This window comes from Microbacterium sp. Root1433D1, assembly GCF_001426835.1.
Classification (GTDB): Bacteria; Actinomycetota; Actinomycetes; order Actinomycetales; family Microbacteriaceae; genus Microbacterium; species Microbacterium maritypicum.
This window is the reverse complement of sequence record NZ_LMFN01000002.1, coordinates 459608-913110: the sequence shown is the minus strand read 5'-3', so window position 1 is coordinate 913110 and position 453503 is coordinate 459608. Positions and strand designations below refer to the sequence as shown.

Below are 453503 nucleotides of genomic sequence, written 5' to 3'. Positions count from 1 at the left end.
CTGAACCCGACCGACGGCATCGTCCGCGGCCAGGAAGTCCGCGACACCGGTGAGGCCATCTCGGTCCCCGTCGGCGACGTGACCAAGGGCAAGGTGTTCAACGTCATCGGCGAGGTGCTCAACCTCGAGCCCGGCGAGACCATCGAGGTCACCGAGCGCTGGCCGATCCACCGCAAGGCGCCGAACTTCGACCAGCTCGAGTCCAAGACTCAGATGTTCGAGACCGGCATCAAGTCGATCGACCTCCTCACCCCGTACGTGCTGGGTGGAAAGATCGGTCTGTTCGGTGGCGCCGGTGTCGGCAAGACCGTCCTCATCCAGGAGATGATCCAGCGCGTCGCGCAGGACCACGGTGGTGTGTCGGTGTTCGCCGGTGTCGGTGAGCGCACCCGTGAGGGCAACGACCTCATCCACGAGATGGAAGAGGCGGGCGTCTTCGACAAGACGGCCCTCGTCTTCGGCCAGATGGACGAGCCGCCGGGAACGCGTCTGCGCGTCGCCCTGTCGGCTCTGACGATGGCGGAGTACTTCCGTGACGTGCAGAAGCAGGACGTGCTGCTCTTCATCGACAACATCTTCCGCTTCACGCAGGCCGGTTCCGAGGTCTCCACGCTGCTGGGCCGCATGCCCTCCGCCGTGGGTTACCAGCCGAACCTCGCCGACGAGATGGGTGTGCTCCAGGAGCGCATCACCTCGACGCGCGGCCACTCGATCACCTCGCTGCAGGCGATCTACGTGCCCGCCGATGACTACACCGACCCGGCTCCGGCGACCACGTTCGCCCACCTCGACGCGACGACCGAGCTTTCTCGTGAGATCGCCTCGAAGGGTCTGTACCCGGCCATCGACCCGCTGACCTCGACGTCGCGCATCATGGACCCCCGCTACTTGGGCGAGGACCACTACCGCGTCGCCACGACGGTCAAGCAGATCCTCCAGAAGAACAAGGAACTGCAGGAGATCATCGCCATCCTCGGTGTCGACGAGCTCTCCGAGGAAGACAAGATCGTCGTGTCGCGTGCACGTCGCATCCAGCAGTTCCTCTCGCAGAACACCTACATGGCCAAGAAGTTCACGGGCGTCGAGGGTTCGACCGTCCCGCTGAAGGAGACCATCGAGTCGTTCGACGCGATCACCCGCGGTGACTTCGACCACGTGGCCGAGCAGGCCTTCTTCAACGTCGGTGGCATCTCCGACGTCGAAGAGCAGTGGGCGAAGATCCAGAAGGAGAACGGCTGACCATGGCGCTGCACGTCAGCCTCGTCTCCGCTGATGCGGAGGTCTGGACGGGAGAGGCGAGCCTCGTGGTCGCCAAGACCGTCGAGGGTGAGATCGGCTTCATGACCGGCCACGAGCCGGTGCTGGCCATCCTCGCCGAGGGCCAGGTTCGCATCACCCAGTCGGATGGCACCAAGGTGCTGGCCAACGCGCAGGACGGGTTCCTCTCCATGGAGGGCGACACCCTGACGATCGTTGCCGGCAACGCGGCTCTCATCGCCTAGCAGTACCTGTTTTACGCGTCCGCCTCGGCACCCGCACGGGTTCCGAGGCGGACGCGTCTGTATCCACAGAGGTTTCATGAAGATCCTGCTCCCTCCGTCGGAGACCAAACACGAGGGTGGCGACGGTTCCCCTCTCGATCTCGACTCGCTCGTGCTTCCGTCGCTCAACGAGCGACGGTCGGCGGTCCTCGAGGCGCTGATCGACCTCGCCGCCGATGAAGAGGCCGCACGACGCGTGCTCAAGCTGAGCGAGCGGCAGCGGGGGGACATCGCACACAACAGGGCGCTTCGATCGTCGCCAACCATGCCGGCGATCGACCGGTACACGGGCGTGCTGTTCGATGCGCTCGATGCGCGTTCCCTCTCCGCGGTCTCCCGACGGTGGCTGGGAGAGCACGTGTGGATCCACAGCGCTCCGCTGGGCCCGGTCGGAGCCCTCGACGCTCTTCCCACCTACCGCCTCGCCGCCGGGACCTCACTACCCGGACTCCCGGCGCTTCGCCGGCACTGGGCCGAAGCCACCTCCGCAGCGATCGCCGAGGCCGACCCGTCGTTCGTCCTCGACCTGCGCAGCGAGGCCTACGTCGCGCTCGGGCCCGTGCCGAGTGCCGTCTCCTCCGCGTACGTCCGTGTCGTGACCGCACACGGAAGAGCCCTCAACCACTTCAACAAGAAGTCGAAGGGCCTGCTCGTGCGGGCGATCGCCGAGGATCGGCCGCGTGTCAGCTCGCTCCGTGGCCTTCGCGCGTGGGCGCAGAAGCGGGGGATCGTCTTCCGCGACGGCGCACAGCCGGGCATTCTGGAGCTGGTCGTCGAGGAGTGAGTCGTCTTCCGTGCGAGGAGGGACGCTTCGTCCGCGAACGGCGGCGACCCGAACATGCCAGACGGCGAAAGAGACCTGCGGGGAAACCCCGCGACACGCTAGTGTGTTCAGCGCATGATGCCGCATCATGAATTTTCTGGAGGGAACCATGAACGACTACTACGGCTATGACGGCCTGTCAGGCGGCGCGCTGGTCGCGTTGATCCTGGTCTACACGATCCTGCCACTCGCCATCTACGCGCTCTACTCGTGGTTCTACATGAAGATCTTCGAGAAGGCGGGAGTGCAGGGCAAGTGGCGCGCCTGGGTGCCCGTCTACAGCACCATGATCTTCTACAAGCTCGGTGACCTGAGTCCCTGGCTCGTTCTGTACCTGATCGGTGGCGGTATCATCGGCTCGATCATCCCGTTCCTGGGATGGTTCCTGATCCTCCCGCTCATCGGTATCGCCGGTCGCGTCATCGACCTGATCGCCGCGTGGCGGGTCGGCCTGAAGCTGCAGAAGGACGCCGTCTGGGTCGTTCTGTACTTCTTCCTGCCGCCGGTGTGGCTCGGTATCAACGCGTTCGACAAGTCGCGTTGGAACGCGGGCATCCAGCCCGCTTCCTGGGCAGCGAACAGCCTGCTCGGCGACCGCACGGTGTGGGACGGGATCCCGGCTCAGGCATCGGCTGCGGCTCCGCAGGCCGGCTACGGCGCGCCCCAGGGCTACGCACCCCCCGCGCAGGGTTACGCGCCGCCGGCCCAGCCCGGCTACGCACCGCCCGCTCAGCCCGGCTACGCACCGCCTGCAGGTCCCGCAGCTCCGGCGACCGGCGCACCGGTTCCCCCGGTTCCGCCGACCACGCCGCCGGCTCCTCCCGCGGCGCCGCCGGCAACCCCGCCTGCGCCGCCCGCAGCTCCGCCGGCACCGCCCGCAGCTCCGCCGGCACCGCCCGCAGCTCCGCCGGCCGACCCCACGCAGCCTCCGGCGTGATCGTCTGACACAGGGCCCTCGACTCCGGTCGAGGGCCCTGTGCTGTCTCGGGTGGTGGACGATCCTCAGCGGCCGCTAACGTGGATGACATGGTCTTGTCGCAGCGCCGCGTGGGTGCTTCCGGTCTCCCCGTGTCCTCCACAAGCCCAGGCTGCGACGACTTCGGACGTGCTGGCACGACGACGGAGGATCTGGTCGTCATCGACGAGTTCTACCCGTTGCCGGTGGATGCTGGAGCCCAGGTGTGATCGAGGTGCGCGTGACTTCTACTACGATGTGTTGTGAGTATCCTGCGACCGTCCGATCCGCCGCAGGCCTATCGGAGGCAGCACGTGGCTGAGACGAAGACGCACCGAATCACGGTTGCGCAGCGCCCGCTGCTGCTGTCGTGGTCCGGGATCACCGATCAAGGCCGACGCCGCGAGACGAACCAGGACGCTTTCCTGGCCGACTACCCGCTGTTCATCGTCGCCGACGGGATGGGTGGTCACGCCGGTGGCGAGATCGCCAGCCAGAGCACGGTCGCCCGCTTGCAGGCCGTGGTCTCCTCAGGCAAGGTCGATGGTCCGTCGATCGAGAATGCGCTCGAGCTGGCTGTCGGTGACATCGCCGACCACCCCGAGACGACCGACGAAGGCACCGGGACGACGCTCACAGGGGTCTACTTCGACGCCGACGCCGACGGTGACGAATCGCACTGGATCGCACTGAACATCGGCGATTCCCGCGTGTATCTGCTCCGTGACGATCGACTCGTCCAGATCACGACAGACCACTCGGTCGTGCAGGAACTCATCACGGCGGGTAAGCTCAGCCCGGAAGAGGCCGAAGGGCATCCGTACAGCAACGTGATCACCCGCGCGGTGGGAGCGAGTGAGCTCACGGCCCCCGATTACGTCTCCATCGATGTGCGCGCAGGTGACCGCTTCGTCATCTGCTCCGACGGTCTCACCAAAGAGCTCACCGACTACGGCATCCAGCACTTCCTCCGGGAACACGAAGACCCGGGTGCGGCCGCCGATGCGATGCTCGCAGCGGCTCTGGAGAACGGCGGACGGGACAACGTCACGCTCATCATCGTCCAGGTGACCGCAGAAGACAACTCGTCCTCCCCAATCGAGAACACCGCGGAGTAACCGTCCCGCGCTGTGGACGGCGCTCATCCCAGGATCGCGATGCGATCCACTGGGGGGATGGACTCCCTTCCGATCGTACTTCCGACGGCTCCGGCCGCCTCGCGTCGCGCCCCGCTGCCGTTCTTGGCGGCGCTCGTGCCGATCGCGGCGGGCGTGGTGCTGTGGACGGTCACCGGCTCGCTCCTCGCGCTCTGCTTCGCGGCGTTGGGGCCCCTGATGATCGGGGCCTCGCTCGTGGACTCCGCACGCACCCGGCGTCGCGAGCGTCGACAGGGTGAGAAGCAGAACGAAGCGGAGTGGGCCGAAGCCGAGGCAGAGCTGCTCCGGCGGCACAGTGACGAGCGCGAGATGCTCTGGCAGCGGCGCCCCGACGCGGCGAACTGCATCGCGCAGCCGCCCCTTCGCGGCGCTCAACCGCTCGACGCGATCACGCCCGTCGTCGTCGGCGCAGGCGGGGCGACCAGTGGTGTGCGCTGCAGCGGCGGAGATGATGCCCGTGGGCGGGAGTTCCGCGAACGATGCAATGTGGTCGAGGATGCGCCGATCGCAGTGCCGATCGGTGGAGGCATCTGTCTCCGAGGCCCACGACCGCTGACCCAGGCGGCGGCGAGGGCCCTGATCGTGCAGCTGTGTCTGCGCTTCAGCGCCGCACAACTGTCCCTGGTCGGCGCAGATCCGGGCGGTGCCGCCCTCTCCGCCTACGGGTTCGAGAGTCTCCCGCATACGCGACGTGGGCATCGAGGCGGCTTCCGGGTGGGGGTTGGCTCGACCGCTGAGGGACGGCCGCAGGCGGATGCGATGATCTGGCTGGCCTCGGTCGAAGAAGACGTGCCAGAGGGCATCACGACGGTCATCGACATCATCGAACCGCGACGGGGGACGTTGCGCACCCCGAACGGCTCGATCGCCATCGCTGTCGAGTGCTTGTCGTTCGCGCAGGCAGGCGCCGTGGGTGCAGAGCTCGCGCATCGGGGCGACGAGGTCGATGTGCTCCCCGACGCGGTGTCGCTTTCGGAGCTCGCACAGCCTCAGGACGCAGACGGATTGGCCGCGACGATCGGTCTCGGTGAGCGGGGGAGCATCACGGTCGACATCGTCGGCGACGGGCCGCACGCGATCGTGACCGGCATGACGGGGACGGGCAAGAGCGAGCTGCTCGTCAGCTGGGTCACAGCCATCGCGTCGGTGAATGGACCGGACCGCGTGACCTTCGTGCTCGCCGACTTCAAGGGCGGCACCGCATTCGAACCGTTGCGCGCGCTGCGGCAGGTGGTCGCGGTCATCACCGACCTCGACGAGGAAGGCGCCAGGCGTGGCGTCTCCAGCCTCACGGCGGAGCTGCGGCGGCGAGAGGCGGTGCTGGCCGCTGCGGGAGTTCGTGATGTGCGTGATGTCTCGATGCCGCGGCTGGTCATCGTGGTCGACGAGTTCGCGGCCCTGTTGTCAGAACACCCCGACCTGGGCGCGGTGTTCACCGACATCGCAGCCCGCGGCCGCGCGCTCGGCATGCATCTCATCATCGGCACGCAGCGTGCGTCCGGGGTCATCAGAGACGCACTGGCCGCGAACTGCCCCCTTCGCATCAGTCTGCGGGTCGGAGACGTCGCAGACAGCCGACTCATGATCGGCACGGACGCGGCCGCGATGCTGGCGGGCGACGCGAGCGCGCGCGGGCACGGGCTGGTGCGGCGGCCTGCGGACGACGAGCCCGTCGCGATCCGCGTCGCCTTGACCGCAGCCGCCGATCTGAGGGACGTCGGGATGCGGTGGGCGGAAGCAGATGTGCCGCCCAGCCCGTGGCTCCCCGCTCTTCCTGCCGTTCTCCCACTCTCGGAGGTCATCGACGAAGCCGGGCCGTCGCCCGATACGGTCGTCCTCGGTCGCGCCGACGACCCCGGCCGCCAGTCGCAGCCAGCGGTGCTGCTGCGGTGCGCAGGCGAGCGAGGACTCGCGCTTCTCGGTGCGCCCGGCTCCGGCCGCACCGCGGCGCTGAGGGCGGTCGCGGCGCAGCGCCACGACGCCGTCTGGCTGCCGAGCGACCCTGAAGACGCCTGGGATCTGCTCGCCGCATGGGCGGACGGGAGGGAGCGTCCTCCTGCGGTCGTGCTGGGCGACGACCTGGACGCGCTTACCGCCGCTCTGCCACCGGAGTACGGCCAGCAGTTCGTCCACCGCTGGGAGCAGGTTCTTCGTGCAGCGCGGGGGACGACCTTCGTCCTGACCGCGACCAGAGCGAGCGGAGCGCTGGGGCGGGTGCTCGATCTGCTGCCGCGTCGAGTGCTGTTGCGCATGCCGAACCGGATGGAGCATCTGGCGGCCGGGGGAGAGTCGTCGGGATTCGTGCGCGACCGCGCTCCCGGGCGAGCCAGGATGGGCGACCACGAAGTGCAGCTGGCCTGGGTCGACGAAAGCGAAGTCGACCGGACCGCGGCACCGTCGATGGCGGCGTGGGCTCCGACCTCTGCGATCACGGGCGTCGTCAGCCCCGGGGCTGAGGAGGTGATCGCCCGGATGCGCGACGCGTATCCTGCGTGCGAGGTGGTGGCCGTCGGCACCGAGCCCAAAGGTGTGGGACCGCGATGCATCGTGGTCGCCGATGCGGAGACATGGCAGCGCAACTGGCCCGTGTGGCAACGCGTCAGATCAGTCGGTGAGGTGCTCATCCGCTGTGAACACCCGGCCGACCTCCGCCAGCTGGTCGGCGCCCGCGAGCTTCCGCCCTACGCGCGCCCGCATGCAGGCCGGGCGTGGTCGGTGATCGGCGCGCGTGCGCCGAGACGCGTCCACCTCACCGAGCTGTCGCCGGCATGAGCATCCTCGCGCGCGGCCGAGAGGAAGACGCGGCGTCAGATCCCGGCACCGGGACGGATGGCACCGACGTCCGCCCCGCCGCCGAGCACGGCGAGCGGAAGCGCGCCGCTGAGAGCCGCGACGTCGGCGTCGCTCAGCCCTCCCGCGCGGGCGAGAAGCGTGGCGGCCACGATCGTCGAGGCGCGAGTAGCCCCGTCGAGCATCTTCAGCGCCACGGTCGTTCCATTGGGGGCGACCATCACCATGACGCCCTCGGCGCCGTACTTGGTGAACACGCCGAGCGTCTCCGTCGCGATGGTGTCAGGGCGGCCGGGGCCCTCGATCGTCCAGGGGTTCTCGCGCACCGCGCGGACGAGGGAGCCGGCCACCCGGTGAAGAGCGAAGGGCGAACGATCCGAAGCGGTGCCGATGCGGTGGATCGCGCGTGCCAGACCGGTCAGCGTCATGGCGTGGACCGGCGCGCCGCACCCGTCGATCGCGGTGTGCGCGATCTTCTCGCCCGTGAGGCGCTCGATGACGTCGCGGATGTGCTGCTGCAGAGGATGAGCGGGATCGAGGTAGCCTGCGGTCGGCCAGCCCGTCGCCACACAGGCGCGCAGCATCGCGGCATGCTTACCGGAGCAGTTCATGCGCACCCGCGTCGGCACACCGTGTTCACGAACGAGCTCATCGCGTGTCGCCGAGTCACTCGGCCAGGCGGCGGGACAGCCCAGGGCGTCCTCCGTGAGACCACCCTCGGTGAGGATGTCGCGTACCACCGAGGCGTGACGGTCGGTGCCGATGTGGCTCGCCGTCGAGATCGCCAGCTGCTCGCCCTCGAGCACCGCGCCTGCAGTGATGCAGGCGATGGCCTGCAGGGGCTTGAGGCTGGAGCGCGGCAGGATCAGCGCATCGGCATTGCCGTGACGGGCGACGACGTCGCCGTCGGGCGAGAGCACGACGGCCGCACCGGCGTGGCGGGATTCGACGAATCCGCTCCTCTCGACGACGGCGAGTTCCACGGAATCCTGAACGGTGAGAGTCTCCAGCACCCGTCAACTCTAGCCCGGGGTGTGCGGCGTCTCGCGTCGTGTCGGAGGAGCCTGACAGACTGATCCCATGGCAGAGACGACCTCGCGCACTCTCGGCGAACACCACTATGCGCTCACCGCGACGTGGACCGGCAATACCGGCACCGGAACCACCGGCTACCGTGACTACCACCGAGACGTGACGATCGAGGTCGGCGGAAAGCCCGATCTGCTCGCCTCAGCGGACAAGCCCTTTCGCGGTGACCCCTCACGATGGAATCCGGAAGACCTTCTGCTGGCATCCCTCTCCGAGTGCCACCTGCTGTCGTACCTGCACGCGTGTGTCACTGCCGGCGTCGTCGTGGTGTCCTACCGTGACCGCGCGAGCGGAGTGATGCGCGAAGACGGCGCCGGCGGCGGCGCGTTCGTGGAGGTGCTGCTGCGCCCAGAGGTCGTCGTCGCCGAGGCTTCGATGATCGAGGCCGCCGAGCGCGCGCACGCTCAGGCGAACGAGTGGTGTTTCATCGCGAATTCGATGAACTTCCCGGTGCGTCACCAGGCGACGGTCAGCGCTCTCGCCTGACCACGCGCTCGCACCTGGCCACGGGCTCTCGCCGCGTCAGCGACGTTCGTGCGGCAGAGCCTGCTTGATCTTCTCGATCGTGCCCTGCGCAGGTGCCTCGTTGTACGCGCCCGCGAGCTCCTGGCCGGAGAGCCCGTGGATCGCGGCCATGATCTGATCCGTGGCGAGTCGACGCGCCCGTCCGCTGGTCGCCGGACCGTGAGGGGAAAGGTCGAGCGGTTCGCCGAAGCGCACCGTGATGCGCTCCTTGAGCGTGGGCATCTTCGCCCCCACCGGCATCACCTTGTCGGTGCCGATCAGACCGACCGGGACCACGGGTGCGCCGGTCTGGAGCGCGAGGAACGCGACGCCCGTGCGGCCCTTGTACAGCCGGCCGTCGGTGGAGCGGGTGCCCTCCGGGTACAGCGCTACGGCGAGTCCCTCGTCGAGGAGCTGGCGTTGCAGGTCGAGGGCATCCAGGGCGGCCTGTCCGGCGCCGCGGCGCACCGGGATCGCGCCGATCGACTCGAAGAACGTCTTGCTCATCCAGCCCTTGAAGCCGGTGCCCTCGAAGTACGTCGACTTCGCCAGGAAGTGCACCGGACGGGGTGCGGCGACCGGGATCGCGATCGAGTCGATGAAGGACAGGTGATTGCTCGCGAAGATGACGGGACCGCTCAGGGGGACGTTCTCGCGCCCTTCGATCCGGGGCCGGTACACCAGTCGAGCGAGAGGGGTGATGAGGCTGCGGCCGAGCGTGTAGGCGAACCCGGCGTGACGCGGCTTCGTCGTCTCCTCTGACGAGGCTTCCTCCGGTGACGAGGATTCGGGCTCGACGGACTGCTCAGAGGTCATCAGAGCAGATTACTCCCGGATCCATGCCAGCGTGGGAATGAAGACTTGCGCCGCGCCTCCCAGCGCGAGCAAAGGGGTATGAGGCAGGATGGAGTTTCCTGCCCGCGATCCCGAGGTCTCACTGTGCGCAAGCGTCCGCTCATCGTTCTGTCCACCGTCGCCGCGGCGACCCTTCTGCTGGCGGGCTGTGCCGGTGGCGCTGCGCCGGAGAGCTCCGGCACGCCTTCGCCGACCGCGTCCAGCGGATGTCTGCTGAACGCGCAGCCCGGTGCGACGTCCGACGCGGTCGTCGTCGACGGCGAAGGCCTCGACGCGAAGGTCACCGTCCCCGCGGACGCGCCGTTCGCCGACGTGGAGCGCACGATCATCTCCAAGGGCGACGGCGACGAGGTCGTCGCGAACGACCTCGTGGGCGTGAAGTTCCAGATCATCGAAGCCGCGACGGGTGAGATCGTCGACTCCTCGGCTCGCAGCGACGGAGGGGAAGCCTCCGTCCTCCTCGACCAGAACAACGCTTCACTGTTCATCGCAGCACTCGAGTGCCAGCCCCTCGGCACCCAGGTGGTCCTGGCGCTTCCCGGCAAGGTCTTCGGCGACGGCGGCACAGCCAAGGTCGTCTACGCCGAAGCGGTCGAGCAGCTCCCGGAGGTAGCGACGGGAACGCCGGTCGACCCGACCCCGGGCATGCCGACCGTCAAGCTCGACGACAAGGGCGCCCCGACCGTGACGATCCCGGACGGCGAGGCGCCGACCGAGACCAAGGTCGCCGTCCTCAAGCAGGGCGACGGCGCGACGGTCGCCTCGGGCGATCTCGTCGTCGTGCAGTACCTCGGCGTCAAGTGGTCCGACGGCACGGAGTTCGACTCCAGCTGGAGCCGTGACGCCGCCCCGGCGCAGTTCCAGACCACCGGTGTCGTCGCAGGCTTCCAGAAGGCTCTCGAGGGCCAGCAGGTCGGCTCTCAGGTCATCGTCGTGATGCCGCCGTCCGACGGTTACGGCGCGAGCGAGGGACACGAGCTCCAGAAGGAGAGCCTCGTGTTCGTTGTCGACATCCTCGCCACGACCCCGGTCCAGCAGCAGCAGTAACCGCGGGGGGAGCCGTGGGCGTGACCTAGGCTGGCGTTATGCGTCGCGTCATCGTCCTCGGCTCCACCGGCTCCATCGGCACCCAGGCACTGGATGTGATCCGGGCCAACCCTCGTCGATTCGAGCTGGTCGGTCTCGCCGCCGGTTCGAACGCAGAGATGCTGGAGGCACAGGCCGCGCAGTTCCAGGTCGAGTCCACCGCTCTCGGAGCCGTCGAGGCCGAGCAGCTCGTCCGCGATGTCGAAGCCGACGTGGTGCTCAACGCCATCACCGGCTCGATCGGGCTCGGCTCGACCCTCGCGGCGCTGAAGGCGGGCCGCACACTCGCCCTCGCGAACAAGGAGTCCCTCATCGTGGGCGGCGACCTCGTGCTCGCCGCGGCAGCTCCCGGTCAGATCGTCCCTGTGGACTCCGAGCACTCCGCGCTCGCGCAGGCGCTGCTCGCCGGCACCCACGCAGAGGTGCGGCGGCTCGTGGTGACGGCATCCGGCGGTCCGTTCCGCGGACGCAGCCGCACGGAACTGACCCAGGTCACCCCGGCGGAGGCGCTCGCGCACCCCACGTGGGACATGGGGCGCATGGTCACGACGAACTCCGCGACCCTGGTGAACAAGGGACTCGAGGTGATCGAGGCGCACCTGCTCTTCGACATCGCGTATGACGACATCGACGTCGTCGTGCATCCGCAGTCGATCGTGCACTCGATGGTCGAGTTCATAGACGGCTCCACGATCGCTCAGGCCTCGCCGCCCGACATGCGCCTGCCGATCTCTCTCGGTCTGGACTGGCCGCACCGTGTCGGCGGTGTCGGACGACCGCTGGACTGGTCGTCCGCCACCTCCTGGACCTTCGAGCCGCTCGATGCAGAGGCCTTCCCGTCCGTGGCGCTGGCGAAAGCCGTCGGACGCGCGGGCGGTACGTTCCCCGCCGTATACAACGCGGCCAACGAGCAGGCCGTCGACGCGTTCCATGAGGGACGGCTCTCGTTCCTCGGCATCGTCGACACGATCGCCCGTGTCATCGACGCGCATGATGCGCCGGACGCGCTCACGGTCGAAACTCTTGCCGCGGCCGAATCCTGGGCGCGTGCGACCGCCGACCGCATGATCGCGGCCGTCTGAGGAGTCCGCCAGGGCGCTTCACCGCCCTGGCGTTCGGATCAGTCCTCGTCGGGGTAGGGCACCGGCCAGCGCGAGTCGGGCACCGGCCAGCCGGCGGCGCGCAGTGCCCGGCGGGCGAGCTCGCGTGCCGAGTAGGGCGTGCGGACCCCGCGGATGTCCCGGTAGTCCTGATGCCCGGGGCCTGCCCAGAGGATCGCATCGCCGTCGCCCACGAGTCCGACCGCGGTGACGATCGCGTTCTCGGGCGGCGAGGCCTCGTGGATCTCGGCATCCGGTCGTGCCTTGCGGGCGCCTTCGATGAGAGTCGCCCGGATGGAGGCAGGGTCCTCGAAGCGCGGGTGGTGGTCGGTGACCACGAGGATGTCGCTGCCTTCGACAGCGGTGCGCGCCATGTCGAAGCGTTTGCTCGCATCGCGGTCGCCATCGGCACCGAACAGCATCAGCACCTTGCCCGGGGTCACTCGGCGGACGGCGGCGAGCGTCTTCTCGAATGCGTCGGGGGAGTGACCGAAATCGACGAACACGGCGGGGCCGGTCGCTCCGGAGACCAGCTGGGTACGACCGGGGAGATAGGCGCGGATACCGCCGTCGCGGGTGAGCGCCTCGACGATGCGATCCCAGGCGTAGCCGCCTTCGAGCAGCATCACGATCGCCAGGGCCGCGTTGGCGGCCATGTGCGGCCCGATCACCGGGACCGTGGTCGTGAGGGAACCGGCGGGGCCGGTCATCGTGAACGTGGTGCCGGCTGCCCGCTCCTCGTCGATCACGACGACCCAGTCCGCGGCGGTGGCGGCCTCGGGGTCTGCGGCGATGGACGGAGTGCCCACCGTGACGACAGGGATCTCGGCACGGTCGACGACGATCGCCCCGGAGGGGGAGTCGAGGCAGATGACGCCGCGCTCAGCACGATCGGGGCGGAACAGCGGCAGCTTCGCCTCGAAGTACTCGTCCATGTCGGCGTAGTCGTCGAGGTGGTCGTGGCTCAGGTTGGTGAAGCCGGCGACGTCGAACCGGATGCCGTCGACGCGGTGACGGGAGAGCGCCTGCGCGCTGACCTCGACGGCGACGGCTTCGACCGCACGTTCGCGCATGAGTGCCAGCAGTGCGTGCATCTCGGAGGCTTCGGGGGTGGTCAGCCTCGAGACGATGACCTCGCCGGCGATATGACGTTCGGCGGTGGAGGAGAGTCCGGTGACGACGCCGATCTGATCCAGGATGCCTTCGAGCAGGTGGGAGACGCTGGTCTTGCCGTTGGTTCCGGTCGTCGCGAACAGCAGCGGGAGCGGGTCGCCTGCCCCGGTGCCGTAGACCCACGCGCTGAGGTCGCCGAGCACAGCGCGAGGGTCATCGACCACGAGGATCGGGAGTCCCGCCGCTTCTGCGATCTCCGCGCCGGCCTCGTCCGTGATGACGGCGACGGCGCCCTTCTCGGCGGCGGTGACGGCGAAGTCCGCACCGTGCCGATTGACGCCCTGGATCGCGACGAACGCCTCGCCGGGGCGGAGATCCGCCGTCGCGAGGGTGATGCCGGTGAGGGCGATCCCGTCGACGTCACCGCGAACGGTGCGGGCGAAACGGGAAGCGAGTTCGGACAGCTCACGCCGGGGCGGGTTCGCGGGGCGGAGCACGGGAGGCAAGCTCGGTTGTTGTTCAATCGACATGGCGGATCCATGATCTCACGACCGCGGTGGGAACCACTCGCGGCACGGCCCCTCGCGCTCCGGAGAGCGCAGCGCGAGGGGCCGTGCAGGCCGTCAGGCGCGGCGTCGGTAGGCGAGGATCGCGACCACGAGGGCGGCGAAGCCGGCGACGAGACCGCCGGCGCCGAGAGCCACCCCCAGGGGGTCGGAGACCGCGGACGTGGCGGTGGCCTCGTCGCCCTTGTCGGCATCTTCGGTCTCGGCGTGCTCGCCGTGCCCGCCGGCGGCGGCCGCGGTGACGGAGACGACCGGGGCGGGTGCGTCGAGGCTGTGCGGGTCCTCGCCGTTCTCGGCGAGCTGCGTCCACTCGGTCGAACCCTCGACGCACTCCTGCACGACGGGGAACGCCAGCGTGTCGGGCGTGTTCTCGTCCAGGCCGACTCCCATGCTCACCGCGCCGCGAAGGTCGGTGGGCACCGGCGCGACGGCGGTGTACGTCACGGCGCTGACGAGGCCGTCATCACCGCGTTCGACCTCGATGTTCCAATTGCTGTCCATGGTCGGTGCCACCGAGGCGAGGCCCTCGGGCATCGTGATGCGCAGGGCGGTGGTGGGGGAGTTCTCGCAGCCGTGGGAGAACGAGAAGGTGAGCACGCCGTGGTCTCCTGCGGCGAGCTCGTCGGGGCTGACGCCCACGTGGGCGCCGGCCATGGCGGGGACGGCGAGGGCGAGGGTGGCTCCGCCGAGGACGCCGAGGGCGGCGAGGCTGAGACGACGGGTACGGGTGTTGCGGGACATGAGAGATCTCCTGGTGCTCGAAGTGCGGGCGCGCCACGACGGCGCGTCTCCGCGAAAGGGGTGATGCCGCCCCGTCGGGGGTCGGCGGACTCCGGTGCGACGGATCAGTCGCGGGCGAGCGCAGGAGGACCGCGTCTGGGCACAGCGGCCGAGACGGCGGCGTCGAAGGAGACGACGGTGACCGAACGCAGTCGAGGCGGTCGGCGATGCATCGCGGGCGCCAGCGCGGATGCGCGTCGGAAGAGTGCGTCGACCCAGCGGGCGACGATCCGCACGACCGCTTCCGCATGCCACACCAGGATCGTGGTGAGCACGGCCGCGACGACGTGCGCGAACAGCATCAGTGCGCCGGGAGCCGCTGCGGGTGCCGTAGACCCGAGAAGCGCCACGTCGAGATGGTGGGAGTGTGCGCCGCCGGCGATCGGCGTCGTACCCGTCGGGGCGCCCAGCAGCTGGAACAGGACGTGGAAGGCGCCCTGCGCGAGGAAGACCGCCAGGGCTACACGGCCGCGCGACTGCCTGACGCCGACCAGCACGGCGGACAGCGGTGTGACCAGAGTCGCGATCGCGAGGATCAGCAGCGCATGCGGAGCCGCTCCGCCGCCCAGAGTGTGGGACAGTGCGGCGAGCAACGTCGCCACCGAGGATACGGCGGCAGCGCGCACGAGTCGCAGCTGCCGGGCATTCACGCTCTCAGCCTAGCTGCGCCGCGGCGCCGGGCGGATTCCTAGCTGGGGGCACTAACGTTGGCACGTGGAATTCCTGCTCTATCTGGCCGGCATCCTGTTCATGCTGATCGGCCTCGGGCTGTCGATCGGCCTGCATGAGGTCGGGCATCTCGTCCCCGCGAAGCTCTTCGGCGTGCGCGTCGGTCAGTACATGATCGGCTTCGGCCCGCGGCTGTGGTCTCGGCGCATCGGCGAGACGGAGTACGGGTTCAAGCTGCTTCCGCTGGGGGGCTTCATCTCGATGTCGGGCATGTACCCGGCGTCGAAGAGCTCCGGTCCGGCCTCCGGCGTCTTCCGCTCATTGATCCAGGATGCGCGTAGCGCGAACGACGAGACCATCGCGGAGGGCGCGGAAGATCGCGTCTTCTACCGCCTGCCCGTGTGGAAGCGCGTGGTCGTGATGCTCGGCGGTCCCGCCATGAACCTCGTGCTCGCCACGGTGATCTTCACCGTGCTGCTGTCGGGGATCGGCCTGCAGCAGGGAACCACCACGATCGCCTCGGTGACCGAATGCGTGGTGCCCGCGGGCTCGACGGCGACCGAGTGCACACCGGATGACCCGGCCTCACCCGCCGCGGAAGCCGGGATCAAGCCGGGAGATGTCATCGTGTCCGTCGACGGACAGCCGGTGTCGACGTTCGCCGAGGCCACCACGATCGTGCAGGCGGCACCGGGCGAGACGCTCGACATGGTGGTGCGACGTGATGGGGCGGAGAAATCGCTGCATCTCACGCCGATCGAGGCAGAGCGCACGATCACCGACGCCAGCGGCCAGCCGGTCCTCGACGACGCGGGAAAGCCTGTCGTCAAGGAGGTCGGCTATGTCGGCATGGGGGCGCAGATGGGCTACGTGCAGCAGCCCCTCACCGCCGGCCCCGAGATGGCCGCGGACAGCACCGCTCGGGTCGCATCCATGATCGTCACGCTCCCTGTGCGTCTGTGGGACGTCGGCGTCTCCCTCGTCACCGGCGGAGAACGCGACCCGAACGGACCGCTGAGCGTCGTCGGGGTCGGACGCCTTGCAGGCGAGGTCGCCGCGACCGATGCGCCCATCCTCAACAGGTTCGCCTTCCTGCTCGGTCTACTGGGCTCGCTGAACATCGCGCTGTTCGTCTTCAACCTCATCCCGTTGCTCCCGCTCGACGGCGGTCACATCGTCGTCGCGCTGTGGGACGGCATCAAGCGCGCATGGGCGAAGCTCTTCCGCAGGCCGCCGCCGGCGCCCGTCGATGCGACGAAGCTCGTGCCGCTGACCGTGGTCGTCGCGGTGCTTCTGATCGCGATGGGAGCGCTGCTGCTCGTCGCCGATCTGTTCAACCCGGTGAATCTTCTCGGCTGAGGTGTCGAAATCGTCCTTGTCCGTTCGCTGAAGGGGTGAAACGGTTCTCAAGACGAAAGGACGAACCTCATGAAGTACGTCATCATGTTCACATCCACCCCCGAGCACGACGCCGCCGTCTCGCCGGAGGTCGCTCAAGACGTGTACGCGCGTGTCTACCAGTGGTTCCAGGACAATGCCGACTCGATCGAGGACAGCGGCGCAGAACTGCAGCCGGTCGATGCGGCGACCACCGTGCGACACGGGGCCACGGGCGCAGTCGTCGTCGACGGTCCCTTCACGGAGGCCCGTGAGGCCGTCGGCGGCTTCACTCTCATCGATGTGGCCGACCTCGACGCCGCGATCGCCCTGGCGCGGACGTGGCCGATGCTCGAGCTCGAGGGCACCTCGGTCGAGATCCGTCCGATCGTGACGGACTACAGCCAGTTCGAGCAGTGAACGCCTCGGATGCCGCGTCATCGGGGGACGCGGCATCCGATCGCGCCCTGGAACGGGTGGTCCGAGCCGAGTCCGCCCGGATCGTCGCGGCCCTCACCACGTCGCTCGGCAACCTCGATCTCGCGGAGGAGTCCGTGGCCGAGGCTGTCGCCGAAGCTCTGGTCGGATGGCGCGTGAGGGGAGTCCCGCCGAGTCCGGCCGCGTGGCTCACCACGGCTGCGCGTCACAACGCACTCGATCGGCTGCGCCGCGACAAGCGCTACCGCCAGAAGCTCGCGATCCTCTCCGACCGGGCACCGCTGGTCGACACCGAAATGGATGAGCGACTGCCTCTGCTGTTCGGATGCTGCCATCCGGCGCTGTCCGAGCCCGCACAGCTCGCGCTCACCCTGCGCGCGGTGTGCGGCCTGACGACCGCGCAGATTGCCAGGGCGACGATGAGCACCCCGACCGCTGTCGGACAGCGCATCGTGCGCGCCAAGCGCAGGATCGGCGCGGCAGGGATCCCGCTGCGTGTGCCGGAGGGCGGGGAGCGGGCACCGCGCCTGGACATGGTCCTCACCGTGATCTCGGTCATGTACAACATGGCGCATCTCCTGCCGGGCGCGGACTCCGGGGCGGATCGCGACGTCGCAGAAGACGCACTGTGGCTGGCGGAGGTCGTGGCGCACGCCCTCCCTGGTGAACCCGAAGCATGGGGGCTGGTGGCGCTGCTGAAGTTCCATCGCAGCAGGGAGCCCGCGCGAGCGCTCGAGGGCGAGATGGTGCTGCTCGCCGACCAGGACCGGACGCGGTGGGACGCCGCGCTTCAACGCGATGCCCATCGAGCGCTCTCGCGCGCTGCCGGGATGCGGCGGTCAGGTCGTTGGCAGTTGCATGCGGCCATCGCCGCGTGCCATTCCGATGCGCAGCACTTCGCCGACACGGACTGGGCCCAGATCGTCGCGCTCTACGATCTGCTTCTCGTCCACGATGCGTCGCCCGTGGTTCGTCTCAATCGCGCCGTCGCGGTGGGGCAGACCGGCGACGTGAAGCACGCGCTCGCAGAGGTGGAGGTCCTTCATGATGATCTGGTGCGCTTCCACCTCTGGCATGCCGTGCGCGGTGACCTGCTGCGGCGAGCCGGACGGGAAGACGAGGCTCTCGCGGCACTCCGCGATGCCCACGAGCTCGCGGTGAACGACGCGGAGCGACGCCTGCTCCGCTCCCGAGTATCGCTCGAGCTCTGACCGACCCCGGTTCGACGGATCAGGCGAGGGCGTGCGACACGAGGCGCTCGAGCGTGCGGATCCCGTCGCGCGAGAGGATCGACTCGAGATGTCCCTGCACCGAGGCGAACTGCGCCCCGCGGAGCGCGTACACATCGCCGGAGTCGGGATCCGCTGACACGTCGGCATCCCCGACGGTCATCGTGCCAGGGCTGACCCGCGCGGTGAAGGTGTTGTAGAAGCCGATCGATGCGTCCTCTCCGAACACCGGCACGGATTTCTGCAGACCCTGATGCGGGGTATCGAGCGGAGTCAGCGAGATGCCGAGCCTGTCGGCGAGGATCTGGTGGCTGAGGCACACCGCGAGCAGCGGTGCGTCGGAATCGAGCCGACGCGCGACCACGGCGCGCATCCTGGCGATGCGGGCGTTCTCCGTATCCCGCGGATCTCCGGGACCTGGGCCTGCGACGACGAGGTCTGCGGCATCCAGATCGGCGTCCCGCACCTCGCTCCAGGGGGCGATGGTCACCGCGAGACCCAGATGGCGCAGCTGGTGGGCGAGCATGGTCGTGAAACGGTCCTCGGCATCCACGACGAGGGCCGAGTGTCCGGCGAACGGGCCCGTGAACTCCTCGCCCTGCGGGTTGAGCCAGAACTCGGCCAGACGGGCGTTGCGCGACGAGAGCAGCTCGGCGATCGCGGGGTCGTCGGCGAGGGCACGTGCCGCGCCCGGAGCGTCCGCATCGCTGCGTGCCTCGGCGACGCGGTCCCGGTCGATCGCTCCGATGGCACCCAGCACACCGGCGGCCTTGCCGTGCGTCTCGGACACCTCGCCCATCGGGTCGGAGTGCCGAACGAGCGTCGCACCGACCGGCACGCGGAGGGTGCCGTCCTGGAGGTACACGGTACGGATGAGGATCGGCGCGTCCAGGTCGTGGCCGCCGTCGGCGTTCGGGGTGAACAGGGCGGCGACTCCGGAGTAGTAGCCGCGGGGCTCGCGCTCGTGGCGACGGATGACGGCGCACGCGTTCTGCATGGGCGACCCGGTGACGGTCGGCGCGAACATGGTCTCGCGCAGGATGTCGCGCGGATCGAGGGAGCTGCGTCCGCGAAGCATGTACTCGGTGTGCGTGAGCCGCGACATCTCCTTGAGGTGGGGGCCGGTGATCCGCCCACCGTCGGAGCACACGGCGCTCATCATCTTGAGTTCCTCGTCGACGACCATGAACAGTTCCTCGGTCTCCTTGGTCGAGGCGAGGAAGTCGATCAGCGTCTCCTTCGTCGAACCACCGGCCGGGTGACGGAACGTTCCGGAGATCGGGTTCATCGTGACGATGCCTTCGCGGGCGACCACATGGGCCTCCGGGCTGGCGCCGACGGCGATGTGCCCGGGAGTGACGACGGCGAAGGTCCAGTAGGCGCCGCGTTCGTGCGTGAGCAGCGCACGGAACCAGGTGAGGGCGGCCGTCCGGTCGTCGACGTCGATGCCGGCGGTGAAATCGCGTCGGATGACGAAGTTCGCACCCTCCCCACGGCCGATCTCTTCGGCGATGACCTTCTCGACGATCGCGGCGTACTCGGCGTCGGCGATGTCGAAGCCGTCGTCGTGGAGCGCGACGGGTGTGCGGGGGAGGGCCGTGAGAAGTTCCGCGGTGGGCAGGTGCAGGTGCTCGTCGACGACCACGCACCGCAGCGGCGCACCGTCGTCCTGGGCGACGAATCCGCGTTCACGCACCTGGCGATAGGGGACCATCGAGAACACCTCGCGAGGGGTACCGTCGATGGTCAGCGGGATGTCCGCGAGCAGATCGACGTCGACGACCTCCCCGCTGAGCAGCTCGACGGTGTCGGCGCCGTCACGTGCGATCAGCACGAAGGACGCCGTCGGATCGGCGCTGAGCTCGGCGAGTCGTGAGAGGGTCATCGATGTCTCCTGTGCTGTGCTCCGGCTCGGCGCAACGAAAAGACCGCCGAGGTCGGCGGTCTGAATTCGTGGGAACGCGAACACACCGCCTAGAAGGCGGGCCACCAGGTGAAGTTCGCGAGCATGGGGCCGAAACTACCACATCGCGCGTGGCGGCCCGAGCGCGATGACGTCACCAGATGCTGCCGCCCGGCTCTTTCGTCTCGGTGTCAAGGGCGTGATCGACGACGAGACGCACCGCGCGAGCCAGCTGCGCCTCGGCGAGATGAGGAGCGTCTGCGGGAGCGGTGCCGGTCGACCAGGGGAGGTGCACGAACCCTGCGATAGCATTCGGCCCGATCGCACCCAGCGCGGTGTACAGCACGTGGTTGCACACGTACGCGCCCGCCGACAGCGAGAGCCGCGCCGGGAGTCCTTCGGCGATCAGCTCGTCGACGAGACGCTTGACGGGAAGCGTCGAGAACCGCGCCGCAGGGCCGCCGGCCTCGCTGGGCACGTCGACGGGCTGAGCGCCGTCGTTGTCGGGGATGCGCGCATCGATCAGGTTCACCCCGATGCGCTCGAGGGCGATGTGCGAGCTCCCACCGGCGAGTCCGGTGGCGATGACGACATCAGGGGAGTGGCGCTCGATCAGGGCGCGGAGGCGACGCGCCGAGGCGTCGAATGCGACGGGAAGAGTCGCGACGACCAGGTCCTGCGGGCCGTCGTAGTCGTCCAGCACGGCGTTCACCGCATCCGCAGACGGGTTGCGCGCGGCGCCGTCGAAGGGTTCGAAGCCGGTGAGGAGGACGACTGCCATTCATCCAGCGTAGGTGCGTCCGTCCAGCCCACTTGCATCCTGGCGGCGTAGGCTTGAGGGGTGCCAGCAGTGAACCTCGGAATGCCGAAGATCCCCGAAGTCCTCGCCCCGCGCCGTAAGTCCCGGCAGATCAAAGTGGGCAAGGTGCTCGTGGGCGGCGACGCTCCCGTCAGCGTGCAGTCGATGACGACCACGAAGACGACCGACATCAACGGGACTCTCCAGCAGATCGCCGAGCTCACGGCCTCCGGTTGCGAGATCGTGCGCGTCGCCGTGCCGCATCAGGACGATGCCGACGCGCTGAAGATCATCGCGATGAAGAGCCAGATCCCTGTGATCGCCGATATCCACTTCCAGCCGCGCTACATCTACACGGCGATCGACGCCGGATGCGGGGCGGTTCGAGTGAACCCCGGGAACATCCGGGAGTTCGACGGCAACGTCGGCAAGATCGCGGAGGCGGCGAAGGCCGCGGGTGTTTCGCTGCGCATCGGTGTCAACGCCGGATCGCTCGACCGCCGCATCCTCACCAAGTACGGCAAGGCGACGGCCGAGGCGCTGGTCGAGAGCGCCGTCTGGGAGGCGTCGCTGTTCGAGGAGCACGACTTCCACGACTTCAAGATCTCGGTCAAGCACAACGACCCGATCGTGATGGTCAAGGCGTACCGGCTGCTGGCTGAGCGGGGCGATTGGCCTCTGCACCTCGGCGTGACCGAGGCCGGCCCGGCGTTCCAAGGCACGATCAAGAGCGCCACGGCGTTCGGCATCCTGCTCGGCGAGGGCATCGGCGACACGATCCGGGTGTCGCTGTCGGCGCCGCCGGCCGAAGAGGTCAAGGTGGGCCACCAGATCCTGCAGTCGCTGAACCTGCGTGAGCGCAAGCTCGAGATCGTCTCGTGCCCCTCGTGCGGTCGTGCGCAGGTCGACGTATACACGTTGGCCGAGAACGTCACCGAGGGACTCAAGGACATGACCGTCCCGCTGCGGGTCGCCGTGATGGGCTGCGTCGTCAACGGACCCGGTGAGGCCCGAGAGGCCGACCTCGGCGTCGCCTCGGGCAACGGCAAGGGGCAGATCTTCGTGAAGGGTGAAGTCATCAAGACCGTGCCCGAGGCGGACATCGTCGCCACGCTGATCGAAGAAGCCAACCGCATCGCCGCAGAGATGGGCCCGGAAGCGCCGCTCGGCACCGCCCAGGTCGTCACGGTCTGAGCCAGGAGGAGCACCACATGTCCGATCACACACTTCCCGCTCCTGTGCAGGCGATGATCGACGCGATCAACGCCGCCGACACCGAGGCATTCGTGGATGCCTTCACCGCCGACGGTTTCGTCAGCGATTGGGGCACGGTCAAGGCCGGCCCCGCTGGGGTGCGCGACTGGGCGGGCAGTGACGCGATCGGCGCCGGTGCGCAGATGACCGTGCTCTCGGCCGAGACCGAGGGCGACACCACGCGCCTCCGTTTCGGATGGGCGAGTCGCGTCTTCAACGGTGAGTCCGACGGCATCTTCGTCGTCGAGGGCGACAAGCTCGCCAGCTTCACCATCCCCCCGTCCCACTGACACGTCAGCTGCGGGCTGTGGAGCCCGCGCGCCGACTGCGTGCCGTCGAATCCTAGGAGAACTATGTCGACGCCCACCATCGTGACCTTCGCGGCAGGGGCCATCGCCGGAGATGGCATCGTCACCCGTGTCGAGAACCACCCGGACGGCCCCGTCGTGGTCGTGGACACGACACCCTTCCACCCCGTCGACCACACCTGGCCGGATCAGCCGGGCGACACGGGGACCATCGCGGTCGCCGGCGACACCGTCCAGGTGACGGAGGCGCTGATGGCCGCGATCTCGGATGAGGGCGAGTTCGCCGTCGGGAGCGACATCCCCGTCAAGCGCGGGGCCGACGGCTGGACCTGGCTCGTCGGGCATCGGATCGAGGGTGCCGCTCCGGCTGCTCTCGTCGAGGGTGCGCGGGTGACGCTCTCGGTCGAGGGTGCGCGTCGTGTCGGCCTCAGCCGCGGCCACACCGCATGTCACCTCGCCTCTCTCGCGCTCGACCGGGCCCTGGCGGACCTCTGGCGCAAGGAACCCGGTGTCGACGCCCTCGGTGCCCCCGACTTCGAGGGCCGCGCCAATCAGTCGAGTCGGATCCACGAGGACGGGGCCGTCGACGAGTACCGTCTGGGCAAGAGCCTGCGCAGGGCCGGGTTCGACACCGAGACGTTCGCGGCGACGCTCACCGATCGGGAAGCACGCGTCAACGACCAGCTCGCGGCATGGGTCGCCGCCGGTGTCTCCAGCAGCGTCGAGACCGAGGGGCCGTCCATCGTCGACCGTCGTCGTTGGCACTGCGAACTCCCCGAGGGCGAGGCCGTGATCCTCTGCGGAGGAACGCACGTCGACTCGCTCGCCGCGTTCGCCTCGATCACGGTGTCGCTCGACCTGAGCGATCCTCAGCTCCTGGTCATGACGACCGTGGCGACGCCAGCCGACTGACGTCAGCCTCACGCCGCGCGACGGTGTGGCGATACGAGGCGTGACCTCAAGGCTCGCAACAGATCCCTCACCGCAGCGCTCCTCTCAGCGTCGTCGAGCTCCTTCCACATCGCAAGCTGATCGCGTCGGCGTTCCAGATCGATCGGGAACGGACCTTCGCCGTACTCGGAGATCAAGAACTCCAACATCATGCGCACCTCCCAGGCCGCCGACGCCGGGGCATCGAGGAGCGGGCTCCTGGCGAACGGGCTGGGGCTTGCCACGCTCTGCAATCGGAGGAGGGTGGAAGCGAGAGGTGAGGGTCCGCCGGTCGAGCCGTCGCTACGACCGGTGATCCCCTCGTCGAGAATCTCCAGAAGATGCTGCCTTCTCTGCTCCATCCCTGCCACGACACGCCCCCGACCTGCGACGCAAGCGGCGACCGCGACGAGCGCAACGGAGATGGATCCACCCACCTCGATCTGCGGGTGGAGGAACCAGCAGGTGTAGGCGACCAGCACGACAGCCGCTGCCGTCATCGCGGAGAAGGACCGACCAGCTTGATGCAGATCGCTCGTCGGAGCGGTGGACAGGAACGGTGGTGTCATCATCAGCGCCATCCATCCCCAGAAAGCCGCCACCACCGCGGTGGTCGTGAGCAGGAGCAGGACCTGCGGGTCGCTGTTCACCCCCGGTGTCATGCCTGCTGCCACCGATCCGAGAGCGAGCACGACGACGAAGAGGACGGAAAGCCCCAGCATCGCATTGCTGATCCAGTGCCGGACCCTTCGCGCGAACCGGGTCACCTTCGTGTAGGCATCGGCTGTCAGGAGCGTCAGCATGAGGATCACTGAGGCGACAGCGCAGGCGACTCCCGCACCGATGAACATCGTGACACCGGGCTCGCGCTGGCTCGGCGCCAGAGCGAAGACCACGACGGACGCACAGGAAAGGGGGACGGCGAGGCAAAGTCGAAAGAACCACCACGGTGCTGATCGCCAGGACGATACCGGGACTTCGATGAATGCAGACGCCAGCGCGAAGAGGTCGGGCTGGTTCTGTGGCGAGCGATCGACGGGTGCGGACGGTGAAGGCATCCCGCCAGTATGGCCGTGGGCACCGACGACGTCAGGCCGCCGACAGGATGTTCAGATCGCGAACTCGACCTCTCCCTTCGCGATGTCAGCCCGAGCCACCCGGAGCTGGACGACATCGCCCGGCTTCGCCCCCATGGGCAGGGGTGCCGTCGCCGTGACCGCGGGGTCGGCGAGTTGGATCGCCGCACGCTCGCCCCGCAGCTCGATCACGGTCGCCTCCATCGTCGAGCCGACCAGCGGCGTCAGGAGCGCGGCTTCGACGCTGTTGATCGTGGCGGCGTTCAGTCGTGAGGCGCGCTGACCGGACTCCTGCATCAGCGCGGGCAGCTCGGCGAGTGAGGCGCGTGCCCATTCGGGGGCAGGCGTGCCGTTCGAGGCGGCGAGGCAGATCGCGAGGGCCCACCGATCGACCAGTCGGCGCAGGGGAGCGGTCGCGTGAGCATAGGGGGCGGCGATGGCGGCTTGCACAGCATCCTTCGGCGTCTCGCCGTCGAACACCAGATACCCCGCTCCGCGGAACAGTGACGAAGCGGCCTCCAGCACGGGGAGCGTCATCGGGTCGGCGCGGTCGAGGTTTCGCAGGTACTCGCCGTAGGTGCCCGTCGTCCACGCTCGACCGAGGGCTTCCGTCTGGTGCCGGAACGTCTCGAACGCAGCGTCATCCGGTTCCGGCATGGTCCGAAGGATCCCCACCCCGGCATCGAGCATCAGGGTCGCGGCTGCCATCCCCGTCATGAGCGAGAGCTGGGCGTTCCATTCCTCCACGGGCAGCGGGCTGCGACGCTCGATCGCATAGGTGCCGTCCTGGGCGCGCACGACCTCTTCATCGGGCAGGTTCAGGCTCGCTCCGCCGCGCAGGCGCTCCTGCTCCATCCGCAGGGCGCCGATCTCGGGCAGCAGCGCGGCTGGCCCGTCTTCGCCGAGATCGAGCGACATCTGGGTCGTGGCGTAGTCGAGCTGGGCGCGCGAGCGGATCGACGCGCGCTCCAGACGGAAGGTCGAGACCACGCCGGCGGAGTCGAGGGCGAATGTCCACACCAATGCCGGTCGATCGACATCGGCGAGCAGCGACGCGCGATCCTCGCTCAGGACCCGCGGATGCAGGGGGATCGAGCCGTCGGCGGCGTACAGGGTCTGTCCGCGCCGCCGAGCCTCGGCATCGACAGCGCCACCCGGGACGACGAAGCCGGGGACGTCGGCGATCGCGTAGCGAACCGTGTAGCCGCTGCCGTCGCGCTCGAGATGAAACGCCTGATCGAGGTCGCGAGAACCCTCGGGATCGAGCGTCGCGAAGGGGATGTCGCGAAGGTCGAGTTCGGGTACGGTCGCCGCCGATGCCTCAGCTTCGGCGATCACATCCTCAGGGAAGTCGACGGGGGCTTCGGCCGACTCGCGAAGAGCGGCGAGCGCCGTGGCCAGTTCGGTCTGGGCGGCAGACGGGGCGACGTGTGATCGGCGCTGAGGCATGGCTCCACCCTAGGCGCGAGTGATCGGGAGGAGCTCGGCGAACCGGCCCTGCGGATGGCAACCCGCGTTAGCGTGGACTCATGACCACTGCAGCCAAGGCCCAGACCCTTGTCGGACTCTATGACGCACCGGAGATCCTCCGCGTCGTGAATGTGTGGGACGTCGTCTCCGCACGGGCGGTCGCCGCTCTCCCCGAGACGAAGGCGATCGCCACGGCCGGCCACGGCATCGCCGCGTCGTTCGGGTATGACGACGGCGCCACCCCGCGCGACATCATGATCGACATGGTGGGTCGCATCGCGGCTGCCGTCGCGGTGCCGGTCTCGGCCGACCTCGATGACGGATACGGCGACGCGGGCGAGGCCACGCGCCTCGCTATCGGCGTCGGGGTCGTCGGCGCGAACATCGAGGATCGCCTCAAGCCGCTCGACGAGTCCGTCGCCGCTGTCGCAGCGATCGTGAAGGCGGCGGAGGACGAGGGCGTCCCGTTCGCCCTCAACGCCCGCACCGACGCGTTCGTGCGCGCCGGAGGGCGCCCGGTGCCGGAGAGCATCGCCGACGCCATCCAGCGCGGTCGGGCGTACCTCGACGCGGGAGCGACGGCTGTGTTCATCCCCGGCATCCTCGACATGAACGTCACCCGTCAGCTCGTCGAGGGCATCGGAGAGCGCAAGGTCAGCGTCATCGGGCTCCCCGGTGCCCTCGCCGCCTCCGAGTACGAGAAGCTCGGCGTCGCGCGCATCTCGTACGGTCCGCTGCCGCAGCGCGTCGCGTTGACCGCGCTGCAGGAGCTCGCCGCCGACCTCTACGCGGGCGGTGTGGTCCCGGGGAACCTTCCGGCGCTGAACTGACACGGTCGAAGACGAGTGACCGCGGCTCACTAGACTTGCTCCGTGGTCACTCGTCTTTCGAACTTCTTCCTCCGCACGCTCCGTGAAGACCCTGCAGGCGCAGAGGTCGCCAGCCATCGGCTGCTGATCCGGGCCGGATACATCCGCCCGCAGGCCGCCGGCATCTTCGCGTGGCTGCCACTGGGGCTGCGCGTCAAGTCGAAGATCGAGACCGTCGTCCGCGAGGAGATGGCTGCTGCCGGCGCGCAGGAGGTGCACTTCCCGGCTCTCATGCCGCGTGAGGCCTACGAGGCCACCGGCCGCTGGGACGAGTACGGCGATCTGCTCTTCCGTCTTCAGGATCGCAAGGGAGGCGACTATCTCCTCGCGCCCACGCACGAGGAGGCCTTCACCATGCTGGTGAAGGACCTGTACTCGTCGTACAAAGACCTGCCGCTCACGATCTACCAGATCCAGGACAAGTACCGTGACGAGGCGCGCCCCCGGGCGGGCCTGCTCCGCGGCCGCGAGTTCACGATGAAGGACGCGTACTCCTTCGACTCGTCCGACGAGGGTCTCGACGCCAGCTACCAGGCGCAGCGCGACGCGTACGAGCGCATCTTCCAGCGGCTCGGACTCGAGTACGTGATCGTCCAGGCCGACGCCGGCGCCATGGGCGGATCCCGCAGCGAGGAGTTCCTGCACCCGACACCGGTCGGAGAAGACACCTTCGTGCGCAGCGCCGGTGGATACGCGGCCAACGTCGAGGCGTTCACCACCGCGGTTCCGGAGGCGATCGCCTACGACGCCGACGCGACCCCGGTGATCTTCGATTCCCCGGACACGCCGACCATCGAGACGCTGGTCGTGCACGCGAACCGTGAGCTCGAGGGCGAGTACACCGCGGCCGACACCCTCAAGAACGTCGTGGTCGCACTCACGCACCTCGACGGCACGCGCGAGCTGGTCATCGTCGGCATCCCCGGCGATCGCGAGGTCGACGAGAAGCGCGCCGAGGTCGCCTTCGCGCCCGCCGAGGTCGAGACGGCGACCGCCGACGACTTCGAGAACAACCCGCTGCTCGTGAAGGGCTACATCGGCCCTTGGTCGCCCACAGGGGCGGTGCTCGGCGAGGAGTCCGCGACCGGGATCCGCTACCTGGTCGACCCGCGTGTGAGCGAGGGCACGAGCTGGATCACCGGCGCGAACATCGACCAGAAGCACGCGCACTCCGTCGTCGCCGGACGCGACTTCGCCGCCGACGGCGTCGTGGAGATCGCGAACGTGCGCGCGGGTGACCCGGCGCCCGACGGCTCGGGGCCGGTCGAGCTCGCGCGAGGCATGGAGATCGGACACGTCTTCCAGCTCGGCCGCAAGTACGCCGAGGCCCTGGGGCTGAAGGTGCTGAACGAGAACGGCAAGCTCGTCACGGTGACGATGGGTTCGTACGGCATCGGTGTGACCCGCATCCTCGCGATCATCGCCGAGCTCAACAACGACGACAAGGGCCTCATCTGGCCGGCGTCCGTCGCGCCGTTCGACGTGCAGGTCGTCGCCGCGGGTCGCGATCAGGTCGCGTTCGAGGTGGCGGAGAGCATCTCCGCGCAGCTCGAGGCCGCGGGACTCGACGTGCTCTACGACGACCGCCCCAAGGTATCGCCCGGTGTGAAGTTCGGCGACGCCGAACTCGTCGGCGTCCCGAAGATCGTCATCGTCGGACGTGGGGCCGCCGAAGGCCAGGTCGAGCTGTGGGACCGCGCCACGGGGGAGCGTGACGCGGTCACCGTCGACGAGGTCGTCGGGCGGCTCTCCACCCGCTGAGCCCGTGCGGCCGCGTCGTCAGCAGACGATGCGGCCGTGGTTCATGATGTCGTCGTCAGGCGTGTCGCGGGTGACGAGGGACTTGAGCGCACCCGCAGCGAGCGCGAGCCTGCCCTTCGAGGGTTCCCAGAACTCCGTGACCTTCGGGGTCACCTTCAGAAGCGCGATGCCGGGAGTGTCGAGGCCGTCGGCGAACCAGATCTCCAGAGACGCGGAGTAGAGCTCCTCCATCTTCGCGCGGTCATGCACGACCTCTGCCGTTCCCGCGACGGACACGTAGCGCATCCCCTTCGCATCGCAGTAGGCGAGTCCGACGTCACGGTGCTTGCGCGCTTCATCGACCTTCTCGGTGTCTTCGGAGGTGAAGAACCAGATGTCGCCGGCATCGTCCATCTGCCGGGTCGACATCGGTCGACTCACGAGGTTGCCGTCGTCGTCGGTGGTGGTGAGCATCGTGATGTCGATGTCCTCCACGAGCTCGGCGACGCGGGCGAGGGCTTCGGGTCCTGTGATCTCGGTCATGGCATCAGCGTGCCGCCTGCCGTGGCGGTGGTCACGGGCATTGACACCGTGGCGGTGCCGTGACAGGGAGGTGCCGGCGTCTCGCAGCGACACCCCGGCGTTGCGGCCCGCGGTCGCACCGTCGCATGACACCCTGGTGACATGATCGACGAACCACTCCCCGAGGCCCTCAGCTCCGAGATCAACGCCGTGCTCGACGACGCGGGAGTGCACGCCGATCGACGATTGATCATGCGCATGCTGCGCACGGCGATCCTGCTCGGCGAGGACGGTGCCGATCGTCTCGACCTCAAGATCGCCTCGGCGGCTCTGGCTGAGATGCGCGATGCGTTCCGGCTGTTCGCGCCGTTCCGCGGAGTCCCCAAGGTGACCGTCTTCGGATCGGCCCGCACCCGGCATGACGATCCGCTCTACCTCACGGCTCGCGATGTGGCGGCGGCCCTGGCGGGCGACGGCTGGATGGTCGTCACGGGTGCCGGACCCGGCATCATGCAGGCGGCGTCGGAGGGAGCGGGCCCCGCTCTCTCGCTGGGCGTCTCCATCCGGCTGCCCTTCGAGGAGAAGCCGAACGGCTTCGTGACCGGTCAGGACCACGTCGTCGCGATGAAGTACTTCTTCACGCGCAAACTCATGCTGATCAAGGAATCGCTCGGATTCATCTGCCTTCCCGGCGGATTCGGCACTCTCGACGAGATGTTCGAGCTGCTCACCCTTCAGCAGACGGGGAAGGCCGAGCCGACCCCCATCGTTCTCCTCGACGAACCCGGCGGCACCTTCTGGCAGGGTCTGCGCAGCTTCATCGACGATCACCTCGCTCCGACCGGAGTGATCTCGGAGGGCGACTTCGACCGCGTCGTGATCACGGATTCGGTGGAGGCGGCGCGCGCGGAGATCACCGGGTTCTGGCACAACTACGACTCGTTGCGGTGGGTGGGCGACGCCCTGGTGCTGCGCCTGAAGGCCGTGCCGACGGATGACGAGATCGAAACGCTCAACCAGCAGTTCGCCTCGATGCTCTCGACGGGCCGGATCGAGCGGACGGCTCCGCGGCAACCCGAGGTCGCCGACGACGACAACCTCGACCTGCCGCGTCTGATCCTGCACCTGGATCAGCGGCAGGTGGGCAACCTGTTCCGGCTGATCGGAGCGATCAACGCGCTTCCGTCTGCTCCCGCGCGGTGATACGGGCCGCGAAGTCCGTGAGGTCGACGGGGCGATCGAGGATGCGCTCCGCGGCCCGGTGCCCGGAGTAGAACGCCGCACCGACGGTTGCCGGTTCGTCGCCCCAGGTGGCCTCGCCGGCGAAGTGCAGTACCCCGTCGACGGGCCCTGCGAGCGCGTCGTGGTCGTGATGCGTGGAACCCAGTGCGAGGTGCGAGTAGGAGCCGTTCGAGAACTCGTCCTCACCCCAGCGGGTGACCCAGTGGGCGAGCGGCTCGCCCACGGCATCCGGGTAGAGGACCCGGAGCGCGCTCACCGCGTCGGCGACGATCTCCGCATCGGGAAGCTCCTGCATACGGCGACCGAAGGGTCCGGCGGCGAAGGTCAGCAGTGTCGGGATGCCGCTGACGGCGGAGACGTCGTACCAGGAGTGCCAGTGCTCGCCGGCCTCGCCGAGGGCACGGATCACGTAGGTCCCCTCGTTCCAGAAGCGCTCGGGGAACTGGACGAACACCTTGTTGAAGACGCCCATCCCGAGCCGGGAGACGGGGCCTGCGACCGCGTCGGGCAGTGCCGGCTCGAACGCGATCGTCCCCGCCTTGAGCACCCCGAGGGGCACGGTCACGATCGCCCTGGCGGCCCGGTACCGCGTCTCGCCCGCGTGCACGACGACGCCGTCGCCCGACCGGCTCACCCGCGTCACGACCGTCTCCAGGCGCACATCGAGGCCGGAGCCGATGCGTCGGGGCAGCTCGTCGTACCCGCGGGGGAAGATCACCTCGTCGCCCTCGATCGCGTCCTCGTCGAGGCCATGGGCGTCGAGGTCGCCGATCCAGGCCCCGCACTGCTCCTCGACCCGATGGCGGAAGAACTCGCGGATGTCGTCGATGCGCTCCGGAGCGAATCCCGACCGGTCGAGGGCACGCTCGGTCACATCCAGGTAGGTGTCGCCGGGGGAGGAGGCGGCGATCTCCTCCACGAGCAGACGATCGGCCATGTCGACGTCGGCGATCCACTGCGCGGTGGCCGCCTCGTCCATCGGATGCCCGTCGCCGTCGAAGTTCTCGATCGGGCGCCCGCCCACCTGGAAGCTCCCCACGGTGTATTCGATCGCCGGGATCCTCAGCGCGTGGACGAGGTTCCACAGAGGCGAGTCCTCGATCCCATGGATCCACGACGCGCCGAGGTCGACCGGGAATCCGGCACCGCGGTCGGTGTGCATCCGACCGCCGATGCGGTCGCGTCCTTCCAGGACCACGACGCTCTGGCCCGCGTCGGCGAGCATCCGGGCGCTCGTGAGCCCCGACATCCCGGCGCCGATCACGATCGTGTCGAATGTGCTCACGTGCTCCTCCTCGAGCGGCTCGTGTATCCCGACGCCGCCGCCGCCGTGCGGGAGCCGGTGGGCACAGGGTATCGTGGTACGGATGTCGCGCGTGCGAACAGGCGCGACGAGAGCTGAATAGAGAGGCCGTCATGGACATCGAACTGAGTCTGCTGCGAGGGATCGAGAAGGAGAAGGCGATCCCCTTCGAAGAACTCGTCGCCATCATCGAGCAGGCGATCCTGACCGCGTACTCCAAGCACGTCGCCGCCGACGGCGTCACGCCCGAGGGCGTTCGCGTCGACCTCGACCGCAAGACCGGCCACGTCGCCGTGCTGCAGGTCGTCAAGGACGAAGAGGGCGCGATCATCGGCGAAGAGGACGCCACGCCGGACGATTTCGGGCGTATCGCGGCCTTCGCCGCCAAGCAGGTCATCAGCCAGCGTCTGCGCGACATCGCGGATGACGTCGTGCTCGGTGACTTCAAGGACAAAGAGGGCGACATCGTCGCCGGCGTGATCCAGCAGGGCCCGAACCCTCGCATGATCCACGTCGATCTCGGAGCCGTCGAGGCGATCCTGCCCCCCGAGGAGCAGGTGCCGGGCGAGGAGTACACCCACGGTTCACGCCTGCGCGTGTACGTCACGAGCGTCGCCAAGGGACTCAAGGGTCCGCAGATCACCGTCTCCCGCACCCACCCGGGGCTCGTGCGCAAGCTCTTCGCGCTCGAGGTGCCGGAGATCGCGGCGGGACTGGTCGAGATCGTCGCGCTCGCCCGCGAGGCCGGCCACCGCACGAAGATCGCGGTCAAGGCGAACGACCCGTCGATCAACGCCAAGGGCGCCTGCATCGGCGAGATGGGTCGTCGCGTGCGCGCCGTGACCGAGGAGCTCGCGGGGGAGAAGATCGACATCGTCGACTACGACGCCGATCTGCCGACCTTCGTCGCCCACGCCCTCTCGCCGGCGAAGGTCACGAGCTCCTTCGTGCTCGATGCCGGCACCAAGGCCGTCCGCGCCCTGGTGCCCGACTACCAGCTGTCGCTGGCGATCGGCAAGGAGGGTCAGAACGCGCGTCTGGCCGCCAAGCTCACCGGTGCGAAGATCGACATCCAGCCGGACAGCGTCCTCGACTGATCCCCTTCGGCCTTCCGCCGCGCCCGGGAACGGGCGAGGCGGGGTGAAACGCAGGTGTAAGATGGAACCCGTACGAACGTGCGTCGGTTGTCGCACGCGTGCTCCCCGCTCCGCCCTTCTTCGGGTGGTGGCCCAGAACGACACCCTCATCCCCGATGAGAGTGCTGTCCTGCCGGGGCGCGGCGCGTGGGTGCATCCGACACCTGATTGCATCCAGGCCGCTCTGCGGCGACGAGCTTTCGGACGAGCACTGCGTGTGACCACTCAGCTGGACACACGGACCTTCGAACAGCACCCACCAAGAAACAAAGGCTGAACAGCTATGGAAACAAAGTGAACGGCTCGAAATGAGACCCGTCCGCGACTAGTGGTCTGCCCTGTCTGGGTGGACCGACTCAGACAGGAGAATTGTGGCTGGTAAACCACGCGTACATGAGATCGCCGCCGAACTCGGCGTCGACAGCAAGATCGCACTTGCAAAGCTCAAGGAACTCGGCGAGTTCGTGAAGAGCCCGTCTTCGACCATCGAACCGCCGGTGGCGCGCAAGCTGCGCGCGGCGATCGAGGCCGACAGCTCGCTCAAGGGCGCAGCCCCCGCCGCTCCTGCGGCGAAGCCTGCCGCGGCGTCCGCGGCGAAGCCCGGTACGGGCTCCGCTGCCAAGCCGGCGCCGACCCCGGGTCCGAAGCCCGGTCCCAAGCCTGCCCCGGAGGCTCCGGCCCCCGCGGCGCCCGCGCCTGCCGCGCCCGCTCCTGCCCCCGCGGCAGAGGCTCCTGCGCCGGCAGCCCCGGAGGCATCCGCGCCCGCTGAAGGCGGCGCACCCACCCCTGGCGCTCCGCGTCCGGGCAACAACCCCTTCTCCTCCGCGCAGGGCATGGGCCAGCGTCCGGCCGGTCCCCGTCCGGGCAACAACCCCTTCGCGTCCGCGCAGGGCATGGGCCAGCGTCCGACGCCTGGCAACATCCCCCGTCCGCAGGCTCCGCGTCCCGGCGCACCCCGTCCGGGTGCACCGCGTCCCGGCTCGCCTCGTCCCGGTGCACCTCGCGGTGGCCAGGGCGGTCGTCCCGGTGCTCCGTTCCAGCAGCGTCCCGGCGGCCCCGGTCGCCCCGGCGGTGCCGGTGGACCCGGCGGTGCCGGTGGTCCCGGAGCACGTCCCGGTGGCGGCGGCGGCTTCGCCGGTCGTCCTGGTGGCGGCGGCGGTCGTGGCCGCGGCCCCGGCGGTGGTACCGCAGGTGCCTTCGGTAAGGGCGGCGGCAAGAGCAAGCAGCGCAAGTCGCGGCGGGCGAAGCGGCAAGAGTTCGAGATGCGGAGTGCTCCGGTCGTCGGTGGCGTCAACGTCACCCGCGGTAACGGAGAGATCATCCGCATGCGTCGCGGCGCATCGATCGCGGACTTCGCCGACAAGATCGAGACGCTGACCGGCTACACGGTGCAGCCCGGAACCCTCGTGACGATCCTCTTCAACCTCGGCGAGATGGCCACGGCCACCGAGTCGCTGGACGAGGCGACGTTCGAGGTCCTCGGTGCCGAGCTCGGCTACAAGATCCAGATGGTCTCGCCCGAGGATGAGGACAAGGAGCTACTCGAGGGCTTCGGTCTCGACCTCGAGGCCGAGCTGGAAGCCGAGAGCGAAGACGACCTCGAGATCCGTCCCCCGGTCGTCACCGTCATGGGTCACGTCGACCACGGTAAGACGCGACTGCTCGACGCGATCCGTCAGACCAACGTCATCGAGGGCGAAGCCGGCGGCATCACCCAGCACATCGGTGCCTACCAGGTCTGGACCGAGCACGAGGGCATCGAGCGCGCCATCACGTTCATCGACACCCCGGGTCACGAGGCGTTCACCGCCATGCGTGCCCGTGGTGCGCAGGTCACCGACCTCGCGATCCTCGTGGTCGCAGCCGACGACGGCATCATGCCGCAGACGGTCGAGGCGCTGAACCACGCGCAGGCGGCGAACGTGCCGATCGTGGTCGCGGTGAACAAGGTCGACAAGCCCGACGCCAACCCCTCGAAGGTGCGTCAGCAGCTGACCGAGTACGGCCTGGTCGCCGAGGAGTTCGGTGGCGACGTCATGTTCGTCGACGTGTCCGCTCGTGCCGGCACCGGTATCCAGGAACTGCTGGATGCCGTGTTGCTCACCGCCGACGCTGGTCTCGACCTCACCGCCAACCCGAACAAGGGTGCTCGCGGTGTCGCCATCGAGGCGAAGCTCGACAAGGGCCGCGGTTCGGTCGCCACGGTGCTGATCCAGTCCGGAACGCTCCGGATCGGTGACGCGATCGTCGCAGGCACCGCCTATGGCCGCGTGCGTGCCATGGCGGATGAGAACGGCGAGCAGGTCCTCGAGGCCTACCCGTCGCGTCCGGTGCAGGTGCAGGGTCTGAACTCGGTGCCCCGTGCCGGTGACGTCTTCATCGTCACCGAGGAAGACCGCATGGCCCGCCAGATCGCTGAGAAGCGTGAAGCAGTCGAGCGCAACGCCCAGCTGGCCAAGGCCCGCAAGCGCATCTCGCTCGAGGACTTCACCCGTGCTCTCGAAGACGGCAAGGTCGAGTCGCTCAACCTCATCATCAAGGGTGACGTCTCCGGTGCTGTCGAGGCCCTGGAGGAGTCGCTGCTCAAGATCGAGGTCGATGATTCGGTGCAGCTGCGCATCATCCACCGCGGTGTCGGTGCGATCACCGAGTCCGACGTGAACCTGGCGACGATCGACAACGCGATCATCGTGGGCTTCAACGTGCGCCCCGACACGAAGGCACGCGAGCGTGCCGCCCGTGAAGGCGTGGACATCCGCTTCTACTCCGTCATCTACAACGCGATCGACGAGATCGAGAGCTCGCTCAAGGGCATGCTCAAGCCGGAGTACGAAGAGATCCAGTCGGGTGTGGCCGAGATCCGCGAGGTGTTCCGCTCCTCGAAGTTCGGCAACATCGCCGGTGTCATCGTGCGATCGGGAACGATCACGCGCAACGCCAAGGCCCGCGTCATCCGCGACGGCGTCGTGCTGGCCGATGGCCTTGCCATCGAGTCGCTGCGTCGCTTCAAGGACGATGTCACCGAGGTCCGTACGGACTACGAGGCCGGTATCGGACTCGGAAAGTACAACGACATCCAGATCGGTGATGAGATCGAGACGACCGAGCTCGTCGAGAAGCCTCGCGGCTGATCAATTCGAAACACCTTCGGGCGTCTCCCTCTCCTGCTCCTTCCGGAGCACGGAGACGGGGGACGCCCTGAGGGTTCCTGGACAGGGAGAGAACAATGGCAGGCGAAAGACAGGCCCGTCTCGCGGATCGAATCCGCGTGATCCTCGCCGAACGGCTGGAGAAGGGGCTGCGCGATCCGCGCCTCGGCTTCGTCACCATCACCGACGTCCGCGTGAGCGGCGACCTCCAGCACGCATCGGTGTTCTACACGGTGCTGGGCACGGAGGAGGAGCGCATCTCCAGCGGTGCGGCGCTCACCTCGGCGACCGGAATGCTGCGCAGCGAGGTCGGACGGCAGCTGAGCACCAGGCTCGTGCCGACCCTCGAGTTCATTCCCGACGCGCTTCCGGAGAACGCCGACCACATCGGCGCGCTGCTGCGTGAAGCGCAGCAGCGTGATGCCGACGTCGCCAAGCTCGCGTCCTCGGCTTCCCACGCCGGCGACGCCGACCCGTACCGTACCGACGACGACGCGGAGTAAGCGCCGTTTGATACGCTCGGCTTCGCGGGACGGCGTCCCGCGAAGCTGAGGGGGATCGGCATCGAGGGTGCGAACACGTCTGGGGGGCCGTTTATCGCGCCCGCTGCCGTCGGGCTCCTCCTGGAGGAGCTGCTCGAGCAGGATCTCGGTTGCGCGCCCCACGTGCTCGCTCGCCTCGCCGATGATCTGGACGCGGACGCGGCGACGATCCGTGAGGTCGTCCAGCGGTTGACGCCGGATCAACGACACGGTCTGCGCCCGGCGCCGACGCCCCTGCCGCTGGTGCCTGCGATCGCGCAGAGGTTCGAGGGAGTGGCATTCGACGAACGCGATCGCAGGCTGCTTCTCGCACTCGCGGTGTGCCTGGACGATGCTCTCGATCCGATTCTCGAATTCGACGGGCGCTCGGCGGCCGAGGTCACCTCCGCCCGCGTCGGTGCGCACCTCGCCGTGCACGCCGGTCGGATGCGCTTCATCGACGCCCGACTGGCGATCTGGCTGCGGGCGACCACCAGTGCGGCAGAGACGGCGGCGGTGCACGGGCGACTGAGCGCGGTCTTCCGCCGTCGCGGCGAACGAGTGAGCGCGGACTGGCATCGGGCGCGGGCGTCGCTCGAGGCAGAGCCGACCGCCGCGCCGGAACTCACCCTCATCGCCAGGGAGCTCAGCGAGGCGGGGTACCCGGATCGTGCGTTGCTGCTCGCCAGGGAGGCCTGCGAGCATGCGGTGGGCGAAGACCAGGACGAGGCGCGCCTCGTCGCCGGCGCGTCGGCGGTGGGCGCCGGGTTCGCTGCGGAGGCGGCCGCGTGGCTGGGGGCCCTGCACCCGCACGGTACCGAGCGATACCGGTTGGCAGGTCTGGGGGCGCTGATCGTCGCCCAGACCGTCGTGCAGGGTGCTGTTCCCGAGGTCGATCCGACGTCGCTGCGGCCGGAGACACCTGACGAGGACGACTGGCATCACTGGACCAGGGCGGCCGCCCTCGCCGCGATACTCTGCGCCGAACGCGGCGACCGTCGCGGTATGCGCACGTGGCTCGACGCGCTCCGCGACGGCGCATCCCGGATCGGTGCCGAGCATGAGCTGAGGGATCCCGTGGTGGCGCTGAGCTGGCTTCTCGTCGGGGACCGCGACATCGAAGAAGTCGCGGGGTCCGGCCCGGTGAGCGGCGGGATGCTGCGCACGCTGCGCGCCGCCCTGGAGGGGGACGTCGATCTGGCGCTGCGTCTCATCGCGACCGACGAATCTGCGTTGTCCGGCGAGCCCGACCCGTTCGTGCCGGGATACGAGCACAGCCCGGTCGTTCAGGCGTATCGCGCCGTCGTCGAGGTACTGCTGCTCGTGTGGCGGGGTGACATCGGTGTCGCGCGGGACCGGCTGATCCAGGCGGCGCTCTCCTTTCCGATCGCGATGCCGTTCGCCGGATTGGGAGTGGTGCTCGCCAGACGCCTCGATCTGGCGGTGCTCGGCGAGCTGGGACCCTTCGCCCGATCACTCACCGTCGCCCTGCCCGGGGGAGCGAAGATCGACCTCCTCGTGGACCGCGGCATCCAGTCATTCCTCGCCGGCTCGTTCGACGATGCCGCCGCCACGGTTCGGCTGTGGTCCGATCTCGGTGGGCCGCAGACCACGATGGCGGTACCGGGTTTGGACGAGTTGGCCTTCATCTCTGCCGGTCGCACCACGACGGAGGCGTCCATCGAGCCTCCGGAGATCGCGCTCGCCCAGCGCCTGCGGGTCCGTGTCGCGACGGCAGGCGACGGGCGGTGGCGTGCCGAGAGCGATGAGGTCCGCGACATCGCACGCACATTGACCTCGCCGTTCGCCAGGGCGCGAGTGGAGACGATGCTCGGAACACAGCATGCGATTCGCGACGATCACTCCTCGGCGAGGATCCACCTCCAGTACGCCGAACGGCTGTTCGAGCTCTCGGGTGCGACGGCGTGGGCGAGGGCGGTGCGCGGCAGACTGGATCGGCTCGATGCGAGAGAGGGGAGCATCGTCTCCTCGGTCGGCGCTCTCTCCGCGTGCCGCGCGGCCTGGTCGCCTCAGCTCACGGCGCGCGAGCTGGAGGTGGCGATGCGCGCGGTCGGCGGTGCGGCGAACCGCGAGATCAGCGAAGCCTTGAACGTCTCCGTCCGCACCGTCGAAGTCCACCTCGGGCGGGTCTTCACCAAGCTCGGCGTGCGGAGCCGGGTCGAGCTGACTGTGCTCGCCCACCGCACAGAGCAGCACCTCTGAGCCGTCGCGCCTGAGCCGGTCGTCGTCACCGCGGCAGGAACAGAGAGACCCCATCGGCTTCGGCGAGTCCGTCGGCGATGAGCGAGTCGATAGCCCGATCACGCTGCCCGGGATCGGGCCAGTCCGGCAGGACGGCGTCGAGCGGGACGGCGTCTGGGTCGATGTTCCGCAGCAGCTTCAGCACCGCGCCGCGGGCCTGTCGGTCGGACCCCTCGTATGCGGCCTGGCGTCGGCGCTCATCACCCGTGTCCGGTCTCCCGGCGGCCAGCCATGCGCAGCTGCCGGCGAGAGGGCACAGCTCGCACCGCGGCGCCCGGGACGTGCACACCGTGGCGCCGAGCTCCATCGCTGCGGCATTGAACACCGCAGCTTCGGCGACATCGTCCGGCAGCAGGTCGGCCATCAGGTCGAGGTCCCGGCGCGAAGGGGGTCCCGGCTGCGCCCTGCCCTCGACGGCGCGCGCGAGCACCCGTCGGGTGTTCGTGTCGACCACGGGATGCCGGTCGCCGTAGGCGAACACCGCGACGGCGCGAGCGGTGTAGTCACCGATACCGGAAAGGGCCAGCAGGGCGTCCACTTCTCGCGGAACGATCCCCCCGTGCCGCTCGGTGATCTCGACCGCGGCACGGTGCAACCACAGCGCGCGCCGGGGATATCCCAGGTTCGCCCACTGCTGCACGACGTCCGCTGTCGATGCGGTGGCCATCTCCGAGGGCGTCGGCCACCGCTCCAACCACGCCTCGAGGTGAGGGATGACTCTCGTCACGGGCGTCTGCTGCAACATGAACTCGCTCACCAGGACGCCCCAGGCGCCGAACTCGTCATGGAAGGAAGGTCGACGCCACGGCAGGTCGCGAGCGGTCGCTCGATACCACGTCGGCAGGGGTGACATCAGCTCGAGAGAGGCCGGTGGGAGAGGCACCCGTCCAGCCTATGCGAGCGGATCGACGGCCAGGAGAGGGGAGCCACCGGGCATCCGCACGCGCAGATCCCGCTCGCGCGCTCGGTAGGCTGGGGGGATGGTCTCGCCCGGCATCCTCCTCGTCGACAAGCCCGCAGGGCTGACCAGTCACGACGTCGTCGCCCGCACGCGACGCGCGTTCGGCACCCGCAAGGTGGGGCACGCCGGAACACTCGACCCGATGGCGACCGGACTGCTGGTGATCGGCATCGAAGGCGCGACCAGGCTCCTGACCTACATCGTCGGTGCGGACAAGACCTACGTGGCGACGATCCGTCTCGGCCAGACGACGGGCACGGACGATGCGGAAGGGGAGATCCTCACCACGGCCGCGCCCGAAGCGTGGGACGCGGTGACCGATGAGGCGGTGTCGGCCGGCATCACGCAGCTCACGGGTGAGATCTCCCAGGTTCCCAGCGCCGTCTCGGCGATCAAGGTGGACGGTCGTCGCGCTTATGAGCGCGTGCGCGCCGGCGAAGAGGTCGTGCTCGCCGCACGCGATGTCGTCGTGTCGCGCTTCGACCTGCTCGCAACCAGGCGAGGTGACGGCCATCTCGATCTCGACGTCGTCGTCGACTGCTCGTCCGGAACGTACATCCGCTCCCTCGCCCGCGATCTCGGGGCCTCGCTCGGCGTCGGCGGTCACCTCACCGCGCTGCGCCGCACGCGGGTCGGTCCGTTCGATGTGTCCGATGCGGTCGGTCTCGACGCGCTGGAGGGCGCCACGACTCTGACCCCGGGCGAGGCGGCCGGCAGGATCCTCCCCGTGCTGGAGATGTCCGGTGACGAGGCACGCGACCTCCGTCACGGCAAGCGGCTGAGCGGCCAGGCCGCGCGCCTCGAAGAGACGATCGGTGCAGCGATCGACCCGGAGGGGCTCCTGATCGGCATCGTCGAGAAGCGCGGTGCCGACCTCAAGAGCGCCATGAACATGCCGGAGGGCGACCGATGATCCTGTGGCTCACGATCGCGCAGATCGTCATCGCCGTCGCCGCCGGCATCTTCTGTCTCGTCGCGGGTCTGATCGGCAAACGGCCGAGCGACTTCAGCGTCGGCGCCCTCGCCCTCGTCGAGGTGCTGCTCATCGTGCAGGTGATCGTCGCCATCGTTGCGCCGCTGACCGGGAACCCTCCGACCGGAGACCTGCTCGAGTACTGGGTCTACCTGGTCTCCGCGGTGCTCCTGCCCGTCGGCGCGGTGCTGTGGGCGCTCATGGAGCGCAGTCGCTGGAGCACGGTGATCCTCGGGGTGGCGGCGCTCGCGATCGCGGTGATGCTGTGGCGTATGCAGGTCATCTGGTCCGTCCAGATCGCGTGACGCGGCGGGTCGGAGCGCAGACCCGACCTCTCCTGCGGCTCTAGGATGGAATGCGCTATGAGCTCCACCGCCCCCTCCTCTCGGATGACCGGAATCGGTCGCGTCCTCGTGATCGTCTATGCCGTGATGGCGCTGGCCGCGACCGGACGCAGCTTCGTGCAGATCGTCCGTCGCTTCGACGAGGCGCCGCTGGCGTACGCGCTCTCCGCACTCGCCGCCGTCGTGTACATCCTCGCCACACTCGCCCTCGTCCTGGCCCGCCGCCGCGGCTGGTACTCGGTCGCTTGGGTCGCGATCGTCTTCGAGCTCACCGGCGTCCTCGTGGTGGGGGTGCTGAGCCTTCTGATGCCCGACCTGTTCCAGCATGAGACCGTGTGGTCGCTGTTCGGGCGCGGTTACCTGTTCATTCCGCTGGTTCTGCCCCTCTTCGGCATCTGGTGGCTGCGCACGCACCGCCCGGCCGACGTCGTGCGTCCGGTCGAGGTCGGCGCGTGATCGTCTTCCGCAGCCCGGAAGAGGTGCCGGACGACTTCGGACCGAGCGCGGTCGCGATCGGCAAGTTCGACGGCGTCCATGCCGGCCACCGAGCCGTGATCGAGCGCCTCGAGGAAGCGGCTGCAGCGACGGGCAGCCGGTCGGTCGCCGTCACGTTCGACCGCAACCCGCTGGCCGTGATCCGCCCCGACCGCTGCCCGGAGAATGTCGTCACGGTCGAGCGCAAGCTCGACCTCCTGGGCGAGCTCGGGCTCGACGCCACTCTGGTGCTCACGTTCGACGAGGAACTCGCCGCCCGCAGCGCTGAGGACTTCGTCGTCGACATCCTCGTCGGAGCCCTTCGGGTCTCCACGGTCCTCGTCGGGCAGGACTTCCGTTTCGGCGCTCGGGGAGCCGGTACCCCCGAGCTTCTGCGCGAGCTCGGTCCTCGTCACGGCTTCTCGGTCGAGGTCATCGACGACGTGTACCTCCCCGGCTCCACGCGACGCGTGTCGTCGAGCTGGATCCGCGAGCTGCTGATGGAGGGCGACGTCGCTGCGGCGACGACCGTGCTCGGACGCCATCCCGATGTGCGCGGAGTCGTCGTGCACGGACTCAAGCGCGGGCGGGAACTCGGGTTCCCCACGGCGAACCTCTCGACCATCGTCGATGCGTTCGTGCCGGCGGACGGCGTGTACGCGGGCTGGCTGGTCGACCACGACACCGGGATCCGGCATCCGTCGGCGATCTCCGTCGGGACCAATCCCACCTTCGACGACGTCCTCGTGCGACAGGTCGAGGCTCACGTGCTGGGAGAGACGGGTCTCGACCTCTACGGGCACGACGTCACGGTCGAGTTCGTGGAGCGGCTGCGGGGCATGGTGGCCTTCGAGGGCATCGACAAGCTGATGGTGCAGATGGGTGCCGATGTCACGGATGCGGCGCGGGCTCTCGGGCTCTCGTCCTAGCCGAGAGCGGATCGCCGGTTCGACCGTGCGGGATGGACGGCTCGGCGTGGGCGATCTCCGCTGAGCGAGCGAGATGGCATAGAATGATCATCGGCTCCCGCCGAACTTCGCGACTCTCGCGTTCCCCGGCGGGAAGAAGATCCACTGTTCGTACGGTCCTGGCTCACGCCACACGCGGACAACGAGAACGGCTCATGGTTTCCTGGGGAAGCCGGAGCCTTCACGCTCAGGAGGAGCATGCCGACTACGGCAACCGCCGCCACGCGGCGCAAGAAGACGTCCCGTCGCGACGATGAGGCACCCCTCATCCCGATCCTCGCGCGCAAGGTGCGCGAGATCGAGGCGAAGTCGCAGCGAGGGAAGCTCGGTCCCACGAATCGAGTGAAGTTCCAGGTGATCGCCTTCCTGGTGCGCGAAGAGCGCGCCAGGGTGAAGGCGGATGCCGAGATCGGCGATCCCGCACGCGCCGAGTTGCTGAAGCGGCTCGACGGCGTGGCCACGATCCTCGCGAAGACGGCCGCCCGTGACACCTCACTGATCCAGCTCCTGGAAGCCGACCAGGCGACATCGCCGGTGGCCAAGCGCATGCGCCGGGACTGGCTGCTCGAATCCGGAGCCGAACTCGCCCCGGAAGAGCTCATCATCGCCGATGCCGCACCGGTGCAGATCTCCGCGATCCCCGCAGCGATCGCGGAGCGCCAGGTCACCCCGCCGTCCGTCGAGGCGCGACAGTTGGCCAACCCCTTCCTCGCTCCCGACCTGACGCCGCGTTCGACGGCCACGCCGCGCCGCCGTCTCGACGGCTGGGAGCTCATGGGTCCGCTGTACAAGGCTTTCGAGACCGGGGCCGGTGGGTCCGCCGCGTCGATGGATCTGCCGCCGGCGCCGGAATTCGACCACATCTCGCCCAAGGGCCTCGAGGTCATGGTGCATCAGTCCCGGTTCCTCGAGGCCGTCAAGGCCGGACACCGCAGCTTCCTTCTCGCCGACGAGCCCGGTCTCGGCAAGACCGCGCAGTCGGTTCTCGCCGCTTCCGTCGCGGGTGCATATCCGCTGCTGGTGGTCGTGCCCAACGTCGTGAAGATGAACTGGGCGCGCGAGGTCGAGCGCTGGACGCCCCAGCGCCGGGCGACGGTGATCCAGGGCGACGGCGATGACATCGACGCGTTCGCCGACGTGTTCATCGTGAACTACGAGATCCTCGACCGGCACATGTCGTGGCTCGCCTCCATCGGCCTGCGCGGGATGGTCGTCGACGAGGCGCACTTCATCAAGAACCTCTCCTCGCAGCGGTCGCAGAACGTGCTGTCGCTGGCCGCCCAGGTGCGCGAGCGCACTCCGGGGCACGATCCTCTGATGCTCGCCCTTACCGGTACGCCGCTGATCAACGACGTCGAGGACTTCGACGCGATCTGGCGCTTCCTCGGCTGGACCACCGGTGAGAAGCCGGGCCCTGAGCTCATGGAGAAGCTCGACGCCACAGGGTTCACCCCGGCAGACAAGGCGTTCTATCCCGAGGCCCGCGATGCGGTGATCTCCATGGGGATCGTCCGTCGCAAGAAGAAGGACGTCGCCGCCGATCTCCCGGACAAGCTGATCGCCGATCTGCCGGTGCAGCTCGACGACGAGTTCGGGCGCAGCATCCGCCAGGCCGAGCGCGAGCTGGGGGAGCGGCTCGCCGCTCGCTACCGCCGTATCATCGAGGCTCGCGGAGACCGTGGGCTCGCGTCGGGAGAGATCGACGAGGACATCGTGCGGCTGGTCGCCCAGAACGAGCTCGAGGAGTCCAAGGCCGCCGGCACCGGGGGAGACAACGTCTTCACCATGGTCCGTCGCATCGGTCAGGCCAAGGCGCCGCTGGCTGCAGACTATGCCGCTCAACTGCAGCGCTCGGTCGGCAAGGTCGTGTTCTTCGCGAAGCACATCGACGTCATGGACCAGGCCGAGGCGCACTTCGCCGCGGCAGGCATCCGCTCGGTGTCGATCCGTGGCGACCAGACCTCCACGGTCCGGCAGCAGGCCATCGACGATTTCAACGGCGACCCCGAGGTCGGCATCGCCGTCTGCTCGCTCACCGCGGCAGGCGTCGGGCTCAACCTCCAGGCCGCGTCGAACGTCGTGCTCGCCGAGCTGTCGTGGACGGCCGCCGAGCAGACGCAGGCGATCGACCGTGTGCACCGCATCGGCCAGGGCGAGCCGGTCACCGCGTGGCGGATCATCGCCGCGCACACGATCGACACGAAGATCGCGGAGCTGATCGACCAGAAGCAAGGGCTCGCGGCGCGCGCTCTCGACGGTGAAGCGGTCGAGGAGTCGGCCGCAGAGCCGGTGCAGCTGGCGGCACTCATGCACCTGCTGCGACAGGCGCTGGGCGGAGCATAGGCGTCAAGAATCACCGTTCTTAACGTCGGATCCGGTGCGAGAACACTCGAGACCGGGAAGTTCGACGATATCGGTGAATCGGGTCGTCAAGATCGACGTTTTTCGCCGCTCCCGAATGGCGCCCGAGCGTGCCGGGGCGCTAGTGTCGATCGAAGGCAGCGTCGCCTGTTCCCCCCATCTCCCGAACGTCTGAAGGCACCAGCATGAAGATCGGCATCCTGACGAGCGGCGGCGACTGCCCCGGCCTCAACGCGGTCATCCGCGGCATCGTGCTCAAGGGCACGACCTCATACGACCTCGAGTTCGTCGGCATCCGCGACGGATGGCGGGGCCTGGTCGACGGTGACTTCATGCCGCTGACCCGACACGAGGTGAAGGGGCTGTCGAAGGTCGGCGGCACGATCCTCGGCACCAGCCGCACGAACCCGTACGAGGGCGAGCGTGGGGGAGCCGACAACATCGCCAAGACCCTCTACGGGCACAAGATCGACGGCATCATCGCGATCGGTGGTGAGGGCACACTGGCCGCAGCGGACCGTCTCGCCAAGGACGGCATCAAGGTCATCGGGGTCCCCAAGACGATCGACAACGACCTGCAGGCGACCGACTACTCGTTCGGCTTCGACACCGCGGTGAACATCGCCACGGATGCGATGGATCGACTGCGTACGACCGGCGACTCGCACCAGCGCTGCATGGTCGCAGAGGTCATGGGCCGTCACGTCGGCTGGATCGCACTGCACGCCGGAATGGCTGCCGGAGCTCACGTCGTCTGCATCCCCGAGGTGCCGATGTCGATCGACGAGATCACGGAGCTGGTGACCAGCGCGCATGATCGCGGTCGCGCGCCTCTGGTCGTCGTCTCCGAGGGGTTCAAGCTCCTCGGAATGGACGAGGCCTACAGCGACAAGGGCCTCGACGCCTTCAACCGCCCCCGCCTCGGCGGCATCGGCGACCTGCTCGCGCCCGAGATCGAGCGCATCACCGGCATCGAGACGCGGGCGACGATCCTCGGTCACATCCAGCGCGGCGGATCGCCCTCGGCGTTCGACCGCGTGCTCGCGACACGACTCGGTCTGCACGCTGCCGACGCGATCGTCGACGGCGCCTGGGGCCAGATGGTCGCCATGCAGGGCACGGATATCGTCCGGGTGCCGTTCGCCGACGCACTGGGCGAACTGAACACGGTCCCGCGCTACCGCTACGACGAGGCGGCGGCGCTCTTCGGCTGAGCCGCCTGAGGCTGAGTCCGCCCTTCGCGGACGAGCTCAGCCTCAGCGATTCACTCCTCGGCGAGGCCGAGAGTGTCCAGCAGCCAAGCGAGTTCGAACGCCCGCTCCTTCCAGGAGTTGTAGCGCCCGCTCACCCCACCGTGTCCGGCGACCATCTCGCACTTGAGGAGCACGTCCTTCGCCCCGGCCTCGCGCAGGCGTGCGACCCACTTCGCGGGCTCCACATAGAGCACGCGCGTGTCGTTCAGGGACGTCACGGCGAGGATCCGCGGGTAGTCCACGCCGTCGCGGACGTTCTCGTAGGGGCTGTACGACTTCATGTAGGCGTAGACGTCCGGGTCATGGAGCGGGTCACCCCACTCGTCCCATTCGATGACGGTCAGCGGTAACGACGGATCGAGGATCGTCGTCAGGGCGTCCACGAACGGCACACCGGCGAGGATGCCGGCGAAGAGCTCGGGCGCGAGGTTCGTCACCGCGCCCATCAGCAGGCCGCCGGCGCTGCCGCCCTCGGCCACCATCCGACTCGGCGTGGTCACACCCGACTCGACCAGGTGCTCGCCGCAGGAGACGAAGTCCGTGAACGTGTTGCGCTTGTGCAGGAGCTTGCCGTCCTCGTACCACTGCCGGCCCATCTCGCCGCCTCCGCGCACGTGCGCGACCGCGAAGATCACACCCCTGTCGAGTTCGGAAAGGCGTGCCACGGAGAAGTCGGGATCGATCGAGTGCTCGTACGATCCGTAGCCGTACAGGTGCACCGGACGCGGCTCGACGCCTGGTTCGCCGAACGAGCGCTTCCACACGAGCGAGATCGGCACGCGCACGCCGTCTGATGCGGTCGCCCACTCGCGTCGCTGGCCGTAGTCGGCGGGGTCGTAGCCCCCCAGCACCGGCACCTGCTTGCGCAGCACCAGCTCCCGGGTCGCGAGGTCGAGGTCGTACACGGTCCCCGGCGTCACGAAAGAGGTGTATCCCAGACGCAGGAACGGCGAGTGCCACTCGGGGTTCCCGCTCACGCCGGCCGAGTAGAGCGGTTCGTCGAACACCAGCTCATCGACCGCATCCGTGGCGTAGTCGAGCAGACCGACGCGCTCGAGTCCCTCGCTGCGGTACTCCACGGTGGCGAAGTCGCGGAACGCATCGACACCGAGGAGTCGTCTGCCCTGCTCATGCGCGAGCACCACGTGTCGCTCGCCCTGCGGCTGGGACGCTGACACCGAGACGAGCTCGAAGTCGAGCGCTCCGTCGTTGTGCAGCACGAGCAGGCGATCCTCGCCGTCTACGACCGCATGCTCGACCGAGTACTCCACGCCTTCGCGACGCGGCCACACGAGCTGCGGCTCCGCGGTTAGCTCGCCCGTCAGATCGACGAGGTACTCCTCGCTCGTGATGCTCGAACCGACCGCGATGACCAGATACCGGCGGCTACGGGTGATCCCGGCACCGAGCCAGAACTTCTCATCCGGCTCGTGGAAGAGCTTCACGTCGTCGGTGACGGGCGTGCCGAGGCGGTGCAGCCACAAAGTGTCGGGCCTCCACGCCTCGTCGCGGGTCGTGTAGATCACACCCCGACCGTCTGGTGTGAAGAAAGCGCCGCCCGTGTTCGGGATCTCGTCGTCGAGCGTGGTGCCGGTGGTGAGGTCGCGCACGTGCACGGTGTACAGCTCGTCACCTTCGAAGTCGGTGGACCACAGCAGCTTCGTGGCGTCGTCGGACGTGTCGAACGCTCCGAGCGAGAAGAACTCGTGCCCCTCCGCCTCGATGTTGCCGTCGAGGAGCACGACCTCGCCGGGAACCGGGACACCGGGCTCGAGACGCGGAGGAGTCCAGTCGTCGGGCTCGGCCGCGGCGCGGCAATGGATGCCGTACTGCGCGCCCTCCTCGGTGCGGCTGTAGTACCACCAGTGGCCACGGCGGGTGGGAACGGAGAGGTCCGTCTCCTGCACGCGGCCCTTGATCTCTTCGAAGAGCCGCTCGCGCAGAGCGGCGAGGTGTGCCGTCTCGGCATCCGTGTGGGCGTTCTCGGCCTCGAGGTGGGACACGACCTCCGCCGACTCCTTTGCGCGGAGCCATTCGTACGGATCGTCGAAGGTGTCACCGTGGTGGGTGCGGAGGGAGGAGCGGCGGTCGGCGGTAGGAGCGTCAGTCACCGTCTCACGCTATCCCAGGTCGAGTTGACCGGCACGGGGGAGGGTGGGAGGATCTACCGGGGCCGGTTAACGGAAGTCAAACCCACGGTGAACTCTTCGTTCATCACGTCGATCACGTCGACATCTCCTTCTTCCTCAAACGACCGAAAGCGAACGGTGGAAACCGCAGCCCTCATCGTCGTGCTTGTCATCGCGCTGGCACTCTTCTTCGACTTCACCAACGGCTTTCACGATACGGCGAACGCCATGGCGACGCCGATCGCCACCGGCGCGCTGAAGCCCAAGACAGCCGTCCTCCTCGCCGCCGTTCTCAACCTCGTCGGCGCCTTCCTGTCGACCGAGGTGTCCAAGACCATCTCCGGCGGGATCATCCGTGAGGATGCGATCATCGAGGCCGGGGCGGATCTGTTCCTGTCGTTGATCTTCGCCGGTCTGATCGGTGCGATCACCTGGAACATGCTCACGTGGCTTCTCGGTCTTCCCTCGAGCTCGTCGCACGCGCTCTTCGGTGGACTCATCGGCGCCACCCTCGTCGGCGCAGGCATCGGCGGCATCGACTTCGGCATGGTGCTCTCCAAGATCGTGCTCCCCGCGCTGATCGCTCCGGTCACGGCAGGCCTGATCGCCTTCGCCGCGACGAAGATCGCCTACTCGATCACCCGTCGCTACGACGGAAAGCCCGACGGTCGCGACGGATTCCGGTGGGGGCAGATCTTCACCTCCTCGCTGGTCGCGCTGGCTCACGGCACCAACGACGCCCAGAAGACGATGGGTGTGATCACCCTCGCGATGATCACGATCGGCTGGCAGTCCGGCGCTCACCACGAGCCCGAGCTGTGGGTCATCATCGCGTGTGCGTTCACGATCGCGCTCGGCACCTACCTGGGCGGCTGGCGCATCATCCGCACCCTCGGCAAGGGCCTGACCGACGTCAAGCCCGCACAGGGCTTCGCGGCGGAGAGCTCGACAGCCGCCACCATCCTCGCCTCCAGCGCCCTCGGATTCGCGCTCTCGACCACGCAGGTCGCCTCCGGATCGGTCATCGGATCCGGCCTCGGTCGCCGCGGGTCCACGGTGCGCTGGCGGACCGCCGGCCGCATCGGCATCGGCTGGCTGCTGACGCTTCCCGCCGCCGGTGGAGTGGGAGCGCTCGCTGCGCTGCTCGTGGTCTGGCTGGGCAACTGGGGCGTCGCGATCGACGCCGTGATCGCGGTCCTGATCATCCTCGGTCTGTACATGCGCTCGCGTCGCAACGCCGTCACGCCCGCCAACGCGATGAGTGATGTCGCCGAGTCCGGCATGGCCATCGAGCTTCCCGACACGCCCCCGCCGACGCGTCGTCAACAGCGCATCGAGCAGGCCAAGGCTGAGGCCAGGGCTCGCGCCGAGGCCAGGGAGAAGGCGAAGGCGCAGGCGAAGAAGGATGCCGCGGCCAAGGCCAAGAAGAAGGCGGAGGCCAAGGCCGGCGCCGGTGCGTCCAAGTCTGCGGCATCGAAGAAGAAGCCAGATGCCGACCGGAACGGGGAGTCCGCATGAACGTCGTGATCGACTGGTTCGCGTTCCTCCAGGTTTTCGCGGCAGCCCTCATCGGCGCCGCGGCCATCGTCACGTTCTACGCGCTGGGTCTGCGTCTGCTCGTGCGCAGCGGTCGGGCTCCGGTGGTGAGCCCGGCGGAGTTCACGGACGCCATCACGGTGATCACCGAGAAGGAGCTCAAGCGCGCCGAGAAGCAGGCGGCGAAGGCCGCGCGCAAGAGTCCGTTGACCGAGGGGCAGAAGTCGCTGGCCCTCGTCGGGGCCTACGGCTGCTTCGCGCTCTGCGCCGCCGCAGTGGTGAGCGGCATCCTGCTCCTCGTCATCGGTCACTGACGACGGCGGAACGGGGGCCCGGTGCGGGGGCCGGTGCGGCCATAGGCTGATGTCATGTCCGCAGGAACCGGCACTCCCTACGTCTTCGGCAGGCACGAGCCCGCGTCGCACGTGCTCATCCATGTCAGCGACCCGCATTTCCTCGCCGGGGGAGTGCGGCTGGGCGGACGCTACGACGTCGAGGAGAACTTCGCCCGCACGTTGGAGGCGATCCGCACCGTGCATCCGCACCCCACGGCCATCGTCGTCACGGGGGACTTGGCCGACCTGGGGGAGCCCGATGCCTATCGTCGCCTTCGGGCCGCGGTCGAGCCGGTGGCCGAGGCGCTGCGGGCCCCGGTCATCTGGGTGGCAGGCAACCATGATGAGCGGCCGGCTCTGCGAGAGGGCCTGCTGGATCTGACGCCGACCGAGGAGCCGGTGACCGGTGTCTGGAACCTCGACGGCCTCCGACTCATCGCGCTGGACACCAGTGTCCCGGGGTGGCATCACGGAGATCTCGACGACGGTCAGCTCGCCTGGCTGGCGGAGGTGCTCGCCGAGCCCGCCCCGCACGGGACGCTGCTGGCGATGCATCATCCGCCGATCCCGAGCCATCTGCCGCTGTTCGACATCCTGGAGCTGCGGCATCAGGACGAGCTCGCAGACATCGTGCGGAGGAGCGATGTGCGCGGCATCCTCGCCGGACATCTGCACTATTCCTCCCACGGCCTTTTCGCCGGGGTTCCCGTGAGCGTCGCCTCGGCGACGTGCTACACGATGAACGTCGCGCGTCCGTCGGCCGAGGTCAACGGCATGGACGCCGCGCAGGCCTTCCAGATCGTCCACGTCTACCCCGACACGATCACGCACACCGTGGTCCCGGTGACCGAGGCCCCGACCGGCGACTACTTCTCCGAGGCCTGGCTGGAGCGCATGGCGAAGCTCAGCCCGGAAGGGCGACTCGAGGCCTTCTCCCGCAAACCCGGACGCTGAGCGGCGTAGACTGGGGGCATCCCCCACCCTTCTCACCCGCCACGACCCACGAGGATGTGACATGGCTTCTGCCGCGCCTACCCCGACCCGCACCGAGACCGATTCGCTCGGGAGCATGGAGATTCCCGTCGACGCGTACTGGGGGATCCACACCGCCCGCGCCGACGCGAACTTCCCGATCACGAAGCGACCCATCTCGGTGTATCCCGACCTGGTGGTCGGCCTCGCGATGGTCAAGCAGGCCAGCGCCCGCGCGAACCGCGAGATCGGAGTGCTCGACCCCGAGCGCGCTGACCTGATCGATCGTGCCGCGCAGCGAGTGATCGACGGCGAGTTCCACGAGCAGTTCACGGTCGGTGTCATCCAGGGCGGCGCCGGCACCTCGACCAACATGAACGCGAACGAGGTCATCACCAACATCGCGCTCGAGATGGCCGGCCGCGAGAAGGGCGACTACGCCTTCCTGTCGCCGATCGATCACACCAACCGCAGCCAGTCCACCAACGACGTGTACCCGACGGCAGTGAAGATCGGCCTCTCGCTGACGCTGCGCTCGCTGCTCGAAGAGCTCGACCTGCTGCGGCTGTCGTTCCTGGGCAAGTCGCGCGAGTTCCACGACGTTCTGAAGGTCGGGCGCACCCAGCTGCAGGACGCCGTGCCCATGACGCTCGGCCAGGAGTTCAACGGCTTCGCCACGACGCTCGGCTACGACCACACGCGCCTCACCGAGAACGCCTCGCTGATGTTCGAGATCAACATGGGCGCCACGGCTATCGGCACCGGCATCACGACCCACCCCGGTTACGCGCCCGCTGTGCTCAAGCACCTGCGTGAGATCACCGAACTCGACCTGCGCACCGCCGGCGACCTCGTCGAGGCCACCAGCGACACCGGATCGTTCATGTCGTTCTCCTCGACGCTCAAGCGCAACGCGATGAAGCTGTCGAAGATCTGCAACGACCTCCGGCTGCTCTCTTCGGGCCCCCAGGCGGGCTTCGGCGAGATCAACCTCCCCGCCATGCAGGCGGGCTCCAGCATCATGCCCGGCAAGGTCAACCCGGTCATCCCCGAGGTCGTGAACCAGGTGGCGTTCGCCGTGGCCGGTGCCGACATGACGGTGACGATGGCGGCGGAAGCCGGGCAGCTGCAGCTGAACGCCTTCGAGCCGGTGATCGCGCACTCGATCTTCCAGTCGATCACCTGGATGCGTCAGGCCATGTGGACCCTGCGCGTGAACTGCGTCGACGGCATCACCGCCAACCGCGACCGCCTGGGGGCGATGGTGGGAGCCTCGGTCGGTGTCATCACCGCACTGACGCCCTTCATCGGCTACGCAGCAGCGGCAGCCCTGGCGAAGACCGCGCTGTTGACCAACCGCAGTGTCGCCGATCTGGTGGTGGAAGCCGGCCTGATGTCCCGCGAAGAGGTCGTCAAGCAGCTTTCGCCCGCACGCCTGTCCGGGCTCGAGACCATCACGGCGGCGATCCCGGTGATCGCGTCGGAGGACCTGATCGAGATCTGATCACGCGGATACGAAGAGAGGGACGGATGCTCCGGCATCCGTCCCTCTCTTCGTATCCGGTGAGGTCAGTCGGTGATCCGGCAGTGGGTGGTGAGTTCACCGATGCCGTCGATGCCGACCGTGACGGTGGAGTGGTCGCGGAGGAAGATCTGCGGGTCGCGCGAGTAGCCGGCACCTCCGGGGCTGCCGGTCGAGATGAGCGTGCCGGGGAGCAGGGTGAGCGACTGCGAGAGGTGCGTGATCAGCTTCGCCACCGAGCGCACCATCTGGTCGGTGCTCGCATCCTGCACGGTGTGACCGTCGACGACGGTCCAGATGTGGAGGTCCTGCGGGTCGGCGATCTCGTCCGCGGTCACGGCGAAGGGTCCGGTCGGGGTGAATCCGTCGAACGACTTGCAGCGGGACCACTGCGCCTCGGAGAACTGGATGTTCCTCGCGGTGATGTCGTTGACCACCGTGTACCCCCAGACGTGCGACAGTGCGTCGGCTTCGGCGACGTCCTTCGCGGGCGAGCCGATGAGCACGCCGAGCTCGGCCTCGTAGTCGACGGCTTCGCTGAGAGCGCGCGGCCACGACGTGGTCTGCTCGTGTCCGGTGAGCGAGTTCGGCCAGAGCGTGAACACCGTGGGTGCGGCATCCGTCTTCAGGCCCAGCTCGCTGGAATGCGCGGCGTAGTTGAGGCCGACGGCCAGCACGGCCGGGGGAGCGAGCACGGCCGAGGCGAACGCCCAGCCGTCGAGAGGGTGCCGCCGGGCGGAACCGGTCGCCAGCGCTGCGCGCAGGGCCTCGAGCGCGTCGTCTCCTCCCTCGATCAGCTGCTGCAGCGTGGCAGGAGGGTCGTTCAGGAGGTCAGAGACGAGGATGGCGTCCGAGCCCTCGACCACGGCGAGAACCGCGAGAGGGGAGTCAGGACGGCGCAGGTGAGCGAACCGCATGCTTCTACGCTACCGGGTGGCTGGTGGTCGCCGGGTGGAGGGCGTCGCCATATCCGGACCGTCTGCGTTGTGCCCATAAGCTTTGCCTATGAGTTCCGGAGGACCGTCCCAGCCGCAGCAGCCCTCGCCCTACGCCCCTCCGCCGGCATCGCCGCAGGTGTCGCGGCAGCCCTACATGCCCGCGCCTCCCGCGAGTCCCCTTCCTGCGCCTGCGACCGGGGCGCCTTCCACCGGGTACGCCTCGTCTCTCGCGCAACCGACCCCGTACACGCCACCGGCTCCCGTGGCCCCGTCGCCGGCGGAGTCTCTTCCCGCATTGCCCGTGCCCACCAGGAAGGGGCGTACGGTTTCGCTCTGGCTCTTCGGAGTACTCGGGTTCCTGCTGATCGCCCTCGTGGGGTATTTCGTCTGGGCGCTCGGATCCTTCGCATCGGTCGTCGGCCTTGTGCTCGCGCTCATTCCGCTGACGATCGTGTTCCTCGGCGTGCGCCTGATCGATCGGTGGGAGCCCGAGCCCAAGCGACTCGTCGCGTTCGCCATCGCCTGGGGTGCGGTGGCGGCGGTCGGGCTCACCCTTCTCGTCGACACGGCACTGACCCTCCTGCTCGACATTCGATCGGAGGAGTTCACCGCCGTCGTGCAGGCACCCATCGTGGAAGAGCTCTGGAAGGGGCTCGGCGTCTTCCTCATCTTCCTGCTCGCCCGACGGGCCTTCGACGGCCCCGTCGACGGCATCGTATACGGCGCACTGGTCGGGGCGGGATTCGCGTTCACCGAGAACATCCAGTACTTCGGGTTGAGCCTGATCGAGGGCGGCGGTGAACAGCTCACCGTCACGTTCGTGGTGCGTGGGCTCTTCTCGCCCTTCGCGCATGCCATGTTCACCGCGATCACCGGCTTCGCGATCGGTCTCGTCGCCCGCCGGCACGGTTCGGCCCAGGCGGCGCTCGGCGCCGGGGCGCTGGGCCTGGTCGGGGCGATCCTCCTGCACGCGCTCTGGAACGGCTCCGCGACGTTCGCGGACTTCTTCGGGCTCTACTTCACCCTCCAGGTGCCGCTGTTCGTCGGATTCATCCTGTGCATCGTCGCCCTGCGTCGCGAGGAGGCCAGGCTCACCAGAGCACGCCTGGAGGACTACGCCGCCGCGGGGTGGTTCACGCCCGAGGAGGTCACGATGCTCGCGACCCCCGCCGGACGAAAGGTGGGACTGGCCTGGGCCTCGCAGCTGCGCGGGGACCGACGGCCTCTGATGCGCGCGTTCGTCAAGGACGCGACCGCACTCGCCGCCGTGCGCCAGCGCGCGATCACCGGTCGGGATCCTCTGGCCGTGGACGACGAGCGCGCTCTCCTGATCCGCACCAGGGCTACCAGGGCGGCTCTGCTCTCCTACTGACACGCAGCGAGGCAGCGGGGCCCGCCCCCGGCAAGACTCAGCGCCCGGTGCTGCGGCGATGCCTGCGAGTCTCCCGGGCGCTGAGTTGATCTGTAAACAGGGTGCACCCGGCCCCGTGCGGGTGTCAAGAGCGTCTTGCCGAGGTTCTACGGTGCGTGCATGAGGTGTTCGCTGTGAGCAGGTGCGCGCGCGTTGACCCCGTCCGTCGGCCTCGGGTTTGATGGAGACATGACTGAACGCACAAAGCCTGAGTTCGACGCCCCCAGCACCCCCGCTCCGGCGGACCTCGTCATCCGCGACATCATCGAGGGTGACGGCGCCGAGGCGAAGCCCGGCGACACGGTGACGGTCCACTACGCCGGTGTGGAGTTCGACTCCGGCGAGGAGTTCGACTCCTCCTGGGGTCGCGGCGAGACCATCCAGTTCCCCCTGCGCGGCCTGATCCAGGGCTGGCAGGACGGAATCCCCGGCATGAAGGTCGGCGGGCGCCGCGAGCTGATCATCCCCCCGCACCTCGCGTACGGCCCGGCCGGTGGAGGGCACTTCCTCTCCGGCAAGACGCTGATCTTCATCATCGATCTCGTCGCCGTCGGCTGACTTCGATCTTCTCCACGAGGCGCCCCTCTCCTTCGGGAAAGGGGCGCCTCGTGGCGTTCCGGAAGTGATTCTCCATTCAGGGGAATACATGCGACTGAATGTAAGTTGTCACAGTGGTCGCGGCAACGCGGCCCCTGTCCCTTGCCGCAGCAGCGGCTGAAGTCTCCAGAGGAGAAGCAATGACCAGCATCGACATCCCCGGCTACCGTCCCGGCACCTGGGTCCTGGACCCTTCGCACAGCGAGGTCACCTTCAGCGTGCGCCACATGATGATCTCAAAGGTGCGCGGCACGTTCGGCGTCAAGAGCGCGACGCTCGTGGCCCCGGAGAACCCCCTCGAGGCCAAGGTCGAGGCGACGGTCGACGTCACCTCGATCGACACCAACGACGAGGGCCGCGATGCGCACCTGCGCTCGGGCGACTTCTTCGACACGGAGAACTTCCCGACCATGGAGTTCGTCTCCACCGGTGCGCGTGTCAAGGGCGATGACCTGTACGTCGACGGAGACCTCACGATCCGCGGCATCACCAAGCCGGTCAGCTTCGAGCTCGACTTCGGTGGCTTCGGCACCGACCCGTACGGCAACTACAAGGCCGGCGCTTCGGCCAAGACGGTCATCAACCGTGAGGACTTCGGCCTCACCTGGAACGCGGCGCTGGAGACCGGCGGCGTGCTCGTCGGCAAGGACGTCACGATCAGCCTCGACCTGCAGGGCGCGCTGCAGCAGGACTGACCCCGTTCGCGCGGTCGCCAGAACCCCGAGCCCGTCAGGGCTCGGGGTTCTCTGCGTCGTAGTCGTGGAACCGACGGCTGCGGCGCGCGAGCATGGCGACGAGCGCGATGACCAGGACCCCGCCGAGAAGCGGCGGGAACCAGAGGGTGGTCAGGGTCGCGAGCGTCCCGGCGTAGAGAGCCCCGACTCGCGGACCCCCGGCGACGACGACGATGAACAGGCCCTGGAGGCGTCCGCGCATCGCGTCGGGCACCGCTGCCTGCATCATCGTGTTGCGGTAGATGGAGCTGACGTTGTCCGAGGCGCCGGACAGGGCGAGCGCGACGCACGCGGCGACGATCAGCGCGACGTGCGGCGCGGTCTCGCTCGCCGGCGCGGAGAAGGCTCCGATGAGCAGCACCAGGCCGAACAGCAGGATCGACGCGCCGTACGCCTGCACAGCCCGAGCGATGCCGCGGCCGTGCCAGCGGTACTGCACGACGCGGCCCGAGAACAGGCTCGAGGCGAACGTGCCGACCGCGACGGCGGCGGTGAGGATACCGGTGGTGAGTGCACCGCCACCGAGGAGCACCGTGCCGAGCGCAGGGAAGAGCACGAGAGGCTGTCCGAACGTCATCGCGATGATGTCGATGATGTACTGCATCCGGATGTTGCCGGCCTTGCGCAGGAATCGCCAGCCGTCGACGAGCGACTCGAGGCCCGGACGGACGACCGCGCCCTCCGGCCTCAGTGACGGCAGCGTCCACAGCCCGAGGAACATCGACAGCATCAGCACGACGTCGATCGTGTAGGTCCACCCGTAGCCGGTGAGGGCGACGAGTAGGCCGGCCAGCGCCGGCCCCGCCATCACCGTGAGTCCGAAGGCCACACCGTTGAGGGCGGATGCGGCCGCGAGCTTGTCGCGAGGGATGAGGCGAGGCACGATGGCGGTGCGCGTGGCCATGCCCACCGAGTTGGCGGCCGAGTTGATCATGCTCAGGACGTACAGCCACCAGATCGTCTCCATGCCCGTCCATGTGAGCGCCGCGAGCAGGGCGGTGGATGCGAAGGTGATCGTCGCCGCGATCAGGGCCACACGGCGTCGGTCGAATGCGTCGGCGAGCATGCCGCCGTACAACCCGGCGAGGATCATCGGCACGAGGCCGGCGACCGCGATCATGGAGACGGCGAAGGTGTTCTGCGTCAGTGCGAACACATGGAGCATCACCGTGACGATGGTGAGCTGGCCGCCGATGCCGGCGAGGGTGGATCCGATCCACATCCGGGCGAATGCCGGGCTGGACCTCAGGGGGGAGAGGTCGATCAGGTGGCCGCGGCGGGCGCTCACTCGTCGAACTTCTTCTGCACCTTTCGAGCCTAGTTGAACCGTGCGGGCCTCCCTCCCGGCCGGTGGCGCCGGAGGCAGTCGCCGGCTGGTAGACTCGTCAGGTTGCCGTTTGATCGGCCGCGGATAAAGAGAGCCCACGTATCAGGCGTCGGGCGCCGCGCAACAAGCAGAGAGGGGATCGAATCTATGGCACTGGAAGCAGACGTCAAGAAGGCGATCATCGAAGAGTACGCGACGCACCCCGGTGACACCGGATCCCCCGAGGTGCAGGTCGCAATGCTGACGCAGCGCATCAAGGACCTCACCGAGCACCTCAAGGAGCACAAGCACGACCACCACTCGCGTCGTGGGCTGTTCCTGCTCGTCGGTCAGCGCCGTCGTCTGCTCGGCTACCTCCAGGACATCGACATCGCGCGCTACCGCTCGCTGATCGAGCGTCTCGGACTCCGCCGCTAAGGCACTGCAGACCTGCGTACAATCGCGCAGAACATTCTTGAGAAGGCCGCCCCACGGTGTGGGGCGGCCTTCGTCATGTAGCGAGGGGTTGACCCCCTCCCGGGTTTCCGATAGGAAAGTAGAAAGCTTTCCATACGGAAAGTGGAGGAGGTTCGACGTGCAGCAGAAGCCGATTCCCGGTCAGGATGCCCTCGATCCGCCCGATGCCGACGTCGCGCGCCAGTATCTGGCGGCCGCGGATGCGGTGGTGGAGCGCCGGGACCGTGCCATCGACCGACGCGCGCTCGCCGGGCTCCAGATGGTCAATGCGGCTGTCACGGCCGGGTATCTCGTCGCGTTCGCGCTCGTCCTCCGGCAGGACGACGTCCTCGCCTCCCAGGTGATCCTGTTCACGTTCCTGGTGTGGGCGCAGCTGGCGAGCGGGATGGCTCAGCGCCACGGGATGCAGTGGCGCTGGAGTGCTTCACGGTGGCCGCTTCTTCTGGGTGGCGGCGTCGTTCTCGTCGGCGCGGTCCTCGTGTTCGGATTCGTGGCGTTGGATACGAGGCTCCCCGTCGGCATGGTGCTCATCCCGGCGGGCTTGGTCCTGGTGGGTATAGGAGGTTACGGCGCGGTTCAGCTCGTGCGCGCGGCCGGTGATCCGCGACCTCCGCGGCCTTCACCCCTCGCGCTCCCCACCGCCCTTCGGTGGGGGACCATTCTCGTCGGCGTCGTGCTCGGTGTGCTGACCATGCTCGCCGGAGCGCCCGACGGTGTGCTCAGGAGCGTGATCACGCTCCTGGTGATGCTGGCGCTGTTCACCTGGCTGGTGGTGTTCAACACACCCGTGGGCCTGCCCGCCGTCGGGGCCTCGTGGCGCTGGCCGCACGTCACGGCCTTCCTTCTGGCGGCCTGCGTCCCCGTGGCACTCGTGCTCGGCGGAGAAGCGCTCGGTGATCGGGGGCTCGCGGGCGTCGTCGGCGGCGCGGTCGTGATGGTGCTCGTCATCGTCGCGTCCTTCATCCCCGGGCGGGCGAGCCGTGGCTGAGTCGCCCCCGAGGCCCCATCCGCGGACGCAGCTGGACGACAACTTCGCCTCACCGATCCGGTTCTCGCTCATGGCCGCGCTCGGTGACGGCATGGAGCTCGACTTCCCGGCGCTCCGCGACATCCTCCAGTGCGGCGACTCGCCCCTGAGCAAGGCCATCACGCATCTGCAGGCAGCCGGCTACGTGCTCGCGCGCAAGGGCACCGTCGGGGGCCGTTCGCGCACCTGGGTGCGGTCGACGAAGACGGGACGTGACGCCTTCGCGGCGCATGTCCAGGCGCTGCGCGAGATCGTCGCCCTCGGCGGCGCACAGATGCTGTGACCCTTCGGTCAGACCGGGGCGCCCACGAGGTCGGCGTGGTGGATGGCGGCGACGTCGGGGTGCGCGCGCAGACGTGATTTGAGCGCGTTCTCCCCGTAGAGGGCGTGGATGGGGTTCCTCGGGTCCTCGGTCACCCCTTTCGCCTCCGCCGCCAGTTCCTCCGGCAGCTCGATCAGCGGCAGGCGCTTGTCGAGCGCAGGGTTGAAGAAGAACGGGATGGAGATCCGCTCGTCCGGTGCCTGCGGCGACACCACGCGGTGGTTCGTGGCCTTCAGGTAGCCGCCGGTGGCGTACTCCAGCAGCTCTCCGATGTTGACGACGAACGCGCCGGGCACCGGGGGAGCGTCGACCCACGCTCCGTCGCGTTCGACCTGCAGGCCGCCCTTGCCCGGCTCCACCCAGAGCAGGGTGAGCACGCCGGAATCCTTGTGGGCACCCACGCCCTGCTGCGGCTCCGGCTCGTGGGTTCCCGGGTAACGGACGATCTTGATGAGCGTCGACGGCTCACCGAAATGCTCGTCGAAGTAGGACTCGTCCGCGCCCAGAGTCTGCGCCCAGGCGCGCAGGAGCTTGCGCGCGACCTCGGACAGCGTTTCGTGCCACTCGGCGACGACGTCCTTGAGCTCGGGCTGCGCCGACGGCCAGAGATTGGGGCCGATGAGCCGGTTGAAGGCGGGGCCGTCGTCGACGGGCTGGCGCTCGGGGCCGATGTCGATCTGCTCGCGCCAGTCGACCTTCCCCTGTGTCCGCTCGCCGCCGATGCGGGTGTAGCCGCGGAAGTGCGGGCTGTTCACGTTCTCGATCGCGAGCTTCTCCTCGTCGGGAAGCGCGAAGAAGTCCAGGGCCGCCCGGTGCAGTCGCTCCTCGAGTTCGGGGGAGATCCCCGTTCCCGTGAGGTAGAAGAATCCGACGTCGTGCGTCGCCGCACGGAGGTCGTCGCGGAATCGTGCCGCGGCGTCGGGGCCTTCGTCGAGCTGCGAGAGGTCGAGGATGGGGAGCGAGAGTTCAGCCATGGACAGAGGCTACGTCGCTCGCCCGGGGGTGCGATCCTCTGTTGCGCTCCGTTACTTCCGGTGCGTGCGTTCGGAGCGCTGTCGTGACGGTGCTAGAGTCTCTGAGGTAAGGGCTGCCTTACCTCAGTCACCGCCAGAGAGTGTTCTTCCGTGCTCGCCACTTTTCTCATCGGGCTCCGCGAGGGTCTCGAAGCCGCGCTCGTCGTCGGCATCCTCGTCGCCTACCTCCGTCGCCTCGGCCGGCAGGATGCGCTGCCGAAGATGTGGGCCGGAGTCGGCCTCGCGATCGCGCTGGCGCTGGGCATCGGCGCGGTACTGACCTTCGGCGCCTATGAGCTCACGTTCCAGGCGCAGGAGCTGATCGGGGGAGGGCTCTCCCTGCTCGCCGTCGCGATGGTCACCTGGATGATCTTCTGGATGCAGCGTGCCGGTCGCAGCATGAAGGCGACCCTGGAGGGCGGTATCGACCGCGCCCTCACCGCGGGCGGCCTGTGGGCGCTCATCGCCATCGGCTTCGTGTCCGTCGCTCGCGAGGGCATCGAGACGACCCTGCTGCTGTGGTCGATGGTCCAGTCGTTCGGCGATGCCCCCTCGGCGCTCCTTGGCGCCCTGCTCGGGCTCGTCGCAGCCGTGATCATCGGCTGGCTGATCTCGCGCGGTGCGCTGCGCCTCGATCTGCGTCGCTTCTTCGCCTGGACCGGCGGCTTCCTCGTCATCGTCGCGGCCGGCGTCCTGGCTTACGCCTTGATGGACCTGCAGGAGGCGGGGGCCCTTCCCGGGCCGTTCACGGCGCTGGCGCCCATCGACGCCGTGAGCGGCGGCGTGGCCGTGGGCTGGGCCGCGTTCCCCTTCGGGTGGGCGTTCGACGTCTCGGCGACGATCGCCCCCGGTGGGCCGCTCGCCTCGATCCTGCAGGCGACCGTCGGCTTCATGCCCGCGATGACGTGGCTTCAGGTCATCGGATGGGTGCTCTACATCTCGATCGTCGGATGGCTCTACATCCGCGGTCTCCGCTCGAGGCGTCCGTCGAAGCCGCACGGCTCGACCGAACCCTCATCCGAATCCCCCTCTCTCTCACAACAAGGAGCAGCATGACCACCTCGCACCGGATCCTGGGGGTGCTCGCCGCCACGGGAGCAGCCGTCCTCGTCCTGAGCGGCTGCGTCGCGAAGAGTGACGCGCAGGCCAGCGAGGCCTTCGACGTCTCGTCGACCGCCACCGACTGCGCCGTGTCCGCGGCGACGGCGAAGAGCGGGACGCTGACCTTCAACGTCAAGAACGACACCGATCAGGTCTCGGAGTTCTACCTGCTGGCCGAGGACGGGCTGCGTATCGTCGGAGAGGTCGAGAACATCGCCCCCGCGGCATCGCGCACGCTCACGGTCGTCGCGCAGCCGGGAGACTACTTCACCCTCTGCAAGCCGGGCATGATCGGCGACGGCGTCGGCAAGACGGCGTTCACCGTCACCGGAGACCGCGTCGCGGTGGACGGCCCTGATGCCGAGCAGAAGCAGAAGGCCGTCGATCTCTACGCGGCGTTCGTGAAGGACCAGGTGGGTCAGCTCGTCCCGGCCATCGAGGACTTCGTCGCCGCCTACGAGTCCGGTGACGACGAGACCGCGCGCACGCTCTTCCCGCAGACCCGCGCGTTCTACGAGCGCATCGAGCCCGTGGCCGAGGCGCTGGGCGACCTTGACCCGCGCATCGACTACCGCGAGGTCGACGCGGTGGCCGAGGGGCTGGACTGGACGGGCTTCCACCGCATCGAGAAGGACTTGTGGGTCCCGGCGCAGGATGCGCTGAACGCCGACGGCGAGACCCCGGCATGGCAGGACTGGGCGCCGTCGACGCCGCAGGAGCGCGCCGACTACGGCGACCTGCTGCTCGCCGACGTGCAGGAGCTGTACGACTACGTGCACTCGGACGCTTTCACCACCGCGCTCGACGATCAGGGCATCGGCGGCATCTCGAACGGAGCGATCGCGCTGCTCGACGAGGTGGCCACCGGGAAGATCTCCGGTGAGGAGGACTGGTGGTCGGGCACCGACCTCTACGACTTCGCCGCGAACGTCGAGGGCTCGAAGATGGCGTTCTCGCTGGTGCAGGACTTCGCCGTCGCGCAGGGTGATGACGGCGAGGCTCTGGTCGCTCAGATCGAGTCGGGCTACGCCGCCCTCGAGGAGTCCCTCGCCGCCCATGGTTCCCTGACCGACGGTTTCGTGGGTTACTCGGAGCTGACCGAGGCGGACAAGCGCGAGTTCACCGATCTGATCAACGCCCTGGCCGAGCCGCTGTCGCAGCTCACCAGCACGGTCCTCGACTGACCAGCGTCGCGCTGGACTGACCGAGTACGATCACGGACGTGAACGAACCAGAAGCGGGTGCCGCACCCGAGGAATCATCGACGGGCGCGGCATCCGCTCCCTCCGGGCTGAGCAGGCGAGGCCTTCTGGGCCTCGCCATCGGCGGGGGCGTCGCAGGGCTTGCAGTCGGCGCCGGCGCCGGGCTCACCGGTGGGGTGGCGATCGGCCGGGCGCGCGCAGCGGAAGACGCGCATTCCGCGTACGAGTTCTTCGGCGCCCACCAGGCGGGCATCACCACTCCGGTGCAGGATCATCTGCACTTCGCGAGCTTCGACATGATGCCGCGGACCGATCGTGAAGACCTGATCTCGCTGCTGCAGGACTGGTCCTATGCCGCATCGCGCATGGTGCAGGGCCTCGAAGTGAGCGCGACGGGTGCGGTGGGCGGGCCGGCCGAGGCTCCGCCGGACGACACGGGAGAGGCTCTCGGGCTTCCGGCGGCCGGACTCACGCTCACATTCGGCTTCGGGCCCGGACTCTTCGAGAACGAGGACGGCGACCGCTACGGGATCGCCGCGCAGCGTCCGGCAGGCCTCGAACGTCTGCCCGCCTTCCTCGGAGACGATCTCGATCCGCAGACCTCCCACGGCGACCTCTGCATCCAGGCGTGCGCCGATGATCCGCAGGTCGCGGTGCACGCGATCCGCAACCTCAGTCGCATCGCCTTCGGGCGCGCACGCCTGCGCTGGTCGCAGCTCGGGTTCGGCAAGACCTCGCGCACCACAGCGGCGCAGGCGACGCCGCGCAACCTCTTCGGGTTCAAGGACGGCACGGCGAACATCCTGGCCGACGACACCGAAGCGCTCGCCGACCACGTCTGGGTGTCCTCGAACGACGAGCCGGCGTGGCTGGCGGGCGGCTCGTATCTCGTGGCGAGGAAGATCGCCATGCTCATCGAGACCTGGGATCGTGTTCGTCTCTCCGAGCAGGACAACATCATCGGTCGCGACAAAGGCGAGGGGGCGCCGCTCTCGGGCGGGGACGAGTTCACCGCCCCGGTCTTCGACTCCACCGCGATCGATGCGAACAGCCACGTGAGCCTCGCGCATCCCGATCAGAACGACGGCATCCGCATCCTCCGCCGGGGCTACAACTACGTCGACGGGAACAATGCGCTCGGCCGGCTCGACGCCGGACTCTTCTTCCTGTCCTATCAGCGCGACCCTGCGCAGTTCATCTCGTTGCAGCGGCGGCTCTCGACCGACCTGATGAACGAGTACATCCGCCACGTCGGCTCCGGGATCTGGGCTGTGCCGGCGGGGGCGAAGCCGGGATCCTTCGTGGGCGAGGCCCTGTTCGCCTGACGGGTCAAGACGCGCGGGTGAGCGTCTCGACCGCGAAGGCGGCGATGTCGTCGGCGCCGAAGTGGTCGTCGGCGGTGATCGTGACCACAGCGTCGTCGAGGAAGATCAGCAGCTGACCGTGGGCGCCGTGCAGTCGCCAGGCCGGGCCGGGGCCGCCCCATCCCGCGAGAGCGTATCTCTCATAGATCGCACCTTCGCCGGCGGCGCCCCAGTCGCTGTGCATCTGGTCGATCCACCCGGAAGCGACCAGCCGGCGCCCCTCCCATACGCCGCGATCGCGGATCAGCAGGCCGAGACGGGACAGTTCCTCCGTGCGCAGAGGAAGGCCGCCCCCGGCGACGATGCGACCGCGGGGGCTGCGCTCCCACTCCACGTCGTCGATGCCGAGCGGAGCGAACAGACGGGGGACCAGATAGTCGCCCACGTCGCCCACGCGTGCGGCCAGGGCGGCCATCGCGGTGTAGGTGCTCGCATTGGAGTACTGGAACGTCCGTCCGCGCGATGGCCGCCGCAGGAACTCGCGTGCGAGGTCGGGCCAGTCGGTCATCATCGTCTCGGACCAGGGCAGGTCAACGCCGCTCGTCATCGAGAGCAGGTGCCGCAGAGTGACCTCGTCGTTGCCCTCTCCGAGCTCGAAGCCGGGAAGATACGTCGACACGGGTTCGTCGAGGGACACGGCGCCCTCGTCCGCGGCCATCCCCGCGGCGAGCACGCAGACGCCTTTCGCGATGGAGTGGACGTCTTCGCGCACATCGGCGGTCCACCGGTGCTGGGCGGTGTCGGACGCCACGCGCACATGCAGGCCGTGGGCGCCGAATCCCGAGGACTCCACCTGTTCGACGATGCGGTCTCGGACGGTCTGCGCGCGGGTCACGCTCTCGAGGTTATCGCCCGCCTCTAGCGCGGTCGCCGCGATCCGGTCGGGTCATTCCTGCGGCCCTCCTTGGAGGCGAGCTCCGGATCGGCGAACAGCCAGCCCGGCCGCGGTTCGACCAGCGGGCGGAACACCCGTCTCACCGGTCTCGTCGCCAACGCGAGCGCGATCACGACCGACAGGATGGTCACGAGCGGGAGCCAGATCCAGGTGGGCTCCAGGTCGCGCAGGATCCCGCTCTCCCGGAACGGGTAGAGCACGAACGAGTGCAGCAGGAACACGTACATCGTGTACTGACCGAACGTCGTCCACCAGTGCGCGCCTCGGGGGACCAGGCAGAAGAAGGCGGCGCTGAGGATGACGGCGAGCAGCATCAGGAGGATCCGGACACCGCCGGCCCACCACTGCTCACCACCGAGGTCCGCATAGGAGTCCTCGTAGAAGAGCCAATGGCGCAGGTCGATGGCCTGCCACACGGGAAGCCAGTTCCAGGCGGCCCAGCCGATCGCCGCGAAGATCGCGACGGCACCGGCGCGCAGCCACCACGGACGGAAGTCGAGGAGTCTGAACCTGTCGACGATGTCGTGCTCGCGAAGCCACCAGCCGAGTGTGAAGAACGGCAGCAGACCCAGGGTGCGCGAGAGCGAGAAGGTGCTGTCGATGTTGGGAAGGTAGCCCACGCCGACCGAGATCACGATGGTCCACAGCAGGGGCCAGCGCAGCAGGGCGAGGTAGGGGAGCACGAGTCGGAAGATGCCGAGGGCGAGCAGGAACCACAGCGTCCAGCTCGGCCGGGTGAGGTTCGGGTCGGCCTGGCCTTCCACGAGCCATTTCGTGAGCGTCCAGAGCGTCTCGAAGATGACGTAGGGGAGGATGATGTCGGTGATCACCCTGGCCATCTGCGTCTTGGTGGGGGAGCCGGACTTCGAGAAGTAGCCCGAGATGATCGCGAACGCCGGCATGTGGAACGCGTACAGCGCCAGGTAGAAGGCGAAGGCGATGTCGGAGTCGTAGATGAGGCGCTGGATGGCATGACCGAGGACGACGAGGACGATGCAGACGTAGCGGGCGTTGTCCCAGAACGGCACGCGCCTGCGCTTGCGGGGAACCGATCCTGTGGGGGGACCTGCGATGTCGGCGCCGGCACTGCTCATCGTTCGAGGGTACAGGCCGGGAATAAAGTTGCTGTGAGCGCGTTGACACAGATACATTCAAATGAATAGAAGCGGATGCGAGTCGTCCGGTTCGGAGACACGGAGCAATCATGAGCGAGCAGTCAGGCGCGCAGGCGATGCAGTTCGGCATCATGTCGGTCAGCGACATCACCCGCGATCCCACCACGGGGATCACCCCGAGCGAGCAGGAGCGCATCAAGGCCACGACGGCGATCGCGGTGCACGCGGAAGAGGTCGGGCTCGACGTCTTCGCGATCGGCGAGCACCACAACCCGCCTTTCTGGTCCTCCAGCCCCACGACCTTCCTCGCGGCCCTGGCCGCGCAGACCGAGCGTCTGATCGTGTCCACGTCCACCACGCTCATCACCACGAACGACCCGGTGCGCATCGCCGAGGAGTACGCGATGCTCCAGCACGTGTCCGACGGTCGCATGGACCTCATGCTCGGTCGTGGCAACACCGGCCCGGTGTATCCGTGGTTCGGCCAGGACATCCGCCAGGGACTGCCGCTCGCCATCGAGAACTACGCGTTGCTGCACAAGCTGTGGCGTGAGGACGTCGTCGACTGGGAGGGCAAGTTCCGCACGCCACTGCAGGGCTTCACCTCGACCCCGCGTCCGCTCGACGGCATCGCACCGTTCGTGTGGCACGGCTCGATCCGCACGCCCGAGATCGCCGAGCAGGCGGCCTACTACGGCGACGGCTTCTTCGCGAACAACATCTTCTGGCCGAAGGAGCACTACCAGCGTCTGATCGAGCTGTACCGTCAGCGCTACGCGCACTACGGACACGGCACGCCCGAGCAGGCGATCGTCGGGCTCGGCGGCCAGGTGTTCATGGCAACGAAGTCGCAGGACGCCGTGAACCAGTTCCGGCCGTACTTCGACAACGCACCTGTCTACGGTCACGGTCCGAGCATGGAGGACTTCACCGAGATGACGCCCCTGACGGTGGGATCACCGCAGCAGGTCATCGACCGCTACGCCGCCATGCGCGAGCACTACGGCGACTACCAGCGTCAGCTGTTCCTCATCGACCACGCCGGTCTGCCGCTGAAGACGGTGCTCGAGCAGCTCGACATCCTCGGTTCGGAGGTCGTTCCGGTGCTCCGCAAGGAGCTGGCGAAGGACCGCCCGGCATCCGTGCCCGACGCGCCGACCCACGCGGCGCGGGTGACGGCCGAGTTCGGCGACGGCCCGACCCGACAGGCGCGTCCCGGTGCGAACCGCGGCGACAATCTGACCGGCGACTCGCCCTACCAGGACAGCCCGGCCCCCGCCGGTGCGGCGTTCGGGCTCGCCCGGAAGGAGGCGTGAGATGACCACGCGTCGCATCGCGGTCATCTCGGCCGGCCTGTCGAATCCGTCCTCCACGCGGATGCTCGCTGATCGACTCGCGGCGGAGACCGTGAACGCGCTCGCCGGGCACGACGTCGACGCGAGCGTTGACGTGATCGAGCTGCGCGACTACGCGCACGACATCACGAACAACATGCTCACGGGGTTCGCGCCCCCGGCGCTGGAGACGGCGATCAACACGGTGGTCTCCGCCGACGCTCTGATCGCGGTGACGCCGATCTTCTCGACGAGCTACTCGGGTCTGTTCAAGTCGTTCATCGATGTGCTCGACCCCGATGCTCTCACCGGCACACCCGTGCTGATCGGTGCGAACGCCGGCACCGCGCGGCACTCGCTGGCGATCGACTACGCGATCCGGCCGCTCTTCGCCTATCTTCACGCGGAGGCCGTGTCGACCGGCGTGTTCGCGGCGTCGAGCGACTGGGGTGGCGCCGGTGACGACGTCGCCCCGCTGGCCAAGCGCGTCGAGAAGGGTGCCAGAGAGCTCGCAGAGGCGATCGTGCGTCGTGAGGCTTCGGCTGTCGTCGATCCGTACGATCCCGCGACCTACCTGGGCGAGGGACGCTCTTTCGGTCATCTGCTGGGCGGTCTCGCAGGCGAGTGAGTCGCGCATGACGCCATCGACGATGTCCGAGGGATGTCGTACGGTGGCGTCATGCCCACGCCCCCCGCGATCATCGCGCTCCAGGAACGATTCTCCGGCACCCTCCTCCTTCCCGATGACGCCGGTTACGAAGAGGCTCGACGGCCGTGGAACCTCGCTGTCGAGCAGCGTCCGGAGGCGGTCGCGACGCCCGCCGACGTCGAAGACCTCCGCGCACTGCTGATCGCCGCCCGGGAGTCGGGCGTGCGGATCGCGATCCAGCCCGGCGGGCACGGAGCCCTCGACTCTCTGCGCGGCGCCGTGCTGGTGCGCATGGGTGCGTTCGACGCTCTGGAGATCGACGTCGAGAGCGGCATCGCGAAGATCGGTGCCGGCGTGCGCTGGGGATCGGTCGTCGAGGCCCTGGAAGGCACCGGATGGGTCGCACCGGCCGGCACCAGCCCCGTCGTCAGCGTCGCCGGGTACACCCTGGGCGGCGGACACTCGTGGTTCAGTCGCACGGCGGGTCTCGGCTCGGACAACCTCCGTGCGGCCTGGGTGCTGCGCACAGACGGCACGCACGAACGCGTCGATGACGATGTCGACCCCGACCTCATGTGGGCACTGCGAGGAGCCGGCGGCCTCGTGGGCGTGGTGACCGCACTCGAGATCGACCTCATCAGCGCGCCCGCCGTCTGGGGTGCGAATCTCACCTTCGACGTCGCGGATGCCCCGGCGGTCGTCCGTGCCGTCCGCGACCTCGCCGCCTCCGCTCCGCCCACGCTGAACGTCTTCCTGGACTCGATGCGCATGCCCGATGCCCCCCAGCTCCCCGAGCAGATCAGGGGGCGCAGCTTCCTCACCGTGCAGGCCCTGTCGACGGACGGGCCGCAGGAGGAGCTGATCGACACGGTGCGCCGGGCCGGCGAGGTGCGCAGCGACGTCACCGGTCCGACCTCGCCGGCGGCTCTCGCTGCCGCCTCCGGCGAACCCACGGACCCGACGCCCGGGGGCGGCGCATCGATGGCGTTGAGCGTCCTCGACGATGCGACCATCGACGCGCTGCTCGAATTCCGCGAGCTCCCGGAGCAGTGGCCGATCATGGGCATCGGCATCCGCATGCTCGGCGGCGCGCTCGACGCACCGCGACGCCAGGGCCTCGCCTCTCTGGAGTCCGTGGGGTGGCTGCTGCACGCTCTCGTGCCGATCATCCCGGGAGTGCCCACCGAACCGGGAGAGGCGAGTCTGGTCGCGTTCCGGGAGCTGCTGGCACCGAACGAGGCCCCGCAGACCGTGACGACCTTCCTCGATCCGGAGCAGACGCTCCAGAACTGCGGGTCGGCCGACGAGATCGCCCGGCTTCGCGATCTGCGGATGCGCTTCGATCCTGACGCCGTCCTGCACGACGGGCGCCTGCCGCGCTGAGGATCAGGTCGCGGGTCCGCGGCTCCGCTTCCAGTGGTACTCGGTCTCCGGCCGTCCGCGCGTGCCGTACCGTGCGGACCGGGTGAGCACGCCTTCCGCGACCAGATGCTCCAGGTAGCGGCGCACCGCCACCCTGGACATGCCCAGACGCTCGGCGGCCTCGCTCGCCGACAGGGGACCGTCGGTGCGCAGTTCTGCGGTGACCCTGTCCAACGAGGCCGCCGAGAGCCCCTTGGGAAGCACGATCGTTCCGGTGGAGCGGCCGAGCAATGCGTCGATCTCCGCCTGCGTGGCTTCGCCGTCTGTGGCACGGGCCTGCTCCCGATGCGTGCGGTACTGCTCCATCCGCTCGCGGAACACCGCGAAGGGGAACGGTTTGACGAGGTACTGGAACACACCGAGCGCCGCCATCTGCCGCACGGCCTCCGCGTCGCGCACGCCGGTGATGGCGATCACGTCCACGGCGGCGGAGCGGCCGCGCAGCGCGCGGAGCACATCGATGCCGGAGCCGTCGGGCATCGTGATGTCGAGCAGAACGAGGTCGAACGTGCCAGGGCGCTCGAGCACGGCCGTCACGGCGGCACGGGCACCCGTGCATTCGCCGGCGACCTCGAACCCTTCGAGACGTGCCACATAGTCGCGATGCAGTTCGAGGGTCAGAGAATCGTCGTCGACGATGAGGGTGCGGATCATTGCTGCGACCTCCGCGGTGACGCGGCCGGAAGGATGACCCGAAATGTCGTCGGGTCGTCGCTCACCGTCACGGAGCCGCCCGCTCCGATCACCACGGAACGCACGAGCGCCAGGCCGATGCCGCGTCCCTGCGCATCGGCGGGCTTCGTGGAGTAGCCCTGGTCGAAGATCCGCTCACGCACGGCCGGCGGGATTCCGGGACCGCTGTCCGAAACCTCCAGCACGATCCCCGCACCCTCGTGCGAGCGGAGAGAGACCTGCACCCAGCGGTCGTCCGACTCGACGGCGGCATCCATGGCGTTGTCGACGAGGTTGCCGAGCACCGAGACGGCATCGACGGGCGACAGCGGCGTGCGGGGTGCGTCCGGCTCGATGTGCACCCGCCAGTCGATGCCGCGCTCCTTGGCCTGGGAGGCCTTGCCCAGCAGGAGCGCGCCGACAGCGGGATCACCGTGACGTCGCGCGGTCACCTGATCGACGAGCGACTGGCTCTGTCGAGACGTCTCCGTGAGGATCTCGATCGCCTCGTCACGGCGTCCGAGCTCGAGCAGCGCCACCGCCGCGTGCATCCGGTTCCCGTGCTCGTGGGTCTGTGCACGCAGGGCCTCTCCGAGGGTGCGGATCGACTCGTACGAGGACACCGCATCACGCACCTGCCCGGGCGGCAGGTCGCCGGCGATGCGACGGGTCACCCGACGGGCGATCACCGCGCCGCCGGCGCCGAGCGCGACGAGGCCCACCGTGATACCGAGCGTGAGCGGCAGGCGGCGGATCAGGGTATCGGTGATGGATTCTGTCGTCACACCGGCGGCGACCCAGCCGATCAGTTCTCCATCCGCTGCGGTGACGGGAGTGATCGTGCGCACGGAGGGTCCGAGGGTTCCGGTGAACTCCTCGGTCAGAGTCTGCGGTGACGCGGGGATCGTGCCCAGGTAGATCCCGCCGATCTGGTCGGCGTCGGGGTGGGTGATCCGCGTGCCGTCCGGGGTCATGACCGTGATGAAGTCGAGCCCCGCGCCGGCGATCACGTCGAGGGAGTACGGCTCGAGCACCTGGGTCGCCGCGCCCTGATCGTTCGAGCGCAGACCGTCGATCACCAGAGGCGAGGCGGCGAAGGAGGCCGAGGTGGCCGCCGTCACCCGTTCGGCCTCGGCGCGGATCGATCGTTGCGCCTCGATGACGAGGAACACCGCGACGAGGGCGCCGATCACGACCGCCGCGACAAACAGCACCACGAAGACGCGTGAGGCGGTGCTGCGGCTGCGGGAGGTGTGCGCCATCGCTTCCTCCGATCGTCGATGCTCAGGTGCCGTGACCAATACGACCACAACTCGCCCCGATGCGTGAAGTCGGACACCGTGATCACTGATCGGCGGCGAAGCAGCCGCCCACCCGGACGAAGACGTCGAAGATCGAGGAGGACGCGATGGCGCTCACAACAGGATTCTCACTGCCGAAGTTCAATTGGCGCCGAGGGAAGCAATCGTGGGATCGGCACACGTGGCTGTATGTGTCCGTGCTCCTCGCGGTCGTGCTCGGCGCCGTCGTCGGCCTCGTCTGGCCGGAGGTCGGACAGGCGTTCGAACCGCTGGGCAAGGGTTTCGTCGCGCTGATCAAGATGATGATCGCGCCGATCATCTTCTGCACGATCGTGGTCGGGGTGGGTTCCATCGCAAAGGCGGCCACCGTCGGCAAGATCGGGGGGCTGGCGCTGCTGTACTTCATGATCATGTCCACCTTCGCGCTCGCGATCGGACTCGTCGTCGGCAACATCATCCACCCCGGCGCGGGACTGGACATGGCCTCCTCCACCTACGACGCGGTCGAAGCGGAGGCCAAGACGACGCAGGAGTTCATCCTCGGCATCATCCCGACCACGTTCTTCTCGGCCTTCACCGGGGAGAGCGTGCTGCAGGTGCTGTTCATCGCGCTGCTCGTCGGCTTCGCCCTCCAGGGGCTCGGGGATCGCGGCGCCCCGATCATGGAGGCCGTCAAGCAGCTCCAGAAGCTGGTCTTCCGCATCCTCGGGATGATCCTGTGGCTCGCGCCGCTCGGAGCGTTCGGTGCGATCGCGGCCGTCGTGGGCAAGACCGGCGTCGCGGCGATCTGGAGCCTGGGCACGCTGATGATCGCGTTCTACATCACCTGCATCCTGTTCATCGTCGTGATCCTCGGGGTGCTGCTGTGGACGGTGACCCGCGTGAACATCTTCGCCCTCATGAAGTACCTGGCCAGGGAATACCTGCTCATCGTCGGCACCTCCTCGTCGGAATCGGCGCTTCCTCGACTGATCGCGAAGATGGAGTTCGTCGGCGTCTCCAAGCCCGTGGTGGGCATCACCGTCCCGACCGGGTACTCGTTCAACCTCGACGGTACGGCGATCTACCTCACGATGGCCTCGCTGTTCATCGCCACGGGCATGGGGCAGCCGATGACGATCGGTGAGCAGATCGGTCTGCTGGTGTTCATGATCATCGCGAGCAAGGGTGCAGCGGGGGTCACCGGTGCCGGTCTCGCCACCCTCGCCGGTGGTCTCCAGGCCTATCGTCCCGATCTGGTGGACGGTGTCGGCGTGATCGTGGGCATCGACCGGTTCATGTCGGAAGGGCGCGCGCTCACGAACTTCACGGGCAACGCGGTGGCGACGCTCCTCATCGGCACCTGGACGAAGCAGATCGACCGCGACCGCGTGCGTCGGGTGCTCAGCGGCGAAGTCCCCTTCGACGAGTCGCTGCTCGACGGCGTGGACGCCCACGGGCAGGTGGATGCCCCGCAGGCCGCTGACGTGCAGGAGCTTCGTGAGGCGGCCGTCGCAGAGATGGCGGCGAAGGAGGAACGGGCCAGAGCTCGCGCAGAACGCGCCTGAGGAGAGGGTGAGGGATGCGGGAGACCGGCTGAGCCGGCTCCCGCATCCGCGCGGTCAACCGCTCTTGCGTCGGAACTCGCGCCGGGTCTGCGGGGCGTTCGCACTGTGCACGGCGGAGTCGCCGTCGAGGTGTGCCTCGCCCTGCCGGTGGTGCGCGTTCTTCTTCTCGAGCGCTTCCTTGAACTTGCGCTTCATCTCCTCGGAGGAGGAGGCGCCTTCTTCGGTGCTCATGCCCCGAGCCTAGAGCACGCGCTCTGGCGGGTCACCCTCGCCGGTGTCGCACACACACGTCGATCAGCGCTCCGAGCCCGATCGCGAGCACGATCGACACGGGCACCGCGACGAGCGGTCCACCGGGGAGGATCGCCGCGACGGCCGCCCCTACGGCGGCCTGGTACAGCGCCCACCCGGTCGCAGCGAGGGCGACGAGGGCGAGGTAGCGGGGAGGAGGGATGCGCGAGGCCCCCGCGACCAGGTTGATCGCCAGTCGCGCGAAGGGCACGAACCGGGCGGTGAACAGCACCGTCGCCATCCCGCCGTCCAATCGGCGTCGGGCCCACGCCAGAGCCTGTTGCACGCGGGGGAGCCGCATCCACCGCCATCGCTGCGTACCCACCGACCGCCCGATCAGGTAGCAGCACGCGTCTCCGACGGTCGCGGCGACCGCGGCACACAACACCACGGCCCAGAGTGGTGGTGAACCGGTCGTCACCGCGATGGCACCGAGTGCGGTCACCGCGACCTCGCCCGGCACCACGACGAAGAAGGCATCCCCGACCACCAGCAGGCTCATCAGCACCAGACTCCACGGGCTCGAGAGCGATGCGGTCAGCAGATCCATCGGCACGTCGCCCACTGTGCCCGCAACGGGTGAACGGGAACCAAAGACCGGATAGCCGGTGACCCGCTCTCCAGCATCCGGTGAACATCTGGTGCGCAGGGGCGTCTGCGGCGAACACGGCCCCCGAGGCCCGTCATCCTGGGGCTGTGAGAGTAGCGATCGTCACGGAGTCCTTTCTTCCGCACATGAACGGCGTCACCGGTTCGGTGCTGCAGATCCTTCGCCACCTCGAACGGCGAGGACACGAGGCGCACGTGATCGCGCCCGCCGCCGTCGGCGCACCGACCGAGATCAGCGGGGCCAGGATCGAAGTGATCCCCAGCCTCCCGCTCCCGGGGTACCGTCACGTCAGGGTGGGCACGTCGAGCGCCCGCCGCGTCGCCGCCTCGCTCGCGCGCTTCCAGCCCGATGTGGTGCACCTCGCCTCTCCGTTCGCTCTGGGCTGGCGAGGGGTGCTCGCGGCCGAACGCCTGGACCTCCCCGCGGTCGCCGCGTATCAGACCGACGTCGCGGCGTACACCGAGCGCTACGGGATCGCCGCCACCACAGGTATCGCCCACACCCACATCACCCGTCTCCACCGGCGCGCGACGATGACTCTGGCGCCATCGGCGGATGCGGCCCAGCAACTCGCCGCGCTCGGCATCGATCGCGTCCGACGCTGGGGGAGAGGAGTCGATGCCGAGCGTTTCCACCCCTCCCGGCGAGAGAGCGCGCTCCGCGCCGGCTGGGGCGCCGAAGTCGTCATCGGCTACGTCGGACGCCTCGCTCCCGAGAAGCAGGTCGAAGACCTCGCCGCGCTCCGTGGCATCCCGGGGACGCGTCTGGTGATCGTCGGGGACGGACCCAGCAGAGCGCGGCTGGAGAGCCGGCTCCCCGATGCCCTGTTCCTCGGCCACCTCGAAGGCGGAGCGCTGGCGGCAACGATGGCGTCGTTCGACCTGTTCGTGCACCCGGGAGAGAGTGAGACCTTCGGGCAGACCCTGCAGGAAGCACACGCGAGCGGCGTCCCCGTCGTCGCCACGGGTCGCGGCGGCCCGCTCGACCTCGTGCGCATGGGGATCGACGGATGGCTGTATCGGCCGGGAGACCTCGACGACCTGCGGATGCGCGTGGCCGACCTCGCCGGAGATACGCGCAAGCGACGCGCGTTCGGCGAGGCGGGCCGCGACGCCGTGCAGGAACGCAGCTGGGAGAGCGTCTGCGATCAGCTCCTCGACCACTTCGCGGAGGCACGACGGTTGCACGCGGCGGACACCGGGGCTCGCGCTCGCCGCATCGTGCGCCCCGAGTCGCCCGCACCGGTCGCTGCCCGCCGATGGCAGCGCTACGTCGCGCTCGGGGACTCCCTCACCGAAGGACTCTGCGACCCGGCCCCGGACGGAGCCCTGCGAGGGTGGGCCGACCGCCTCGCGCTGCTGCTCGCTGCCAGGGGAGGCCTGCACTACGCGAACCTGGCCATCCGCTCGAAGCGCGTGCAGGACCTGTCCGGCCCCCAACTGGCGAGGGCGCTCGAGCTGCGGCCCGACCTCGTGTCGATCCTGATCGGAGCCAACGACCTCGTGAAGCGCCGTGTCGATGTCGCCGCGCTCGCCGCCGAGGTCGAAGGGGCGGTGCGGCAGCTGCGGGGGATCGGCGCCGACGTGCTCCTGGTCACCCCGTTCCTGCCCGGCCGACGCGCTGCAGCCCTCTATACCCGGCGGTTCTCCGCCTTCGCCACCGCGCTGACGGGGATCGCGACCCGCACCGGGGCGATCCTGATCGATACGGATCTGCACCCCTCGCTGGCCGAGCGTCCGAACTGGGGGGAAGACCTCGTGCACCTGAGCAGCCGAGGCCACCGCTTCCTCGCCTACCGGGCCGGTGAGATGCTCGGGGTGCCCGATGCCGACGCGCTCGGAGCGCTCGATGCCGCGATGCACGAGCACGAGCCCATCGGCGCGGGGGTGTGGTGGCGTCGGCACGCGCTGCCCTGGGTCTGGCGTCGTCTGCACGGTCGCGCAGCCGGTGACGGGAGGGTCGCGAAGCACGACGACTACGTCTACCTCGGTCGGTCGTCCGCTGCGCGTTCCGCGTTCGTGGGGTGACCTCGGCCAGGGCGGGCGGTCAGCGTCGCCCCATGCCGTGATACTGCCAACCGGCGGCGCGCCAGGCGGCGGAGTCGAGACAGTTGCGGCCGTCGACGATGATCCGTCCGCGCACGAGAGCGCCGGCATGTTCGGGGGAGAGGTCGCGGCGGTACTCGTCCCACTCGGTGACGACGACGACGGCATCGGCTTCCCTCAGGGCGTCGTCACGGTCGCGGGCATAGCCGAGCTGAGGGTGAAGAGCCGCCGCGTTGTCGAGTGCGGCCGGATCGGTCACGACGACGTCCGCACCCAGCCCCCGCAGGCGGACGGCGACGTCGAGGGCAGGGGAGTCGCGGATGTCGTCGCTGAAGGGTTTGAAGGCGGCGCCGAGCACGGCGATCCTGCGGCCGAACACCAGTCCGCCCAGGGCGTCGACCACGATCTGCACCGCTCGGTCGCGACGCCGGAGGTTGATCGCGTCGACTTCGCGCAGGAAGCCGACCGCTTCCCCTCGACCGAGTTCCTCCGCCCGGGCGGTGAACGCTCGGATGTCCTTCGGGAGGCAGCCCCCGCCGAAGCCGATGCCCGCGCCCAGGTATCGTCGCCCGATCCGGGTGTCGTGGCCGAGCGCGTCGGCGAGCAGAGCGACGTCGGCGCCCGACGCTTCCGCGATCTCCGCCATCGCGTTGATGAACGAGATCTTGGTGGCGAGGAAGGCATTGGCCGCGCCCTTCACGAGTTCGGCCGTCGCGAGGTCCGTGACCAGGAAGGGCGTCCCGGCGTCGATGCTCGAGGCGTACACCTCTCGAAGCACGCCGACGGCGCGCTCTCCGGCGGCATCCGCCTCGGCGCCGACCACGAGGCGATCCGGTGTCAGGGTGTCGTGCACCGCCCATCCCTCGCGGAGGAACTCGGGGTTCCACACGAGTGCGGCTCCGGCGGCGACGACGCGCTCCGCCAGTACTGCGGCTGTTCCCACCGGCACGGTCGACTTGCCCGCCACCACGTCTCCCGCACGCAGGTGGGGGAGCAGGGCGTCGAGCGCCGCGTGGACGTAGTGGAGGTCCGCGGCGTGACCTCCAGGAATCTGAGGGGTCCCGACGGCGAGGAAGTGCACCTGCGCACCCGCGGCGTCCGCCATCCGGCTGCTGAAGCGCAGCCGTCCCGAGCTCAGGCCGTCGGCGAGGAGCTCCGAGAGCCGCGGCTCGAAGAACGGCGCCGATCCGGCGGCCAGAGCGCTCACCTTCTGCTCATCGACGTCGATGCCGATGACGTCGTGTCCGATCGAGGCCATGGCGGCGGCGTGCACGGCACCGAGGTACCCGCAGCCGATCACTGACAAGCGCATGGCTCCACCACAGCGGATGCTCCCCACGCTGGAGCATCCGCGCGGTGAACGGGCTGTGACCGGCCGATGTCGTATCCGCGATGCGTGATGACGCGCAGGATTCGAGGTCCGCGCTGGTAGGGTGGATGAGGTTGACGTGTGTCAACTGCACAATTTCACATCGACTCATGGAGCGATCGGCGGAGAAGCTGGTCCCCTGTGGTGGGTTCCTCGGCGCGTGTCGGGTGGCTTTCTACTGGTGGCCAGCGCAGGCGAGATTCGCGGGAGTGCCCGCGCGCCCGAACCCTTCCGTTCCGCTCCTTTGAACACGCTCGCGCGTCACATGGATTCGCGAGTCTAAACAAAGAAGGAGAGACCTCTTGGAAGGTCCTGAAATCACCGCCACCGAGGCCGTTCTCGACAACGGCCGCTTCGGCACCCGCACCATCCGCTTCGAGACCGGCCGCCTCGCGCAGCAGGCTCAGGGCGCAGTCGCCGCGTACCTCGACGGCGAGACCATGCTCCTCTCGGCCACCAGCGCAGGAAAGCACCCGCGCGAAGGCTTCGACTTCTTCCCGCTGACGGTCGACGTCGAGGAGCGTTCCTACGCTGCCGGCAAGATCCCGGGCTCGTTCTTCCGCCGCGAGGGTCGTCCCTCCACCGAGGCGATCCTGGTCTGCCGTCTGATCGACCGCCCGCTGCGCCCGTCGTTCGTCGACGGACTGCGCAACGAGGTCCAGGTCGTCATCACCGTCATGTCGATCGCACCGGGCGAGTTCTACGACGCGCTCGCGATCAACGCGGCTTCCGCGTCGACCCAGATCTCGGGTCTGCCGTTCTCCGGCCCCGTCGCCGGTGTGCGCCTCGCGTTCATCCCCGGCCAGGGCGAGCACGCCGACCAGTGGGTCGCGTTCCCGAACGCGGAGCAGGTCAGTGAGGCTGTGTTCGACCTGATCGTCGCCGGTCGCGTCGTCACCAAGGCCGATGGCTCGGAAGACGTCGCCATCATGATGGTCGAGGCTGAGGCCACCGAGGGCAGCTGGAACCTGATCAAGGCCGGCGCCACCAAGCCCGATGAGGCTGTCGTGGCCCAGGGTCTCGAGGCATCGAAGCCCTTCATCGCGCAGCTCGTCAAGGCTCAGGCCGAGCTCGCCGCCACCGCGTCGAAGGAGCCGGGCGTGTACCCGGTCTTCCCCGCATACAGCGACGAGGTCTACAGCTTCGTCTCCGAGCGCGCGTTCGCCGAGCTCAGCGACGTCTACCAGATCGCCGACAAGGTCGAGCGTCAGACCGCTGACGATGCGATCAAGGACCGTGTCAAGGCAGAGCTCATCGAGGCAACAGAGGCGGGTTCGCTCCCGGCTGCGGCTCCGCTCGAGTTCTCCGCCGCGTACAAGTCCGTCACGAAGAAGATCGTCCGCGGACGCATCCTCACCGAGGGCGCTCGCATCGACGGTCGCGGACTCGCGGACATCCGTCCGCTCGACGCCGAGGTGCAGGTCATCCCGCGCGTGCACGGCTCCGCGATCTTCCAGCGCGGCGAGACCCAGATCCTGGGTGTCACCACGCTGAACATGCTCAAGATGGAGCAGCAGATCGACTCGCTGTCGCCCGTCACGAGCAAGCGCTACATGCACCACTACAACTTCCCGCCCTACTCGACCGGTGAGACCGGCCGCGTGGGTTCGCCGAAGCGTCGCGAGATCGGGCACGGCTTCCTCGCCGAGCGCGCGCTCGTGCCGGTTCTGCCGAGCCGTGAGGAGTTCCCGTACGCGATCCGTCAGGTGTCCGAGGCGCTAAGCTCCAACGGTTCCACCTCGATGGGTTCCGTCTGTGCATCGACGCTGTCGCTGCTCAACGCGGGTGTGCCGCTGCGTGCGGCCGTCGCCGGTATCGCCATGGGTCTCGTCTCCGACGAGGTCAACGGCGAGACTCGGTACGCCGCGCTGACCGACATCCTGGGTGCTGAGGATGCTCTCGGCGACATGGACTTCAAGGTCGCGGGTACCAGCGAGTTCGTCACGGCCATCCAGCTGGACACGAAGCTCGACGGCATCCCGACGTCGGTGCTCACCGGCGCGCTGACCCAGGCCCGTGACGCTCGTCTGACGATCCTCAACGTCCTGAACGCCGCGATCGACGCTCCTGACGAGATGGCGCCCACCGCGCCCCGCGTCATCAGCGTGCAGATCCCCGTCGACAAGATCGGCGAGCTGATCGGCCCGAAGGGCAAGACGATCAACGCGATCCAGGACGAGACCGGTGCGCAGATCTCCATCGAGGAGGACGGCACCGTCTACATCGGCGCGACCGATGGTCCGTCGGCCGAGGCCGCTCGTGCCCAGGTCAACGCGATCGCCAACCCGACCAATCCGGAGATCGGCGAGCAGTTCCTCGGAACCGTCGTGAAGATCGCCACCTTCGGTGCGTTCGTCTCGCTGCTCCCGGGCAAGGACGGCCTGCTCCACGTCACCGAGGTGCGCAAGCTCGCCGGTGGCAAGCGGGTCGAGAACGTCGATGACGTGCTCTCGGTCGGCCAGAAGATCCTCGTGAAGATCACGAAGATCGACGACCGTGGCAAGCTCTCGCTCGAGCCCGTCCTCGACGACGCTCCGGCCGCTGACGCAGCGCCCGCAGAGGACGCTGCCGCCGAGTAAGCGCACGCTCTGAACCGGAACCCGGGTTCCTCCGCACAGGAGGGGCCCGGGTTCTGTCGCGCCGTGGTGTGATCAAATCGTTATCGGACGTTTCCGCGCCGTTCCCTGGATTGGTCGGGACGTTCGGCGAATTCGCCTACTCTCGAAGTACGCACCGGGGGGTGCAGATCCAGCAGGTACGCAGGTCGGCACGCACCGATCGATGCGGGGGTGAGAGAGTATGCGGTTGTTCAGCGTAGGCGCAGGAGCGTCGGATGAACGCGCCCGACAGGGTGTCGCCGAGCATCCCTCTGCACCCATCCCGATCGTCGGCCCCGGCATAGGGGAGACCATCCGTGTCGCCCTCGGCGAAACCGGCTTCGAGACGTTCCCGCTCATGCTGGGTGCTGCGGAGTTCGGCTGGAACGTCGATCTCGAGACCAGCCACGGCATCCTCGACCGCTACGTGGAGTTCGGTGGCAACGCGATCCACACCGCCGACGGCTTCTCCGGCGGGCGCAGCGAGCACATCATCGGGCAGTGGCTGCGTTCGCGGGGACAACGTGATCGCAGCGTCGTCAGCGTTCGGGTCGGGGCGCATGCCGACAACCCAGGTCTCGGCTCGGTCAACCTCGTGCGCGCGGTCGAGGGCTCTCTGACGAGGCTGGGTGTCGATCGCATCGACGTCCTCTATCTCGACGCCACGCTCGATGCGACCACCAACCTCGAGGACACGCTGGCGACCGTCGAATGGATGACCGAGGCCGGGAAGATCGGTGCCCTGGGTGCCTTCGGCTTCGCGCCGGAGCGTCTGGTGGAAGCCCGTATCCTCGCTTCGGCCGGCTATCCGCGCATCCAGGTGATCGACGCGCCGTACAATCTCGTCCGTCGCCAGCCGTTCGAAGGCGATCTTCGACTCGTCGCCGGTGCGCAGAACCTCGCCGTGACGCCCTCCCATGCGCTCGAGCACGGTTTCCTCTCCGGGCGACACCGCAGCAAGGCGCTGACCTCACGCGGTGTGCGGGGCGAACAGCTGCGCGGGCATCTCAACCGTCGCGGGATCAAGATCCTGCGGGCGCTCGATCAGGTCGCCGAAGAGGTGAGCGCTCCCGTCGCGGCGGTCTCCATCGCGTGGCTGCTTGCTCAGCGCACGATCGCGGCCCCCATCGTGAACGCCTTCGCGAGCGATCACGTCGACGAGCTCGTGCAGGGAGCCGGCGTGTCGCTCTCACGCAGCCAGGTCGCCGAGCTCACCCGGGCAGGGAACTGAGCATCGTCCCACCCGTGACATAGGGTGGAAGGGAGGCCCGGCGGATGCTGGCGATGAAGCGAGCGAGTTGTGACGCACTACATATATCTGGTCAGACACGGTGAACATCAGGATGCAGAGCATGGTCTCGCCGACGGACCCCTCTCCCCTCGGGGACAGCGTCAGGCGGAGTTGATCGCCGACCGGCTGTCGGGGCTTCCTCTCGATGCGGTCTGGCATTCGCCTCTGCTGCGCGCCAACGAGACGGCGCGGGCGATCGCGGCTCGTCTGCCGTCGGTCGACCCGGAGCCGACCGCACTGCTGTTCGACTGCGTGCCCACCGGTATGACCGATGAGACCCCGTCCGTGTTCGAGCCGTTCTTCGGCTCCATCACCGAGGCGGAGATCGAGGCGGGCCGGGCGCAGATGTCCGACGCCGTGAACGAGTTCCTCGTGCGCAAGACCGGCGACGTGCACGAGGTGCTCATCACGCACAACTTCGTCATCTCCTGGTTCGTCCGCGAGGTGCTGGCCGCCCCCGAATGGCGATGGATGACGCTGAACCAGTCGCACTGCGGCCTGACCGTCATCGCCCAGAAGCAGGGGCGCCCGTGGACGCTGCTCACCCACAACGACACCGGGCATCTTCCGGTCGAACTGCGCACGGGCATCCCCGACGCGCTCCTGGTCTGAGCCGTCCGCTCGCGGCGGACGACTGCGTGACGGACCCGCGCGCCCCGGGCCTGACTCGGTCGCCCGCGAAATAGACTGAGCGCATGACCACGCAGGTAGCACTCGTCGGCGGAACCGGGAAACTCGGCTCGATCATCCGTGCGGTGATCGACGAGCTCGAAGGCTTCGAGGTGAGCCGCGTGCTCACCTCCTCGAGTGATCTCTCCGAACTCGACGGCGCCGACCTGGTGGTCGATGCGTCGACGCCCCAGGTGAGCGTCGAGGTCGTGCGGGCCGCGGTCGAGCACGGCATCAACGTGCTGGTCGCCACCTCGGGCTGGTCCTCCGAGCGCATCGCCCTCGTGCGTCCCCTCGTCGAAGCCGCCGGCACCGGCGCGGTCTTCATCCCCAACTTCTCGCTGGGCTCGGTCCTCGGATCCGCACTGGCTTCTGCCGCAGCGCCTTTCTTCGGATCCGCGGAGATCATCGAGGCACACCGTGAGACCAAGATCGACTCACCGAGCGGGACAGCCGTGCGCACCGCCGAGCTGATCGCCGCCGCTCGCGCGGATCAAGGCCCGGTCAGTGCACCGCACGCCGATCAGCGCGCACGTGGACAGCAGGTCGGCAGCGTGCCGATCCATTCGCTGCGCCGTCCCGGCGTCGTCGCCAAGCAGGAGGTCATCCTCTCCGGCCCCGGTGAATCGCTCACGTTCACCCACGACACGATCGACTCGGCGCTCGCCTACGCCCCCGGCATCCGGCTCGCCGTGCCGTTCGCGGTGAAGGCCACCGGTGTGTTCGTCGGTCTCGAGCACATGATCGACATCGGCATCCGGTCGTGATGTCGCGTATCGGCGTCGCGCTCATGGCAGCGGCGCTGCTGGTCTACCTCGCCGTCGCGATCTGGCTCGCGGTGATGTTCATCTCGGTCGGCACCCCGGTCTCGATCGGCATGGGCATCACTCTTCTCGTGCTGGCACCGATCGGAGCCTGGGCACTCGTCCGCGAGATGATGTTCGGCTTCGGTGCCGACCGGCTGGGGCGCCTTCTCGACGCGGAAGGCGGGATGCCACCGGTCGAGACCGAGTTGACCCCCAGCGGAAGGATCGCTCGCGCCGACGCGGATCCGCTCATCGCGCGGTACACCGCGGAGGCGGATGCCGCAGGCGACGACTGGCGTGCGCGCTACCGGCTCGGCGTCGTCCAGGATGCGGCCGGCCGCCGCAAGGATGCCAGGGCCAGCATCCGCGAGGCGATCCGCCTCGCTCGACGCTGACCCCGACGGCATGCTCAGGCGAGCGTGGCCTCGAGGGTGATGTCGATCCCGGCGAGCGCCTGAGACACCGGGCATCCGGTCTTGGCGCCGTTCGCGATCTCCTGGAACGCCTCGGGCGTGAGGTTCGGGACCGTCGCGTTGACATTGAGGTGGCTGCCGGTGATGCCGACGCCGGGCTTGAAGGTGACCGATGCCGTCGTGTTGACGCGCTCCGGCGGGGTTCCGTTCTCGGCGAGGGCGTGCGAGAGCGCCATGCTGAAGCACGACGCGTGCGCGGCGGCGATGAGCTCCTCCGGCGTCGTCGTGGTGTCGCTGCCTTCGCTGCGGGCCTTCCAGTTGATCGGGAAGGTGCCCAGGCTCGACGACGAGAACGCGACCGTGCCGGATCCCTCCATGAGCGATCCGGTCCAGGTGCTGGCGGCTTCGCTGGTGACGGGCATGATTCCTCCGGTTCTCGCACTGCGGGCGCAGCATCGACTCGTGGTCAGCCTAGCGATCGTCCCTCTGCCGGGGAACAGTCGTCAGGAGGCGGGCGCTTCACCTCCGATGAGGCCCGCGCGCTGCAGCAGGAGGTAGAGCTGGCAGCCCAGGCAGAACGCGAACGCGGCGTTGAGGAAGGCGGCCAGGAACGCGGCCGCCGTCGCGATCGGGAGAGCCCACGCGACGCCGAGGAGGTGCAGGACGAGGCCGATTCCCACGACGACGAGTCCGACACCCTGCGAGAACCGCGGCGGACGCGGATCCTCGAGTTCGGTGGGCGGCGTCAGGCGTGGTCGCACCACTGAGCGGAAGAGCGCACCCCAGGGCGCCGTCCGCGGCGACACGAGCCCCCACAGGAACAGCAGCGCGATGACGAGTGCCAGGAGGAAACCGGGGTCGAGGGCACGCTGGGCGAGGGATACCGAGGCGATCGCCCATCCGGACGGCGTGAAGGTGGCATCGGCGAGCGGCTGGTAGGCGAACCAAACGGTGCCGCCCCTGGCCGTCGAGATCCCGATCAGTGCCAGGAACGTCGCCAGCAGCAGCAGGACCGCGGTGATCGCAGCGGCGAATCGTGGGCCTCGGGGGTCGATGCCTGCGGGAATGCTCATGGGGCTCCAGTCTTTCCGCTCACACGGCGGCGAGGGCGTCGGTGAGCGCGTGGCGGTCGGGGACACCGTGGAATCGTGCGCGGACGGCGCCGGAATCGTCGACCACGAAGGTCGTCGGCGTCTGCAGGACTCGGTAGCGAGCCGAGAGATCCGGGCGGTGCGTCAGATCCACCTCCAGATGACGGAGGTCGTCGTGCTCGGCCGCGTAGGCGCCGAGCAACCGTCTCACCTGGGGGCACCGTGCGCACATCTCCGTGCTGAACTGCACCAGTGTCGCTCGGGAACCGAGTTCGGCTGCGGCATCTGCGGGGTCGAAGAGGAGGGCGCCGCCGTCGCGTCGTCGTCCATCGCGACGGCGCAGCACGATGCCGACGATCGTCGCGAGCACGAGGAGTGCGGCGGCGATCCCCAGGGCGGCTGCGGGCGACATAGGTCGAGAATATGTCGTGCGGTGAAGGGGCATGGCCGATGTTTCCGACCATGACGAACGTCCCACGCCCGGGAGCTCATCCGCCCGTGGGAGGTGAGGGTGGCGGTATCGTGGCTTTCATGAGCGCAGCCGTCCCGACTCCTTACGAAGACCTGCTCCGCGACGTGCTGGAGAGCGGCACGCACAAGTCCGATCGCACCGGAACGGGAACGACGAGCGTCTTCGGTCGACAGATCCGCTTCGACCTGTCGAAGGGATTCCCGCTCATCACCACCAAGCGTGTGCACTTCAAGTCCATCGCGTACGAGCTCCTCTGGTTCCTGCGTGGCGATTCCAATGTGGGGTGGCTCCGCGACAACGGCGTCACGATCTGGGATGAGTGGGCAGACGAGTCCGGCGACCTGGGGCCGGTCTACGGGGTGCAGTGGCGGTCGTGGCCCACCCCGGACGGCGGGAGCATCGACCAGCTCTCCGAGGTCATCGAGCAGATCCGCCGCTCGCCCGACTCCCGGCGGCTCATCGTCTCGGCCTGGAACCCCGCTGACATCCCCGACATGGCTCTCGCTCCCTGCCACGCCCTGTTCCAGTTCTACGTCGCCGACGGCAAGCTCTCCTGCCAGCTCTACCAGCGCAGCGCCGACATGTTCCTCGGCGTGCCCTTCAACATCGCCTCGTATGCGTTGCTCACGATGATGATCGCCCAGCAGGTCGGCTTGGAGGCCGGAGACTTCGTGTGGACGGGCGGCGACTGCCACGTCTACGACAATCACGTCGAGCAGGTGCGTGAGCAGCTCAGCCGAGACCCCTACGAGTATCCGACGCTGCGCTTCGCTCGGAAGCCGGAATCGATCCTCGACTACCGCTACGAGGACTTCGTGGTGGAGAACTACCAGCACCACGCGGCGATCAGGGCGGCGGTGGCGGTATGACCTGGGTCGGGCTGATCTGGGCCGAGGCCCACGGCGGCGTGATCGGCGCCGAGGGCGGGATGCCCTGGCACGTGCCGGAAGACCTGGCGCATTTCAAGGACGTCACCCTCGGCGCGCCCGTGGTGATGGGCCGCAAGACCTGGGATTCGCTTCCGGAGCGCTTCCGACCGCTCGCCGGCCGCGACAACATCGTGGTGACTCGGCAGCAGGACTGGTCCGAGGACGGTGCGCGCCGAGCGGCCACGGTCGCGGAAGCCGTGCGCGGGCTCGACAGGGCATGGATCATCGGCGGTGCGGAGATCTTCCGCCAGGTGATCGGTGACGCGGATCGGCTGGAGGTCACCGAACTCGATCTCGACGTCGCCGGCGACGCCTACGCGCCGGCCAAGACGGGCTGGCGACTCGTCGACGAGGGGGAGTGGCGCACCTCACGCACCGGTATCCGCTACCGCTTCCTCGGATACGAGCGCTGATGCCCACTGCACTGATCACCGGAGCCAGCGCCGGACTGGGCGCAGAGTTCGCTCGTCAGCTCGCGCGGCGTCGCGCCGATCTCGTCTTGGTGGCGAGGTCGGAGGAGGCTCTCGCGGAGCTGGGTGCGCAACTGCGGAGCGAGTACGGTGTCGCGGTCGAGATCATCGCCGCCGACCTCGCGGATGAGAGCGGTGTGGAGAAGGTCGCCGAGCGGTTGCGCGACGCGGCTGACCCGGTCGACCTCCTGGTGAACAACGCCGGGTTCGGTCTTCCCCTGCAGTTCGCCGACAACGACATCGACGACGAGGTGCGTCACCTGCGGGTGCATGTCGAAGCATCGATGCGTCTCATGCACGCGGCGCTGCAGTCCATGCGCGGCCGCGGCGGGCGCATCATCAACGTGGCGTCGGTCGCGGGGTTCATCTCGCGGTCGACGTACTCCGCCTGCAAGGCGTGGTTGATCGGTTTCAGCCGCTGGGCGAACGCCGAGTACGGCCGTGACGGCGTCTCCGTGACGGCGTTGTGCCCGGGATTCACTCATACGTCGTTCCACGAGCGCATGGGGCTCGCGGTCGGTGACGAGGGTGTTCCCGCCATCATGTGGCTGAATGCGCGCGACGTCGTCCGCGTCGGTCTGCGTGATGCGGCCCGCGGCAAGTCCGTCTCGGTGCCGTCGCTGCGCTACAAGGTGCTCGTGGCGCTGACGCGCGTCCTGCCGAGCTCGCTGACATCTGGTGTGGCGCGTCGGGGCCGCGTCTGACCCTGGCGCGTGCGATCCGCAGAGGTCAGCGGAAACGGCCGAGCCGGATCCCTGCCTTCGCGATCGCGGCTATCGACTCCCCATCGGTGATCGTGCCGTCAGCGATCATGCCCAGCACGGTCTCGAACGGAACCCATGAGACGGCCTGGATGCCCTCTTCGGCCTGAGTCTCAGCAGTGCGCGCGTCGCCCCCGCCGGACGCCTCTTCGTCTTCTGCGGCAGGTCGGAGGTCGCGTGCGAGGAAGACGTGTTCGGCGGCCTCGGCGATACCGTTCAGCGCGTGCATGGTGCCCAGCGGCACCCAGTCACCGGCCTCGAAGCCGGTCTCCTCGCGAAGTTCCCGCCGGGCCGCGACGAGCGGAGCCTCACCGTCGCTGCCTCCCGCAGGCACCTCGATGGTGGTGCCCACGGTGTAGCGGTCGATCGTGACGAGACAGATGCGGTCGTCGTCATCCACAGCGACGATGAAGACCGCCGGATGCTGCATGGTGACGACACCGTAGATGCCGTCGTCACCGGCCGGTCCTGTCACCCGATCCTCACGCACACGGATCCAGGCGTTCTCGTACTTCGTCTCGCTGTCTCGTGTGACCCATGCCATCCTTCGAGCGTACGGCGCACCTGCGACCTCATCCGCGTCACCGCGTCCGCATGAGCGGCAGTCGAACCTATACGCTTGGGTCTATGACGCATTCGGGCAACCCTTTCGGACAGGTTCTCGTCGCGCTCGTCACTCCGATGACGGCCGACGGTGAAGTCGATTGGCCCGCCGTCGAGAAGCACATCGATGACGTGATCACCGCGGGAGCGGACGGCATCGTCGTGACGGGGACGACCGGCGAGACCTCGACCCTGACGGACCCCGAGAAGCTCAAGCTCGTCGAGGTCGGCAGATCCGTCTCCGCCGGTCGCGCCAAGATCATCACCGGCGGTGGCTCCAACGAGACCGCCCACGCGATCGAGCTCTACAAGGCCAGCGAGAAGGCCGGCGCCGACGGCATCATGATCGTCACGCCGTACTACAACAAGCCGACTCAGGCCGGCATCCTCACGCACTTCCGTCTGGTCGCCGACGCGACCGACCTCCCGGTGATCCTTTACGACATCCCCGGCCGCACGGGTGTGCCGATCAAGTACGAGACCATCCTGCGTCTCGCGAAGCACCCGAACATCCTCGCCGTGAAAGACGCCAAGGGCGACTTCTCCGAGGTGAGCCGCGTGCTCAACCAGACCGACCTGATGTACTTCTCAGGCGACGACGCGAACGTGCTCCCGCACCTCGCGATCGGGGCCACCGGCCTCATCGGTGTGACGGCGAACGTCGCCGCTGCGCCGTACCGCACGATCATCGACGCGGTGAACGCGGGCGATCTCGCCACCGCCACCGCAGAGCACAAGCGCCTCGAGCCGCTCGTGCGCGCGGTGATGACGCACGTTCCGGGAACGGTCGCGGCCAAGTACATCCTGCACGGACTCGGCCGCATCTCGAGCCCGCGCGTCCGACTTCCCCTGGTCGGCCCCGAGGAATGGGAGGCCGCGCTCATCGAAGATGAACTCGACCTGGTCCAGAACGTCCCCGGTGCCGACTTCTCGAACTTCCGCCCCGACCGCAACGCGGCCGCGGGTGGTGCCCTGCCCAAGGTGCACGGCACGACGCGCTGAGTCGCGTCGCCACGAACGAACGGACGCGCGGAGTGTCCGACTGAGGAGACAGCATGTCCATTCCCCTGGTAGAACCGACCGCTCTCGAAGACGGGACGCTGCGGGTCGTCCCGATCGGCGGCCTCGGCGAGATCGGTCGCAACATGACCATGTTCGAGTACGACGGCAAGATCCTGATCGTCGACTGCGGCGTGCTCTTCCCTGAGGAGCACCAGCCCGGTGTCGACCTGATCCTGCCGGACTTCGAGCCGATCCGCGATCGCCTGGATGACATCGTCGGCGTGGTGCTGACGCACGGACACGAGGACCACATCGGCGCGGTGCCGTATCTGCTGCGCCTGAAGAGCGACATCCCGCTGATCGGATCCGGGCTCACCCTGGCACTGGTCGAGGCGAAGCTCAAGGAGCATCGCATCAAGGCCTTCACCCTCACGGTGAAGGAAGGTCAGCAGGAGCGGGTCGGTCCGTTCGACCTGGAGTTCGTCGCGGTCAACCACTCGATCCCGGATGCGCTGGCCGTCGCCATCCGCACGCCCGCAGGCATGGTGCTCGCCACCGGTGACTTCAAGATGGATCAGCTGCCGCTGGATGGCCGCATCACCGACCTGCGCGCATTCGCCCGCCTCGGTGAAGAGGGTGTGGATCTGTTCCTCGTCGACTCGACGAACGCCGATGTCCCCGGCTTCACGCCGACGGAGCGCTCCATCGGTCCCGTGCTCGACCAGGTGATCGCGAAGGCGCCTCGTCGTGTCATCGTCGCGAGCTTCTCCAGCCACGTCCACCGTGTGCAGCAGGTGATCGACGCGGCGCACGCCAACGGTCGCCGCGTCGCATTCCTCGGCCGCAGCATGGTGCGCAACATGACGATCGCGGAGCAGCTCGGCTACCTGAAGGTGCCGGACGGAGTCCTCATCGACTTCAAGAAGGCCCGCGACCTCCCCGACGAGCAGATCGTCTACATGTCCACCGGCTCCCAGGGCGAGCCGATGGCGGTGCTCAGCCGTATGGCGAACATGGACCACGCGATCGAGATCAGTGAGGGCGACACGGTCATCCTCGCCTCCAGCCTCATCCCGGGCAACGAGAACGCGGTCTATCGCGTGATCGACGGGCTCACCAAGCTCGGTGCCAACGTCGTCCACAAGGCCAACGCGAAGGTGCATGTCTCCGGGCATGCCGCGGCGGGCGAACTGATCTACTGCTACAACATCCTGAAGCCGAAGAACGTCCTCCCGGTCCACGGCGAGTACCGGCACCTGATCGCCAACGCCAAGCTGGCGCAGGACACCGGCGTCCCCGAGGAGAACACGATCATCGCCTCCAACGGCACCGTGATCGATCTCAAGGACGGGGTCGCGAAGGTCACCGGTCAGCTCGACCTCGGATTCGTGTACGTCGACGGCTCCACCGTCGGCGAGATCACCGATGCCGACCTCAAGGATCGCCGTATCCTCGGCGAGGAGGGCTTCATCTCGGTGATCGTGGTTGTGGATGCCGGCACCGGCCGCATCATCTCCGGACCGGAGATCCACGCGCGCGGCGTCGCCGAGGACGATTCGGTGTTCGACGACGTGACGCCGAAGATCATCGCGGCGCTCAAGGAGGCATCGGGCAACGGCGTTCGTGACACCCATGCGCTGTCGCAGGTCGTTCGACGCACGATCGGTCGCTGGGTGAACCAGCGGCTGCGTCGTCGTCCGATGATCGTTCCGCTCGTCATCGAGGCGTGACGCTGGGGCGTCTGCTCCCCGCTCACGGGTAGCCGTCACGTCGATGTAACACCGCGGGCCTATGCTCGCGTCATGTACAGGGACTTCTCCCTTCGCAGGGCGGCGCAGGCGGATGCGATGTTCCTCGGCGACATGCTCGTCGAGGCCGCCAATTGGCGTGCCGGGGGAGTGCGTCCGCGGCACGAGGTGCTGACCTCTGCCGACCACAGGCGCTACCTCGCGGGGTGGAAGCGCATGGCCGACGACGGACTGGTGGCCACCGCTTCGGACGACGTCCCAGTCGGGGCCGCGTGGTATCGGGTGCTCCCGCAGGACGCCCCGGGGTTCGGCTTCATCGGCGTCGCCGTCCCGGAGCTGATCATCGGAGTGCATCCCCTCTGGCGTGCGCGCGGCGTCGGACGCTCGCTGCTACGCGGCATCGTGCACCTCGCCGGCTCTCAGGGACATGCGCGCATCAGCCTGAGCGTCGAACGGGACAACTTCGCGCGCAACCTGTATCGCGCCGAGGGCTTCGCCGTGGTGAGGGAGGGCGAGAGCCGGGACACGATGGCGCGCGGCACGGCGTAGCCGCGCCCTCTCGGATCCGGGGAAAGCCGCGTCATTACGCGGAGATGTCGGCTGGTGGACGTAACGTGAGAGCATGGCCAGGAGTACCACGAAGACAGAGAGCGCGTCGACCAGCGCACCGTCGCGCTCCAAGCGGCAGACGGCTCCCAAGGCCCCACCCGCTCGCAAGGCGCAGCCCGCTCCCAAGAAGTACATCGACGAGGCAGACAAGCCGCCGGTCGCTGTCCGGGCCTGGGTCGGGCTGGCGCACGGCGTCGGCGGACTCTTCCGCGCGTTCGGCCCTGAGACCCTCGAGAAAGACGATCGTCGCGACGGTTTCCCTTTCCTCCTCGTGCTCCTCGCCGTGCTGGGCGCGGTCAACGAGTGGTTCTTCATCGGCAACGAGGTCGCTGCGAACATCAGCGCGTACTCCGTCGGAGGGCTGATCGGACGGGTCGCGTTCGTGATGCCCGTGCTTCTGCTCCTGCTCGCCGGATGGTTGTTCCGTCACCCTTCGTCAGTTCATGACAACGGCCGTATCGGCATCGGGTTCGGTCTGTTTGTGCTGACCCTCGCCGGCTTCTGCCATGTCGCGGGAGACGGCCCTCAGCCCAAGGAGGGCATGCTCGCATTGAGCGAGTCCGGCGGGCTGTTCGGATGGATGCTCGGACAGCCGCTGAGCTACCTCACCGACATTCCCGCGTACATCGTGCTGTCGCTGCTTGCGACACTCAGCATCCTGATCCTCACCAAGACACCGCCGAACCGCATCGGCGCCCGCCTCGGCGACCTGTACGCCTGGATGTTTGACGCCGAACGCCCGGAGAGGCCTGCCAAGGACGCTGCGGCGATCGACGACGCCGACAAGGTCGACGACCCCGACGTGCTGCCCTGGTGGCGGCGCAACAAGACCGGTCGGGAAGAAGATCCCGACGAGGGCACCCTCGGCTCGGATGACATCACGGCGCTGCTCACGACCTCCGATCCGACTCCCGCCTACGACCAGGCGGTCGTCGTCGAGAACCCTTATGACGCGGCCACCGAGGTGCTGTCCGATGTGAGGTCCGTCGCCGACTCCCTCGCGGAGCAGCAGACCACGGCGCTCCTCGACGACTCCTCCGACACCGGAGAGGTGCCGGAGCTTCCCGGCCTCGACGGCTTCGGCACCGAGGGCCCTGGCGACCGCGGACCGCAGGCTCCCGTGACGCCGTACATCCTGCCCTCTCCCGGCCTCCTGGTCGAAGGTCCACCGCCGGTGATGCGCTCCGAGGCCACTGACAAGGTGATCGAGCAGATCACCAGTGTGCTGTCGCAGTTCAAGGTCGATGCGAAGGTCACCGGGTTCTCCCGCGGACCGACGGTCACGCAGTACGAGGTCGAGGTCGGCCACGGCGTCAAGGTCGAGAAGATCCTGCAGCTGAGCAACAACTTCGCCTACGCGGTGGCATCGAACGACGTCCGCATCCTCTCGCCGATCCCCGGCAAGAGCGCGATCGGCATCGAGATCCCCAACGCCGACAAGGAGATGGTGGCGCTCGGCGACGTGCTGCGCTCGCCCGTCGCGCAGAAGAGTACGCACCCGATGACGATCGGCGTCGGCAAAGACGTCGGCGGCAACATCGTCATCGCGAACCTCGCCAAGATGCCCCACCTCCTGGTCGCCGGTTCCACAGGCTCTGGTAAGTCGAGCTTCGTGAACTCCATGATCACGAGCCTGCTGATGCGCGCTCGCCCCGCCGACGTGCGCATGGTGCTGATCGACCCGAAGCGCGTGGAGCTCACCAGCTACGCCGGTGTCCCGCACCTGATCACGCCCATCATCACGAACCCCAAGAAGGCGGCGGAAGCGCTGCAGTGGGTCGTGAAGGAGATGGACATGAGGTACGACGACCTCGCATCCTTCGGCTTCCGTCACATCGACGACTTCAACCGTGCCGTGCGTGCGGGCGAGGTCGAGCTGCCGGTGGGCAGTGAGCGCGTTCTGAAGCCGTACCCGTACCTCCTGGTCGTGGTCGATGAGCTCGCCGACCTCATGATGGTCGCCCCTCGCGACGTGGAGGACTCGATCGTGCGCATCACGCAGCTGGCGCGAGCCTCCGGCATCCACCTCGTCCTCGCGACGCAACGTCCGAGTGTCGACGTCGTCACCGGACTCATCAAGGCGAACGTCCCCTCTCGTCTGGCCTTCGCCGTCACCAGCGTCACCGACAGCCGCGTCATCCTCGACAGCCCCGGCGCCGACAAGCTCATCGGTCAGGGTGATGCGCTGTTCTCGCCCATGGGCTCGTCCAAGCCGTTCCGTCTGCAGGGCGCCTGGGTCGACGAGAAGGAGATCGACGCGGTCGTCAAGCACGTCACCCGTCAGGCACGTCCGGACTACCGTCCCGATGTGCAGGAGGCGATGGAGCCGACCAAGAAGAAGGAAGTCGACGAGGACATCGGCGACGACCTGGAGCTGCTGCTCGCGGCCGCCGAGCTCATCGTCTCGTCCCAGTTCGGCTCGACGTCGATGCTCCAGCGCAAGCTTCGTGTCGGCTTCGCGAAAGCCGGTCGCCTCATGGACCTGCTGGAGTCGCGCGAGATCGTCGGTCCGTCCGAGGGATCCAAGGCGCGAGACGTGCTGGCCACGGCCGAGCAGCTCCCGCAGGTCATGGCGAAGCTCCGCGGCGACGACGTGCCGGCCTCGCCGTCGTCATCGGCAACCCCTGCCGCTCCGCCCGTCCCGCCCCTGCCTCAGTCACATGATCCGATCGCGGCCCAGTACGAGGGGCTTCCCGAGGTGGAGGCCGAGGGCGACGAAGACGCCTGGGGCCTGACGGGACGCGACTGATGGCCATTCCTCGGCAGCTTCCCAACGCCATCACCGTCGCGCGCATCCCGCTGGCGGTCGTCTTCTTCATCCTCTTGCTGCTGGGCGGCCAGTACGGCCTTCCCGACCCCGGCCTCCGTTGGGCCGCCGCGATCATCTTCATCGTCGGCATCTCGACGGACTGGGTCGACGGCTACCTCGCACGCAAGTACGACATCGTCAGCGACTTCGGCAAACTCTGGGATCCCATCGCCGACAAGATGCTCACGGGCGCTGGGTTCATCGGGCTCGCCATCCTGGGCGAGGTCAGCTGGTGGATCGTGGCGATCATCCTGGTGCGCGAGTGGGGGATCACGATCCATCGGCTCATGGTCGCCAGCGAGCATGTCGTCGCCGCGGCCTGGATGGGCAAGATCAAGACGGCATTCCAGGGGGTCGCGCTCGGCTGGGCACTGCTTCCGTTGCACTACCTCATCGGTCTCGACGCCTGGACGCTGATCACCTTCATCCTCATGCTCATCGTCCTGGTGCTCACGGTGGTGAGCGGCATCGACTACATCGTGGCGCAGGTGCGGGGTTCGCGCCGGAAGCCATGAGCGAAGAGAGCGCCGCGGTCCTCGCAGCGCTGGGTCGGCGCGGGTGGACGCTCGGGATCGCCGAATCGCTGACAGGTGGCGCTCTGTGCGCGGATGTCGTCGCCATCCCCGGCGCATCCGCGGTGCTTCTCGGGGGCGTCGTGGCCTACGCGACGCCGGTGAAGGCGACCGTGCTGGGAGTGGACGCGGCTCTTCTGGCCGCACACGGACCGGTGCACCCGCAGGTCGCTCTGCAGATGGCCGACGGCGTCAGAGACGTGGTCGGTGTCGGGGGTGTGCCAGCCGATGTAGGCGTGTCGACGACGGGGATCGCCGGCCCGGACTCCCCGGACGGCCAGCCGGTCGGCACTGTGCACATCGGAGTCGTGACCCCTGTAGCGTCGCGGACCACGGCCTTCCACTTCAGCGGGGACCGCGACGCGATCCGGGCGCAGGCCGTGGCAGCAGCACTCCGAGAGGTGCTCGCGGTGGTGGCGGAATAGTGACGCCCTCGGCCTGGTTATCTCTCTTGTGCTCACACTAAAACCACAGAGTGCAGGGGTAGATTCTGTGCAGGCCAGGGGTACTAGACTGGCTGTCTCATCGGGGGAGACCTCGAACGATCACTTGGGGAGGAGGTTCCGATGATTCTTGTTCGACAGGAAATCGGCGATGTGCTGAGGGACTTCCGCCTGCAGAAGGGGCGCACGCTCCGGCAGGTCGCAAGCAAGGCATCGGTTGCCCTCGGCTACCTCAGTGAGGTCGAGCGCGGGCAGAAGGAGGCGTCGAGCGAGATCCTCGCATCCGTCGCCGATGCGCTCGACGTTCCCATCTCGACGATCATGCGCGAGGTCGGAGATCGCATCTCCGTGCTCGAGGGCATCCAGGTGTTCCCGGACGTCGTTCCGGACGACCTCGTGGCCTCGATCGAACCCCAGCTCTCTCTGCACTGACCCACGGTCAGGCCAGCGATGCGTCGTAGCGAGTTCCTCCGCGCCGTCGAGACAGAGTTCCAGGCGCGTGCCTCCTCTCTGGTGAACGACCTCGGTCTCAGCGCCGTCGGCGGCCGTACGGCTGTGGAAGCGCTGGCCGACGGCACTCCACCGCGCGAGATCTGGTTGGCGCTGTGCGCCGAGATGGATGTGCCGGAGAACAGGCGGCATGGCGTCGGCAGGCAAGAGCCGCGCGGACGCTGACCCGTCTCTCGATGTCCGATGCCTACGGGACACGCGATGAGATCCACGGCGTGTCGTCGAAGATCTGTTCGAAGCGGGCGTAGTCTTCTGCACAAGTGGTTCAGGGAATCTGTTCTCCACGGTATGTGAGCTCGCGGCGTCGATGTCGGTGGCCTCTCCTACGGTGGAAAACGAGCCGAAGAGCCATTACGCCTTGTCGGAGAGTTTCTCCCAACCGGGAGAGCCGCGACAGCCTACAGGCGGCATCACGCGCGCAGAAGGAGCACATCATGCCATCACCCGCCGACCGCGAGAAGTCCCTCGAGACCGCCCTCGCCCAGATCGACCGCCAGTTCGGAAAGGGCTCGGTCATGCGGCTGGGCAGCGATGAGCGTGCCCCCGTGGCCGTCATCCCCACCGGCTCCATCGCCCTCGACGTCGCCCTCGGCGTCGGAGGTCTCCCGCGTGGTCGAATCGTCGAGATCTACGGACCGGAGTCCTCGGGTAAGACGACTCTCACCCTGCACGCGATCGCGAACGCTCAGCGCGCCGGCGGCATCGCCGCCTTCATCGACGCCGAGCACGCGCTCGACCCGGATTACGCCGCGAAGCTCGGTGTCGACATCGACGCGCTTCTGGTCTCCCAGCCCGACACCGGTGAGCAGGCGCTCGAGATCGCCGACATGCTCGTGCGCTCGGGGGCCATCGACCTCATCGTCATCGACTCCGTGGCCGCGCTCGTCCCTCGCGCCGAGATCGAGGGTGAGATGGGCGACTCGCACGTGGGTCTGCAGGCGCGACTCATGTCACAGGCGCTGCGTAAGCTCACGGGTGGTCTGAACCAGACCAACACCACGATGATCTTCATCAACCAGCTTCGCGAGAAGATCGGTGTGTTCTTCGGCTCGCCCGAGACCACCGCCGGTGGTAAGGCGCTGAAGTTCTACGCCTCGGTCCGCATGGACATCCGTCGTATCGAGACGCTGAAGGATGGCACCGACGCCGTCGGAAACCGCACCAGGGTGAAGGTGGTGAAGAACAAGATGGCACCGCCCTTCAAGCAGGCCGAGTTCGACATCCTCTACGGCGTCGGCATCTCCCGCGAAGGCAGCCTGATCGATTTCGGTGTCGAGCACGCCATCGTGAAGAAGTCGGGCTCGTGGTACACCTACGACGGAGACCAGCTGGGCCAGGGCAAGGAGAACGCGCGAACGTTCCTGCTCAACAACCCCGACATCGCGCTGGCCATCGAGACGCAGATCAAGCAGAAGCTCGGCATCGGCGGCGCGGCTGTGCCGGCGGCTGCAGACGAGCTCGCCGAGCGTCGTCCGGCCTGATGAACGACACTCGTGGGGGCGATCCGGATCGGGTCGCCCCCATCATCCCTCTCTTCGGCGGTGCATCGAAGAAGCCTGCCTCGACGCGACCGGCTCAGAACCTGGAGCGTGGCCAGGAGGCGGAAGAACCTTCGTCACGTACCGGCGATGCGGCCGTATGGCGTACGACCTGGGACGCGCCGCCCGCGGGGGTTTCCCGTATCGACGAGAGCGACGCAGGCACACCCAGCGATCGGCACCCCGCACGAGGAGTCAGGGGCAGCTCTGCCGCGGCGTCTCGCTCGGCAGGTTCCGCTCCTCGTCTCCGTGCGCTCGGCGACGAGCCGAGCGACGGCATCGACAGTGGAGAGACGGCGTCGCCCGACGAGATCCGAGTCTCCGCAGAAGAGTCGCTCGTGCGCAAGCTGCGGGCTCGGTCGTTGTCCATCTCCGAGTCGCGGCAGGTGCTGAGGGGCGTGGGGCTCGACAGCGGCATGATCGACGATGTGATCGACGACTTCTGTCGTCGTGGCTATCTCGATGATTCCGCTCTCGCGGGGGTCCTCGTGACGTCGGGTGTGGAACGGAAGGGCCAGGGAAGAGTCGCCCTGTCCCGCGCGCTCGCCCAGCGGGGCATTCCGCGCGACGTGATCGACGCTGCTCTCGACGAGCTGCCTGACGATGATGACGAACGCGCGCTCGAGTTCGCACGTGGCAAGGCGCGATCGATGGGGCGACTCGACCCCGACACGGCTCTCCGGCGATTGGTGGGTCAGCTCTCCCGTCGCGGCTACAACGGAGCTGTGGCGATGAAGGCCGCGAAGTCCGCGCTGCGGGAGGCCTCCTTCGGCGGTCCGACCTCCGGCGTCCGCTTCGTCGATTCCGACTGAGGCGGCGACACGCCCCTGCTCAGCAGCGGCTCGTACAATGGGGTGATCATGACTATCCCGCGCAGTGAACCGACGATCATCGGCGCGTCCTCGGCAGCCGTTGACGACGACGGACGACAGCGATCGTATGAAGTGCGCACCTTCGGGTGCCAGATGAACGTGCATGACTCCGAGCGTCTTTCGGGGTCGCTGGAGAGCGCGGGCTACGTACGTGCGCTCGACGGCGCCGAAGCCGACGTGGTGATCATCAACACGTGCGCGGTCCGCGACAACGCCGCGGGCAAGCTGTACGGCACGCTCGGACACCTCGCATCCGTCAAGCGGCGCAAGGACGGCATGCAGATCGCGGTCGGCGGTTGTCTGGCGCAGATGGACAAGCAGGCGGTCCTCGACAAGGCCCCCTGGGTCGACGTCGTGTTCGGCACGCACAACATGGGCTCGCTCCCGGGGCTTCTCGAGCGCGCACGGCACAACGGCGACGCCGAACTCGAGATCCTCGAATCGCTCGAGGTCTTCCCCTCCACGCTGCCGACCAAGCGCGACTCCGCACACAGTGGCTGGGTCTCCATCTCGGTCGGATGCAACAACACGTGCACCTTCTGCATCGTGCCGAGCCTTCGCGGCAAGGAGAAGGATCGGCGTCCCGGCGACATCCTGAACGAGATCCGCCTCCTCGTCGAAGACGGCGCGATCGAGGTCACGCTTCTCGGCCAGAACGTGAACTCCTACGGGGTGGAGTTCGGTGATCGTCAGGCATTCGGCAAGCTGCTGCGGGCGGCCGGCGAGATCGAGGGGCTGGAGCGCATCCGATTCACGAGCCCGCATCCTGCGGCGTTCACCGATGACGTGATCGACGCCATGGCCGAGACCCCGAACGTGATGCCGCAGCTGCACATGCCGCTCCAGTCGGGAAGCGACCGCATCCTCAAGGCGATGCGCCGCTCGTACCGCAGCGAGCGCTTCCTCGGGATCCTCGACCGGGTTCGCGCCCGCATCCCGAATGCCGCCATCACCACCGACATCATCGTCGGCTTCCCCGGCGAGACCGAGGAGGACTTCGAGGACACGATGCGGGTCGTCGAGCAGGCTCGTTTCTCCAGCGCTTTCACCTTCCAGTACTCGATCCGCGAGGGCACGCCCGCCGCGACGATGGAGGACCAGGTGCCGAAGGAGATCGTGCAGGCGCGCTACAACCGCCTGATCGCGCTCCAGGAACGCATCTCTCTGGAGGAGAACCAGAAGCAGGTCGGTCGCGAGATCGAAGTCCTGGTCTCCACGGGCGAGGGCAAGAAGGACACCGAGACCCACCGCCTCACGGGGCGTGCCGAAGACAACAGGCTCGTGCACTTCGAGGTCACGGAAGGCTCTGAGCTGCCCCGCCCCGGTGATGTCGTCACCGTGACCGTCACGCACGGCGCCCCGTTCCATCTGCTGGCCGACGATCCGACGGGGGCGCCGCTGAAGATCCGTCGCACCCGCGGTGGAGACGCCTGGGACCGCTCGCAGTCCGAGTCGTGCGCCGTTCCCGCTCCGAGTGGCGATGGAGGGCCGAAGGCCGTCTCGCTCGGGCTGCCCACGCTGCGTGTCGGCGTGTGACCGGACCACGACTCTGGGCGATCGTCGGGGCGACCGGCACCGGCAAGAGTGATCTCGCGATCGACCTGGCGGAGGCGCTGCGGGAGCAGGGCAATCCAGCCGAGATCGTGAATGCCGACGCCATGCAGCTCTATCGCGGAATGGATGTCGGCACCGCAAAAGTGCCGATGGGCGAGCGGCGGGGCGTTCCGCATCACCTCTTCGACGTCCTCGATGTCGATGAGGACGCGGCCGTCGCGTGGTACCAGCCGCGGGCACGTGCTGCGGTGGAGGATATCCATCGCAGCGGCGGTGATGCGATCCTCGTCGGCGGTTCTGGCCTCTACGTGTCGAGCGTCGTGTTCGACTTCCGGTTCCCTCCTCGCGATGCGGAACTGCGCGAGCGCCTCGAGCGGGAACTCGAGACCCACGGAACCGCGCAGCTGCTCGAACGTCTGCGCATACTCGATCCCGAAGCGGCCGCGCGTGTCGATCCGCGCAATCCTCGTCGTGTCGTGCGTGCCCTCGAGGTGCTCGAGCAGGGGAGTGCGACACACGGTGCGACCCTCCCCGAACGTCCCGTCCTCTGGCATCCGCACACGCGTCTCATCGGTCTCCGCGTCGACCGCGCAGCTCTCGTCGAGCGCCTCGATGCCCGCGTGGAGCGCATGTGGGACGGCGGGATCCTCACCGAGGTGGGGGAGCTACGCGCACGGGGGCTCGAACGCGGTACGACGGCGCCGCGTGCGATCGGCTATGCGCAGGCGCTCGCCCAGCTCGAGGGGACCCTCACCGAACGCGAGGCCATCGCACAGACCCAGGCGCTCACACGGCGGTATGCCCGCCGGCAGGTGTCGTGGTTCAAGCGCTATCCCGACCTCGAATGGTGGGATGCTCCGGCGGAGGCCGCCACGCTCCTAGGCGCCTGACCATCTCCATGTCGGTGCCTCCTGCGATGCTGGCCGCATGACGAAGACCCACTTCTATACCGCTTCCAGTCTCGACGGGTTCATCGCCACCGAGGAGCACTCCTTGGACTGGCTGCTCACGCAGGACATCGACCAAGACGGACCGATGGCGTACACAGGGTTCGAGCGCAGCATCGGAGCTCTGGCGATGGGGTCGTCGACCTACGAGTGGGTGATGCGCCACGAGGAGGGGCGGTGGGGCTACACGCAGCCCACGTGGGTGTTCACGCACCGTGAGCTGGAGCTGCCGACCGGCGCTGACGTCAGACTGACCCAGGCCGATGTCAGCATGGTGCATGCAGAGATGGTGCAGGCGGCAGCGGGGAAGGATCTCTGGGTCGTGGGCGGGGGAGACCTGGCAGGCCAGTTCGCCGACGCGGGGCTGCTCGACGAAGTGTGGGTGCAGTACGCACCCGTGACGCTCGGCTCGGGCGCTCCACTGCTTCCGCGCAGGCTCGACCTCGAGCTGCTCGAGGTGGCTCGCAACCGCAACTTCCTCTGCGGGCGTTACCGACTCGCGCGGCACTGAGTGGTCGTGCGTGATCCCTAGACTGGAGCCATGGTCGCATTCACCAAGGGTCACGGCACGGGCAACGACTTCATCATCATCGCTGACCCGGACGGCGAGCTCGATCTGACCGTCGAGCAGGTCGCGGTGCTGTGCGATCGTCATTTCGGCATCGGCGCTGATGGAATCCTTCGCGTCGTGAGGTCCTCGGCCATTCCCGAAGGCGGTGCGACCCTCGACGAGGAGCCGCAGGCGGAGTGGTTCATGGATTACCGCAATGCCGACGGATCGATCGCCGAGATGTGCGGAAACGGCATCCGCGTGTTCGCTCACTACCTCGTGCGCTCCGGTCTCGCGACGATCGAACCCGGCTCGACCTTGCCGATCGGCACGAGGGCGGGTGTGCGCGACGTCACCCGAAGCGCCACCGGATACCAGGTGGATCTCGGTCGCTGGAAGCTCTCCGGTGACGACCCGCTCGTACGCGTCGACGGGCTGTCCGTCACCCGGCCGGGGCTCGGTATCGACGTGGGCAACCCGCACGTCGTTGTGGCCCTCGCCTCGGAGGCCGAGCTCGCGTCTCTGGAGCTGCACCGCGCGCCTGACCTCGACCCGCTGCTTCCCGCGGGCGCCAACATCGAGTTCGTCGTTCCCGGTGAACCGCTCGTCCGCGACGGCATCGGCCATGTGAGCATGCGCGTCTACGAGCGTGGCGTGGGAGAGACGCTCAGCTGTGGCACGGGGGTCGCCGCGACAGCCCTGGCGGTGCGGTACTGGGCGGGCGAGAAGGCTCCGAACAACTGGCAGGTCGAGGTGCCGGGAGGTACGCTCGGCGTGCGCATGTTCCCTGCGGAGGACGGCGAGCACGTCGCCCTCTCGGGGCCCGCGCAGCTCGTGTTCCAGGGCGAGGTCGACCTCGCCTGAGCACCCGACTCGGGTGCCACCGAGAATCGGAGAACCGCAGGCTCAGCTGAGGATGATCGGCTCCGTCGGCGGGTTTCCGTGCTTGCGTACCTTGAGGATGCGGTAGCCCTTGCCCGTGGCGGTGCGGAAGACGCTGTAGCCGGGGTGGAAGGTCGATCCGATCCATCGCTGAAGCGAATCGGCACCGAGGTTGCGCTGCACGACGAGCCACGCGTCGCTGCGCTCGTCGAGGCGCGGGATCCAACGCTCGAGAAGCCCGTGCAGCTCGTTCTTCCCCACGCGGATCGGCGGGTTCGAGCGGATCGTGCGGAAGGTGACGTGCTCGGGAACATCGTCGGGCAGAGATGCGTTGACATTGGTGAGCCCGAGAGCTGCCGCGTTTCGACGCACCAGATCGAGGGCGCGCTCGTTCACATCGACGGCCCACACCGTCGCGTGGGGGGCGGCCAGGGCCATCGAGAGCGTCACCGGACCCCAGCCGCTGCCGAGGTCGAGAAGATCGCCGCCCGGGGGAACCGGGGGCATGTTGGCGAGGAGCACTGCAGTGCCGGCATCCAGACGATCCGGGCTGAAGACTCCACCGGCGGTGGTGACTTCCAGCTCTCGACCTGCGAGCGATACGCGGATCTTACGCAGATTCTCGGGGCTTGCCGGGGCCGCAGTGAAGTAGTGATCTGACCCCATACGGTGAGCGTACCGGACAGCGCGGGCTAAGGTTAAGGCTCGCAACAAAACCCAGAGATAAGGAACGGATGACGGAGACCACCACACCCTCCACCGGCGACCACACGGTCGATCGTGTGCTCGCGAACGCGGAGAAGCGCTCGGACGTCCACGTCTTCGGCGCTGCGCAGGCGCTGCAGGATGAATCGACGGCATCGCACACGAGCTCGGACGGCGCGCAGTGGGATCTCGAGGACCGTCATGCGCTTCGACGCGTCGGGGGGCTCTCGACGGAGCTCGAAGACGTCACCGAGGTCGAGTATCGACAGTTGCGCCTGGAGAACGTCGTCCTCGTGGGCGTATATCCCCAGGGGGCTCAGGAAGACGCGGAGAACTCGCTCCGGGAACTCGCCGCGCTTGCGGAGACCGCTGGTGCGGTCGTGCTCGACGGTGTGCTGCAGCGTCGTCCGCACCCCGATGCCGCGACCTACCTCGGCCGAGGCAAGGCCCAGGAACTCAAGGACATCGTCGCCGCCGTCGGAGCCGACACCGTCATCGCCGACACCGAGCTCGCACCGAGCCAGCGTCGCGCACTCGAGGACGTTGTCAAGGTCAAGGTCATCGACCGGACCACGGTGATCCTCGACATCTTCAGCCAGCACGCGAAGAGCCGCGAGGGCAAGGCCCAGGTCGAGCTGGCCCAGCTCGAATACCTGCTGCCGCGTCTGCGCGGCTGGGGCGATTCGATGAGCCGCCAGGCCGGTGGCCAGGTGGGCGCCGGCGGCGCCGGAATGGGCTCCCGTGGCCCCGGTGAGACCAAGATCGAACTGGATCGCCGACGGATCCGCACCAAGATGGCTCTGCTCCGACGGCAGATCCGCGACTTCGGTCCTGCCCGTGACGCCAAGCGCGCGGAGCGCAAGCGGAACACGATCCCCTCCGTGGCGATCGCCGGATACACGAACGCGGGCAAGTCTAGCCTCCTCAACGCGCTCACCAGCGCGGGAGTGCTCGTGGAGAACGCGCTGTTCGCGACGCTGGATGCGACCGTGCGTCGCACTGAGACGGAGGACGGCCGCGTCTACACCTTGACCGACACCGTCGGATTCGTGCGCAACCTCCCGCATCAGCTCGTGGAAGCATTCCGTTCGACGCTGGAAGAGGTCGGCGAGGCCGACGTGGTCCTCCACGTCGTCGACGGGTCGCACCCGGATCCGGCAGGTCAACTGCAGACCGTGCGAGATGTGCTCGGCGATGTCGGCGTCCGCGACCTCCCGGAGATCGTCGTCTTCAACAAGGCGGATCTGATCGACGAGGACGAGAGGCTCGTGCTTCGCGGTCTCCAGCCCCACGCTCACTTCGTGTCGTCACGATCGGGCGAGGGAATCGCGGAGCTTCGCGCTGCGGTGGAGGAAGCACTCCCGAAGCCTGCCGTCGAGGTGCATGCCGTGATCCCCTACGATCGCGGCGACCTGGTCGCGGCGATCCACGAGTCCGGCATGCTCCTCTCCGTGGAGCACACGGAGGACGGCACTGCTGTGCACGCTCGCGTGTCGGAGCGTCTCGCCGCCGAACTCGCTCCGTTCGCCGCACAGAGCTGAGCGGATCTCATCGGGCGAGGAAGCGCGCCTCCACCGTGGCGGAGATCACGATCTCCTCGGGTTCGTATTCCATGGACGGTGCCGCGTCGGCGGCGAACGCCACCCCACCACGCGCTTTGAGCATCGGTGCACCCGGTGACGGCTGTCCGCTGGAGATGAGACCGACGTCGGCGATCTCCAGGGGAGTGACCTCATCAAGGCCGAGCGCGCCCGCGTAGGCCTCGGCTCGTGTGACCGCGACACCGACGGCTGCGGCGGCCACATCGCGCTCGATCTGCGCGCGCCTGGCGGTCGTCAGATGCCAGTCCACCCAGCCCACCTCGACCCCGTCCCAGGGGGAGATGTCGGAGACCCAGATGGACAGGTCGGAGGCCTCCGCGAACGTGGCGGTGAAATCGATGCTCGCGTAGTACACGGGAGCGAGACGCTTGCCGTCGTTGCTCCACGGGCGTTCGGCCCGCACCGAGAGCCGCTTGCTCGTCCACTCGACGACGCTGCCCGTGTCCGCACGGTCGGTGATACTGCTGCGCACCGGTTCGGCAAGGCGCATCACGTTCTCGACGACGGCTGTGTGCTCGGGCCCATCCGCACGCACTCCGACGCGGATGGTGGCGCGCTCAGGGGCGACCCGCGCCTCGTGCTCGCCGCGGACGGTGACGGTGACTTCGCTCATGGGGCGACTCTACGCCAGCCGTCGGACCGGATGCGGAATGGCGTAGCCGCGGAGAACGTTGTAGTCTGTGATGCTCGGGCGTTCACCGCTCGGGCTGGTAATTCCACAGTGTGACAGCGGCTCCTTCGAGAGAAGGACCACGGGGCTGATCGGTTTCGACAGCGCCTGTGAATCCACGAGAAGCGGGCCGAGGATGCAGAGTTATCTCGTAAACGCTCTCTGCAAAACAATAGTTGCCGAAACCAAGCGCAACGACTTCGCCCTCGCTGCATAAGCGAGCCCGATAGTCCGTCAGGCCGTATGTGATTCCGATACGGATCCTGGCGTCATCTAGGAATCTTGCTGCGTGATGGCGTCTGGACGTCACGTGGGACTCTTCCCAGGCTGGGCTTGTCGACTTAGGTGTCTGTGACAAAGGTCGGAGCCGAGTAGAACGTCTTCACAGACTGCGCCCGGAGAAGGCGTGGAGACTCAGCGTTGGACGGGGGTTCGATTCCCCCCAGCTCCACCACGTCGCTGTCACACAAAATGAGGCCCGCCTCTCCCAGGAAACTGGGGGAGGCGGGCCTTTCTGCGTCGGGGCGGCAACACGAGAACGACCCCGCGCCGTCCCTCCGGCGCGATGGCATCGCGACGCACTCGAAAACGGCCGGGGGCGCTCTATATTGAGGTCTGTGGACAACACTTCGGAACCACCCACGAGCGGTCTCACCAGGACCGAGGTCGCCGAACGCGTCGCCGCCGGCAAGACAAATGCGTTCGTCACCGACACCAGCCGCAGCGCGTGGAGCATCGTACGCGCGAACGTGTTCACCCTCTTCAACGGCATCGTCTTCGCCTGCTTCTTCGTGTTGTTCCTCGTCGGGCGATGGCAGGATGCCCTCTTCGGACTCGCGGCGTTCGCGAACGCGATCATCGGGTGCGTGCAGGAGTTCCGGGCGAAGTCCGCACTCGACCGTCTCGCGCTGATGAACGCACCGCGCGCGCTGGTCCTCCGAGACGGTGAGGAGGTCGAGGTCGCGCCGGGAGAGGTCGTCCTCGACGATGTCCTCGTGTTCCGGGCCGGAGAGCAGGTACCGGCCGACGCGCGGGTCCTCACCGCGCGAGGGCTCCAGATCGACGAGTCGATGCTCACGGGGGAGTCGGACCCGGTGGAGAAGCAGCCCGGCGACGACGCGCTCTCCGGAGCCGTGGTCGTTGCGGGAGAAGGAACCGCGACCGCGACACGCGTGGGCGCCGACTCCTATGCGAACCACTTCGCGGGTGAGGCCAAGCGCTTCTCTCTCGTCTCCAGTGAGCTGCGCACATCGGTCAACCGGGTCTTGAAGTGGGTCAGCTGGATCATCGGCCCGGTCGGGCTTCTCGTCCTCAATGCGCAGATCATCGTTCTCGGCGGTTACTCCACGGTCTTCTCGAGCGGTGCCTGGGTGCAGGCGGTGGTGAACACGATCGCGTCGTTGACGGCGATGATCCCGCTCGGCCTCGTGCTCATGACGAGCATCGCGTTCGCGGTGGGAGCGTCACGGCTCGCCCGCAGGCAAGTGCTGGTGAACGAGCTGCCGGCGGTGGAAGGCCTCGCGCGCGTCGACGTGGTATGCCTCGACAAGACCGGCACGCTCACAGTCGGCGAGATCGGGTTCGACGAGGCGCACCGCCTCGACGGGCTCACCTCGCCGCAGGAGGAGGACGCGGCGGCGGTATTGGCGTGGTACGCCGCGTCGCCCGATGCGAACGCGACCGCACGGTCGATGCGAACGGCCTACCCTGTGATCTCGCCTGTCGTCGTCTCGGGCTACATCCCGTTCTCGTCCGCACGCAAGTGGAGCGCGGTCTCGTTCGCCGAGGTCCCTGGGACATGGGTCATGGGGGCGCCGGAGATGGTGTTCGGCGATGCGGCGACGTCGTCGGCCACGCAGCTCGGTCGCACCGTGACCGCGTTGGCCGAGACCGGCCGACGCACGCTGGTCCTCGGTCATGCCGACGCGGTGCTCTCCGAGGCCGATGTCGATGCCGAGCGGCTCCCTGAGGGTCTCAAGGCCATCATCGTGCTCACGTTCCGGGAGCAGGTGCGCCCCGACGCCGCACAGACCCTCGCGTACTTCGGGCGCCAGCAAGTCGGCATCCGCATCATCTCGGGCGACAACCCTCGCACCGTCGCAGCCATCGCGCGCGAGGTCGGTCTCGACGTCGCCGAAGGGTTCGATGCCAGAGGGCTTCCCGACGATGATGCCGAACTCGCCGACGTGCTCGACCGGCACGCGGTGTTCGGACGCGTCACCCCCGAGCAGAAGAAGCGCATGGTCACGGCGCTGCAGAGCCACGGGCACACCGTCGCGATGACCGGCGACGGCGTCAACGATGCCCTCGCCATCAAAGCGGCCGACATCGGGATCGCGATGAACTCGGGATCGCCGGCCACCAAGGCCGTCGCAAGGCTCGTGCTGCTGGACGGACAGTTCTCGCACCTGCCGGATGTCGTCGCCGAGGGGCGCCAGGTCATCGCGAACATCGAGCGCGTGTCGATGCTGTTCCTGAACAAGACGGTCTATGCGACGCTCTTGGCGATCATCTTCGGCGCATTCGTCCTGGAGTTCCCGTTCCTGCCGCGTCAGCTCTCGATCACCGACGGCCTCACCATCGGCATCCCCGCGTTCTTCCTCGCGCTCATGCCGAACGCGGCGCGCTACGTCCCGGGGTTCCTCCGGCGCTCGCTCAGCTTCGCGATCCCCTCGGGCATCGTCGTCGCCCTGGGACTGACCTGGTACACGTTCGTCGCGCACGGACTGGGCGTGCACGAGGAGCAGCTGCGCACAGGAGCCACGGTCATCCTCGCCGTCGTGGGCATCTGGGTGCTGGCCGTCCTCGCGCGCCCGCTCAATCGGTTCAAGGTGGCCGTCGTGGGGGCGATGTTCATCCTGCTCATCGCCGTGTTCAGCATTCCGCTGGCCAGACAGTTCTTCGTGCTCGTCGATCCCGGGCCGGAGCTCGCCGTCGCGCTCACCGGGATCACGATCGTCATGGTCGCAGCGATCGAGGTCGTGCGGCTGCTGCACCGCCGCCTCGTGCTGTCACCGCCGCCGCGGAAGGATCCGAGCGTCGCCACCAGCGCATCCGAACCGCCGGTATCCGCTCCCCGTGTCGTCGCCGGCGTCATCATGACCGTGGTCGCCGTCCTGGCTTACGCTTTCGGCGCCCTGGCGACCGGGTTCGGCATCCTGGTGTTCCTGGGGCGCTACGACCCGGATGTGAGCGCCTCGGTGTTCTCCCTCACCGGGGCGGCCATCGCGCTGTTCGGCCTCCTCGTCTTCGCAGTCGCCGCCGGCATCCGCCGGGGGAGCGGACTCTCGCGCCTCATGCTCACGATCTTCCTCGGGCTCGCGATCGCGCTCAGCGTGATCGTGCTCGTCTTCGGAGACCGCTGGGACTGGGGAGCCGCCCTGACCGCCGCGTTCGCAGCCGGGATCATCGTTCTGCTGTGGACTCCGCCGGTGTCGCGAACCTTCGGACGCATCCACGAGAGCTCGATGGGCTCAGCGGCCCCGTAACGGGCGCTGACGTCGGCTCATCCTCAGCGAGGCCACTCGATGAGGATGAGCCCCTGCCGAGTATCGGCGAGGCGCACCCAGCCGTCGCCGAACAGGTAGGTCATCCCGTAGCCGTCATCATCCGTACCCATCGCGTATCTGGGGTCTTCGGTGAAGTAGACACCGTCCGCTCCGTCCTCGCGCTTCCAGCCCTCGGCGAGGAGAGCGGACTGCGCCGAGGCGGCATCGGCGTCGTCGATGGCCGACCAGCCGTAGAGCTGCCCGTGGTCGGAGCCGACGGTGTAGTCGGCCCAGAAGCACAGCAGCCCCTCGGTCAGCTCGACGCCCCCGGCGACGAACTCCTTCGTCTCGGCCGTCCAGCCGGCCTCGGCGAGGGCCGCGACCGTGCCCGCCGAGATCATCGATTCGCAGGTCAGCTCCGTTTCGGGCGCCTCGGGTGTCGGAGAGCTCACGGGGGCGGTGGTCTCGGTCGGGCGGGGGTCGACGGCTTCAGGCGTCGACGAGGGCCGTGGTTCCGGTGCAGAGCACGCGCTGAGGGCTGCGGCGAGCAGCAGCACGCCCGCAGCGGCGGACATGATCCGGGAGTTCATCGCGGTCCTCGTCGTTCGGTTCAGCTCTGCATCAGGGTCAGGAAGTCACCGTGAAGGGTTCCGTTGGTGGCAAGTGTCGAGCGCGCGGAGATCGTCTCGGTTCCGTCGACAGCCGTCATCCGTCCGCCGGCTTCGCGGACGATCGGCACCGCTGCGGCGATGTCGTACTCCTTGACGCCGAACTCGGCGACCATGTCGATGCGCCCCTCTGCGAGGAGCATGTAGGAGTAGACGTCTCCGTAGGCGCGGTCGCGCCAGACTCGTTCAGCGACGGTCAGGAGCGTGTCGAGGCGGTCGGCCTCCGCCCACTGCGCGATGCTCTGGAAGCTCACACTCGCGTCGTCGAGAGAGGAGACGGACGAGGTGCGCAGCCGGCGCGCTTCGCCCTCGACGATCGTCCAGGCGCCTTGTCCTTCTGATGCCCACCAGCGTCGTCCGAGCGCCGGCATGCTGACGACACCGATCTGGGGGACGCCGTCGATCGCGAGTGCGATCATCGTGCCCCAGAGCGGGACGCCACGAAGGAAGTTGGCCGTTCCGTCGATCGGATCGATGATCCACTGTCGCTGTGTGCTGCCCTGAGCGCCGAACTCCTCGCCGAAGATGCCGTCCTCCGGACGCTCGGTCTCGAGGATGCTGCGGATCGCACGCTCGGTGGCGAGATCGGCGTCCGTCACGTGGGAGTTGTCGGCCTTGGTCGAGATCTCGAGGTCCGAGGCATCGAACCGGGGGAGCGACTGCGCATCGGCGGCATCGGCCAGGCGGAGGGCGAGCTCGAGGTCGTGGCGCAGGGCTTCAGCGTGGGGGGAGGTGGTCACGGTCTAAGAATAGTCGTCGGGTCCACGCCGTCGGAGGGCCGAAAGGCCATGTTTCGACGCCGTTTCCGGGGCGGCGCGCCCGGGGTCCGAGCTCGATTTCACATGGACCCGGTCGGCTGGTAATGTAATTCCTCGGTCGGGGTTATCCCGGGCCACGCACCTCTAGCTCAATCGGCAGAGCAACTGACTCTTAATCAGTGGGTTCTCGGTTCAAGTCCGAGGGGGTGCACGGAATAGCCTCGATGACTCTCGCCAGTCATCGGGGCTTTTCTGCGTGCGGCGGCAGAGACCGCTCGACGGCGTGCGCAACGATCCCCTCCGAAACCCCTCCGAGCGTGGCGTCAACCTCTCAACGGTCCTTTCGGTCATCATGGGTCCATGAGCTGGGTACCTATGGGGATGACTCCTGAAGAACACGCCGTGCTCGTCGACGGTGTGAAGCCGTGGATGCGCGATGACATGACTGCCTGGCTGTTTCTGGCCGTTACCCTTCCCGGAGCGAGCCGCGAGCGGAGAAACGACATCGATCTCGTGATGGACTTCGACCGCCGCGCACGCTCGAAAGATCCGCTGGCCACCTATCTGCGGCGGGGCTTCCGTCAACTTGAGCAGGAGCTCTGGATCGATGACGACAAGTACATTCGCTTTCTGGACTTTCTCGTTTGGATAAAGTCTCAGGATCTCGCCACCCATCGCGATCTCCTGAACGAGTTGGACGCTGTGCTACTCGCTGGCGGTTCTCGCTGGAAAGTGGGAACTCGTCGGCAGGGGCCGGGTCTCGAGGATCGGGTTCCCCTTGGGGTGCAGGAGGCGGCCGATGCAGTGATGTCCCACCCCGGCCACGCGGGGGAACTGCTGTCGGAGGCGTGGCACGCGGCCTTCGGGCTCACTCCCGACTTCGAGAAGGCGTACGCGAAGTCGATCAAAGCGGTTGAGGCCGCGGCGATCCCGGTTGTGAGTCCGAAGAACACGTCGGCGACTCTAGGAACGGTCGTCGGACAGATGCGCGGTGATGGAGATTGGAAGCTCGACCTAACGCGTGAGCACGGCACGCACACATCGCAACACGTCGTTCTAGGCATGGTGCAAGCGCTTTGGACCGGTCAGAACGATCGACACGCAGGGCAGGCCGGATATAGGCCCAGCTCGCAGGCAGAGGCTGAGGCCGCAGTGATGCTTGCAATCCCGCTTGTGCAGTGGTTCACATCCGGCACGATTCAGCGTCGCCCCTAGCTACTTCCAGTCGATCATCGCGCCGCTGATGATGTTGTTGATCAGTCGCTCGATGAAGATCACGACCTCCTCGCGTCCGACGGTGTACCCGGTCGGGTGGCCGCACCGGTTCCGCGTCTTGAGAGCGTCATCCAGGATGCTCCTGGCGTTCTTGTTGAAGACGCCTGCGTCTTCGCAGAGCAGGAAGAAGTTCGCATCGTTAACGTACAGGAGATCGTTCTTCTTGCTGATCTTTCGATAACCGTTGGACTTCTCAAACCGCTTGAAGTTCTCCGCCTGCATCAGCTTGAAGCCTTGCTGATGCCCTTCAATCACCGAGTACAGATGCTCGATCGTGGCTGCCCAGACCATCAGCACCGCACCGCGATACGCCGACGCTTCGTAGCAATCGATCGCCTCTTCCAGGTACTGCCGGTAGTTGGCAGGAGCTCGTCCCGCTGAGTCGCGAAGCGAGTGAAGGGCCTGCGCCGGGGCCTGGCGAGCGATGTCGGAGACTGGGAGGCGATAAGCCTCCTGAAACTCCCGCAAACGTTCGAGATTTGGCGCCCAGTCGTTACTTGTCGTCATCTGCAATTTGCTTATCGAGGACGTACCGGGCCATGTTCTTGAATATCTCGCGCACAGTTTCGGCAGTGGCGTCGGCGGCGATGTGAATTTCCACGTTGACGTGCACACTGGGACTCGCGGCGACTGTCACGGTTGGCGGCACGGCGGGCGCTGGAAGGTTCTGCGTGGCTGAGGAGGATGGTGCAGCCGGTGCCGCTGCCGCAACTTCTGCCGGAGCTTCTTCCGTCTCCCCTGCGGGCTCAGAGGAAGTGGTCGGCGTCGAACCGTTCACCAAGCCATCGACCGCCGACAGGTCGAACGTGATTCGGGTTTCTTTTCCGCCGCGACCCACCAGAAAGGTTCCCAGCCCTGCGCCATCGACCACTCGACCAAAGGTCACTGCGCCAGAGCCAAGCGTGGAGCCGCTTAGACCGCCGATCGTGTCCTTGTGCGAGGCCTCCCAATACTGGCCGACCTCGGCGGCGGTGGCCTCGGCTTTGTTCCCGTAATGAACCCATTCGAGAGTCGCGCGGTACAGATCGACAGATTCGAGAGCCTGGCGCAGAGCGGCCTTCGGGTCAGCGTTGAACAGCTGGCCGCGTTCTGTGGTGCGCAAATTTCCACCGTCGCGCAGGATCAACCCGAACTCGACCATGGCTCCGAGCTTGCGGTCGTCCTGCGAGCCGAGTGCCTTCTCGACCTTCGGAACGTCCACCCATCCGATCTGCTTGCTGAGGTAGCCCAGCAACTTTGTGATGTCCTCAACTGAGGTCTTGACCGGAACCATGGAACTCCCCTTTGAACGATGTTGCCGTAACCATATCGTCAAGGAGGCATTCCGAGGGAGACTCGTGCACTCGTTTCAGTGCTCCAATCTGCACCGCCTAGGTCGCTTCGCCGAGAGACGCCGGCATCGAGGCGGTCCACATCTTCGCCTTGAGAGCGGTTGAACGGGTGACCACCAACAAAGATCGCAATAAGGTGAGCAGATGAGCGCTGAAGAGTTCGCGACGGCGATCGAGCCGTTGCTGCCCGTCTTGACGATCCTCGCCACCGGTCTGATCTCGATTCTTGTCGCGTGGCTTACCGCCGTCATGACCCGCAGGAGCGAGCAAGCGAAGATCACCGCTGACAACGACCGCGAGGCAAAGCGACTTGCCCACGAGAAGGCCTTGGCGGACGCGGACCGGAATCAGGCGAAAGAGGTGGCTGAGCAACAGCGTGCTGATGCCGCTGCAGAGGGGCAACGCGCGGCCGCAGCCGAGGAGGCGCGGCGGGCGAAGGACACTGCCGAACTCTTTTTCGGGATGGCTCTCTACATCGAGTCGCAAGATCCCAGCATGGGTGACGACGCTCGATTCGAGCACTACTTTGCGGAACGATGGCCCTCGTTCGAGATTGACTTGCGCCGAGCAGCGGGCACCCTGACGGATGCCCAGCTTCGCAACAGACTTCTAGCTCTAGTCTCCGCGATCACGGACACGGAAGTGGCGTCGTTCCATGGGTCGAATCCCAAGGGGTGGGCATCGTGGCTGACCGACATGGGCGCGGACCTGTCGATGACTGCGTCGCGCGGAGAAGAACCCGATAGCGAACTCCTAGAGCGCTACGACTCGTTCTTCGGTTCGTTCACCGAGGTCAACCAGTACAGGGAAGAGCTCTGGGAAACGCAGCGTAGCGAGCGTCAGGATCAGCTCCGTGACATCTCAAGGCAGGAGAGGGGCCGCTAGCTGCCTTGTTCAGCGGCCGTCGATCACGCGAAGCGGCGCAACGTCCAGGCCGCGCAGAGCGGCGGCGTCTAGGCGGTCCATGTCGTCGTCGTCGGTACCGTCGAACAGGTGCGTGTAGATCGAGTCCGTGGTGTTGATGTTCGCGTGGCCCATCCAGCGGCTGACCTTCCTAATCTCGATGCCTGCCGCCGCGCACACGCTCGCGTAGTAGTGGCGGAGGTCGTGCCAGCGCACGCCGGTGATGCCGAGGTCAGCGAGTGCAGGCTTGAAGTAGTACCGGATGAGGCTCGCCACATCGAACTGTCGGTCGTAGTCGAGCGTGCGCACGTCGCCGTTGCCGCCTGGCACTCGCCCTGGCCACAGTGGCGCGTCTGGCTCGCTCCGGCGCGGGTGCTGGGCCAGGTACTCGGTCAGCTCTCCGATGAGCGAGCGGCCCAGCGGCACGTCGCGAGTGCTACGCGCAGACTTGGGCGTGCCGATCTCCCACCACTCTTGACGCGGTGCAGGGTGCGCCGCACTGAAGCGCCCTGGGTCTGATGGAGACTGCGCTATTTGATTCCCACCAGCTGATCGCTCGCAGTTTGGTCAGCATAGAACGTCTGCTCGAACTCCGCAGGTGGGACGTCTCTGAGGTAGCCGTGGAGGCGCTCGGCGTTGTGCCAGTGCACCCATCCGAGGGTCGCGAGCTCTAGGTCCTCGACCGTTCTCCAGGGTCCGGGTCGTGCAGGTCCGCGGACGAGTTCGGTCTTGTAATAGCCGTTGACGGTCTCGGCCAGGGCATTGCCATAGCTGTCGCCGACGGTCCCGATCGATGGCGTCGCGCCGATCTCGGCGAGTCGTTCGCCGTAGCGAATCGACGTGAACTGAGACCCCGCATCGCTGTGACACCGGAGATCGTCGTGGTGGGTGCCGCGGGTCCAGCGCGCCATCTCGATCGCGTCGAGGACCATCTCGGTGCGCATGTGAGACGCGCACCGCCACCCCACGATCATCCGCGAGTACGCATCGATGATGAAGCAGACGCAGGCAACGCCCGCCCAGGTCGGCACGAACGTCAGGTCAGTGACCCAGAGCCGGTTCGGGGCGGTCGCGGTGAACTCGCGTTTCACCAGATCAGGGTGCCGTGCTGCAGCAGGATCCGCTCTGGTGGTCCTGACTCGCTTCGACCGGGTGGCGCCCTCGATGCCAGCAGCACGCATCAACGGACCGGTCTGGTCGCGCCCGATATCGATTCCGTTGCGGCGGGCCGTCTTCCAGAGCTTGCGGACCCCGTAGACGCAATAGTTCGCGTTCCAGAGCGTCACCAGCTCCGGCGTGAGGACTGCGTCGCTGATCGCCCGCGCGGAAGGCGCACGGTCCTTCGCGGCGTAATACGTGCTCGGAGCCACCTGCAACAGCTTGCAGATGGGCTCGACTCCGAGCGGGCGACCTTCGACGACGTCGTTCTTGTTCGCGTCGATGAACGCGACTACTTCCTGTGTTGGCGGTCGAGCTCCGCCCCGAAGAAAGACGCAGCCCTCTTCAAGATCTCGTTCGCCCGGCGAAGCTCGCGATCCTCCTGCTCGTGCTCCCGAACCCGACGCGTCTCCGCGGTCGTTACGCCCGCGACAACCCCATCGTCGACGTCCGCCTGCTTCACCCAGGTCCGCACCGACTCGACCCCGTATCCGAGCTGCGTGGCGACCCGATGCACCGTCCCGTGGTCGGTCCCGAGCTCTGCTCGCAAGGTCCGTACCATCCGGACCGCGGCGGCCTTCTCCTCCAGCGAATATCGACGCGTGGTCGGCTTCCCCGATCCCTGATTCGACACCATGACTCCATCCTCGTTTCCAAGGTCAGGAGTCTCCAACACTCAGGGCGCTTCAGTCTGCCATTGTCCAGGCTTCTTCGATCGCTATTGCCAGGTCGTCGAGGTCATCGAGCCGAGCGTCGTCAACCAACTCAGCGAGCAGAGCCGGTGTATCGTTGCGGCCGAGCATGCGCTCGTACTTCTCATGCTCCCAAGCCGACTCCATCCAAGCATCGTAGCGACCCCTCGGAACCCCTCCAGAACCCCTCCGACCATGCCAGCCCGTGTTGGTCCCCTCTAGCCCGGAGCGGACTCCCGGTCGCTGGAACTTCCGCAGAATTGCGGGCTAGGACGGCTCAGAGTGGGCCGCTATGGGTTACCAAGGGCTGTTGAAGAACCGCCCTCCGCACTCTCTCTTGATCAGTGGGTTCTCGGTTCAAGTCCGAGGGGGTGCACGGAATAGCCTCAGTAGATCTCGCCATCTACCGAGGCTTTTCTGCTTTCTGCGCTGCGTCACGCGATACGTCGAGTCCGACTCCGGTCGCGTCTGATGCAACTAGCTGCCTCCGTTCCCGAGGCGCTGCTGTCGATCCTGTCGTGGTTCTGAATAAGGTCCGCGTGCAGAATACTGCGGTGTCGCGTAATGGATCGCCCTCGACGTGGTCTCTCAGGTGGGGACACACGCCTCGCGCCTTCGGAGGCACAGCTGCGCAGCAGCCGCGCCGGAGGAGTGGGGCCATCAAGAAACTGGGGAAGATCTTGCACGAGAGAAGAGGCGGCGCCGGCGTGCGCCGAAAGACGACCGCGATTATCGCCGCGGCAGCTGCAGTGCTCACCACCGTGATCACTCTCGCGGGGGCGGGGGCCGCTTCGGCGGCGGAGTACGACTATCCCGCGGCCATCGATCCGTCGTCGATCACCGTGACGACCGTGGGTGGTGGCGGCGGCGTGTCGCAGTGGGACCGGGTGCGTGTCGACGCCGACTGGGCGGTCCCGGACGGGGCCGTCGGCGGTCAGACCTTCGGATTCACGCTCCCGAAGGAGTTCGCCAGCGCCGGGACGACGTTCTCCGTGCCCTCGGCCGAGGACCCGAGCAAGCCAATCGCCGAGTGCACCGTGAGCTCCGATGCCTCTCCGGTCGTGACATGCACGCTCACCGACTACGTGAACGGGCGCACCGGGGTGACCGGATCGCTGTGGTTCGTCGCCTCGGCTGACGAGCAGACGACGGAGAGCACGGTGGAGTTCACGGTCGACGGCACCATCACGCCGGTCGAGATCCCCGGTGGCGGTATCGGTCCGTCCTCGCCGCTGCCCACCGACCCGCAGAAGTGGTCGTGGCAGACCGCTGACGGCAGGATCGCGTGGCAGCTGATGCTGCCCGGTGCGAGCTTCGAGGGTGCGGAGTCGATCGTGGTCGACGACACCCTCACCAGTGCGGGCGACGGGCTCGCGGAGCATCACAACGAAGACGGTCAGCTCGTGGTGTGGAGCACGACGATGCAGGATCAGGATCCGCAGCCGATCACGAACTGGACCGGATCCTGGAACGCCGACGGAACCTCCTTCCACCTCGAGATCCCGGGACCGGTCGACCCGACGCGGATGTACTTCGTGAAGTACTTCACCGTGCCGAGTTCGCAGGCGGACGGCGCGACCTTCGCCAACACGGCCGACGTCAACGGCGTCAAGCTCAAGGAGACGAGGGCGTGGACGGTCACGGGCGGAGGGACCGGGGACGGCGACGCGACCGGTGCGTTCACCGTGACCAAGCTCGTCGGCGGATCCGGTGCGTCCGGCGTGCCGGCCGATGCCGAGTACACGGTGCGATACAGCTATGGTGATCCGGTCGTCGAACGCACCGTCACCGTCACGGCCGGGGCCACTGCGCCGCTCATCCAGCTGCCGGCGGGGACCGTGGTGACGTTGTCGGAGCTGACTCCGCCGGCCCTCGACGGAATCGAGTGGGGTGCGCCCGTGTTCTCAGGAACCGGGGTCACCGCGCTGGCCGATGGGGGAGCCCAGCTCACCGTCGGAGCTGGCACCACACTCGCAGTCACCCTCACCAACACAGCCACCACGACGCCGCCGGTGATTCCGCCGACGACGCCGCCGACCGTCGTCACGCCACCGACCGAGCTGCCGCTCACGGGCGGATCGTCGCTGGCCACCACCGGAGGGAATGTACCCGCCGGGATGCTCTGGGCTGGGGGCGCGGCGCTGGTGCTCGGTATGGCGCTCACCGTTCTCGGAGCCGTGCGCGCTCGTGCGCGCGTCACCCAGGACTGATCGATCGCACGAGGCCGGTGCCGAGGAGCTTCCGCTCCTGGGCGCCGGCCTCGCCGTTTCCGCGGGTGCCTGCGGCTCGCGAGGGACCGCGGTGCTGCGCCAGTCAGACCACAGAGATGACCGTGCCGTCGGTGATGGTGCGGAGCTGTTCGAAGGTCAACGGCATGACGGTGTGAGGGTGCCCCGCGGCCGCCCAGAGCGTCGCGTGCTGCTGCAGCTCTTCGTCGATGTAGGTGCGAAGCGGTGCGGGGTGTCCGACGGGCGCGACGCCACCGATCGCCTGGCCCGTGGCAGAGCGGACGATGGACGCGGGGGCCATGGACACCTCGTCCACCCCGATACTGCTCGTCAGGGTGACGAGATCCACGCGGTGTCCGCCGCTGGTCATCACCAGAACGGGCGCGCCGTCGGCGAGGAAGACGAGGCTGTTGGCGATCGCCGATACCTCGCATCCGATCGCCGCTGCGGCCTCCGCCGCCGTGCGCGCCGAATCGGGGAGCACACGGATCACGGTGTCGACGCCCGCTTCCGCGAGGTGTCGCTGCACGATCCTGCTGCGTTCGGGGAGAGAAGCCGTTTCACTCATCGCCCCACGATATCCAAGGAGCGTTCGGCCGTGCCGACTCAGGCGGCGTCACCGACGAGGATCGCTGCGGCGTCTTCCGTCGTGGTGTCCGCGGGCTCGTCGTCGATGTGGGCCAGTGCTCGGCGTCCGAGGAGGACGGTGAGGGCGGCGAGCAGCACCGAGGCGGCGGCGAAGAGGTAGGGCACCGTCGCGTTGAACGCATGCCACAGCAACGCCGCGATCGGGGGAGCCATCGCGCCGCCGAGGAAGCGGACGGCCGAGTATGCCGAGGAGGCGACGGAGCGGGGGAGGTCGGTCGCCTCCATCACCGCTTCGGTCAGCACGGTGTTCATCACGCCGAGGAGGAGTCCACCGACGACGATGCAGGTGACCAGCGCGGCGGCGTTCGCCACCAGGAGTCCCGCGGCGATGAGATCGATCGCCAGCAGGGGGAGCACGACCAGGATGATGCGGGTGCGGGCCATCCGGCGCATGAGGAGCGGTGCGACCCAGACGCTGGTGACGGCGAGCGCGACACCCCAGCCGAAGAACGTGAGGCCGATGCCCATCGCCCCGAAGCCCAGGGGGAACGGTGAGAACGCGAGCAGGACGAAGAAGCCGATGTTGTAGAACAGGGCCGTGATCGCCAGTACCGCGAGTGCGGGGCGTCGCAGGGCGGTGAACGGGGCGGAGAACTTCACGGGGACCCGCTTCTCCCGGGGGCCGCGCAGGAGGACGAGCACGGCGACGAAGGCGATCGCCATCAGCACGACGACGCCGAAGAACGGTCCGCGCCAGCTCTGCTCACCGAGGAGACCGCCGAGGAGCGGACCGATGGCGATGCCGAGGCCGAGCGCCGCTTCGTACAGGACGATCGCCGCGCTGCTGCCCCCGGAGGCTGCGCCGACGATGGTCGCCAGCGCCGTCGAGATGAACAGGGCGTTTCCGAGACCCCAGCCGGCTCGGAATCCGATCACCGCATCGACGCTGCCGCTCAAGGCGCACAGCAGCGCGAACACCACGATCAGCGCCAGTCCGATGAGCAGGGTGGCCTTCGCGCCGATGCGGCTGGAGATCCAGCTGGTCACGAGCATCGCGAGCCCAGTCACCAACAGGTAGCTGGTGAACAGCAGCTCCGTCTCGACCGGGGATGCCTGGAGCGACTCGGCGATCGCGGGAAGGATCGGGTCGACGAGTCCGATTCCCATGAAGGCGACGACGCAGGCGAAGGCGACGGCCCAGACCTGTGCCGGCTGCTTCCACACCGAGGGGGTGGCGGGGGTGTTCACCGAGATTCTCCTGTTCGATCAGTGGCGGTGTGCGCGGCGAGGATCTCCGCCGCGCGGGTGAGGGCAGACCATTCCGCTTCGGTCAACGCGGCGAACCTCGGCGCGAGCGTCTCGCGGAACTCGGCGCGCCACGAGGCGAGCGCTGCAGTGCCCCGGGAGGTGATGTCGACGACGGTCGCGCGGGAGTCGTCGGGATCGGGGGAGCGGCGCACGAGTTCCTCGCGCTCGAGCGCACCGAGCAGACGCGTCATGCCCGGTTGCGTGGTCCGCGCTGCGTGGGCGAGTTCACCCACTCGCCTGGCTCCTGCCTGCTCGAGCAGACTCAGCACTCGCCACTGCGCCGCGGGGGCGTCGTTTCCGGCGTCCTGAGCGGCGATGCGGCCGAGTGCGTATCCCGAGAGGACGAGGGAGGGGATGACATCCGCACGATTCATACCAGCGAGTATATACCCGATGGTATGTAATCGGATCACCGCCTCGTGCTGGAGATCCGCGCGGAGAGCTGATGTGCGTGCGCGAGGAGGGTCCGCCCGAGCTCGGCCATGCGGTCGGGGCCGAAGCGGAACGCGACGCCGGTCAGGCTCAGCGCCCACTCCGGGCGGCCGGAGCGATCGAAGACCGCAGCGCCCAGGCCCCAGCTGCCCTCGACGATCAGACCGGGGTTGACTGCGTATCCCCGTTCCTTGGTCTCGGCGAGACGTGTCCGAAGGGGCCGCTGACCGTGGGCGCGTCCCCAGGAGCCCTCGAGCTCGGGATGACGTTCCAAGTAGGCATCCACATCGTGGTCAGAGAGGAAGGCGAGGATGGCGAGCCCGGCGCTGGCGACACCGAGCGGGAAGCGCACTCCTTCACTGAGGACGAAGGATCGGATAGGGAAGGAGCCCTCTTCGCGGAGCAGGCACACCGTCTCGTCTGCGCGCCGGACGGAGAGGAACGCGCTCTCCTCGGTCTTGACCGCTAGTGAGCGCACGATGTCCCGGGCCAGTGCTGTCACGTCGTACCGCGCGGCCGCCACCGATCCCATGAGGAACAGCTCCGGACCCGGCATCCACCTGGTGCTCGCGCCGTCGCGGTCGACGAGGCCCTCCGACTTCAGAGCGCTCAGGAGCCGGTGGGCGGTCGAACGCGAGAGGTCGGCGGCTGTGGCGAGCTCCTGAAGTGAGGCCCCGTCGGAACCTGCGGCCGTGACCAGGCGCAGAAGACGTGCGGCCCTGGCGATCGCCTGAGTGCCGGGCACCGAGGTTGTGGGTTCCATAATGTGGACGCTACCTCTGGGTTCGGCCACATCGCAAGATCCGGCTTTCCCGGACGGCTCCCCCGGACGGATGCTGAGGAGAGCACGGAACCGAAGGAGCCGACGTGATCGACAAGCAGTGGGAGTCAGCGGAGGCGGCCGTCTCCGACATCGAGGACGGATCGTCACTGGCGGTCGGCGGGTTCGGCCTGTCCGGGAACCCGATCGCCTTGATCGAGGCTCTTCTGGCGCAGGGGACGAGAGACCTCAGCGTCGTGAGCAACAACTGCGGAGTGGACGACTGGGGCCTCGGCGTCCTGCTCGCCGCCCAGCGCATCCGCAAGATGACATCGTCGTATGTCGGGGAGAACAAGGAGTTCGAGCGCCAGTTCCTCAGCGGTGAACTCGAGCTCGAACTCACCCCGCAGGGCACCCTGGCCGAGAAGCTCAGGGCCGGCGGCTCGGGGATCGCGGGTTTCTTCACCCAGACGGGCGTCGGCACGCAGGTCGCCGAGGGGGGCCTGCCGCGCAGGTACAACCCGGACGGCACGATCGCGGTCGCCTCGCCGGTGAAGGACGTGCGCAGCTTCGAGGTGAACGGGGAGGCGAGGGACTTCGTGCTCGAGGAGGCGATCACCACCGATTTCTCTCTGGTGCACGCCGCCCGCGGAGATCGCCACGGCAATCTCGTGTTCAACAAGGCGGCGCGCAACTTCAATCCGCTCGCCGCGATGGCCGGTCGCATCTGCATCGCCCAGGTCGAGCAGCTCGTGGAGCCGGGGGAGCTCGATCCCGACAGCATCCACCTCCCCGGCGTCTTCGTGCATCGCATCGTCGAGGTCGGCACCGACATCCCCAAGCGCATCGAGCGGCGCACGGTCGCCGCGGAAGGAGCCTGAGATGGCACTCACCCGTGAGCAGATGGCCGCCAGAGCGGCCGCCGAGCTGCAGGACGGCGCCTACGTGAACCTGGGCATCGGCTTGCCCACGCTCGTGCCCAACCACGTGCCGCGCGGCATCACCGTCGTCCTGCAGTCGGAGAACGGCATCCTGGGCGTCGGTCCCTATCCGAGCGAGGAATCCGTCGACCCCGACCTCATCAACGCGGGCAAGGAGACGGTCACCACTCTTCCCGGCGCCGCGTTCTTCGACTCGGCGACCAGCTTCGGCATGATCCGCGGAGGCAAGATCGACGCGGCGATCCTCGGGGCGATGCAGGTCTCCGCGACCGGCGATCTCGCGAACTGGATGATCCCGGGCAAGATGGTGAAGGGGCCCGGCGGTGCCATGGATCTCGTGCACGGGGCCGGCCGGGTCATCGTGCTCATGGAGCACGTCGCGAAGGACGGTTCGGCGAAGATCGTCGACGAATGCTCGCTGCCCCTGACCGGTCGCGGTGTGGTCGATCGGATCATCACCGACCTCGCCGTGATCGACGTGACCGCAGAGGGGCTGGTGCTCGTCGAGACCGCACCCGACGTCACGGTCGACGAGGTCATCGCCGCGACCGAACCACCCCTCATCGTCTCCCACGCTCTGCTCACCGGAAGGATCATGGACCATGACTGAGAACGACGTCGTCATCGTCGCCGCTGCTCGCACCCCGCAGGGACGCCTCAAGGGGCAGCTCGCCGCGTTCACCGCCCCCCAGCTCGGCTCGTTGGCCATCCGTGGAGCCCTGGAGCAGGGCTCCATCGCACCCGCAGACATCGACGCGGTGATCGTCGGTCAGGTGCTGGCCGCCGGATCCGGGCAGAACGCAGCCCGTCAGGCGGCCATCGGCGCGGGCATCGGCTGGGACGTCCCTGCGCACTCCGTGAACAAGGTGTGCCTCTCGGGGCTGACCGCGGTCATCGACGCGGCGCGGATGATCCGCACCGGAGATGCCGAGGTGGTGGTCGCCGCCGGGATGGAGTCGATGACGCGCGCACCCCACCTGCTCATGGGATCGCGCGACGGCTGGGCATACGGGAGCGTCGAGGTGCTCGACCACATGGCCTACGACGGGCTCACGGATGCGTACGACCGGGAGAGCATGGGGGCATCCACCGAACGGCACAACGCGCGTTTCGATCTCACCCGGCAGGCGCAGGACCGCGTCGCCGCGCTCTCGCATCAGCGCGCCACCGCCGCGCAGGAAGCGGGTGTGTTCGATGTGGAGATCGTCGCCGTCGACGTTCCCCAGCGCCGCGGCGAGCCCGTGCGTGTCACGAAGGACGAGGGCGTGCGCCCCGACACCACGGTCGAGACCCTCGCGGGGCTGCGCGCAGCTTTCGCCGAAGGCGGTTCGATCACCGCGGGGAACTCCTCACCGATCTCGGACGGCGCCTCGGCCGTGGTCGTGACCACTAGACGGACCGCCCAGGCCAAGGGATGGCCCGTGCTCGTGACCGTCGGCGCGAGCGGGCAGACGGCCGGGCCGGACAACTCGCTGCAGGCGCAGCCGGCGCGGGCGATCGAGCGCGCGTGCGAGAAGCAGGGCATCGCCCCCTCGGATCTCGACCTCGTGGAGATCAACGAGGCGTTCGGTGCGGTCGTCGCGCGTTCGCAGGTCGAACTCGGCCTCGACGAGGCCATCGTGAACATCCACGGCGGCGGCATCGCGATCGGCCACCCGATCGGCGCTTCCGGCAACAGGCTGGTGGTGCATGTCGCGCACGAGCTCGCGCGTCGAGGCGCAGGCACGGCAGCCGTCGGCCTGTGCGGCGGCGGCGGTCAGGGCGAGGCGCTCATCCTCACCCGGTGACGGGAGTCGCGGGCGGGACCGCGCTCAGGGACGCGCGTCCTTGGCGTGGTCCTGCGTGTCGGCGAGGGCCTTCTGCGAACGGAACTGCAGTCGCTGCGCTTTCTTCGCCTTCTTGACCGACTGCGGGGAATCGGCGTCGACCCGCACTCCGCGACGCTCGCGGTTCATGTCGACCACGGCGCCGACGGCGAGAGCCATGGTGATCGCCCAACTCACCCAGGACAGGACGGCGCGCCAGGTGACGGGCTGCTCGCGGGTGCCGCGCAGCAGGGAGACCCCGGCGGAGATCGCAGCGACAAGTCCGGTGCTGAAGAGGTAGCGCATTCCCCCACGGTACCTTCCCGCACCCCCGGTCGCACCGAGCCTTGACAAGCCCTCCCCGATCCTGGCAAGGGAGGGGCAGATGAAGCGCAGCGTCCGCAGACGAACGAGTCGAATGCGGCGTGCGTGTCGAGCGCGGGCGGAGAGCACGGACCCGGAGTCTCCCTGCCGATCCCCGGGTGCACCCGCTATCATGGCCAGGTCGCGGCTCGCCCGCGGCCGCACAACCGTGTATCTACCGGCCGTCGGCATTCCGACGGACAGCGGCGGCACCCGACATCGCGTCTTCGACGCGCGAGAGCCATGACACGCGCAACAACATCGCAGCAACTCGCCGAGCCGAGCCTTCTCCGTCTCGCCGGCCTTCCCTACTTCCTCATCGCCTTCATCGCGCGACTACCGTTCGCCATGATGGTGGTCGGCGTGCTGACGGTGGTCGTCTCCGCTCGCGGCTCCCTGTCGCTGGGCGGGCTCACCTCCGCGGCCGTCGGCCTCGGCACCGCCTGCTTCGGGCCGCTGCTGGGAGCCGCGGCCGACCGGTTCGGACAGCGGACCGTGCTGCTGGTGCTCGCCCTGGCGAACGGGGCGATGCTCCTGCTGTTCACGTTCGTCGTCTACGGCACCGCCGCCGACGGCTTCGTGCTGCTCGCGGCGGTCGGCATCGGGGCCACGGCTCCGCAGGTCGCGCCGCTCTCGCGGTCGCGACTGGTGACGATCATCAGCGACCGGATGCCCGAGGGGCGCCGCGCCAAGACGGTATCGGGCACGATGGCCTACGAGTCGGCCGCCGATGAGACCGTGTTCGTCTTCGGGCCCTTCCTCGTCGGCATCCTCGCCTCGGCGATCGCGCCGTGGGCGCCGCTGGTGGGAGCCGCCGTGCTGACCGTGGTGTTCGTGGGGGCTTTCGCCCTGCACCCCAGCGGACGGCACGTCTCGCAGGATCGGGATGCGGATGGCAAGGCGCCGTCGACCGTCTCCGAGCTGTTCCGGCCCCAGTTGCTGATCGTGGTCGTCGGCATCCTCGGTGTCGGGATCTTCTTCGGAACGATGCTCACCTCGCTCACATCGTTCATGGCCGACCGCGGTGCACCAGAGCAGGCCGGCCTCCTCTACGGCGTCATGGGCGTCGGCTCCGCGATTCTCGCGCTCGGTGTCGCGTGGCTTCCCGCCGCGTTCTCGATGCGTGCGCGGTGGCTCGTCTTCTCGGGCATCCTGCTGGCGGGAACACTCCTGCTCGGCTTCGTCGACACGCCGGGAACCATGATGGTGGCGCTCGCGATCATGGGCATCGGCATCGGCCCCACACTCGTCACGCAGTACAGCTTCGGCGCCGCTCGCAGCCCGCGCGGGCGCTCGGCCACCGTCATGACCATGTTGGGCTCCGGCGTTGTGGTCGGGCAGTCGATCGGCGCCGCCTTCGCGGGCGAGATCGCCGAGAGCGTCGGGACTCCGGCTGCGCTCCTGCTGCCGATGGTTGCCGCGTTCATCGCGTTCGCTGCGGGAGTCGCGAACTGGATCCTCAGCGGTGAGAAGCGTCGAGCGGCTCCCGTCAAGCCCTGACGATCGATCCGCGGAAATCGAGGTTCCTCGATAGCCTGGAGGAAACCCCCGGGAGGAGCCCTCGTGGCCGCAGCAGATTTCGTCGTCGTCGCCAACCGCCTGCCCGTGGACCGCGTGGTGGGCCCCGATGGCGAGGAGGCGTGGCGCACATCCCCCGGCGGCCTCGTCGCGGCCCTCGAGCCGATGATGCGCAGCGTGCACGGCGCCTGGGTCGGTTGGGCCGGTCAGGCCGACCTGGAGCTCGCGCCCTTCGAGGCCGACGGCATCGATCTCATCCCGGTCGCCCTGAGCGCCCAAGAGGTCGCCGAGTACTACGAGGGCTTCGCGAACGACACCATCTGGCCCCTCTACCACGATGTGATCGCACCGCCGCAGTACCACCGTGAGTGGTGGGACGCCTACGTCACCGTGAATCGCCGTTTCGCCGAGGCGGCGGCTGCTGCTGCGGCGCCGGAGGGCACGGTCTGGGTGCACGACTACCAGCTGCAGCTCGTGCCGCAGATGGTGCGTGAGCTGCGCCCCGACGTCACGATCGGGTACTTCCACCACATCCCGTTCCCCGCGCACGGTCTGTACGCGCAGCTGCCCTGGCGCGATCAGGTGCTGCGCGGCCTGCTCGGTGCCGATGTGATCGGCTTCCAGCGCGCGCAGGATGCCACGTACTTCCTCACCGCCGTGCGCCGCCGACTGCGCTACGAGGTCAAAGGTCCGCATGTCGCCGTGCCCGAAGGGGAGGGCGAGGGCACGCGCACCGCGATGGCGCGGGCGTTCCCCATCTCCATCGACACCACTCCCTACCTCGAACTCGCCGCTCGCGAGGACGTGCGTGCGAGGGCAGCGGAGATCCGCGCGAGCCTCGGCAATCCGAAGCGCATCCTGCTCGGGGTCGACCGGCTCGACTACACCAAGGGCATCCGCCACCGCATCAAGGCGTACGGTGAGCTCCTCGCCGAGGGCCGGCTCAAGGTCGAGGACGTGACGCTCGTGCAGGTCGCCAGCCCCAGTCGCGAGCGTGTGGACGCCTATGTGCACCTGCGTGACGAGATCGAGCTCGCCGTCAGCCGCATCAACGGCGACACCGACACCATGGGCCACTCCGCGATCCGATACCTCCACCAGGGATACCCGCGCGAGGAGATGGTCGCGCTGTATCTGGCCGCGGACGTGATGCTCGTCACCGCTCTGCGCGACGGCATGAACCTGGTCGCCAAGGAGTACGTCGCCACCCGTGTCGACGACCGCGGCGTGCTCGTGCTGAGCGAGTTCACCGGCGCGGCGGATGAGCTGCGCCAGGCCGTCCGGGTCAACCCGCACGACATCGAGGGGCTCAAGGACGCGATCATGACGGCGGTGGAGATGCCGCCCGCCGAGCAGGGTCGCCGCATGCGGTCGCTTCGCCGACGTGTGCTCGACAACGACGTGAACGCCTGGTCGTCGTCGTTCCTGAAGGCCCTCTCCGAGGTACGCGGCCGCTGAGCACCCGCGACACCGAACCCGAGCCCACACGCACGACCCCTGTGATTGGAGCATCCATGACGCGCCCCTGGATCCCCGGAACCGCTGACGAAGACCTCAAGGCCCTGGCCGCCACGCCGCGGCTGGTGGTCGCCCTCGACTTCGACGGCACAGCCTCTCCGCTGGTCGCCGACCCGATGGCGGCGCGGGCGCTCCCCGAGGTCGCCGTCCAGGTCGATCGTCTTGCAGCACTGCCCGACACGGTCGTCGCCTACGTCTCCGGACGCAGCATGCACGATCTCCGCGTCATCACCGAGCACTCCGACGACTCCGCGATCGCCCTGGCAGGTTCGCACGGCGCGCAGTACTGGTTCCCGGGCGAGGGCGACGTCGACGCTCCGGGCGAGGCGACAGAAGACGGTGCGCGCGAAGAGCTCTGGGCGGCGGCCCGGCCGATCATCGACCGCTACGACGGTGCCGAGTTCGAGCCCAAGACCTTCGGCATGGGTGTGCACACCCGTCGCGCCGATGCCGAGACCGAGCAGCGCGTCTTCGCCGAGATCGACGCCCTCGTGGCCGAGCGCTTCCCGCACTGGAGGCGCCGCTCCGGTCACCGGGTGCTCGAGTTCTCCTCGCGGACCGAGGGCAAGGATGCCGCGATGGCGGCCCTCCGCGACCGGTTCGATGCGACCGGCATCCTGTTCGCCGGCGATGACGTGACCGACGAGGACGCGATGCGCGTGCTGGAGCCCGGTGACCTCGGCGTGCGCGTGGGGCCGGGGGAGAGCGTGGCGACCCTGCGTGTGGACACTCCACAACAGATCGCCGAGCTTCTGGAGGCGTTGGCGGACGAACGCACCTCCGCACGGCAATAGACTTCCGTCATGTCCTCGCATGATCCCGCCAGCAGCGCGCCCATCGACATCAAGCCCCGCAGCCGCGTCGTCACCGACGGCATCGAGGCCACGACCTCCCGCGGTATGCTCCGTGCCGTCGGCATGGGCGACGCCGACTGGGACAAGCCGCAGATCGGCATCGCCTCGAGTTGGAACGAGATCACTCCCTGCAACCTGAGCCTCGACCGGCTCGCGCAGGGCGCGAAGGAGGGTGTGCATTCGGGCGGCGGCTACCCGCTGCAGTTCGGCACCATCTCGGTCTCCGACGGCATCTCGATGGGCCACGAGGGGATGCACTTCTCGCTCGTGTCGCGCGAGGTCATCGCCGACTCGGTCGAGACCGTGATGATGGCAGAGCGCCTCGACGGCTCGGTGCTCCTGGCCGGGTGCGACAAGTCCATCCCCGGCATGCTCATGGCCAGTGCGCGCCTCGACCTGTCGAGTGTGTTCCTGTACGCCGGATCGATCGCTCCGGGCTGGGTCAAGCTCTCGGACGGCACCGAGAAGGACGTCACGATCATCGACTCGTTCGAGGCCGTGGGTGCGTGTCGCGCCGGCCTCATGAGCGAGGAGGACCTGAAGCGCATCGAGTGCGCCATCGCTCCGGGTGAGGGCGCGTGCGGCGGCATGTACACCGCCAACACCATGGCTTCGGTCGCGGAGGCCCTCGGGCTCAGCCTCCCGGGCTCGGCGGCTCCGCCCGCAGCGGACCGCCGTCGCGACTACTACGCTCACCGCTCGGGCGAGGCCGTCGTGAACCTGCTCCGTCAGGGCATCACGACCCGCGACATCCTCACCAAAGAGGCGTTCGAGAACGCGATCGCCCTCGCGATGGCCCTCGGCGGCTCCACGAACGTCGTCCTGCACCTGCTCGCGATCGCCCGCGAGGCCGAGGTCGAGCTGAGCCTGCACGACTTCAACCGCATCGGCGACAAGGTTCCGCACGTCGCCGACATGAAGCCCTTCGGCAAGTACGTCATGAACGACGTCGACCGTCACGGCGGCATCCCCGTGATCATGAAGGCGATGCTCGACGAGGGACTGCTGCACGGCGACGCGCTCACGGTCACGGGCAAGACGCTCGCCGAGAACCTCGCCGACCTCGACCCGCAGCCGATCGACGGCGAGGTCATCCACACGTTCGACAACCCGATCCACGCCACGGGCGGCCTCACGATCCTGCACGGCTCGCTCGCTCCCGAGGGTGCCGTCGTCAAGACCGCCGGCTTCGATGCGGCCATCTTCGAGGGTCCGGCCCGCGTGTTCGAGCGCGAGCGTGCCGCGATGGACGCCGTCGCCGAGGGGGAGATCGAGCCCGGCACCGTCATCGTGATCCGCTACGAGGGCCCCAAGGGCGGACCGGGCATGCGCGAGATGCTCGCCATCACGGCGGCCATCAAGGGCGCTGGGCTCGGAAAAGATGTACTACTCTTGACTGACGGACGATTCTCAGGCGGCACAACCGGCCTGTGCATCGGCCACATAGCACCCGAAGCGGTGGACGCAGGTCCTATCGCCTTCGTGCGCGATGGTGATCTGATACGGGTCGATATCGCAGCTCGCTCTCTCGATCTACTCGTCGACGAGGCAGAGCTCGCCTCCCGCCGTTCTGGCTGGGAGCCGCTTCCCCCGCGCTACACCCGAGGCGTTCTTGCCAAGTACTCGCGTCTCGTGCGGTCCGCCGCCGAGGGCGCGACCACCGGCTGACCCGGACGCTCCGGCATCCGGCGTCCTGCACAGATCATCAGAAGGAAACCCATGACTGCTGATTCCGCCCCGGCCGTGCCGAGGCCGCCCGCCCGTCAATCCTCTGCGCCGGAGATCACCGGTGCGGAGGCCGTGGTCCGCTCGCTCGAGCTCCTCGGCGTGACCGACGTGTTCGGTCTTCCCGGCGGCGCGATCCTCCCGGTCTACGACCCGCTGATGGACGCCTCCGAGCTCCGCCACATCCTGGTGCGCCACGAGCAGGGCGCCGGCCACGCGGCCGAGGGTTACGCGTCGGCATCCGGCAAGGTGGGCGTGTGCATCGCCACCTCGGGCCCCGGTGCGACCAACCTCGTCACCGCGATCGCCGACGCCTACATGGACTCCGTGCCCATGCTCGCCATCACCGGCCAGGTGTTCTCGACGCTGATGGGGACGGACGCGTTCCAAGAGGCCGACATCGTGGGCATCACGATGCCGATCACCAAGCACTCGTTCCTGGTGAAGGATGCGTCCGAGATCCCCGGTGCGATCGCTGCGGCCTACGAGATCGCCGGTACCGGACGCCCCGGTCCTGTGCTGGTCGACATCACGAAGGACGCGCAGCAGGCGACCGCCCCGTTCGTGTGGCCGCCCAAGATCGACCTCCCCGGCTACCGCCCGGTGACGAAGGCGCACGGCAAGCAGATCCAGGCCGCGGCGACGTTGCTCGCCGAGGCCAAGAAGCCGGTGCTGTACGTCGGCGGTGGCGTGATCCGCGGCAAGGCGTCGGCGGAGCTCCTCGAGCTCGCGGAGTCCACCGGTGCACCGGTCGTCACGACGCTGATGGCGCGCGGCGCGTTCCCCGACTCTCACCCGCAGCACCTCGGCATGCCGGGCATGCACGGCACGGTTCCCGCGGTGCTGGCGCTGCAGGAGGCCGACCTGCTCGTGTCGCTCGGCGCACGGTTCGACGACCGTGTCACGGGCAAGGCGGCACTGTTCGCGCCGAACGCGAAGGTCGTCCACGTCGACATCGACCCGGCTGAGATCTCCAAGATCCGCACAGCCGATGTGCCGATCGTCGGCGATGTGCGCGACGTGCTCACCGATCTCGATGCGGCCTTCCGCGGAGCGACTGCAGGCACCAAGCCCGACATCGACGAGTGGTGGTCGTACCTCGACGGTCTGCGCACCGAGTTCCCGCTCGGCTACGCGCCGACGACGGACGGCCTCCTCGCCCCGCAGTACGTGATCCAGCGGATCGGTGAGCTCACCGGCCCCGAGGGCATCTTCGCCTCGGGCGTCGGCCAGCACCAGATGTGGGCGGCGCAGTTCATCAAGTACGAGCGTCCGAACGCCTGGTTGAACTCCGGCGGCGCCGGCACGATGGGCTACTCGGTGCCCGCAGCGATGGGTGCCAAGGTGGCGCAGCCCGAGCGACCGGTCTGGGCGATCGACGGCGATGGCTGCTTCCAGATGACCAATCAGGAGCTCGCGACCTGCACGATCAACAACATCCCGATCAAGGTCGCGATCATCAACAACTCGTCGCTGGGCATGGTGCGGCAGTGGCAGACACTGTTCTACGACGGCCGTCACTCGAACACCGACCTCAACACCGGTCACGGCACGATCCGCATCCCCGACTTCGTCAAGCTCGCCGAGGCCTACGGCTGCCTCGCGATCCGCGTGGAGAAGGAGGAGGAGGTCGACGCCGCCATCCAGCTCGCGCTAGAGACGAACGACCGCCCCGTGGTGATCGACTTCGTCGTGAGCGCCGACTCCATGGTGTGGCCGATGGTGCCGCAGGGAGTCAGCAACAGCTATGTCCAGTACGCCCGCGAGCACGCGCCCGCATTCGACGAGGAGGACTGATCCATGTCGACCCACGTGCTGAGCCTGCTGGTGGAGAACACCCCCGGCCTGCTGACCCGTGTCGCGGGGCTCTTCGCCCGCCGCGGCTTCAACATCGACTCCCTCGCCGTCGGCGTGACGGAGGTGCCGGGGATCTCCCGCATCACCGTCGTCGTCGACGTCGACGAGCTCCCGCTCGAGCAGGTCACCAAGCAGCTCAACAAGCTGATCAACGTGATCAAGATCGTCGAGCTCGACTTCGCCACGTCGGTGCAGCGCGAGCACATGCTCGTGAAGGTGCGCACCGACAATGCCACGCGATCGAACGTGATCGAGGTCGTGAACCTCTTCCGCGCCTCGGTGGTCGACTACGCCTCCGACGCCCTCGTGATCGAGGTGACCGGCGACAAGGGCAAGGTCGACGCCATGCTGCGCGCGCTCGAGCCCTTCGGGATCAAGGAGATCGCGCAGTCGGGTCTTCTCGCGATCGGCCGTGGCGGCAAGAGCATCACCGAGCGCGTCCTGCGCGGCTGACCAACCTGAGTACCGAGTTTTCGCCGCTCATCGAGCACGCGAAGCCAGACGAAACGCAAAGAACAAGGAGAAACACAAAGTGAGCACCGAGATCTTCTACGACGCCGATGCAGACCTGTCCCTGATCCAGGGCAAGAAGGTCGCGATCGTCGGCTACGGCTCGCAGGGCCACGCCCACGCGCAGAACCTGCGCGACTCGGGTGTCGAGGTCGCGATCGCCCTCAAGGAGGGCTCCAAGTCGGCCGCCAAGGCCGAGGAGGCCGGCTTCCCGGTGAAGACCGTCGCCGAAGCCACCGAGTGGGCCGACGTCATCATGATCCTCGCGCCGGACCAGCACCAGCGCACGATCTACAGCGAGTCGATCGCGCCGAACCTCACGGCCGGCAAGACGCTCGCCTTCGCGCACGGCTTCAACATCCGCTTCGGCTACATCGATGCTCCCGAGGGCGTCGACGTGATTCTGGTCGCCCCGAAGGCTCCCGGCCACACGGTCCGTCGCGAGTTCGTCGCCGGCCGCGGCATCCCCGACATCATCGCCGTCGAGCGCGACGCATCGGGCAAGGCCTGGGACCTGGCGCTCTCCTACGCGAAGGCCATCGGTGGCACCCGCGCCGGTGTCATCAAGACCACCTTCACCGAAGAGACCGAGACCGACCTGTTCGGTGAGCAGGCTGTTCTCTGCGGCGGCGTGAGCCACCTGGTGCAGGCCGGCTTCGAGACCCTGACCGAGGCGGGCTACCAGCCGCAGATCGCGTACTTCGAGGTTCTGCACGAGCTCAAGCTGATCGTCGACCTGATGTGGGAGGGCGGCATCGCCAAGCAGCGCTGGTCGATCTCCGACACCGCCGAGTTCGGCGACTACGTCTCGGGTCCGCGCGTCATCGACGAGCGCGTCAAGGAGAGCATGAAGGGTGTGCTGGCCGACATCCAGTCCGGCGCCTTCGCGAAGCGCTTCATCGACGACCAGGACAACGGTGCCGAGGAGTTCCTGGCGCTGCGCGCCAAGGAGGAGCAGCACCCGATCGAGGTCACCGGCAAGGAGCTGCGTTCGCTCTTCGCATGGAAGCAGCAGGACGAGGACTACGTCGACGGCAGCGCTGCTCGCTGATTCGATTCTCGAAAGAACGGGCGTCCCCTCGGAGGCGCCCGTTCTTCGTTTTCTGATGAACCCCAAGGCGCAAACATCCGATGTCTATGCCAGGATGGGAGACATGCGACAGGAATGGTTTGACCGGGCTCGGTTCGGCATGTTCGTCCACTTCGGCCTCTACAGCGGCGCCGCCAGGCACGAGTGGGTCCAGAACTACGAACGCCTCACCGACGAGGATTACCGGCAGTATTTCGAGCACTTCGATCCGGATCTCTTCGACGCCCCGGCCCTCGCCCGCACCGCGAAGGAGACGGGCATGGGATACGTGGTGCTCACCACGAAGCACCACGACGGCTTCTGCCTCTGGGACTCGAAGCTGACCGACTACACGTCGGTGGCGAACACCGGACGCGACCTCGTGCGCGAGTACGTGGAGGCGCTGCGGGCCGAGGGGCTCAAGGTCGGGCTCTACCACTCGGTCATCGACTGGCATCACCCCGACTTCACCGTGGACTGGAACCACCCGCGTCGCGATGACGAGGGCGCCGCCGAGCTCAACGTCGGCCGCGACATGGCGGCGTACCGCGCCTACCTTCACGGGCAGGTGCGCGAGCTCCTCACGGACTACGGCGACATCGACTACCTCTTCTTCGACTTCACATACCCCGAGGCGAAGGACGGCTGGGCGGGCAAGGGACCCGACGACTGGGACGCCACCGCGCTGCTCGCGCTGTGCCGGGAGCTGCAGCCGAACATGCTCGTCAACGACCGTCTGGGCATTCCGGCCGACTTCGTTACCCCCGAGCAGTACCAGCCGACCTCGCCGATCGTGCGTGACGGCGTGCCGCTGACCTGGGAGGCCTGCCAGACGCTCAACGGGTCGTGGGGCTATCACCGCGACAACACCGATCAGAAGTCCCCCACCATGCTCGTGCAGATGCTGGTCGACTCGGTCTCGATGGGTGGCAACATGCTGTTGAACATCGGCCCGGACGGACGCGGGGCGATCGCGCCCCGCGATGCGCAGACGCTGGGGGAGATCGGTGAGTGGATGCGCCTGCACCGTGGCGCCGTGGTCGGCGCCGGGCATGCGGCATTCACTCCGCCGCGCGAGGGCGTGTACACACGCAGCGGGAACCGCCTCTACCTGAGTCTGTTCAGCTGGCCGATGGGCTTCGTGCATCTTCCGGAACTCGCCGGCAAGGTCTCCTACGCGCGACTGCTCAACGACGGTTCATGGCTCGAGACGAGCGTGTCCGATCCCGAGCGCGAGGCGGAACTGATGACGCCGGCCGGCGAGGCGGAGGGAACTCTGACCGTGCACCTTCCGGTGCGTCGCCCTGACGTTCTGGTGCCCGTGATCGAGCTGACCCTGATCGGGGAGTGACCCTGTCCGTGGCGGCGGCTCAGGCTGTCGCCACGGGGAGGTCCATGCCCTCCAGCGCGAGGCGTGCGGCACCGTGCAGGATGGCATCGGCGCCCGTGGTCGCCGACTCGATCCGCAGATGCTGGGTCGCCAGCGGGTGGCACGCCTCGTACACCCGGCTGCGGACGGCGGCGATGAACGGCTCGGAGGCGCTCATGCTGCCCGTGAGGAACACCGCGTGCGGGTTGAAGAAGTTCACGACTCCGGACAGCGCCTGTCCGAGGTGAGTGCCGGCGGTGCGCACCAGAGTGGTGGCCAACGGATCGGCGTCGCGGGCGAGGCTCAGCACGTCGGTCGTCGTGTGCACGGAGTCGCTGCCGCGCTCGCGCATCTGCCGCACGAGGCTCGCGCCGCTGGCCACGGTCTCCAGGCAGCCGGTGTTGCCGCACGAGCACGGGATGTCGCCGCTGCCGTCGATGCGGGTGTGGGTGATGTCACCCGCGGCTGAGGTGGCTCCTCGGTGCACCCGTCCGTCGACGATGATGCCGCTGCCGATCGCGGTGCCGGCCTTGACGGTGATGCTGTGTCCCGTGTGTCCGAAGCGCTCACGGTGCTCGCCGAGAGCCGCGAGGTTGGCGTCGTTGTCGACGGCCACGGGGACGCCGTAGCGCGCCGAGAGGTGCTCGCCGACGCGGAATCCTGGCCAGCCGGGCATGCGAGAGGGCTGGTCGACCGATCCGGTCGCGATGTCGACGGGCCCGGGGAGGCTGATGCCGATCGCATGGACCCTACCCGTGCTCGTGAGGCGGTCGAACACGACGGCGAGGCGATCGAGCGTGGCCTCGGGCCCCTCGGTCACGTCGACGGCGATCGACTCGCTGTCCAGCAGTGCGCCGCTGAGGGAGTGCCTGCCGATCCGGGCGTGTCCGCCGCCGAGGTCGGCCGAGAGCACGAAGCCGTCTGCGGCGATCTGCAGCACCCGGGGACGTCGACCACCGCGAGATGTGCCGTCTCCCGCTTCCCTGAGCACCCCGGCATCGAGCAGGGACTGCACGCGGAGCCCGACCGTCGACGCGGCCACACCCAGCAGTGCGGCCAGCTCTGTGCGTGAGCGCGCCTCGCCGCGGGCGACGAGGTCGAGGATCCGCCGCGTGTGCGGATCGTCGACGGTGGTGTCTGCGGAGTTGGTCATGGGAGCACTTTCCTGTCGGAGCATCGTCAGCGTAGCGGGGGATCGTCGTGTTTCCCGGGAGTTACGAATTATCAAGGTCCGATAAACATCGGATGTTCAGCTTGCGGCCCCTTGCGAAGTATGAAACGGTAACTTCATACGAAATCCTACTAGGTTAATTCGAACCTCGAAATAACCAGTTCCCTTCCAGGAGGCATTCAATGAAGAAGTTGCGTGTAGGGGCTGTGGTCGCCGTCGCCGGCGTCGCAGTCGCGATGACCGGCTGCGCGAGCGGCAGCGGCACCGGTGGTTCCGCCGACGGCGACACCATCGTGGTCGACATGTGGGCGGGTAGCGAGTCCGACGTGGATGCCCTCGAGGCGCAGGTCGCGTTCGCTCAGGAGCAGAACCCCGATATCAAGATCAAGCTGCAGACGTCGCCGTGGAGCGACTTCTTCACGAAGCTGACCACGAACATGGCCAGCGGCAACATGGCCTGCGTCACCGGCATGAGCGGTGCGCAGCTCGGCGGCTACACGGGCGGCTTCCGCGAGCTGAGCGACGCCGACCTCAAGACGGCCGGCATCGACTGGGCGGACTTCAACCCGAGTGCTGACGGCATCCTCAGCTTCGAGGGCAAGGTCTACGGCGTGCCCTTCGACGTGGCCACCATGCTCGTCTACTACAACCAGGACATGCTGACCGCGGCCGGCGCCCCCACCCCGGAGATCGGCTGGACCTTCGACGACTTCGACAGCATCGCCGCTGCCGCGACGAAGGACGGCAAGTACGGCTTCGGTATGGGCATGGGCGGCTACCAGTGGATGTCGATGCCCATCGCGTACTCCGCGACGCAGCCCGCTTCCGAGGACGGGACGCTGCACATCGACGAGAAGGCCTTCGTCGACGCGTCGACCTGGTACGCCGAGCTCGTCACCGAGAAGAAGGTCGCCGCACCCGTGGCATCCGCCTCCGACACCGGATGGGGCGAGAACCAGTACACGGGCGCCAACGCGGCGATGGCTGTGGACGGCACGTGGAACGCCGTGAGCTACCTCGACAACGAGTCCGGCTTCGCGGCCGGCATGGTCCCGCTGCCCGCCGGCGCGAACGGCAACCCCGGTCCGATCCTCGGCTCGGGCTACGGCATCTCGGCCAACTGCAAGAACCCCGAGGCCGCGCTCAAGGTCATGGGCTCGCTTCTTGGCGAGGACGCACAGGACTACATCGCGTCGTCCGGCCGTTCGTACCCCGCGCGCACGTCGTCGCAGCCGCTGTACTTCGAGTCGATCGACGAGCAGTACCGCGACCAGGTCCAGTCCGTCTTCGAGGCGGCCTTCGGTGACACGGTCCCGCTGTACATGACGAAGAACTGGCAGAAGCTCGACAGCTACATCCAGCCGAACCTGGTCAGTGTCTACAACGGCCAGATGACGATGGAAGAGCTGCTCTCGAACGCGCAGGCGCAGTTCGGCGAGTGACCCGGCTCCGGCCACCGCAGCAGCAATGCAGTAACAGAGAAAGAAACTGAGATGACGATCACGACGAGACGTCGACGATCGCTCGCCAAGGTGGAGGCCGGTCAGGCGCTGGGATTCGCAAGCCCAGCCCTGATCGGGCTCGCCCTGTTCACGATCGTGCCCGTCGGGCTCTCGATCGTGATGAGCGTCTTCGACTGGCCGACCTTCGGCGAGCGGACCTTCAACGGGGTGGACAACTACGTCAAGCTGTTCACCAGCAGCCCCGACTTCTGGCCGGCGCTGCGCAACTCGGCGGTGTACACGCTGCTCTACGTGCCGCTGAGTGTCGCTCTCTCGCTCGTGCTCGCTCTCGGCCTCGGTTCGCGCATCCGCGGACGAGGCGCCCTGCGCGTGCTCTTCTTCATCCCCGTGGTGACTCCCATGGTCGCCAACGTGCTGGTGTGGAAGATGATGCTGCAGCCGCAGGGTCTGTTCAACGGTCTCTCGCAGACCTGGTTCGGCATCGAGCTGCCGAACTTCCTCGCAGACCCGTCATGGGCCATGATCATGGTCGTCGTGATGAGCGTCTGGCAGGGGCTCGGCTACAACATGCTGATATTCTCGGCAGCCCTCGAGCAGCTTCCCGAGAGCGTGCTCGAGGCGGCCAGCATCGACGGCGCCAGAGGGTTCCGACGGGTGTGGAGCATCATCATCCCGATGATCTCGCCGTCGATCTTCTTCGCCACGATCATGACGATGATCACGTCTCTGCAGGTGTTCGTGCAGCCGCAGATGCTCACCGGTGGCGGTCCGGGTAACGCCACCAAGCCCCTGGTGATGTACATCTGGGAGCAGGGATTCACCTTCGGCGACCTCGGCCTCGCCGCCGCAGCCGCCTGGATCCTCTTCGCGATCATCATCGCGATCACCGGGCTCCAGTTCGCAGCGCAGAAGAAGTGGGTGCACTATGAGCACTGAGACCCTCGTCCGGCCCACCGGCCGCGCCGGCCGCACCGAACGCGAGCGGGCTCGCGGCGCGGCGACGACCCCCGGCGCCCGCGCCCGGCTCATCCTCGCCCACGTCGGGATCTACGTCGCCGCGCTGATCTTCATCTCCCCGCTGATCTACGCCTTCTTCTCGGCGCTCAAGCCGAACGCCGAGATGTTCTCGATGCCGCCGACGCTGGTCGGTTCGGAGCTGCGGTGGAGCAACTTCGTCGACGTGTTCGCCTACGGACCGTTCCTGACCTACATCATGAACTCCTTCATCGTCGCGATCGGCGGAACGCTGGTCGTGCTGGTCGTCTCGACCACGGCCGGATATGCCTTCGGGCGTCTGCGGTGGAAGGGGCGCGACGCCGTCTTCGTCCTGTTCCTGGCCACGCTCATGGTGCCGGCGGAGGTGCTCGTCATCCCCATGTTCCAGGTGATGCAGTGGTTCAGCTGGGTCGACACGTACCAGGCGCTGATCCTGCCCTTCGCCTTCGGCGCCTTCGGAACCTTCCTGATGCGGCAGTTCTTCCGCGGCATCCCGTACGAGCTCGAAGAGGCGGCCCGCGTCGACGGCGCAGGCCCCGTGCGCTCGTTCCTGCAGATCATCCTGCCGCTGTCGAAGTCGGCCGTCGCCGTCCTCGCGGTGTTCACATTCCTCTCGTTCTGGAACAGCTACCTGTGGCCGCTGATCGTGACGGTCGACTACAACGCGCACGGCACGCTCCCGGTGGGACTCGCCAGCTTCGCCGGACTCACCGGCACCCGGTGGGACCTGCAGATGGCTGCAGCCATCATCTCGATGGTCCCGACCACGATCCTCGTGATCGTTCTGCAGAAGCACCTCGTCAAGGGCATCGCGATGGCAGGACTGGGCGGGCGCTGAGCATGATCGGTCAGGAACACGGGACCACCATGCCCATCGCCACCTCTTCGGCCCGCGGTGCGGGACTGGTCGGGATCGATATCGGGGGTACCAAGATCGCCGCGCTTCTGGTGAGCGACGACGGTGCCGTCCTCGCCCGGGGCAGTGTGCCAGCGCCGGCCGCCCTCGGCGGCGGTGCGATGGCCGATGCGGCCGCCGATCTCGCGAGGGAACTCGCGGCGCAGGCCGAGGTGTCGCTCGCCGCGGCAGGCGTCGGCGCGGCCGGAGTCATCGACCATGAGACCGGCACCATCCGCGCCGCATCGGCGACCTTCGTCGGGTGGGCGGGATTCCCGCTGGCCGACGAGCTGGAGCAGCGTCTCGGAGTGCCGGTCCGCGTCGAGAACGATGTGAACGCGTTCCTTCTCGGCGAGGCGGCGGCCGACGGCAGGACCGATAGCGACGTGCTCGGCGTCATGCTCGGCACGGGCGTCGGCGGTGCACTCATCATCGATGGAGATCTCCACCACGGTCCGCACGGCGCGGCGGGGGAGATCGGGCACACACCCGGCTACAGCGAGCTGGTGTGCACCTGCGGCCAGATCGGTCACCTGGAGACCCTGGCCTCCGGTACGTCGATCGCGCTCCGCTATCAGGAGCGCACGTCCGCTCCCGTGCGCGACGCGCGAGAGGTCGCCGACCGTGCCCGTGGCGGCGACGCCGAGGCGATCGCGGTGTTCGATGCCGCCGGGCGCGCCCTCGCCCTCGCGTGCGCCAGCGCGGCGACGATCCTCGACCTGCCCTGCGCGATCGTCGGCGGCGGAGTCACCGCGGCCTGGGATCTGCTCGAGCCGTCCATCCTGCGCACGCTCGACACGGATTCTCCGGTGTCGGGTATTCCGCTGCGCATCATCCCCGCCGTCCTCGGCTCCGATGCGGTCGCGCTGGGCGCGATCGAGACCGCTCGCCGCGCGCTCGTGCCGGCGGGAGCACACTGAGTCCGAACCTCTCGTTCAGGCCCCGCCGTCCGACCCGCACCGACAAGGAGCACATCACGTGACCGCACGTCCCGAAGCCCACGAGATCTGGATGGGCCCCCTTCCGACCATCGCCGACGGCGGGCTGTCGAAGCCCCGGATCGGCATCGCCGGAATCTCGATCGAGTCGAGCACGTTCTCCCCGCACATCTCCGGCGACGAGGCCTTCACGGTCCGTACGGGGGAGACGCTGCGCGGGTACTACCCGTTCCTGGACGACGGACGCGAGCTCGCCGGCGCCGCGGAGTGGGTGCCGCTGACGCATGGACGCTCGCTGCCCGGCGGTGCCGTGGCGCCGGAGACCTATCGACGGATGAAGGAGGCGATCGTCGCCGGTATCCGCGAGCAGGGCCCCTTCGACGGGTTCTTCTTCGACATCCACGGAGCGATGAGCGTCGTCGGCATGGACGACGCGGAGGGCGACCTCGCTCTCGCTGTGCGCTCGGCTCTCGGCCCCGACACGCTGGTGTCGACGTCGATGGACCTGCACGGCAACGTCTCGGAGGTGCTGCGCGATGCGGTCGATCTGCTGACCTGTTATCGGATGGCGCCCCACGAGGACTGGATGAACACCAAGGAGCGGGCCGTGTGGAACCTGCTCGCGCGACTGCGGGGTCCGCACGGCGCCGACCCGCTGCGTCGTCGTCCGTTCTCCGCATGGGTGCCCGTTCCCGTGCTGCTGCCGGGGGAGAAGACCAGCACCCGGCTGGAGCCGGCGCGCAGCATCTACGCCCAGCTTCCCGAGATCGAGGCGCTCCCCGGCGTCGTCGACGCCTCGGTGTGGATCGGCTACGCCTGGGCGGACGAGCCGCGCTGTCAGGCGTACGTGGTGGTCACCGGTGACGACGAGGAGCTGATCGCCCGTGAGGCCGAGCGCGTGGCGCGGATGTTCTGGGACGCCCGCGAGGACTTCGTCTTCGTGGCCGAGACCGGATCCCTCGATGAGGCGCTCGAGAAGGCGCTCGCCCCGGGAGCGCCGCATCCGTACGTGATCTCCGACTCGGGGGACAATCCGACAGCGGGCGGTGCGGGCGACGTGACCTGGACGCTCGCGCACCTGCTGCAGCGTGCGCAGCTCACCGACGGCAGCCGCACGACCCTGGTCGCCTCGATCTTCGACCGCGAGGCCGTCGCGCGGGCGGTCGCCGCCGGAATCGGCGCCACCGTCACCCTCGACGCCGGTGCAGGGGTAGACGCGGGCCCGCACGGCCCTGCGAGGATCACCGGGACCGTGTTCTCCATCACCGACGGCGACCCGGATGCGGGCACGCAGGTCGTGATCGCGGTGGGCGGGTTGCACGCCATCATCACCGAGCGTCGCAAGCCGTTCCATCACCTCTCGGACTTCCGGATGCTGGGGCTGGAGCCCACGACCGCCGACATCGTCGTGGTGAAGATCGGCTATCTGGAACCCGAGCTGTACGAGCTCGCCGAGGGCTGGACCCTCGCCCTGACACCCGGCGGCGTCGACCAGGACCTCCTGCGTCTGGGGCACCACCGCCTGCAGCCCGGTGTCTTCCCGTTCGACCAGGACGGGAACCCCGACCTGAAAGCGGTGGTCGTCCGCCGCGGAGTCTCCGAGGAGCAGAACGCATGATGAACTTCGAGAAGCGCACCGGTCCGGACTTCGGAGCCGACGCTCCGGTGTACCCGGCCAAGGATGTGCCCGAGTGGTACCGCGATGCGAAGCTCGGCTTCTTCGTGCACTGGGGGCTCTACTCCGTGCCGGCATGGGCGGTGCAGCACGGCGAAGGCGTGAACATCCCCACCGAGGATGCCTATGCCTGGCACCAATACGCCGAGTGGTACGGGAACACCGTGCGGATCGCGGGCAGCCCCACCTGGGAGCGTCATCAGCAGCTGTTCGGCCCGGGGACCTCCTACGAGGACCTCGCGGATCAGTGGGACGCCTCGGCCTTCGACGCGGACGCCTTCGTGGGCGAACTGGTCGGTGCGGGGGCGAAGTACATCGTCCCCACCACGAAGCACCACGAGGGTTTCTGCTTGTGGGACACAGCGACGACCGGCTTCAACGCGGCCGCTCGCGGTCCGCGCCGCGATCTGATCGCCGAGTTCCATGACGCCACCCGGCGGGCGGGGGCGAAGTTCGGCGTGTACTACTCGGGTGCGCTCGATTGGCACGTGAGCGACTTCCCGCCGATCGAGTCGGACACCGACCTCTTCCGCTTCCGCCGCAACGACGAGCACTTCGCGCGCTACTCGGCCGCGCAGCTCGACGAACTCGTCTCGCGCTTTTCGCCCGACGTCCTGTGGAACGACATCGAGTGGCCCGACGGCGGAAAGGGGCGAGACGAATACGCGGTCGCGGCCCTGCTGGAGCGCTACTTCGCCGCGGTGCCGGACGGCGTCGTCAACGACCGCTGGGGTGTGCCGTACCACGGCTTCCTCACCCGCGAGTACACGGACATCCCCGAGATCATCCCGCAGCCGTGGGAGTCGACGCGCGGCCTCGGCTTCTCGTTCGGCTTCAACCAGGCCGAGGACGAGCGGCACTCGCTGTCGGGCGCTGCGCTGATCCGCCTGCTCGTCGACGTCGTGGCGAAGAACGGCAACCTGCTGATCAACGTGGGCCCGGCGGCCGACGGCTCGATCCCCGAGCTGCAGCGTCGCGCGATGCGCGAGCTGGGCACGTGGCTGGAGGCGAACGGCGACGCGATCTACGGCACACGTCCGTGGATCCGCATGGGGGAGCGCACCGGCGCCCCGCGTCGATACACGACCACCGGGGCGACCGTGCACGTGCACGCCCTCGACCCGAGCATGGGCACGCTCGAGCTGCCCGAGGAGCTCCTGGGCTCCGACCTGCGCTGGACCGACGGCAGCGTGGTCGAGAGGCAGGCGCACGACCAGACGGTCGCGGTGATCCCGGCCGGGCTGCGCGAGGAGGCTGTCGCGGTCCTGTCCGCAGGCTGAGACGGATCGGACCGCGACGAGGCGAGGGCCCTCCCGAAGACGATTCGGGAGGGCCCTCGCTGTGTTCGCCGGCACTCAGGGGCGGGTGAGCTCCTCGAGCACCTCGATCACGTGGCGGTACGGCCGGCCGGTGGCGCGGGTCATGCCGATCTCGCACGTGCGGTTCGCCGACACGAACGCATCGAAGCCGCCGCGTGCGCTCTCGGCCTCGGCGATCTCCGCGGATTCCTGGGCGGTCGCACTGGCGGTGAGTTCCGGATGCAGCATGCCGCGGTCTCCCGCGAAGGCGCAGCAGCCCCAGCCCTCGGGGATGAACACGTCATCGGCGACCGCCCCGGCGATCGCCGTCAGCGCCCCGGTCGCTCCGAGCGCGGTCGTGGAGCAGGTCGGATGCACCGCGACGGTGGGGAGCTTGGCCGACACGCTCAGCCGGGGGAGCACCTCACGGGCCACGAACGTCGTGGCATCCTCGATGCGAAGCCCGGCGTAGCGCGGGTTCTTCGCGACGGACTGGGCGAGCATCACATCCAGACCCTCGGTGCACGACGCGGCGTCGCACACCACGGGAAGCTCGCCGTGGCGGCTGGCCTCCCAGAGCGAGTCGAGCACCCGGTCCGACATGAGGGCGTAACCGTCGAGGTGGCCCTTCGACTTCCACGGGGTGCCGCAGCACAGGCCGCCGTTCTCTTCGGGGATCACGACGGGGATGCCTGCGCGGTCGAGCAGCTCGCGCAGCGCGTCCCGAGAGCCCTGGCCCTCGCCTTCCGCGCCGAACATGGTGCCGATGCAGGCGCCGAAGAAGACCGCCTGCGCATCGGCCGGTGACACAGGGCGAGGTGGCTTCGAGCCGCCGTGGGGGAGGCCGCCGTCGTAGAGCGGCACGGTGTCGGCGCCGAGCACCGCCCGGCCGAGGTGCGTCACTCCGCGTACGAGCGGAGCGGGCAGCGCATCGGCGACGGTGAGCGCGACACCTCCGGCGCGGGTGACCGTGCTCCAATGCTTGGCCGCGGTGCCCCACACGGCTCCCTCGAGCGCATTCGACTGCTCTGCCCTGAGCCGGCGCACGAGGTCACCGGTGTTGATGTCGACGGGGCACGCCACACCGCACATGCCGTCGACCGCGCAGGTCTGCACGCCGTCGTAGTCGTAGTCCTTCTGCAGATCGCGGAGCAGTTCGGTGTCGCCCTGCTCCTCGGCCCACGCCATGTCGCGGCGGATCACGATGCGCTGCCGCGGCGTGAGGGTGATGCTCTTGCTCGGACAGGTCGGCTCGCAGTAGCCGCATTCGACGCAGCGGTCGACTTCCTTCTCGACCGTCGGCACCCGCTTCAGGTCGTGCAGGTACGAATCGGGGTCATCGGAGAGGACCACTCCGGGGTTCAGGATGCGGTCGGGGTCGAGCAGGTGCTTGATCTCCCACATCATGTCGGTGAGTTCGTCACCGTACTGGCGTCGCACGAACGGCGCCATGATGCGTCCGGTGCCGTGCTCGGCCTTCAGGGATCCCTGCTGGGAGAGCACGAGGTCGACCAGGTCGTCGGTGAAGCGCCGGTAGCGCGCGACGCTGTCGGGATCGTCGAAGCGCTCGTTGAGCAGGAAATGGATGTTGCCGTCCTTGGCGTGCCCGAAGATCACCGAGCCCTCGTAGCCGTGCGCGGCGAACAGCTCGATCAGGCGCTCGCAGGTGTGCAGAAGTCGTGGCACCGGCACCACGATGTCCTCCAGAAGCGCGGTCGTGCCGGAGGGACGCGCACCCGCTACAGCGGTGTAGAGGCCTTTTCGCACGTGCCACAGCGCGGCGCGCTCGCTCGCATCCGTGGTGAGGCGGGGTGCCACCGCCAGAGGCAGCGCCTCGAAGTGCGTCTGGGCCGCAGCGCTCGCCTCGACGAGGGCCTCCGCGTCGGCGGCGTGGACCTCGACCAGGAGAGCGGCGTGTCCGCGGACCTCGATCTCGGCGATGGCCGCCGGGACGTCGCTCAGCCCCTGCGCGACGCGCAGCGACGCGGCATCCAGCAGCTCGATGGTGGCGAGACCGAGCCGGGTCAGGTCGGGAAGAGCGGTCATGGCCGCGGAGAGCGTCTCGAACACCAGCAGACCGGTGGCGATCGAGGGGCGCACCTCGATCGTGCGGAAACGGGCCTCGGCCACGAACGCGAGCGTGCCCTCGGATCCGATGATGAGGTGCTCGAGGATGCGCACCGGATCGTCGAAGTCGAGCAGTGCGTTCAGGCCGTAGCCCATGGTGTTCTTCATCGAGAACTGCTGGCGGAGGAACGCGACGTGCTCGGGCGAGGCGAGCAGACGTGCCCGCAGATCGAGAAGGCCGTCGGCGATCGCGGGCTCTGCCGCGCGCAGCACCTCGTTCGCATCCGGGCGACCCGTGTCGAGGATCGTCCCGCTCGGCAGCACGATCGTCATCGACTCGATGGTCTGGTACGAGTTCTCGGTGATACCGCACGCCATGCCGCTGGAGTTGTTCGCGACGACTCCGCCGATCGTGCAGGCGATCTCGCTCGCCGGGTCGGGGCCGAGCTTGCGGCGATACCGCGTGAGCCTGGTGTTGACCTGGCGCACGGTCGCGCCGGGTCCGACGCGCACCATGGCACCGTCGTCCTCCACGCGGATGTCGCGGAAGTTGCTGCGTGTGTCGACGAGGATGTCGCCGCTCACGCTCTGCCCGGACAGGCTGGTACCCCCGGAGCGGAACGTCATGGTGCGTCCGGCGGCGCGGACGGCGCCGAAGGCGCGGGCGACGCCCTCGGCATCCGCGGGGGAGAGCACGGCGTCGGGGATCAGCAGGTAGTGCGAGGCATCATGAGCGCGGGCGAAACGATCGATGGAGCGCGAGTGGACCTGTGTCGTGGAACCCAGCAGTGCGGGATCCAGCGGCTCGGCGAGGGTGGTCGTCACGGTGCTCCTCTGCTCCGTCGGAAGATTGTCTGACAAGTGTACCGACATGGTGCGGCTTCGATAGGCTGACCGGATGACCAGCACACCGGAGACACCGCTGGGAATCGTCGGCGTCGTGGATGCGGTGACGGCCCAGCTGCGTGGTCGTATCCTCAGCGGCGAGATCCGTTCGGGAGATCCGCTGACGGAAGCCGCGGTGTCACAGTCGTTCGGCGTCGCCCGTCCGAGCGCGAAGGCGGCGATCGAGCAGCTCGTGGCGAGCGGGCTCCTGGTGCGTACTGCGCATCGGAGCGCGCGTGTGGTCGGGATCGATCCCGAGGCCGTGCGCGACGTCTACCGGACCAGGACCCGCCTCGAGAGCGCCGCGCTTCGCGACCTCGCCGTGACCAGGACCGTTCCGCGTGCCGCGCTCGAGGCGAATGCGGAGATCCTCGCGATGCCCCCCGGCCCCGACCCGGCGACCGTGGATCCGGACCTGCGGTTCCACACCGCTCTCATCGATGCGCTCGACAGCGAGCGCACCGGACGCATGTACCGCAGCGTCCTCGACGAGGTGCGGCTGTGCATGGCGCAGGTGCAGGGGCGTCGCCTTCTCGACGCTGCGGCCATCGCCGCTCAGCACGCCGACATCCTCGCTGCCGTCGCCTCGGGAGACGGGGAGCGCGCCGCAGCCCTCCTCGATGCGCATCTGTCGTCGGCGGAGGAGCGGCTCGTGGAGGCGCTCGACGCGGACTAGCGTCGAGCCGTCGTCACTCGGCCGGTGCTTCCTCGACCACGATGGGCGCCTCGGCCGGGTCAGCCCATACCGGGGCGGGGAGCACCGTGTCGACCTGGCCGGCCTGGATCGCGCGCAGTGCCTCTGCGATCGCCTCGTCGTTCTCCGGCACCGGAAGATCGCACGCGCGCAGTTCGGAAGCGAACTGCAGTGTCAGACGGATCTTCCCGGCCTCGACGGCCTGAGCGGTCGTTCCGGTCCGGATCTCGCTCCCGGTCTGGATGGCCGAGACCTCATCGCAGACGTGATAGACCTTGCCGCCGTCGACCCAGACGACCTCGTCCTTGCCCAGGAGCTGGATCACGGCGGACTGGTCGGCCGTGTACTGCTCGACGGAGGGCGGCGTGAAGTCGACGCCGACGAAGACGGCCAGTGCCGCGAGGACCACGCCGACGATTCCGGCGGTGGTCTTCTGGCCCTTGTCCATGTCCTTGTTGAGGAAGATCAGGATGACCAGAGGAAGAAACGCGACGACCGCGATGATCGCCCCGAGCTGGTTCTGCACGAAGAACCGCGTCTTGTCCGCCTTGCGCGCGGGGTCGAGACGGTTCGCCTTCTTCCACAGCACCGAGCCGGTGATCGACAGGGCCGCGATCACGACGAGCAGCACGAGGAGGGCGATGAACGCCCACTGCGGGAACGTCGCGGTGACGCCCTGCTCTTCGAGCAGGCCGGTGTCGGGGTTGCGGAGGAGTTCGCCGTCCTCGCCGACGAACACGCGCTGACGCAGGAGCCAGAAGATGCCGACGCCCTCGCCGACGATCGCGACCGCCCAGAGGATGCCGGCGATCCAACGGAAACGCGTGGCCCTGGCCTTGGCTTCGGGAGTGGGGACCCAGCCGGCGGGCGGTTCCGCGGCTGTGCTCTTCGCGGACCGTGCGACGCCGGTGTCGGTGTTGTTGCTCTGGGCGTTCTCGCTCGCAGCCACGGTGTTCCCTTTCCCCTCCGGTGCCCGCCGTTCCGGCTCAAGGCAACCCCGATCCTAGTGGACCTGGTGTCCTACGCTGGGGACATGACTTCCGATTCCGACGACGCCCTCAACTGGGACGGCGACGAGGCCCCGACGCCGAAGGACCGCGCTCTCCCGCACGGCTGGAACGCCGTCGGTAAGGGCAGCGACGACGTGGGAACGATCGAGGACGACGGCACCGTGACTCCTGCGCCCGTCGACGAACCGGTCGGCTTGAGCACGCCGATGCTGCTCCTGGTCGGAGTGGTCGGCGGGGTGTACCTCCTCTACACGATCGGCTGGATCGTCGGCGGGCTGCGACTTCAGCCGCTGGCGTCGTTCCTGGTCTCCGACGTGATGTTCCTGCCGTGGTTCGTCCTCGCGATCGCCGCGCCCGCACTGTGGTTCCTGGCGAGCTGGGTGCTCACGCGGGGGAGGGCGGCGTGGATCCGCGTCGCCGTGCTGCTCGCGGGAGTCGTGCTGCTCGTTCCCTGGCCCTTCGTCACCGTGGGGGTGATCGGATCATGACCACGTCGTCGACCGAGGCGCAGGCGTCTGCGGGTTCTCCGCGCTGGCTCGTCGGGCTCGTCATCGGCCTGGCGGGACTCTTCTACGCCTATGCCGTCTGGAATGCCGTGGCGCATCTGATCACGATGGCGCAGACCGGGCTGACCGGCGGCGGCTGGGCGACCCTGTTGTTCGGCGTCGCTTTCCCTGCCATCGTGTTCGCCTTCGCGTATGTGATCGGTCGGCGGCGGCGAGTGGGCGAGCTCGCGCTCGTCTTCCTCGCAGGACTCGGTGTGGTCGCGGTGTTCTGGATGAGTCTCATCGCGCTGAGCCTCACCATGCCCAGCGCCTGAGCCGCCTGTCCTGCCGCGTCATACGGCACGGAGGCCCGCGTCCGCTCCGGTAGAGTTGACGCGATCGCGCCCCCATGGTGTGCGGCGCATCGGCCCCTGCCGCGCTGCCCCGAAGGATCCACTGTGCCGAAGCCTGTCGTGCTTATCGCCGAAGTACTCTCTCCCGCCACGATCGACGCTCTCGGTCCCGACTTCGACGTCCGCGACGTCGACGGCACCGACCGGGAGGCGCTGTTCGCGGCGCTCGCGGACGCGGACGCCGTGCTGGTCCGCTCGGCGACCCGCATCGACGAGGAGGCTCTGACTCACGCCCCGAAGCTGAAGGTCGTCGCCCGCGCCGGCGTGGGCCTCGACAACGTCGACATCAAGGCGGCCACCGCGGCCGGTGTCATGGTCGTGAACGCGCCGACCTCGAACATCGTCTCGGCCGCCGAGCTCACGGTCGGCCACATCCTCAGCCTCGCTCGCCGTATTCCCGCCGCGCACGCCTCGCTGTCCGCCGGCGCGTGGAAGCGCAGCTCGTTCACCGGCGCCGAACTGTTCGAGAAGACCGTCGGCATCGTCGGCCTCGGCCGCATCGGTGCCCTCGTCGCCGCCCGACTCGCGGCGTTCGACATGCGCGTCGTCGCCTACGACCCTTACGTCACCTCGGCACGTGCCCAGCAGCTGGGCGTGCAGCTGCTCTCGCTCGACGAGCTCGTGGCCGAGTCCGACTTCCTGACCATCCACATGCCCAAGACGCCCGAGACGACGGGCATGATCGGCGCCGAGCAGTTCAAGGCCATGAAGCCGACCGCCTTCGTGGTCAACGTGGCGCGCGGTGGGCTCATCGACGAGGAGGCGCTGCACGCGGCTCTCGTCGCGGGCGAGATCGCGGGTGCCGGCCTCGACGTCTTCACCTCCGAGCCCCCGGCAGAGGGGGGCACCGCCCGCCCGCTCCTGGATCTTCCCAACGTCGTCGTCACCCCGCACCTCGGTGCCAGCACGGAAGAGGCGCAGGAGAAGGCGGGCGTCTCGGTCGCGAAGTCCGTGCGCCTCGCGCTCGGCGGCGATCTGGTGCCGGACGCGGTGAACGTCGCCGGTGGTGTGATCGATCCCTACGTGCGCCCCGGCATCTCGCTCGTCGAGAAGCTCGGACAGATCTTCGCAGCGCTCGCGACCTCGCCGCTCACCAGCCTCGACGTCGAGGTGCACGGTGAGCTGAACGACTACGACGTGAGCGTGCTGAAGCTCGCGGCGCTCAAGGGCGTCTTCACGAACATCGTCAGCGAGACCGTCTCGTACGTGAACGCTCCGCTGCTCGCCGAGCAGCGCGGCATCGCGGTGCGTCTGCTCAAGGACGATGTGAGCGACGAGTACCGCAACGTGATCACGCTGAGCGGTGCGCTCTCCGACGGCTCGCAGCTCTCGGTCTCCGGAACGCTGACCGGTCCGAAGCAGACCGAGAAGCTGGTCGGCATCAACGACCACACCCTCGAGCTGCCCATCGAGAAGAACCATGTCGTGATGCTCTACACCGACCGTCCCGGCATCGTGGCCGTCTACGGCCAGAAGTTCGGCGAAGCCGGCATCAACATCGCGGGCATGCAGATCGCCCGTCAGGCGGCCGGCGCGCAGGCGCTCAGCGTGCTGACGCTCGACTCGCCCGTGTCGGAGGAGCTGCTCGAAGACGTGAGCGCCGCGATCGACGCCGACCTCTTCCGCCAGATCGAGATCACCGAGGTCTGATCGGCGACAGACGAAGGAGGGCGGGAGCGCGATGCTCCCGCCCTCCTTCGCGTTTCGACGGGTTCAGGCCGTCGCCTTCAGTACCAGTGCGATCAGCTCGGCGAGTTCATCGCTGCGAGGGACCAGTCGCTCCGGTCCGTGCACATCGAGCGAGTTGTTGAAGTAGAGCCCGTCGCTGACGAGCATCACGAGATCGAGGCTCGCACTGTCGCGCACGTGCGGGCGAATCGTCTCCGCCCAGCGACGCCTCGTGTCGCGGAGCATGTCCGCCGCGGGGATCGAGCCGCCCTGTGCGAGGCGGGTCGTGGCGATCAGCACCCGATCGAGCGCGTCGTCCTCCATCACCGAGGTGCGCACGTAGTAGGCGACGGGGCCCTCGTCGGCAGTTGTCATGCGCTCGAGGTCGAGGGTCGTGAGGCGATCCAGCCGCTCGACGAGCCCGGCCTCGAGCTCATCCTTCGACCCGAAGTGGTACAGCAATCCGCCCTTCGAGACGCCGGCCGCCTTGGCGGTGGCTTCGAGAGTGGCGGCACGCTCTCCCTCTTCGATGAGGATCGCTTCGAAGGCGTCGAGCACCTTCTCGCGGGCGAGGGGAGGTCGGGGCATCGTGGATCCTCTGCACAGGGAAAGGGAGGGAATTCTGTTACTATACCATCCGGACGGTTCACTAACCGTGCGATCACGATCCTGAGAGGTGTTCCATGACCCGTACTGCGTCGATCCCGACGACAGAGACGGATGCTCCCCGCGTCGGAGCCCGCGGCTGGGCGGCGCTCGTCGTCCTCATGCTGCCGGTGCTGCTGGTCTCGGTGGACAACACGGTGCTGAGCTTCGCGCTCCCCGAGATCTCCATCGCGCTCGCCCCCACGGGCGCGGAGCAGCTGTGGATCATCGACGTGTACCCCCTGGTGCTCGCCGGACTCCTCGTCACGATGGGCACGCTGGGCGACCGCTTCGGTCGACGCCGGATGCTGCTGATCGGAGCGACCGGCTTCGCCGCGGTCTCCGCCCTCGCGGCGTTCGCCCCGACCGCCGGGCTGCTCATCGCCGCCCGCGCGCTCCTGGGCTTCTTCGGCGCCATGTTGATGCCGTCGACCCTCTCCCTCCTGCGTTCGATCTTCCAGAACCGCGACCAGCGCCGCATGGCCATCGCGGTGTGGGCCTCGGCGTTCTCCGCCGGGTCGGCACTGGGCCCGATCGTGGGCGGCATCCTCCTCGAGCACTTCGCCTGGGGATCGGTCTTCCTGATCGCCGTTCCCGTGCTCATCCCGTTGCTCATCGCCGCGCCGCTGCTGGTCCCGGAGAGCCGTGACCCGAACCCGGGGCGGATCGACCTGATCAGCATCGCGCTGTCGATGGCGACCATGATCCCGGTGGTCTACGCGATCAAGTCCCTGGCGGTGGACGGCCCGAGCCTCACGGCCGGCGCGTGGGCACTGCTCGGCTTCGGGATGGGCTACCTGTTCGTCCGTCGCCAGCTGCGGGTGAAGAGCCCGATGCTCGACATGGCGCTGTTCCGTCGCGGTTCGTTCTCCGGAGCGATCCTGGTGAACCTGCTCAGTGTCGTCGCACTCGTCGGCTTCCTCTACTTCGTGTCGCAGCACCTGCAGCTCGTCCTCGGGCTGTCACCGATGATGGCCGGTTTCGCACTGGTCCCCGGCATGCTCGCGATGATCGTCGCCGGGCTCTCGGTCGTGCCGGTCTCGCGTCGGGTGCCTCCGCACATCGTCATCCCCGCCGGGCTGGCGTTCTCGGTGGCCGGATACCTCATCGTGGCGTTCACGACGCATGAGCACGGTGTCCTGCCGCTCGTGGTGGCGTTCGTGGTGCTCGGCATCGGCATCGGCGCGGCGGAGACGATCTCCAACGAGCTGATCCTGTCGAGCGCTCCCGCGGCCAAGGCGGGGGCGGCGAGTGCCGTGTCCGAGACCGCGTACGAACTGGGCGCCGTGCTGGGCACGGCCGTCCTCGGCGGCATCATCACCGCCTTCTACCGCGGGGCGCTCGTGCTTCCGGAGGGGCTGCCTGCCGACGTCGCGCATGCGGCGGGCGAGACGCTCGCCGGTGCCTACACCGCCGCTCAGGAGCTGCCCGATCAACTCGGGACCGCGTTGTGGGATGCCGCAGCCGCGGCGTTCGGCTCCGGCGTGATGGTGACGTCGCTCATCGGTGCGGGGCTCGTGGTCGTCGCCGGCGTGATCGCCGCCGTCACACTGCGCAAAGCCCCCTCGCACTGACCAGTACGCTGGGAGGACCGGCTCGTTCGCCCCGCGGCGGGCGCGGGCCGGTCCATCCCCGTGCAGTGCGCAAGGAGTCTCATGTCGCGTGTCGTGAAGCTGGCCGTCATCCCCGGTGACGGCATCGGTCCCGAGGTCATCGCCGAGGCGGAGAAGGTGCTCGACGCCGTCACCGCCGACAGCGGAGTGGTCTTCGACAAGACCCGCTTCTCGCTCGGTGCCGGCCGTTTCCTCGACACGGGGGAGACCCTCACCGATGACGACCTCGCCGCGATCGCCGCGAACGACGCGATCCTGCTGGGCGCGGTCGGCGGAAAGCCGGGCGACCCGCGTCTCAAGGACGCCAACATCGAGCGCGGTCTACTCCTCAAGCTGCGCTTCACCCTCGACCACTACGTGAATCTGCGGCCGTCCAAGCTCTTCGCCGGCGCCCCGGGCCCGCTGTCCGACCCGGGTGAGATCGACTTCGTCGTGGTGCGTGAAGGCACGGAGGGGCCGTACGTCGGCAACGGCGGGGCGATCCGCAAGGGGACCCCGCAGGAGGTCGCGAACGAGACCTCGGTGAACACCGCCTTCGGCGTGGAGCGCGTGGTGCGCTACGCGTTCGACCTCGCCGAGCGCCGCCGCAAGAAGGTGACGCTCGTACACAAGACCAATGTGCTCGTGCACGCGGGGGCCATCTGGCAGCGCATCGTGAACGAGGTGGCGGCCGAGCACCCCGACGTCGCCGTCGACTACCTGCACGTCGATGCCGCCACGATCTTCCTGGTCACCGATCCCTCGCGCTTCGACGTGATCGTGACCGACAACCTGTTCGGCGACATCCTCACCGACCTCGCCGGTGCCGTCACGGGCGGCATCGGTCTCGCCGCGTCGGGGAACATCAACCCCGATGGCGCCTTCCCGTCGATGTTCGAGCCCGTGCACGGCTCGGCACCCGACATCGCGGGTCAGCAGAAGGCCGATCCGACCGCTGCGATCCTCTCGATCGCGCTGCTGCTGGACCACCTCGGCCTCACTGAGGAATCCGCGCGTGTGAGCGCTGCGGTCGAGGCCGACATCGCCGCCCGCACCGCGGCTCGCACGACGGCGGAGATCGGCTCCGCGATCACTGCACGCCTCTGACTGCAGGCGTAGGCTGAACGGGCGCGAGGATGCGCCCACCCACGAGGAATGGATGATGAGATGACGACCATCGATGCCGAGGCGACCGTGGCTCCCCTGGAGTTCGCCGTCACGAAGAACCTGACCGCAGCGTCGCCCGCACGGCTGGCCGAGGTGCTGGAGAACCCGGGCTTCGGCGTGGTCTTCACCGATCACATGGTCGACATCTGCTGGTCGGCCAAGGGCGGCTGGCACCGTCCGCGCGTGCAGCCGTACGGCCCGATCCCGCTCGACCCCGCAGCGTCTGTGCTGCACTATGCGCAGGAGATCTTCGAGGGCATCAAGGCCTACCGTCACGCCGACGGCTCGATCCACACGTTCCGCCCCGACCGCAACGCCGCGCGCCTGCAGGCCAGCGCCCGCCGCCTCGCGCTGCCCGAGCTTCCGACCGAGTACTTCATCCAGTCGCTGCGCGAGCTCGTCGCCGTCGACGGACGCTGGGTGCCCACGGGTGCCGACCAGAGCCTCTACCTGCGTCCGTTCATGTTCGCCAAGGAGGCGTTCCTGGGCGTCCGCGCCGCGCAGAAGGTCGCGTACTACGTGATCGCCAGCCCCGCAGGTGCCTACTTCTCCGGTGGAGTGAAGCCGGTGCGCATCTGGCTCTCCGAGGAGTACGCCCGCGCCGGCAAGGGCGGCACCGGCAAGGCCAAGACCGGCGGCAACTATGCATCGAGCCTGCTCGCGCAGAGCGAGGCCAGTGCCAAGGGCTGCGACCAGGTCGTGTTCCTCGACGAGAAGCGCAACGTCGAGGAGCTCGGCGGCATGAACGTCGTCTTCGTCTTCAAGGACGGGCGCGTCGTCACCCCCGAGTCCGACAGCATCCTCGAGGGCATCACCCGCGACTCGCTGCTGCAGCTGGCGGAAGACCGCGGCTACACGGTGGAGAAGCGGCCGATCTCGATCGACGAGTGGCGCGAGGGCGTCGCGTCGGGCGACATCGTGGAGGTGTTCGCCTGCGGCACGGCCGCCGTCGTCACCCCGATCGGCGCTCTCGTGGGCGACGGGTTCGACGAGCCGCAGCCACTGGGTGAGCTCGCGCTCTCGCTGCGCGAGGAGCTCACCGACATCCAGTACGGCCGCCGTGAGGACAAGCACGGCTGGCTGCTGCGCCTCGACGCCTGAGTTTCCAGTTGCCGAGACCCACGCTCCCCGCCGAGACCCACTCTGTGTTTCTTCCGGGAGGGTGGGTCTCGTCGCGTGCCGTGGGTCTCGGCGACCGCCGGGCGCGCTCGGTAGGCTGGATCCCATGAAGATCGCCCGGTTCAGCCACGACGAAGCCATCATGTACGGGATCATCGACGAGCGCGAGCTCGTGGTGCTCGCCGGCGACCCGATGTTCACCGGGTACGAGACCACCGGCGCTCGGGTGCCGCTCGCGGATGCCGCCCTGCTCGCCCCGGTGATCCCGCGGTCGAAGGTCGTCTGCGTCGGCAAGAACTATCACGATCATGCCGCCGAGATGGGGGGAGAGGCCCCTGAGGAGCCCCTGCTGTTCCTCAAGCCGAACACTGCGGTGATCGGCCCCGGAGACGCGATCGTGCGGCCGACGCTCTCCGAGCGCACCGAGTACGAGGGCGAACTGGTCGTCGTGATCGGCAAGATCGCGAAGAACGTCAAGGCCGAGAATGCGCTCGACTACGTGCTCGGCTACACGATCGGCAACGACGTGACCGCTCGCGACCTCCAGCGCAAGGATGGTCAGTGGTCGCGCGCGAAGGGCTTCGACACGTTCTGCCCGCTGGGACCGGTGATCGAGACTGACTTCGACCCGGCGAACGCGACGATCGAGACGCGCGTGAACGGCGAGGTGCGCCAGCACGCCCCGCTCACCGACATGATCCACTCGGTACCGGCGATCATCGAGTACGCCTCGGCCGTGTTCACCCTGCTCCCCGGCGATGTCATCATGACCGGCACCCCGGCCGGTGTCGGCACGTTCGCGGCCGGTGACGTCGTCGAGGTCGAGATCTCGGGATTGGGCATTCTGCGCAACACCGCGCGCGACGCCGTTCCCGCGTCATGACCGATGTCGCCCTGACGGCGGCGCAGCAGACGGCGGTCCAGCGGCGCACCGTGCTGGTGCTGTCGTTCGGGCAGGTGCTCGGCGGTATCGCCTTCGGGGCCACGGTCTCGCTCGGCGCGCTTCTTGCTGCCGACATCTCGGGGAACGACGCGCTCTCCGGTTTGGCGACGGCTTCCGTGACGCTGGGAGCGGCGGCGTGCGCCATCCCGCTCGCCCGCCTCGCCGCGCGCGTCGGACGCCGCCGCGCGCTCACGCTCGGCAACCTGTTCGCGCTGGTCGGCATCGCGGTGGTGATCCTCGCCGCTGCCCTGCGGATCTTCCCCCTGCTGCTCGCCGGGATCCTGATGATCGGCGCAGGCAATGCGGGAAACCTCCAGTCGCGATTCGCGGCGACCGATCTCGCCGCCCCGCAGCACCGAGGCCGCGACCTGTCGATCGTCGTCTGGTCGACGACCATCGGCGGTGTCGCCGGCCCCCTGCTGCTGGGCCCTGGGGAGATCGTCGGGCAGGCGGTCGGGATGCCACCGCAGACGGGCTCGTATCTGTTCTCCTTCGTCGCGCAGTGCGCGGCGCTGCTGCTCTACATCGTCGCGCTGCGTCCTGATCCGCTTCTGGCGGCCCAGCGGCTCGCGAAGGCGTCGACCGCGGACGCCGGAACGGTGGCGGTGGATCGCCCGCGGGTCGCCCGCTATGCGATCTTCGCGATCGCCGGCTCTCATGTGGTGATGGCCTCGGTCATGGCCATGACTCCCGTGCACCTGTCGCACATGGCCCACGGCGCCGGGGGCATGGCCGCGAGTCCGGCAGATGTCTCGGCGCTCGTGGGGATCACGATCGCCCTGCACGTCGGTGGCATGTACGCCCTGTCCCCGGTCTTCGGTGTGCTGGCCGATCGATGGGGCCGACTGCAGGTCGTTCTGCTCGGACAGGTACTGCTCGCCGGAGCTCTCGCGTTCGCCGTGTTCACCGGTACGGAGGCGTGGGGCGTGATGGTGGCCCTCATCCTGCTGGGGCTGGGGTGGAGCGCGGCGACGGTCGCCGGCGCCGCACTGCTCACCGAGGCTTCGGCGCCCGAGCTGCGCACCCGCAGGCAGGGGCGCAGCGATTCGCTGATGAGCCTCTCGGCTGCCGCCGGGTCTGTGCTTGCCGGTGTGGTGCTGTCGAACTTCCAGTACTCGGGACTCGGCATCGCGGCTTTCGTCCTGGTCGTCGTGATCGTAGCGCTCTCCCCGCTCGCCCGCTCCGGCGTCCGATGAAGGACTGGGTCGGCGTCGGCGAGGCATATTCCGCTTCCTACGCCGCACTCTGCGCAGGGACCTTCTCGGCGATGCAACGCGCACTCGGCGCACCGGGAGGGCGCAGCCTGCTCGATGTCGGCGCGGGCGACGGCAGGCTCGCTGCACTGTGGGCGGAGACGGGATGGAGCGTCCAGGCGTGCGAGCCGGAGGAGTCGATGCGTAGGGTGTCGCGCCGCGAGCGACCGCAGGTCGACACGATCGATGCGGGGCTGCCGGATCTGCCGTTCGCCGACGGTGCCGTCGATGTGGTGGTCGCGAACTTCGTCCTGAACCATGTCGCCTCTCCGCGCAGGTCAGCCGCCGAGCTGCGGCGCGTGAGCCGTGGCGCCGTGGTCGCGACGACCTGGACGCTCTCGCCCTCCTGGTTCTGGGCGGAGGTCACCGAGCGCGCGAGGGTGACCCCGTTCGCCGGTGCGAAGCTCCCGGCCGACGAGGATTTCGAGCGGACCGCCGACGGTTTCGCGCGGATGCTGCGGGACGCGGGTCTGGAGCGCGTGGTCGTCACCGAGCACGGCTGGACCTGGAACGCGGACCCGGATGTGCTCTGGCATTCGGTCGAAGGGGGCGTCGCCGGGGCGGGTGCTCTCTATGCCCGTCTCGACGCCGATGATCGTCGGCGATTCCGTGCGGCGTTCGAGCGCGTCGTGGATGAGCGCGCTGCGCACGGCGCGCTCCCGCTCGAGCATCGTGCGGCCGTGGCTGTGAGCCCATTTTCCTGAGGGCCCTCCGCCCACCCGCGATGCGACGGCCGTCCCCGTAGAATCGAAGGGCTATGGCTACCCCTCACCCCCTCACCACGACTGTCAGTGGTGCCGACGTCCGCGTCCGCTTCTGCCCCTCGCCGACCGGACTGCCGCATGTCGGCATGGTCCGCACGGCTCTCTACAACTGGGCCTACGCCCGTCACAACGGCGGGAAGATGGTGTTCCGCATCGAGGACACCGACGCTGCCCGTGACAGCGAGGAGAGCTTCCGCCAGCTGGTCGATGCTCTGACCTGGCTCAAGATCGACTGGGATGAGGGCGTCGAGGTCGGCGGACCGCACGCTCCGTACCGGCAGTCCGAGCGTCATGACATCTATCGCGAGGTGATCGACAAGCTCATCGCCACGGGCGCACTCTACGAGAGCTTCTCCACGGCCGAGGAGATCGACGCGCGCAACGAGGCCGCAGGCCGCGCCAAGCAGCTCGGCTACGACAACTTCGACCGCGATCTCACCGACGAGCAGAAGGAGGCGTTCCGCGCCGAGGGTCGCCAGCCTGCGCTACGCCTGCGGGTACCGGACGAGGACGTCACCTACGTCGACCTGATCCGCGGCGAGGTCACCTTCCCCGCCGGCTCGTTCCCCGACTTCGTGGTCGTGCGTCCGAACGGCGTGCCGCTGTACACCTTCGTGAACCCGGTCGACGACGCCCTGATGGGTATCACCCACGTGCTGCGTGGCGAGGACCTCATGCCCTCGACCGCACGCCAGCTCTCTCTGTACGCCGCGCTCATCGACGCGGGCGTCACGACGTTCGTGCCGCGCTTCGCGCACATGCCCCTGGTGTTGGGAGAGACCGGCAACAAGAAGCTCTCCAAGCGCGACCCGCAGGCCGACCTGTTCCTGCACCGGGACCGCGGCTTCATTCCCGAGGGGCTGCTCAACTACCTCGCGCTGCTCGGCTGGTCGATCGGTCCCGACCGCGACGTGTTCTCGCTCGACGAGTTCACGGCCGCGTTCGACATCGTCAACGTCAACCCGAACCCGGCCCGTTTCGACCAGAAGAAGGCCGAGTCGATCAACGGCGATCACATCCGGATGCTGGGGGAGAAGGACTTCGCCGAGCGCACGATCCCGTATCTCGCCGCGGCCGGTCTGTTCGACGAGCCCACGCACGAGCAGCTGGTGACGGCCTTCCGCGTCGCACCTCTCGTGCAGGAGCGCGTGCAGCTGCTGGGCGAGGTCCCCGGCATGGTGGGCTTCCTGTTCGCCGACGAGGTCACGTACGCCGAGGATGCGCTCAAGGGGCTGCCGGCGAACGCCGCCGAGGTGCTCGATGCCTGCGTCGTCGCGCTCGAGCCGCTGGAGGAGTTCACACCGGAGAAGATCCAGGAGGCCCTGGCCGCGGAGCTGGTCGAGAAGCTCGAGCTCAAGCCGCGCATCGCCTACGGCCCGCCGCGCGTGGCCATCACGGGCCGCCGGATCTCCCCGCCGCTGTTCGAGTCGATGGAGCTGCTGGGCAAGGAGGAGTCGCTTCGTCGTCTGCGCTCCTTGTCGGCGTTCCTCGCCAGCTGAGGCGCGACGCGCCCGGGCGGCGGATCACGGCCCACTGGTTTTGGTGTTCCGCCGCCGCTCGGGTAGGCTTGATTCTCGGTGCGAGGCTCCGGTTTCGCCCTTGGGGTATGGTGTAATTGGCAACACGACGGTTTCTGGTTCCGTTATTCTTGGTTCGAGTCCAGGTACCCCAGCAAGTCGAAAACCCCCGCTCAGGCGGGGGTTTCGTCGTTTCCGGCCCAGTATCGCCAGAGCAGTTCGGCTGCGTGTCCACCGCGACCACGAAAGCCCCCTGCATCCCGTGTCAGCACAGGATCCAGAGGGCTTTCGTGATGGCGCGTCAGACCGAGCGGCGGCGCAGGTGGAACAGCCACGCGCCCGCGGCCAGCAGAGTGAGGGCAAGGCCCGTCCAGACCCAGCCGATCGTGCCGTCTGCGCCGGTCGTCGCCAGGGGGTCGGGAGAGCTGTCGGCTCCGGGGTTCGTGTCGGTGCCGTGGCCGTCGCCGGGGCTTCCGTTCCCGGTGCCTCCGTCGCCGTCCTCTCCAGGCGTTCCCGCGTCGACCGCGGCGAACTCCACCGAGGCCAGCACTCTGCTCTGGACGCCGGTCAGCACCAGGTCCGACCCCTCGATGGCGAAGCTGTCGACGCCGCTGGCCGTGACCGTGGAACCCGCGATCCGGAAACCGGCCGCCGGGGTGAGGGTCAGCCGCACCTGGCCCCCACGATCGGCGACGCCCTCTGCGGGCGAGACGGCGCCCCCGCGCACCTCGGTGCGATAGCTGAAGCGCACGGTCTGGGCCTCCACCGCGTCGACGGCGGCCTTCAGCGCGTCGAAGCTCGTACGAAGCTGCTCGCTCGTCGGTGCCGCTGCGGCACGTCGGTCGAGCGGGGCTGCTTCCCCTGCGAGCAGAGCGGCACTGTTCGACGTCGCGGTGGCGAGCGCCTCGCCGAGGGTCTGATCGAAGACCCGGCCGTTGGCGGCCTCGACCTCGTTCGCGTTCATCAGCTCGGTGGCGTACTCCACCGCCTGGGAGAGCGCGGCGTTCTCGGCGGTGGAGTCGCCCGCCGCGAACAGGGCGGCGACCTCGGTTCCGGTCAACGCCGTGTCCCACATCCGCAGGTCGTCCATGTCGAGACCGATGCCGTAGCTCTTGCTCCCGTCGACGCCCACGAGCATGTTCAGACCACTGGTCATGCTGCCGATGCCCGCGATGCTCATCTCCTTGGCCAGCACGCCGTCCAGGTAAGTGCTCGCCACGTTGCGCGTGCGATCCACGGTCACGGTCATGTGGTGCCACGAACCCCGGTAGTCGCCGACATCACCGGTCGCGTATACGCCGTTCGCGCCGTCGCCGAGCGTGAACTCGAGCTTGCCGGTGTTGGTTCCCTCCGGCGCGAGGTTGATGCCGGAGCGGTACCAGTTCGCCCAGTTCTTGTTGCTGATGATCGCGCCGTAGCCGCTGACTCCTGTGACCTTCGTCCAGAAGCCGATGGTGAGGTCCTTGTCCGTGCCGAGATCGAACTCGGGGCGGGACCCGAGGTCGATGTAGTTGCTCGCGCCGCCGCCGATGCGTACCGCCGTTCCCGACGCGCCGGGGCGGTCGGTGTCGACATAGGAGACCGATCCGACCGGCTTCGCCGCGGGAGCCGTGCCCGCATGTGCGCCGGTGTCTCCGAGGTCGCCCTCGAAGGCGAGGTGCAGGAATTCGCCGTCCGGCGCAGGCGCGGGCGCCGCCGGGAAGTCGGGGAAGACGAGCTCGCCGGCCGTGCGCACGATGCCGGTGAGCGGCTCGGACGCGTTCTGGAAGTCATCGTAGGCGGTGACCGTGACGGTGTAGTTCTTCGCCGCCTTCAGGCCGCGGATGTCGAAGCCCATCGTGTTCGGGGTCATGTAGAACCGCGAGTACGCCTTGAACGAACCGGCGACGGACTTCGGGGCGTTGCTTCCGAAGTCGGGCACCTGATTCGCCGTGAACGGCACGGGGTTGCCGGCCTGGTCGCGGATCTCGACCTCGTAGTGGTTCACGAGCTCATCGTCCTTCGCCTGGTCGAAGCGCAGCGTGAGGGACTGCTCTGCGATGTCGCTCGCGGTCACGGCAGCGGCACCCCACCATGGTGCGACCGTGCTGCGCTGATCCGCGGTGTACGTGAAGCCGCTCTTGCCCTCGGTCGTGTCGATGACCCAGGGCATGCCGATCCACCGCTGATGGGTGACATCGAAGCGGCGGATGACCGTGCGCCCGTCGGTGAGCACAGACACGAAGTTCGCGCTCTTCTGCGGGACCCCGGCGGCGGCATCGCCCTGGTTGCCGCCGAAGTAGCCGCCGCCGATGAAGTCAGCGGGGACATCTTGGTAGATGTAGTTCATCGACGCGTTCTCGTAGACGGTGAAGTCCTTCTGGAAGATGCTCGTCTCCGGGTTCGATGAGAAATGAGTGTGCGCGGAACCCAGCATCACCTGCGGGTAGTCCGCGAGGATGCGCTGCAGATCGGGTCCTGCCATGTCGTAGTCGGCATGGAAGGGGCCACCCAGCGAGGTGCCGGCGTACCCGCTGTGGATCGAGACGAAGATCGGCGAGGCCGGGTCGTAGTCGGGCTTCGCCGCGATCTCCTGGAGCGTGCTGCGGAGGTAGGCCTGGTAGCCGGAGCGCTGGCCGCTGTATCCGAACGTGTTCGTGCCGTTGTAGTCGAGGCCGATGAAGTCGATGCCCTCGATCGTCGTGTGGAAGTTGCTCACGTAGCCGGTGTCGGCGTTCGGGTAGAACCACTCCGGCGCACCGGCGGGCGCGTTCGAGCGTGCGGCCTCGAACGTCGTGCCCATCAGATCGGCGATGTCGTGGTTGCCCTGTGTCAGAAGCACCTGCGACTCCGGGAACGTCTCGCGCATGACGCGTTCGACCGCGCGGTACCAGCCGGCGACCTTCTCGCTGTCGCCGGCGAGGTGAGCGGAGTACTCGGGATCGTTCGCGCCGACGACGTCGCCGTTGTCGACGACGACGCGGGGTTCGAACCCCTTCGCCTCTGCCCAGGAGCGCAACGCCTGGAAGTGCGGCTTCGCCCCCTCATAGGCGACCTGCTCCGATGTCTTGTCGGCCGTGGCGGAGCCGCCGAGCTCGGTGTCGGACATCGTGATGAACTCGAGCGTCGCCTCCGCATCGTTGTAGGCGTCGTTCGCGGCCTCGATGCGCTGCGGGGTCATCGGCTCGGTGGCAGGAAGGGAGGCGGGGTCCGCCATCGGTGCGATCGCCGCGGCGGGCAGGGCGGGCAGGAGCAGGGTGAGCGCTGCAGCGGCGGCGATCACCCCTCCGCCCAGAGCACGGCGCCGTGCCGGTTCGGGGCGGGGGTGCGTCTTCATCGGATCATCAGGGGTCAGCATGGAGCTTCCTCACGGGGTGTTGGTCGGGTGCGAACGGGGAGAGATCGGACGAGCAGGTCAGGGGAGCGCGGGCTCGAGGGCCATCACCGAGGCCACCCACCCGGCGGTCACAGGGCGGAGGTCGGGGATGCACGCGGTCGCGCCGCTCGTGGCGCGCAGGTCGGCTCGCACCTGTACGACCCGGCCTCCGGCCGCGACGGCGGCCAGGACTCCGACCTCCGAGTCCTCGAACACCAGACCGGTGCCGGGGTCGATGCCGAGCAGATCGAATGCCTGCAGATAGGGCTCGGGCTCCGGCTTCGTGTGCTGCACGTCATCAGCCGTGACGACGACGTCGAATGCGCCCAGAGCGAGGCTTTCGGCGACCGCATCGACCCAGCGGTGCGTCGAGCTCGTCACCAGCGCGATGCGGATCCCTTCTCCGCGGAGGTGTCCGAGCGCCTCCTCGGCGCCGGACACCCACGACAGGCGGTCGGCGAAGGCGTCGATCGTGAGCGCCTCGAGGTCGGCGGCGACCTCGGCGGCTCGGGCGGACAGGCCGCCGACCTCGATCAGCGCGTGGGCGGCCTCGATGCTGGAGAGACCCTCGAACTCGACGAGCTGTGCAGACGAGACCGCCGCGCCGTCGAGCGCGAGCCGGGCGCGGATCGCGTCGAGCCACAGCCGCTCGCTGTCGACGAGCGTGCCGTCGAGGTCGAAGAGCACGGCAGCGGGCTGCGCGGGAACGCGGTGATCGGAGGAGGGCGTCGACGGGGTCACGGGTTGATTACCCCTTCTCACGGTGTGCAGAGGAGGGCGCGCAGATGAACGACGACGGAACGATCGGTGTCTCCGGGCGCGACACGCGGGACAACTGTGAACTGCTGTCCCGTTCGCGCGATCGCGGGCCTCGTGGCTCACCTAGTCTGAGATGGTGCCACCGGCGAACCCGCGCCCCCATCGCGAGATCATGAGCGATCTGATGACCAGGATCATCGACGGAGAGTTCGCCCCGGATTCCCGGCTTCCGTCCGAGACGAAGCTGGGGCACCATTACGGCTCGACCCGGGGAACGGTGCGCCGAGCACTCGCGGGGCTCGAGGAGCGAGGGCTGGTGTCGCCGGTTCAGGGCACGGGCTGGATCGTGCGTTCGGGGCGTCCGAGCCAGTCGTTCGAAGAGCTGCGGTCGTTCGCCCAGTGGGCGCGGTCGAAGGGGATGACACCCGGAGGGCTGGTGCGACGCAAGGAGTTCGGAGAGGCGACAGCAGCCGAGGCACGCCGTCTGTGGGTGAGCCCGAGGGCACGGGTGCTCCGCGTGACGAGGACGCGCAGCATCGACGGGCGCGACGTCATGCTGGAGCGCACCTCCTATCCCGACTGGATCGCCGATCGGGTCGCCGCGATCGCCGACGACGAAGCCTCGGTCGTCGAGGCGCTCACTCGCGACTTCGGTGTCGTGACCGCCTTCGCCGAGCACGCCATCGACGCTGTCCCGGTCTCCAGTGCGGACGCCACCCTGCTCGGCGTTCGTCGCGCGAGCCCGCTGCTGCGTGTGCGCCGGGTGAGTTACGCCTCGGCCGGTGAACCGATCGAGTACGGGGAGGATCGCTACCTTCCGGATGCCGTGACGTTCCTGGTCACGGCATCGCGGGAGAGCACGCCGCTCACGCGTACCGAGTTCTCGCGGTAGATCCGGGGCCTGCCCGGGCACCAGGCCCGCGTCGCGTCCGGCGACGTCGAGGGCGCCGAGTAATGTGAATACGTGACAGGAACACGAGCAGAAGCGGCATTCTCCCGCGCTGTCACCGCATTCAGCACTCCGACGCTCGATCTGCTGCACGGTCGCTTCGCGCCCTTCGTGGTGGCCTCGCTCTCGCTCCTGTTCACCGCCGACCGGGCATCCATCCCGATCGCCGATGCGCAGGCTGAGCTCTCCGAGATCCTCGACGAGTTGCGGGGAGCGGGCGACGATGAGGACGACCGTCGGGTACCGGCGGGGACGGGACGCGACGTCGCCAGGAACTGGGTGCGGCTGGGCTGGCTGGTGCAGCAGATCGATGAGGACGTCGAGGTGTACCGGCTGTCCGCGCACGCGGTGGAGGCACTGGAGATCGCGGGACGCACGGGAGGAGGCCGCACGCGTGTCTCCAACTCACGGGTGCGCACGCTCCTCGAAGCCGTGGAGCATCTGGCCGACAGTGCCGAGGCCGATCCCCTCCGCCGGCTCGCCCGTCTGCGTGAGGAGCGCGCCGCGCTCGACGCCGAGATCGACCGGATCGAGGAATCGGGCCGGGCCGATCCGCTGGACGACGAAGAGCTCTACGAGGAAGCCGAGAACGTGCTGCATCTGGCGCGCGAGCTCCCGGCCGACTTCACACGGGTCGCCGAGTCCCTCAAGCTGATGCAGCGCGACGTCGTCGCCCATCTGCGCCGCGACGAGCGGCCGACGGGTGAGGTGCTCCGCGAATACCTCCAGCGCGCGCAGGACGTGATGAACTCGACGCCGGAAGGGCGCGCGTTCGCCGGTGCCCTGAGACTCATCGGCGATCCGGACCGCATCGATGCGCTCACCGAACAGCTGCACGGCCTGCTCCGGCAGCCGTTCGCCCGCATGCTCGACGCCACCCAGCGTGCCGAACTCGATGCGATCGGGCGTCGGGTGGAACTCGGCGTCGAGGAGGTCCTCGCCGCGCAGCGGCGGGCATCCCATGTCATCACCGGCCAGGTGAAGACCCATGATCCGCTGCGGGACCGTCAGATCGACGACCTGCTCCGCGACGTCATCGCCGCGCTTCACGTCTGGGATGGCACGGGGGCGAGCGCCGCGCCGGTGCGCAGCCTCCCACTCATCGATCTGGGTCACCTCAGACAGACGGTGAGCAGCATCCGCCCTCCCGCCGTCCCCGCCCCGCTCGCGGATGCCGAGGATGTCGAGTTCCCCGATATCGACACGCGAGCGTGGGGTGGTCCGAGGTATGCGGAGCTCGAAGAGTACGTCTCGAACCTCGGCCCGGAGTTCGATCTCGCGACCGCGTTCGAGGATGCCGCCGACGACACCCGCCGGCCCGTCGACCTCGTCGGACTGCTCGAGATCGCTCATCGCAACGGCATGACCGAGAGCGATGCGGTCTCGGTCGTCGAGGCGCTGCGTCCCGACGGCTCGACACGACGTTTCGCGTTCGGCGCCGTCACGGCGCGCAACCCGAAGGAAGAAGCACATGCCTGAAGAGAGCCTCGTGACGGAAGCGCCGGTGGACGACGCGTTCATCGCCCCCGTCCCGATGGAAGACGACATCGAGGAGCACTTCGCGGGTGATCGAGGGACGCTCGATCCCGAGATCCGACGGCTGCTCGCGCACATCCTCCAGCGTCGTTTCATCGCCGCGGAGCGCAATCGTCGGGAGTGGACGCTTCTGCTCGACCACCAGCAGGTGATCGAGTCGCGGCTGAACGACCTCTACCTCCGCCTGGTCGTCGACCACGGTCGCGGATTCGCCTACAAGCAGCAGCTGCGCTCCGACGAGATCGACATGCCGGTGCTGCTGAAGGACGCGCCCTACACGCGAGCCGAGACCCTGGTGCTGGTGCATCTTCGCACGGTGTATCAACGCGAGTCCGCCGCCGGTGAGGCATCCGTGCGCATCGACATCGAAGACCTCGAGCAGACGGTGCTCAGCTACTTCACCGACGTCGACGGGGGCACGGCCCGACAGCAGAAGGCCATCCGGAACGCGATGGACCGTCTGGATCGAGAGGGCATCGTCCAGGAGGAGACCAGTGGGCGCTATCGGATCAGTGCGCTCGTCGAGGTCGTCCTCAGCGCCGAGACCCTGAAAGAGCTTCGCGATTGGCTGCGGTCGCAGGAAGTGGTGGAACGATGACCATGGTGGACACGCTCTTCGGACTCATCCCCGCGGGGTCGCGGGGACAGCAGTGGGTCGCGGAGGAGCTGCAGCTGATCAACTGGGGCGGATACGACGCCGGCCCCCATCGTGTGCGCTTCTCACCCGACGCGACCCTGCTCTGCGGGGGCTCGGGTTCCGGCAAGTCCACCCTCATGGATGCGTACATCGCCTTGATGATGCCCCACACGACGCCGTTCAACGGCGCCTCGAACGGCGGAGTGACGGGTCGCCCTCGCGGCGACGAGCAGCGGAACATCCTCTCCTACGGGCGCGGGAAGATCGACGAATCCCGCACCGAGGACGGCACGAAGCTGCGTGTGCTGCGCGGCGACGGCGAAGACACATGGAGTGCGATCGCGACGACGTGGCTCGACCACGACGGATCGCGTTTCACCGCGGTGCGCGCGTGGTACATCCCCGCGGATGCTCGCACTCTGGAGGACACGACCCGGGTGCGGGCCACCGTGAACGGGGCATTCGATCTGGGGCTTCTGGAGAAGGCGGCCACGCAGAGGCTCTCCGATGCGTCGGTACGGGCGACGGGACTGGAGACCCTGGCGACGGACCGCGAGTTCTCGGCGCGGCTGCAGGCGGTTCTCGGCATCGGGGCGGCAGGTTCCGGTGCGAAGGCGATCAGCCTCCTGGCGAGGATCCAGGCGGGGCAGCAGATCACGACGGTCGACGATCTGTACAAGAAGCTCGTGTTGGAAGAGCCAGAGACCATGGCCACCGCCGATGCCGTGGTGGCGCATTTCGACGAACTCGAGAGCACGCGCACGAGGATGCTCACCGCGAAGCAGCAGGTGAGCGCGCTCGAGCCGATCCGCGGGATCAAGGACCGCATCGCCGCGGCCGCCGAACGCGTGCGGGTGATCGACGAGGTCGGCGTCTTCACCGATCCCTCCTCGCTCGCCGCGCTCTGGAACGCGCAGCGGCGCCTGGATCTGCTGCGCGAGGTCGAGGTCGAGCTGGGGGATCGCACCCGCGCGCTCAGCCTCGCCGTCCGCGAGAAGCGCGCCCTCGTCGATGCCGCCGATCTCGAGCGTGAAGGCCTCCTCGATGTGCTGCGGCAGTCCGGCGGCGACCGCCTGGAGACCGCACAGCGTGAGCTGCGCGTGGCCGAGCGTCGTCTGGAGGACGTCCGGCGGGAGAGGGCGAAGTTCGACGCGATCGCCGAGGAGCTCGGGGTGGAGGTCGAGACCGCCGCGCAGTTCGATGCCTTCGTGGCCGGCGCCCGGGGCTCGACGCCGAAGTCCGACATCCGCGACGCGCGTGCGGCCTTCGCGGATGCGGAGACGGCGCGCAGGACCGCCGAGGCCGAGATGCGGCGTCTGCGCGACGAACGCGAGAGGACCATCCGCGTGCGCGGCAGCATCCCCGCGCACCTCGACGAGTCACGCGCACTGCTCGCACAGGCGGTCGGACTCGCGCCATCGGATCTTCCGTTCGTCGGGGAACTCATCGAAGTGCGCACGGAGTTCGAGCCATGGCGCGAGGCCTTCAACCTCGCGCTCGGTGGCTTCGCGAGGACGCTTCTGATCGACGTCGAGCATCTGGCAGAGTTCCGTTCGGCCATCAACGCGGTGCGCACCCCGGAACGGCTCAACTACGAGGGCGTCCAGACGGGGCTCCCCGAGATGCGGGGCGCCGACCCGAAGACGCTCCCCGGGCGGCTCGACCACCTGCCCACGCCCTTCACCGGCTGGCTCCAGCAGAGACTCCAGGAGCGCTTCGGGTACGTCTGCGTGGACTCGTCGTCGCAGCTGGGCGCGCATCAGAGAGCGCTCACCATCAGCGGTCAGGTCTCGCAGGGGAGTCGCGGCGCGCACGGCGGGCAGGGCCGCGCCAACATGCTGGGCTTCACCAACGACCGTCGTCTGCGTGAGATCGATGAGCAGCTGCGGCAGCTGAGCGCTCGGCATGACGAGTGCGCCGCCTCTGCGGCGGACGCCGAGGCGGCCCTCGACCGGATCGAGGCGCGGTCGACCGCGTTCGCGAGGATCGATGACCTGACCTGGGAGCAGATCGATGTCGCCGCGGTGGAGGCGGAGCGAGAGCGCTGGGTCGCCGTCGAAGCCGAGGTCACCACGGCCAGCCCCGAGATCGGCCAGCTCCGGCACCAGGCCGACGACCTGAGGACTCGGGCGGCCCGGCTCCGCGACGACGAGGCGCGACTGAGCAATGAGCTCGCACAGACGCAGGATCACTGGGGCCAGGTCACCGACGACGTCGACGCGTGTCAGAGCGTCATCGATGCGGCCGCGGCATCGGGACTCGAGATGGGGGAGCGGCACGCATCGTTCCTCGATGGTCGATTCCTGCATTCCGAGACGGGGGACACCCCGTCCGCGGCGGAGCGACTGGCGCACCTGGACACCGCGCTGAGAACCGCGGCCCAGCGCCTTCACGAGGATCGCCGCGAGGCCGCCGAGGCCCACGAGCAGCAGCGCGAGAGCATGCGACGACTCATGACCGGGTTCCTGGAGCGGTGGGACAATCTGACGCTCCTGCCGGATCCGGACGCGTCGGTCGGGGAGTTCGAGAGCATTCTGGAGGCGCTCCAGACCAATGGACTGCACGAGCTGGAGACCGAGTGGCGCGACAGCCTCCTCAAGCTCTCCGGCAACGATCTGACGAGTCTCGACTCGACTCTCAGCCGTTCGCTGCGCGAGATCAAGGATCGCATCGATCCCATCAACCGCATCATGGAGGAGCTGCCCTTCTACGATGACGATCACCGCCTGCAGATCACCCCGCGGGAGAATCAGACGGAGGCGCGCAAGCGCTTCCGACGTGAGCTCCGCGAGGTGCGGGGACTGATCGATGCGGCCTCGACCGATGCGGAACGGGAGGCTGTGTATCGCAAGATGAGCCGCCTCATCGCCCGGATGCGTCGGACGGCGCCCGACTTCGCCGAACTCATCGACGTGCGAAACCACGTGCGGGTGAGCGCGGAGCGGGTCACCGCCGCGACACGAGAGCACGTCGCGCTCTACGATCACATCGGCGAGAAGTCCGGAGGGGAGTCCCAGGAGCTCGTCGCCTTCATCGTCGGCGCTGCTCTGCGCTACCAACTCGGAGACGCGGGGGCGGCACGGCCGCGCTACGCGCCGGTCTTCATGGACGAAGCTCTGATCAAGGCGGATGCCCACTTCACCAAGCGCGCGATCGGCGCCTGGAGAGGACTCGGCTTCCAACTCGTGATCGGTGCGCCGAACGACAAGTACAGCGCGATCGAGCCGCACGTCGATGTCGAGTACAACATCCTCAAAGACACGCGCGGTCGCTCCTGGGCGAAGGCGAAGGTGGGGCTTCCGCAGGAGGCGGTCTGAGGAGAGGCGGTCTGAGGCGGCCGGTCGTCCTCCGCGCCGCTACTCGCACTCCCCGAGGAAGCCGAGGTAGCAGACAGCCTCGTGGGTGACCGCCGCTTCATAGTCGTTGTTGGACACCTGCCGCGTCGCGGTCTCGGGCGTGCGGGTGAGGTGGCCGAAATCGCCGAGCGAGGCGACGACCGAACCCTCCGAATCCTCCGCGCGCATGCGGTCGATCTCGGCGCGGTGCTGTCCGCAGAGGGTCACGGCCGCAGGAACGAGTTCTACGCCGGCGCAGGCTCCGGCGTAGTTGACCTCCATCGCATCGATGCAGTCCGTCCAGTCCTGGTCGACAGCGCACGGGCTCACTCCGTCGTCCGACACGAGGTACAGGCCGGTCTCGTACTCCTCGCTGTGGAACGTCTCCGGCTTCTCCGGCGAATCGACCTTCGTCCAGTGACGAGCGGTCGTGAAGGCCACCACCACGATGATGACCGCGATCAGCAGCAGTGCACCGACGATCGAAAGCGCCACCCAGAGGCCGACCCGGCTCTTCTTCTGCGGCTCGCCGGGGGTCGGAGGAACGGCGTGGCCGGCGTATTCCGCCGGGCCTCCGCCGTAGGCCGGGGGAGCGGATGCGAACGCGGCCGCCCGCGCGAAGTCATGCCCGCCGAGGGGAATCGTCTCGGCGGTCGGCGAGGCGTCCGGCGTCGAGGAGGCGTCGACGGCAGGCGCCGTCTGCGGGTTCGTGGACAGCCAGTACTCGTACCAGCTCCGGCTGGCCTGCGGGTCGGTGGCGACCTGCTGCGCCTGGGCATCCGTGAGCTGGATGCCCAGTCCCTGCCGGGAGACGGCGTCCAGCAGGGAGGAACGGAATTCTTCGAGAGACAGCGCCATGCTCGTGATGATGGCAGATACCGGGTCGTCCGACAATCCGCTCCCGAACGGCGATGTCGCAGGCATCGGGAAGAATGTCGAGGTGATCGGTATGAGGAGCTTCTGGAACGCGCTGCCCACCGAGGGGCGCTGGTTGCTGTCGACCGTGGCCGTTCAGACGCTCGGGCGCGGCATGACACTGCCGTTCACGATCATCTACTTCCACGAGGTGCGCGGTTTCGACCTCGGCATCTCGGGGGCGCTGATGAGTCTCATCGCGATCACGGGTCTGGTCGTGACCGGTCCGGGGGGAACCCTGATCGACCGCTTCGGCGCACGGCGGGTGCTGATCGTGGGGCTGCTGTCCATGATCGCCGGATGCACGCTTCTCGCCTACGCCACGCACCCGGCGGTCGCCGCGGTCGCCGTCATGCTCATCGGCGTGAACTTCGGTGTGTCCTGGCCGGGGTTCAATGCACTCATCGCCACCGTGGTCGAGGGGGAGGTGCGCCAGCAGTACTTCGGCGTCAACTTCGCACTGGTGAACCTCGGGATCGGCGTCGGAGGAGTGATCGGCGGCTTCTTCGTCGATGTCACCGATCCCGCCACCTTCACGACGATCTTCCTCGTCGACGCCGCGAGCGGCCTGATCCCGCTCGCTCTGATTCTCGGGCCGCTCCGCCACGTGCGCACGCAGCATGAGGCAGCGGTCGACGCCCCGCCCGTCGGGGGATACCGGGAGATCCTGCGTCGCCCCGCCGTGCTGTGGCTGACCCTTCTCACGTTCCTGTCGGTCTTCATCGGATACGGGCAGATGGAGGCCGGCTTCCCGGCTTTCGCGCGACAGGTCTCCGAGGTCTCCACCCAGGTCGTAGGCATCTCTTTCGCCGTGAACACCGCGGTCATCGTGCTGCTGCAGTTCGCCGTCCTGAAACTGATCACCGGCAAGAGGCGCACCAGGGTCATGCAGGTGATGGCGCTCATCTGGGCGCTGTCGTGGGTGCTGCTCGGCGCGACCGGATTCCTGCCGGGCACTCTGGTCGCGGCCATCGGGGTGATCGCCTACATGGGCGTCTTCGCGTTCGGGGAGACGATGCTGCAGCCCACCGTCCCCGCGATCTACAACGACCTGGCCTCCGACCGTACGCGCGGTCGCTACAACGCCATCAACTCCGCGGCGTTCCAGGGCGGTGCCATCATGGGGCCGCTCGTCGCCGGCGTCCTGCTCGGCGGCGGGCTGGAGGGCTGGTTCATCGGCCTGATGATCGCGGGGAGCCTCGCTGTCGGGCTGCTGGCACTGGTGCTCGAGCGCGCGGTCGACCCGGCGGCCAACGGAGTGGTCGACATCCATCGAATGGAGGAGCCCGACGAGGTCCGCACGCAATAGGCTCCGATCATGGCTCTGGAGTCTCTTTTCCTCCGACTGGATCGGATCGCCGGCGGGCGGCAGGCGGGCGTCGCCATCAGCGAGGCCGACCGCACGCACCCCAAGACCGTGCGTGCGTTCACCTGGATCATCTGGCTCCTGGTCGTCGAGCTGATCATCGGGGTCGGCGCCGTCGCCGTCGCACTCGCGTTGGCAGTCGACGGCGCGTCGGTCTCGTTCGCCGTCTGGATGCGCACGCTCGTCGTGCTGGCGATGACCGCGACCCTGTTCTACTTCGCGTGGCGGGCGCAGCGCGGATGGCGGTGGGCGTATCAGCGTCTGCGCCTGTTCGCGCAGATCTTCCCGGTGATCACGCTCGTGATGGCAGCGATCCCCGGGCTCTACCCACTCTGGATGGTGTCGGAGCAGATCGTGTTCAGCCTGATCATGATCGGTATCGCCGACTTCCTGACGAGCGATCACATGCGCAGCACCTTCGCGGCGCCCCGCGCCGAGCCCGACGGGGAATAGCACGACGGCACCCCGCCACGCCACTCCCTTCCGCTGGTAGACACGGCCGGGCATCCTCGATCGCAGACAGTCGAGGAGGGGAAACACGATGGCAAGACTCATCCGGGTGGTACCGGGGCAGGATCCGGGCTTCCGGCGCGTGCGATCGGGGTCGGGGTTCCGCTACGTCGATCCGGCAGGGGACACGGCGCCCGAGGCCGATCGTGAGCGTATCCACGATCTCGTGATCCCTCCCGCCTGGCAGGACGTGTGGATCGCGGCCGACCCGCTGGCGCACATCCAAGCTGTGGGGGTCGACGGTGCCGGGCGCAAGCAGTACCTGTATCACCCGCTGTGGCGTGTGACGCGGGACCGCCGGAAGTTCGTACGTGCGCTCGATCTCGCGGCCGCCCTTCCTCGTGCCAGAGCCCAGGTCACGAGGGCGCTCGCGCAGGAGGGGCAGACGAGGGAGCGCGCTCTCGCCATCGCGTTCCGTCTTCTCGACGATGCGGCCCTGCGCATCGGGTCGGAGCGATATCTGGTTCGGCACGGCAGCCGTGGTCTCACGACGCTTCGACGGCGTGATGTGCGCGTGGCGGGCAGCGAGGTCGCCCTGTCGTTCCCGGCCAAGAGCGGTCGCACGGCATCGATCGAGATCACCGACGAGTCACTCGCCGACGCGCTCAAGGACTTCGCGGCCGGGAAGTCGGGGGCCTTCCTGCTCGCGTACCGCCGGGGGCGCCGTCGCATGCGGATCACACCCGCCGAGGTCAACGCCTACTTGCGGGAGGTCACGGGAGCGTCCTTCACCGCGAAGGACTTCCGCACGCTTCACGGGACGATCATCGCCGCGGATGCCCTCGCGCGGATCGGTGAGCTCGACAGTCGCAACCACCGGAGCCAGGCCGAGCGCCTCGCCGTGCAGGCGGCGGCGACGGCGCTCGGCAACACCACCGCCGTCGCGCGCGGCAGCTACATCGATCCCCGGGTGTTCAGCCAGTACGCCCGAGGGCGGACGCTCGATCTCTCGGTGACGCCCGAGACGGCCATCCGTCGTCTCCTCGGCGGCCCGGAGATATCCCGGAAGGTCAACCGGCGAGCAGGAGCCAGACGACGGCGATGAGCATCGGGACGAGAGGCGTCGCCACGGCAGCCAGGACCGGCCACCACCGCACGCGTGTGTCGACCCGGCGCGCCCTGGCGGCGAGCGCGTCGCCGTCGCGGCGGTAGGCCTCCGGATCGAGGGGAGCGGCGGCTTCGTCGCGATAGAGCAGGGTGCGACGTCCGAAGCGGTCATGCAGTGCTGCGATCACGGTGAGGAACCGGTGCAGCTCTGCGTCGTCGGTCAGGTCGACGGCGGGGAAGTACACGTGCAGCGTGCTGTCGACGATCTCCAGGTCGAGGTCGGCGCTCGCATCGAGGAGGATCACCATGAGGTCGGGAGTGAGCACATAGAGCGCATCCGTCTCGTAACCCGTCGGTACCGACACGTCGAAGACGTCGCTGAAATCGCCCTCGAGTCGGAACCGCGATCGGCCGGTCGGGCGTCGTGGGAGCACACTGAGTGCTCCTCCGCCGCGCCGCGACCGGAGCGTGATCCGCGGCGCCTCGGACGGCAGTGGGATCCGCACCGCGCGCACCGTGTGCACGGTCGCCCCTTCGCGGTCGCCGACGACGAAGGTGCGCTCGACGCTGTCGAAGGGGATCTCGGAGCGACGCCCGTCGAGGTGGTCTCGTGCGGTGCGACTCCCGCGATCGATCTGCTCGTCGATGGAGCCGCCCCACACGTGGTCACCGATGTCCGCGCGATACTCCCAGCCGAGCGCCGCGGCGACGGCGGCGAGGGCGGCACGTCGCCGCTGGTGCCGGCGGATGGTGATCGTCGAGGAGGCGACAAGCGCTGCACCGAGGAGAATCGCCCCCACCTGGGCGAGCGCGAGGATCGCGCCCGTCAGGCCGAACCCCACGGGCAGCAGGTAGAACGCCAGTGCTCCGGCGATCCCGAGGGTGGCAAGGGACGCCGCGACGAGGATCAGAGCGCCCCGCGCGCCATCCTCTGCGCGCGGGGCGGTCGCGCCGACCGAGAGCGTCGGCACCGTCAGGGCTTGTACACGATGGCGATGTTCAGCTGATCGCCCTCGCGGGCCCAGGCGAGCCATCGGGGTTCGCCCGTGCTGGTGAGCCGTTGGATCGGGATGACGTAGACGCCCTGCTCGGCGCGGCTCAGTGCGCGGAACTCGGGCTTCTTCGAGATCCAGATGGTGCCGCCACCGTCCCAGGGCTCGAGGCAGGTGTAGACATAGCCGTGCGCGCGCAGGTTGACCCGGTCCGTGAGGGCTTCCGCCTGCTGCTTCAGCTCCGAGATGATCTCCTCGGGGACCTTCCCGTCGAGGGTGAAGGCCGCCACGTCGTACACGTTTCCCTCGCCGTAGTCCCTCGTGGTGAGCAGCGTCAGCTCGGTGACCCCCTTGTCGGAGGCGCGGGTCCACAGCGCGTGCGAGTTCTTCGCGCGCTTGTTCATCAGGAACCCGCCGAAGTTCATTTTCTGGAAGGAGAAGTCGTCGAGCTTCGCCGCGATCTCTGCGCGTGTCGTCATGGGTGTCATGTCCTTGTCCGGGAGGTCGGATGGCCTCTCCGTCGAGTGAGCCTAGGGGTGCGGCGCGTCGGTTCGTCCGACTCCGAACGACCCCGAACGAGCCCCGTCCGCAGACGCGCGACAGCGTGCCATAGGCTCGACTCATGCCCGCCCCGAGCACCCTCGATGAGCTCTGTCTGGGCCTCGGACGGATGCGTGCGGACGCGGGATCGCCGTCGTATGCCGAGATCGCCCGAAGGATCGGCAGCCTGCGCGACGGCGCCGAGCCTCCCAAGGTGACCGTCTACGACTGCTTCCGCCCCGGACGGCGGCGGGTCGACGATCGTCTGGTCGGCGATATCGTGCGTGTGCTCGGCGGTGGGCGCACCGTGGCGGCTCGCTGGCGTGAGACCGCACGCGCCCTCAACGGCCAGAGATCGGGAGTCCACGTCGAGGTGACGCTCGGACCACGAGACGCCACCGGTGCGGATGTCGGACGAGAAGCGCTGCTGGCTGCGGTTCCCGCAGCGGACGTCCTCATCCTCACGGGCCTGCCAGGAGCGGGCAAGACCACTCTCGCCTCTGCACTGGCCGGCTCGTCGCCGGTGCTCACCGTGCACCTGCGGGAGTCGGAGCCCGACCGTCCGCACGCCGACCCGATCGACATCCTGCGGCGCATGCTCGGAGCGCTCGGCGTCCGCTCTCTTCCCTACGAACTGCCTCGTCTGCGGGAGCGGCTGCAGGCGGCAGCCCGCGACATCTCCGTGATCATCGAGGACGCGGGCGATGCCGGCCGCCTCGCGGCGCTGCTGGTTCCCGGTGTGCGCTTCATCGTCACAGCCCGCGTCGACCTGGCCGACCTCGAGCAGCGCCTCCCGTCGTCAGACGTGCATGTGGCGAGGGTCGTCGTCCCGCCGATGTCGAGTGGCGAAGCCCGCCGCCTCCTCGCTCGTCTGCTGCCTGTCGAGGAGGGGACATCCGCGAAGGGCGCAGAGGCAGCCCTGCGTGCGGATGCGCTGCGCCGCATCGTCGCGGTCGGAGGGGGACTCCCGCTCGATCTCGTGATGCTGGCGGGAATCGTCCGCGAACACGAGGGCTGGTCGTTCCAGGACCTCGCATCGAGATTCGAGCACGAACCTCGCGACGCGCGCATCCGTCCGGTCCTGGAGGCGGCGACGCGTTCCCTCTCTCCGGCAGAGGCCGACCTTCTCGCCGATGCCGCGCTGCTGGACAGGGACATCGAGGAGGGCGTGCTCATCGCCGCGGCCGGTCCCTCCGCCGCGCGGGATCTGCGCCGCCTGCACGCCCGTCATCTGGTCGAGCTGCGTGAGGGGCATGTGCGCATGCACGACACGGTCTTCGCCTTCGCGGCAGAACGGTCACGGTCGCTCCGGCCGTCGTCGGTGCGCCGACGGTTCGTGGACAGATCCGCGTCCGAGGTGCTGTCCCGGATCGGGGAGGACCCCGACTTCGCCGCACGTGAAGTCTCGACCGTGCTCGCAGTCGCGACCGCAGCCCGCGAGCACGGCCTCGACTCCGCCGTCGAGCAGGTGGCGATCGCGGCGCATCCCGCGCTCTCGCGCTGGTCGCTCTGGAGCGAATCCCTGCAACTGCACGACTTGGCGGCGCGAGGGGAGGGGCTCGATCTCGTGCCGGACATCGCGCTCGGCGTGGCGCATTGCGCGGAGAAGCTCGGACGCCTCGACGAGGCGCTCATCACGCTGCAGCGGGTGCGCCGCATAGCCGCGGGATCGGCTCTCGCCCGCACCTGGAACCAGATCGGCAACGTCCAACGGTGGATGAGTCACCTCGATGAGGCGCTGGAGTCGTATGAACGCGCGGTCGCACATGCGCGGGATGCGCGGGACCGTGTCGTGGAGGGACGCGCCGCCGGCAACCATGCAGACACCCTGCGCATCCTCGCCCGTTATCCGGAGGCGCTGGAGGAGTACGCCCTCGCCCTGTCGATGGCGCGGGCGGAAGGCGACGATCTCAATGTGGCCGTCGTGCGCGGCAATCGCCCGCTGCTGCTCCTCGCGATCGGGCGGCTCGACGATGCGGAGAGTGAGCTGCACGAACTGCTGGACGCGTCCGGCGGTGAATCCCTGCCTTTCGTCCGACGCACGCTCGCCCTCGTCGCCGAGGCGCGGGGTGACGACAGGCAGGCCAGCGACCTGTCCGCGGTCGCGATGCAGAGCCTGCAGACGGCGAGGGAGTTCGCGACCTCGGCCGATCTCGAGCTTCTCGACGCGCGGATCGCCGGACGAGCCGGAGATGTCGTGAGGGCGAGGACCGCAGCGGAACGGATCCTCCGAGAGGCGGAGCGTGCGGGCTCGCCGCTGATCGCGACGGAGGCGGCGAACTCGCTCGCCGAGATCCTGGTGTCGGCAGCCACGAACGGGGCAGAAGATGCGGATGATCTCCTGCGTGAGGCCGAGCGGCACGCCCAGGAGGCACGGAGCATCGCCGAGGCGACCGGGGATCGTGCAGAAGTGGCTCGCAGCGATGCGATCCTCGCTTCTGTCGCGCAATCGAGAGGCGACCAGCCCACCGTTCTCGTGCGCGCGCAGGCCTCCGCACAGGTCTACGCCGAGATCGGACACCGCCTGCAGACCGCGTGACGTCTCGGTCCACGGCGGTTCGTGCGGCATCCGGATGCCAGGATGGATGCATGGACACCGCCAACCTCACCCGCGAGGAGACCGCAGCGCGATCCGCTGCCGTCACCGTGCACCGCATCCGCGTCGAGCTCGACCTGACCGGAGCGCCGGAGCGCGCTCGCACCGGGTTCCCGACCGTGACGACCCTCGAGTTCTCGTCGACCGTCGACGCGACCTGGCTCGACTTCATCGGCGAAGGTGTCCAGCGAGTCTGCGTGAACGGCGTCGATCAGGAGATCGTCTACGACGGTGCCCGCATCTCGCTCTCGGGCCTGGTGGATTCCAACGTCGTCCGCGTCGAGGCGATCGGCGCATACAGTCGCTCCGGTGAGGGTCTGCACCGGTTCCACGATCCGGTCGACGACGAGACCTACCTCTACACGCAGTACGAACCGGCCGACTCGCGGCGGGTGATGGCCTGCTTCGAACAGCCCGACATGAAGGCCGAGTACACCTTCGTCGTCGACGCCCCCTCCGGATGGGAGGTGCTCTCGAATCAGTCTCCGACGCACACCGATCTCGGTGTCGGCGTGCAGCGCGTGGAGTTCGCACCCACCCTGCCGATCTCGAGCTACATCACGGCCGTGGCTGCGGGACCCTACTCGCGGGTGGACGGCGAGTGGCGTCGCGACGATCAGAGCGTCGCCCTCGGCGTGTTCGTCCGCCGATCACTCGCTGCGCACCTCGAGGCCGAGGAGATCCTCGAGGTCACACGCCAGGGGCTGGACTTCTTCACCGATGCCTTCGCCTATCCGTATCCGTGGGGCAAGTACGACCAGATCTTCGTTCCGGAGTACAACCTCGGTGCGATGGAGAACCCGGGACTGGTGACGTTCACGGAGTCGTATCTCTCCCGTGGGGCGGCGACCGACGCGCAGCGCGCCGCGCGAGCCAACACGATCCTGCATGAGATGGCGCACATGTGGTTCGGCGACCTGGTGACGATGACCTGGTGGGACGACCTGTGGCTCAAGGAATCTTTCGCCGACTACATGGGCGCCCATGCGTCGGCAGTCGCCACGCGCTATCACGATGCGTGGGTCACCTTCGCCGCCAGCCGCAAGGCGTGGGCGTACCAGCAGGACCAGCTGCCGACGACGCACCCCATCGTGGCGGACATCACCGATCTCGAGGCCGCGAAGCTGAATTTCGACGGGATCACCTACGCCAAGGGTGCCGCCGTGCTCAAGCAGCTGGTCGCCTTCGTCGGGGATGAGGCGTTCTTCGAGGGCGCCCGTCTCTACTTCGCCGCCAACGCGTTCGGGAACACGACGCTCGACGACTTCCTGGTGCAGTTGAGCGCCGTCTCGGGGCGGGACATGAGCGATTGGTCGGCGGCCTGGCTCCAGACCTCGGGCATGTCCACGCTGTGGACCGAGACCGAGGCGGACGGGCGGAGCATCCTCGTGCAGACCGACCCTCGCCCGCATCGACTGCGCATCGGGCTGTACGAGCGTGTCGACGGCCGGGTCGTGCGGCGCGAGCAGCGTGAGCTCGACGTGGTCGGCGAACGGACCGAGATCGACCTGCCCGATGCCGATTTGGTGCTGCTCAACGACGACGACCTCACCTATGTGAAGGCTCGTCTCGATGCGCGTTCGCTCGCGACGGTCGAGGAGTCCCTCTCTGCGATCGACGACCCGCTGGCGCGCGCCCTCGTCTGGTCGTCGCTGTGGAACGCCACCCGCGACGGCGAGCTCGCGGCGGCGCGGTACCTCGAGATCGTGCGCACCCATGCGCCCGCGGAGTCCAACATCGGGCTGTTGACGGGCGTCCTCGCGAACGCCAGCTACACGATCCGCCACTTCGTCGCGGAAGCGAGCCGCGACCAGGAGCAGCAGCGCTGGGTCGAGACCGTGTGGAGCACGCTGGAGGCTGCGGACGCCGGGAGCGACGCGCAGCTCTCCTGGGCCCGGGCGTTCGCGACGGCATCCGCCTTCGACGACGGGCATCAGGAACAGGTGCGGGCACTGCTGGACGGGCAGGCACCCGAAGGCCTCGTCATCGATCCCGATCTGCGCTGGCAGCTCCTCACGTCTCTGGTGACCACCGGGCACGCCGATCTTGCGGATGTGGCCGCAGAGCAGCAGCGGGACGACACGGGCGACGGACGTACAGCCGCACGGCGGGCGCGTTCGTCGCGACCGGATGCCACCGTGCGCCGCGAGGCATGGGACTCCGCTTGGAACGACCTTGCGCTCAGCAACGATCACCTCGATGCCGAGATCGGGGGTTTCCGCGCCGGCGGGCGCCGTGATCTCGTCTCCGGCTTCGATGACGAGTACTTCGCGCGGATCGGGCAGGTCTGGGGCGCGCGCAGCATCGAGATCGCGCGACGGCTGGTGGTCGGGCTGTTCCCGGCCGGCGATTCGTTGGAACCGGTCGATGCATGGCTGGCCGCGAACGCCGAGGCGCCGGCCGCTCTCCGGCGGCTCGTGATCGAGCAGCGTGATCACCTCGCGCGTGAGCTGAGGGTCAGGGTCGCGCAGGCCTGAACCTGTGTGCCGTGTGCGGTCCGACGGTCGCCGGCCTCTCGACGATCGCGCCCGACGGGTGTGGTCGCGGGTGAGCGGAGTGCTCACCGGCGCGCGGCGTCAGGTCGTCGGGGCCGTCCGCAGCTGAGCGGATGTCTCGTGCCCGAGCGCGCGCAGATCGGGGCGGTCATCGCTTGAATGGCAGAGGATGATCGCGATCGCGGCCGCCCAGGCGCGTGCCCGCACCCAGGTCTCCTCGTCGTATCGGCGTCCCGTGGCTCGGCGGAACACATGTCGGCCTTCCGCGTCGAAGGCGAGCCATCCTGCGGCGAGGTCGTAGGCCGGGTCGCCGGCTGTGACGTCGCCGAAGTCGATCAGAGCCGACAGCCGATCACCGTCGACGAGGATGTTCCCTGGGTGCAGGTCGCCGTGGATCCAGACGGACTCGGTCGCGGGGGCGGCGTCGAGCCCGGTCTGCCAGATGTCGGCGAGATTCTCGGCGATCGTCGCGGGAAGGTCTGCGAGGCGGGAGCGGATGCTGTCGTCCCGCACCGCCAGCGGCACCCCGCGGACCGGGTTCCGGGGTGCGTCTGCGGGTGCATCCCGGTGGAGGGTGAGCAGGACGGCAGCGAGTTGAGCGGCCCAGACGGTGTTGTCCCGACGGGGGCGACCGAGAGCCTGGCCGCCGGGCAACCACGGCACGATCGACCAGGGCCAGGGGAAGTGCGGGGTCGGCGAACCTGCGAACACCGGTAGGGGCGTGCGGACGTTCGCCGCGGCCAGGTGCATCGCGATCAAGGGGAGCGCACGCTGCTCGTGCCGGATCAGCGGCGCCGCCTGGAGCCTGCGGGGGATGCGCACCGCGAGATCCGCCCCGAGACGCCAGGTGACGTTGTCCCATCCCTCGGCAGACCGCGTCAACGGAAGTGCCGCCAGCTCCGGTGCGACGGTGCGGACGAGTTCGCGGACGTCGCGCTCATCGAGTGCGACCTCCGCGCCGGGGGAGTCCGCCATGCTCAGAGATCGAGGGAGTCGCCGGGCTCCAGCACGAAGAACTCGCCGCCGCCCTGTTCCGTTGCCCACTGCAGCCGCTGCCTGTGCATGTTCTTCCCGATCACCGACAGCGTCATGTCGTGGGTCCCGAAGGAGCGACGAGGGGCGACCGCGAGCACGAAGTCCATCGCCTCGCCGATCTTCAGCCAGGGAGCGCCGAGCGGTGCGGCGAGAGTACCGACCGCGACGCCCTCGGGGACCGCGTAGGAGTCGCCGGGGTAGTAGAGCTCGTCGTTCACGAGCACGGCCACGTTCTCGACGGTCGGGAGGGAGGAGTGGATGACTTCGTGGGTACCCCCGAAGAATCGCAGGGTGAATCCGCCGACGTCGACGGTGTCGCCGGGAGAGACGACGGTGATGTCGTATCCCTCTGCGGCGCGGGCGACCCCGGCGGGGGCGAAGATCGGTGTGCCGGGTGCCGCGCGCAGGAGTCTGTCGAAGTGGTCGGCCGTCCAGTGGTCCGGGTGCTCATGGGTGATCACGATCCCGACCAGATCGGCGAGGTCGTTCAGGGGTGTCGTGAACGACCCGGGGTCGATCAGAAGGGTCTTCTCGTTCGCATCGAGACGGAGGGCGGCATGTTCGAACTTGGTGACGCGCATGGGAAGAGTCAACTCCTTCCGCTCGCGCACGGCAAACGTATTCGGCGTCGGATTCGGTGCGCCACGCCCGGGATTCGGGAGAGGGTGGCGTCGATTTGGCGCAGTGAGAATCGCCGTGGCATACTTGAACGGTTGTCGCGGGACGGAAACGTTCCGCCAGACGGCCCCATCGTATAGCGGCCTAGTACGCTGCCCTCTCACGGCGGTAACGCGGGTTCGAATCCCGCTGGGGTCACACAACAGAGAAAGCCTCCGGTTCGCCGGAGGCTTTCTTGTTTCTCCGCCTCAGTGCCGGGGGTTCAAGGACAGGGTGCGGAACGTCCGGTTCCTCAACGGCAGGATCATCAGGGCCATCATCGCGCCCCCGAAGAGTGCGAACGGCACCCCGACGGTCGTTGCCGATGCGAGGGCGCCGAAGCCGGCCATCGCGAGCGGCATCAGACAGTCGTCGCCGAGGCGCGTGAGCGCGCCCATCCGGCCGAGGTAGGCCGTGTCGACGGTCGCTGAGAAGGTGGCGCTGAGCAGCACCGAGGCGTATCCCGCGGTCGCACCGATCACGAACGCGGCTGCAGCGACGGTCCAGGCCGGACCGAACCCGAGCGCCACGATGCCTGCCCCTTGCACGACCAGCGCCCAGAACCCGGCGCGCGCCTCGTGACGTGGCCGCCACTTCGCCACGGAGACGGCCCCCAGCGCCGCGCCGACACCGAGGAGCGCTTCGAAGAGCCCGACCGCTTGAGCGCCCCACCCCTCGTCGTGAGCACGGAGGGCGAGTCCGAGCCCGATCGCCGGGCCGACCGCCAGATTCAACCCCGACAGTGCGATCACGAGCGTGCGGGTCGTGGGGTTCACGGAGAGATGAGTGAACCCGCGGGCGATGCCGCGCAGCGCGGACTCCTTCTCCGCGCGGGCGAGGCGGAAGCGCGGGCGCAGCCAGATCGCGATGAAGGCGACCACCACGGTGAAGGTCAGGGCGTTCACCGACGCGCTTGCGGCAAGGCCTGCGTGCGCCACGACGAACCCGCCTATCGCTGCACCTCCCATGGTCCCCAGGCGTGACGCCGTCTGGGCCGCAGCTCCGTAGGCCGGAAGATCGGCGGCTCTGACCAGCTGGCGGGCGATCGTGCCGGCTGACGGTTCGTAGAACGCATCGCATACCCCGAACGCGATGGCGGCGAGGAGGAGGACCGCGACCGAGGGTGGTGTCGTGAGCACCCACACGGCCACGGCGACCAGGACACCGACCCGGAGCACGTTGAACGCGAGCATGATGCGGCGGGCGTCCGCACGGTCGGCGATCACCCCTCCGAACAGGAGGATCACCGCGCGGGGCACCGTTCCTGCGGCGACGATCAGCCCGGCGACCGCGGGGGAGGCGACCTGCACGGCCGTCCAGGCGAGGGCGATCGTCCACAGGGCGTCACCGGCATCGGAGAGCGCCTTCACACCGATCCATGCATGCGCGAGGTGGTCCCGGCGGAACGCAGGAGGCGCGGTCACCTCGACGGGCTCGCTGACCGTCGCCATCACGGCTCCGTGGGGAAGGCGTGCGCGAAGACGAAGACGGGGACGCGCTCCTGACCGTCGTCGAGGTCGATGCCCTCCTGCCACTCGCGGATCGTCCCGAGGATCCGCGCGGAGAGGTCGCGCAGCTCGTCGGCCGATGCCCAGGCGGTCGTCTCCGTGTTCGAGCCGTCGTATCCCGCGTACGCGGGGTCTCGGCGACTGCGGTGCCAGCGCTGCAGCCGGTCTATCTGCATCCGGATGCCCTGCCGCTGGGCTTCGCGCGCGAGCAGGGCATCGGCGGGGGAGTCCGCGTAGTCGTCGGTCGACCAGGTCAACCCGCGTCGAGCCACCTTCCACCAGCTGGCGCGTTTGTCACCGGCGGGATCCGGTGCGCGTTCGACGACGCCTGCGCGCTCCAGCATCCGCAGATGATGGCTGATGCTGCCGACCTGACTGTCGAGTGCGCGGGCGATCGCGGTGACCTGTGCCGTGCCGTACAGGAGCAGGTAATCGTAGATGCGTCGGCGCAGCGGGTGATGCACGGCGGTGATCACGGAGATGTCTTCCACGGGAGAAGACGCTAATCCCGCGGTGGTAGACGCACAAGACTTCTTGTATACCTCGGAATATCAACGAGAAGGCTCGCCCGGAAGCATCCGGGCGAGCCTTCTCCTACGGGGCGGCGTCAGTTCTCTTCGACGGATGTCCCGCTTGAGGATCCCGCGGCGTCACGGCGGTTGCGACGCGTCCGGCGCAGGAGCCAGACGAGGAGCACGACCACCCCGGCGAGTGCGAGCCACGGGAGGATGAAGCCGAGGGCGATGACCAGTGCGTTCAGCGACACCACGAGACCGTTCCAGCCGGCCAGCAGGCCGTCGCCGAAGCCGGCCGGGTCGGCGGTCGTCGGTGCGCTCGCCTTCGTCAGCTGCACCTGCAGGGAAGACATCGCGACCTGGTCGTCGAGAGCGGCGAGCTGCTGTTCGTAGGATTCGAGCTGGGCCTGGCGGTCGGTCAGTGCGACCTCGGCCTCGATCAGCTCGGACACGCTTCCCGATTGCGCCATGAGCTGCGTGAGCCGCTCGACCGATGCCTTCGTGGAATCGACGCGGGCGCGCAGATCGATCGCGGCAGACGTCACGTCCTGCTTCGACGTCGACGACGAGAGCACCTCTCCGGTGTCGGCGAGAGCGGCGATCACGTCGGGAAGATCCGCCGACGGCACCCTGATGCCGACCCAGCCGTACGCCGAATCGGCGGTGTCGGTGGCGGGATCGGTGCGGCCGTCGAGCGGGACCGACTTCCCGATCTCCGTGCTCTCGACGTAGCCGCCGTGCTCCTCGGCGAGGGCCGCGATCGCCGTCGCCGCCTCGGGGATGCTCTTCACCTGAACGGTCGCCTGCGCGGTGGCGATGATCTCGCGCCCGCTCTCCGCGTCAGCGGCACCGGGGAGCGTCGCCGCGTTCGCATCGGAGCTCATGGCGCCACCGTCCGACAGCGACTCGGGAGCCACGCCCGTGAGCCGCTCGGGCGATGAGGGCGCGGAGTCGGCGACCGTGCCGCTGGAGAAGCCGATGCCTTCGGCCGTCACGGAGGTTCCCCCGCCTACGGCGCCGAGGATGGGGGGCGTCACGAGCACGCCGACCACGAAGGCCGCGGCGATGCCGCCGCCGGTGAGCCACCGCCGCCGACGAGCACGGGACTTGGCCTCGGCCGGGCGCGCCGGCGCGCGCTCGGAGGCGATCTCGGCGAAGACGGCGTCTTCGATACGGGCGATCGCCTCGTCCGAGAGGGCGGGCAGGTCGCTGCCGCTGGTCTTGTCGTTCATGCGTCTCTCACTTCCGTCACGGCTCCACGCAACTGCGTGCGTACTCGAGAGAGACGGTTCCTGACGACGGCGTGGGTCACCCCGAGCTCTTCCGCAGCCGCCTGATAGGCATAGCCCTCAGACGCGCACAGACGGAAGATCTCACGATCGAGTTCGCTCAACGTGCCCACTTCTCGGGCTATCCGCGCCGCCAGCTCGGCCGTGATGACCTGCTCCTCGACGCTCACCGTGTCCGGCAGCAGGGTCTCGTCCACGGCCTCGGCGGTGTGCGCCTGATCGCGCCGACGCTGACGGAGCCGGTTTGCTGCCTGGAATCGGCAGATCGTGGTCAGCCACGGCAGGATCGACTCGCCCTGGAGCTCGAGGTCGGGGATCTTCCGCCAGGCGACGACGAACGTCTCCTGGGTCACATCCTCGGCGTCGGACGGCGAGGCGAGGATGCCCTGCGCGATCCAGTACACGGGACGCACGTGTGCGCGGTACAGCTCGCGAAAGGCGTTCTCGTCGCCGGCCGCGGCCTGCGCCGCCCATCTCTGATCAGTTGTCTGCAGGGGCATCCTGGTTCCGTTCGGTGTCTCTCACGAGGAGAGTGTCGATCGATGCCCCATCGTCTCAGATCCGGTGCAGGGGATTGCGTGCGGGCCGCAGGGAGTTTCCGACGACATCCGTTCCCACTGATGCCACGGCTCCGGTAGCATTGCCCGGGCGAGAGGGAGTATCCCGAATCCGCGCGTAACGTCATCACGAGCACCGTCATCGCTGCTCCGGGCGCGCGCCGCACCTGTGTGCGGGGGAGAGACTTTCGACTCATTCCCGACCCCTCCGCGAAAGGTGCAGTGCGCCCTTGGAAATCCCCGTCTGGTTCGAGATCACCTCGATGGTCGTCCTCACGATCATCCTGATCGGCGACCTGCTCCTCATCCGGCTGCGGCCGCACATCCCGTCGACGAAGGAGTCCACTCTCTGGGTGGTCTTCTACGTCGGGCTCGCGCTGCTGTTCGCGGTGCTCCTCGGCAATGTCGGAGGTTGGCAGAACGCGGGTGACTTCATCACCGGATGGGCGTTGGAATACAGCCTCTCCATCGACAACCTGTTCGTCTTCGTCCTGATCATGGCCCAGTTCGCCGTGCCGCGGCGGCTGCAGCAGCAGGTGCTCATGGTCGGCATCATCATCGCGCTCATCCTGCGCGGCCTGTTCATCCTCGCCGGTGTCGCGATCGTCGAGAACTTCTCGCCGATCTTCTACATCTTCGGCGCCTTCCTCATCTGGACGGCGATCCGTCAGGCCATGCCGGACGGCGATCACGAGGGCGAGGTGCAGCGCGAGAACTTCATCGTCCGCCTGCTGCGTCGCCGCGTCGACATCAGCGAGACGTACGACGGGTCCAAGATCCGCACCACGGTCGACGGCAAGCGCATGTGGACGCCCATGGTGATCGTCTTCATCACCATCGGTGTCACCGACCTGATCTTCGCGATCGACTCGATCCCCGCGATCTTCGAGATCACCACCAACGGCTTCCTCGTCTTCTCGGCCAACATCTTCGCGCTGATGGGGCTGCGACAGCTCTACTTCCTGCTCGGCGACCTGCTCGACCGTCTGCGCTACCTGCACTACGGCATCGCCGTCATCCTCGGTTTCATCGGCGTCAAGCTGATCCTGCACGCTCTGCACGTCAACGAGCTGCCGTTCATCAACGGCGGCGAGCACGTCGAGTGGGTGCCCGACATCAGCAACATGGTCTCCCTCGGCGTGATCCTCGCCTCGATGACCATCGCGACCGTCGCCAGCCTGATCGCCTCGTCCCGCGAGAAGCGCGCGGCGAGGTCCACGACGACCGTGGAGTGAGATCATGGCGGCATGACCCGCCACTGGACACCCCTCGCCCTCGTCTATCTCGTGCTGGCGGTGGTCGGTCTCATCGGCACCTGGACGTTCAACGTGCTGGCCATCACGCAGATGGTGGACTTCGTCGGCGATCTCGTCGGCAGCGGTCCGGCGGTGTCGTCGATCACGGTCGATCTCCTGATCGTGGCGATCGCGGGGAGCGTGTTCATCATCGTCGAGGCGCGACGGATCGGGATGCGGAGGGGCTGGCTCTATGTCGTGCTGTCCGGAGTGACGGCGTTCGCCTTCACGTTCCCGCTCTTCCTGGCGATGCGCCAGCGCCACCTCACCCGTCTGACCACAGAAGCTCGGCGTCGAGCGTGAGGTCGATGATCTGACGAAGCAACGCCCCCACCGTGGCGGACTGCAGCAGCGCGTATCTGTCGTAGTCGCCGAGGGGAGCGATCGCGGCGAGCTGCCACGCGGCGGCGATCGGATCGTCCGAGAGCTCGGTGTCGGCATCCCACTGCGCCTCGGGCGCGCGGGCGAGTGTCCGTCGCACGATCGCCTCCGCTTGCGTGCGCAGCGGGGTGAGCTCGTCGCTCCAGTCGAGCTCGGGCAGTGGCGTGACCTCGGCGCGGGGATAGGGGTCGTCATCCAGCCACTCATCGACCGTGAAGCGATCGGTGCCGACGGCGACGGCCAGCAGAGCGTCGGCACCCGCGGAGACGCTGACCAACCGCGCCATCGTCCCGATGCGACTGCGCCGATCGCCACCGCCGACCTCATGGCCGCGTTCGATGAGCACGACACCGAACCGCGGGTCCTCCTCATCCAGGAGCCGCCCGATCATCGTGAGGTACCGCGGCTCGAACACGCGAAGCGGAAGCGGGGTGTGCGGGAAGTGCACCGAGCCGAGCGGGAACATCGGGATGGCGGTCATGGCACCAGTCAACACCGAGAGACGTAAAGTGAACAGATGCGCAGACCTCGCCCCCTCACCCCGTCCGCCGGGCAGGAATCCGTCTGGGACTATCCGAGGCCGCCGCGCGTCGAACCGGTCGCCGAACGCATCACGATCCGCCTCGGCGGTGACCTGATCGCCGACACCTGCGATGCCGTGCGCGTGCTGGAGACCAGCCACCCTCCCGTGTACTACCTTCCGATCGCCGACTTCGTCCCCGGTGCGCTGGTGGAGGCCCCCGGCGCCTCGTTCTGCGAGTTCAAGGGCACCGCCCGCTACTTCGATGTGCGCGGTGGAGACACCCTTCGCCCTGGAGCGGCCTGGAACTATCCCCACCCGTCTCCCGGCTTCGAGGCGCTGACCGACCGGGTCGCCGTGTACGCGGCGCCGATGGACGAGTGCACCGTCGGGGACGAGGTCGCGGTCCCGCAACCGGGCGGGTTCTACGGCGGGTGGGTCACGTCTTGGGTCGTCGGTCCCTTCAAGGGCGTTCCCGGCTCCATGGGCTGGTGACGTTCGGCCTGACCGCCGCTCAGAACGCGCGCAGGTTCGCCTGCAGGCCGCCGTCCGCGTGTTCACGACGAAGGATGCCTCGCCGGCGGAGCACCGGCACGAGCTCGTCGAGGGTGCGGTGCAGGGTGACCGGATGGAAGTCCCCCCACAGCAGGACGCCGTCATTGCCCCATTCGCCGAGCTCTTCGATCAGGTCGGCGAACTCCTCGGCCGTTCCGACGAAGCCGGTGCGGTCCGAGATCCGACCCGCACGGGCGAGCGCGCTGAGGTGTGCGCGCAGCGGCGCCTCCTCGCCCCGGTCGCCGATCAGACGCTGGATGCTGCCGCGGGAGACGTGCGCACCGAAGACAGAGAGGTCGAGCGGACGGTCGAGGTCGAGCGACGTGAGATCGGTCTCGAGGTCGCTCGACTGCTTGCGGGCGATCTGCACGAGCGCGGCATCGTCGGGGTGTGCGGACGCGGCCACGATGCGGTCGGCCTCCTCCACCGACGGGGTGATCACGGGCTGGATGGCGAAGAGGATCTTGATGTCCTCCGGACGTCGTCCTCTCTCGGTCGCCGCGTCGTGCACTTTGGCGCGGTAGTCCCGCACGGACTTCTCGTTCAGCGGCGCCAGAGCCAGTTGGACGTCGGAGTTCGCGCCGGCGAAGCCGAGCCCTCGGCCCGAGCCGCCGGGTGAGACGATCGCGGGGTCCCCGTCGGTGAACGGCACGGCGTTGAGCGGGCCGTCGAAGGCGAAGTGCTCACCGCGATGCTCGACCGCACGCAGGCGGGTGCCGTCGGCGTAGACATCCGTCTCCCGATCAGCGAGGAGAGCGCCGTCGTCCCAGCTGCGCCAGAGGGCGCGGATGCCGTCGAGCCATTCCTCGGCGCGGTCGTAGGCCTCGTCGTGCCCGAGCTGCGGGGCCGCGGAGAAGTGCCGTGCGCTGCCGGTGTCGGTGACCACGTTGAGACCCAGACGATGGCCGCTGAGGTGCTGCAGCGTCGCGAACTGCCGGGCGGCCGTGTAGGGGAGGTACGCCGCGGGATTCACCGTCGGCACCACGCCCAGGTGCCTGGTCGCCTGGAACAGATAGGGAGCCAGCAGGAGCGGGTCGTGCTTCGGGCCGCCGAACGCGTGCCGGACGCGCAGATCGATCGTCGAAGGCGATCCCAGGGAGGGCGCATCCTCGATGATGACCAGATCGAAGCCGGCCTGCTCCAGGGTGCGCGCGGCGTCCTGATAGATCTCGGGGCGCGTCCAGTCGTAGTCCCATTCGAGGGACGGATAGCCCCAGCCCTGCGGTCCGAAGCCGCGCGCGAGGAACCAGCCGAAGTGCTGAGGGCGGCTCATGCCACCGTCTCCCGTACGTTCTGGAGCACATGGGACAGATCCGCGATTAGATCGTCGACGTCCTCGATGCCGATCGACAGCCGCAGGGTGCCCGGCCGCACGCCGAGAGCCTCGCGCTCCTCCTCGGTGCGCTGGGCATGACTGGTGGTCCCGGGGTGCAGCACCAGAGAGCGCACATCTCCGATGTGGGTCATGTGGGTGAAGACCCGCACATGCTCCACGAATCGGCGTGCCGCAGGGAGCCCGCCCCGCAGAGTGAAGGTGAAGATCGATCCGGACCCGCCCTCGAGGTAGCGTTTGCCGACCTCGTGGTCGGGGTGCGAGGGGAGCCCGACGTAGTCGACACTCTCGACCTCCTCGTGCCGTTCCAGCCACTGGGCGATCTGCAGGGCGTTGCGAGACTGTCGCTCGACCCGCAGGCCGAGCGTCTCGACGCCCTGTCCGATCAGGAAGGCGTTGAGAGGGGACGGCGATGCGCCGAATCGCGGGGCGACGGATTCGCGGGCGTAGGCGATGCGGGCGCGGCCCCCGTGGCGGGCGAAGACGCTGGGTGCATCCCCCCGGCCGGGGAGGACGAGATGGGGCGCGTTGTGGCCAGCGAGAGCGGCGTCGAAGCGCCCGTCATCGATGATGACGCCGCCGAGCACGGAGCCGTGCCCGGCCAGGAACTTCGACGCGGAATGGACCACGATCGCCGCGCCGTGCTCGAGAGGGCGCAGCAGTGCCGGCGTCGCCAGCGTGTTGTCGACGATCAGTGGGATCGCGTGCTCATCGCCGACGTCGCTGATGGCGCGGACGTCGAGCACATCGTTGCGGGCGTTGGCGAGCGACTCGGCGAACAGCGCGCGGGTGTTCGGGCGGATCGCCGCCCTCCAGGCATCCGCATCGGCGATGTCATCGACGAACGTGGTCTCGATGTCGAGTCGAGCGAGGTTGTCCAGGAACAAGCCCCTGGTGCCTTCGTAGATGTGGGTGGACGACACGATGTGATCGCCCGCGCCGGCGACGGTCAGAAGGGCCGTCGCCACTGCCGCCTGGCCGCTGGCCACGAGCACGGCGTCGGCGCCGGACTCCAGGGCGGCGAGCTGGCGTTCCACGGCGCGCACCGTGGGGTTCCCTGTGCGGGTGTAGCCGAAGCCGGTGCCGGTGCTGAAGTGGTCGGCCGCGTGATCGAAGTCGTCGAACTCGAAACCCGCCGTCAAGTAGATGGGCGTCGCGCGGGAGCTGGCCGTCTCCCGGCTTCTCGCCGCGTGGACCGCTCGGGTGGCGAAGCGGGCGGTGTCGACGGTCATGCGGTGCCTCTCGGTCGTTCGGGTGCTCAACAGAGTGTCATGACGGGTCGGAGCACGTCTCAGCGGTGGTAATCTGACGTCATGCGGACCGTGCTCCTTCTTCTTAGGCGCCGCGACGAGACCTCGATCTGAGCCCCTCCTCGTCGCGGAGTCCATCGTGGGCCGAACCGCCAGCCACAGGAGACACGCAATGACCACCCCCGCAAACGGTGCCGATTCCGCACGCCGCAGGACTCTCGCCGAGAAGGTCTGGGACGACCACCTCGTCGTCAAGGGCGAGAACGGCGAGCCGGACCTCATCTACATCGACCTGCACCTCGTGCACGAGGTCACCAGCCCGCAGGCCTTCGATGGCCTGCGCAGCGAAGGGCGGCCGCTTCGTCGCCTCGACCTCACGATCGCGACGGAGGACCACAACACTCCGACGTGGGACATCGACAAGCCGATCGCCGACCTGACCAGCCGCACGCAGATCGAGACGTTGCGCCGCAATGCCGCCGAGTTCGGGGTGCGTCTGCACTCGCTCGGCGATGCGGAACAGGGCATCGTGCACGTGGTCGGGCCCCAGCTCGGGCTGACCATGCCCGGCATCACCGTGGTCTGCGGCGATTCGCACACCTCGACCCACGGCGCGTTCGGCGCGATGGCGTTCGGTATCGGCACCAGCGAGGTCGAGCACGTCATGGCCACGCAGACCCTGCCGTTGAAGCCGTTCAAGACCATGGCGATCAACGTCGAGGGCACGTTGCGCCCCGGTGTGACGGCGAAGGACATCATCCTCGCGGTGATCGCGAAGATCGGTACCGGCGGGGGACAGGGCTACGTGCTCGAGTTCCGCGGCAGCGCCATCCGTGCGCTCTCCATGGAGGGCCGCATGACGATCTGCAACATGTCGATCGAGGCAGGCGCCCGCGCCGGCATGGTCGCCCCCGACGAGACGACGTTCGCCTACCTCGAGGGTCGCCCGCACGCGCCGAAGGGGCAGGACTGGGAAGACGCCGTCGCCTACTGGCGCACGTTGCCGACCGATGAGGGCGCGACCTTCGACGCCGAGGTGTTCATCGATGCCGACCAGCTCGAGCCGTTCGTGACGTGGGGGACCAACCCCGGTCAGGGCAGCTCCCTCTCGGCCGCCGTGCCCGACCCCGCCGAGATCGACGACCCGAATGAGCGCGCAGCCGCGGAGCGGGCGCTGGAGTACATGGACCTGAAGCCGGGGACACCGCTCAAGGAGGTTCCGGTGGACGCGGTCTTCATGGGCTCGTGCACCAACAGCCGCATCGAGGACCTCCGGGCGTTCGCGTCGATCATCGAGGGCAAGAAGAAGGCCGACGGCGTGCGCGTCATGGTCGTGCCGGGATCGGCGAGGGTGCGGCTGGAAGCCGAGGCTGAGGGCCTGGACAAGGTGATCAAGGACTTCGGGGCGGAATGGCGATTCGCCGGATGCTCGATGTGCCTGGGCATGAACCCGGATCAGCTGGCTCCGGGCGAACGCTGCGCCTCGACCTCCAACCGCAACTTCGAAGGACGCCAGGGCAAGGGAGGGCGCACGCATCTCGTCTCACCTCTGGTCGCCGCAGCGACCGCGATCCGCGGCACCCTGTCCAGCCCGAGCGACCTGACGGAAGGGTTCTGAATCATGGAGAAGTTCACCACTCACACCGGTATCGCCGCTCCGCTGAAGCGTTCGAACGTCGACACCGATCAGATCATCCCTGCGGTGTTCCTCAAGCGCGTCACCAAGACCGGATTCGAGGACGCGCTGTTCCATGCATGGCGCCAGGATCCCGATTTCGTGCTCAACCAGCCAGCGTTCCACGGGGCCTCCGTGCTCCTGGCCGGCTCCGATTTCGGCACCGGTTCGAGCCGCGAACACGCGGTGTGGGCGTTGCGGGACTTCGGCTTCAAAGTCGTGCTGAGCCCGCGCTTCGCCGACATCTTCCGGGGCAATTCGGGCAAGCAGGGGCTGCTCGCCGCGACGATCTCGGAAGAGGATCTCGAGCGGTTCTGGGCCGAGATCGACCGGAATCCCGGGGTCCAGATGACCGTCGACCTCGAGGCGCGCACCGCCTCGATCGGTGACGTCCAGGCCGAGATCGGGATCGACGATTACACTAGATGGCGGCTCCTCGAAGGGCTCGATGACATCGGGCTCACGCTGCGCAACGAAGACAAGATCGCGCAGTTCGAGGCCCGTCGCGAGTCGTGGCGGCCCCGAACCCTTCCCGTTCAGTAGACGGTGGGGGCGGGGGAGCCAGGGGCAACCCGCCCCCGAAATCCGTAAATGAAGTGAGGCTCCGAATGACGACACCTGTGCGCGACGCTCTTCCGGACGGAGTCCCTGCACTCACCGGAGACGTCCTCGCCATTCGAGGCGGACGCCCGCTTCGCGGTCGGGTCGACGTCAAGGGGGCGAAGAACCTGGCGACGAAGGCCATGGTCGCCTCGCTCCTCGGCGAGACCGTGAGCACCCTGCGCGACGTACCGGCGATCAGCGATGTCGCCGTCGTGCGCTCGCTGCTCGAGGTGCACGGTGTGCGTGTGTCCGAAGGCGATGAGCCCGGTTCGCTGGTGTTCGACCCGAGCGACGTGGAATCCGCGCACTTCGAGCAGATCGACGCTCACGCCGGTGCTTCGCGCATTCCGATCCTCTTCTGCGGCCCGCTGCTGCACCGTCTCGGTCAGGCGTTCATCCCCGACCTCGGTGGATGCCGCATCGGTGACCGCCCCATCGACTTCCACCTGGACGCTCTGCGCAAGTTCGGTGCGATCGTCGAGAAGCTCCCCAGCGGCATCCGCCTCTCCACGGGGGGAAGCCGCCTGCACGGGGCGAACATCCACCTCCCGTACCCCAGCGTCGGTGCCACCGAGCAGGTGCTCCTCACGGCCGTGCGCGCCGAGGGCGTCACGGAGCTGCGCAACGCCGCCATCGAGCCCGAGATCATGGACCTGATCGCCGTGCTGCAGAAGATGGGCGCGATCATCTCCTACGAGCCGAACCGCGTCATCGTGATCGAGGGCGTCGAGAAGCTCCGCGGCTACGACCACCGGTCGATCTTCGACCGCAACGAGGCCGCGTCCTGGGCCTCCGCCGCGCTCGCGACCGATGGCGAGATCTTCGTCGGCGGCGCGAAGCAGCAGGAGATGCTCACCTTCCTCAACATCTTCCGCAAGGCCGGCGGCTGGTTCGACATCCAGGAAGACGGCATCCTGTTCCGTCGCGACGGCGAGATCAAGCCCGTCGTGATCGAGACCGACGTGCACCCCGGCTTCATGACGGACTGGCAGCAGCCTCTTGTCGTCGCCCTGACCCAGGCGCACGGCCGTTCCGTGGTGCACGAGACCGTGTACGAGAACCGCATGGGCTTCACCGACGCGCTGGTCAAGATGGGCGCCGACATCGTCGTGCACCCCCGAGGCCTCCAGGACGGTCCGCGTCGTGTTCCGCGTCGCGACCTCGAGCAGGCCGCGGTCATCACCGGTCCGACGCCGTTGCACGGCGCCGACATCGTGGTTCCTGACCTGCGCGGTGGCTACAGCCACGTGATCGCGGCGCTGACGGCCACCGGCGAGTCGAAGGTGTCCGGTGTCGACATCCTCAGCCGCGGCTACGAGAAGTTCCTCGCCAAGCTCGACGCGCTCGGCGCCGACTTCGACGTCATCCGGTGACCGCGGTGACGTCCCGGTCATCGGAGACGAAGCGGCCGAGCATCTTCTGGCCGCTCGCCGCGCTGATCATCCCTCCCGTCTCGCTGATCGCGAAGATCCGCGTGAGCGGCGCGGAGAAGCTGCCGCGCGAGGGATCGTACGTGCTCGCCCCGAACCACTACTCGGAGTTCGATCCGCTCATCGTCGCCGTCGCCGTGTGGCGGTCCGGTCGCGCGCCGCGCTTCATGGCCAAGGAGAGCCTGTTCAAGGTGCCGGTGCTCGGCTGGTTCCTGCATCGCACCGGGATGATCCCGGTCGCGCGCACGTCGTCGGCGTCGTCCGCACGGCAGACGATGAAGCAGTCCGAAGAGCTCGTCGAGCACGGTCGGGGCGTGATCGTCTACCCCGAGGGCACGCTCACGCGCGATCCCGATATGTGGCCGATGCGCGGCAAGTCCGGCGCGGTGCGTCTGGCCCTCGCCGACGGCATCCCCCTGATCCCGATGGCGCAGTGGGGTACCCAGGCGATCATGGGGCGCTATCAGAAGGGCCTGAGCCTGTGGCCGCTGCGCAAGCCGGTCAGAGTGCTCATCGGCGACCCCGTCGACGTCTCCGATCTGCGCGAGCGGGCAGGAGAGCCTGCGGCGCTCACCGAGGCGACGAACCGTCTGATGAACGCGATCACCGCACTCCTCGAAGAGCTGCGCGACGAGAAGGCACCCGCGGAGCGCTGGAACCCCGCGAGCCACGGACAGAAGGAGACCGGACGCCTTGACTCCTAAGAGAACCGCTGCGGCCGGGCCGCGGGCCGCGGTCGTAGGATCTGGCAGCTGGGGAACCACGTTCGGCAAGATCCTCGCCGACGGTGGCGCTCAGGTGACGATGTGGGCTCGGCGCCCCGAGCTGGCCCAGGAGATCAACGAGGCCAAGCGCAACTCCCGCTATCTGCCCGGCATCAACCTGCCGCGCACGATGGCGGCGACGCACGAGCTCGCAACCGCTCTGGACGGCGTGGATCAGGTCTACCTGTCGGTGCCGAGCCAGTCGCTGCGGGAGAACCTGAAGGCGCTGCGGCCGCTGCTCGCCGACAGCGATGCCAAGATCATCAGCCTCATGAAGGGCGTCGAGCGCGGAACCGGACTGCGCATGAGCCAGGTGATCCAGCAGGAGCTGCGCTGCGACCCCGATCGCGTCGCCGTGGCCTCGGGGCCGAACCTCGCTCTCGAGATCGCCCGCGAGCAGCCGACCGCCGCCGTGATCTCCTCGCGCAGTCAGGAGACGGCGGAGATCGTCGCGCGCGCAGCTCGGAACAGCTACTTTCGCACCTTCGTGAACACCGATGTGATCGGCACGGAGTTCGGCGGCGTTCTGAAGAACCTGATCGCGGTGGCCATCGGCATCGTCGACGGCGTCGGCTACGGCGAGAACACCAAGGCGTCGATCATCACCCGAGGTCTCGTCGAGATGACCGACTTCGCGGTGGCGAACGGGGCTCACCCCGAGACGCTCCAGGGGCTTGCCGGGCTCGGCGACCTGATCGCGACCTGTCAGTCGCCGCTGAGCCGGAACAACACCGCAGGGCGACTGCTCGGTCAGGGCTACAGCTTCCAGGACGTCGTGAAGCAGATGCAGCAGACGGCCGAGGGCTTGGCCTCCGTCGCGCCCGTCCTGCAGCTGGCGCGCGAGGCCGAGATCGACATGCCCATCGTCGAGCAGGTGAAGATGGTGCTCGACGGCAAGATGAATCCGCGGGACATCGCACCGCACCTGACGACGGACGACGACACCCCGCAGGGTGAGAGGACCAACCATGGACAAGCAGACGGTGGTGGTGCTCTTCGGCGGGCGCTCCAGCGAGCATTCGATCAGTTCCGCAACGGCGGGGGGCGTGCTGGGCGCGATTGACCGCGACCGCTACGCCGTGATCCCGGTCGGGATCACCCGTGAAGGCGCGTTCGTCCTCGAAGACGACGATCCCGCGAAGTTCCCGCTCGACGCGGCGCATCTCCCCGAAGTGGTCGACAACGGCACGCGCGTGCTCTGGCCGGAGCCGGGCGGTGACCGCACGCTGCGCGTCGTGCAGACGGACGGCACCGTCGAGGGGCTGGGAGAGATCGACGTGGTGCTGCCGATCCTGCATGGACCGCACGGCGAGGACGGCACCATCCAGGGCTTCTTCGACACGCTGGAGGTCCCTTACGCGGGCGGTGGGGTCCTCGACTCCGCACTCTGCATGGACAAGCACTTCATGAAGATCGCGCTCGAGGCCTCCGGCATCTCGGTCGCTCCCTGGGTGACGGTGCGCCGCACGGACTGGGATCGCGATGCCGCAGTCGTGCGTGCGCGGGCCGCGGAGCTGGGCCTGCCGGTGTTCGTGAAGCCCGCACGTGCGGGCTCGAGCGTCGGGGTGTCCAAGGTCGAAGCCGCCGACGAACTGGACGCGGCCCTGGCCGTGGCCTTCGCCGAAGACGACAAGGTGCTGATCGAGACCGGCGTGAGCGGTCGCGAGATCGAGGTCGCGGTGCTCGAGAGCGCCGACGGGGTCCGGGCATCTCTTCCCGGCGAGATCGTGCTGACCTCGCGGGGCTTCTACGACTTCGAGGGCAAGTACCTCGGCGGCGACGGTGTGGATGTCGTGTGCCCGGCCGAGGTGACCGACGCGGAGCTGGCGGCCATCCAGCAGGCGGGTATCCGCGCGTTCGAGGCCGTCGACGGTCGTGGGCTGGCCCGCGTCGACATGTTCCTGACGCCGTCGGGCGAGCTCGTGGTGAACGAGCTCAACACGATGCCGGGCTTCACCCCGATCTCGATGTTCCCCAAGTGCTGGGTCGCCTCGGGCCTGAGCTACGGCGATCTGATCACCGAGCTCGTCGAAGCCGGTCTGCGCCGCTGAGCGCGCGGTTCCCCGCGGCGATCAGCTCGCGGGGAACTCGACGCGGTCCGTGCACTGTCCGGTCGCGGGCTGGAGCCCGGACTGGATGCTCGCGGAGATCTTGTCGACGATCGCCTGGAAGTCGATCTGCTCGCCGCGGCGGATGGTCACCTCGACCGCGGGGTCGCGTCCGAACGTGACCAGCCTCTGACGCTCCTCTTCCTGCTCGAGGACCAACCAGTCGACGCCGCCGAGGGTGGTGCACACGAGTGCAGACGGTGCGGGGGGCTCGACACCGCAGCGCAGCACGACGGTGGGGTCGCCCCAGGCACCTGTCGCCTGCGCGTCGGTCCAGACCCGATCGAATCCGCCGACGGTCTCCGGCAGCAGCACGGAGACGTTCGCGCATGCGGGGTTGTTCGCATCGGCGGCGGGTTCGAGGTGCACGGTGGTCGAGCAGCCGGCGAGCATCGCGGCCAGGGACACCGCGCCTGCGAGGACAGCGAGGCGACGGGAACGGGGCATGCTTCCAGGCTACCTTTGACAGCATGCCCTCCCGACCCGATACCGACGATCCGCGCCTGGGAGATGTGTCCGAGGGGCGTATTCTCCAGGCGATCCTGACCCGGACCCCCGCGGCCTCGCACACGCTGATCGGTCCGGGCGATGATGCGGCCGTCATCGCCACGCCCTCCGGCTCGGTGGTGGCGACGACAGACACGCTCGTGCACGGTCCCGACTTCCGTCTCGCATGGTCGAGTGGGTACGACCTCGGCTGGAAGGCCGCGGCGGTGAACCTCGCCGATGTCGCGGCGATGGGTGCCCGCCCGACCGCGCTGCTCGTCGCTCTGGCCGTCCCGCGGGAGCTGCGTCTGTCGTTCGTCGAGCGCCTCGCCGACGGCTTCCGCGACGCCTGTGCATCTCTCGCGCCCGGATGCGCCGTGGTCGGCGGCGATCTGACGGTGTCCGATGTGCTGACAGTCGCGGTGACCGCTCTCGGCGACCTGGAGGGGCGTGTCGCGGTGACGCGGAGCGGTGCGCGAGCTGGTGATGTCGTCGCGGTGGCCGGGGAGCTCGGGCACGCCGCTCGCGGTCTCGCGGTGCTGTTCGGGCGGTTCCGAGACGGAGATGTCCCCGTGCCGGTGGACCCGGCGAAGCTCGCTTCGGGCGAGAGCGCGGCGCTGGCGGCACAGCTTCGACCCGCACCGCCGATCGGCCTCGGTGCGGTCGCGGCCACGGCGGGCGCCACGGCGATGATGGACGTCTCCGACGGGCTCGCTCTCGACGCACGACGGATGGCCGCGGCTTCGGGCGTCACGATCGCCCTCGACCGCTCTCTTCTCGGAGGCGACCCGGAACGCGCGCTGGCGGGGGGAGAGGACCATGCGCTGCTCGCGACGTTCCCCGAGGGAACGCTGCCACCGGGATTCCGCGTCATCGGTTCGGTTCGGGCTCGCGGAGAAGAAGACCTGCTCTGCGACGACCTTCCTGTCGACCTCTCCGGGTGGGACCCCTACCGGGACTGGGACTCGGTCGCCGGCTGATCGAGCCGCTCGGAGTCCTTCGCCTCCGGGGCAGGTTCAGCCCACCACACTGTGGTGTCGCCGTAGCTCTTCTCGCGGAACTGCTCCAGATTCGCTGCTCCGAAGTCGGGCGGCGTGGAACGGCGGGCCCGCTCGACGACCACCACGGCGTCCGCCGACAGCAGCGGAGCGAGCGCGACGAGATCGGCGGTCATGGCGGTGTCGTCGAGATCGTAGGGCGGATCGGTGAAGACGAGGTCGAAAGGTCCCGTCGCGCGCTGCAGGAACGCGTGCGCGGTGCTCTCGTGGACGCGACCGGGCGGCAGACCGCCCGCCTTGGCGACGACGGCGGCGTTGCGTCGGACGATGGCCGCGGCCTGGCGTGCGCGTTCCACGAACTCGGCACTCGCCGCTCCGCGGCTGAGCGCCTCGAGCCCGAGGGCGCCTGATCCGGCGTAGAGGTCGAGCACTCTCGCGCCCTCGATCGCGCTCAGGGATTCCAGCGCGCCGAACAGCGACTCGCGCACCCGATCACTCGTGGGGCGTGTGCCCGAGCCCGGCACCTCGAGTCGGGCGCCTCGGGCGCTGCCTGCGATGATCCTCGTCACCCGTTCACGATACGACAGCCTGCGTGCCGGCTGTGTCCGTCGTGTTCCCTAGACTCGGAGCATGTCGCTCACGCTCGATTCCTCGTTGGAGGATGCGCTCGGTGCGGCGTCTGCCAAGACGCTCGGTCGCGCCTTCGGCATGCAGAGCGTCGGAGACCTGCTCGCGCACTATCCGCGCCGCTACGCCGACCCTGGCGAGCTCACGCCGATCCGCGACCTGCCCCTCGGAGAGACGGTGACCATCGTCGCCGAGGTTCTCTCCTCGAGCTTCCGTCGCATGCGCAACCGTCCCGGTGCCATGGTCGACGTCGTGATCGGCGACGGGATCGGACGCATGTCGCTGACCTTCTTCGCCAAGAACGTCGGCGCAGCCGAGTGGCGGTCGAAAGATCTCGCAGTGGGACGACGCGGTGTGTTCTCCGGCAAGGTCGGGGAGTTCAACGGGGTGACGCAGTTCGCGCACCCGGAGTACGAGCTGTTCGACGATGAGGATTCCGCTCGGCGCAGTGCCGACGCGCGCGCAGCCGTGCCGATCCCGATCTATCCCGCGACCTCGACGATCCAGACCTGGCAGATAGCCAGACTCATCGGTCGCGTGCTCGACGACCTCTCGGAAGCCCCCGACCCGTTGACCGCGGAGATCCGAGAACGCGAAGAGCTGCTCACCGCTCGCGAGGCTCTCGAACTGGTGCACCGCCCCCGCACCCGGAACGACATCGACCCGGCCGTGCGCACCCTGCGCATGCATGAGGCGCTCACCCTGCAGACGGCGCTCCTCCAGCAGCGGGACGCGATTCGTGCGCTCTCCGCCACGTCGCGGCCTGCGAGCGCGGGCGGGCTGCTGGAACGCTTCGACGCGAGCCTCCCGTACACGCTCACTCCCGATCAGGAGACGGTGGGACGGCAGATCGCCGCTGACCTCGTCGGTGCCTGGCCGATGAACCGTCTCGTTCAGGGCGAAGTCGGATCCGGTAAGACGCTGGTGGCCCTGCGAGCGATGCTGCAGGTGGCCGAGAGCGGCGGCCAGGCCGCGCTGATCGCCCCCACAGAGGTCTTGGCCGGTCAGCATCTGCGCTCGATCGCCAAGATGCTCGGTCCTGATCTCGCGCCGTTGCTGATGCCGACGCTGCTGACTGGTCAGATGCCCGCGGCCGAGCGCCGCAAGGCCGCCCTGCGGGTCGCGTCCGGGCAGGCGCTGATCGTGGTCGGGACCCATGCCCTGCTGGGGGAGAAGACGACGTTCGCCGACCTCGGTCTGGTCGTGGTCGACGAGCAGCACCGCTTCGGTGTCGAGCAGCGCGAGGCTCTGCGGGCGAAGGGCTCGAGTCCTCACGCCCTCGTGCTGACGGCGACGCCGATCCCGCGGACGGTCGCGATGACGGTCTTCGGCGACCTCGACACCTCTGTCATCCGCACCATGCCGGCGGGCCGCGCCGGCATCGAGTCGTTCGTGGCTCCGCTCGCGGAGCACCCCGGGTGGTTCAATCGCGTCTGGGAGCGGGCCGCGGAGGAGATCGCCCAGGGGCGGCAGGTCTTCGCGGTGTGCGCGGCGATCGACACGACCAAGAAGACGGCCGAAGCGGGGGAGCAGCCCGCGCTCGCGCCCGAGGGTGCCTCCGGGCCCCGCTGGGGGGTCGTCCAGCTCGATGAGGCTCTCGCGACCCACCCGACGCTCGGCGGGCTGCGGCGCGCCGTGCTGCACGGTCGTATGCCGTCGGATGAGAAAGACGCCGTGATGCAGTCTTTCGCCCGCGGCGACATCGACCTCCTCCTCGCTACCACGGTGATCGAGGTCGGCGTCGACGTGCCCAATGCGTCGACGATGATCGTCCTCGATGCCGACCGGTTCGGCGTCTCGCAGCTGCACCAGTTGCGCGGGCGAGTCGGTCGAGGCGGCGTCCCCGGGCTCTGCCTCCTCGTGACCGAGGCCGAGGCGGGGTCGCTCGCGCGGGACCGCGTCGATGCTGTCGCCGCGACTCTCGACGGTTTCGCCCTTGCCGAGGTCGATCTGGAGCTGCGCGGTGAGGGTGATGTGCTCGGGGCGGCGCAGGCGGGCGTCCGCTCCTCCCTCAAGCTCCTCCGCGTCGTGAAGGACGCCGGCCTCATCGCCCGGGCGCGTGAGCTGGCCGAGGGCATCCTCTCCGCCGACCCCGACATGGCCGATCACCCGGGCCTTCGCGAGGCGATCGCACGACGTGTGAGCGATGAGGATCGCGCGGCGCTGGCGAAGAACTGACGCGGAACCGACGTGCCCTAGGCTGGAACCATGAGCAGCCGGATCGCCGTCGTCCCGGGTTCCTTCGATCCGCCTACGCTGGGTCACCTCGATGTGATCAGGCGCGCGGCCGCTCTCTATGACGAGCTGCACGTGCTGGTCGTGCACAACCCGGGCAAAGAGGCGATGCTGCCGATCGCGCAGCGGCTCTCCCTGCTGGAGAAGTCGATCGCCGACGACGGCATGCAGGGCAACATCGTCATCGGTTCGTGGAGCATGGGTCTCCTGGTCGATTACGCCCGCGATGTGAACGCCGGTGTGCTGGTGAAGGGCATCCGCTCCCAGATCGACGTCGCGTACGAGTCTCCGATGGCGATCGTGAACCGACACCTCGCCGGCATCGAGACCGTGTTCCTCCTGCCCGACCCCTCGCACGCCATGGTCTCCAGCTCCCTCGTGCGCCAGGTCGCATCTCTCGGCGGCGATGTGACGCCCTTCGTCCCCTCGGCGGTCGCGGCGTTCCTGGACACCGGGTCCCGCGGGCTCTGACGCCCTTCCCTGAACGCGCGGTCAGAGCGACCGCGAGCCCTGGCCGGTAGCATGGAAGCGTGCGCTCTCGAATGAACGGCCCTTTTGTGCTCCCTGCCCGCGACATCGTCCGGCGACCGGGAGAGATGCGCGAACACGAGTTCACCGTCGCTCTCTCCGAGGCGTGGGGTGAGGGGATCGTGTCGTACGAGGCCGGGTCCGAACTCGATCTCGATGTGCGGTTGGAGTCCGTCCACGAGGGCATCCTCGTGTCGGGAACCGCTGATGCGGAATACGCCGGCGTGTGCGGAAGATGCCTGATCGACATCACTCGGCCCGTCGAAGTCGAGTTCCAGGAGCTTTTCGCGTATCCTGGTGAGGAAGAAACTGACTTCGAGGTTCAAGACGACCACGTGGATCTTGAAACTCTCGTCAGGGATGCGGCCGTACTGGCACTTCCTTTTCAGCCGGTGTGTCAGCCGGATTGCCCGGGTCTCGACCCGAAAACGGGTGAACGACTGACCGTGAGCACCGGAACGGAGCAGGCCGCTCCCATCGATCCTCGGTGGAGTGCGCTCCAGAACATCACAGACCAAGACGGCACGGAAGAATCTCGTGCCGCCGAGAAAGAAGAGAGCTAGTCATGGCTGGTAACCCCCCGAAGCGTAAGGTATCCCGTTCGAACACCCGCTCGCGCCGCGCGCAGTGGAAGGCGGCGCCCGTCGCGCTCGTCAAGACGATCGAGAACGGCCAGGTCGTCTACAGCCGTCCCCACCAGGCGAAGGTCGTCACCGACTCGCAGGGCACGGAGCTCTTCCTGGAGTACAAGGGCCGCAAGGTCGCCGACGTCTGAATCGCGTACGGTGACGGAGGTCCCCGGGGGGATGAGGCCTCTCCCAGATAAGCTCCGCGTCGATATCGACGCGGAGCTTCTGGAGTTGGCCCTCACTCATCGCTCGTACGCGTACGAGCACGGCGCCATCCCGCACAACGAGCGTCTCGAGTTCCTCGGGGACTCGGTGCTCGGTCAGGCAGTCACCGTCATGCTGTTCACCACACACCCTGATCTCGATGAGGGCGAGCTGGCCAAGCGACGCGCGAGCGTCGTGTCGACCGTCGCCCTCGCCGAAGTCGCCCGCGGGATCGATCTCGGCAGTCATCTTCTGCTCGGACGCGGTGAGGAGCAGACGGGCGGTCGCGACAAGGACTCGATCCTCGCCGACACGATGGAAGCCGTCATCGGGGCCACCTACCTCTCGGCCGGGCCCGAAGCCGCGACAGAGCTCGTGCTGCGTCTGACGAAGCCGCTGCTGGCCGACCCGGAACGCTACGGCGCCGCGATGGATCCGAAGACCAGTCTGCAGGAGCTGGCCGCCCGTGTCGGTGCGACGCCTCCCCGCTACTCGGTGGAAGCGAGCGGGCCCGATCACGACCGGCGGTTCGTCGCCACCGTCATAGTGGGCGATGTGAGCATGACCGGCGCGGGCAGCAGCAAGAAGACGGCCGAGATGGCTGCGGCCCTCAGTGCCTGGCGCACCCTCAGCGAGCGTGCCTGAGCTTCCTGAGGTCGAGGTCGTCCGTGCGGGCCTCGCCCCGGCTGCCGTCGGATCCCTGATCACCGCGGTGAGCGTGTTCGATGAACGCGCGCTCACGCGGCACGTCGCGGGTGCCGCTGATTTCGTCGGTCGGCTCGAAGGACGCACCTTCACCGCAGCGTCCCGCCGGGGCAAGTTCCTCTGGCTCCCGCTCGACGACGGCGACTCCGCGCTGATCGCGCACCTCGGGATGAGCGGCCAGATGCTGCTTCGTGCTCCCGATGCGGGCGCCGAACGCCATGAGCGCGTGCGCATCGGCATCGAGCATCCGACCCACGGCGAACTCGCGATCGTGTTCGCCGACCAGCGGACCTTCGGCTCGCTGGCGGTGGACGCACTGATCGACGACGCAGGATCGCGGATCCCCACCCAGGTCGCGCATATCGCCCGTGACCCGCTGGATCCTCGTTTCGATGATCCAGCTTTCCGCGCGGCTCTGGCCAGACGGGGGAGCGCGATCAAGCGCGTGCTGCTCGACCAGGGGGTCGTGAGCGGGATCGGCAACATCTACGCCGACGAGTCGCTGTGGGCTGCGCGCATCCACCCGGAGACGCCCGCCGCCAGCCTGTCGACACAGGCCGTTCGCCGGCTGCTCGCCGAGGTGCGCCTCGTGCTCGCGAAGGCCCTCGCCGAGGGCGGGACCAGCTTCGATGCGCAGTACGTCAACGTCAACGGTCAGGCCGGCTACTTCGCGCATTCGCTCAATGCGTACGGACGTCAAGGCGAGCCGTGCCCGCGCTGCGGAGCGCCGATCGTCCGCGAGAGTTTTATGAATCGCGGGTCGCACTTCTGTCCGCGGTGCCAGCGACGGCCGTGAGGAGGTACTGAGGCTCAGCCGTTGAGCAGTACCGATGCGATTGTGCTGTCTTTCATCGTTGCGACCGCATACACTCCGTCGTCGAAACCATAGGCGAGGGAAACGCTGGGAGCATTCGCCTCTGAATCCCAAACGGCGCTGAGCGAGCTGAGCTCACACCTGACGAACATGTTCCGGTCTGCCTCGCAGGGCAGTTCGGCCGCGACTTCGGCATGCAGTAGCGACGGCTCTTTCTGCTGCACGAACGCAAAGGCTGCGCCTACAGCCTGCAGCGCTCTCTTCGTTTTCTCGTCGTCAAGCGGGCAGTCGAAGATGACGCCGGATGAATATGTGCTGTCAGCGATTTCTATCGTGCAACGGTAGAACGTGGGCCCCAAAGCTTCGAACTGGAGGTCGGCCATCGGCTCAGTCTAGAGGTCGTCGCCTCGCCTGGTTTGAGGATCAACATCCTCCGTGTAAGGGGCCCTGCGATGTTCGCGCTTCTCCGGTGGCTCGGACCCATGAGGACAAGCTCGCCAGGTCAACGTGACTAACTGTGCCAGTCGGGCTACTTCGCGCACTCGCTCAACGCCTACGGGCAGCAGGGCAAGCCGTGCTCTCGATGCGGCACGTCGACCGTGCGCGAGAGCTTCATGAACCGGGGTTCGCACTTCTGCCCGCGGTGCCAGCGGCTGCGCACGTAGAGCGGCTACCCGCGCGGGACCGCGGCGATCATGTGCTGCCCCGTTCCGGGGAGAGCTGCGAGAGGACCGCCCTCGTCGAGGATGACGTCGGCGAACAGTATCGGTAGGCCTTGAGCCGTCCACGGCGATGCTCTATCCATGAGCTGCGCGTGGACATGCGGTTCACTGCTGTTTCCGGAGTTCCCACAACGTGCGATCCGGGTCCCGGCGCGTACCGTCTCACCGACCTTCACGGCGACGGACCCCTGCTCCAGGTGAGCCACGGTCGCGAAGTCGCCGTTCGCCCCGCGGATCGTCACGTGGTTGCCCAAGATGAATCCGGGTCCGCCGAGCTCGCGCACCGCTCCCTCGATCAGCATGTAGGCGATCGCCAACCCGCTCGATCGGGCTCGATGGTCGCGCCGCCAGTCGGTGGCGCGCACGACGACGCCGTCGATCATGGCGAACACCGGCTCGCCGAAGGCGGGGTACTCCCGCGCCGGCCGCATGGCGGACCCGCTGCCGAACGACGGGCGGGCGGTGTCGTCGGGTTCGTGCACGAGATCGATGGCGTACGCCTGTCCGTACAGACGGATGCCGTGGCTGGGAACCTTGGTCGCAGGACTGTTCACGCTCAGCCACCGCCCGGACACCGGAGCCGAGATCGCCACGGCGTCTCTGGTCGGAATCAGGCGTGGCCCGATGAGGACCAGAAGCACGCAGACCGCCAGCACACCGACCGAGATGACGGCGACGATGCTCCTCGCCTGACGAGCGCCATCGCCCAGGCTGATCCCACTGGTGAAGGCGATGGCGACGAGGATGAGAGCGGTGACGCCGTAGAGAGGCCCGCGCACACGGTAGAGGGCGAGCAGAATGTGCCTCATCGTTCTGCTCCCAGCACGCACGCGAGCAGGGGCACGATGCGTGCGGCCGGTACCTCATAACTGCCGCGCCCACTCTGGCGCACCCATCCGGCCGACACGAGCTGGCGCAGATGATGATGCAGCTGTCCGGTCGTCCCGAGGCCGTCGACGGCGGCGAGCTCCGACGTGGCGTGGGTTCCCGAGACGATATGACGAAGGAGCTCGAGGCGCACAGGGTGTCCGAGCGCCGCGAAGACGGATGCGCGTTCCGCCCACGTGGCCTCCAGCTGTCCTGCGGTTCCCACGGTCTGCTGCCAGGACACCGGTGCTCCCGTCGGCAACGTCAGCGCGCCGACGAGCATCACCGCTCCCTCTGTCGTCGAGGCGTCATCGGGGAGGCGCGCCTGCAAGCCGTTCAACGCCCAGAAACCGCCCTCGTCGAAGGGTGCGCTGTGTGAGACGTGGCGCGTCTGCTCCAGCACTGCCACCCGCTCGGTCAGAGCAAGCAGTGCTTCGCGGAGATGGGAGATCTCATCACTCATGGTCGAATAGTACGTTATTACGTTTTATTCGACCATGAGTCGCTCTCACACGGTCTGGAAGGAACGCTGCAGCAGTGGGCGCGTGGCCCACGTGGTGGCCCAGACCACGCCGATCCCGACCGACACGACGGCGGCGATGGTCATCAGGGAGAGTGGGGCCGTGATGAGCGCGATCCCGACGAGCGGGAAGACCAGGACGGCTGCGACCAGCGCCGACCCGATCGCCGTGACCAGCAGAGGCGACATGATCGCGCGACGACGCGCCCGATCCACGGTCTCGATCGGCATGCCCAGGTGGTGCAAGCTGCGGTGCAGGTCGCGCTGGTCGAGCACATCGGACGCCTGATTGACCCCGACCGACGCCGCAACCATCAGGAACGAGCCGATGAGTGTGATGATGAGCCCGGTGCGGATGTCGTCGGCGAGGGCGATGTCGGACGCGGCGGCGTCGGAGGTGCTCATCATGTTCAGCAGGGCGACTCCCGTGCCGGCGAACACGGCCATGAAGCTCGCCATCGCGATGCCTCCGACCTGACGCCAGGCCGCCTTCGGAGAATCCAGCACGATCCGCGCGGCGAGCAGTCGCTCGGGACGTTCGGCGCGGCGCAGCTGGCGTCCCGCTGAGACTTTGAGCACCCACGGGCCGACCAGATTCAGCACCGCCAGCGCAGCTGCGAACAGCCCGGCGAGGATGACGATCGTCATCAACAGGCCGCCGACCGAGGGGAACACCTTGATCAGCACGAAGGCGATTGCGATCGCACCGGCGGCGATCACGGCGCGAATCCAGTGCACCGGTGGCACATCCGTGCGCGTGCGCACGCCCAAGGGCGAGATGACGACGCGTCGAAGGCCGATGACGGCACTGGTGGCTGCGAGTGCGAGCACGGCCGCGACGACGATCACGGTCTGCAGCGGCGGAAGAACGACGGCTGCGAACCCGAGTGCTTCGCCCCGGAACGGGATCAGCCCGATGAGAGGGCTGATCGCGACGTGCCCGATGACACCGGCGAGAGCGCCGACCGCAGCCACGAGCACCGACTCCGCGACGGTGGCGATCGTGACTCCGGCCGGTGACACTCCGAGCAGGCGGAGGGTGGAGAGCCGCTCGTCTCGTCGACGTGCGGAGAGCCGGGCCGCCGCGCCACCGAGGGACATCAGCGGCACCACCAGCAGGACCAGCGCGATGGCCGCGAGGGCCTGGTAGAGGGGAGCGATCTCATCCGTCCATCCCCAGAAGGACTGCGCACCCCCGATGACCGTGAGGACCAGCATCGTCACCACGGCGAAGGCGACCACCGGCAGCGCGAGGACGCTGTTCTGGCCGGGAGCAGGCCGCAGCAGGAGGGCGAGGACGTTGCGGTTCATGCGGCCACCGCCGACGAGATGATGCGTCCGTCGCGCACGGCGACCGTGCGTGTGCAGCGGGCGGCGACGTCGGGATCGTGCGTGACCACGACGAGTGTGCGTCCCTGCCCGGTCGTCGACCACAGGAGGGCGTCCATGACCTCGGAGGACGTCGTCGAATCGAGGGCGCCCGTGGGCTCGTCGGCGAAGACGAGCTCTGCGCCGGTCGCCTGAGCGCGGGCGATGGCGACGCGCTGGGCCTGTCCGCCGGAGAGCTCGCCGATGCGACGATCCTCCATCCCGGCGAGCCCGAGAGCCGCGAGCCACGACGCCGCGTGCTGCACGGCGTCCTGGCGGCGGACACCGTTGATCATGGACGCCAGCGCGACGTTCTCCACTGCCGTCAGCTCGGGAATGAGAAGACCCTGTTGGAAGACGAACCCGAACCTCTCGCGACGCAGACGGGAGCGTGCGGACTCGCTGAGCGCGGTCACCTCGATGGGGGCGCCCTCGGCGGGGCGGAAGACGACGCTGCCGGCATCAGGCGCCGTGATTCCAGCCAGGACGTGCAGGAGCGTCGTCTTGCCGGAGCCGGAGGCGCCCATGATCGCCACGGATTCGCCTCGATGGATCGCCAGATCGACGCCGGCGAGAGCGCGCGTGGTCCCGAAGGTCTTGATGAGGGCGTGGGCTTCGATCACGGGAGTGTTCATGCTTCCAGCCTCGCCACCCGCCGCGGTGCCGTCATCGCTCCGGCGGATGACGGTGCGGACCCGACGTCATCCCGAAGAATGAGATCGGGTCCGCGCGCTCGTCAGATCATCTTCTGCCACGCCCCGGCGTACGAGACGGGCACGAAGCCGATCGCCTCGTTGATGCTCAGCATCGGCCTGTTCTCCTCCGCATTGAAGGTCGAGACGACGGTGGAGTGCGGCATCAGCTCGCGCCAGCGAAGCAGGTTCGCGCACTTCACGATCGTGCCCAGACGATGCCCGCGGTGGTCCTTGCGCACCAGGGTGCCGTACTGTTCCGTGACACCGGTGCGGTCCGCGGCGATGACCAGCTCGTTGTAGGCGACGAGCTCTCCCGTCGGAACGTGCTGTACCGCGACCACGGAGACGGCTTGACCGGAGCTCAGGATCCTCGCCTCCCGGCGGGCGACGCGATCGGCGTCCCAGCTCTCCTCGGCGAAGTCCATGTCGCCGCTCGGCGCATCCGTCGACAGCCGGGCGAGGACGTCCGCGAAGCCGTCCCGGAGTTCGGGCGGAGTCGGCATATCCCATTCGAGGACGCGGTAGTCGGGGCCGGCGAACGCGGTCGCGTCCGTCAGCGCTGCGCGCAGGGGAGCGGGGTCCGCGTGGAGGTCGTACTCGCTGTTGCGCTCGACCTGCTCGAGCACGTAGCCGTCGCTCTCGACGAGGTCGGAGAGCGGAGTCGCCGGGATCCGTCCCCACTTCGTGCGCGGCACGAGCATGCGCTCCGCGCCCTCCGGACGATGCAGCGTCCAGGTCTGCAGGACGTTTCGATCATGTACCCGCGCCTCGGCTTCTGCCTGCGCGAGCAGGGCATCCTCGATGCCCTGCCCCCAGTGTTCGCGCGGCACCAGCAGGTCGAACTCGATCGCGTGAGCCTCATCTTCGAGGGCGATGTAGATCGTGATCATGCCGACGATCTGCCCGTCGATGCGGGCGACGAACCCCCGGTGGAGTGCGTCTGTCTGGTCCTGCCATCCGGGCAGCATCTGCTCGGCTGTGGAGGCGAGATCGGGGAGGCCGACCAGTTCATCGCAGATCTGGCGGTTGAGTGCGGCGCAGGCGCGGAAGTCGGCCGCGTCATCGGCGTCCAGGGAGACCGGCACGATCAGCGGCGTGATCGTCGGTTCGACGGTCGTCATGTGATGTTTCCTTCGTAGGTGTTTCCAGCGGGTGAGCTCCGCGACGGGCGGAGCGGGGGAGAGTGCCGGCGGTGAGGCCCCGGCGATGGTTCCCCGCCCCCGCCCGCACGGAGCAGGCGGGGGTGGGGAACCATCGGAGGAGAGACGAGCATCACCGACGCCCGATCATCAGCGCATTCCGCGCTGCAGGTCGAACATCAGCAGTGCCTGGGATTCCGCGGCGGAGCGATGACGCTGCTCACCGAGCAGAAGCATGTCTGCCGGATCGATGTGCAGGCCGCGGCGCGGACGCCGGGGGCGCTGCGCCCTCTGGAAGAGCCAGAGGCCGATCCGGAGGGAGAGACGATCTGCGAGCGACAGGCGACGCAGCTCGTCGGGGTGGGGGATCTGGAGGACCTCGCGGTCCTCGATATCGGGCGGGTGGATGTCGCTGCGATGCAACGTGGTGTTCACGATGGTTCCTTCGAGAGAAAGGCGGTGATGGATGCGGAAGCACCGCACGTCGACCGAGGAAGCGGCCAGGAGCGATGCGGAAGAACGCGGGGCGACGGGGTCACGCAAAAGTGGCCCCGCACGCGGGGATGAGCCGTGACCTGGGATGCAGGTCAGCAGACGGGGCGCGGAAGAGCCGACCGGATAGAGCCCACTACGGGCACGGAATCTCGGTGTGCGGTTCTACGAGAGAGCGCTGATGCGGACGCCGGCGGTTACCGAGAACGCGTGGCGCGGCGCGAAGTGCGCGGGCGCGGCGAGGCCAGTGGCCTGTGCGTTGAGCTGAGTCGTAATCATCGGTAACCTCCTTTCGTGTGGCGATCCGGACGCAACCGTAGCGAATCCAGCGGGCGGGCGTCAAGCACATGTGGTCCCGCTCGGCGTGTCGTCTGGTGCTCGAGTTCTCTCGCCGCCCGCGCGGGATAAGGCTGAAACCGCGTGATTCCGGTAGCGTAGCCGCGTGATTCTCCCCGGACGAGCGGTGCCCGCATGCATCTGAAGAGCCTGACTCTCAAGGGGTTCAAGTCGTTCGCGCAGCCGACGAGTTTCGTCTTCGAGCCCGGTGTCACCTGCATCGTCGGTCCGAACGGCTCGGGCAAGTCGAATGTCGTCGACGCCCTGGCCTGGGTGATGGGCGAGCAGGGTGCGAAGACGCTGCGTGGCGGCAAGATGGAAGACGTCATCTTCGCCGGAACGTCGACGCGCGGTCCGCTCGGTCGCGCCGAGGTGCAGCTGACGATCGACAACGCCGACGGCGCGTTGCCGATCGAGTACGCCGAGGTGACGATCAGCCGTACGCTCTTCCGCAACGGTTCCAGTGAGTACGCGATCAACGGCGAGGGATGCCGTCTCCTCGATGTGCAGGAGCTTCTGAGCGACTCCGGCCTGGGCCGCGAGATGCACGTGATCGTCGGCCAGGGCCGTCTCGACACGGTGCTCCAGGCGTCTCCGGAAGATCGCCGCGGGTTCATCGAGGAAGCGGCGGGAATCTTGAAGCACCGCCGACGCAAGGAGAAGACCCTCCGCAAGCTCGATGCGATGGAGACCAACCTCACCCGCCTGAGCGACCTCGCCGGCGAGATCCGCAGGCAGCTCAAGCCGTTGGGACGCCAGGCCGAGATCGCCCGGGAGGCGCAGACGATCGCTGCGGTCGTGCGCGATGCCAAGGCTCGTATCTTCGCCGATGACGTCGTCGCCCTGCGCGCCGCACTCGCGGATCACACGCGCACGGAGCACGAGCGCCACACCGAGCGGCTGGTGCTCTCGGACCAGGCCGAGACCGTGCGCGCGAGCATCGCGCGACTGGAGCAGGATCAGAATTCCGTCGCCGTCGACGAGGCACGCAGCGTGGCGTTCGGCCTCGAGCAGGTGCAGGAGCGCATGCGTGGCCTCTTCACGCTCGCGAATCAGCGGCTCGCCCTCCTCGGTACCGAAGACGACGACGCCGCGGTCACCGCGGTCACGGTCACGCAGGCCACGATCGACGAGGCCAAGGAGGAGATCGATCTGATCTCGGCCGGTCTCGGAGATGCCCAGGATGCGGCGGCAGCGGCCAGTCGCGAAGTGGTGCACGCGCGTGCCGAACTCGACACGCTCGACGTCGACATCGCCGAGCAGAGCGCCCTCGTCTCCGCATACGACATGCGGGTGTCGGCTCTGCGCGGAACTGCGGATGCCGCCGCATCCGCCCTCGCTGCTGTCCGGGGAGCGGTGCTCCGTCAGGAGAACGCCCTCGAGGCGGCGAACGTGCGCCGACGCGAAGCCGCGCAGGCCCTCGAGTCCATCGACGACGCGGAGGCGCCCGAAGGAACGGCGGCCGAACACGCGGCCGCCTACGAGAGCGCACAGCGCGCCGCGACGGCTGCGGAGTCCGAGCGCGAGGCCCTTCGGGAGCGCCTGCACGCCGCCGAGCGCGAAGTCGACTCTCTGACGGCGAAGGCATCGGCTCTGAGCAGCGCGCTCGCATTGTCGGGTGGCGCTGCCGAGATCGTCAGAGCGGGTGGCAAGGGCGTGCGCGGCCTCGTCGGCGATGCCGTGCAGGTGCGCGCCGGTTTCGAGGCCGCTATCGCCGCGGTCCTCGGTCCGCTCGCGGAGGGCGTGCTCATCGACACGGCTGCCGACGCTTTCGCACTGGCGATGGATGCAGCGGAGCAGCGGAGGGGCGTGGTCGACTTCGTCATCGCTGACGCGTTCAGACCCGACCCGGTGCTCCCCGTCGTCGCAGGGGTCACGCCCGCCGTCGACACGGTCACGGCTCCCGACGGCGTGCTCGGCGTGTTGTCCCATGTGCTGATCGCCGACGATCTGGACTCGGCGCGGGCGGCACGAGCGGCTCTCGATGCGACGGGCGACACCTTCACGACCATCGTCACGGTCGCGGGTGAGGTCGTCACGGCCCAGACCTTGCGCACTGGTTCCGGGGGAGAGCGCTCCCGCTTGGAGCTCGCTGCCGAGAGGGACGCCGCGACCGAGCGGCTCGCCGAGATCCAGATCGTCGTCGACTCACTCCGCGAAGCGCGCGAGGAGGCGAACGAGGCGGTCGAGACGACCAGACGTCAGGCCAAGGACGCGTTGCGGGCACTTCGGGAGCACGATGCGGCTCTGGCCACCCACGCCGAGCAGGTCAACCGCGTCACGGTGCGCCACGAATCCGCTGTCGCCGAGTGCGAGCGCCTCGAGACGGGGCTCGCACAGGCGCAGTCCGCCGTCGCCGAGGCCGAGGCCAAGGCCGAGTCGGCGAAGGCGGCGCTGGACGACGCGATCTCCGCGCCGCGTCCCGTGCTCGATGCCTCCGCGCGAGATGGGCTGCTCGAAGCTTTGGAACTCGCACGAGAGGGTGAGGTACGGGCACGGCTCGAGATCGAGACCCTGCGTGAGCGCGTGCGTGCGGCGCAGTCGAGGGTCACGAGCCTGGAGCGGCAGCGCGAGCACGAGAGGGATGCCGCGGCCGAGGCTGCGCGCCGAGCGGTCATCCGCCGTGCGCAGCGAGAGGCGGCGTCGGGTGTGGCCGAAGAACTGCCTCGCATCCTCGACTCACTGGATCGCTCGGTCACGGAGGCGCGCCTCGCTCTGCGCGAGGCTGAAGCTGCGCGATCGGCGCAGAATCAGGAACTCGTCGCCCTGCGCGCGCAGGAGAGCTCTCTTCGGGAGCGGCTCGCCGGACTCACCGAGAGCGTGCACGGACTCGAGCTGCAGATCCACGAGAAGAAGCTCCACCTGAACAGCCTTCTCGAGCGCGTCGCTTCCGAGCTGGCTCTCGACGAAGATATTCTCGTTGCGGAATATGGTCCTGACCAGCTGGTCCCGCGCGATCCGGGCGTGGCGCCGCACGACGGCGATGAGCACACGGATGACACCGCCATACCGTTCGACCGTCGCATCCAGCAGCGTCGTCTCGCCGAAGCGGAGCGCAAACTCGCCCAGCTCGGTCGCGTGAACCCGCTGGCACTCGAGGAGTTCGCCGCTCTCGAGCAGCGGCACGCCTTCCTCACCGAGCAGCTGGCCGACCTCACCCAGACGCGCCAAGACCTCCTGACGATCATCACCGATCTCGATGAGCGGATGCAGACGATCTTCGCCAGTGCCTTCGAAGACACGAAGGAGGCGTTCGGGCAGGTCTTCCCTCTGCTGTTCCCCGGTGGGACAGGGAGCATCTCGCTGACGGACCCCGACAACATGCTGACGACGGGCATCGAGGTGTCCGTCCGGCCGGTCGGGAAGAAGATCGAGCGCCTCTCCCTCCTCTCCGGCGGGGAGCGGTCGTTGGCGGCCGTGGCGCTGCTGGTCGCGATCTTCAAGGCGCGGCCGAGCCCGTTCTACATCCTGGACGAGGTCGAGGCCGCTCTGGACGATGCGAACCTCGGCCGGCTGCTCACCGTCTTCGAGCAGCTGAGGGAGAGCTCGCAGCTGCTGGTCATCACGCATCAGAAGCGCACCATGGAGATCGCCGATGCGCTCTACGGCGTCTCGATGCGCCAGGACGGCGTCTCGGCGGTCGTGGGGCAACGTGTCGGAGATCGAGCGGCAGCGGCCGTTTAGCGGATCGAACCGCCTCGCGCGGAGCATCCACCCGCGCAACCCGTAGGCTGGAGTGATGGCGGAGAAGTCCTGGTCTCTTGGTCGCGCACTGCGCGGCATGTTCGTCAAGCCCACCATCGATGAGACGACCTGGGAGGACCTCGAAACGGCTCTCATCACAGCCGACTTCGGACCTGACATCAGCGAGCGCGTCGTCGACGAGCTGCGCGCGAAGGTCGAACGGTACCGCACTACCGACCCCAAGGACCTTCAGCGCATGCTGCGGGAGACCCTCGAGGAGCACTTCGCCAAGTTCGACACGACGCTGAAGCTCACGGAGCGTCCCGCTGTCGTGCTCGTCGTCGGTGTCAACGGCGTGGGCAAGACGACGACGATCGGCAAGTTCACGAAGTTCCTCCGCGGCTATCAGCGCAGCGTGGTCGTGGGCGCGGCCGACACCTTCCGCGCGGCAGCGGTCGAGCAGCTCGCGACGTGGGCGCAGCGCGGCGGGGCCGCGATCGTGCGTCCGCAGCAGGAGGGCCAGGACCCGGCATCCGTCGCCTTCCAGACGGTCGAGTACGCCAAGCGTGAAGGCATCGAGATCGCCATCATCGACACGGCGGGGCGTCTGCACACCAAGGGCGGCCTCATGGATGAGCTCTCGAAGGTCCGGCGCGTGATCGAGAAGCAGGCCCCGATCAGTGAGGTGCTCCTCGTGCTCGATGCCACCACGGGCCAGAACGGCGTGATGCAGGCCGAGGCTTTCCTCGAGCACGCCGGCGTCACCGGACTCGTCCTCACCAAGCTCGACGGCTCTGCCAAGGGCGGCTTCGTGCTGGCCGTGCAGGAGCGCACCGGGATCCCGGTCAAGCTGCTCGGCCAGGGCGAGGGTATCGACGATCTGACCGGTTTCACCCCCCATGTGTTCGTCCAGTCATTGGTCGGTTGATGACGGGACTACCGCAGTGAGCACGAGGCTGGTTTCATAGCGTTATGGCGATCGAACACGACTACTTCGGACTCCTGTCCTCGGGTCCCGACGGCTCGATCTTCTGGTCGGAGACCGTGGAGCTCGGCGACCAGAGCGTCACCGTCGATCTGACCGCGCCGGATCAGGACGACGTGTCCGCCGATGCGCTCGACATCGCCGCCTCGCTCATCGCTGGCTTGGAGAGCGTCGACGACACCGCCCGGCGCGGCATGCTCGCCGAAGTCGACGACCGCACCAGTGAGGTGACCGAGTACATCCTTCAGCAGCAGGAGACGTACGGCGATGATCTTCCCGACGTCCTCGTCGACGTGTCCGGCGACGCGGCGGTCGACATCATCCGTTCCCTGCGCCTGATGAGCATGACCATCCTCGCTGATGAGCACGGAGGGTCCGAGCCCTTCGCGGTGCTCGAGTACGCCCTCGACGACAGCTCGACGGACGACGTGCTGCTGGTGAACCTCGGCTCGGACGGCAGCGTGCAGTCCGTCATGAGCGCGGACTGAGCCACACCTCGGAGCGCGTCCGGGTCAGACGGCCTGGGCGAAACCGAGGTCTGCGCTGTCCGCGATGTGCGACAGGTGGGCGGGGATCTCGCGGCCCTTCGACCGCATCGACTGCGCCCACAGACGCCCGGCCCGATACGAGGACCGCACAAGGGGACCGGCGAGGACGCCGAGGAAACCGATACGCTCCGCCTCCTCCTTGAACTCGACGAACTCCGCGGGCTTCACCCACCGCGAGACCGGGAGATGACGAGGTGAGGGGCGCAGGTACTGCGTGATCGTGATGATGTCGCATCCGGCGTCGTGCAGGTCGTTCAGCGCCTGGACGACCTCTTCCGGCTCCTCGCCCATCCCGAGGATGAGGTTCGACTTGGTGATCAGCCCCGCGTCTCGCGCCTGGGTGAGCACGTTCAGGGACCGCTCGTAGCGGAAGGCGGGACGGATGCGCTTGAAGATGCGGGGTACGGTCTCGACGTTGTGCGCGAACACCTCGGGACGGGCGTCGAAGATCTGGCCGAGGAATGCCGGATCGGCGTTGTGCTCGTTGGCGAGCAGCTCGACCCCGGTGTTCGGATTGAGCTCGTGGATCTTGCGCACCGTCTCGGCGTTGAGCCATGCACCGGTGTCTGGCAGGTCGTCGCGCGCCACGCTCGTCACGGTCGCGTAGCGCAGGTTCATGCGGACCACGCTCTCGGCGACACGACGCGGCTCATCGGTGTCGTAGTCGGCGGGCTTCCCGGTGTCGATCTGGCAGAAGTCGCACCGGCGCGTGCACTGAGAACCGCCGATGAGGAAGGTCGCCTCCCGGTCCTCCCAGCATTCGTAGATGTTCGGGCAGCCGGCCTCCTGGCACACCGTGTGCAGATCCTCGCTCTTCACGAGGGAGTGCAGGGCCGTGTACTCGGGGCCCATCTTCGCCTTGGTCTTGATCCACTCCGGTTTGCGCTCGATCGGCGTCTCGGCGTTGCGGATCTCCAGGCGCAGGAGCTTGCGCCCCTCGGGTGCGGCGGTCATGCGGTGGCTCCTGTCAGTTCAGTGGTCGCGTACTCGGCCAGGAAGGCGCGGGTGACGGCGTCGACGAGGTCGAGCGGGGAGACGGCGGAGCCGACCACCTCGCTCACCGTCGTGACCCCGGCGTCGGTGATCCCGCACGGGATGATTCCGCGAAACGCCGTCAGCGAGTTGTCGCAGTTGATGGCGAAGCCGTGCATCGTCACTCCCTGTTGCACGCGCACCCCGATCGCTGCGACCTTGTCTTCGGAGAGCGGCCGGCGCACCCAGACGCCGCTTCTGCCGTCCACTTGATAGCCGTCGACGCCGAACGGGCGCAGCACATCGATGAGCACGCGCTCGAGCCGGCGCACATGGGCGACGACATCGATGGGCTCGACGAGGCGGACGATCGGATATCCCACGAGTTGCCCGGGGCCGTGCCAGGTGATCTTGCCGCCGCGGTCCACGTCGATCACGGGAGTCCCGTCCTGTGGGCGCTCCTGCGGTTCCGTCCGCTTTCCCGCGGTGTACACCGCCTCATGCTCGAGGAGGATCAGTGTGTCCGGACGTGTACGTCCGACGACATCGGCGTGGATACGGCGCTGAAGATCCCATCCGTCGAGGTACGGTACGGGCGTCGGAGCGAATCCAGGGGTGAGGATCTCGAGCATCGCAGAACCGCTTTCCTTGAGTAAATGGACTGGGAACAACAATACCCCTCCGCACTGCCGACGGCGTCGTCGTGGTGGTCCTCGCGGTAGCGTGAGGGCATGAGTTCCCCTGGCAGGGCCGGTCGCCCCAAGGCGTCTTCGCGAGAGACGCTCGCAGAAGCTGCGTGCGAGCTCTTCCTCGAACGCGGATACGACGCCACGTCAGTCGCTGACATCACCCAGCGCGCCGGCGTCAGCCGATCCAGCTTCTTCAACTACTTCGCTTCGAAGAGCGACGTGCTGTGGTCGGGTGTCGACGAGCGCATCGGTCAGGCCATCGCTTCTCTCGAGCGGCTCGACAGGGCAGCGACCGGGGACGAGGTTCGCGACATCCTGCTGCGTGTGGTGCACGACTTCGCCCCTGATCCGCTCGCGCTCGCTCTTCGGAACGCTCGGGCGATGGGGTTGGAGGACGAGCTCGTCCGCGACACCGGACTCCGCCTCGCCCGCCTGTCCACGGCGGTGTCGCGTGCGGCGTCCGCCGCCGGGGTCGATGTCATCCGCGCCGATATCCTGGGGGCCGCTCACGCGGCGGCGGTGCTGTCATCCTTGCGGGTCTGGGCGGAACAGGGAGCCGGACGCGGCACTCCCGAGACCGTCCTCCGGGAAGCGCTGGGGACGATCCACGACCTGCCCTGGTCCTGAGTCCGCACGGCGCTGAGCAACCGGCCGCCGCTCGCGTAGAATCAGAGCACCATGGCTACATTTGGCACGCTCTCCGATCGGCTCACCGAGACCTTCCGCAATCTGCGCACGAAGGGAAAGCTCACCGCGGCCGACGTCGACGGCACCGTGCGCGAGATCCGACGCGCCCTGCTCGACGCCGACGTCGCGCTCGTGGTCGTCAAGGAATTCACGGCGAAGGTGCGCGAACGCGCCCTCGGCGACGAGGTCAACAAGGCGCTGAACCCGGCCCAGCAGGTCGTGCAGATCGTCAACGAGGAACTCGTGCAGATCCTCGGCGGAGAGCAGCGTCGTCTGCAGTTCGCGAAGACCGCGCCGACCGTGATCATGCTCGCGGGCCTGCAGGGCTCCGGTAAGACCACCTTCGCAGGCAAGCTCGCCAAGCAGCTCGAGGGTGAGGGGCACACGCCGCTGCTCGTCGCGGCTGACCTCCAGCGCCCGAACGCGGTCACCCAGCTCCAGGTCGTCGCGGAGCAGGCCGGCGCATCTGTCTACGCACCGGAGCCGGGCAACGGCGTCGGCGATCCCGTGAAGGTGTCGCGTGACGGCGTCGAGTACGCGCGACGGCAGCAGCACGACGTCGTGATCATCGACACCGCCGGCCGTCTCGGCGTCGATGCCGAGCTCATGAAGCAAGCCGCCGACATCCGCAAGGCTGTGAACCCGGATGAGGTCCTGTTCGTCATCGACGCGATGATCGGTCAGGACGCCGTGAACACCGCCAAGGCGTTCCAGGAGGGTGTCGACTTCACCGGAGTCGTGCTGTCGAAGCTCGACGGCGACGCCCGCGGTGGCGCCGCACTCTCGGTGGCCTCCGTCACCGGCCGCCCGATCATCTTCGCCTCGACGGGCGAGCGTCTCGAAGACCTCGAGCCGTTCCACCCCGACCGTATGGCGAGCCGCATCCTCGACCTCGGCGACATCCTGACCCTCATCGAGCAGGCGCAGCAGGCCTTCGATGAGGAAGAGGCCATGAAGATGGCCGAGAAGCTCGCGACCGAGGCCTTCACGCTCGAGGACTTCCTCGACCAGCTTCAGCAGATGAAGAAGATGGGCTCGATGAAGAAGATGCTCGGGATGCTCCCGGGCATGGGGCAGATGAAGCAGCAGCTCGAAGATTTCGACGAGCGTGAGATCGACCGCACCGAAGCCATCATCCGCTCGATGACGCCGGGCGAGCGACGCAACCCCAAGGTCCTGAACGGATCACGCCGTCTGCGTATCGCACGCGGTTCCGGGATGACGGTCACCGATGTCAACCAGCTCGTGCAGCGCTTCGAGCAGGCCGCGAAGATGATGAAGACCGTTGCTCGTGGCGGCACTCCCAACATCCCCGGTATGGGAGCCGTTCCCGGCATGGGGCGTCCCGGTGCATCTTCCAAGCGCGGCAAGAAGGCCAAGTCCTCCGGCGGCTCCCGCTCGGGAAACCCCGCCAAGCGCGCGGCCGAGAATGCGGGGATCGCGTCATCCGCGACGCCCACCGGTTCCGGGTTCGGTCTCGGCGGCGGAGCGGCGAAGGCTCCGAGCGAGGCGGACCTCGCGGAGATCCAGAAGCTCTTCGGCAAGAGCTGAGCTCTTTCAGCGCGGCGCTGTGAGAGACGGCGACACCGTCGCCTGCGTGCTTCGAGCGTGAGGCGGCTTCGGCCGCGAGACGAGCTGTCCCAGCACCAGAGCGCCGAGGGTGAGCACGAACCCGGTCGCCTGCAGCGGCGTGAACCGCTCGCCCGAGATCAGCACGCCCAGGACCGTCGCGACGATGGGGGAGAGCAGGGCCAGAAGGCCCGGGGCGATCACCGGCAGCTGCTGCACACCGCGGAACCACAGCGTGTAGGCGACGATCCCCCCGGCGGTGGCCAGCCACAGGTATCCGAGGGCTGCACCGCCGTCGATCGTCGCCGGCACGCCCTCGACGATCAGCGTGAGCGGCAGCAGCAACAGGCCGCCCGCGCTGAGCTGCCAACCGGCGTAGGACACGGGGCCCACCCCGATGGGACGGCCCCAGCGCTTGGTCAGGATCATCCCGACACCCGTCGCCGTGACGCCCCCGAGGGCAGCCAGGATTCCCCAGAGGTCGAGCTCGGCGGCGGGCCCCAGGACCACCAGAGCCACTCCTCCCGCGCCGACGGCCGCTGCGGCAGCGGTGAGCGGTCGGATCCGTTCGTGCAGTACCAGAGCTCCGAGTGCCAGGACGATGAGCGGCTGTGCACCGGCGACGGCGGCGGCGACGCCTCCCGGGAGTCGCTCGGCGGCGAGGAAGAGCAGCGGGAAGAAGGCGCCGATGTTGAGCGCTCCGAGTGCGAGAGACTTCCACCACCAGGAGCCGTGGGGGAGTCGACGACTGATGAGGACGGCGAGCAGCCCCGCGGGGAGTGAACGGAGGAGCCCCGCGAACAGCGGATGGCCGGCGGGAAGCAGATCTGTGGTGACCAGGTAGGTGGTTCCCCAGGCGATGGGGGCAAGTGCGGTCGACAACACCAAGGTCAGGCGGTTCATGATTCCAGCCTGCGTCCGCGACGTAGATGAGTCCAACGCATGGTTGTCACGTCATCGATGACCCCACATCATGGAAGCATGGAACTCCAGCAGCTTCGCTATGTCGTGGAAGTCGCCGACACCCTGAGCTTCACGCGAGCGGCCGAGCGGTGCTTCGTCACGCAATCGGCGTTGAGTCACCAGATCGCATCGCTGGAGCGAGAACTCGGTCGTCGATTGTTCGTCCGATCCAGCCGGAGCGTCCGCCTGAGTGAAGCAGGGGCGGCGTTCGTCGCCCACGCGCGCATCGCGCTTCGTGCCGCGGAGGAGGCGAAGGAGGACGCTGCCGCCGCCGACGGTGTCGTGGAGGGCACGCTCCGGATCGGTGTGATCCCGACGGTGACCGCCGTCGATGTGCCTGCGCTGCTCGTCACGTACCGTGCGGCGCATCCTCGGGTGCGAGTGGAATTGCAGGTCGGCAACAGCGACACCCTCACGACGAAGCTCCGCAGCGGCGAACTCGACGTGGCCCTGCTCGGTTTGCGTGAAGGGGTGCCGCCGAAAGGTGTCGCCTCACGCGTGCTCTCTCGTGAGCGCCTCGTCGTGGTGTTCCCGCCGGGGCATCCACGGGGCGGCTCGAGTGCTGTGGAACTCTCGGACCTGGCCGGGATGACCTTCGCCGACTTCCCGGCCGGCACCTCCGGCCGTGCGCAGAGCGATGGCGCCTTCCTCGCGGCGGGGCTGAGCCGTGACGTCGCGTTCGAGGCCGATTCAGCGACCCTCATCCTCGGTCTGGTCGAGGCGGGCCTGGCAGTGACCCTTCTCGCACCGGGGACCGTGGCCCGCTCTGCGGCGCACGTGGTCACAGCCCAGGTGCACGGCGGCCCGGTGCGCGTGGAGTACCTCGCTTGGGACGCTGCGGCAGCGCGTCAGGTCGCTCGAGCATTCGTCGCGGTCGTGGATGCCCTCGTGGATGCCCCCGCATACGACGAGGCGGGTCCGGAGATGAACTCCGAACCCGCCTCGCACTGAAGACGACTACTTCACGTCGTCGTCGACCCAGTCCATCGACTTCGTGATCGCCTTGCGCCACAGACGAAGCTGACGGTCGCGTTCGGCTTCCTCCATCGACGGCTCCCAGCGCTTGTCCTCCTGCCAGTTGGCAGAGAGGTCGTCCAGACCGTTCCAGAACCCGACCGCGAGTCCCGCGGCGTAGGCCGCACCGAGTGCCGTGGTCTCGGCGACGACCGGCCGAACGACCGGAACACCGAGGACATCCGCCTGGAACTGCATGAGCGCGTCGTTCGCGACCATGCCGCCGTCGACCTTGAGCTCGGTGAGGTCCACGCCGGCGTCCGCGTTCACGGCGTCCAGCACATCACGCGTCTGGAAGGCGACGGCCTCGAGCGCTGCGCGAGCGATGTGGTTCTTGTTCGCGTAGCGGGTGAGACCGACGATCGCGCCGCGGGCGTCCGGACGCCAGTACGGAGCGAACAGACCCGAGAACGCGGGCACGATGTACACGCCGCCGTTGTCCTCGACCTTCTCGGCCAGCTCCTCGACCTCGGGGGCCGACGAGATGATGCCGAGCTGGTCGCGCAGCCACTGGATCAGGGATCCGGTGACTGCGATGGAGCCCTCGAGCGCGTAGTGCGTCGGCTGGTCGCCGAGCTTGTAGCCGACGGTCGTGAGCAGCCCGTTCTTCGAGTGGACGATCTCCTCGCCCGTGTTGAAGATCAGGAAGCAGCCGGTGCCGTAGGTGTTCTTGCTCTCGCCCTTCTGGAACGCCGCCTGACCGAACGTCGCCGCCTGCTGGTCACCCAGGATGCCGGCGATCGGGGTCTCGCGCAGCAGGGAGGAGTCCTCCGCGGCACCGTAGACCTCGGAGGAGGAGCGGATCTCCGGCATCATCGAGCGCGGCACGCCGAACGCTTCGAGGATGTCGTCGCGCCACTCGAGCGTCTCGAGGTCCATGAACATCGTCCGCGAGGCGTTAGTGACGTCGGTCACGTGCACACCGCCGTCGACACCGCCGGTGAGGTTCCACAGCACCCAGCTGTCGGTGGTGCCGAAGATCAGGTCACCGGCTTCGGCCTTCTCGCGTGCGCCGTCGACGTTCTCCAGGATCCAGGCGATCTTGGTACCAGAGAAGTACGTCGCGAGCGGCAGTCCGACGACGGGCTTGAACCGCTCGACTCCACCGTCCGCAGCCAGACGGTCGACGATGTCCTGCGTGCGCGTGTCCTGCCACACGATCGCGTTGTAGGCGGGCTTTCCCGTGGTCTTGTCCCACACCACCGCGGTCTCGCGCTGGTTGGTGATGCCCACCGCCGCGATGTCGTGACGGGTGAGGTCGGCCCGGCTGAGGGCCAGACCGATGACCTCCTGGACGTTGCGCCAGATCTCGGAGGCGTCGTGCTCGACCCAGCCGGCCTTCGGCAGGATCTGCTCGTGCTCCTTCTGACCCGTCGCGATGATGCTGCCCTTCTTGTCGAAGATGATCGCGCGGCTCGAAGTCGTTCCCTGGTCGATGGCGAGGATGTAGTCAGCCATTGTGTTCTCCTTTGAATTCAGGTCGTTCAGGCGAGGTGCAGCAGGACGGGCGCTGCGGCGGCGGCGAGTGCACCACCGATGAACGGACCGACCACCGGCACCCACGAGTAGGACCAGTCGCTGGAGCCCTTGCCCTTGATCGGGAGGATCGCGTGAGCGATGCGCGGACCGAGGTCACGAGCGGGGTTGATCGCGTAGCCGGTCGGACCACCGAGAGAGGCGCCGATCGCGACCACGAGGAGCGCGACGGGAAGCGCGGTGAGCGGTCCGAGGCCTCCGGGCGTGCCGACCTCGATGTCGCCGTAGTCGGCGAACGCGAAGATCACGAAAACGAGAACGAAGGTGCCGATGATCTCGGTGACGAGGTTCCAACCGTAGGAACGGATCGCGGGGCCGGTGGAGAAGACGCCGAGCTTGTTGGCGGCCTCCGGCTCCTCATCGAAGTGCTGCTTGTACGCGAGCCATACGACAATCGCACCGAGGATCGCTCCGACGAGCTCCGCGGCCGTGGCCGTGAGGAACATGACGAAGCTGATCTTGCCAGCCAGCAGAAGGCCGATACCGACGGCCGGGTTGAGGATCGCACCGGAGTACGCGGAGACGAGCACACCGGCGAAGACCGCGAGGCCCCATCCCCAGTTGACCATCAGGAAGCCGCCGCCGAAACCCTTGTTCTTGGCGAGGGCGACGTTGGCGACGACACCACATCCGAGCAGGACCAGCATCGCTGTGCCGACCAACTCGGAGAGGAAGTAGAGACCGAGATTCACATCAGCCATGTCTTCTTTGACCTTTCTTGTGTGTCGGGGCCCCTCTGCCCCGACACGTTATGGGAGTTGCGCCGCGAGGAGGGCGGCAGTCCGAGACCCCGTCAGCCGCGGGTGCGGGACGGGATATCGAGTCCGTGTCGTTCGTTCAGCAGCTGGCGCGTCTGATCGAGCTCGGCGTCGTGGCGCGAGCGATCCCAACCGAGCATCGGCGCGAGGGCGTCGGCGATCTCGTCGAGGACCTCTGCGTTCGCGCCGCCGGTGAAGGCGATGCTGGTGCGACGGAGCACGACGTCTTCCAGGCGTGCCACCATCTCGTTCTGTACCATCCACTCGAGTTCACGCGTGGAGAGGTCGCCGCCGGCGAGCGGTGCGTCCGTGCCCTGCTCGACATACTCCCAGACCTGAGCGGCGCGGGTACCGTAGCGGGCGAGAAGCTGATCGGCGCGAGCCCCGGCTCCGGGCAGGTTCTCCTGGATCCAGATGCGCTTGGCCTTCTCGGTGCGCGGGAATTCGCGACCGCCGCCGATGGCCCGTCCAGCGGTGGAGACGGTCCTGGTGCGCTCGATGAGACCGAGCACGACGTCGGACAGCGACTCACCGAGGGCGCGGAACGTGGTCCACTTGCCGCCGACCAGGCTGACGAGAGGGACGGCGCCCTTGTCGTCGACCTCGATCCGGTAGTCACGGGAGACGAAGCCGGGAGCGGTGTCCTCGTGGCGCGGGAGCGGGCGGATGCCGGAGAACTTGTAGACGATCTGGTCACGGGCCACGGGAATCGTCGGGAACACGTGATGGATCAGGTCGAAGAAGTAGTCGACCTCCTCCTCGGTGCACACGGGGACCACGCGAGGGTCGGCGTCGATGTCGGTGGTGCCGACCAGGACGCGCCCCTTGAGCGGGTAGATGAGCACGATGCGCCCGTCGGAGTGCTCGAAGAAGATCTCGCGTCCCTGCGTCGCCTCGAGCAGCTCGGGGTGATCGAGGACGATGTGCGACCCCTTGGTGCCGCCCATGAAGCGCGTGTCGGTGCCCAGCGCATCGTTGGTCAGGTCGGTCCAGGGGCCGGAGGCGTTCACGACCACGTCGGCCTGCACGCTGAACTCCGTGCCGCTCTCGCGGTCGCGGAGCACGACCTTGTCGCCGTCACGGGCGATGGCCTCGACGTAGTTGAGGGCATGCGCTCCGGGGTGCGCCGTGCGCCCGTCCTGCAGGACGTCGAGGGCGAGCCGCTCCGGGTCGTGCATCGAGGCGTCGTAGTAGGTCGCCGTGTACTTGATCTTCGGGTCGAGCGACGGCAGCTCGGCGAGAGACTTCTTGCGGCCGAGGAAGCGATGCCGGGGAACCATCCCGCCGTCACGCGAGAAGGTGTCGTAGATGGTCAGGCCCACCTTGATCAGGAAGGCCCCGCGCTCCTGGGGCTTGCCGCTCTTGTGCGTCAGGAACCGCAGGGGAGCGGAGAGGATGCCCGAGAAGGTCGAGTAGATCGGGATCGTCGTCTGCAGCGGCTTGACGTAGTGCGGGGCGATCTTGAGAAGCCCGTTGCGCTCCTCGACCGACTCGCGCACCAGGCGGAACTCACCGTTCTCGAGGTAGCGGATGCCGCCGTGGATCATGTGGCTCGACGCGGCGGATGCCCCGGAGGCGAAGTCCCCCCGTTCGACCAGCACGACATCGACGCCCTGGAGTGCCAGGTCGCGGAAGGTGGAGATGCCGTTGATCCCACCACCGATGACGAGGACGCTGGTGCGTCCGGATTCACGGACGGCGCGGATCTCTGCGCGCTCCGCTGACGAGTGTGTCGAATCGATCATCGTCGACCCTCTCTTCCTTACTTGCCAACCAGCATCGACCTGTGTGGCATCCCGCGCAAGCCCACTGCACATATGTGCAAGGATCGGGGTGGAGGAGGATGTCATGGTCGGTGCAAGTGCGGAATCCCGCGACAGCAAGCTGATCGCGGCGCTCACCGCCGCGCAGCTCTACTACATGCAGGACAAGACGATGGAGGTCATCGCGAAGGAGCTCGGCACCTCGCGGTCCTCGGTCTCGCGTCTTCTGAGCTTCGCGCGGGAGAGCGGTCTGGTGGACATCCGGATCAATTCACCCTTGGAGCGTCTGGGCATGCTCGAGCACAGGATCCGCGATCGGCATCGCGTCGCCGCTCACGTCGTCCCGATGCCGGAGATCCTCAGCGAGGTCGAGCGGCTCGAGCGCGTCGCGCTGACAGCCGGACGTCTGCTGTCGCAGTTCGTCGACTCGAACATGGTCATCGGCGTCGCATGGGGATCGACCATCAGCGCCGTGAGTCGCGGGCTCACGCAGAAGGAGACCCACAACACCACCTTCGTGCAGCTCAACGGCGCTGGCAATACCCAGACGACGGGGGTCGAGTACTCCAGCGACATCCTGCAGCGGTTCGGCAGCGCCTTCGGCGCGCAGGTGCAGCAGTTCCCGGTTCCGGCATTCTTCGACGACCCCGCCACGCGTGAGGCGATGTGGCGGGAGCGGAGCACTCGCCGTGTTCTCGACCTGCAGGCGAAGATGGACGTCGCGGTGTTCAGCCTCGGCTCTCCCGCCGCCGAAGTACCGAGCCGGGTCTATGTCGGCGGATATCTCGGGCGCGACGACTACCGCAGCCTGCGGGAGGATCACGCGATCGGCGACGTCGCGACGGTGTTCTTCCGCTCCGACGGGTCGTGGCGGGACATCCGGGTCAACGCGAGGGCCACGGGGCCCGGTCTGGACCGTCTCCGCCGAGTTCCGCGTCGCGTGTGCGTCGTGTCCGGGATACCGAAGTTGGTCAGTCTTCGCGCGGCCCTGGCCGCGGGACTCATCACGGACGTGGTCCTGGATGAGGGTCTCGCCAGGCGCCTCGTCGAGGACTGATCACTGCACCGGCTACGGCTCCTCCGTGGAGGATTCGGGTCCTGAGCGGAACTCGCGGATCAGATGCTGTACCACCGCCGAGAGTTCGCCACCAGCCGCATCCGCGACCGCCAGCTGACGCGCATAGCTCGCCCCGCCGTCGAGGATCGTGGCGATGCCGCCGAACTCCCGACCGCAACCGAGCTCGACGGCGGTCGGGGTGAGGGCTTCGAGTGTCTCCGCGAGATGCTCGCGCACAGGGCGCTGGGTGCCGGCCGCATCGACGATCACTCTCGCCTCCAGCCCGTAGCGCGCCGCGCGCCACTTGTTCTCGCGATGGAACCAGGCGGGAAGCTCCGGAAGGGTCTTGCCCTCGTCGAGCTGGCGCGAGAAGTCCTCGACGAGGACCTGCACGAGCGCCGCGACCGAGGCGAGCTCCGGCAGCGTGGAGAGTCCGTCACACGCGCGGACCTCGATCGTCCCCCAGCGAGGTGCCGGGCGGATGTCCCAGCGCACCTCGGTGGCATCCGCCATCACGCCGGTGCGCACCATGTCGTCGAGGTATGACTCGTACTGCGACCAGTCGTGCAGGGGCCACGGGAGTCCCGCGGTCGGCAGCTGCTGGAACACCAGCGCGCGGTTGGAGGCGTAGCCGGTGCGCTCGCCCGCCCAGAACGGGCTCGAGGCGGCGAGCGATTGCAGATGGGGGAGGAACCCGGCGAGAGCGTTGATGATGGGGAACACCTTGCGCTGGTCCTCGACGCCGATGTGGACGTGGATTCCCCAGATCATCATGTTCCGCCCCCACCACTGGGTGCGCTCTATCAGGGTGTGGTACCGCGACTTGTCGGTGACCTGCTGGTCGAACCACTGCGCGAATGGATGGCTTCCCGCCGAGAGCAGCTCGACTCCTGCCGGGTCGGTCGCCGCACGCACCGCGGTGATGGCGTTCGCGATGTCGTCGACCGCATGGGCGACCGAGTCGCCGATGCCGCTCGTGACCTCGATCGTGTTCGTGAGCAGTTCGCCCGTGACCGTGTGGCGCTCATCGGCGCTCTCGGCTTCGAGGGCTGCGAGCAGTTCGGGCGCACGTCCGACGAGATCACCGGTCGCGGGATCCGCGAGCATGATCTCCCATTCGAGGCCGACGGTGGACCGGGCCGAGGAGGCGAACTCGAGCTTCACCCGCACAGTCTGGCACGGGCGAGGCGCGACACGGCAACGGTCGTTTCGCCACGTTTCGCGCCTGGCGCGCGCTTCTGGCAGAATAGAGGGTCGGACGACCTGCTCGACCCTCTATCCAGCAGGTGTCCACACTCATTTGAGCTTCCGCCGGGTGTGCACCCCACTCTCCAGGCGATCAGTTCGTTTCCTTCCACACAATTCAGGAGAATCGTGGCTGTCAAGATTCGTCTCAAGCGCCTGGGCAAGATCCGTGCGCCGTACTACCGCATCGTCGTCGCCGACTCGAAGACCAAGCGCGATGGTCGCGTGATCGAGGAGATCGGCAAGTACCACCCCACCGAGGAGCCCTCGTTCATCGAGGTCGACTCCGAGCGTGCGCAGTACTGGCTCTCCGTCGGCGCGCAGCCGACCGAGCAGGTCGCCGCCATCCTCAAGATCACGGGCGACTGGGGCAAGTTCAAGGGCGACAAGGACGCCAAGTCCACGCTCAAGGTCAAGGAGCCCAAGGTTCCGTTCGAGATCGACGCCGCCAAGAAGTCCGTCGTGAAGCCCAAGGCCGAGAAGAAGGTGGAGGCCCCCGCTGAGGAGGCTCCCGCCGCTGCCGAGGCCGACGCGGCTCCCGCCGCCGACGCAGAGTAATCCGTCGTGCTCGCCGCCGCGCTCGAACACATCGTCAAGGGGATCGTCGATCACCCGGAGGATGTCCGTATCAACGAGTCCACATCGCCGCGAGGCGACCTCCTCGAGGTGCGTGTGCACCCCGATGACCGTGGACGCGTGATCGGGCGCGGCGGCCGCACCGCGAAGGCCCTTCGCACCCTCGTCAGCGCGCTCGCTGACGGGCGTCGGGTCCGTGTCGATGTCGCGGACGACTGACGTGGTGGCGAAGGACCGCAACCAGGGCAAGAACCAGCTGCGTGTCGGGCGCCTCGTCAAGGCGCACGGACTCAAAGGCGGGCTCAAGCTCGAGCTGTACACCGACAACCCTGAGGGACGATTCGTCCCCGGTGCCGGTTTCACGTTGCAGGTGCCAGAGGCATCTCCGTGGCACGGCAAGGAGATCACGGTGCGCGAATACCGGGTCATGAACGGCAATCCCGTCGTCTTCTTCGACGACGTCGAGGATCGCGACGCCGCAGACAGCCTCGTCAGGGCGATCCTCTGGATCGACCAGGACGTCGATGAGGTCGAGGACGATGCGTGGTTCGACCACCAGCTCGTCGGCCTCGATGTCGTGCGCGACGACACCGTCGTCGGCCGGGTCGTACGCGTGGAGCACTTTCCCGCGCAGGACCTCCTCATCGTCAAGGCCGGGGAGAATGAGGTCATGGTGCCGTTCGTCTCCGCCATCGTCCCGACGGTCGACGTTCAGGCAGGGCGCGTCATCGTGACCCCGCCCCCCGGACTCTTCGAAGAGCTTCCTGATGCTGCGGACGCGGAGCCGCAGACGCCCTCGGACGCCGAAGCGGCCGAGTGAGCGCTGATACGGTTCCCCCGTGCGCATCGACGTCCTCTCCATCTTTCCGTCCTACTTCGACGGCCTGACGCTCTCCCTGCTCGGGAAGGCCCAGGAATCCGGCCTGATCGACCTCCGTGTCCGGGATCTTCGGGACTGGACCTCGGATCGGCACCGCACGGTCGACGACACCCCCTACGGCGGCGGCGCCGGCATGGTGATGAAGCCCGAGCCGTGGGGTCTCGCCCTCGATGAGATCGCCGGGTCGTCCGAGGGAGCGCCCACCGAGCGACCCACCATCATCTTCCCGTCGCCCGCTGGTGAGGTGTTCACGCAGAAGACCGCGCGAGCGTTGGCGACCCGGGAGCACCTCGTCTTCGGTTGTGGCCGTTACGAGGGCATCGACGAGCGGGTGTTCGAGTACGCCTCGGACCTGGGCGAGGTGCGACTGATCAGCCTCGGCGACTACGTCCTCAACGGGGGAGAGGTCGCGACGATGGCGATGATCGAGGCCATCGGCCGGCTCATCCCCGGGGTCGTCGGCAACCCGGAGAGCCTGGTCGAAGAGTCGCACGAAGATGGTCTTCTGGAGTACCCCTCGTACACGAAGCCCGCATCCTGGCGAGAGCGTTCCGTGCCGGATGTGCTCCTGAGCGGGAACCATGGCGCGATCGCCTCCTGGCGCCGCGAGCAGCAGATCGAGCGCACGAAGCGGCGTCGTCCCGATCTCCTGCCCGGTGACGAGACGTCCCCTGTCTGATCGAAGCCGAGAGCCGATTCCGTCACGCGGAAGGCGTCAGAGCATCCGCTCCGAGCCGCCGTCGATCTCGAAGACCACGCCGTGCGGATGCCGGAGTCCGAGGGCGTTCGATGCGTCGAGGCCCCGCAGTTCCGCCCGCAGCATCCGTCCGATCATCTCGTGGCTCACGAGCAGCGGCGCACCCTCCGAAGCCCACCCGCAGGCACTGAGTGCCTTTCGCGCCCGTGCCCTGGCCTGCGCATAGCTCTCCCCGCCGGGAAACGCCCAGCCGTAGCGATTCGCGGCCCGCTCTTCTCTCGCCGTCGGGTACGCCGCCTCGATCTCGTCCCAGGTCATGCCCGCCAGCTCCCCGTGGTCCAGCTCCGCGAGCTCGGGGACTTCGATCAGCTGCGCTCCGACCCGCTCGGCGATGATGATCGCGGTCTGCATCGCCCTGCCGAGAGGGCTGGAGCACACGGTGAGGACCCCGCGGCCCGCGAGGAGGTCCGCGATGGCATGCGACTGTGCCACGCCCTCGTCGGTGAGGGGCGAGTCGAGCTGACCCTGCAGGCGATGTTCGACGTTCCACACCGTCTGACGGTGCCGAGCGAGCAGCAGACGCTCCGGAACATGACGATCCTGCGGAATCATGGACTCAGGATGGCATACCGCGCCCCTTCCGGTCTCGCGGTGTCGCAACGCGCCGCTGATAGCGTCGAGCCATGCCTGAACAAGCGCTCGCCCGGTCGTTCGAGAGCATCGGCGACGACTACGACCGATACCGTCCCGGCTTTCCCGATGAGGCGGCAACGCTGATCGTGCCAGCCGCCGTGGATGCGGCGTTGGATCTGGGCGCAGGTACGGGCAAGTTCACCCGACTGCTCGTCGCTCGCGCACGACGCACCTACGCCGTCGAACCGTCGGAGCGCATGCTCGACGTTCTGAGGTCCACGCTCCCCGGAGTGGAGGCGTTGGTCGGCACCGCCGAGCGCATCCCTCTGGTGGATGCGTCCGTTCAGGTGGTCACCGTCGCCCAGGCCTTCCATTGGTTCGACCGGGGCCCGGCGTGTGCCGAGATCTCACGCGTGCTGGTCCCCGGAGGAACACTCGGGCTGCTGTGGAACCGCGCGGATCCGGAGTGCGCCTGGGACCGGGACTGCCATCGCATCGCGCATCCCGCCGACGCCTCGACCGACAGTGCGGACGAGGAGCTTCCCGGATTCGAGCTCGTTCTTCGAACCCAGCTCCGCTGGACGGAGCCCATCTCCCGAGAGCTTTACCTTCGCCGATGGACGACCGTCAGCAGCGTTCTCATCGCCGATGAATCGACGCGCACCCGCATGCTGGGCGACATGGAGACCGTGCTCGACGAGTCGGAGCAGACCCGTGAGCGAGACCTGTTCGACCTTCCGCACATCACCGAGATCTACGTCTACCGTCGCGCCTGAGTTCTGCGGATAGGGGAGTGGCGCAGCTCAGTCGACGCCGAGGAACGACCGATCCGTCAGGATGATCGGCCCCTCGTCCGTGATCGCGATGGTGTGCTCCGAGTGCGCTCCGCGGGAGCCGTCAGCGCTGCGCAGCGTCCATCCATCGGGGTCGGTGACGAGTTCATCGGTCGTCGCGAGGAACCAGGGCTCGAGCGCGAGAACCAGACCGGACCGCAATGGGAAGCCTCGGCCGGCGCGGCCGTCGTTGGGGACGTGGGGGTCTCCGTGCATCGTGCGTCCGACGCCGTGTCCACCGAAGTCGGTGTTGATCGAGTACCCCTCACCGTGCGCGACAGCGGCGACGGCTGCGGAGATGTCGCCGATGCGGTTGCCGACCGTGGCGGAGTCGATCGCCGCGGCCAGTGCGCGCTCGGTGGTGTCGATGAGCCGGAGGTCCTCTTCGCGCGCTGATCCGACGACGAACGACACCGCGGAGTCGGCGACCCAGCCGTCGACCGCGACCGCGAAGTCGAGGGTGACGAGGTCGCCGTCGCGCAGGGTGTAGTCATGGGGGAGCCCGTGCAGCACCGCGTCGTTGACCGAGGTGCAGATGACCTTGCCGAACGGACTCGCCCCGAAGGAGGGGTGGTAGTCGATGTAGCAGGACTCCGCTCCTGCCTTGCGGATCATGTCGTGTGCGCGGCGATCGATCGAGAGGAGATTCGTCCCGACCTTCGTCTCATCGCGCAGCGTCGCCAGCGTCTCGGCGACGAAGCGTCCTGCTGCGCGCATCTCATCGATCTCGGCAGGGGTGCGCAGTTCGATCATCGGTTGTCCTCTCGTCCTTTCCATTCTCCCTGATCCCACGCCTCGGGATCCCCGACCGCTGTCAGCGAACACCCGGACATGGGAACGGACGGCGTCGTACGATCTGAGCATGTGGTTGCGACAGGCCTTCTTCCGCTGGCTTCTTCCGGCGGCGTTCCTGCTGCCGCTGTGGCTTCTCATCGGGTGGGGCGTCTTCCAGGGAGGATGGTCGATCCTCTGGGTGCTGCTGATCGCGATGCCCTCGGTCTTCCTCGGCCAGCTTCTGCTCACCCTCCTGACGCGCTCGCGTCCCTCGGTCCGCATCGAACGGGCGGTCTCCTGGTGGGACGTCGCGGGATTCACGGTCTGGAACGGGTTGACGATCGCCGTCGGGTTCTTCATCGACGGGGCGTTCCCATGGTTGCTCACGGGTGCCATCGTCGCCGGTATCGCCCTGATCTGGTTGCAGCTGTGGCAGCTGTGGAACGAGGCGAAGGGGAGCGGAGCGCGTCTGCGAGAGACCATCACCTGGTCGACGATTCCGACGGTGGATGAGCCGGCACCGCCCACGCGTGCCCACGAGGTCATCGTGGTGCGGGAGACCGATAGTCGCGACTGACGTCGGCGTTTTGGCCGGGCGTCGCATCCATGGCAGAATGAGTGTTTGTGCTGTGACCGGTTCTGCCACAGGGGAGCCCGCGGACGCTTGAGCGCCGTACAGTTCAATCCTTTTCTTGTTCCTTTGAATACATGCATGCGACCTGTGGCGGGTGCAGAGAGAGACGATCATGCAGATCCTCGACGCCGTCGATGCGGCTTCCCTCCGTTCGGACATCCCGGACTTCTTCCCCGGCGACACCGTCAAGGTGCACGTCAACATCACCGAGGGCAGCCGCTCTCGTATCCAGGTCTTCCAGGGCGTCGTCATCGGCCGTCAGGGCGACAGCGTGCGCGAGACCTTCACGGTCCGCAAGATCAGCTTCCAGGTCGGCGTCGAGCGTACCTTCCCGGTGCACTCCCCGGTGATCGACCACATCGAGGTCGTCACCCGCGGTGACGTGCGTCGCGCGAAGCTCTACTACCTCCGCCAGCTGCGCGGCAAGAAGGCGAAGATCAAGGAGAAGCGCGACCGCTGAGTCGCAGCATCTCCACAGCACCCCGGGACACGATGTCCCGGGGTGCTTTGTTCTCCCTGCGGTGTGCGAACCTAGATACCGTCGCCGCACGACGGTGCTTGATCGTGAAGGAACCTGATGACTGAATCCCCGTCCGCGCCCACGTCCAGAAGACGTCGCGGGTTCCTGGTCTTCCTTCGTGACGTCCTGGTGATCGTCGTGATCGCCGCGCTGGTCTCCTTCGTCGTCAAGAGTTTCGTCGTCCGTTCGTTCTACATCCCCTCCGCGTCGATGGAACGCACGCTGCTGATCAACGACCGTATTTTGGTCGACGAGCTCACGCCCCGCTGGACGGATTACGAGAGGGGCGACGTCGTCGTCTTCAAGGACCCGGGCGGGTGGCTCGACGGGCAGCCGCAGACTCCTGCGCAGCCGCCGCTGGTCGAAGCCGTCGACTGGGTGCTGAATTTCGTGGGCATCTCCGCCACCGACTCGCAGGACCATCTCGTCAAACGCGTGATCGGTCTGCCCGGCGATCATGTCGTCTGCTGCAACGCGCTCGGTCAGATCACCATCAACGGCGCGCCCATCGATGAGCTCAGCTACCTCAACCTCCCGCCCGGCGACACTGCTGCCTCGAACGAGCCCTTCGACGTCGTGGTGCCCGAGGACTCGGTGTGGCTGCTCGGGGACAATCGCGACCGTTCGCGCGACGCCCGCGCGCACCAGGATCTCCCCAGCGGCGGCTTCGTCCCGATGGGGAACATCGTGGGCAAGGCGTTCCTCACGACCTGGCCGTTGGACCGGCTGGGGCCGATCGACGGTCATCACGAGATCTTCAACGGCGTTCCGGCTCCGGAATGACCGTCGTCGCGCCGAAGCTGACTCTCGAGCGCCGGCTCCTCGGCGAGTGCGAGCTGATCATCTCTCTGGACGAGGTCGGTCGGGGGGCACTCGCCGGACCGGTCGCCGTGGGAGCTGCAGTGATGGATACCGCTGGTGCTCGCCGTCGCGTGCCCGAGGGGCTGCGGGATTCCAAGCTCGTGACGGAGCTGCGCAGGCCCGAGGTCGCTGCGCGCGCGGCGGCGTGGGTGCAGGCGTCCGCTGTCGGGTGGGCGAGCGCGGCGGAGATCGATGAGGTCGGCATCATGCGGGCGCTCGGTCTCGCCGCATCGCGGGCGGTTCAGGCCGTCGCCGATCAGGGCGCGGCGCTCGACGGTGCTCTCGTCCTGCTCGACGGCAATCACGACTATCTGTCGAAGGTGCATCCCGCCCCGCTCCGGGTGCGTCCGGTGGTCAAGGCCGACCGGGACTGCGCATCGGTCTCGGCGGCATCCGTGATCGCGAAGGTCGCGCGGGACACATACATGACCGAGCTCCACGAGACGCATCCCGCGTATCAGTGGGATCGCAACAAGGGCTACGCCAGCACAGCGCATCGCGACGCGATCCGGACTGTCGGGCTCTCCCCGCACCACAGGGCATCCTGGGCGATCGCGGACGTGCCCACCCTGTTCTGAGCGGATCGCACTGTCCGTGCCCGAGCGGTCGATGACGCGCCGAGGTGCCTGCGACTCTAGGATGGAGACATCATGGATGAGGAAGCCTTCGACGACTACGACCGCGAGCTCGAGCTGGCACTGTTCCGGGAGTACCGGGATGTGGTGTCGCAGTTCCAGTACGTCGTGGAGACCGAACGCCGGTTCTACCTGGCCAACGAAGTCAATGTCGTCCGTCGGGACACCGAGCATGACTTCTACTTCGAGATCTCGATGACCGACGTCTGGGTGTGGGACATCTACCGTGCCGATCGCTTCGTCAAGGCTGTGCGCGTGCTGACGTTCAAGGACGTCAATGTCGAGGAACTGCAGCGCCGGGAGTTCGAGCTCCCGCAGGAGCTCTCCCTCGACGGCGAGTGACGGTTCCTCTCGGCCCGCCGCCTTCGCACGCCCTCCACACGATCTCGGAGAGCTGACTTCTCCCCAGATGCCGCGGAAGCGGCATCGAATCGCTCCTTTCGGAACGCACCCCGCGTGATGCTGGGCACATGGCAGCGAAGGATGAACTCGGAAGAGCAGGCGAAGAGCGCGCCGCACAGCATCTGACGGGCAACGGGTACACCGTGCTCGCGCGGAACTGGCGGTGCGCGCAGGGAGAGATCGACATCGTCGCCGCGCGCGACGGTCATCTCGCTGTGGTCGAGGTCAAGACGCGACGGACGACCGCCTACGGCCACCCGTTCGAGGCGATCGACGCCCGTAAGCGACGTCGGCTGTGGCAACTCGCGCAGGCATGGGTCGCGGAGAATCCGGAAGCCGCCCGCGGTCGACGTGTGCGACTCGAAGCCATAGGCATCATCGGACCGGATCCGTCCTCCGGCGCGCTCGAGCATCTCGTGGACATCGCATGACCACCGCGCGCACCTGGGCGGTCGCTCTCACCGGAGTCGACGGGCATCTGGTCGAGGTCGAGGCCGACATGTCGAATCAGACTCCCGAGTTCCGCATCATCGGGCTGCCGGACAAGTCGCTGGGCGAGGCCGTCCAACGCGTGCACAACGCCTGCAAGAACGCCGGATTGGACCTGCCACGGCGACGACTCACGGTGAACCTCTCACCGGCGAGCCTTCCTAAGCACGGGGCCGGATTCGATCTGGGGATAGCCATGGCCTGTCTCGCTGCCGGCGGATCCATCGAGGCGCGTTCGATCGCCGCGACGGTCCATATCGGCGAGCTCGGCCTCGACGGCAGGGTCCGTCCCGTTCCCGGCGTGCTTCCCGCAGTTTTCGCCGCGGCGCGAGCGGGATTCGAGACGGTGATCGTGCCTCGGGGCAACGAAGCGGAGGCACGGCTGGTTCCCGGCGTCGAGATTCGCGCGGCAGCCTCTCTCGCCGAGGTGGCCGTCTGGCATGGCGCCGATGTCGAGGCGCCCGATGTGGAGGCCGTCGAGGTCGCAGGGGCCGTGCACACTCGGGGCGACAGCCTCGACCTGGCCGATGTCGTGGGTCAGGACGACGCTGTGGACGCACTCGTGGTCGCAGCAGCCGGTGGTCATCACATGCTTCTGAGCGGCCCCCCGGGAGCGGGGAAGACGATGCTCGCCCGCAGGCTCCCGGGGATCCTGCCCGCGCTCGACGAACAGGAAGCCCTCGAGGTCGCGTCCGTGCGCTCGCTCAGCGGAGAGGCGGTCGTAGCTCTCGATCCGCTTCCGCCGCTCGAAGCGCCGCATCACAGCGCGTCGGTCGCCGCTCTCGTCGGCGGCGGCTCCCGCACCGCGAGACCGGGAGCGATCGCGCGGGCGCACCGCGGCGTGCTGTTCCTCGATGAAGCCGCCGAGTTCTCGCGCGTCGCGCTCGATGCGCTGAGACAGCCGCTCGAGTCGGGGGTGATCGAGGTGCATCGAGCAGGATTCACCGCCATTTTCCCCGCCCGTTTCCAGTTGCTCCTCGCGATGAACCCCTGCCCGTGTGGGAATCATGGTGTTCGCGGTGCCGAGTGCGTCTACCCTCCCATGTCGATCAGGCGATACTCCACTCGGTTGTCCGGACCGCTCCGTGATCGCATCGACATCGATCTGCAGGTGAACCGTGTCGCCGCATCGCGAGCGATGGCGGGCAAGAGAGGCGATCTCTCCACGGCGCAGGCGCGTGATCGTGTCGCTGCCGCTCGGGCGCGGGCAGCCTCCCGATGGAACGGAACCCGCTGGCGTCGTAACGGCGATGTTCCGGGCACGTGGTTGCGACAGGGACCGCACCGGCTGCCTGCGGTGACGCGCTCTCCCCTCGATCGCGCGCTGGAGCGCGGGGCTCTCACGCTCCGTGGCTACGACCGGGTTCTGCGCGTCGCCTGGACGATGGCGGATCTGGCGGAGATCGAGCGGCCGGGCATCGACGAGATCGGACGCGCACTGCACCTTCGACGGGGGCTGCCGCGATGATCGACCTGCTGCTGGCCGAGTCCGAGATCAGCGATCTCGCGCGTCGCATCCATCCGGGGGAGAACCCGGAGGAGTGCATCGCGCGCGCCGCGTGGACGGTGATCGCTGAGCCTGGTGACGCGGTGGCCGGTGCACTGATCCAGTCGGCGGGAGCGGTGGAAGCCCTCGCGCTGGCCGTCGGAGATTCCTCATCGCTGCTCGCACCGGGCGGTGCGAGCGCCGCCGCGTCGCGCGCACTCCGCGAGGGACGCGCTCGATGGCGCACGCGCGCAGACCCCCTTGCGGTGGGCGCTGCTCTGCGCAGCGCCGCCGACGTCGACGCAAAGCTCGTGATCCCCGGTGACGTGGCGTGGCCGGCTGCTCTGGAAGACCTCGGTCCCCACGCTCCGAGCGCGCTCTGGGTGCGAGGGCGTACCGAACTGCTCACCCGCGAACCTCGCGTGTCGATCGTCGGGGCGCGAGCGTCCAGCGGCTACGGCGAACACGTCGCGACAGAACTGGCCAGTGATCTCGCTGCTACCGGGGCGGTGATCGTCTCGGGCGGTGCCTACGGGATCGATGGTGCAGCGCATCGAGCGGCTCTCGGCGTACAGGGTGCGACCATAGCGTTTCTCGCTGGGGGAGTGGATCGTGCCTACCCGGCCGGACATCAGTCGCTCCTGAGACGAATAGCGGAGGAGGGGGCGCTCGTGAGCGAGCCGCCCTGCGGCGCGGCGCCCACGAAGTGGCGGTTTCTTGCGAGGAACCGTCTGATTGCGGCGCTCGGGCACGCGACGGTCGTCGTCGAGGCAGGGTGGCGCAGCGGATCATTGAACACCGCCGGTCACGCGGCTGCTCTCGGTCGCCCTCTGGGCGCTGTCCCCGGGCCTGTGACCTCGGCTTCTTCGGCCGGATGTCATCGTCTCCTGCGCGAGTATGACGCGCAATGCGTCACCTCAGCCCGGGAGGTGAGAGAACTGCTCGGCTCGCTCGACGACGGATACGAGCAGGGAGCGCACGTCCGGGAGTCGAGCCATACCCGTGTTCTCGACGCCCTGGGAACCAGGTCGCGACTGCCGATAGATGAGGTGGCCCGTCGCTCTGGTTTGTCGCCGGATCGCGTCCGGGCGGTGCTCGGCCTCCTGCACCTGGAGGGGGACGTCGCACTCGACGGCGGGGGGTGGTACCGAGCGCCCGCGTCCCCATCGCGCTGATTGCCGGGCATCTCGACGGCGAGGCTGCCTGAGACATCTGGGGAGCGGTGCAAGCTGGAGTCATGGATCTCGCGACCGCGGTAGACGAGTTCGCCGATCACCTGGAGCGGGTGCGTCGGCTGTCTCCCGCGACCGTGAAGGCCTATCGATCCGACCTGCGCGACCTCGACGCATCGGCAGGGGGTGTCCCGCTCGAAGCCGTCGATTTGGAGGTTCTGCGGGATTGGCTCTGGCGTGCGACGCAGCGGGGTGATGCGCGATCGACGCTGGCGCGGCGGGCGGCCACGGCCCGATCGTTCTTCAGCTGGGCGCAGGAGCGCGCCCTCATCGCCCATGACCCGAGCCTGCGTCTGGTCGCGCCGAAGAAGGGGAGGACGCTCCCGACGGTCGCCTCACGAGACGCGATGTCCGCGCTCCTCGACACGCTCCGCGCTGCGGCCGAGGAGGGGGACGCGCTCGCGCTGCGGGACCACGCGATCCTCGAGCTGCTGTACGGCTCCGGTATCCGCGTCTCGGAACTGTGCGGATTGGACATCGACGACCTCGATCTCGATCGCGGCACTGCGCGCGTGCTCGGCAAAGGAGCTAAGGAGCGCGTGGTTCCTTACGGCTCGCCCGCGCGGGACGCGCTCACCGCGTATCTGACACGCGGAAGGCCGGTTCTCGTGGCCAGGTCGCGGACGTTCACCGCCGCAGTGATCCTCGGAAGCCGGGGGGCGAGAGTGGGACCGCGCACCGTGTACGAACTCGTCGCACGTGAGCTCGCTCCGATCGTCGGCACGGAGACGATCGGCCCTCATGCCTTGCGGCACACCGCTGCCACGCACCTTCTCGACGGTGGAGCCGATCTCCGGGCCGTGCAGGAGATCCTCGGACATGCGAGCCTCGGAACGACGCAGATCTATACACATGTCTCCACCGAGCGGCTGACTGCGACCTATCGGCTCGCCCATCCGCGGGCGTGAGCCGGCGTCTCCCGCGCACCTTCGCTCAGCGTGCGAGGCAACACGGGAGAAGCACGGCGCGAGGAACCTCGCCGAAGAAGAGCATGGGGTTCACGTAGTCGCCGTTGCGTCGAACACCGAGGTGCAGTGCGCCGGGTGAGGTGTGTCCGCCCACGTCGACGAATCCGATTTCCTCGCCGGAGACCACGACGTCACCCGGAACCAAGGGGGAGCGAAGCGGTTCGAATGTGGTCACCAGTCCATTCGCGTGTTCGATGGTGAGGATCGGGCGATCCACCACGGTGCCGCGGAAGGCAACGGTCCCGTCGGCCGGAGCGGACACCACCGCGCCGACGGATGCGCCGAGATCGACTCCGCGATGCCCGGCTCCGTACTCGTGCGCGGGGGCGCGATAGGGCTCCAGTACCAGGCGCGGACCGGCCAACGGCCAGCTCCAGTGGGCCCCGTCGGCGTCGTCGGGCGTCGGGGCTTCGGTCGCGCCGGCGCCGGCCGACGGGGACGAGGCGGCGATGACGAACGCCATCAGCAGTGTGGAGACGGTTCTGGAGGATGCGCGCATGGCAGGAGTCTCGTCGCTCATGCACGGTCGTTCGCGTACGAAGCGACGTCGGGGCCACCTCTGCGGGACAAGTCAGGCAGGCGAGCGTGAGTGCAGGGTCAGTGGACGCGCGATCCTGTATGCTGGGGGAGCACCTCGAAATCGAGGTGACTACGCGTGCCCAAAGCGATTCAGATCGCGGCATCCATTCCCACAGGTCCTGTTCTTCGAGCGGGCGGGCGTGAGCCGGGCACCAGGAAGTCCGATCATCCGATCGGCTTGCAACCTCAACGGCGCAGGAACGCGCCAGAACAAGGAGACGACCATGGCTGTGGTCACCATCCGCCAGCTGCTCGACAGCGGCGTGCACTTCGGACACCAGACCCGTCGGTGGAACCCGAAGGTCAAGCGCTTCATCCTCACGGAGCGCAGCGGCATCCACATCATCGACCTGCAGCAGTCGCTGGGGTACATCGACAAGGCCTACGACTTCGTCAAGGAGACCGTCGCCCACGGTGGAACGATCCTCTTCGTCGGAACCAAGAAGCAGGCGCAGGAGATCCTCGCAGAGCAGGCGACCCGTGTCGGCCAGCCCTTCGTGAACCAGCGCTGGCTCGGTGGACTCCTCACCAACTTCCAGACGATCTCCAAGCGTCTCGCTCGCATGAAGGAGCTCGAGGAGCTCGACTACGAGACCCCGGCGAACAGCGGCTTCACGAAGAAGGAGCTGCTCCTCAAGAAGCGCGAGCTCGACAAGCTGCACAAGTCGCTCGGCGGTATCCGCAACCTCACGAAGACGCCGTCGGCCATCTGGGTCGTCGACGCCAAGCGCGAGCACCTCGCCATCGACGAGGCCAAGAAGCTCGGCATCCCGGTGATCGGCATCCTCGACACGAACGCCGACCCGGACGACTTCCAGTACCCGATCCCCGGCAACGACGACGCGATCCGTTCCGTCTCGCTGCTGACGCGCATCATCGCTGACGCCGCGGCCGAGGGCCTGCAGCAGAAGCACAACCCGGAGACGGGCGACGCCGAGCCGCTCGCCGACTGGGAGAAGGAGCTCCTCGAGACTCCTGCCCAGGAGGTTCAGGAGTCCGCTGACGCCGCCGAGGTCGTCACCGCAGATGACGCTGCTGCCGTCGTCGAGACGCCCGCCGCCGACGAGACCGCTGCCGGCGAGGCCGGTGCTGAGGCTCACGACGAGGCGATCGCCGCCGCTTCCGGTGAGGAGACCGCTGAGGTCGCCGCCGCCGAAGCTGCTGACGCCAAGTAATCCCCTCGTACACACACCTAACGAAGCAAGGAGCCACCACACATGGCCAACTTCACCATCGCTGACCTCAAGGCGCTGCGTGAGCAGCTCGGCACCGGAATGGTCGACACCAAGAAGGCGCTCGAGGAGGCCGACGGAGACGTCGCGAAGGCCACCGAGATCCTGCGTCTCAAGGGTGCGAAGGGCAACGCGAAGCGCGCTGACCGCTCGACCAGCGAGGGACTGATCGTCGCTCGTGAGCAGGATGGCGCTGTGACGCTCATCGAGCTCGCTTGCGAGACCGACTTCGTCGCCAAGAACGAGCGTTTCATCGCGCTGGCCGACAAGGTCGCCGACGCCGCAGCAGCAGTGAAGGCCGACTCGGTCGACGCTGCCCTCGCCGCGACCGCTGGCGACAAGAGCGTCGAGCAGGTCATCTCGGAAGAGGCTGCGATCATCGGCGAGAAGGTCGAGCTGCGCCGGGTGCGCACGATCACCGGCGACAAGGTCGAGGTCTACCTGCACCGCACGAGCAAGGACCTGCCGCCGCAGATCGGCGTCGTCGTCGCCTACTCGGGTGACGACGCGGAGACTGCGCGCAGCATCGCCCAGCACATCTCGTTCGCCAACCCGTCCTACCTGTCGCGTGAGGACGTTCCTGCCGACGCGGTCGAGAAGGAGCGCGAGATCGTCACCGAGATCTCTCGCAACGAGGGCAAGCCGGAAGCGGCTCTCCCGAAGATCGTCGAGGGCCGCGTCTCTGCGTTCATCAAGCAGGTCGCCCTGCTCGAGCAGGACTACGCCAAGGACAACAAGCTCTCTGTCGCCCAGGTGGCGAAGGACGCCGGTATCACCGTGACGGACTTCGCGCGCTTCAAGGTCGGCGCGTAGCAACGTCGAAGGGGTTCGGATCGCGAAGATCCGAACCCCTTCTTCATGCCCACAAGGCACTATCTTGAATCGGGACGAGAGGACACACCCACCCATGACTGAACGCACCGGACGCCGCCGCGTCCTTCTCAAGCTCTCCGGAGAGGCATTCGGAGCGGGGCAGCTGGGCGTCAGCCCCGATGTGGTGTCCCAGATCGCGCGCGACATCGCGGCCGCCGTCGACCGCGTCGAGGTCGCGATCGTCGTCGGTGGGGGCAACTTCTTTCGCGGAGCCGAGCTGAGCCAGCGCGGTATGGACCGCGGACGCGCCGACTACATGGGCATGCTGGGCACGGTCATGAACGCCCTCGCGCTGCAGGACTTCCTGGAGCAGGCCGGAGCCGCCACCCGCGTGCAGTCGGCGATCTCGATGACGCAGGTCGCCGAGCCGTACATTCCGCGTCGCGCCGAACGCCACCTCGAGAAGGGCCGCGTCGTCATCTTCGGTGCAGGTGCAGGCCTCCCGTACTTCTCCACCGACACCGTCGCCGCGCAGCGCGCGCTCGAGATCGGTGCGGACGAGGTGCTCGTCGCCAAGAACGGCGTCGACGCGATCTACACCGCCGACCCGAACAAGCACGCCGACGCGGAGCGCATCGAGCGCGTGACCTATCGCGACGCCCTGCAGCGCGGTCTCAAGGTCGTCGACTCCACGGCGTTCAGCCTGTGCATGGACAACAGCATGGACATGCGGGTGTTCGGCATGGAGCCGGCAGGCAACGTGACCCGTGCGCTTCTCGGCGAGCCGATCGGAACCCTCGTCACCGCCTGAGCGTGTGACACGGCGGAGACGACTTCGCCCGATAGAATTTGCAGAACACCCCGACGATAGGAGTCACCGTGATCGCGGACGTCCTCGCTGAAACCACCACTCGTATGAACCGGGCGGTCGAAGCTGCCAAGGAGGACTTCTCCACGGTGCGCACCGGTCGTGCGAACCCGCAGATGTTCCAGAAGGTCCTCGTGGACTACTACGGCACTCCCACCCCGATCGCGCAGCTCGCTTCACTGGCGAACCAGGAGGCACGCACGCTCATCATCACGCCGTACGACAAGTCGGCGCTGAAGGCGATCGAGCAGGCCATCCGCGACATGCCGAACCTCGGCGCCAATCCCACGAACGACGGCAACCTCGTTCGCGTGACGATGCCGGAGCTCACGGCGGAGCGTCGCAAGGAGTACGTCAAGCTCGTCAAGACCAAGGCCGAGGACGCGAAGGTCCACGTCCGCGGCATCCGTCGCAAGGCGAAGGACGAGCTGGACGCGCTCAAGAGCGAGCTCGGCGAGGATGAGATCGCGCGCGGCGAGAAGGAGCTCGACGTCCTGACGCGTCAGCACGTCGATCTCATCGATGACGCGCTGAAGCGCAAAGAGGCAGAACTCCTCGAGGTGTAGTCAGGATGTCTGACGAAACGCGAGATGCCGAGGACGACAAGCCGTTCACGCGTCACGACGCGCACGACGGCCTGCCGTCCGACAGCGTCCCGCTCGGGGACGAGGCATTCCCGTCCTTCGACGCCGCCGCCGTTCCTCCGCGCCCCCCGCTGCCGGTGTCTCCGGATGGTTCGGCAGCGGGTCACGCCTCCCCATTGGACACGGCGGATCACAATGCGATCCGCGAGCAATGGCGTGCGGCGCGGGATGAGCTGGGCACCCATGTCTCCCACGCGCGCGACCAGCTCGACCAGGCGAACGAACGCATCAAAGAGCGCACGGGGCGGGATCTGATCCTCGCGATCCTGATCGGTCTCGCGTTCGGCGCTGCGCTGCTCGGATCGCTGCTGTTCCTGAAGGTGCTGTTCGTGCCGTTCGCCCTCGCGGCCGCACTGCTGGGCGTCTACGAGCTCTCCAGAGCACTGCGGAGCTCCGGCCGGCGGGTCGACGTGGTGCCGCAGCTGATCGCAGCCGCCTTCCTCGTGCTGTCCGCCTACTTCGCCGAGCCCTGGCTGTGCTGGGTCATGCTCTTCGTCTCGGTGGCTTTCGTCATCGTCTGGCGCCTCATCGCACAGATGGTCGAGAGGGACGGCCGTACCTACGGCGACGTGCTCGCCGACGCGGTGATCAGCGGCTTCGTCCAGGTGTACGTGCCCTTCCTCGCAGGCATCGCGCTCATCCTCCTCAAGCAGGAGGGTGGACAGTGGTGGGTGCTCGGGTTCATCGCGATCGCCGTCGCCGCCGATACGGGCGCCTATGCTGCGGGCCTGGCGTTCGGACGTCACCCCATGGCACCGAAGATCAGCCCGAAGAAGACCTGGGAGGGCTTCGGCGGTGCCGTCGTCGCCTCACTCGCGGTGGGTGTGGTGCTGGCGCTCTTCCTCCTGGAGCTGCCGTGGTGGTGCGGACTGATCTTCGGCGCGTCTATCCTCTTGTCCGCGACGCTCGGAGATCTCGGCGAGTCGATGCTCAAGCGCGACCTCGGCATCAAGGACATGAGCTCCTGGCTGCCGGGGCACGGCGGGCTGCTCGACCGTCTCGACAGCATCCTGCCCTCGACGATTCCCGCGCTCTGCCTGTACTTCCTCTTCTCTCCTTGGGTGGTTCTGTGATGAACGATGACGAGCTCGACGTGCAGACGACACAGGCACCGCCTGCGTTCGCGGTCACTTCCGGACGCGTGCGCGGGTATCACCGTGCGGCCGTGGACACCTTCCTCTCGTCGGCTCGCCGCGCGTTCGAGACGGGCGGTGATGAGCTCACCGCTGAGGATGTCCGCACCGCGTCGTTCCCCCTCGTGAAGGGCGGCTACGTGGTCGCCGACGTCGACGCGGCACTGGGCCGGGTCGAGGATGCCTTCGCGGCGCGCGAGCGCGATCGCGTGGTGCGCACGCAGGGAGCGGGCGCCTGGGTCGAACAGGCCAGAGCAGATGCGCAGGTCATCCTCGACCATCTCGCCCGCCCGCGCCGACACCGCTTCGCTCGGACCGGAGTGCTCACCTTCGGCTACCGTCTCGACGAGGTCGACCATGTATCGACGCGCATCGTGCGGTACCTCCGCGACGGCGATCCGTTGACGGCCGAGCAGTTGCGCTCGGCGGCGTTCCGCATGCAGCGCGGCGGGTATCGCGAAGAGCAGGTCGACGCGCTCCTCGACGCGACGATCGACGTGATTCTGGCTGTTCGCTGAGGTTCCTGATGGTCGATCCAGGCTCTGTTGCGTAGACTGTCCCTCATCGTGAACTCCCGAAACGACATGAATCTCGAAAGAAGCGACCTCTCGCCTGTGCCCGCGGCGAAGGGTGGCGCCGCGCGCGCGGGTGCTCGACGCCGGTCCCGCAGCCGAGGCGTCGTCAGCGTCGTCAGTGCCCTCGCGGTCGTCGGTTTCGCCGGCGCGTTGGTCGCACCGACCGGAGTGGCACTTGCCGCACCCGCACCCCAGGAGTCGCCGGATTCGGCGTATTCACTCGCACTCGCCGACACGCAGAACTTGACTGTCACGGTCGAGGGCGCCGCGATCGCGCCCGTCGTGCGCGGCAGTTTCGAGGTGTACGTCAAGCCGAAGCCCGCTCCGGAACCCACCGTCGCGGCTGCGCCACGAGGGGGCTCGTCCGGTGGTTCGTCGGGTGGCTCCCTTCCGCCCTACACCGGCGGCGGAGCCCCTGCGGAGTGGATGGCGGCAGCCGGTATCGCGGAGAGCGACCGGCAGTATGTCGACTACATCGTCTCGCGGGAGAGCGGTTGGAACCCGAACGCGACGAACAAGTCGTCGGGCGCCTGCGGTCTCGTGCAGGCGCTTCCCTGCAGCAAGGTGCCAGGTAACGGGTATGACCCGGTCGACAACCTTCGTTGGGCGACCGGCTACGCCACCGGACGCTACGGCAGCTGGTCAGGGGCCTACAACTTCTGGATCAACAACCACTGGTGGTGAGCAGGCACGATGCCCCGCTCCCGCAGACGCCCTTCGGCGCGCCCTGAGCCCGAAGACTCCTTCGATCGTCTTCTCGCCGGCTGGAAGCGCACGGAGACCCGGCGCGGTGGTGAGTGGACCGTGCAGCCCGTGTCCGCGGCGCAGGCGCAGAAGGAGTACCTCTGCCCCGGATGCGGGCGGGGGATCGAGGCCGGTACGGCACATCTGGTCACCTGGCGCGCAGACGGGGTGCTCGGTGACGCGGCCGACCTCGCCGCACGTCGGCATTGGCACACACACTGTTGGAGACTTGCATGAGCATCGAGATCCGAGGACCGCTGGAGCTGCCGGCGCGACGCGAAGACATCGAGCTGAAGACCGCTGACGGTCTGACGCTGGTCGGAGAGCTCTCCGTGCCGGAGCACGTACCGCCGACGGCGACCCTCGTGACGCTGCACCCGCTGCCGACGGCCGGTGGCTTCATGGACTCGCACATCATCCGCAAGGCCGCCGCTCGCCTCCCCGCGCTCGCGGACCTCGCCGTCCTGCGTTTCAACACACGGGGGACCACATCCCCCCGAGGCACGAGCGATGGCGCCTTCGACGGCGGGGCTGCCGAGAGGCACGACGTCGCGGCGGCCATGGACTTCGTCCGTGATCGCGCGCTTCCGCGTCCCTGGCTTCTGGGGTGGTCCTTCGGTACCGAACTCGCACTGAAGTACGGCCGGGACCACGACATCGAGGGGGTCATCCTCCTCTCGCCGCCCCTCCACCGCGCGACGCCGGAGGAGGTCGCCGCCTGGGCGGCGACCGGACTCCCCGTGATCGTCCTGGTGCCGGAGCTGGACGACTACCTGCGCCCGCCAGAGGCTCGGGAACGATTCGCAGCGATTCCGCACGCCACCCTGATCGCGGTGGATGGCGGGAAGCACCTCTGGGTGGGCGAGACGCAGACGCGGCGAGTGCTCACGGAGATCGTGGCGGCGGTGAATCCCTCAGCCCTGCCTCTCGCGACGCAGTGGCCGGTCGCCGAGTAGGCGTCTCCGACGGTGGGATCTATCGGCGCGCTGAGACCGCGCTCGGCTAGTGTGCTCCCGTGATGCGCGGGGGCTCCCTGTTCGTCGCCTACCCCGGCCCGGACGATGCTGATGAGGCCGTAGCGGTGGCAGACGATCACGCTGGCGCTCCGACCTTGCGTGAAGCGGTGAGTACCGTCGACGCGGGAGCTGGTGGGCTGTGGCTCACGGACTACACGCAGCTGACGATGGCCGCTCAGTTCGACGACGAAGCGCCCACTGCCTCGGATCAGAGCTCGTTCATCCGGGGGATGAGCACCTGACGGTAGATGATCAGGATGCTTGCCGCCACGGGGATCGCGATGAGCGCGCCCAGCAGCCCCAGGAGGCTTCCTCCGGCGAGGGCGGCGACGACGACGACGGCTCCCGGCACCGAGACGGCACGGCTCATGATGCGTGGGGAGATGATGTAGGCCTCGATCTGCATGTAGATCAGGTAGTAGATCGCGGCGGCGATGGCCGTCGCCGGCGATCCGAGCCCGGGGATCAAGCAGACGAGCACGATGATCGTCGAACCCGTCAAGGTTCCGACGAGGGGGATGAGCGAGAAGAAGAACGCGATCACGGCGAGGACGGCCGGGAACGGTGCATCGATGATGGAGAGATAGACCGCACTCAGCACACCGTTGAGGACGCCCTGCGAGACCTGGCCCATGACGTAGTAGCCCACGGAGTCGGTGATCTGCTCGGACAGATCGATGAAGCGGTCGCGCTTGGACGCCGGGGCGAGCTGGTAGACGGCTCGCTTGAGGGAGGGCGTCGAGGCCGTCAGGTAGATCGTCAGGATGAGCACGATGAACGCGCCGAACAGGCCACCGAGCACGGCGCCACTGGCGACGAGCACACCCTGGCCGATGGATCCGCCGATCTCCGCGAGATTGCTCGTCAGCCAGTTGGTGATGTAGGTGAACACGTCATCGACGAGCAAGTTCGGGAAGGCGTCCTGGATCCATTCCTTGAGGTCAGGGATCAGGTTTCCTCGCTGCACGATCGCCGAGATCTGGGCGACCAACTGGGAGATCTGATCCACGAGCACCGGCAGCACGATGAGCACGATCCCCGCGAAGACACCGAGTACCGCCAGGATCGTCACGAGGACGGCCGCCCAGCGCGGAAGCCGTCGACGCTCGAGGAACGATACGAGGGGATCGAGGCCCAGACTCAGGAACAGCGCCGTGCCGAGGTACAGCAGCACGGTGGACAGATTCTCCACGCTGTTGATCAGCAGGATGCCCAACCCCACGCCGAGCGTCGCCACCAGGGCGGTGCGGAAGGGATTGTGGATCTTCATGTGCAGACTCCTCGTGACGGCTGCAGCAAGATTATCCAGCCGTCCGGCCCCGGCACCGACGACGTGCCGATCCAGCGGGCACTGCACCTGCTCGTGGGCAACACACAGCTGATTTCGCTAGTCTGAAATGTCGAGTGTTGCGTCGCAGGCAGGTGCCGGTGATGCGTGAGGAGACTATTCGTGCGTTTCGTATGGGCCGTGGTGGCCTTCGTGCTGGCTGCGGTGCTGATCGGTGCGGGGATAGCCCAGCGCACCATCTTCATGGGACCTGACACTCAGAAGACCCAGGTCGAGATCAGCGAACCGGCGCCGTTCGTGCTCATCGACGGCGATGTCCTCCGCGCGAATCCCGGCGCGCAGACCCTGATCGTTCGCGGACAGGGCGAGATCTTCGGGAGCTACGGTCGGACCGCCGACATGAAGGCCTGGCTCGCCGACTCCGACTACAACCAGGTCACCCTGAAGAAGAGCGGCGATCTGGCCGTAGAGCATGTCGAAGCGGAGACCGAGGCGAGCGAAGACGGCGCGACCGACGCTCCGGATGACGGCGCGACCGAAGCCCCTGTCGACGGCGCGACCGACGCTCCGGCGGAGGGCGATGCCGGTTCCGCAGGGCGCGATCCGCGGGGATCCGACCTCTGGCTCGACTCGTTCGACGAAGACAACCGTCTCGTCGCCGACAACATGCAGCTGCCCGAGGGCACGAGCCTGCTGATCGCCTATGACGGCACCGCTGATGCGCCGGACGACATCGTGGTTTCCTGGCCGCTCGACAACTCGACACCGTGGGCCGGACCCCTCATGGTCGCCGGCGGCATCGTGCTGTTGCTCGGCCTCATCCTGTACGTGCTCGCGATCCGCCACCAGCGCCGCGGACGCGGACCCCGACGCAAGGGACCCGGCCCGCTGCCCGCGACCGAGCCGATCGACATCGCCGTGCTTCCTCCGTCGGAGCGTGCGGCGATCGAGGAGTCCGGATCTGCCGTCAGCGCGTCTCCACCCGAGACCGCCGCGCCGGCAGACGGAGACGTCGAAGAAGCGGAGATCGTGGACGAGAACAAGAATCCCGACGCCAAGACCTCCATGCGCGTGGCGCCGGCCCCGCGGCGACGACGCATGCTGGCACTCCCGGTTCTGGGGCTCACGGCCATTCTCGCCGCCGGGTGCTCGTCGGATTCCTGGCCGCAGCTGGGGGAGGCCTCGCCCACCCCGTCACCCAGCCCGACCGTGATCGCGCCGGAGAACCAGAAGCCGCCCGCTGTCACGGAGGCGCAGGCCAAGCGCATCCTGAAGTCGCTCGCCGGCACTGTCAGCGAAGCCGACGCGGCGCTCGACCTCGACCTTCTCTCCACACGCTTCGAAGGACCGGCACTCGCTGCACGGACCACCGAGTATGCCCTGCGCACGAAGCTCCCGGACACGGCGCCTCCCGCGGCGATCCCGACCGATGACGTCGAGGTGGTGCTCCCGGAGTCGACCGACCAGTGGCCGCGCACCGTGCTCATGCTGTCGAAGACCGGCGATGACACCGTGCCTCCCGTCGTGCTGACGATGACGCAAGCTGACCCCTGGTCGAACTACAAAGTCTCGAACATCGCCGAGATGTCGGCTGACGCGGTCTTCCCCGAGGTCGCCGCCGCGTGGCTCGGCACGTCTCTCGTCCCGTCCGACTCCGCATTCCTCACCATCGCGCCCGCCGACCTCGCCGCGACCTTCGCCGACGTGGTGGATCAGGGAGAGCAGAGCGAGTCGTACGACACGTTCGACGATCTGGCGCTCAGCTACGCGAAGTCGATCACCGACAGCCGTCAGGCCGTGATCCAGGCGCTCGCGGACAAGGGCGCTGCCGACACGTCGAAGGCCGCGTTCGACATGGCCTCGACGACGGACGCGCCCATCTCGATGACGACTCTCGACAGCGGTGCGATCGTCGCGGTCACCCTCACCGACACCGAGACCGTGACGCCGACGGGAGAAGACGTGTCGATCCGTTTCGGCGACAACGCCCAGGCCAAGGCGCTCACCGACGCGACCGAGTCCGCGAAGGGCGTCGAGACGACCTACGAGTTCCAGCTGTTCTTCTCGGTCCCCGCCAAGGGATCGACGGAGCAGATCCGCCTCCTGGCAGCACACCAGGACCTCCTGTCCGTGAAGGTGATCAAATGAGTGAGATCTCTCCCGCCGCACTCCGCGGCGCCGTCGACCTGTCGAGCCTGCGCAACCGACCGACACCGCCTGCCGAGGGCGCGCCGGCTCCCGGGGTCGTCGATCTCGTCGTGGACGCCACCGATGAGACCTTCGGACAGATTCTCGAGCTCTCGCGTACCGTTCCCGTGGTCGTCGACCTGTGGGCGGAGTGGTGCGGTCCCTGCAAGCAGCTGAGTCCGATCATCGAGAAGGTGACGCGCGAGCTCGGCGGGCGCGTCTTGCTCGCCAAGGTCGATGTGGATGCGAACCCGCAGCTGGCGCAGAGCTTCCGTGCGCAGTCCATCCCGATGGTCGTGGCCCTCATCGCGGGTCAGCCGGTGCCGATGTTCACCGGTGCCGTCCCGGAGCAGCAGGTGCGCGACGTGTTCGCGCAGTTGCTTCAGGTGGCGGCGCAGAACGGTGTGACCGGAACACTCTCGGTCGCAGAGGCGGGCACGGAACCCGCGCCTGCTGCGGAGCCGGAGCTTCCTCCGCTGCACGCAGAGGCCTTTGCAGCAATCGAAGTCGGTGACTACGCGGCCGCCATCAAGGCGTACGAGAAGGCCCTCGCAGAGAACCCTCGCGACGAGGATGCGCTCGCTGGTCTCGGACAGGTGCGTCTTCTCGACCGCGTGCAGGGGCTCGACCTTCAGTCGGCACGGGCCGCGGCCGCCGAAGCCCCTCTCGATGTCCAGGCGCAGTTCGACGTGGCTGACCTCGACCTCGCCGGCGGGCACGTCGATGACGCTTTCGGTCGTCTTCTCGACCTGTTCGCGCAGCTCCCGTCCGACCAGCGCGCGCCCGTGCGGGAGCGTCTGGTGGAGCTCTTCGGGCTCATCGGCGCGGAGGATCCGCGGGTGGTGTCGGCGCGCAACCGTCTCTCGTCGCTGCTGTTCTAGAACAGCAGCGCGGCAGGCGCCGACGCGCGATCAGCCGTGGCTCACGGTCGGCACGTGGGCGTCGGACTGGTGACGCAGCCAGAGTGTCGACAGAGCGGGCAGCGTCAGAGTGGCCACCGGTGCGGCGCCGTCTGACGGCTTCGCGTAGACCAGTCCGAGGTTGCCGGATCCGCGTCCGCCGTAGTCGGCGGCATCCGTGTTGAGCACCTCCTGCCACACGCCCTCCCGCGGAAGCGCGAGCTGGTACCCGGTGCGCTCCACTCCGGCGAAGTTGCTGATGACGACCAGACGCCCGCCGTGGGCGTCACGTCGTTCGAAGGCGATCACCGTCGGGTCCCAGCTCGGCGCGCCGAGACGGCTGAAGGACGACGCGTCGTTGTCCCGCTCCCACAGGGGAGCCTGAGCCCGGTACGTGTGGTTCATCACGCCCACGAAATCCTGCAGCTGGGCATGGGAGGGCTGATCGAGGAGCCACCAGTCCAGCTGCCGCCCCTCCGACCATTCGGCGAGCTGGCCGAACTCCTGCCCCATGAAGAGCAGCTTCTTGCCCGGATGCCCCCACATGTAGGCCAGATACGCGCGCACGTTCGCCAGCTTGTGCCAATGGTCCCCGGGCATCTTCGCGAGCAGGCTGCCCTTGCCGTGGACGACCTCATCATGACTGATCGGGAGCAGATAGTTCTCGCCGAACGCGTACACGAAGGAGAATGTCATCTCGCCCTCGTGGTGGCCCCGGTACATCGGGTCCCGCGAGATGTACTGCAGCGAGTCGTTCATCCAGCCCATGTTCCACTTGAAGCCGAAGCCCAGACCGGCGTGATCGGTCGGCGCGGTGACTCCGGGGAAGCTGGTGGACTCTTCGGCGATCATGAGGATTCCGGGATGCAGCCGGTACGCGGTGGCGTTGACTTCCTGCAGGAAGCGGATCGCCTCGAGGTTCTCGCGTCCGCCGTGGATGTTCGGCTCCCATTCGCCGGGCTCGCGGGAGTAGTCGAGGTACAGCATCGAGGCGACGGCATCGACGCGGAGACCGTCGACGTGGAACTCCTTGAGCCAGTACAGGGCGTTGGCGACCAAGAACCCCCGGACTTCGGGGCGGCCGTAGTCGAAGATGAGCGTTCCCCAGTCCTGGTGCTCTCCGCGGCGAGGATCCGGGTGCTCGTAGAGCGGCTGGCCGTCGAAGCGCGCGAGGGCGAAGGCGTCTTTGGGGAAGTGGCCGGGGACCCAGTCCATGATCACGCCGATACCCGCCTGGTGCAGCCGGTCGATCAGGTAGCGCAGGTCATCCGGGCTGCCGAAGCGACTCGTGGGTGCGTAGTATCCGCTGACCTGATATCCCCACGATCCGCCGAACGGATGCTCCGCCAGCGGCATGAACTCGACGTGCGTGAAGCCCGCATCGGTCACGTGCTGGATCAGAGGATCCGCGATCTCGCGATAGCCGAGCCCTTCGCGCCACGAGCCGACGTGGATCTCGTAGATCGACAGCGGCTGGGCGACGGCGTGGGTGGCCGCCCTTCGCGTCATCCATGCCCCGTCCGACCAGGTGTGAGCGGAGGTCGCGACGATCGATGCCGTGGCGGGCGGCACTTCAGCGGCCAGCGCCATCGGGTCGGCCTTGAGGATCCACGCGCCGTCGCGGGTGCGGATCTGGTACTTGTACCTGGTGCCGACCGGGAGTCCCGGGATGAAGATCTCCCAGACGCCGCTGACGCCCATCGAGCGCATCGCGTGGGCCTCGCCGTTCCAGTCGTTGTGGTCACCCACCACGCGCACGGCAGTGGCGTTCGGGGCCCAGACGGAGAACGAGACGCCGATCTCCCCGTCGGACGTGCGCACATGCGCCCCCAGCGCCTCCCAGAGACGTTCGTGACGTCCTTCGGCGATGAGGTGCAGGTCGAGGTCGCCGAGGGTCGGCCCATGGCGGTACGGGTCCCCGGACAACGTCTCGTCGTGGTCCGAGTATCGGGTCGCGATCCGATAGGGGAGCGGAGGGCCGCTGTGCTGCCCCTCCCAGATGCCGTGCGCGACGTGGGTGAGCTCCAGTCGGCTGCCGTCCCCGAAGACGGCGGCGACCTCGGAGGCGAGAGGCCGTCGCACGCGGATAGCCGTGACGGTGCGATCCGCGGCGTCCTTGTGCGCGTGCGCGCCGAGCACGGAATGCGGGTCATGGTGGGTGGCTGAGGAGATCGCCTCCCATTCGGTGGATGCGGCGACGTCTTCCGTGTAGCTCATGATCGGTCCCTCACCTTCAGGATGTGCACCGGCTCGGCGAAGGCGTCGAGCCGCACGTAGTTGTGGTCGCTCCAGGTCCAGACCGCACCCGTGAGGAGATCCTCCACCTCGAAGGGCTCGCCCAGCGGTACGCCCCACTGCGTCGTGTCGAGGTGCACGGTCGTCTCACGCACCGAGTGCGGGTCGACATTGGCGACGACGATGATCGTGTCCGCACGTCCGGTGCCGGTGAACGGCGCCGCCAGGTGCTTGCTGTAGACGAGGACGGCGTCGTCGTCGCTCCAGTGCGTGCGGAAGTTGCGCAGCTGCTGCAACGCGGGGTGCGCGGCGCGGATCTCGTTCAGTCGCCGCAGCAGGGGAGCGAGGGACTCACCGCGGGCTTCGGCCCCCGCCCAGTCGCGGAACTTGTATTCGTACTTCTCGTTGTCGATGTTCTCTTCGGATCCGGGCCTTGCGACGTTCTCGAACAGCTCGTATCCGGCATACACGCCGTACACGGGGCCTGCCGTCGCGGCGATGCAGGCGCGGATGCGATAGGCGGCCCGGCCTCCGAACTGCAGGTACTCGGTGAGGATGTCATGCGTGTTCACGAAGAGGTTCGGACGCATGTAGTCGGAGGTCTCGTGGGACACCGAGGTGAGGAACTCCTCGAGCTCGGCCTTGGTGTTGCGCCAGGTGAAGTAGCTGTAGCTCTGCTGGAACCCCACGGCGGCGAGCGCGCGCATGACTGCCGGCCGGGTGAACGCCTCAGCGAGGAAGATCACGTCGGGGTCGACCGCATTCACCTCCGCGATGAGCCACTCCCAGAACTGCAACGGCTTGGTGTGCGGGTTGTCCACGCGGAAGATCTTCACGCCCTGCGCGACCCAGTGCTGCACGACCCGCAGCATCTCGGCATAGATGCCGGCGGGATCGTTGTCGAAGTTCAGCGGGTAGATGTCCTGGTACTTCTTCGGCGGGTTCTCGGCGTACGCGATCGTCCCGTCGGGGAGAGTCGTGAACCACTCCGGGTGTTCCCTCACCCAGGGGTGGTCGGGGGAGGCCTGGAGGGCGAGATCGAGAGCGATCTCGAGTCCCTCTTTCCGCGCCGCGCGCACGAAGGCGCGGAAGTCCTGGGCTGTGCCCAACTCGGGGTGGATGGCGTCGTGACCACCGTCTGCGGCGCCGATCGCGTAGGGCGAGCCCGGATCGCCGGGCTCGGTGGTGAGCGTGTTGTTGCGTCCCTTGCGGTTGGTGCTCCCGATCGGATGGATCGGCACCAGGTACACGACATCGAATCCCATGGCTGCGACCTCGGGCAACCGTCTCGTGGCCGTGCGGAAGGTGCCGCTCTTCACGGTGCCGTCCTTCAGGCGCTTCGCACCTTCGGATCGGGGGAAGAACTCGTACCAGGCGCCGACACCGGCTGCGCGCCGGTCGGCGTTCAGGCTCTGCGTGCGTCCGGCGGAGCGCAGAGTCCTGACGGGGCGGTCCCGGAAGACCTGAGCGAGTCCGGCGTCCGTCGACACGGCGATGGTGGTCGCGGCGTCGCCGTCGCGCAGCGAGGCGGCCTCGGCGAGCAGCCGCTTGCGCTGTGCCGCGGGGCGGTCCTTCTCCGCGGCGGCACGGGTGAGCAGATCGGCGCCGAGCGCGGCCATCACCGGTACATCGACACCGGCCGCCACCTTCAGCTCTGCCGCATGTGCCCAGGTCGCGAAGTCGTCGGAGAACGCCTCGAACCGGAAGAGCCACGCCCCCTGCTCGTCGAGGGCGATGTCTGTGGTCCAGGTGTCCGTACCGTCGTCGAGGGGGGAGAGTCGGTGCAGGCTCTCTTCGCCGGATGGCGACGTGAGCCGGAGGTGCACGCCGATCATGTCGTGCCCCTCACGGAACGCGATCACGCTGAACGGAACGACCTCCCCGACGAAGGCCTTCGGCGCGAATCCGCCCGGAACAGCCGGGGAAGGATCGAGCAGAGGGATGCGGGTCGTCCGCAGCGCACCGGGGGCATCCGCTTCACCCAGGGCGCGCGCCGGGATCTGAGCGGGGCTCCGAAGAGCCGAGGACCGAGTACCAGCACGTGCAGCCACCTCCCGAATGTACCGCGCGGACGTGGTCGCGGGTAGCGCGCCGCGTGGTGCGTCGGGAGCAGGGGTCATTCGACGCGGAACAGCCTCATCGAGGTTCCGGAGACGGGCAGCACATCACCCGGCGCGAAGACCTCTTGCTCGTCGGACGGGCGCTCGTGGGCGCTCGACCACAGCGACACGAAACGAGTCGCGCCTTCGATCTCTTCGGGGAGACGCACGTCGATCGGTGATTCGGTGCCGTGCACGATGAGCAGGATGCGGTTGTAGGCCTCGGTGTCGGGTGTGGAGGCAGCTACGTACTGCAGCGTCCGGTTCCCGGGGTCGGCCCACTTGCCCTGCTCCATCGTCTCGCCGTTCTGGTCGTACCAGTCCATCACCGAGGCGTTGGGGATGTGTTCGCCGAGTCGCGCGTAGCGGCTGGGACGCAGCGCAGGGTTCTCCTGACGCAGGCGGATCAGCCGGGAGACATGGGCGCGCAGATCCTCCTGCCAGGGCTCGAACTCCCAGCCGAGCCAGGTCAGCGCCGAGTCCTGCGCATAGGCGTTGTTGTTGCCGCGCTGGGTGCGTCCGACCTCGTCGCCGGCGGTGAGCATGGGGATGCCCGCCGAGAGCAGGAGAGTGCCGAGCAGGTTGCGCATGGCTTTGCGGCGCGCGGCGAGGATCGTCGGGTCGTCGGTCGGCCCTTCGATGCCATGGTTGAACGCACGGTTCATATCGGCGCCGTCGCGGTTCTGCTCGCCGTTCGCCTCGTTGTGCTTGACGTCGTAGGAGACGAGGTCGTGGAGGGTGAAGCCGTCGTGGGCGGTGACGAAGTTCACGCTGGCGAGCGGACCACGATCCTCGCTGAAGGTGTTCGAGGATCCGGCCAGACGCGTGGCGAACCCACCGATGCCGACCGGGGCCGAGGCACGACGCGCGTAGTCGATGTCGCTCAGCCAGAAGTTGCGCACCCTGTCCCGGTAGCGGTCGTTCCACTCGTGCCACCCCGCCGGGAAGTTGCCCGTCTGCCAGCCGCCGAGGCCGACGTCCCACGGCTCGGCGATGAGCTTCGTGTCGGCGAGGATCGGGTCGGAGGCGATGGCGGTGAGGAGCGGATGCTCCGGCGTGTAGGTGTGGGCGCCGTCGCGGGCGATGGCCGTGGCGAGGTCGAAGCGGAACCCGTCGATCTGCATCTCCTGCGCCCAGTAGCGCAGGGAGTCCAGCACGAGCCTGGCCCCGGCGTCGGTGGCCGTGTTGAGGGTGTTGCCGCATCCGGTGGTGTCGATGTAGACGCCGGACTCGTCCTGGCGGTAGTAGGTGGCGTTGTCGATGCCGCGCAGGCTCGATCGAGGTCCGCCGATGCCCTCTTCGGAGGTGTGGTTGTAGACGACGTCGAGGATCACTTCGAGGCCGGCCTCATGCAGGAGCCGCACCATGCCCTTGAACTCGGCGAGGACCGCTTCGGGTCCCTCCTTGCGGGCCTCTTCGGTCGCGTACGCGGTGTGCGGCGTGAAGAAGTTGAGCGTGTTGTAGCCCCAGTAGTTGGTGAGGCCGCGCTCGAGGAGGCGAGGCTCCGGTACGAAGGCATGTACCGGGAGCAGTTCGATCGATGTGATCCCCAGGGAGCGGAAGTGCTCGATCATCGCGGGGTGTGCGAGACCGGCGTAGGTGCCGTGCAGAGCAGGCGGAACATCGGGGTGGCGCTTGGTGAGTCCCTTGAGGTGGCCTTCGTAGATGACCGTGCGGTCCAGCGGGACCCGGGGCTTGTGCGAGTCGCCCCAGTCGAACCCGTCGACGATGACCACCGAGCGCCACTCCTCGTAACCGTCGCCCTGTGCGAGGCCGCGGGCGTACGGGTCCAGCAGCAGCGTCTCCGGGTTGAAGGTGTTCCCCGGGCCGTGCGGGCCGCCGACGCGGATCGCGTAGCGGACTCCCGGCTGGAGGAGCTCGGTGGTGACCTCCCAGATACCTCCGGCAAGGCGTTCGAGAGGCACTTCGTCGGTCGCCCAGTCGAGGTCGGTGGCGTCGAAGACGACCAGTTCGATCGATGAGGCGTTCTGCGACCAGACACGGAGTGTTCCGACGCCGTCGTGCAGACGAACGCCGAGGTTGTCGAGGGCAGATCCGCCGGGCATGGCGAGGTCTCGGGACGCGGGCATGAGTACACACTAGGCGTGATGTGCCGCAGTCTCGCGCCAGGGCGTACCCGGTTCCAGGGGGGAGCACCCTCTCACTGCGGTTTCGCGAGAGAATCGAGGGATGCGGCACTATCTCGACCACGCGGCGACCACGCCCCTGCGCCCCGAGGCGCGAGATGCCTGGCTGGCCGCGTCGGAGACGGTCGGCAACGCCTCCTCGACGCACGGTCCCGGGCAGGACGCCCGTCGTCTGCTGGAGGAGTCACGGGAGCGTGTCGCCGCGGTGGTCGACGCCGACCCGATCGAGATCGTGTTCACCTCGGGTGGCACCGAGTCCATCAACCTCGCGCTGCAGGGACTCTGGCACGCCCGCCCTCCGGGATCATCGGTCATCGTGCTGCCCGACGGCGAGCATCACGCGACGATGGACACGGTCGCGGCGCTCGTGGATGAAGGGGCTGAGCTGCGACGGGTGCTCGTCACCCCCGAGGCGCGGATCGATCCGGAGGAGTTCGCCGCCCTGTTACCCGGTGCCGCGCTCGCGACCGCCCTCGCAGCCAACAACGAGGCCGGGACGATCAACGATGCCCGTGCCCTCGCTGCGGCCGCAGCGGTGTCGCACGTCCCCCTCCATCTCGATGCCGTCGCCGCGCTCGGACACGTGCCGCTGTCGTTCCGCTCCCTGCGCGGCGAGGCCGCAAGCGGCGTCGGACTCGTCGCGATGAGTCTCGCCGGGCACAAGATCGGCGCCCCTGTCGGCGTCGGAGCGCTCGTCACCGCCCGCTCCGCCCGCGTCACCGCGCTGCTTCGTGGCGGCGCGCAGCAGCGCGGTCTCCGCGCGGGTACGCAGGACATAGCTGGAGCCGCCGCGTTCGCCGTCGCCCTCGAGCTCGCCGAGAACGAACGCGAGGACGAGGCGGCCCGACTGCTCCTGCTGCGCGACCGTCTCGTCAGCGGGATCCGCGCGGCTGTGCCCGCCGCCGAGCTCCTCGGAGATCCCATCGGGCGTCTCCCCGGCAACGCGCACCTGCTGTTCCCCGGGGCTGTGGGTGAGAGCCTCCTGTTCCTCCTCGATGTCGCCGGGGTGGCCGCATCGACGGGTTCCGCATGTCAGGCGGGAGTCGCCGAACCCTCGCATGTCGTCATCGCGATGGGACGCAGCGAGCGAGACGCCAGGAGCGTCCTGCGTTTCTCCCTCGGGCGCACCTCGACGGACGCCGACGTCGACGCGGTGCTCGGCGTGATCGCGGAGGCATACTCGCGCGCATCCGGCGCCGGCACAGCCGCACGCTCGTAGACTGGTCCCATGCGGATCCTTGCGGCGATGAGCGGTGGAGTCGACTCCGCCGTCGCGGCCGCCCGAGCCGTGGAGGCGGGGCACGACGTGGTCGGAGTGCATCTGGCACTCTCCCGGGCCGGAGGAACCTTGCGCACGGGCAGTCGCGGCTGCTGCACCATCGAGGATGCGCTGGACGCCCGTCGTGCCGCTGACGTGCTCGGCATCCCGTTCTACGTGTGGGACTTCTCGGAGCGTTTCCGCGACGACGTGATCCAGGACTTCATCTCCGAATACCAGGCCGGCCGCACCCCCAATCCGTGCATGCGGTGCAACGAGAAGATCAAGTTCGCCGCGCTCCTGGAGCGCGCGATCGAGCTGGGTTTCGACGCGGTGTGCACCGGGCACTACGCGACACTGATCGACGGCGATCGGGGTCTCGAGCTGCACCGCGCGTCCGACAACGCCAAGGACCAGTCCTACGTGCTGGGAGTGCTGACCGCCGAGCAGCTCGCGCACACCTACTTCCCCCTCGGCACGACGCCGTCGAAGGCGATCGTCCGCGCGGAAGCCGAGGCACGGGGTCTGAGCGTCGCGCAGAAGCCGGACAGCCACGACATCTGCTTCATCCCCGATGGGGACACCCGAGGCTGGCTCGCCGAGAAGGTCGGCACGGCGACGGGCGAGATCGTCGATCGCAGCGGAGAGGTCGTGGGCTCGCACGAAGGGGCCCACGCCTTCACAGTGGGACAGCGCCGCGGCCTCAAGCTCGGAGTCCCGGCAGCGGATGGCAAGCCACGGTTCGTCCTCGAGGTGCGCCCGGTCTCGAACACCGTCGTGGTCGGTCCGAAAGAAGCCCTCGCGATCGCCGAGATCGCCGGGGAGCGGTTCAGCTGGGCCGGCGCCGCACCCACCGAGGCATCCTTCGAGTGCCACGTGCAGATCCGCGCCCATGCCGAGCCGGTCGCCGCGCACGCCGCGATCTCCGACGGAGGGGTACGCGTCACCCCGGAGCGGCCGCTCGACGGTGTCGCACCAGGGCAGACCGCCGTGCTCTACATCGGAACCCGTGTGCTCGGGCAGTTCACGATCGACACCACGGTCTCGGCCGTTCCCGTCGGCGCGTAGACGCTTCGGGTGTCGGTGCCCGCTCGTAGACTGACGGGGTGCCGGAGAACATCTCGCTGGAAGACGCCCGAACCGAAGCCGAGGAGCTGACCACTCGCATCCTCGATGCGAAAGAGGCCTACTACGGCCGTGACACCTCATTGGTCGACGACTTCACGTATGACGGATGGATGCACCGGCTCGAAGAGCTCGAACGTCTGCATCCCGAACTGCAGGGACAGGACTCGCCGACGCAGATGGTCGGAGCCGCCGAGGCGACAGGGCTCGCAACCATCGAGCACGCGGAGCGGATGCTCAGCCTCGACAACGTCTTCTCCATCGAAGAGCTGAGGGAGTGGGCGGCGAAGACGAAGGCCTCGGCAGGGCGCGAGGTCGCCTGGCTCACCGAGCTGAAGATCGACGGACTGGCGATCAACCTCCGCTACGAGAACGGTGTTCTCACCTCTGCAGCCACCAGAGGCGATGGGCGTGTGGGAGAGATCGTCACCGAGAACGCTCTGCGTCTTCCGGAGATCCCGTACCGGCTGAGCGGGGAGGGCCACCCCTCGATCGTCGAGGTGCGCGGCGAGGTCTTCATCCCCGTGGCTGCGTTCGAACGGCTCAATGCGGCGCAGGCGTCCTTCCGCGAGCGCGCATATGCCGATGCTCTCGAGCGGTGGGAGTCGCGTGGGGGAGTGAAGAAGCCCTTCGATGAGGAGAAGGCGAGGACCGCGGCGGCCCGACGATTCCCCGCCTTCGCGAATCCGCGCAACGCGGCCAGCGGAGGTCTCCGCCAGCAGATCGACAAGAAGAACGGTCTCGAACTCGAAGCAGGCCTGCTGCGGATCGAGTCGCTCGCCCTCTACGTGCACGGCGTCGGCGCATGGGCGAACCCTCCCGTGGCGGCGCAGAGCGAGGTGTACGATCTGCTCGCACAGTGGGGGCTGCCCACGAGCCCGCACACGAAGGTGTGTCGCACCGTCGACGACGTCGTATCGTTCGTGGAGTACTTCGGCGAGCACCGGCACGACATCGAGCACGAGCTCGATGGGATCGTGGTCAAGGTCGACGAACTCGAGCTGCACGACGAACTCGGTGCGACGAGCCGCGCGCCGCGCTGGGCGATCGCCTACAAGTACCCGCCGGAAGAGGTGCAGACGAAGCTGCTCGACATCGTCGTGTCGGTCGGTCGCACCGGTCGTGCGACCCCGTTCGCAGTCATGGCCCCCGCTCACGTCGCCGGTTCCGTCGTCCGCCAGGCGACTCTGCACAACAAAGACGTCGTCAAGGCGAAGGGGGTGCTGATCGGCGACACCGTCGTGCTGCGCAAGGCCGGCGACGTCATCCCCGAGGTCCTCGGACCGGTGGTCGAGAAGCGCGACGGCAGCGAGCGGGAGTTCGTGATGCCTGTCGACTGCCCGGAGTGCGGCACACCGCTGCGGGCGATGAAGGAGGGCGATATCGATCTGCGGTGCCCGAATGCGAGGTCGTGCCCGGCACAGGTGCGCGGCCGCGTCGAGCACATCGGCTCCCGTGGCGCCCTCGACGTCGAAGCGCTGGGCGAGGTCACCGCTGCCGCGCTGACGCAGCCCACGTCTCCCGCGGTGCCGCCGCTCGAAACCGAGGCGGGTCTTTTCGCGCTCACCCTCGAGCAGCTCGTTCCCATCGAGCTCTTCGTGCGCGACGCCGAGACGGGGCTCCCCAAGGAGGACGAGGACGGGATCGTGAAGACCCGAGCACCGTTCAGACGAAACCCCACCCCGACCGAGAAGAAGGCCGGTCTCGAGGGTCCCCAGCCCTCATCCCAGGCGCTCACTCTGCTCGCTGAGCTGGAGAAGGCGAAGACCAAGGATCTGTGGCGACTGCTCGTGTCACTGAACATCCGTCATGTCGGCCCTGTCGCCGCCAGGGCGCTTGCCCAGTGGTTCGGTTCCCTCGACGCGATCCGCGCGGCCTCGCGTGATGAGCTGGCCGCAGTGGAGGGCGTGGGCGGGATCATCGCCGATTCGCTGCTCGCCTGGTTCGACGTCGACTGGCACCAGGAGATCGTGCAGCAGTGGACGGATGCGGGTGTGCAGTGGGCGACGCCCGGCCACCCCGGCCCTGGTGCGGCTGTCGCCGAGGGCGGCGTCCTCGAAGGTCTGACGGTGGTGGCGACCGGCTCGCTCGACGGATATACGCGAGAGGGTGCGCAGGAAGCCATCCTCAAAGCGGGCGGAAAGGCGGCCTCCAGCGTCTCGAAGAAGACCCACTTCGTCGCTGCCGGACCCGGCGCGGGGTCGAAGCTCGCGAAGGCGGAGGAGCTCGGTCTGCGCATTCTCGACGCGGCGCAGTTCCACATCCTGGTCACCGAAGGGCCTGACGCGCTCCCGCCCGTGGCCGAAGAGTCGTGAAGCGCTACGGACCGCTGATCGTGGTCCGTGAGGCGCTGGCTGTCGGAGACCCCGGTCGGCATCACCTGCGACTGACCCCTGACGCCGTGATCATCCGCGAGGGCGTCGAGAACCGTGGCATCGTGCGATGGGCCGACATCGAGGAGATCGCGATCGACGTCCCCACGACCAGGTTCCGCCTGCCGGGTCTGGTCAGCACCCTGCTGCTCGGAGCGCTGACCGCGGCGATGCTGACCGACCCCGGGGTCGATCCCGACGACGGTGCGGTGACTCTGACCGTCGACGGCGAGCCGCGCACTCTCCCGCTGAGCCGGCACCATGTCGGCGGCTATTGGGCGCCCACGGTCGCCGGCGCGCAGCGACTGATCGCCCATCTCATCGCGCACCCGGAGCAGCGCGCGCTTCTCGCACACCCGGAGCCGCTGATCGACGTGGCGGCACGACTCGCGCGCGGAACGGGCTAGCTCGTCCCGCGCGCGAGTGCGGTCAGCTCTTGTGACGCGGCTTGCGGAACGGCTTCTCGTCGCGCGTGTCTCGTGCCGGACGCTCATCGCGATCCCGACGCTCGAAACGATCGCTCCGTCCGCCGTCATCGCGGCTCTCACGGGGACCTCCCGCGCGTCGTGCGCCGGGGCCGCGGTCGGGCTTGATCTCGATCAGACGACCGGAGATACGCGTGTCGCGCAGCTTCTCGAGGACGGAAGCATCGAGGTTCGACGGCAGCTCCACGGTGGAGAAGTCGGGGCGGATGTTGATCGCGCCGAAGTCGTCGCGCCCCAGTCCACCCTCGTTGGCGAGCGCGCCGACGATCTGTCGCGGCTCGACACGGTGACGCCGGCCGACCTCGATGCGGTAGGCGGTGTAGTCGCCCCGCCCGCGTCGCTCGGTACGCGGTTCGCGAGCGTCGCGGCCGGCGCGCTCTCGCGGCGGACGATTGTCGGCTTCCACCGCCCTGGTGAGGGCATCGTTGGCGGGGTCGAGGAGCAGCGGCTTGTCGCCCTGCGCCACGACGGCGAGGGCCGCGGCCACATCGCCCTCCGGCACGTCGTGGTGACGGACGTAGTGCGCGACGATGTCGCGGAACGCCTCGATGCGCGCGGTCTCCGACAGCGCCGTGGTGATCGCGTCGTCGAAGCGGTTCAGGCGGGTGGTGTTGACGTCTTCCGTGCTGGGCAGCTGCATCTGCGTCGGGACCTGACGCGTCGCCTTCTCGATGTGCTTGAGCAGGTAGCGCTCGCGCGGCGTGATGAAGCTGATCGCATCACCGCTGCGACCCGCACGGCCCGTGCGTCCGATGCGGTGCACGTACGACTCGGTGTCGGTGGGGATGTCGAAGTTGATGACGTGGCTGATGCGCTCGACATCGAGACCACGCGCGGCGACGTCGGTCGCGACGAGGATGTCGAGCTTGCCGTCCTTGAGCTGGTTCACGCTGCGTTCGCGCTGCACCTGGGGCACGTCGCCGTTGATCGCGGCAGCGGAGTAGCCACGGGCACGCAGCTTCTCGGCGAGCGTCTCGGTCTCGTTCTTGGTGCGGACGAAGACGATCATGCCGTCGAAGTTCTCGACCTCGAGGATGCGGGTGAGCGCGTCGACCTTCTGCGCGTACGACACCACGAGGTACCGCTGCGTGATGTTCGTGCCGGTCGCGGTCTTCGACTTGATGCTGATCTCTTCCGGATCGCGCAGGTACTTCTGCGCGAGGCGACGGATCTGCGGGGGCATGGTCGCGGAGAACAGGGCGACCTGCTTCTCGACGGGCGTCTGCGCGAGGATCTGCTCGACATCTTCCGCGAAGCCCATCTTCAGCATCTCATCGGCCTCGTCGAGCACCAGGTACTGCAACTGCGAGAGGTCGAGAGTGCCCTTGGCGAGGTGGTCCATGATTCGCCCCGGCGTGCCGACGATCACGTGCACGCCGCGGCGAAGAGCAGAGAGTTGCACGCCGTAGGCCTGGCCGCCGTAGACGGGCAGCATGTGCACGCCCTTCATCTTGGAGGCGTAGGACTCGAAGGCTTCACAGACCTGGAGGGCGAGCTCGCGCGTGGGAGCCAGCACGAGGGCCTGCGGGGTCTTCTGCGAGACGTCGAGGCGCTCGAGGACGGGGAGCGCGAATGCCGCGGTCTTCCCGGTACCGGTCTGCGCCATGCCGACGACATCGCGGCCGGCGAGAAGAGTCGGGATGGTGGCCGCCTGGATGGGCGACGGGGTCTCGTATCCGAGATCCTTGATGGCTTTGAGGACGGGCCCGGTGATGCCGAGCTCCTCGAATCCGGGGGTCGCGGGAGTGTCCTCGGGGGCGTCGGTCAGCACTGCATCTTCAGGGGTCACTTCCCAAGGGTAGCGCGCCGGGACGATCGGCGCCTGTGAGGGCGTCCTCAGACGCCTGTCGTCAGCGCGATCAGCTTGTCCTTCACCTGGCGCCGGAGCACCTTCCCGATCAGAGACTTCGGGAGCTCATCGACGACGAAGACACGACGAGGGACCTTGTAGGGCGTGAGGATGCTCCGTGCGAAATCGCGGATCGCCTCGACGTCGACATCTGTTCCCTGGTCGACGACGATCGCCGCGACCACCTCTTCGCCGGAGTGCTCGCTCGGCAGACCGACGACCGCAGCATCCGCGACCTGCGGGTGCTGGCGCAGAGCGTTCTCGACCTCGGTGGGGGCGACGTTGAAGCCGCCCGTGATGATGAGTTCCTTGATGCGGTCGACGATGCGCACGAAACCGGCGTCGTCGATCGTCACGATGTCGCCCGTGCGGTACCACCCGTCGACGAAGACGGCCTCTGTCTCCTCGGGCTTGCCGTAGTAGCCCGAGAACACCTGCGGACCGCGCACGACGAGTTCTCCGGCCGTGCCGGGCGGCACGTCTTCGCTCGGGTTCTCCGGGTCCACGACGCGGCATTCGGTGCCCGGAAGGGGGAGTCCGACGGTGCCGGGAACGCGGTTGTCCGCGACCGGGTTGGCCATGAGGACGGGCGAGCACTCGCTGAGTCCGTAGCCCTCGACGAGATAGCCGTGTGTGGCCTCCTCGAACGGAACGACCAACTCGTGCGGCAGGGCCATGGCACCCGAGATGGCCACCTCGATGCCGTCGAGCGACACGCCCTCGGCCTTCGCGGCGGCGAGGAGGCGATCCGCGATGGGCGGCACGAGCGGCAGGAATGTCGCCGGGTGCTTCTTGACGACGTCGAGAACGAGTTCCGGGTCGAACTTGGGGAACAGCACCAGTCGTGCACCCATCGACATCGCGAACGTCAGACAGAGCGTGAGGCCGTAAGCATGGAACATCGGCAGGACCGCGTAGACGACGCATCCCTTGCCCCGTTGGATGGAGGGAACCCACGCCTGGGCCTGCGCGGCGTTGGCCAGCAGGTTGCGGTGCGTGAGCGCCGCTCCCTTCGGTGTCCCTGTCGTTCCGGAGGTGTACTGGATGATCGCGAGATCGTCGGTCAGCGGCTTCGGGTGCGACGCCGGGAGTGGCTCCGAGGCGAGCAGCGTGTCCCAGACGACCGTGCCGCGCACCCTCTCCGTGAGCGCGGCTCGCGACTCGCGTGCTTTGGTCACCGGCAGCCGCAGGGCGAAACGGGTGAGGAAGGGCATGGCGCGGGTCACGTCCACCGAGACGAGGTTCGTCACCGCAAGATCCGCCGGGAACTCCTGCACCGTGGAGACGACTTTGTTCCAGACGATCGCGTGCTTAGCGCCGTGGTCTTCGAACTGCTTGCGCAGCTCGCGCGGCGTGTAGAGCGGGTTGTGCTCGACGACGACGGCGCCGAGACGGAGCACCGCATAGAAGGCCACGATGTGCTGCGGGCAGTTCGGCAGCACGATCGCGACGGGGTCGCCGGCGCGGACACCGAGATCGCACAGACCCGCCGCCGCGCGGTCGATCGCCGACTGGAGCTGCGCATACGTCGTCTCCCGACCGAAGAACTGGAGGGCGGGGGCGTCCGGATAGTCGCGCGCCGAGGCGGCGACGATGTCCACGAGCGATCCGTCGACGGGAGAGAGGTCTTCCGGGACGCCGTCGGCATAGCTGGCGATCCACGGGCGAGGAGGCTGGAACGTGCTCACCCGCCCAGCATAGGGCGAGCCGCGTGAAGAGCATGGGACTGCGGAGCGCGCCAACTAGACTGGGGGAGTGTCTGAAATCACCCCTGAACTCGTGCGCCATCTCGGTGTGCTCGCACGCATCCAGCTGAACGACGACGAGGTGTCGCGGCTCACGAGCCAGCTCGACGCGATCGTCGACAACATCGCGAAGGTGTCGGAGGTCGCAACCCCCGACGTCGTCGCGACGAGCCACCCGATCCCGCTGAGCAATGTCTTCCGTCCCGACGTGGTCGGGCAGACGCTCACGCACGAGCAGGTGCTTCAGAACGCACCGGATGCCGCCGACGGCCGCTTCCGCGTGACCGCGATCCTGGGAGAAGAGCAGTGAGCGACATCATCCGGCTGGATGCGGCGGATCTCGCCGCGAAGCTCGCCGACGGCGAGGTGTCGAGCGTCGAGGCGACGCAGGCGCACCTCGACCGCATCGCTGCGGTCGACGGCGACGTTCACGCGTTCCTGCACGTCAACGAGGGGGCGCTCGAGGCCGCAGCGGCGATCGACGCACGACGGGCAGCCGGTGAGGTGCTCGGCCCGCTCGCAGGCGTACCGCTGGCCATCAAGGACGTGCTGGTCACGACCGACCAGCCGACGACGAGCGGCTCGCGCATCCTCGAGGGATACCGCTCGCCGTACGACGCCACGGTCGTGGCGCGATCACGCGCAGCGGGCATGATCGCCCTCGGCAAGACGAACATGGACGAGTTCGCCATGGGCTCCTCCACCGAGCACTCGGCGTACGGCCCCACGCACAACCCCTGGGACCTCGATCGGATCCCTGGCGGCTCCGGCGGTGGCTCGGCCGCCGCGGTCGCCGCGTTCGAGGCGCCCCTCGCGCTGGGTTCCGACACGGGAGGCTCGATCCGTCAGCCCGCCCACGTGACCGGCACGGTCGGCGTCAAGCCGACATACGGCGGTGTGAGCCGTTACGGAGCCATCGCCCTCGCCTCGAGCCTCGACCAGGTGGGCCCGGTCTCTCGGACCGTGCTCGACTCCGGTCTGCTGCACGACGCGATCGGCGGGCACGACCCGAAGGACTCGACCTCGCTGCGCGACACCTGGCCCTCGTTCGCCGAGGCCGCACGAGAGGGTGCGCGCGGAGACGTGCTCAAGGGTCTCAAGGTGGGCGTCATCCGCGAGCTCCCGGACAGTGGATTCCAGCCCGGTGTGGCATCGTCCTTCCGCAGCGCGCTCGCGCTCATGGAGTCGCAGGGTGCCGAGATCGTCGAGATCGGCGCCCCCCACTTCGAGTACGGTGTCGCCGCGTATTACCTGATCCTCCCGGCCGAGGCATCCAGCAACCTCGCGAAGTTCGACTCGGTGCGGTTCGGCCTGCGGGTGACTCCCGATGGCAACCCGACCGTCGAGGACGTCATGTCCGCGACACGCGACGCCGGATTCGGCGACGAGGTCAAGCGACGCATCATCCTCGGCACCTACGCGCTGTCCGCCGGTTACTACGACGCCTACTACGGCAGTGCGCAGAAGGTCCGCACCCTCATCCAGCAGGACTTCGCGAACGCCTTCGCCGAGGTCGACGTGATCGCGACGCCCTCGGCGCCGACGACGGCGTTCAAGCTCGGCGAGAAGATCGACGACCCGCTGCAGATGTACCTGAACGACATCACCACGATCCCGGTGAACCTCGCTGGCGTTCCCGGCATCTCCATCCCCAGCGGCCTGGCAGACGACGACGGTCTCCCCGTCGGCATCCAGTTCATCGCCCCGGCACGTGAGGACGCCCGACTCTACAAGGTCGGCGCCGCGCTCGAGACGCTGCTCGTGGACTCGTGGGGTGCGCCACTGCTCACCCGTGCACCGCAGCTCGCAGGAGGGAAGCGCTGATGGCCGCCGCCAAGCTCATGGACTTCGACAAGGCGCTCGAGATGTTCGAGCCGGTCCTCGGATTCGAGGTGCACGTCGAGCTCAACACGAACACGAAGATGTTCTCGGATGCGCCGAACCCGGCGAACGAGGCGTTCCACGCTGCCGAGCCGAACACGCTCATCGCCCCGGTCGACCTCGGGCTGCCCGGGTCGCTGCCGGTCGTGAACGAGACGGCCATCCGCTCCTCGATCAGCCTGGGGCTCGCCCTCGGCTGCTCGATCGCGGAATCGAGCCGATTCGCCCGGAAGAACTACTTCTACCCGGACCTCGGCAAGAACTACCAGATCTCGCAGTACGACGAGCCGATCGCCTACGAGGGATCGGTCGAGGTCGAGCTCGAGGACGGAACGCTCATCACGATCCCGATCGAGCGCGCGCACATGGAGGAAGACGCCGGAAAGCTGACCCACATGGGTGGGGCGACCGGACGCATCCAGGGCGCCGAGTACTCGCTGGTCGATTACAACCGTGCCGGCGTGCCTCTGGTCGAGATCGTCACCAAGACGATCTTCGGTACCGACCACCGTGCACCCGAGGTCGCCAAGGCGTATGTGCAGGCCATCCGCGACATCGTCCGCGGACTCGGCATCTCCGAGGCGCGTCTCGAGCGCGGCAACCTGCGATGCGACGCGAACGTCTCCCTCCGCCCCCGCGGCCAGGAGAAGCTCGGCACGCGCACGGAGACGAAGAACGTGAACTCCATGCGGTCGGTCGAGCGTGCGGTGCGGTACGAGATCCAGCGCCAGGCGCAGATCCTCGCCGACGGCGGGACCATCACGCAGGAGACCCGGCACTGGCACGAGGACACCGGCACGACCTCGCCCGGCCGTCCCAAGTCCGATGCCGACGACTACCGCTACTTCCCGGAGCCCGATCTGCTGCCGGTGGAGCCTGCCGCCGAACTGATCGAAGAGCTGCGCGCGGCGCTGCCCGAGCAGCCGGTGGCACGCCGTCGCCGCCTGATGGCGGAGTGGGGCTTCACCGACCTGGAGTTCCAGGATGTCCGCAACGGCGGACTGCTCGAGGTCGTGGAGGCGACGATCGCCGCTGGGGCGACTCCGGCCACCGCGCGCAAGTGGTGGACGGGTGAGATCTCCCGTCTCGCGAACGCCCAGGAGAAGGACGCCACCGAGCTCATCAGCCCGGAGAACGTCGCAGCCCTGCAGCAGCTCGTCGACGCCGGCACCCTCACCGACAAGCTCGCTCGTCAGGTGCTCGAAGGCGTCATCGCCGGCGAGGGCAACCCGCAGGAGGTCGTCGACGCCCGTGGACTCGCGGTCGTGTCGGACGACGGCGCATTGATCGCCGCCATCGACGAAGCACTCGCCGCGCAGCCTGACGTCATGGCGAAGATCAAGGACGGCAAGGTGCAGGCCGCCGGTGCCGTCATCGGAGCGGTCATGAAGGCGATGAAGGGCCAGGCGGACGCCGCACGCGTCCGTGAACTCATTCTCGAGCGCGCTGCGCAGTAGCGTGCGACCCCGGGCCTCATGTCGGAGGCCCGGGGGAGGATGGATGCATGGGACACGGTGACGGCAGCGGACGCATCGTCTCCGCCATCGATGCCGACGACACCGGCACGAGGATCCTGCACGTCGACATGGACGCCTTCTACGCGGCGGTCGAGGTGCTCGATGATCCCTCTCTCTGCGGTCTGCCGCTGATCATCGGCGCGCCGGACGGCCGTTCGGTCGTCTCGAGCGCGTCGTATGAGGCCCGCCGATACGGCGTTCGCGCGGCGATGCCGGTTTCGCAGGCCCTCAGGCTGTGTCCGTCCGCGCGTATCGTCCCCCCGCATTTCCACCGGTACCAGGAGGTCTCTCGGCAGGTGATGGCGATCTTCGAATCGTTCACACCGCTCGTGGAGCCGCTGTCCGTCGACGAGGCGTTTCTCGATGTCCAGGGTGTGCGCCGTCTCTGGGGGAGCCCCGCGCGCATTGCCGAACTCATCCGAGCGCGCGTCCTCGATGAGGTCGGGATCACGTGCAGCGTCGGCGTCGCCGCCACCAAGCACGTCGCCAAGATGGCTTCGACGATATCCAAGCCCGACGGGATGCTCGTCGTCGCGGCGAAGGACACGCTCGACTTCCTCTCGCCTCGACCGGTCCGTGCCATGTGGGGCGTCGGGCCGAAGGCCGCTGAAGCGCTGGAGGCTCGGGGGATCCGAACGGTGCGAGATGTGCGAGATGCCCCGCGCGAGATGATCGAACGCGCTGTCGGGCCTGCGCTGAGTGCGCGACTCGCACAGCTCGCCCGGGGAGAGGATGCGCGCGTCGTCGACACGGAGCGCGTGGAGAAGAGCATCGGTCATGAGGAGACCTTCGACGCCGACATCCTCGACCGCTCGTTCCTGCGCGCGGAACTGCTCCGACTGGCCGACCGCGTCGCTGCCCGGCTCCGCCGAGCGGAGTGGGAGACATCGACCGTCGCGATCAAGATCCGTTTCGATGACTTCCGTACGCTGAGCCGGTCCCAGACACTGAGCGAGCCCACAGCAGTGGGTCAGCGTATCGGAGAAGCCGCTCAGTCCCTGTTCGAGCAGATCGACCGTCGTGATCCGGTGCGACTGGTCGGTGTCCGTGCCGAGAATCTTCGACCAGCCGGCGGAGGCGCCCTCGGGCTCTGGGACGACGACGAGGACTGGCGCCGAGTCGAGGGCGCGATGGATGAGGCCGTCGCCCGGTTCGGCGCGGCGACGATCAGTCGCGCCCGACACATCGGCCGCGGCGATGGCAGAGGCGCCGCACAACACCCGAAAGCCCACGGCCTGGATTGATCCCATAGGGCATGGTTCCTCGGCTAGCGTGGGGTTATGCCGAACATTGCACTGGAACTCGGAAAACAAGCTGCGTCCTTCGGCGTGAAGAGCGCGTACGGAGAGCCGCAGGACGTCGACGGTGTGAGCATCACGCCGGTCGCGTTCACCTACTCGGGCTTCGGCGGTGGCAGCGGAGACGGTGCCGAGGGTGGCGGCGGTGGAGGCGTCTCCGTTCCCGTCGGCGTGTATGTGCGTCGCGAAGAGGGCTTGCGCTTCGAGCCGAACATCGTCACGCTTCTCGTGGTCGCCGTGCCGTTCGTCTGGGTCGCCGGACGGGCGCTCACCCGCATCATTCGTGCCCTCAAGAAGTGACGACCCGGTCTCAGCCGCGCTGGAGCAGGCTGCGACACTGATCGAGCAGGATGTCCGCGCCGTCGCCGCTGTCAACCCGGTCGTGCTCATCGACGGGGGAAGCGGAGCGGGGAAGTCCTCTCTCGCCTCCCTGCTCGTGCGTCGCTGGCCCGTGGTCGGCCATGTGCAGCTCATCGCGCTGGACTCGCTGTACCCCGGCTGGGATGGTCTCGAAGGCGGCGTCGAGCGCGCCCTGGAGTGGATCCTCCGCCCGCACGGCCGCGGTTACCTCGGGACCTGGCGGCGGTGGGACTGGGAGGCTCAGGCTGAAGCGGAAAGCCACGCCGTCGATCCGGCCCTCGGCGTGATCGTCGAGGGCAGCGGGATACTCCGGGCGTCGACCGCCGGCCTCGCCGACGTCAGAATCTGGGTGGAGTCCGCGGAGGCGTCGCGCAAGGCGCGAGCTCTAGCCCGCGACGGCGACAGCTACCGCCCGCACTGGGACCGCTGGGCTGCGCAGGAGCGTCTGCACCGGGAGCGGGACGATCCTCGTTCCCTCGCCACCCGAGTCGTCGAGGTTCCCTAGCGCCTTCCATCGGCGTCATCCGCCGCCTGGATGAGAACTTCCAGGCGGTAGCCGAGCCAGTCGTACACATCGTGACGACCGTCGGTTCCGGTCTCTTCGTCGGAGGTGATCCCCAGGCGAGCCGCGATCACGAGTCGAATGGCGGTGAGCGTGCGGAGCCAGGAGTCGAGGTCTGCAGTGGGGACCGAGAGTTCGCGCGTCAGGAGGGCCTCCGCCTCCTCGAGACCGTCACCACCCTCGGGGAGTTCTCGGAGCGCCGTCCGCATCAGGCGCGCATCGCTGAGTCGCCGATCGAGGAGGTCGTCTCGCGTGCTCTCCGCGAAGCCGGCAGCGGAGGCGGGATCGTCGGGGTAGGGGTTCGGTGCCAGCCGGTCGATCGCGGGGTCCCCGACGTCACGCGAGGTGACGAGCAGCTCGAGGAAGTCATCCACGAGCTTCGCGAGGTGGTGCTCCTCGATGGCGGTGATCGGGACGATCACGGTGTCAGAGGTCATGACGTCGCCTTCCTGACCGTGGCCCAGAGCCCGAAGTCGTGCATGGCCTGTGCATGCACCTCCATGGTCTCGCGCGGTCCGGTGGCCACGATCGCATGCCCGTCGTGGTGCACGGCGAGCATCAACGCCGTCGCGTGATCGAGGGAGTACCCGAAATACGTGCGGAAGACGCGCACCACGTAGCTCATCAGGTTGACGGGGTCGTTCCAGACCACCACCTGCCATGGCTCGAGGGGAGCAGCGCTCAGGTCGGTCACCTCATCGAGGTCGGGAACCGCTGTCGGGATCGTCACGCCCAGCCCATCTCATGCAACTGCTCGTCGTCGATTCCGTAGAAGTGCGCGATCTCATGGACCAGTGTGGTGTGGATCTCGTCGCGGAGCTCGTCGTCGGTCTCGCACTGCGCGAGGTGCGGTTCGCGGTAGACGACGATGCGATCGGGGAGTTCACCCATTCCGTACTGCGTCCGCTCGGTCAGCGCCAGGCCGTCGTAGAGCCCGAGCAGATCGAGGCTGCCGTCCTCGGGCCGATCCTCGACGACGAACACGACGTTCTCCAGCCCTTCGACCATGTCGTCGGGGAGGCGGTCGAGCTCGTCGATCACGAGCTCTTCGAAGGCGGCGGCATCCATGTCCATCATCTCCAGCCTAGGGGCGACGGATGGTCAGTGGAGGAGAACGAGAATCGCGGCCACCACGATGAACAGGGCGCCGAAGACCGTGTTGAGGACACGCTGCCCTCGCGCCGTGCGCGTGAGGCGACGGAAGGGGCGCGCGGCTGCGGCGAAGAACCCCCACATCACGATCACATCGACGACGATCACGGTGACGATGAGGGTGAGGTACTGGGGCAGTGGCGGCTCATCCAGCCGGACGAACTGCGGGATGAACGCCAGGAAGAAGACGATCGCCTTCGGGTTCAGCAGGTTGACCCAGAACCCCCGGCGGATCATCGACCAGTGGCTCTCCCTGGAATCGACCGGAACGGGAACGTCGTCGACCACGACCGCCGGCTTCGTGAGGATGAGACGTATCCCGAGGAACACCAGGTACGCCGCGCCGGCATAGCGGATGCCGTTGAAGAGCACCTCCGAGCGAGAGACCAGCAGTCCGACGCCGGCGGCCACGACAGCCACATGGACGATCAACGCGATCTGCTGCCCGACGATGCCCCATATCGATCGTCGCCACCCTTGATTCATGGCGTTCGACATCGTGTTGATCGCACCGGCGCCGGGCGTGAAACTGATCACGACGGAGGCGGTCAGCAACGAGAACCAGACCGCGAGCGACACCCCGTCAGTCTAGAGCTCAGGAGGGGAACAGGCCGATCATGCGGAGATGCGAAGAAGGCCCGAACCTTGCGATTCGGGCCTTCTTCAGGAGGGTGAGTAACGGGACTCGAACCCGCGACATCCGGCACCACAAGCCAGCGCTCTACCAGCTGAGCTATACCCACCATGTGCCCACCGGAGCAGGCAACCATACGAGTGTATTACATGTTCGGAGTGAACTCGGACACCGTGCGCGAAGCGATCTCCCGAGCCTCGTCGCTGGACGGCCCCGGCTCATCGACGAACACTGCTTCGCGGTAGTACCGGAGCTCCCTGATCGACTCGAGGATGTCGGCGAGCGCACGGTGACCCCCGTCTTTGGAGGGGGCCTGGAAGAACACCCGCGGGTACCAACGGCGCGAGAGCTCCTTGATGCTGGAGACGTCGACGTTGCGGTAGTGCAGCCACTGATCCACCTGCGGCATGTACTTCGCCAGGAACATCCGATCCGTGCCGATCGTGTTCCCGGCCAGAGGCGCTTTGCGCTCCAGCGGAACGAAGCGCTTGATGTACGCGAGGGTCTGGGACTCAGCCTCCTCCAGCGACACTCCACCGGCGATCTCCTCGATGAGTCCCGATGTCTCGTGCATCTTCGTGACGAAGTCGTTCATGTGCTCGAGGGCACTCTCATTGGGGCGGATCACCACCTGGAATCCCGGATCGATGGGGTTGAGCTCGAAGTCGGTGACGACGACGGCGATCTCGACGAGCTCGTCGACCGCCAGATCGAGGCCCGTCATCTCGCAGTCGATCCATACGAGACGATCATTCTCGGACGCAGATACCATGCCGCCATACTATCGACGGGCCCGACATCGCCGACCGGAGCGTGCTTCACGAAACGCCTCCGGGACCGCGATACTCTAGAGATGTGCGCCTCCGTAGCTCAGGGGATAGAGCAGGAGCCTTCTAATCTCTTGGTCGCAGGTTCGAATCCTGCCGGGGGCACCACACGAGTCGAATGCCCCGCGACACACGGCGCATCGAGGCATTGGCCGTCGAATCTCCGCCTGCGTCGTCGACCGCGCTGAACTCGTCAGGAATAGCGGAGGGCCGCGACGGCATCGTCCGCGCGCCAGAACTCACCGACGACCCGGAAGACGCCCGTCGCGAGATGAAGGCGCTCCGCGCGGTATCGAAGCCCGAGCGGATCCGCGACGATGCGCAGGTGACCGAGCACGTGCTCCCGCTGATCCTGCACTCTCCAGAGGTGATCTGCGGCGCGGACCAGATGCTCTCGTGCGGAAGCGAGTCGAGGCGTGGCGTAGGGGATCTCGGGGAGGGAGGTGATCAGGTTGTCGGACATCGGGGCTCCTTTCGTGATTCGAAGATATGACCGACCTCCGACATTCGGGCCGGTGAGGTCCTCCCGCCCTCATCGGGGCTTTCTCTCCACAGACGCCATCTGAACGAGGCTGTCCACCACTTGCACGATTCGGGCGATCGGCTCCCGTCGTCGCGCCCCACTCTGGAGGGGCCCGGAAGAGATCCGGCGATCGAGAGGATGAGCACATGATCGACACCCTGACCATCGTGGGGAGAGTCGCGACCGACCCGACGCAGGTCCAGACAGGGGGCGGCGTCTCTGTCACCAATTTTCGCCTCGCCAGCACGCACCGCCGCTTCGACGCCGTGACCCAGACGTGGACGGACTCCGGGACCAATTGGTTCTCCGTGGCCGCATTCCGACAGCTCGGCGAGAACGCGAAGGCGTCACTGCGCACCGGTGACAGCGTGATCGTGACCGGTCGCCTGAAGATCCGAAACTGGGAGAGCAACGGCAAGCACGGCACCAGCGTCGACATCGAAGCGGATGCGATCGGACATGACCTGCGCTGGGGGACGACCGCCTACCGACCGCAGGCGCGTGCGCAGGCGAGTGCCACGGAGACGTCAACCGACTCCGCGCACGCGTCATCCGGCCATGAAGGGGTCGGCGTCCCCGATGAAGAGAAGGACTCCTCGACGATCGACCTCTCCTGGGCTGATCCGGAGGCGGAGCTGACGGGGAGGGGCTGACCTGTCGAGTTCGGAGGGATGAGGGCGCGGGCCGGCTGTTCGGGCGAGACGAAGGGGAAGGCGACGTAGACTCGGCACGTGCTTCGTCGATCGGTCCTCTCGCCCGCGCGTGCAGCCGGCGTCCTCGCCGCCACGGCTGCGGCCGCCCTCCTTCTCTCCGGGTGCACGCCGAGCCCCGCTCCGTCACCTTCCCCGTCGGTCTCAGCCTCGCCCGGTGCGGAGTCGACGATTCCCGCGGCCCCCGTCCTGGTGCCCGATGGCACCGCCGAGGAGAACCTGCCTGTGTTCACGGCGACCGCGGAAGGCATCTGGGCGACCGATCAGCGGGGGTTCGGTCGCGCCTACATCGACGCTCTGATCAGTGCAGGGTTCGATCGCGAGGCGATGCAGGTGACCCAGGATCAGACCACGGTAGGGAATCCGGCGGAGAGTCTGCAGTTCTCCGTGCGCTGGGGCGACGATGAGTGTCTCGTCGGCCAGGTCGGGCCCTCCACGGGGCAAGTCGTCACCGCGGTTCTGCCGCAACTCGCCGAGGGGCGCTGCCTCATCGGTGCCACACGTCCTATCGACTGGTGACACGCCAGGGGGCCGGTAGGCTGGAGTGTCGATCTTCGACGCCAACAGAAGGAGCGGTTTTCGGTGGCTGAGTACATCTACTCGATGGTTCGTGCACGCAAGGCAGTGGGCGAGAAGCTCATCCTGGACGACGTGACCATGGCGTTCCTCCCCGGGGCCAAGATCGGTATGGTCGGTCCCAACGGCGCCGGTAAGTCGACGATCCTCAAGATCATGGCGGGTCTGGACACCCCCTCGAACGGGGAGGCGAAGCTCTCTCCGGGGTTCACCGTCGGCATCCTCATGCAGGAACCGGAACTCGACGAGACGAAGACCGTGCTCGAGAACATCCAGGACGGCATCGCGATCAAGGCGAAGCTCGACCGCTTCAACGAGATCTCGGCACTCATGGCCGATCCCGATGCCGACTTCGACGCTCTCCTGGCGGAGATGGGTTCGCTTCAGGAAGAGATCGACGCGGCGGACGGCTGGGACCTCGATTCGCAGCTCGATCAGGCCATGGATGCGCTGCGCACCCCTCCGGGCGACGCGGCGATCGCCCCGCTCTCCGGTGGTGAGAAGCGTCGCGTGGCGCTGGCGAAGCTGCTCCTGCAGAAGCCTGACCTCCTGCTCCTCGACGAGCCGACCAACCACCTCGACGCCGAGAGCGTGCTGTGGCTCGAGCAGCACCTGCAGGCCTACAAGGGTGCCGTCATCGCAATCACCCACGACCGGTACTTCCTCGACCATGTGGCCGAGTGGATCGCCGAGGTCGACCGCGGCCGCCTGATCGGCTACGAGGGCAACTACTCGACCTATCTTGAGAAGAAGGGCGAACGCCTCGAGATCCAGGGCAAGAAGGACGCCAAGCTCGCCAAACGCCTCAAAGAGGAGCTGGAGTGGGTCCGCTCGAGCGCGAAGGGGCGTCAGACCAAGTCGAAGGCGCGACTCGCTCGCTACGAGGAGATGGCGTCCGAGGCTGAGCGCACCAGGAAGCTGGACTTCGAGGAGATCCAGATCCCCGCAGGACCGCGTCTCGGTAGCGTCGTCATCGAGGCCAAGAACCTGAAGAAGGGCTTCGACGGACGCTCGCTCATCGACGGACTCAGCTTCAGCCTGCCGCCGAACGGCATCGTCGGTGTCATCGGCCCGAACGGTGTCGGAAAGACGACGCTGTTCAAGACCATCGTCGGCCTCGAGCCGCTCGACGGCGGAGATCTGAAGATCGGCGAGACGGTCAAGATCAGCTACGTCGACCAGTCGCGCTCCAACATCGACCCGAACAAGACGCTGTGGGAGGTCGTCTCCGACGGCCTCGACTACATCACCGTCGGCAAGACCGAGATCCCGTCCAGGGCGTACGTCTCCAAGTTCGGCTTCAAGGGTCCGGACCAGCAGAAGAAGGCAGGTGTGCTCTCCGGTGGTGAGCGCAACCGCCTGAACCTCGCGCTGACCCTCAAGGAGGGCGGCAACCTGCTGCTCCTCGACGAGCCGACCAACGACCTCGACGTGGAAACCCTGAGCTCGCTCGAGAACGCGCTGCTCGAATTCCCCGGCTGCGCCGTGGTCATCACCCACGACCGGTGGTTCCTGGACCGCATCGCCACGCACATCCTCGCCTACGAGGGGACCGATGAGAAGCCTGACCAGTGGTACTGGTTCGAGGGCAACTTCGAGGCCTACGAGGAGAACAAGATCGAGCGCCTCGGGGCGGATGCGGCCAAGCCGCACCGCTCGACGCACCGCAAGCTGACGCGCGACTGAGCCTGTCGTGACCGCATCGCCGGGGCCCCGTCTGCACATCCCGATCCAGCTCCGCTGGGGCGATCTGGATGCGTTCAACCACGTCAACAACACCTCGATGCTGAAGCTGCTCGAGGAGGCTCGTGTGCGAGCATTCTGGCGTGCGGGCCCCGGCGAGGAGGCACCCTCGACGGCAGTGCTCGACTCGGGCATCGACGAGGGCATCCTCACGCTCATCGCTCGCCAGGAGATCGAGTACCTCGCGCCCGTGCCGTACCAGCGGCGACCGCTCGAGGTGCAGATGTGGTTCGGGAAGCTCGGCGGGTCCAGCGTCGAGGTCTGCTACGAGGTGCACAACGACCCGACGGCGGACCCTCGTCAGATCTATGCGCGATCGACGGCGATCATCGTGCTCGTCGACGCGAAGACCGGACGCCCCACCCGCCTCACGCAGGAGATGCGCGACGCCTGGGAGCCGTACCTCGGAGAGTCGATCCAGTACAGTCATCGCTGAGCCGCTCTCGGTCAGCGGCACCGAGGGGCACGTAAGGCTGTGCCTCGTAGTCGGTCGGGAGCGGATACTCCCGACCGACGCATCAATCCTGGCTGTCGGGAACCCGGATCATGATCTCCTGCGCGACGCTTGCCACGAGGGCTCCGTCACGCGTGAAGATCCGTCCGGTGGCGAGCCCTCTGCCGCCGCGGGCGTTCGGCGACTCCTGCACGTACAGCAGCCACTCGTCCACGCGCGCAGGCCGGTGCCACCACATCGCGTGATCGAGGCTGGCGACCTTGAGACCGGGGAGCGCCCAATAGACGCCGTGGGCGCGGAGAATCGACTCCTGGATCGTCATATCGCTGAGGTAGGCGAGGGCCGCCCTGTGCAGACGCTGGTCGTCGGGTAGCGGCGCGCGAAGACGCATCCACACGGCCTGCTGCGGCGTGCGCGCATCGTCGCTCGGCAGATACAGAGGCGAGTCGACGTGGCGGATGTCCGCGGCGCGCTCGCTCAGCATCCGGGCGGTACCGCCGGGGAGACCCTGAACCCGATCCTCGTCCGGTGCGAGTGCCTCAGGAGCGGGAATGCCCTCGGGCATCGGCTGTGCGTGCTCGACGCCCGGGTCGGCGTCCTGGAAGGAGGCGATCATCGAGAAGATGGGCACACCGTTCTGGTAGGCCTGGGCACGGCGCGTGGAGAACGAGCGTCCGTCATGGATGCGGTCGACGGAGATCGTGATGCCTTGACTCGCGTCGCCTGGACGCAGGAAGTAGCCGTGCATCGAGTGCACCGCACGGTCTTCGGGAAGGGTGCGCTCCGCAGCCAGGAGTGCCTGGGCGAGAACCTGTCCGCCGTAGATCCGGCCGGTGGGCATCGGGTGCGAGGAGCCGGTGAAGATGTCCTCCGTCGTCCGTGCCTGCGTCGAATCGAGATCGATGACCTCGAGCAGTCGCTCGACGGTCTGGATGGCGTGGTCTTCCGCGCTCATGGATTCCTCTCTGCGCCCCGGGGCGCCGCTCCGTTGGTAGTTTAGAACGCGTGCCGCATCACCTTCTCCTCGCCGACTCCCACACGGCGAAAGACGTCCTGACGTTCGTGGGCCGAGCGGCCAGGATCACCGACGAGGGCGTGCGGCTGCAGGCGGCAGGCGGCGTACTCGCCCTCACGACCGCGGCACTCGCCCCCCACGGCCTGTTCGATCAGACACCGACGATCCTCGCTATGCGCATCGTGCATGCTGATCCCGAGCTCGAGTGCGATGTCGTCGTCGATCAGCTCACGAAGACAGACGAGCCACAGCGCCTCGAGCTCCCGGACACCGGACTCTCGCCGGCGTGGGCGGGTGTGGCGCCGCCTCGAGGCGGGTGGGAGCCGGTGTCGGCGCTCGACGCCTCCGTGATCGCCCAGCGGGCGCAATGGGGGATCTCCGCCGTGGCCCGTGGCACCGCGCCGGGCTCAGGAGAAGAAGCCGTGCGAGCCCTGCGGGCCGCGATCTGGGGCGAGCCGGATGAGGACCTCGGTGACGTCCCGCGAGGCGTCGCCTTCGCCGCGGATGCGATGGGCTTCATCTCGGGGGAGGAACAGGTGGCCGTTTCTCGATCCGGTCGATGGACGCGACTCGCCTTCCGGCGCGGTCATGTGCTTTCCCGTGGCCCGGTCGCCTCAGGTCTCACGAGTGTGCGTGACACCGGCTCCGCCGGCTGAGACGACCGCCGCCGCCCGCGACGCCGAAGCACGTGGCCGCGCTGCAGCGCGACGATCCTGCTCACGAGGGCGCTGATCCCTCCCAGCACCAGGACCGCGCCGAGAAGGTCCAGAAGCGGGAACAGCCAGAGGTCGATCACCCAGTACTGCCAGTTGACGGAGCCCCCGAGCAACGCGGGAGTGAGGGGGATGACCAGCCCTGCGACGATCACGAGGATGAGCGGGAAGAGTCGGAGCAGGAGTCGCGGTGTCCGTGCGGACCGCCTTTCCGCCGCCCAGCGGGGAACGCGAAGAGCCGTCACGAGGAGCAGGGTCAGAGCGACCGCGGCAAGGACCGACAGGATGCTGTTCGCGACGCCCAGAGGGTTCTCGTAGGGCTTCGGGGGCACGCCCTCGGATTCCGCGATCAGATTCTGCGCCAGCTCGCCGGGGGAGCCGACTCCGTTCGTGAGCACAACGACAGCTCTTCCCGTCTCGGGGGCGAAGGCCATGGACCCGGTGAACGTGGCCAGAGTGCCCCCGTGCGAGACGAAGCCAGATGCATCCCCTCCATCCGGGGCGAGGTGCTGCCAGCCGAGACCATACGGTGCAGCGTTGGGCTGCACCGCGTGGAGCTCGTCGAGCAGCGGGCGCTCCAGCAGTGCCGCACCGACCGTGCCCTGGTTGAAGCGGAGCCACTGCACCATGTCGGCGAGCGTCGACACCACGCCGCCGTTGCCTCCGCAACGCCCCGGCATCTCCGGCATCACGTACGCGAGACCCAGCACCACGGAGAAGCCGGGCGCGAGCTCATCCACAGTCCGGTCGCAGGCGTCCACGCTCAGCGAGTCGTGCATGCCCAGCGGCACGAAGAGACGCTCCCGAAGGAAATCATCGAGAGGCTGCCCCGACACGATCTCGACGATGCGGGCGGCGAGCGAGTAGTTCGTGTTGTGGTACTCGAATCGCACTCCCGGTTCCGCGACCAGTCGGCGCTCCCTGAGCTCGGCGATGACCGCCCGCGTGGTCCGCGGCGCGGGCAGCGCGAACTCGTCGTTCGTCTGCAGCGACAATCCCGAAGTATGGGACAGCAGCTGGCGGATCGTGATGTGCTCGTACCTCGCATCGGCCATCGTGAACTCCGGCAGGCGCTCGACGACGCGGTCATCGAGTTCCACTGAGCCGTCCTGGACCAGCAGCATGATCGCCGTCGCCGTCATCGACTTGCTCATCGACGCGATCCGGAACCGCGTCTCCGGCGTGATCGCCGCTCCGGCGCCGTCACGACCGCGCACGATCAGATCGACGTCTCCGTCGGAGATCACGGCCGCGGCGATCCCGGGAGTCGCGAACGTCTCCGTGTACGCCTCGACCGTCCTGGAGGCAGTCGTCGGGGTGTCCGCGGTGACAGTGGGAACAGCGCAGCTCGCGAGCAGTGTCGACAGGAGTCCGAGGAGCAAGAGGATGCGCACGAGCCCACCGTAAGCGGCACGGCCGGGCGGTTCGACGTGGAACGCCATGTCTTCGGGATACCCCGAACAAGTGCGACGGATCCCCGGAACGACGCCACCAGGAGAACTGGGGCCCGTGCCTCGGACCTCGCCCCGCGACTCAGACGGCGAGTGCGGCTGCGCGCCCCGCGGTGCGACCGGAGAAGAGGCAGCCGCCGAGGAAGGTTCCCTCGAGTGCCCGGTAGCCGTGCACGCCGCCTCCGCCGAAGCCGCTCGCCTCACCGGCCGCGTAGAGACCCGGGATCGGTTCGCCTGCGGCGTTCAGGGCGCGGCCTTCGAGATCGGTGTTGATACCGCCGAGGGACTTGCGCGTGAGTACATGCAGCTTCACGGCGACGAGCGGCCCCGCCGCAGGATCCTGAAGGCGGTGCGGGGCTGCGGTCCGGATGAGCTTGTCGCCGCGGTAGCCGCGCATCGACCGCAGCATGCCGATCTGCGCGTCCTTCGTGAAGTCGTTCTCCATCTCGCGGTCGCGAGCCTCGACCTCGCGCCGGACGTTGTCGAGGTCGAGGAGCTCGCCGCCAGGATGCTTCTGCATCTGTTCGAGCAGCGAGTCGAGATCGTTCTCGACGATGAAGTCCTCGCCCTCGTCGAGGAAGGACTGCACCGGACCCGTCGGTCCCTTGGCGAGGCGGGATTTCAGGAGGAGTCCGACATCCTTCCCGGTGAGGTCGGGGTTCTGCTCGCTGCCGGACAGGGCGAACTCCTTCTCGACGATCTGACGCGACGTGACGAACCAGGAGTGGTCGTGGCCTGTCGTTCGCAGGTGCTCGAGGGTGCCGAGGGTGTCGAAGCCGGGGAACAGCGGCACGGGGAGCCGTTTTCCCGTAGCGTCCAGCCACAGAGACGAGGGGCCGGGCAGGATGCGGATCCCGTGCGAAGGCCACACCGGATCCCAGTTGGTGATGCCCTCCACGTAGTGCCACATGCGGTCGCCGTTGATCAGGCGGGCACCCGCGACTTCGCTCACACGGTGCATCGAACCGTCGACATATGCCGGCACCCCCGTGAGCATGTGGGCGGGTGCGGTGCCGAGCCGTTCGGGCCACGCTGCTCGCACGAGGTCGTGGTTGCCGCCGATCCCTCCTGAGCAGACGATCGTGGCGGTCGCCGAGATCTGGAACTCGCCGATCACCTCGCGAGACGATGGCACCCCGCGCTCCGCACCGCTGGTTGCGAGGATGTCCCCTCGTGCACCGGTGACGGTGCCGTCCGCGACGGTCAGCTCGCCGACGCGGTGACGCGGAAGGATCGTGAGCCGTCCGTCCCGCTCGCCCTGCTCGACGGCTGCCGCGAAGGGGGCGACGATGCCCGGTCCGGTGCCCCAGGTGATGTGGAAGCGGGGGACGGAGTTGCCCGGTCCGATCGCCCCGTAGCCGCCGCGCTCCGCCCAGCCGACGACGGGGAAGAAGCCGACGCCGCGTTCTCGAAGCCAGGCGCGCTTCTCGCCGGCAGCGAACTGCAGGTACGCCTGCGCCCAGCGGCGGGGCCATTCGTCTTCGTCGCGATCGAATCCGGCATTTCCGAACCAGTCCTGGGTCGCGAGTTCGAGGGAGTCCCTGATGCCGAGGCGTCGCTGCTCTGGGGAGTCGATGAAGAACAGGCCCCCGAAAGACCACCAGGCCTGACCGCCGAGATTCGTGCGCGGCTCCTGATCCACCAGGATGACGCGCCGCCCGGCATCGAGTGCCTCCGCCGCCGCGACGAGGCCGGCCAACCCCCATCCGATCACAAGGACGTCTGCAGACAGGGGTGTCGTCGTCATGAGTTCTCCGTTGATTCCTGACGTGATCGGGCCTCGAGCGTCGGGCGACCACCCGGACCGGCACCGATCCCGGAAGGCTCGAGTGAGTTCACCATGGCATAGGCGGCCCGCTCCAGGTAGTCCCACAGCGTGGTTTCGTGCAGGGGGGACAACTGCGCCTCGTCCACAGCTGTCCGCATGTGACGAAGCCAACGATCGCGCGCGTCCGCGTCGATCCGGAAGGGCATGTGCCGCATACGGAGCCGCGGGTGTCCGCGCGTCTCGCCGTAGGTCGTGGGACCGCCCCAGTACTGCTCGAGGAACATCCGCAGGCGATCCTCCGCGGGGCCCAGGTCTTCTTCGGGGTACATCGGCTTCATCACCGGGTCGAGCGCGACCTCGCGGTAGAACACCGAGACGATCTTCGCGAACGTGTCGTGCCCGCCGATCTCGTCGTAGAAGGTCACTTCTGGGTGCTCCCGTCGTCGTTCGGCTTCTTGCGGCGCCAGATCCCGCGGTCGGGGATGATCGGGACGCCGGTCACGGCATTCGGCCGGGTCTTGGGCGGATTCGCTCCGCGCACGCGACGCGCCCCGTCGAGGCCCGTCGGCACGACATCGACCATGCGCGGAACGCCGATCTCCTTCTCGAGCAGTGCGGCGCGCAGTCGACGCCGCAGCTCCTGCGCGACGTCGTCCTTCGCGTTGGCGCGGGCCTTGATCACGATGCGCACCACGAGCGCATCGCCGTCGATGGACTCGAGCCCCCACAGCTCCGGCTTCTCGATGATGCGCGTACGCCACTTCGGATCCTTCGCCAGCCCCTGCGCCGTCTCGAGCATGATGTGCTCGACCTGCTCCAGGTCGGAGTCGGCGGGGACGCCCAGGTCGATGATGGAGCGCGCCCAGCCCTGCGACATGTTGCCGATGCGGGTGACCTCGCCGTTGCGCACGTACCAGAGGGTGCCGTTGACGTCGCGCACCTGGGTGATGCGCACGCTGACGTACTCGACGACGCCGCTCGCGAGACCGAGATCGACCACGTCGCCGATGCCGATCTGATCTTCGGCGACGATGAACATGCCGTTGAGCACGTCCTTGACGATGTTCTGGGCGCCGAAGCCGAGGCCGGCGCCGACGGCAGCGGTCAGGAGGGTCAGGGAGCCGAGGAGGCTGTTGTCGATCGCGTTCACGATGAGCACGATCGCGATGACCACGAGCATCACGTTGACGATGTTCTGCAGGATCGTCCCCAGCGTGCGCGTGCGCTGCACGAGGCGCATGTCGGCGAGGGGAGATCGTTCGAGGGCCTGCGTGTCGTCGACCGACGCCTTGTTCTTGGCGCTGTCGACGATACGGTGCACGACACGTCGGATGACTATGCGCAGAACGAGGCCGATCACGACACAGCTGGCGATGATGATCGCGACGGTGAGGGCCTTCATACCGGCCTCACCGAGCCAGACGAGCAGCGCCTTCACCCAATCGGGGAGGGGGATTTCCGCGGATGGGTCGGTGTCAGCGAGGGGGAGAATCATCACTCACGATCTTAGCGATCGGGTCTCTGCGCGGGCTGGGTGGATGTGCCCGACGAGAACGGAGACCACCCGTCCCGTCTCGTCGTGTCGTTCATGGCCACGGCGAGTGCGGGACCGATGGTCTCCGTTTTCAGGGGTGCTTCGGGATCAGTCCTCGGCGTCGCGTGCCTGTGCGGCCAGAGCGCGCTCCACGTCCGCCAGGTTCTCGAGCACGAGACGGCGCAACGCGGGCGCCGCGTCCTGGTGGGCGGCGAGCCAGCCACGGGTCGCATCGCGCAGCGCGACGTCGGCCAGAGCCGTGGGGAAGAGTCCGACGATCAGGTACTGCGCGATCTGGTAAGTGCGCGATTCCCAGACCGGGAGCAGCATGTCGAAGTAGGCCGGTACGAACTCACCCAGCACTGCGGCGCCGGCCGGGTGCGTGAACCCGAGCGCTGCGGAGCGGACGATCGTGTTGGGGGCGTCGTCGCGTTCGATGAGCGACGCCCACGCGGCCTTCTTCGATGCCGAATCCGGAAGCGAGGCACGGGCCTGAGCGGCGAACTCTCCGCCCTTGGCCGTGTTGTCGGCCGCGAGGGCGGCATCGATCGTGGCGGCATCGGTCGCGCCGATCGATGCCAGCCCGACGAGGAGCTGCCAGTTCAGGTCGGCGTCGACCTCGAGCCCGGGCAGCGTGTCCTCACCGGAGCGCAGACGCCCGACGATGCCGGCGTGCTCTGGGGTGACCAGGGCGTTCGCGAACGCGGTGACGAACTGCAGCTGGCTGTCGCTGCCCGGCTCCGCGGCCTCTGCGAGGCTCCACAGGCCGTCGGCGACCTTGAGTCGTGCCGCCTCGCGATCCGCGGGGACGACGTAGAGAGTCGCTGCGGTGCGCAGCTGGCTCAGCGTGGTGCGCACGGTCGTCGACTCGGTCTCGCGGCCGATGTTGCCCAGCACGAGGTCGATGTACTCCGAAGCGCCGGTCTCGGCGTCGCGGGTCTGGTCCCACGCGGCGCCCCAGACGAGCGAGCGGGCGAGCGGGTCGTGGATGTCGGCGAGGTGGGCGATCGCCGTGGCGAGCGACTTCTCGTCGAGGCGGATCTTCGCGTAGGCGAGGTCGTTGTCGTTGAGCAGCACGAGGTCGGGGCGGGCGAGGCCCTGCAGCTCGGGCACCTCGGTGCGGTCGCCGTCGACGTCGACCTCGAGGTAGTGAGTGCGGGTGAGCGAGCCGTCCGTGAGCGTGTAGAAGCCGATGCCGAGGCGGTGCGGACGGATCGTCGGGTAGTCCGCCGGGGCGGTCTGCGTGATCGCGAAGCGCGAGATGGTGCCGTCGTGGCTCTCGGCGATGACGGGCTCGAGCGTGTTGACGCCCGCGGTCTCGAGCCACTTCTTCGACCACGTGCTGAGGTCGCGGCCACTGGTGGCTTCGAGCTCGGAGAGCAGGTCGCTCAGCTCGGTGTTGCCCCAGGAGTGCTTCTGGAAGTACTGCGAGACTCCGGCGAAGAACGCCTCGATGCCCACCCACGCGGCCAGCTGCTTGAGGACCGAGCCGCCCTTGGCGTAGGTGATGCCGTCGAAGTTGACCTGCACGTCTTCGAGGTCGTTGATCTCGGCGACGATCGGGTGGGTGGAGGGGAGCTGGTCCTGGCGGTAGGCCCAGGTCTTCTCCATGGCGTTGAAGGTCGTCCAGGCCTCTGTCCACTCGGTGGCCTCGGCGGTGGCGATGGTCGACGCCCACTCGGCGAACGACTCGTTGAGCCAGAGGTCGTTCCACCACTTCATGGTGACGAGGTCACCGAACCACATGTGCGCCAACTCGTGCAGGATCGTGACGACGCGACGCTCCTTGACCGCGTCGGTGACCTTGCTGCGGAACACGTAGGTCTCGGTGAAGGTGACGGCACCGGCGTTCTCCATCGCGCCGGCGTTGAACTCCGGCACGAAGAGCTGGTCGTACTTGGCGAAGGGGTACGGGACGCCGAACTTCGACTCGAAGTAGGCGAAGCCCTCGCGGGTCTTGTCGAAGATGTAATCGGCATCGAGGTGCTGCCACAGGCTCTTGCGGCCGTACACGCCCAGAGGGATGACACGTCCGGAGGCGCTGGTGAGCTCCGAGAAGGTCGACTCGTACGGGCCGGCGACGAGCGCCGTGATGTACGAGGAGATACGCGGGGTCGGCTCGAAACCCCACGTGGCGGTGACGTCGTCGTCATGGACGATGGGCTCGGGGGTGGGGGAGTTGGAGACGACCTTCCATGCGGCAGGGGCCGTCACCGTGAACTGGAACGTCGCCTTGAGGTCGGGCTGCTCGAAGACGGCGAAGACACGACGCGAGTCGGGCACCTCGAACTGGGAGTAGAGATAGACCTCCCCGTCCACGGGGTCGACGAAACGGTGGAGCCCTTCGCCGGTGTTCGTGTACTCGCAGTCGGCGTCCACGACGAGGATGTTCTCGGCCTGCAGACCGGTGAGCGCGATGCGCGAGTCGGCGAAGACCTCGTTCGGGTCGAGCTGCTCGCCGTTGAGCGAGATCTCGCGCACGTCGCGGGCGATCAGGTCGATGAAGGTGAAGCCCTCCGGCGTCGCGGTGAAGCGCACCACGCTGCGGGAGCCGAACACCTCGGGGCCCTTCGTCAGATCGAGGGCGACCTCATACGACTGCGTGTCGATGACGTCGCGGCGCTCCTGCGCTTCGATACGGGTGAGGTTCTCTCCAGGCACAGCTGTACTCCCAGGGGTGAGGGGATGTCACCGGGGCTGGGCGCAGTTGGCGCCGACGGCAACCATGACAGCCTACGCCTTCGCGACGGATGCCTCCTCGCATCGGCCACGGGAGCGCGACGTCGGGAAACGACGCGTGCGCGCACGCCCGGACCCCTCCGAGGTGGGAAGATGGATGCGTGACTGCGATCGAGCCGAATGTCGTCCCCTTTGCCTCGCCTGCTACCGCCGGTGGTGCCCCCTACGTGAACACGCCTGCCACCTACGACGCGATCCTGCTCGCCGGGTTCGGCGGGCCGGAGGGCCAGGATGATGTGATCCCGTTCCTCAGGAACGTGACGCGCGGTCGGGGAATCCCCGACGAACGGCTCGAGGAGGTCGCGCACCACTATCGCCACTTCGGCGGGGTGAGCCCGATCAACGGCCAGAACCGCGTCCTCAAGGAGGCGCTGGAGAAGGCCCTCATCGAGCGCGGGATCACGCTCCCCGTCTACTGGGGCAACCGCAACTGGGCCCCGTACCTCGAAGAGGTCGTGACCGAGGCCTCGGCCAACGGTCACAACACCCTCCTCGCCTTCGCCACCAGCGCCTACAGCTCGTTCTCCAGCTGCCGTCAGTATCGCGAGGACTTCGCCCGCGTCCTGGAGGAGACCGGCCTGGGTGAGACGGTGACGATCGACAAGATCCGTCCGTTCTACGATCACCCCGGCTTCGTCGAGGCTTTCGAGACCGGCGTTCGTGAGGCTGTCGAGGGCTTCCTCGCCGAGGGCATCCCGGCAGCGGACATCCAGATCCTGTTCTCGACCCACAGCATCCCGACCGCCGACGCCGAGCGTTCCGGAGCCCGAGACATCGAATGGGGAGAGGGTGGCGCATACGCCGCGCAGCACCTCGCCGTCGCCGCGTGGGTCATGGACCGCGTTCGCCAGACCGTTCCGGCGGCCGCCGATGTGTCGTGGGAACTCGTGTACCAGTCCCGCTCCGGCCCCGCTTCGCAGCCCTGGCTCGAGCCGGACGTGTGCGATGTGATCGGCGAGCTGCCCGATCGTGGCCGCAAGGCCGTCGCCGTCGTCCCGGTCGGATTCATGAGCGACCACATGGAGGTGCTGTGGGACCTCGACACCGAGGCGGCGGAGGCTGCGGAGGAAGCGGGCCTCTCCTTCACACGCACTCCGACTCCTGGAGTGTCGCCGGCATTCGTCTCCGGCATCGTCGACCTGATCGAGGAGCGCCTCCAGGGACGCCCCAACGAAGAGCGTGCGCACGTGACCTCTCTCCCCGGGGGCTTCGATGTCTGCCGGCCCGGCTGCTGCGAGAACATCCGCGCGGGCTTCAAGCCGGCCGCTGCCGGTGTCGCCCCGTGACCTCTCGCTGACCCGCGCACGCTTCTAGGATGGGAATCATGCGCATCCACATCGCCACCGACCACGCGGGACTCGACTTCTCCACCCAGCTGCAGGGACATCTGCGCGCTTCCGGACATGATGTCGTCGATCACGGGCCGATCGAGTACGACGCTGTCGACGACTACCCCGCCTTCTGCATCCGAGCGGCGCAGGCGGTCATCGCCGACCAGCGTGCCGGCGTGGACGCACTGGGTGTCGTTTTCGGCGGCTCGGGCAATGGTGAGCAGATCGCCGCGAACAAGGTCGAGGGCGTGCGTGCGGCACTCGTCTGGAATCTGTCGACGGCGGAACTCGCGCGAGAGCACAACGACGCCAACGTGATCTCCATCGGCGCCCGTCAGCACACGTACGACGAGGTGACGTCGTTCATCGACCGCTTCATCGAGACGCCGTTCTCCGGTGACGAGCGCCACGTGCGCCGCATCGGCCAGATCGCGGACTTCGAACGAGACGGCTCTCTGCTCCCGGACCCGCGGGCCTGAGATGCCCGAGGGTCATTCCGTCCATCGGATCGCTCGTCAATTCGACCGCAACTTCGTCGGAAAGACCCTGAGCGCTTCCAGTCCGCAGGGACGATTCGCCGAGGGCGCCTCCGTTCTCGACGGTCGCGAGGCGGTCAGTGTGCAGGCCGTCGGCAAGCAGATGTTCCTAGAGACGGAGGGCGACCTCTGGCTCCGGGTGCATCTCGGTCTATACGGGGCGTGGGATTTCGCGGGTGAGATCATCGTCGACCCGACCATCGCCTCGGCCAACGGACGGATGGGCCAGACGAATCAGCGGGGGACCGTGCTCGACCAGCCGATCCTCGACGAAGCTGGCGAGAACTCGCTCGCGTCGATCGGGGCCCCGCGGCGCACCCGAGTGCACGTGCGCATGTCGGAGCAGACGAAGGGGCTGGCCGACGACGGGATGCAGTGGCCTCCGCCCGTCGTCGGGCAGGTCCGTCTGCGGCTGCTGACCGATATCACCGCGGCCGATCTTCGAGGGCCCACCGCCTGTGTGCTGCAGACTCCCGAGGAGATGCTCGCCACGGTGGCCAAGCTGGGACCGGATCCCCTGGTCGGCGACCCGGTCGAGAACGAGGAGCGATTCGTTCGCGCAGTCAAGAAGAAGTCGACGGTAATCGCGCTGCTGCTGATGGACCAGTCGGTCGTGAGCGGGATCGGCAACGTGTATCGGGCAGAGATGCTCTTCCGCCAGCGGTTGAACCCGCACACTCCGGGGAGGGACGTGCCGGAAGACGTCGTGCGCGCGCTCTGGGCAGACTGGGTGCGCCTTCTCGCGATCGGTGTCGAGACCGGCCAGATGATGACGATGGACGGCCTCACGGGCGACGACTACCGGGCGGCCATGGCCAATCGGGACGACCGGCACTGGGTGTATCACCGTGCGGGACTGCCCTGTCGGATCTGCGGAACGGAGATCGCCCTCGAGGAGATCGGTGCGCGCAAGCTCTACTGGTGCCCTCGTTGTCAGGCGTGAGCCCGCTCGAGCTCCCTGCACCGCTCTAGGCTGATCCCATGCGACAGAACCCCAGCTTCACGCTGGCCGATGAGACCGAGATCCGCCGTGTCATCGAGGCGAATCCCTGGGCGACGATCATGAGCGCAGGCGATGACGGACTCGTCGCCTCGCACTACGCCGTGCTGCTCGACGACGCGTGCGACGACCTCACCGTCGTGGGACACGTCGGGCGCCCGGACGACCTCATCCACGGGATGGGGCACCGAGAGATGCTCGTGGTGTTCCAGGGCCCGCACGGCTACGTCTCGCCCGGCTGGTACGGCGATGTCCCTGCGGTGCCGACCTGGAACTACACCGCGGTGCACCTGGCCGGCGTGCCCGAGATCCTGACCGATGAAGAGAACCTCGTCGTGCTGGATCAGCTCGTGGCACGCTTCGAAGCCCGGATGCCCGAGCCGCGACGGATGTGGGAACGCCCGAACGACCCGGCCTACATCGAGCGCCTCGCCTCGGGAACCGTGGGCTTCCGGTTGCGGCCGACCCGCGTCGTCGCCAAGAGGAAGCTCAGCCAGAACAAGCCGCCGGAGACGATCGAGACGGTCATCGCCGCGCTCTCGACCGACGGACCGTATTCGAACCCGGCTCTCGCCGCGGAGATGCGACGCGCGCAGGATGCGCGCCGAGGAGGACGACAGCAGTGACCGAACGTGGAGTGGCGATCGACACGATCACCGGCGTGCGCATCGCCGGCCCCGGGCGCGAGTTCCTCATGGATGAAGAGCCCGTGGACATCTTCATCGCCGACGGGCGCATCGTCGACATCGCCCCGACAGGTGCTCTGCCGGCACACGGCGCGGTCATCGACGCCGACGGCGCGTGGGCCGTTCCCGGGCTCTGGGACAACCACGTCCACACGGTCCAGTGGGCGCTGACATCGGAGCGGGCGCCGCTCGGCGGGGCGGAATCCGCCGCCGGCGCCGCTGCGGCGATGAGGGGCATCGCCCCGCTGCCGGATGGACGACGCGTCGGGACCGGCTTCCGTGATGCGCTCTGGTCGGATCGGCCCTCCCTCGAGCTCCTGGACGCCGCGACCGGCGATGTTCCGACGTATCTCATCAACGCCGATGTCCACAGCGTCTGGTTGAACAGCACGGCTCTCGCGCGCGAAGGTTTCCGCAGTGAGGACGGCGTGCTGCGCGAGACCGACGCCTTCGAGATCTCCCGGCGCCTCAACGCCGTCGACTCAGCCCACGGCGATCGCGCGATGATGCGTGCAGGCGAGCAGGCGGCCGCACGCGGTATCACCGGGCTCGTCGACTTCGACATGGCGTGGAGTGCGGAAGCCTGGCCGCGACGGGTCCAGGCCGGTTTCTCCTCGCATCGCGTCGAGTTCGCGATGTACCCCTTCGACCTCGAACGGGCGATCAGTGCCGGGCTGCGCACCGGAGAGCTCCGCGAAGAGGGCGATGTCCCGGCACCCGCACGAGGGCTCGTGCATGTCGGACCTCTCAAGGTCATCACCGACGGTTCTCTGGGCACACGAACGGCAGCGTGTTCGCACTCGTATCCGGGCGATCCCGACAACTTCGGGATGCTCACCGTGCCGTCGGACGAGCTCGTCGCACTCCTCACCCGTGCGACCGGTGCGGGGCTGGGCGTGGCCGTGCACGCGATCGGCGACCGGGCGATCACTTCTGCTCTCGACGCGTTCACCACGACGGGCGCCGTCGGCTCGATCGAGCACGTGCAGCTCGTGCGGCACACCGATCTCGCCCGTTTCGCCCGTCTGGGCGTGATCGCCAGCGTCCAGCCGCAGCATGCCGTGGACGACCGCGACCTGGTGGATCGTCACTGGGCCGAGCAGACCGCCATCGGCTACCCGCTCGCCTCGTTGCGTGACGCCGGTGCGCAGTTGCGCTTCGGGTCGGATGCACCGGTCGCCGAGCTCGACCCCTGGCACGCCATCTCAGCCGCGGTGTCGCGCACCGACGACGATCGGGCCGCCTGGCATCCGGAGGAGCGGATCACCGTCGACCAGGCGCTCGAGGCGAGCGTTCGTTCGTCGCTGCGTCCCGGCGAACCCGCCGACATCGTGCTGTGCGCCGCGGATCCTCGAGCGGCGACGGGGGAGGGGCTGCGGTCCATGCCCATCGTCTCCACCCTTCTCGCGGGGTACGTCACACACGTCCTCTGATCGTTCCTGCAACGAAGAAGGGGCGGTGCTCGGAGGACCGAGCACCGCCCCTTCTCAGGTCAGGCGATGTCTGAGATCACGCAGCGATGTGCGAGACGAGGAACCAACGGTCCTTCTCGAGACCGCGCTGGATCTCGATCGCGACGTCCTGGCTGGTGAGGTCGACCTCGTCGAGTCCTTCGACAGCCGCCTTGACGTCGACCAGGATGGCGTCGATGTCCGAGATGACGGCGCGGATCAGCTCGTCGGACTGGGCGAAGCCGGCCGCGACCGAGGTGGATCCCGCCTTGTCAGCGACAGCGCTCACGCGCGCGTCGATCGGGAGTCCCAGCGCGACGATCCGCTCAGCGGCCGTGTCGGCGAAGTCGCCGGCGTGGGCGACGATGGTGTCGAGCAGCTCGTGGACGCCGATGAAGTTCGCGCCACGCACGTGCCAGTGGGCCTGCTTGCCGTTGACGGTCAGCGCCTGCAGGCCGAGGACGACAGGGGAGAGGAACTGGGCCGCCCCTGCAGCCACGGTCGGGTCGATGGCGGTAGTGGAAACGGTCTGTGCCTTGCTCATCTTGTGCTCCTCCGGAACGGTTACTCGTATCTGATGGAGACAACGCTACTCAGCCTCAGACATTCCGCAAGCAAGCTGAGGCTCGGCTCACTTCCGCGTGATTCCGCGGAAGTGAGGGTAGTCTCCCCTCATGAGCATCGCGTCCGGAGCCTCTGTCCTCTCCCTGCCGAACACCACACCGTCGATCGACGCGACGGCGTTCGTCGCCGACGGCGCGCGCATCGTCGGCGACGTCTCCCTCGCCGCCGGATGCAGCGTCTGGTACAACGCCGTCCTCCGGGGAGATTCCGCGGGGATCGTCATCGGACCGGGCTCCAACGTGCAGGACAACGTCTCGGTCCACGTGGACTCGGGTCACCCCGTCGTGATCGGCTCGAAGGTGTCGGTGGGCCACAACGCGGTCGTCCACGGCTGCACGATCGGCGACGGCACACTGGTCGGGATGGGATCGGTCATCCTCAGCGGTGCGGTGATCGGTGACGGCTGCCTCATCGCGGGGGGAGCGGTCGTGCTCGGAGGGACGGAGATCCCTCCCGGTTCTCTCGTCGCGGGCGTCCCCGCGAAGGTGCGACGGGCCCTCACCGACGAGGAACGCGCGGGGCTCATCGCCAACGCCGACATCTACCTCGGGCACTCGCAGACGCATTCCGCGGCTACGCGGGTGTGAGCGCCCGGCCGCTAGGCTGAGAGGGTACGGGGCGGTGGCCAAGCTGGTTAAGGCAGTGGGCTCATAACCCAACGATCGCGGGTTCAAGTCCCGCCCGCCCTACTCGAACTCTCGCCGAGCGCCACACCACCGCCCGCACTCCCGTGCCGGCACCATGGCTGAAGCCCCGCCCTGAGGAAGACGATGACAGAACACAGCACGGCTCACCCACCGGGGCTCTTCGGCCACATCGGCGGTGTCGAGGTCGCACTCCTGTCCATCACGCAGGCCGGAACATTGGGCGCCCCTGTCGACTACGTCACCGCGCGCCGAGCGGATGTGCCCGCTGGGACCCCTGAAGTGTCGGTCGACCGTACGGACTCTGCCGATCTGATCCGGGTGCCGATCTCTGTGGTGGATCAGCTCGCCCGCTGGTGGTGGATAGTGCGGCTCGATGGCGGCGAGTACCAGGCGAGTCAGATGCGCGATGGACAGGTGCTCATCGGGACCTCCGACAGTCGTTTCGTCTGGGGCGACGGGTGGGACGGGAACGTCCGTGACGGCTGGCAGCGCTGGGTCGATGCGGAAGGGCTCGACGCGACGGCGACGCGCCACCCGCTCCAAGCCGTGGCGTGGAAGGCGATGAATGCCGCTGAGCTGTGCGACACCATGGAATTCTGGGCGAGCGCGTCCTGGCCGCTGACGCGGGACGAGGCGCAGAAGTTGGCCGTCGATCGCTTCGGGTGGACGATCGAGGTCGAAGACGGCACCTCTTATCTGATGAACACCGTGTCGAGGTTCACGGTCACCGATGTGATGATGATCGATCTCAAGGACGTGATGATGGATCTGAGTCTCGACGTGTCCGACACGATCCGCGATGTGACGCCGGAATCCACGGCCTTCCTCGGCGACGCGTTCACGCTGATGGTCCGCGAAGGTGAGAGCCGCTGGGGCACGCCGACGATGACGGACTTCGAAGACACCGTGGCTGCGCACTGGGATGTCGCCGGCGGAGCTCGGATCGAGTTCACCTTCCTGCCCAAGGGGCTCACGGCGATGTACGAGACGCCTCAGGGCGCCGAGCTCTCACGCAAGAGCGGCAACCGTTGATGGCCGACGGCAGTGAGCTCGAGAGCCGCTTGCACCGTGCGCTCCGTGAGGTCTGCGATCGGGTCTTCCTCGTCGCTGTGCGCTGAGCCAGTACCCGGCCGGAACAGGTGTGGTCAGGCGCCTGTCACTCGGGGTGGGCGCCGCGAGGCGGCCACGGCGAGAGCTTTCGCGTCGAAGTAGTCTGACCCGTCGACACGGAAAGGCTGTTCGTCCAACCACACCGCGTCGCCGTCGACCCGGAGTACACCGACGTACATGATCCGGTCAGCGCCAGATGACCAGATGGAAAGGAGCAGGTCGTCTCCGAGGCTGTCCTGCGCCGCGGCGAAACCCTCGGTGATCTCGGCAGCGTCGGTGCGCCCGTTCCGGATCGCCTCGAGAAGCGGGCGTATCGGGAACGAGCCGTCGACGCCGTAGATCACCGGATTCGTCAGCACACCACCTCCCTTGACCCGCCATCGGCGAGAGCCGACGAAGATCATCACGATGCTGACGACGAGCAGCACCGGGGGGAGCGCGAACGCCCCGGCGATCGCCAGGCCGCCCTTCACCCGGCCGCCGAGGAGCGCAACGGTCGCCTCCGCATTGAGGTAGATCACCAGTGACAAGACGACCATGACCACGGCGACGACGGTCCAGACCGCCCTCTTGCGCGGTGACGACTCCGACGCGAACAGATCAGGGCGCGTGGCGAACTAGGAATACAGATTGCGGTGCGTGGACCTCAACGGGGCGAAACTCATCTGACCATCCCTTCTCCACCATTCTCGCGTGTCCGACAGGTGGCAGGGCCCGCGATCGTCGTCACGGCATCTGCACGACGGCAGGTCGACCGGTGGTAGGAGCTTGCCGGAAACCACCGGAACGCGCGGTTCGTCGGCTGTCAAGCCCCTCCCGCCCGGTTGGACACCGCGCCATTGTTCGAAGGTGCGGCACCGCGCCGCAGAACGGGAGGCACCATGAGCATCGGCAGCGGAATCGCGCTCTTCGTGATCGGGGCGATCCTCGTCTTCGCGATCAACGTCGACGTCGCCTGGGTAGACCTCGACATGGTCGGCTACATCCTGATGGGCGCAGGAGTGGTCATATTCCTGCTCGGCATCGTCCTGCTGGCGCGTCGTCGTCGGACGGAGACGGTCTCGCGCACCGTCGTCGACCCCGCGACGGGAGCGCCGACGACTCGTCGCTCCGTGAGCTCCACCGGCGACGAGGCGGTGTAGCCCGGTCGGCTGGCGGCGCCGACCCCGGAGGGTGACGGGCGCCGTCAGTCGGCGTGGACGCTCTCGAGGTGTTCCTCGACGAGGGTGATCCCACCGCTGGAGCTCGCGGAGTGCGCGAGTTCCTCGATCCATCTCCGGCTCAGGTCCGGCGTCTCCGCGTCCTGGAACACGAACCGCAGCGGGATCGAGGGGTGCAGCCACAACGTCGAGCGACCGGGCGCATCGCCTTCGGGGTGTCGCCACGAGAGCGTGAAGCTCTCATTGCGGCGGAGCTTCGTGGCGATGACGACCTTCAGGTGCGCAAGCGCGCGATCGTCGATCTGGATCGGGGTCTTCGCGTCGCCGTAGTAGAGGCTGCCCATCAGCAGGGGGACGATTCGACGATGTGCGGGGCACAGACCATGGTTCTCCTCGACGGCGTGCTCGGAGGACCGAGAAGGCGGTCCGGGATATTCGAACTCTAGCCAACAATGTCCCGCGGCGACCGGCGCAGGGTCCGACGCGCCGTCCGATGCGAACAGAGTCTTCGTTCCCTGTCACGCAGACGGCAGTGAAGGCGCAGCCCCATAGGCCTCGCGGTAGGCCACGGTGAACCGGGAAGAGTTGTTGAAGCCCCATCGCCGAGCGATCTCACCCACGGAGCGGCCGTCTCCGTCGCGGAGATCCCGATGGGCACCGTCAAGGCGCGCTCGTCGCAGGGCATCGGCAGGCGTGATGTCGAGAGCGCGCCGGAATGCGTACTGCAGACCCCGTGTAGAGATGTAGGACGCGGCCGCGACATCGTCGATCGTGATGGCGAGATGGGCGTTCGCATCGATGTAGGCGAGTGCTCGACGCACGGACGCAGGCGCGCCGGCGCGCTGTGCCGGACGCTGCAGCGAGTGCGTGAACGTCGTCGGGAACGCCGAGAGGGTCACCGTCAAGGCATGACGCTCGAGCTCGGCGATCAGCAGCGGTTCCGTGTCTCCCGCCGCCAAGGACTGGTCGAGGTACGCGAACATGCGCTCCCAGCGCTGGGCGTCGGCTGCGGAGTGCGGCACGAGCCCGGTGGTGCGCAGCTCTCGGCGATCGTCGCCGGTGATCTGCCGCGCTCGATTCTCTGCCGCCTGATGATCGAACACGACGGCTCGAACGCGAGCGGAGCGGTCCCATCTCGCCTCGACCTCGGTGCCATCCGACATCCACACGGATTGCGCATCCAGCGACTCCCGCCCGGACCAGACGCGCGCGTCAGGAGCCTCCACACGGCACACCAGGAGCTGCTCCAGCGGCTCGGCTCGCGAATGCACCTGCGCGGCGAGGCGATAGTCGATCAGGGACGCGGTCTCGAGCTCCTCGGATCGCCAGTCGAATCGGAACCTCCGCGGGTCCGCCTTCTGCAGCGACGAGGAGGGGACGAATTGCTGCCACGTGGACTCCACCCGCTCCAGATCGGCGGATGTGAACTGCATGGGTTACTCCTTGTGCTTCGCGCCCCGATCCCACTCGAAAGCGCACCACCCGGAGCGTATCCCACCGCAACTGGGCCCCGGCCGTAGAGCACTGATGCGCTCGAGGAATCGGTCAATCTGAGAGAGGGGAATCCGTGTGAGGGGAAGGGGATCGAACGGGCCAGCTACCGTCGAGCGCGTCATCGGGGTCGAGCCGGCCGATGCTCACGAAGTACTCGGTGAGGCTCGCCGCCTGCGATCGGGCCCACCCGATCTGACGCGTGTGGAGTTGCACGGGAGATTCGGGGAGGCTGAACTGACGCGCCAGCGCCTGCGCGACACGTCCGGCGGCGATGGCGTCGGCAGACGCTTCATGGGCGCTCTCCAGCGGCACGGCATAGTGCGCCGCCACCACTTCGAGCGTGCGCCGGCCACGACGGTAGCGGTCGAAGGCCTTGTCGATCACGAGCGGATCGATCACGGGGGCCGGGTCTGTGAGGGGCTCGACTCCGTGACGGATCGCTTCACAGGCGAGCAGGGAGAAGTCGTACGACGCGTTGTAGGCGACGACCGGCACCCCCTGATCGAACAACGATCGCAACGCGGCGGTGACTTCGGCGACGACCTCGTGCGCCGGCCTTCCCTGCGATCGTGCGTGCATGGTGGTGATGCCGTGCACAGCGGTCGCTCCTTCGGGAATCGGGACTCCGGGGTCTGCGAGCCATGAGCGAGCCGCGACCTGGCGTCCCCCCGCATCGAGCACGCCGACATAGGCGGTGACCACGCGATCCGACTCGACGTCGACGCCCGTCGTCTCAAGGTCGAACACACCGACGCGCGTGAGCCACGCGGGGAGCGGAGATCCGGATGGCATGCCCTCACGCTACGGCCGGCCGCGGACATTCAGGAGAAGGCGCACGGCGGCTCGTAGACTCGGACCATGACCGTGCCATCTCCCTACGCGGACCGTCTTCGTCGCCTTCCCGTGCAGCGCCACGAGGTCGAGGTGCGCGGTGCCACCACGGCATATTGGGTCTACGGCCCTGAAGACGCCGAGACCACGGTCATCGCGGTGCACGGCTTCCGTGGCGAGCACCACGGCCTCGAACCGGTTCTCGCCTACCTCCCCGAAGTTCGCGTGGTCGCCCCCGACCTTCCCGGATTCGGCGAGTCGGCGCCTCTTCCCGGCCGCCGACACGATCTCGACGAGTACGCCGGATGGCTCACCGACTTCGCCGCGGAGGTCGCACCGGGCGCCGTGATCCTCGGTCACTCGTTCGGCTCGATCGTCACCGCGGCGGCCGTCGCGCGCGGACTGCAGACCCCTCGTCTGATCCTGCTGAACCCCATCGGGGCGCCGGCGTTGGAAGGCCCGAAGGGACTCATGACCCGTCTCGCGGTGCTGTACTACGCGCTCGGCGCCCGACTCCCCGAGGCCTTCGGAACCGCGCTGCTGCGCAACCGGGTCATCGTCCGCGTCATGAGCATCACGATGGCCAAGACGAAGGACTCCGAACTCCGTCGGTTCATCCACGACCAGCACGACACCTACTTCTCGCGGTTCTCCGACCGCGACGTGCTCCGCGACGCCTTCGTCGCGAGCGTCTCCCACGACGTCCGCGAGTTCGCACCCGAGATCGAGGTCCCGACGTTGCTGGTCGCGGCTGAGCGCGATGACATCACGCCGATCGAGGCGGAGCGGAAGCTGGCGAAGATCTTCCCCGACGCCTCACTGGTCGAGATCGCGCACGTGGGGCATCTGATCCACTATGAGACCCCGGCCGAAGCGGCGGGGGCCATCCGGCGCTTCCTCAGGATTCCCGTCGCGCGAGGCCGATGAGTCCGGCGACCCGGAACGGGATCACCTCGCCCATCGCGAGTGAGGTCTCGGTGCGTTCCACGCCTTCGATCGACAGGATCCGCGCGTCGGTGTCGAAGAGGTGGCGCGCATCCCGGCAGGCCACACGTGCGAGCAGATCGATCGATCCGCTGAGGCCATGCGCCTGCACGACCTCCGGAATCCGGGCGAGTTCGTTGATGATGCGGGGGAGCTCGGTCTGTCGCACGCCGATGCTGACGAATGCCTGCAACGGGAATCCGAGCACATCGGTCGAGAACGACCGCTCGTACGACAGGAAGATTCCACTCTGCTCCAAGCGCGCCATTCGCGCCTGAATCGTGTTGCGCGAGAGCCCCAAGTTCTCCGCCAGCGCCACGATGGTGGTCCTGGGGTCGTCGGCGAGGGCGGCGAGAAGCTCGAGATCGATGCGGTCCAGTCCTGGCATAGTGCCAAACCCTAGCAGCACCTCATCCCCCCAAATTGAGCAACATGCTCAAGCCGCTTCAGAATGCTTGAGCGAGGTGTTGACCAGACGTACTCTCAGACCATGCCCGTGATGACGCTGGCATCAGTGCGCGGAGCCTCACGAGGGCCGCCGAGGACGAGGAGGACGACGATGTCACCGCAGATCACCCCCATCGCAGACACCGCCCAGGATCTGGAGCTCTCGGAGCGCATCCTCAACCCGGATGGAAGTCGCATCGCGAACCCTCGGCTGGACCCCTTCGTCGCCGACGTCGATGCCGAGCAGCTGCGCTCCCTGCTGCGTGACATGGTCATCCTCCGGCGGATCGACGCAGAAGGCGTCGCCCTCCAGCGTCAGGGACAGCTCGGTCTCTGGGCTCCCTGCCAGGGCCAGGAGGCGACGCAGATCGGCACGGCGAGGGCCATCGCTGCGCAGGACTTCGTGTTCCCCAGCTACCGCGAGACCGGAGTCATCTACGCGCGAGGCGCCCAGCCCGGCGACTATGTGCGCATGTGGCGCGGAGAGGAAGGCGCCGCGTACGACCCCGCCGCCCTCGGGGTCGCTCCTTTGCAGATCATCATCGGCGCGCAGACCCTGCACGCCGTCGGCTACGCCCTGGGCATCCAGCACGACGGCGCCGACGAGGTCGCCGTGACCTACTTCGGAGACGGCGCGACGAGTCAGGGCGACGTCAACGAGGCGATGATCTTCGCCGCGTCCTACCAGGCGCCCGTCGTCTTCGTCTGCCAGAACAACCACTGGGCGATCTCCGAGCCTGTCGCCGTGCAGTCGCAGTATCCGATCGCCGGACGTGCACCCGGCTTCGGCATCCCCAGTGTCCGCGTCGACGGCAACGACATCCTCGCCTGCATGGCGGCGATGCGCTGGGCGCTCGAGCACGCACGGTCCGGCAAGGGCCCCGCCTACATCGAGGCGGTCACTTATCGGATGGGTCCGCACACCACGGCGGACGATCCGACGCGGTACCGCGACGAGGCCGAACTCGAGTCCTGGCGCCGGCGCGACCCGATCGCGCGACTGGAAGCGCACCTGCGCGCCACCGGAGCACTCACGGATGAGCACCAGGCGGAGACCCAGGCGGCAGCCGACGTCGTGGCGAAGGAGATGCGCGCCGCATGCCTCGGCATGGTGACGCGCCCGCCCCTCGCGGTCTTCGACGGTGTCTATGCCGAGCCGCACACCGGACTCGAGCGTCAGCGCGGCGAGTACGCCGCGTATCTCGCATCGTTCGAGAGCGAGGCATCGGCATGACCGAACTCACTCTCGGAAAAGCACTCGGCGCGGGCCTGCGTCAAGCGATGCGCGACGACGACAAGGTCGTGCTCCTCGGTGAGGACATCGGCAAGCTCGGCGGTGTGTTCCGCATCACCGACGGGCTCCTCGACGAGTTCGGCGCGGCACGGGTGATCGACACACCGCTGGCGGAGTCCGGGATCGTCGGTACTGCTGTCGGTCTGGCGTTCCGCGGCTACCGCCCGGTGGTGGAGATCCAGTTCGACGGCTTCGTGTACCCCGCGTTCGACCAGATCGTCGCCCAGGTCGCGAAGCTGCACTACCGCACGCAGGGCCGCGTGAAGATGCCCATCACCATCCGGATCCCGTGGGCGGGAGGCATCGGCGCAGCCGAGCACCACTCCGAATCTCCGGAGGCCTACTTCGTGCACACGGCAGGACTGCGCGTGATCGCGGTGTCGAACCCGGAGGACGCGTACCGCAGTCTCCGTCAGGCGATCGCGTCGGACGACCCGGTGATCTTCTTCGAGCCGAAGCGTCTGTACCACCACAAAGGCGAGGTCGGCCTCGAGGCGCCGCTCGCGGATGCGCCGCCGATGGGACTCGCGCGCGTCGTGCGCACCGGAACGGACGCGACACTGATCACCTACGGGGCAATGGTCTCCACGGCGCTGCAGGCGGCGGAGGCCGCCGACGACGAGGGGATCTCCCTCGAGGTCATCGACCTGCGTTCGCTCTCACCCGTCGACTACGACTCGGTCGCCGCGTCCGTGCGCAAGACCGGTCGGGTGGTCGTGGCGCACGAGGCCTCCCGCGAGGCGGGAGTCGCCGCCGAAGTGATCGCGAGCATCACCGAGCGCTGCTTCGAGTACCTCGAGTCCGCGCCGCTGCGGGTCACCGGCCATGACATCCCATACCCGCCCGCGAAGCTCGAGAAGTACCATCTGCCCGACCTCGATCGGCTTCTGGACGCCGTGGATCGCGTGCTGGACCGACCGAACAGTCTGACGGGAGCAGAGGCATGATCGCGGAGTTCCGTCTTCCGGATCTCGGAGAAGGCCTGACCGAGGCCGAGGTGGTGACCTGGCTCGTCGCGCCCGGTGACACCGTGACCCTCAACCAGACGCTCGCCGAGGTCGAGACGGCCAAGGCGGTCGTCGAGCTCCCCTCTCCCTACGAAGGCACGGTGTCGACGCTGCACGCCGAGGCCGGCCAGACCATCGCCGTCGGTGCCCCTCTCATCGCTTTCGACGTGGTGGGAGAGGAGCCCGATGCATCGGCATCGGCATCCGACTCCGCCGAGAAGGCCCAGCCGAACCTCGTCGGCTACGGCGCCGCCCCCACGAGTGCAGGTCGTCCCGCACGGCGCGCCCGCCGGATCGCTGGCACGCCGGTCCCGGTGGACACGGCTGTCCTCGAGGCGGCGCCGCACGATGCCACCCCGTCGGCGGCCGTCGACGTGGTGATCGAGCGCCCACGCTCAACTCCGCCGGTGCGTGCGCACGCCAAGCGCCTCGGCATCGACCTGGTGCTGGTCGCGGCAGAGGTGGGGGACCGGGTCATCACCCGGAGCGACGTGGATGCCTATGCGGAGCGAGTGGGCCGCGCTGGTGCGACGGTGGACGAGACGTCGGGCATCCCCGCGACGACGCCCTCGACTCCGGCGGTGCTCGGAGACGCGGAGCGTGAGACGCGCATCCCGATCCGCGGCGTGCGCAAGCACACGGCGGCCGCGATGGTGCAGAGCGCATTCACCGCCCCGCATGTCACCGTCTTCCACACGGTCGATGTGACCGCCACGATGGATCTATTGTCGAGTCTTCGCGACGATCGCGCGCTCAGCGCACACCGGATCGGCCCGCTCACAGTGGTCGCGAAGGCGGTGTGCCTGGCTCTGGGCCGGACCCCGGGACTCAACTCTCGGTGGGACGAGGCTGCGGGCGAGATCGTCCAGCACAACTACGTGGATCTGGGGATCGCCGCGGCGACGGATCGCGGACTGATCGTCCCGATGATCCGGGATGCGGAGCGGCTGACGCTGCTCGGCATGGCGGACGCGGTGCGGTCGCTCGCCGAGGTCGCGCGTTCGGGGAAGACCTCGCCCGCCGAACTCGCCGGCGGCACGTTCTCGATCTCCAACATCGGCGTCTTCGGCGTCGACGCCGGAACTCCCATCCTCCCGCCGGGCCAGTCGGGGATCCTCGCCGTCGGCGCGGTGCGTCGCCAGCCCTGGGAGCACCACGGCGAGATCGCGCTGCGGCAGATGATGACGCTCAGCCTCTCCTTCGACCACCGCCTCGTCGACGGAGCCGAAGGAGCACGATTCCTCAAGGACGTCGCCGACATCCTCGAAGAGCCCGGACGGGCGATGCTCTTCAGGTAGTCGCGCGCAACGCCGCATCCGCCATCGCGATCAGCACGGTCGCGGTGGCGGAGTGCCGCCTGGCGGCAGTGCGCGTGCTGTGCGGCGTCGAGTTGATGAGCCCGAAGCAGGCCTGCACGCGCAGACGCAGCTCGTCCTGATCGGCGCCGCCCTCGGGCGCCTGCAGCGGCGACAGCGCGGCCATCCACAACTCGATGTACGCACGCTGGAGGCGTCGGACCTCGGCGCGATCGGCCTCGGACAGGAACGCGACATCCCTGTCCTGCACCTGGATGACCTCGGCGTTGCCCAGGGCGAACTCGACGTGGAAGCCGATCAGCGCGCGCATCCGCTGATCGGCAGTCGGCGACTCCGCAGCGACGCGACGACCGCCCGAGATCAGGTCCTGACTGACCTTGACGAGCACGGCGCCCAGCAGAGCCTGTTTTCCTGCGAAGTGGCGGTACACGGCCGGCCCGGAGACGCCGACCGCTGCGCCGATGTCTTCGAGGCTCACCCCGCTGTATCCGCGCGCGGCGAAGAGGCGCGCGGCGGCGTGCAGGATCGCATCGGAGCGTTCGGCCTTGGCGCGGTCTCGGGCTGTGACCGGGCTTGTCATCTCAGTTAATCCTCGCTAACCTGAATCAACGGGTTAGTGAACACTAACCGAAAGTGCATGCACCGCGCCAGGGTCCGCCCGCGCGGACGTGGGTCAAGGAGGACATCACGATGCCCGCAACCCAGGAATCACTGGCGCACGAGCTGCGAGCGCGGCTCGCGACCGCGGCGCGCGGCGGACCTGAAGCTTCCCGCGAACGGCACATCGCCCGTGGGAAGATGCTCCCTCGCGACCGCGTCGCCCGTGTGCTCGATGAGGGCAGTCCGTTCCTCGAGGTCGCCCCGCTCGCCGCCGACGGACTGTATGGGGGAGAGGCGCCGGGAGCCGGCGTGATCGCCGGTATCGGCCTCGTCCACGGTCGACACGTGATGGTGGTCTGCAACGACGCGACGGTGAAGGGGGGCACGTACTATCCGCTCACGGTCAAGAAGCACCTGCGCGCACAGGAGATCGCCCTCGAGAATCGGCTGCCCTGCCTTTATCTGGTCGACTCGGGAGGAGCGTTCCTCCCGAAGCAGGACGAGGTCTTCCCCGACCGTGAGCACTTCGGCCGGATCTTCTTCAACCAGGCGCGCATGTCGGCAGAGGGAATCCCTCAGCTCGCCGCGGTGCTCGGGTCGTGCACCGCGGGTGGCGCCTATGTTCCCGCCATGAGCGACGAGACCGTCATCGTCCGCGGTCAGGGGACGATCTTCCTCGGCGGACCCCCTCTCGTGAAGGCCGCGATCGGGGAGATCGTGACCGCCGAAGAGCTGGGCGGGGGAGAGCTGCACGCACGGCGCAGCGGTGTGGTCGACCATCTCGCCGAAGACGATGAGCACGCGCTCGAGATCCTCCGCGACATCGCCGCGACGCTTCCTCCTCCCGCGGCGCCCGCCTGGGAGGTGCTGAACAGCCGCCCACCGTCCGAGTCGACGAGCCTGTACGACGCCGTCCCCGTCGATGTGAACGCCGCATACGACGTGCACGAGGTCGTCGCCCGTCTGGTCGACGGCGACACCTTCCTCGAGTTCAAGCCCGAGTACGGCACGACCCTGGTCACCGGATTCGCCCGCCTGCACGGGCACCCCGTCGGCATCGTCGCGAACAACGGCGTGCTGTTCAGCGAATCGGCGCTCAAGGGAGCGCATTTCATCGAACTCTGCGACCAGCGGGGTATTCCGCTGCTGTTCCTGCAGAACATCACGGGGTTCATGGTCGGCTCCGATGCCGAGGCCGGCGGCATCGCGAAGGACGGTGCGAAGATGGTCACCGCCGTGGCCGGCACCCGGGTGCCGAAGCTCACCGTGATCATCGGTGGATCGTTCGGGGCCGGAAACTACTCGATGTGCGGTCGGGCCTATTCGCCCCGGTTACTGTGGACCTGGCCCGCGAGCCGCATCTCCGTGATGGGTGGCGCACAGGCCGCGTCCGTGCTCGCGACCGTCAAGGAGGATCAGCTCTCCGCCCGGGGCGACTCCTGGACGAGCGAGGACCGCGCGGAGTTCGAGGCTCCGATCCGTGAGCAGTACGAGCACCAGGGTGAGCCCTATTACGCCACGGCACGACTCTGGGACGACGGCATCGTCGACCCCGAACAGACCCGTGACCTCCTGGGCCTGGCCCTCGATGTCGTCTCCCGCAGTCCGCTGCCCGAACCGCGCTTCGGCGTCTTCCGGATGTGAGTGCCATGTCCCTGTCTGCACCGTCTCCTTCGAACACCGGCACCTTCCACACGGTTCTCGTCGCCAATCGCGGGGAGATCGCCCGCCGCGTGATCCGCACCCTCCGGGCGCTCGGCATCCGCAGCGTCGCCGTCTACAGCGACGCCGACGCCTCGGCCCCCCACGTGCGTGAAGCGGACGAGGCCGTGCGGATCGGCCCCGCGCCCGCGGCCGAGTCGTATCTCGACATCGATGCCGTGATCGCCGCTGCCCGCAGCACCGGTGCGCAGGCCATCCACCCCGGGTACGGGTTCCTGTCCGAGAGCGTCGGGCTGGCCGAGGCCTGTGCCGAGAGCGGCATCGTCTTCATCGGTCCCTCCATCGACGCCCTGCAGATCATGGGCGACAAGGCCCGCGCTCGCGAGCACGTGCAGCGCTACGGCGTTCCGGTCGTCCCCGGCTTCGATGCGAAAGGCCTGTCCGACCTCGAGATCGCCGAGGAGGCGGACGGCGTGGGCTACCCACTGCTCGTCAAGCCCAGCGCCGGCGGGGGCGGTAAGGGCATGGAGGTCGTTGCGGACGCCGCGGGCTTGCGGGGAGCTCTCGCCTCCGCGCGCCGAGTGGCATCGGCAGCGTTCGGCGACGACGCGCTCATCCTCGAACGCCTCATCCGACGCCCGAGGCATATCGAGGTGCAGGTCTTCGGAGACGCGCACGGCACGGTCATCGCACTCGGCGAGCGCGAGTGCACCCTGCAGAGACGGCATCAGAAGGTCATCGAGGAGGCGCCGTCGGCGGGCATCCCCGCCTCCACCCGTGAGCGACTGCTCTCGGCAGCGGTCCTCGCCGCAGAGAGCGTCGAGTACGTCGGCGCGGGCACCGTCGAGTTCCTCATCGATGCCGATGCGCCAGACGAGGTGTTCTTCATCGAGATGAACACCCGCCTCCAGGTGGAGCACCCCGTGACCGAAGAGGTCACCGGCCTCGATCTAGTCGCTCTCCAGCTCCGCGCGGCCGCGGGGCTGGCGCTGGAGGTCACTCCGCGTCTGCGCGGCCACGCGGTCGAGGCACGTGTGTACGCGGAGTCGCCGGAACGCGGGTTCCTTCCCTCCACCGGGACGGTGCTGCTGTTCGATCCGCCGTCGGGCGTTCGCGTGGATGCGGCGATCGAGACCGGGAGCGAGGTGACCGGGTTCTACGACCCGATGATTGCGAAGGTGATCGCTTTCGCCGACGACCGCGCCACCGCGCTCGCGCGACTGGACGAGGCGCTCGCCCGCACGGTCGTCCTGGGCGTCGAGACCAACATCGCCTTCCTCCGCACGCTCTGCCAGGACCCGCGCGTCATCGAGGGCGACCTCGACACCGGGCTCATCGAGACCCTGCTTCCGCTCGGCACGCTGAGGCCGTCGCCGGCACAGCTCGCGGCGGCGAAGGACGCGGTCGCGGGAACCGCCGCGCCGATGCGGACCACCGCCCTGTGGCGGGACCTTCCCGGCTGGCGCCTGGGGGCCGGGGATGCGGCACCGCCTCTGTTCGTCGCCCTCACGGATGAGGACGAAGAGGTCGCGCTCGACGAAGGATCGGCTACGAGATCGCGAGGCGCCGTCCACGCCGCAGTGGACGCGGACGGCGCTGTGTGGGTGGCCGAGGACGGTCGCACGGTTCGCCTCCGCCCCCTCGACAGGGAGCAGCGGATGAAGCGACGGCTGTCCGCGCGCGAAGCGGGATCCGCGGCGACGGAGCCGGAGGGTCGCGCCCCCATGCCCGGAAGCGTCGTGGCCGTGCACGTCGCGGACGGGGATTCGGTCTCCGCGGGCGACGCGCTCGTCTCGATCGAGGCGATGAAGATGGAGCATCCCGTGCTCGCGCCCCACGACGGTGTGGTGCATCTGCTGGTCGCCGTGGGTGACCAGGTGCGGCGTGACCAACCGGTCGCCCGCGTGACGACGGAGGAGAGTTGAACATGGAAGACCTGTCCGCAGAGGAGCGCGAGCTCGCCGCCATGGTGCGGGAGTTCGCCGACACGGTCGTTGCACCGCAGGCCTACGAAGCCGACCGCACGCATACCCTGTCGATGGACGTCGTGGCGCAGATGGGCGATCTCGGCCTGTTCGGTCTGCCGTTCCCGGAGGAGTACGGAGGACAGGGCGGTGACTACATGGCTCTCGGCATCGCGATCGAGGCGCTGGGCCGTGTGGACCAGTCCATCGCGATCACGCTCGAAGCGGGGGTGAGTCTCGGCGCGATGCCGATCTATCGCTTCGGTACCGAGGAGCAGCGCCGGGAGCTGCTCCCTGATCTGCTCGCGGGGCGGGCGCTGGCCGGTTTCGGGCTCACCGAACCGGAGGCGGGAAGCGATGCGGGGGCGACCAGGACCACGGCGCGCCTCGACGGCGACGAATGGGTGATCGACGGCTCCAAGCAGTTCATCACCAACTCGGGAACACCGATCACGCGCTTCGTCACGGTCACCGCGGTGACGGGGAACGAGAACGGGCGCAAGGAGATCTCGACGATCATCGTCCCCAACGGCACGCCGGGGTTCACCGTCGAGGCACCGTACGACAAGGTCGGCTGGAACGCCTCGGACACCCATCCGCTGACGTTCGACGGCGCTCGCGTGCCTGCCGGCAACCTCCTGGGCGAGCGAGGGAGCGGCTTCCGCAGCTTCCTCAGCATCCTCGACGAAGGACGCATCGCGATCGCTGCTCTCTCGACGGGCGCGGCGGAGGGCTGCCTGGAGGCGGCGGTCGAGTATGCGAAGAGCCGCACGATCTTCGGTGCCGCGCTCAGCACCCGCCAGAACGCCCAGTTCACCCTGGCCCGCATGCGTGCTCGGGTGCACACCGCCCGTCTCGCCTGGCACCACGCTGCGCGACTCCGCGATGCGGGGAAGCCGTTCGCCGAGGCCGCGGCCATCGCGAAGCTGGTCGGCGGGGAGGCCGCGATGGACAACGCCAGGGACGCGACGCAGATCTTCGGCGGGAACGGCTTCATGAACGAGTTCCCGGTGGGGCGTCACTACCGCGATTCGAAGATCCTCGAGATCGGCGAGGGCACCACCGAAGTGCAACTGCTCGTCATCGCTCGTGGACTCGGACTCGCCGGGTAGCGTGGCGGTATGACCACGCACGACATCCTCCAGAGGGGTCTGTACTACGAGGAGTTCGAGGTCGACGCCCGCTACCTGCATCGGCCGGGGCGCACGGCGACCGAGGCCGACAACGTGCTCTTCACCACGCTCACCATGAACACGCAGGCCCTGCACCTGGATGCGGCCTTCGCCGATGCCCAGGACCCGTTCCGCGCGCGCCTGATGAACTCGATGTGGACGCTGTCGACCATGGTGGGTGCCTCCGTGGCGCAGCTGACCCAGGGGACTCTGGTGGCGCAGCTCGGATTCGGCGACGTGGCGTTCCCTCATCCGCTGTTCGCCGGCGACACGCTCTACACCGAGAGCGTGGTCACACAGAAGCGCCTCTCCTCGTCGCGCCCAGGGCAGGGCATCGTGACCATCGCGCACACCGGGCGGAACCAGGACGGCACCGTCGTCGCCACCGCCGTACGATCGGTGCTCGTGCACTGCCTTCCGGAAGGGACCACCTCATGACGTTCGACCTGGGTCCGGCACTGCTGTTCTGCCCTGCCGACCGTCCTGAGCGCTTCCAGAAGGCGTCCGAGCGGGCCGATGCGATCATCCTCGATCTCGAGGATGCGGTGCTTCCGGATGCGAAGGATGCCGCGCGGCGCAATGTGATCGCGGCCGACCTCGACCCGAACCGTGTGATCGTCCGTGTCAACGCACCAGACAGCGGTGCCTTCGCAGCCGACCTCGCGGCTCTGGCGCAGACCGACTTCCGTACGGTGATGGTGGCGAAGACGGAGGACGTGGAGAGCCTGGCGGCCTTCGATGAGCGATACTCGCTGATCGCCCTGTGCGAGACGGCGCGCGGCATCCACGCGGCCGACCGCATCGCCGCACACCCGCGGGTCTCGGCCATGATGTGGGGCGCCGAGGATCTCGTGGCCTCACTCGGAGGGACATCATCACGGCATGCGGACGGCGGCTATCGCGACATCGCCCGCTACGCCCGCGCTCGCGTTCTCCTCGAATCCGGGGCGCACGGCAAGGCCGCGATCGACGCGGTGCACATCGACCTCGAGGATGCAGACGGGCTCCGACACGAGGCTGTCGACGCCGCCGCGTCCGGCTTCTCGGCGACGGCCTGCATCCACCCGAACCAGGTGGCGGCGATCCGGGCGGCCTATCGTCCCGACGAGGCGACCATCGCCTGGGCCCATGCGGTGCTCGCCGCCGCCGAGACCGAGCGCGGAGTCTTCCGATTCCAGGGACGCATGATCGACGAGCCGGTGCTCCGCCATGCACGCGCGGTCACCTCCCGCGCCCTCTGATCAGAGGACGGGCGACTCTTCGAGCAGACGCAGATAGCCCGGCGCCGCGACGAAGCGGTGCACCGAGCCGTTCTGGAGGACCTCGCCGTCGCGAGGGAGCGTGCCACCGGAGACGTGGTCGATCACGGCGCGGATCACACCACCGTGCGCGACGACGATCACCGACTCCGCGCGGGGTGTCGATCGCCGTCGGGCCTCACGCGCGATCGCGTGCAAGGCCGCGATGGCCCGTTCTCCGACCTCGTGCAGGGATTCCGCGCCCGGGACCTCGGCGTGCCAGTCGCCGTAGGTTCTGATGTAGTCGGGCACGAGCATGCCTTCGCCGTCGCCGAACTCCCGCTCGCGGATGTCGGGGACGATTCCGGCGATCTCCAACCCCAGGCGATCGGCGATGATCTCGGCGGTCTCCTTCGCCCGCAGCAGCGGGCTGGTGTACACCGCGTGATGCGTCGTCGCGGCGAGCTTCTCCGCCGCCCACCGGGCATCCTCACGCCCGGTCTCATTCAGGGGGATGTCTGTGGAGCCCTGGATGCGCTTGGCGAGGTTCCAGTCGGTCTGACCGTGGCGGACGAGAGTGAGGTGGGTCACGAGAGGAGTTCCTGGAGGGCGGGGAGCACGTCGCTGGTGCCGGCGGCGATGGTGACATGCGCCCAGGCATCCGCGCGCGTCGGCTCACGGTTGACGATGATCAGGGGGATGTTACGACGGCGGGCACGCTCGACCAGGCGCACACCTGAGTTCACGACCAGCGAGGATCCGGCCACGATCAAGGCGGTGCTGGAGCGCAGCAGCGACTCCGCCGCACGGAAGCGGTCCTGTGGCACGTACTCGCCGAAGAACACCACATCCGGCTTGAGCATGCCGGCGCAGACGGTGCACACGGGGACGATGAACCCCTCCGTGCTCTCGGGGAGGACGTCGCCGTCCGGGGCGAGCGCGATGTTCTCGGGCACGGTGATCCAGGGATTGAGCTCCTCGATCTGCACGGCGATGTCGCGGCGGTCGAAGACCTGTCCGCATTGCAGGCACAGCACGCGGCGCATCGTCCCGTGCACCTCGATGACGTGCGTGCTCCCGGCTCGCAGATGCAGTCCGTCGACGTTCTGGGTGATGACGCCGGACACGGTGCCCGCTGCTTCGAGCTGCGCGAGGGCGGTGTGCCCGGCGTTCGGCTCCGCCCTGGCGAAGGCGCGCCAGCCGAGGTGCCCGCCCACCCAGTACCGGCGCCGCGCAGCCTCGTCGCCCAGATAGGTCTGGATCGTCATCGGATCGCTGCGGGTCCGTGCTCCTTCGCCGCGATAGGCGGGGATGCCGGAGTCGGTGGAGATGCCGGCGCCGGTGAGGAGTGCGATGCGCTTCTCACGCAGCAGCTCGGCGGCGTGGGCGATGGTGGCCGACAGCTCGGCGGGATTCGACACGCTCACAGGACCTCCTCGAGCGAGTCTACGGTGCCCGGGCGTGCGGCGGACCCGACCGACGGGGGTGGCTCTCGGAGATGTCGGTGCGGGACGACCCCCGGGCGGTGGCAGAGTGGAGCCCGTGGAACTGCTGCCTGTGACCGACGCCTGTGACCGACGCCTCGATGACTACCGTGCACTCACGGATACCGCCCTGCGCACTCTTTCCGAGCCGTCCGGCGGGCTGTACATCGCGGAGTCGACGAAGGTGATCGCGCGCGCCGTCGCCGCGGGCCACCGTCCACGCTCCCTCCTGGTGCAGGAACGCCGGATCGACGACATCCGGGAGATCGTCGGCGATCTCGATGTGCCCGTGTACGTCGTGCCGGACGAGATCGCCGAGGCGGTGACCGGCTTCGCCGTGCACCGCGGGACGATCGCGTCTATGCATCGACCCGAGTTGCCGGCCGTGCACGACGTGATCGAGGGGGCGTCCCTCGTGCTGATCCTGGAGAACATCGGCGATCACACCAACGTCGGGGCCGCCTTCCGCGCCGCCGCCGGACTCGGGGCCGATGCCGTGCTCGTGTCGCCGGGTGGCGCCGACCCGCTCTATCGTCGCAGCGTCCGCGTGAGTATGGGCACCGTGTTCCAGGTGCCGTGGACACGGATCACGGACTGGGAATCCGCCATCGCGGATCTTCACGCCGCAGGTTTCGACATCGCCGCCCTGGCGCTGCGCGATGACGCCGTCACCCTCGACGCCTACGCCGCCGAACGCCCGTCCCGCGTCGCCCTGGTCATGGGGTCGGAGGGCGACGGTCTCTCGCGGGAGGCCATGGACGGCGCGGACACCGTCGTCACCATCCCGATGAGCGGGGGAGTGGACTCGCTGAACGTGGCATCAGCGGCTGCGGTCGCGCTCTGGTCGATGAAGGCCTGACGCGCTCAGTCCCGCTCGGGGAGGAACACCGGCGAGGGGTCGGGGCGCTTCGCCGCGAGGTTGTCTCCCGATGACTGGTGCCGCAGCCGCCGAAGCACCCAGGGCACGAGGTGCTCGCGCGCCCAGCCGAGGTCTTCCGACCGGGCCTCGCGCCACGTGCGCAACGGGAACGGCTCGGGCTGCATGGCCTCGAGGTCGTTCGGCACGTTCAGCGCGCGCAGCGCCATACGGGCCACCTCGTGGTGGCCGAGGGCGTTGTAGTGCAGGCGGTCGTCGTCGAAGAACCGCATGTCCTGCACGACCTTGAGCGCCCATTGGTCGGCGACGATGCAGTCGTGGCGCTCGGCGATCGCACGGACGTTCTCGTTGTAGATGGCGACCTTGCCTCGGAAGGCTCGGAAGACGGGAGTGAACCCGGTGTCGATGCCCGTGAAGAGCAGGATGGCCGCGCCCGTGGACGACAGGCGCACGACGGCGTCTTCGAGCTGACTCGCAATGGCATCGGGGTCGGTGCCGGGGCGGATCACGTCGTTGCCACCCGCACAGATCGACACCAGGTCGGGGTGCAGTGCGATCGCCGGCTCGATCTGGTCGGCGACGATCTGGGCGATCAGCTTGCCGCGGACCGCGAGGTTCGCGTAGGCGAAGTCGTCCACCTGCGCCGCGAGCACTTCGGCGACGCGGTCGGCCCACCCGCGGTGGCTGCCCGGATGTGCGGGGTCAGGGTCGCCGATGCCCTCGGTGAACGAATCGCCGATCGCGACGAAACGGCGCCACGGGTGCGCGGTCTCGTTGGGGACATAGGGGGTCCGAGTCGAATCCTGGTCGGTCATCCAGCGCTCCTTCACGAACGTCGTGCGACGCGGCGGTGACCGCGACGCAGTGACAGAGCCTACCCGCGCGTGCCCATCCCGGGGAGGGCACGCGCGGGAACTGCCGCGAGTGATCCAGTGTCCGCGGCAGCGATTATCGTGGACTCGATGCTCTCTCCGTCCTTTCCTCAGCGTGCCCCATGGGGAACCGCGAACAAGCTGCGCGCCTGGCAGCAGGAGGCCCTCGAACAGTACTTCGCCGCGGATCAGCGCGACTTCCTCGTGGCGGCCACGCCCGGCGCTGGAAAGACCACCTTCGCGCTCACCCTCGCGGTCGAGCTCATGCGCATGGGCGAGGTCAACCGCATCATCGTGGTGGCGCCGACCGAGCATCTCAAGACGCAGTGGGCCGATGCCGCCGCGCGCGTGCACATCCGCCTCGACCCCCGCTTCCGCAACAGCGATTGGGCACCGGCGCGGCACTATCACGGCGCGGTCGTGACCTATGCGCAGGTCGCGGCGAAGTCCTCGGTGCACCGCCATCTCACCGAAGACGCCCAGACGCTGGTGATCCTCGACGAGGTGCACCACGGCGGCGACGCGCTCAGCTGGGGCGACGCGATCCGCGACGCCTACGGACCTGCCAAGAGGCGCCTCCTCCTCTCCGGAACGCCGTTCCGCAGCGACACCGCGCCGATCCCGTTCGTCGAGTACCACCCCGACGAGTCCGGCGCCCGCATCTCGCGCACCGACTACAACTACGGCTACGGCCGGGCGCTGGCCGACGGTGTCGTGCGCCCCGTGCTGTTCCACATGTACGCCGGCAAGATGCGCTGGCGCACCACCACAGGTGACGAGCTCGAGACGCACCTCGGCCAGGACAACACGAAGGACGTGACGTCGCAGGCCTGGCGAACGGCGCTCGACCCCGAGGGCGACTGGATGCCCGCCGTGCTCTCGGCCGCCGATCGCCGCCTCACCGAGATCCGCCATCACGTTCCCGATGCCGGCGGGCTCGTGCTGGCGACCGATCAGACCGTGGCGCGCGCCTACGCGAAGATCCTGCACAGCATCACGGGTCAGCAGCCGACGATCGTGCTCTCCGACGACGCGACCGCTTCGGAGCGGATCGAGAAGTTCAGTGCCAACGACGCCCGGTGGATGGTGGCCGTGCGCATGGTGTCCGAAGGCGTCGACGTCCCGCGCCTCGCCGTGGGCGTGTACGCGACGTCGTCGTCGACTCCGCTGTTCTTCGCGCAGGCCATCGGCCGCTTCGTGCGCGCCCGTCGTCGCGGCGAGGCCGCCAGCGTCTTCCTTCCGCAGGTCCCCGTCCTGATGGGGCTCGCGAACGAGATGGACAAGCAGCGCGACCACGCCCTCGACCGGCAGTCGAAGGAAGACGACGGCCTGGAGGACTCGCTGCTCGAGAGCGCGAACCGCGAGGAGGAGACCTCCGATGCTCTGACGCAGGAGTTCAGCTATCAGGCGCTGTCATCGGTCGCCCACTTCGATCGGATCGTGTTCGAGGGGCAGGAGTTCGGGCAGCTCGCAGAACCGGGCACCCCGGAAGAAGAGGAGTTCATCGGGTTCCCCGGTCTTCTCGAACCGGAACACGTGCATGAGCTCCTCATGCAGCGTCAGTCCCGTCAGTCCCGACTGCGCGAGGCGCGCGAGGCCTCTGCAGACCCGGCGGAGACGACGACGCTGCCCGCGCCTCTGCACCGCACGCTCAAGGAGCAGCGGCAGCTTCTGAACAGCCTGGTGGGACTCTACGCGCGGCAGAAGGGCGAGCCCCACGGCGCGGTGCACGCCGAGCTGCGGCGCATCTGCGGAGGACCGGCGGTTGCGCAGGCGACGGTGACCCAGTTGCAGTCACGCATCGAAGTTCTCCGCAAGCGCGTGCGTTCCTGACGTCCGCACGGGCCCCCACCCGCGCGATGCGAGCGCTGCTTCGGATCCCCGAAATGCTGTCAATCCGCGTCTGAGCGAGGTGTGCGCGGGGGTCCGCGGCTAGCGTTGAACGGTTGCCCGCGCACCGGGCACCGTTACACCTGGAGGACTCATGACAGCCCCTGCTGCAGCCGACCCGACGCCCGCCGATCGCCGGCGCTGGGCGCGATACCTGGTCGAGGAGCGCGCGGAAGGCGCCGTGTATCAGAAGCTCGCCGCGCGCAGAGAGGGCGAGGAGCGTGACATCCTGCTCCGTCTCGCCGACGCGGAACGCCGCCATGAGCAGCACTGGCTCGATCTCCTCGGTGCGGAGCCGAAACGACTCCCTCGTGCCGGTGTCCGCTCGCGTCTGCTCGGCTGGATGGCCGGCCGCTTCGGGTCGATCTTCGTGCTCGCGCTGGCGCAGAGCGCCGAAGCCCGATCGCCCTACGACTCGGAGCAGTACGCCACGCCCGCGATGCGCGCCGACGAGAAGGTCCATTACGAGGTGGTCCGTGGACTCGCAGCGCGAGGCCGCAGGCGTCTCTCCGGTTCCTTCCGCGCGGCGGTCTTCGGAGCGAACGACGGTCTCGTGAGCAACCTCGCGCTCGTTCTGGGCATCGGTGCGACGGGGGTGAGTTCCGGGTTCGTGCTCTTCAGCGGGATCGCGGGACTCTTGGCCGGGGCTCTGTCGATGGGGGCGGGAGAGTTCGTCTCGGTGCGCTCCCAGCGTGAGCTGCTCGCGGCGACCGAGGCGAACGAGGACGCCCACGCGGCCGCCAGGGATCTCGACATCGACGAGAACGAGCTCGCGCTCGTCTACCGGGCACGCGGCATGGAGCCGGAGGAGTCCCTCTCCCGTGCCCGACGCATCGTGACCGCTGCGCAGGCCGGAGTGCGCCGGGCCGCCACCGGACCGATCAACACCCAGGGCGGCAACGACCACGAGATCGTCGGCAGCGACTGGACCGCAGCGATCTCCAGCTTCCTCCTGTTCGCCTCCGGGGCGATCATCCCGGTCCTGCCCTGGATCTTCGGGCTCCAGGGCACCACGGCCGTGATCGTCGCCCTCGTGCTCGTCGGCATCGCCCTGCTGAGCACCGGCGCCATGGTCGGTGTCCTCTCGGGCGGCCCGCCCCTCCGACGCGCCCTCCGTCAGCTCGCCATCGGTTTCGGCGCGGCTGCCATCACCTACGTTCTCGGCCTCGTGTTCGGCGTCAGTGCGGCGTGATCGGAGTGCGCGCACTCACCCCGCCGATCGTGTGATCGCCGGCACCGTGTAGTGCCCCTCGAGCACGGCGGGGGCGGGCTCGTACATCCGCATCACCGGTCGGAAGTCTCCGGCCGGTGAGGGAAGCCAGTTCGCCGCCGCCCTCTCGTCGGCGGGGCGCTCATGGCTGATGGTGATCGTGAGGGCGCCGTCCTCGTCGCGCACGAGACCAGGAGTCCGGTCACCGATCGAATACCGCTCGATCGGGTTCTCGACGAGGTAGAAGTCGGGAACCGAGTACATCGTCAACGACCAGAAGGCGGATACGGGCGGCTCGGGATCCAGACGCAGCGTGTAGGTCCGCTCGCCGGTCAGCTGATCCCCATGATCATCGACATAGCTCACGATGTACGCCGCCTCATAGGGGTGGTTCCCCCAGAGGCCACCGAGCGCGGCGGCGGCGCGTTCGGGAATGCGCACTTCGGGGTCGATGATCTTGAAACGGTCGTCGTCGAGGGCTCCGATCTCGAAGTAGTCGAGGTTGTAGTCGAAGGCGTGGAAGGTGAGCTTCCACCCGTTCACCTCCGGGCTGGAGCCGTGCGTCAGGAACGAGTGGAGCGACTGCTGAGCAGCTTCCAGATCGCCGACCAGACGCGCGGCGTCCGAGAGCGCGATCGATGCATACGGGGAGTCGCCTACGACGGCGATCCCTGTCGAGGCCAGCGAGGCCTGCAAGGGGCGATCCCGGGGTGCGGGCGGGAACTGCTGCGACCAGACGCGGAGCTTCTCGAGGAAGAGCGCGCTCTCCGGTACGCCAGGATCCGGGAGGGCGAGCCCCGCGGGCACGGCGTCCGGGTTTCGCGGCGTGAGGGTCGTCGCGTCCTGGAGCGCATGCACGGCGGGGAGTTCGTCGTCGCCGCTCACAGCCCACCGGCCCACGATCGAGGCGACGGTCGTCGGGAACCGGATGACGACCGCGTCGCCGGTGTCGCCGTCCCACGAGGGCGGGACCAGCAGGAACGTCCCCGCGCGTGTCCCCGTGGCACGGTGTCCGACGTACGCGAAGTTGTTCGTCCACGCGTCGACGAACTGGAGGACGTAGTAGCGGCCCGCGGTGTCCGGGACCCGCAGCTCGACCGGGCCGACGCTGAGGTCCACCTGGGCCATCGAGTAGAGCGTGTCGTTGTTGATCGTCACGAACGTGTCCGCGGGGCCGGCGAGCGTTCGGGCGTGACTGAACGCATTGAACGGGGCGGCAGGGTTGGAGCCGACTCCCGTCGTCGTGTAACGCGTCACCTGATCGAGGTTGAACACGAGGGGGAACCCGTAGAGGTAGGCCTGAATGATCGTCTGACGATCGGCTTCGAGGGCGGTCATGGCGATCAGGCTATCCAGAGCCGCTCCCACGCAGGGGAGGAGGTCATCCCTCCCGGATGAGCCCCCGCGGGTGCGTCGCGCCATCGATGGGAGACGACGAAGGCCCCGGATCCGTGGATCCGGGGCCTTCGCCTTCCTGTGCGCGGAGGGGGACTTGAACCCCCACGCCCTTACGGGCACTACGACCTCAACGTAGCGCGTCTACCATTCCGCCACCCGCGCAGGTTTTGGATGATCGTTGCCGACCGAAGAATGACATTACCACGTCCTCCGCGGCCTCTCGAACCGAGGCGCACGCCCGGGCGTGGCGCACGGTTTCGATAGCCTGGAGCCATGACTGATCCGTCCCTTCCGGAGGTCGTCCGCATCGCGAGCGACCTGATCCGATTCGACACGTCCAACTACGGCGGAGGAAACGCGAAGGGCGAGCGCGAGGCCGCGCAGTACGTCGGGGCGTACCTGGAGGAGCTGGGGCTCGAAGTCGAGTACTACGAGCCGATCCCGCGGCGCACGAACGTGATGGCACGCGTGCCAGGACGCGACAGGGACAAGCCCGCGCTCGTCGTGCACGGCCACCTCGACGTCGTGCCGGCCATGGCCGAAGACTGGAGCGTCGACCCCTTCGCCGGCCTCGTGCAAGACGGGATGCTGTGGGGACGCGGCGCCGTGGACATGAAGAACATGAATGCGATGATCCTGACGTCGGTGGCGGAGATCCTTCGCGCGGGCGAACGACCGGAGCGGGATCTGGTGCTGGCCTTCTTCGCCGACGAGGAGAACGGCGGCGTCGAAGGCTCGGCACTGGTCGTGCAGAATCGCCCGGAGTGGTTCGAGGGGGCGACGGCGGCGATCAGCGAGGTCGGCGGCTACTCGATCACGGTCGACGACCGACGCGCCTACCTGTTGCAGGTGGGGGAGAAGGCCCTGATCTGGATCCGGCTGGTGGCGAAGGGGCGCGCGGGTCACGGCAGCCGTCTGCACGACGACAACGCGGTCACGAAGCTCGCAGAAGCCGTCGCGGCGATCGGCCGCACGCGCTGGCCGATCCGGCTGACGTCGACCACGAGAGCCCTGCTCGAAGGACTGAGCGCCCTGAGCGGACGCAGCGTCGATGATCCCGATGCCCTCGCCTCCGCCGCTGGCCCTGCCGAGGCCTTCCTGCGGTCCTCTTTCCGCACGACGACGAACCCGACCGCGCTGACCGCCGGCTACAAGCACAACGTGATCCCCGAGCGCGCAGAAGCGCTCATCGACGTGCGGGTGATCCCCGGGACCGAGGACGACGTCTTGGCCGAGCTCCAGCAGATCGTCGGCGACGAGATCATCATCGAGACGGTCGTCCGGGACATCGGCATGGAGACGCCGTTCGAAGGCGAGCTCGTCGAGGCGATGGTCGCCAGCATCGGTCGACACGATCCCGGCGTGCCGGTCATCCCGTATCTTCTCGGGGCCGGCACCGACAACAAGGCGCTGGCATACCTGGGCATCACCGGCTACGGCTTCGCCCCGTTGAAGCTCCCCGCCGACCTCGACTTCACAGGCATGTTCCACGGAGTCGATGAGCGAGTACCCGTAGACTCGCTTGTCTTCGGCCAGCGGGTGCTGACCGATCTGCTGCGCACGTACTGAGCGTCGCGCGCTCCGTGCCTCCTCCGAACTGAAAGCTCTCCATGCACCTGCTCGAAGCACTGATCCTCGGTGTGGTCCAGGGACTCACCGAGTTCCTTCCGATCTCCTCCAGCGCTCACCTGCGCATCCTCGGCACGTTCCTGCCGTCGGGTGAAGACCCGGGTGCGGCGTTCACCGCGATCACCCAGATCGGCACAGAGGCCGCGGTGGTGGTGTTCTTCTGGCGCGACATCGTGCGCATCGTGACGCAGTGGTTCCGGTCGCTGGTCGGCAAGGCTCCGCGCAACGATCCGGATGCCAGGATGGGCTGGCTCATCATCATCGGCAGCATCCCGATCGTGGTCCTGGGGCTGCTGTTCCAAGACCAGATCGAGACCGTGCTGCGGTCGATGTGGATCGTCGCGGTGATGCTGATCGTCTTCGGAATCCTGCTCGGCGTCGCCGATTATGTGGGGGCGAAGCGCCGCAAGCTCGACGACCTCACCTACCCGCACGGCATCGCTTTCGGTTTCGCGCAGGCGCTGGCGCTGATCCCGGGTGTCTCCCGCTCGGGCGGCACCATCACGATGGGGCTCTTCCTCGGCTACGAGCGTGCCGCTGCGGCGCGCTATGCGTTCCTGCTCGCGATCCCCGCGGTGTTCGGCAGCGGCTTCTACCAGGTCTTCAAGAGCTGGGGCGAGCCGTCGTTCTTCTCCTTCGGCGACACGCTCGCCGCGACCGGGATCGCATTCGTCGTGGCGCTCGGGGTGATCGCGTTCTTCATGAACTGGATCTCGAAGCGCAGCTTCCTGCCCTTCGTGATCTACCGCATCCTGCTCGGCACCGTCCTGCTGGTCCTGCTCGGCACCGGTGTGATCGCGGCCTGAGCCGGGCTCAGCGTTTGCGGTCTCCAGGGCCGTCGTCGCGGCGGCGCAGGTAGCGCTCGAACGCCTGGGCGATCGCGTCGCCTGATGCCTCGGGGGAGTCCCACGTGTCGCGGGTGCGCTCGAGCTGACGGATGTACTCCGCCATGTCCTCGTCCTCGGACGCTGCGGCGTCGATCGAGGCTTCCCAGGTCGCGGCCTCGGTCCGCAGCGTCTGGCGATCGACGTCCAGGCCGGTGAGCTCCTCGAGGCGGTCCAGCAGCGCCAGCGTCACCTTCGGCGAAGGGGTCGCCGAGGCGACGTAGTGCGGCACGCTCGCCCACAGACTGGCCGTGGGGATGCCCGCGTTCTCGGCGAAGTGCTCGAAGACGGTGAGGATACCGACCGGCCCCTCGTACAGCGAGCGCTCGAGACCATGCGCCTCGCGCACCTGCTCGTTCTGGCTCGAGGCGAAGATCGATATCGGTCGGGTGTGCGGGACATCGGCCAGCATCGCCCCGAGAGTCACGAGACCGGTGATGTCGTCGCGGAGAGCGATGTCGATGAACTCGGAGGCGAAGGCCTGCCAGGTGCGCGCAGGTTCGGCGCCCGTGAGCAACCAGAACTCGGGCCCGGGCGCAGGATCGCGCGGACGCCACAGTCCGGCCTCCGGCCACGTCAGCTGGCGGCGGCCCTCGGCATCCATCCGCGTCGAGGGACGCGTGTACTGGTAGTCGAAGTACAGCTCAGGGTCGACAGAGTGCACGAGGTCGTACTCCGACGATGAGCGCAGCGCCTCGATGGCGCTGCTGGCCGCTTCACCCGCATCGTTCCAGCCGTCGAAGGCGGCGATGACGATGCGCGGACCGAGAACATCCATCGAGGGCTCCCTTCGAGATCGCGGTCGTGATCCTTCCAGGCTAGTCCGCGAAGGCGGGATGCGGGCGGCACCACGGCTACCATGGGTTCAGTGAGCAGAAAGCCCAGCGCGGTCCTTTGGGACATGGACGGAACACTCGTCGACACCGAACCGTATTGGATGGCCGCCGAGACGGCGCTGGTCGAATCGTTCGGAGGTTCCTGGACCCACGAGGATGCGCTGCAGCTGGTCGGAAGCGGCTTGCTCGACAGCGCGGTGATCCTGCAGAACGCCGGTGTCGCTATGGAGCCCGAGGCGATCGTGTCCCACCTGACCGACGTCGTGCAGGAATCGCTGCGCACGCAGGGCGTCCCGTTCCGCCCCGGCGCCCGCGAGCTCCTCCGTGACCTCCGCGACGCGGGGATCCCCACAGGCCTGGTGACCATGTCGCTGCGTCGCATGGCGCTCAACGTCGTCGAGCTCATCGAGTTCGACGCCTTCGACATCGTCGTCGCCGGCGATGACGTCGACAACCCCAAGCCCCACCCCGAGCCCTACCTGCAGGCGGCCGCGCTTCTGGACGTCGACATCGCCGAGGTGATCGTCATCGAGGATTCGCCGACCGGCGTGCGCGCCGGCCTCGCCTCCGGGGCGCTGACCCTCGCGGTTCCCCACATCGTGCCCCTCGATCACCTCGGTGCCCACGAGCTGTGGTCCACCCTCGCCGGCAGGGGCGCCGACGATCTCACCGATCTCTTCGGCAGCAACACCGCCGTGACAGGAGCCACCCGATGACCGATTCCCGCGTACAGCGGCCGAGCGGTCCGTTCCGTGCGGGCGATCGCGTACAGCTGACCGGGCCGAAAGGCCGACTGCACACCGTGACGCTCCGCGAGGACGGAGAGCTCCACACGCACCAGGGTGTGCTTCGTCATCGCGACCTCATCGGGCTTCCCGACGGCTCCGTCGTGGCCAACAGCTCCGGGCACGACTACCTGGCGCTGCGGCCTCTGCTGCGGGACTTCGCGATGTCGATGCCCCGCGGCGCGGCGATCGTGTATCCCAAGGACGCGGCCCAGATCGTGATGCAGGCCGACATCTTCCCCGGGTCGGTGGTGGTCGAGGCCGGCGTCGGCTCCGGCGCGCTCTCCCTCTCGCTCCTGCGCGCTGTGGGCCCGGCCGGGAAGCTGATCTCCTTCGAGCGTCGCGAGGACTTCGCCGATGTCGCCCGCGGAAACGTGGAGACCTTCTTCGGTGAGCACCCGGACACCTGGCACGTCGTCGTGGGCGATCTCGTCGAGGCCCTGCCGAACGAGGTGGCCCCGGCCTCCGTCGACCGCGTGGTGCTCGACATGCTCGCGCCGTGGGAATGCATGGATGTCGTGGCCGACGCCCTCACCCCCGGCGGCGTCGTGCTCTGCTACGTGGCGACCGCGACCCAGCTCTCCCGTGTGGCGGAGTACATCCGCGGCACGGGACTCTTCACCGACCCCGACGCCTCCGAGACGATGGTCCGCGGCTGGCACGTCGAGGGGCTCGCCGTGCGCCCTGATCACCGGATGGTCGCGCACACCGGGTTCCTCCTCACGGCCCGCCGACTCGCTCCCGGTGCCATCGCGCCGTCGGTGAAGCGGCGTGCGTCCAAGAGCAGCTACGGCGATGAGGACGTGGAGGCGTGGACGCCCGGCGCCGTCGGTGACCGTGAGATCAGCGACAAGAACCTCCGCAAACGCGCACGAGAAGCGGAGAAGGCGGCCGAAGGGGCGCGCCTTGCCGCCGCATCGCGCGATTCCGGGCACGCGACGGAATAGACTGGAGCGCGTGCGTAAAACGTCCGCCGTTCTGGCATCCCTCAGCCTCGCCGTCCTCGCCCTGACGGGCTGCACCGCGACAGCATCCGACGGTGTCGCCGCGTGCGACCGCGGCGGCAACGACAAGATCCTGAACGTCGCCGACGTGAGCGGTGACCTCGGCTCCGTCCCCGATGTCGACGTCTTCGGACCGGTCAAGACCGACAAGACCTCGTTCGCCGACGTCACCGTCGGAGACGGTCTGGCACTGGGATCGGACTTCCAGCCCGTGGTGCTGGACATCGCCTTCTACGGCGGAGACAGCGGCAAGGCGCTCTACCAGTCCGAGTTCAACGGCGACCCGAGCCGCGTGCACAGCATCGACTACTGGGCTCAGCGTTCTGCGGGTCTCGCGGACGTTCTCGAGTGCGCCACCGGTGGCAGCCGTGTCCTCGCCGTCCTGACTCCGGAGGACTTCGGGGCCCAGAACGTCCAGGCGTTCGGTCTCGACAAGGGCGAGAACATCGTCGCGGTCATCGATGTGCTCGATGTCATGCCGGCGAAGGCATCCGGTGCACTGCAGTTCAACGACGCACGCGGCCTTCCCAGCGTCGTCCGCGCCCCCGACGGCACTCCCGGCATCATCATCCCCGATGTTCCCGCGCCGACCGAGATCGTGACGCAGACGCTCATCAAGGGCGATGGCCCGAAGGTGAAGGAGGGCGACATCGTCGTCTCCAACATCATGGGTGTCGGCTGGGACGACAAGACGGTCACCACGAGCTCGTGGGGCAAGGACGCGAGCGTGAGTGTGGCCGCCGAGCAGCTCGTGGGCGCCACCGTCGGGTCGCAACTGCTCGTCGTCTTCCCTGCTGCCGAGAGCGCTCCGGCCACGGCGATCGTCGTCGACATCCTGGGCGCAGTGACGGCGCCCACGCAGTGATGGCCGCCCGTATCCCCGCGGAGGAGCGCCTGACGAATCTCGTCGTGGCGCTGATGGCCACGGAGATCGGGTTGACCAAGCAGCAGATCCTCGACAACGTCTCCGGGTATCGGCAGCGCGCAGAGGCGGGCACCCGATCGGACGCCCTGGAGAAGATGTTCGAGCGGGACAAAGACGAGCTGCGCTCGCTCGGCGTGCCCATCGAGACCATCGGGGACGCTGCGGATCCCAACGACCTCCGCGAAGCGCGCTACCGCATTCCCCAGGCGGAATACGATCTTCCCAGCGACATCGAGTTCTCGCCGGCCGAGCTGGCAGTGCTCCAGCTGGCCGGAAGCGTCTGGAGCGCCGAATCCGTCTCCGGGGACGCTCAGTCAGGTGTCCGCAAGATCCGCGCCCTCGGGATCGACGGCGACGAGCCGATCATCGGTTTCGCCCCTCGCATCACGGCCAGGGATGCCGCGTTCTCTCCGTTGCAGGATGCGATCGAACGATCCCGAGTGGTCGCCTTCGACTACCTGAAGCCCGGCGAGGACGCCCCTCGCCGGCGCCGCGTCCGCCCGCTGGCGCTGGTCGACTACGAGGCACGGTGGCATGTCTTCGGCGTCGACGTCGATGCAGAGGAGGACCGCACCTTCCTGCTCAGTCGGATCGTCGGGGATGTGCGGGTGAGCTCCCAGAGCTTCGACCCCGCCCTGCGCGACGGTGCGGGGGATCGCGCACTCGCAGGGTTGGAACGGGTCGCGTCCGAGAACTCGGCTCTCCTGGAGATCACCCCGGGTACGGAGGCCGCACTGCGCCTGGGCCGAAGGGCCACATCAGCTCCTCAGGGCATCAACGTGCCCTTCGTGGACCTGCACATCCTCGCGGACGAACTCGCCTCGTACGGTCCGGAGGTTCGCGTGGTCGAGCCCGCACCGTTGCGCGACGCCGTGATCTCGCGTCTTCGCGCCGTCGCCGAGCTGCACACCGACGAGGAGGAGGCGAGATGACCGCCAAATCGAAGCCGTTGCTCGCCGCCGACCGGGTGCGGTTGTACCTGACCCTTGTTCCTTATGTGCTCGAGCACGGACAGGTGTCCCTCGAAGAGGCCGCGGCGGAGTTCGGCGTCACGTCGCAGGAGATGCGCGGCATGGTCGAGAAGCTCACCGTCATCGGGCTTCCCGGTGAAGACGGCTATTGGCAGCAGCCGCAGGAGATGTTCGACATCAACTGGGACCTGCTGGACCTCGAAGACGTCATCGAGATCACCAACGATGTTGCGCTCCGTCGTGTGCCGCGCTTCACCGCGCGAGAGGCGGCCGCCCTGCTCGCAGGTCTGCAGATGGTGGCCGCGGTTCCCGCCGTCTCGGACTCGGGCCTGGTGGCCGGGCTGATCTCGAAGCTGTCCCGTGGCGCTGCCGACGCGCCCGCCGACGTGGTCGTCGCGCCCAGCGCCGTCGACGAGGTTCGTGAAGCGGTGGCTCGAGGCCTGCACGAAGGTGTCGCGATCGCCTTCACGTATCAGGCTCCCGATGCCGCGCCGACGACGCGCACCGTCGATCCGATGCAGATCCTGATCACGAACGGACAGTGGTATCTGCAGGGGTGGTGCCACCTCCGGCAGGCGATGCGCACCTTCCACCTCGACCGGGTGAGCGCACCGACGCTGACAGAGATCCCGATCACCCACAGCGGAGATCAGGTTCCGGAGGCGTTCGCCGGACTCGACGAGGAGCGCGAGGTGACGGTGCGCGTCGCCGAGCGTCTCGCACCCCTGCTCAGCGGATTCGTGCCCACCGGGGCGACTGAGGCGGTCGACGGCGCAGTGACCACTCGGCTGCATCTCGCCGACCCGCGCGGCATCAAGCGGCTCGCGGCGCGCTTCGGGGGATCCATGGAGGTCCTGGAACCGGGTGTCGCCCGCGCGGCGACCAGGGAGTGGGCAGCCGCAGGACTCGCCCTCTATCGCCAACCCGAAGCAAAGGTTTGATCTGTAGACTGGATCGAACGCTCACCGACGACGGGAAACCTGACATGTTCGCTGGAATGCAAGGCTGGCACCTGCTTATCGTGCTGGCAGTGATCCTCCTTCTTTTCGGTGCGGCGAAGCTGCCGGCCCTCGCCAAGAGCATGGGTCAGTCCGCCCGCGTGTTCAAGGGCGAGATGAAGGCGATGAAGGACGATGACGCCGCTCGCACCGAGTCCGCAGCCGTCGACCCGACCACGGTGAAGGACTCGGGCATCGACCCTGAGACTCCGCCCCGCGCCTGACCGGCCGTGGCAGCCATCGAACCGACCGTGATGCCGAAGGCGGATCGGGATCGACGGATGTCGCTCGGCGCGCATCTCGTCGAACTGCGCAAGCGCCTCATGTTCGCTGCGCTCGCTCTCGTGGTCGGCATGGTCATCGCCTTTCTCGTGGCTGACCCGATCATCAACTTCATCACCGAACCGGTGCGCATCATCGCCGAGAAGCGCGGAGACGACTTCAGCGCGCTCAACTTCGGAACCATCACCTCGGCGTTCGACATGCGCATGCGCATCGCGTTCTCCATCGGCATCTTCCTGTCGGCTCCGGTCTGGCTGTGGCAGGTCTGGGCGTTCATCATGCCCGGCCTCACTCGCAAAGAGGTCAGGTACACGATCGGTTTCGTCGTGGCTGCGGTTCCGCTTTTCTTCGCCGGCTGCTACCTCGGGGTGATGATCATGCCCCACATCATCGAGCTCATGTGGAGCTTCACCCCGGCCGGAGCGACGAACCTCTACTCCGCCCAGGAGTACTACGACTTCATCTTCAAGCTGATGATCGTGATCGGCATCTCGTTCGTGCTGCCGGTGTTCCTGGTCGCTCTCAACCTCGCCGGCGTCATGTCGGGTCGAGCGATCCTCAAGGGATGGCGGGTCGCCATCATCATCGCAACGGTGTTCGCCGCTCTCGCGACGCCGGCCGCCGACGTCGTCAGCATGCTCATGCTCGCGGGTATCCTGATCGTCCTCTTCTTCGCGGCCGCGGGTCTCTCCCTGATCTTCGATCGACGCAAACGCAAGCGCGACGAGGCATCAGGGCTTCTGCCGGATCCGGCATGAGTTCACCCTCGGAGAGGTACGCGCGCGCGCAGGAGGCAGTGGAGCACCCGCAGTCCACAGCGTTCGCGGCGTTGCAGAAGTTCCAGCTCGACCCCTTCCAGGTCGCAGGGTGCCACGCGCTCGAGAGCGGACGCAGCGTACTGGTCGCAGCCCCCACGGGTGCGGGAAAGACCATCGTCGGTGAGTTCGCGATCCACCTCGCGATGCAGACCGCGAGCGACAAGGCGTTCTACACGACGCCGATGAAGGCGCTCTCCAATCAGAAGTTCAGAGAGCTGGTCGACGTCTACGGAGCCGATCAGGTGGGTCTGCTCACCGGCGACACCAACATCAACGGCAACGCCCGCATCGTCGTGATGACCACCGAAGTCCTGCGCAACATGATCTACGCCGACTCCTCGGCGCTGCGGGACCTGCGCTACGTCATCATGGACGAGGTCCACTACCTCGCCGACCGCTTCCGCGGTGCGGTGTGGGAAGAGGTCATCATCCACCTGCCGGCGCGCGTGCGCCTGGTCTCCTTGAGCGCCACCGTGTCCAACGCCGAGGAGTTCGGTGATTGGCTGGACACCGTGCGCGGCGACACCGAGGTGATCGTCTCGGAGATCCGGCCTGTGCCGCTGGAGCAGCACGTGCTCGTCCGCGACGACCTCCTGCCGCTTTTCGACGATCGTGCCGGCCCGGCCACCGCGCAGGTGAACCAGGAGCTGATGCGTATCCGCTCCTCTACGGGCACGACATACGAGAACAACCGTCAGGCGCAGTCCTACCGCAGCGACCGCCACGCCGGTCGTCAGGCGAAGCGGCCTCAGCGAGGCGGACGTCGTCCGGTACGCGCCGCCAACGCACGCCGGATCGAGCGGATGGATCGCCCCGACGTCGTGCGACTGCTGGAGCGGGCGAATCTGCTCCCGGCGATCTTCTTCATCTTCAGTCGGGTCGGGTGCGAGGCCGCCGTGCAGCAGGTGCGTCGGGCAGGGATCCGGCTCACCTCGAACGAGGAGCGTTCCGAGATCCGCGCCATCGTCGAGGAGCGCACGCGCACCCTCCAGGAGGAGGACCTCGGCGTGCTCGGCTACTGGGAGTGGCTCGACAACCTCGAGCGCGGCGTCGCATCGCACCACGCGGGGTTGCTGCCCGCGTTCAAGGAAGTCGTCGAGGAGCTCTATCAGCGCAAGCTCGTGAAGGTCGTCTTCGCCACCGAGACGCTCGCGCTCGGGATCAACATGCCGGCGCGTACGGTCGTGCTCGAGAAGATGGAGAAGTTCAACGGCGAGGCCCGTGTCGCCATCACCTCGGGGGAATACACACAGCTCACCGGGCGCGCCGGGCGTCGAGGCATCGACGTCGAAGGTCACGCCGTGGTGCAGTGGACCGAGGGCATGGATCCGCAGGCGGTCGCGGCGCTCGCTTCCCGCAGGACGTATCCGCTGAATTCGAGCTTCCGCCCCACGTACAACATGGCCGTGAACCTGATCGACATGTTCGGCAAGGTCAGGGCCCGGCAGATCCTGGAATCGTCGTTCGCGCAGTTCCAAGCGGACCGTGCCGTCGTCGGGCTGGCGCGTCAGGTGCGCGAGGCCGAGGAGTCTCTGGCCGGCTACCAGAGCGCGATGGCATGCGAGCACGGAGATTTCCCCGAGTACGCGGCCATCCGGCGCGAGCTGAGCGACCTCGAGAAGAAGAACCGACAGGATTCGAACGCGCCGCGTGCGTCGCGCGACAAGCGCATGAAGCGCATGCAGTCGTTGCGCACGCAGATGCAGCGCCACCCCTGCCACCGCTGTCCCGATCGTGAAGCTCACGCGCGGTGGGCGGAGCGCTATTGGAAGCTCAAGCGCCAGAACGACCGGATCCGTCGTCAGATCGAGACGCGCACCGGTTCCGTCGCGCGCGTCTTCGACCGTGTCATCGAGGTGCTGGAGACACTCGACTACATCGTGGACGACGGCGAGGAGACCACTCTGACCGAGGCCGGACGCACCATGCGCCGTATCTACGGTGAACGCGATCTGCTGGTCGCCGAGTCCCTGCGCCAAGGCCTGTGGGCCGGTCTCGACGCCCCCTCACTCGCCGCCATGGCGTGCTGCCTGGTGTACGAGCCCCGCCGCGACGAAGCGAATGCGGGGGAGCGGGGTCTGCCGCGCGGTGCCTTCCGCGCGGCGTACGAGAAGACGACGACGCTGTGGGCCGAGCTCGACGATCTGGAGCAGGACCATCACCTTCCCGGCAGCGAACCGTTGGCGGCCGGGCTCGCCGGGGCGATGCACTCGTGGGCGCGCGGCGGAATGCTCGACCGGGTGCTGATCGACGCCGACATGGCGGCCGGTGACTTCGTGCGCTGGGCGAAGCAGACGATCGACCTGCTGGATCAGCTCTCGATCGTGGCGGAGGACGCCACGATCGCGCGGACCGCGCGGGCCGCGCTCGACGGCGTGCGCCGGGGCATCGTCGCCTACTCCTCGATGTGAGATGGATGCGATGACCGACAAACGAGCGCCCCAGCGCGCCCTCCTGCCTCTGTGGGCCGCTGTGCTCTCCGCCGGACTCGCCGCGGTGATGATGGACCTGGCCTATCCGGAGGCCGCCGTATGGATCCTCGCCTTCCCGGCGACCGCTCTCGTTCTGGTCTCACTGATCGGACGCCGTTTCGGGGGAGCGCTGCTGGTCGGAGTCGTCTACGGGATCCTATTCTTCGGACTTCTCGTCTCCTGGACGTCGCGCTACCTGGGCCCGGTCCCGTGGGCCGCGCTCAGTGTCCTCGAGGGAGTTCTGACGGGAATCGCCCTCGTCCCGATCGCCCTCGCCTACCGGTGGCTCCCGAAGGCCTTCCCCGGGACCGCAGGACGCCTCCTGGCGCTTCCCGCTGTCGTCGCCGCCCTCTGGGTCGGCCGCGAGCTTTTCGTCGGCTCGTGGCCCTACGGGGGCTTCCCCTGGGCGCGCATCGGCATGAGTCAGGCGGAGAGCCCGCTGGCACCGGTCTCCTCATGGGTGGGCGTCAGCGGACTCAGTTTCCTCATGGTCTTCGTCGTGGCGATGCTCATCGAGGTCGCGCGCATGCGGGCATGGCGACGGCCACTCCTCGTGATCGCGCCCGCCGCCCTCGTGGTGGTGCTCCTGTTCACCCCGCTCTTTCCCACGTCTTCGAGCGGTTCCCTGCGGATCGCAGCGGTACAGGGAAACGGTCCGACCGGCTACTTCGACGACCGCGAGCCGTTCTCCGTGATCCAGGCGCAGACCGACGCGACCGCGCCTCTCCACGGCGAGGATGTCGATCTCCTGGTGTGGCCGGAGGGGTCGTTGGACGGCGACCCGTTCCAGATCGACGCCCTCGCTCGGCGGATGACTCTGCTCGCCAACCGGATCGACGCCCCGCTGCTGGCGAACGCGGCCACCGGCCGAGACGACCGATACTTCAACACGTCGATGCTGTGGAATCCCGACGGCACGGCGACACAGCTGCATGACAAGCGCCACCCGGTCCCGTTCGGCGAGTACGTGCCGGATCGCGCCTTCTTCAACGCGCTCGCTCCCGACCTCATCGGACTCATCCAGAGGGAGTACACCCCGGGCTCGAACCCTCCGCTGGTCACCGTCGAGGGTGTCCCCGTCGGTCTCGCCATCTGCTTCGACGTGATCTACGACGACGTGATCTGGCAGGGCCTGAACTCCGGCGCTGAGGTGCTGGTGTTCCAGACGAACAACGCGGACTTCCGTGGCACGGACGAGAATCTCCAGCAGCTGGCCTTCGCCCGGATGCGGGCCATCGAGACGGGCCGCAGCGTGGTGAACGTCTCGACCGTCGGCACGAGCCAGATCATCCGCGCCGACGGATCGACCGTCACGAGCCTGGACGCAGATGAGGCCGGAGCGATGCTCGAGGATGTCGAGCTCCGATCCGGCCTCACAGCTGGTGTGGTGCTGGGCCCCTGGGCGCAGGCGATCCTGCTCTGGGGCGGTCTGGGCGCGCTCCTCGTCGGGTGGTGGCGCGCCAGGAGGCGCTAAGCGCCGATCTTCTCCCGGGTCGGGTCTTCGCCGGCACCGCGGCGGGCGCGGATGAAGGCGAGGCGCTCCTCGAGGAGTTCCTCGAGTTCTGCGCGGCTCCGACGCTCCAGCAGCATGTCCCAGTGGGTGCGGGCAGCCTTCTCGTCGGTGACCTCGAGCGTGACGGCCTGGCCGTCGACGTTCAGGCGGGCTTCGGCGCCGCACGCGCGGCACTCCCAGGTCTGGGGCGGTTCTGCGTCCGCCGCGAACATCAGGTTCGTGACGTGGCCGCAAGTGTCACAGGTGTAGGTGGTCTCACGGCGCTCCATGAAAACGACGCCCTCTTCGCTCTGTAGGCTCTGGGCGCCGAGTCGGATGCCGCGCAGGCTGCGATCTGCCATTGTGTGGTCCTCTCGTCGCTGTCAGGTATAACGCTCCAGCCTGTGCGCTTCATCCACGCGGCCGCCTTCTCGGCGGAACTCACAGGTTAATCCCAGCACCGGAGGTTATGGGGCGCGTCGGAGGTCAGCGAGGGATCAGCGCTTTGAGTGCCACGTCCGCGCGATCGGAGACGATTCCGTGGGCGCCGAGAGCGATGAGGCGCTGCATGTGTTCGGGCTCGTTCACCGTCCATACGTGGACTTCGACGTCATGCCGTCTGGCAGCGCGGACGAGTGCCGGCGTCATGACCTTCAGCGCACCGTAGCGCTCGGGTATCTGCAGAGCGTCGACCTCCCGGAGCACACGAGCGGGGGAGAGGCGCAGCGCCGACAGAGCCCTCAGCGCGGCGATCGTTCCGCTCCCACCGGATGTGGCGGGGCGAAGTGCTGCTCCGGACCGCAAGACCGAGGCGAGCGCGGCTCGACGGGTCGCGTCGGAGAAGCTCGTCAGGAGCACCCGGTGCGTGTGCTCGACCAGTATCGGTCCGAGCGGATCGACGGCTGCGGGGGTCTTCACATCGATGTTGAAGCGGACGTCCGGGAAGGAAGCCAGTGCCTCGGCCACCGTCAGGAGCCCGCCGTGGTCCGCGAAGAGCATCCGGAGCTCTCGAGTGCGCACCTCCCGCACGCTGCGGCTGTCGCCGACCAGCCGGGTCAGTGTCTCATCGTGGAACAGGACGACATCGCCATCAGCCGTGACCTGGCAGTCGGTCTCGATGTAGTCGATGCCTGCCGCATGCGCAGCGGCGAATGCCGCAGCGGAGTTCTCCCAGACGCCCGAGTCCTCGCCTGCCGCGGTGATCAGACCGCGGTGGGCGAGGACTCGGGGATGCCGCGTCTTCGAGAAGTACGGGTGCGTCACGCGCCCGGCAGCGTGTTCGTCGGGCCCTGGCCCGGCTTCGGGGTGAATGCACTGCCGATGCCCTTGAGCGCCTCGGTGAGTTCGCTCGGGATGATCCACAGCTTGTTGGACTGACCCTCGCTGATCTTCGGCAGCATCTGGAGGTACTGGTAGGCGAGGAGCTTGTCGTCCGGCTCGCCCTGATGGATCGCGCTGAAGACGTTCTGAATGGCCTCGGCCTCACCCTGCGCACGCAGCACGGCGGCCTGCTTGTCGCCCTCTGCGCGGAGGATCTCGGCCTGGCGAGCACCTTCGGCTTCCAGGATCGCGGACTGCTTCGTTCCCTCTGCCGTCAGGATCGCGGCGCGGCGGTCACGCTCGGCGCGCATCTGCTTCTCCATGGAGTCCTGGATCGAGATGGGCGGGTCGATCGCCTTGAGCTCGACGCGACCGACGCGGATGCCCCACTTGCCTGTCGCCTCGTCGAGGACGACACGGAGCTGACCGTTGATGTTGTCGCGGCTGGTGAGCGCCTCTTCGAGGTTAAGTCCACCGACGACGTTACGCAGAGTGGTGGTCGTCAGCTGCTCGACCGCGCCGAGGTAGTTCGCGATCTCGTAGGTCGCGGCGCGCGCATCGGTGACCTGGAAGTAGACGACCGTGTCGATCGACACGACGAGGTTGTCCTCGGTGATCACCGGCTGCGGCGGGAACGAGACGACCTGCTCGCGCATGTCGATCAGAGGGCGCAGGCGATCGATGAAGGGCACGAGGACGTTGAGCCCGGGGGTGAGGGTCTTGTGGTAGCGCCCGAGGCGTTCGACGACCCCCGCTGTGGCCTGCGGGATGATGCGGATCGCGCGAGCGACGGTGACCACCACGAAGATGATCACCGCGATCACGAGGACCCACAGGATCGCGGTGGGGATGAACGATGCGTCGTTCACGGGGTTCTCCTAGTCGTTGACGGGACGGACGATGGCGGTCGCGCCGTTGATCGCACTCACGGCGACCGGAGCGCCCTGGGGGATCGGCACGGGTGTGGCGGTGCGTGCGGTCCAGGTGTCGCCGTTGGCGAGCTTGACCTGACCCGAGATCTGCGTGATCTCGTGCAGCGCGATGCCGCGGAGGTCGACGAGGGCGTCGACGTTCGACTTCGTCGGATCCTCCCCGCGCCGCAGGCGCTTGAGCAGCGGCGGCCGCAGGAAGAGGATGAACAGCGCGGCCGCGGCGGCGGCGATGATCACCTGCACCCACACCGGGACGCCGATCAGGTCGGTGACCAGACCGACGACGCTGCCGAAGCTCAGCATGAGGAAGGTGAAATCCAGCGAGAGCATCTCGATGACGAGGAAGACGGCGATCAGGACCAGCCAGCCGATCCAAGCCCATTGGTCGATGAACGTGACGAATGTCGTGAAGTTGTCCATGCGGCCTCCTTTGTGGTCAACGTATCACGCGGGCGTGCGCGGATCCGGGTGCCACAGCGCGCGCTTGGTAGTGTGTGAGGGCCGTGCGATCACGGCTTTTTCACGCATCATGAGGAGTCACCGTGACCGACGTTCTTCCCGCAGGATCCCTTGACGGCAAGGTCGCCCTTGTCACCGGTTCATCGCGGGGCATCGGCGCCGACACCGTGCGCTACCTCGCTGAGGCCGGTGCCGACGTCGTCATCAACTTCCGCAACAAGGCACCGCGTGCCGAGAAGCTGGCCGCGCAACTGCGCGAGCTCGGTCGTCGTGCGCTCGTCGTGGGTGCCGACCTGACCGACCCCGAGTCCGTCGCCGAGATGTTCGACGCCATCCGCGCGGAGTACGGGCGTCTCGACGTGCTCGTGCTCAACGCGTCCGGCGGCATGGAGTCCGGCATGGCCGAGGACTACGCACTCACCTTGAACCGCGACGCCCAGCTCAACGTTCTGAACGCGGCCACGCCGCTGCTCGGCGAAGGCGCGCGCGTCGCGTTCGTCACCAGCCACCAGGCCCACTTCATCCGGACCACCCCGACCATGCCGGAGTACGAGCCCGTGGCACTCTCCAAGCGCGCAGGAGAAGACGCGCTGCGCGAGCTCATCCCCGGTCTGGCCGCGAAGGGCATCGGGTTCACGGTCGTCTCCGGCGACATGATCGAGGGGACGATCACCGCGACGCTGCTGGAGCGGGCGAACCCGGGAGCGATCGCGGAGCGCCGGGAATCGGCGGGCAAGCTCTACAACGTCTCGGAGTTCGCGGCAGAGGTCGCCAAGGCAGCCGTCGACCCCGTGCCCGCGGACAACACGCGCCTCGTGGGTGACGTGAGCGCCTTCGCGGCCGAGTAGTACGACACAGAGAATCGGCCCCGTCCTGCATCATGCAGGACGGGGCCGATCGTGTTTCAGGCGATGAGCGTCAACTCGCCGCTCCGCCCTGGACGGCGGAGACGAACTCCTTCGCGTCCCGACCGAGCGTGATGGCACGCACGATCTGAACGATGCCGAGCACGACCAGCGAGATGCCCAGCAGGAGCCAGAACGCGAAGCCGGCGATCAGCGGCGAGAACAGGACGATGATTCCGGCGACGATGCTGAGGATCGCGTAGAGGACGGTCCAGACCCGCGACCCGTCGCTGCCGAGCAGCGTGAGGGCGACGATCCCGTCGACGATCCAGCTGACGCCGATGAAGATCACGACGACGAACGCGAGCGTGGCTGCGGCGGCGTTCAGGTTGAAGAACGCGATGACACCGGCTGCGATGTACAGCAGGCCGAGGACGATGTGGCCGACGCGGGCCCATCCTCCCTTCGCGCTCGAGAAGATGCCGAGCCCGACGTAGACGAGACCGGCGACGACCAGGTACGACGCGAAGATCGCCGTCACGATGACCGCGGACTTGATGGGCCAGACGAGGAGGACGATTCCGGCGATCAGCGCGATGACGCCGGCGACCGCCAGCGTGACCCGGATTGACTTGAACAGAGACTTGGCCTCCGTGAGTGGTTCAGACATGGTGGGGAGCCCTTTCTGAGAAGATGCTGTGAGGATGCATCCTCAGGGTAGCGCTCCCGTGGTCCGGGATGGGGGAGAAGGTCCCACCCGCGTTTCGCTCCGTCACGCCGCGACTTCCGGCGACATGGCAAGATCGAGTCGTGCCCGCCGTCGACGAAGATCGCCTGCGTGAGCTCGCCGTGATGAGAAGGGTCAGAGACCGCATCGACCGCGAGTACGCCAGGCCGCTCGACGTGCAGGCTCTCGCGGACGGCGTGCACATGTCGGCCGGGCATCTGAGCCGACAGTTCCGCGAGGCCTACGGCGAATCGCCGTACTCCTACCTGATGACTCGGCGGATCGAGCGCGCGATGGCGCTGCTACGGCGCGGTGACCTGACGGTGACGGAGGTGTGCTTCGAAGTGGGGTGCTCCTCGCTCGGCTCGTTCAGCACGAGATTCTCGGAGCTGGTCGGTGTCGCACCCAGCGTGTACCGTGAACGCGCCGCCACCGTCGAGGGGATTCCCTCGTTCCACGCCAAACAGGTGACCAGACCGATCAGGAATCGAGAAGCGCCGCGCACCGACGCGCACCTACCGTGAACACCATGAACATCCGCATCCATTACGCATTCCTTCCGCACACCGACGCCGAAGCGGCGCTCGGTTTCTACCGCGACGCCCTCGGCTTCGAGGTTCGCAACGACGTCGGCTACGACGGGCTGAGGTGGCTCACGGTCGGCCCGCCCGGCCAGCCGGAGACGTCGATCGTGCTGCATCCGCCGGCGACCGACCCCGGTATCACCGACGTCGAGCGCCAGACGATCCTCGAGCTCATCGCGAAGGGCAGCTACGCGGCGCTGACACTGGCCAGCGACGACGTCGACGCGCTGTTCGAACGCCTCGTCGAACGCGGCGCCGACGTCGTCCAGGAGCCTATCGACCAGCCCTACGGGGTTCGCGACTGCGCGTTCCGCGACCCCGCGGGCAATCTGCTGCGTATCAATCAAGCCGCCTGATATCTCCACCGACCACACGAAGGACGCCGATGACCACGGACGAGCACCCCGCCGACACCCACGACCTGATCCGCGTGCAGGGCGCGCGCGAGAACAATCTGAAGGACGTCAGCGTCGACATCCCGAAGCGCCGCCTCACCGTTTTCACCGGCGTCTCCGGTTCAGGGAAGAGCTCGCTCGTCTTCGACACGATCGCTGCGGAGTCGCGGCGCATGATCGATGAGACCTACAGTGCCTTCGTCCAGGGCTTCATGCCCTCGGTTCCACGACCCGACGTCGACGTGCTCGAGGGACTGACGACGGCGATCATCGTCGACCAGGAACGCCTCGGCGCGAACCCGCGATCGACCGTCGGCACCGTGACCGACGCGAACGCGATGCTGCGCATCCTGTTCAGCAAGCTCGGACAGCCCTACATCGGCGGGCCGACGGCATTCTCGTTCAACATCCCGACGCAGAAGGCCAGCGGCGTGATGACCGGCCCTGGAGGGGCGAAGAAGATCGTGAAGGACGCGATCTATCTCGGCGGCATGTGCCCACGATGCGAAGGCAGGGGAGCGGTGTCCGACATCGACCTCGCCCAGATCGTCGATGAGACGAAGTCTCTCGACGAAGGTGCCATCATGGTGCCCGGCTACACCGCCGAAGGATGGATGGTGAAGGGTTTCTCCCAGTCGGGGTTCTATCCGGGCGACAAGCCGATCTCGCAGTTCACCGAGAAGCAGCGTCACCTCTTCCTCTACGGCGAGGTCACGAAGGTGAAGATCTCCGGGATCAACATGACCTATGAGGGTCTCATCCCGAAGATCACCAAGTCGATGCTGTCGAAAGACCTCGATGCGCTGCAGCCACACGTCCGCGCCTTCGTCGAGCGTGTCGCCACCTTCGCGGTCTGCCCGGAGTGCGACGGCACCCGCCTGACCGAAGGTGCGCGCTCCTCGAAGATCGAGGGCGTGAGCATCGCCGACGCCTGCCGTATGCAGGTTACGGATCTGGCCGACTGGGTGCGCGGACTCGATCTTCCCGAAGCGGGCCCGCTTCTGCAGGCGCTCAGCGCCAACCTCGACGCCTTCGTCACGCTGGGGCTCGGTTACCTCAGTCTGGAACGACCCTCCGGCACGCTGTCCGGGGGAGAGGCGCAGCGCATCAAGATGCTCCGGCATCTGGGCTCTTCACTCACCGACATCACCTACGTCTTCGACGAGCCGACGATCGGCCTGCACCCGCACGACATCCAGCGCATGAACGGGCTCCTGCTCCAGCTGCGCGACAAGGGCAACACCGTGCTGGTCGTGGAACACAAGCCCGAGACCATCGTGATCGGCGACCACGTGGTCGACCTGGGGCCTGGTGCGGGAAACGCCGGTGGCGAGATCTGCTTCGAGGGCACGGTCGAGGGGCTGAAGGCGAGCGGCACGAAGACCGGCGAGCATCTCGACGACAGGGCACAGTTGAAGGATGCGGTGCGCTCGGGCACGGGAGCCATCGAGGTGCGAGGGGCGACTGCGAACAACCTGCAGGCCGTCGATGTCGACATCCCGACCGGCGTGCTCACGGTCGTGACGGGAGTGGCTGGCTCCGGCAAGAGCTCGCTCATCCACGGATCGGTCTCGAACCGCGACGGTGTCGTGTCGATCGATCAGGCGGCGATCAAGGGGTCCCGCCGCAGCAACCCCGCGACCTACACAGGGCTTCTCGAGCCGATCCGCAAGGCGTTCGCGAAGGCCAACGGCGTCAAGCCCGCTCTGTTCAGCGCGAACTCCGAGGGCGCCTGCCCGTCATGCAAGGGTGCGGGCGTCATCATCACCGAGCTCGGCTTCATGGACACCATCGAGACGCCGTGCGAAGACTGCGGAGGCAAGCGCTTCCAGGTCGGCGTGCTCGAGTACAAGCTCGCGGGCAAGGACATCACCGAGGTTCTCGACCTCCCGGTCTCCGAGGCCCGGGTGTTCTTCAGTGAGGGAGAGGCCAAGCTGCCTGCGGCCGCGGCCATCCTCGGCCGGTTGGAAGACGTGGGGCTCGGGTATCTCTCGCTGGGACAGCCGCTGTCGACGCTGTCGGGTGGCGAACGTCAGCGCATCAAGCTGGCGATCCAGATGGGGGAGAAGGGGGACGTGTACGTGCTCGACGAGCCCACCACGGGCCTTCACCTGGCGGATGTCGACAAGATCCTCGGCCTCCTGGATCGACTCGTCGACGCCGGGAAGACCGTGATCGTGATCGAGCACCATCAGGCGGTCATGGCGCACGCGGATTGGATCATCGACATCGGGCCCGGAGCCGGTCACGACGGCGGCAAGATCGTCTTCGAGGGAACACCGACGGATTTGGTATCCCAAAAATCGACGTTGACGGGGGAGCACCTCGCAGCCTACGTCGGCGTGTGAGAGGAGTAGGGGCGCATCACCTGAGGCGCCCCCGGCGCTCGGGGCCGCCGCGGAAGTCGCCTCAGTCCCGCCGGGCGATGATCGTGTAGGTGCACGGCATCAGATCGCGTTCGGCCTCGGGCCAGGCATAGCCACCGGCGACCTCGACCATGCGGTCGCTGAACTGCCATGGCAGGGTCCGGCCCTCGTCGAAGTGCAAGAGGCGTAGACCTGCGCGCAGCAGCGCGCCGAGGATCTCGGACAACGAGTGGGGCCACTCGTAGGTGCGCGCGTGGGAGATGCGACCGTCGCCGGCATAGGTGGATTCGTCATCCCACTGCTGTGCATGCCCGGTCGCGAAGTACGGATATCGCGTGGTCAGACTTGCGGCGTCCTCATCCAACGCATAGAGGGCGGGATGGCCGTCGCGGATGAAGAACACGCCGCCGGGGCGCAACAGCGCGACGATCTGCGCGGCCCAACGATCCAGGTCATCGAGCCAGGTGATCGTCCCGATACTCGTGTAGACGACGTCGAAGTCGCCGACGACGGCGGCCCGCGCATCGAGGACATCAGTCTCCACCCACGTGGCCTCGACGCCCAGACGCGTCGCGAGCTCACCTGCCGTGTGAAGCGCCGACGGCGAGAAGTCGACGCCGGTGACCCTCGCGCCGGCGCGGGCCAGTGAGACGGTGTCGGTGCCGATGTGGCACTGCAGGTGGCACAGGTCGAGTCCGGACAGACCGCCCGACGGAAGGAATGCAGACATTGTGGCGAGATCGTCGCGCACGACATCACTCAGATGATCCGGATCGTCGAACGCTTCGAGTCCGTACGCTTCCTCGTGCACAGGAACGCGATCTTCCCAGTTCGCCTGGTTCGCCCGCCGTGCAGATTCCCAGTCGATGTCGACATTGCTTCCATTCACGGTGCGAGCCTATCGAGTGCCGCATTCCGGCGAGGAGCAATATCCGATAATGCACATTATGTCAGCTCATGGAAAACCGACCTATCCCCGATCACCGAAGATCTGCCGTGCGCGGGCCACGATGTCGTCGAGGCGGGATTGCAGATAGGGGCCGGGGCATTCGGTCCCCGACCACGTTTCGCGGTGAGAGACGACGTGGGCTCGGTCGATCGTGAACGACACCGGCACGCCGTCCAGACTCTTGCCGTCGAAGGTCGCAAGCCACGCGATCATCTGCGCGAGTTCTTCGAGTTGCGCCTCCGTCACCGCGTACTCAGGTGCCCCGCTGGCGTTGAGAGTCTCCACCGCGACGGACCGCCAGTTCCAGTCAGCGCCGGTTGCGGACGGTTTCGCGGACGGACGAATCAACTCGATGACGGAACCGTCGTTGCGTAGGTAGAAGGTCGGTGCGGATGATCGCTTGTTGCAGCGGGACAGGAAGTCCAATTGGTCTGCCGTCGTCCCCGTGTGGTGGATGATGAACCGGTCGATGACCGGTCTCACCACGTGGCCGTCGCTTCCCGCGGTGTCGCGGTTGGCCCGGTTCGTGGGATTCGCACAGTCCGTGAACCCGAGAGGCGCCTCGAGGCCGCGAACCGCCCGCTCGTAGACAGGGTCGTACTCCGGCAGCCCCCTCGGGTTGTTCAGATCCCGGATCGTAGCCTCACTGACGGGCGCTCCCGGGGCCGTCGCGAGGCACATCCCCGCCGCGGTCGCCCCGATCCCCACACCCGCAGCGAGGAGAAAGCGCCGACGTGTGTGTGTCGAAGGTGCGGCGGGGTCGGGCTGCGGGGAGTGCGACATCCGCCTATTCAACACGCGCCCGCCGGGAACGGGGTGATGAACGCAGCTCCACGGAACCGCCCCCTCCCCATGCGATGATCGTTGCGTGCATCCGACCGCCCATGAGCCGCCCGGTTATGCGTGTCCGTTCTGCAGGTTCCAACACGGTCTGTTCGACGAACTCAGCATGCCCTCAGACGTGGTCGCCGTCACCGACCGCGCATTCGCCCGGATCGCCCCGAAGTGGTGGCCGGGAAACCCCGGAGCTGTCCTCGTCATCCCACGGACGCACGTGGAGAACATCTACGAGCTGTCGCCGGAGGACGGCTTCGCGGTGTGGGATCTGACGCAGAGAGTGGCGATCGGCGTCCGGTCATCGTACGAATGCGAGGGGACCTCGATCCGACAGCACAATGAACCCGCAGGAGACCAGGACGTCTGGCACCTGCACGTGCATGTGTTCCCGCGCTATCCGGACGATCGGCTGTACCAACGACACGGTGACGCGGAGTGGGTGGATCCCGACCGTCGCAGAGCATTCGCATCGAGGCTCAGGGCCACAATGGGGATGCCGTTCACGCTCGATTGATCGCCGTCTCGACCCCGCCGGGCGGGCGCTGCGAGAATGGACCGATGACTCCAACCGGCAGCGACTCCACCCGGCTCGTCATCTTGCGCGGCGATGCGGCCTCGGGCAAGACGACGACGGCGACGGCGCTGCGGCCGAATCTCGGTGAGCGGGTGGCTCTCATCTCGCAGGATCACTTTCGCCGGGAGCTGCTGCACGACCCCGATCGGCTGAGGCGGTCCAGGGATGCCAGCGTCCTGATCGTCGGCGCTGCCAGACAGGCACTCAACCTCGGATACGACGTGATTCTCGATGGGGTCTTCAACCTGCGCGACTACTCCGACGTCTTCGAGAGCTTGTATCGCGACCACCGCGGGACGACGTGCATCTACCAGTTCGACGTCGGTCTCGACGAGACGATCCGGCGCCACGCGGGGAGGCCGCTCGCGAACGACTTCGGTGAGGACAGGATCCGCGAATGGCACGACGGGTGGCAACCACTCCCCTGGTTCGATGAGCGGCGGGTCGGACCGGAGACGACTACCGAAGAACTCGTGAAGATCATCGTGGAAGACCTCGGCGGCGGCATGCCCATGTGATTGCGCCACACACGATCACCGGACGGCGAGACGACCGACATCGACGAGTCCGCCTCCTGCGCTACCGCGGTCGCAGCTGGCTGTAGACGAGCATGTCCTTGCGCTCATCACCGATCGTCTGCCACGTTCCCGGAGGAGTAGCGTTGGGGAGGTGCAGCAGGTCTCCCACTCCCCCGTCTCGACACCGGGGTGGCGAGCATGGCTGATCTGGTCCGTCGGAGTCGCGGCATATGTGCTCGCGATCACGAACCGCACATCTCTCGGCGCCGTGGGCGTCGAAGCGGCGGACCGGTTCCAAGCGGATGCGTCGACGCTGGCGCTGTTCGCCGTGGTGCAGCTCGCCGTCTACGGCGGCATGCAGATCCCCGTCGGTATTCTGCTGGATCGCTTCGGGTCGCGTCCGATCATGACGATCGGCATGTTGCTCATGGCCGCGGGCCAGCTGACCATGGCGCTCTCCCCCAGCATCGGCGTCGCGATCTTCGCACGCGTGCTGCTCGGCGCAGGCGACGCCGCGATCTTCCCCGCTGTACTGCGTCTGGTGGCGACCTGGTTTCCTGCGCAACGAGGGCCGATCATGGTCCAGTTCACCGGCATCATCGGCCAGACCGGCCAGCTGATCGCCCTGGTTCCCGTCGCTGCACTCCTGCACGCCACCAGCTGGAGCATCACCTTCGGCAGCATCGCCGGCCTCGGCGTGCTCTTCACGATCCTCGTCGCCTTGGTCATCCGCAACCATCCCGCAGAGCGCGGTGCCGACGTGACAGTGAACACCGATACCGGCGTCATCCGCGTCGTCACCTCCGCGATAGATACCGGAGTCGGCATACGCGCAGCCTGGGCGCACCCGGGAACGCGTCTCGCGTTCTGGTCGCACTTCACCACGCCGTTCGCGGGCACCGCGTTCGTTCTCCTCTGGGGTATGCCGTTCCTCACCGCTGCGGAGGGACTCGATACCGCGCACGCCGCAGGCATCATCTCGGTATATGTCATTGCAGGCATGCTTCTCGGACCGATCATCGGCGATCTCTCCCGCCGGCTGCCGAATCACCGCTCCCTCGCTCTCGTGCTCCCCGCCGTCGGAGTGCAGATGGTCGCCTGGATCGCCGTCATCGCCCTGCCAGGCACCGCACCGAGCTGGCTCCTCTACGTACTGGCCATCGCGCTCGCGACCGGCGGACCCGCATCGATGATCGCCTTCGATCACGCGCGCACACACAACCCGTCCCACAGGCTCAGCACGGCAACCGGGGTGACGAACGCCGGCGGCTTCATCGCCGCACTCATCGCCATCTTCCTGATCGGACTCGCCCTTGACCTCCAGGGCGCCGGCACTCCCGAGACCTATTCGCTCGATGCCTTCCGGATCGCGTTCCTCATGCCGATCCCCCTCTGGATCATCGGCACCGTGTTCATCCTCATCGAACGCAAGCGGACGCGGATCCGCATGGGTCTGGATCCCGAACGGCGGCGCTGAACCTCAATCCGCACAGCGTTTCCCGCTGCGTGGCTCGAAATCGGCGCGCGGAGTCCGGTGCGGTCACGGCGGGGCTGACGACGGGGAGGTCAACGACCGCGCGGGGTCCACCCGGAGGGAAGCGGCCCCTCCTGCACGGCTCGCTCCCGGTCGGCCCGTGCGGACCAGCCCTGTGCACGGTCGACCGTGTCGAACGCACCCCGAGCCAGTCGGAGACCGACATCCTCATGATGCATGCGCGGTGCTCCCCCACGGCGGACAGATGCCCGCACGCTCCAGGCGTCGTCGGCGAACCCGCCGCCACGGAACACGCGGTAGTCGTCGTAGCGGGCGGGGTCCAACAGGTCCCAGCACCATTCCCAGACGTTGCCGAGCGTGTCGAAGAGACCGTGGAGGTTCGGCAGTTTGCCGCCGATGTCCTGCGGCGACGAGACGCCGTCCGCGCTCGTCCACGCGGCGTCGGCCAGAGGCGCATAGTGCGGTCCGGTGGAACCGGCCCGGCACGCGAACTCCCACTCCGCTTCGGTGGGCAACCGGTACCCGTCTGCGGTCGTGTCCCAGGCGACGTCCTCACCATCGAACAGGTAGACCCGATCCAGGCCCTCCCACTCGGATGCGGCGTTGCAGAAGTGGATGGCGCGCAGCCAGCTGAGGTCGGATGCGGGGCGACGAGGGTGGCGCACCGGGATGCCGAGCACCTCTGCGAGCTGCTCCTCCGTCACCGGATACACGCCGATCTCGAAGGGCTCCAGCGTGACCACGCGCTGCTCCTCGCGACGTGCGTCCCGCAGTGTCAGCACGCCGGCGGGGATGCGGGCGAACTCGAAATCGCTCACCGGTCCCCCGCGTCCGAGCGACGGACTCGATTCACGAGGGCACTCGCTCTACCCAGGACGGGAACTTGGCCGTGCGACCGTCGCCGGAGGATGTGCGGGTCACGCGCCGACGGACCCAGGGGCCCACGAACTCCCGATAGTAGGCAAGCCCCGACGGCCCCGCACCGAGGCGATCGCTCGGCGCCCACCAAGTCTCCGGCGGCTCGAAGCCGAGAGCATGCAGCACCCGAGCCGCCACGCGGTGATGGCCCGCCGCGTTCATGTGCAGCCGGTCGTCCGCCCAGTAGGCGCCACGGGAGAGCTCACGATCCGGCCAGTTGAATGCACGGACCACATCGGGGCGCTCTTCGATCCGTCGAAGCACGGCATCAGAGAGGAGATCTCCGCGCCGTTGAACGAGGGATCCCATCGGAAGCTGTCCACTCGGGTTCGCCCCGGAGAGCAGGATCATGGTCACCCCCTCCTCGTCGCACCGGCGCAGCACGCGGCTGAACGCATCGGCGATGTGCTCGACATCGGTGCGTGGGCGAAGCATGTCGTTGCCTCCGCCGTTGAAGGAGAGATGTGTCGGCCTCAGCGCGAGCGCGGGCTCGAGCTGCTGCTCGACGATCGGCCAGGCGAGCTTGCCTCTGATCGCGAGGTTGGCGTACTGGATCGAGTGTCCTGCGGCATCCGCCCACCCTTGAGCCGCGAGATCCGCCCAGCCGCGCTCACGCCCATCCGGGAGGACATCGCCGACCCCCTCGGTGAAGGAATCGCCGATCGCCACGAACCGCACATCTGCCATCGTCCCAGCCTATTGCGGCAGACGAGAGCAGGCGTCAACGATCGTCGAGCGCCTGCCCGCCGCGGTCGACGAGCCCCCATGCTGCGGCCGCAGCACCGAGGAAGCACACCCCGAACACCGCGAACAGCAGCGGCGCTCCACCGGCGAGCAGCAGCACCGGAACGGAGAGCGGCGCCACGATCGATGCGATGCGACCCACTCCTGCCGCCCAACCGGCGCCCGTTCCCCGCAGCGAGGTGGGATAGATCTCGGGGGTCACGGCGTACAGGGCTCCCCAGGCGCCCAGGTTGAAGAACGACAGAGCCATGCCCGCGGCGATGATGGCGCCCTCGGTCGTCGCCGTGCCGAAGACCACTGCAGACACCGCAGAACCGAGCAGGAACACCGACAGCGTCAGCCGACGCCCCCACACCTCGATCAGCCACGCCGCGACAGCATAGCCCGGCAGCTGGGCCAGCGTGATGATGAGGGTGAAACCGAACGAACGCACCAGATCGAACCCGGCATCCACGAGGATGCTCGGTATCCAGATGAACGCCCCGTAGTAGGCGAAGTTCACGCCCAACCACACCATCCACAGGCACAGTGTGCGCACTCGGAACTCCGGGTTCCAGAGCGTTGCCAGCCGCGCGCGTGCGGTGACCGCGATCGCACGTGATGCCGGCTCCTTGCGGATAGCGGGGGCACCGCCCACCCCGGCATCGGCCTCGAACGCCGAGACGATGCGGTCTGCTTCCGCGATGCGTCCTCGCGAGGCGAGCCAGCGGGGCGATTCCGGCATCCGCCACCGCACGAAGAGTGCGTACACGGCAGGGATCGCGCCGAGCGCGAAGGCCCAGCGCCACCCGTCATCGGAGGCCGGTATGACGAGGAAGCCGATCACGGCGGCCGCGGTCCATCCGAGTGCCCAGAAGGCCTCCAGCACCACGATCAGCCGGCCACGGATCCGGGCCGGAGCGAACTCGCTCACATACGTCGATGCGACCGGGAGCTCGGCGCCGAGGCCGAGACCGACCAGGAAGCGGAGAACGAGCAGTGCCGCGAGACCTCCGACGAGCGCGCTGGCACCGGTCGCGATGCCGTATACGAGCAGCGTGAGCGCGAACACCTGCCGTCGTCCGAAACGATCCGCCAGCAGGCCACCGAGCGTCGCGCCGATGGCCATGCCGATGAACCCGACCGAGGCGATCCAACCGGCTTCGCCCTTCGTCAGCCCCCACTGCTGCGTGAGCGCGGCGAGGATGAAGGAGATCAGACCGACATCCATCGCGTCCAAAGCCCAGCCGAGCCCCGACCCCGTCAGGAGGCGCAGGTGGCGACGGGTGAACGGCAGGACGTCCAGGCGCTCGGCCAGAGATGAGCGGCTCGGCAAGGCGGTGTTGGCCATGCTCTTCATCGTAGAGCCGAGCGCCCGACGTCCCGCGCCCGATGACGTCAGTCCTGAGCGTCGAGGATCCGCTTCACCCGCGGGATAACCTCGGTGCCGTACAGCTCGATGCTGCGCATCATCGACTCGTGCGACAGGGTGCCTGTGGCGTACTTCAAGTCGAACCGGCCGAGTCCCAGCGTCGTGATCGTGTCGGCGATCTTCGCCGCGACGCGATCCGGCGAGCCCGCGTAGATCGCTCCTTCAGGACCGATGTCGTTCTGGAAGCGCGCGCGGCTGTATGCCGGCCATCCGCGCTCACGTCCGATCGTGTTGTTCATGGCCTCGAAACCGGAGTACGCGGCGTCCCAGGCCTCCGCATCCGTCTCGGCGATGTGGCCGGGCGAATGCACCGAGACGGGGTGCGACGTCGTGCCGAAGGAGGCCACGGAGCGGTGGTACAGGTCGACGAAGGGCTTGAACCGCGCCGCCGATCCCCCGATGATCGCGAGCATCAGGCCGAGGCCATGGCGTGCGACACGGACGACCGACTCAGGGCTGCCCCCCACACCGACCCAGGTGCGCAGACCCTTCTCGGTCTTCGGGAACACGTTCGCATTCTCGAGCGAAGCGCGCATGGTGCCCGACCACGTCACCGGCTCCTCCTTGAGGAGCTCGACGAACAGCTCGAGCTTCTGCTCGAAGAGTGCGTCGTAGTCACGGAGGTCATAGCCGAACAACGGGAACGACTCGATGAAGGAGCCGCGGCCGAGAACCACCTCGGCACGACCGTTCGAGAGAGCATCCAACGTCGAGAACCGCTCGAAAACGCGCACAGGGTCGTCGGACGAGAGCACCGTCACCGCCGTGCCCAAACGGATGTGCGTGGTGCGGGCCGCGATAGCGGCCAGCACCATCTCCGGGGCAGAGACCGCGAACTCCGCGCGGTGGTGCTCCCCCACCCCGAAGAAGTCCACACCGACCGTGTCGGCCAGCTCTGCCTGCGCGACGATGTTGCGGATCGTCTGCGCGCCGGTGAGGAGCTCTCCGTCCGCGTTCCTGGTGATGTCGCCGAACGTGTCCAACCCGAATTCGATGCCCATGTCATCCCTTCCTATTCAGATGAATGAACACGCCTCGGCCGGACCGCATTCCCGTCAGCGCGGAAGCAAGGCGCTGCGCAGCGTGTCGAGGCCGACACCGCCCATGTCGAGTGCGCGCTTGTGGAAGTCCTTGAACGAGAACGCATCGCCTTCGGCTGCGCGGACGCCGTCACGGACCTGTTCCCAGATGCGCTGACCGACCTTGTAGGACGGCGCCTGACCAGGCCAGCCCAGGTAGCGATTCACCTCGAACTGCACGAACTGATCGGACATGTTCACGTTCCGGCGCATGAAGTCCAGTGCGTACTCGGCGTCCCAGACACCCGTACCGTCGAGTCGAGGCTTGCCCAGGTGCACGCCGATGTCGAGCACCACGCGGGCGGCCCGCATACGCTGCCCGTCGAGCATGCCGAGACGGTCAGCGGGATCGTCGAGGTAGCCCAGCTGCTCCATCAGACGCTCGGCATACAGAGCCCAGCCCTCGGCATGACCCGAGGTGCCGGCGAGCAGACGGCGCCAGGAGTTGAGCTCGGCCCGGTTGTACACGGCCTGCGCGATCTGGAGGTGGTGTCCCGGCACGCCCTCATGGAACACCGTGGTCAGCTCGCGCCAGGTGTCGAACTCGGTGACGCCCTCGGGGACCGACCACCACATGCGGCCGGGGCGGGAGAAGTCGTCCGTCGGCCCGGTGTAGTAGATGCCGCCCTCCTGCGTGGGGGCGATCATGCACTCGAGAGTGCGGATGGCCTCCGGGATGTCGAAGTGCGAGGCGCCGAGCTCGGCGACAGCGCGGTCGCTTGTCTCCTGCATCCACCTCTGGAGCGCGTCGGTGCCGACGAGCTTGCGGGCCGGGTCGGCCTCGAGGTGGGCGACGGCCTCTTCCACGGATGCACCGGGCAGGATCTCGTTCGCGATCGCGGTCTGCTCCGCCACCATGCGCGCGAGCTCCTCGCGCCCCCACTCGTACGTCTCATCGAGGTCGATCGTCGCCCCGAGGAAGCGACGGGAGTTGAGCGCATACAGGTCGCGTCCGACTGCGTCGACCTCGCCCGTCGCGGGAGCGAGCTCTTCCACGAGGAAGCGACGAAGCTCGTCGTAGGCGACCCGTGCCGCGGCGGAGTTGTCGGCGAGGCTGCGCGCGAGCGAAGCGGGCAGCTGCCCCTCGTCGGGATCGGCATCGGCCACGAAGGCGGCGAAGAAGCCGTCGTCGGCCGTGTAGCGGTCGATCTGCGTCGCGACCTCGACGACCTGGCGTCGCGCCGGCGTCACGCCCTCGGCGATACCGGTCCGCAGGGTCTCGATGTAACCGCGCAGTGCCTCGGGGACCGCGGCGAGCCTCGTCGCGACCACATCCCAGTTCTCGACGGTCGCGGTCGGCATCAGATCGAATGCCGCGCGCACATCCTGTGCGGCCGAGGCGATGACGTTGAGGTCCCGCAGATGCCACTTCGCGTCGTGCAGCTCGAGGTCGAGACGCAGCTCGGCTCCGAGGTCGGTCTTGGTGACCTCGTCGATCGCATCGACCGGCTCGAGTGCGGAGAGCTTGTCGAGCGTCGCGCGGGTCGCCGCGGCGATCTCCTCGTGCCCCGCCGGGCTCAGGTCACCGAAACGGTCGTTCACCTCATCGCGGCCGATATACGTCCCGAGCGTGGGCGCCAGGACCGCGATCGTGTCGACCCATTCATCGGCGACGGCGTCGATGGCGGAGGGGGTTCGGGGAGCTGAAGTCATAGCTGTCAGCCTAATCCCCGGCCCCCTTCCGCCGCCGGACCTCAGTGCGCGGCTTCGTTCCAGTCGCGACCGCGTCCGACCTGCACGTCGAGCGGCACCGACAAGTCGGCGGCGTCACCCATCCGCGCCCGCACGATGCGCTCCGTCGCTTCCCACTCCCCGGGAGCGACCTCGACGACGAGCTCGTCATGGATCTGGAGCAGCACGCGCGAGGAGAGCTGCTCGGAGCGGAGATCATCGTGGATGTGCAGGAGCGCGATCTTCATGATGTCTGCGGCACTGCCTTGGATGGGGGCGTTGAGGGCCGCGCGCTCGGCGTTCTCGCGCAGCACCCGGTTCGGGCTCGCCAGGTCGGGGAATGGACGGCGGCGGCCGAAGATCGTCTCGGTGTAGCCGACCTCCTTCGCCTTCATGACCGACGCGCGCAGATAGTCGCGCACCGCGCCGAACCGAGCGAAGTACTCGATCATGAGCTGCTTGGCCTCGGACTGCTCGATGCGCAGCTGCTTGGAGAGGCCGAACGCGGAGAGCCCGTACACAAGGCCGTACGACATCGCCTTGACCTTGGTGCGCATTGCCGCTGTCACCTCGCTCGGCTCGACGCCGAAGACCCGCGCACCGACGAAACGGTGCAGGTCTTCCCCGCTGTTGAACGCCTCGATGAGGCCTTCGTCGCCGGAGAGGTGCGCCATGATGCGCATCTCGATCTGCGAGTAGTCGGCGGTGAGAAGCGCCTCGTAGCCCTCGCCCACCTCGAACGCGCTGCGGATGCGACGGGATTCCTCGGTACGCACCGGGATGTTCTGCAGGTTGGGGTCGGTGCTGGAGAGACGCCCCGTCTGGCTTCCGGTCTGCACATACGTCGTGTGCACCCGGTGATCGTCGCCGATGGCGGTATCGAGCGACTCGATGATCTGACGCAGCTTGGTGGCCTCACGGTGCTGCAGCAGCAGGTTCAGGAACGGGTGGGGGTTGCTCTCCTGCAGGTCGGCGAGAACCGCGGCATCCGTCGAGTACCCGGTCTTGGTCTTACGGGTCTTCGGCAGCTGCAGGTCTTCGAACAGGACCTCCTGCAGTTGCTTGGGCGAGCCGAGGTTGAACTCGCGTCCGACCACGGAGAAGGCCTCCTGCGCGAGTGTCTCGGCGCGGGCGGCGAGCTCTCCGGAGAACGTGGACAGCACGTCGTGCGAGACCGCCACGCCCGCGACCTCCATGTCGGCGAGGGTGAGCAGCGTCGGCAGCTCGATGTCGACCAAGACCTTGGCGACCGGCTCGGGGATGTCCTCCCGAAGAGCATCGGCGACACGCAGCGCGAACCACGCCTCCTGCGAAGGCGTCGCGCCCTCGGTCTCGGGCACGAGCTGCGACGGGTCGGCCTCGGGGAGCTTCTCGCCCAGGTAGCGCTCGACCAGGTCGGAGAGGGTCTTGTCCGGGAAGCTGGGTCGCAGCAGCCAGCCGGCGAGACTCGTGTCGTAGGAGAGGCCGCCGAGGCGGATGCCTTGACGGATCAGCGCCTTCACCTGCGCCTTCGCGTCGTGGAGCACCTTCGGCGCGTCGGACTCGAGCCATCCGCGCAGCGCCTCGGGCGCGGCTTCGGTCCAGTCGGATTCGCGGAGCTCGGTCAGGGTGGCGGCACCGATGCGCACGGGCACTCCGCCCTGTGTCGTGACACGGAGGGAGACTTCGCCTTCCTGTGCCGAACCCCAGGCAGCGAGCTCGGCGGGCGTCACCTCCACAGGCACAGGAAGGACGATCACGGATGCGGGATCGTCGGCGACCTCGCCCGCACCGACGGCCTCGAACACCCGCGGGAGCAGTGTGCGGAACTCCAGGCGCGCGAAGATGTCACGCACGGCCTGGGCATCGATCGGCGCGACCGCGAGATCGGCAGGGCCGACGGGAAGCTCCACATCGGTGAGCAGCCGGTTGAGCTTGCGGTTGCGGCGCACGTCGTCGATGTGATCGCGGAGGTTGCCGCCGACCACACCCTTGATCTCGTCGGCTCGGGCGATCAGTTCGTCGAGCGACCCGAACTGCGTGAGCCACTTGACGGCGGTCTTCTCCCCCACCTTCGGCACACCGGGCAGGTTGTCGCTGGTCTCGCCGACGAGAGCGGCGATGTCGGGATACTGCTCCGGCCGGACCCCGTAGCGCTCCTGGACGGTCGTCGGGTCGTAGCGCTTGAGCTGGGAGACGCCCTGCACCGACGGGTACAGCAGCGTGACATCGTCGTTGACGAGCTGGATCGTGTCGCGGTCGCCCGAGACGACGAGCACGTCGAAGCCCTGTTCGGCACCCTGAGACGCCAGCGTGGCGAGGATGTCGTCGGCCTCGATCCCCTCCTTCGTCAGCACCGGGATCGACATCGCGGTGAGGCACTCCTGGAGCAGGGGGATCTGCCCCTTGAACTCCTGAGGCGACTCGGAGCGCGTGGCCTTGTACTCCGGGTACTCGTCGGTGCGGAAGGAGTGACGCGAGGTGTCGAAGGCGATCGCCAGGTGCGTCGGCTGCTCGGCCTTGATGAGGTTCACCAGCATCGACAGGAAGCCGTAGATGCCGTTCGTGTGCTGGTTGTCTTTGGTCGTGAAGTTGTCGACCGGGAGGGCGAAGAAGGCACGATAGGCGAGCGAATGGCCGTCGACGACCATGAGGGTAGGCTTTGCGGAGTCCGTCACCCTGTCAGCCTAACGAGGACGACAGACACCCGCTGAGGAGGATGCATGAGCGACGTCGCGACGAGCGAGGGACTCGACTGGGCCACAGCCCGCGGAATGGGCGCTCTGGCCGAGAAGATGGGCATGGAGTTCGTCGAATTCAGCGTCGACCGCTGCGTCGCGACGATGCCGGTCGAGGGCAACACGCAGCCTGTCGGACTCATGCACGGCGGCGCCTACGTGGTCCTCGGGGAATCCCTCGGATCGATGGCGGCCAATCTGCACGCCGGTGCCGGACGGCTCGCCGTCGGCGTCGACATCAACGCGACGCACACGCGTTCGGCGACGTCGGGCGTCGTCACCGGCGTCTGCACCCCTGTCCACCTGGGACGCAGCATCACCGTGCACGAGATCGTGGTGACCGACGATCAGGGGCGACGTTGCTCCACGATCCGCATCACCAACATGATCAAGGACCTTCCCGCCGGGCGCTGAGCGGTTCCTCCAGCAGTCGCTGGAAGAGGAGGTGGTCCTGCCACTCCCCCGCGATGCGGAGGTACTTCGGCGCCATCCCGATGCGCTCGAAGCCGTTTCCTCGCAGCACGCTCTGGGAGCCGAGGTTGTGCACCAGTGTGGCCGCCTGCAGCCGATGAAGTCCCAGTTCCTTGCGCGAGTACTCGATGATCTGCGCGACGGCGCGGTGCGCGAGCCCGCGACGCAGCCGCGAGACGTCGACCCAGTAGCCGAGATCGGCGCTCCAGAACGCACCACGGACGATGTTGTTGATGTTCATCCGTCCGCGGATCTCACCGTCGTCGGACGCGATCACGAAGCGGACGCTGCGACCTGCGGACGCATCGTCGGCGCACTGCTGCGCGTGCTGCTCCTGCGAGGCGACGGTGAAGAACGCCTCCGTGCGTGAGGGCTCCCACGGTGCGAGGTGCTCGCGGTTCGCCAGATACGCCCGCGAGAGCGCGGCGCCATCTCCGAGGCGCACGGGCCGCAGGATGTGCTCGGTATCGAGCCGGATGACCCCGGCGCTCACCCTTACTTCTTGGGCGCGAGCTGCTCGATGATCGCCTTGGCGACGTCCTGCATCGTCAGACGGCGATCCATGGAGGCCTTCTGGATCCAGCGGAACGCCTCGGGCTCGCTCAGACCCATCTTCTCGTTGAGCAGACCCTTGGCCCGATCGACGAGCTTGCGGGTCTCGAAGCGCTCGACCATGTCGGCGACCTCGGCCTCGAGCGTGATGATCTGCTCGTGCCGGGCCAGCGCGATCTCGATCGCCGGCAGGAGGTCGTTCGGAGTGAACGGCTTCACGACGTACGCGAGAGCACCGGCCTCGCTGGCACGCTCGACGAGCTCCTTCTGGCTGAAAGCCGTGAGGAGCACGACGGGGGCGATGTTGCCCTTGTGCAGCTTCTCGGCGGCGCTGATGCCGTCGAGCTGAGGCATCTTGACATCCATGATGACGAGGTCGGGGCGCAGCTCGGTCGCCAGAGCGACCGCGGTCTCTCCATCACCGGCCTCACCGACGACATCGAAGCCGTTGTCGCGGAGGATCTCGACGATGTCGAGACGGATCAGCGACTCATCTTCGGCGACGACCACGCGTCGGGGTGCGGATGACGTGGGCTGCTCAGCCTGCTCTTCTTGCTCTGTCACAGAACCATCCTAGTGGAGTGCCCCTGTCTGCAGGCCGTAACCACTCGGCGCGGAGGATCACTCCCCCTCCCCTGCGCTAAAGTCATAGACGCGACACACGAGCCGGCGTGGCGGAATGGCAGACGCGGAGCACTCAAAATGCTTTGTCCGAAAGGGCGTGTGGGTTCGAGTCCCACCGCCGGCACCCTTGATAGATGACCCTCGAACTGGGTTTTCCTCCTCAACACCGAGGTCGCCGGCTCACAGGGACGCGGCGGTCCCGTCGTGCGTCGGGACGACATCGGCGGTGTGATACTGGAACACGAGGCGGGCCGGCACGGTCCCCGCCAGCACCTCGTCGACCGATGCGTTGACCTGGTCCAGCTCACGGGGCTCGGTGACGACCCGCGTCCGTCCGGCGGCGTGAAGGTCGAAGACCTCGGCCAGATCCTGCCTGGTCCCGACGATGGAGCCGATGATGCTGATCCCCTTGAGCACGGTGTCGAAGATCGGCACCGTGAGCTCCCCACCGGCGGGGAGGGATACCAGCACGAGCCTGCCGCCGCGGTTCAGAGAGCGGAACGCCTGGTCGAAGACCGCGGGCGCGACCGCGAGGACGACGACGACGTCGGCACCACCGAGATCTCGGATCGCAGCGACCGGATCGGCGTCGGCGGCGTTCACGACGTGGTCTGCACCCAGCTCGGATGCCAGGTCGAGTTTCTCGTCGGTGACGTCCACCGCGATGACCTTGGCGCCCACCAGGCGGGCGTACTGCACCGCAAGGTGCCCGAGCCCCCCGACACCGAAGATCGCGACCGTCTCGCCCGGCGTGACATGCGCGTTCTTGATCGCCGCGTAGGTCGTGATTCCGGCGCAGGTGAGCGGCGCGGCGTCGATAGCGGTGATGCCGTCCGGAACGGGAACGGCGAAGCGGGCGTCTGCCAGCATGTACTCGGCGTAGCCGCCGTCGACGGCGTAGCCGTTGTTGTACTGGCTCTCGCAGAGGTTCTCTCGACCATCGACGCAGTACCGGCATTCGCCGCATGCGTGGCCGAGCCAGGGCATCGCGACTCTCTGTCCGACCGTGCGGCTGGTCACGCCGTCACCGAGCTGTTCGACGATGCCCACGCCTTCGTGCCCCGGGATGAGCGGGAGCGGGGGCTTGACCGGCCAATCTCCGCGCATCGCGTGAATGTCGGTGTGGCACAGTCCGCATGTCTCCACCCGGACCAGGACCTGTCCCGGACCGGGCTGTGGGATCGGACGCTCTTCCACCTGCGCCGGTGCACCGAACTCTGTGACGACTGCTGCTCGCATCATTCCTCCTGGACGGGACTCGTGGATGCTTCAAGCCTGACGCCGCCGGACCTTCTTCCCCGGGTCGAAGGTCCCACCGTGCCGGGCGCTCACCGGACGAGCACGGTGACAGTGGAGGGACTCGAGAGGACCTCTTGGCTGGTCGAACCGAGGAGGAATCGGGCGATCGCGCCACGGCCGTGAGAGCCGATGACCGTGAGACGCGCGTCCCGCGAGAGGCGGTTGATGACGGTTGCGGCATAGCCGCGCTCGACGACTCGATGCACCTCGAGCTCCGGATACAGGCGAGGGATCCCCTTCAGAGAATCCGTCAGCGCCTCCTCCGTCACCTTCTGCATGCCGGAGAGATAGTCCGCAGGATAGGCCGACATGTTGAGCGGCAACGGGACCGTGACCCAGGTGTTGACCACGGTGAGCGGATCGCCGGTGCGCGCGGCTTCTGCCGCGGCGAAATCGATGAGCTTCCCGGACACCGCGGATCCGTCGACGCCCACGATCACGCCCCGCCGACCGGCGAGATCGATGTCGGGAACGACGACCACCGGGCAGTGGGCACCTGCTGCCACACGGATGCCGTGGTGGATGCTGCGCGCACCTGCATGATCCCCCCGGAAGTCGCTTCCGATCACGAGGAGATCGAACACCATCGATGCGCTGATCAGTTCCTCCACCGGGTTTCCTCGCGAGACCACGGTGTCCGCCTTCACCCCGTGCGCCCTGACCCGCTCCGCTTCGCGTTCGAGCAACGTCTGCGTCAGGCTGATGGCCTCGGCGACGACCGCCCCTTCGCCGACCGTTCCGATCGCGCCGCCCACCACAGAGAGGAGTTCCACCCTGCTGAGCCGTTCATTCGCGCGGTGCGCCGCCCACTCGACGGCTCGACGGGAAGCAGGAGTATCGACGACTCCGACCAGGATGCTCTCTTGCATGAGTGGTTTCCTTTCAGGGGGCGAAACGTGCGCGGGGTCGGTGCTTGGGACTGATCGGTACTTCTTCTCCGTGGGCGGGAACGCGCGCCGGCCACCCCAGCTCGTGTTCGATCCGAAGCCGCAGGGCGTCGGCGGCGGCGGGTTCGCCGTGCGTGACGTACACGGCACCGGGCGCGTGCGAGGCGCCCCGCATCCAACGGAGCACGCCATCGGCATCGGCATGCGCGGACATCGAGTCGATCGCCACCACCTCGGCTTCCACGGCGATCTCTCTGCCGAATACGCGCAGCGTGCGCGCGCCGGACAGGAGACGAGCTCCGCGTGTACCGCCGGCCTGGTACCCGGTGAGGACGATCGCATTGCGCTCATCGGGGGCGTAGGCCTGAAGATGGTGGAGGATCCGCCCGCCTGCGAGCATTCCGCTGGCCGAGATGATGATCATCGGCCCTCCGCGCAGATTGAGCAGTTTCGAGTCGTCGACGCTGTGGATCGGCGTCGCGAGCCCATACAGCCGATCGACCTCTTCTCGGGACAGCCGATGTTCCTCAGGGTGGCGTCGATACACCTCGGCGACGCTGATCGCCATCGGGCTATTGACGTAGATCGGCACATCGGGGATCTCACCGCGGTCCCGCAGGCGGGACAGATGCAACAGCACCGTCTCGGTGCGTCCGACGGCGAAGGCGGGGATGAGCACCACACCGTTGCGACGCACCGTGCGCCGCACGATGTCCCCCAGCGACGTTTCCGGGTCGACAGTGCTGTGTGCGCGATCTCCATACGTGGATTCGGTCACGAGGACGTCGGCGCCTTCGAAGGGGTGCGGCGGCCGCATGAGGGGGTCATCGGTTCGTCCGAGGTCACCGGTGAAGCACAGCCGACGACCGTCGACGTCGACATATGCGCTCATGGCGCCCAGGATGTGACCGGCCGGATGAAGCTCGACGCCGATCGCGCCGGATACAGATGTCTCCTCCCCTTCCGGCACGATGACGAACCGTTCCACGGCGCGCTCCGCATCCTGCGTCGTGTAGAGAGGTCGGGGATGCTCATGCCGAGACCACTTGTGCTTCGCCGCATGCCGTGCCTCCTCCTCGAGCAGATGCGCACTGTCCATGAGCATGATCCGGGAGAGGGAAGCCGTGCCGGCACTCGCGTAGATGCGACCCCCGAACCCGTCTCTGACGAGTGCCGGGAGGTACCCGGAGTGATCCAGATGCGCGTGGGTGAGGACCACCGCGTCGATGGAATCCGGAGGGACCGGAAACGGTGCACGGTTGCGCTCGCGGAGCACCTTGAATCCCTGGAACAGCCCGCAATCCACGAGGATCCGCGAGGAAGGGGCACTGACGAGATAGCGGGAGCCGGTCACCGTATCGGCGGCCCCGAGAAAGGTCAGGCTCGCGGCACTGCCCTTCGTCGCGGTCATGGTCGTGACCGGCTGCTCGCTGCCGACGATCCCGAGAGCGCCTCGAGGGCGAGTGCGGCACCCCAGGCATGGGCGCGTTCGAGCTCACCGGCGAGGAGTCGGCTGTCCTTGTCGACCAGGAAGCTCTCGGGGCGGACGAGCTCTCGCAGCCCCCGCTTCCGCAGCCGCGTGCTGATCGCCGTCGCCGCCGAGCCGGTGAAGATCCGCGGCATGTCGACACGGGTGTCGAAGGCGGCGAAGCCGGACACCGCGCGCGGGTCGGTCTCGATCCACTCCCGGATCCCGGTCGCTCGGCTTCCCTGCTCGAGCGACAGGTGCTTCCCGAGGTCCTTGGCCCACATCTCGGCTTCGCGCCGGGAGGCGGGTCTGCTCAGCGAGTGGGCGTGAGTGGGCGCTCCGACCACGAGGACGCCGTGCTCGTTCGGGGGAACCTCATCGCGCACGTCGACGAGGGCGGCGACGAGATGCTGCCGCACACCGTCGGCGATCGCCTCGGCCACGCGACGGGTGTTGCCGAAGAAGGACTCGAAGACGATGTCCGTGGACGGGGCGTCGGCATGCGCGTATCCACCCGTCACGATCGCGTTCCCTCATGCAGGAGAGCGGTGACGTCGATCGGCTGAGTGGAGGGAAGCTGCAGATCGGCGGGATCGATCACGCGTGGACGATGTGCGGCGAAGGTCGAGTCGGCCATGATGCTCCTCTGACGATGGTGGGAGTGCCCCGACGAGACATGCTTCTCCCGTGCGGTGCCCCTGTCAGGGTCGAACGTCCCATCAACGTTCACGACGGATCGAAGCGTTCCCCCGTCGCTCGATCGGAGAAGTGCTCCGTGGCACCGTAGACGGCCGCCTGCGTGCGACGCTGCATGCCGAGCTTCGCGAGGAGACCGGAGACGTAGTTCTTGACCGTCTTCTCGGCGAGGCCGAGGCGCTCGCCGATCTGACGGTTCGTGAGTCCTTCCGCGATCAAGCGCAGAATCTGGCTCTCGCGCAGGGTCAGCGGCGCCTCGGGGGCGGGAGGGGCCGTCGCGCGAGAAGCGAGCTCGGTGCGCACACGCGCCGTGACTGCCGGAGGCGTCAAGTCCTCACCAGCCGCCGCCCGGCGGATCGAGTCGATGAGAGAAGTGCCACGGATCGTCTTCAGGACATACCCCGACGCGCCGGCGATCACCGAGGCGGCGCTCGCCGCGTCGTCGTCGAAGGCCGTGAGCATGAGGCATCGAATCCCGGGGTGCGCCGATCGGATGCTCCGGCAGAGGTCCACGCCGCTGCCGTCCGGGAGCCGCACGTCGAGCACGACGACATCCGGCGAGGTCGCCTCCACCCGCCCGAGCGTGCCGCGCACGGTGCCGGATTCTCCGACCACCTCGAGCCCCGGCTCCGCGTCGAGGATCTGCGCGATTCCGCGACGGACGACGCTGTGGTCATCCACCAGGAACACGCCGATCATCGGGAGCCTGTCGTCTCCGCCTCGAGCGGCGCCCGCCAGTGGACCCTCGTGCCGCCGAGGTCTCGGGCCGCGACCGTGCACGTGCCGCCATGCGCTCGCGCGCGCATCTCCAGATTCGCCGTCCCGCTGACGCGCTCGGGGTTCTCGGGCATACCGATCCCGTCGTCGTCGACGACGACCGTGACATGGGATGCCGTGACGGCGACGATGACCTCCGACGTCGTGGCGCGCGCATGGCGGGCGACGTTGCTCAGCGACTCGCGCACCACGGCGACGATGTCCTCACCGAGCGCGCCGGTGACGAGGAGATCGACGGGACCGGAGAACGAGACGCGGGGAGCGCTGCGAAGACTCGGGGTGAACTCGCCCACCACGTCGAGGAGACGATGACGGACCGACTCGGGGTCCGTGGTCTGAAGAGCGAAGATGGCCGTGCGGAAGTCGGAGATGGCCGCGTCGATCTCTCCGGCGTGCGCGGAGATTGCTTCGGCACGATCAGGCGTGGTCGCTGCCAGCGCCTGCAGGCCGAGCCCTGTCCCGAACAGCCGCTGTATGACGTTGTCGTGAAGGTCTCGTGCGATCCGGGCACGATCCTCGATCAGATCCAGCCGCTGACGGTCAGCACGGGCATGCGCGAGGGCGACGGCGATGCCCGCTTGCGCGGCGAACTCGGAGAGCACCGACAGATCCTCGGACGAGAAGTGCTTCTGCGTCGCGTCGCGGACCACGCACAGGGTTCCCGCGGGCGTGCCCGCGACGAGAAGGGGGACGGCGATGGTCGATCCTCCGGAGAGATGCCCTTCGAAGGAGGGCGACTCGGCAGGATCGGCGTTGGAGACGACGCTTGCGCCGCTCATCGCCCGGGCGATCAGGGAATCGCCATCGGGAACCTCCGTGCCCTCGAGCCGATCGGCACCGACTCCTCGGGCTGTCTCCACGTGGTAGCGCCCCTCCTCGGCTCCTGGCGCAACGATCAGCACCAGGTCGGCATCGATGACGGAGGCCACCTTCTCCGCCACCACGCCGAAGACGTCACCCGCGTCCGCCGAGAGCAACGCCGCGGAGATCTCAGCAAGGGCGTGGCTGAGGCGTTGAAGGCGCTGGGACTCCTCATAGCGACGCGCATTGTCTATCGCGATCGCGGCCGTGGTCGCGAGGGCGAGCACCAGCTCTTCGTCTTCGTCGGTGAACTCGCCGCCCGTGCGGTTGGTGAGATACAGATTCCCGTAAATCTCCCCGCGCACCCGGATCGGAACGCCGAGGAACGTGCGCATGACCGGATGGTGCGCGGGCAACCCCACCGATCGCGGATCGGCGCCGAGGTCGACCAGGCGGATCGGATGCGCGCTCTCGATGACCGCCCCCAGCACACCATGCCCCTCCGGAAGATCACCGATCCGATCAGCGACGTCATCCGGCATCCCGACGTGGATGAACTGCTCCAGGCGCCCCTCGCGGTCGATCACACCGAGCGCGCCGTATTGCGCATCCACCAGGGTCACGGCGGCCTCGGCGATGTGGCGAAGAACCTGTTCGAGGTCGAGGTCCTCCACGACGATCTGGCTCGCACGGAGCAGGCTGCGCAGTCGGCCCTGGGCGCTGAGCACGTGCTGAGCTCGTTCTACCAGCTCGCCGATCGTGCTCTCCAGCTCGGATCGGCGCTGGTCGGGGAACCGAAGCTCTTCGTCGTCCATCACCCCCACTTTCCGCGGCAGTCATTGCCGACACTACTCTCGAAAGGAACCTCTGCGGGACCTTCGACTCTTCAGACTCGACCTCCCTCATCGGACGATGGCATTCCACCGAGAGAGGAAGCGCACGAATGCCTGCACGATATGTCCTGGCGCTCAAGGGACGCGGTGGCGAGGAAACGGCGCATGCGTGGGCCGAGTCGCATGCTGCCGCGGCCGGCGTCCCGGTCATCCGCGTGCATGTGTCGACCGGAGACGATGCGGATTTCGCGCACCCCGAACCGCACAGGACGACGGACGTCGTACTCCCGAGGGGGCCCGTGCCGGAGCAGCTCGCCCGCTTCCTCCAGGATGATGACGCCCTGGTGATCAGCACCGGCAAGACGGGGTTCATCCACAGCCGTGTCTTCGGCACCATGAGTCTGCGCATCGCAGCGGTGGCGCGCTGCGCCGTCGTGGTCGTGCCGCACCTCGATCTGCGCTTCCGCTCGGGGGTCGTCGCCGGAGTGAAGGCCGATGACCTGCTCGATCCCGTCGTCCGCGCTGCATCCGACGAGGCCGCACGGCGCGGGGAGCCGCTGCAAGTCGTGCATTCCTCGTTCTCCGGGATCGTTCCGGCGCCCGTGGAGACGTCGGCATCCGCGCTGGAGCAGGCGGCCGCTCTCGTCCAACGGCTGCACCCTCGGGCCACGCTGCGAACGCGCGAGACCGTGCGGCCGCCGGCGGAAGCGCTGTTGGACGCCTCCCGGAATGCCGCACTCGTCGTCATCGGCGCAGGGCACGCGCATCGCAGCGAGCATTCCCTCGGACCTGTCGTCCAGGACGTCCTCGTCAACATCAACGCACCCGTCCTCATCGTGCCCGGCGATCGGGCCCACCACTCGGGATGAGCCGAGACCACACCGTGGGACGTTCGCCTCTGCGAGCCGCTCCCGCGGGGTGAATCCTGGACGGATGACAGACATCGTCGAGCCGCTCCCCATCGTCGTCGGCGTCGATGGCTCCGCCGCCTCCGTGGAGGCGTTGTCGTACGCGGCGCGCATCGCCGCTGCACTCGATGTCCCACTCGCGGCGGTGACCACCTGGACGTATCCGGTGATGCTCGATCCGTTCGATCCCGGCACCGAATGGTCTCCCAAGATGGATGCGCAGCGGTGCCTCCTCGATACCGTGCGTGCAGCGTTCCAGGGATCACCTCCGGAGCATTTCTCGCAGTCGGTCGTTCCCGGCCGCGCCGCAGAGGTGCTCATCGAACAGAGCGACCGGGCGTCGATGCTCGTCGTCGGCAGTCGTGGACATGGGGGATTCGCCGGGCTGCTCCTCGGCTCCGTCAGTGCGGCGTGCGCGGCCCACGCCCGCTGTCCGGTGCTCGTCGTCCACACACCGATGCCGCACCCCGTCACATCCGAAGCCCCTCGAGCCTCCGCTCCCCCTGGAAAGCGCTGATCGTCACGGCCGAGAGAAGAGAGAGGAACCGCACTGCCCCTGGAGCGCGGCCCCTGTCCCTTTTTCTCGGAGCGGCCCTCCCGATGCGGGCGACTCCCCCCTCTTTTTCCCAGAAGGCGAGGATACGACGCGAAGGCCGCCCCACGGTGGGTCTTTGGTCCCGTGACGAGTCCTGTTCCCGTCCGAGTCGCGAGCTGTACTGTGAGCTGCACGTCGGCACCCGCCTTGATGGCCGCCTCGCCGTCCGACAACGAAGAGAGGGACGAATGCACCGAGTGTTCCTGGTCGACGATCACGAGATCGTGCGCCGCGGCATCGCCGGACTCCTCGACGCGCACCCCGATCTGACGGTGGTCGGGGAAGCATCGACCTGCAGCGAGGCGGTCATCCGGATCGCCGAGACCCTCCCGGACGTCGCCGTCCTGGACGTGCATCTCCCTGACGGCAGCGGTATCGATCTGTGCCGCCACATCCGCCAAGCCCATCCGAGCGTGCGATGCCTGATCCTGACCGCATTCGACGATGACGACGCGCTCGTCGCCGCCGTCATGGGCGATGCCTCCGGCTACCTGTTGAAGAGTCTGCACACCGACGAACTCGTGCGTGCCGTCTGCGCCGTGGCCGACGGAGAGTCGCTGCTGAATCCCTCGATGGTGCGCCGCATCACCCATCGCGTGCGCGACGCCCGCACAGAGGACCCTCGTTACGGATCGCTCAACCTGCGCGAGAAGCAGACGCTCGCGCTGATCGCCGAAGGACTGACCAACGCTCAGATCGGTGACCGTCTCGGGCTCGCGGAGAAGACGGTGAAGAACTACGTCTCCTCCGTGCTCAGCAAGCTCGGGCTGGAGCGCCGGACGCAGGCGGCCGTGCTCGAAACGGAGCGGACGGCCGGAATCGGCTCTCCCGGTGCGCCGTCGGCGCCACCTCATCAATAAGGGCGGACGACGATGCGGTTGTCGAGCTCGGTCACATGCGGAGAGGCCCAGGCCGCTTCCACAGCCTGATTCTTCTCCGCCCATGATCGGACGGTGCCGGTGAGCATGACCGAGGTGCCCGAGACCGCGACCTCGATCGTGTGCGCGTCGACGAGCGCGTTGCGCCTGATCGCGCCGCGGATGCGTTCCTCTGCATCCGCCGCCGAGGGCCGGGCGGTGAGCGTGATCATGCTGTTCACGGTTCGCACACCTTTCAGATGCTGCACCGCGCGCTTCGCGGCGCGCCGCTCGTAGTCCCAGTCCACCTCCCCCATGAGGCTGACGTCGCCGCCCTCGATCACCGCCTTCACGCCGGGAGGGACGTCAGCGGCAGCGCGAAGAGCGTGCTCCACCTCCTCCGCGACGGCGGTGTCGGCCATGTGTTCGTCCGGCGACGACGGCAGGCCGAGGTGGTCGATGACGGCATTCACGCCGCGCACGCGCAGGGCGGCGTGTCGTGCCGCCAGGCGCTCGGTGTGGCTGTCGACTTCACCGGAGAGGGCCACTGTGCCGTCTTCGACCGCGACGCCGATCCCCGCGCTGTCGACATCGGGGGTCCACTCCAGTTCCTGCTGGACCGCTCGCTGGAGGTCTTCGTCATCGATGCGGCTGGTGGATGTCATGGTGCTACTCCTTCTGATCGTGGTGCTCGGGTTCGACGGAAGGCGCAGAGATCCCGCGGTCACCGCCGTTCGGGGTGGGGGCGCTGTTCCAGGTCCACCCCGCGATCTCAGGCGCATCTTCGCCGTGCGCGCGCGTGTAGGTCCGCGCACGAAGCCGCGCATCCTGCATTTCCTGTCGCAGCACCGCGTGCGTGGAGGCGAGGCCGGGCACCCGGTCGATCACGTCGATCACGAGGTGGAACCGGTCCATGTCGTTCATCATGACCATGTCGAACGGTGTCGTCGTGGTGCCCTCCTCGATGTAGCCGCGCACATGGAGGTTGTCGTGTCCGTGCCGCCGGTACGTGAGGCGGTGGATGAGCCACGGGTAGCCGTGGTAGGCGAAGATCACAGGCCTGTCCTCGGTGAAGACGGCGTCGTACTCCCGGTCGCTGAGTCCGTGCGGATGCTCGCCCTCGTTCTGGAGCCGCATCAGGTCGACCACGTTGACGACTCGGACGCTCAATCGAGGCATGCGCTCACGGATGATGGCTGCTGCGGCGAGGACCTCCAGCGTCGGGACATCACCCGCCGCCGCGAGGACGACGTCCGGTTCCTGATCCGTCCGCTCGTTCCCGGCCCATTCCAGGATGCCCAGCCCCCGTGTGCAGTGTTCGATGGCCTCCGACATCGTCAACCAGTTCGGCGCCGGCTGCTTGCCGGCGACGACGACGTTGACGTAGTCCACCGAACGCAGACAGTGATCGTAGGTCGACAGGAGCGTGTTGGCGTCGAAGGGCAGGTAGACGCGCACCACATCCGCCTTCTTGTTCACCACGTGGTCGATGAATCCCGGGTCCTGGTGCGACAGCCCGTTGTGATCCTGACGCCAGACGTGTGAGCTGAGCAGGTAGTTCAGTGAGGAGATCGGGCGGCGCCAGGGAATGCCCTTCGCGGTCTTCAGCCATTTGGCGTGCTGATTGAACATCGAGTCGACGATGTGCACGAACGCCTCGTAGGAATTGAAGACTCCATGGCGCCCCGTCAGCAGGTAGCCCTCGAGCCAACCCTGACACTGGTGTTCGCTGAGCATCTCGACGACGCGGCCGGCCCTGGCCAGGTGGTTATCGTCATCGATCGGCCACAGCGCGGCGTTCCACTGCTTGTCCGTGACCTCGAAGACGGCGTCGAGACGGTTGGAGGCGGTCTCGTCGGGGCCGAAGATCCGGAAGTCCTTCGGGTTGGCCGCGATCACATCGCGCAGCCAGGTGCCGAGAACGCGGGTGGCCTCGCTGACGGACCCTCCCGGAGCCGGGACATCGACGGCGTAGTCGCGGAAGTCCGGGAGAACCAGGTCTCTGCGCAGGAGGCCGCCGTTCGCCACGGGGTTGGCACTCATCCGCGCATCTCCCTCCGGCGCGAGAGCGGCCACGGACGCTCTGATCGAACCCGACTCGTCGAACAGCTCCTCCGGCCGGTAGGAGCGCATCCAGTGCTCGAGCAGCTGGGTGTGCGCGAGCGTGTCGCGGGCGTCCCGAAGGGGAACCTGGTGCGAACGCCAGTTGTCCTCCGCCGGATGTCCGTCGATCACCTTCGGGCAGGTCCACCCCTTGGGTGTGCGCAGCACGATCATCGGCCAGGCGGGACGGGCGTTGAGCGCGCCCGACGCCGCATCCGCCTTGATCTGCGCGATCTGGTTGAGCACCTGATCCAGGGTGTGCGCGAATCGTCTGTGGACTTCGAGGGGATCCTCACCGTCGAAGCCTCCGGAGACGAGGTACGGCGTGTGCCCGTACCCGCGCATCAACTGCAGAAGCTCCTCTTCGGGGATGCGGGCGAGCACGGTCGGGTTGGCGATCTTGTAGCCGTTCAGGTGCAGGATCGGCAGCACCACCCCGTCGTGCTGGGGATCGAGGAACTTGTTCGAGTGCCATCCGGTCGCCAGGGGCCCGGTCTCGGCTTCGCCGTCGCCGACGACGGCGGCGACCGACCAGCAGGTCCGGATTGTCGAATGCAGCCCCGTAGGCGTGCGCCAGCGAGTAGCCGAGCTCGCCACCCTCGTGGATCGACCCCGGGGTCTCCGGTGCCACGTGGCTGGGGATCCCCCCGGGGAAGGAGAACTGGCGGAACAGCGCGCGGACGCCGTTCTCGGTGCGAGGGATCGCGTCGTACACCTCGCTGTATGTGCCGTCCAGGTAGGCGTTGGCGACCATCCCGGGCCCTCCGTGACCCGGCCCGGCGACGAAGAGGACATCGAGCGCACGCTCCCGGATGACGTGGTTCAGGTGGGCGTAGATGAAGTTGAGGCCGGGCGTGGTCCCCCAGTGGCCGAGCAGTCGCGGCTTGATGTGGTCGCGGGTGAGCGGCTCGCGCAGCAGAGGGTTGTCGAGCAGGTAGATCTGCCCCACCGACAGGTAGTTCGCTGCACGCCACCAGGCGTTCAGAGCCTCCAGCGTCGGGGGTGACGGTTCGGTCAGCTCGACGCTCGGCCAGCTGAGGGCTCCGGACGCACTCATCGCGTTTCGTCTCGGAAGGGGGTTCGCGTCATGAGCACGAGTACATCTCCGTTCGCTCGGGCGCTCCAGTGCCGAAGGTCCCGAGCCGGTCCACGAGATCCTCGGACAGCGTTCGCCGCAGACCCTTTCGCCAGACGACCTCTGGAGTCAGGTCGGTGTGACCTTCGTCCCGGGGATCGCGCACCGGACCCGCGATCGTGGGGGGATGGAGACCACACGGACCGACCGCATCATCGTGGGCGTCGATGGCTCGGCGTCATCCGTCGAAGCGCTGCGCTACGCCGCTCCCCTGGCGGACGCGCTGAACAGACCTCTGCACGTCGTCACCACATGGACCGCACCACCCATCGATCCCTATGCGGCCATCGAGTGGTCGCCCGAACAGGACGCCGAGGAGATTCTCGGTGACAGCATCCGGAAGGCCTTCGGCGGACGACCACCCGCCGGACTGACCCAGCGGACACTGCTCGGTGCTCCCGCACGAACGCTCATCGGACTGAGCGAGAACTGCTACATGCTCGTGCTGGGCAGTCGCGGTCACGGAGGGTTCGCCGGATTGCTCCTGGGATCGGTCAGCGCCGCATGCGCGGAACACGCGCACTGTCCCGTCCTGATCGTCCACACACCGAAGACCGCAACCGCAGACGGCGACCACACTCGACTCTGATCCCGAGAGGCCCGCTCGACGCCAGGACGACGAAGCCGAACTCGCCCGCCGGTGCCGACGGACATCTGCGTGCCGACGACCGCTCTGGCCTCCGACTCCGACTACTGTCGCGCCTCCGAGTGCGCTCGTCCGAGGTTCACGAGCGATACGAAGACGAAGACGATCACGGTGACCGCGGTGGCCAGCCCCAGGGCGACCGCTGCGCCCCAGACGAGTCCGACGTTGACGCCACCCGCTCCTGGCGGCTGGAGAGCGGAGTCCAGCTGGACGAGGAGCATAGCTCCGGTGAGGAGGATTCCGGCTGCTTGGGCGGCGATCAGGACGGTCGCGCCACGAGGAAGCTCTCGGAAGCGCCCCACGGTCAGCAGGCGCACGGTCGCGACGAGGGCAACGAGCAGCGACACGTACACGACGACGGTCTGGATCACGGCGGCCACCGTGACAGGGAGGAAGACACCGCGCGCCACACACGTCTGCGCGAACGGGAACAGCTCGAAGACCCAATCACGTCCGCCCTCGCCCGGTCCAGGACAGACCCCTGTGTAGCGGTCACGCCCTGCATTCGTGGACACCACGAAGACGCTCAGGATGAAGAGGCACCATGCCACCCACCCGATGACCGTGGGCCGCAACGACGACCGTCGGGTTCTCGGGACCGTTGGCGTCATGAGCGCCATCGTAACGGGACCCTCCTCGTGCTCTTTCGCTGCGTGCGCTAGAAAGTCCTTATGCACAACGGTGACGGTCTGCCGGCCGCGCATGCCACGCGCCCGCGGCGCCGACGCCGCGCCCTCATCCTGATCGGCGCCCTCGTGATCGTGGTGCTCGTGCTCGTCGCGATCGAGGTCACCCGCCGAACGCTGGCCGAACAGGAGGATGCGCGGACGGATCCGGCCTTCTATGCGCTTCCCACTCCCCTGCCCCGCGACGATCCGGGCGAGATCATCCGCATCGCACCGATCGAAAGCGCTCCCGTCGGCACCAGCGCGTGGCGTGTGATCTACCACTCGCGCGATCAGGCGGGCGCGGATATCCCGGTGTCCGGCGTCGTGATCGTCCCGAACGGGCCGGTTCCCGACGGCGGACGCACGATCGTGTCCTGGGGCCATCCCACCACGGGGGCGGCCACACGGTGCGCACCGTCGCTCGGGATGGATCCGTTCGAGTACATCGAGGGGATGCACGAGCTGCTCGCCGAGGGGTACGCCATCGCCGCCACCGACTATCCCGGCCTCGGGATCGAAGGCGCCTCGTCGTATCTGCTGGGCATTCCCGAATCCAACAGCGTGCTGGACATCGTGCGCGCAGCACGCCGCATCGACGGCGCAGGGGTGAGCGACAGGGTCGTGCTGTGGGGACATTCGCAGGGAGGCCAGGCGGTTCTGTTCGCGGCGGAGCGCGCGGCGGAGTACGCGCACGAGCTCACGATCGAGGGCGTCGCGGTGGCGGCGCCGGCGGCGAATCTGAACGCCTTGATGACCGACGACATCGTCAACCTCTCGGGCGTCACCATCGCCTCCTTCGCCATCCCGGCCTACGAAGCCGCCTACGCAGAGCAGTACGGCTCCGAGGCGATCACCGACGTGCTCACGCCCGCCGGGCTGTCGGCGACCCCCGACATGGCCGCCCTGTGCCTGCTCACCCAGAACGCGCAGATCCACGCGATCGCCGACCCGCTCGTCGGTCGCTACGTGCGAAGCGACCCTGCGACGACAGAGCCCTGGCAGACGATGCTCCAGGAGAACAGTGCGGGGAACAGCCCTCTCAGGGTGCCGGTCTTCGTCGGTCAGGGAGAAGCAGACGAGCTCGTGCTCCCGAGCGCGACCGAGGGCTACGTGAAGCTGCTCTGCACGCAGAGCACGGATGTCACCTTCCACCGCTATCCGGATGTCACCCACGGCCTCGCCGCCTACGCCGCGCTGCCGGATCTGCTCCTGTGGCTCCCGACGCTCGGTGGAGGCCGCCCCGCTGCCGACGGCTGCGACTGAGCGCTACTCCGCCAGGACCGCGAGCTCTGCCAGAACCCGCGGGTGGGCGAGGATCCGGAAGTGTCCGCCCGTCTCGAGGCGGACGTTCTTGGCGCCGGCGAGCTCGCTCCCCTCCGGGATGTGCGGATCGAACCCCGCGTAGACCGAGACGATCCGCTCGTTCACGCTCAGCTGCCGTGCGAGACTCACGATCGACGGGGCTTCCGGAGAGAACTCCCGCAGAGTGCGTGACAGTATGCGGCGGGCGTAGCGAGATCCGCCGAACGGTGTCGCGACCGCGAGCATCGACCGCACCCGCTCTCCCGCCGGGCCGGTCATGACGAGTTTCCCTGCGAGGCCGCCCTTGCTGTGGGCGACGAGGATCACATCGGTGAGGTCATGCTCCTCGAGGAAGGCCGTCACATCGGCGGCCAGGTCGACCACCGGCTGCTGATTGCGGCGGAGCGCGTCGACGATGTGGACGGGGTGCCCGCGCCGATGCATCGCCACGACGAGCGGTTGCAGGAACCTCCAGGTCTCGTACACACCGGGGAGCACGACGATGTGGGCGGCGCGCCCGGATGCGAAGGAGGCCGGATCGGTGCGGTCGAACAGCGCACGCACCTGCCAGTACCCCGCGTAGACGTAGTCAGCGACCCACCACCCGGCGTTCCTCAGCACGCCGATGATGTGCTCCTCGGACGACGGCACGGCTCCATGAGTGAAAACTACCTGACGCATATGACAGAGGGGGCGGGACCGAAGTCCCGCCCCCTCTGGATGCTGTCCGTCAGACGCCGGCCTTGTAGATGGGGGCGGCACCGCGGATCGCATCGCCGACCTTGTGCACACGAAGGTCGTTCGTCGATCCGACGATTCCGGGAGGGGAACCGGAGATCACGACGACCTTGTCCCCTTCCTCGGCGAGACCGTTGCCGAGCAGGTACTCGTCGACCTGGTGATACATCAGGTCGGTGTGCTGCACCATGTCGACCAGGGTCGAGCGGATGCCCCACGTCAGCGCCATGCGGCGGCGGATACCAGGCTCCGGTGTGAAGGCGATCATCGGGATGCGCGAGCGCAGACGCGACAGGCGGCGTGCCGAGTCACCGGACTGCGTGAACACGCAGAGGAACTTCGCGTCGACGAACTCGGCGACCTCGAGAGCGGCGAGGGTGATCGCGCCACCCTGCGTGCGGGGCTTGGTCGTGAGGGGCGCGATGCGCTCCAGGCCGTGCTCCTCGGTCGACTCGATGATGCGAGCCATGGTCTCCACGACCACGACGGGGTAGTCGCCGACGCTCGTCTCACCGGAGAGCATGACCGCGTCTGCACCGTCGAGCACCGCATTCGCGACATCCGAGGTCTCGGCGCGCGTCGGAACGGGGCTGTTGATCATCGACTCGAGCATCTGCGTCGCGACGATGACCGGCTTGGCCATGCGACGTGCGATCTCGACCGCACGCTTCTGCACGATCGGCACGGCCTCGAGCGGAAGCTCGACGCCCAGGTCGCCACGGGCGACCATGATCGAGTCGAAGGCGTCGACGATCTCCTCGAGCGCGTCGACGGCCTGCGGCTTCTCGACCTTGGCGATGACGGGCACGCGGACGCCCTCTTCCGCCATGATCTCGTGCACACGGGTGACGTCGTCGGCGTTGCGGACGAACGACAGGGCGATCAGGTCGGCGCCGATGCGCAGACCCCAACGCAGGTCGTCCTCGTCCTTCTCGCTCAGCGCGGGGACGTTGACGGCGACGCCGGGCAGGTTGATGCCCTTGTTGTTCGAGACGGCCCCGGCGACGATCACCTTGGTGGTGACCGTGACACCGTCGGTCTCGACGACCTCGACGCGCACCTTGCCGTCGTCGATGAGGAGGAAGTCACCGGGCTTGACGTCCTGCGGGAGACCCTTGAAGGTCGTACCGCAGATGTCCTTGTTGCCGATGATGTCTTCGGTGGTGATCTTGAAGATGTCGCCCTTGGCGAGCTCGTAAGGGCCGTTCTCGAACTTGCCGAGACGGATCTTCGGCCCCTGGAGGTCGACGAGGATGGCGACCGGACGACCGGCGTCCTCTGCGGCACGACGCACGTTGGCGTAGTTGTTCTCGTGCACGGAGTAGTCACCGTGGCTGAGGTTCAGTCGAGCGACATCCACCCCCGCATCGATCAGTGCGCGCACCGTCTCATAGGTGGAGGTGGCGGGGCCCAGGGTGGCGACGATTTTCGCGCGTCTCAAAGATTTCTCCAGGGTAGAAGTGGGGGAAGGTAAATCAGGCGACGGTGCCGGCCTCAGCCTACGCGGGCTGGAGACCGATCGCGACATCGCTCGGACGCACCGGCTCGGGCAGCACGGTGCTGCCCATGAGGAATCGGTCGACGTTCGCGGCCGCTGCACGGCCCTCGGCGATGGCCCATACGATGAGCGACTGTCCGCGGCCTGCGTCGCCGGCGACGAACACGCCGGGAACCGTCGACTCGTACGACGAGTCGCGCCCGAAGGCACCGCGCTCGGTCACCTGCGGAAGCGTGTCGTCGGTGTACCCGCCCTGCTCCGGTCCGGTGAACCCCATCGCGATCAGGATCAGATCCGCCGGGATCTCCCGCTCGGTGCCGCTCTTGGGCACACGGCGCCCGTCGATGTACTCCGTCTCGGCCACACGCAGCGCGCGGACCTCGCCGACCTCGTTCCCGAGGAACTCGACGGTCGATGCGAGGAAGACCCGCTCACCGCCTTCCTCGTGCGCGGAGGAGACCTCGAAGACGGTCGGCATCATCGGCCACGGCTGGTGGTCGGGACGCGTGTCGCCTGGCTGCTTGCCGATCGCGAGGTTGGTCACGCTGAGCGCGCCCTGACGGTGAGCGGTGCCGATGCAGTCCGCACCGGTGTCTCCGCCGCCGATCACGATGACGTGCTTGCCCTCGGCGCTGATCTGGTCGGTGACCTTGTCTCCGGCGACCGCGTGGTTCGACTCCACGAGGTACTCCATGGCGAAGTGCACGCCGTCGAGGTCGCGTCCGGGGATCGCGAGATCACGCGGCACGGTCGATCCGGTCGCGATGACGACGGCATCGTAGCGGGCGCGGAGGTCGGGCCAGGAGATGTCCTTGCCGATCTCGACACCCGCACGGAAGCGGGTGCCTTCCTCCTGCATCTGACGCAGGCGCGACTCGAGCTGCGTCTTCTCCATCTTGAAGTCCGGGATGCCGTAGCGCAGCAGACCGCCGATGCGATCGTCACGCTCGAAGACCGCGACGGTGTGCCCGGCCCGGGTCAGCTGCTGTGCGGCGGCGAGGCCCGCGGGCCCTGATCCGACCACGGCGACCGTCTTGCCGGTGAGGCGCTCGGGCGGCTCGGGCTCGACCCAGCCCTTCGCGAAGGCCTCGTCGATGATCGAGACCTCGATCTGCTTGATCGTCACCGCAGGCTGGTTGATGCCGAGCACGCACGAGCTCTCGCACGGTGCGGGGCACAGCCGACCCGTGAACTCCGGGAAGTTGTTCGTCGCATGCAGGCGCTCGATCGCCGCGCGGCCCTCGCCGCGCCACGTCAGATCGTTCCACTCCGGAATCAGGTTGCCGAGCGGGCAGCCCTGATGGCAGAACGGCACACCGCAGTCCATGCAGCGTCCGGCCTGACGGCGGAGGACCTGCGTGTCTCCGGGCTCGTAGACCTCTTTCCAGTCCATGATGCGCACGGGCACGGGACGCCGTGCGGGAAGCTCCCGCTCGGTCACCTTCAGAAAGCCTTTGGGGTCAGCCACCGGTCACCTCCAGGATGCGGTTCCACACGATGTCGCCGTCGGGGTCGATCCCCTCGGCCAGCGCCTCCTCGCGCATGCTCCGCACCGCGGCGAAGTCGCGAGGCAGCACCTTGACGAACTCTGCCGCGGCCTCTTCGAAACTCTCGAGAAGCGCGGACGCCCGCGGAGACGCGGTGCGCTCGATGTGTGCGACGAGCAGGCTGCGCAGCACCTCGAGATCCGCACGGTCCAGAGGCTCGAGCAGCAGCTCCCCGCTGCCCAGCGACTGGGCGTTGACCTTGCTCGTGTCGAGCGCGTGCACGTACGCCACTCCCCCGGACATGCCGGCGCCGAAGTTCCGACCGGTCGAACCGAGGATCACGGCCAGGCCACCGGTCATGTATTCGAGTGCATGGTCGCCCACGCCCTCGACGACGGCGGTCGCGCCGGAGTTGCGCACCAGGAACCGCTCGCCGACGACACCGGAGATGAACATCGTCCCCGAGGTAGCGCCGTAGCCGATCACGTTGCCGGCGATGACGTTCTCATGGGGTGCGATGGCGGAGCCGCGCGGCGGACGGATGGTGATGTCACCGCCCGACAGGCCCTTGCCGACGTAGTCGTTCGCATCACCTTCCAGCCGCAGCACGATCCCCGGCGGCAGGAACGCCCCGAGCGACTGTCCCGCGGTGCCGTGCAGGGTGACGTCGATCGTGCCCTGCGGCAGACCAGCGGCACCGTGCCGAGAGGTCACCTGGTGACCCAGCATCGTTCCGACCGCGCGTTCGGTGTTGGCGATGGGCAGCTCCACCACGACGGGTTCGCCGTTGAGCAGCGCCCCCTTCGCGATGTCGATCAGCTGCACGTCGAAGTGCTTCTCGAGCTCGTGATCCTGCGCGCGACCGCTGCGGCGAGGCTCGCCCGCCGGGAAGACGGGGCCTTCGAGCACGGGAGTGAGGTCGAGGCCCTCGGCCTTCCAATGCTCCACCGCGGCGTTGACCTCGATGAGCTCGGCGCGACCGATGATCTCGTCGAGCGAGCGGTAGCCGAGCTCGGCGAGGAGTTCGCGCACTTCCTCCGCGATGAACTCCATGAAGTTGACGACGAACTCGGGCTTGCCCGTGAAGCGCTCACGCAGAACCGGGTTCTGCGTGGCTACGCCGACCGGGCAGGTGTCGAGGTGGCACACGCGCATCATGATGCAGCCGCTGACCACGAGCGGAGCGGTGGCGAAGCCGAACTCCTCCGCGCCCAGGAGTGCTCCGATGATGACGTCGCGACCGGTCTTGAGCTGACCGTCGACCTGGACCACGACGCGGTCGCGCATCCCGTTGAGCATGAGGGTCTGCTGCGTCTCGGCGAGACCGAGCTCCCAGGGCGTGCCCGCGTGCTTGAGCGAGTTCAACGGGCTCGCGCCCGTCCCGCCGTCGTGGCCGGAGACCAGGATGACGTCGCTCAGCGCCTTGGCGACACCCGCCGACACCGCGCCGATTCCCGACTGGCTCACCAGTTTGGTGTGGATGCGTGCTTCGGGATTCGCCCGCTTCAGGTCGAAGATGAGCTGCTTGAGGTCTTCGATCGAGTAGATGTCGTGGTGCGGCGGCGGCGAGATCAGTCCCACACCGGCCGTCGCGTGACGGGTGCGCGCGACCCAGGGGTAGACCTTGGTCGGCGGCAGCTGACCACCCTCACCGGGCTTGGCGCCCTGGGCGAGCTTGATCTGGATGTCGTCCGCCTCGGTGAGGTACAGGCTCGTGACGCCGAAGCGACCCGAGGCGACCTGCTTGATCGCGCTGCGACGCTCGGGGTCGACGAGACGGTCCGGGTCCTCGCCGCCTTCACCGGTGTTCGACTTCGCACCGATGCTGTTCATCGCGATCGCGAGCGTCTCGTGCGCTTCACGGGAGATCGAGCCGTAGCTCATCGCACCCGTGGAGAAGCGCTTCACGATGGCGGAGACCGGTTCGACTTCGTCCAGCGGCACGGGCTTGCGGGTGCCGGTGCGCAGGCTGAAGAGTCCACGCAACGTCTTGAGCTCGGCCGCCTGCTCGTCGACGAGCTTCGTGTACTCGCGGAAGATGTCGTAGCGCCGTGTGCGGGTCGAGTGCTGCAGCTTGAACACCGTCTCCGGGTTGAACAGGTGCGGAGAGCCGTCGCGGCGCCACTGGTACTCACCACCGGTCCACAGTCGCTCGTGCGCACGGGCCGCGGCATCTTCCGGGTAGGCGTAGTCGTGCCGTGCCTGGTTCTCGGCGAAGATCTCCTCGATGCCGATCCCGCCGAGCTTGGACTCGGTGCGGGTGAAGTACGCGTCGATGAACTCCTGGCTGAGGCCGACAGCCTCGAACACCTGGGCGCCCGCGTAGGACGACACCGTGGAGATGCCCATCTTCGACATGATCTTGAGCACGCCCTTGCCCAGCGCGTAGATCAGGTTCTTGACCGCCTTCTCGGGCGTGATGCCGGTGATGTAGCCGGTGCGCACGAGGTGCTCGACCGTCTCCATCGCGAGATACGGGTTGACGGCGGAGGCTCCGTAGCCGATCAGCGTCGCGACGTGGTGCACCTCGCGCACGTCTCCGGCTTCCACGATGAGCCCGACCTTCATGCGGTTCTCGCGGCGGATGAGGTGGTGGTGGATCGCCGAGACCATGAGCAGGGACGGGATCGGCGTCAGGTCCTTGTTCGAGTCGCGGTCCGACAGGATGATGAACTCGGCGCCGTTCTCGATCGCCTCGTCGACCTCGGCGCACATCTCGGTGAGACGGTCCTGCAGAGTCTGGGGACCCGCGTCGAAGTGGTACAGGCCACGGATGGTCGCGCTCGACCGACCCGGCATCGCCTTGTCGATGTGGCGGATCTTCGCGAGCTCGTCGTTGTCGATCACCGGGAAGTCGAGCGAGACGGTGCGGGTGTGCTCCGGTCCCCAGGAGAGCAGGTTGCTCTCCGGACCGAGGCCCAGCTTGAGGCTCGTGACGACCTCTTCACGGATCGAGTCGAGCGGCGGGTTCGTCACCTGCGCGAACTGCTGCGTGAAGTAGTCGAACAGCAGGCGAGGACGCTTGCTGAGCACCGCGATCGGCGTGTCCGAGCCCATGGCGCCGAGCGGCTCGACACCGGTCTGCCCCATGGGCGTGAGGAGGATGCGGACCTCTTCCTCGGTGTATCCGAAGGTGCGCTGTCGACGGGTGATCGACGCGGGCGGGTGCACGATGTGTTCGCGTTCAGGCAGCTCGGCGAGCCGGACGGCACCGGCATCCAGCCATTCCTGCCACGGGTGCATGGTGGCGAGGTCGTGCTTGATCTCGCTGTCCTCGATGATGCGACGCTGCGAGGTGTCGACGAGGAACATCTTGCCCGGCTGCAGGCGACCGCGACGCTTGATGCGTTCAGGCTCGAACTGGAGCACACCGGTCTCGGAGCCGATCACGACCAGACCGTCGGTCGTCTCCGTCCAGCGTCCAGGACGCAGGCCGTTGCGATCGAGGGTCGCGCCGACGAGCGTGCCATCGGTGAAGATGAGCGCTGCCGGACCGTCCCACGGCTCCATCTGGTTGGAGTGGTACTCGTAGAACGAGCGCAGCTCCGGCGTGATGTCGGCCTGCTTCTCGTACGCCTCCGGCACCATCATCATGATGGCGTGCGGGAGGCTGCGTCCGGTGAGGGTGAGCAGTTCGAGCACCTCGTCGAACGAGGCGGAGTCACTGGCGCCGTCGGTGCAGATCGGCAGCAGCGGCGTGATGTCGCCGAGGAGCTCGGACTCGAGCTGCGACTGGCGGGCGCGCATCCAGTTGCGGTTGCCGCCGACCGTGTTGATCTCGCCGTTGTGGGCGAGCATGCGCAGCGGCTGGGCGAGCGGCCACGACGGGAACGTGTTGGTGGAGTAGCGGGAGTGCACGACCGCGAGCTCGGAGGCGAAGCGCTCATCCTGCAGGTCGGGATAGAACGGCTCGAGCTGCAGCGTCGTGACCATGCCCTTGTACCCGAGTGTACGGGCCGAGAGCGAGACGAAGTAGGCGCCGAGTTCGTGCCCGGCGCGCTTGCGCAGACGGTAGGCGACCCGGTCGAGGGCGATGCCCGTGAGGGGGGCATCGGTATGCGTCGCCCCTCCGGCGCTCACGAAGAGCTGCTCGAAGGCGGGACGCGCCTCGTCGGCGAGCTTGCCGAGGTTCTCGTTGGCGGTGGGGACGTCGCGCCAGCCGAGGACGCGGAGTCCCTCGGAACGGGCGATCTTCTCGATCCCGGCCTTCTGCTGGCGGCGCTCGCTCGAATCGCGAGGCAGGAACGCCAGTCCTGCGGCGTACTCCCCCACGGGCGGCAGTTCGAAGCCGACGACGTCGCGGAGGAATGCATCGGGCATCTGCGTCAGGATGCCGGCGCCGTCCCCGGTGCCCGCATCCGAGCCGATGGCTCCGCGGTGCTCCAGGTTGCGCAGGGCCTCGAGGGCCAACGCGATGATGTCGTGCCCGGCTTCGCCGCGCAGTGTCGCGACCATGGCGAGGCCGCAGGCGTCTTTCTCGAACGCCGGGTTGTACATGCCCTGCTTCGGGGGGTATGCGCCGGAGGCGCCGTAAGGGGGCTGGAAGTACACCAGTTACCGTCCTCAGATCTTCGAGTGAAACCCGGGGACGACGTCGGCCCGCTCGTTCAGTGCAATGGTTCTCCCGCCACGAGGCGGCGTTATCGAGAGCCGTCCTCGCTCGTGGGAGCAGTGCTTGTGGCGGTGGCTCCTGCGGTGACTTCTTCGGTCGGAGGCTCGCTCACGTCTACGAAGTCAGAGGGATTGTTCTGCGATTGTACATCAGCGCCCGCGTCCTTCCGTTCGCGGCCCGGCTGGTACGGCGAGGGCTCGAGGCCGGGGTGACGACGCGTCTGCACGATGAGGATCGCGAGGCCGACGAGGACGCCGATGATCGCCGCGAGCACGTTGCTGCGCAGACCGAGGATGATCTCGCTCGGATCGATGCGGATCGACTCCCAGACGATGCGGCCAGCGCTGTACCAGATCAGGTAGATCGCGAACAGACGGCCCCACTGGAAGAAGAGCTTGCGCCCGAGCCAGAGCAGCACGATGACGCCCAACCCGTTCCAGAGGACTTCGTAGAGGAAGGTCGGGTGGAACAGCGTGCCCTCGGGGAGGCCCGGAGGGAAGGCCGAGTTCGTGGAAGGGATCTCCAGACCCCACGGCAGATCGGTGGGCAGCCCGAAGAGCTCGTTGTTGAACCAGTTGCCGAAGCGGCCCATGGCCTGAGCCAGCAGCAGTCCGGGGGCCAGGGCGTCCGCGAACGTCCAGAAGCGGATGCCCGTCCAGCGACACCCGAGGTACGCGCCGATGGCTCCGCCGATGAGGGCGCCGAAGATCGCGATTCCGCCCTCCCAGATCGCCCACACCGAGCCCGGCTGGAAGGGATTCCAGGTGTTGATCCCCTCGCCGAAGTAGTCGTTCGGGTGCGTCAGCACGTGGAAGATGCGCGCTCCGATGATCGCCAGCGGCACCGCGAGGATCGAGATGTCGATGACCACCCACGGCTCCGCACCGCGCTTGGTGAGGCGGTGGTTGGTCAGGAACGTGGCGGCGATGATGCCGGCGATGATGCACAGCGCGTAGAAGTGGATCCGGATCGGCCCGAGGTCGAAATAGGAGACCGTGGGGCTCGGGATGCTGGCGAGCACGTTCGTGAAGGTGCTGTGGAGCGCGAGTGACATGAGTGCGATTCTAGTTCTCGTGATCGGGGCGTACCGACGCGGTGCCGGTGGCCAGGTTGCGGGTGACTTCGGCGAGAGCGGATACGCCGCCGTCGCGCAGGGCTCGGACCAGGGCCGTGCCGACGATCGCGCCGTCGGCGTACTCCGACACCCCGGCGATCTGCTCGGCGGTCGAGATGCCGATGCCCACGCAGGCGCGGTGCGCTCCGTGCGCACGCAGGCGTCCGACCAGGGTGCGGGCAGCGCGGTCGAGTTCGGCGCGCTCCCCCGTGATGCCCATCGTCGAGACGGTGTAGACGAAGCCGGTGGACGACTTCACGACGAGGTCGAGACGCTCGTCGGAGGAGGTCGGGGCCGCCAGGAACACCCGGTCCAGGCCCGTCCGCTCACTCGCGGCGATCCACTCCCCTGCCGCGTCGGGCGTGATGTCGGGAGTGATGAGGCCGGCGCCGCCCGCCGCGAGCAAGTCGTCCGCATAGCGATCGATGCCGTACTGCATCACCGGGTTCCAGTACGTCATCACCAGGACGGGGACGTCGGTGGCCGCGGTGATCGCGCGGATCGCGGTGAAGAGGTCGGCCATCCGGAAGCCCGCGGCCAACGCCTTGGTCGTCGCCTCCTGGATGATCGCGCCGTCCATCACAGGGTCGCTGTAGGGCGGGCCGAGCTCGATGATGTCGACGCCGTTCTCGGCGAGGGCGATGGCCGCCTGGATGCTCGTCTCAAGGTCGGGGAAGCCGACGGGGAGGTATCCGACGAAGGCGCTGCGGCCGGCGTCCTGGGCGCGCTGGATCGCCTGTTCGACACGGCTCATAGCTGCGGCTCCCCCTTCGCGGCCAGTTCTTCCTCTTCGCTCTCCGCGGAGACGTCGTGTGCCAGAGCAGCCTCGTCGTAGAGCTGGAAGTAGCGGGCGGCGGTGTCCATGTCCTTGTCGCCTCGGCCCGACAGGCAGATCGCGATCAGTCCATCGGGGCCGAGATCGCGCCCGATGCGCAGCGCGCCGGCGAGGGCGTGGGCCGACTCGATGGCCGGGATGATCCCCTCGGTGCGGCTGAGCAGGCGCAGTGCCTGCATCGCCTCGTCATCGGTGGCCGGGATGTACTCGGCCCGACCGATGTCGGCGAGCCAGGAGTGCTCCGGACCGACGCCCGGGTAGTCGAGCCCGGCGGAGATCGAGTGCGACTCGACCGTCTGGCCGTCCGCATCCTGGAGGACGTACGTCTTCGCGCCGTGCAGCACGCCGGGGCGCCCGCGCTCGATCGACGCCGCGTGCTTGTCGGTGTCGACGCCGTCGCCGGCGGCCTCGACGCCGTAGAGCTTGACGCCCTCGTCGTCGAGGAACGCGTCGAACATGCCGATCGCGTTGGATCCACCGCCGACGCAGGCCACGACCGCGTCGGGAAGCCGACCCACCTCGTCGAGCAGCTGGGCGCGGGCCTCTTCGCCGATGATCTTCTGGAAGTCGCGGACCATCGCGGGGAACGGGTGCGGTCCCGCCGCGGTGCCGAAGATGTAGTTGGTGGTCTCCACCGACGCCACCCAGTCGCGATAGGCGTCGTTGATCGCGTCCTTGAGCGTGCGCGAACCTGAGGTCACCGGAACGACCTCAGCGCCCAGGAGGCGCATGCGCGCCACGTTGAGCGCCTGACGCTCGGTGTCGACCTCGCCCATGTAGATGGTGCAGTCCAGGCCGAACAGGGCGGCTGCGGTCGCGGTGGCGACGCCGTGCTGACCGGCACCGGTCTCGGCGATCACACGGGTCTTGCCCAGGCGCTTGGTCAGCAGCGCCTGACCGAGCACGTTGTTGATCTTGTGCGAGCCGGTGTGGTTCAGATCCTCGCGCTTGAGGAAGACGCGCGCACCACCGGCGTGCTCGGCGAACCGCGGCACCTCGGTGATCGCGGACGGGCGGCCGGCGTACGAGCTGAGCAGATGCGCCAGCTCGGACCGGAACTCCGGATCGGCGATCGCCTCCTCGTACGCCGCGGTCAGCTCATCGATCGCGGCGATGAGCGACTCGGGCATGAAACGCCCGCCGAACTCACCGAAGAAGGGGCCGTGCTGGTCGCGCAGGCTCATCATGCCTCCAGGAAACTCTTGAGAGTGGCGACGGGGTCGCCGGTCACGAGCGCCTCGCCGATCAAGACGACGTCAGCACCCGCGGAACGGTAGTGCACGACATCGGCGGGCGTGAGCACCGCCGACTCGGCGATCTTCACCGCCGTGTCGGGGATGCGCTCGACCAGGCGTCCGAACAGGTCGCGGTCGAGTTCGAGGGTCTTGAGGTCGCGCGCGTTCACCCCGATGAGCGGTGCACCCAGGTCGATCGCGGCTTCGAGCTCCTCGGCGGAATGCGTCTCGACGAGGGGGGTCATGCCCAGCTCGCCGATGAAACCGTAGAGGTCGCGCAGAACGTCGGGTTCGAGCCCCGCGACGATCAGCAGGACGAGGTCGGCACCCGCCGCACGTGCCTCGAGCACCTGGTAGCGGGTGGCGATGAAGTCCTTGCGCAGCACCGGAAGCGACACCCGGGCCGTCACGGCCTCGAGGTCTGCGAGGCTGCCGCCGAAGCGGCGCTCCTCCGTGAGCACGCTGATCGCCGATGCCCCGCCGGTCTCGTAGAGAGAGGCCTGGAGAGCCGGATCGGGGATCTCTGCGAGAGCTCCCCTGGACGGGCTCGCCCGCTTGACCTCGGCGATGATCTTGACACGATCCGCCGGTGCCAGGAAAGACAGTGCGTCCTTGGCGGCGGGGCGCGCGAGCGCTTCTCGTTCGAGGGCGGCCAGCGGGCGCGACAGGGCGCGACGCTCAGCGTCTGCGACAGCGCCGGCCGTCAGGTCGGCGAGCACCATTAGTGCGCCTTCGGAGCGTACTTCGGACCCTTCACGCCGTAGCCGGCCTTCGCGAGCACCCAGCCGACGATCGCGCCGATCGGGATGAGCGCGACCGAGGCGACGACGAGGGCAGGCTGCTCGAAGCAGAAGGCGACGGTGCCGGCGGCGACGCCGACCAGCATGATCACGACGGCGGTCCAGGCTGCAGGCGAGTGTCCGTGGCCGGGGTCGGCGATCGGGTTGGTCATGTTCTCCTCCGGGGGACGACGTGCAGTTCGGAATCAGTCTATCGGGGTCAACGGGTCGGATCTGTTCCCCGGGACAGCTCGTCCCAGGAATCCACGGCGTCGACGGGGCCATCGTGCGCGACCTCGACGTGGTCGGTGCGGTAACGCCGGCCTCCGACCTTCCACCCACGCCAGGTCATCAGGACCACGACGGAGGCGAGAAGCAGGAGGGCCCAGCCCACCAGAGCGATGAAAGGCCAGGCCGAGGGCACGATGCTCACCACGACTTCACGGACCGCGTCACCACCGGCGAGGCCGGTCACCTCGGTGACCGTGGCGGCGACGGCGTCGAAGGGCTCGGCGAGCACCAGCTGGAGTGTCGACCAGCCCAGGAACAGAGCCGTCGCCCCCGCGAGCACGCCGAACACCAGACGGACGACCTTGCCGGAGATCGACAGCGCGGCGCCGAGCGCCAACACCGCCAGGCTGAGCGGGGCGAGCAGCACCAGGGCGGACGCGCCGGGGACCAGGATCGCCTCGCCCGCGTCGGCGCGTTCGACCGTCAGCCATGTCTGGGTCGACGAGATGATGCCGATCGCACCGGCGAGGAGGAAACCGGAGACGGACAGGGAGCGGCCCCGCTGCGCGAAGGTCATGACTGCTCCGTCCCGGTGAGGGCCTGGAGATCGTTGGCGTCGAAACAGGTGCGCGTTCCGGTGTGACAGGCGGGACCGGTCTGCGCCACGAGGAGCAGGATCGCATCCCCGTCGCAGTCCAGACGGGCCTCACGCACGACCTGGATGTGACCGGACGTGTCACCCTTGCGCCAGTACTCCTGACGCGAGCGCGACCAGTAAGTGGCTCGCCCGGACGTGAGCGTGCGGCGGAGGGCCTCCGCATCGACCCACGCGAGCATGAGCACCTCGTGCGTGTCCCACTGCTGCACGATCACGGGCGCGAGTCCGTCGGCGTTGAAGGCGACCTGGGCGATGCGCTCGTCCACGGAAGTCGCCTGCATGTCTGCGTCGGTCATCGTACGAGCACCCCTTCGGCGCGAAGAGCGTCCTTGACGTCTCCGACGGTGAGCGCACCGGTGTGGAAGACGCTCGCCGCGAGGACGGCATCCGCACCGGCCTTGATCGCCGGAGCGAAGTCGGCGGCCCGCCCGGCGCCTCCTGAAGCGATGACCGGCACGGAGGCGGCCTCCCGCATCAGGCGGACGAGCTCCAGGTCGAAGCCGTCACGCGTGCCGTCGGCATCGATCGAGTTCACGAGCAGTTCGCCGGCACCGCGTTCCGCGGCCTCGCGCGCCCAGTCGAGGGCATCGAGGGTGGTCTGGGTACGGCCCCCGTGCGTGGTCACCACGAAGCCCGAACGCGTGGTGGGGGCCCGCTTCACGTCGAGGGACAGCACGAGTACCTGCGCACCGAACCGATCGGCGATCTCGCCGATGAGTTCCGGACGCGCGATCGCAGCCGAGTTGACCCCGATCTTGTCGGCGCCGACGGAGAGCAGACGTGCCACGTCGTCGACGCTGCGCACTCCCCCGCCGACGGTCAGCGGTACGAACACCTGTTCCGCCGTGCGCTGGACGACGTCGTAGGTCGTCGCCCGCGCATCCACGGTCGCGGTGACGTCGAGGAAGGTGATCTCATCCGCACCCTGCGCGGCATAGTGCCGGGCGAGTTCGACGGGATCGCCCATGTCGCGGAGATTCTCGAAGTTGACGCCCTTGACGACACGGCCGTCGGCCACGTCGAGACACGGGATGACACGGCTGGCGAGCGTCATCACAGCCTCGCGTTGTGGATCGCGGTGACCAGGATGGCCCGCGCACCGAGCGCGTAGAGCGCGTCCATCACCGGGTTGACGCGCGAGCGCGCGACCATCACCCGCACCGCCACCCACTCGGGGTCGCGCAGCGGTGAGACGGTCGGAGACTCGACGCCGCCGGCGATCTTCACGGCGTCGTCCAGGAGAGAGACGGGCAGGTCGTAGTCGATCATCACGAAGCGACGAGCGACCATCACACCGCGAAGGCGGCGAAGGAGCGTCTCCGCGCCCTCGGCATCGACGGGACCGGCGATGAGCACGGCCTCCGACTCCAGGATGACGGGACCGAACACCTCGAGCCCGGCCTGACGCAGCGTCGTTCCGGTCTCGACGACGTCAGCCACCGCGTCGGCGACGCCGAGGCGGACCGCGGATTCCACGGCGCCGTCGAGCGGCACCAGATCGACCGCGATGTCGCGCTCGTCGAGGAACGCGTCGACCAGTCCCGGATACGACGTGGCGATGCGCAGGCCGTCGAGCTCGGTCACATCCGTGTAGCGCCCCGTCGGAGCGGCGAAGCGGAAGGTGGAGCCGGCGAAGCCGAGCGCTTCGATCTCCCGAGCGCCGGGCATACGCGCGTCGAGCAGGAGATCACGACCGGTGATGCCCACATCGATCGCGCCGGAGCCGACGTAGGTCGCGATGTCCTTGGGCCGGAGGAAGAAGAACTCGACGTCGTTCTCGGCGTCGACGACGTGCAGGGTCTTGGGGTCGCGTCGACCGGCGTAGCCCGCCTCGGCGAGCATGTCGGCGGCGGTCTCGGAGAGCGAGCCCTTGTTGGGAACAGCGATGCGCAGCATGGAGTGCTTTCAGTTCGAGGTGATCGGAACGGAGCGCATCACAGATGTCGGTAGACGTCCTGCAGGCTGATGCCCTTGGCGAGCATCATCACCTGGACGTGATAGAGCAGCTGCGAGATCTCCTCGGCGGCGGCTTCGTCGGACTCGTACTCGGAAGCCATCCACACCTCGGCGGCTTCTTCCACGATCTTCTTGCCGATCGTGTGCACACCGCCGTCGAGCTCGGCGACCGTTCCCGATCCCTCAGGGCGGGTCTCGGCCTTGACGCTGAGCTCGGCGAACAGCTCGTCGAAAGTCTTCACGCTTCCAGGCTAGCGGCTCTGGCGAGGTCTCTCAGCCGGGTGACGGCCGCCTCGACATCATCGGCGCCGTACACGGCCGAACCCGCCACGAAGGTGTCGGCACCCGCGGCGGCCGCGATCTCGATGGTGCGATCGGAGATGCCCCCGTCGACCTGGAGCCAGATCTGGGATCCTCTCCGACGCGCCTCCTCGGCGAGAGCGCGAAGTTTCGGCATCGTCTCCGGCATGAAGCTCTGTCCACCGAAACCGGGTTCGACGGTCATCACGAGGATCTGATCGAACTCGTCGAGCACGTCGTAGAGGGATTCCACGGGCGTCGCGGGCTTCACCGCGACTCCGGCCCGAGAGCCGATCTCGCGGAGCCGGCGCGCCAGCGCGACGGGGTCGTCCGCGGCCTCGAGATGGAAGGTGACGCTCGCCGCGCCGATCTCCGCGTACTCGGGAGCCCATCGCTCGGGATCCGTGATCATGAGGTGCACATCGAGCGGGATCGGGCTGGTCGCCTGGATGCGCTCGACCATCTGCGGACCGAACGTCAGGTTGGGGACGAAGTGATTGTCCATCACGTCGACATGCGCGAAGTCAGCGGTCGCGATCCGGGCGAGATCCGCCTGCATGTTCACGAAGTCGGCGGCGAGGATGCTCGGGTTGATGCGCGGGGCGCGAGGCAGTTCCACGGTCCTAGTCTTCCTTCCCTGATGGAGTGTTCTCCGTTGCGGTGCGCTGCAGGAGCGCGAGGAACATGGCATCCGTCCCGTGGCGGTGCGGCCAGAGCTGAGCACTACCCGAACCCGTCCGGCCTTCGTCGGCCAGATCGATCGGCGAGCGAGCGACGTCGGCGATCGCCGCACGGGCGTCGAGCTCGACGATGTCCGCGCGGTCGCGCAGCACCTCCTTCACGACCCCTGTGGTTTCGGCGAGGTGTGGCGAGCACGTGACGTAGGCGACGATCCCGCCGGGGGCGAGAGCGTCCAGGGCCGCCGAGAGCAGCTCCACCTGGAGCGGTACCAGTTCGGCGACATCGGCCGGAGACTTCCGCCACCGCGCCTCAGGGCGACGGCGCAGTGCGCCCAGGCCCGTGCAGGGAGCATCGACGAGGATACGGTCGAACTCCCCCGGCCGAGCCGACGCGAGTGCACGCCCGTCCTGCTCGTGCACGACGATCTCGCCGGGTACGGCTCTGAGCGCCTTGCGCACCAGTCGCGCCCGGACCGGGACGATCTCGTTCGCTTCCAGAGTGACCTCGTGCTCGTGCGCCACTGCGGCCAGGAGAGCGGTCTTGCCGCCGGGGCCGGCGCACAGATCGAGCCAGCGCTCGCCGGCGGTGATCGGAGCGGCACCGGCCAGGGCGAGCGCCACGAGCTGGGATCCCTCGTCCTGCACGCGCACCGTGCCACCGGAACCCTCGACCGCACGACGCGGATCGCCCCCGGGAGACACGAAGGCCGTCGATGCGTAGGGAAGGCGGGGTTCCCCCGGCTCGGCCAGCCCCGGAAGGGCGACGAGTGTCACATCCGGCGAGGCGTTGTCGGCCTCGAGGAGCGCCTCCAGCTCCTCGCCACGGCCCTCCGCCGCGAGAGCACGGCGCAGAGCGCGGATCACCCACACCGGGTGCGCGGCGCGCAGCGCCAGCCGCTCATCGTCGGACCGCGCGTGCTGCTCGACGCGCGTCTGCCATTCTTCGCCCGATTCACGGGTGATCCTGCGGAGAACCGCGTTCGCGAAGCTCGACGCTCCTCGTCCGGATTCCGTGGCCACGAGGTTCACGGACTCGTTGACGGCCGCGTGCGAGGCGACGCGCGTGGCGAGCAGCTGATGCACCGCGAGGCGCAGCGCATCGAGGACGGCGGGGTCGATGCTGTCCGGCGAGCGACCCGCCGCGGCGGCGATGATCGCGTCATAGGTGCCGAGGCGCCTCAGCGTGCCGTAGGTCAGCTCGGTGGCGAGAGCCGCATCCTGAGGCGTGAGTCGCGCCTCAGCGATCGCCGTGGGGAGCACAAGGTTCGCGTAGGCGTCGGTCTCCGACACCGCGCGCAGCACGTCGTAGGCCACCCGTCGGGCGGGCTGCACGGTGCGGACGGGGCTGTGCTGACCACCACGGCGCCCGTCTGTCGCACCTCGCGCGCCACGCGGTCGCCCGTTCGATGGCGTGGATCGGCGGCTCCGCCCTTCGTCGCTCATTCTCCGGCCACCAGTTCGTCGCCGCCGCGCAGACCACGCCACCAGTCGACTGCATTCATCGCGCCCTTGCCAGCGGGCTGGACCCGCGTGACGGCGAGAGGTGTGGTGCCCGTGCCGATGTGGAGGGCGGTCTTGGTGCCCCGGAGACGCCCGGGAGCGAGCGATTCGGCATCCGGCGCCGGAGCCGCTTCGAGCACCTTGAGAGGCTGACCCGCGACGGTCGTGTGTGCTCCCGGCTCGGGGGTCACGCCGCGGAAGCGGGCGAACACGGCGTCGAGCGGCTGATTCCAGTCGAGCAGTCCGTCGGCGAGGGCGAGCTTGGCGGCGAAGGTCGGCTCGCCCTCCTGGGGAACCGCCAGCGCCGTGCCGTCCGCGATCGAGGAGACCACGTCTGCGGTGAGTCCGGCACCTTCCGACGCGAGCGCTTCGAGGGCCTCCCCTGCCGTCGCCGTCTCGGGAACATCGACCGCGTGCGTCGCGAACACATCGCCGGCGTCCAGCTCAGCGACCAGCTGGAAGACGCTCGCTCCGAGCACCGCGTCTCCGGCGATCAGAGCGCGCTGGACCGGTGCCGCTCCGCGCCAGGCGGGCAGCAGCGAGAAGTGCAGGTTGATCCATCCTGCTCTCGGCGCCGAGAGCAGGGGTTCGCGCACCAGGCCGCCGTAGGCCACGATCACGCCGAGGTCCACCTCGAGCGCCGTGATCTCCGCGGTCACGGCATCGTCGAGCCGGGCGGCCTTGATGATCGGGAGGCCCAGCTCCTCGGCCGCCTGAGCCACCGGCGACGCGGTCAGCACGCGACGACGCCCGAGAGGCGCGTCCGGTCGAGTGACGACGGCAGCGATGTCGTGGGATGCCGCGAGACGGCGAAGGGTGGGCACAGCCGCAGCGGGTGTGCCGGCGAAGACGAGGCGCATGAAGGTTCTCCGGAAGGGTCAGAGCTCTGGTTCGAGGATATCGAGGCGGACGGAGAGCGTGCTCTTGGTCGCACGCCCCTTTCGGCGACGCCCGCTGACGGCTTCCGCCACGACCGCGGCGCGCAGGGCGGTCGCGACGCGCGCCCCCGCGCCGTACTCGAATCGCACCAGAGCGCGGACCCGCGGCGGGATGTCGTCGGACTCGACGGGGACAGGGCCGAGCACCGCATCGGCAGGCAGGGCGAGGTCGTTCAGCGCGGCCAGTGCGCCGGCGACCGCAGACGCCGAGCCCTGCACCAGGGCCACTCGCGTCGTCGGCGGCATGTGCAGCGGAGCGCGGCTCTCGAGCTCGACCCTGGCGTGGCCCGCCTGGTTCCAGGTCGCCAGCGCCCTCGCTGCGGCCCCGTTGACGCCGACCAGGTGGATCGGAGCGCCCGGCGCCGCCAGTGCTGCCGCGTTCGACCACCAGCGCAGGCACGACTCGGCGACGCGCAGATCGGGGGCTTGGAGCATGCGCGGGCCGTCCAGGAGCACGACAGCGCGATAACCGCCGTCGGCGATGGGCTCGGCACCGCGTGTGGCGACCACCAGCGCAGGTGCCGCCGAGACGCGCTCCACCGGGTGCGCGCTGTCGGCGACGATCACCCGAACGCCGGGAAACGCGCGACCCAGTTCATCGGCGGTGCGTTCGCTGCCTGAAGAGGCGAGGCGCAGCTTCGTCGAGGAGCACGAGGGGCACGACCAGGTGCTGGCGGCCCGGCCGCACCAGGCGCACACCGGCACGGCACCACGGTGCTTCGCGCCGAGCGGCCCCCCGCAGTGTGCACAGCGCGCCGGAGCCCGACAGTCCGCGCACACGAGAGAGGGCGAGAAGCCGGGTCGGGAGACCTGCACGAGCACCGGGCCCTCGGCTGCAGCGGTGCGTGCGGCGAGGAAGGCGGAGGACGGCATGCGCTGGGCGGTCGGCTGCTCCATCTCCTGCGGTGTGCTGAGCACGACGCGAGGAAGTACACGACGCGCCGCTCTGACATCCTGCAGCCAGCCGAGGACGACCAGGCGTTCGACATCGGTCGTCCGCGTGTGGCCGGCGAACAGCAGGGCCGACCCTTCCAGCTCCTGACGCAGGAGGGCGGCGTCTCGTGCGTTGACGTACGGGGCCAGCGGTTCCCCCAGAAGCGGATCGCCGTCGTCCCAGATCGCGACCAGTCCCGCCACGACGGGAGAGTAGACGGCTGATCGGTTTCCCACCACGATGCAGGGGGCGTCCTCGAGGGTGCGGAGGAAGCCGCGATAGCGATCGGGGTTGCTCTGCCGGGAATCGTGACGCACCACAGCACCGGCGGGGACGAGGGACTCGAGAGCTGCGAGGAGCCGGTCCAGGTCACGGCTGTCGGGCACGACGATGATCGATGATCTGCCGGCGGCGAGCATGCGAGCGGCCGACGCGGCCAGCAGGCGGGCCCATCCCTGCATGCCGTCGACGAGTTGGGGAATCGCCTCCACAGCCGCGCGCCCGCCCGAGTCGAGCACCTCGCCGAGGCCGTCGTACAGGCCGACGGTCTCCTCTGCGACGAGGAGTGCCTCCGCATCGGGTGTCTCGGCCGGCGTGTCTGCGGTCCAGGCCTTCTCCACGCGCACCTGACGCTTGGGGATCACCAGGCGCAACACGTCGGACGCCGAACCCGCTGCCCGATCCGCGACGCGACGCGCGAGGGTGTGCAGACGCTCGGGGAGCACCGGCACCGTGGACACCACGCTCTCGACCTCGGACAGCGCCCGGTCGGCGTCGTCCTCGGTGTCGATGTCGACCACGTAGCCGTCGATTACGCGCCCGGCGGTGCGCAGCGGCACCTGGACACGAACACCCAGCGGAACCTCACCCCACTGCGCAGGAAGGGCGTAGTCGAAGAGCCGATCGAGCTGAGGCAGAGGGGAATCGAGGAGCACGCGCGCGATGCGCCGGCTCTCCGGAGGCATCAGGACCGCGGTCCCATCAGAGCCCGGCAGCGCGGCGCAGCTCTTCGGCGCGGTCGGTGCGCTCCCAGGTGAAGTCGGGGAGCTCGCGGCCGAAGTGCCCGTAGGCGGCCGTCTGGGCGTAGATCGGGCGCAACAGGTCGAGCTGCTCGATGATCGCCTGCGGACGAAGATCGAACACCTCGTTGATCGCGCGCGTGATGACCTCGTCCGACACCTTGCCCGTGCCGAAGGACTCGACGTACAGACCCACAGGGCGCGCGACACCGATCGCATAGGCGACTTGCACCTCGAGGCGGTCGGCGAGACCTGCGGCGACGGCGTTCTTCGCCACCCATCGCGTGGCGTAGGCACCCGAGCGGTCGACCTTGGACGGGTCCTTGCCGCTGAAGGCGCCGCCACCGTGGCGGGAGGCCCCGCCGTACGTGTCGATGATGATCTTGCGGCCGGTGAGACCGGCATCGCCCTTGGGGCCGCCGGTGACGAAGGGACCCGCGGGGTTGATGTAGAAAGTGACGTCGTCGAGGTCGAGTCCGGTGGTCGCGAGCACCGGGTCGATCACGTGCTCACGGACCTGTGCCTTGAGCTCTTCCTGCGAGATGTCGGGGTGGTGCTGGGTCGAGACCACGACCGCGTCGACGGTCTTCGGTGTGAAGCCGTCGTAGCCGAGCGTGACCTGGGTCTTGCCGTCGGGTCGCAGGAAAGGCAGTGCTCCGCTGCGGCGCACCTCGGTGAGACGCTCGGCGAGGCGATGGGCGGTCCAGGCGGCCATCGGCATGAGCTGTGGAGTCTCGTTCGTGGCGAAGCCGAACATGATGCCCTGGTCACCGGCACCGAGAGCGTCGAGCGGGTCGACCGATGACCCGTCACGGTGCTCCTGGGCACTGTCGACGCCGTGGGCGATGTCGGTCGACTGCTCGCCGACCGAGATGCTGACGCCGCACGAAGAACCGTCGAAGCCGGTGTCGCTGGAGGTGTAGCCGATGCCGTTCACGACCTGGCGCACGATCGTGGGGATGTCGACGTAGGCGTCGGTGCGGATCTCACCGGCCACATGCACGAGGCCCGTGGTGACGAGCGTCTCCACGGCGACGCGGGAACCCTTGTCCTTCGCGATGAGGCCGTCGAGGATGCTGTCGGAGATCTGATCGCAGATCTTGTCCGGGTGCCCTTCGGTGACGGACTCGGACGTGAACAGACGCAGGGCGCTCATCGGTACTCCAGAACGGGACGGACGGATGGAGGGTGTTGCACCCATTCTGGACCGCGCCTCCGACGTACGGGAGGCGCGGTCTCGAATATCACTCTGCGTGACGAAGGCGGAGCTTGTCCTCGTTGATCTCGTGCAGCGCGATGGTGAGCGGCTTGTCCTCGACCGAGGAGTCCACGAGCGGGCCGACGTTGTCGAAGAGGTTTCCCTCGTGCAGGTCGGAGTAGTAGTCGTTGATCTGACGCGCGCGCTTGGCGGCGTAGATGACGAGCTCGTACTTCGAGTCGACGCGGTCGAGCAGGTTGTCGATGGGGGGATCGATGATGCCGTTGTTGTGTCCGGCCATGGTGAGACCTCCTGATCAGGCGACGGGATCGTCGCGAAGACGGTGCGAAAGGCGCGCGAAGACGATCAGCGCGCAGAGCTTGTAGACAATTCTACGACCTCGCGAGCCGCCGTGGCGACGTCCTCGTTCACGATGAGGTGATCGAACTCGTTCTGAGCGGCGAGTTCGACCTTCGCGGTGCGCAGTCGCCTGGCCCTCTCCTCGGCGTCTTCGGTGCCTCGTCCGACCAGCCGATGGACGAGTTCATCCCAGCTCGGAGGCAGCAGGAAGATCAGCGTCGCGGCGGGTTCGGCGCGACGCACCTGGCGCGCACCCTGCAGGTCGATCTCGAGCAGGACCGTCTTGCCCTCGGCCAGCGCGGCATCGATCGGCGCGCGCGGCGTGCCGTACCGGGAGCGGTTGTGCACCACGGCGTACTCGAGCAGTTCGTCGTCGGCGATGAGCCGGTCGAACTCCGCGTCGTCGACGAAGTAGTAGTGCACGCCGTCGATCTCGCCCGGGCGCGGGGGCCTGGTCGTCGCCGAGACCGACAGGTGGATCTCCGGGTTGTGCTCACGGATGTGCGCGGCGACCGTGCCCTTGCCCACGGCGGTGGGCCCTGCCAGGACCAGCAGCCGGCTCCGGGCACCACGAGGCGTCGGCACCGGGAAGCGCGAGTCGAGCCACGACTCCAGCACCCGGCGCTGGCGCGCGCCGAGCCCACCGAGACGCTTGACCGGCGAGATGTGCAGCTCCTCGAGCACCCGGTCGCGCTTGCCAGCGCCGATCGCGGGAAGTGCCAGCAGGAAGTCGGTGATGCGCATCGAGCCCTCCACCGAATCGGCGTCGGCGCTCGCACGATGAAGAACGGCCTGCGGTGTCACCACGCGCATCGTGAGGTCGCGCTTGACCGAGGCCCTGGCGCGGCGACGCTCCACGGCGCGGCGCGCCGCTGCAGCCCTGTCGACCTCGGGGACCGTGCGCTGTGCGTCAGACACCGGCCACCTCGCGATACTCGGCCGCGCGTGCGGAGATGGCCTCCATCAGATCGGCCGGACCGGCGGAGAGGATGCTGCGGCTCTCACTCGCGATCACCGCTGCCGACATCGTCCCGAAACGCGGGCGGAGATCAGCCGGCGTGGCTCCCTGTGCACCGAAACCGGGAGCAAGGATCGGTGCTGCCGGCGTGAACGGCTCGATACCGGCCCTGGTCCAGTCGACGGTGGCGCCGATGACGAATCCGAAGCTCCCCCACTCCCCCGCGGCAGACGACTCGGCGTTGCGCGCCGAGACCTCGGAGATGACCGCTGCCGACACCGTGATGCCGGCGGAGTCCGTGGACCGCTGCAGCCCTTCCGCCTCGGAGTTGCTGGTCGCCGCCAGCACGAACAGGCCCTTTCCGTTCTTCTCGGCCACGGCGAAAGTCCCGTCGAGAGCACCCACCCCGAGGAACGGGCTCACGGTGAGGGCATCGGCCTCCAGCGGCGAACCCGGCGTGAGCCACGCACGCGCGTAGTCGTCCATCGTCGATCCGATGTCGCCCCGCTTGGCGTCGGCGATCACGATCAGTCCTGCAGCGCGCGCAGCGGCGAGAACATCTTCGAGCGCCGCGATGCCTCGAGAGCCGAAGCGCTCGAAGAACGACACCTGCGGCTTCGCGACGGCGACCTTCCCTGCGGCTGCCTCGACCGTGCGCAGGCCGAACTCGCGGACCCCCTGCGCGTCGTCGCTCAACCCCCACGCCGCGAGCAGCGCGGCGTGGGGATCGATGCCGACGCAGAGCGGTCCCTTCGCCCGGAGGGCGGAGCGCACCCGCTCGCCGAAGCGTTCGCTCACAGCGCCGCCTTCCGGTCCAGCGCGTACTCCTGGAGGCTCTTCACCTGGAAACCCTCGTGGGCGGCGTCCATTCCGCTCACGGCGGCACCGAGCACGGCCATCGTGGTGAACAGGGCCTTGTCGGCGGCCACCGCTGCGGCGCGGATCTCGTAGCCGTCGGCGCGAGCGGCGCCGCCGGACGGAGTGTTCACGACGATGTCGATCGCGCCCTCGTTGATGAGGTCGACGATGTTCTTGGCCCCGGACTCCTGCGTCGCACTGTACTTCTCGACGACGGTGACGGCGATGCCGTTGCGCGAGAGGATCTCGGCTGTGCCCTCGGTCGCGACGATCGTGAAGCCGAGCTGCTGCAGGCGGTGCGCGGGCAGGATGACCGCACGCTTGTCCGAGTCGGCGACCGAGATGAACACGGTTCCCGACGTGGGCATGCCGCCATAGGCCGCCGCCTGGCTCTTCGCGAACGCTGTCGGGAAGTCGCGGTCGATGCCCATGACCTCACCGGTGGAGCGCATCTCCGGTCCGAGCACGGAGTCGACCGTCTTGCCGTCGGCGGTGCGGAACCGCTTGAACGGGAGCACGGCCTCCTTGACCGACACCGGTGCGTCGAGCGGGACGCGGGAGCCGTCCTGCTCGGGAAGCAGGCCCTCCGCGCGCAGCTCCGCGATCGTGGAACCGGTCATCACGCGGCTCGCCGCCTTGGCCATGGGGATGCCGAGCGCCTTCGACACGAACGGCACGGTGCGGCTCGCACGCGGGTTCGCCTCGATCACGTAGAGCACTCCGGCGCTGATGGCGAACTGCACGTTGAGCAGTCCACGCACTCCCACGCCCTCGGCGATCGCGAGTGTGGCCTCGCGCACCCGGTCGACGTCGGTGCGGCCGAGCGAGACCGGCGGCAGCGTGCAGCTGGAGTCGCCCGAGTGGATGCCGGCCTCTTCGAGGTGCTCCATGACGCCGCCGATGTACAGGTCGGTTCCGTCGTAGAGCGCGTCGACGTCGAGCTCGATCGCGTCGTCGAGGAAGCGATCGACGAGAAGGGGCTTGCCCTCCTCGATGACGACCTCCCCCGCGGTGCGCACGAAGTAGTCGCGCAGCGACGCGGTGTCGTAGACGATCTCCATGCCGCGGCCGCCGAGCACGAAGCTCGGACGCACCAGCACCGGGTAGCCGATCTCCTCGGCGATACGTACGGCGCCTTCGACATCAATCGCGGTGCCGTTGCGCGGCGCGACGAGACCTGCGTCATCGAGCAGGCGGGAGAAGAGCTCGCGTTCCTCCGCCAGGTCGATCGCCTCGGGGCTGGTTCCGAGAACGGTGTAACCGGCGGCCTCGATGCCCTTCGCGAGTCCGAGCGGCGTCTGCCCGCCGAGCTGGCACACGACACCGAGGATGGTGCCGCTCGCGGCTTCGGCGTCGAGCACCTCCAGCACGTCCTCGAGCGTCAGCGGCTCGAAGTACAGGCGGTCGGAGGTGTCGTAGTCGGTCGAGACCGTCTCCGGGTTGCAGTTGACCATGACGGTCTCGAACCCGGCATCCGACAGCGCGAACGACGCGTGCACGCACGAGTAGTCGAACTCGACGCCCTGGCCGATGCGGTTCGGTCCGGAGCCGATGATGACCACCTTGGTGCGATCCGACGGCGCGACCTCGGTCTCGAAGTCGTAGCTCGAGTAGTGGTACGGGGTGAGGGCGGGGAACTCGCCGGCGCAGGTGTCGACCGTCTTGTACACCGGGCGGATGCCGAGGCCGTGACGCACGCCCCTGACCTCCGCTTCGGAGATGCCGCGGAGCTCGGCGAGCTGCGCGTCGGAGAAGCCGTGCTCCTTGGCGTAGCGAAGAGTCGCCGCGTCGAGCTCGGACGCGGTGCGCACGATCTCGGCGACCTCGTTGATCAGCACGATCTGGTCGAGGAACCACGGGTCGATCGCCGTCGCGTCGAAGGCCTGCTCGACCGTCGCGCCCTTGCGCAGCGCCTGCTGCAGCGTCACGATCCGGCCGTCCGTCGGAACCTTCGAGATCTCGAGAAGCTCCTCCACCGAGCGCTCCTCGGCGCCCCAGTGGAAGCTCGATCCGCGCTTCTCCAGCGAGCGGAGCGCCTTCTGCAGGGCAGTCGCGTAGTTACGGCCGATCGCCATGGCCTCGCCCACGGACTTCATGGTCGTGGTCAGCGTCGCGTCGGCGGCCGGGAACTTCTCGAACGCGAAGCGCGGAACCTTCACGACGACGTAGTCGAGCGTCGGCTCGAAGCTCGCCGGCGTGACACCCGTGATGTCGTTCGGGATCTCGTCGAGACGGTAGCCCAGGGCCAGCTTGGCGGCGAGCTTGGCGATCGGGAATCCGGTGGCCTTGGACGCCAGAGCGCTGGAGCGCGAGACGCGCGGGTTCATCTCGATGACGATGATGCGACCGTTGGTCGGGTCCACCGCGAACTGGATGTTGCAACCGCCGGTGTCGACGCCGACGGCGCGGATGATGTCGATGCCGATGTCGCGCATCTTCTGGTACTCGCGGTCGGTGAGGGTGAGCGCGGGAGCGACCGTGATCGAGTCGCCCGTGTGCACGCCGACGGGGTCGACGTTCTCGATCGAGCAGACGACGACGGTGTTGTCGGCCGTGTCGCGCATGAGCTCGAGCTCGTACTCCTTCCAGCCGAGGATGGACTCCTCCAGGAGCACCTCGGTGGTGGGCGAGTCGCGCAGGCCCGCGCCGGCGATGCGCCGCAGATCCTCCTCGTCGTACGCGAATCCGGAGCCGAGGCCCCCCATCGTGAAGCTCGGACGGACCACCATCGGGTAGCCGAGCTCATCGGCGGCCGCCAGCACCTCATCCATCGTGTGCGCGATGCGCGAGTCCGCCACGTCGGCCCCCGCATCGAGGACCAGCTGCTTGAAGATCTGACGATCCTCGCCCTTGTTGATCGCCTCGAAGCTGGCGCCGATGAGCTCGACGTCGTACTTCTCGAGGATGCCGTGGTTGTGCAGCTCGATCGCGGCGTTCAGCGCGGTCTGCCCGCCGAGCGTCGGCAGGATCGCGTCGGGCCGCTCCTTGGCGATGATCGTCTCGATCACCTGCCACGTGATCGGCTCGATGTAGGTCGCATCGGCGAAGTCGGGATCGGTCATGATCGTGGCCGGGTTGGAGTTGACCAGGATGACCCGGACGCCCTCCTCGCGCAGCACGCGGCACGCCTGGGTGCCGGAGTAGTCGAACTCGCACGCCTGACCGATGACGATCGGGCCGGAGCCGATGACGAGGACGGAATTGATGTCGTCGCGCTTGGGCATTACTTGGAGTCCTTCTGGCTTGCGATGACGAGGTCGCGGAACCTGTCGAAGAGGTAGTTGGCGTCGTGCGGGCCTGCTGCGGCCTCGGGGTGGTACTGCACCGAGAAGGCGGGGATGTCGAGGGCGCGGAGTCCCTCGACCACGTTGTCGTTGAGGCCGACGTGGCTGACCTCGACCTTGCCGTAGCCGTTCGGGCTGTCGAAGGTGCCCTCGATCGGAGCCTCGACCGCGAAGCCGTGGTTGTGCGCCGTGATCTCGACCCTGCCGGTCTGCTTGTCCAGCACCGGCTGGTTGATGCCGCGGTGCCCGAACGGCAGCTTGTAGGTGCCGAGGCCCAGGGCGCGCCCGAGCAGCTGGTTGCCGAAGCAGATCCCGAAGAACGGCAGCCCCGCATCGAGCACAGAGCGCAGCAGCTCGACGTGATCACCGGAGGCCGCGGGGTCGCCGGGACCGTTCGAGTAGAACACCGCGACGGGATCGACCGCGCGGATATCGTCGATCGTCACGTTCTGCGGCAGCACATGCACCTCGAAGCCGCGGGCGGCGAGGTTGTCGATCGTCGCCTGCTTCACACCGAGATCGAGCACGGCGAGGTTGCCGATGCGCTCACCCATGGCGGTCGTCACGGTCGCGACGTCGACCGAGACCTCGGCGGACAGATTGCGTCCGGCCATCTCGGGAGCTTCGCGGACGATGCGCACCTGCTCCTGCGGGTCGAGCGCCGCATCCGCCCCGGAGAAGATCCCCCCGCGCATGGAGCCGGCCGAGCGGATGTGCCGGGTGATCGAACGGGTGTCGATGCCGCTGATGCCGACGACTCCGTCCTCGACGAGCACGTCGTCGAGCGAGGCGTTCGCCCGCCAGTTGGACACGACGCGCGAAGGGTCGCGCACGATGTAGCCGGCGACCCAGATGCGGCGCGATTCGGCATCTTCATCGTTCATGCCGGTGTTGCCGATGTGCGGTGCCGTCTGCAGGACGATCTGCCCCGCGTAGGAGGGATCGGTGATGGTCTCCTGGTATCCGGACATGCCGGTCGCGAAGACGACTTCGCCCAGTGTACGACCGCGCGCGCCGTAGGCGCGTCCGATGTGTCGGGTGCCGTCTTCCAGGACCAGGACGGCGGGATCGGGGAGCTGGGCCGCGGAGGCCTGCCCGGAGGATGTCGAAAGGGTCATGACGTTGCTCCTGTGTCGGGGGCGGCGGGGACGAGCCGCTGCAGGTCGGAGATGAGGTTCTGAGGGTCGCCGGTGGCGAGGCGCAGATAGCTGTCGACGACCGTCTCGTCGTCGATGCTCCAGGCGAGGCGCACGAGGCCGCCGGGCTCCACGACGCGGTCGATCGTGACCGTGGCGCGGTCGACCGCGACGAGGCGGTCGTTCGCGAGGAAGACCGTCGGCGCGCCATCGAGGCAGAGGGCGATGCCGCGATCCGTGACCGCCAGCTCACCACGGGCCCGGTACGCGAGAGGCGACACCGCGAGACGCTCGAGCGGCTGCTCGTGCCGTGTCGTCGACACGTAGAGCACCTCGTCGCGGCGGAAGACCTCCGCGTGCTCCGGAACCCCCAGCGGGGCCGTGAACACGGAGTCGCGGCGGATTCGTCGTCGCCAGGCCAGGAGCATCACCAGCAGCACCAGGAGCGCGACCGCGATCGTGATCGCGACGGCGAGGTCCCGAGCGCTCATGCGCGAAGCTCCTCGACGACGCTTCCGCCGTCGACGGTGAGGACACCGCCGTGGATCGTGTACTGCACGCGTCCGGGGAGGTCGCGGCCGAGGTAGGGCGAGTTCACGCTCCGACCATGGAGGTCGGCTTCCGTGAACACGCCGTCGACCGAGGCGTCGTAGAGCGTGATCTGGGCGGGCTGACCGACCTCGAGCGGCGTGCCGTGACCTGCCAGTCGCCCGATCCGTGCCGGTGCTGCGCTCATCACCCGCGCGATGTCCGACCACTCGAGAAGCCCGGTCTGCACCATCGACTGGTGCACGACGCGCAGGGCGCTCTCCAGCCCCACCATGCCGTTCGCCGCGGCCTGCCACTCGCACGCCTTGTGCTCGCTCGGGTGCGGCGCATGGTCGGTGGCGACGATGTCGATCGTGCCGTCGGCGAGGCCCTCGCGCACGGCGAGCACATCCTCTTCCCTACGCAGCGGAGGATTGACCTTGTAGCGCGCGTCGTACCCGCGCACGAGCTCGTCGGTGAGGAGCAGGTGGTGAGGGGTGACCTCGGCGGTGACGTTGATGCCGCGCTTCTTGGCCCAGCGGATGATGTCCACCGAGCCCGCGGTCGAGAGGTGGCACACGTGCAGCCGCGACCCGACGTGCTCGGCCAGCAGCACGTCGCGGGCGATGATCGACTCCTCGGCGACGGCGGGCCATCCGGCCAGGCCGAGCTCGGCCGAGACCGTGCCCTCGTTCATCTGCGCGCCCTCGGTGAGGCGGGGGTCCTGCGCATGCTGGGCGATGACGCCGTCGAACGACTTCACGTACTCCAGCGCGCGGCGCATGATGAGCGGATCGAACACGCAGAAGCCGTCGTCGCTGAAGACGCGGACCTGTGCGCGGGACGTGGCCATCGCTCCCAGCTCGGCGAGGCGCTCGCCCTTCTGCCCGACCGTCACGGCGCCGATGGGCTGCACCGTGGCGTAGCCGGCCGCTTCGCCGAGCGCGAGCTCCTGCTCGACGACGCCGGCGGTGTCGGCGACCGGCGAGGTGTTGGGCATCGCGAACACAGCGGTGAAGCCACCGGCAGCCGCCGCCCTCGTTCCCGTGAGGATCGTCTCGGAAGCCTCGTAGCCGGGCTCGCGCAGATGCGTGTGCAGGTCGACGAGGCCCGGAAGGGCGACCAGCCCTGCCGCGTCGATGACGCGCGCGCCGGAGCGCGTGAGCCCGGTGCCGATCTCGGCGATCCGGCCGTCTTCGATCATGATGTCGGCGCTCTCGGCACCGAGCAGCTGTGCACCGGTGATGACGAGGGTCTCGTTCACAGGTCTCCCCCTCGTTCGTCGTCTCGTTCTCCTGCCAGCAGCAGGTACAGCACCGCCATGCGGACGGAGACCCCGTTCGTGACCTGTTCCAGCACCGTCGAGCGGGGGGAATCGGCAGCTTCGGAGGAGATCTCCAGTCCCCGGTTCATGGGTCCGGGGTGCATGACAATGCTACCTGCCGGAAGACCGGCCACACGCCGTGCGTCCAGACCCCATCGACGGGAATACTCCCGCTCAGTCGGGAAATATGCGGCGTTCATGCGTTCCAGCTGGATGCGCAGCATCATCACCGCGTCCGGGTCCTCGGCCAGAGCCTCATCGAGGTCGTAGACCACGCGGACCGGCCAGAGCGACACGTTCTGGGGAACCAAGGTCGGCGGCGCGACCAGGGTGACCTCTGCTCCGAGCGTGGTGAGCAGCCAGACGTTGGAGCGGGCGACCCGCGAATGCAGCACGTCGCCGACGATCACGACCCGCAGTCCGCTCAGATCGCGACCGCGGCTCTCGGCGCCGAAGCGGCGCTTGCGGATGGTGAAGGCGTCGAGCAGGGCCTGCGTCGGGTGCTCGTGCGTGCCGTCTCCGGCGTTGACGACGCCGGCGGAGATCCAGCCGCTGGTGGCGAGCGTCTGCGGGGCGCCGGATCCGGGGTGGCGGACCACGACCGCGTCGGCGCCGATGGCCTCGAGCGTCTGCGCGGTGTCCTTCAGGCTCTCGCCCTTCGAGACGCTGGAACCCTTCGCCGCGAAGTTGATGACATCGGCGGAGAGGCGCTTGGCGGCGGCCTCGAACGAGATGCGGGTGCGTGTCGAATCCTCGAAGAAGAGGTTCACCACGGTCTTGCCGCGCAGCGTCGGGAGCTTCTTGACCTCACGCGACTGCGTGTCGGACATGTCCTCGGCGACATCGAGGATGCGCAGGGCAGTCGCCCGATCGAGGGTGCGGGTGTCGAGGAGGTGTCTCATTCGCCGATCGTCACCTCCTCGGCCCCGTCGTTCTCGAAGAGGCGCACGTTGACCCGCTCGGTGCGGGCGGAGGGGATGTTCTTGCCGATGAAGTCCGGGCGGATCGGGAGCTCGCGGTGTCCGCGGTCGACGAGGATCGCCAGGCGAACGACGGCGGGGCGTCCGATCGACTGGATGGCGTCGAGAGCGGCACGGATGCTGCGGCCGGAGAAGAGCACGTCATCGACGAGCACGACCGTCTTGCCGTCGATTCCGCCCACCGGGATCTCGGTGGGCCGCGGGGAACGCGTCGGGTGCTTGGCGAGGTCGTCGCGGAAGAGCGTGACATCGAGCGCGCCGACCGGGACGGACTGCTGCGCGATCTCGCTGATCAGCAGGCCGAGGCGATGGGCGAGAGTGACGCCGCGGGTCGGAATGCCCAGCAGGACGAGGTTCTCGGCACCTCGATTGGATTCGAGGATCTCGTGCGCGATACGGGTCAGCGCTCGTGAGATGTCGGCTTCGTGCAGCACAGTGCGCATGCTCATCGGCCGCTCCCTTCTCCGCCTCACAGGACGGTGTTAAAGGTTGCTTGTGACGAAAGTCTATCGGAGCGCGAGCTCCGGCGGATCAGCTCGCTTCCTGCAGGACCGGATCGGTGACCTCGTCGATCTTCGACGAGCGGATCGGGTGGCCGGCGGTGGAGAGGCAGCGGCCGGTCTTCAGATCCCACTTCCAGTCGTGCATGCTGCACGTGAGGATCCCGTCCTCGTCGACCGTGCCCGTGCGGGTGAGGTCGGCGCGCAGGTGCGGGCAGCGGCGCTGAACGACCCAGTCGCCGATCTCGGTATCTTCGGTCTGGTCGGTCTGCTCCTGGTACCAGTTCTCCACGTACTCGATCCGATCGACCGAGAGGCACTTGAGGAACGTGGTGAGGAACTCGTTGAACTTGCCGCTGCGGCCCACCGAGAACTGCATCGAGAGGAAGATCGAGTTGGACCAGTCGATCTCGTGATCGACGATGTTCGTCGAGACCAGGTCGGCGGGGATCGTGTACCAGTACACGCACTCCTCGCCCGCGTACTCGCGGACCTTCGCGCGGGGGAAGTCGACCACCATGTCGAGCTCGCCGATGCGGAAGCGCACGCAACCGCCGACACCGAGCCGGATGGTGCGGGACTTCTTCAGCAGCGGTTCCCACCAGGTCTTGATCGCCTCGAGCATCTCTGCGGGCGGGATGATCTCGGCACGAGACGCCTCCTCGTCGCGGATCTCCTGCTGTCGGCTCGCGCGCTGTTCCTCGAGGTACTCCCACTTCTCATCGAAGATGTGCGCGATCTCGGCCTCGGTGTAGAGCGTCTGCTCACTCGTGACCTCTCCCCCGTCGATCGTGACGACCGTGCCGGGGATGAAGAGCTGACCGTCGTACCGCGGCGCGAGCTCCTTCATGTGCGCGAGGAACTGCTTCTGGTCCGTGAAGATCGACTCGCCGTTCTTGCCGAGACCGTTGAAGTCGAACAGGTCGTCGCGCAGGAACATGGGGGGCCCTGCCATCGGGAAGACGTGTGGGGCATCGACCTTCTCGATGTAGTACATCGCGCGCTTGTTCTGCGCCTCGCGCTTGAGCCGGGCGAAGTTCTGCTTGGCGTCCAGCGGCAGGTCGTAGACCATGGGCCACCAGATCGCACCGGACACCTGGGTGAAGTAGGCGTCGGGCTTGCCGAAGTCGAGCAGCTTCTCGAGGTCGAGCGGGTGCGAGTCGTTCTGGTTCAGCATCGAGCCGGTGCCGTCGTCGACGCTCAGGGAGGAGTCGCCGATGGGGCCGTCGCTGGGCGCGCGCAGCGGCGTGATCATCATCTTGAGCTCACCGCGCTGGATCACCTGGCCGGCAGGAGCGTAGGTGATGTTCGTGTAGCCGAGGGCGCGGATGTCCTTCTCGAGGTCGTCGGTCGGATACTCCGGAAGCAGCACCTCGATGTCCTTGCGGATGTAGCGCTCCAGGAGCCGCGGGTCGAAGTGGTCGCGGTGCCGGTGCGAGATCCAGAGGAAATCGGCCTCGCGTCCGAAGCGCTCCCAGTCCAGACCGCGGTTGTCGGGGAACGGGAACCAGGATCCGTAGAACGAGGGTCCGAGGACCGGGTCGCAGATGATGTTCCCGCCGACCGTCTCGATGAACATCCCGGCGTGGCCGAGTCCCGTGATCCGCATTGCATTCCTCCCGAAAGTGAACCGTTCGATTGTACCGACGGCTCCCTGTGCGCCCGGTCGACCCGGCCGTGAGTAATCCGGTCAGCTCTCGAACAGGCCACGGATGTCGTCGGCGGAGAGCGACTGTGCGAACAGCGCCTCATCGTCGAGCACGGCCGTGAACAGCCGCGCTTTGCGGCGCTGCAGGTCGAGCACCTTCTCCTCGATCGTGCCGGTGGAGATCATCCGGTAGACGAACACCTGGCTGTCCTGACCGATGCGGTGCGTGCGATCGACGGCCTGCGCCTCGGCCGCCGGATTCCACCACGGATCGAGCAGGAAGACGTAGTCGGCCTCGGTCAGGGTGAGGCCGAATCCGCCGGCCTTGAGGCTGATCAGGAAGACCGGTTGCACTCCCGATGTGAAGCTCTCGACGACCTTCTGGCGGTGGCGCGTCGACCCGTCCAGGTGCGCGTAGGGGATGCCGGCGGCGTCGAGGCGGGCCGCGGCGAGGTCGAGGAACGACGTGAACTGGCTGAACACGAGCGCGCGATGCCCTTCGGCCTGCAACTCGATCACGCGCTCGAGCAGCACATCGAGCTTGCGCGAGCCGATCTTCGCATCCGCGGCGTCGATGAGCCCCGGGGCCAGGCTGAGCATGCGCATCAGGGTGAGCGATCGGAACACGATGAAGCGGTTGCGGTCGAGATCTTCCAGCAGGCCGAGCACCTTCTGCCGTTCGCGCTGCAGCACGACGTCGTAGAGCGCCCGGTGGGAGGAGCTGAGCTCGACCTCGAGGATCTGCTCCTGCTTCGCCGGCAGGTCGGGTGCCACGAGCTCCTTCGTGCGTCGCAGCAGCAGCGGCCGGATCCGCCGACGAAGCTGCTCGAGGCGACGCTGACGGTAGGCGCCGCCCTCCTCGTTCTCGGGGACCTTCCCCTGCTCGATGGGTTGGATGTACAGCTCGCGGAACTTCCGCGCCGAGGCGAAGAGACCGGGAGCGGTGAGCTTCAACAGCGCCCACAGCTCGCTCAGGCTGTTCTCCATCGGCGTTCCGGTGACCGCGAACGTCACATCCGCGCGGAACGAGGCGATGGCGCGGTGCAGCTTGGTCGCCGGGTTCTTGACGAACTGCGCCTCGTCCAGGAGGAGTCCGGCCCACTCGACGCGCGCGTACTCGGCCTCGTCGAGCCGGGCGACGGCATAGGTGGTGATGAGGAGATCGACGTCGCGGATGCTGGAGTCGACCGAGGGACCCTGGGTGTTTCCGCGGAGCCGCACCCGGAGCGTGGGCGCGAAGCGCTCGGCCTCGCTGCGCCAGGTGGCGAGGACCGATGTCGGCACGACGGCGAGGAAGGGTCGCCGCTCCCCCGCCTCTCGCGCATGCACGATGAGGGCCAGGAGCTGGAGCGTCTTGCCGAGCCCCATGTCGTCGGCGAGGATGCCTCCCAGGCGATGGCTCCACAGGAAGGCGAGCCAGTCGAGACCCTCCTTCTGATAGGGGCGGAGTTCGGCCGTGATGCCCGACGGCACAGCGACCGGGGGCACCGAGGTGGCCGCGCGCAGACCGTCGGCGGTCGCACGCCACGAGACGGCGGGGATCGCCTCATCGGCGAGGTCTTCGAACTCCTCCCAGAGATCGGTCTGGTACCGACTGATCCGCGGACCGGTCTCCCACTCGTCGAGCGCGCCGGACTCGTCGATCAGTTCCCGGAGGCGATCGAGCGCACGGTGATTCAGCGAGAAGTAGCTGCCGTCGACCAGGAGGAGCTTCTTGCGCCCCTTGCTGAGCGCCGTGAACAGCGGCTCGAACGGGATGGTGCGCCCGTCGATCTTGACCAGGATCCCCAGATCGAACCAGTCGGGATCGCTGCTCTCGACGGTCGAGACGGTGATCTCCGGCTCGCCCGTGAGCTCGTGGTAGCTCTTGCGACGGCCCTCGACGCTGACCGTGACGCCCTCGGCCTCGAGCGCGGGCACCGTACGGGTGACGAACTCGGCGGCGGCGACGTCGTGGAAGGAGCCGGTCGCGGTGAGCTCCTCGCCCAGGTGCTCTCTCCAGACGGACCGCAGCGTGTCCCGGAGCGCATCCTCGGCCGCGATGTCGCGCACCGCGTCGCCGCTGGGAGAGAACGGCACCCGCCCGAACCCGGGATACTCCCACTCGAGGGTGTAGGTGACCGTGTCGCCGCGGCGGAAGGACAGCGTGATCACCGCTCGGGGTGCGGGCAGCGCCGGCAGCTCGATCCGGCCGACAGGGCGCACCTCGATGCGGCGCGCGAGCAGCGGATACGCATCACGGAAGAAGGCGGCCTCGTCACTGGCCGGCACCGCCAGCCCGGTCCTGGCGGCGAGAAGGGCATGGACGGGCTCGCTGATCGGCACCTCGGCAAGGGTGACCCGGATGCTGCTCCCCTGTTGCGCGATCTCGTACACGCCGCTGTGGCCGATCGTCTGGACGGCGAAGGGCTCTGCACCGCGACCATCGATCGTGATGTCGGGACGCACGACGATCCCGCCCCCGTCGTCTCTCCCGACCGTCGCCCGGATCGCGGCGTCGCCGGCGAGCACGACAGTGGTGCTCTTCTGCGTGGCGACGAGGGGGATGCCAACCTCCGCGCCGGCGCGCAGATGCCCCCAGAAGAGCCCGGACTCGATCAGATCGGCGACCAGCCAATCACCGGCCGTGCCCGACAGCAGCGTGTCGCGAGCGATGCTGAGCAGGTCAGCGAACCACCGCGAGCGATCGCGCCCGTACTGCGTGGGGGAACGGCGCACCGCGTCCCACGTGGCCGCGCCCTGAACCCAGGCACCGGTCGACGCGCTCCGCTCGAGCGGGCGGATGCCGAGCAGGATCTCGCCCGTGCGCTTCGCGACGTCGCGGGCGGTCGCCGTGCGCTGCGGACGCGAGGCCCACGGGTTGGCCCCGCGACCATCGCGCACACGGAGCTCGACGCCGAGCGCGAGCGCCGTGTCGGCGTCATCGCGCGCGGAACCGAGGATGCTCCGCCAATCCGCCGCCGATCCCTCCGGAGGGGACGGATCACGGGAGAGGGACATGCTGCCATCCTCTCCGGCACCGCCGACAATCACACCGCCGACAGTGCCCCGTCTCGGACGGATCAGGCGGAGCGGGCCACCCGTGCGAGGACACCGTGTACGAACGCACCGGAGTCGTCAGTCGAGAACTCCTTCGCGAGTTCGACGGCCTCATCGATCGCGACCGCGGTCGGAACCTCGTCGTTGTAAAGGATCTCCCACACCGCGATGCGCAGCAGCGCGCGGTCCACCGCGGGCATCCGCTCCAGCTTCCAGTCCCTGCTGTGCGTCGTGATCTGCTCGTCGATCTCGTCACGGGAGTCGATGATGCCGTCGACGATCTCGCGCGCATAGAGCCAGGAGGCCTCACGCGCGGGCTCGCTCGCGGCGCGCTTGGCCTCGGCGGCGAGCGTCACGGCGAGATCGTCACCGCGCACATCGGCGGAGAAGAGAATGTCGAGAGCGCGCTTGCGCGCCTTCGTCCGGGCGCCCACGCCTTACTTCTCGCGGCCGAGGTAGTCACCCGTGCGGGTGTCGACCTTAACCTTGGTGCCGGTCTCGAGGAACAGCGGCACCTGGATCTCGTAGCCGGTCTCGAGTGTGGCGGGCTTGGTGCCGGCCGAGGAGCGGTCGCCCTGCAGGCCCGGCTCGGTGTAGGTGACCTCGAGGATCACGGACGCGGGAAGGTCGATGTACAGCGGGTTGCCGTTGTTCATCGCGATCGTCACCTGCTGGTTCTCGAGCAGGAAGTGCTTCGCGTCGCCGACCGTCGCAGCGCCGACGGTGATCTGGTCGAAGTCGGTCTGGTCCATGAAGACGTAGCCGTCACCGTCGGTGTACAGGTACGTGTAGTCGCGGCGGTCGACGTTCTCGATCTCGATCTTCGCGCCGGCGTTGTAGGTGCGGTCGACGGTCTTGCCCGAGACGACGTTCTTCAGCTTGGTGCGCACGAAGGCACCACCCTTGCCGGGCTTGACGTGCTGGAACTCGATGACGCTCCAGAGCTGCCCGTCGATGCTGAGGACGACGCCGTTCTTGATGTCTGCGGTAGATGCCATGCGCTGCGAGTTCCGTTCGTGTGTCTGCGGGGTCGGACGAGACCGACAGTCGATTCTAAGGGATGAGTGCTGCGAGCTGTCGCACGGCGTCCGCGTAGCCGTCGACACCGCGCCCGACGACGCGCACGGCGGCGACGTCGTCGAGGTACGAGTGGTGGCGGAACTGCTCCCGTGCGTAGACGTCGGAGATGTGCACCTCGGCGAACGGCAGCGACACTCCGGTGAGCGCGTCGCGGAGCACCACCGAGGTGTGGGTGAGTCCCCCGGGGTTGATCACGATGGCCGCGCAGTCGTCCCGCGCGGCGTGGATCGCGTCGATCAGCACCCCTTCGTGATTGCTCTGCACTGCACGCACCTCGAAGCCGAGCTCGGCCGCCGCCGTACCGGTGATCCGTTCCACGTCTGCGAGCGTCGCGGTGCCGTACACCTCGGGCTCGCGGGTGCCGAGGAGATTCAGGTTCGGCCCGTTGACGAGGAGGATCCGCCGGTTCACTCCCCGACCTCCTGGTAGGCCGCGAACAGCAGCGACTCATCCGGAGCCTGCAGCACGGTGGGCTTGGCGATGTCGTCGAGCAGGATGAAGCGCAGCATCCCGCCGCGGCTCTTCTTGTCGCGCTGCATCGTGGCGAGCAGCTGCGGCCAGGCACCGGCACGGTACGAGGTGGGAAGTCCCAAGGACTCGAGGACGGTGCGGTGGCGCTCGGCGGCCTCGTCGGACAATCGGCCGGCGAGGCGGGAGAGCTCTGCGGCGTACAGCATCCCGACCGAGATGGCGGCGCCGTGACGCCAGCGGTACCTCTCGGCGTGCTCGATCGCGTGGCCGAGTGTATGGCCGTAGTTGAGGATCTCGCGAAGGCCGGCCTCGCGGAAGTCGTCGGACACGACCTTGGCCTTCATGTCGATCGCGAGCTCGATGGCGCGACGGAACTCCTCGGTCGTGGGGTCCACAGCGCGAGCAGGGTCTGCTTCGATGATGTCGAGGATCTCCGGCGCCCAGATGAACCCGGCCTTCACGACCTCGGCGAAGCCCGCCGTCGCCTCGTTCGGGCTCAGGCTGGCGAGCTCGTCGAGGTCGCCGATCACCGCACGCGGCGCCCAGAATGCGCCGACGAGGTTCTTGCCCTCCGCCGTGTTCACCCCGGTCTTGCCTCCGACGGCGGCGTCGACGAGTCCGAGCACCGTGGTCGGCACCTGGATGAGCTGCACGCCGCGGAGCCAGGTGGCCGCCACGAAACCGGCGAGATCGGTGACAGAGCCGCCGCCGTATCCGATGACCGCGTCGCTGCGTGTGAAATCAGCCTGGCCCATGACCTGCCAGCAGAAGGCCGCGACTTCGATGCGTTTGCCCTGCTCCGCATCCGGGATCTCGGCGAGCAGCACATCGCGCGGCCCGTCGGAGGTGTCGGCGAGAAGACGATCGCGCAGTTCCGCGGCTCGTGCGGCGAGCGTCGGCGGGTGCACGACGAGGATCTTGCGCACCCCCGGCGCGACGGCGGCGGAGACCCGGTCGAGGATCCCCCGTCCGATCGTGATGTCGTAGGCGTCGTTTCCGGTGACGTTGATGGTCGTCGTGCTCATCGCTGCTCTCTCCTCCATGCCACGATCTCGTCCGCGATCTTCTGCATCGGACGACGTGAGGTGTCGAAGGTCGCCGATGACACCTCGGCGTACCACCCCCGACGCTCCTCGAAGATCTTCTTCCACCGCTCCAGCGGATCCTCTCCCGCCAGCAGCGGGCGATTGCTGCCGCGCAGCCGGTCGGCGACCGCATCGGGACTGACGGTCAGGAACACGACCGGATGCTCCGCGAGCAGATCTCGCGTGGCCGCCTCCGTCACGGCACCACCGCCGAGGGAGATCACTCCGCCCTCGGACAGCGCCTCGGCGACGGCGGAGCACTCGAGGGCGCGGAAATGCGCCTCCCCGTGCTCCTCGAAGATGGCGGGGATCGGCCCGTGCGCGGCGACGATGCGCTTGTCGGTGTCGATGAAGGCGACGCCGAGCCGACGCGCGACGCGTCTTCCGACGCTGGTCTTGCCGGCGGCCATCGGGCCCACCAGCACCAGCGTCAGCGGATCAGCCGCGCTCGTCATGCGCGATGAGCGCCGCCTCGGACGCAGGGGTCGTGCGCAGCTCGGCCGGGATGCCGGCCAGGTAGCCGTCGAGATTGCGACGCGTCTCGCGGATGCTGTCGCCGCCGAACTTCTCCAGCACGGCGTTGGCCAGCTCGACCGCGACCATCGCTTCGGCGACGACGCCGGCTGCCGGCACGGCGCACACGTCGGAGCGCTGGTGGTGGGCCGTGGCGTCGTCTCCGGTCGCGACGTCGATCGTGCGCAGGGCATGCGGGACGGTGGCGATCGGCTTCATCCCGGCGCGCACACGCAGCACGGTGCCGGTCGACATGCCGCCCTCGGTCCCGCCGGCCCTGTCGGAGCCGCGGGTGATGCCGTCGGCGGTGGCGAAGAGCTCGTCGTGCGCCGCCGAACCGCGACGACGCGTGGTCTCGAAGCCGTCGCCGACCTCGACGCCCTTGATCGCCTGGATGCTCATGAGCGCTTGCGCGAGACGTGCGTCGAGGCGGCGGTCCCAGTGCACGTGCGAGCCGAGCCCCGGGGGCAGCCCGTAGGCGAGAACCTCGACGATGCCACCGAGCGTGTCGCCGTCCTTCTTCGCATCGTCGACCTCGGCGACCATCAGTGCAGAGGTGGCTGCGTCGAAGCAGCGCAACGGATCGGCGTCGAGCGCGTCCACGTCGTCCGGGGTGGGCAGAGGCGAGCCTTCGGGCACGCGTACCGGACCGATCGAGAGGGTGTGGCTGACGAGACGGATGCCGAGTTCGCCGAGGAACGAGCGGGCGATCGCGCCGAGAGCCACGCGAGCCGCCGTCTCACGGGCGCTCGCACGCTCGAGGATCGGACGCGCCTCGTCGAAGTCGTACTTCTGCATGCCCACGAGGTCGGCGTGCCCCGGGCGCGGGCGCGTGAGAGGAGCGCTGCGTCCGCGGGACCTGTCGGTGAGCTCGACCGGCTCGGGGTTCATGACCTCGATCCACTTCGGCCACTCGGTGTTGCCGATGCGCAGGGCGATCGGGCTGCCGAGGCTCTTGCCGTGGCGCACACCGCCGGAGATCGTCAGCTCGTCCTGCTCGAACTTCATCCGCGAACCACGGCCGTAGCCGAGCTTGCGGCGAGCGAGGTCGGCCTGGATGGCCTCGGAGGACACAGGGACGCCGGAGGGCAGACCCTCCATGACGGCGATGAGTTCTGGGCCGTGCGATTCGCCGGCCGTGAGCACGCGGAGCATTGCTCCAGTCTCCCACGGGTTCGCACCCCCGCCGCGCCGCGTTTCGTCGTCGACGCCGATCGAGTCAGATGGCGGCGCGCATCGCCGCGATCACGGCGGCCTCATCCGGTAGTTCGGCACCCGGATCGCCGTGCAGGAAGATACGGATCTGGCGCACCGCCTGGTGCAGCAGCATCCCGAGCCCGGAGATCGTGGCGCCGTCGGCCCATCGCGCTGCGAGGGCAGACGGCCACGGTGCGTAGGCGGCGTCGAAGAGCACCCCACCCTGTGCAGCGAGTACCGTCGCCGTGTCGGCGGGGAGCGTGGTTCCGCTGGGCAGGGTCGCCAAGGTCAGCTCGACGGTCTCCGACGGCGCGTCGAAGGAGCGGACATCGACGACCATGCCGAGCCTCTCCCCCAGCTCCGCCAGTGCGGCCGCGGGCGCAGGACGCCGCGCCCGCACATCGGCGCGTGTCGCGCCGATCTCGGAGGCGGCGACCAGCGCCGACGCTGCGGTGGCCCCGGCGCCGAGTATCCGCACGCGGTCGACGTCGGTGACCTGCGCTTCGGCGAGGGCGTCGACGATCCCGCCCACGTCGGTGTTGAACCCGGCGGGGTGCTCCCCCATCAGCAGCGTGTTGACGGCACCGGTGAGCTCCGCGTGACGATCCCGCGTCGCCGCGGCACGGAATGCCTGTTCCTTCAGCGGCATCGTCAGCGAGAGACCGCGCCAGGTGTCGTCGAGCTGAGCGAACACCGGCGCGAAGTCGTCGGCCGACACCTGGCGTCGTCCGTACTCCCAGTCGAGTCCGAGCACGCGGTAGGCGGCGGCATGCAGATCCGGGGACTTGGAATGCGCGATCGGGTCGCCCCAGACCGCCAATCGAGAGCGCGTCACCGTCTCAGCAGCCGCCATCGGGGTTCGCCCGGCACCACTCGCGCCACTTCTCGATCCCCTGCTCGTGCTCGGCCAGCGTCTGGGTGAACAGCGTCTCCCCGGTCGCGAGGTTGATCGTGACGAAGTACAGCCACGGACCTTCTGCGGGCTGCATCGCCGCCTTGATGGCGGCATCGCTCGGGCTGGCGATCGGTGTCGCGGGAAGACCGGTGCGCACGTAGGTGTTCCAGTCGTTGTCGTCTTCGAGCGCTTCCTTGGAGCTCGACACGACGCCTTCGTGCAGGGATCCGTACCCGTACTGCGCGGTGGAGTCCATCTGCAGCTTCATGTCGATGTCGAGACGGTTCTGGATGACCCGCGACACCTTCGGGAAGTCCTCGAGACGCCCCTCGCGCTGGATGATGGAGGCGATGGTGAGGATGCGTTCGGCATCGGCATCGGGCACACCGGCTGCACTCAGCGACTCGCGGGTGCGATCGACCATGCGCTGGATGACCTGGGGCGCGGTGACTCCCGGATCGAACTCGTACACCGCGGGGAAGAGCCAGCCCTCCAGGCTCGGCGCGTCCACGCCATAGGCCATGGGGTCCTGGACGGCCGCCTCGAAGTCGGCCAGCGGAAGCCCGAGAGTCTCCGCCATGTCGGGCAGCGACGACACGATCGTGCCGCCCTCGGCGACCGAGACGGCGTTCGCCATCTTGTTGGCATCGTCCTTGAGCGCCGCGAGCGCGGCCTCCGCCGTCATCTTCTTCTGCAGGCGGTACACGCCCGGATAGAACGTGACCGCGAGGTTCTCGTCGACGATGTAGTCGTAGAAGACGTCTTCGGTCTTGGTCACACCGGCTTCGTAGAGCGCGGTGGACACCGGCCCACCCGTGTCGCCCTGCTTGATGGTGACGAGAGCCTCACCGTTCGCGAGGCCCGGCTCGTAGTCCTTCGACTCGCCCCACCCCAGGGCGTCGCTGATCTTGTCACCGTAGGTGCTCCATGCCCAGGCGCCACCTGCGGCGATACCGCCGAAGACCGCGAGCACGATGATCAGTGCGATCAGGCATCCCTTGCGGCGCTTCTTCTTCTTCGGCTTCGCCTGGACGTGGTCGTCGTGCGGAGCGAAGAGATCGTCGAGTCCTCCGCCGATCACCGGTTCCGGCGCATCGGTCGCGGGCGCCGGCATGACAGCGGGCGCGACCTGCGGCACGGCGCGGGTCGGGGTGTCTGCGGCGTCGGCCGATGCGCGCACCGGAGTCGGAGAGGGACCCTCCGCATCCGAGGCGACCGCGTCGTCGGCCGAGGCACGCACCGGAACGGGCGAAGGCTCAGCGGGTGTGCCGTCCGTTCCCCTGGCCGGTGTCGCGCTCCCCTCGCCGGCAGCGGCCTCACGAGCGGCGCGGCGCGACCCCGGCGCGGGGGCGCTGGTGTCGACGGTCGGGATCTGTCTCGTGGGATCGGGCAGATTCTCGAACAGGTCGCCCAGGCGGGAATCGGGGTCGTTCCGGGGGGTGGCGCTGTCGCGTTCAGACATCGTCAGGCGTGCTCCTCGTCGGGCGAGATGGTGGCACCGGCCGGGTTTCCGGTGCTCTTCTCCATGTCGATCGCCTGCTGCAGAAGCACCACGGCGGCGACCTGATCCACAATGCTACGAGAGTTCTTCTGAGATCTCCCCGAGCTACGCAGAGCGGCGTGGGCGCTCACGGTGCTGAGACGCTCGTCCACCAGCCGCACGGGAACGCCGCTTCTCATGTGAAGGGCAGCGGCGAACTCCCGCGCGTCCGTGGTCGATGCCGTGTCGGCACCCTGCATGTTCACGGGGAGGCCGACCACGAATTCCAGGGGGTCGTACTCCCCCGCGATCTGCACGAGGCGATCGATCGATGCGTCATCCCGCGGCACGGTCTCGACCGGGACGGCGAGCATCCCGTCAGGATCGCAGCGTGCGACACCGACTCTCGCCCTGCCGACATCGATGCCGAGCCGCACACCGCGGCGGAAGCCGCTCACGCGCTGTGCAGCTCCTGTGAGATGGCCTCGAGCGCCGCGGGAAGGGCCGCGGCATCCGCGCCACCACCCTGCGCGACGTCGTCGCGACCGCCGCCACCGCCACCGAGCACACCTGCGGCGCGCTTCGCCAGCGCCCCTGCCTTCGCGCCCGCCGCACGTGCCGCATCGTTGGTCGCCACGACCACGACCGGGCGACCGTTGACCACGGCCCCCAATGCCACGACCGCAGCATCCGAACCCAGACGATCGCGGACGCCGTTCACGAGGTCGCGCACATCATCCGCGGAGGCGACATCGCCGAGGTTCTGCGCCGCGAGGCGGAACGCCCCGACGCGCGTCGCCGCCTCGACGATGGAGGGAACCTGGCCGGCGCGCTCCTTCGCCTCGAACTGCGCGATGCGCTTCTCCGCCGCCTTCAGGCTCGCCGTGAGATCGGCGATGCGCTCGGGAAGCTGCTCACGCGGGGTCTTCAGCGAGCTGGTGAGCTGCGAGACGATCGCCCGCTCGGCCGCCAGCTCACGGAAGGCGTCGGCACCGACGAGCGCCTCGATACGTCGGTTGGAGGCTCCGACGGAGGACTCTCCGACCAGGCTCACCAGACCGATCTCCGCGCTCGTGCTCACGTGCGTGCCGGCGCAGAGCTCTCGCGACCAGGGACCGCCGATGTCGACCATGCGCACGACGTCGCCGTACTTCTCGCCGAACAGAGCCATGGCTCCGGCTTCCTTGGCCTCGTCGAGCGAGACGATGCGCGTCGTCACCTCGAGGGATTCCTGCACCGCGCGGTTCGTGATCTCCTCGATCTCGCTGCGGGTGTCGGCCGAGAGGGCCTGCGACCAGGAGAAGTCGAAGCGCATGTAGCCGGCGCGGTTCAAAGAGCCCGCCTGCGTTGCGGTCGGACCGAGCGTGTCGCGGAGCGCGGCGTGCACGAGGTGCGTGGCCGAGTGCGCCTGACGCGCGGCACGACGGTTCGCGGCGTCCACGACCGTCGTGGCGATGTCATCGACGGCGACGGTTCCGCGCGTGACCTCGACGGTGTGGCTGATCAGGCCGGGCACCGGCTTCTGCACATCGATCACCTCGAGCGCGTAACCGGGACCGACGATGGTGCCCTTGTCGGCCACCTGTCCACCGGACTCCGCGTACAGCGTCGTCTCGGCGAGCACGACCTCGGCGATCTGGCCCTCGGATGCACTGCGCACCGGAGCACCGTCGACGAGGAGCCCGAGCACACGCGACTCGACCTCCAGCGCGGTGTAGCCGTCGAATCCGGTCTCGCCCAGGGCACGCAGCTCACGGTAGACCGACACGTCGGCGAGCTGCCGCTTGCGGTTGCGGGCGTCGTCCTTGGCACGCTGGCGCTGCTCCTGCATGAGCGTGTCGAAAGCGGCACGGTCGACATCGAGGCCCGCTTCCTCCGCGACCTCGAGGGTGAGGTCGATCGGGAAGCCGTAGGTGTCGTGCAGCAGGAAGGCCTCGGGTCCGCTGAGCGTCTTCCCGCCGCCCTTCCTGGTCTCGTCGAGCGCGAGGTCGAGGATCGTCGAACCGGCGACGAGAGTGCGACGGAACGTCTCCTCCTCGGCGAAGGCGGACGACGACAGGACGGACCAGTCCTTCTCGAGCACCGGGTACGCCGACTTCATCGCGTCGCGCGAGGCGGCGAACAGCTCGGGGAACACGGGCTCGTCGACGCCGAGCAGACGCATCGCCCTGACCGTGCGGCGCATCAGACGGCGCAGGATGTACCCGCGTCCTTCATTGGAGGGGCGCACGCCATCGGAGAGGAGCATGAGCGAGGAGCGCACATGGTCGGCGACCACGCGGAAGCGCACGTCGTCCTCGTGCTGGGCGCCGTAGGAGCGGCCGGACAGCTCGATCGCGCGGTCGAGCACCGGACGCACCTGGTCCGACTCGTACATGTTCTCGACGCCCTGCTTGATGAACGCGACGCGCTCGAGCCCCATGCCGGTGTCGATGTTCTTCATCGGCAGCTCACCGACGATGTCGAACTCCGTCTTGCCGCGGATGTTCTCGATGAAGTCCTGCATGAACACGAGGTTCCAGATCTCCAGGAACCTCGAGTCGTCGACGGCGGGACCGCCGTCCTTGCCATAGGCGGGACCGCGGTCGAAGAAGATCTCCGAGTCGGGACCGCCGGGCCCGGGCTGGCCGGTGTTCCAGTAGTTGTCCGCGCGTCCGAGGCGCTGGATGCGCTCGGGCTTCAAACCGATGATGTCGCGCCAGATCGCTTCAGCCTCGTCGTCGGTCTCATAGACCGTGACCCAGAGGTCCTTCTCATCGAAACCGAGGCCGCCGTCCGACTCGGAGCTGGTGAGCAGCTCCCAGGCGTACCGGATCGCGCCTTCCTTGAAGTAGTCGCCGAACGACCAGTTGCCCAGCATCTGGAAGAACGTGCCGTGGCGCGCCGTGCGCCCCACCTCTTCGATGTCGTTGGTGCGGATGCACTTCTGCACGTCGGCGATGCGCGGATGAGGCGCGGGCACGACGCCGGTGAGGTACGGGATCATCGGCACCATTCCGGCCACCGTGAACAGCAGAGACGGGTCGTCGCTGACCAGGGAGGCAGAGGGGACGATGAGGTGGTCGTTCTTCTCGAAGAAGTCGAGGTAACGCTGCGCGATCTCCGCAGTTTTCATGGGGTGCCGGGTGTCCTTGCGTGAAGATGCTGCGCCGAAGCGCGGCGATGGTTCAGTTCTTGCCCGGCTCCGTGAGCCGTGCCTCCTGCTCGCGGTAGGCGTCGCCGATGATCGCGGTGAACCCGTTGATGCGGGCATCGACCTCGGCCAGGATGTCGTGGCCGCGGGGGTCCTTGTTCATGAAGTGCGCGGCGACGAAGCCGCCGATCACACCGATCAGGAACCACTGCATGCTCTTCATGACGTCATCCTTGCCCTTGACCCGCGAAGGCGCGGTGTCACCATCGTATGCGGAAACGACAGGAGGCGTCGGGAATCCCGACGCCTCCTGCCTGATTGCTCTATCGCTGGATCAGCGAGCTGCGTAGTACTCGACGACGAGCTGCACTTCACAGGTCACGGGGACCTCGGCGCGCTTCGGACGACGAACCAGACGCGACTGGAGCTTGTCGAGCTCGACCTCGAGGTAGCCCGGAACGGGGGGCAGAACCTCGGCGTGACCGCCGGCTGCTGCCACCTGGAAGGGCTCGGTGCCCTCGCTCTTGGCCTTGACGTGGATGAGCTGACCCGGCTTCACGCGGAACGACGGGCGGTCGACGAGCTGTCCGTCGACCAGGATGTGACGGTGCACGACGAGCTGGCGAGCCTGCGCGGTGGTGCGGGCGAAGCCCGAACGCACGACGAGAGCGTCGAGACGCATCTCGAGCAGCTCGACCAGGTTCTCACCGGTCAGACCGTCCTGACGACGAGCCTCGTTGAAGGTGTTGCGCATCTGCTTCTCGCGGATGCCGTACTGCTCGCGAAGACGCTGCTTCTCACGCAGACGGACGGCGTAGTCGCTGTCTGCCTTGCGCTTGGTGCGGCCGTGCTCGCCCGGAGCGTAGGGACGCTTCTCGAGGTAGCGGGCGGCCTTCGGGGTGAGAGCGACGCCGAGGGCGCGGCTGAGACGCACCTTGCGGCGGTCCTGGGACTTCGTGGTCACGAAGTTTTCCTTCCGATGACGTGGTCGCGTCTTTCACGACTCACGGACGTATCGTCCGCGTTCTGCCTTGGAGCGCACGCCGGGGCGCCAGCAAGGTGGGGTGTGAACGAGGAGATGCCCGAAAACTCGGTTTCGAGCCGCTCAAGTCTAACAGATCGCCCTCATCCGCCGGATCGGCGCGGTCAGCGGTCGCCGAGGATGCGGCGGATGCGCTCGAGACGGGCACCGATGTCGCGCTCCGCCCCGAGGTTCTTCGGCTCGTAGTAGTGCCGCCCGTCGAGTTCGTCCGGCAGATACTGCTGCGGCACGATCCCGAACTCGCTGTCGTGCGAATAGACGTATCCCCGACCGTGCCCGAGGCGCTTGGCCCCCGGGTAGTGCGCATCCCGCAGGTGCAGCGGCACCCGGCCGAAACCGCCGGCACGGATGTCGGCGATGGCCGCGTCGATGCCCACGTAGGCCGCATTCGACTTGGCGGTGGTCGCCAGGTAGACCGTCGCTTCGGCGAGGGGGATGCGCCCTTCCGGCATGCCGATGAACGCCACGGCGTCGGCAGCGGCGACCGCGATGGCGAGGGCCTGCGGGTCGGCGAGGCCGACGTCTTCGGACGCGGAGATCACCAGACGCCGGGCGATGAAGCGCGGGTCCTCGCCCGCCTCGATCATGCGGGCGAGATAGTGCAGCGCGGCGTCGGGGTCGGACCCCCTGATCGACTTGATGAACGCGCTGATGACGTCGTAGTGCTCGTCGCCCTGTCGGTCATAGCGCAGCAGCGCCTTGTCGACTGCCTGCGAGATGTCGTCGGCGGACACCTCCGGCACGCCCTGGCTCTCGGACGCGTCTTCGGCATCCGCCTCGGCGGCCGTCGCGTGGGACAGCGCAACCGCGGCGCCCGCCTCCAGCCCCGTGAGGGCACGACGGGCATCACCCGAAGCGAGCCGGACGAGGGCCGACCGGGCCTCATCGCTGAGGGCGACTGCTCCGTTGAGTCCGCGGGCGTCGGTCACCGCCCTGTCGACGAGCAGACCGATGTCGTCGTCGGTGAGCGGTTGCAGCGTCAGCAGCAGCGAACGCGAGAGCAGCGGCGAGATCACCGAGAACGACGGGTTCTCGGTGGTCGCGGCGATCAGGATCACCCAGCCGTTCTCGACACCGGGAAGGAGCGCGTCCTGCTGCGCCTTCGTGAAGCGATGGATCTCGTCGAGGAAGAGGATCGTCGTCTGCCCGTAGAGGTCGCGCTGCGTCACGGCCTCCTGCATGACCTCGCGCACGTCCTTCACCCCGGCGGTGATCGCGGAGAGCTCGACGAAGCGACGACCCGACGAGCGGGCGATGGCCTGCGCGAGCGTCGTCTTCCCGGTGCCAGGCGGGCCCCACAGGATGATCGACACGGCCCCGGGCGCGGTCGCCTCGGGATCGGCGAGGGCGACGATCGGAGAGCCGGCGCGCAGCAGATGACGCTGCCCGGCGACCTCGGCGAGGGAAACAGGGCGCATGCGCACGGCGAGGGGCGTCTGCCCGGAGAGCAGCGCGGCAGGGGACGTCATCATCCCAGGCTAACGGCGGTCTCCGACACTTCGGCGAACCTCCGCCCTCCCGGTAGGCTCTCAGGCGACGCCGTGGAGCGGCGTTCGGATGGGAGACCAGGGCATGGCCGCACGCGGTTCGAAGAACGCACAGTCGCGCACGTCGGCGGAGCGCGCACGACTGTACGCCGCGCGCACCCAGTGGCACGAGGGGCAGATCCGCCGTCGTGTCCGCGACAACACGATCGCCGCCATCGTCGGCAGCCTCATCGTGGTCGCGGCGATCGGAAGCCAGGTCGTGCACGCCCAGGTCACGGCCCCGGAACCGGAGCCCACCCCCACGCCCTCCGTCGAGCCGTCCACCGCTCCGACCGAGGCGCCGACGGAGACCCCCGCCCGCGTCCCCTCGGACGCGCCCGCCGAGTGATCGGCAGAGCCCTCCGCCGCTGCGCTCGCCGTTCTCCCCGGCTCACGGCTCGATCACGGCGAGGCGATAGCCCCGCTTGACGACGGTCTGGACGAGGTCGATCCCGCCCAGCGCCTCACGCAGTCGGGCGACGGCGGCCTCCACCGCATGACCGCTGCGTTCGCCGCCGGGGAGCATCTTCGCCAACTCCGCCCTCGACAGCACCCGTCCGCGGGCGAGGAAGAGCGCCTCGATCACTCCGGCGGCTCCACGGGGCAGGGGGATGAAGCACCCGTCGAGCACAACACCACCGCTGCGCACGTCGAGACGCCCGAGCTCGGTGAGAAGCGATCGTGCTCCGCTTCGATAGTGCGACAGGACACAGCTCGTCAGTCCTCCGGGCGCTGACGGCGCGACGTATCGCACGGGCAGGCGGGCGGCCCGAAGCCGACCCGCCTCCTCCTCGTCCTTCGCGATCAGGAGCAACCGCCCCGCTTCGACCCTTCGGCGATTCGCGTCGAGGGTGCCTGTGCTCAACGCCGCTCCGACCCATGAGGCGGCGGACGCGGTGAAGAGCACCGCGTCGGCACCGCCGAAGCCCGCGCGATGCACGGCACGGCGAAGCACGGCAGGAGACGGAGCCGCCTCACGACGCCCTGGCACGCGCGTCACATCCGCTCCCCCCGCGCGGAGTGCACGTTCGAGGTCGTCGATGCCGGCCGCACGACTCGCGGCGAGAGAGGCGTCCGCGGCCCTCGTGTCGACCGAGACGATGATCCTGCATCCTGCGAGGACCGGGCGCGCCCCCGAACGCCCGGTCCTCATGCGGGGTTGTCCGCACGGAGCGGGGAACGGCGATGCCGCGCACCGTCCCGTTGTCGCTCGCCCCAGCCGATCGCCCCGGTCGCGCCCCGTTCCCGGAGCGGCTCCTCGGATCCCCTCCGTGCAGTCGACGCACCCTCTTCCGTCAGTGGCGGCGGTTCCTCGGAGATCCGCATTCCACTGTCGAGGAGGGGTGTGCGGCATGCGAGCCCCGCAGCGCTCAGCCGGTCCCGGAGCGCGGGGAGCTGGCTCCGACCCACTCCCTGCAACTCGATCCGTGAGCGGATGATCCGCGGGTGCAGGCCGAGATCCTGCGCGATGCGTCCGATGCCGATGAGCTGCTCGGGTGTGAGGGCTCCTCCTGCCACCGGCGAGACCACGGCACGAGTCGTGTCGGTTCGAACGTGCTCCTCCGGCCGCTCGCTCTCTTCCTGCCGGTGAGGCGTGCGCTGCGGGATCGGCTCGCCGGCGAGCGACGTGAGGGCGCGAGCCACGGCCAGTGTGCACCGCTCGCACCCCGGCTCCCGGCCGAAGCGCGCGCCGACCCCGCTGAAGGTGAGCAGCCCCTCCCCTCGGAGCGCCGTGAGAAGCGCCCACTGCGACATGCCGATGTGGATGCAGACCGCGGCGTCTTCGTCGTGCGTCGTCCGGCACAGCTCGTCCGCCAGCCGCCCTCGCGACGCGACACCGACGAGCCGGCGAAGCGAGGCATGACCACTCGTGTCGCCCACCAGAACGGCGCCGAGGAGCGTGCGCGCGTCGTCCGTGAGAACGACCTTGCGGTACACGCCTGCGCCACGACGACGATCGGTGACGACCTCGATCCGGTCTGCGGTGTGGGGCTGCGACTCCCCGAAACTCACGACGTCGATTCCGGCGACGGTGTGATGCACGCCGTCCACGTGCCCGAAGAAGCGTCCCGCTCCCCCGCGCAGCTGCGACGCCGCCGCTTCCGCCATGGCGCGCGCTGCTGGGGCCGCATCGATGCCGCGCCCGTCGAAGTTCGCGACCTCTCCGATCGCGAGGATGCGCGGATCGGACGTGGCGCAACCCTCGTCGACGATCACGCCGCCGAGCGGGTGCACGTCGAGCCCGGCGTTGCGCGCGAGTTCGTCCCGTGGCCGCACGCCGACAGTGAAGACCACGACATCGGCGCGTTGGAACGTGCCGTCCTGGAACTCCAGCGCCGTGACGGCACCCGAGTCGTCGGCGTCGAGGCGGGTCGTCCTGGTTCGGGTCCGCACCGCGATGCCGCGCGCTTCGAGGCCCTCCTGCAGCACTCCTGCGCCGTCGCCGTCCAGCATCGCCGGCAGCAGGCGGTCCGCGTACTGCACGAGCGTCGTGCCCACACCCGCCTCGTTGAGCGCGAGGGCGGTCTCGACACCGTGCAGTCCCCCGCCGATCACGACGCCGCGCAGCGGACGACCGAGGCGGCGGGATCGCGCGTCGACGAACTCCCTCACCGATTCCGCATCCTCGATCGTGCGCAGCACGAAGCACCCGGGAAGACGCGCTCCCGACACGGCCGCACGCGCTGCGAAAGACCCCGTGGCCAACACCAGCACGTCGTACGGGTACGTGCGCCGTGAGCGCGTACGGGCCGTGCGTGCCGACCTGTCGATGTGCAGCACACGATCATCACGGATCAGGCGCACGCGATCGTCGCGGAAAACGGAGCGATCGAGCCGAAGCTGCGCGGCATCGCGCCCGGAGAGGACATCAGCCAGGGCGGACCTGTCGTAGGGACCGTGGGTTTCATCGCCGATCACGGTGACCCGCACGGCCGCATCGGGGTCGCGGAGCAGACTCTCGACGAAGCGGTGCGCCGCCATCCCCGCTCCGACGACCAGGATGTCGCTCGGCGGCGATGTGGTGTCCTTCATGCTGCTCCTGTCGACCGGAAGGCTGTCGTCCTGGCGACGATAGGAGGACCGTGTTACCTGCAGATGACGAGGAGTGCTCCCCGGATCGAACGTTCTCGTCACGAAACGGTAACGGCCACGCGAGAAGTCGGGGCCTCACCCGCGGTGCTCCGGCGTACTAGGCTGAGCCTCGTCCTTTCCGCCTCCCGCGGCCCGACCGCGCAAGGAGAATCACGTGTCTGCCAACGAGCCCACGAAGCCGACTCCCCCCGTCCCCGGACCCCCCACCGTGCCGATGCCGCGAAAGGCGCCGACACCGGCCGCCGTCGCGCCCGTCGCATCGGTGCCGGCCGCATCCTCGACCTCAGCCGAATGGGGTCGCGTGTCCGATGACGGAACCGTCGAGGTCAAGGAGGGCGATGCCTGGCGCGTCGTCGGCCAGTACCCCGACGGCACTCCCGACGAGGCCCTCGCCTACTTCGTCCGCAAGTTCGACGACATCGCCTTCAAGGTGCACACGCTCGAGCAGCGCCACCAGGCAGGCGGAACTTCTGCCGGCGACCTGGCCAAGCAGGCTGCGCACCTGATCGAGGAGGCGACCGATGCCGCCGCCGTCGGCGATCTCGCAGGACTGCGCGATCGGCTCAACGCGCTCACCTCGTCGTTGTCGGAAGCCACCGAGCAGGAGGCGCAGCAGGCCAAGGAGCTCGTCGACAAGGCGATCGCCGAGCGCACGATCCTCGTCGAGCGCGCCGAGGAGATCGCCGCCCGCGACCTCAGCAAGGTGCAGTGGAAGCAGGTCACCGCCGAGCTCGGCGAGCTGTTCGACGCCTGGCAGGCGCAGCAGCAGAACGGACCGCGCCTGTCGAAGGGAATCTCCCAGCAGCTCTGGAAGCGGTTCCGCGACGCCCGTGCGATCGTCGACAAGCAGCGCCGTGCGTTCTACTCCGAGCTCGACGATGCGCACAAGGCAGCGCGCGACGCGAAGACCCGTCTGGTCGAACGCGCCGAAGCGCTCGCCCCCCGTGGCACGGACGGCATCCCCGCGTATCGCAACCTCCTCGACGAGTGGAAGGCATCCGGGCGCGCCGGACGCAAGGCCGACGACGCCCTCTGGGCACGCTTCAAGGCTGCCGGCGACGCTCTCTACGCCGCGCGTGCCGAGCAGGCCGCTGCGGAAGAGGCAGACTCCGCGCCGAAGATCGAGGCTCGCGAGGCCCTCCTCGAAGAAGCGAAGGCCGTCGCGGACGAGTCGAACATCAAGCGGGCCCGTGCACTTCTCACGCGCATCCAGCGGCAGTGGGACGAGATCGGCCGCATCTTCCCCCGGGAGAAGGAGCGTGCACTCGACGACAAGCTCCGCGCGATCGAGCAGGCTCTGAAGGGCCGCGAAGACGTGGACTGGAAGAAGAACAACCCCGAGACCAAGGCACGCGCGAACGACATGAGTTCGCAGCTGCTCGAGGCGATCGAGAAGCTCGAGGCCGAGGTCGCCGCGGCGGAGAAGGCGGGCGACAAGAAGGCCGCCAAGGCCGCATCCGACGCACTCGAAGCGCGACGCGCCTGGCTGAGCGCCCTCGGCAGCTGATCCGTTCTCCACAGCTCACCCGCGAGCTCGGAAGAGGCGGGGTGCACTGCGCCAGACTGGCGTGATGCACCCCGCCTTTCTCTACGTCCCCGGTGAGCGGTTGAGCCAGTCAGAGCTGAGCGCCGCGCGGATCGACGGCCACGTGGTCGAGGTGGGCGACGCCTACGTCCCCGCTGACCTCATCGAGGGACCCGATGTCAGGGCCAGCACGATCGCCGCCCTGGTGCGGCCCGGAACCGCAGCCTCGGGTCCGACCGCCGCCTGGATCCACGGCGCCGGTGACGCCCCGCCCGCCGTGCATCACATCAGGCGCTGCGTCGAGAGGCGCATCAGAGCCGTCACCAGTTCACGACTCGTCTTCCACGACACCGTGGTGCCGTCGTCCGACCTTCAGCAGATCGGCGGAGTGCTGGTGTCGACGCCGATGCGGACGATGCTCGACCTCGCCACGACGCTGCACCGTGACCCCCGAGTGCTCGCGTGGATGGACCGTCTCGCCATCGTGTTCCCCGAAGCGCCCGAGGCTGCGGGAGACGCGTTGCGCGGCATGAGCCGTGTTCCCGGCAGTCGCGTCGGATCGGCCGTGCTGGAACGACTCTCGCTCAAGAAGAGGTGACGCGGTAGACGTCGTAGACGGCGTCGATCCGGCGCACCGCGTTGAGCACACGGTCCAGGTGAACGGCGTCACCCATCTCGAACACGAAGCGACTCAATGCCAGGCGCTCATCGGTGGTCGTGACCGTCGCCGAGAGGATGTTGACGTGGTGCTCGCTCAGAACGCGCGTGACGTCCGAGAGGAGCCCGGAGCGGTCGAGGGCCTCGACCTGGATCTGCACGCGGAACACGCTCTTGGTGGTCGGCGCCCAGGACACCTCGACGAACCGGTCCTGCTCGCTGCCGAGGGCCTTGACGTTGACGCAGTCGGCACGATGCACCGACACTCCGCTGCCACGGGTCACGAAACCGACGATCTGATCCCCGGGAACAGGTGTGCAGCACTTGGCCAGCTTCACCAGGATGTCGTTGGCTCCACGAACGAGCACACCGGAGTCCCCGGATCGCGGCTCGCGGCTCGGAGCGCTGCCAGGCAGATCGATGGCACCCGTCGTGGGGTCGCTCGCCGCCACGAGAGCGGTGACCTTCTCCAGCACCGACTGTGTGGAGACATGCCCCTCACCGACGGCGGCGTAGAGTGCGGACACGTCCTCGTAGTGCATGCCCCGCGCCACTTCCGTGAACGAATCATGACTCATCAGACGCTGCAGCGGCAGGTTCTGTCGGCGCATCGCGCGGGCGATGGCCTCCTTGCCCTGCTCGATCGCCTCCTCGCGGCGCTCCTTCGTGAACCATCCGCGGATCTTGTTGCGGGCGCGGGTGCTCGCGACGAAGCCGAGCCAGTCCTGGCTGGGACCTGCGTCGGGGTTCTTCGAGGTGAACACCTCGACGACGTCGCCGCTCTTGAGCTCGGATTCCAGCGGAACCAGACGACCGTTGACCTTCGCACCCATCGTGCGGTGGCCGATCTCGGTGTGCACGGCGTACGCGAAGTCCACCGGCGTCGCACCCGACGGGAGTCCGATCACGCGGCCCTTCGGGGTGAAGACGTAGACCTCTTTCGCCCCGATCTCGAACCGGAGCGACTCCAGGAACTCACCGGGGTCGGCGGTCTCCGCCTGCCAGTCGGAGATGTGCGCGAGCCACGCCATGTCGGTGTCGGAGGCGCGGACCTCGGTCTTGCCACCGCCGTTCATCCGCTCCTTGTACATCCAGTGCGCCGCGACACCGTACTCGGCCTGCTGGTGCATCTCGTGCGTGCGGATCTGGATCTCGACAGTGCGGCCGGCGGGGCCGATCACGGTGGTGTGCAGCGACTGGTAGAGGTTGAACTTGGGCGTCGCGATGTAGTCCTTGAACCGGCCGGGCAGCGGAGTCCAGCGCGCGTGGATCGCACCGAGCACGGCGTAGCAGTCGCGCACCGAGGCGACCAGCACCCGGATGCCGATCAGGTCGTAGATGTCATCGAACTCGCGACCGCGGATGACCATCTTCTGGTACACCGAGTAGAGCTGCTTCGGCCGACCGACCACCTTGCCGCGGATGCGGAGATCGCGCAGATCCTCGTCGATCTCCTCGACGACCTGAGTCAGGTACTTCTCGCGTTGCGGGGTGCGCTGGGCGATGAGGCTGTGGATCTCGTTGTAGATCTTCGGGTGCAGCACCGCGAAGGAGAGATCCTCGAGCTCCGACTTGATCGCCTGGATACCGAGGCGATTGGCCAGCGGCGCGTAGATCTCCAGCGTCTCCTTGGCCTTCTTCGCCGCCTTCTCGGGCGGGACGAAACCCCAGGTGCGCGCGTTGTGGAGACGGTCGGCGAGCTTGATCAACAGCACCCGGATGTCTTTCGACATCGCGACGATCATCTTGCGGACGGTCTCGGCCTGAGCGCTCTCGCCGTACTTGACCTTGTCGAGTTTGGTGACGCCGTCGACGAGCATCGCGACCTCGTCGCCGAACTCGGCGGTGAGGTCGGTCAGCGCATACCCCGTGTCCTCGACCGTGTCGTGGAGCAGTGCGGCCGCGATCGCCCGCGGTCCGAGGCCGAGCTCCGCGAGGATCTGCGCGACCGCGAGCGGGTGCGTGATGTACGGCTCGCCGCTCTGGCGCTTCTGACCCTCGTGCTTCTCCTTGGCGACCGCGTAGGCCCTCTCGATGACCGAGAAGTCACCCTTGGGGTGATTCGCGCGCACTGTGCGGATGAGGTTGTCGAGGTCGTTGATCCTGGACGCGCGGGAGAAGATGCGGGGAACCAGCCGTCGCAGACTCGAACCCTGCGATGACGTCTGTGGTTCCGCCATCAACTCACCTCCCGATCAGTTCATCCTACGCGTGCTGGGCGGGACGAGCTCCCGCTGAGCTGACCGGTCAGACCTCGACCGACGCCTTGCTGCGGCTGTCGCGGATGCGGGCGTCGCGTGCCTTGAGCTGCGGCTCGTTCTCGCGGAACAGCGAGTAGAGCGGAGCAGCCACGAAGAGCGTCGAGTAGGTCGCCACCAGGATGCCGACGAAGATCGACAGCGAGATGTCGGTGAGCGACTCCGCACCGAGCCAGAAAGCGCCGATGAAGAGCACGGCGCCGACCGGCAGCGCTGCGACGACCGAGGTGTTGATGGAGCGCACCAGCGTCTGGTTCACGGCGAGGTTCACCGATTCACCGAACAGACGGGCGGACTTCTCCCCGTCCTCCGTGGTGTTCTCCCGGATCTTGTCGAACACGACCGTGGTGTCGTACAGCGAGTACGCGAGGATCGTCAGGAAGCCGATCACCGCCGCAGGCGAGATCTCGAAGCCGGCCAGCGCGTAGACGCCCACCGTGATCACGAGCACGTCGAGCAGACCGATGATGGCTGCGGCCGACATCTTCCACGTGCGGAAGTAGATCGCGAGGATCAGGAAGGTCAGCGCGAGGAAGATCGCAAGACCCCACAGCGACTGCTTCGTGACGTTCTCGCCCCAGGCCGGGCCGATGAAGGAGGAGGTGACGGCAGAGGGCTCGACGCTGTAGGCCTTCGCCAGCGCCTCGCCGACCTGCTGGGTCTCCGCGGCGCTCATCTGGTCGGTCTGGACGCGGATGTCCGTGCCGTTGACCACGACGACCTTCGTCGCCGCACCGGGCACGACCGACTGCACCGCGGTGGTCGCGGTGTCCTGCTCGACGCTGTCCGGCGCCTGAACGGTGAACTGCGATCCCCCGGTGAACTCGATCGAGAACTGGATCGGGCGGATGAGGGGCACGAGTGCCGATCCGACGACGAGAGCGATCGCGATGATGAACCACAGACGCCGCTTGCCGACGAACGGGAAAGAGGTCTTCCCCGAGTAGAGGTTGTTGCCGAACTCATTCATGGAAGGCATCAGGCGTCTCCCTCACTTCCGGCGTTGGTGGGTTTGTCACCCGCGAGGGCCTCGGCGCGCTTGCGTTCGGCGATGGTCTGTCTGCGATCCGCCTCACCGCGGGAGCGGGCGTTCCTCGCGCCCCGCCCTGCGGATACCGTGGTCACCTCGCGATACTGCGAGCGGCTGCGGTACACGGCGCCCAGAGCCTCGGGGTCGAGACCGGAGAGCTTGTGGCCTCCGCCGAAGAATCGCGTGCGTGCGAGCAACTGCATCACGGGATGCGTGAAGATCACGAAGATGAACACGTCGATGAGCGTCGTGAGGCCGAGCGTGAACGCGAAGCCCTTCACCGTGGCGTCGGCCAGGATGTAGAGCACGAGCGCCGCGAGGATGTTGATGGACTTCGAGATGTAGATCGTGCGCTTGGCGCGACCCCAGCCGTCTTCCACCGCAGAGGTGATCGACTTTCCATCACGGAGTTCGTCTCGTATTCGCTCGAAGTACACGATGAACGAGTCGGCCGTGAAACCGATGGAGACGATCAGACCGGCGACACCGGCGAGCGACAGGCGGAAGCCGATGCGCCACGCCAGGATGCAGATGATGATGTAGGTGAGGATCGCCATCACCGCGATCGACGCGATGATCACCGACCCGAGCGCGCGATAGACGATCAGCGAGTAGATCGCCACCAACGCGAGACCGATGAGTCCGGCGATCAGACCGATCTGCAGCTGCTGGGTACCCAGCGTGGCCGAGATCGTGTCGGAGCTCTGCACCGTGAAGCTGAGCGGAAGAGCACCGAACTTGAGCTGGTCCGCGAGAGTCGTCGCGGTCTCCTGCGTGAAGCTGCCCGAGATGCTCGGCTTTCCGTCGAGGATCTGGCCGTTCATGCGCGGCGCGCTGATCACGTTGCCGTCGAGCACGAAAGCGAACTGATCGCGCGGCGTGAGCCCGTCGATGCGGTTCTGGTTCAGACGGGTGCTGACCTTGCCGAAGGCGTCGGCCCCGTCGCCGTTCATCGTGAGCTGGACGAGCCACGCACCCGACTTCGGATCGCGACCGGCCGAGGCGTCTGTGATGGCCGTTCCGTCGAGCTCGGCAGGTCCGAGGATGTACTTCGCCGTCCCGTCCGCCGAGCAGGCGATGAGCGGCTGGTCCTTCGGCGCCTTCGCGGCGTTGTTGTCGGGGTTCGCGCAGTCGTACGCCTGGAACTCCGCGGCCAGCTTGTCCGTGACCCAGGAGAGGTCGCTCGCGTCGGTCGGCTCGGCCGTCGGCGTCGAGTTGAGCCCCGGGTCCGGGCTCGGGTACGGCGTGGAGTTGCCATCCTCGCCGACGAACTCGTTGGTCGCCGCCGTGGTGTACAGAACGGGGCGGAACTCGAGCTGAGCGCTCGACTGGATCCGCTCCCGCGTCTGCGCGTCGGCCTCACCCGGGATCTGGACGACGATGTTCTGTCCGCCCTCGGTGGTGATGTCGGCCTCGGCGACACCCGAGGCGTCGACGCGCTGACGGATGATCGCCGCGGCCTGATCGAGCTGCTCGGTCGAGGGGGCGGCGCCGTCCTCGGTCTCCGCGCTCAGGACGATCTGCGTGCCGCCCTGGAGGTCGAGGGCGAGCTCGGGTGACCACGAGCTCGCGGCCTCCCCGTTGCTGTCCTTGAAGACGTACACGCCCAGCGCGTTGATGCCGAAGAGCAGGCCCGTCACGAGGAGCAGGCCGAGAAGGACCCGCCAGGCGTGACGGACGGGAGAGGATGAAGCCACGTGTGTTCAGCTTTCTGGAAGGACGGAGATCCGAGCGGCCGCGTCGGCCCCGGGCTTACTTGTCGTCGGCGTCGCGCTCGAGGCGGGCGCGGGTCTCCTCGGGAGTCTCGACGGCCGGAGCGATCGACTCGTCGGCGACCTGCTCCTCGACGATCTCATCTGCCGACGCGTCGACGACGGCGTCCTTGGGCTCGACGACGCGCAGGATGGCCTGGCTGTGGACGTCGATGATGGTGCCGGGAGCGATCTCGACCAGCGCCGGCGTGTCGAGGTCTTCGGGGTCGTACGCGACGATCGTCCCGTAGATGCCGCCCTGCAGGAGCACCTTGGCGCCCGGAACAGTCTTGGTGGCCTTCTCCTCCTGCTCTGCCTTCATCTGCTTCGTGCGCTTGCGCGTGTTGAAGATCATGAAGACGAGGAGGACGGCAAGAAGGCCGAAGAGCAGGAATTCCATGGGCATGGGGGAAGCGCCTTTCTCAGGTGCACGCTCCAGCCTTTGGGCGCGCGAAGGTAACCGGGAAGTCTCCAGCGATTATAGGTCATCCAACGTAAGCATCCCGTCCGGATGCGCGACGCCCAGATGCGCGTACGCCTCCGGCATCGCGACACGGCCACGGGGAGTGCGTCCGAGGAACCCGATGCGCACGAGGTAGGGCTCGACCACGCTCTCCACCGTCTCAGCCTCCTCGCCGACCGCCACCGCGAGTGTGCTGAGCCCGACCGGACCCCCGCGGAATCGACGCACCAGCGCTTCCAGCACAGCACGGTCCAGGCGGTCGAGGCCGATCGGATCGACGTCGTAGAGTTCCAGCGCCGCACAGACCTCGCGGATGGTCGCCACTCCCCCCGTGTGCACCAGGGCGTAGTCGCGCACACGGCGGAGCAGACGGTTGGCGATGCGTGGTGTGCCGCGCGAGCGGCGGGCGATCTCGGAGAGCGAATCCGTCGGCAGATCGACGCCGAGGACGGCGGCCGAGCGGGCGATCACCTGTTCGAGCTCGGACTCCTCATAGAACTCCAGGTGCCCGGTGAAACCGAAGCGATCACGCAGGGGGTTCGGCAGCAGACCGGAGCGCGTCGTCGCGCCGACGAGGGTGAACGGCGAGAGTTCGAGCGGAATGCTCGTGGCGCCCGCGCCCTTGCCCACCATGATGTCGATGCGGTAGTCCTCCATCGCGAGGTAGAGCATCTCCTCCGCGGAGCGCGCCATCCGGTGGATCTCGTCGATGAACAGGACTTCGCCTGGCACCAGGCTCGACAGCAGAGCGGCGAGGTCTCCGGCGTGCTGGATCGCCGGACCGCTGGACAGACGCAGCGGACGCTCGCTCTCGTGCGCCACGATCATCGCGAGCGTCGTCTTGCCGAGCCCCGGAGGCCCTGCCAGCAGGATGTGGTCGGCCGGACGGCTCTGGATGCGTGCGGCCTCGAGGAGGAGCTGCAGCTGACCGCGGACCTTCTGCTGTCCGACGAATTCCCCCAGGCTGGTCGGACGCAGCGCGCCCTCGATCGCGAGCTCGGTCTCGTCGGACGGCTCGCTGGCGTCGAGATGGTCAGACACGCGTCTGGCCTCCCTGCGCCGGGCCGAGGAGGGCGAGCGTGCGTCGCAGGAGCGAGGCGACCGATGCGCGCTCCGCATCCGTGGCCTCCGCCGCCGTCTGGGCCGCGGCTTCCGCGGCGACCTTCTCGGACCAGCCGAGGCCCACCAGCGCTGCGGCCACCTGCGTCACGACGTCGGTTCCGCCCGCGGCCGCCGGCTTCGACGGCGCCGCGAAGGCCTGCACCTTTCCGGCGAGCTGCAGGACGATGAGCTTGGCCGTCTTGGGGCCGATGCCGGAGACGCGCCGGAACGGGGCGTCGTCCTCGGCCGTGACGGCTTCGGCGATCTGATCGGCCGTGAGGTGCGAGAGCACGCCCAGCGCCGACTTCGGACCGACACCGGTGACGCTGATGAGAAGTCCGAAGATCTCCAGCTCCCCCCGGTCGGCGAATCCGAACAGCGACAGGGAGTCCTCGCGCACGATGAGGCTGGTGTGCAGCAGGAGCTTCTCCCCCACCGCCGCTGTGTGCGCGACGTCAGCGGGGACGGCGACGGCGAATCCGACCCCGCCCACGTCGATGACGACCTGATCGGATGCCGCATGCAGGACGACACCGTGCAGAGAGGAGATCATCCCCTCAGCCTACGGTGTCGCTCGTAGGTATGTTCGACCGACACGCTTCTCGGCATCGGCCCAGGCACGCTGCGCGGGAGTCAGCGCCGCCTGGCCGGAAGATGATGCGGCTCCGCCGCGGCGCCATGCGTGGCAGAGGGCGATCGCCAGGGCGTCGGCGGCATCGGCCGGCTGCGGCAGCTCGTCCAGGCGCAGGATGCGCGCGATCATGGTCTGCACCTGTCGCTTGTCTGCAGCGCCGTATCCCGTCACCGCCGCCTTGACCTCGCTCGGGGTATGGGTGGCGGCAGGCAGCCCCGACTCGGAGGCGATCAGCAGCGCGACGCCACTGGCCTGCGCCGTTCCCATGACCGAGTGGGTGTTCTGCTGTGCGAACACGCGCTCGACGGCCACCGCGTGCGGACGGTGCTCGGCGATCACGGCGCGGATGCCGGCGGCGACGATCGACAGACGATCACCGATCTCCGCGTCCGGCGATGACCTGATCACGCCGACGTGCACCAGAGTCCCGCGGCGCGAGCCGTCGACGTCGACCACGCCGACACCGCACCGGGTGAGCCCTGGATCGATGCCGAGCACACGCAGAGAGGAGGTCACTCCCCCAGGCTAGGCCGCAGGACCGACACCGGCCGCTCGGCGCGCCTACGCCTCGTCGTTCTCCAGTTCGGCCTGGACCTCGGGGGTCAGGTCGAAGTTGGTGAACACGTTCTGCACGTCTTCGCTGTCTTCCAGGGCGTCGATCAGACGGAAGATCTTGCGCGCCGTGTCGGCGTCGATCTCGACCTTGAGGTTCGGGACGAACTCGACGTCGGCCGATTCGTAGTCGATCCCCGCTTCCTGGAGCGCGCTGCGCACGGCCACGAGGTCGGTCGCTTCGGTGATGACCTCGAAGCCCTCGGCGTGCGGCTCGATCTCCTCGGCACCCGCCTCGAGCGCCGCCATCATGACGTCGTCCTCGGAGGTGCCCTCGGAGCCGACGACGATGACGCCCTTGCGGCTGAAGTTGTAGGCCACACTGCCCGGGTCGGCCAGCGTGCCGCCGTTGCGGCTGAGAGCCGTGCGCACCTCGGCGGCCGCGCGGTTCTTGTTGTCGGTCAGACACTCGATCATGAGCGCGACACCGTTGGGCCCATAGCCTTCGTACATGATCGAGAGGTACTCGACGGCCTCGCCGCCGATACCTGCGCCGCGCTTCACCGCGCGATCGATGTTGTCCTTCGGGACAGAGGTCTTCTTCGCCTTCTGCACCGCGTCGAAGAGCGTCGGGTTGCCCGCCAGGTCAGGTCCGCCGAGCTTGGCGGCGACCTCGATGTTCTTGATGAGCTTGGCCCAGGACTTCGCGCGCCTGGAGTCGATGATGGCCTTCTTGTGCTTCGTGGTCGCCCACTTGGAATGCCCGGACATAAGTCTCCGCTCGTCGTATCCGCGTGAGCTCGCGCTCAGCGCGTCGTCCATTCTATCGAACGGCGCGGGTGGCGCAGGATGGAGGAATGCGCAGATCACGACACATCGCTCCTGCACGGCTCTCCTCGCACGTGCGCGACGGCGAGCCGACACCGGCCGACGCCTTGCGCTACCTGGTCCATCTGCCGGACGACTACGACGCCGATCGGGAGAAGCTCTGGCCCCTCGTGCTGTTCCTGCACGGTGCCGGAGAACGAGGTTCCGACATCGACCTCGCCGCCGTGCACGGCCCGCCGATGCTGGCGGATGCCGGCCGCGAGTTCCCCTTCGTCCTCGTCACACCCCAGTGCGCGGAGTCGAGTCAGTGGGTCGCCGAGGTCTCGACGCTGTCCGCACTGCTTGACGAGGTCGTCGCGGCGCACCGCATCGACCCGGCGCGCATATCGGTGACTGGACTCAGCATGGGCGGGTTCGGGACCTGGAGTCTGGCGGTGCGCTATCCGGAGCGGTTCGCCGCGATCGCACCCATCTGCGGCGGACTGTGGATGCAGAGCGCCGCGCCTGTGCGCAGCCTGCCCGTCTGGGCGTTCCACGGCGACGCCGACGATGTCGTGCCGATCTCCGCCACGGAGCAGATCGTGACCGAGCTCCAGTCGCTCGACGCCGACGTGCGGTTCACGCGATATGCGAGCGTCGGTCACGATTCCTGGACCGAGACGTACGCGAACCCCGAGTTCTACGACTGGCTGCTCTCCCACCGCCGGGTCGATCCCGACACGGAGGGCACCGCACGATGAACACCGGAGCTGATCGCCTCCGGCCCGCCTGGACGGCGCTTCCTCCGTCGGTACGCGCACAGATCGTCGGGGCGATCGGAGGCGACTTCGTGACCGACCGGCCCGCACACGGCGGCTTCAGCGCCTCCTATGCGGGCGTCGTGACGACCACGGCAGGTCATGCCTTCGTCAAGGCCTGCGGTGCCGACTGGCACGCGGACTCGCTGCACTTCCTCCGCGAGGAGATGCGCACGCTCGTCGACCTGCCGTCTTCGGTCGCTCCGCGCCTCCTCGCCGCCTTCGACGACGCCGCGGGTGCCGCACTCGTCATCGAGGCGATCGACGGACACCACCCCGGTCGACCGTGGACGCTCGAAGATCTGCACGCCGTGGCTCAGGCTCTGCGAGCGCTCTCGACCACCGCCGCGCCGTCGGAGATGCCGCGAGCGGAAGACCGCATGATCCCCGGCTTCGCCCGGTGGACGCAGATCGCCGCGGATCCCCGTCTCCTCGATGCTCTGCCCCACGATCTGCCGGCGCGGATGCCGCAGCTCCTGCGGATCGAGGAGGGCCTCAGCGACGCCCTGCACGGCGACGTCATCGTGCATGACGACGTGCGGGCGGACAACATCCTCATCAGCGGTGCACGAGCGCACCTGCTCGACTGGCCGCATGCATCCAGGGGCGCTGCGTGGGTCGACCTGCCCTGTCTGCTGCCGAGCATCGAGGCGTCGGGTGGGCCGACCTGCGAAGAGGCGTGGGCTGTGTTCGAAGACCACGATGCGCCGTCGCAGGTCGAGTTGCTCCCCGTGATCTCCGCGTTCGCGTCGTTCCTCTGGTACCAGCAGGCACAACCGGAGATTCCGCAGCTCCCTGGCCTTCGCGCCTTCCAGCGCGCGCAGGCGGTTCCGGCGCTGCGCTGGCTCGCCACGCTGCTCTGATCAGACGCGCGACGTCACCATCGCGCGTCGGCGCGCTTCGACCCGCGCGAGGAAGCGCTCATGGAAGCGCTTCTCCCCCGTGATCTCGGGGTGGAAGCTCAGCCCGAGCAGTTCTCCCTGCTCCACCGCGACGACGCGACCGTCCGGCAACGCCGCCAGCACCTGGGCACGCGGACCGACCGACTCGACCACGGGGCCGCGGATGAACGCCGCAGAGACCGGCTCCGTACCGAGAGCGGGGACATCGAGCTCGGCCTCGAAGGACTCCACCTGACGTCCGAAGGCATTGCGGCGGACGACGACGTCGAGCCCGCCGAACGATTCCTGCCCGTCGATCGCGTCGACGATGTCATCGGCGAGCATGATCAGTCCCGCACAGGTGCCGAGCACCGGCATCCCTGCCGCGATCGCGTCGCGGATCGGCTGCTGCATCCCGAAGATGCGGGAGAGCTTGTCGATCACGCTCGACTCTCCGCCCGGGATCACGAGGCCGCCCACCGACGAGAGCTCGTCGGGACGACGCACCAGAACCACATCGGCGCCGAGGCCCGTGAGCAGGGCGGCGTGCTCGCGCACGTCGCCCTGCAGCGCGAGGACACCGACCCGAGTGCTACCAGCCACGCTCGGCGAGGCGGTGCGGTGCCGGGAGGTCGCTGACATTGATGCCGACCATAGCCTCGCCGAGACCCCGCGAAACCTCGGCGATGACCTTGGCGTCGTCGAAGAAGGTCGTCGCTTTGACGATCGCCTTCGCGCGCTCGGCGGGGTTGCCCGACTTGAAGATCCCGGATCCGACGAACACGCCGTCGGCGCCGAGCTGCATCATCATCGCCGCATCCGCAGGGGTCGCGACTCCGCCGGCCACGAACAGCACGACGGGGAGCTTTCCGGTCTCGGCGATCTCGGCCACGAGCTCGTAGGGTGCCTGCAGCTCCTTGGCCGCGACGAACAGCTCGTCCTTGGGCAGCGCGGTGAGCGCAGCGATCTCGCCGCGGATCTTGCGGATGTGCTTCATCGCCTCCGAGACGTCACCGGTACCGGCCTCGCCCTTGGAGCGGATCATGGCCGCGCCCTCGTTGATGCGACGCAGTGCCTCGCCGAGGTTGGTCGCACCGCACACGAACGGCACAGTGAAGCCGTACTTGTCGATGTGGTTCACGTAGTCGGCGGGCGAGAGCACCTCGGACTCGTCGATGTAGTCGACGCCGAGCTCCTGCAGGACCTGCGCCTCGACGAAGTGCCCGATGCGGGCCTTGGCCATGACGGGGATCGACACCGCGTCGATGATGCTGTCGATCATGTCGGGGTCGCTCATGCGCGAGACGCCGCCCTGCGCACGGATGTCGGCCGGCACGCGCTCGAGCGCCATGACGGCGACGGCGCCGGCGTCTTCGGCGATCTTCGCCTGCTCTGCCGTGACGACGTCCATGATGACGCCGCCCTTGAGCATCTCGGCGAGTCCGCGCTTGACGCGCGAGGATCCGGTGGTTGTCTGCTCTGCCATGGGGAACTCCTGTCGGATGCACCGAAGTCGGTTTTGATCTAGGTCAAACATAGCACTGTCCGATTCGACCTAGAATCGCTGAGGAGGACCATGAGCGACCAGATCACAGGCACCACCGCATCGGACATCGCCGACAGCGTGCGTTCCCTGCGCGATCGCGGAATCCTCCACGCCGGTGCGGTGCTCCCCCCGGTGCGGGAGCTCGCGGCCACGCTGGGTGTGAACCGGAACACCGCCGTCGCGGCCTATCGACAGCTCGCCCAGGCGGGCCTGGTGATCTCTCGCGGCCGAGCGGGCACCGTCGTCGCCGGGCTCGAAGCGGTGGCGCAAGAGGGGTACGCCTCCGACACGGTGCTCCGCGACATCGGCACGGGGAACCCGGATCCGCGGCTCATCCCCGACCCGGCGCCCGCGCTGATGACCATCGCATCGCGTCCGGTGCTCTACGGCGAGCCCGTGATCGACGAAGGCCTCGAGCAGTGGTCGAGCCGGTGGATCACCGGCGATCTCGCAGAACACGACTTCCGGATCACGATCACGAGCGGCGCGGTCGACGCCGTCGAGCGCCTGCTGGCGCAGGCCCTGATGCGCGATGACGCCGTCGCACTGGAAGACCCCTGCTTCCTGGCGAGCATCCACACGGTACGACTCGGCGGGTACCGCGCGGTTCCCGTGCCCGTCGATGCCGAGGGCATGACGGTCGACGGCCTGCGTTCCGCGCTGGCGGCCGGAGTCCGCGCCATCATCTGCACACCACGGGCCCAGAATCCGACCGGAGCGAGCCTCACCGCATCCCGGGCCGCTGAACTGCGCGGCGTGCTCGCCGACCACCCCTACGTGCTGATCATCGAGGACGATCACTTCTCGATGCTCTCCCAGCGGCCGTACGAATCGCTCATCGGGCCGGACCACCGCCGGTTCGCCCTCGTGCGCTCCGTCTCGAAGTTCCTGGGACCCGATATGTGCCTGGCCATCGCGGCGACCGACGCCGAGACCGCCGAGCGCCTCGCGATGCGGCTGAGCCCCGGCACCACCTGGGTCAGCCACCTCCTGCAGCGTCTCGCCCTCACCCAGCTCACCGACGAGACGGTGCGGGCAGAAGTCGCCTCTGCCGCGGCGCACTACGCGCAGCGGAACGCCGCCTTCGCCGCCCGGCTGCGCGCGAACGGCATCGAGGCCACGGCATCCGACGGGTTGAGCCTGTGGGTGCGGTTCGGCCAGCCTGCACGCGCCGTCGCCGAGCGGCTCATGCGGCGCGGGTGGCTCGCCCGCACCGGAGACGACTTCGCCCTCGACGAGAAGGCGGAGCCCTCGCACCACCTGCGCCTGACCGTGCACGACCTCTCCGACGACGAGGCCGAGTCCCTGGTCGCAGATCTCGTCGCCGCGGGGCGATGACCATCCACGGCGGGTATCGGCCCGCCCTGAACGAAAGAGTCGGAGAATGAAGATCCTCTCCATCCAGTCAGCCGTGGCCTACGGGCACGTCGGCAACTCCGCTGCCGTGTTCCCGCTGCAGCGCATCGGCGTCGAGGTGCTCCCGGTCTACACCGTGACATTCTCCAACCACACCGGCTACGGCGCCTGGCGCGGCCCCCTGATCGCGCCCGACGACGTGCGCGAGGTCATCACGGGAATCGAGGAGCGCGGCGTGTTCGACCGGATCGACGCCGTCCTCAGCGGTTACCAGGGTGGTGAGGGCATCGGCGACGTGATCATCGACGCCGTCGCACGGGTCAAGACCGCGAACCCGAACGCCGTCTACGCGTGCGATCCCGTCATGGGCAACGCGAAGTCCGGCTGCTTCGTCGCACCCGCCATCCCGGTGCTGCTGCGGGAGCGTGTCGTCCCGGTGGCCGACATCATCACGCCGAACCAGTTCGAACTCGGCTTCCTCACCGACACCGAGCCGGACACGCTGGAGTCCACCCTCGCCTCTGTCGATCTCGCACGCGCCATGGGTCCGCGCACCGTGCTCGTGACCAGCGTCGAACGCCCCGACCGCGAAGAGGGCACGATCGAGATGCTCGCCGCCGACGACGAGGGCGCGTGGGTCGTGCAGACCCCGCACCTGCCGATGAAGGCGAACGGCTCCGGCGATGTGACCGCAGCGTTGTTCACCGCGCACTACGTCGAAACCGGAAGCGCGAAGATCGCCCTTGAGCGCACGGCGTCCAGTGTGTACGACCTGCTCAAGGCGACGCTCGAATCCGGTGAGCGCGAACTGCAGCTCGTCGAGGCCCAGGATTTCTACGCCCACCCGCGGATGCAGTTCACGGCACGTCAGGTGCGCTGAGCCCCGACGTCTCGCTCACCGCTCGCTCGACCACCCCGGTCTGTCGAGCGGGCGAGCGAGGCTGTCGGTCTCAGCTGCCGGATTCCGGCCAGGCCGCCGCGACGGCCTCGCGCACCTCGCCGAGGAGCTGCGGAAGCGCCTTGGTCTTCGCGATGATCGGGAAGAAGTTCGCATCCGACGTCCAGCGCGGCACCACGTGCTGATGCAGATGGGCGTCGACGCCCGCTCCGGCCACCGCCCCCTGATTCATCCCGAGGTTGAAGCCGTCACAGCGTGACACCTCACGCAGCACCCGCATGGCCGTCTGCGTCAGCGCGCCGATCTCGGCGACCTCCTCAGCCGTCGCCTGGTCGTACGTGGCGATGTGGCGGTAGGGGCAGACGAGCAGATGTCCCGAGTTGTAGGGGAAGAGGTTCAGCAGCACGTAGGCCGTCTCTCCCCGGGCGACGACCAGCCGCTCGGCATCCGGGAACTTCGGCGCCTCGCAGAACGGGCACTCGTCGCGAAGCGGCTCGGGCCCTGCCTGGATGTACGCCATCCGGTGCGGGGTCCACAGCCGCTGGAACTCGTCCGGGACTCCTGCGAGTACTCCGGCATCCTCCAGCGGCTGCGCCCCGTCGGTCACGCCAGATCCCCTGCCTTCAGCACGAGCGCGTGGGACGCGATGGCGGCGCCGATACGACGCACCGCATCCTCGACCGGGACACCGTTCTCCTGCGTGCCGTCGCGGAAGCGGAACGACACGGTGCCAGCGGCACGGTCCTGCTCCCCGACGATGAGGATGACGGGGACCTTCGCGGTCGTGTGGGTGCGGATCTTCTTCTGCATGCGGTCGTCCGAGTGGTCGACATCGGCCCGGACCCCCGCCGCGCGCAGCTGCGCGATGACGTCGTCCAGATAGTCGCCGTACTGCTCAGCGACCGGAACACCCACCACCTGGCTGGGTGCGAGCCACAGAGGGAAGTCGCCGGCGTAGTGCTCGAGGAGGATCGCGAAGAACCGCTCGACGGAGCCGAGGAGTGCACGGTGGATCATGACCGGCCGGTGCTTCTGGCCGTCGGGACCGGTGTACTCCAGTTCGAACCGGTCCGGCTGGTTGAAGTCGAGCTGGATGGTCGACATCTGCCAGGTGCGGCCGATCGCGTCACGCGCCTGCACGGAGATCTTCGGACCGTAGAAGGCCGCTCCGCCGGGGTCGGCGACCAGTTCGAGCCCGGACTCGATCGCGACCTCACGCAGCGTGTCGATCGCCGTCGACCACTGTTCCGGCTCGCCGAGGAACTTCGGGTTGCCCTCTTCGTTCGTCGACAGCTCGAGGTAGAAGTCGTTGAGTCCGTAGTCGCGGAGCAGGTCGAGGACGAGGTTCAGGTTGGTGGTGAGCTCTTCCTTGACCTGGTCCTGAGCGACGTAGATGTGCGCGTCGTCCTGCGTCAGGCCGCGCACGCGGGTCAGACCGGACAGCGTGCCGCTCTTCTCGTAGCGGTAGACCGTGCCGAACTCGGCCAGTCGCAGCGGCAGCTCGCGGTAGGAGCGCCCGCGCGAACGGAAGATGAGGTTGTGGAACGGGCAGTTCATCGGCTTCAGGTAGTAGTCCTGCCCCTGCCGGGTGACGTTGCCCTCCTCATCGACGACCTCGTCGAGGTGCATCGGCGGGAACATGCCGTCCGCATAGGTCTGCAGGTGACCCGACGTCATGAAGAGATCCTTCTTCGTGATGTGCGGGCTGTTCACGAGGTCGTACCCGTTGCGCAGCAGGTGCTTGCGCAGGTTCTCCTCGATCTCGTAGCGGATGATGCCGCCCTTGGGATGGAACACCGCGAGTCCGGAGCCGATCTCGTCCGGGAAGGAGAACAGGTCCATCTCGGCACCGAGCTTGCGGTGGTCTCGGCGCTCCGCCTCGGCGATGCGCTCCTGATAGGCGCGCAGCTCGTCCTTGGTCGGCCAGGCCGTGCCGTAGATGCGCTGCAGCTGCGGGTTCTTCTCACTGCCGCGCCAGTACGCGGCGGCGATGCGGGTGAGGTCCCAGCCGTTGCCGATCATGCGCGTGTTCGGCAGGTGCGGACCGCGGCAGAGGTCCTTCCAGACGACCTCGCCGTCGCGGGTGGTGTTGTCGTAGATCGTCAGCTCACCCTCGCCGACCTCGACGGACGCGCCCTCGGCGGCCTCCTGGGCGCCCTTGAGGCCGATGAGTTCGAGCTTGAACGGCTCGTTCGCGAGCTCGGCGCGAGCTTCCTCGTCGGTGACGACACGGCGGACGAAGCGCTGGCCCTCGCGGATGATGCGCTGCATCTCCTTGCTGATGGCCTTGATGTCCTCGGGCGTGAACGGGGTGTCGACGCCGAAGTCGTAGTAGAACCCGTCGGTGATGGGCGGACCGATGCCTAGGTTCGCCTGCGGATTGATGCGCTGCACGGCCTGAGCCAGCACGTGGGCAGCGGAGTGACGGAGAATGTTCAACCCGTCCGCGCTGTCGATCGTGACCGCCTCGATCACGTCGGTGTCGGTCACGGTCGTGGCGAGATCCTTGAGATCGCCGTTGACGCGCATCGCGACGACGTTTCGGTCAGTGAACAGGGCGAAGCCGTCATTCGGCCGGGCGTTTTCAGGCACAGAAACTCTCCATCTGGGTCGGTACCAGGTTACTCGCCCGGCTGGGCCCTCCTGACCGCCACCCGCGTGAAGATCACCGGCGCGGATGTGGCGCTCCGGCGGGTTCAGCCGCGACGGTCGGCTCCGCCCGACGCGATCACGATCCCCGACTCGTAGGCGTCGATCACGAGCTGCGCCCGATCGCGCGCGTGCAGCTTCGACATGATGCGATTCACATGGGTCTTCGCCGTGTGCGGTGAGATCACGAGGTCGTCCGCGATGTCCTGATTCGAAGCCCCACCCGCCACGAGGAGCAGCACTTCCCGTTCGCGTTCCGTGAGCTGGCGCAACGGCTCGCTGTTCCAGGCCTCGGCGCGTGGATGCTGTGGCAGCACCGAGCGTTCGATCAGCGACCGCGTCGCCGCCGATGACAGGAGCGCCTCTCCGCGATGCACCACTCGCACGGCACCGACGATGTCCTCCGGCTCCGCACCTTTGCCGATGAACCCGCTGGCGCCGGCACGGAGGGCGGCCACGACGTAGTCGTCCTCCTCGAAGGTCGTCAGGATGAGCACGCGCGGCGTCGTGGTCAACGACGCGCTCATGATCTGCGCGGTGGCGGCGATGCCGTCGAGCTCCGGCATCCTGATGTCCATCACGACGACGTCCGGCATCCATCGGCTCACCGCGGAGACCGCCTCCCGCCCGTTCGCCGCCTCGCCGACCACCTCGATGCCGCCGTCGGCGAGGATGTCGCTGACGGCCTGCCGCACCAGCGGCTGGTCATCGACGACGAGCACCCGGATCATCGTGCGCCTCCATCGAGGGGGATCCGAACGTCCAGGCGGAACGCGCCGTCGGCGGCGCCGGCCTGCACGTCTCCGCGGACGGCGACGACCCGCTCGCGCAGCCCGCGCAGCCCGTGGCCACCGGCATCCGACACGGAGCCCGGTTGCACAGCCGTCTGATTGACGACGACGAGGCGGAGCGCATCGTCCTCCACCCGGAGACGAACGCGCGCCGAGCCGTCCGCTCCATGCTTGTGCGCATTCGTCAGACCTTCGAGAACCACGAGGTAGGCGACGTGATCGCTGGCCGGCGACAGGGCGGGCCGTTCGAGATCGTCGTCCAGATCGACGTCGAGCCCCGCCTCGCGAAACTGCCTGACCAGCCCATCGAGACCGGCCAGCCCGACCTGCGGGCGCAGGTCGCGCACGTCGTCCGGATCGTCGGAGCGCAGCAGCGCCATCAGTCCGCCGATGTCGGCGAGCACGGTACGGGAGGAACGTCGAATGGTCGTCAGGGCCTCGCGCGCACGCTCCGGACGGACCTCCAATGCGGACGACGCGACGCCTGCATTGAGACTGATGACCGAGATCTGATGGGCGACGACGTCGTGGAGGTCCCTGGCGATGCGCACCCGTTCCTCCGCGACCCGACGCCGTGCTTCCGTATCTCGCCCCTGCTCGGCGCGTTCCGCTCGTTCCGTCATGGCGCGCACGAACTCGCGTCGCGACCTGGCCGCGTCTCCCAGGGCCCCGGCGAGGGCGATGATGAAGACGAACTGCAGCGCGCGGGCATCGAGGAGGTCTCCGCCGAGCGGGATCGCGCTGACGAAGAAGACGAGCACCGTCGCCGCGCTCACCGCGATGATCCCGACGAGTCGTCCACGGCGGTCCACGACGGCGTAGGCGCTGATCGCCGTGGCGATGAGCGCGCTCGGCGACATGACGCCCGTGAGCGCCAGGACCGTCGCGCACATCAGGCTGAGGGTGAGCACGACAAGTGGAAGCCGTCGACGGAAGGGCATCGCGGCCGCGGGGACGAGGGCTGTGACGAGCATCCAGCCGCTCGCACGGAAAGCGTCGTCCGGGAAGGGTGACACGGCGAACAGGACCACCACGACCACGGCGATCACGTCGCCGACCGGCGCCGGGATTCGCGGAGGACGGGGTGCCGACATCACACCAGTATTCCCCGCGACGCCGGCACGGGGATCCCCCGACGGGATGAGCTGCGTGTACTGCGCTCGCAGTACACGAGTGTCCGCGGCTGGGCGACGCGACGGCGGATGCCGGACGGCACGCTGGAACGAGGGCGCACAGGGCGTGCGCCGAGAGGGGTCGGCATGAAGAAGCCTGTCAAGAGAGTGCTCGTCGCGCTCACATCCGTCGTCGCGGTGATCGCGCTCGGTCTGACGGCCACCACCGTCGGCAATGCGGTGGCCACCACGATCGAACAGGATCGCATCGAGCCCTACGGCCAGAAGGTCACCGTGGACGGGCACGACATGAACGTCATGATCACCGGCGAGGGTTCAGAGGACATCGTGCTCCTGCCGGGGTTCGGCACCGCATCGCCCGTGCTCGACTTCGAGCCGCTCGTCGCCGAGCTGGCGCAGGATCATCGCGTCATCGTGGTGGAGCCGTTCGGCTACGGGCTGAGCGACGGCACGGACCGCGCCCGCACCACCGACAACATCGTGACGGAGACGCACGCCGCCCTACAGGAGCTCGGCGTCGACGACTACGTCCTGATGGGACACTCCATCGCCGGCATCTACGGCATCCAGTTCGCGAACCGCTATCCCGATGAGGTCAGGGCGTTCGTGGGCATCGACAGCAGCGTGCCCGGCCAACCCGGTTCGGACACCGAGCTGCCGGTCGGACTGTTCAGTGCCGCGAAGAGCCTCGGACTGGTCCGACTCATCGCGTCCTTCCGTGGCACGGGCTACGACGAATCCGTCTACTCCGCGAAGGCACGGGAGCAGATCGCCCTGCTCACCGACCGGAACACGTTGAGCCCCACCTACCTGAATGCGATGTCTCTGCTTCCGGCGAACTTCGAGGATGCACTCGGCACGAGCTTTCCCGAGGACCTCCCCCTGCTGCTGTTCGTCGTCGCCGACAACCCGTCCGTCCCCACGTGGCTGCGGTTGCACGAGGAGCAGGCCGAGGCGGTCGCTGACGGCACGGTCGTGCCGCTCGACGGAGAGCACTACCTCCATCACACCCACACGCCGAGGATCGTCGACGAGTTCCTCCTGGGAGCGCACGCGGATGTCCGCCCCGCAGTGACGTGTCCCAGCGCATTGAGGCGGTGGGAGTGGCGGGCAGTCAAACATCACGTAGCGTGAACGGATGGACAGAGCAGTCGCACGATGGATACTGGCGCTCGCGCTCGGCGCGATCGGGGTCGGCCACTTCCTGAGCACACGGGGATTCCGTGTGGTGGTGCCGGACTGGGCCACGCGCCTCACCAGGCTCGACAAGGACACGATCGTGATCGCATCCGGTGCCGCCGAAGTCGCGCTCGCCGCCGGACTGCTCGCGCTGCCGAAGGAGCGCCGCCGCATCGGCTGGGCGACCGCGGCGTTCTTCGTCGCCGTGATGCCGGGGAACATCCACCAGTGGCGAACCCGGCGCTCGACGCCGGGACTCGACACGGATGCCCGGCGTTTCGGCAGGCTGTTCCTGCAGCCGCTCCTCGTACTGTGGGCGCTGTGGTCGACGAGCGGCGAGGCCCCTCGTCGTCGCAACCGCCGTCGCGGCTGAGCGACGAACCATGACCACGCGTTCCAGGAGAATGGTCCCATGACGTCTCCCTCGATCGTGTGGTTCCGCGATGACCTCCGACTCGCAGACAACCCCGCGCTGCGGGCAGCGATCGACCGAGGAGAACCGGTCATCGCCCTGTACGTGTTCGACGAGGAGTCGCCGGGCATCCGTGCCATCGGTGGCGCAGCCCGCTGGTGGCTGCACCATTCGCTGGCGTCTCTCGACGAGCGTCTCCGCGACCGTGGTGGTGCCCTCGTGCTGCGTCGCGGCCCTGCCGAGCGCATCGTCCGCGAAATGGTGACCGAAGTCGGAGCGGGCGCCGTGTTCTGGAACCGCCGGTACGGGGGTCCCGGGCGCGAAGTCGACTCGGCGCTGAAAAGCTCGCTCCGGGCCGATGGACTCGAGGTCGCCTCCTTCGCCGGCTCGCTTCTCCACGAGCCCTGGACGGTCAGAACCGGAAGCGGCACGCATTATTCGGTGTTCACGCCCTTCTGGCGGGCCTGCCTCGCGCTGCCGGCGCCGCGTTCCCCTCTGCCGGAGCCTCGGTCGGTCCCCGGCCCGACACACATGCCGCCATCGGACACGCTGGACGACTGGAATCTCCTGCCCGCGACCCCGGACTGGGCCGAGGGGCTGCGCGAGACGTGGGAGCCGGGAGAACCCGCCGCGCGACAGCGGCTGAAGGACTTCCTCGAGCATGACCTCCCCTCATACGACCGCGCGCGGGACGAACCGTCAGCCGGGGCCACCTCGTTGCTCTCCCCCCACCTCCGATGGGGAGAGATCAGCCCGTTCACCGTCTGGCACGAGGCGGTCGGCGTCGACGGCGCCGGTGGATTCCTCTCCGAGGTGGGCTGGCGCGAGTTCGCCTGGCACACGCTGTACCACTCCCCCGACCTCGCGAGCGAGAATCTGCGGCCGGAGTTCGACGCCTTCCCCTGGCCGCCCTTGAACCCCGCCCACCTCGACGCGTGGCAGCACGGAGAGACGGGCGTTCCCCTCGTGGATGCCGGCATGCGTGAGCTCTGGCACACCGGCTACATGCACAACCGGGTCCGGATGGTCGTGGCATCCTTCCTCGTGAAGAACCTGCTCATCGACTGGCGCCTGGGAGAAGAGTGGTTCTGGGACACGCTCGTCGACGCCGACGAGGCCAACAACCCCTTCAACTGGCAGTGGGTCGCCGGCTCCGGAGCCGATGCGGCGCCCTACTTCCGCGTGTTCAACCCCGAACTCCAGGCGAAGAAGTTCGACCCGCAGAGCCTCTACATCTCGCGCTGGGCCGCCGACGCCCCCACCGAGCCGATCGTGGACCTGGCCGAGACGCGGAAGATCGCGCTCGCCGCCTACGAGCAGGTCAAGCGCGCACCGCGCACAGGACGCGACTGACGAGAGCGGCACCCACGATCGGATGGGCGAATCGAGTCGCCGACGCCGTCCATGCCAGACTGGAGCCGTGACCGAATCCAGGAAGCCAGCCGTCGTCCGCGGCTTCGCTGCTTCGTCACTGGCGATCTTCGTCGCTCTCGCAGGTCACGTCTCGGGCGGCGGGCAGATGCCCGGAGCGCTCGGCATCGCCGTGCCGTGGGTGTTCTCGTTCATGATCTGCGTGCTGCTCGCCGGTCGTTCTCTGTCGCTGATCCGATTGAGCATCTCCGTCGCGGTCAGCCAGTTCCTGTTCCACACGCTGTTCGTGCTCGGCACCGTCACGCCGTCCGGCGTCGCCACCCCGCACGTGCATGGGGCGCCCCTGGTGATCCCGGCGACGGCCGGTGTCCCCGAGGCCGTCACCGCCGATGCGTCCATGTGGCTCGGACACGCGATCGCCGCACTTCTGACGGTGGCCGCGCTTCATCGGGGCGAGCGCCTGGTCCTCGCCCTCCGCGATCTCGCCGTGCAGGTGGTCCGCTGGCTGCGTCGCCGTGTCGATCATGTCCTCGTGCTTCCGGTCGCCCCGGTCGCCGGCCGCTTGCGCGGTCGGTTCGATCTCGAGCGCGCCGTAGGCCTCGTCCTCCTCGCCACCCTCAGGGGTCGCGCTCCGCCTCTCTTCGCTGCGATCTGATCCGCGCCCTGTACCGGCCCGACCGGTCCTGTGGTGCGTCACCGCCGTGCGCCATCGATGCGCGCGGGTTCTGAACGCTTGCATGAACGTCGCGCACGCGACGTCTGATGAGAGGCCATTCCCATGTCCCCTGTCCGCAGGATTGCGGCCGGGTTGGCGTTGGCGACGGTCGCGACCCTCGCGATCGCCACGCCCGCGTCCGCCCACGACCAACTGATGTCCAGCACGCCGGCCGCCGATGAGCAGTTGGCTGCAGCGCCGGAGAGCATCACGATGACGTTCTCCGGCGAGCTCCTGGTGCTCGATGAGTCGCTGACCGGGGCCGTCGTCCTGGTCGTGGACGCGTCGGGGAAGGACTGGGTCTCCGGCGATGCGACAGTCGCCGGGCGCACGGTCACCGCCGCGCTCGAACCGGGAATGCCGACCGCCGGCTACCAGGTGCGCTGGCAGGTCGTGTCGGAAGACGGTCATCCGATCGCCGGGGTCATCCCCTTCACGATCGGCGACGCCGAACCGCTGCAGAGCCCCACCTCCGGCGGCTCGACAGCGACACCTCCGGCCTCCGCAGAACAGCCGGATCAGACCGCAGCAGATTCGGGCAGCGCCCTCAGGGTGCTGCTCATCGGCGCGGGCGGAGCGGCCGTGGCCGTCCTCGCCCTCGTCCTCATTCGATTCCTTCGTCGTCCTCGGACGGCAGCCGCTCCGCCGCACGACGGCGGATCCGCGGCAGATGACCTGTGAAAGGCACCATTGTGAACACCACCAAGAACCTCCCCCGCCTCGCCGCTGTGATCGCGGTCTCCCTGCTCGCGCTCACCGGCTGCACGCCGGAGAGCAGCACCTCCGAGTCCGCGTCCCGCCCCGCAGGCGAGACCGTCACCATCGAGGATGCCTGGGTGAAGTCGGCGGACGAGGGCATGTCCGCCGCCTTCGGCACCCTCCTCAACAGCGGTGACGACGATGTGACGGTCGTCTCCGTCACGTCCGAGGCCTCCGACATGATCGAGCTGCACGAGACGGTCGAGAACGAGGCCGGCGAGATGGTGATGCGCGAGAAGGACGGCGGATTCGTCATCCCCGCCGGCGGGAAGCTCGCCCTGGAGCCGGGAGCGAACCACATCATGCTGATGGGCCTCTCCGGTCCTCTCACCGCGGGCAGTGACGTCACCTTCACTCTCACGTTCTCCGACGACTCCACGTATGAGTTCACCGCTCCCGTCAAGGACTACTCCGGCGCGAACGAGAACTACGAGGGCGGCGAAGAGCACGAGGGTATGGATCACTGATGTCGGCGCCCCTTGAGGGCGCCCGCTCCCGCCGCGCCGGGTCGACCCGGCGGCAGTTCCTCCTCGGAGGCGCTGTCGCCGGAGTCGGCGCGGTCGCGGCCGTGGGAGTGGACCTCGCCCTGAACCGCCAGGAGAGCGCAGCGAAACCGGTCTCCGCCCCGATGAACGGTGAGCTCACAGTGCCGTTCTTCGGAGTCCACCAGGCCGGTGTCGATACCGCAGCGCAGGCACACGGCATCTTCCTCGGCCTCGATCTCCGCGAGGATGTCGACCGAGAAGGTCTCACCCGCCTGATGCGCATCCTGACGGATGACGCGGCTCGTCTGACGCAGGGGCTGCCTGCCCTCGCCGACTCCGAGCCGGAGCTCGCGCTCTCCCCGGCGCGGCTCACGATCACCTTCGGGTTCGGTCCAGGGCTCGTCGCACGAGCCGCCGGAGCGGGGCCCTCCTGGCTCGCTCCCCTTCCGGCTTTCAGGGTGGATCAGCTACGGCCCGAGTTCTCGGACGGCGACCTTCTCGTGCAGATCGCCGGAGACGATCCGCTGACCGTCGCCCACGCGACGCGGATGCTCCTCAAGGACGCCCGCGGCTTCGCGAGTATCCGGTGGACACAGCAGGGCTTCCGCCGGGCCCATGGCACGGAACGCCCCGGCACGACGATGCGCAACCTCTTCGGGCAGGTGGACGGCACGACCAACCCGGAACCGGGCACGGAGCAGTTCGACGAGGTCGTGTGGAGCGCAGACGGATGGCTCGCCGGAGGCACCGGGATGGTGATCCGCCGCATCCGCATGGATCTGGACAAGTGGGACCGACTGGATCGCAGCGGACGCGACGCATCCGTGGGGAGGACGCTCGCCAACGGCGCCCCGCTGACCGGGACCGAGGAGTTCGACGAACCCGACTTCGAGGCGACGACGGCGATCGGCTTCCCCGTGATCGCGCCGTTCGCACATATCCGACGCGCCCGCGGCGAGGGGAAGGAACACATCTTCCGCCGCGCGTACAACTACGACGAGCGACCGGTCGGCACCGAGGTGTCCGAATCCGGCCTGATCTTCGTCTCGTTCCAAGCCGATGTCGAGCGGCAGTTCGTCCCGATGCAGCGCAGACTCGATGAACTCGACCTGCTCAACGAGTGGACGGTTCCGATCGGGTCGGCCGTCTTCGCGATCCCACCCGGGTGCGCTGAGGGCGGATTCATCGGCGAGACCCTCCTCGCCTGAGATTCCGACCGTGCCCGGCGACGGCCGGGCACGGTCGGACACCCACCCGCGGCGCACGAGCCGTCACCGCACCTGTTCCCGTACGGGTCGATATCGCAGGGCGAACGAGCCGGAGCGGAACTCCTGGCGGCCGATGAGCTCGAGAGGGATGCGCTCGCACAGACCGGAGAGGAGCGCGGGCCCGTGTCCGGCGATCACCGGCTGAACGACGAACTCGTACTCGTCGATCAATCCCAGATCGGCCAAGGCCACGGGAAGCGTGACGCCGCCCACCCACACCGTTCCGCGGGACTCGAGGATGAGACGTCGAACCGCACGCTCGAGGTCGCCGCGAACAAGCTCTGCGTTCCAGTCGACCTCGCTCAGCGTGCTCGACACGACGTACTTCTTCGCCCCGTGGATGGTCTCGGCGAAGGGGATCTCCCACGCGCTCATCCCGTCCGGCCAGACACCCGTCGCGGGCTTGCGCCACGCGGATTCCATCATCTCGTAGGTCACCCGGCCGAAGAGCAGGGCGTCGGCGCGCTCCATCTCCGCGGTCCAGTACTGCATCGACTCCTCATCCGGCGCGGCGCCGGCCTCGTGATCGCAGCAGCCGTCGAGCGTGACGTTGATCGAGTATCGAAGCGATCCCATGATCGTTCTCCTTGGCGTGCGTCCGCACGCATGAGGCCGTGTGGGAGGCCATCAACGCTGACCAGTCGATCCGGCGGCGCATCCCGTACCGGCCCGACCTGACCGGCGTAAACCCGTGGTCACGTGACCGCGGCGGCGACGGCACCCCATGGCCGCTCCTCGGCGGAGTCGAAACCCTCCGCGAACACGTTGCCCGACTAGTCTCGTCGGCTTGAGTCGGCCTACTTCGACTGCTCCTCCAGCAACTTTTTCAGCAAGTCGTCCCAGTCGACCTCGGGATCTGGCGCGAACAACTCGCTCACGTAGTCATCAGGGATGATCTCTCCCGCAATACCGGCGAGGAGCGCGTAGGGCTGGAGTAGCGGGTCGCGGAACCGGTACCGGAAATTGCGCTCCACACCGATCCGCTGGAGCACCGATCCGCGCTCGATGGACATGAACGCATTCAGGTGACGAGCGAACGCCGGAATCTCATACCTCTTGCCCATGATCCTCGAAAGCGGATCGCGGACGGAGCCCGCGGTGAAGTAGCCGAGCCCGTCCTTGGGTGCGAGCGCGCACGCGACGAGCACCTGCGCGTAGAGGCTGTCCGCACGCGAACTCTGCACCGCTTTGGAGTACGCCGCCATGCTCGTGTGCGTGTCGAGAACGTCTGAAACGGCGGCCTCCACGTGCTTGAGTGATACGACACTCTGGTCGTCCTCGACGGCGCGATGTCCCGCTTTGAGCGCGAGGAGATGCGCGTAGGTAGGCAGGCCCTCCGCGATCTTTGTGACCCGAATTAGGGCGTCTGCATCGATGTGCATCGCAACCTCACGGAACCCTCGGTCCACGACAGACATAATCTCCAGTCGAGTCATTCGCGGCATCTGGACCTCTTCGATGGCTCGCTTGACTGACTCGTGCTCGCCCACGAGCGCCTCGATCGAGTCCGACACTCCCACAATGACGATCTTGGTCTGTACAACGTGATCCGAAAGGGCCTTCAGCGTGTCTGCCATCGATGACAGCGCCTCGTCGTCATCGATCCGGTCATACTCATCGAACACGATCACCATAGGCGGAACGACGCTCTCCAATGCGATGCGAATGTCGTCAGGATTCGGACTGCCGAATGCCCATTCCTCCGGGACCTCAAGACCGAGCGCCTGGAACGCCCGCTTCCACACGCTCTTGAATGAGTCTCCGGCATTGCAGGTGATCCGCTTTGCGAACTCGCGCTGACCCGATCCCACGCTCACGAGCAGTTCGGACAGGATGTTCGACAGCGAGGTCTTGCCCACCCCACGCTCGCCGTACAGGACGACGTGTCGACCCGGCTCGGCGACGGCGGTCAAGACGTCGCTAATCTGAGAGAACCTGCCGGAAAATGCGTCGCGACGGCTGACAGGCGCGGCGGGCGTGAAAGTGCGCGAGAGCGCCATCTTGCGATCGAGTTTCGACTTGAAGTCCGTCATGGGATCGACCATATTGCATCGCCGCGCTCAACTCGCACACAGAGTCACGACGCTGTGGCGGCGGTGTCGTGCAGGTGCCCACGATACGCGTAACCTGTGTCGAGTGACGCCAGGCGCTTACCCGCTCCTGACCACGACCCCAGCCGAGAACCATCCGACTAGCGTCGCGGCGAGTTGTACATGCCCAACCGCCTCGGTCTCCGAGTAGCCGTGCCCCGAGTGCCGATGCTGTTCCGCGAATGCGAGCGTCTCCAGCATTCCGATCAGCACGGTTTTGTGATCGGGATGTCCGTCATCCCGCTGAGCGAGGACGAGTCCCCACCCCTTCTGATCGCGGAGCGCACCGACGATCTTCGAGAGTTGCGGTTTCTTGTCCTTCGGTATCACGACGGCGCCAGCGGCGGCCTCGACGGCTTGAATCCCCTCGCGCAGAATCATGCTCGCGTTCGGCGACAGGGACTGCATCTCGCGCCAGGCCGTCGCGAGATGCTGCCCGGCCGTGCCATTCGCGTCGTTGATAGCCCTTTGCGCGGCATCCTCGATTCCCTCGGGCATCCGGCGCGCGAGCCGATAGTTGGCACCTTCCCGCACTACCTGAACCGCGGATGAACTCAACACCATTTGAGACTTCAGTAAGGCGACCTCATAGGGGTCACGCACCCTGTCGACCTGTTGCATCTGAGACAGCAGAAAGTCGACGACCCGCAGCGTGTACTTGTCGCCCTTACCCCTGATCGACTCAGTGACGTGCGAGGGATGGTCACTCGCCCGGTCGAGCTTGACACGTAAGGCCGCTTCGATGGTGTTGATGACCTCTCGACGGACCGCCCCGTGGTTCGTCCGTTGCCGAAAGAACGTCTCGAGCCACTGCCGGATGGTGTCATCAAGAGAGTCCGGGATCGGCTCCCGAATTATGAGCAGGTCTGCATACTCGTCATCGGTCGCATCCCAGGGTTTGAACGGCTTCACGCTCGGAGCCTAGCGCCAAGCAAACCACGGTTAGGCCTAGGAACACGGCGCGTATCGCACGTAGGTCGCACGGCAGGCTCTGAAGCGACCGAAGGAAAAGCAAAAACCCCGGCGGAGCCGGGGTTTTTCAGTGTGCGCGATACTGGGATCGAACCAGTGACCTCTTCCGTGTCAGGGAAGCGCGCTACCGCTGCGCCAATCGCGCCCGTTGGGGCTATTCAGTTTTCCCGTGAGGTGGCGACGGGATTCGAACCCGTGTAAACGGCTTTGCAGGCCGGTGCCTAGCCGCTCGGCCACGCCACCGTGTGGATTGACCCCACGTGCGGAAGATCTTCCGAAGAAGATCTCCTGCACTCGAGCGGATGACGAGACTCGAACTCGCGACCCCAACCTTGGCAAGGTTGTGCGCTACCAACTGCGCTACATCCGCATTTTGTTCCCGGTTGTCCCGGGCACTCATGAAACATTAGCCGAAGATCCGCACTCCGCCAAACCGGCAGCGAATCTCGCGCGTGTCTCGCCGAGTGGTCCACAGGGCCTCTGAGCGTCCGGTAGTATCGGTTGACGTACCCCGCGGGTATGGGCGATTGGCGCAGTTGGTAGCGCGCTTCCTTCACACGGAAGAGGTCATCGGTTCGAGTCCGGTATCGCCCACCACAGAACCTCCGATCCACTCGGGGGTTCTTTTCGTTTCCCCAGAGGCCTGGGCCGCAGACCTCCCGGTTCCCTCACGCGCGTCCGCCGGGCGACCTGCCGTCGCGCTACCCGACAGGGATACGCACGACGCGGTCGTCGCCTTCGTCCGGGTCTCCCCGACCGTCGGTGTTGTTCGTCAGCAGCCACAACGCCCCGTCCGGTGCGACCGCGACGTCCCGAAGCCTCCCGAGCGACTCGACGAGGAACTCGCCGGAGGCACGGAGGTCGGTGAGCGGTACCTGTCGGATCCGCTCTCCGCGGAGGTTCGCGATGAAGATCGACCCCGCGGTGATCGCGATTCCACTCGGACTCGCGATGCCGGGAGCCCACTGCTGCACCGGATCGATGAAATCCGCACGGTCAGAGATGCCCTCCGCCCTCGGCCATCCGTAGTTGCCGCCCGGTTCGATCACGTTGAGTTCATCCCAGGTGTCCTGACCGAACTCGCTCGCGTAGAGCGTTCCGTCTTCGTCCCACGCCAGCCCCTGCGGGTTGCGGTGGCCCAGGCTGTAGACGGGCGAGCCCCCGAAGGGGTTGTCCTCCGGCACGCGCCCATCCGGCGTGACGCGGAGGATCTTCCCCGCGAGAGATCCGAGATCCTGAGCGCCTTCACGATCGCCGGCGTCGCCGACCGTCACGTAGAGCATCCCGTCGGGGCCGAAAGCGATGCGGCCGCCGTTGTGGTTACCGGCGGCGGGGAGGCCGGAGAGGATCGTCTCGGGCTCACCGATCTTCATCGACCCCGGCGCGCCCGACAGGGCGAATCGTTGCACCCTGTTCTCGTCGGCGGCCGTCGAGTACGCGTACAGGTCGCCCTCGTGCACGGCGATACCGAGCAGGCCGCCCTCCCCGCGCGGCTCGACGCCCTCGATCACGCCGACCTCGCGCGTCTCACCCGCATCCGAGACCTCGACGATGCGGGCGGTGTCCCGTTCGCTGAGCAACGCGGTGCTCCCCGAGAACGCGATGGACCAGGGGGCTTCCAGGCCCTGCACGATCGTCTCCCTCTGCTCCGGGGAGATGCTGACGGACCCCGCGGACAGCGTCGGCGAAGGCGGAGCAGGTGGTGTCGGCGCGCACGCGACGAGAGCGATCCCGGCGGCGCACAACGCGGCCGATGCCCTCAGCCCTCGCCGCGTCGCCCTCATCACCGTTCCCTCGCCTCCCGTTCGACACTAGACGCGCTGCGCGCGGTGCAGAAGAGGCGTGTGTCCGAGGGGCCGCGTAGCCTGCCACGGTGTCGACGAATCAGCTTCTCCCCGGCCCCTGCGCGCTTTGCGGAGGCACACGAGGAGTACGCATGGAGGGCGCGTGGTGCTGTGCCTCCTGCGGATGGCGCGTCGGCGACGCCCCCGATCCCGACCTCCCCCTCCCCCGTATCGACGTCGTGTACTACATCCGATTCGACCGTCGCGTGAAGATCGGCACGAGCCGGCGTCCGCGACAGCGGCTGGCCAGCATCAGGCACGACGAGCTCCTGGCTTTCGAGCGCGGCGGTCGCGCCGTCGAACAGCAGCGACATCGCGAATTCGCCGCGATCCGTGAGGGCGGTGAGTGGTTCACCTGGACAGACGAGCTGCGGGCGCACGTCGCCGCCCTCCAGGAAGAGGGCGAGCCGTGGCCGCTGTACGGACGCTGGTTGAGCGGGGCATTGCGCGGTATCGACGCCGCGACACCCGAGCTGTGACATGACGGTGCCGGGCGACTGCTTCGAGAAGTCCAGTCACCCGGCACCGCGTCTCGGGAAGGATCAGGCTGTGGCGGCCCGACCCCGGGCGGTCGCAGGCTGCGGCTGGCATCGGGATGATTCCTCCTCCTGTGGCGCCGCGGTGCGCGACTCACCACTGGTTCGAAGCCCGATGCGGATCGGATTGCTCCTCACGTGCCTCCCGGCGGCCCACCGAGCACCGGGTGAGACACCGCGGTCGATCGCCCCGGATCTTCGCGGCCGGGTCCCAGACACCACTGCTACGGTGAGCGTGCCGGTATCTTGCCGGCATCAGGGAAGACTTCTCGTCGACCAACGGGCCTCATCGGTCATTTCGTTCTCCGTCGCCTCCTCTGTGCGAGTCCGAGGAGCATCATGCCCACCCCGTCAGTTCCCTCTTTCATCGACCCCGCGCACGCCTGGGCCGCCCCGATCGCCCTCCCCTCGGGGACCACCGCGATCGTCTACTGCGAAGGCCAGTTCGGCGAGCAGGACGGCAAGACCGCCAACGGGCTGGTCCGCCACTCCGAGAAGTACGAGATCCTCAGCGTCATCGACAGCACCCACGCGGGAGCGGATGCCGGGATGCTTCTGGACGGACACGTGAACGACATCCCGATCCTCGACGGTCTCCCCACCGCGATCGCGCACGCCGGGCACGTCCCGGACTACCTGATCTGCGGCGTCGCTCCCGCCGACGGCCTGCTCTCAGCCGATCAGCGCACCGTGCTCCTGGATGGCATCGCCCGCGGAATGCACATCATCAACGGCCTGCACGAGTTCCTCACCGACGACGCCGAGTTCGTCGCCGCGGCGCTTCTCGCCCAGGTCACGATCACCGACATCCGTCGCCCGCGCGACAAGAAGGATCTCCACCTCTTCTCCGGTCGCATCTTCGACGTGACCTGCCCGCGCATCACGATCCTGGGCACCGACGGAGCGATC

At 68.0% G+C, this 453503-nt stretch carries 429 protein-coding genes, 12 tRNA genes, 1 other RNA gene, 2 pseudogenes and 1 other annotated feature (2 of these 445 running past the window's edge); of the genes and pseudogenes, 244 read left to right on the top strand and 200 right to left on the bottom strand.

Going from position 1 to position 453503, the window contains the following annotated elements:
- The 6 genes from atpD to ASD13_RS10255 all read left to right on the top strand — a co-directional run.
- Positions 1-1239, top strand: partial view of a F0F1 ATP synthase subunit beta gene (atpD, locus tag ASD13_RS10280; RefSeq protein ID WP_017830989.1) — the 3' portion only. The gene continues 216 nt to the left of window position 1, outside the view; only the last 1239 of its 1455 coding nucleotides appear in the window; the start codon falls outside the window, past its left edge; its stop codon occupies positions 1237-1239.
- Positions 1240-1241: 2 nt separating this feature from the next.
- Entirely contained in the window at positions 1242-1502 is a 261-nt protein-coding gene (locus ASD13_RS10275) for a F0F1 ATP synthase subunit epsilon (protein WP_017830988.1), read from the top strand.
- A 76-nt stretch (positions 1503-1578) separates the two neighbouring features.
- On the top strand, positions 1579-2325 hold the full coding sequence (locus tag ASD13_RS10270) for a YaaA family protein (RefSeq protein WP_055869000.1): 747 nt from the start codon (positions 1579-1581) through the stop codon (positions 2323-2325).
- A 127-nt stretch (positions 2326-2452) separates the two neighbouring features.
- Positions 2453-3301 (top strand): DUF5684 domain-containing protein, encoded by an 849-nt coding sequence (locus tag ASD13_RS10265; RefSeq protein WP_200935135.1) that lies wholly within the window; start codon positions 2453-2455, stop codon positions 3299-3301.
- Between the two features lie 332 nt (positions 3302-3633).
- Positions 3634-4437 (top strand): PP2C family protein-serine/threonine phosphatase, encoded by an 804-nt coding sequence (locus tag ASD13_RS10260; RefSeq protein ID WP_055868999.1) that lies wholly within the window; start codon positions 3634-3636, stop codon positions 4435-4437.
- A 57-nt stretch (positions 4438-4494) separates the two neighbouring features.
- A complete protein-coding gene (locus ASD13_RS10255) occupies positions 4495-7248 on the top strand; it encodes an FtsK/SpoIIIE domain-containing protein (RefSeq protein ID WP_055868998.1) in 2754 nt (917 codons plus the stop codon).
- A gap of 35 nt (positions 7249-7283) precedes the next feature.
- Here ASD13_RS10255 and ASD13_RS10250 read toward each other — a convergent pair whose 3' ends face one another.
- Complete coding sequence (locus ASD13_RS10250; RefSeq protein ID WP_055868852.1) at positions 7284-8279, bottom strand: asparaginase; 996 nt, start codon at positions 8277-8279, stop codon at positions 7284-7286.
- A 67-nt stretch (positions 8280-8346) separates the two neighbouring features.
- Here ASD13_RS10250 and ASD13_RS10245 point away from each other — a divergent pair, with 67 nt between their 5' ends.
- Positions 8347-8841, top strand: coding sequence for an OsmC family protein (locus ASD13_RS10245; RefSeq protein ID WP_055868850.1), 495 nt, complete (start codon positions 8347-8349; stop codon positions 8839-8841).
- Between the two features lie 36 nt (positions 8842-8877).
- Here the strand turns inward: ASD13_RS10245 and ASD13_RS10240 are convergent, their stop codons facing one another.
- On the bottom strand, positions 8878-9675 hold the full coding sequence (locus ASD13_RS10240) for a lysophospholipid acyltransferase family protein (RefSeq protein ID WP_017830981.1): 798 nt from the start codon (positions 9673-9675) through the stop codon (positions 8878-8880).
- 123 nt (positions 9676-9798) lie between these two features.
- On the opposite strand from ASD13_RS10240, the gene ASD13_RS10235 reads away from it, so the two are divergent.
- Both ASD13_RS10235 and dxr read left to right on the top strand, forming a co-directional pair.
- Entirely contained in the window at positions 9799-10761 is a 963-nt protein-coding gene (locus ASD13_RS10235; protein WP_055868848.1) for an FKBP-type peptidyl-prolyl cis-trans isomerase, read from the top strand.
- Positions 10762-10799: 38 nt separating this feature from the next.
- Entirely contained in the window at positions 10800-11882 is a 1083-nt protein-coding gene (gene dxr, locus ASD13_RS10230) for a 1-deoxy-D-xylulose-5-phosphate reductoisomerase (protein WP_055868846.1), read from the top strand.
- Positions 11883-11920: 38 nt separating this feature from the next.
- On the opposite strand, the gene ASD13_RS10225 is transcribed toward dxr, so the two are convergent.
- From ASD13_RS10225 to ASD13_RS10215, 3 genes are all read right to left on the bottom strand, one after another.
- Positions 11921-13543, bottom strand: coding sequence for a Mur ligase family protein (locus ASD13_RS10225; RefSeq protein ID WP_055868844.1), 1623 nt, complete (start codon positions 13541-13543; stop codon positions 11921-11923).
- A 93-nt stretch (positions 13544-13636) separates the two neighbouring features.
- Positions 13637-14320 (bottom strand): YcnI family copper-binding membrane protein, encoded by a 684-nt coding sequence (locus ASD13_RS10220; RefSeq protein WP_055868842.1) that lies wholly within the window; start codon positions 14318-14320, stop codon positions 13637-13639.
- A 104-nt stretch (positions 14321-14424) separates the two neighbouring features.
- On the bottom strand, positions 14425-15009 hold the full coding sequence (locus ASD13_RS10215; protein ID WP_055868839.1) for a hypothetical protein: 585 nt from the start codon (positions 15007-15009) through the stop codon (positions 14425-14427).
- A 64-nt stretch (positions 15010-15073) separates the two neighbouring features.
- Here ASD13_RS10215 and ASD13_RS10210 point away from each other — a divergent pair, with 64 nt between their 5' ends.
- From ASD13_RS10210 to ASD13_RS10200, 3 genes are all read left to right on the top strand, one after another.
- The gene (locus tag ASD13_RS10210; protein WP_157535613.1) at positions 15074-16387 is read left to right on the top strand and encodes a M50 family metallopeptidase; all 1314 of its coding nucleotides are present in this window, start codon (positions 15074-15076) and stop codon (positions 16385-16387) included.
- Positions 16388-16456: 69 nt separating this feature from the next.
- The gene (locus tag ASD13_RS10205) at positions 16457-16825 is read left to right on the top strand and encodes a YciI family protein (RefSeq protein ID WP_055868837.1); all 369 of its coding nucleotides are present in this window, start codon (positions 16457-16459) and stop codon (positions 16823-16825) included.
- The gene (locus ASD13_RS10200) at positions 16822-18054 is read left to right on the top strand and encodes an RNA polymerase sigma factor (RefSeq protein ID WP_055868834.1); all 1233 of its coding nucleotides are present in this window, start codon (positions 16822-16824) and stop codon (positions 18052-18054) included. The genes ASD13_RS10205 and ASD13_RS10200 overlap by 4 nt, the downstream gene beginning before the upstream one ends.
- 19 nt (positions 18055-18073) lie before the next feature.
- On the opposite strand, the gene ASD13_RS10195 is transcribed toward ASD13_RS10200, so the two are convergent.
- Complete coding sequence (locus ASD13_RS10195; RefSeq protein ID WP_055868832.1) at positions 18074-19957, bottom strand: chorismate-binding protein; 1884 nt, start codon at positions 19955-19957, stop codon at positions 18074-18076.
- Positions 19958-20129: 172 nt separating this feature from the next.
- Entirely contained in the window at positions 20130-20756 is a 627-nt protein-coding gene (locus ASD13_RS10190) for a pyroglutamyl-peptidase I family protein (protein WP_055868830.1), read from the bottom strand.
- 60 nt (positions 20757-20816) lie between these two features.
- Here ASD13_RS10190 and ispG point away from each other — a divergent pair, with 60 nt between their 5' ends.
- The 3 genes from ispG (at position 20817) to ASD13_RS10175 (ending at position 23248) form a co-directional block, all read left to right on the top strand.
- A complete protein-coding gene (ispG, locus tag ASD13_RS10185) occupies positions 20817-21968 on the top strand; it encodes a flavodoxin-dependent (E)-4-hydroxy-3-methylbut-2-enyl-diphosphate synthase (protein ID WP_174233197.1) in 1152 nt (383 codons plus the stop codon).
- Between the two features lie 17 nt (positions 21969-21985).
- The gene (locus ASD13_RS10180) at positions 21986-22318 is read left to right on the top strand and encodes a nuclear transport factor 2 family protein (protein WP_055868827.1); all 333 of its coding nucleotides are present in this window, start codon (positions 21986-21988) and stop codon (positions 22316-22318) included.
- A 63-nt stretch (positions 22319-22381) separates the two neighbouring features.
- Positions 22382-23248: a hypothetical protein gene (locus ASD13_RS10175; protein ID WP_055868825.1), complete on the top strand. Its 867-nt coding sequence runs from the start codon at positions 22382-22384 to the stop codon at positions 23246-23248.
- An 8-nt stretch (positions 23249-23256) separates the two neighbouring features.
- On the opposite strand, the gene ASD13_RS10170 is transcribed toward ASD13_RS10175, so the two are convergent.
- A complete protein-coding gene (locus tag ASD13_RS10170) occupies positions 23257-24162 on the bottom strand; it encodes a hypothetical protein (RefSeq protein WP_055868823.1) in 906 nt (301 codons plus the stop codon).
- A gap of 213 nt (positions 24163-24375) precedes the next feature.
- Positions 24376-25791 carry an RNB domain-containing ribonuclease gene (locus ASD13_RS10165; protein WP_055868820.1) on the bottom strand — a complete coding sequence of 472 codons (1416 nt, stop codon included), beginning with the start codon at positions 25789-25791 and terminating at the stop codon, positions 24376-24378.
- 80 nt (positions 25792-25871) lie between these two features.
- Between ASD13_RS10165 and ASD13_RS10160 the strand changes: the two genes are divergently transcribed.
- Together ASD13_RS10160 and ASD13_RS10155 are read left to right on the top strand one after the other, a co-directional pair.
- A complete protein-coding gene (locus tag ASD13_RS10160) occupies positions 25872-26642 on the top strand; it encodes an isocitrate lyase/PEP mutase family protein (protein ID WP_055868817.1) in 771 nt (256 codons plus the stop codon).
- A 42-nt stretch (positions 26643-26684) separates the two neighbouring features.
- Positions 26685-28442 (top strand): proline--tRNA ligase, encoded by a 1758-nt coding sequence (locus ASD13_RS10155; protein ID WP_055868815.1) that lies wholly within the window; start codon positions 26685-26687, stop codon positions 28440-28442.
- 18 nt (positions 28443-28460) lie between these two features.
- Here ASD13_RS10155 and ASD13_RS10150 read toward each other — a convergent pair whose 3' ends face one another.
- On the bottom strand, positions 28461-28964 hold the full coding sequence (locus ASD13_RS10150) for a pyridoxamine 5'-phosphate oxidase family protein (protein WP_055868812.1): 504 nt from the start codon (positions 28962-28964) through the stop codon (positions 28461-28463).
- 141 nt (positions 28965-29105) lie between these two features.
- Between ASD13_RS10150 and ASD13_RS10145 the strand changes: the two genes are divergently transcribed.
- Complete coding sequence (locus ASD13_RS10145; RefSeq protein ID WP_055868809.1) at positions 29106-30146, top strand: TIGR00730 family Rossman fold protein; 1041 nt, start codon at positions 29106-29108, stop codon at positions 30144-30146.
- Here the strand turns inward: ASD13_RS10145 and ASD13_RS10140 are convergent.
- Positions 30115-31470, bottom strand: a complete 1356-nt coding sequence (locus ASD13_RS10140) for a flavin monoamine oxidase family protein (RefSeq protein ID WP_055868807.1) — start codon at positions 31468-31470, stop codon at positions 30115-30117. The two genes, ASD13_RS10145 and ASD13_RS10140, sit on opposite strands and share 32 nt — an antisense overlap.
- A 131-nt stretch (positions 31471-31601) precedes the next feature.
- On the opposite strand from ASD13_RS10140, the gene nusA reads away from it, so the two are divergent.
- The 5 genes from nusA (at position 31602) to ASD13_RS10120 (ending at position 38517) form a co-directional block, all read left to right on the top strand.
- On the top strand, positions 31602-32585 hold the full coding sequence (gene nusA, locus ASD13_RS10135) for a transcription termination factor NusA (protein WP_055868799.1): 984 nt from the start codon (positions 31602-31604) through the stop codon (positions 32583-32585).
- Positions 32586-32646: 61 nt separating this feature from the next.
- Positions 32647-32901, top strand: coding sequence for a YlxR family protein (locus tag ASD13_RS17180; RefSeq protein WP_081603931.1), 255 nt, complete (start codon positions 32647-32649; stop codon positions 32899-32901).
- A 94-nt stretch (positions 32902-32995) separates the two neighbouring features.
- Entirely contained in the window at positions 32996-35755 is a 2760-nt protein-coding gene (infB, locus tag ASD13_RS10130; RefSeq protein ID WP_055868797.1) for a translation initiation factor IF-2, read from the top strand.
- Positions 35756-35850: 95 nt separating this feature from the next.
- Positions 35851-36276 carry a 30S ribosome-binding factor RbfA gene (rbfA, locus tag ASD13_RS10125; protein WP_021199404.1) on the top strand — a complete coding sequence of 142 codons (426 nt, stop codon included), beginning with the start codon at positions 35851-35853 and terminating at the stop codon, positions 36274-36276.
- Between the two features lie 162 nt (positions 36277-36438).
- Positions 36439-38517 carry a helix-turn-helix transcriptional regulator gene (locus tag ASD13_RS10120; RefSeq protein WP_055868795.1) on the top strand — a complete coding sequence of 693 codons (2079 nt, stop codon included), beginning with the start codon at positions 36439-36441 and terminating at the stop codon, positions 38515-38517.
- A gap of 25 nt (positions 38518-38542) precedes the next feature.
- Here the strand turns inward: ASD13_RS10120 and ASD13_RS10115 are convergent, their stop codons facing one another.
- Positions 38543-39409 carry an A/G-specific adenine glycosylase gene (locus ASD13_RS10115; RefSeq protein WP_055868794.1) on the bottom strand — a complete coding sequence of 289 codons (867 nt, stop codon included), beginning with the start codon at positions 39407-39409 and terminating at the stop codon, positions 38543-38545.
- Positions 39410-39536: 127 nt separating this feature from the next.
- On the opposite strand from ASD13_RS10115, the gene truB reads away from it, so the two are divergent.
- The 6 genes from truB (at position 39537) to ASD13_RS10085 (ending at position 45851) form a co-directional block, all read left to right on the top strand.
- Complete coding sequence (gene truB, locus ASD13_RS10110; RefSeq protein WP_055868792.1) at positions 39537-40430, top strand: tRNA pseudouridine(55) synthase TruB; 894 nt, start codon at positions 39537-39539, stop codon at positions 40428-40430.
- The gene (locus ASD13_RS10105; protein WP_055868790.1) at positions 40427-40795 is read left to right on the top strand and encodes a hypothetical protein; all 369 of its coding nucleotides are present in this window, start codon (positions 40427-40429) and stop codon (positions 40793-40795) included. The genes truB and ASD13_RS10105 overlap by 4 nt, the downstream gene beginning before the upstream one ends.
- A gap of 57 nt (positions 40796-40852) precedes the next feature.
- Positions 40853-41290 carry a hypothetical protein gene (locus ASD13_RS10100; RefSeq protein WP_373695298.1) on the top strand — a complete coding sequence of 146 codons (438 nt, stop codon included), beginning with the start codon at positions 40853-40855 and terminating at the stop codon, positions 41288-41290.
- Complete coding sequence (locus ASD13_RS10095) at positions 41287-42237, top strand: bifunctional riboflavin kinase/FAD synthetase (RefSeq protein WP_055868787.1); 951 nt, start codon at positions 41287-41289, stop codon at positions 42235-42237. The genes ASD13_RS10100 and ASD13_RS10095 overlap by 4 nt, the downstream gene beginning before the upstream one ends.
- A gap of 237 nt (positions 42238-42474) precedes the next feature.
- Positions 42475-44619, top strand: coding sequence for a DEAD/DEAH box helicase (locus ASD13_RS10090; protein ID WP_055868785.1), 2145 nt, complete (start codon positions 42475-42477; stop codon positions 44617-44619).
- 203 nt (positions 44620-44822) lie between these two features.
- Positions 44823-45851: a 6-phosphofructokinase gene (locus ASD13_RS10085; RefSeq protein ID WP_017830949.1), complete on the top strand. Its 1029-nt coding sequence runs from the start codon at positions 44823-44825 to the stop codon at positions 45849-45851.
- 50 nt (positions 45852-45901) lie between these two features.
- On the opposite strand, the gene ASD13_RS10080 is transcribed toward ASD13_RS10085, so the two are convergent.
- Positions 45902-48001, bottom strand: coding sequence for a S9 family peptidase (locus ASD13_RS10080; RefSeq protein WP_055868783.1), 2100 nt, complete (start codon positions 47999-48001; stop codon positions 45902-45904).
- Positions 48002-48157: 156 nt separating this feature from the next.
- Between ASD13_RS10080 and ASD13_RS10075 the strand changes: the two genes are divergently transcribed.
- From ASD13_RS10075 to ASD13_RS10060, 4 genes are all read left to right on the top strand, one after another.
- Positions 48158-49537, top strand: coding sequence for an inorganic phosphate transporter (locus tag ASD13_RS10075; protein WP_055868781.1), 1380 nt, complete (start codon positions 48158-48160; stop codon positions 49535-49537).
- Positions 49534-49869, top strand: a complete 336-nt coding sequence (locus ASD13_RS10070) for a hypothetical protein (protein WP_017830946.1) — start codon at positions 49534-49536, stop codon at positions 49867-49869. The genes ASD13_RS10075 and ASD13_RS10070 overlap by 4 nt, the downstream gene beginning before the upstream one ends.
- Before the next feature lie 54 nt (positions 49870-49923).
- On the top strand, positions 49924-50844 hold the full coding sequence (locus tag ASD13_RS10065; protein WP_055868780.1) for a phosphodiesterase: 921 nt from the start codon (positions 49924-49926) through the stop codon (positions 50842-50844).
- Positions 50845-50905: 61 nt separating this feature from the next.
- On the top strand, positions 50906-52366 hold the full coding sequence (locus ASD13_RS10060) for an aspartate ammonia-lyase (RefSeq protein ID WP_055868778.1): 1461 nt from the start codon (positions 50906-50908) through the stop codon (positions 52364-52366).
- A gap of 65 nt (positions 52367-52431) precedes the next feature.
- Here the strand turns inward: ASD13_RS10060 and ASD13_RS10055 are convergent, their stop codons facing one another.
- Positions 52432-53301 carry a fumarylacetoacetate hydrolase family protein gene (locus ASD13_RS10055; RefSeq protein ID WP_055868776.1) on the bottom strand — a complete coding sequence of 290 codons (870 nt, stop codon included), beginning with the start codon at positions 53299-53301 and terminating at the stop codon, positions 52432-52434.
- Between the two features lie 322 nt (positions 53302-53623).
- On the opposite strand from ASD13_RS10055, the gene ASD13_RS10050 reads away from it, so the two are divergent.
- The 3 genes from ASD13_RS10050 (at position 53624) to ASD13_RS10040 (ending at position 56025) form a co-directional block, all read left to right on the top strand.
- Positions 53624-54694, top strand: a complete 1071-nt coding sequence (locus ASD13_RS10050; protein ID WP_200942479.1) for a PrsW family intramembrane metalloprotease — start codon at positions 53624-53626, stop codon at positions 54692-54694.
- Positions 54695-54922: 228 nt separating this feature from the next.
- On the top strand, positions 54923-55291 hold the full coding sequence (locus ASD13_RS10045; protein WP_017830941.1) for an FKBP-type peptidyl-prolyl cis-trans isomerase: 369 nt from the start codon (positions 54923-54925) through the stop codon (positions 55289-55291).
- 179 nt (positions 55292-55470) lie between these two features.
- The gene (locus ASD13_RS10040; protein ID WP_017830940.1) at positions 55471-56025 is read left to right on the top strand and encodes a YceI family protein; all 555 of its coding nucleotides are present in this window, start codon (positions 55471-55473) and stop codon (positions 56023-56025) included.
- 34 nt (positions 56026-56059) lie between these two features.
- On the opposite strand, the gene ASD13_RS10035 is transcribed toward ASD13_RS10040, so the two are convergent.
- Positions 56060-57352: an MFS transporter gene (locus tag ASD13_RS10035; protein ID WP_055868772.1), complete on the bottom strand. Its 1293-nt coding sequence runs from the start codon at positions 57350-57352 to the stop codon at positions 56060-56062.
- Positions 57353-57538: 186 nt separating this feature from the next.
- Here ASD13_RS10035 and rpsO point away from each other — a divergent pair, with 186 nt between their 5' ends.
- The 3 genes from rpsO (at position 57539) to ASD13_RS10020 (ending at position 59157) form a co-directional block, all read left to right on the top strand.
- Complete coding sequence (gene rpsO / locus ASD13_RS10030) at positions 57539-57808, top strand: 30S ribosomal protein S15 (RefSeq protein ID WP_017830938.1); 270 nt, start codon at positions 57539-57541, stop codon at positions 57806-57808.
- A 157-nt stretch (positions 57809-57965) separates the two neighbouring features.
- A complete protein-coding gene (locus tag ASD13_RS10025) occupies positions 57966-58835 on the top strand; it encodes a hypothetical protein (RefSeq protein ID WP_055868770.1) in 870 nt (289 codons plus the stop codon).
- Positions 58828-59157, top strand: a complete 330-nt coding sequence (locus tag ASD13_RS10020; RefSeq protein ID WP_055868769.1) for a transcriptional regulator — start codon at positions 58828-58830, stop codon at positions 59155-59157. The genes ASD13_RS10025 and ASD13_RS10020 overlap by 8 nt, the downstream gene beginning before the upstream one ends.
- 8 nt (positions 59158-59165) lie before the next feature.
- Here ASD13_RS10020 and ASD13_RS10015 read toward each other — a convergent pair whose 3' ends face one another.
- A complete protein-coding gene (locus ASD13_RS10015) occupies positions 59166-60170 on the bottom strand; it encodes an isopenicillin N synthase family dioxygenase (RefSeq protein ID WP_055868767.1) in 1005 nt (334 codons plus the stop codon).
- 150 nt (positions 60171-60320) lie between these two features.
- Here ASD13_RS10015 and efeU point away from each other — a divergent pair, with 150 nt between their 5' ends.
- Genes efeU through efeB form a run of 3 tightly spaced genes read left to right on the top strand, consistent with a single transcriptional unit; the run spans position 60321 to position 63837 of the window.
- A complete protein-coding gene (gene efeU / locus ASD13_RS10010) occupies positions 60321-61265 on the top strand; it encodes an iron uptake transporter permease EfeU (RefSeq protein WP_055868766.1) in 945 nt (314 codons plus the stop codon).
- The gene (gene efeO / locus ASD13_RS10005) at positions 61262-62494 is read left to right on the top strand and encodes an iron uptake system protein EfeO (protein ID WP_055868763.1); all 1233 of its coding nucleotides are present in this window, start codon (positions 61262-61264) and stop codon (positions 62492-62494) included. Before efeU ends, efeO begins: the two co-directional genes overlap by 4 nt.
- 38 nt (positions 62495-62532) lie before the next feature.
- Positions 62533-63837, top strand: coding sequence for an iron uptake transporter deferrochelatase/peroxidase subunit (gene efeB / locus ASD13_RS10000; RefSeq protein WP_174799542.1), 1305 nt, complete (start codon positions 62533-62535; stop codon positions 63835-63837).
- Between the two features lie 4 nt (positions 63838-63841).
- Here the strand turns inward: efeB and ASD13_RS09995 are convergent, their stop codons facing one another.
- Both ASD13_RS09995 and ASD13_RS09990 read right to left on the bottom strand, forming a co-directional pair.
- On the bottom strand, positions 63842-64711 hold the full coding sequence (locus tag ASD13_RS09995) for a serine hydrolase domain-containing protein (protein ID WP_055868761.1): 870 nt from the start codon (positions 64709-64711) through the stop codon (positions 63842-63844).
- A gap of 23 nt (positions 64712-64734) precedes the next feature.
- Positions 64735-65865: an acyltransferase family protein gene (locus ASD13_RS09990; protein ID WP_055868758.1), complete on the bottom strand. Its 1131-nt coding sequence runs from the start codon at positions 65863-65865 to the stop codon at positions 64735-64737.
- Between the two features lie 110 nt (positions 65866-65975).
- On the opposite strand from ASD13_RS09990, the gene ASD13_RS09985 reads away from it, so the two are divergent.
- From ASD13_RS09985 to ASD13_RS09975, 3 genes are read left to right on the top strand one after another with little or no spacing between them, the layout of a single operon-like run.
- On the top strand, positions 65976-67202 hold the full coding sequence (locus tag ASD13_RS09985; RefSeq protein WP_055868756.1) for an LLM class flavin-dependent oxidoreductase: 1227 nt from the start codon (positions 65976-65978) through the stop codon (positions 67200-67202).
- A 1-nt stretch (position 67203) separates the two neighbouring features.
- The gene (locus ASD13_RS09980; protein WP_055868754.1) at positions 67204-67848 is read left to right on the top strand and encodes an FMN reductase; all 645 of its coding nucleotides are present in this window, start codon (positions 67204-67206) and stop codon (positions 67846-67848) included.
- A 51-nt stretch (positions 67849-67899) separates the two neighbouring features.
- Entirely contained in the window at positions 67900-69252 is a 1353-nt protein-coding gene (locus ASD13_RS09975) for an FAD-binding oxidoreductase (protein WP_162246287.1), read from the top strand.
- Between the two features lie 3 nt (positions 69253-69255).
- Here the strand turns inward: ASD13_RS09975 and ASD13_RS09970 are convergent, their stop codons facing one another.
- Positions 69256-69945 carry a response regulator gene (locus tag ASD13_RS09970; protein WP_055868751.1) on the bottom strand — a complete coding sequence of 230 codons (690 nt, stop codon included), beginning with the start codon at positions 69943-69945 and terminating at the stop codon, positions 69256-69258.
- On the bottom strand, positions 69942-71225 hold the full coding sequence (locus ASD13_RS09965; protein ID WP_055868749.1) for a sensor histidine kinase: 1284 nt from the start codon (positions 71223-71225) through the stop codon (positions 69942-69944). The genes ASD13_RS09970 and ASD13_RS09965 overlap by 4 nt, the downstream gene beginning before the upstream one ends.
- Before the next feature lie 146 nt (positions 71226-71371).
- Between ASD13_RS09965 and ASD13_RS09960 the strand changes: the two genes are divergently transcribed.
- Positions 71372-72811, top strand: a complete 1440-nt coding sequence (locus tag ASD13_RS09960) for a cation:dicarboxylate symporter family transporter (RefSeq protein ID WP_055868747.1) — start codon at positions 71372-71374, stop codon at positions 72809-72811.
- 54 nt (positions 72812-72865) lie between these two features.
- Here the strand turns inward: ASD13_RS09960 and ASD13_RS17495 are convergent, their stop codons facing one another.
- Both ASD13_RS17495 and ASD13_RS09955 read right to left on the bottom strand, forming a co-directional pair.
- Positions 72866-73042 carry a DUF5302 domain-containing protein gene (locus ASD13_RS17495; protein WP_017830923.1) on the bottom strand — a complete coding sequence of 59 codons (177 nt, stop codon included), beginning with the start codon at positions 73040-73042 and terminating at the stop codon, positions 72866-72868.
- A 31-nt stretch (positions 73043-73073) separates the two neighbouring features.
- The gene (locus ASD13_RS09955; protein ID WP_055868746.1) at positions 73074-73652 is read right to left on the bottom strand and encodes a DedA family protein; all 579 of its coding nucleotides are present in this window, start codon (positions 73650-73652) and stop codon (positions 73074-73076) included.
- A gap of 146 nt (positions 73653-73798) precedes the next feature.
- Here ASD13_RS09955 and ASD13_RS09950 point away from each other — a divergent pair, with 146 nt between their 5' ends.
- Entirely contained in the window at positions 73799-75739 is a 1941-nt protein-coding gene (locus ASD13_RS09950) for a GDSL-type esterase/lipase family protein (RefSeq protein ID WP_055868744.1), read from the top strand.
- A 19-nt stretch (positions 75740-75758) separates the two neighbouring features.
- Here the strand turns inward: ASD13_RS09950 and ASD13_RS09945 are convergent, their stop codons facing one another.
- Positions 75759-77069, bottom strand: coding sequence for a UDP-glucose dehydrogenase family protein (locus ASD13_RS09945; RefSeq protein ID WP_055868742.1), 1311 nt, complete (start codon positions 77067-77069; stop codon positions 75759-75761).
- Positions 77070-77428: 359 nt separating this feature from the next.
- Here ASD13_RS09945 and ASD13_RS09940 point away from each other — a divergent pair, with 359 nt between their 5' ends.
- The 5 genes from ASD13_RS09940 (at position 77429) to ASD13_RS09920 (ending at position 82884) form a co-directional block, all read left to right on the top strand.
- Positions 77429-79705 (top strand): polyribonucleotide nucleotidyltransferase, encoded by a 2277-nt coding sequence (locus ASD13_RS09940; RefSeq protein WP_055868741.1) that lies wholly within the window; start codon positions 77429-77431, stop codon positions 79703-79705.
- A gap of 220 nt (positions 79706-79925) precedes the next feature.
- Positions 79926-80954 (top strand): aldo/keto reductase, encoded by a 1029-nt coding sequence (locus ASD13_RS09935; protein WP_055868740.1) that lies wholly within the window; start codon positions 79926-79928, stop codon positions 80952-80954.
- A gap of 69 nt (positions 80955-81023) precedes the next feature.
- Positions 81024-81626, top strand: coding sequence for a histidine phosphatase family protein (locus ASD13_RS09930; protein WP_055868738.1), 603 nt, complete (start codon positions 81024-81026; stop codon positions 81624-81626).
- An 83-nt stretch (positions 81627-81709) separates the two neighbouring features.
- The gene (dapB, locus tag ASD13_RS09925) at positions 81710-82450 is read left to right on the top strand and encodes a 4-hydroxy-tetrahydrodipicolinate reductase (RefSeq protein WP_055868737.1); all 741 of its coding nucleotides are present in this window, start codon (positions 81710-81712) and stop codon (positions 82448-82450) included.
- Positions 82450-82884, top strand: coding sequence for a hypothetical protein (locus ASD13_RS09920; RefSeq protein WP_017830915.1), 435 nt, complete (start codon positions 82450-82452; stop codon positions 82882-82884). Before dapB ends, ASD13_RS09920 begins: the two co-directional genes overlap by 1 nt.
- A gap of 14 nt (positions 82885-82898) precedes the next feature.
- On the opposite strand, the gene ASD13_RS09915 is transcribed toward ASD13_RS09920, so the two are convergent.
- The 3 genes from ASD13_RS09915 to ASD13_RS09905 all read right to left on the bottom strand — a co-directional run bounded on the left by ASD13_RS09915 (position 82899) and on the right by ASD13_RS09905 (position 84405).
- Positions 82899-83324, bottom strand: a complete 426-nt coding sequence (locus tag ASD13_RS09915) for an OsmC family peroxiredoxin (RefSeq protein ID WP_017830914.1) — start codon at positions 83322-83324, stop codon at positions 82899-82901.
- A gap of 81 nt (positions 83325-83405) precedes the next feature.
- Positions 83406-83975, bottom strand: coding sequence for a DUF4395 family protein (locus ASD13_RS09910; protein WP_055868735.1), 570 nt, complete (start codon positions 83973-83975; stop codon positions 83406-83408).
- Between the two features lie 19 nt (positions 83976-83994).
- Positions 83995-84405 carry a thioredoxin family protein gene (locus ASD13_RS09905; RefSeq protein ID WP_055868733.1) on the bottom strand — a complete coding sequence of 137 codons (411 nt, stop codon included), beginning with the start codon at positions 84403-84405 and terminating at the stop codon, positions 83995-83997.
- Between the two features lie 119 nt (positions 84406-84524).
- Here ASD13_RS09905 and ASD13_RS09900 point away from each other — a divergent pair, with 119 nt between their 5' ends.
- From ASD13_RS09900 to ASD13_RS09890, 3 genes are read left to right on the top strand one after another with little or no spacing between them, the layout of a single operon-like run.
- Positions 84525-85334, top strand: coding sequence for a thymidylate synthase (locus ASD13_RS09900; protein WP_055869175.1), 810 nt, complete (start codon positions 84525-84527; stop codon positions 85332-85334).
- Entirely contained in the window at positions 85331-85807 is a 477-nt protein-coding gene (locus ASD13_RS09895) for a dihydrofolate reductase (protein WP_055868731.1), read from the top strand. Before ASD13_RS09900 ends, ASD13_RS09895 begins: the two co-directional genes overlap by 4 nt.
- Positions 85807-86568, top strand: a complete 762-nt coding sequence (locus tag ASD13_RS09890; protein WP_055868730.1) for an SDR family NAD(P)-dependent oxidoreductase — start codon at positions 85807-85809, stop codon at positions 86566-86568. The genes ASD13_RS09895 and ASD13_RS09890 overlap by 1 nt, the downstream gene beginning before the upstream one ends.
- Positions 86569-86593: 25 nt before the next feature.
- Here ASD13_RS09890 and ASD13_RS09885 read toward each other — a convergent pair whose 3' ends face one another.
- Positions 86594-87169, bottom strand: a complete 576-nt coding sequence (locus tag ASD13_RS09885) for an NUDIX domain-containing protein (RefSeq protein ID WP_055868728.1) — start codon at positions 87167-87169, stop codon at positions 86594-86596.
- Between the two features lie 83 nt (positions 87170-87252).
- On the opposite strand from ASD13_RS09885, the gene dapA reads away from it, so the two are divergent.
- From dapA to dapF, 14 genes are all read left to right on the top strand, one after another.
- Positions 87253-88230 (top strand): 4-hydroxy-tetrahydrodipicolinate synthase, encoded by a 978-nt coding sequence (gene dapA / locus ASD13_RS09880; RefSeq protein WP_017830907.1) that lies wholly within the window; start codon positions 87253-87255, stop codon positions 88228-88230.
- Positions 88231-88283: 53 nt separating this feature from the next.
- On the top strand, positions 88284-89960 hold the full coding sequence (locus ASD13_RS09875) for a ribonuclease J (RefSeq protein WP_055868726.1): 1677 nt from the start codon (positions 88284-88286) through the stop codon (positions 89958-89960).
- A gap of 72 nt (positions 89961-90032) precedes the next feature.
- A complete protein-coding gene (locus ASD13_RS09870) occupies positions 90033-90527 on the top strand; it encodes a GNAT family N-acetyltransferase (protein ID WP_055868724.1) in 495 nt (164 codons plus the stop codon).
- A gap of 73 nt (positions 90528-90600) precedes the next feature.
- Positions 90601-93336, top strand: a complete 2736-nt coding sequence (locus ASD13_RS09865) for a DNA translocase FtsK (RefSeq protein WP_055868722.1) — start codon at positions 90601-90603, stop codon at positions 93334-93336.
- The gene (gene pgsA / locus ASD13_RS09860; protein WP_017830903.1) at positions 93336-93911 is read left to right on the top strand and encodes a CDP-diacylglycerol--glycerol-3-phosphate 3-phosphatidyltransferase; all 576 of its coding nucleotides are present in this window, start codon (positions 93336-93338) and stop codon (positions 93909-93911) included. The genes ASD13_RS09865 and pgsA overlap by 1 nt, the downstream gene beginning before the upstream one ends.
- Positions 93908-94393, top strand: coding sequence for a CinA family protein (locus ASD13_RS09855; protein WP_055868720.1), 486 nt, complete (start codon positions 93908-93910; stop codon positions 94391-94393). Before pgsA ends, ASD13_RS09855 begins: the two co-directional genes overlap by 4 nt.
- 141 nt (positions 94394-94534) lie before the next feature.
- Complete coding sequence (locus ASD13_RS09850) at positions 94535-94843, top strand: helix-turn-helix domain-containing protein (RefSeq protein ID WP_017830901.1); 309 nt, start codon at positions 94535-94537, stop codon at positions 94841-94843.
- A gap of 18 nt (positions 94844-94861) precedes the next feature.
- Positions 94862-95086: a DUF3046 domain-containing protein gene (locus ASD13_RS09845; RefSeq protein ID WP_055868718.1), complete on the top strand. Its 225-nt coding sequence runs from the start codon at positions 94862-94864 to the stop codon at positions 95084-95086.
- A gap of 269 nt (positions 95087-95355) precedes the next feature.
- Positions 95356-96402 carry a recombinase RecA gene (gene recA, locus ASD13_RS09840; RefSeq protein ID WP_055868716.1) on the top strand — a complete coding sequence of 349 codons (1047 nt, stop codon included), beginning with the start codon at positions 95356-95358 and terminating at the stop codon, positions 96400-96402.
- The gene (locus tag ASD13_RS09835) at positions 96402-97271 is read left to right on the top strand and encodes a regulatory protein RecX (protein WP_055868715.1); all 870 of its coding nucleotides are present in this window, start codon (positions 96402-96404) and stop codon (positions 97269-97271) included. Before recA ends, ASD13_RS09835 begins: the two co-directional genes overlap by 1 nt.
- A 48-nt stretch (positions 97272-97319) precedes the next feature.
- On the top strand, positions 97320-98867 hold the full coding sequence (gene miaB, locus ASD13_RS09830) for a tRNA (N6-isopentenyl adenosine(37)-C2)-methylthiotransferase MiaB (protein ID WP_017830897.1): 1548 nt from the start codon (positions 97320-97322) through the stop codon (positions 98865-98867).
- Entirely contained in the window at positions 98864-99775 is a 912-nt protein-coding gene (gene miaA, locus ASD13_RS09825) for a tRNA (adenosine(37)-N6)-dimethylallyltransferase MiaA (RefSeq protein ID WP_055868713.1), read from the top strand. The genes miaB and miaA overlap by 4 nt, the downstream gene beginning before the upstream one ends.
- 37 nt (positions 99776-99812) lie before the next feature.
- A complete protein-coding gene (locus tag ASD13_RS09820; RefSeq protein WP_055868711.1) occupies positions 99813-100343 on the top strand; it encodes a dihydrofolate reductase family protein in 531 nt (176 codons plus the stop codon).
- Between the two features lie 30 nt (positions 100344-100373).
- A complete protein-coding gene (gene dapF / locus ASD13_RS09815) occupies positions 100374-101246 on the top strand; it encodes a diaminopimelate epimerase (protein ID WP_055868710.1) in 873 nt (290 codons plus the stop codon).
- A gap of 42 nt (positions 101247-101288) precedes the next feature.
- Here dapF and ASD13_RS09810 read toward each other — a convergent pair whose 3' ends face one another.
- The gene (locus ASD13_RS09810; protein WP_055868707.1) at positions 101289-101930 is read right to left on the bottom strand and encodes a class I SAM-dependent methyltransferase; all 642 of its coding nucleotides are present in this window, start codon (positions 101928-101930) and stop codon (positions 101289-101291) included.
- Positions 101931-101998: 68 nt separating this feature from the next.
- Here ASD13_RS09810 and hflX point away from each other — a divergent pair, with 68 nt between their 5' ends.
- Entirely contained in the window at positions 101999-103510 is a 1512-nt protein-coding gene (gene hflX / locus ASD13_RS09805; protein ID WP_055868706.1) for a GTPase HflX, read from the top strand.
- Positions 103511-103517: 7 nt separating this feature from the next.
- On the opposite strand, the gene ASD13_RS09800 is transcribed toward hflX, so the two are convergent.
- Positions 103518-104183 carry an SIMPL domain-containing protein gene (locus ASD13_RS09800; RefSeq protein ID WP_055868704.1) on the bottom strand — a complete coding sequence of 222 codons (666 nt, stop codon included), beginning with the start codon at positions 104181-104183 and terminating at the stop codon, positions 103518-103520.
- 141 nt (positions 104184-104324) lie between these two features.
- Between ASD13_RS09800 and ssrA the strand changes: the two genes are divergently transcribed.
- Positions 104325-104694, top strand: a transfer-messenger RNA (tmRNA) gene (gene ssrA / locus ASD13_RS17175).
- Positions 104695-104857: 163 nt separating this feature from the next.
- On the top strand, positions 104858-107728 hold the full coding sequence (locus ASD13_RS09795) for an HAD-IC family P-type ATPase (protein WP_055868702.1): 2871 nt from the start codon (positions 104858-104860) through the stop codon (positions 107726-107728).
- Between the two features lie 23 nt (positions 107729-107751).
- Here the strand turns inward: ASD13_RS09795 and ASD13_RS09790 are convergent, their stop codons facing one another.
- Positions 107752-108318, bottom strand: a complete 567-nt coding sequence (locus ASD13_RS09790) for a hypothetical protein (RefSeq protein WP_055868701.1) — start codon at positions 108316-108318, stop codon at positions 107752-107754.
- Positions 108319-108338: 20 nt separating this feature from the next.
- The gene (locus tag ASD13_RS09785; RefSeq protein ID WP_055868699.1) at positions 108339-109136 is read right to left on the bottom strand and encodes an inositol monophosphatase family protein; all 798 of its coding nucleotides are present in this window, start codon (positions 109134-109136) and stop codon (positions 108339-108341) included.
- 156 nt (positions 109137-109292) lie between these two features.
- On the opposite strand from ASD13_RS09785, the gene ASD13_RS09780 reads away from it, so the two are divergent.
- A tRNA-Lys gene (locus tag ASD13_RS09780) sits at positions 109293-109365 on the top strand.
- A gap of 149 nt (positions 109366-109514) precedes the next feature.
- Entirely contained in the window at positions 109515-110369 is an 855-nt protein-coding gene (locus ASD13_RS09775; RefSeq protein ID WP_157535612.1) for a hypothetical protein, read from the top strand.
- Here ASD13_RS09775 and ASD13_RS09770 read toward each other — a convergent pair whose 3' ends face one another.
- Together ASD13_RS09770 and ASD13_RS09765 are read right to left on the bottom strand one after the other, a co-directional pair.
- Positions 110370-110936: a hypothetical protein gene (locus ASD13_RS09770; protein ID WP_157535611.1), complete on the bottom strand. Its 567-nt coding sequence runs from the start codon at positions 110934-110936 to the stop codon at positions 110370-110372.
- Entirely contained in the window at positions 110923-111702 is a 780-nt protein-coding gene (locus ASD13_RS09765; protein ID WP_055868693.1) for a hypothetical protein, read from the bottom strand. The genes ASD13_RS09770 and ASD13_RS09765 overlap by 14 nt, the downstream gene beginning before the upstream one ends.
- Before the next feature lie 202 nt (positions 111703-111904).
- Here ASD13_RS09765 and ASD13_RS09760 point away from each other — a divergent pair, with 202 nt between their 5' ends.
- On the top strand, positions 111905-112645 hold the full coding sequence (locus tag ASD13_RS09760; protein ID WP_055868691.1) for a hypothetical protein: 741 nt from the start codon (positions 111905-111907) through the stop codon (positions 112643-112645).
- 9 nt (positions 112646-112654) lie between these two features.
- On the opposite strand, the gene ASD13_RS17170 is transcribed toward ASD13_RS09760, so the two are convergent.
- From ASD13_RS17170 to ASD13_RS17375, 3 genes are all read right to left on the bottom strand, one after another.
- Entirely contained in the window at positions 112655-113089 is a 435-nt protein-coding gene (locus ASD13_RS17170) for a tyrosine-type recombinase/integrase (RefSeq protein WP_162246286.1), read from the bottom strand.
- Between the two features lie 104 nt (positions 113090-113193).
- Positions 113194-114458, bottom strand: a protein-coding gene (locus ASD13_RS09750) for an IS3 family transposase (protein ID WP_235562550.1) whose coding sequence is annotated in 2 segments (ribosomal slippage) — positions 113194-114155 and positions 114155-114458 — 1266 coding nt in all. Because the reading frame shifts where the segments join, the coding sequence is not laid out codon by codon here.
- Positions 114025-114159 (bottom strand) — a sequence feature (AL1L pseudoknot). (Overlaps the previous gene by 135 nt.)
- Positions 114459-114507: 49 nt before the next feature.
- A complete protein-coding gene (locus ASD13_RS17375; RefSeq protein WP_157535610.1) occupies positions 114508-114660 on the bottom strand; it encodes a hypothetical protein in 153 nt (50 codons plus the stop codon).
- Between the two features lie 560 nt (positions 114661-115220).
- On the opposite strand from ASD13_RS17375, the gene ASD13_RS09740 reads away from it, so the two are divergent.
- The gene (locus ASD13_RS09740; RefSeq protein ID WP_157535609.1) at positions 115221-116723 is read left to right on the top strand and encodes an Ig-like domain-containing protein; all 1503 of its coding nucleotides are present in this window, start codon (positions 115221-115223) and stop codon (positions 116721-116723) included.
- Between the two features lie 103 nt (positions 116724-116826).
- On the opposite strand, the gene ASD13_RS09735 is transcribed toward ASD13_RS09740, so the two are convergent.
- The 4 genes from ASD13_RS09735 to ASD13_RS09720 are packed head-to-tail and all read right to left on the bottom strand — an operon-like array spanning position 116827 to position 119832.
- Positions 116827-117309, bottom strand: coding sequence for a YbaK/EbsC family protein (locus ASD13_RS09735; RefSeq protein WP_055868681.1), 483 nt, complete (start codon positions 117307-117309; stop codon positions 116827-116829).
- 38 nt (positions 117310-117347) lie between these two features.
- A complete protein-coding gene (locus ASD13_RS09730; RefSeq protein ID WP_055868679.1) occupies positions 117348-118577 on the bottom strand; it encodes an MFS transporter in 1230 nt (409 codons plus the stop codon).
- Positions 118574-119011, bottom strand: coding sequence for a MarR family winged helix-turn-helix transcriptional regulator (locus ASD13_RS09725; protein WP_055868678.1), 438 nt, complete (start codon positions 119009-119011; stop codon positions 118574-118576). The genes ASD13_RS09730 and ASD13_RS09725 overlap by 4 nt, the downstream gene beginning before the upstream one ends.
- Before the next feature lie 35 nt (positions 119012-119046).
- Positions 119047-119832 (bottom strand): IclR family transcriptional regulator, encoded by a 786-nt coding sequence (locus tag ASD13_RS09720; RefSeq protein ID WP_055868676.1) that lies wholly within the window; start codon positions 119830-119832, stop codon positions 119047-119049.
- Between the two features lie 104 nt (positions 119833-119936).
- Between ASD13_RS09720 and ASD13_RS09715 the strand changes: the two genes are divergently transcribed.
- The 3 genes from ASD13_RS09715 to ASD13_RS09705 are packed head-to-tail and all read left to right on the top strand — an operon-like array spanning position 119937 to position 122557.
- Positions 119937-120710 carry a CoA transferase subunit A gene (locus ASD13_RS09715; RefSeq protein WP_055868674.1) on the top strand — a complete coding sequence of 258 codons (774 nt, stop codon included), beginning with the start codon at positions 119937-119939 and terminating at the stop codon, positions 120708-120710.
- A 1-nt stretch (position 120711) separates the two neighbouring features.
- Positions 120712-121380 carry a CoA transferase subunit B gene (locus ASD13_RS09710; RefSeq protein WP_200935133.1) on the top strand — a complete coding sequence of 223 codons (669 nt, stop codon included), beginning with the start codon at positions 120712-120714 and terminating at the stop codon, positions 121378-121380.
- A complete protein-coding gene (locus ASD13_RS09705; RefSeq protein WP_055868672.1) occupies positions 121373-122557 on the top strand; it encodes an acetyl-CoA C-acetyltransferase in 1185 nt (394 codons plus the stop codon). Before ASD13_RS09710 ends, ASD13_RS09705 begins: the two co-directional genes overlap by 8 nt.
- Positions 122558-122581: 24 nt before the next feature.
- Here the strand turns inward: ASD13_RS09705 and ASD13_RS09700 are convergent, their stop codons facing one another.
- Positions 122582-122881, bottom strand: coding sequence for a hypothetical protein (locus ASD13_RS09700; protein ID WP_017830822.1), 300 nt, complete (start codon positions 122879-122881; stop codon positions 122582-122584).
- Positions 122882-123181: 300 nt separating this feature from the next.
- Between ASD13_RS09700 and ASD13_RS09695 the strand changes: the two genes are divergently transcribed.
- From ASD13_RS09695 to ASD13_RS09660, 8 genes are all read left to right on the top strand, one after another.
- Positions 123182-124438, top strand: a complete 1257-nt coding sequence (locus ASD13_RS09695) for an MFS transporter (protein ID WP_055868670.1) — start codon at positions 123182-123184, stop codon at positions 124436-124438.
- Between the two features lie 63 nt (positions 124439-124501).
- Positions 124502-125914: an alpha,alpha-trehalose-phosphate synthase (UDP-forming) gene (locus ASD13_RS09690; protein ID WP_055868667.1), complete on the top strand. Its 1413-nt coding sequence runs from the start codon at positions 124502-124504 to the stop codon at positions 125912-125914.
- A gap of 56 nt (positions 125915-125970) precedes the next feature.
- Positions 125971-126768 carry a trehalose-phosphatase gene (gene otsB / locus ASD13_RS09685; RefSeq protein WP_055868665.1) on the top strand — a complete coding sequence of 266 codons (798 nt, stop codon included), beginning with the start codon at positions 125971-125973 and terminating at the stop codon, positions 126766-126768.
- A 9-nt stretch (positions 126769-126777) separates the two neighbouring features.
- On the top strand, positions 126778-128496 hold the full coding sequence (gene ilvD / locus ASD13_RS09680; RefSeq protein WP_055868663.1) for a dihydroxy-acid dehydratase: 1719 nt from the start codon (positions 126778-126780) through the stop codon (positions 128494-128496).
- Positions 128497-128547: 51 nt separating this feature from the next.
- On the top strand, positions 128548-130350 hold the full coding sequence (locus ASD13_RS09675; protein ID WP_055868661.1) for an acetolactate synthase large subunit: 1803 nt from the start codon (positions 128548-128550) through the stop codon (positions 130348-130350).
- A gap of 3 nt (positions 130351-130353) precedes the next feature.
- The gene (gene ilvN / locus ASD13_RS09670; protein ID WP_017830816.1) at positions 130354-130863 is read left to right on the top strand and encodes an acetolactate synthase small subunit; all 510 of its coding nucleotides are present in this window, start codon (positions 130354-130356) and stop codon (positions 130861-130863) included.
- 79 nt (positions 130864-130942) lie between these two features.
- Entirely contained in the window at positions 130943-131971 is a 1029-nt protein-coding gene (gene ilvC / locus ASD13_RS09665) for a ketol-acid reductoisomerase (protein WP_017830815.1), read from the top strand.
- A gap of 94 nt (positions 131972-132065) precedes the next feature.
- Positions 132066-133340 carry an alpha-L-fucosidase gene (locus tag ASD13_RS09660; RefSeq protein ID WP_431692264.1) on the top strand — a complete coding sequence of 425 codons (1275 nt, stop codon included), beginning with the start codon at positions 132066-132068 and terminating at the stop codon, positions 133338-133340.
- A gap of 19 nt (positions 133341-133359) precedes the next feature.
- Here the strand turns inward: ASD13_RS09660 and ASD13_RS09655 are convergent, their stop codons facing one another.
- Positions 133360-134511 (bottom strand): ROK family transcriptional regulator, encoded by a 1152-nt coding sequence (locus ASD13_RS09655; protein WP_055868659.1) that lies wholly within the window; start codon positions 134509-134511, stop codon positions 133360-133362.
- Between the two features lie 200 nt (positions 134512-134711).
- Between ASD13_RS09655 and ASD13_RS09650 the strand changes: the two genes are divergently transcribed.
- The 6 genes from ASD13_RS09650 (at position 134712) to ASD13_RS09625 (ending at position 141776) form a co-directional block, all read left to right on the top strand.
- Positions 134712-135971, top strand: coding sequence for an ABC transporter substrate-binding protein (locus ASD13_RS09650; RefSeq protein WP_235562516.1), 1260 nt, complete (start codon positions 134712-134714; stop codon positions 135969-135971).
- A 51-nt stretch (positions 135972-136022) separates the two neighbouring features.
- On the top strand, positions 136023-136928 hold the full coding sequence (locus ASD13_RS09645) for a carbohydrate ABC transporter permease (protein ID WP_017830811.1): 906 nt from the start codon (positions 136023-136025) through the stop codon (positions 136926-136928).
- Entirely contained in the window at positions 136918-137826 is a 909-nt protein-coding gene (locus tag ASD13_RS09640; protein WP_055868656.1) for a carbohydrate ABC transporter permease, read from the top strand. Before ASD13_RS09645 ends, ASD13_RS09640 begins: the two co-directional genes overlap by 11 nt.
- A 29-nt stretch (positions 137827-137855) precedes the next feature.
- Positions 137856-138803 (top strand): ROK family protein, encoded by a 948-nt coding sequence (locus ASD13_RS09635; protein ID WP_055869172.1) that lies wholly within the window; start codon positions 137856-137858, stop codon positions 138801-138803.
- A gap of 91 nt (positions 138804-138894) precedes the next feature.
- Entirely contained in the window at positions 138895-140439 is a 1545-nt protein-coding gene (locus tag ASD13_RS09630; RefSeq protein ID WP_327039472.1) for a M81 family metallopeptidase, read from the top strand.
- Positions 140436-141776, top strand: a complete 1341-nt coding sequence (locus ASD13_RS09625) for an alpha-L-fucosidase (protein WP_055868652.1) — start codon at positions 140436-140438, stop codon at positions 141774-141776. The genes ASD13_RS09630 and ASD13_RS09625 overlap by 4 nt, the downstream gene beginning before the upstream one ends.
- Positions 141777-141851: 75 nt before the next feature.
- Here the strand turns inward: ASD13_RS09625 and ASD13_RS09620 are convergent, their stop codons facing one another.
- Positions 141852-144734: an FAD-binding and (Fe-S)-binding domain-containing protein gene (locus ASD13_RS09620; RefSeq protein WP_055868649.1), complete on the bottom strand. Its 2883-nt coding sequence runs from the start codon at positions 144732-144734 to the stop codon at positions 141852-141854.
- Between the two features lie 25 nt (positions 144735-144759).
- Between ASD13_RS09620 and ASD13_RS09615 the strand changes: the two genes are divergently transcribed.
- A complete protein-coding gene (locus ASD13_RS09615; protein ID WP_055868647.1) occupies positions 144760-145422 on the top strand; it encodes a GntR family transcriptional regulator in 663 nt (220 codons plus the stop codon).
- Positions 145423-145435: 13 nt separating this feature from the next.
- On the opposite strand, the gene ASD13_RS09610 is transcribed toward ASD13_RS09615, so the two are convergent.
- A complete protein-coding gene (locus ASD13_RS09610) occupies positions 145436-146389 on the bottom strand; it encodes a hypothetical protein (RefSeq protein WP_055868646.1) in 954 nt (317 codons plus the stop codon).
- A gap of 84 nt (positions 146390-146473) precedes the next feature.
- Here ASD13_RS09610 and ASD13_RS09605 point away from each other — a divergent pair, with 84 nt between their 5' ends.
- The 3 genes from ASD13_RS09605 (at position 146474) to serA (ending at position 148998) form a co-directional block, all read left to right on the top strand.
- A complete protein-coding gene (locus tag ASD13_RS09605) occupies positions 146474-146938 on the top strand; it encodes a hypothetical protein (protein ID WP_055869171.1) in 465 nt (154 codons plus the stop codon).
- Positions 146935-147270, top strand: coding sequence for a hypothetical protein (locus ASD13_RS09600; protein WP_055868643.1), 336 nt, complete (start codon positions 146935-146937; stop codon positions 147268-147270). Before ASD13_RS09605 ends, ASD13_RS09600 begins: the two co-directional genes overlap by 4 nt.
- 123 nt (positions 147271-147393) lie before the next feature.
- Positions 147394-148998, top strand: a complete 1605-nt coding sequence (serA, locus tag ASD13_RS09595; RefSeq protein ID WP_055868642.1) for a phosphoglycerate dehydrogenase — start codon at positions 147394-147396, stop codon at positions 148996-148998.
- Between the two features lie 63 nt (positions 148999-149061).
- Here the strand turns inward: serA and ASD13_RS09590 are convergent, their stop codons facing one another.
- The gene (locus ASD13_RS09590; protein WP_055868640.1) at positions 149062-149604 is read right to left on the bottom strand and encodes a TetR/AcrR family transcriptional regulator; all 543 of its coding nucleotides are present in this window, start codon (positions 149602-149604) and stop codon (positions 149062-149064) included.
- 95 nt (positions 149605-149699) lie between these two features.
- Between ASD13_RS09590 and ASD13_RS09585 the strand changes: the two genes are divergently transcribed.
- The 8 genes from ASD13_RS09585 to ASD13_RS09550 all read left to right on the top strand — a co-directional run bounded on the left by ASD13_RS09585 (position 149700) and on the right by ASD13_RS09550 (position 158171).
- On the top strand, positions 149700-151235 hold the full coding sequence (locus tag ASD13_RS09585) for an MFS transporter (protein ID WP_055868638.1): 1536 nt from the start codon (positions 149700-149702) through the stop codon (positions 151233-151235).
- Between the two features lie 81 nt (positions 151236-151316).
- Positions 151317-152360 carry a 3-isopropylmalate dehydrogenase gene (locus ASD13_RS09580; RefSeq protein WP_055868636.1) on the top strand — a complete coding sequence of 348 codons (1044 nt, stop codon included), beginning with the start codon at positions 151317-151319 and terminating at the stop codon, positions 152358-152360.
- Positions 152361-152420: 60 nt separating this feature from the next.
- On the top strand, positions 152421-153521 hold the full coding sequence (locus ASD13_RS09575) for a branched-chain amino acid aminotransferase (RefSeq protein WP_055869170.1): 1101 nt from the start codon (positions 152421-152423) through the stop codon (positions 153519-153521).
- Between the two features lie 124 nt (positions 153522-153645).
- Entirely contained in the window at positions 153646-154422 is a 777-nt protein-coding gene (locus ASD13_RS09570; protein ID WP_017830796.1) for a fumarylacetoacetate hydrolase family protein, read from the top strand.
- Entirely contained in the window at positions 154419-155678 is a 1260-nt protein-coding gene (locus ASD13_RS09565; protein ID WP_055868634.1) for an MFS transporter, read from the top strand. The genes ASD13_RS09570 and ASD13_RS09565 overlap by 4 nt, the downstream gene beginning before the upstream one ends.
- Positions 155679-155749: 71 nt before the next feature.
- Complete coding sequence (locus tag ASD13_RS09560) at positions 155750-156439, top strand: class I SAM-dependent methyltransferase (RefSeq protein WP_235562515.1); 690 nt, start codon at positions 155750-155752, stop codon at positions 156437-156439.
- Between the two features lie 53 nt (positions 156440-156492).
- Entirely contained in the window at positions 156493-157998 is a 1506-nt protein-coding gene (gltX, locus tag ASD13_RS09555) for a glutamate--tRNA ligase (protein ID WP_055868629.1), read from the top strand.
- Between the two features lie 101 nt (positions 157999-158099).
- A tRNA-Gln gene (locus ASD13_RS09550) sits at positions 158100-158171 on the top strand.
- Between the two features lie 146 nt (positions 158172-158317).
- Here ASD13_RS09550 and ASD13_RS09545 read toward each other — a convergent pair.
- Both ASD13_RS09545 and ASD13_RS09540 read right to left on the bottom strand, forming a co-directional pair.
- Entirely contained in the window at positions 158318-161353 is a 3036-nt protein-coding gene (locus tag ASD13_RS09545; protein WP_235562514.1) for a LamG domain-containing protein, read from the bottom strand.
- A 57-nt stretch (positions 161354-161410) separates the two neighbouring features.
- Positions 161411-162112, bottom strand: a complete 702-nt coding sequence (locus ASD13_RS09540) for an HAD family hydrolase (protein WP_055868627.1) — start codon at positions 162110-162112, stop codon at positions 161411-161413.
- Positions 162113-162302: 190 nt separating this feature from the next.
- Between ASD13_RS09540 and ASD13_RS09535 the strand changes: the two genes are divergently transcribed.
- The 4 genes from ASD13_RS09535 to ASD13_RS09520 all read left to right on the top strand — a co-directional run bounded on the left by ASD13_RS09535 (position 162303) and on the right by ASD13_RS09520 (position 168569).
- On the top strand, positions 162303-163022 hold the full coding sequence (locus ASD13_RS09535) for a GntR family transcriptional regulator (RefSeq protein WP_082524212.1): 720 nt from the start codon (positions 162303-162305) through the stop codon (positions 163020-163022).
- Positions 163023-163094: 72 nt separating this feature from the next.
- A complete protein-coding gene (locus ASD13_RS09530) occupies positions 163095-164558 on the top strand; it encodes a DUF3375 domain-containing protein (protein WP_055868622.1) in 1464 nt (487 codons plus the stop codon).
- Entirely contained in the window at positions 164551-165213 is a 663-nt protein-coding gene (locus ASD13_RS09525; protein ID WP_055868619.1) for a DUF4194 domain-containing protein, read from the top strand. The genes ASD13_RS09530 and ASD13_RS09525 overlap by 8 nt, the downstream gene beginning before the upstream one ends.
- Positions 165210-168569 (top strand): ATP-binding protein, encoded by a 3360-nt coding sequence (locus tag ASD13_RS09520; RefSeq protein WP_055868617.1) that lies wholly within the window; start codon positions 165210-165212, stop codon positions 168567-168569. The genes ASD13_RS09525 and ASD13_RS09520 overlap by 4 nt, the downstream gene beginning before the upstream one ends.
- 39 nt (positions 168570-168608) lie before the next feature.
- Here ASD13_RS09520 and ASD13_RS09515 read toward each other — a convergent pair whose 3' ends face one another.
- Positions 168609-169445 (bottom strand): hypothetical protein, encoded by an 837-nt coding sequence (locus tag ASD13_RS09515; protein WP_055868616.1) that lies wholly within the window; start codon positions 169443-169445, stop codon positions 168609-168611.
- A gap of 10 nt (positions 169446-169455) precedes the next feature.
- Between ASD13_RS09515 and ASD13_RS09510 the strand changes: the two genes are divergently transcribed.
- From ASD13_RS09510 to ASD13_RS09500, 3 genes are all read left to right on the top strand, one after another.
- Positions 169456-170811, top strand: a complete 1356-nt coding sequence (locus ASD13_RS09510) for an MFS transporter (protein WP_235562513.1) — start codon at positions 169456-169458, stop codon at positions 170809-170811.
- Positions 170812-170820: 9 nt separating this feature from the next.
- Positions 170821-171321, top strand: coding sequence for a hypothetical protein (locus ASD13_RS09505; protein ID WP_055868615.1), 501 nt, complete (start codon positions 170821-170823; stop codon positions 171319-171321).
- A gap of 88 nt (positions 171322-171409) precedes the next feature.
- Positions 171410-172423: a DNA topoisomerase IB gene (locus ASD13_RS09500; protein WP_055868612.1), complete on the top strand. Its 1014-nt coding sequence runs from the start codon at positions 171410-171412 to the stop codon at positions 172421-172423.
- On the opposite strand, the gene ASD13_RS09495 is transcribed toward ASD13_RS09500, so the two are convergent.
- Positions 172389-173396: a hypothetical protein gene (locus ASD13_RS09495; RefSeq protein ID WP_055868610.1), complete on the bottom strand. Its 1008-nt coding sequence runs from the start codon at positions 173394-173396 to the stop codon at positions 172389-172391. The genes ASD13_RS09500 and ASD13_RS09495 overlap by 35 nt on opposite strands.
- A gap of 2 nt (positions 173397-173398) precedes the next feature.
- Positions 173399-173896 carry a hypothetical protein gene (locus ASD13_RS09490; RefSeq protein ID WP_055868608.1) on the bottom strand — a complete coding sequence of 166 codons (498 nt, stop codon included), beginning with the start codon at positions 173894-173896 and terminating at the stop codon, positions 173399-173401.
- Between the two features lie 143 nt (positions 173897-174039).
- On the opposite strand from ASD13_RS09490, the gene ASD13_RS09485 reads away from it, so the two are divergent.
- Both ASD13_RS09485 and pepN (ASD13_RS09480) read left to right on the top strand, forming a co-directional pair.
- Positions 174040-176496, top strand: coding sequence for a tetratricopeptide repeat protein (locus ASD13_RS09485; protein WP_055868606.1), 2457 nt, complete (start codon positions 174040-174042; stop codon positions 176494-176496).
- A gap of 50 nt (positions 176497-176546) precedes the next feature.
- A complete protein-coding gene (gene pepN, locus ASD13_RS09480; RefSeq protein WP_055868605.1) occupies positions 176547-179030 on the top strand; it encodes an aminopeptidase N in 2484 nt (827 codons plus the stop codon).
- Positions 179031-179129: 99 nt separating this feature from the next.
- Here the strand turns inward: pepN (ASD13_RS09480) and ASD13_RS09475 are convergent, their stop codons facing one another.
- Together ASD13_RS09475 and ASD13_RS09470 are read right to left on the bottom strand one after the other, a co-directional pair.
- A complete protein-coding gene (locus ASD13_RS09475; protein WP_055868602.1) occupies positions 179130-180023 on the bottom strand; it encodes an aminoglycoside phosphotransferase family protein in 894 nt (297 codons plus the stop codon).
- 2 nt (positions 180024-180025) lie between these two features.
- A complete protein-coding gene (locus ASD13_RS09470; protein WP_055868600.1) occupies positions 180026-180664 on the bottom strand; it encodes an MBL fold metallo-hydrolase in 639 nt (212 codons plus the stop codon).
- A 162-nt stretch (positions 180665-180826) separates the two neighbouring features.
- On the opposite strand from ASD13_RS09470, the gene ASD13_RS09465 reads away from it, so the two are divergent.
- Positions 180827-180899, top strand: a tRNA-Glu gene (locus ASD13_RS09465).
- A 50-nt stretch (positions 180900-180949) separates the two neighbouring features.
- Here the strand turns inward: ASD13_RS09465 and ASD13_RS09460 are convergent.
- From ASD13_RS09460 to ASD13_RS09445, 4 genes are all read right to left on the bottom strand, one after another.
- Positions 180950-182191: an MFS transporter gene (locus ASD13_RS09460; RefSeq protein WP_055868598.1), complete on the bottom strand. Its 1242-nt coding sequence runs from the start codon at positions 182189-182191 to the stop codon at positions 180950-180952.
- Positions 182191-182739 (bottom strand): helix-turn-helix domain-containing protein, encoded by a 549-nt coding sequence (locus ASD13_RS09455; RefSeq protein ID WP_055868595.1) that lies wholly within the window; start codon positions 182737-182739, stop codon positions 182191-182193. The genes ASD13_RS09460 and ASD13_RS09455 overlap by 1 nt, the downstream gene beginning before the upstream one ends.
- Before the next feature lie 116 nt (positions 182740-182855).
- Entirely contained in the window at positions 182856-183995 is a 1140-nt protein-coding gene (locus tag ASD13_RS09450) for a DUF4349 domain-containing protein (protein ID WP_055868593.1), read from the bottom strand.
- A complete protein-coding gene (locus ASD13_RS09445) occupies positions 183992-184552 on the bottom strand; it encodes an RNA polymerase sigma factor (RefSeq protein WP_055868591.1) in 561 nt (186 codons plus the stop codon). The genes ASD13_RS09450 and ASD13_RS09445 overlap by 4 nt, the downstream gene beginning before the upstream one ends.
- Positions 184553-184839: 287 nt before the next feature.
- Here ASD13_RS09445 and ASD13_RS09440 point away from each other — a divergent pair, with 287 nt between their 5' ends.
- Both ASD13_RS09440 and ASD13_RS09435 read left to right on the top strand, forming a co-directional pair.
- A complete protein-coding gene (locus tag ASD13_RS09440) occupies positions 184840-185844 on the top strand; it encodes a TerC/Alx family metal homeostasis membrane protein (RefSeq protein ID WP_017830772.1) in 1005 nt (334 codons plus the stop codon).
- 12 nt (positions 185845-185856) lie between these two features.
- Positions 185857-186207 carry a DUF2834 domain-containing protein gene (locus ASD13_RS09435; RefSeq protein ID WP_055868589.1) on the top strand — a complete coding sequence of 117 codons (351 nt, stop codon included), beginning with the start codon at positions 185857-185859 and terminating at the stop codon, positions 186205-186207.
- On the opposite strand, the gene ASD13_RS09430 is transcribed toward ASD13_RS09435, so the two are convergent.
- Positions 186170-186766: an LON peptidase substrate-binding domain-containing protein gene (locus ASD13_RS09430; RefSeq protein ID WP_055868587.1), complete on the bottom strand. Its 597-nt coding sequence runs from the start codon at positions 186764-186766 to the stop codon at positions 186170-186172. The genes ASD13_RS09435 and ASD13_RS09430 overlap by 38 nt on opposite strands.
- A 36-nt stretch (positions 186767-186802) precedes the next feature.
- Between ASD13_RS09430 and ASD13_RS09425 the strand changes: the two genes are divergently transcribed.
- Positions 186803-187300: a DUF427 domain-containing protein gene (locus ASD13_RS09425; RefSeq protein WP_055868586.1), complete on the top strand. Its 498-nt coding sequence runs from the start codon at positions 186803-186805 to the stop codon at positions 187298-187300.
- 19 nt (positions 187301-187319) lie between these two features.
- On the opposite strand, the gene ASD13_RS09420 is transcribed toward ASD13_RS09425, so the two are convergent.
- Together ASD13_RS09420 and ASD13_RS09415 are read right to left on the bottom strand one after the other, a co-directional pair.
- Positions 187320-188633 carry an LLM class flavin-dependent oxidoreductase gene (locus ASD13_RS09420; protein WP_055868584.1) on the bottom strand — a complete coding sequence of 438 codons (1314 nt, stop codon included), beginning with the start codon at positions 188631-188633 and terminating at the stop codon, positions 187320-187322.
- Positions 188630-189925 (bottom strand): O-acetylhomoserine aminocarboxypropyltransferase/cysteine synthase family protein, encoded by a 1296-nt coding sequence (locus ASD13_RS09415; RefSeq protein ID WP_055868582.1) that lies wholly within the window; start codon positions 189923-189925, stop codon positions 188630-188632. Before ASD13_RS09415 ends, ASD13_RS09420 begins: the two co-directional genes overlap by 4 nt.
- A gap of 190 nt (positions 189926-190115) precedes the next feature.
- On the opposite strand from ASD13_RS09415, the gene leuC reads away from it, so the two are divergent.
- The 6 genes from leuC (at position 190116) to ASD13_RS09385 (ending at position 196466) form a co-directional block, all read left to right on the top strand.
- Positions 190116-191561 carry a 3-isopropylmalate dehydratase large subunit gene (gene leuC / locus ASD13_RS09410; protein ID WP_055868580.1) on the top strand — a complete coding sequence of 482 codons (1446 nt, stop codon included), beginning with the start codon at positions 190116-190118 and terminating at the stop codon, positions 191559-191561.
- Positions 191562-191564: 3 nt separating this feature from the next.
- Positions 191565-192161 carry a 3-isopropylmalate dehydratase small subunit gene (gene leuD / locus ASD13_RS09405; protein ID WP_055868578.1) on the top strand — a complete coding sequence of 199 codons (597 nt, stop codon included), beginning with the start codon at positions 191565-191567 and terminating at the stop codon, positions 192159-192161.
- Positions 192162-192226: 65 nt separating this feature from the next.
- A complete protein-coding gene (gene murA / locus ASD13_RS09400; protein WP_017830764.1) occupies positions 192227-193594 on the top strand; it encodes a UDP-N-acetylglucosamine 1-carboxyvinyltransferase in 1368 nt (455 codons plus the stop codon).
- Positions 193591-194355 (top strand): lysophospholipid acyltransferase family protein, encoded by a 765-nt coding sequence (locus tag ASD13_RS09395; RefSeq protein ID WP_055868575.1) that lies wholly within the window; start codon positions 193591-193593, stop codon positions 194353-194355. The genes murA and ASD13_RS09395 overlap by 4 nt, the downstream gene beginning before the upstream one ends.
- Positions 194345-195478 carry an NAD(P)H-dependent glycerol-3-phosphate dehydrogenase gene (locus tag ASD13_RS09390; RefSeq protein WP_031206191.1) on the top strand — a complete coding sequence of 378 codons (1134 nt, stop codon included), beginning with the start codon at positions 194345-194347 and terminating at the stop codon, positions 195476-195478. Before ASD13_RS09395 ends, ASD13_RS09390 begins: the two co-directional genes overlap by 11 nt.
- Positions 195384-196466 carry a D-alanine--D-alanine ligase family protein gene (locus tag ASD13_RS09385; protein WP_055868574.1) on the top strand — a complete coding sequence of 361 codons (1083 nt, stop codon included), beginning with the start codon at positions 195384-195386 and terminating at the stop codon, positions 196464-196466. Before ASD13_RS09390 ends, ASD13_RS09385 begins: the two co-directional genes overlap by 95 nt.
- A gap of 21 nt (positions 196467-196487) precedes the next feature.
- Here ASD13_RS09385 and ASD13_RS09380 read toward each other — a convergent pair whose 3' ends face one another.
- Positions 196488-196970 carry a DUF3515 domain-containing protein gene (locus tag ASD13_RS09380; protein WP_055868572.1) on the bottom strand — a complete coding sequence of 161 codons (483 nt, stop codon included), beginning with the start codon at positions 196968-196970 and terminating at the stop codon, positions 196488-196490.
- A 23-nt stretch (positions 196971-196993) separates the two neighbouring features.
- On the opposite strand from ASD13_RS09380, the gene thiL reads away from it, so the two are divergent.
- Positions 196994-197989, top strand: coding sequence for a thiamine-phosphate kinase (gene thiL, locus ASD13_RS09375; RefSeq protein ID WP_055868570.1), 996 nt, complete (start codon positions 196994-196996; stop codon positions 197987-197989).
- Here thiL and rsmD read toward each other — a convergent pair.
- Positions 197959-198576, bottom strand: a complete 618-nt coding sequence (gene rsmD / locus ASD13_RS09370; RefSeq protein WP_055868568.1) for a 16S rRNA (guanine(966)-N(2))-methyltransferase RsmD — start codon at positions 198574-198576, stop codon at positions 197959-197961. The two genes, thiL and rsmD, sit on opposite strands and share 31 nt — an antisense overlap.
- Before the next feature lie 61 nt (positions 198577-198637).
- Between rsmD and ASD13_RS09365 the strand changes: the two genes are divergently transcribed.
- The 6 genes from ASD13_RS09365 to mutM all read left to right on the top strand — a co-directional run bounded on the left by ASD13_RS09365 (position 198638) and on the right by mutM (position 203731).
- Positions 198638-200812, top strand: coding sequence for an ATP-dependent DNA helicase RecG (locus tag ASD13_RS09365; RefSeq protein ID WP_055868566.1), 2175 nt, complete (start codon positions 198638-198640; stop codon positions 200810-200812).
- Between the two features lie 30 nt (positions 200813-200842).
- Complete coding sequence (coaD, locus tag ASD13_RS09360) at positions 200843-201340, top strand: pantetheine-phosphate adenylyltransferase (protein WP_017830756.1); 498 nt, start codon at positions 200843-200845, stop codon at positions 201338-201340.
- A 71-nt stretch (positions 201341-201411) separates the two neighbouring features.
- On the top strand, positions 201412-201960 hold the full coding sequence (locus ASD13_RS09355; RefSeq protein WP_017830755.1) for a YceD family protein: 549 nt from the start codon (positions 201412-201414) through the stop codon (positions 201958-201960).
- 2 nt (positions 201961-201962) lie between these two features.
- Positions 201963-202172, top strand: coding sequence for a 50S ribosomal protein L32 (rpmF, locus tag ASD13_RS09350; protein ID WP_017830754.1), 210 nt, complete (start codon positions 201963-201965; stop codon positions 202170-202172).
- Between the two features lie 31 nt (positions 202173-202203).
- Positions 202204-202875, top strand: a complete 672-nt coding sequence (gene rnc / locus ASD13_RS09345) for a ribonuclease III (protein WP_017830753.1) — start codon at positions 202204-202206, stop codon at positions 202873-202875.
- A complete protein-coding gene (gene mutM / locus ASD13_RS09340) occupies positions 202868-203731 on the top strand; it encodes a bifunctional DNA-formamidopyrimidine glycosylase/DNA-(apurinic or apyrimidinic site) lyase (protein WP_055868565.1) in 864 nt (287 codons plus the stop codon). Before rnc ends, mutM begins: the two co-directional genes overlap by 8 nt.
- A 14-nt stretch (positions 203732-203745) precedes the next feature.
- On the opposite strand, the gene ASD13_RS09335 is transcribed toward mutM, so the two are convergent.
- Positions 203746-204132, bottom strand: a complete 387-nt coding sequence (locus ASD13_RS09335) for a hypothetical protein (protein WP_055868562.1) — start codon at positions 204130-204132, stop codon at positions 203746-203748.
- Between the two features lie 141 nt (positions 204133-204273).
- Here ASD13_RS09335 and ASD13_RS17165 point away from each other — a divergent pair.
- Positions 204274-204414 (top strand): annotated as a pseudogene (locus ASD13_RS17165) (zinc finger domain-containing protein); the annotation flags it as partial.
- A gap of 5 nt (positions 204415-204419) precedes the next feature.
- Here the strand turns inward: ASD13_RS17165 and ASD13_RS09330 are convergent.
- The 6 genes from ASD13_RS09330 to ASD13_RS09305 all read right to left on the bottom strand — a co-directional run bounded on the left by ASD13_RS09330 (position 204420) and on the right by ASD13_RS09305 (position 209495).
- Entirely contained in the window at positions 204420-205280 is an 861-nt protein-coding gene (locus tag ASD13_RS09330; RefSeq protein ID WP_055868560.1) for a M23 family metallopeptidase, read from the bottom strand.
- On the bottom strand, positions 205277-205801 hold the full coding sequence (locus tag ASD13_RS09325) for an ArsR/SmtB family transcription factor (protein ID WP_200942471.1): 525 nt from the start codon (positions 205799-205801) through the stop codon (positions 205277-205279). The genes ASD13_RS09330 and ASD13_RS09325 overlap by 4 nt, the downstream gene beginning before the upstream one ends.
- A 45-nt stretch (positions 205802-205846) precedes the next feature.
- Positions 205847-207169: a permease gene (locus ASD13_RS09320; RefSeq protein ID WP_055868558.1), complete on the bottom strand. Its 1323-nt coding sequence runs from the start codon at positions 207167-207169 to the stop codon at positions 205847-205849.
- Positions 207166-207861, bottom strand: coding sequence for an ABC transporter ATP-binding protein (locus ASD13_RS09315; RefSeq protein ID WP_055868556.1), 696 nt, complete (start codon positions 207859-207861; stop codon positions 207166-207168). Before ASD13_RS09315 ends, ASD13_RS09320 begins: the two co-directional genes overlap by 4 nt.
- A gap of 101 nt (positions 207862-207962) precedes the next feature.
- Entirely contained in the window at positions 207963-209042 is a 1080-nt protein-coding gene (locus ASD13_RS09310; protein WP_055868554.1) for a GNAT family N-acetyltransferase, read from the bottom strand.
- Between the two features lie 168 nt (positions 209043-209210).
- On the bottom strand, positions 209211-209495 hold the full coding sequence (locus ASD13_RS09305) for a hypothetical protein (protein WP_055868552.1): 285 nt from the start codon (positions 209493-209495) through the stop codon (positions 209211-209213).
- 528 nt (positions 209496-210023) lie between these two features.
- Between ASD13_RS09305 and smc the strand changes: the two genes are divergently transcribed.
- From smc to ASD13_RS09290, 3 genes are read left to right on the top strand one after another with little or no spacing between them, the layout of a single operon-like run.
- Positions 210024-213572, top strand: a complete 3549-nt coding sequence (gene smc / locus ASD13_RS09300) for a chromosome segregation protein SMC (RefSeq protein ID WP_055868550.1) — start codon at positions 210024-210026, stop codon at positions 213570-213572.
- Positions 213573-213627: 55 nt separating this feature from the next.
- Positions 213628-214500, top strand: coding sequence for a signal recognition particle-docking protein FtsY (gene ftsY, locus ASD13_RS09295; RefSeq protein WP_055868548.1), 873 nt, complete (start codon positions 213628-213630; stop codon positions 214498-214500).
- A gap of 44 nt (positions 214501-214544) precedes the next feature.
- Positions 214545-215045: a DUF2004 domain-containing protein gene (locus ASD13_RS09290; RefSeq protein WP_017830742.1), complete on the top strand. Its 501-nt coding sequence runs from the start codon at positions 214545-214547 to the stop codon at positions 215043-215045.
- A gap of 24 nt (positions 215046-215069) precedes the next feature.
- Here the strand turns inward: ASD13_RS09290 and lipA are convergent, their stop codons facing one another.
- A complete protein-coding gene (gene lipA / locus ASD13_RS09285) occupies positions 215070-216059 on the bottom strand; it encodes a lipoyl synthase (RefSeq protein ID WP_055868546.1) in 990 nt (329 codons plus the stop codon).
- Positions 216056-216709: a lipoyl(octanoyl) transferase LipB gene (gene lipB / locus ASD13_RS09280; RefSeq protein ID WP_055868544.1), complete on the bottom strand. Its 654-nt coding sequence runs from the start codon at positions 216707-216709 to the stop codon at positions 216056-216058. Before lipB ends, lipA begins: the two co-directional genes overlap by 4 nt.
- Before the next feature lie 99 nt (positions 216710-216808).
- Here lipB and ASD13_RS09275 point away from each other — a divergent pair, with 99 nt between their 5' ends.
- Together ASD13_RS09275 and ffh are read left to right on the top strand one after the other, a co-directional pair.
- On the top strand, positions 216809-217393 hold the full coding sequence (locus tag ASD13_RS09275; RefSeq protein WP_017830739.1) for a TetR/AcrR family transcriptional regulator: 585 nt from the start codon (positions 216809-216811) through the stop codon (positions 217391-217393).
- A gap of 51 nt (positions 217394-217444) precedes the next feature.
- On the top strand, positions 217445-219004 hold the full coding sequence (ffh, locus tag ASD13_RS09270; RefSeq protein WP_055868542.1) for a signal recognition particle protein: 1560 nt from the start codon (positions 217445-217447) through the stop codon (positions 219002-219004).
- Between the two features lie 6 nt (positions 219005-219010).
- Here ffh and ASD13_RS09265 read toward each other — a convergent pair whose 3' ends face one another.
- Positions 219011-219925 carry an EamA family transporter gene (locus ASD13_RS09265; RefSeq protein WP_055868540.1) on the bottom strand — a complete coding sequence of 305 codons (915 nt, stop codon included), beginning with the start codon at positions 219923-219925 and terminating at the stop codon, positions 219011-219013.
- Positions 219926-220003: 78 nt separating this feature from the next.
- Here ASD13_RS09265 and ASD13_RS09260 point away from each other — a divergent pair, with 78 nt between their 5' ends.
- Positions 220004-220936, top strand: coding sequence for a LysR family transcriptional regulator (locus ASD13_RS09260; protein ID WP_055868538.1), 933 nt, complete (start codon positions 220004-220006; stop codon positions 220934-220936).
- Between the two features lie 6 nt (positions 220937-220942).
- Here the strand turns inward: ASD13_RS09260 and glpK are convergent, their stop codons facing one another.
- The 3 genes from glpK to ASD13_RS09245 all read right to left on the bottom strand — a co-directional run bounded on the left by glpK (position 220943) and on the right by ASD13_RS09245 (position 225038).
- A complete protein-coding gene (gene glpK / locus ASD13_RS09255; RefSeq protein WP_017830735.1) occupies positions 220943-222457 on the bottom strand; it encodes a glycerol kinase GlpK in 1515 nt (504 codons plus the stop codon).
- 26 nt (positions 222458-222483) lie between these two features.
- A complete protein-coding gene (locus ASD13_RS09250) occupies positions 222484-223236 on the bottom strand; it encodes an MIP/aquaporin family protein (protein ID WP_017830734.1) in 753 nt (250 codons plus the stop codon).
- A gap of 92 nt (positions 223237-223328) precedes the next feature.
- Complete coding sequence (locus tag ASD13_RS09245; RefSeq protein ID WP_055868535.1) at positions 223329-225038, bottom strand: glycerol-3-phosphate dehydrogenase/oxidase; 1710 nt, start codon at positions 225036-225038, stop codon at positions 223329-223331.
- A gap of 103 nt (positions 225039-225141) precedes the next feature.
- Here ASD13_RS09245 and ASD13_RS09240 point away from each other — a divergent pair, with 103 nt between their 5' ends.
- Positions 225142-226113 carry a sugar-binding transcriptional regulator gene (locus ASD13_RS09240; RefSeq protein ID WP_031206185.1) on the top strand — a complete coding sequence of 324 codons (972 nt, stop codon included), beginning with the start codon at positions 225142-225144 and terminating at the stop codon, positions 226111-226113.
- A 12-nt stretch (positions 226114-226125) separates the two neighbouring features.
- Here the strand turns inward: ASD13_RS09240 and ASD13_RS09235 are convergent, their stop codons facing one another.
- On the bottom strand, positions 226126-227277 hold the full coding sequence (locus ASD13_RS09235) for a glutamate--cysteine ligase (protein ID WP_055869166.1): 1152 nt from the start codon (positions 227275-227277) through the stop codon (positions 226126-226128).
- A 210-nt stretch (positions 227278-227487) separates the two neighbouring features.
- Here ASD13_RS09235 and rpsP point away from each other — a divergent pair, with 210 nt between their 5' ends.
- The 4 genes from rpsP to trmD are packed head-to-tail and all read left to right on the top strand — an operon-like array spanning position 227488 to position 229493.
- Positions 227488-227916, top strand: coding sequence for a 30S ribosomal protein S16 (rpsP, locus tag ASD13_RS09230; protein ID WP_017830730.1), 429 nt, complete (start codon positions 227488-227490; stop codon positions 227914-227916).
- Between the two features lie 6 nt (positions 227917-227922).
- Complete coding sequence (locus tag ASD13_RS09225) at positions 227923-228153, top strand: RNA-binding protein (protein ID WP_017830729.1); 231 nt, start codon at positions 227923-227925, stop codon at positions 228151-228153.
- Positions 228137-228754 (top strand): ribosome maturation factor RimM, encoded by a 618-nt coding sequence (gene rimM / locus ASD13_RS09220; RefSeq protein WP_051056604.1) that lies wholly within the window; start codon positions 228137-228139, stop codon positions 228752-228754. The genes ASD13_RS09225 and rimM overlap by 17 nt, the downstream gene beginning before the upstream one ends.
- A 19-nt stretch (positions 228755-228773) precedes the next feature.
- Positions 228774-229493, top strand: a complete 720-nt coding sequence (gene trmD / locus ASD13_RS09215) for a tRNA (guanosine(37)-N1)-methyltransferase TrmD (protein WP_055868531.1) — start codon at positions 228774-228776, stop codon at positions 229491-229493.
- Positions 229494-229529: 36 nt separating this feature from the next.
- Here trmD and ASD13_RS09210 read toward each other — a convergent pair whose 3' ends face one another.
- Entirely contained in the window at positions 229530-230123 is a 594-nt protein-coding gene (locus ASD13_RS09210) for a histidine phosphatase family protein (RefSeq protein ID WP_055868527.1), read from the bottom strand.
- A 71-nt stretch (positions 230124-230194) separates the two neighbouring features.
- Here ASD13_RS09210 and ASD13_RS09205 point away from each other — a divergent pair, with 71 nt between their 5' ends.
- A complete protein-coding gene (locus ASD13_RS09205) occupies positions 230195-230920 on the top strand; it encodes a class I SAM-dependent methyltransferase (RefSeq protein WP_055868524.1) in 726 nt (241 codons plus the stop codon).
- Positions 230921-230947: 27 nt separating this feature from the next.
- Here ASD13_RS09205 and map read toward each other — a convergent pair whose 3' ends face one another.
- Positions 230948-231730 carry a type I methionyl aminopeptidase gene (gene map, locus ASD13_RS09200; protein WP_055868518.1) on the bottom strand — a complete coding sequence of 261 codons (783 nt, stop codon included), beginning with the start codon at positions 231728-231730 and terminating at the stop codon, positions 230948-230950.
- A 109-nt stretch (positions 231731-231839) separates the two neighbouring features.
- Here map and ASD13_RS09195 point away from each other — a divergent pair, with 109 nt between their 5' ends.
- The 9 genes from ASD13_RS09195 to ASD13_RS09155 all read left to right on the top strand — a co-directional run bounded on the left by ASD13_RS09195 (position 231840) and on the right by ASD13_RS09155 (position 238918).
- A complete protein-coding gene (locus ASD13_RS09195; protein ID WP_055868516.1) occupies positions 231840-232328 on the top strand; it encodes a hypothetical protein in 489 nt (162 codons plus the stop codon).
- A gap of 169 nt (positions 232329-232497) precedes the next feature.
- On the top strand, positions 232498-232845 hold the full coding sequence (gene rplS, locus ASD13_RS09190; RefSeq protein WP_017830722.1) for a 50S ribosomal protein L19: 348 nt from the start codon (positions 232498-232500) through the stop codon (positions 232843-232845).
- Positions 232846-232962: 117 nt separating this feature from the next.
- Complete coding sequence (gene lepB / locus ASD13_RS09185; RefSeq protein ID WP_055868513.1) at positions 232963-233688, top strand: signal peptidase I; 726 nt, start codon at positions 232963-232965, stop codon at positions 233686-233688.
- Positions 233685-234344 (top strand): ribonuclease HII, encoded by a 660-nt coding sequence (locus ASD13_RS09180; protein WP_055868509.1) that lies wholly within the window; start codon positions 233685-233687, stop codon positions 234342-234344. The genes lepB and ASD13_RS09180 overlap by 4 nt, the downstream gene beginning before the upstream one ends.
- A 72-nt stretch (positions 234345-234416) precedes the next feature.
- Entirely contained in the window at positions 234417-234743 is a 327-nt protein-coding gene (locus ASD13_RS09175) for a DUF2469 family protein (protein WP_017830719.1), read from the top strand.
- A 128-nt stretch (positions 234744-234871) separates the two neighbouring features.
- Positions 234872-235234 (top strand): YraN family protein, encoded by a 363-nt coding sequence (locus ASD13_RS09170; protein ID WP_055868506.1) that lies wholly within the window; start codon positions 234872-234874, stop codon positions 235232-235234.
- Positions 235231-236760, top strand: coding sequence for a YifB family Mg chelatase-like AAA ATPase (locus ASD13_RS09165; protein ID WP_055868503.1), 1530 nt, complete (start codon positions 235231-235233; stop codon positions 236758-236760). Before ASD13_RS09170 ends, ASD13_RS09165 begins: the two co-directional genes overlap by 4 nt.
- Positions 236757-237953 carry a DNA-processing protein DprA gene (gene dprA / locus ASD13_RS09160; protein WP_055868501.1) on the top strand — a complete coding sequence of 399 codons (1197 nt, stop codon included), beginning with the start codon at positions 236757-236759 and terminating at the stop codon, positions 237951-237953. Before ASD13_RS09165 ends, dprA begins: the two co-directional genes overlap by 4 nt.
- A gap of 62 nt (positions 237954-238015) precedes the next feature.
- A complete protein-coding gene (locus ASD13_RS09155) occupies positions 238016-238918 on the top strand; it encodes a tyrosine recombinase XerC (protein ID WP_055868497.1) in 903 nt (300 codons plus the stop codon).
- A 25-nt stretch (positions 238919-238943) separates the two neighbouring features.
- Here ASD13_RS09155 and ASD13_RS09150 read toward each other — a convergent pair whose 3' ends face one another.
- Complete coding sequence (locus ASD13_RS09150; RefSeq protein ID WP_055869165.1) at positions 238944-239477, bottom strand: murein hydrolase activator EnvC family protein; 534 nt, start codon at positions 239475-239477, stop codon at positions 238944-238946.
- A gap of 304 nt (positions 239478-239781) precedes the next feature.
- On the opposite strand from ASD13_RS09150, the gene rpsB reads away from it, so the two are divergent.
- From rpsB to ASD13_RS17735, 10 genes are all read left to right on the top strand, one after another.
- A complete protein-coding gene (gene rpsB / locus ASD13_RS09145; protein ID WP_055868494.1) occupies positions 239782-240732 on the top strand; it encodes a 30S ribosomal protein S2 in 951 nt (316 codons plus the stop codon).
- Positions 240733-240774: 42 nt separating this feature from the next.
- Positions 240775-241602 (top strand): translation elongation factor Ts, encoded by an 828-nt coding sequence (tsf, locus tag ASD13_RS09140; RefSeq protein WP_055868491.1) that lies wholly within the window; start codon positions 240775-240777, stop codon positions 241600-241602.
- Positions 241603-241696: 94 nt separating this feature from the next.
- Complete coding sequence (gene pyrH, locus ASD13_RS09135) at positions 241697-242413, top strand: UMP kinase (RefSeq protein ID WP_017830711.1); 717 nt, start codon at positions 241697-241699, stop codon at positions 242411-242413.
- Positions 242414-242481: 68 nt separating this feature from the next.
- A complete protein-coding gene (gene frr / locus ASD13_RS09130; protein WP_017830710.1) occupies positions 242482-243036 on the top strand; it encodes a ribosome recycling factor in 555 nt (184 codons plus the stop codon).
- A 5-nt stretch (positions 243037-243041) separates the two neighbouring features.
- The gene (locus tag ASD13_RS09125) at positions 243042-244187 is read left to right on the top strand and encodes a phosphatidate cytidylyltransferase (RefSeq protein ID WP_055868488.1); all 1146 of its coding nucleotides are present in this window, start codon (positions 243042-243044) and stop codon (positions 244185-244187) included.
- Positions 244187-244765 carry a DivIVA domain-containing protein gene (locus ASD13_RS09120; RefSeq protein ID WP_055868485.1) on the top strand — a complete coding sequence of 193 codons (579 nt, stop codon included), beginning with the start codon at positions 244187-244189 and terminating at the stop codon, positions 244763-244765. The genes ASD13_RS09125 and ASD13_RS09120 overlap by 1 nt, the downstream gene beginning before the upstream one ends.
- Positions 244766-244831: 66 nt before the next feature.
- Positions 244832-245506 (top strand): transglycosylase SLT domain-containing protein, encoded by a 675-nt coding sequence (locus ASD13_RS09115; protein ID WP_235562512.1) that lies wholly within the window; start codon positions 244832-244834, stop codon positions 245504-245506.
- 9 nt (positions 245507-245515) lie between these two features.
- Positions 245516-245803 carry a hypothetical protein gene (locus ASD13_RS17650; protein ID WP_081603926.1) on the top strand — a complete coding sequence of 96 codons (288 nt, stop codon included), beginning with the start codon at positions 245516-245518 and terminating at the stop codon, positions 245801-245803.
- Positions 245800-246522 carry an alpha/beta hydrolase gene (locus ASD13_RS09110; protein ID WP_055868478.1) on the top strand — a complete coding sequence of 241 codons (723 nt, stop codon included), beginning with the start codon at positions 245800-245802 and terminating at the stop codon, positions 246520-246522. Before ASD13_RS17650 ends, ASD13_RS09110 begins: the two co-directional genes overlap by 4 nt.
- 167 nt (positions 246523-246689) lie before the next feature.
- Positions 246690-246824: a hypothetical protein gene (locus ASD13_RS17735; RefSeq protein WP_268776186.1), complete on the top strand. Its 135-nt coding sequence runs from the start codon at positions 246690-246692 to the stop codon at positions 246822-246824.
- Here the strand turns inward: ASD13_RS17735 and ASD13_RS09100 are convergent.
- The gene (locus tag ASD13_RS09100; protein WP_055868471.1) at positions 246791-247852 is read right to left on the bottom strand and encodes an AI-2E family transporter; all 1062 of its coding nucleotides are present in this window, start codon (positions 247850-247852) and stop codon (positions 246791-246793) included. The two genes, ASD13_RS17735 and ASD13_RS09100, sit on opposite strands and share 34 nt — an antisense overlap.
- A 180-nt stretch (positions 247853-248032) precedes the next feature.
- On the opposite strand from ASD13_RS09100, the gene ASD13_RS09095 reads away from it, so the two are divergent.
- Both ASD13_RS09095 and ASD13_RS09090 read left to right on the top strand, forming a co-directional pair.
- Positions 248033-250018 (top strand): hypothetical protein, encoded by a 1986-nt coding sequence (locus ASD13_RS09095; protein ID WP_055868468.1) that lies wholly within the window; start codon positions 248033-248035, stop codon positions 250016-250018.
- Positions 250015-250938, top strand: coding sequence for a tetratricopeptide repeat protein (locus ASD13_RS09090; RefSeq protein ID WP_055868459.1), 924 nt, complete (start codon positions 250015-250017; stop codon positions 250936-250938). The genes ASD13_RS09095 and ASD13_RS09090 overlap by 4 nt, the downstream gene beginning before the upstream one ends.
- Positions 250939-250968: 30 nt before the next feature.
- Here ASD13_RS09090 and glgB read toward each other — a convergent pair whose 3' ends face one another.
- The 3 genes from glgB to glgX form a co-directional block, all read right to left on the bottom strand.
- Positions 250969-253173: a 1,4-alpha-glucan branching protein GlgB gene (gene glgB / locus ASD13_RS09085; protein WP_055868456.1), complete on the bottom strand. Its 2205-nt coding sequence runs from the start codon at positions 253171-253173 to the stop codon at positions 250969-250971.
- Positions 253170-255242, bottom strand: a complete 2073-nt coding sequence (locus ASD13_RS09080) for an alpha-1,4-glucan--maltose-1-phosphate maltosyltransferase (RefSeq protein ID WP_235562511.1) — start codon at positions 255240-255242, stop codon at positions 253170-253172. Before ASD13_RS09080 ends, glgB begins: the two co-directional genes overlap by 4 nt.
- Before the next feature lie 65 nt (positions 255243-255307).
- Positions 255308-257380 (bottom strand): glycogen debranching protein GlgX, encoded by a 2073-nt coding sequence (gene glgX / locus ASD13_RS09075; protein WP_055868453.1) that lies wholly within the window; start codon positions 257378-257380, stop codon positions 255308-255310.
- A gap of 100 nt (positions 257381-257480) precedes the next feature.
- Here glgX and ASD13_RS09070 point away from each other — a divergent pair, with 100 nt between their 5' ends.
- From ASD13_RS09070 to ASD13_RS09055, 4 genes are read left to right on the top strand one after another with little or no spacing between them, the layout of a single operon-like run.
- Entirely contained in the window at positions 257481-258656 is a 1176-nt protein-coding gene (locus tag ASD13_RS09070; RefSeq protein WP_055868450.1) for a cysteine desulfurase family protein, read from the top strand.
- A 9-nt stretch (positions 258657-258665) separates the two neighbouring features.
- Entirely contained in the window at positions 258666-259763 is a 1098-nt protein-coding gene (mnmA, locus tag ASD13_RS09065; RefSeq protein ID WP_082531453.1) for a tRNA 2-thiouridine(34) synthase MnmA, read from the top strand.
- A 38-nt stretch (positions 259764-259801) separates the two neighbouring features.
- Positions 259802-262135, top strand: coding sequence for an NAD-dependent DNA ligase LigA (gene ligA / locus ASD13_RS09060; protein WP_055868442.1), 2334 nt, complete (start codon positions 259802-259804; stop codon positions 262133-262135).
- On the top strand, positions 262132-262599 hold the full coding sequence (locus ASD13_RS09055; protein ID WP_055868438.1) for a hypothetical protein: 468 nt from the start codon (positions 262132-262134) through the stop codon (positions 262597-262599). The genes ligA and ASD13_RS09055 overlap by 4 nt, the downstream gene beginning before the upstream one ends.
- A 22-nt stretch (positions 262600-262621) precedes the next feature.
- Here ASD13_RS09055 and ASD13_RS09050 read toward each other — a convergent pair whose 3' ends face one another.
- Both ASD13_RS09050 and ASD13_RS09045 read right to left on the bottom strand, forming a co-directional pair.
- Positions 262622-264466, bottom strand: a complete 1845-nt coding sequence (locus tag ASD13_RS09050; protein WP_373695276.1) for a DEAD/DEAH box helicase — start codon at positions 264464-264466, stop codon at positions 262622-262624.
- Positions 264467-264513: 47 nt separating this feature from the next.
- Positions 264514-266214, bottom strand: coding sequence for a long-chain-fatty-acid--CoA ligase (locus ASD13_RS09045; protein WP_055868428.1), 1701 nt, complete (start codon positions 266212-266214; stop codon positions 264514-264516).
- Between the two features lie 67 nt (positions 266215-266281).
- On the opposite strand from ASD13_RS09045, the gene gatC reads away from it, so the two are divergent.
- Genes gatC through ASD13_RS09015 form a run of 6 tightly spaced genes read left to right on the top strand, consistent with a single transcriptional unit; the run spans position 266282 to position 271832 of the window.
- A complete protein-coding gene (gene gatC / locus ASD13_RS09040; protein ID WP_031206170.1) occupies positions 266282-266581 on the top strand; it encodes an Asp-tRNA(Asn)/Glu-tRNA(Gln) amidotransferase subunit GatC in 300 nt (99 codons plus the stop codon).
- Positions 266578-268095 (top strand): Asp-tRNA(Asn)/Glu-tRNA(Gln) amidotransferase subunit GatA, encoded by a 1518-nt coding sequence (gene gatA / locus ASD13_RS09035; RefSeq protein ID WP_055868425.1) that lies wholly within the window; start codon positions 266578-266580, stop codon positions 268093-268095. Before gatC ends, gatA begins: the two co-directional genes overlap by 4 nt.
- Entirely contained in the window at positions 268095-269609 is a 1515-nt protein-coding gene (gene gatB / locus ASD13_RS09030) for an Asp-tRNA(Asn)/Glu-tRNA(Gln) amidotransferase subunit GatB (RefSeq protein WP_055868421.1), read from the top strand. The genes gatA and gatB overlap by 1 nt, the downstream gene beginning before the upstream one ends.
- Before the next feature lie 47 nt (positions 269610-269656).
- A complete protein-coding gene (dinB, locus tag ASD13_RS09025; RefSeq protein ID WP_055868418.1) occupies positions 269657-270913 on the top strand; it encodes a DNA polymerase IV in 1257 nt (418 codons plus the stop codon).
- A gap of 36 nt (positions 270914-270949) precedes the next feature.
- A complete protein-coding gene (locus ASD13_RS09020) occupies positions 270950-271267 on the top strand; it encodes a hypothetical protein (protein WP_031206169.1) in 318 nt (105 codons plus the stop codon).
- Complete coding sequence (locus ASD13_RS09015) at positions 271251-271832, top strand: hypothetical protein (RefSeq protein WP_082531452.1); 582 nt, start codon at positions 271251-271253, stop codon at positions 271830-271832. The genes ASD13_RS09020 and ASD13_RS09015 overlap by 17 nt, the downstream gene beginning before the upstream one ends.
- On the opposite strand, the gene ASD13_RS09010 is transcribed toward ASD13_RS09015, so the two are convergent.
- The 6 genes from ASD13_RS09010 to orn all read right to left on the bottom strand — a co-directional run bounded on the left by ASD13_RS09010 (position 271829) and on the right by orn (position 274447).
- Complete coding sequence (locus ASD13_RS09010; protein ID WP_055868417.1) at positions 271829-272326, bottom strand: DUF2017 family protein; 498 nt, start codon at positions 272324-272326, stop codon at positions 271829-271831. The genes ASD13_RS09015 and ASD13_RS09010 overlap by 4 nt on opposite strands.
- Positions 272323-272619, bottom strand: a complete 297-nt coding sequence (clpS, locus tag ASD13_RS09005) for an ATP-dependent Clp protease adapter ClpS (protein ID WP_174799528.1) — start codon at positions 272617-272619, stop codon at positions 272323-272325. The genes ASD13_RS09010 and clpS overlap by 4 nt, the downstream gene beginning before the upstream one ends.
- Positions 272616-272963: a metallopeptidase family protein gene (locus ASD13_RS09000; RefSeq protein ID WP_081603925.1), complete on the bottom strand. Its 348-nt coding sequence runs from the start codon at positions 272961-272963 to the stop codon at positions 272616-272618. The genes clpS and ASD13_RS09000 overlap by 4 nt, the downstream gene beginning before the upstream one ends.
- Before the next feature lie 27 nt (positions 272964-272990).
- Positions 272991-273620 (bottom strand): LysE family translocator, encoded by a 630-nt coding sequence (locus ASD13_RS08995; RefSeq protein ID WP_055868411.1) that lies wholly within the window; start codon positions 273618-273620, stop codon positions 272991-272993.
- A 91-nt stretch (positions 273621-273711) separates the two neighbouring features.
- Positions 273712-273784, bottom strand: a tRNA-His gene (locus ASD13_RS08990).
- Positions 273785-273820: 36 nt separating this feature from the next.
- Positions 273821-274447 (bottom strand): oligoribonuclease, encoded by a 627-nt coding sequence (orn, locus tag ASD13_RS08985; RefSeq protein WP_055868406.1) that lies wholly within the window; start codon positions 274445-274447, stop codon positions 273821-273823.
- Positions 274448-274534: 87 nt separating this feature from the next.
- On the opposite strand from orn, the gene ASD13_RS08980 reads away from it, so the two are divergent.
- A tRNA-Arg gene (locus ASD13_RS08980) sits at positions 274535-274610 on the top strand.
- 85 nt (positions 274611-274695) lie between these two features.
- Here ASD13_RS08980 and ASD13_RS08975 read toward each other — a convergent pair.
- Positions 274696-274965, bottom strand: a complete 270-nt coding sequence (locus ASD13_RS08975) for a hypothetical protein (RefSeq protein ID WP_017830680.1) — start codon at positions 274963-274965, stop codon at positions 274696-274698.
- Positions 274966-275171: 206 nt separating this feature from the next.
- Here ASD13_RS08975 and ASD13_RS08970 point away from each other — a divergent pair, with 206 nt between their 5' ends.
- The 4 genes from ASD13_RS08970 (at position 275172) to ASD13_RS08955 (ending at position 278490) form a co-directional block, all read left to right on the top strand.
- Positions 275172-275678 carry a single-stranded DNA-binding protein gene (locus ASD13_RS08970; protein WP_055868404.1) on the top strand — a complete coding sequence of 169 codons (507 nt, stop codon included), beginning with the start codon at positions 275172-275174 and terminating at the stop codon, positions 275676-275678.
- Between the two features lie 78 nt (positions 275679-275756).
- Positions 275757-276254, top strand: coding sequence for a DUF6993 domain-containing protein (locus tag ASD13_RS08965; protein WP_055868401.1), 498 nt, complete (start codon positions 275757-275759; stop codon positions 276252-276254).
- Between the two features lie 63 nt (positions 276255-276317).
- Complete coding sequence (ettA, locus tag ASD13_RS08960; RefSeq protein ID WP_017830677.1) at positions 276318-277997, top strand: energy-dependent translational throttle protein EttA; 1680 nt, start codon at positions 276318-276320, stop codon at positions 277995-277997.
- Between the two features lie 7 nt (positions 277998-278004).
- Positions 278005-278490, top strand: a complete 486-nt coding sequence (locus tag ASD13_RS08955; protein WP_055868397.1) for an acyl-CoA thioesterase — start codon at positions 278005-278007, stop codon at positions 278488-278490.
- An 82-nt stretch (positions 278491-278572) separates the two neighbouring features.
- On the opposite strand, the gene ASD13_RS08950 is transcribed toward ASD13_RS08955, so the two are convergent.
- Positions 278573-279463: an acyl-CoA thioesterase gene (locus ASD13_RS08950; protein ID WP_055868393.1), complete on the bottom strand. Its 891-nt coding sequence runs from the start codon at positions 279461-279463 to the stop codon at positions 278573-278575.
- 50 nt (positions 279464-279513) lie between these two features.
- On the opposite strand from ASD13_RS08950, the gene ASD13_RS08945 reads away from it, so the two are divergent.
- The gene (locus ASD13_RS08945) at positions 279514-280179 is read left to right on the top strand and encodes a hypothetical protein (protein WP_055868389.1); all 666 of its coding nucleotides are present in this window, start codon (positions 279514-279516) and stop codon (positions 280177-280179) included.
- Here ASD13_RS08945 and ASD13_RS08940 read toward each other — a convergent pair.
- The 5 genes from ASD13_RS08940 to pepN (ASD13_RS08920) all read right to left on the bottom strand — a co-directional run bounded on the left by ASD13_RS08940 (position 280110) and on the right by pepN (ASD13_RS08920) (position 287650).
- Positions 280110-281630 (bottom strand): serine hydrolase domain-containing protein, encoded by a 1521-nt coding sequence (locus tag ASD13_RS08940; RefSeq protein ID WP_200942470.1) that lies wholly within the window; start codon positions 281628-281630, stop codon positions 280110-280112. The genes ASD13_RS08945 and ASD13_RS08940 overlap by 70 nt on opposite strands.
- 139 nt (positions 281631-281769) lie before the next feature.
- Complete coding sequence (locus ASD13_RS08935) at positions 281770-283434, bottom strand: FAD-binding dehydrogenase (protein WP_055868386.1); 1665 nt, start codon at positions 283432-283434, stop codon at positions 281770-281772.
- Complete coding sequence (locus tag ASD13_RS08930) at positions 283431-283880, bottom strand: globin (RefSeq protein ID WP_017830670.1); 450 nt, start codon at positions 283878-283880, stop codon at positions 283431-283433. Before ASD13_RS08930 ends, ASD13_RS08935 begins: the two co-directional genes overlap by 4 nt.
- Positions 283877-284950, bottom strand: coding sequence for a mechanosensitive ion channel family protein (locus ASD13_RS08925; RefSeq protein WP_055868382.1), 1074 nt, complete (start codon positions 284948-284950; stop codon positions 283877-283879). Before ASD13_RS08925 ends, ASD13_RS08930 begins: the two co-directional genes overlap by 4 nt.
- Before the next feature lie 147 nt (positions 284951-285097).
- A complete protein-coding gene (gene pepN, locus ASD13_RS08920) occupies positions 285098-287650 on the bottom strand; it encodes an aminopeptidase N (RefSeq protein ID WP_055868379.1) in 2553 nt (850 codons plus the stop codon).
- 179 nt (positions 287651-287829) lie between these two features.
- On the opposite strand from pepN (ASD13_RS08920), the gene ASD13_RS08915 reads away from it, so the two are divergent.
- The 5 genes from ASD13_RS08915 to ASD13_RS08895 are packed head-to-tail and all read left to right on the top strand — an operon-like array spanning position 287830 to position 292714.
- Positions 287830-289014 (top strand): ferrochelatase, encoded by a 1185-nt coding sequence (locus ASD13_RS08915; protein ID WP_055868375.1) that lies wholly within the window; start codon positions 287830-287832, stop codon positions 289012-289014.
- A gap of 38 nt (positions 289015-289052) precedes the next feature.
- Positions 289053-289538: a ribose-5-phosphate isomerase gene (locus ASD13_RS08910; protein WP_055868371.1), complete on the top strand. Its 486-nt coding sequence runs from the start codon at positions 289053-289055 to the stop codon at positions 289536-289538.
- Between the two features lies 1 nt (position 289539).
- A complete protein-coding gene (locus tag ASD13_RS08905) occupies positions 289540-290538 on the top strand; it encodes an Fpg/Nei family DNA glycosylase (RefSeq protein WP_055868368.1) in 999 nt (332 codons plus the stop codon).
- 38 nt (positions 290539-290576) lie between these two features.
- Positions 290577-291221, top strand: a complete 645-nt coding sequence (locus ASD13_RS08900; RefSeq protein ID WP_055868364.1) for an FMN-binding negative transcriptional regulator — start codon at positions 290577-290579, stop codon at positions 291219-291221.
- Positions 291218-292714 (top strand): amidohydrolase, encoded by a 1497-nt coding sequence (locus ASD13_RS08895; RefSeq protein ID WP_055868360.1) that lies wholly within the window; start codon positions 291218-291220, stop codon positions 292712-292714. The genes ASD13_RS08900 and ASD13_RS08895 overlap by 4 nt, the downstream gene beginning before the upstream one ends.
- Positions 292715-292790: 76 nt before the next feature.
- Here ASD13_RS08895 and ASD13_RS08890 read toward each other — a convergent pair whose 3' ends face one another.
- Positions 292791-293276, bottom strand: a complete 486-nt coding sequence (locus tag ASD13_RS08890) for a Dps family protein (RefSeq protein WP_017830662.1) — start codon at positions 293274-293276, stop codon at positions 292791-292793.
- A 130-nt stretch (positions 293277-293406) separates the two neighbouring features.
- Here ASD13_RS08890 and ASD13_RS08885 point away from each other — a divergent pair, with 130 nt between their 5' ends.
- The 3 genes from ASD13_RS08885 (at position 293407) to ASD13_RS08875 (ending at position 295035) form a co-directional block, all read left to right on the top strand.
- Positions 293407-293943, top strand: a complete 537-nt coding sequence (locus tag ASD13_RS08885) for a gamma carbonic anhydrase family protein (RefSeq protein WP_055868357.1) — start codon at positions 293407-293409, stop codon at positions 293941-293943.
- 28 nt (positions 293944-293971) lie between these two features.
- Positions 293972-294045: transfer RNA gene (locus ASD13_RS08880), tRNA-Ile, on the top strand.
- 81 nt (positions 294046-294126) lie between these two features.
- Positions 294127-295035 (top strand): DUF6301 family protein, encoded by a 909-nt coding sequence (locus ASD13_RS08875; RefSeq protein WP_055868354.1) that lies wholly within the window; start codon positions 294127-294129, stop codon positions 295033-295035.
- Positions 295036-295148: 113 nt separating this feature from the next.
- On the opposite strand, the gene ASD13_RS08870 is transcribed toward ASD13_RS08875, so the two are convergent.
- Entirely contained in the window at positions 295149-295658 is a 510-nt protein-coding gene (locus ASD13_RS08870) for a hypothetical protein (protein ID WP_235562510.1), read from the bottom strand.
- A 336-nt stretch (positions 295659-295994) separates the two neighbouring features.
- On the opposite strand from ASD13_RS08870, the gene ASD13_RS08865 reads away from it, so the two are divergent.
- On the top strand, positions 295995-296255 hold the full coding sequence (locus ASD13_RS08865) for a DUF6458 family protein (protein ID WP_055868350.1): 261 nt from the start codon (positions 295995-295997) through the stop codon (positions 296253-296255).
- A gap of 44 nt (positions 296256-296299) precedes the next feature.
- Here the strand turns inward: ASD13_RS08865 and ASD13_RS08860 are convergent, their stop codons facing one another.
- From ASD13_RS08860 to ASD13_RS08850, 3 genes are all read right to left on the bottom strand, one after another.
- A complete protein-coding gene (locus ASD13_RS08860) occupies positions 296300-296617 on the bottom strand; it encodes a DUF7882 family protein (protein ID WP_055868346.1) in 318 nt (105 codons plus the stop codon).
- Positions 296618-296791: 174 nt separating this feature from the next.
- Complete coding sequence (locus ASD13_RS08855; protein WP_055868342.1) at positions 296792-297706, bottom strand: helix-turn-helix transcriptional regulator; 915 nt, start codon at positions 297704-297706, stop codon at positions 296792-296794.
- A 112-nt stretch (positions 297707-297818) separates the two neighbouring features.
- On the bottom strand, positions 297819-298559 hold the full coding sequence (locus ASD13_RS08850; protein WP_055868340.1) for a 3'-5' exonuclease: 741 nt from the start codon (positions 298557-298559) through the stop codon (positions 297819-297821).
- 66 nt (positions 298560-298625) lie between these two features.
- Between ASD13_RS08850 and ASD13_RS08845 the strand changes: the two genes are divergently transcribed.
- Positions 298626-299525: an alpha/beta fold hydrolase gene (locus tag ASD13_RS08845; protein WP_055868332.1), complete on the top strand. Its 900-nt coding sequence runs from the start codon at positions 298626-298628 to the stop codon at positions 299523-299525.
- Here ASD13_RS08845 and ASD13_RS08840 read toward each other — a convergent pair.
- Positions 299497-299970, bottom strand: a complete 474-nt coding sequence (locus tag ASD13_RS08840; RefSeq protein ID WP_017830653.1) for an Lrp/AsnC family transcriptional regulator — start codon at positions 299968-299970, stop codon at positions 299497-299499. The genes ASD13_RS08845 and ASD13_RS08840 overlap by 29 nt on opposite strands.
- A 171-nt stretch (positions 299971-300141) precedes the next feature.
- On the opposite strand from ASD13_RS08840, the gene pdhA reads away from it, so the two are divergent.
- Genes pdhA through ASD13_RS08825 form a run of 3 tightly spaced genes read left to right on the top strand, consistent with a single transcriptional unit; the run spans position 300142 to position 303628 of the window.
- The gene (gene pdhA / locus ASD13_RS08835; RefSeq protein WP_055868328.1) at positions 300142-301263 is read left to right on the top strand and encodes a pyruvate dehydrogenase (acetyl-transferring) E1 component subunit alpha; all 1122 of its coding nucleotides are present in this window, start codon (positions 300142-300144) and stop codon (positions 301261-301263) included.
- On the top strand, positions 301260-302270 hold the full coding sequence (locus tag ASD13_RS08830; protein ID WP_055868325.1) for an alpha-ketoacid dehydrogenase subunit beta: 1011 nt from the start codon (positions 301260-301262) through the stop codon (positions 302268-302270). Before pdhA ends, ASD13_RS08830 begins: the two co-directional genes overlap by 4 nt.
- The gene (locus ASD13_RS08825) at positions 302267-303628 is read left to right on the top strand and encodes a dihydrolipoamide acetyltransferase family protein (protein ID WP_055868322.1); all 1362 of its coding nucleotides are present in this window, start codon (positions 302267-302269) and stop codon (positions 303626-303628) included. The genes ASD13_RS08830 and ASD13_RS08825 overlap by 4 nt, the downstream gene beginning before the upstream one ends.
- Here ASD13_RS08825 and ASD13_RS08820 read toward each other — a convergent pair.
- On the bottom strand, positions 303621-304226 hold the full coding sequence (locus ASD13_RS08820) for a TetR/AcrR family transcriptional regulator (protein ID WP_055868317.1): 606 nt from the start codon (positions 304224-304226) through the stop codon (positions 303621-303623). The two genes, ASD13_RS08825 and ASD13_RS08820, sit on opposite strands and share 8 nt — an antisense overlap.
- A 110-nt stretch (positions 304227-304336) precedes the next feature.
- On the opposite strand from ASD13_RS08820, the gene ASD13_RS08815 reads away from it, so the two are divergent.
- Genes ASD13_RS08815 through ASD13_RS08795 form a run of 5 tightly spaced genes read left to right on the top strand, consistent with a single transcriptional unit; the run spans position 304337 to position 310285 of the window.
- A complete protein-coding gene (locus ASD13_RS08815; protein ID WP_055868313.1) occupies positions 304337-305890 on the top strand; it encodes a carboxyl transferase domain-containing protein in 1554 nt (517 codons plus the stop codon).
- Positions 305891-305895: 5 nt separating this feature from the next.
- Positions 305896-307833, top strand: coding sequence for an acetyl/propionyl/methylcrotonyl-CoA carboxylase subunit alpha (locus tag ASD13_RS08810; protein WP_055868310.1), 1938 nt, complete (start codon positions 305896-305898; stop codon positions 307831-307833).
- Positions 307834-307835: 2 nt separating this feature from the next.
- Positions 307836-308984, top strand: coding sequence for an acyl-CoA dehydrogenase family protein (locus ASD13_RS08805; protein ID WP_017830646.1), 1149 nt, complete (start codon positions 307836-307838; stop codon positions 308982-308984).
- A 9-nt stretch (positions 308985-308993) separates the two neighbouring features.
- Positions 308994-309482 carry a MaoC family dehydratase gene (locus ASD13_RS08800; protein ID WP_055868306.1) on the top strand — a complete coding sequence of 163 codons (489 nt, stop codon included), beginning with the start codon at positions 308994-308996 and terminating at the stop codon, positions 309480-309482.
- Positions 309479-310285 (top strand): HpcH/HpaI aldolase/citrate lyase family protein, encoded by an 807-nt coding sequence (locus tag ASD13_RS08795; protein ID WP_055868305.1) that lies wholly within the window; start codon positions 309479-309481, stop codon positions 310283-310285. The genes ASD13_RS08800 and ASD13_RS08795 overlap by 4 nt, the downstream gene beginning before the upstream one ends.
- Here ASD13_RS08795 and ASD13_RS08790 read toward each other — a convergent pair whose 3' ends face one another.
- Together ASD13_RS08790 and ASD13_RS08785 are read right to left on the bottom strand one after the other, a co-directional pair.
- On the bottom strand, positions 310286-310873 hold the full coding sequence (locus ASD13_RS08790; RefSeq protein ID WP_055868302.1) for a histidine phosphatase family protein: 588 nt from the start codon (positions 310871-310873) through the stop codon (positions 310286-310288). It abuts the gene before it with no gap.
- Positions 310870-311709: a Sir2 family NAD-dependent protein deacetylase gene (locus ASD13_RS08785; RefSeq protein WP_055868299.1), complete on the bottom strand. Its 840-nt coding sequence runs from the start codon at positions 311707-311709 to the stop codon at positions 310870-310872. Before ASD13_RS08785 ends, ASD13_RS08790 begins: the two co-directional genes overlap by 4 nt.
- Before the next feature lie 115 nt (positions 311710-311824).
- Between ASD13_RS08785 and ASD13_RS08780 the strand changes: the two genes are divergently transcribed.
- Entirely contained in the window at positions 311825-312625 is an 801-nt protein-coding gene (locus ASD13_RS08780) for a TrmH family RNA methyltransferase (RefSeq protein ID WP_055868296.1), read from the top strand.
- Between the two features lie 5 nt (positions 312626-312630).
- On the opposite strand, the gene ASD13_RS08775 is transcribed toward ASD13_RS08780, so the two are convergent.
- Positions 312631-313458 carry an SGNH/GDSL hydrolase family protein gene (locus tag ASD13_RS08775; RefSeq protein WP_055868293.1) on the bottom strand — a complete coding sequence of 276 codons (828 nt, stop codon included), beginning with the start codon at positions 313456-313458 and terminating at the stop codon, positions 312631-312633.
- 147 nt (positions 313459-313605) lie between these two features.
- Between ASD13_RS08775 and ASD13_RS08770 the strand changes: the two genes are divergently transcribed.
- Both ASD13_RS08770 and ASD13_RS08765 read left to right on the top strand, forming a co-directional pair.
- Positions 313606-315348, top strand: a complete 1743-nt coding sequence (locus tag ASD13_RS08770; RefSeq protein WP_055869162.1) for a DEAD/DEAH box helicase — start codon at positions 313606-313608, stop codon at positions 315346-315348.
- 151 nt (positions 315349-315499) lie between these two features.
- Entirely contained in the window at positions 315500-316597 is a 1098-nt protein-coding gene (locus ASD13_RS08765) for a VIT1/CCC1 transporter family protein (RefSeq protein WP_055868292.1), read from the top strand.
- 15 nt (positions 316598-316612) lie between these two features.
- Here ASD13_RS08765 and ASD13_RS08760 read toward each other — a convergent pair whose 3' ends face one another.
- Together ASD13_RS08760 and ASD13_RS08755 are read right to left on the bottom strand one after the other, a co-directional pair.
- On the bottom strand, positions 316613-317953 hold the full coding sequence (locus tag ASD13_RS08760) for a DUF1254 domain-containing protein (protein WP_055868289.1): 1341 nt from the start codon (positions 317951-317953) through the stop codon (positions 316613-316615).
- Positions 317954-318092: 139 nt separating this feature from the next.
- A tRNA-Leu gene (locus ASD13_RS08755) sits at positions 318093-318175 on the bottom strand.
- 111 nt (positions 318176-318286) lie between these two features.
- Between ASD13_RS08755 and ASD13_RS08750 the strand changes: the two genes are divergently transcribed.
- Both ASD13_RS08750 and ASD13_RS08745 read left to right on the top strand, forming a co-directional pair.
- Positions 318287-319582 (top strand): M20/M25/M40 family metallo-hydrolase, encoded by a 1296-nt coding sequence (locus ASD13_RS08750; RefSeq protein WP_055868287.1) that lies wholly within the window; start codon positions 318287-318289, stop codon positions 319580-319582.
- Positions 319583-319623: 41 nt separating this feature from the next.
- Positions 319624-320448 (top strand): undecaprenyl-diphosphate phosphatase, encoded by an 825-nt coding sequence (locus ASD13_RS08745; protein ID WP_055868284.1) that lies wholly within the window; start codon positions 319624-319626, stop codon positions 320446-320448.
- A gap of 7 nt (positions 320449-320455) precedes the next feature.
- Here ASD13_RS08745 and ASD13_RS08740 read toward each other — a convergent pair whose 3' ends face one another.
- Complete coding sequence (locus ASD13_RS08740) at positions 320456-321304, bottom strand: PAC2 family protein (protein ID WP_055868281.1); 849 nt, start codon at positions 321302-321304, stop codon at positions 320456-320458.
- Between the two features lie 90 nt (positions 321305-321394).
- Between ASD13_RS08740 and ASD13_RS08735 the strand changes: the two genes are divergently transcribed.
- From ASD13_RS08735 to lnt, 9 genes are read left to right on the top strand one after another with little or no spacing between them, the layout of a single operon-like run.
- Positions 321395-322078: an HAD family hydrolase gene (locus tag ASD13_RS08735; protein WP_268776185.1), complete on the top strand. Its 684-nt coding sequence runs from the start codon at positions 321395-321397 to the stop codon at positions 322076-322078.
- Positions 322075-323094, top strand: coding sequence for a tRNA (adenine-N1)-methyltransferase (locus ASD13_RS08730; protein WP_055868274.1), 1020 nt, complete (start codon positions 322075-322077; stop codon positions 323092-323094). The genes ASD13_RS08735 and ASD13_RS08730 overlap by 4 nt, the downstream gene beginning before the upstream one ends.
- 10 nt (positions 323095-323104) lie before the next feature.
- A complete protein-coding gene (locus tag ASD13_RS08725) occupies positions 323105-324016 on the top strand; it encodes a hypothetical protein (RefSeq protein ID WP_055868271.1) in 912 nt (303 codons plus the stop codon).
- The gene (locus ASD13_RS08720) at positions 324016-325008 is read left to right on the top strand and encodes a helix-turn-helix transcriptional regulator (protein WP_055868262.1); all 993 of its coding nucleotides are present in this window, start codon (positions 324016-324018) and stop codon (positions 325006-325008) included. The genes ASD13_RS08725 and ASD13_RS08720 overlap by 1 nt, the downstream gene beginning before the upstream one ends.
- On the top strand, positions 325005-325988 hold the full coding sequence (locus ASD13_RS08715) for a helix-turn-helix transcriptional regulator (protein ID WP_055868260.1): 984 nt from the start codon (positions 325005-325007) through the stop codon (positions 325986-325988). Before ASD13_RS08720 ends, ASD13_RS08715 begins: the two co-directional genes overlap by 4 nt.
- 44 nt (positions 325989-326032) lie before the next feature.
- Entirely contained in the window at positions 326033-326269 is a 237-nt protein-coding gene (tatA, locus tag ASD13_RS08710; RefSeq protein WP_017830628.1) for a Sec-independent protein translocase subunit TatA, read from the top strand.
- 57 nt (positions 326270-326326) lie between these two features.
- Positions 326327-327085, top strand: a complete 759-nt coding sequence (gene tatC, locus ASD13_RS08705; protein ID WP_031206159.1) for a twin-arginine translocase subunit TatC — start codon at positions 326327-326329, stop codon at positions 327083-327085.
- On the top strand, positions 327082-329556 hold the full coding sequence (locus tag ASD13_RS08700) for a DEAD/DEAH box helicase (protein ID WP_055868255.1): 2475 nt from the start codon (positions 327082-327084) through the stop codon (positions 329554-329556). The genes tatC and ASD13_RS08700 overlap by 4 nt, the downstream gene beginning before the upstream one ends.
- Before the next feature lies 1 nt (position 329557).
- Positions 329558-331090 (top strand): apolipoprotein N-acyltransferase, encoded by a 1533-nt coding sequence (gene lnt, locus ASD13_RS08695; RefSeq protein ID WP_055868253.1) that lies wholly within the window; start codon positions 329558-329560, stop codon positions 331088-331090.
- On the opposite strand, the gene ASD13_RS08690 is transcribed toward lnt, so the two are convergent.
- From ASD13_RS08690 to ASD13_RS08675, 4 genes are all read right to left on the bottom strand, one after another.
- On the bottom strand, positions 331087-331470 hold the full coding sequence (locus ASD13_RS08690; protein ID WP_017830624.1) for an RNA polymerase-binding protein RbpA: 384 nt from the start codon (positions 331468-331470) through the stop codon (positions 331087-331089). The genes lnt and ASD13_RS08690 overlap by 4 nt on opposite strands.
- A gap of 124 nt (positions 331471-331594) precedes the next feature.
- Positions 331595-332371 carry a glycerophosphodiester phosphodiesterase family protein gene (locus ASD13_RS08685; RefSeq protein ID WP_055868250.1) on the bottom strand — a complete coding sequence of 259 codons (777 nt, stop codon included), beginning with the start codon at positions 332369-332371 and terminating at the stop codon, positions 331595-331597.
- On the bottom strand, positions 332368-333297 hold the full coding sequence (locus ASD13_RS08680; RefSeq protein WP_055868247.1) for an SPFH domain-containing protein: 930 nt from the start codon (positions 333295-333297) through the stop codon (positions 332368-332370). Before ASD13_RS08680 ends, ASD13_RS08685 begins: the two co-directional genes overlap by 4 nt.
- A gap of 9 nt (positions 333298-333306) precedes the next feature.
- Positions 333307-333780: an NfeD family protein gene (locus ASD13_RS08675; RefSeq protein WP_017830621.1), complete on the bottom strand. Its 474-nt coding sequence runs from the start codon at positions 333778-333780 to the stop codon at positions 333307-333309.
- A 122-nt stretch (positions 333781-333902) separates the two neighbouring features.
- Between ASD13_RS08675 and ASD13_RS08670 the strand changes: the two genes are divergently transcribed.
- Positions 333903-334667 carry an SDR family oxidoreductase gene (locus ASD13_RS08670; protein ID WP_055868245.1) on the top strand — a complete coding sequence of 255 codons (765 nt, stop codon included), beginning with the start codon at positions 333903-333905 and terminating at the stop codon, positions 334665-334667.
- Positions 334668-334737: 70 nt separating this feature from the next.
- On the opposite strand, the gene ASD13_RS08665 is transcribed toward ASD13_RS08670, so the two are convergent.
- Entirely contained in the window at positions 334738-335334 is a 597-nt protein-coding gene (locus ASD13_RS08665; protein WP_017830619.1) for an HdeD family acid-resistance protein, read from the bottom strand.
- 182 nt (positions 335335-335516) lie between these two features.
- Between ASD13_RS08665 and ASD13_RS08660 the strand changes: the two genes are divergently transcribed.
- From ASD13_RS08660 to ASD13_RS08650, 3 genes are read left to right on the top strand one after another with little or no spacing between them, the layout of a single operon-like run.
- Positions 335517-335915 (top strand): helix-turn-helix transcriptional regulator, encoded by a 399-nt coding sequence (locus ASD13_RS08660; RefSeq protein ID WP_055869161.1) that lies wholly within the window; start codon positions 335517-335519, stop codon positions 335913-335915.
- A gap of 5 nt (positions 335916-335920) precedes the next feature.
- Positions 335921-336331 carry a VOC family protein gene (locus ASD13_RS08655; RefSeq protein WP_055869160.1) on the top strand — a complete coding sequence of 137 codons (411 nt, stop codon included), beginning with the start codon at positions 335921-335923 and terminating at the stop codon, positions 336329-336331.
- A gap of 29 nt (positions 336332-336360) precedes the next feature.
- Complete coding sequence (locus ASD13_RS08650; RefSeq protein ID WP_055868242.1) at positions 336361-338718, top strand: ATP-binding cassette domain-containing protein; 2358 nt, start codon at positions 336361-336363, stop codon at positions 338716-338718.
- Between the two features lie 61 nt (positions 338719-338779).
- Here ASD13_RS08650 and ASD13_RS08645 read toward each other — a convergent pair whose 3' ends face one another.
- Together ASD13_RS08645 and ASD13_RS17730 are read right to left on the bottom strand one after the other, a co-directional pair.
- Positions 338780-339625: a class I SAM-dependent methyltransferase gene (locus tag ASD13_RS08645; RefSeq protein WP_055868238.1), complete on the bottom strand. Its 846-nt coding sequence runs from the start codon at positions 339623-339625 to the stop codon at positions 338780-338782.
- 81 nt (positions 339626-339706) lie between these two features.
- Positions 339707-340366 (bottom strand): peptidoglycan recognition protein family protein, encoded by a 660-nt coding sequence (locus tag ASD13_RS17730; protein WP_268776187.1) that lies wholly within the window; start codon positions 340364-340366, stop codon positions 339707-339709.
- A gap of 268 nt (positions 340367-340634) precedes the next feature.
- On the opposite strand from ASD13_RS17730, the gene ASD13_RS08635 reads away from it, so the two are divergent.
- The 3 genes from ASD13_RS08635 to ASD13_RS08625 all read left to right on the top strand — a co-directional run bounded on the left by ASD13_RS08635 (position 340635) and on the right by ASD13_RS08625 (position 343091).
- Positions 340635-341036, top strand: coding sequence for an HIT family protein (locus ASD13_RS08635; RefSeq protein ID WP_082531450.1), 402 nt, complete (start codon positions 340635-340637; stop codon positions 341034-341036).
- Positions 341037-341080: 44 nt separating this feature from the next.
- Positions 341081-341614, top strand: a complete 534-nt coding sequence (locus ASD13_RS08630) for an AAA family ATPase (protein ID WP_055868228.1) — start codon at positions 341081-341083, stop codon at positions 341612-341614.
- A gap of 151 nt (positions 341615-341765) precedes the next feature.
- Entirely contained in the window at positions 341766-343091 is a 1326-nt protein-coding gene (locus ASD13_RS08625; RefSeq protein ID WP_055868225.1) for an MFS transporter, read from the top strand.
- 89 nt (positions 343092-343180) lie between these two features.
- Here ASD13_RS08625 and ASD13_RS08620 read toward each other — a convergent pair whose 3' ends face one another.
- From ASD13_RS08620 to polA, 6 genes are read right to left on the bottom strand one after another with little or no spacing between them, the layout of a single operon-like run.
- Positions 343181-343927, bottom strand: coding sequence for a formylglycine-generating enzyme family protein (locus ASD13_RS08620; RefSeq protein ID WP_055868222.1), 747 nt, complete (start codon positions 343925-343927; stop codon positions 343181-343183).
- Between the two features lie 31 nt (positions 343928-343958).
- Complete coding sequence (locus ASD13_RS08615) at positions 343959-344714, bottom strand: SGNH/GDSL hydrolase family protein (RefSeq protein WP_200935131.1); 756 nt, start codon at positions 344712-344714, stop codon at positions 343959-343961.
- 34 nt (positions 344715-344748) lie between these two features.
- Complete coding sequence (locus ASD13_RS08610) at positions 344749-346101, bottom strand: MFS transporter (RefSeq protein WP_055868216.1); 1353 nt, start codon at positions 346099-346101, stop codon at positions 344749-344751.
- 47 nt (positions 346102-346148) lie between these two features.
- Positions 346149-347183: an LLM class flavin-dependent oxidoreductase gene (locus tag ASD13_RS08605; RefSeq protein ID WP_055868212.1), complete on the bottom strand. Its 1035-nt coding sequence runs from the start codon at positions 347181-347183 to the stop codon at positions 346149-346151.
- Between the two features lie 54 nt (positions 347184-347237).
- A complete protein-coding gene (locus tag ASD13_RS08600) occupies positions 347238-348914 on the bottom strand; it encodes a DUF885 domain-containing protein (protein WP_055868209.1) in 1677 nt (558 codons plus the stop codon).
- A gap of 41 nt (positions 348915-348955) precedes the next feature.
- Positions 348956-351589, bottom strand: a complete 2634-nt coding sequence (gene polA, locus ASD13_RS08595; RefSeq protein ID WP_055868206.1) for a DNA polymerase I — start codon at positions 351587-351589, stop codon at positions 348956-348958.
- Between the two features lie 45 nt (positions 351590-351634).
- Here polA and ASD13_RS08590 point away from each other — a divergent pair, with 45 nt between their 5' ends.
- Positions 351635-352063 carry a hotdog fold thioesterase gene (locus ASD13_RS08590; protein ID WP_055868202.1) on the top strand — a complete coding sequence of 143 codons (429 nt, stop codon included), beginning with the start codon at positions 351635-351637 and terminating at the stop codon, positions 352061-352063.
- On the opposite strand, the gene ASD13_RS08585 is transcribed toward ASD13_RS08590, so the two are convergent.
- Both ASD13_RS08585 and ASD13_RS08580 read right to left on the bottom strand, forming a co-directional pair.
- Positions 352038-352613, bottom strand: a complete 576-nt coding sequence (locus ASD13_RS08585) for a GNAT family N-acetyltransferase (RefSeq protein WP_082531448.1) — start codon at positions 352611-352613, stop codon at positions 352038-352040. The two genes, ASD13_RS08590 and ASD13_RS08585, sit on opposite strands and share 26 nt — an antisense overlap.
- A 2-nt stretch (positions 352614-352615) precedes the next feature.
- Positions 352616-353236, bottom strand: coding sequence for an ANTAR domain-containing response regulator (locus ASD13_RS08580; protein WP_017830602.1), 621 nt, complete (start codon positions 353234-353236; stop codon positions 352616-352618).
- A 101-nt stretch (positions 353237-353337) separates the two neighbouring features.
- Here ASD13_RS08580 and ASD13_RS08575 point away from each other — a divergent pair.
- A tRNA-Leu gene (locus tag ASD13_RS08575) sits at positions 353338-353420 on the top strand.
- Positions 353421-353476: 56 nt separating this feature from the next.
- On the opposite strand, the gene adhP is transcribed toward ASD13_RS08575, so the two are convergent.
- The 6 genes from adhP to ASD13_RS08545 form a co-directional block, all read right to left on the bottom strand.
- Entirely contained in the window at positions 353477-354535 is a 1059-nt protein-coding gene (gene adhP / locus ASD13_RS08570; RefSeq protein WP_055869158.1) for an alcohol dehydrogenase AdhP, read from the bottom strand.
- 89 nt (positions 354536-354624) lie between these two features.
- Positions 354625-355464: a universal stress protein gene (locus tag ASD13_RS08565; RefSeq protein WP_055868200.1), complete on the bottom strand. Its 840-nt coding sequence runs from the start codon at positions 355462-355464 to the stop codon at positions 354625-354627.
- 13 nt (positions 355465-355477) lie between these two features.
- Positions 355478-356893: an MBL fold metallo-hydrolase gene (locus ASD13_RS08560; protein ID WP_055868197.1), complete on the bottom strand. Its 1416-nt coding sequence runs from the start codon at positions 356891-356893 to the stop codon at positions 355478-355480.
- Entirely contained in the window at positions 356890-357471 is a 582-nt protein-coding gene (locus ASD13_RS08555; RefSeq protein WP_055868194.1) for a flavodoxin family protein, read from the bottom strand. The genes ASD13_RS08560 and ASD13_RS08555 overlap by 4 nt, the downstream gene beginning before the upstream one ends.
- Positions 357472-357676: 205 nt before the next feature.
- On the bottom strand, positions 357677-358345 hold the full coding sequence (locus ASD13_RS08550) for a response regulator (protein ID WP_055868191.1): 669 nt from the start codon (positions 358343-358345) through the stop codon (positions 357677-357679).
- The gene (locus ASD13_RS08545) at positions 358342-360039 is read right to left on the bottom strand and encodes a sensor histidine kinase (RefSeq protein ID WP_055868187.1); all 1698 of its coding nucleotides are present in this window, start codon (positions 360037-360039) and stop codon (positions 358342-358344) included. Before ASD13_RS08545 ends, ASD13_RS08550 begins: the two co-directional genes overlap by 4 nt.
- A gap of 128 nt (positions 360040-360167) precedes the next feature.
- Between ASD13_RS08545 and ASD13_RS08540 the strand changes: the two genes are divergently transcribed.
- The 3 genes from ASD13_RS08540 (at position 360168) to ASD13_RS08530 (ending at position 362420) form a co-directional block, all read left to right on the top strand.
- Positions 360168-360926 carry a universal stress protein gene (locus ASD13_RS08540; RefSeq protein WP_055868185.1) on the top strand — a complete coding sequence of 253 codons (759 nt, stop codon included), beginning with the start codon at positions 360168-360170 and terminating at the stop codon, positions 360924-360926.
- Between the two features lie 64 nt (positions 360927-360990).
- Positions 360991-361482 (top strand): universal stress protein, encoded by a 492-nt coding sequence (locus tag ASD13_RS08535; protein WP_055868181.1) that lies wholly within the window; start codon positions 360991-360993, stop codon positions 361480-361482.
- 266 nt (positions 361483-361748) lie between these two features.
- Positions 361749-362420, top strand: coding sequence for a response regulator (locus tag ASD13_RS08530; RefSeq protein ID WP_055868178.1), 672 nt, complete (start codon positions 361749-361751; stop codon positions 362418-362420).
- Here the strand turns inward: ASD13_RS08530 and ASD13_RS08525 are convergent.
- Both ASD13_RS08525 and ASD13_RS08520 read right to left on the bottom strand, forming a co-directional pair.
- Positions 362414-363082, bottom strand: a complete 669-nt coding sequence (locus ASD13_RS08525; protein WP_055868175.1) for a BON domain-containing protein — start codon at positions 363080-363082, stop codon at positions 362414-362416. The genes ASD13_RS08530 and ASD13_RS08525 overlap by 7 nt on opposite strands.
- A 4-nt stretch (positions 363083-363086) precedes the next feature.
- Positions 363087-365577: pseudogene (locus ASD13_RS08520) on the bottom strand (phosphoketolase family protein).
- A 205-nt stretch (positions 365578-365782) separates the two neighbouring features.
- Between ASD13_RS08520 and ASD13_RS08515 the strand changes: the two are divergent.
- Entirely contained in the window at positions 365783-366244 is a 462-nt protein-coding gene (locus ASD13_RS08515; protein WP_055869157.1) for a universal stress protein, read from the top strand.
- A 101-nt stretch (positions 366245-366345) separates the two neighbouring features.
- Here the strand turns inward: ASD13_RS08515 and ASD13_RS08510 are convergent, their stop codons facing one another.
- Entirely contained in the window at positions 366346-366912 is a 567-nt protein-coding gene (locus ASD13_RS08510) for a hypothetical protein (protein WP_157535608.1), read from the bottom strand.
- A 60-nt stretch (positions 366913-366972) separates the two neighbouring features.
- Here ASD13_RS08510 and ASD13_RS08505 point away from each other — a divergent pair, with 60 nt between their 5' ends.
- On the top strand, positions 366973-368232 hold the full coding sequence (locus ASD13_RS08505) for an alpha/beta fold hydrolase (RefSeq protein WP_055868170.1): 1260 nt from the start codon (positions 366973-366975) through the stop codon (positions 368230-368232).
- 3 nt (positions 368233-368235) lie between these two features.
- Here ASD13_RS08505 and ASD13_RS08500 read toward each other — a convergent pair whose 3' ends face one another.
- The 43 genes from ASD13_RS08500 to ASD13_RS08290 all read right to left on the bottom strand — a co-directional run bounded on the left by ASD13_RS08500 (position 368236) and on the right by ASD13_RS08290 (position 416966).
- A complete protein-coding gene (locus ASD13_RS08500; protein ID WP_200942469.1) occupies positions 368236-368922 on the bottom strand; it encodes an esterase/lipase family protein in 687 nt (228 codons plus the stop codon).
- A 79-nt stretch (positions 368923-369001) separates the two neighbouring features.
- Entirely contained in the window at positions 369002-370450 is a 1449-nt protein-coding gene (pyk, locus tag ASD13_RS08495; protein ID WP_055868164.1) for a pyruvate kinase, read from the bottom strand.
- 58 nt (positions 370451-370508) lie between these two features.
- Entirely contained in the window at positions 370509-371975 is a 1467-nt protein-coding gene (locus ASD13_RS08490; protein WP_017830584.1) for a glutamate synthase subunit beta, read from the bottom strand.
- Entirely contained in the window at positions 371968-376491 is a 4524-nt protein-coding gene (gene gltB, locus ASD13_RS08485; RefSeq protein ID WP_157535620.1) for a glutamate synthase large subunit, read from the bottom strand. Before gltB ends, ASD13_RS08490 begins: the two co-directional genes overlap by 8 nt.
- A 143-nt stretch (positions 376492-376634) precedes the next feature.
- Positions 376635-377660 carry a prolipoprotein diacylglyceryl transferase gene (gene lgt / locus ASD13_RS08480; protein WP_055868158.1) on the bottom strand — a complete coding sequence of 342 codons (1026 nt, stop codon included), beginning with the start codon at positions 377658-377660 and terminating at the stop codon, positions 376635-376637.
- Positions 377661-377670: 10 nt separating this feature from the next.
- Entirely contained in the window at positions 377671-378474 is an 804-nt protein-coding gene (trpA, locus tag ASD13_RS08475; protein WP_055868155.1) for a tryptophan synthase subunit alpha, read from the bottom strand.
- Positions 378471-379739, bottom strand: coding sequence for a tryptophan synthase subunit beta (gene trpB / locus ASD13_RS08470; RefSeq protein ID WP_055868152.1), 1269 nt, complete (start codon positions 379737-379739; stop codon positions 378471-378473). The genes trpA and trpB overlap by 4 nt, the downstream gene beginning before the upstream one ends.
- Positions 379739-380509, bottom strand: coding sequence for an indole-3-glycerol phosphate synthase TrpC (trpC, locus tag ASD13_RS08465; protein WP_174799579.1), 771 nt, complete (start codon positions 380507-380509; stop codon positions 379739-379741). The genes trpB and trpC overlap by 1 nt, the downstream gene beginning before the upstream one ends.
- A 2-nt stretch (positions 380510-380511) precedes the next feature.
- Positions 380512-380742 carry an HGxxPAAW family protein gene (locus tag ASD13_RS08460; RefSeq protein WP_017830578.1) on the bottom strand — a complete coding sequence of 77 codons (231 nt, stop codon included), beginning with the start codon at positions 380740-380742 and terminating at the stop codon, positions 380512-380514.
- 47 nt (positions 380743-380789) lie between these two features.
- A complete protein-coding gene (locus ASD13_RS08455; RefSeq protein WP_055868146.1) occupies positions 380790-381377 on the bottom strand; it encodes a Trp biosynthesis-associated membrane protein in 588 nt (195 codons plus the stop codon).
- On the bottom strand, positions 381374-381754 hold the full coding sequence (hisI, locus tag ASD13_RS08450) for a phosphoribosyl-AMP cyclohydrolase (RefSeq protein ID WP_200942468.1): 381 nt from the start codon (positions 381752-381754) through the stop codon (positions 381374-381376). Before hisI ends, ASD13_RS08455 begins: the two co-directional genes overlap by 4 nt.
- Positions 381751-382512 (bottom strand): imidazole glycerol phosphate synthase subunit HisF, encoded by a 762-nt coding sequence (gene hisF, locus ASD13_RS08445; protein ID WP_055868143.1) that lies wholly within the window; start codon positions 382510-382512, stop codon positions 381751-381753. The genes hisI and hisF overlap by 4 nt, the downstream gene beginning before the upstream one ends.
- Positions 382512-383354: an ATP phosphoribosyltransferase gene (gene hisG, locus ASD13_RS08440; RefSeq protein ID WP_055868140.1), complete on the bottom strand. Its 843-nt coding sequence runs from the start codon at positions 383352-383354 to the stop codon at positions 382512-382514. The genes hisF and hisG overlap by 1 nt, the downstream gene beginning before the upstream one ends.
- A gap of 38 nt (positions 383355-383392) precedes the next feature.
- Positions 383393-383656, bottom strand: coding sequence for a phosphoribosyl-ATP diphosphatase (locus ASD13_RS08435; protein ID WP_017830573.1), 264 nt, complete (start codon positions 383654-383656; stop codon positions 383393-383395).
- Entirely contained in the window at positions 383653-384333 is a 681-nt protein-coding gene (gene rpe / locus ASD13_RS08430) for a ribulose-phosphate 3-epimerase (RefSeq protein WP_017830572.1), read from the bottom strand. The genes ASD13_RS08435 and rpe overlap by 4 nt, the downstream gene beginning before the upstream one ends.
- A 4-nt stretch (positions 384334-384337) precedes the next feature.
- On the bottom strand, positions 384338-385837 hold the full coding sequence (locus ASD13_RS08425; RefSeq protein WP_442922325.1) for an RsmB/NOP family class I SAM-dependent RNA methyltransferase: 1500 nt from the start codon (positions 385835-385837) through the stop codon (positions 384338-384340).
- Entirely contained in the window at positions 385834-386754 is a 921-nt protein-coding gene (gene fmt, locus ASD13_RS08420; RefSeq protein ID WP_055868132.1) for a methionyl-tRNA formyltransferase, read from the bottom strand. The genes ASD13_RS08425 and fmt overlap by 4 nt, the downstream gene beginning before the upstream one ends.
- Before the next feature lie 18 nt (positions 386755-386772).
- The gene (locus tag ASD13_RS08415) at positions 386773-388731 is read right to left on the bottom strand and encodes a hypothetical protein (protein ID WP_055868129.1); all 1959 of its coding nucleotides are present in this window, start codon (positions 388729-388731) and stop codon (positions 386773-386775) included.
- Between the two features lie 16 nt (positions 388732-388747).
- Positions 388748-389941, bottom strand: coding sequence for a methionine adenosyltransferase (gene metK, locus ASD13_RS08410; RefSeq protein WP_055868126.1), 1194 nt, complete (start codon positions 389939-389941; stop codon positions 388748-388750).
- An 88-nt stretch (positions 389942-390029) separates the two neighbouring features.
- On the bottom strand, positions 390030-390284 hold the full coding sequence (gene rpoZ / locus ASD13_RS08405) for a DNA-directed RNA polymerase subunit omega (protein ID WP_017204385.1): 255 nt from the start codon (positions 390282-390284) through the stop codon (positions 390030-390032).
- Positions 390285-390349: 65 nt separating this feature from the next.
- Complete coding sequence (gmk, locus tag ASD13_RS08400; RefSeq protein ID WP_017830567.1) at positions 390350-391261, bottom strand: guanylate kinase; 912 nt, start codon at positions 391259-391261, stop codon at positions 390350-390352.
- On the bottom strand, positions 391254-392099 hold the full coding sequence (pyrF, locus tag ASD13_RS08395; RefSeq protein WP_055868123.1) for an orotidine-5'-phosphate decarboxylase: 846 nt from the start codon (positions 392097-392099) through the stop codon (positions 391254-391256). The genes gmk and pyrF overlap by 8 nt, the downstream gene beginning before the upstream one ends.
- On the bottom strand, positions 392096-395383 hold the full coding sequence (gene carB / locus ASD13_RS08390; protein ID WP_055868121.1) for a carbamoyl-phosphate synthase large subunit: 3288 nt from the start codon (positions 395381-395383) through the stop codon (positions 392096-392098). The genes pyrF and carB overlap by 4 nt, the downstream gene beginning before the upstream one ends.
- Entirely contained in the window at positions 395383-396561 is a 1179-nt protein-coding gene (gene carA / locus ASD13_RS08385) for a glutamine-hydrolyzing carbamoyl-phosphate synthase small subunit (RefSeq protein WP_055868118.1), read from the bottom strand. Before carA ends, carB begins: the two co-directional genes overlap by 1 nt.
- Positions 396558-397070 carry a PH-like domain-containing protein gene (locus ASD13_RS08380; protein ID WP_055868115.1) on the bottom strand — a complete coding sequence of 171 codons (513 nt, stop codon included), beginning with the start codon at positions 397068-397070 and terminating at the stop codon, positions 396558-396560. Before ASD13_RS08380 ends, carA begins: the two co-directional genes overlap by 4 nt.
- On the bottom strand, positions 397067-398371 hold the full coding sequence (locus ASD13_RS08375; RefSeq protein WP_055868113.1) for a dihydroorotase: 1305 nt from the start codon (positions 398369-398371) through the stop codon (positions 397067-397069). The genes ASD13_RS08380 and ASD13_RS08375 overlap by 4 nt, the downstream gene beginning before the upstream one ends.
- A complete protein-coding gene (locus ASD13_RS08370) occupies positions 398368-399333 on the bottom strand; it encodes an aspartate carbamoyltransferase catalytic subunit (protein ID WP_017830561.1) in 966 nt (321 codons plus the stop codon). Before ASD13_RS08370 ends, ASD13_RS08375 begins: the two co-directional genes overlap by 4 nt.
- Positions 399330-399860: a bifunctional pyr operon transcriptional regulator/uracil phosphoribosyltransferase PyrR gene (gene pyrR, locus ASD13_RS08365; protein ID WP_017830560.1), complete on the bottom strand. Its 531-nt coding sequence runs from the start codon at positions 399858-399860 to the stop codon at positions 399330-399332. The genes ASD13_RS08370 and pyrR overlap by 4 nt, the downstream gene beginning before the upstream one ends.
- Before the next feature lie 82 nt (positions 399861-399942).
- Positions 399943-401520 carry a Rieske 2Fe-2S domain-containing protein gene (locus tag ASD13_RS08360; RefSeq protein ID WP_055868110.1) on the bottom strand — a complete coding sequence of 526 codons (1578 nt, stop codon included), beginning with the start codon at positions 401518-401520 and terminating at the stop codon, positions 399943-399945.
- An 81-nt stretch (positions 401521-401601) separates the two neighbouring features.
- Positions 401602-404559, bottom strand: a complete 2958-nt coding sequence (locus ASD13_RS08355; RefSeq protein WP_055868106.1) for a DEAD/DEAH box helicase — start codon at positions 404557-404559, stop codon at positions 401602-401604.
- 62 nt (positions 404560-404621) lie between these two features.
- Positions 404622-405032: a transcription antitermination factor NusB gene (gene nusB / locus ASD13_RS08350; RefSeq protein WP_055868103.1), complete on the bottom strand. Its 411-nt coding sequence runs from the start codon at positions 405030-405032 to the stop codon at positions 404622-404624.
- Between the two features lie 3 nt (positions 405033-405035).
- The gene (gene efp / locus ASD13_RS08345) at positions 405036-405596 is read right to left on the bottom strand and encodes an elongation factor P (protein WP_017830556.1); all 561 of its coding nucleotides are present in this window, start codon (positions 405594-405596) and stop codon (positions 405036-405038) included.
- 55 nt (positions 405597-405651) lie between these two features.
- On the bottom strand, positions 405652-406089 hold the full coding sequence (gene aroQ, locus ASD13_RS08340; protein ID WP_055868096.1) for a type II 3-dehydroquinate dehydratase: 438 nt from the start codon (positions 406087-406089) through the stop codon (positions 405652-405654).
- Positions 406086-407174 (bottom strand): 3-dehydroquinate synthase, encoded by a 1089-nt coding sequence (gene aroB, locus ASD13_RS08335; RefSeq protein WP_055868093.1) that lies wholly within the window; start codon positions 407172-407174, stop codon positions 406086-406088. Before aroB ends, aroQ begins: the two co-directional genes overlap by 4 nt.
- Positions 407171-407689: a shikimate kinase gene (locus tag ASD13_RS08330; RefSeq protein ID WP_055868091.1), complete on the bottom strand. Its 519-nt coding sequence runs from the start codon at positions 407687-407689 to the stop codon at positions 407171-407173. The genes aroB and ASD13_RS08330 overlap by 4 nt, the downstream gene beginning before the upstream one ends.
- A complete protein-coding gene (aroC, locus tag ASD13_RS08325; RefSeq protein WP_055868088.1) occupies positions 407673-408902 on the bottom strand; it encodes a chorismate synthase in 1230 nt (409 codons plus the stop codon). Before aroC ends, ASD13_RS08330 begins: the two co-directional genes overlap by 17 nt.
- A gap of 64 nt (positions 408903-408966) precedes the next feature.
- Positions 408967-409797 carry a shikimate dehydrogenase family protein gene (locus ASD13_RS08320; RefSeq protein WP_055868085.1) on the bottom strand — a complete coding sequence of 277 codons (831 nt, stop codon included), beginning with the start codon at positions 409795-409797 and terminating at the stop codon, positions 408967-408969.
- Positions 409784-411301, bottom strand: a complete 1518-nt coding sequence (gene mltG / locus ASD13_RS08315) for an endolytic transglycosylase MltG (RefSeq protein WP_055868083.1) — start codon at positions 411299-411301, stop codon at positions 409784-409786. Before mltG ends, ASD13_RS08320 begins: the two co-directional genes overlap by 14 nt.
- Positions 411302-411303: 2 nt before the next feature.
- Positions 411304-411777 (bottom strand): Holliday junction resolvase RuvX, encoded by a 474-nt coding sequence (gene ruvX, locus ASD13_RS08310; protein WP_055868080.1) that lies wholly within the window; start codon positions 411775-411777, stop codon positions 411304-411306.
- Entirely contained in the window at positions 411774-414434 is a 2661-nt protein-coding gene (alaS, locus tag ASD13_RS08305) for an alanine--tRNA ligase (RefSeq protein ID WP_055868077.1), read from the bottom strand. The genes ruvX and alaS overlap by 4 nt, the downstream gene beginning before the upstream one ends.
- A 52-nt stretch (positions 414435-414486) precedes the next feature.
- A complete protein-coding gene (locus ASD13_RS08300; RefSeq protein ID WP_017830547.1) occupies positions 414487-414675 on the bottom strand; it encodes a hypothetical protein in 189 nt (62 codons plus the stop codon).
- Positions 414676-414786: 111 nt separating this feature from the next.
- Complete coding sequence (rpsD, locus tag ASD13_RS08295) at positions 414787-415416, bottom strand: 30S ribosomal protein S4 (protein ID WP_017830546.1); 630 nt, start codon at positions 415414-415416, stop codon at positions 414787-414789.
- A gap of 182 nt (positions 415417-415598) precedes the next feature.
- Positions 415599-416966 (bottom strand): replication-associated recombination protein A, encoded by a 1368-nt coding sequence (locus ASD13_RS08290; RefSeq protein WP_426168843.1) that lies wholly within the window; start codon positions 416964-416966, stop codon positions 415599-415601.
- Between the two features lie 100 nt (positions 416967-417066).
- Here ASD13_RS08290 and ASD13_RS08285 point away from each other — a divergent pair, with 100 nt between their 5' ends.
- Positions 417067-417369: a hypothetical protein gene (locus ASD13_RS08285; RefSeq protein ID WP_235562504.1), complete on the top strand. Its 303-nt coding sequence runs from the start codon at positions 417067-417069 to the stop codon at positions 417367-417369.
- Between the two features lie 42 nt (positions 417370-417411).
- On the opposite strand, the gene ASD13_RS08280 is transcribed toward ASD13_RS08285, so the two are convergent.
- Together ASD13_RS08280 and ASD13_RS08275 are read right to left on the bottom strand one after the other, a co-directional pair.
- The gene (locus ASD13_RS08280; RefSeq protein WP_055868071.1) at positions 417412-418173 is read right to left on the bottom strand and encodes a winged helix-turn-helix domain-containing protein; all 762 of its coding nucleotides are present in this window, start codon (positions 418171-418173) and stop codon (positions 417412-417414) included.
- A complete protein-coding gene (locus ASD13_RS08275; RefSeq protein ID WP_055868069.1) occupies positions 418170-420053 on the bottom strand; it encodes an FAD-dependent oxidoreductase in 1884 nt (627 codons plus the stop codon). Before ASD13_RS08275 ends, ASD13_RS08280 begins: the two co-directional genes overlap by 4 nt.
- Positions 420054-420267: 214 nt before the next feature.
- Here ASD13_RS08275 and ASD13_RS08270 point away from each other — a divergent pair, with 214 nt between their 5' ends.
- Together ASD13_RS08270 and ASD13_RS08265 are read left to right on the top strand one after the other, a co-directional pair.
- On the top strand, positions 420268-421620 hold the full coding sequence (locus tag ASD13_RS08270; protein WP_200942467.1) for a DUF349 domain-containing protein: 1353 nt from the start codon (positions 420268-420270) through the stop codon (positions 421618-421620).
- 64 nt (positions 421621-421684) lie between these two features.
- Positions 421685-422236 (top strand): type IV toxin-antitoxin system AbiEi family antitoxin, encoded by a 552-nt coding sequence (locus ASD13_RS08265; protein ID WP_055868066.1) that lies wholly within the window; start codon positions 421685-421687, stop codon positions 422234-422236.
- On the opposite strand, the gene ASD13_RS08260 is transcribed toward ASD13_RS08265, so the two are convergent.
- From ASD13_RS08260 to ASD13_RS08225, 8 genes are all read right to left on the bottom strand, one after another.
- On the bottom strand, positions 422223-424475 hold the full coding sequence (locus tag ASD13_RS08260) for a RelA/SpoT family protein (protein ID WP_017830540.1): 2253 nt from the start codon (positions 424473-424475) through the stop codon (positions 422223-422225). The two genes, ASD13_RS08265 and ASD13_RS08260, sit on opposite strands and share 14 nt — an antisense overlap.
- Positions 424476-424542: 67 nt before the next feature.
- Positions 424543-425532 carry a protein translocase subunit SecF gene (gene secF, locus ASD13_RS08255; protein ID WP_055868063.1) on the bottom strand — a complete coding sequence of 330 codons (990 nt, stop codon included), beginning with the start codon at positions 425530-425532 and terminating at the stop codon, positions 424543-424545.
- Entirely contained in the window at positions 425532-427280 is a 1749-nt protein-coding gene (gene secD, locus ASD13_RS08250) for a protein translocase subunit SecD (protein ID WP_055868061.1), read from the bottom strand. The genes secF and secD overlap by 1 nt, the downstream gene beginning before the upstream one ends.
- Before the next feature lie 55 nt (positions 427281-427335).
- Entirely contained in the window at positions 427336-427734 is a 399-nt protein-coding gene (locus tag ASD13_RS08245) for a preprotein translocase subunit YajC (RefSeq protein WP_017830537.1), read from the bottom strand.
- A 78-nt stretch (positions 427735-427812) separates the two neighbouring features.
- Positions 427813-428838: a Holliday junction branch migration DNA helicase RuvB gene (ruvB, locus tag ASD13_RS08240; protein WP_055868058.1), complete on the bottom strand. Its 1026-nt coding sequence runs from the start codon at positions 428836-428838 to the stop codon at positions 427813-427815.
- Entirely contained in the window at positions 428831-429451 is a 621-nt protein-coding gene (gene ruvA / locus ASD13_RS08235; protein WP_055868056.1) for a Holliday junction branch migration protein RuvA, read from the bottom strand. The genes ruvB and ruvA overlap by 8 nt, the downstream gene beginning before the upstream one ends.
- A gap of 9 nt (positions 429452-429460) precedes the next feature.
- Positions 429461-430048: a crossover junction endodeoxyribonuclease RuvC gene (ruvC, locus tag ASD13_RS08230; RefSeq protein WP_055868053.1), complete on the bottom strand. Its 588-nt coding sequence runs from the start codon at positions 430046-430048 to the stop codon at positions 429461-429463.
- 45 nt (positions 430049-430093) lie between these two features.
- Positions 430094-430855 (bottom strand): YebC/PmpR family DNA-binding transcriptional regulator, encoded by a 762-nt coding sequence (locus ASD13_RS08225; protein ID WP_017830533.1) that lies wholly within the window; start codon positions 430853-430855, stop codon positions 430094-430096.
- A gap of 86 nt (positions 430856-430941) precedes the next feature.
- On the opposite strand from ASD13_RS08225, the gene ASD13_RS08220 reads away from it, so the two are divergent.
- Together ASD13_RS08220 and ASD13_RS08215 are read left to right on the top strand one after the other, a co-directional pair.
- Positions 430942-431652, top strand: coding sequence for an alpha/beta hydrolase-fold protein (locus ASD13_RS08220; protein WP_055868051.1), 711 nt, complete (start codon positions 430942-430944; stop codon positions 431650-431652).
- Positions 431649-432572 carry an aminoglycoside phosphotransferase family protein gene (locus tag ASD13_RS08215; protein WP_055868048.1) on the top strand — a complete coding sequence of 308 codons (924 nt, stop codon included), beginning with the start codon at positions 431649-431651 and terminating at the stop codon, positions 432570-432572. The genes ASD13_RS08220 and ASD13_RS08215 overlap by 4 nt, the downstream gene beginning before the upstream one ends.
- Here ASD13_RS08215 and pdxT read toward each other — a convergent pair whose 3' ends face one another.
- Together pdxT and pdxS are read right to left on the bottom strand one after the other, a co-directional pair.
- On the bottom strand, positions 432573-433232 hold the full coding sequence (gene pdxT, locus ASD13_RS08210) for a pyridoxal 5'-phosphate synthase glutaminase subunit PdxT (RefSeq protein WP_055868045.1): 660 nt from the start codon (positions 433230-433232) through the stop codon (positions 432573-432575).
- The gene (gene pdxS, locus ASD13_RS08205) at positions 433183-434076 is read right to left on the bottom strand and encodes a pyridoxal 5'-phosphate synthase lyase subunit PdxS (RefSeq protein ID WP_055868042.1); all 894 of its coding nucleotides are present in this window, start codon (positions 434074-434076) and stop codon (positions 433183-433185) included. The genes pdxT and pdxS overlap by 50 nt, the downstream gene beginning before the upstream one ends.
- Positions 434077-434166: 90 nt before the next feature.
- Between pdxS and ASD13_RS08200 the strand changes: the two genes are divergently transcribed.
- On the top strand, positions 434167-435474 hold the full coding sequence (locus tag ASD13_RS08200) for an aminotransferase class I/II-fold pyridoxal phosphate-dependent enzyme (RefSeq protein ID WP_055868039.1): 1308 nt from the start codon (positions 434167-434169) through the stop codon (positions 435472-435474).
- A gap of 46 nt (positions 435475-435520) precedes the next feature.
- Positions 435521-436372 carry a pyridoxal kinase PdxY gene (gene pdxY / locus ASD13_RS08195; RefSeq protein WP_055868037.1) on the top strand — a complete coding sequence of 284 codons (852 nt, stop codon included), beginning with the start codon at positions 435521-435523 and terminating at the stop codon, positions 436370-436372.
- A 70-nt stretch (positions 436373-436442) separates the two neighbouring features.
- On the opposite strand, the gene ASD13_RS08190 is transcribed toward pdxY, so the two are convergent.
- The 4 genes from ASD13_RS08190 to ASD13_RS08175 form a co-directional block, all read right to left on the bottom strand.
- Positions 436443-436997 carry an HIT family protein gene (locus ASD13_RS08190; RefSeq protein ID WP_055868034.1) on the bottom strand — a complete coding sequence of 185 codons (555 nt, stop codon included), beginning with the start codon at positions 436995-436997 and terminating at the stop codon, positions 436443-436445.
- Positions 436994-438919 (bottom strand): threonine--tRNA ligase, encoded by a 1926-nt coding sequence (thrS, locus tag ASD13_RS08185; protein ID WP_235562546.1) that lies wholly within the window; start codon positions 438917-438919, stop codon positions 436994-436996. Before thrS ends, ASD13_RS08190 begins: the two co-directional genes overlap by 4 nt.
- 167 nt (positions 438920-439086) lie before the next feature.
- Complete coding sequence (locus tag ASD13_RS08180; protein WP_055868026.1) at positions 439087-439770, bottom strand: response regulator transcription factor; 684 nt, start codon at positions 439768-439770, stop codon at positions 439087-439089.
- On the bottom strand, positions 439767-440924 hold the full coding sequence (locus tag ASD13_RS08175) for a sensor histidine kinase (protein ID WP_055868023.1): 1158 nt from the start codon (positions 440922-440924) through the stop codon (positions 439767-439769). The genes ASD13_RS08180 and ASD13_RS08175 overlap by 4 nt, the downstream gene beginning before the upstream one ends.
- Positions 440925-441089: 165 nt before the next feature.
- Here ASD13_RS08175 and ASD13_RS08170 point away from each other — a divergent pair, with 165 nt between their 5' ends.
- From ASD13_RS08170 to ASD13_RS08140, 7 genes are all read left to right on the top strand, one after another.
- Positions 441090-442097 carry an alpha/beta hydrolase gene (locus tag ASD13_RS08170; protein WP_082531447.1) on the top strand — a complete coding sequence of 336 codons (1008 nt, stop codon included), beginning with the start codon at positions 441090-441092 and terminating at the stop codon, positions 442095-442097.
- Positions 442098-442101: 4 nt separating this feature from the next.
- Positions 442102-442515 carry a DoxX family protein gene (locus ASD13_RS08165; RefSeq protein ID WP_055868019.1) on the top strand — a complete coding sequence of 138 codons (414 nt, stop codon included), beginning with the start codon at positions 442102-442104 and terminating at the stop codon, positions 442513-442515.
- A 39-nt stretch (positions 442516-442554) separates the two neighbouring features.
- A complete protein-coding gene (locus ASD13_RS08160) occupies positions 442555-443907 on the top strand; it encodes a cryptochrome/photolyase family protein (protein ID WP_055868017.1) in 1353 nt (450 codons plus the stop codon).
- Positions 443908-443974: 67 nt separating this feature from the next.
- A complete protein-coding gene (locus ASD13_RS08155) occupies positions 443975-444580 on the top strand; it encodes a hypothetical protein (RefSeq protein ID WP_055868013.1) in 606 nt (201 codons plus the stop codon).
- A 123-nt stretch (positions 444581-444703) separates the two neighbouring features.
- Entirely contained in the window at positions 444704-445321 is a 618-nt protein-coding gene (locus tag ASD13_RS08150) for a copper resistance CopC family protein (protein ID WP_055868009.1), read from the top strand.
- 11 nt (positions 445322-445332) lie between these two features.
- On the top strand, positions 445333-445866 hold the full coding sequence (locus ASD13_RS08145) for a copper chaperone PCu(A)C (RefSeq protein WP_055868004.1): 534 nt from the start codon (positions 445333-445335) through the stop codon (positions 445864-445866).
- Positions 445866-447092, top strand: a complete 1227-nt coding sequence (locus ASD13_RS08140; RefSeq protein WP_055867994.1) for a Dyp-type peroxidase — start codon at positions 445866-445868, stop codon at positions 447090-447092. The genes ASD13_RS08145 and ASD13_RS08140 overlap by 1 nt, the downstream gene beginning before the upstream one ends.
- A 63-nt stretch (positions 447093-447155) precedes the next feature.
- On the opposite strand, the gene ASD13_RS08135 is transcribed toward ASD13_RS08140, so the two are convergent.
- From ASD13_RS08135 to ASD13_RS08110, 6 genes are all read right to left on the bottom strand, one after another.
- Positions 447156-447728 (bottom strand): dihydrofolate reductase family protein, encoded by a 573-nt coding sequence (locus ASD13_RS08135; RefSeq protein ID WP_055867990.1) that lies wholly within the window; start codon positions 447726-447728, stop codon positions 447156-447158.
- A gap of 221 nt (positions 447729-447949) precedes the next feature.
- Entirely contained in the window at positions 447950-449185 is a 1236-nt protein-coding gene (locus ASD13_RS08130; protein ID WP_055867985.1) for an AAA family ATPase, read from the bottom strand.
- A gap of 117 nt (positions 449186-449302) precedes the next feature.
- Positions 449303-450154, bottom strand: coding sequence for a hypothetical protein (locus tag ASD13_RS08125; protein WP_055867982.1), 852 nt, complete (start codon positions 450152-450154; stop codon positions 449303-449305).
- Between the two features lie 133 nt (positions 450155-450287).
- Positions 450288-450359 (bottom strand) — tRNA-Val (locus ASD13_RS08120).
- A gap of 27 nt (positions 450360-450386) precedes the next feature.
- A tRNA-Cys gene (locus ASD13_RS08115) sits at positions 450387-450457 on the bottom strand.
- 54 nt (positions 450458-450511) lie between these two features.
- Positions 450512-450584, bottom strand: a tRNA-Gly gene (locus ASD13_RS08110).
- Between the two features lie 151 nt (positions 450585-450735).
- Here ASD13_RS08110 and ASD13_RS08105 point away from each other — a divergent pair.
- Positions 450736-450811 (top strand) — tRNA-Val (locus ASD13_RS08105).
- A 104-nt stretch (positions 450812-450915) separates the two neighbouring features.
- Here ASD13_RS08105 and ASD13_RS08100 read toward each other — a convergent pair.
- The gene (locus tag ASD13_RS08100) at positions 450916-451998 is read right to left on the bottom strand and encodes a PQQ-dependent sugar dehydrogenase (protein ID WP_055867976.1); all 1083 of its coding nucleotides are present in this window, start codon (positions 451996-451998) and stop codon (positions 450916-450918) included.
- 152 nt (positions 451999-452150) lie between these two features.
- Here ASD13_RS08100 and ASD13_RS08095 point away from each other — a divergent pair, with 152 nt between their 5' ends.
- Positions 452151-452537 carry a GIY-YIG nuclease family protein gene (locus ASD13_RS08095; RefSeq protein ID WP_157535606.1) on the top strand — a complete coding sequence of 129 codons (387 nt, stop codon included), beginning with the start codon at positions 452151-452153 and terminating at the stop codon, positions 452535-452537.
- Positions 452538-452933: 396 nt separating this feature from the next.
- Positions 452934-453503 carry the beginning of a DUF1611 domain-containing protein gene (locus tag ASD13_RS08090; protein WP_174799575.1) on the top strand. The gene runs 588 nt beyond the window's last position, so 570 of the gene's 1158 nt are visible here — the first part of the coding sequence; the start codon lies at positions 452934-452936; its stop codon lies off the right edge, out of view.

What these genes read in the sequence shown, in the direction of transcription:
- ASD13_RS09980 (WP_055868754.1), top strand. Translation starts at nt 67,204, where the DNA reads ATGACCACGCGTCGCATCGCGGTCATCTCGGCCGGCCTGTCGAATCCG.
- mnmA (WP_082531453.1), top strand. Translation starts at nt 258,666, where the DNA reads ATGCGGATCCTTGCGGCGATGAGCGGTGGAGTCGACTCCGCCGTCGCG.
- ASD13_RS09330 (WP_055868560.1), bottom strand. Translation starts at nt 205,280, where the DNA reads ATGAGGCACATTCTGCTCGCCCTCTACCGTGTGCGCGGGCCTCTCTAC.
- ASD13_RS09070 (WP_055868450.1), top strand. Translation starts at nt 257,481, where the DNA reads ATGCGGCACTATCTCGACCACGCGGCGACCACGCCCCTGCGCCCCGAG.
- ASD13_RS08815 (WP_055868313.1), top strand. Translation starts at nt 304,337, where the DNA reads ATGCCCGCAACCCAGGAATCACTGGCGCACGAGCTGCGAGCGCGGCTC.
- ASD13_RS09385 (WP_055868574.1), top strand. Translation starts at nt 195,384, where the DNA reads ATGGACAAGCAGACGGTGGTGGTGCTCTTCGGCGGGCGCTCCAGCGAG.
- ASD13_RS10150 (WP_055868812.1), bottom strand. Translation starts at nt 28,964, where the DNA reads ATGACCGAGATCACAGGACCCGAAGCCCTCGCCCGCGTCGCCGAGCTC.
- ASD13_RS08455 (WP_055868146.1), bottom strand. Translation starts at nt 381,377, where the DNA reads ATGACCTTCGCGCAGCGGGGCCGCTCCCTGTCCGTCTCCGGTTTCCTC.
- ASD13_RS10180 (WP_055868827.1), top strand. Translation starts at nt 21,986, where the DNA reads ATGTCCGATCACACACTTCCCGCTCCTGTGCAGGCGATGATCGACGCG.
- ASD13_RS09415 (WP_055868582.1), bottom strand. Translation starts at nt 189,925, where the DNA reads ATGACCGTCGACACCGCCCGCTTCGCCACCCGAGCGGTCCACGCGGCG.
- ASD13_RS10265 (WP_200935135.1), top strand. Translation starts at nt 2,453, where the DNA reads ATGAATTTTCTGGAGGGAACCATGAACGACTACTACGGCTATGACGGC.
- ASD13_RS09315 (WP_055868556.1), bottom strand. Translation starts at nt 207,861, where the DNA reads ATGAACACTCCCGTGATCGAAGCCCACGCCCTCATCAAGACCTTCGGG.
- rbfA (WP_021199404.1), top strand. Translation starts at nt 35,851, where the DNA reads ATGGCAGGCGAAAGACAGGCCCGTCTCGCGGATCGAATCCGCGTGATC.
- ASD13_RS10190 (WP_055868830.1), bottom strand. Translation starts at nt 20,756, where the DNA reads ATGGCAGTCGTCCTCCTCACCGGCTTCGAACCCTTCGACGGCGCCGCG.
- ASD13_RS10205 (WP_055868837.1), top strand. Translation starts at nt 16,457, where the DNA reads ATGAAGTACGTCATCATGTTCACATCCACCCCCGAGCACGACGCCGCC.
- gatB (WP_055868421.1), top strand. Translation starts at nt 268,095, where the DNA reads ATGGCCGCCGCCAAGCTCATGGACTTCGACAAGGCGCTCGAGATGTTC.
- ASD13_RS08840 (WP_017830653.1), bottom strand. Translation starts at nt 299,970, where the DNA reads ATGCCAGGACTGGACCGCATCGATCTCGAGCTTCTCGCCGCCCTCGCC.
- ASD13_RS08830 (WP_055868325.1), top strand. Translation starts at nt 301,260, where the DNA reads ATGACCGAACTCACTCTCGGAAAAGCACTCGGCGCGGGCCTGCGTCAA.
- trpB (WP_055868152.1), bottom strand. Translation starts at nt 379,739, where the DNA reads ATGAGCCTGCGCGACCAGCACGGCCCCTTCTTCGGTGAGTTCGGCGGG.
- pyrR (WP_017830560.1), bottom strand. Translation starts at nt 399,860, where the DNA reads ATGAGCATGCGCACTGTGCTGCACGAAGCCGACATCTCACGAGCGCTG.
- ASD13_RS09620 (WP_055868649.1), bottom strand. Translation starts at nt 144,734, where the DNA reads ATGTCGGTACACTTGTCAGACAATCTTCCGACGGAGCAGAGGAGCACC.
- ASD13_RS09985 (WP_055868756.1), top strand. Translation starts at nt 65,976, where the DNA reads ATGAGCGAGCAGTCAGGCGCGCAGGCGATGCAGTTCGGCATCATGTCG.
- ASD13_RS09500 (WP_055868612.1), top strand. Translation starts at nt 171,410, where the DNA reads ATGGCAAGACTCATCCGGGTGGTACCGGGGCAGGATCCGGGCTTCCGG.
- gltB (WP_157535620.1), bottom strand. Translation starts at nt 376,491, where the DNA reads ATGTACAACCCGGCGTTCGAGAAAGACGCCTGCGGCCTCGCCATGGTC.
- ASD13_RS09725 (WP_055868678.1), bottom strand. Translation starts at nt 119,011, where the DNA reads ATGAATCGTGCGGATGTCATCCCCTCCCTCGTCCTCTCGGGATACGCA.
- ASD13_RS09865 (WP_055868722.1), top strand. Translation starts at nt 90,601, where the DNA reads ATGGCCAGGAGTACCACGAAGACAGAGAGCGCGTCGACCAGCGCACCG.
- ASD13_RS09920 (WP_017830915.1), top strand. Translation starts at nt 82,450, where the DNA reads ATGTCGCGTATCGGCGTCGCGCTCATGGCAGCGGCGCTGCTGGTCTAC.
- ASD13_RS08175 (WP_055868023.1), bottom strand. Translation starts at nt 440,924, where the DNA reads ATGTCGGCACCCCGTCCTCCGCGAATCCCGGCGCCGGTCGGCGACGTG.
- nusA (WP_055868799.1), top strand. Translation starts at nt 31,602, where the DNA reads ATGGACATCGAACTGAGTCTGCTGCGAGGGATCGAGAAGGAGAAGGCG.
- glgX (WP_055868453.1), bottom strand. Translation starts at nt 257,380, where the DNA reads ATGCCCGCGTCCCGAGACCTCGCCATGCCCGGCGGATCTGCCCTCGAC.
- ASD13_RS08675 (WP_017830621.1), bottom strand. Translation starts at nt 333,780, where the DNA reads ATGGACAACTTCACGACATTCGTCACGTTCATCGACCAATGGGCTTGG.
- ASD13_RS08245 (WP_017830537.1), bottom strand. Translation starts at nt 427,734, where the DNA reads ATGGAATTCCTGCTCTTCGGCCTTCTTGCCGTCCTCCTCGTCTTCATG.
- ASD13_RS09180 (WP_055868509.1), top strand. Translation starts at nt 233,685, where the DNA reads ATGACCGTCGTCGCGCCGAAGCTGACTCTCGAGCGCCGGCTCCTCGGC.
- ASD13_RS09115 (WP_235562512.1), top strand. Translation starts at nt 244,832, where the DNA reads ATGAATCTCGAAAGAAGCGACCTCTCGCCTGTGCCCGCGGCGAAGGGT.
- ASD13_RS08380 (WP_055868115.1), bottom strand. Translation starts at nt 397,070, where the DNA reads ATGAGCGCTCGGGACCTCGCCGTCGCGATCACGATCGCGGTCGCGCTC.
- ASD13_RS09310 (WP_055868554.1), bottom strand. Translation starts at nt 209,042, where the DNA reads ATGACGACCGTCGAACCGACGATCACGCCGCTGATCGTGCCGGTCTCC.
- ASD13_RS09895 (WP_055868731.1), top strand. Translation starts at nt 85,331, where the DNA reads ATGACCTGGGTCGGGCTGATCTGGGCCGAGGCCCACGGCGGCGTGATC.
- trpA (WP_055868155.1), bottom strand. Translation starts at nt 378,474, where the DNA reads ATGAGCCGTGTCGAACAGGCGATCCAGCGCGCCCAGGACGCCGGCCGC.
- ASD13_RS08970 (WP_055868404.1), top strand. Translation starts at nt 275,172, where the DNA reads ATGATCGACACCCTGACCATCGTGGGGAGAGTCGCGACCGACCCGACG.
- ASD13_RS08425 (WP_442922325.1), bottom strand. Translation starts at nt 385,837, where the DNA reads ATGAGCGACGAAGGGCGGAGCCGCCGATCCACGCCATCGAACGGGCGA.
- ASD13_RS09605 (WP_055869171.1), top strand. Translation starts at nt 146,474, where the DNA reads ATGACTTCCGATTCCGACGACGCCCTCAACTGGGACGGCGACGAGGCC.
- dapB (WP_055868737.1), top strand. Translation starts at nt 81,710, where the DNA reads ATGACCACGCAGGTAGCACTCGTCGGCGGAACCGGGAAACTCGGCTCG.
- ASD13_RS09850 (WP_017830901.1), top strand. Translation starts at nt 94,535, where the DNA reads ATGATTCTTGTTCGACAGGAAATCGGCGATGTGCTGAGGGACTTCCGC.
- ASD13_RS09640 (WP_055868656.1), top strand. Translation starts at nt 136,918, where the DNA reads ATGAGCACTGAGACCCTCGTCCGGCCCACCGGCCGCGCCGGCCGCACC.
- ASD13_RS09435 (WP_055868589.1), top strand. Translation starts at nt 185,857, where the DNA reads ATGACCCGCCACTGGACACCCCTCGCCCTCGTCTATCTCGTGCTGGCG.
- ASD13_RS09245 (WP_055868535.1), bottom strand. Translation starts at nt 225,038, where the DNA reads ATGATCGATTCGACACACTCGTCAGCGGAGCGCGCAGAGATCCGCGCC.
- ASD13_RS09425 (WP_055868586.1), top strand. Translation starts at nt 186,803, where the DNA reads ATGCGCAGACCTCGCCCCCTCACCCCGTCCGCCGGGCAGGAATCCGTC.
- ASD13_RS09700 (WP_017830822.1), bottom strand. Translation starts at nt 122,881, where the DNA reads ATGCGCTACCTCTTCAGCACCGGACTTGTCGCTGCGATCTCCGCCGGG.
- ASD13_RS09100 (WP_055868471.1), bottom strand. Translation starts at nt 247,852, where the DNA reads ATGAAGATCCACAATCCCTTCCGCACCGCCCTGGTGGCGACGCTCGGC.
- ASD13_RS08865 (WP_055868350.1), top strand. Translation starts at nt 295,995, where the DNA reads ATGAGCATCGGCAGCGGAATCGCGCTCTTCGTGATCGGGGCGATCCTC.
- hisF (WP_055868143.1), bottom strand. Translation starts at nt 382,512, where the DNA reads ATGACGCTCGCCAGCCGTGTCATCCCGTGTCTCGACGTGGCCGACGGC.
- ASD13_RS08820 (WP_055868317.1), bottom strand. Translation starts at nt 304,226, where the DNA reads ATGACAAGCCCGGTCACAGCCCGAGACCGCGCCAAGGCCGAACGCTCC.
- ASD13_RS17180 (WP_081603931.1), top strand. Translation starts at nt 32,647, where the DNA reads ATGGAACCCGTACGAACGTGCGTCGGTTGTCGCACGCGTGCTCCCCGC.
- ASD13_RS08855 (WP_055868342.1), bottom strand. Translation starts at nt 297,706, where the DNA reads ATGCAGTTCACATCCGCCGATCTGGAGCGGGTGGAGTCCACGTGGCAG.
- ASD13_RS08360 (WP_055868110.1), bottom strand. Translation starts at nt 401,520, where the DNA reads ATGCGGATCACGGGACTCGGCCACGCCGGGATGTTCATCGAGACGGTC.
- ASD13_RS08650 (WP_055868242.1), top strand. Translation starts at nt 336,361, where the DNA reads ATGACCACGGACGAGCACCCCGCCGACACCCACGACCTGATCCGCGTG.
- ASD13_RS09125 (WP_055868488.1), top strand. Translation starts at nt 243,042, where the DNA reads ATGTCTGACGAAACGCGAGATGCCGAGGACGACAAGCCGTTCACGCGT.
- ASD13_RS09485 (WP_055868606.1), top strand. Translation starts at nt 174,040, where the DNA reads ATGCCCGCCCCGAGCACCCTCGATGAGCTCTGTCTGGGCCTCGGACGG.
- ASD13_RS09855 (WP_055868720.1), top strand. Translation starts at nt 93,908, where the DNA reads ATGAGCGAAGAGAGCGCCGCGGTCCTCGCAGCGCTGGGTCGGCGCGGG.
- ASD13_RS10100 (WP_373695298.1), top strand. Translation starts at nt 40,853, where the DNA reads ATGAGCTCCACCGCCCCCTCCTCTCGGATGACCGGAATCGGTCGCGTC.
- ASD13_RS09945 (WP_055868742.1), bottom strand. Translation starts at nt 77,069, where the DNA reads ATGCGCTTGTCAGTGATCGGCTGCGGGTACCTCGGTGCCGTGCACGCC.
- ASD13_RS09565 (WP_055868634.1), top strand. Translation starts at nt 154,419, where the DNA reads ATGACCGATGTCGCCCTGACGGCGGCGCAGCAGACGGCGGTCCAGCGG.
- ASD13_RS09695 (WP_055868670.1), top strand. Translation starts at nt 123,182, where the DNA reads ATGACACGCGCAACAACATCGCAGCAACTCGCCGAGCCGAGCCTTCTC.
- ASD13_RS09510 (WP_235562513.1), top strand. Translation starts at nt 169,456, where the DNA reads ATGGCAGATACCGGGTCGTCCGACAATCCGCTCCCGAACGGCGATGTC.
- ASD13_RS09655 (WP_055868659.1), bottom strand. Translation starts at nt 134,511, where the DNA reads ATGACCAACTCCGCAGACACCACCGTCGACGATCCGCACACGCGGCGG.
- dxr (WP_055868846.1), top strand. Translation starts at nt 10,800, where the DNA reads ATGCGTCGCGTCATCGTCCTCGGCTCCACCGGCTCCATCGGCACCCAG.
- ASD13_RS10270 (WP_055869000.1), top strand. Translation starts at nt 1,579, where the DNA reads ATGAAGATCCTGCTCCCTCCGTCGGAGACCAAACACGAGGGTGGCGAC.
- ASD13_RS09590 (WP_055868640.1), bottom strand. Translation starts at nt 149,604, where the DNA reads ATGCCCCGACCTCCCCTCGCCCGCGAGAAGGTGCTCGACGCCTTCGAA.
- ASD13_RS08660 (WP_055869161.1), top strand. Translation starts at nt 335,517, where the DNA reads ATGAGAAGGGTCAGAGACCGCATCGACCGCGAGTACGCCAGGCCGCTC.
- ASD13_RS09800 (WP_055868704.1), bottom strand. Translation starts at nt 104,183, where the DNA reads ATGAGCGAAGTCACCGTCACCGTCCGCGGCGAGCACGAGGCGCGGGTC.
- ASD13_RS09765 (WP_055868693.1), bottom strand. Translation starts at nt 111,702, where the DNA reads ATGGTTCCGGTCAAGACCTCAGTTGAGGACATCACAAAGTTGCTGGGC.
- ASD13_RS08950 (WP_055868393.1), bottom strand. Translation starts at nt 279,463, where the DNA reads ATGAGCGCGGAAGACCACGCCATCCAGACCGTCGAGCGACTGCTCGAG.
- ASD13_RS08265 (WP_055868066.1), top strand. Translation starts at nt 421,685, where the DNA reads ATGCACCCCGCCTTTCTCTACGTCCCCGGTGAGCGGTTGAGCCAGTCA.
- ASD13_RS08525 (WP_055868175.1), bottom strand. Translation starts at nt 363,082, where the DNA reads ATGACATCCACCAGCCGCATCGATGACGAAGACCTCCAGCGAGCGGTC.
- lipA (WP_055868546.1), bottom strand. Translation starts at nt 216,059, where the DNA reads ATGACCGCCGCACCCGAGGGGCGCAAGCTCCTGCGCCTGGAGATCCGC.
- secF (WP_055868063.1), bottom strand. Translation starts at nt 425,532, where the DNA reads ATGCCTTCCATGAATGAGTTCGGCAACAACCTCTACTCGGGGAAGACC.
- ASD13_RS09320 (WP_055868558.1), bottom strand. Translation starts at nt 207,169, where the DNA reads ATGAACCGCAACGTCCTCGCCCTCCTGCTGCGGCCTGCTCCCGGCCAG.
- ASD13_RS09210 (WP_055868527.1), bottom strand. Translation starts at nt 230,123, where the DNA reads ATGATTCCGCAGGATCGTCATGTTCCGGAGCGTCTGCTGCTCGCTCGG.
- rnc (WP_017830753.1), top strand. Translation starts at nt 202,204, where the DNA reads ATGAGGCCTCTCCCAGATAAGCTCCGCGTCGATATCGACGCGGAGCTT.
- ASD13_RS09325 (WP_200942471.1), bottom strand. Translation starts at nt 205,801, where the DNA reads ATGAGTGATGAGATCTCCCATCTCCGCGAAGCACTGCTTGCTCTGACC.
- ASD13_RS08220 (WP_055868051.1), top strand. Translation starts at nt 430,942, where the DNA reads ATGCGCAGATCACGACACATCGCTCCTGCACGGCTCTCCTCGCACGTG.
- hisG (WP_055868140.1), bottom strand. Translation starts at nt 383,354, where the DNA reads ATGCTGCGCATCGCTGTTCCCAACAAGGGCTCGCTCTCCGAGACCGCC.
- ASD13_RS08225 (WP_017830533.1), bottom strand. Translation starts at nt 430,855, where the DNA reads ATGTCCGGGCATTCCAAGTGGGCGACCACGAAGCACAAGAAGGCCATC.
- ASD13_RS09710 (WP_200935133.1), top strand. Translation starts at nt 120,712, where the DNA reads ATGGCACTCACCCGTGAGCAGATGGCCGCCAGAGCGGCCGCCGAGCTG.
- carA (WP_055868118.1), bottom strand. Translation starts at nt 396,561, where the DNA reads ATGACCCTTTCGACATCCTCCGGGCAGGCCTCCGCGGCCCAGCTCCCC.
- ASD13_RS08300 (WP_017830547.1), bottom strand. Translation starts at nt 414,675, where the DNA reads ATGAAGAGCATGCAGTGGTTCCTGATCGGTGTGATCGGCGGCTTCGTC.
- ASD13_RS10220 (WP_055868842.1), bottom strand. Translation starts at nt 14,320, where the DNA reads ATGTCCCGCAACACCCGTACCCGTCGTCTCAGCCTCGCCGCCCTCGGC.
- ASD13_RS08540 (WP_055868185.1), top strand. Translation starts at nt 360,168, where the DNA reads ATGCCTGCACGATATGTCCTGGCGCTCAAGGGACGCGGTGGCGAGGAA.
- ffh (WP_055868542.1), top strand. Translation starts at nt 217,445, where the DNA reads ATGGCTACATTTGGCACGCTCTCCGATCGGCTCACCGAGACCTTCCGC.
- ASD13_RS08180 (WP_055868026.1), bottom strand. Translation starts at nt 439,770, where the DNA reads ATGATCCGGGTGCTCGTCGTCGATGACCAGCCGCTGGTGCGGCAGGCC.
- lgt (WP_055868158.1), bottom strand. Translation starts at nt 377,660, where the DNA reads ATGTCACTCGCGCTCCACAGCACCTTCACGAACGTGCTCGCCAGCATC.
- thrS (WP_235562546.1), bottom strand. Translation starts at nt 438,919, where the DNA reads ATGCGCGTCAACGGCGATCTCAAGGATCTCGCCACGACCGTGACCGAC.
- ASD13_RS08130 (WP_055867985.1), bottom strand. Translation starts at nt 449,185, where the DNA reads ATGACGGACTTCAAGTCGAAACTCGATCGCAAGATGGCGCTCTCGCGC.
- ASD13_RS09475 (WP_055868602.1), bottom strand. Translation starts at nt 180,023, where the DNA reads ATGGCGGACTCCCCCGGCGCGGAGGTCGCACTCGATGAGCGCGACGTC.
- ASD13_RS09535 (WP_082524212.1), top strand. Translation starts at nt 162,303, where the DNA reads ATGAGCGATCTGATGACCAGGATCATCGACGGAGAGTTCGCCCCGGAT.
- ASD13_RS10245 (WP_055868850.1), top strand. Translation starts at nt 8,347, where the DNA reads ATGGCAGAGACGACCTCGCGCACTCTCGGCGAACACCACTATGCGCTC.
- ASD13_RS09150 (WP_055869165.1), bottom strand. Translation starts at nt 239,477, where the DNA reads ATGCGCGCATCCTCCAGAACCGTCTCCACACTGCTGATGGCGTTCGTC.
- ASD13_RS09615 (WP_055868647.1), top strand. Translation starts at nt 144,760, where the DNA reads ATGACCAGCACACCGGAGACACCGCTGGGAATCGTCGGCGTCGTGGAT.
- otsB (WP_055868665.1), top strand. Translation starts at nt 125,971, where the DNA reads ATGACGCGCCCCTGGATCCCCGGAACCGCTGACGAAGACCTCAAGGCC.
- ASD13_RS09250 (WP_017830734.1), bottom strand. Translation starts at nt 223,236, where the DNA reads ATGGCTGATGTGAATCTCGGTCTCTACTTCCTCTCCGAGTTGGTCGGC.
- pgsA (WP_017830903.1), top strand. Translation starts at nt 93,336, where the DNA reads ATGGCCATTCCTCGGCAGCTTCCCAACGCCATCACCGTCGCGCGCATC.
- ASD13_RS09430 (WP_055868587.1), bottom strand. Translation starts at nt 186,766, where the DNA reads ATGACCGCCATCCCGATGTTCCCGCTCGGCTCGGTGCACTTCCCGCAC.
- ASD13_RS09120 (WP_055868485.1), top strand. Translation starts at nt 244,187, where the DNA reads ATGAACGATGACGAGCTCGACGTGCAGACGACACAGGCACCGCCTGCG.
- ASD13_RS08765 (WP_055868292.1), top strand. Translation starts at nt 315,500, where the DNA reads ATGACAGCCCCTGCTGCAGCCGACCCGACGCCCGCCGATCGCCGGCGC.
- efeO (WP_055868763.1), top strand. Translation starts at nt 61,262, where the DNA reads ATGACCACCTCGCACCGGATCCTGGGGGTGCTCGCCGCCACGGGAGCA.
- ASD13_RS10090 (WP_055868785.1), top strand. Translation starts at nt 42,475, where the DNA reads ATGCCGACTACGGCAACCGCCGCCACGCGGCGCAAGAAGACGTCCCGT.
- smc (WP_055868550.1), top strand. Translation starts at nt 210,024, where the DNA reads ATGCATCTGAAGAGCCTGACTCTCAAGGGGTTCAAGTCGTTCGCGCAG.
- pdxS (WP_055868042.1), bottom strand. Translation starts at nt 434,076, where the DNA reads ATGGCAGAGCAGACAACCACCGGATCCTCGCGCGTCAAGCGCGGACTC.
- ASD13_RS09240 (WP_031206185.1), top strand. Translation starts at nt 225,142, where the DNA reads ATGGTCGGTGCAAGTGCGGAATCCCGCGACAGCAAGCTGATCGCGGCG.
- ASD13_RS08975 (WP_017830680.1), bottom strand. Translation starts at nt 274,965, where the DNA reads ATGTCCGACAACCTGATCACCTCCCTCCCCGAGATCCCCTACGCCACG.
- ASD13_RS09735 (WP_055868681.1), bottom strand. Translation starts at nt 117,309, where the DNA reads ATGAGTGAAACGGCTTCTCTCCCCGAACGCAGCAGGATCGTGCAGCGA.
- recA (WP_055868716.1), top strand. Translation starts at nt 95,356, where the DNA reads ATGCCATCACCCGCCGACCGCGAGAAGTCCCTCGAGACCGCCCTCGCC.
- ASD13_RS08515 (WP_055869157.1), top strand. Translation starts at nt 365,783, where the DNA reads ATGGAGACCACACGGACCGACCGCATCATCGTGGGCGTCGATGGCTCG.
- ASD13_RS08800 (WP_055868306.1), top strand. Translation starts at nt 308,994, where the DNA reads ATGACCACGCACGACATCCTCCAGAGGGGTCTGTACTACGAGGAGTTC.
- hflX (WP_055868706.1), top strand. Translation starts at nt 101,999, where the DNA reads ATGACGGAGACCACCACACCCTCCACCGGCGACCACACGGTCGATCGT.
- ASD13_RS09630 (WP_327039472.1), top strand. Translation starts at nt 138,895, where the DNA reads ATGGGCCCCCTTCCGACCATCGCCGACGGCGGGCTGTCGAAGCCCCGG.
- aroB (WP_055868093.1), bottom strand. Translation starts at nt 407,174, where the DNA reads ATGAGCACGACGACCATCAACGTCACCGGAAACGACGCCTACGACATC.
- ASD13_RS08320 (WP_055868085.1), bottom strand. Translation starts at nt 409,797, where the DNA reads ATGGCGGCTGCTGAGACGGTGACGCGCTCTCGATTGGCGGTCTGGGGC.
- ASD13_RS08795 (WP_055868305.1), top strand. Translation starts at nt 309,479, where the DNA reads ATGACGTTCGACCTGGGTCCGGCACTGCTGTTCTGCCCTGCCGACCGT.
- ASD13_RS09275 (WP_017830739.1), top strand. Translation starts at nt 216,809, where the DNA reads ATGAGTTCCCCTGGCAGGGCCGGTCGCCCCAAGGCGTCTTCGCGAGAG.
- ASD13_RS09365 (WP_055868566.1), top strand. Translation starts at nt 198,638, where the DNA reads ATGTCGCTCACGCTCGATTCCTCGTTGGAGGATGCGCTCGGTGCGGCG.
- orn (WP_055868406.1), bottom strand. Translation starts at nt 274,447, where the DNA reads ATGGTATCTGCGTCCGAGAATGATCGTCTCGTATGGATCGACTGCGAG.
- miaB (WP_017830897.1), top strand. Translation starts at nt 97,320, where the DNA reads ATGACTATCCCGCGCAGTGAACCGACGATCATCGGCGCGTCCTCGGCA.
- ASD13_RS08215 (WP_055868048.1), top strand. Translation starts at nt 431,649, where the DNA reads ATGAACACCGGAGCTGATCGCCTCCGGCCCGCCTGGACGGCGCTTCCT.
- ASD13_RS08690 (WP_017830624.1), bottom strand. Translation starts at nt 331,470, where the DNA reads ATGGCAGATCGCAGCCTGCGCGGCATCCGACTCGGCGCCCAGAGCCTA.
- pepN (WP_055868605.1), top strand. Translation starts at nt 176,547, where the DNA reads ATGGACACCGCCAACCTCACCCGCGAGGAGACCGCAGCGCGATCCGCT.
- ASD13_RS09205 (WP_055868524.1), top strand. Translation starts at nt 230,195, where the DNA reads ATGCCTGAACAAGCGCTCGCCCGGTCGTTCGAGAGCATCGGCGACGAC.
- ASD13_RS08900 (WP_055868364.1), top strand. Translation starts at nt 290,577, where the DNA reads ATGCGACAGAACCCCAGCTTCACGCTGGCCGATGAGACCGAGATCCGC.
- ASD13_RS09970 (WP_055868751.1), bottom strand. Translation starts at nt 69,945, where the DNA reads ATGATCCGCACCCTCATCGTCGACGACGATTCTCTGACCCTCGAACTG.
- ASD13_RS09165 (WP_055868503.1), top strand. Translation starts at nt 235,231, where the DNA reads ATGACCACCGCGCGCACCTGGGCGGTCGCTCTCACCGGAGTCGACGGG.
- ASD13_RS09645 (WP_017830811.1), top strand. Translation starts at nt 136,023, where the DNA reads ATGACGATCACGACGAGACGTCGACGATCGCTCGCCAAGGTGGAGGCC.
- ASD13_RS09420 (WP_055868584.1), bottom strand. Translation starts at nt 188,633, where the DNA reads ATGAGCCGCCCTCAGCACTTCGGCTGGTTCCTCGCGCGCGGCTTCGGA.
- tatC (WP_031206159.1), top strand. Translation starts at nt 326,327, where the DNA reads ATGTCGCTCGGCGCGCATCTCGTCGAACTGCGCAAGCGCCTCATGTTC.
- ASD13_RS09600 (WP_055868643.1), top strand. Translation starts at nt 146,935, where the DNA reads ATGACCACGTCGTCGACCGAGGCGCAGGCGTCTGCGGGTTCTCCGCGC.
- ASD13_RS08805 (WP_017830646.1), top strand. Translation starts at nt 307,836, where the DNA reads ATGGAAGACCTGTCCGCAGAGGAGCGCGAGCTCGCCGCCATGGTGCGG.
- ASD13_RS09845 (WP_055868718.1), top strand. Translation starts at nt 94,862, where the DNA reads ATGCGTCGTAGCGAGTTCCTCCGCGCCGTCGAGACAGAGTTCCAGGCG.
- ASD13_RS08275 (WP_055868069.1), bottom strand. Translation starts at nt 420,053, where the DNA reads ATGAAGGACACCACATCGCCGCCGAGCGACATCCTGGTCGTCGGAGCG.
- truB (WP_055868792.1), top strand. Translation starts at nt 39,537, where the DNA reads ATGGTCTCGCCCGGCATCCTCCTCGTCGACAAGCCCGCAGGGCTGACC.
- ASD13_RS09675 (WP_055868661.1), top strand. Translation starts at nt 128,548, where the DNA reads ATGACTGCTGATTCCGCCCCGGCCGTGCCGAGGCCGCCCGCCCGTCAA.
- rpsO (WP_017830938.1), top strand. Translation starts at nt 57,539, where the DNA reads ATGGCACTGGAAGCAGACGTCAAGAAGGCGATCATCGAAGAGTACGCG.
- ASD13_RS09010 (WP_055868417.1), bottom strand. Translation starts at nt 272,326, where the DNA reads ATGACCTCTGACACCGTGATCGTCCCGATCACCGCCATCGAGGAGCAC.
- ASD13_RS08700 (WP_055868255.1), top strand. Translation starts at nt 327,082, where the DNA reads ATGAGTTCACCCTCGGAGAGGTACGCGCGCGCGCAGGAGGCAGTGGAG.
- ASD13_RS09570 (WP_017830796.1), top strand. Translation starts at nt 153,646, where the DNA reads ATGAAGATCGCCCGGTTCAGCCACGACGAAGCCATCATGTACGGGATC.
- lepB (WP_055868513.1), top strand. Translation starts at nt 232,963, where the DNA reads ATGACTGAATCCCCGTCCGCGCCCACGTCCAGAAGACGTCGCGGGTTC.
- ASD13_RS09155 (WP_055868497.1), top strand. Translation starts at nt 238,016, where the DNA reads ATGGATCTCGCGACCGCGGTAGACGAGTTCGCCGATCACCTGGAGCGG.
- ASD13_RS08160 (WP_055868017.1), top strand. Translation starts at nt 442,555, where the DNA reads ATGACGTCTCCCTCGATCGTGTGGTTCCGCGATGACCTCCGACTCGCA.
- ASD13_RS08605 (WP_055868212.1), bottom strand. Translation starts at nt 347,183, where the DNA reads ATGGGCATCGAATTCGGGTTGGACACGTTCGGCGACATCACCAGGAAC.
- ASD13_RS10085 (WP_017830949.1), top strand. Translation starts at nt 44,823, where the DNA reads ATGAAGATCGGCATCCTGACGAGCGGCGGCGACTGCCCCGGCCTCAAC.
- ASD13_RS09955 (WP_055868746.1), bottom strand. Translation starts at nt 73,652, where the DNA reads ATGGATCTGCTGACCGCATCGCTCTCGAGCCCGTGGAGTCTGGTGCTG.
- dapF (WP_055868710.1), top strand. Translation starts at nt 100,374, where the DNA reads ATGGTCGCATTCACCAAGGGTCACGGCACGGGCAACGACTTCATCATC.
- ASD13_RS08810 (WP_055868310.1), top strand. Translation starts at nt 305,896, where the DNA reads ATGTCCCTGTCTGCACCGTCTCCTTCGAACACCGGCACCTTCCACACG.
- ASD13_RS08200 (WP_055868039.1), top strand. Translation starts at nt 434,167, where the DNA reads ATGAGCGACCAGATCACAGGCACCACCGCATCGGACATCGCCGACAGC.
- ASD13_RS09790 (WP_055868701.1), bottom strand. Translation starts at nt 108,318, where the DNA reads ATGAACTCCCGGATCATGTCCGCCGCTGCGGGCGTGCTGCTGCTCGCC.
- pdxT (WP_055868045.1), bottom strand. Translation starts at nt 433,232, where the DNA reads ATGTCAGCGACCTCCCGGCACCGCACCGCCTCGCCGAGCGTGGCTGGT.
- ASD13_RS10065 (WP_055868780.1), top strand. Translation starts at nt 49,924, where the DNA reads ATGTCCGCAGGAACCGGCACTCCCTACGTCTTCGGCAGGCACGAGCCC.
- adhP (WP_055869158.1), bottom strand. Translation starts at nt 354,535, where the DNA reads ATGCGAGCAGCAGTCGTCACAGAGTTCGGTGCACCGGCGCAGGTGGAA.
- ASD13_RS08140 (WP_055867994.1), top strand. Translation starts at nt 445,866, where the DNA reads ATGTCGGCGCCCCTTGAGGGCGCCCGCTCCCGCCGCGCCGGGTCGACC.
- ASD13_RS08370 (WP_017830561.1), bottom strand. Translation starts at nt 399,333, where the DNA reads ATGAGACACCTCCTCGACACCCGCACCCTCGATCGGGCGACTGCCCTG.
- ASD13_RS09265 (WP_055868540.1), bottom strand. Translation starts at nt 219,925, where the DNA reads ATGAACCGCCTGACCTTGGTGTTGTCGACCGCACTTGCCCCCATCGCC.
- ASD13_RS08280 (WP_055868071.1), bottom strand. Translation starts at nt 418,173, where the DNA reads ATGAGGACCGGGCGTTCGGGGGCGCGCCCGGTCCTCGCAGGATGCAGG.
- ASD13_RS08850 (WP_055868340.1), bottom strand. Translation starts at nt 298,559, where the DNA reads ATGCCATCCGGATCTCCGCTCCCCGCGTGGCTCACGCGCGTCGGTGTG.
- thiL (WP_055868570.1), top strand. Translation starts at nt 196,994, where the DNA reads ATGCCCTCCCGACCCGATACCGACGATCCGCGCCTGGGAGATGTGTCC.
- ASD13_RS08355 (WP_055868106.1), bottom strand. Translation starts at nt 404,559, where the DNA reads ATGTCCCTCTCCCGTGATCCGTCCCCTCCGGAGGGATCGGCGGCGGAT.
- ASD13_RS09975 (WP_162246287.1), top strand. Translation starts at nt 67,900, where the DNA reads ATGCCCACGCCCCCCGCGATCATCGCGCTCCAGGAACGATTCTCCGGC.
- ASD13_RS08905 (WP_055868368.1), top strand. Translation starts at nt 289,540, where the DNA reads ATGCCCGAGGGTCATTCCGTCCATCGGATCGCTCGTCAATTCGACCGC.
- ASD13_RS08330 (WP_055868091.1), bottom strand. Translation starts at nt 407,689, where the DNA reads ATGACGAGCGCGGCTGATCCGCTGACGCTGGTGCTGGTGGGCCCGATG.
- ASD13_RS09580 (WP_055868636.1), top strand. Translation starts at nt 151,317, where the DNA reads ATGTCGCGTGTCGTGAAGCTGGCCGTCATCCCCGGTGACGGCATCGGT.
- tatA (WP_017830628.1), top strand. Translation starts at nt 326,033, where the DNA reads ATGTTCGCTGGAATGCAAGGCTGGCACCTGCTTATCGTGCTGGCAGTG.
- ASD13_RS10255 (WP_055868998.1), top strand. Translation starts at nt 4,495, where the DNA reads ATGGACTCCCTTCCGATCGTACTTCCGACGGCTCCGGCCGCCTCGCGT.
- ASD13_RS09760 (WP_055868691.1), top strand. Translation starts at nt 111,905, where the DNA reads ATGAGCGCTGAAGAGTTCGCGACGGCGATCGAGCCGTTGCTGCCCGTC.
- ASD13_RS09870 (WP_055868724.1), top strand. Translation starts at nt 90,033, where the DNA reads ATGTACAGGGACTTCTCCCTTCGCAGGGCGGCGCAGGCGGATGCGATG.
- ASD13_RS10165 (WP_055868820.1), bottom strand. Translation starts at nt 25,791, where the DNA reads ATGCCTCAGCGCCGATCACACGTCGCCCCGTCTGCCGCCCAGACCGAA.
- ASD13_RS08615 (WP_200935131.1), bottom strand. Translation starts at nt 344,714, where the DNA reads ATGGCAGATGTGCGGTTCGTGGCGATCGGCGATTCCTTCACCGAGGGG.
- mltG (WP_055868083.1), bottom strand. Translation starts at nt 411,301, where the DNA reads ATGTCTGAACGCGACAGCGCCACCCCCCGGAACGACCCCGATTCCCGC.
- ASD13_RS08665 (WP_017830619.1), bottom strand. Translation starts at nt 335,334, where the DNA reads ATGTCTGAACCACTCACGGAGGCCAAGTCTCTGTTCAAGTCAATCCGG.
- ASD13_RS09560 (WP_235562515.1), top strand. Translation starts at nt 155,750, where the DNA reads ATGCAACGCGCACTCGGCGCACCGGGAGGGCGCAGCCTGCTCGATGTC.
- ASD13_RS08760 (WP_055868289.1), bottom strand. Translation starts at nt 317,953, where the DNA reads ATGACCGCCCTCGAAGCCGATCGTCAGACGATCATTCAGGCCTACCTC.
- ASD13_RS10040 (WP_017830940.1), top strand. Translation starts at nt 55,471, where the DNA reads ATGACCAGCATCGACATCCCCGGCTACCGTCCCGGCACCTGGGTCCTG.
- ASD13_RS09935 (WP_055868740.1), top strand. Translation starts at nt 79,926, where the DNA reads ATGCGGTTGTTCAGCGTAGGCGCAGGAGCGTCGGATGAACGCGCCCGA.
- carB (WP_055868121.1), bottom strand. Translation starts at nt 395,383, where the DNA reads ATGCCCAAGCGCGACGACATCAATTCCGTCCTCGTCATCGGCTCCGGC.
- efp (WP_017830556.1), bottom strand. Translation starts at nt 405,596, where the DNA reads ATGGCATCTACCGCAGACATCAAGAACGGCGTCGTCCTCAGCATCGAC.
- ASD13_RS08845 (WP_055868332.1), top strand. Translation starts at nt 298,626, where the DNA reads ATGACCGTGCCATCTCCCTACGCGGACCGTCTTCGTCGCCTTCCCGTG.
- ASD13_RS09585 (WP_055868638.1), top strand. Translation starts at nt 149,700, where the DNA reads ATGACCCGTACTGCGTCGATCCCGACGACAGAGACGGATGCTCCCCGC.
- ASD13_RS10055 (WP_055868776.1), bottom strand. Translation starts at nt 53,301, where the DNA reads ATGCGGTTCGCTCACCTGCGCCGTCCTGACTCCCCTCTCGCGGTTCTC.
- ASD13_RS08260 (WP_017830540.1), bottom strand. Translation starts at nt 424,475, where the DNA reads ATGGCGGAACCACAGACGTCATCGCAGGGTTCGAGTCTGCGACGGCTG.
- ASD13_RS10060 (WP_055868778.1), top strand. Translation starts at nt 50,906, where the DNA reads ATGGCTTCTGCCGCGCCTACCCCGACCCGCACCGAGACCGATTCGCTC.
- ASD13_RS08720 (WP_055868262.1), top strand. Translation starts at nt 324,016, where the DNA reads ATGGCCGCCCGTATCCCCGCGGAGGAGCGCCTGACGAATCTCGTCGTG.
- ASD13_RS08510 (WP_157535608.1), bottom strand. Translation starts at nt 366,912, where the DNA reads ATGACGCCAACGGTCCCGAGAACCCGACGGTCGTCGTTGCGGCCCACG.
- fmt (WP_055868132.1), bottom strand. Translation starts at nt 386,754, where the DNA reads ATGCGCCTCGTCTTCGCCGGCACACCCGCTGCGGCTGTGCCCACCCTT.
- ASD13_RS08770 (WP_055869162.1), top strand. Translation starts at nt 313,606, where the DNA reads ATGCTCTCTCCGTCCTTTCCTCAGCGTGCCCCATGGGGAACCGCGAAC.
- ASD13_RS10105 (WP_055868790.1), top strand. Translation starts at nt 40,427, where the DNA reads ATGATCCTGTGGCTCACGATCGCGCAGATCGTCATCGCCGTCGCCGCC.
- ASD13_RS09810 (WP_055868707.1), bottom strand. Translation starts at nt 101,930, where the DNA reads ATGGGGTCAGATCACTACTTCACTGCGGCCCCGGCAAGCCCCGAGAAT.
- ASD13_RS08560 (WP_055868197.1), bottom strand. Translation starts at nt 356,893, where the DNA reads ATGACCGCGACGAAGGGCAGTGCCGCGAGCCTGACCTTTCTCGGGGCC.
- rimM (WP_051056604.1), top strand. Translation starts at nt 228,137, where the DNA reads ATGTCGCGGACGACTGACGTGGTGGCGAAGGACCGCAACCAGGGCAAG.
- gltX (WP_055868629.1), top strand. Translation starts at nt 156,493, where the DNA reads ATGGCTACCCCTCACCCCCTCACCACGACTGTCAGTGGTGCCGACGTC.
- ASD13_RS09505 (WP_055868615.1), top strand. Translation starts at nt 170,821, where the DNA reads ATGGCTCTGGAGTCTCTTTTCCTCCGACTGGATCGGATCGCCGGCGGG.
- ASD13_RS08460 (WP_017830578.1), bottom strand. Translation starts at nt 380,742, where the DNA reads ATGACCAACCCGATCGCCGACCCCGGCCACGGACACTCGCCTGCAGCC.
- ASD13_RS08750 (WP_055868287.1), top strand. Translation starts at nt 318,287, where the DNA reads ATGACTGATCCGTCCCTTCCGGAGGTCGTCCGCATCGCGAGCGACCTG.
- ruvA (WP_055868056.1), bottom strand. Translation starts at nt 429,451, where the DNA reads ATGATCTCCTCTCTGCACGGTGTCGTCCTGCATGCGGCATCCGATCAG.
- ASD13_RS08825 (WP_055868322.1), top strand. Translation starts at nt 302,267, where the DNA reads ATGATCGCGGAGTTCCGTCTTCCGGATCTCGGAGAAGGCCTGACCGAG.
- ASD13_RS09720 (WP_055868676.1), bottom strand. Translation starts at nt 119,832, where the DNA reads ATGGAACCCACAACCTCGGTGCCCGGCACTCAGGCGATCGCCAGGGCC.
- ASD13_RS09770 (WP_157535611.1), bottom strand. Translation starts at nt 110,936, where the DNA reads ATGACGACAAGTAACGACTGGGCGCCAAATCTCGAACGTTTGCGGGAG.
- ASD13_RS08565 (WP_055868200.1), bottom strand. Translation starts at nt 355,464, where the DNA reads ATGCAAGAGAGCATCCTGGTCGGAGTCGTCGATACTCCTGCTTCCCGT.
- ASD13_RS09380 (WP_055868572.1), bottom strand. Translation starts at nt 196,970, where the DNA reads ATGCCCCGTTCCCGTCGCCTCGCTGTCCTCGCAGGCGCGGTGTCCCTG.
- ASD13_RS09900 (WP_055869175.1), top strand. Translation starts at nt 84,525, where the DNA reads ATGAGCGCAGCCGTCCCGACTCCTTACGAAGACCTGCTCCGCGACGTG.
- ASD13_RS08530 (WP_055868178.1), top strand. Translation starts at nt 361,749, where the DNA reads ATGCACCGAGTGTTCCTGGTCGACGATCACGAGATCGTGCGCCGCGGC.
- ASD13_RS09965 (WP_055868749.1), bottom strand. Translation starts at nt 71,225, where the DNA reads ATGGCGCACACCTCCCGCAGCCGCAGCACCGCCTCACGCGTCTTCGTG.
- pdxY (WP_055868037.1), top strand. Translation starts at nt 435,521, where the DNA reads ATGAAGATCCTCTCCATCCAGTCAGCCGTGGCCTACGGGCACGTCGGC.
- ASD13_RS08545 (WP_055868187.1), bottom strand. Translation starts at nt 360,039, where the DNA reads ATGGACGACGAAGAGCTTCGGTTCCCCGACCAGCGCCGATCCGAGCTG.
- ASD13_RS17650 (WP_081603926.1), top strand. Translation starts at nt 245,516, where the DNA reads ATGCCCCGCTCCCGCAGACGCCCTTCGGCGCGCCCTGAGCCCGAAGAC.
- ftsY (WP_055868548.1), top strand. Translation starts at nt 213,628, where the DNA reads ATGGCGGAGAAGTCCTGGTCTCTTGGTCGCGCACTGCGCGGCATGTTC.
- ASD13_RS08890 (WP_017830662.1), bottom strand. Translation starts at nt 293,276, where the DNA reads ATGAGCAAGGCACAGACCGTTTCCACTACCGCCATCGACCCGACCGTG.
- ASD13_RS09290 (WP_017830742.1), top strand. Translation starts at nt 214,545, where the DNA reads ATGGCGATCGAACACGACTACTTCGGACTCCTGTCCTCGGGTCCCGAC.
- ASD13_RS08550 (WP_055868191.1), bottom strand. Translation starts at nt 358,345, where the DNA reads ATGATCGGCGTGTTCCTGGTGGATGACCACAGCGTCGTCCGTCGCGGA.
- ASD13_RS10240 (WP_017830981.1), bottom strand. Translation starts at nt 9,675, where the DNA reads ATGACCTCTGAGCAGTCCGTCGAGCCCGAATCCTCGTCACCGGAGGAA.
- ASD13_RS09445 (WP_055868591.1), bottom strand. Translation starts at nt 184,552, where the DNA reads ATGCCCCTGCAGACAACTGATCAGAGATGGGCGGCGCAGGCCGCGGCC.
- ASD13_RS09525 (WP_055868619.1), top strand. Translation starts at nt 164,551, where the DNA reads ATGCCTGAAGAGAGCCTCGTGACGGAAGCGCCGGTGGACGACGCGTTC.
- ASD13_RS08100 (WP_055867976.1), bottom strand. Translation starts at nt 451,998, where the DNA reads ATGAGGGCGACGCGGCGAGGGCTGAGGGCATCGGCCGCGTTGTGCGCC.
- ASD13_RS09660 (WP_431692264.1), top strand. Translation starts at nt 132,066, where the DNA reads ATGGGAGACATGCGACAGGAATGGTTTGACCGGGCTCGGTTCGGCATG.
- ASD13_RS09175 (WP_017830719.1), top strand. Translation starts at nt 234,417, where the DNA reads ATGGATGAGGAAGCCTTCGACGACTACGACCGCGAGCTCGAGCTGGCA.
- ASD13_RS08285 (WP_235562504.1), top strand. Translation starts at nt 417,067, where the DNA reads ATGGCCGCACGCGGTTCGAAGAACGCACAGTCGCGCACGTCGGCGGAG.
- ASD13_RS08860 (WP_055868346.1), bottom strand. Translation starts at nt 296,617, where the DNA reads ATGGGCAGCCTCTACTACGGCGACGCGAAGACCCCGATCCAGATCGAC.
- ASD13_RS08745 (WP_055868284.1), top strand. Translation starts at nt 319,624, where the DNA reads ATGCACCTGCTCGAAGCACTGATCCTCGGTGTGGTCCAGGGACTCACC.
- lipB (WP_055868544.1), bottom strand. Translation starts at nt 216,709, where the DNA reads ATGCTCGAGATCCTCACCCCTGGATTCGCTCCGACGCCCGTACCGTAC.
- ASD13_RS09650 (WP_235562516.1), top strand. Translation starts at nt 134,712, where the DNA reads ATGAAGAAGTTGCGTGTAGGGGCTGTGGTCGCCGTCGCCGGCGTCGCA.
- rpmF (WP_017830754.1), top strand. Translation starts at nt 201,963, where the DNA reads ATGGCTGGTAACCCCCCGAAGCGTAAGGTATCCCGTTCGAACACCCGC.
- ASD13_RS08535 (WP_055868181.1), top strand. Translation starts at nt 360,991, where the DNA reads ATGACAGACATCGTCGAGCCGCTCCCCATCGTCGTCGGCGTCGATGGC.
- ASD13_RS08290 (WP_426168843.1), bottom strand. Translation starts at nt 416,966, where the DNA reads ATGATGACGTCCCCTGCCGCGCTGCTCTCCGGGCAGACGCCCCTCGCC.
- ASD13_RS08095 (WP_157535606.1), top strand. Translation starts at nt 452,151, where the DNA reads ATGGAGGGCGCGTGGTGCTGTGCCTCCTGCGGATGGCGCGTCGGCGAC.
- ASD13_RS09195 (WP_055868516.1), top strand. Translation starts at nt 231,840, where the DNA reads ATGTGGTTGCGACAGGCCTTCTTCCGCTGGCTTCTTCCGGCGGCGTTC.
- rpoZ (WP_017204385.1), bottom strand. Translation starts at nt 390,284, where the DNA reads ATGGCCGGACACAACAACGGCATCATCGATCCCCCCATCGACAACCTG.
- ASD13_RS09835 (WP_055868715.1), top strand. Translation starts at nt 96,402, where the DNA reads ATGAACGACACTCGTGGGGGCGATCCGGATCGGGTCGCCCCCATCATC.
- ASD13_RS08150 (WP_055868009.1), top strand. Translation starts at nt 444,704, where the DNA reads ATGTCCCCTGTCCGCAGGATTGCGGCCGGGTTGGCGTTGGCGACGGTC.
- ASD13_RS10115 (WP_055868794.1), bottom strand. Translation starts at nt 39,409, where the DNA reads ATGTCACCCCTGCCGACGTGGTATCGAGCGACCGCTCGCGACCTGCCG.
- ASD13_RS09520 (WP_055868617.1), top strand. Translation starts at nt 165,210, where the DNA reads ATGACCATGGTGGACACGCTCTTCGGACTCATCCCCGCGGGGTCGCGG.
- lnt (WP_055868253.1), top strand. Translation starts at nt 329,558, where the DNA reads ATGGATGCGATGACCGACAAACGAGCGCCCCAGCGCGCCCTCCTGCCT.
- ASD13_RS09260 (WP_055868538.1), top strand. Translation starts at nt 220,004, where the DNA reads ATGGAACTCCAGCAGCTTCGCTATGTCGTGGAAGTCGCCGACACCCTG.
- ASD13_RS09960 (WP_055868747.1), top strand. Translation starts at nt 71,372, where the DNA reads ATGGCGCTCACAACAGGATTCTCACTGCCGAAGTTCAATTGGCGCCGA.
- ASD13_RS08165 (WP_055868019.1), top strand. Translation starts at nt 442,102, where the DNA reads ATGGACAGAGCAGTCGCACGATGGATACTGGCGCTCGCGCTCGGCGCG.
- glgB (WP_055868456.1), bottom strand. Translation starts at nt 253,173, where the DNA reads ATGAGCTACACGGAAGACGTCGCCGCATCCACCGAATGGGAGGCGATC.
- ASD13_RS08170 (WP_082531447.1), top strand. Translation starts at nt 441,090, where the DNA reads ATGAAGAAGCCTGTCAAGAGAGTGCTCGTCGCGCTCACATCCGTCGTC.
- ASD13_RS08655 (WP_055869160.1), top strand. Translation starts at nt 335,921, where the DNA reads ATGAACATCCGCATCCATTACGCATTCCTTCCGCACACCGACGCCGAA.
- tsf (WP_055868491.1), top strand. Translation starts at nt 240,775, where the DNA reads ATGGCCAACTTCACCATCGCTGACCTCAAGGCGCTGCGTGAGCAGCTC.
- ASD13_RS09090 (WP_055868459.1), top strand. Translation starts at nt 250,015, where the DNA reads ATGAGTGAGATCTCTCCCGCCGCACTCCGCGGCGCCGTCGACCTGTCG.
- ASD13_RS17730 (WP_268776187.1), bottom strand. Translation starts at nt 340,366, where the DNA reads ATGTGCCTCGCGACGGCCCCGGGAGCGCCCGTCAGTGAGGCTACGATC.
- ASD13_RS09705 (WP_055868672.1), top strand. Translation starts at nt 121,373, where the DNA reads ATGACTGAGAACGACGTCGTCATCGTCGCCGCTGCTCGCACCCCGCAG.
- ASD13_RS17495 (WP_017830923.1), bottom strand. Translation starts at nt 73,042, where the DNA reads ATGAGCACCGAAGAAGGCGCCTCCTCCTCCGAGGAGATGAAGCGCAAG.
- ilvD (WP_055868663.1), top strand. Translation starts at nt 126,778, where the DNA reads ATGTCCTCGCATGATCCCGCCAGCAGCGCGCCCATCGACATCAAGCCC.
- ASD13_RS10160 (WP_055868817.1), top strand. Translation starts at nt 25,872, where the DNA reads ATGACCACTGCAGCCAAGGCCCAGACCCTTGTCGGACTCTATGACGCA.
- ASD13_RS09890 (WP_055868730.1), top strand. Translation starts at nt 85,807, where the DNA reads ATGCCCACTGCACTGATCACCGGAGCCAGCGCCGGACTGGGCGCAGAG.
- metK (WP_055868126.1), bottom strand. Translation starts at nt 389,941, where the DNA reads ATGAGCGCCCTGCGTCTGTTCACGTCCGAGTCCGTCACCGAAGGGCAC.
- ASD13_RS09020 (WP_031206169.1), top strand. Translation starts at nt 270,950, where the DNA reads ATGCCGAACATTGCACTGGAACTCGGAAAACAAGCTGCGTCCTTCGGC.
- ASD13_RS08935 (WP_055868386.1), bottom strand. Translation starts at nt 283,434, where the DNA reads ATGACGACGACACCCCTGTCTGCAGACGTCCTTGTGATCGGATGGGGG.
- ASD13_RS08415 (WP_055868129.1), bottom strand. Translation starts at nt 388,731, where the DNA reads ATGCCTCCGGAGAGCCGGCGCATCGCGCGCGTGCTCCTCGATTCCCCT.
- glpK (WP_017830735.1), bottom strand. Translation starts at nt 222,457, where the DNA reads ATGGCTGACTACATCCTCGCCATCGACCAGGGAACGACTTCGAGCCGC.
- ASD13_RS09110 (WP_055868478.1), top strand. Translation starts at nt 245,800, where the DNA reads ATGAGCATCGAGATCCGAGGACCGCTGGAGCTGCCGGCGCGACGCGAA.
- alaS (WP_055868077.1), bottom strand. Translation starts at nt 414,434, where the DNA reads ATGAAAACTGCGGAGATCGCGCAGCGTTACCTCGACTTCTTCGAGAAG.
- ASD13_RS09170 (WP_055868506.1), top strand. Translation starts at nt 234,872, where the DNA reads ATGGCAGCGAAGGATGAACTCGGAAGAGCAGGCGAAGAGCGCGCCGCA.
- ASD13_RS08730 (WP_055868274.1), top strand. Translation starts at nt 322,075, where the DNA reads ATGACCGATTCCCGCGTACAGCGGCCGAGCGGTCCGTTCCGTGCGGGC.
- ASD13_RS09875 (WP_055868726.1), top strand. Translation starts at nt 88,284, where the DNA reads ATGTCCATTCCCCTGGTAGAACCGACCGCTCTCGAAGACGGGACGCTG.
- ASD13_RS09635 (WP_055869172.1), top strand. Translation starts at nt 137,856, where the DNA reads ATGCCCATCGCCACCTCTTCGGCCCGCGGTGCGGGACTGGTCGGGATC.
- ASD13_RS10195 (WP_055868832.1), bottom strand. Translation starts at nt 19,957, where the DNA reads ATGACCCTCTCACGACTCGCCGAGCTCAGCGCCGATCCGACGGCGTCC.
- ASD13_RS09910 (WP_055868735.1), bottom strand. Translation starts at nt 83,975, where the DNA reads ATGAGCATTCCCGCAGGCATCGACCCCCGAGGCCCACGATTCGCCGCT.
- ASD13_RS10225 (WP_055868844.1), bottom strand. Translation starts at nt 13,543, where the DNA reads ATGTCGATTGAACAACAACCGAGCTTGCCTCCCGTGCTCCGCCCCGCG.
- ASD13_RS10175 (WP_055868825.1), top strand. Translation starts at nt 22,382, where the DNA reads ATGTCGACGCCCACCATCGTGACCTTCGCGGCAGGGGCCATCGCCGGA.
- ASD13_RS09575 (WP_055869170.1), top strand. Translation starts at nt 152,421, where the DNA reads ATGACGACCATCGATGCCGAGGCGACCGTGGCTCCCCTGGAGTTCGCC.
- coaD (WP_017830756.1), top strand. Translation starts at nt 200,843, where the DNA reads ATGAGCAGCCGGATCGCCGTCGTCCCGGGTTCCTTCGATCCGCCTACG.
- murA (WP_017830764.1), top strand. Translation starts at nt 192,227, where the DNA reads ATGACGACACCTGTGCGCGACGCTCTTCCGGACGGAGTCCCTGCACTC.
- ASD13_RS08630 (WP_055868228.1), top strand. Translation starts at nt 341,081, where the DNA reads ATGACTCCAACCGGCAGCGACTCCACCCGGCTCGTCATCTTGCGCGGC.
- pdhA (WP_055868328.1), top strand. Translation starts at nt 300,142, where the DNA reads ATGTCACCGCAGATCACCCCCATCGCAGACACCGCCCAGGATCTGGAG.
- ASD13_RS08775 (WP_055868293.1), bottom strand. Translation starts at nt 313,458, where the DNA reads ATGACCGACCAGGATTCGACTCGGACCCCCTATGTCCCCAACGAGACC.
- dapA (WP_017830907.1), top strand. Translation starts at nt 87,253, where the DNA reads ATGACGCATTCGGGCAACCCTTTCGGACAGGTTCTCGTCGCGCTCGTC.
- rplS (WP_017830722.1), top strand. Translation starts at nt 232,498, where the DNA reads ATGCAGATCCTCGACGCCGTCGATGCGGCTTCCCTCCGTTCGGACATC.
- ASD13_RS09515 (WP_055868616.1), bottom strand. Translation starts at nt 169,445, where the DNA reads ATGGCGCTGTCTCTCGAAGAATTCCGTTCCTCCCTGCTGGACGCCGTC.
- ASD13_RS09355 (WP_017830755.1), top strand. Translation starts at nt 201,412, where the DNA reads ATGAACGGCCCTTTTGTGCTCCCTGCCCGCGACATCGTCCGGCGACCG.
- ASD13_RS08635 (WP_082531450.1), top strand. Translation starts at nt 340,635, where the DNA reads ATGCCCTCAGACGTGGTCGCCGTCACCGACCGCGCATTCGCCCGGATC.
- pyrH (WP_017830711.1), top strand. Translation starts at nt 241,697, where the DNA reads ATGACTGAACGCACCGGACGCCGCCGCGTCCTTCTCAAGCTCTCCGGA.
- ASD13_RS10070 (WP_017830946.1), top strand. Translation starts at nt 49,534, where the DNA reads ATGAACGTCGTGATCGACTGGTTCGCGTTCCTCCAGGTTTTCGCGGCA.
- ASD13_RS09990 (WP_055868758.1), bottom strand. Translation starts at nt 65,865, where the DNA reads ATGAGCAGTGCCGGCGCCGACATCGCAGGTCCCCCCACAGGATCGGTT.
- ASD13_RS08715 (WP_055868260.1), top strand. Translation starts at nt 325,005, where the DNA reads ATGACCGCCAAATCGAAGCCGTTGCTCGCCGCCGACCGGGTGCGGTTG.
- ASD13_RS08590 (WP_055868202.1), top strand. Translation starts at nt 351,635, where the DNA reads ATGAGCGACGTCGCGACGAGCGAGGGACTCGACTGGGCCACAGCCCGC.
- ASD13_RS09885 (WP_055868728.1), bottom strand. Translation starts at nt 87,169, where the DNA reads ATGGCATGGGTCACACGAGACAGCGAGACGAAGTACGAGAACGCCTGG.
- ASD13_RS08135 (WP_055867990.1), bottom strand. Translation starts at nt 447,728, where the DNA reads ATGGGATCGCTTCGATACTCGATCAACGTCACGCTCGACGGCTGCTGC.
- ASD13_RS09450 (WP_055868593.1), bottom strand. Translation starts at nt 183,995, where the DNA reads ATGAACGACAAGACCAGCGGCAGCGACCTGCCCGCCCTCTCGGACGAG.
- aroC (WP_055868088.1), bottom strand. Translation starts at nt 408,902, where the DNA reads ATGCTCCGCGTGCTCACGGCCGGCGAATCGCACGGCCCAGAACTCATC.
- ASD13_RS10045 (WP_017830941.1), top strand. Translation starts at nt 54,923, where the DNA reads ATGACTGAACGCACAAAGCCTGAGTTCGACGCCCCCAGCACCCCCGCT.
- ASD13_RS09490 (WP_055868608.1), bottom strand. Translation starts at nt 173,896, where the DNA reads ATGACGACACGCGCAGAGATCGCGGCGAAGCTCGACGACTTCTCCTTC.
- ASD13_RS17375 (WP_157535610.1), bottom strand. Translation starts at nt 114,660, where the DNA reads ATGGAGTCGGCTTGGGAGCATGAGAAGTACGAGCGCATGCTCGGCCGC.
- leuC (WP_055868580.1), top strand. Translation starts at nt 190,116, where the DNA reads ATGACCACCCCCGCAAACGGTGCCGATTCCGCACGCCGCAGGACTCTC.
- ASD13_RS08875 (WP_055868354.1), top strand. Translation starts at nt 294,127, where the DNA reads ATGACAGAACACAGCACGGCTCACCCACCGGGGCTCTTCGGCCACATC.
- ASD13_RS08505 (WP_055868170.1), top strand. Translation starts at nt 366,973, where the DNA reads ATGCACAACGGTGACGGTCTGCCGGCCGCGCATGCCACGCGCCCGCGG.
- ASD13_RS09335 (WP_055868562.1), bottom strand. Translation starts at nt 204,132, where the DNA reads ATGGCCGACCTCCAGTTCGAAGCTTTGGGGCCCACGTTCTACCGTTGC.
- hisI (WP_200942468.1), bottom strand. Translation starts at nt 381,754, where the DNA reads ATGACCGACGCAGACATGCAGGCGACTTCCGTGGACGAGCGCATCGCC.
- ASD13_RS10145 (WP_055868809.1), top strand. Translation starts at nt 29,106, where the DNA reads ATGATCGACGAACCACTCCCCGAGGCCCTCAGCTCCGAGATCAACGCC.
- dprA (WP_055868501.1), top strand. Translation starts at nt 236,757, where the DNA reads ATGATCGACCTGCTGCTGGCCGAGTCCGAGATCAGCGATCTCGCGCGT.
- ASD13_RS08740 (WP_055868281.1), bottom strand. Translation starts at nt 321,304, where the DNA reads ATGGATGTTCTCGGTCCGCGCATCGTCATCGCCGCCTTCGACGGCTGG.
- ASD13_RS09915 (WP_017830914.1), bottom strand. Translation starts at nt 83,324, where the DNA reads ATGCCCGTCACCAGCGAAGCCGCCAGCACCTGGACCGGATCGCTCATG.
- leuD (WP_055868578.1), top strand. Translation starts at nt 191,565, where the DNA reads ATGGAGAAGTTCACCACTCACACCGGTATCGCCGCTCCGCTGAAGCGT.
- ASD13_RS10015 (WP_055868767.1), bottom strand. Translation starts at nt 60,170, where the DNA reads ATGGCTGAACTCTCGCTCCCCATCCTCGACCTCTCGCAGCTCGACGAA.
- ASD13_RS08885 (WP_055868357.1), top strand. Translation starts at nt 293,407, where the DNA reads ATGAGCATCGCGTCCGGAGCCTCTGTCCTCTCCCTGCCGAACACCACA.
- rpsB (WP_055868494.1), top strand. Translation starts at nt 239,782, where the DNA reads ATGGCTGTGGTCACCATCCGCCAGCTGCTCGACAGCGGCGTGCACTTC.
- ASD13_RS09000 (WP_081603925.1), bottom strand. Translation starts at nt 272,963, where the DNA reads ATGGACATGGATGCCGCCGCCTTCGAAGAGCTCGTGATCGACGAGCTC.
- ASD13_RS09545 (WP_235562514.1), bottom strand. Translation starts at nt 161,353, where the DNA reads ATGCTGACCCCTGATGATCCGATGAAGACGCACCCCCGCCCCGAACCG.
- ASD13_RS08925 (WP_055868382.1), bottom strand. Translation starts at nt 284,950, where the DNA reads ATGATTCTCCCCCTCGCTGACACCGACCCATCCGCGGAAATCCCCCTC.
- map (WP_055868518.1), bottom strand. Translation starts at nt 231,730, where the DNA reads ATGATCGAACTGCGCACCCCTGCCGAGATCGATGAGATGCGCGCAGCA.
- ASD13_RS09625 (WP_055868652.1), top strand. Translation starts at nt 140,436, where the DNA reads ATGATGAACTTCGAGAAGCGCACCGGTCCGGACTTCGGAGCCGACGCT.
- ASD13_RS09470 (WP_055868600.1), bottom strand. Translation starts at nt 180,664, where the DNA reads ATGCGCGTCACCAAGTTCGAACATGCCGCCCTCCGTCTCGATGCGAAC.
- ASD13_RS08910 (WP_055868371.1), top strand. Translation starts at nt 289,053, where the DNA reads ATGCGCATCCACATCGCCACCGACCACGCGGGACTCGACTTCTCCACC.
- ilvN (WP_017830816.1), top strand. Translation starts at nt 130,354, where the DNA reads ATGTCGACCCACGTGCTGAGCCTGCTGGTGGAGAACACCCCCGGCCTG.
- dinB (WP_055868418.1), top strand. Translation starts at nt 269,657, where the DNA reads ATGGGACACGGTGACGGCAGCGGACGCATCGTCTCCGCCATCGATGCC.
- ASD13_RS08600 (WP_055868209.1), bottom strand. Translation starts at nt 348,914, where the DNA reads ATGACTTCAGCTCCCCGAACCCCCTCCGCCATCGACGCCGTCGCCGAT.
- ASD13_RS09775 (WP_157535612.1), top strand. Translation starts at nt 109,515, where the DNA reads ATGAGCTGGGTACCTATGGGGATGACTCCTGAAGAACACGCCGTGCTC.
- ASD13_RS09820 (WP_055868711.1), top strand. Translation starts at nt 99,813, where the DNA reads ATGACGAAGACCCACTTCTATACCGCTTCCAGTCTCGACGGGTTCATC.
- ASD13_RS10275 (WP_017830988.1), top strand. Translation starts at nt 1,242, where the DNA reads ATGGCGCTGCACGTCAGCCTCGTCTCCGCTGATGCGGAGGTCTGGACG.
- ASD13_RS08610 (WP_055868216.1), bottom strand. Translation starts at nt 346,101, where the DNA reads ATGGCCAACACCGCCTTGCCGAGCCGCTCATCTCTGGCCGAGCGCCTG.
- ASD13_RS09460 (WP_055868598.1), bottom strand. Translation starts at nt 182,191, where the DNA reads ATGGCGACGGTCAGCGAGCCCGTCGAGGTGACCGCGCCTCCTGCGTTC.
- ASD13_RS09905 (WP_055868733.1), bottom strand. Translation starts at nt 84,405, where the DNA reads ATGTCGCCCGCAGCCGCCCTGGGGATCGCCGCCGCACTCCTCGTGCTC.